At 49.9% G+C, this 461,373-nt stretch carries 425 protein-coding genes, 11 tRNA genes, 2 other RNA genes and 20 pseudogenes (2 of these 458 cut by a window edge); 262 read left to right on the forward strand and 196 right to left on the reverse strand.

All coding sequences use genetic code 11. The features are described 5' to 3' along the window. A protein-coding gene (gene yqhC, locus ACK8NJ_RS03520) for a DNA-binding transcriptional regulator YqhC (protein ID WP_411962124.1) crosses the window boundary here: on the forward strand, window positions 1–197 show its 3' end. It extends 703 nt beyond the left edge of the window; only the last 197 of its 900 coding nucleotides appear in the window; its start codon lies off the left edge, out of view; the stop codon is at window positions 195–197. 39 nt (window positions 198–236) lie between these two features. On the opposite strand, the gene yghB is transcribed toward yqhC, so the two are convergent. Next, window positions 237–896 carry a DedA family general envelope maintenance protein YghB gene (gene yghB / locus ACK8NJ_RS03525; protein ID WP_000268419.1) on the reverse strand — a complete coding sequence of 220 codons (660 nt, stop codon included), beginning with the start codon at window positions 894–896 and terminating at the stop codon, window positions 237–239. 139 nt (window positions 897–1,035) lie between these two features. Continuing rightward, window positions 1,036–2,223 carry a cystathionine beta-lyase gene (gene metC / locus ACK8NJ_RS03530; RefSeq protein ID WP_042097186.1) on the reverse strand — a complete coding sequence of 396 codons (1,188 nt, stop codon included), beginning with the start codon at window positions 2,221–2,223 and terminating at the stop codon, window positions 1,036–1,038. 251 nt (window positions 2,224–2,474) lie between these two features. On the opposite strand from metC, the gene exbB reads away from it, so the two are divergent. Both exbB and exbD read left to right on the forward strand, forming a co-directional pair. Next, on the forward strand, window positions 2,475–3,209 hold the full coding sequence (gene exbB / locus ACK8NJ_RS03535) for a tol-pal system-associated acyl-CoA thioesterase (RefSeq protein WP_000527844.1): 735 nt from the start codon (window positions 2,475–2,477) through the stop codon (window positions 3,207–3,209). A 6-nt stretch (window positions 3,210–3,215) separates the two neighbouring features. Further along, window positions 3,216–3,641 carry a TonB system transport protein ExbD gene (gene exbD, locus ACK8NJ_RS03540; RefSeq protein WP_001240712.1) on the forward strand — a complete coding sequence of 142 codons (426 nt, stop codon included), beginning with the start codon at window positions 3,216–3,218 and terminating at the stop codon, window positions 3,639–3,641. Window positions 3,642–3,679: 38 nt separating this feature from the next. Here exbD and yghA read toward each other — a convergent pair whose 3' ends face one another. Continuing rightward, a complete protein-coding gene (gene yghA / locus ACK8NJ_RS03545) occupies window positions 3,680–4,564 on the reverse strand; it encodes an NADP(+)-dependent aldehyde reductase (RefSeq protein WP_000018759.1) in 885 nt (294 codons plus the stop codon). A 190-nt stretch (window positions 4,565–4,754) separates the two neighbouring features. On the opposite strand from yghA, the gene ACK8NJ_RS03550 reads away from it, so the two are divergent. Then, window positions 4,755–5,249 carry a TIGR00645 family protein gene (locus tag ACK8NJ_RS03550; RefSeq protein ID WP_000439331.1) on the forward strand — a complete coding sequence of 165 codons (495 nt, stop codon included), beginning with the start codon at window positions 4,755–4,757 and terminating at the stop codon, window positions 5,247–5,249. A 39-nt stretch (window positions 5,250–5,288) separates the two neighbouring features. On the opposite strand, the gene gpr is transcribed toward ACK8NJ_RS03550, so the two are convergent. Further along, window positions 5,289–6,329, reverse strand: a complete 1,041-nt coding sequence (gene gpr / locus ACK8NJ_RS03555) for an L-glyceraldehyde 3-phosphate reductase (RefSeq protein WP_411962125.1) — start codon at window positions 6,327–6,329, stop codon at window positions 5,289–5,291. Between the two features lie 156 nt (window positions 6,330–6,485). Here gpr and yghX point away from each other — a divergent pair, with 156 nt between their 5' ends. The 10 genes from yghX (at window position 6,486) to hybG (ending at window position 14,513) form a co-directional block, all read left to right on the forward strand. Beyond that, on the forward strand, window positions 6,486–7,373 hold the full coding sequence (gene yghX / locus ACK8NJ_RS03560) for a YghX family hydrolase (RefSeq protein WP_411962505.1): 888 nt from the start codon (window positions 6,486–6,488) through the stop codon (window positions 7,371–7,373). Window positions 7,374–7,491: 118 nt separating this feature from the next. Then, window positions 7,492–7,779 carry a DUF2623 family protein YghW gene (gene yghW, locus ACK8NJ_RS03565; RefSeq protein ID WP_001059139.1) on the forward strand — a complete coding sequence of 96 codons (288 nt, stop codon included), beginning with the start codon at window positions 7,492–7,494 and terminating at the stop codon, window positions 7,777–7,779. Window positions 7,780–7,967: 188 nt separating this feature from the next. Further along, complete coding sequence (hybO, locus tag ACK8NJ_RS03570) at window positions 7,968–9,086, forward strand: hydrogenase 2 small subunit (protein WP_000145410.1); 1,119 nt, start codon at window positions 7,968–7,970, stop codon at window positions 9,084–9,086. Window positions 9,087–9,088: 2 nt separating this feature from the next. After that, window positions 9,089–10,075 carry a hydrogenase 2 operon protein HybA gene (hybA, locus tag ACK8NJ_RS03575; protein ID WP_001081870.1) on the forward strand — a complete coding sequence of 329 codons (987 nt, stop codon included), beginning with the start codon at window positions 9,089–9,091 and terminating at the stop codon, window positions 10,073–10,075. Beyond that, on the forward strand, window positions 10,065–11,243 hold the full coding sequence (gene hybB / locus ACK8NJ_RS03580) for a Ni/Fe-hydrogenase cytochrome b subunit (protein WP_000017703.1): 1,179 nt from the start codon (window positions 10,065–10,067) through the stop codon (window positions 11,241–11,243). The genes hybA and hybB overlap by 11 nt, the downstream gene beginning before the upstream one ends. After that, on the forward strand, window positions 11,240–12,943 hold the full coding sequence (hybC, locus tag ACK8NJ_RS03585; RefSeq protein WP_000083065.1) for a hydrogenase 2 large subunit: 1,704 nt from the start codon (window positions 11,240–11,242) through the stop codon (window positions 12,941–12,943). Before hybB ends, hybC begins: the two co-directional genes overlap by 4 nt. Further along, complete coding sequence (locus tag ACK8NJ_RS03590) at window positions 12,943–13,437, forward strand: HyaD/HybD family hydrogenase maturation endopeptidase (protein ID WP_089705201.1); 495 nt, start codon at window positions 12,943–12,945, stop codon at window positions 13,435–13,437. Before hybC ends, ACK8NJ_RS03590 begins: the two co-directional genes overlap by 1 nt. Further along, the gene (gene hybE, locus ACK8NJ_RS03595; RefSeq protein ID WP_000134014.1) at window positions 13,430–13,918 is read left to right on the forward strand and encodes a hydrogenase-2 assembly chaperone; all 489 of its coding nucleotides are present in this window, start codon (window positions 13,430–13,432) and stop codon (window positions 13,916–13,918) included. Before ACK8NJ_RS03590 ends, hybE begins: the two co-directional genes overlap by 8 nt. Then, window positions 13,911–14,252 carry a hydrogenase maturation nickel metallochaperone HypA gene (gene hypA / locus ACK8NJ_RS03600; protein WP_328180456.1) on the forward strand — a complete coding sequence of 114 codons (342 nt, stop codon included), beginning with the start codon at window positions 13,911–13,913 and terminating at the stop codon, window positions 14,250–14,252. The genes hybE and hypA (ACK8NJ_RS03600) overlap by 8 nt, the downstream gene beginning before the upstream one ends. A gap of 12 nt (window positions 14,253–14,264) precedes the next feature. After that, window positions 14,265–14,513, forward strand: coding sequence for a hydrogenase maturation factor HybG (hybG, locus tag ACK8NJ_RS03605; RefSeq protein ID WP_000334896.1), 249 nt, complete (start codon window positions 14,265–14,267; stop codon window positions 14,511–14,513). A gap of 69 nt (window positions 14,514–14,582) precedes the next feature. Here hybG and yghU read toward each other — a convergent pair whose 3' ends face one another. Continuing rightward, window positions 14,583–15,449 carry a glutathione-dependent disulfide-bond oxidoreductase gene (gene yghU, locus ACK8NJ_RS03610; RefSeq protein ID WP_411962128.1) on the reverse strand — a complete coding sequence of 289 codons (867 nt, stop codon included), beginning with the start codon at window positions 15,447–15,449 and terminating at the stop codon, window positions 14,583–14,585. A gap of 204 nt (window positions 15,450–15,653) precedes the next feature. Between yghU and gss the strand changes: the two genes are divergently transcribed. Further along, window positions 15,654–17,513: a bifunctional glutathionylspermidine amidase/synthase gene (gene gss, locus ACK8NJ_RS03615; RefSeq protein WP_024182022.1), complete on the forward strand. Its 1,860-nt coding sequence runs from the start codon at window positions 15,654–15,656 to the stop codon at window positions 17,511–17,513. A 291-nt stretch (window positions 17,514–17,804) separates the two neighbouring features. Next, window positions 17,805–19,304, forward strand: a complete 1,500-nt coding sequence (gene pitB, locus ACK8NJ_RS03620; RefSeq protein WP_000933274.1) for an inorganic phosphate transporter PitB — start codon at window positions 17,805–17,807, stop codon at window positions 19,302–19,304. A gap of 48 nt (window positions 19,305–19,352) precedes the next feature. Here the strand turns inward: pitB and ACK8NJ_RS03625 are convergent, their stop codons facing one another. Further along, window positions 19,353–20,045 carry a dTMP kinase gene (locus tag ACK8NJ_RS03625; RefSeq protein WP_001190780.1) on the reverse strand — a complete coding sequence of 231 codons (693 nt, stop codon included), beginning with the start codon at window positions 20,043–20,045 and terminating at the stop codon, window positions 19,353–19,355. A gap of 173 nt (window positions 20,046–20,218) precedes the next feature. Here ACK8NJ_RS03625 and ACK8NJ_RS03630 point away from each other — a divergent pair, with 173 nt between their 5' ends. From ACK8NJ_RS03630 to lptG, 7 genes and pseudogenes are all read left to right on the forward strand, one after another. Beyond that, entirely contained in the window at window positions 20,219–20,932 is a 714-nt protein-coding gene (locus ACK8NJ_RS03630) for a dTMP kinase (protein WP_073487857.1), read from the forward strand. Between the two features lie 31 nt (window positions 20,933–20,963). After that, window positions 20,964–21,722: a hypothetical protein gene (locus tag ACK8NJ_RS03635; RefSeq protein ID WP_000339522.1), complete on the forward strand. Its 759-nt coding sequence runs from the start codon at window positions 20,964–20,966 to the stop codon at window positions 21,720–21,722. Between the two features lie 45 nt (window positions 21,723–21,767). Beyond that, window positions 21,768–23,117 carry a lipopolysaccharide biosynthesis protein gene (locus tag ACK8NJ_RS03640; RefSeq protein WP_001525652.1) on the forward strand — a complete coding sequence of 450 codons (1,350 nt, stop codon included), beginning with the start codon at window positions 21,768–21,770 and terminating at the stop codon, window positions 23,115–23,117. Continuing rightward, entirely contained in the window at window positions 23,117–23,941 is an 825-nt protein-coding gene (locus ACK8NJ_RS03645) for a hypothetical protein (protein ID WP_000984990.1), read from the forward strand. Before ACK8NJ_RS03640 ends, ACK8NJ_RS03645 begins: the two co-directional genes overlap by 1 nt. An 11-nt stretch (window positions 23,942–23,952) precedes the next feature. Further along, a complete protein-coding gene (locus ACK8NJ_RS03650; protein ID WP_001389453.1) occupies window positions 23,953–24,513 on the forward strand; it encodes a YtfJ family protein in 561 nt (186 codons plus the stop codon). Between the two features lie 30 nt (window positions 24,514–24,543). Then, window positions 24,544–25,614 (forward strand): LPS export ABC transporter permease LptF, encoded by a 1,071-nt coding sequence (gene lptF / locus ACK8NJ_RS03655; protein ID WP_001389454.1) that lies wholly within the window; start codon window positions 24,544–24,546, stop codon window positions 25,612–25,614. Continuing rightward, window positions 25,611–26,690 (forward strand): annotated as a pseudogene (gene lptG / locus ACK8NJ_RS03660) (LPS export ABC transporter permease LptG). The gene lptF and the pseudogene lptG overlap by 4 nt, the downstream one beginning before the upstream one ends. Window positions 26,691–26,724: 34 nt before the next feature. Here the strand turns inward: lptG and spt are convergent. From spt to ACK8NJ_RS03680, 4 genes are read right to left on the reverse strand one after another with little or no spacing between them, the layout of a single operon-like run. Further along, complete coding sequence (gene spt, locus ACK8NJ_RS03665; protein ID WP_000524945.1) at window positions 26,725–27,897, reverse strand: serine palmitoyltransferase; 1,173 nt, start codon at window positions 27,895–27,897, stop codon at window positions 26,725–26,727. Then, window positions 27,897–28,145, reverse strand: a complete 249-nt coding sequence (locus ACK8NJ_RS03670; RefSeq protein ID WP_000248097.1) for an acyl carrier protein — start codon at window positions 28,143–28,145, stop codon at window positions 27,897–27,899. The genes spt and ACK8NJ_RS03670 overlap by 1 nt, the downstream gene beginning before the upstream one ends. Before the next feature lie 31 nt (window positions 28,146–28,176). Then, complete coding sequence (locus tag ACK8NJ_RS03675) at window positions 28,177–29,091, reverse strand: NAD-dependent epimerase/dehydratase family protein (protein WP_001590702.1); 915 nt, start codon at window positions 29,089–29,091, stop codon at window positions 28,177–28,179. Next, entirely contained in the window at window positions 29,088–30,812 is a 1,725-nt protein-coding gene (locus ACK8NJ_RS03680) for a fatty acyl-AMP ligase (protein ID WP_411962129.1), read from the reverse strand. Before ACK8NJ_RS03680 ends, ACK8NJ_RS03675 begins: the two co-directional genes overlap by 4 nt. A 371-nt stretch (window positions 30,813–31,183) precedes the next feature. Here ACK8NJ_RS03680 and yghO point away from each other — a divergent pair, with 371 nt between their 5' ends. Next, window positions 31,184–32,326 carry a protein YghO gene (yghO, locus tag ACK8NJ_RS03685; protein ID WP_000388786.1) on the forward strand — a complete coding sequence of 381 codons (1,143 nt, stop codon included), beginning with the start codon at window positions 31,184–31,186 and terminating at the stop codon, window positions 32,324–32,326. Window positions 32,327–32,332: 6 nt separating this feature from the next. Here yghO and glcC read toward each other — a convergent pair whose 3' ends face one another. Continuing rightward, the gene (gene glcC, locus ACK8NJ_RS03690; RefSeq protein ID WP_001308944.1) at window positions 32,333–33,097 is read right to left on the reverse strand and encodes a transcriptional regulator GlcC; all 765 of its coding nucleotides are present in this window, start codon (window positions 33,095–33,097) and stop codon (window positions 32,333–32,335) included. 250 nt (window positions 33,098–33,347) lie between these two features. Here glcC and glcD point away from each other — a divergent pair, with 250 nt between their 5' ends. The 20 genes from glcD to yghD all read left to right on the forward strand — a co-directional run bounded on the left by glcD (window position 33,348) and on the right by yghD (window position 58,726). Then, window positions 33,348–34,847 (forward strand): glycolate oxidase subunit GlcD, encoded by a 1,500-nt coding sequence (glcD, locus tag ACK8NJ_RS03695; protein WP_411962130.1) that lies wholly within the window; start codon window positions 33,348–33,350, stop codon window positions 34,845–34,847. Further along, window positions 34,847–35,899 carry a glycolate oxidase subunit GlcE gene (gene glcE, locus ACK8NJ_RS03700; RefSeq protein WP_001600485.1) on the forward strand — a complete coding sequence of 351 codons (1,053 nt, stop codon included), beginning with the start codon at window positions 34,847–34,849 and terminating at the stop codon, window positions 35,897–35,899. The genes glcD and glcE overlap by 1 nt, the downstream gene beginning before the upstream one ends. Before the next feature lie 10 nt (window positions 35,900–35,909). Continuing rightward, a complete protein-coding gene (gene glcF / locus ACK8NJ_RS03705) occupies window positions 35,910–37,133 on the forward strand; it encodes a glycolate oxidase subunit GlcF (RefSeq protein ID WP_411962131.1) in 1,224 nt (407 codons plus the stop codon). A 4-nt stretch (window positions 37,134–37,137) separates the two neighbouring features. After that, window positions 37,138–37,542, forward strand: a complete 405-nt coding sequence (locus ACK8NJ_RS03710; RefSeq protein ID WP_001301057.1) for a GlcG family protein — start codon at window positions 37,138–37,140, stop codon at window positions 37,540–37,542. A gap of 21 nt (window positions 37,543–37,563) precedes the next feature. Beyond that, window positions 37,564–39,735, forward strand: coding sequence for a malate synthase G (glcB, locus tag ACK8NJ_RS03715; protein ID WP_411962132.1), 2,172 nt, complete (start codon window positions 37,564–37,566; stop codon window positions 39,733–39,735). 354 nt (window positions 39,736–40,089) lie between these two features. Further along, window positions 40,090–41,772, forward strand: coding sequence for a glycolate permease GlcA (gene glcA, locus ACK8NJ_RS03720; RefSeq protein WP_000259302.1), 1,683 nt, complete (start codon window positions 40,090–40,092; stop codon window positions 41,770–41,772). A gap of 485 nt (window positions 41,773–42,257) precedes the next feature. Then, window positions 42,258–46,814: a lipoprotein metalloprotease SslE gene (gene sslE / locus ACK8NJ_RS03725; RefSeq protein WP_411962133.1), complete on the forward strand. Its 4,557-nt coding sequence runs from the start codon at window positions 42,258–42,260 to the stop codon at window positions 46,812–46,814. A 147-nt stretch (window positions 46,815–46,961) separates the two neighbouring features. Then, on the forward strand, window positions 46,962–47,771 hold the full coding sequence (pppA, locus tag ACK8NJ_RS03730; RefSeq protein WP_411962134.1) for a prepilin peptidase PppA: 810 nt from the start codon (window positions 46,962–46,964) through the stop codon (window positions 47,769–47,771). Window positions 47,772–47,836: 65 nt separating this feature from the next. Beyond that, entirely contained in the window at window positions 47,837–48,247 is a 411-nt protein-coding gene (gene gspS2 / locus ACK8NJ_RS03735; protein ID WP_001389459.1) for a type II secretion system pilot lipoprotein GspS-beta, read from the forward strand. 17 nt (window positions 48,248–48,264) lie between these two features. Then, on the forward strand, window positions 48,265–49,224 hold the full coding sequence (gspC, locus tag ACK8NJ_RS03740; protein WP_001366858.1) for a type II secretion system protein GspC: 960 nt from the start codon (window positions 48,265–48,267) through the stop codon (window positions 49,222–49,224). Window positions 49,225–49,253: 29 nt separating this feature from the next. Next, window positions 49,254–51,314: a type II secretion system secretin GspD gene (gene gspD, locus ACK8NJ_RS03745; protein WP_000498829.1), complete on the forward strand. Its 2,061-nt coding sequence runs from the start codon at window positions 49,254–49,256 to the stop codon at window positions 51,312–51,314. Next, window positions 51,314–52,807: a type II secretion system ATPase GspE gene (gene gspE / locus ACK8NJ_RS03750; RefSeq protein ID WP_411962135.1), complete on the forward strand. Its 1,494-nt coding sequence runs from the start codon at window positions 51,314–51,316 to the stop codon at window positions 52,805–52,807. The genes gspD and gspE overlap by 1 nt, the downstream gene beginning before the upstream one ends. Continuing rightward, window positions 52,807–54,030 carry a type II secretion system inner membrane protein GspF gene (gspF, locus tag ACK8NJ_RS03755; protein ID WP_049067524.1) on the forward strand — a complete coding sequence of 408 codons (1,224 nt, stop codon included), beginning with the start codon at window positions 52,807–52,809 and terminating at the stop codon, window positions 54,028–54,030. The genes gspE and gspF overlap by 1 nt, the downstream gene beginning before the upstream one ends. 16 nt (window positions 54,031–54,046) lie before the next feature. Beyond that, the gene (gspG, locus tag ACK8NJ_RS03760) at window positions 54,047–54,502 is read left to right on the forward strand and encodes a type II secretion system major pseudopilin GspG (protein ID WP_001087289.1); all 456 of its coding nucleotides are present in this window, start codon (window positions 54,047–54,049) and stop codon (window positions 54,500–54,502) included. A 3-nt stretch (window positions 54,503–54,505) separates the two neighbouring features. Then, window positions 54,506–55,069, forward strand: a complete 564-nt coding sequence (gspH, locus tag ACK8NJ_RS03765) for a type II secretion system minor pseudopilin GspH (protein WP_411962136.1) — start codon at window positions 54,506–54,508, stop codon at window positions 55,067–55,069. Then, window positions 55,066–55,437: a type II secretion system minor pseudopilin GspI gene (gene gspI, locus ACK8NJ_RS03770; RefSeq protein ID WP_001559928.1), complete on the forward strand. Its 372-nt coding sequence runs from the start codon at window positions 55,066–55,068 to the stop codon at window positions 55,435–55,437. Before gspH ends, gspI begins: the two co-directional genes overlap by 4 nt. Further along, on the forward strand, window positions 55,434–56,039 hold the full coding sequence (gene gspJ / locus ACK8NJ_RS03775; RefSeq protein WP_001559927.1) for a type II secretion system minor pseudopilin GspJ: 606 nt from the start codon (window positions 55,434–55,436) through the stop codon (window positions 56,037–56,039). Before gspI ends, gspJ begins: the two co-directional genes overlap by 4 nt. After that, entirely contained in the window at window positions 56,036–57,013 is a 978-nt protein-coding gene (gene gspK / locus ACK8NJ_RS03780) for a type II secretion system minor pseudopilin GspK (protein ID WP_001559926.1), read from the forward strand. The genes gspJ and gspK overlap by 4 nt, the downstream gene beginning before the upstream one ends. Beyond that, window positions 57,010–58,188 carry a type II secretion system protein GspL gene (gspL, locus tag ACK8NJ_RS03785; RefSeq protein ID WP_001559925.1) on the forward strand — a complete coding sequence of 393 codons (1,179 nt, stop codon included), beginning with the start codon at window positions 57,010–57,012 and terminating at the stop codon, window positions 58,186–58,188. The genes gspK and gspL overlap by 4 nt, the downstream gene beginning before the upstream one ends. A 1-nt stretch (window position 58,189) precedes the next feature. Continuing rightward, entirely contained in the window at window positions 58,190–58,726 is a 537-nt protein-coding gene (yghD, locus tag ACK8NJ_RS03790; protein ID WP_001559924.1) for a GspM family type II secretion system protein YghD, read from the forward strand. 280 nt (window positions 58,727–59,006) lie between these two features. Here the strand turns inward: yghD and ACK8NJ_RS03795 are convergent, their stop codons facing one another. The 16 genes and pseudogenes from ACK8NJ_RS03795 to ACK8NJ_RS03870 form a co-directional block, all read right to left on the reverse strand. Then, entirely contained in the window at window positions 59,007–59,849 is an 843-nt protein-coding gene (locus tag ACK8NJ_RS03795) for a DUF4942 domain-containing protein (protein ID WP_063103262.1), read from the reverse strand. Between the two features lie 84 nt (window positions 59,850–59,933). After that, a complete protein-coding gene (locus ACK8NJ_RS03800; protein ID WP_023563519.1) occupies window positions 59,934–60,131 on the reverse strand; it encodes a DUF957 domain-containing protein in 198 nt (65 codons plus the stop codon). 48 nt (window positions 60,132–60,179) lie between these two features. Continuing rightward, window positions 60,180–60,356, reverse strand: a pseudogene (locus ACK8NJ_RS03805) (DUF5983 family protein); the annotation flags it as partial. After that, entirely contained in the window at window positions 60,353–60,730 is a 378-nt protein-coding gene (locus ACK8NJ_RS03810) for a TA system toxin CbtA family protein (protein WP_063103261.1), read from the reverse strand. The gene ACK8NJ_RS03810 and the pseudogene ACK8NJ_RS03805, both read right to left, overlap by 4 nt. Window positions 60,731–60,776: 46 nt before the next feature. After that, window positions 60,777–61,151: a type IV toxin-antitoxin system YeeU family antitoxin gene (locus ACK8NJ_RS03815; protein ID WP_063103260.1), complete on the reverse strand. Its 375-nt coding sequence runs from the start codon at window positions 61,149–61,151 to the stop codon at window positions 60,777–60,779. A gap of 79 nt (window positions 61,152–61,230) precedes the next feature. After that, window positions 61,231–61,452: a DUF987 domain-containing protein gene (locus ACK8NJ_RS03820; protein WP_000692300.1), complete on the reverse strand. Its 222-nt coding sequence runs from the start codon at window positions 61,450–61,452 to the stop codon at window positions 61,231–61,233. A 68-nt stretch (window positions 61,453–61,520) separates the two neighbouring features. Next, entirely contained in the window at window positions 61,521–61,997 is a 477-nt protein-coding gene (locus ACK8NJ_RS03825) for a JAB domain-containing protein (RefSeq protein ID WP_001186726.1), read from the reverse strand. A gap of 15 nt (window positions 61,998–62,012) precedes the next feature. Next, the gene (locus tag ACK8NJ_RS03830; RefSeq protein ID WP_063103258.1) at window positions 62,013–62,498 is read right to left on the reverse strand and encodes an antirestriction protein; all 486 of its coding nucleotides are present in this window, start codon (window positions 62,496–62,498) and stop codon (window positions 62,013–62,015) included. Window positions 62,499–62,588: 90 nt separating this feature from the next. Further along, entirely contained in the window at window positions 62,589–63,407 is an 819-nt protein-coding gene (locus tag ACK8NJ_RS03835) for a DUF932 domain-containing protein (RefSeq protein ID WP_063103257.1), read from the reverse strand. A gap of 90 nt (window positions 63,408–63,497) precedes the next feature. Beyond that, on the reverse strand, window positions 63,498–63,731 hold the full coding sequence (locus tag ACK8NJ_RS03840; RefSeq protein ID WP_074154325.1) for a DUF905 family protein: 234 nt from the start codon (window positions 63,729–63,731) through the stop codon (window positions 63,498–63,500). A gap of 70 nt (window positions 63,732–63,801) precedes the next feature. Further along, window positions 63,802–66,648, reverse strand: a complete 2,847-nt coding sequence (locus ACK8NJ_RS03845; RefSeq protein WP_063103255.1) for an Ag43/Cah family autotransporter adhesin — start codon at window positions 66,646–66,648, stop codon at window positions 63,802–63,804. A gap of 372 nt (window positions 66,649–67,020) precedes the next feature. Beyond that, window positions 67,021–67,893 carry a GTPase family protein gene (locus ACK8NJ_RS03850; protein WP_063103254.1) on the reverse strand — a complete coding sequence of 291 codons (873 nt, stop codon included), beginning with the start codon at window positions 67,891–67,893 and terminating at the stop codon, window positions 67,021–67,023. 98 nt (window positions 67,894–67,991) lie between these two features. Then, entirely contained in the window at window positions 67,992–68,864 is an 873-nt protein-coding gene (locus tag ACK8NJ_RS03855; protein ID WP_000241624.1) for a hypothetical protein, read from the reverse strand. Between the two features lie 1,040 nt (window positions 68,865–69,904). Next, window positions 69,905–71,033, reverse strand: a protein-coding gene (locus ACK8NJ_RS03860) for an IS3 family transposase (RefSeq protein WP_404855449.1) whose coding sequence is annotated in 2 segments (ribosomal slippage) — window positions 69,905–70,741 and window positions 70,743–71,033 — 1,128 coding nt in all. Because the reading frame shifts where the segments join, the coding sequence is not laid out codon by codon here. 289 nt (window positions 71,034–71,322) lie between these two features. Next, complete coding sequence (locus ACK8NJ_RS03865; RefSeq protein ID WP_063103183.1) at window positions 71,323–71,931, reverse strand: hypothetical protein; 609 nt, start codon at window positions 71,929–71,931, stop codon at window positions 71,323–71,325. Window positions 71,932–72,018: 87 nt separating this feature from the next. Then, window positions 72,019–72,225, reverse strand: coding sequence for a helix-turn-helix transcriptional regulator (locus tag ACK8NJ_RS03870; RefSeq protein ID WP_182409988.1), 207 nt, complete (start codon window positions 72,223–72,225; stop codon window positions 72,019–72,021). Window positions 72,226–73,028: 803 nt separating this feature from the next. On the opposite strand from ACK8NJ_RS03870, the gene hha reads away from it, so the two are divergent. Continuing rightward, window positions 73,029–73,241: a hemolysin expression modulator Hha gene (gene hha, locus ACK8NJ_RS03875; protein ID WP_000453333.1), complete on the forward strand. Its 213-nt coding sequence runs from the start codon at window positions 73,029–73,031 to the stop codon at window positions 73,239–73,241. A 345-nt stretch (window positions 73,242–73,586) separates the two neighbouring features. On the opposite strand, the gene ACK8NJ_RS03880 is transcribed toward hha, so the two are convergent. Then, complete coding sequence (locus ACK8NJ_RS03880) at window positions 73,587–73,784, reverse strand: hypothetical protein (RefSeq protein WP_000236764.1); 198 nt, start codon at window positions 73,782–73,784, stop codon at window positions 73,587–73,589. Window positions 73,785–73,957: 173 nt separating this feature from the next. Here ACK8NJ_RS03880 and ACK8NJ_RS03885 point away from each other — a divergent pair, with 173 nt between their 5' ends. The 3 genes from ACK8NJ_RS03885 to ACK8NJ_RS03895 all read left to right on the forward strand — a co-directional run bounded on the left by ACK8NJ_RS03885 (window position 73,958) and on the right by ACK8NJ_RS03895 (window position 75,580). Next, on the forward strand, window positions 73,958–74,527 hold the full coding sequence (locus ACK8NJ_RS03885; RefSeq protein ID WP_000221488.1) for an inovirus Gp2 family protein: 570 nt from the start codon (window positions 73,958–73,960) through the stop codon (window positions 74,525–74,527). 259 nt (window positions 74,528–74,786) lie between these two features. Next, window positions 74,787–75,170, forward strand: coding sequence for a putative zinc ribbon protein (locus ACK8NJ_RS03890; RefSeq protein ID WP_063103179.1), 384 nt, complete (start codon window positions 74,787–74,789; stop codon window positions 75,168–75,170). Next, the gene (locus ACK8NJ_RS03895; protein WP_063103178.1) at window positions 75,167–75,580 is read left to right on the forward strand and encodes a putative zinc ribbon protein; all 414 of its coding nucleotides are present in this window, start codon (window positions 75,167–75,169) and stop codon (window positions 75,578–75,580) included. Before ACK8NJ_RS03890 ends, ACK8NJ_RS03895 begins: the two co-directional genes overlap by 4 nt. 603 nt (window positions 75,581–76,183) lie before the next feature. Here ACK8NJ_RS03895 and ACK8NJ_RS03900 read toward each other — a convergent pair. Further along, window positions 76,184–76,390, reverse strand: coding sequence for a FaeA/PapI family transcriptional regulator (locus ACK8NJ_RS03900; RefSeq protein WP_063103177.1), 207 nt, complete (start codon window positions 76,388–76,390; stop codon window positions 76,184–76,186). Window positions 76,391–76,952: 562 nt separating this feature from the next. On the opposite strand from ACK8NJ_RS03900, the gene daaA reads away from it, so the two are divergent. Next, on the forward strand, window positions 76,953–77,252 hold the full coding sequence (daaA, locus tag ACK8NJ_RS03905) for a F1845 fimbrial adhesin operon transcriptional regulator DaaA (protein WP_063103176.1): 300 nt from the start codon (window positions 76,953–76,955) through the stop codon (window positions 77,250–77,252). 7 nt (window positions 77,253–77,259) lie between these two features. Then, window positions 77,260–77,802, forward strand: a complete 543-nt coding sequence (locus ACK8NJ_RS03910) for a fimbrial protein (protein ID WP_063103175.1) — start codon at window positions 77,260–77,262, stop codon at window positions 77,800–77,802. 114 nt (window positions 77,803–77,916) lie between these two features. On the opposite strand, the pseudogene ACK8NJ_RS03915 reads toward ACK8NJ_RS03910, so the two are convergent. Together ACK8NJ_RS03915 and ACK8NJ_RS03920 are read right to left on the reverse strand one after the other, a co-directional pair. After that, window positions 77,917–78,147, reverse strand: a pseudogene (locus tag ACK8NJ_RS03915) (IS110 family transposase); the annotation flags it as partial. Window positions 78,148–78,400: 253 nt separating this feature from the next. Next, window positions 78,401–79,534, reverse strand: a pseudogene (locus ACK8NJ_RS03920) (IS3 family transposase). Between the two features lie 280 nt (window positions 79,535–79,814). On the opposite strand from ACK8NJ_RS03920, the gene ACK8NJ_RS03925 reads away from it, so the two are divergent. The 3 genes and pseudogenes from ACK8NJ_RS03925 to ACK8NJ_RS03935 form a co-directional block, all read left to right on the forward strand. Next, complete coding sequence (locus ACK8NJ_RS03925; RefSeq protein ID WP_411962137.1) at window positions 79,815–88,004, forward strand: Ig-like domain-containing protein; 8,190 nt, start codon at window positions 79,815–79,817, stop codon at window positions 88,002–88,004. Window positions 88,005–88,208: 204 nt separating this feature from the next. Further along, a complete protein-coding gene (nhaB, locus tag ACK8NJ_RS03930) occupies window positions 88,209–89,750 on the forward strand; it encodes a Na(+)/H(+) antiporter NhaB (RefSeq protein WP_210173277.1) in 1,542 nt (513 codons plus the stop codon). Between the two features lie 259 nt (window positions 89,751–90,009). Next, window positions 90,010–90,282, forward strand: a pseudogene (locus tag ACK8NJ_RS03935) (transposase family protein); the annotation flags it as partial. Between the two features lie 30 nt (window positions 90,283–90,312). Here ACK8NJ_RS03935 and ACK8NJ_RS03940 read toward each other — a convergent pair. Next, window positions 90,313–90,501: pseudogene (locus ACK8NJ_RS03940) on the reverse strand (transposase domain-containing protein); the annotation flags it as partial. Between the two features lie 60 nt (window positions 90,502–90,561). Here ACK8NJ_RS03940 and ACK8NJ_RS03945 point away from each other — a divergent pair. Further along, window positions 90,562–91,659: pseudogene (locus tag ACK8NJ_RS03945) on the forward strand (IS110 family transposase). Between the two features lie 109 nt (window positions 91,660–91,768). Here ACK8NJ_RS03945 and ACK8NJ_RS03950 read toward each other — a convergent pair. From ACK8NJ_RS03950 to istA, 5 genes and pseudogenes are all read right to left on the reverse strand, one after another. Further along, entirely contained in the window at window positions 91,769–91,978 is a 210-nt protein-coding gene (locus ACK8NJ_RS03950) for a hypothetical protein (protein ID WP_411962506.1), read from the reverse strand. Next, window positions 91,888–92,288 (reverse strand): annotated as a pseudogene (locus tag ACK8NJ_RS03955) (IS66 family transposase). Before ACK8NJ_RS03955 ends, ACK8NJ_RS03950 begins: the two are co-directional and overlap by 91 nt. Next, window positions 92,242–92,502 carry an IS66 family transposase gene (locus ACK8NJ_RS03960; protein ID WP_404855453.1) on the reverse strand — a complete coding sequence of 87 codons (261 nt, stop codon included), beginning with the start codon at window positions 92,500–92,502 and terminating at the stop codon, window positions 92,242–92,244. The pseudogene ACK8NJ_RS03955 and the gene ACK8NJ_RS03960 overlap by 47 nt, the downstream one beginning before the upstream one ends. A gap of 16 nt (window positions 92,503–92,518) precedes the next feature. Beyond that, window positions 92,519–92,662 (reverse strand): annotated as a pseudogene (locus tag ACK8NJ_RS03965) (IS3 family transposase); the annotation flags it as partial. Further along, window positions 92,634–93,576 (reverse strand): annotated as a pseudogene (istA, locus tag ACK8NJ_RS03970) (IS21 family transposase); the annotation flags it as partial. The pseudogenes istA and ACK8NJ_RS03965, both read right to left, overlap by 29 nt. A 253-nt stretch (window positions 93,577–93,829) precedes the next feature. Here istA and ACK8NJ_RS03975 point away from each other — a divergent pair. From ACK8NJ_RS03975 to ACK8NJ_RS04025, 11 genes and pseudogenes are all read left to right on the forward strand, one after another. Further along, the gene (locus ACK8NJ_RS03975; RefSeq protein ID WP_063103365.1) at window positions 93,830–94,282 is read left to right on the forward strand and encodes a hypothetical protein; all 453 of its coding nucleotides are present in this window, start codon (window positions 93,830–93,832) and stop codon (window positions 94,280–94,282) included. Then, window positions 94,283–95,284: a hypothetical protein gene (locus ACK8NJ_RS03980; protein ID WP_063103364.1), complete on the forward strand. Its 1,002-nt coding sequence runs from the start codon at window positions 94,283–94,285 to the stop codon at window positions 95,282–95,284. It begins immediately after the preceding gene. Then, window positions 95,274–96,479, forward strand: a complete 1,206-nt coding sequence (locus tag ACK8NJ_RS03985; RefSeq protein WP_063103363.1) for a TolC family protein — start codon at window positions 95,274–95,276, stop codon at window positions 96,477–96,479. The genes ACK8NJ_RS03980 and ACK8NJ_RS03985 overlap by 11 nt, the downstream gene beginning before the upstream one ends. Next, on the forward strand, window positions 96,480–97,712 hold the full coding sequence (locus ACK8NJ_RS03990) for an HlyD family efflux transporter periplasmic adaptor subunit (RefSeq protein WP_063103362.1): 1,233 nt from the start codon (window positions 96,480–96,482) through the stop codon (window positions 97,710–97,712). A gap of 6 nt (window positions 97,713–97,718) precedes the next feature. After that, a complete protein-coding gene (locus ACK8NJ_RS03995; RefSeq protein ID WP_063103361.1) occupies window positions 97,719–98,147 on the forward strand; it encodes a hypothetical protein in 429 nt (142 codons plus the stop codon). Then, window positions 98,140–100,074 (forward strand): ATP-binding cassette domain-containing protein, encoded by a 1,935-nt coding sequence (locus ACK8NJ_RS04000; protein ID WP_063103360.1) that lies wholly within the window; start codon window positions 98,140–98,142, stop codon window positions 100,072–100,074. Before ACK8NJ_RS03995 ends, ACK8NJ_RS04000 begins: the two co-directional genes overlap by 8 nt. Window positions 100,075–100,189: 115 nt before the next feature. Beyond that, window positions 100,190–100,435, forward strand: coding sequence for a helix-turn-helix domain-containing protein (locus ACK8NJ_RS04005; protein WP_063103359.1), 246 nt, complete (start codon window positions 100,190–100,192; stop codon window positions 100,433–100,435). A gap of 61 nt (window positions 100,436–100,496) precedes the next feature. Next, a complete protein-coding gene (locus ACK8NJ_RS04010; protein WP_063103358.1) occupies window positions 100,497–101,306 on the forward strand; it encodes a helix-turn-helix domain-containing protein in 810 nt (269 codons plus the stop codon). A 214-nt stretch (window positions 101,307–101,520) separates the two neighbouring features. Next, window positions 101,521–101,838, forward strand: coding sequence for a helix-turn-helix domain-containing protein (locus ACK8NJ_RS04015; RefSeq protein WP_074154347.1), 318 nt, complete (start codon window positions 101,521–101,523; stop codon window positions 101,836–101,838). 295 nt (window positions 101,839–102,133) lie between these two features. Beyond that, window positions 102,134–102,859, forward strand: coding sequence for an EAL domain-containing protein (locus ACK8NJ_RS04020; protein WP_077881399.1), 726 nt, complete (start codon window positions 102,134–102,136; stop codon window positions 102,857–102,859). A gap of 199 nt (window positions 102,860–103,058) precedes the next feature. Continuing rightward, window positions 103,059–103,451 (forward strand): annotated as a pseudogene (locus ACK8NJ_RS04025) (helix-turn-helix domain-containing protein); the annotation flags it as partial. A 29-nt stretch (window positions 103,452–103,480) separates the two neighbouring features. On the opposite strand, the pseudogene tnpC reads toward ACK8NJ_RS04025, so the two are convergent. The 7 genes and pseudogenes from tnpC to ACK8NJ_RS04060 form a co-directional block, all read right to left on the reverse strand. Beyond that, window positions 103,481–104,209, reverse strand: a pseudogene (gene tnpC / locus ACK8NJ_RS04030) (IS66 family transposase); the annotation flags it as partial. Window positions 104,210–104,220: 11 nt separating this feature from the next. Next, window positions 104,221–104,547: pseudogene (locus tag ACK8NJ_RS04035) on the reverse strand (transposase); the annotation flags it as partial. Between the two features lie 306 nt (window positions 104,548–104,853). Further along, window positions 104,854–105,015, reverse strand: coding sequence for a helix-turn-helix domain-containing protein (locus tag ACK8NJ_RS04040; protein WP_411962507.1), 162 nt, complete (start codon window positions 105,013–105,015; stop codon window positions 104,854–104,856). Between the two features lie 17 nt (window positions 105,016–105,032). Next, window positions 105,033–105,266, reverse strand: coding sequence for a hypothetical protein (locus tag ACK8NJ_RS04045; RefSeq protein WP_063103356.1), 234 nt, complete (start codon window positions 105,264–105,266; stop codon window positions 105,033–105,035). A gap of 397 nt (window positions 105,267–105,663) precedes the next feature. After that, window positions 105,664–106,926 carry a tyrosine-type recombinase/integrase gene (locus ACK8NJ_RS04050; protein ID WP_063103355.1) on the reverse strand — a complete coding sequence of 421 codons (1,263 nt, stop codon included), beginning with the start codon at window positions 106,924–106,926 and terminating at the stop codon, window positions 105,664–105,666. Window positions 106,927–107,123: 197 nt separating this feature from the next. Further along, a tRNA-Phe gene (locus ACK8NJ_RS04055) sits at window positions 107,124–107,199 on the reverse strand. Between the two features lie 105 nt (window positions 107,200–107,304). Continuing rightward, window positions 107,305–108,012 carry a DUF554 domain-containing protein gene (locus ACK8NJ_RS04060; protein WP_000234526.1) on the reverse strand — a complete coding sequence of 236 codons (708 nt, stop codon included), beginning with the start codon at window positions 108,010–108,012 and terminating at the stop codon, window positions 107,305–107,307. A 152-nt stretch (window positions 108,013–108,164) separates the two neighbouring features. Here ACK8NJ_RS04060 and ACK8NJ_RS04065 point away from each other — a divergent pair, with 152 nt between their 5' ends. Further along, the gene (locus ACK8NJ_RS04065) at window positions 108,165–108,242 is read left to right on the forward strand and encodes a hypothetical protein (RefSeq protein WP_369758763.1); all 78 of its coding nucleotides are present in this window, start codon (window positions 108,165–108,167) and stop codon (window positions 108,240–108,242) included. A 162-nt stretch (window positions 108,243–108,404) separates the two neighbouring features. Continuing rightward, a complete protein-coding gene (gene speC, locus ACK8NJ_RS04070; RefSeq protein WP_063085741.1) occupies window positions 108,405–110,540 on the forward strand; it encodes an ornithine decarboxylase in 2,136 nt (711 codons plus the stop codon). Between the two features lie 45 nt (window positions 110,541–110,585). Here speC and nupG read toward each other — a convergent pair whose 3' ends face one another. The 4 genes from nupG to mutY form a co-directional block, all read right to left on the reverse strand. Then, entirely contained in the window at window positions 110,586–111,842 is a 1,257-nt protein-coding gene (gene nupG / locus ACK8NJ_RS04075) for a nucleoside permease NupG (RefSeq protein WP_001049791.1), read from the reverse strand. Between the two features lie 201 nt (window positions 111,843–112,043). Continuing rightward, window positions 112,044–113,123 carry a membrane-bound lytic murein transglycosylase MltC gene (gene mltC, locus ACK8NJ_RS04080; protein ID WP_096932291.1) on the reverse strand — a complete coding sequence of 360 codons (1,080 nt, stop codon included), beginning with the start codon at window positions 113,121–113,123 and terminating at the stop codon, window positions 112,044–112,046. A 63-nt stretch (window positions 113,124–113,186) separates the two neighbouring features. Beyond that, window positions 113,187–113,462, reverse strand: coding sequence for an oxidative damage protection protein (locus ACK8NJ_RS04085; protein ID WP_000091700.1), 276 nt, complete (start codon window positions 113,460–113,462; stop codon window positions 113,187–113,189). Between the two features lie 27 nt (window positions 113,463–113,489). Next, complete coding sequence (gene mutY / locus ACK8NJ_RS04090) at window positions 113,490–114,542, reverse strand: A/G-specific adenine glycosylase (protein ID WP_409023781.1); 1,053 nt, start codon at window positions 114,540–114,542, stop codon at window positions 113,490–113,492. Between the two features lie 160 nt (window positions 114,543–114,702). Here mutY and trmB point away from each other — a divergent pair, with 160 nt between their 5' ends. The 5 genes from trmB (at window position 114,703) to ACK8NJ_RS04115 (ending at window position 119,051) form a co-directional block, all read left to right on the forward strand. Beyond that, on the forward strand, window positions 114,703–115,422 hold the full coding sequence (gene trmB / locus ACK8NJ_RS04095) for a tRNA (guanosine(46)-N7)-methyltransferase TrmB (protein WP_000786911.1): 720 nt from the start codon (window positions 114,703–114,705) through the stop codon (window positions 115,420–115,422). Then, window positions 115,422–115,748, forward strand: coding sequence for a YggL family protein (locus ACK8NJ_RS04100; RefSeq protein ID WP_106906625.1), 327 nt, complete (start codon window positions 115,422–115,424; stop codon window positions 115,746–115,748). The genes trmB and ACK8NJ_RS04100 overlap by 1 nt, the downstream gene beginning before the upstream one ends. 236 nt (window positions 115,749–115,984) lie before the next feature. Continuing rightward, window positions 115,985–116,704, forward strand: coding sequence for a DUF2884 domain-containing protein (locus ACK8NJ_RS04105; RefSeq protein ID WP_000984796.1), 720 nt, complete (start codon window positions 115,985–115,987; stop codon window positions 116,702–116,704). A gap of 175 nt (window positions 116,705–116,879) precedes the next feature. Then, on the forward strand, window positions 116,880–117,926 hold the full coding sequence (ansB, locus tag ACK8NJ_RS04110; RefSeq protein ID WP_000394132.1) for an L-asparaginase 2: 1,047 nt from the start codon (window positions 116,880–116,882) through the stop codon (window positions 117,924–117,926). Window positions 117,927–118,043: 117 nt separating this feature from the next. Beyond that, window positions 118,044–119,051 carry a DUF1202 family protein gene (locus ACK8NJ_RS04115; RefSeq protein ID WP_137489239.1) on the forward strand — a complete coding sequence of 336 codons (1,008 nt, stop codon included), beginning with the start codon at window positions 118,044–118,046 and terminating at the stop codon, window positions 119,049–119,051. A 55-nt stretch (window positions 119,052–119,106) separates the two neighbouring features. Here ACK8NJ_RS04115 and ACK8NJ_RS04120 read toward each other — a convergent pair whose 3' ends face one another. The 8 genes from ACK8NJ_RS04120 to yggS form a co-directional block, all read right to left on the reverse strand. Beyond that, the gene (locus tag ACK8NJ_RS04120) at window positions 119,107–120,408 is read right to left on the reverse strand and encodes a TRAP transporter large permease (protein WP_023308293.1); all 1,302 of its coding nucleotides are present in this window, start codon (window positions 120,406–120,408) and stop codon (window positions 119,107–119,109) included. Further along, window positions 120,408–120,911 (reverse strand): TRAP transporter small permease, encoded by a 504-nt coding sequence (locus tag ACK8NJ_RS04125; protein WP_000577036.1) that lies wholly within the window; start codon window positions 120,909–120,911, stop codon window positions 120,408–120,410. Before ACK8NJ_RS04125 ends, ACK8NJ_RS04120 begins: the two co-directional genes overlap by 1 nt. Window positions 120,912–120,955: 44 nt before the next feature. Continuing rightward, the gene (locus tag ACK8NJ_RS04130) at window positions 120,956–121,942 is read right to left on the reverse strand and encodes a TRAP transporter substrate-binding protein (RefSeq protein ID WP_000784004.1); all 987 of its coding nucleotides are present in this window, start codon (window positions 121,940–121,942) and stop codon (window positions 120,956–120,958) included. Window positions 121,943–122,256: 314 nt separating this feature from the next. Next, a complete protein-coding gene (gene hemW / locus ACK8NJ_RS04135) occupies window positions 122,257–123,393 on the reverse strand; it encodes a radical SAM family heme chaperone HemW (RefSeq protein WP_000239965.1) in 1,137 nt (378 codons plus the stop codon). Then, a complete protein-coding gene (locus ACK8NJ_RS04140) occupies window positions 123,386–123,979 on the reverse strand; it encodes an XTP/dITP diphosphatase (protein ID WP_001174747.1) in 594 nt (197 codons plus the stop codon). Before ACK8NJ_RS04140 ends, hemW begins: the two co-directional genes overlap by 8 nt. A 7-nt stretch (window positions 123,980–123,986) precedes the next feature. Further along, window positions 123,987–124,277: a DUF167 family protein YggU gene (gene yggU, locus ACK8NJ_RS04145; protein ID WP_001277223.1), complete on the reverse strand. Its 291-nt coding sequence runs from the start codon at window positions 124,275–124,277 to the stop codon at window positions 123,987–123,989. Next, entirely contained in the window at window positions 124,274–124,840 is a 567-nt protein-coding gene (gene yggT, locus ACK8NJ_RS04150) for an osmotic shock tolerance protein YggT (protein ID WP_097336252.1), read from the reverse strand. Before yggT ends, yggU begins: the two co-directional genes overlap by 4 nt. A gap of 17 nt (window positions 124,841–124,857) precedes the next feature. Next, window positions 124,858–125,562 (reverse strand): pyridoxal phosphate homeostasis protein, encoded by a 705-nt coding sequence (yggS, locus tag ACK8NJ_RS04155; protein WP_001521256.1) that lies wholly within the window; start codon window positions 125,560–125,562, stop codon window positions 124,858–124,860. 17 nt (window positions 125,563–125,579) lie between these two features. Between yggS and ACK8NJ_RS04160 the strand changes: the two genes are divergently transcribed. After that, window positions 125,580–126,560 carry a PilT/PilU family type 4a pilus ATPase gene (locus tag ACK8NJ_RS04160; protein ID WP_071794655.1) on the forward strand — a complete coding sequence of 327 codons (981 nt, stop codon included), beginning with the start codon at window positions 125,580–125,582 and terminating at the stop codon, window positions 126,558–126,560. Between the two features lie 114 nt (window positions 126,561–126,674). Here the strand turns inward: ACK8NJ_RS04160 and ruvX are convergent, their stop codons facing one another. The 8 genes from ruvX to metK form a co-directional block, all read right to left on the reverse strand. Next, window positions 126,675–127,091, reverse strand: a complete 417-nt coding sequence (gene ruvX, locus ACK8NJ_RS04165; protein WP_000017106.1) for a Holliday junction resolvase RuvX — start codon at window positions 127,089–127,091, stop codon at window positions 126,675–126,677. Further along, on the reverse strand, window positions 127,091–127,654 hold the full coding sequence (locus ACK8NJ_RS04170) for a YqgE/AlgH family protein (RefSeq protein ID WP_001355636.1): 564 nt from the start codon (window positions 127,652–127,654) through the stop codon (window positions 127,091–127,093). Before ACK8NJ_RS04170 ends, ruvX begins: the two co-directional genes overlap by 1 nt. Before the next feature lie 108 nt (window positions 127,655–127,762). After that, a complete protein-coding gene (gshB, locus tag ACK8NJ_RS04175) occupies window positions 127,763–128,713 on the reverse strand; it encodes a glutathione synthase (RefSeq protein ID WP_000593273.1) in 951 nt (316 codons plus the stop codon). Window positions 128,714–128,725: 12 nt separating this feature from the next. Next, entirely contained in the window at window positions 128,726–129,457 is a 732-nt protein-coding gene (rsmE, locus tag ACK8NJ_RS04180; RefSeq protein ID WP_001222509.1) for a 16S rRNA (uracil(1498)-N(3))-methyltransferase, read from the reverse strand. A gap of 79 nt (window positions 129,458–129,536) precedes the next feature. Then, window positions 129,537–130,244: a deoxyribonuclease I gene (gene endA, locus ACK8NJ_RS04185; RefSeq protein ID WP_000286500.1), complete on the reverse strand. Its 708-nt coding sequence runs from the start codon at window positions 130,242–130,244 to the stop codon at window positions 129,537–129,539. Window positions 130,245–130,338: 94 nt separating this feature from the next. After that, window positions 130,339–130,836 (reverse strand): SprT family zinc-dependent metalloprotease, encoded by a 498-nt coding sequence (locus ACK8NJ_RS04190; protein WP_001296359.1) that lies wholly within the window; start codon window positions 130,834–130,836, stop codon window positions 130,339–130,341. Between the two features lie 76 nt (window positions 130,837–130,912). Continuing rightward, window positions 130,913–132,307: a galactose/proton symporter gene (galP, locus tag ACK8NJ_RS04195; protein WP_001112301.1), complete on the reverse strand. Its 1,395-nt coding sequence runs from the start codon at window positions 132,305–132,307 to the stop codon at window positions 130,913–130,915. Between the two features lie 435 nt (window positions 132,308–132,742). After that, window positions 132,743–133,897, reverse strand: a complete 1,155-nt coding sequence (gene metK, locus ACK8NJ_RS04200; RefSeq protein ID WP_001062128.1) for a methionine adenosyltransferase — start codon at window positions 133,895–133,897, stop codon at window positions 132,743–132,745. 55 nt (window positions 133,898–133,952) lie between these two features. Here metK and yqgD point away from each other — a divergent pair, with 55 nt between their 5' ends. The 6 genes from yqgD to speB all read left to right on the forward strand — a co-directional run bounded on the left by yqgD (window position 133,953) and on the right by speB (window position 138,601). Then, on the forward strand, window positions 133,953–134,204 hold the full coding sequence (yqgD, locus tag ACK8NJ_RS04205) for a protein YqgD (protein WP_001305310.1): 252 nt from the start codon (window positions 133,953–133,955) through the stop codon (window positions 134,202–134,204). 110 nt (window positions 134,205–134,314) lie between these two features. After that, window positions 134,315–134,458, forward strand: a complete 144-nt coding sequence (yqgG, locus tag ACK8NJ_RS04210; protein ID WP_001297404.1) for a protein YqgG — start codon at window positions 134,315–134,317, stop codon at window positions 134,456–134,458. Window positions 134,459–134,551: 93 nt separating this feature from the next. Beyond that, window positions 134,552–134,683: an acid stress response protein YqgB gene (gene yqgB, locus ACK8NJ_RS04215; RefSeq protein WP_001297406.1), complete on the forward strand. Its 132-nt coding sequence runs from the start codon at window positions 134,552–134,554 to the stop codon at window positions 134,681–134,683. An 8-nt stretch (window positions 134,684–134,691) separates the two neighbouring features. Then, window positions 134,692–136,668, forward strand: coding sequence for a biosynthetic arginine decarboxylase (gene speA / locus ACK8NJ_RS04220; RefSeq protein WP_001295380.1), 1,977 nt, complete (start codon window positions 134,692–134,694; stop codon window positions 136,666–136,668). A gap of 145 nt (window positions 136,669–136,813) precedes the next feature. Next, a complete protein-coding gene (locus ACK8NJ_RS04225) occupies window positions 136,814–137,545 on the forward strand; it encodes a hypothetical protein (RefSeq protein WP_409023785.1) in 732 nt (243 codons plus the stop codon). Window positions 137,546–137,680: 135 nt separating this feature from the next. Then, window positions 137,681–138,601 carry an agmatinase gene (gene speB, locus ACK8NJ_RS04230; RefSeq protein ID WP_000105566.1) on the forward strand — a complete coding sequence of 307 codons (921 nt, stop codon included), beginning with the start codon at window positions 137,681–137,683 and terminating at the stop codon, window positions 138,599–138,601. A gap of 47 nt (window positions 138,602–138,648) precedes the next feature. On the opposite strand, the gene loiP is transcribed toward speB, so the two are convergent. Continuing rightward, entirely contained in the window at window positions 138,649–139,407 is a 759-nt protein-coding gene (loiP, locus tag ACK8NJ_RS04235) for a metalloprotease LoiP (protein ID WP_001297457.1), read from the reverse strand. 277 nt (window positions 139,408–139,684) lie between these two features. Here loiP and tkt point away from each other — a divergent pair, with 277 nt between their 5' ends. The 14 genes from tkt to srsR all read left to right on the forward strand — a co-directional run bounded on the left by tkt (window position 139,685) and on the right by srsR (window position 154,876). Beyond that, window positions 139,685–141,676: a transketolase gene (gene tkt, locus ACK8NJ_RS04240; protein ID WP_000098616.1), complete on the forward strand. Its 1,992-nt coding sequence runs from the start codon at window positions 139,685–139,687 to the stop codon at window positions 141,674–141,676. Between the two features lie 313 nt (window positions 141,677–141,989). After that, a complete protein-coding gene (gene cmtB, locus ACK8NJ_RS04245) occupies window positions 141,990–142,433 on the forward strand; it encodes a PTS mannitol transporter subunit IIA (protein WP_328116325.1) in 444 nt (147 codons plus the stop codon). Between the two features lie 27 nt (window positions 142,434–142,460). Continuing rightward, entirely contained in the window at window positions 142,461–143,849 is a 1,389-nt protein-coding gene (gene cmtA, locus ACK8NJ_RS04250) for a PTS mannitol transporter subunit IICB (RefSeq protein WP_411962145.1), read from the forward strand. A 14-nt stretch (window positions 143,850–143,863) separates the two neighbouring features. Next, window positions 143,864–145,141: a zinc-binding dehydrogenase gene (locus tag ACK8NJ_RS04255; protein WP_328116322.1), complete on the forward strand. Its 1,278-nt coding sequence runs from the start codon at window positions 143,864–143,866 to the stop codon at window positions 145,139–145,141. Beyond that, on the forward strand, window positions 145,138–146,103 hold the full coding sequence (gene glpX / locus ACK8NJ_RS04260) for a class II fructose-bisphosphatase (protein ID WP_328116320.1): 966 nt from the start codon (window positions 145,138–145,140) through the stop codon (window positions 146,101–146,103). Before ACK8NJ_RS04255 ends, glpX begins: the two co-directional genes overlap by 4 nt. A 21-nt stretch (window positions 146,104–146,124) precedes the next feature. Then, window positions 146,125–146,634, forward strand: coding sequence for a fumarase E (fumE, locus tag ACK8NJ_RS04265; RefSeq protein WP_000224133.1), 510 nt, complete (start codon window positions 146,125–146,127; stop codon window positions 146,632–146,634). Further along, window positions 146,631–147,344 (forward strand): nucleoside/nucleotide kinase family protein, encoded by a 714-nt coding sequence (locus ACK8NJ_RS04270; RefSeq protein ID WP_000687716.1) that lies wholly within the window; start codon window positions 146,631–146,633, stop codon window positions 147,342–147,344. Before fumE ends, ACK8NJ_RS04270 begins: the two co-directional genes overlap by 4 nt. Before the next feature lie 284 nt (window positions 147,345–147,628). Then, a complete protein-coding gene (epd, locus tag ACK8NJ_RS04275; RefSeq protein WP_000218485.1) occupies window positions 147,629–148,648 on the forward strand; it encodes an erythrose-4-phosphate dehydrogenase in 1,020 nt (339 codons plus the stop codon). A 49-nt stretch (window positions 148,649–148,697) separates the two neighbouring features. Then, window positions 148,698–149,861: a phosphoglycerate kinase gene (pgk, locus tag ACK8NJ_RS04280; protein ID WP_000111269.1), complete on the forward strand. Its 1,164-nt coding sequence runs from the start codon at window positions 148,698–148,700 to the stop codon at window positions 149,859–149,861. A gap of 213 nt (window positions 149,862–150,074) precedes the next feature. Continuing rightward, entirely contained in the window at window positions 150,075–151,154 is a 1,080-nt protein-coding gene (fbaA, locus tag ACK8NJ_RS04285; RefSeq protein ID WP_000034372.1) for a class II fructose-bisphosphate aldolase, read from the forward strand. A gap of 190 nt (window positions 151,155–151,344) precedes the next feature. Next, window positions 151,345–152,205 (forward strand): small-conductance mechanosensitive channel MscS, encoded by an 861-nt coding sequence (mscS, locus tag ACK8NJ_RS04290; RefSeq protein WP_000389812.1) that lies wholly within the window; start codon window positions 151,345–151,347, stop codon window positions 152,203–152,205. Between the two features lie 138 nt (window positions 152,206–152,343). Continuing rightward, window positions 152,344–152,979, forward strand: coding sequence for an arginine exporter ArgO (argO, locus tag ACK8NJ_RS04295; RefSeq protein WP_000493346.1), 636 nt, complete (start codon window positions 152,344–152,346; stop codon window positions 152,977–152,979). Window positions 152,980–153,071: 92 nt separating this feature from the next. Next, entirely contained in the window at window positions 153,072–153,812 is a 741-nt protein-coding gene (locus tag ACK8NJ_RS04300) for an oxidative stress defense protein (RefSeq protein WP_000669834.1), read from the forward strand. Between the two features lie 167 nt (window positions 153,813–153,979). Then, on the forward strand, window positions 153,980–154,876 hold the full coding sequence (gene srsR, locus ACK8NJ_RS04305) for a LysR family transcriptional regulator SrsR (protein ID WP_000350807.1): 897 nt from the start codon (window positions 153,980–153,982) through the stop codon (window positions 154,874–154,876). On the opposite strand, the gene scpC is transcribed toward srsR, so the two are convergent. The 5 genes from scpC to argP form a co-directional block, all read right to left on the reverse strand. Beyond that, window positions 154,873–156,351, reverse strand: coding sequence for a propionyl-CoA:succinate CoA transferase (gene scpC / locus ACK8NJ_RS04310; RefSeq protein WP_097234217.1), 1,479 nt, complete (start codon window positions 156,349–156,351; stop codon window positions 154,873–154,875). The genes srsR and scpC overlap by 4 nt on opposite strands. A 23-nt stretch (window positions 156,352–156,374) precedes the next feature. Continuing rightward, window positions 156,375–157,160: a methylmalonyl-CoA decarboxylase gene (scpB, locus tag ACK8NJ_RS04315; protein WP_001521243.1), complete on the reverse strand. Its 786-nt coding sequence runs from the start codon at window positions 157,158–157,160 to the stop codon at window positions 156,375–156,377. A gap of 10 nt (window positions 157,161–157,170) precedes the next feature. Next, on the reverse strand, window positions 157,171–158,166 hold the full coding sequence (gene meaB / locus ACK8NJ_RS04320; RefSeq protein ID WP_032152701.1) for a methylmalonyl Co-A mutase-associated GTPase MeaB: 996 nt from the start codon (window positions 158,164–158,166) through the stop codon (window positions 157,171–157,173). Further along, window positions 158,159–160,303, reverse strand: a complete 2,145-nt coding sequence (gene scpA / locus ACK8NJ_RS04325) for a methylmalonyl-CoA mutase (RefSeq protein WP_001521239.1) — start codon at window positions 160,301–160,303, stop codon at window positions 158,159–158,161. Before scpA ends, meaB begins: the two co-directional genes overlap by 8 nt. Before the next feature lie 203 nt (window positions 160,304–160,506). Further along, window positions 160,507–161,400, reverse strand: coding sequence for a DNA-binding transcriptional regulator ArgP (gene argP, locus ACK8NJ_RS04330; protein WP_000828351.1), 894 nt, complete (start codon window positions 161,398–161,400; stop codon window positions 160,507–160,509). A 382-nt stretch (window positions 161,401–161,782) separates the two neighbouring features. Here argP and rpiA point away from each other — a divergent pair, with 382 nt between their 5' ends. The 3 genes from rpiA to ACK8NJ_RS04345 all read left to right on the forward strand — a co-directional run bounded on the left by rpiA (window position 161,783) and on the right by ACK8NJ_RS04345 (window position 164,218). Beyond that, on the forward strand, window positions 161,783–162,442 hold the full coding sequence (gene rpiA, locus ACK8NJ_RS04335) for a ribose-5-phosphate isomerase RpiA (protein WP_000189743.1): 660 nt from the start codon (window positions 161,783–161,785) through the stop codon (window positions 162,440–162,442). A gap of 255 nt (window positions 162,443–162,697) precedes the next feature. Further along, window positions 162,698–163,930: a phosphoglycerate dehydrogenase gene (serA, locus tag ACK8NJ_RS04340; RefSeq protein WP_001151604.1), complete on the forward strand. Its 1,233-nt coding sequence runs from the start codon at window positions 162,698–162,700 to the stop codon at window positions 163,928–163,930. Window positions 163,931–164,158: 228 nt separating this feature from the next. Further along, a complete protein-coding gene (locus ACK8NJ_RS04345; protein ID WP_100635201.1) occupies window positions 164,159–164,218 on the forward strand; it encodes a type I toxin-antitoxin system Ibs family toxin in 60 nt (19 codons plus the stop codon). Between the two features lie 100 nt (window positions 164,219–164,318). Here the strand turns inward: ACK8NJ_RS04345 and ACK8NJ_RS04350 are convergent, their stop codons facing one another. From ACK8NJ_RS04350 to zapA, 3 genes are all read right to left on the reverse strand, one after another. After that, a complete protein-coding gene (locus ACK8NJ_RS04350) occupies window positions 164,319–164,921 on the reverse strand; it encodes a 5-formyltetrahydrofolate cyclo-ligase (protein ID WP_001298273.1) in 603 nt (200 codons plus the stop codon). A gap of 20 nt (window positions 164,922–164,941) precedes the next feature. Beyond that, window positions 164,942–165,125, reverse strand: a non-coding RNA gene (gene ssrS, locus ACK8NJ_RS04355) — 6S RNA. Between the two features lie 41 nt (window positions 165,126–165,166). Next, the gene (gene zapA / locus ACK8NJ_RS04360) at window positions 165,167–165,496 is read right to left on the reverse strand and encodes a cell division protein ZapA (RefSeq protein WP_001276008.1); all 330 of its coding nucleotides are present in this window, start codon (window positions 165,494–165,496) and stop codon (window positions 165,167–165,169) included. A gap of 167 nt (window positions 165,497–165,663) precedes the next feature. Here zapA and ygfB point away from each other — a divergent pair, with 167 nt between their 5' ends. Genes ygfB through ubiI form a run of 4 tightly spaced genes read left to right on the forward strand, consistent with a single transcriptional unit; the run spans window position 165,664 to window position 169,993 of the window. Beyond that, on the forward strand, window positions 165,664–166,242 hold the full coding sequence (gene ygfB / locus ACK8NJ_RS04365) for a UPF0149 family protein YgfB (protein WP_001295378.1): 579 nt from the start codon (window positions 165,664–165,666) through the stop codon (window positions 166,240–166,242). Between the two features lie 25 nt (window positions 166,243–166,267). After that, entirely contained in the window at window positions 166,268–167,593 is a 1,326-nt protein-coding gene (pepP, locus tag ACK8NJ_RS04370) for a Xaa-Pro aminopeptidase (RefSeq protein ID WP_001290143.1), read from the forward strand. Then, a complete protein-coding gene (gene ubiH / locus ACK8NJ_RS04375; RefSeq protein ID WP_411962149.1) occupies window positions 167,590–168,768 on the forward strand; it encodes a 2-octaprenyl-6-methoxyphenyl hydroxylase in 1,179 nt (392 codons plus the stop codon). The genes pepP and ubiH overlap by 4 nt, the downstream gene beginning before the upstream one ends. 22 nt (window positions 168,769–168,790) lie before the next feature. Then, complete coding sequence (gene ubiI / locus ACK8NJ_RS04380; RefSeq protein ID WP_001559760.1) at window positions 168,791–169,993, forward strand: FAD-dependent 2-octaprenylphenol hydroxylase; 1,203 nt, start codon at window positions 168,791–168,793, stop codon at window positions 169,991–169,993. Window positions 169,994–170,066: 73 nt separating this feature from the next. On the opposite strand, the gene ACK8NJ_RS04385 is transcribed toward ubiI, so the two are convergent. Continuing rightward, window positions 170,067–170,150 (reverse strand): hypothetical protein, encoded by an 84-nt coding sequence (locus tag ACK8NJ_RS04385; RefSeq protein WP_122545169.1) that lies wholly within the window; start codon window positions 170,148–170,150, stop codon window positions 170,067–170,069. 290 nt (window positions 170,151–170,440) lie between these two features. Here ACK8NJ_RS04385 and gcvT point away from each other — a divergent pair, with 290 nt between their 5' ends. From gcvT to gcvP, 3 genes are all read left to right on the forward strand, one after another. Further along, the gene (gene gcvT / locus ACK8NJ_RS04390) at window positions 170,441–171,535 is read left to right on the forward strand and encodes a glycine cleavage system aminomethyltransferase GcvT (protein ID WP_000068700.1); all 1,095 of its coding nucleotides are present in this window, start codon (window positions 170,441–170,443) and stop codon (window positions 171,533–171,535) included. A 23-nt stretch (window positions 171,536–171,558) separates the two neighbouring features. Then, window positions 171,559–171,948 (forward strand): glycine cleavage system protein GcvH, encoded by a 390-nt coding sequence (gene gcvH, locus ACK8NJ_RS04395; RefSeq protein ID WP_001295377.1) that lies wholly within the window; start codon window positions 171,559–171,561, stop codon window positions 171,946–171,948. A 118-nt stretch (window positions 171,949–172,066) separates the two neighbouring features. Then, window positions 172,067–174,940 carry an aminomethyl-transferring glycine dehydrogenase gene (gene gcvP / locus ACK8NJ_RS04400; protein ID WP_000195038.1) on the forward strand — a complete coding sequence of 958 codons (2,874 nt, stop codon included), beginning with the start codon at window positions 172,067–172,069 and terminating at the stop codon, window positions 174,938–174,940. A gap of 165 nt (window positions 174,941–175,105) precedes the next feature. Here gcvP and bglA read toward each other — a convergent pair whose 3' ends face one another. Further along, the gene (bglA, locus tag ACK8NJ_RS04405) at window positions 175,106–176,539 is read right to left on the reverse strand and encodes a 6-phospho-beta-glucosidase BglA (RefSeq protein WP_001559758.1); all 1,434 of its coding nucleotides are present in this window, start codon (window positions 176,537–176,539) and stop codon (window positions 175,106–175,108) included. Window positions 176,540–176,583: 44 nt separating this feature from the next. Here bglA and yqfB point away from each other — a divergent pair, with 44 nt between their 5' ends. Together yqfB and trhA are read left to right on the forward strand one after the other, a co-directional pair. Then, window positions 176,584–176,895 carry a N(4)-acetylcytidine aminohydrolase gene (yqfB, locus tag ACK8NJ_RS04410; RefSeq protein ID WP_001182949.1) on the forward strand — a complete coding sequence of 104 codons (312 nt, stop codon included), beginning with the start codon at window positions 176,584–176,586 and terminating at the stop codon, window positions 176,893–176,895. Between the two features lie 163 nt (window positions 176,896–177,058). After that, window positions 177,059–177,718 carry a PAQR family membrane homeostasis protein TrhA gene (gene trhA / locus ACK8NJ_RS04415; RefSeq protein ID WP_000250269.1) on the forward strand — a complete coding sequence of 220 codons (660 nt, stop codon included), beginning with the start codon at window positions 177,059–177,061 and terminating at the stop codon, window positions 177,716–177,718. 76 nt (window positions 177,719–177,794) lie between these two features. On the opposite strand, the gene ygfZ is transcribed toward trhA, so the two are convergent. Further along, a complete protein-coding gene (gene ygfZ / locus ACK8NJ_RS04420) occupies window positions 177,795–178,775 on the reverse strand; it encodes a tRNA-modifying protein YgfZ (protein WP_000886050.1) in 981 nt (326 codons plus the stop codon). Window positions 178,776–179,017: 242 nt separating this feature from the next. On the opposite strand from ygfZ, the gene sdhE reads away from it, so the two are divergent. Then, window positions 179,018–179,284, forward strand: coding sequence for an FAD assembly factor SdhE (gene sdhE / locus ACK8NJ_RS04425; RefSeq protein WP_000354046.1), 267 nt, complete (start codon window positions 179,018–179,020; stop codon window positions 179,282–179,284). Next, window positions 179,265–179,672, forward strand: coding sequence for a protein YgfX (locus tag ACK8NJ_RS04430; protein ID WP_000244781.1), 408 nt, complete (start codon window positions 179,265–179,267; stop codon window positions 179,670–179,672). The genes sdhE and ACK8NJ_RS04430 overlap by 20 nt, the downstream gene beginning before the upstream one ends. A 39-nt stretch (window positions 179,673–179,711) precedes the next feature. Here ACK8NJ_RS04430 and fldB read toward each other — a convergent pair whose 3' ends face one another. Then, entirely contained in the window at window positions 179,712–180,233 is a 522-nt protein-coding gene (gene fldB, locus ACK8NJ_RS04435) for a flavodoxin FldB (protein WP_001055874.1), read from the reverse strand. 111 nt (window positions 180,234–180,344) lie between these two features. Between fldB and xerD the strand changes: the two genes are divergently transcribed. The 5 genes from xerD to lysS all read left to right on the forward strand — a co-directional run bounded on the left by xerD (window position 180,345) and on the right by lysS (window position 186,431). Beyond that, entirely contained in the window at window positions 180,345–181,241 is an 897-nt protein-coding gene (gene xerD, locus ACK8NJ_RS04440; RefSeq protein ID WP_000806638.1) for a site-specific tyrosine recombinase XerD, read from the forward strand. Window positions 181,242–181,265: 24 nt separating this feature from the next. Then, a complete protein-coding gene (gene dsbC / locus ACK8NJ_RS04445; RefSeq protein WP_000715213.1) occupies window positions 181,266–181,976 on the forward strand; it encodes a bifunctional protein-disulfide isomerase/oxidoreductase DsbC in 711 nt (236 codons plus the stop codon). 5 nt (window positions 181,977–181,981) lie between these two features. Then, entirely contained in the window at window positions 181,982–183,715 is a 1,734-nt protein-coding gene (gene recJ / locus ACK8NJ_RS04450; RefSeq protein WP_000813190.1) for a single-stranded-DNA-specific exonuclease RecJ, read from the forward strand. Between the two features lie 90 nt (window positions 183,716–183,805). Beyond that, a protein-coding gene (gene prfB / locus ACK8NJ_RS04455; RefSeq protein WP_001701073.1) for a peptide chain release factor 2 occupies window positions 183,806–184,904 on the forward strand; the annotation gives its coding sequence in 2 pieces (ribosomal slippage) (window positions 183,806–183,880 and window positions 183,882–184,904; 1,098 coding nt in all). 9 nt (window positions 184,905–184,913) lie between these two features. Beyond that, window positions 184,914–186,431, forward strand: coding sequence for a lysine--tRNA ligase (gene lysS / locus ACK8NJ_RS04460; RefSeq protein ID WP_000003071.1), 1,518 nt, complete (start codon window positions 184,914–184,916; stop codon window positions 186,429–186,431). Window positions 186,432–186,473: 42 nt separating this feature from the next. Here lysS and idi read toward each other — a convergent pair whose 3' ends face one another. Then, window positions 186,474–187,022 carry an isopentenyl-diphosphate Delta-isomerase gene (gene idi / locus ACK8NJ_RS04465; RefSeq protein ID WP_001192789.1) on the reverse strand — a complete coding sequence of 183 codons (549 nt, stop codon included), beginning with the start codon at window positions 187,020–187,022 and terminating at the stop codon, window positions 186,474–186,476. A gap of 54 nt (window positions 187,023–187,076) precedes the next feature. Here idi and ACK8NJ_RS04470 point away from each other — a divergent pair, with 54 nt between their 5' ends. Further along, on the forward strand, window positions 187,077–187,148 hold the full coding sequence (locus ACK8NJ_RS04470; RefSeq protein WP_120795390.1) for a protein YqfH: 72 nt from the start codon (window positions 187,077–187,079) through the stop codon (window positions 187,146–187,148). On the opposite strand, the gene yqfG is transcribed toward ACK8NJ_RS04470, so the two are convergent. Both yqfG and uacT read right to left on the reverse strand, forming a co-directional pair. Next, window positions 187,145–187,270 (reverse strand): protein YqfG, encoded by a 126-nt coding sequence (gene yqfG, locus ACK8NJ_RS04475; RefSeq protein ID WP_001050745.1) that lies wholly within the window; start codon window positions 187,268–187,270, stop codon window positions 187,145–187,147. The genes ACK8NJ_RS04470 and yqfG overlap by 4 nt on opposite strands. Window position 187,271: 1 nt before the next feature. After that, window positions 187,272–188,720: a urate/proton symporter UacT gene (uacT, locus tag ACK8NJ_RS04480; protein ID WP_411962157.1), complete on the reverse strand. Its 1,449-nt coding sequence runs from the start codon at window positions 188,718–188,720 to the stop codon at window positions 187,272–187,274. Between the two features lie 435 nt (window positions 188,721–189,155). Here uacT and ygfT point away from each other — a divergent pair, with 435 nt between their 5' ends. Together ygfT and ACK8NJ_RS04490 are read left to right on the forward strand one after the other, a co-directional pair. Beyond that, a complete protein-coding gene (gene ygfT / locus ACK8NJ_RS04485; protein ID WP_001564003.1) occupies window positions 189,156–191,075 on the forward strand; it encodes a formate-dependent uric acid utilization protein YgfT in 1,920 nt (639 codons plus the stop codon). Next, a complete protein-coding gene (locus ACK8NJ_RS04490) occupies window positions 191,075–191,563 on the forward strand; it encodes a 4Fe-4S dicluster domain-containing protein (RefSeq protein ID WP_000838428.1) in 489 nt (162 codons plus the stop codon). The genes ygfT and ACK8NJ_RS04490 overlap by 1 nt, the downstream gene beginning before the upstream one ends. Before the next feature lie 35 nt (window positions 191,564–191,598). Here the strand turns inward: ACK8NJ_RS04490 and ghxQ are convergent, their stop codons facing one another. The 8 genes from ghxQ to mocA all read right to left on the reverse strand — a co-directional run bounded on the left by ghxQ (window position 191,599) and on the right by mocA (window position 204,927). After that, the gene (gene ghxQ, locus ACK8NJ_RS04495) at window positions 191,599–192,966 is read right to left on the reverse strand and encodes a guanine/hypoxanthine transporter GhxQ (protein WP_000012163.1); all 1,368 of its coding nucleotides are present in this window, start codon (window positions 192,964–192,966) and stop codon (window positions 191,599–191,601) included. A gap of 35 nt (window positions 192,967–193,001) precedes the next feature. Continuing rightward, window positions 193,002–194,318, reverse strand: a complete 1,317-nt coding sequence (gene guaD, locus ACK8NJ_RS04500) for a guanine deaminase (protein WP_063085790.1) — start codon at window positions 194,316–194,318, stop codon at window positions 193,002–193,004. A gap of 17 nt (window positions 194,319–194,335) precedes the next feature. Then, window positions 194,336–195,736: a xanthine/proton symporter XanQ gene (gene xanQ, locus ACK8NJ_RS04505; protein WP_001280198.1), complete on the reverse strand. Its 1,401-nt coding sequence runs from the start codon at window positions 195,734–195,736 to the stop codon at window positions 194,336–194,338. A 164-nt stretch (window positions 195,737–195,900) separates the two neighbouring features. Further along, window positions 195,901–198,771, reverse strand: coding sequence for a molybdopterin-dependent oxidoreductase Mo/Fe-S-binding subunit (locus ACK8NJ_RS04510; RefSeq protein WP_000583660.1), 2,871 nt, complete (start codon window positions 198,769–198,771; stop codon window positions 195,901–195,903). Continuing rightward, window positions 198,768–199,547 carry a molybdopterin-dependent oxidoreductase FAD-binding subunit gene (gene ygfM / locus ACK8NJ_RS04515; RefSeq protein ID WP_411962159.1) on the reverse strand — a complete coding sequence of 260 codons (780 nt, stop codon included), beginning with the start codon at window positions 199,545–199,547 and terminating at the stop codon, window positions 198,768–198,770. Before ygfM ends, ACK8NJ_RS04510 begins: the two co-directional genes overlap by 4 nt. A gap of 50 nt (window positions 199,548–199,597) precedes the next feature. Beyond that, a complete protein-coding gene (gene ssnA / locus ACK8NJ_RS04520; RefSeq protein ID WP_001578929.1) occupies window positions 199,598–200,926 on the reverse strand; it encodes a putative aminohydrolase SsnA in 1,329 nt (442 codons plus the stop codon). Window positions 200,927–200,928: 2 nt separating this feature from the next. Beyond that, a complete protein-coding gene (gene ygfK, locus ACK8NJ_RS04525) occupies window positions 200,929–204,027 on the reverse strand; it encodes a putative selenate reductase subunit YgfK (RefSeq protein ID WP_411962160.1) in 3,099 nt (1,032 codons plus the stop codon). Window positions 204,028–204,348: 321 nt separating this feature from the next. Then, window positions 204,349–204,927 (reverse strand): molybdenum cofactor cytidylyltransferase, encoded by a 579-nt coding sequence (gene mocA / locus ACK8NJ_RS04530; protein WP_001272841.1) that lies wholly within the window; start codon window positions 204,925–204,927, stop codon window positions 204,349–204,351. A gap of 102 nt (window positions 204,928–205,029) precedes the next feature. Between mocA and yqeC the strand changes: the two genes are divergently transcribed. Both yqeC and yqeB read left to right on the forward strand, forming a co-directional pair. Next, a complete protein-coding gene (yqeC, locus tag ACK8NJ_RS04535; protein WP_236936770.1) occupies window positions 205,030–205,800 on the forward strand; it encodes a selenium cofactor biosynthesis protein YqeC in 771 nt (256 codons plus the stop codon). Between the two features lie 47 nt (window positions 205,801–205,847). Further along, window positions 205,848–207,473 (forward strand): selenium-dependent molybdenum cofactor biosynthesis protein YqeB, encoded by a 1,626-nt coding sequence (gene yqeB, locus ACK8NJ_RS04540; RefSeq protein WP_001020405.1) that lies wholly within the window; start codon window positions 205,848–205,850, stop codon window positions 207,471–207,473. Between the two features lie 40 nt (window positions 207,474–207,513). On the opposite strand, the gene arcC is transcribed toward yqeB, so the two are convergent. Genes arcC through ygeW form a run of 5 tightly spaced genes read right to left on the reverse strand, consistent with a single transcriptional unit; the run spans window position 207,514 to window position 213,642 of the window. Next, complete coding sequence (gene arcC / locus ACK8NJ_RS04545; protein WP_000037992.1) at window positions 207,514–208,446, reverse strand: carbamate kinase; 933 nt, start codon at window positions 208,444–208,446, stop codon at window positions 207,514–207,516. 47 nt (window positions 208,447–208,493) lie between these two features. Next, window positions 208,494–209,879, reverse strand: a complete 1,386-nt coding sequence (gene hyuA, locus ACK8NJ_RS04550; RefSeq protein ID WP_160521265.1) for a D-phenylhydantoinase — start codon at window positions 209,877–209,879, stop codon at window positions 208,494–208,496. 52 nt (window positions 209,880–209,931) lie between these two features. Continuing rightward, a complete protein-coding gene (locus ACK8NJ_RS04555; RefSeq protein WP_021564567.1) occupies window positions 209,932–211,143 on the reverse strand; it encodes a YgeY family selenium metabolism-linked hydrolase in 1,212 nt (403 codons plus the stop codon). A 57-nt stretch (window positions 211,144–211,200) separates the two neighbouring features. Then, window positions 211,201–212,397: a diaminopropionate ammonia-lyase gene (gene dpaL / locus ACK8NJ_RS04560; RefSeq protein WP_000110493.1), complete on the reverse strand. Its 1,197-nt coding sequence runs from the start codon at window positions 212,395–212,397 to the stop codon at window positions 211,201–211,203. A 57-nt stretch (window positions 212,398–212,454) separates the two neighbouring features. Continuing rightward, on the reverse strand, window positions 212,455–213,642 hold the full coding sequence (ygeW, locus tag ACK8NJ_RS04565) for a knotted carbamoyltransferase YgeW (protein ID WP_000859787.1): 1,188 nt from the start codon (window positions 213,640–213,642) through the stop codon (window positions 212,455–212,457). A gap of 478 nt (window positions 213,643–214,120) precedes the next feature. Here ygeW and ACK8NJ_RS04570 point away from each other — a divergent pair, with 478 nt between their 5' ends. Then, window positions 214,121–215,899, forward strand: coding sequence for a sigma-54 interaction domain-containing protein (locus ACK8NJ_RS04570; RefSeq protein ID WP_000417794.1), 1,779 nt, complete (start codon window positions 214,121–214,123; stop codon window positions 215,897–215,899). Window positions 215,900–215,938: 39 nt separating this feature from the next. Here the strand turns inward: ACK8NJ_RS04570 and xdhC are convergent, their stop codons facing one another. From xdhC to xdhA, 3 genes are read right to left on the reverse strand one after another with little or no spacing between them, the layout of a single operon-like run. Continuing rightward, window positions 215,939–216,418: a xanthine dehydrogenase iron sulfur-binding subunit XdhC gene (gene xdhC, locus ACK8NJ_RS04575; protein ID WP_001016583.1), complete on the reverse strand. Its 480-nt coding sequence runs from the start codon at window positions 216,416–216,418 to the stop codon at window positions 215,939–215,941. Then, window positions 216,415–217,293, reverse strand: coding sequence for a xanthine dehydrogenase FAD-binding subunit XdhB (gene xdhB, locus ACK8NJ_RS04580; protein WP_000459165.1), 879 nt, complete (start codon window positions 217,291–217,293; stop codon window positions 216,415–216,417). The genes xdhC and xdhB overlap by 4 nt, the downstream gene beginning before the upstream one ends. A 10-nt stretch (window positions 217,294–217,303) precedes the next feature. Continuing rightward, window positions 217,304–219,601, reverse strand: coding sequence for a xanthine dehydrogenase molybdenum-binding subunit XdhA (xdhA, locus tag ACK8NJ_RS04585; RefSeq protein WP_411962163.1), 2,298 nt, complete (start codon window positions 219,599–219,601; stop codon window positions 217,304–217,306). A 415-nt stretch (window positions 219,602–220,016) separates the two neighbouring features. On the opposite strand from xdhA, the gene actS reads away from it, so the two are divergent. The 17 genes and pseudogenes from actS (at window position 220,017) to ACK8NJ_RS04670 (ending at window position 235,393) form a co-directional block, all read left to right on the forward strand. Then, complete coding sequence (gene actS / locus ACK8NJ_RS04590; RefSeq protein WP_001587386.1) at window positions 220,017–220,769, forward strand: amidase activator ActS; 753 nt, start codon at window positions 220,017–220,019, stop codon at window positions 220,767–220,769. A gap of 78 nt (window positions 220,770–220,847) precedes the next feature. Beyond that, window positions 220,848–220,921: transfer RNA gene (locus ACK8NJ_RS04595), tRNA-Gly, on the forward strand. A 220-nt stretch (window positions 220,922–221,141) separates the two neighbouring features. Continuing rightward, a complete protein-coding gene (locus tag ACK8NJ_RS04600) occupies window positions 221,142–222,764 on the forward strand; it encodes a glycoside hydrolase family 15 protein (protein WP_411962164.1) in 1,623 nt (540 codons plus the stop codon). A gap of 65 nt (window positions 222,765–222,829) precedes the next feature. Beyond that, window positions 222,830–223,009, forward strand: coding sequence for a GhoT/OrtT family toxin (locus ACK8NJ_RS04605; protein WP_001305821.1), 180 nt, complete (start codon window positions 222,830–222,832; stop codon window positions 223,007–223,009). 345 nt (window positions 223,010–223,354) lie between these two features. Beyond that, window positions 223,355–224,104, forward strand: a complete 750-nt coding sequence (locus tag ACK8NJ_RS04610; RefSeq protein WP_000568782.1) for a helix-turn-helix domain-containing protein — start codon at window positions 223,355–223,357, stop codon at window positions 224,102–224,104. After that, complete coding sequence (gene sctC, locus ACK8NJ_RS04615; RefSeq protein WP_000694681.1) at window positions 224,101–225,804, forward strand: type III secretion system outer membrane ring subunit SctC; 1,704 nt, start codon at window positions 224,101–224,103, stop codon at window positions 225,802–225,804. The genes ACK8NJ_RS04610 and sctC overlap by 4 nt, the downstream gene beginning before the upstream one ends. Before the next feature lie 4 nt (window positions 225,805–225,808). Further along, window positions 225,809–226,953: pseudogene (locus ACK8NJ_RS04620) on the forward strand (YopN/LcrE/InvE/MxiC type III secretion system gatekeeper). Continuing rightward, on the forward strand, window positions 226,946–229,006 hold the full coding sequence (locus tag ACK8NJ_RS04625) for an EscV/YscV/HrcV family type III secretion system export apparatus protein (protein ID WP_411962165.1): 2,061 nt from the start codon (window positions 226,946–226,948) through the stop codon (window positions 229,004–229,006). Before ACK8NJ_RS04620 ends, ACK8NJ_RS04625 begins: the two are co-directional and overlap by 8 nt. Window positions 229,007–229,037: 31 nt before the next feature. Beyond that, the gene (sctN, locus tag ACK8NJ_RS04630; protein ID WP_000734312.1) at window positions 229,038–230,330 is read left to right on the forward strand and encodes a type III secretion system ATPase SctN; all 1,293 of its coding nucleotides are present in this window, start codon (window positions 229,038–229,040) and stop codon (window positions 230,328–230,330) included. After that, window positions 230,320–230,778, forward strand: coding sequence for a hypothetical protein (locus tag ACK8NJ_RS04635; protein ID WP_001559743.1), 459 nt, complete (start codon window positions 230,320–230,322; stop codon window positions 230,776–230,778). The genes sctN and ACK8NJ_RS04635 overlap by 11 nt, the downstream gene beginning before the upstream one ends. Beyond that, window positions 230,756–230,986, forward strand: a pseudogene (locus ACK8NJ_RS04640) (type III secretion protein); the annotation flags it as partial. The gene ACK8NJ_RS04635 and the pseudogene ACK8NJ_RS04640, both read left to right, overlap by 23 nt. 296 nt (window positions 230,987–231,282) lie before the next feature. Then, window positions 231,283–231,630, forward strand: coding sequence for a type III secretion system needle length determinant, SpaN/EivJ family (locus ACK8NJ_RS04645; protein ID WP_024177859.1), 348 nt, complete (start codon window positions 231,283–231,285; stop codon window positions 231,628–231,630). Beyond that, window positions 231,590–232,577: pseudogene (locus tag ACK8NJ_RS04650) on the forward strand (YscQ/HrcQ family type III secretion apparatus protein). Before ACK8NJ_RS04645 ends, ACK8NJ_RS04650 begins: the two are co-directional and overlap by 41 nt. Continuing rightward, window positions 232,567–233,232: an EscR/YscR/HrcR family type III secretion system export apparatus protein gene (locus tag ACK8NJ_RS04655; RefSeq protein ID WP_000071531.1), complete on the forward strand. Its 666-nt coding sequence runs from the start codon at window positions 232,567–232,569 to the stop codon at window positions 233,230–233,232. The pseudogene ACK8NJ_RS04650 and the gene ACK8NJ_RS04655 overlap by 11 nt, the downstream one beginning before the upstream one ends. Window positions 233,233–233,242: 10 nt before the next feature. After that, complete coding sequence (locus tag ACK8NJ_RS04660; RefSeq protein WP_000341004.1) at window positions 233,243–233,503, forward strand: EscS/YscS/HrcS family type III secretion system export apparatus protein; 261 nt, start codon at window positions 233,243–233,245, stop codon at window positions 233,501–233,503. Between the two features lie 13 nt (window positions 233,504–233,516). Beyond that, window positions 233,517–234,272, forward strand: a complete 756-nt coding sequence (sctT, locus tag ACK8NJ_RS04665; protein ID WP_125272984.1) for a type III secretion system export apparatus subunit SctT — start codon at window positions 233,517–233,519, stop codon at window positions 234,270–234,272. An 8-nt stretch (window positions 234,273–234,280) separates the two neighbouring features. Beyond that, window positions 234,281–235,393 carry an EscU/YscU/HrcU family type III secretion system export apparatus switch protein gene (locus ACK8NJ_RS04670; RefSeq protein WP_001559742.1) on the forward strand — a complete coding sequence of 371 codons (1,113 nt, stop codon included), beginning with the start codon at window positions 234,281–234,283 and terminating at the stop codon, window positions 235,391–235,393. A 68-nt stretch (window positions 235,394–235,461) separates the two neighbouring features. Here ACK8NJ_RS04670 and ACK8NJ_RS04675 read toward each other — a convergent pair whose 3' ends face one another. Further along, window positions 235,462–235,755: an invasion protein gene (locus ACK8NJ_RS04675; RefSeq protein ID WP_000060687.1), complete on the reverse strand. Its 294-nt coding sequence runs from the start codon at window positions 235,753–235,755 to the stop codon at window positions 235,462–235,464. 1 nt (window position 235,756) lies between these two features. Then, on the reverse strand, window positions 235,757–236,257 hold the full coding sequence (locus ACK8NJ_RS04680; protein WP_001195865.1) for a helix-turn-helix transcriptional regulator: 501 nt from the start codon (window positions 236,255–236,257) through the stop codon (window positions 235,757–235,759). A 258-nt stretch (window positions 236,258–236,515) separates the two neighbouring features. Here ACK8NJ_RS04680 and ACK8NJ_RS04685 point away from each other — a divergent pair, with 258 nt between their 5' ends. From ACK8NJ_RS04685 to ACK8NJ_RS04715, 7 genes are all read left to right on the forward strand, one after another. After that, a complete protein-coding gene (locus ACK8NJ_RS04685; protein WP_135512577.1) occupies window positions 236,516–237,697 on the forward strand; it encodes a PrgH/EprH family type III secretion apparatus protein in 1,182 nt (393 codons plus the stop codon). Window positions 237,698–237,710: 13 nt separating this feature from the next. After that, window positions 237,711–237,950, forward strand: a complete 240-nt coding sequence (locus ACK8NJ_RS04690; protein WP_000796272.1) for a type III secretion system needle complex protein — start codon at window positions 237,711–237,713, stop codon at window positions 237,948–237,950. A 19-nt stretch (window positions 237,951–237,969) separates the two neighbouring features. Continuing rightward, the gene (gene sctI / locus ACK8NJ_RS04695; protein WP_000116708.1) at window positions 237,970–238,302 is read left to right on the forward strand and encodes a type III secretion system inner rod subunit SctI; all 333 of its coding nucleotides are present in this window, start codon (window positions 237,970–237,972) and stop codon (window positions 238,300–238,302) included. After that, a complete protein-coding gene (locus ACK8NJ_RS04700) occupies window positions 238,299–239,033 on the forward strand; it encodes an EscJ/YscJ/HrcJ family type III secretion inner membrane ring protein (protein WP_000875227.1) in 735 nt (244 codons plus the stop codon). The genes sctI and ACK8NJ_RS04700 overlap by 4 nt, the downstream gene beginning before the upstream one ends. Window positions 239,034–239,048: 15 nt before the next feature. Continuing rightward, window positions 239,049–239,630: a type III secretion apparatus protein OrgA/MxiK gene (locus tag ACK8NJ_RS04705; RefSeq protein ID WP_001389479.1), complete on the forward strand. Its 582-nt coding sequence runs from the start codon at window positions 239,049–239,051 to the stop codon at window positions 239,628–239,630. After that, window positions 239,572–240,279, forward strand: coding sequence for a hypothetical protein (locus ACK8NJ_RS04710; RefSeq protein WP_001227536.1), 708 nt, complete (start codon window positions 239,572–239,574; stop codon window positions 240,277–240,279). Before ACK8NJ_RS04705 ends, ACK8NJ_RS04710 begins: the two co-directional genes overlap by 59 nt. A gap of 222 nt (window positions 240,280–240,501) precedes the next feature. Next, window positions 240,502–241,134 (forward strand): LuxR C-terminal-related transcriptional regulator, encoded by a 633-nt coding sequence (locus ACK8NJ_RS04715; protein ID WP_137513338.1) that lies wholly within the window; start codon window positions 240,502–240,504, stop codon window positions 241,132–241,134. 18 nt (window positions 241,135–241,152) lie between these two features. Here the strand turns inward: ACK8NJ_RS04715 and ACK8NJ_RS04720 are convergent, their stop codons facing one another. The 5 genes from ACK8NJ_RS04720 to ACK8NJ_RS04740 form a co-directional block, all read right to left on the reverse strand. Then, window positions 241,153–241,656 (reverse strand): lytic transglycosylase domain-containing protein, encoded by a 504-nt coding sequence (locus tag ACK8NJ_RS04720; RefSeq protein WP_001239198.1) that lies wholly within the window; start codon window positions 241,654–241,656, stop codon window positions 241,153–241,155. Between the two features lie 83 nt (window positions 241,657–241,739). Beyond that, entirely contained in the window at window positions 241,740–241,958 is a 219-nt protein-coding gene (locus tag ACK8NJ_RS04725; RefSeq protein ID WP_000184104.1) for a hypothetical protein, read from the reverse strand. Window positions 241,959–242,125: 167 nt separating this feature from the next. Beyond that, window positions 242,126–243,502 (reverse strand): HilA family transcriptional regulator YgeH, encoded by a 1,377-nt coding sequence (ygeH, locus tag ACK8NJ_RS04730; RefSeq protein WP_411962167.1) that lies wholly within the window; start codon window positions 243,500–243,502, stop codon window positions 242,126–242,128. A 334-nt stretch (window positions 243,503–243,836) separates the two neighbouring features. Further along, window positions 243,837–244,328, reverse strand: a complete 492-nt coding sequence (locus ACK8NJ_RS04735; protein WP_000102383.1) for a tetratricopeptide repeat protein — start codon at window positions 244,326–244,328, stop codon at window positions 243,837–243,839. A 225-nt stretch (window positions 244,329–244,553) separates the two neighbouring features. Next, on the reverse strand, window positions 244,554–245,045 hold the full coding sequence (locus ACK8NJ_RS04740; protein ID WP_000804521.1) for a hypothetical protein: 492 nt from the start codon (window positions 245,043–245,045) through the stop codon (window positions 244,554–244,556). Window positions 245,046–245,474: 429 nt separating this feature from the next. Between ACK8NJ_RS04740 and yqeK the strand changes: the two genes are divergently transcribed. Continuing rightward, window positions 245,475–245,900, forward strand: a complete 426-nt coding sequence (yqeK, locus tag ACK8NJ_RS04745) for a protein YqeK (RefSeq protein WP_411962168.1) — start codon at window positions 245,475–245,477, stop codon at window positions 245,898–245,900. A gap of 35 nt (window positions 245,901–245,935) precedes the next feature. Further along, the gene (locus ACK8NJ_RS04750; protein WP_072132081.1) at window positions 245,936–246,016 is read left to right on the forward strand and encodes a hypothetical protein; all 81 of its coding nucleotides are present in this window, start codon (window positions 245,936–245,938) and stop codon (window positions 246,014–246,016) included. Between the two features lie 32 nt (window positions 246,017–246,048). Here the strand turns inward: ACK8NJ_RS04750 and yqeJ are convergent, their stop codons facing one another. From yqeJ to ACK8NJ_RS04770, 4 genes are all read right to left on the reverse strand, one after another. Next, window positions 246,049–246,531, reverse strand: a complete 483-nt coding sequence (yqeJ, locus tag ACK8NJ_RS04755) for a protein YqeJ (RefSeq protein WP_001559737.1) — start codon at window positions 246,529–246,531, stop codon at window positions 246,049–246,051. Further along, entirely contained in the window at window positions 246,524–247,333 is an 810-nt protein-coding gene (locus tag ACK8NJ_RS04760; protein ID WP_001308915.1) for a winged helix-turn-helix domain-containing protein, read from the reverse strand. Before ACK8NJ_RS04760 ends, yqeJ begins: the two co-directional genes overlap by 8 nt. Before the next feature lie 333 nt (window positions 247,334–247,666). Then, the gene (locus tag ACK8NJ_RS04765; protein WP_001305805.1) at window positions 247,667–248,299 is read right to left on the reverse strand and encodes a helix-turn-helix transcriptional regulator; all 633 of its coding nucleotides are present in this window, start codon (window positions 248,297–248,299) and stop codon (window positions 247,667–247,669) included. 459 nt (window positions 248,300–248,758) lie between these two features. Continuing rightward, on the reverse strand, window positions 248,759–249,988 hold the full coding sequence (locus tag ACK8NJ_RS04770; protein ID WP_000065955.1) for an amino acid permease: 1,230 nt from the start codon (window positions 249,986–249,988) through the stop codon (window positions 248,759–248,761). Window positions 249,989–250,242: 254 nt separating this feature from the next. On the opposite strand from ACK8NJ_RS04770, the gene ACK8NJ_RS04775 reads away from it, so the two are divergent. The 5 genes from ACK8NJ_RS04775 (at window position 250,243) to ygeA (ending at window position 255,892) form a co-directional block, all read left to right on the forward strand. Beyond that, a complete protein-coding gene (locus ACK8NJ_RS04775; RefSeq protein WP_000656041.1) occupies window positions 250,243–251,424 on the forward strand; it encodes an acetyl-CoA C-acetyltransferase in 1,182 nt (393 codons plus the stop codon). Window positions 251,425–251,710: 286 nt separating this feature from the next. Beyond that, entirely contained in the window at window positions 251,711–252,547 is an 837-nt protein-coding gene (gene kduI, locus ACK8NJ_RS04780) for a 5-dehydro-4-deoxy-D-glucuronate isomerase (protein WP_000383251.1), read from the forward strand. 29 nt (window positions 252,548–252,576) lie between these two features. Further along, window positions 252,577–253,338: a 2-dehydro-3-deoxy-D-gluconate 5-dehydrogenase KduD gene (gene kduD / locus ACK8NJ_RS04785; protein ID WP_000603518.1), complete on the forward strand. Its 762-nt coding sequence runs from the start codon at window positions 252,577–252,579 to the stop codon at window positions 253,336–253,338. Between the two features lie 314 nt (window positions 253,339–253,652). Further along, window positions 253,653–255,071 (forward strand): arabinose-proton symporter AraE, encoded by a 1,419-nt coding sequence (gene araE / locus ACK8NJ_RS04790; protein ID WP_000256437.1) that lies wholly within the window; start codon window positions 253,653–253,655, stop codon window positions 255,069–255,071. 128 nt (window positions 255,072–255,199) lie between these two features. Continuing rightward, a complete protein-coding gene (gene ygeA / locus ACK8NJ_RS04795) occupies window positions 255,200–255,892 on the forward strand; it encodes an amino acid racemase (protein WP_000848664.1) in 693 nt (230 codons plus the stop codon). Here ygeA and lysR read toward each other — a convergent pair. Beyond that, a complete protein-coding gene (gene lysR / locus ACK8NJ_RS04800; protein ID WP_225393149.1) occupies window positions 255,879–256,814 on the reverse strand; it encodes a DNA-binding transcriptional regulator LysR in 936 nt (311 codons plus the stop codon). The two genes, ygeA and lysR, sit on opposite strands and share 14 nt — an antisense overlap. Before the next feature lie 121 nt (window positions 256,815–256,935). On the opposite strand from lysR, the gene lysA reads away from it, so the two are divergent. Beyond that, complete coding sequence (gene lysA, locus ACK8NJ_RS04805) at window positions 256,936–258,198, forward strand: diaminopimelate decarboxylase (protein ID WP_411962171.1); 1,263 nt, start codon at window positions 256,936–256,938, stop codon at window positions 258,196–258,198. 6 nt (window positions 258,199–258,204) lie between these two features. On the opposite strand, the gene galR is transcribed toward lysA, so the two are convergent. Then, the gene (gene galR, locus ACK8NJ_RS04810; protein WP_000201063.1) at window positions 258,205–259,236 is read right to left on the reverse strand and encodes an HTH-type transcriptional regulator GalR; all 1,032 of its coding nucleotides are present in this window, start codon (window positions 259,234–259,236) and stop codon (window positions 258,205–258,207) included. 585 nt (window positions 259,237–259,821) lie between these two features. Between galR and aas the strand changes: the two genes are divergently transcribed. Beyond that, a complete protein-coding gene (gene aas, locus ACK8NJ_RS04815; protein ID WP_000899041.1) occupies window positions 259,822–261,981 on the forward strand; it encodes a bifunctional acyl-ACP--phospholipid O-acyltransferase/long-chain-fatty-acid--ACP ligase in 2,160 nt (719 codons plus the stop codon). After that, entirely contained in the window at window positions 261,974–263,167 is a 1,194-nt protein-coding gene (gene lplT, locus ACK8NJ_RS04820; protein WP_411962173.1) for a lysophospholipid transporter LplT, read from the forward strand. The genes aas and lplT overlap by 8 nt, the downstream gene beginning before the upstream one ends. 31 nt (window positions 263,168–263,198) lie before the next feature. On the opposite strand, the gene ACK8NJ_RS04825 is transcribed toward lplT, so the two are convergent. The 4 genes from ACK8NJ_RS04825 to mutH all read right to left on the reverse strand — a co-directional run bounded on the left by ACK8NJ_RS04825 (window position 263,199) and on the right by mutH (window position 266,174). Then, window positions 263,199–264,239: an NADP(H)-dependent aldo-keto reductase gene (locus tag ACK8NJ_RS04825; RefSeq protein ID WP_001199299.1), complete on the reverse strand. Its 1,041-nt coding sequence runs from the start codon at window positions 264,237–264,239 to the stop codon at window positions 263,199–263,201. A 107-nt stretch (window positions 264,240–264,346) separates the two neighbouring features. After that, on the reverse strand, window positions 264,347–264,565 hold the full coding sequence (gene ygdR / locus ACK8NJ_RS04830; protein WP_000758655.1) for a lipoprotein YgdR: 219 nt from the start codon (window positions 264,563–264,565) through the stop codon (window positions 264,347–264,349). Between the two features lie 137 nt (window positions 264,566–264,702). Continuing rightward, window positions 264,703–265,416 carry a TerC family protein gene (locus ACK8NJ_RS04835; RefSeq protein ID WP_000895624.1) on the reverse strand — a complete coding sequence of 238 codons (714 nt, stop codon included), beginning with the start codon at window positions 265,414–265,416 and terminating at the stop codon, window positions 264,703–264,705. Window positions 265,417–265,484: 68 nt separating this feature from the next. Beyond that, complete coding sequence (mutH, locus tag ACK8NJ_RS04840) at window positions 265,485–266,174, reverse strand: DNA mismatch repair endonuclease MutH (protein WP_000082188.1); 690 nt, start codon at window positions 266,172–266,174, stop codon at window positions 265,485–265,487. A gap of 185 nt (window positions 266,175–266,359) precedes the next feature. Between mutH and ygdT the strand changes: the two genes are divergently transcribed. The 13 genes from ygdT (at window position 266,360) to recD (ending at window position 285,202) form a co-directional block, all read left to right on the forward strand. Then, window positions 266,360–266,506: a protein YgdT gene (ygdT, locus tag ACK8NJ_RS04845; RefSeq protein WP_000953278.1), complete on the forward strand. Its 147-nt coding sequence runs from the start codon at window positions 266,360–266,362 to the stop codon at window positions 266,504–266,506. Between the two features lie 352 nt (window positions 266,507–266,858). Next, a complete protein-coding gene (gene rppH / locus ACK8NJ_RS04850; RefSeq protein WP_000564489.1) occupies window positions 266,859–267,389 on the forward strand; it encodes an RNA pyrophosphohydrolase in 531 nt (176 codons plus the stop codon). Window positions 267,390–267,401: 12 nt separating this feature from the next. Continuing rightward, window positions 267,402–269,648 (forward strand): phosphoenolpyruvate--protein phosphotransferase, encoded by a 2,247-nt coding sequence (ptsP, locus tag ACK8NJ_RS04855; protein WP_000957914.1) that lies wholly within the window; start codon window positions 267,402–267,404, stop codon window positions 269,646–269,648. 150 nt (window positions 269,649–269,798) lie between these two features. Next, window positions 269,799–270,674, forward strand: a complete 876-nt coding sequence (gene lgt / locus ACK8NJ_RS04860; RefSeq protein WP_000204658.1) for a prolipoprotein diacylglyceryl transferase — start codon at window positions 269,799–269,801, stop codon at window positions 270,672–270,674. A gap of 6 nt (window positions 270,675–270,680) precedes the next feature. Beyond that, window positions 270,681–271,475, forward strand: coding sequence for a thymidylate synthase (gene thyA, locus ACK8NJ_RS04865; protein WP_000816232.1), 795 nt, complete (start codon window positions 270,681–270,683; stop codon window positions 271,473–271,475). A 184-nt stretch (window positions 271,476–271,659) separates the two neighbouring features. Next, on the forward strand, window positions 271,660–272,130 hold the full coding sequence (locus ACK8NJ_RS04870; RefSeq protein WP_085459000.1) for a prepilin peptidase-dependent protein: 471 nt from the start codon (window positions 271,660–271,662) through the stop codon (window positions 272,128–272,130). Beyond that, window positions 272,121–272,684, forward strand: coding sequence for a prepilin peptidase-dependent protein (locus ACK8NJ_RS04875; protein WP_042096393.1), 564 nt, complete (start codon window positions 272,121–272,123; stop codon window positions 272,682–272,684). The genes ACK8NJ_RS04870 and ACK8NJ_RS04875 overlap by 10 nt, the downstream gene beginning before the upstream one ends. Further along, window positions 272,681–273,088: a DUF2509 family protein gene (locus tag ACK8NJ_RS04880; RefSeq protein WP_024229684.1), complete on the forward strand. Its 408-nt coding sequence runs from the start codon at window positions 272,681–272,683 to the stop codon at window positions 273,086–273,088. The genes ACK8NJ_RS04875 and ACK8NJ_RS04880 overlap by 4 nt, the downstream gene beginning before the upstream one ends. Continuing rightward, on the forward strand, window positions 273,073–273,396 hold the full coding sequence (locus ACK8NJ_RS04885) for a prepilin-type N-terminal cleavage/methylation domain-containing protein (RefSeq protein ID WP_001276460.1): 324 nt from the start codon (window positions 273,073–273,075) through the stop codon (window positions 273,394–273,396). The genes ACK8NJ_RS04880 and ACK8NJ_RS04885 overlap by 16 nt, the downstream gene beginning before the upstream one ends. A gap of 12 nt (window positions 273,397–273,408) precedes the next feature. Further along, window positions 273,409–276,777, forward strand: coding sequence for an exodeoxyribonuclease V subunit gamma (gene recC, locus ACK8NJ_RS04890; protein WP_411962179.1), 3,369 nt, complete (start codon window positions 273,409–273,411; stop codon window positions 276,775–276,777). A gap of 175 nt (window positions 276,778–276,952) precedes the next feature. Then, the gene (ptrA, locus tag ACK8NJ_RS04895; protein WP_411962180.1) at window positions 276,953–279,841 is read left to right on the forward strand and encodes a pitrilysin; all 2,889 of its coding nucleotides are present in this window, start codon (window positions 276,953–276,955) and stop codon (window positions 279,839–279,841) included. Continuing rightward, on the forward strand, window positions 279,834–283,376 hold the full coding sequence (gene recB / locus ACK8NJ_RS04900) for an exodeoxyribonuclease V subunit beta (protein WP_411962181.1): 3,543 nt from the start codon (window positions 279,834–279,836) through the stop codon (window positions 283,374–283,376). The genes ptrA and recB overlap by 8 nt, the downstream gene beginning before the upstream one ends. Beyond that, window positions 283,376–285,202 (forward strand): exodeoxyribonuclease V subunit alpha, encoded by a 1,827-nt coding sequence (recD, locus tag ACK8NJ_RS04905; protein WP_001559726.1) that lies wholly within the window; start codon window positions 283,376–283,378, stop codon window positions 285,200–285,202. The genes recB and recD overlap by 1 nt, the downstream gene beginning before the upstream one ends. 61 nt (window positions 285,203–285,263) lie before the next feature. Here recD and argA read toward each other — a convergent pair whose 3' ends face one another. Continuing rightward, window positions 285,264–286,595, reverse strand: coding sequence for an amino-acid N-acetyltransferase (argA, locus tag ACK8NJ_RS04910; protein ID WP_000237947.1), 1,332 nt, complete (start codon window positions 286,593–286,595; stop codon window positions 285,264–285,266). Window positions 286,596–286,826: 231 nt separating this feature from the next. On the opposite strand from argA, the gene amiC reads away from it, so the two are divergent. Beyond that, a complete protein-coding gene (gene amiC / locus ACK8NJ_RS04915) occupies window positions 286,827–288,080 on the forward strand; it encodes an N-acetylmuramoyl-L-alanine amidase AmiC (RefSeq protein ID WP_000016907.1) in 1,254 nt (417 codons plus the stop codon). 74 nt (window positions 288,081–288,154) lie between these two features. Here amiC and ACK8NJ_RS04920 read toward each other — a convergent pair. The 3 genes from ACK8NJ_RS04920 to ACK8NJ_RS04930 form a co-directional block, all read right to left on the reverse strand. Beyond that, window positions 288,155–288,231, reverse strand: a tRNA-Met gene (locus tag ACK8NJ_RS04920). Window positions 288,232–288,265: 34 nt separating this feature from the next. Continuing rightward, window positions 288,266–288,342 (reverse strand) — tRNA-Met (locus ACK8NJ_RS04925). A gap of 33 nt (window positions 288,343–288,375) precedes the next feature. Then, a tRNA-Met gene (locus tag ACK8NJ_RS04930) sits at window positions 288,376–288,452 on the reverse strand. 208 nt (window positions 288,453–288,660) lie between these two features. Here ACK8NJ_RS04930 and mltA point away from each other — a divergent pair. Beyond that, complete coding sequence (gene mltA / locus ACK8NJ_RS04935) at window positions 288,661–289,758, forward strand: murein transglycosylase A (protein ID WP_000678646.1); 1,098 nt, start codon at window positions 288,661–288,663, stop codon at window positions 289,756–289,758. A 76-nt stretch (window positions 289,759–289,834) separates the two neighbouring features. Beyond that, window positions 289,835–290,641, forward strand: coding sequence for a tRNA cyclic N6-threonylcarbamoyladenosine(37) synthase TcdA (gene tcdA, locus ACK8NJ_RS04940; RefSeq protein ID WP_000117726.1), 807 nt, complete (start codon window positions 289,835–289,837; stop codon window positions 290,639–290,641). 50 nt (window positions 290,642–290,691) lie between these two features. Here tcdA and csdE read toward each other — a convergent pair whose 3' ends face one another. Both csdE and csdA read right to left on the reverse strand, forming a co-directional pair. Then, a complete protein-coding gene (csdE, locus tag ACK8NJ_RS04945) occupies window positions 290,692–291,135 on the reverse strand; it encodes a cysteine desulfurase sulfur acceptor subunit CsdE (RefSeq protein WP_000184260.1) in 444 nt (147 codons plus the stop codon). After that, window positions 291,135–292,340 carry a cysteine desulfurase CsdA gene (gene csdA / locus ACK8NJ_RS04950; protein ID WP_001299106.1) on the reverse strand — a complete coding sequence of 402 codons (1,206 nt, stop codon included), beginning with the start codon at window positions 292,338–292,340 and terminating at the stop codon, window positions 291,135–291,137. The genes csdE and csdA overlap by 1 nt, the downstream gene beginning before the upstream one ends. A gap of 191 nt (window positions 292,341–292,531) precedes the next feature. Between csdA and ACK8NJ_RS04955 the strand changes: the two genes are divergently transcribed. From ACK8NJ_RS04955 to rlmM, 4 genes are all read left to right on the forward strand, one after another. Continuing rightward, window positions 292,532–292,759, forward strand: coding sequence for a YgdI/YgdR family lipoprotein (locus tag ACK8NJ_RS04955; RefSeq protein WP_000750398.1), 228 nt, complete (start codon window positions 292,532–292,534; stop codon window positions 292,757–292,759). A 350-nt stretch (window positions 292,760–293,109) separates the two neighbouring features. Then, complete coding sequence (gene gcvA, locus ACK8NJ_RS04960) at window positions 293,110–294,027, forward strand: glycine cleavage system transcriptional regulator GcvA (RefSeq protein ID WP_000044401.1); 918 nt, start codon at window positions 293,110–293,112, stop codon at window positions 294,025–294,027. Window positions 294,028–294,045: 18 nt separating this feature from the next. Then, window positions 294,046–294,441, forward strand: a complete 396-nt coding sequence (locus tag ACK8NJ_RS04965) for a DUF423 domain-containing protein (protein ID WP_000203905.1) — start codon at window positions 294,046–294,048, stop codon at window positions 294,439–294,441. Next, window positions 294,434–295,534: a 23S rRNA (cytidine(2498)-2'-O)-methyltransferase RlmM gene (gene rlmM, locus ACK8NJ_RS04970; RefSeq protein WP_001045520.1), complete on the forward strand. Its 1,101-nt coding sequence runs from the start codon at window positions 294,434–294,436 to the stop codon at window positions 295,532–295,534. Before ACK8NJ_RS04965 ends, rlmM begins: the two co-directional genes overlap by 8 nt. A 43-nt stretch (window positions 295,535–295,577) precedes the next feature. On the opposite strand, the gene fucR is transcribed toward rlmM, so the two are convergent. From fucR to fucP, 5 genes are all read right to left on the reverse strand, one after another. Continuing rightward, the gene (gene fucR / locus ACK8NJ_RS04975; protein ID WP_000642344.1) at window positions 295,578–296,309 is read right to left on the reverse strand and encodes an L-fucose operon activator; all 732 of its coding nucleotides are present in this window, start codon (window positions 296,307–296,309) and stop codon (window positions 295,578–295,580) included. A gap of 57 nt (window positions 296,310–296,366) precedes the next feature. Then, window positions 296,367–296,789, reverse strand: coding sequence for an L-fucose mutarotase (gene fucU / locus ACK8NJ_RS04980; protein WP_000920840.1), 423 nt, complete (start codon window positions 296,787–296,789; stop codon window positions 296,367–296,369). A gap of 1 nt (window position 296,790) precedes the next feature. Continuing rightward, window positions 296,791–298,209: an L-fuculokinase gene (gene fucK, locus ACK8NJ_RS04985; protein ID WP_411962188.1), complete on the reverse strand. Its 1,419-nt coding sequence runs from the start codon at window positions 298,207–298,209 to the stop codon at window positions 296,791–296,793. Between the two features lie 108 nt (window positions 298,210–298,317). After that, window positions 298,318–300,093: an L-fucose isomerase gene (gene fucI / locus ACK8NJ_RS04990; RefSeq protein WP_004096692.1), complete on the reverse strand. Its 1,776-nt coding sequence runs from the start codon at window positions 300,091–300,093 to the stop codon at window positions 298,318–298,320. 32 nt (window positions 300,094–300,125) lie between these two features. Then, window positions 300,126–301,442 carry an L-fucose:H+ symporter permease gene (fucP, locus tag ACK8NJ_RS04995; RefSeq protein ID WP_000528603.1) on the reverse strand — a complete coding sequence of 439 codons (1,317 nt, stop codon included), beginning with the start codon at window positions 301,440–301,442 and terminating at the stop codon, window positions 300,126–300,128. A 546-nt stretch (window positions 301,443–301,988) separates the two neighbouring features. On the opposite strand from fucP, the gene fucA reads away from it, so the two are divergent. Beyond that, complete coding sequence (fucA, locus tag ACK8NJ_RS05000) at window positions 301,989–302,636, forward strand: L-fuculose-phosphate aldolase (protein WP_137515955.1); 648 nt, start codon at window positions 301,989–301,991, stop codon at window positions 302,634–302,636. A gap of 27 nt (window positions 302,637–302,663) precedes the next feature. After that, a complete protein-coding gene (gene fucO, locus ACK8NJ_RS05005) occupies window positions 302,664–303,812 on the forward strand; it encodes a lactaldehyde reductase (protein WP_000013588.1) in 1,149 nt (382 codons plus the stop codon). A 104-nt stretch (window positions 303,813–303,916) separates the two neighbouring features. On the opposite strand, the gene xni is transcribed toward fucO, so the two are convergent. The 5 genes from xni to queF all read right to left on the reverse strand — a co-directional run bounded on the left by xni (window position 303,917) and on the right by queF (window position 310,378). Further along, on the reverse strand, window positions 303,917–304,672 hold the full coding sequence (gene xni / locus ACK8NJ_RS05010) for a flap endonuclease Xni (RefSeq protein WP_001314973.1): 756 nt from the start codon (window positions 304,670–304,672) through the stop codon (window positions 303,917–303,919). Between the two features lie 110 nt (window positions 304,673–304,782). Continuing rightward, window positions 304,783–306,150 carry an L-serine ammonia-lyase II gene (sdaB, locus tag ACK8NJ_RS05015; protein WP_000626404.1) on the reverse strand — a complete coding sequence of 456 codons (1,368 nt, stop codon included), beginning with the start codon at window positions 306,148–306,150 and terminating at the stop codon, window positions 304,783–304,785. Between the two features lie 57 nt (window positions 306,151–306,207). Beyond that, window positions 306,208–307,497 carry an HAAAP family serine/threonine permease SdaC gene (gene sdaC / locus ACK8NJ_RS05020; protein ID WP_000450476.1) on the reverse strand — a complete coding sequence of 430 codons (1,290 nt, stop codon included), beginning with the start codon at window positions 307,495–307,497 and terminating at the stop codon, window positions 306,208–306,210. 556 nt (window positions 307,498–308,053) lie between these two features. Continuing rightward, the gene (ppnN, locus tag ACK8NJ_RS05025; RefSeq protein ID WP_000627995.1) at window positions 308,054–309,418 is read right to left on the reverse strand and encodes a nucleotide 5'-monophosphate nucleosidase PpnN; all 1,365 of its coding nucleotides are present in this window, start codon (window positions 309,416–309,418) and stop codon (window positions 308,054–308,056) included. A 111-nt stretch (window positions 309,419–309,529) separates the two neighbouring features. Beyond that, entirely contained in the window at window positions 309,530–310,378 is an 849-nt protein-coding gene (gene queF / locus ACK8NJ_RS05030) for an NADPH-dependent 7-cyano-7-deazaguanine reductase QueF (protein ID WP_000100411.1), read from the reverse strand. Window positions 310,379–310,445: 67 nt separating this feature from the next. On the opposite strand from queF, the gene syd reads away from it, so the two are divergent. The 7 genes from syd to gudD all read left to right on the forward strand — a co-directional run bounded on the left by syd (window position 310,446) and on the right by gudD (window position 317,681). Continuing rightward, entirely contained in the window at window positions 310,446–310,991 is a 546-nt protein-coding gene (syd, locus tag ACK8NJ_RS05035; RefSeq protein ID WP_000342431.1) for a SecY-interacting protein, read from the forward strand. Between the two features lie 621 nt (window positions 310,992–311,612). Continuing rightward, window positions 311,613–311,942 (forward strand): YqcC family protein, encoded by a 330-nt coding sequence (locus ACK8NJ_RS05040; protein WP_000206993.1) that lies wholly within the window; start codon window positions 311,613–311,615, stop codon window positions 311,940–311,942. After that, on the forward strand, window positions 311,942–312,724 hold the full coding sequence (gene truC, locus ACK8NJ_RS05045) for a tRNA pseudouridine(65) synthase TruC (protein ID WP_000890001.1): 783 nt from the start codon (window positions 311,942–311,944) through the stop codon (window positions 312,722–312,724). The genes ACK8NJ_RS05040 and truC overlap by 1 nt, the downstream gene beginning before the upstream one ends. A 17-nt stretch (window positions 312,725–312,741) precedes the next feature. Continuing rightward, window positions 312,742–313,191, forward strand: a complete 450-nt coding sequence (locus tag ACK8NJ_RS05050; RefSeq protein ID WP_000807751.1) for a flavodoxin — start codon at window positions 312,742–312,744, stop codon at window positions 313,189–313,191. Between the two features lie 434 nt (window positions 313,192–313,625). Then, on the forward strand, window positions 313,626–314,978 hold the full coding sequence (gudP, locus tag ACK8NJ_RS05055; RefSeq protein ID WP_000097082.1) for a galactarate/glucarate/glycerate transporter GudP: 1,353 nt from the start codon (window positions 313,626–313,628) through the stop codon (window positions 314,976–314,978). Window position 314,979: 1 nt separating this feature from the next. Continuing rightward, window positions 314,980–316,320 (forward strand): enolase C-terminal domain-like protein, encoded by a 1,341-nt coding sequence (locus ACK8NJ_RS05060; protein ID WP_000235394.1) that lies wholly within the window; start codon window positions 314,980–314,982, stop codon window positions 316,318–316,320. Window positions 316,321–316,340: 20 nt separating this feature from the next. Continuing rightward, window positions 316,341–317,681 (forward strand): glucarate dehydratase, encoded by a 1,341-nt coding sequence (gene gudD, locus ACK8NJ_RS05065; protein ID WP_000098219.1) that lies wholly within the window; start codon window positions 316,341–316,343, stop codon window positions 317,679–317,681. Between the two features lie 232 nt (window positions 317,682–317,913). Here gudD and barA read toward each other — a convergent pair whose 3' ends face one another. Beyond that, on the reverse strand, window positions 317,914–320,670 hold the full coding sequence (barA, locus tag ACK8NJ_RS05070; protein ID WP_000186450.1) for a two-component sensor histidine kinase BarA: 2,757 nt from the start codon (window positions 320,668–320,670) through the stop codon (window positions 317,914–317,916). A 56-nt stretch (window positions 320,671–320,726) separates the two neighbouring features. Here barA and rlmD point away from each other — a divergent pair, with 56 nt between their 5' ends. The 5 genes from rlmD to eno all read left to right on the forward strand — a co-directional run bounded on the left by rlmD (window position 320,727) and on the right by eno (window position 328,448). Beyond that, complete coding sequence (rlmD, locus tag ACK8NJ_RS05075; protein ID WP_000046779.1) at window positions 320,727–322,028, forward strand: 23S rRNA (uracil(1939)-C(5))-methyltransferase RlmD; 1,302 nt, start codon at window positions 320,727–320,729, stop codon at window positions 322,026–322,028. A 47-nt stretch (window positions 322,029–322,075) separates the two neighbouring features. Then, the gene (gene relA / locus ACK8NJ_RS05080) at window positions 322,076–324,310 is read left to right on the forward strand and encodes a GTP diphosphokinase (protein ID WP_000226799.1); all 2,235 of its coding nucleotides are present in this window, start codon (window positions 322,076–322,078) and stop codon (window positions 324,308–324,310) included. Between the two features lie 95 nt (window positions 324,311–324,405). Further along, window positions 324,406–325,197: a nucleoside triphosphate pyrophosphohydrolase gene (gene mazG / locus ACK8NJ_RS05085; RefSeq protein WP_264121497.1), complete on the forward strand. Its 792-nt coding sequence runs from the start codon at window positions 324,406–324,408 to the stop codon at window positions 325,195–325,197. Between the two features lie 227 nt (window positions 325,198–325,424). Further along, window positions 325,425–327,062, forward strand: coding sequence for a glutamine hydrolyzing CTP synthase (gene pyrG, locus ACK8NJ_RS05090; protein WP_000210878.1), 1,638 nt, complete (start codon window positions 325,425–325,427; stop codon window positions 327,060–327,062). A gap of 87 nt (window positions 327,063–327,149) precedes the next feature. Beyond that, complete coding sequence (gene eno / locus ACK8NJ_RS05095; protein WP_000036723.1) at window positions 327,150–328,448, forward strand: phosphopyruvate hydratase; 1,299 nt, start codon at window positions 327,150–327,152, stop codon at window positions 328,446–328,448. Window positions 328,449–328,507: 59 nt separating this feature from the next. Here eno and ACK8NJ_RS05100 read toward each other — a convergent pair whose 3' ends face one another. Together ACK8NJ_RS05100 and ACK8NJ_RS05105 are read right to left on the reverse strand one after the other, a co-directional pair. Next, complete coding sequence (locus ACK8NJ_RS05100) at window positions 328,508–329,380, reverse strand: TPM domain-containing protein (RefSeq protein ID WP_411962191.1); 873 nt, start codon at window positions 329,378–329,380, stop codon at window positions 328,508–328,510. A gap of 13 nt (window positions 329,381–329,393) precedes the next feature. Then, window positions 329,394–329,535 (reverse strand): annotated as a pseudogene (locus ACK8NJ_RS05105) (hypothetical protein). A gap of 138 nt (window positions 329,536–329,673) precedes the next feature. Between ACK8NJ_RS05105 and queE the strand changes: the two are divergent. Continuing rightward, window positions 329,674–330,345, forward strand: a complete 672-nt coding sequence (gene queE / locus ACK8NJ_RS05110; RefSeq protein WP_001199976.1) for a 7-carboxy-7-deazaguanine synthase QueE — start codon at window positions 329,674–329,676, stop codon at window positions 330,343–330,345. A gap of 596 nt (window positions 330,346–330,941) precedes the next feature. Here the strand turns inward: queE and ACK8NJ_RS05115 are convergent. Then, window positions 330,942–332,420 carry an FGGY-family carbohydrate kinase gene (locus ACK8NJ_RS05115; protein WP_001600407.1) on the reverse strand — a complete coding sequence of 493 codons (1,479 nt, stop codon included), beginning with the start codon at window positions 332,418–332,420 and terminating at the stop codon, window positions 330,942–330,944. Between the two features lie 26 nt (window positions 332,421–332,446). After that, a complete protein-coding gene (locus tag ACK8NJ_RS05120) occupies window positions 332,447–333,724 on the reverse strand; it encodes an MFS transporter (RefSeq protein WP_411962192.1) in 1,278 nt (425 codons plus the stop codon). A 318-nt stretch (window positions 333,725–334,042) separates the two neighbouring features. Between ACK8NJ_RS05120 and ACK8NJ_RS05125 the strand changes: the two genes are divergently transcribed. From ACK8NJ_RS05125 to ACK8NJ_RS05145, 5 genes are all read left to right on the forward strand, one after another. After that, window positions 334,043–334,828 (forward strand): SDR family oxidoreductase, encoded by a 786-nt coding sequence (locus ACK8NJ_RS05125; protein WP_000021318.1) that lies wholly within the window; start codon window positions 334,043–334,045, stop codon window positions 334,826–334,828. A gap of 69 nt (window positions 334,829–334,897) precedes the next feature. Further along, complete coding sequence (locus tag ACK8NJ_RS05130; protein ID WP_411962193.1) at window positions 334,898–336,352, forward strand: FAD-binding oxidoreductase; 1,455 nt, start codon at window positions 334,898–334,900, stop codon at window positions 336,350–336,352. Window positions 336,353–336,444: 92 nt separating this feature from the next. Beyond that, on the forward strand, window positions 336,445–337,782 hold the full coding sequence (locus tag ACK8NJ_RS05135; protein ID WP_001098096.1) for an MFS transporter: 1,338 nt from the start codon (window positions 336,445–336,447) through the stop codon (window positions 337,780–337,782). Further along, complete coding sequence (locus tag ACK8NJ_RS05140) at window positions 337,760–338,539, forward strand: electron transfer flavoprotein subunit beta/FixA family protein (protein WP_001559717.1); 780 nt, start codon at window positions 337,760–337,762, stop codon at window positions 338,537–338,539. Before ACK8NJ_RS05135 ends, ACK8NJ_RS05140 begins: the two co-directional genes overlap by 23 nt. Continuing rightward, window positions 338,536–339,396, forward strand: a complete 861-nt coding sequence (locus tag ACK8NJ_RS05145) for an electron transfer flavoprotein subunit alpha/FixB family protein (RefSeq protein WP_001590590.1) — start codon at window positions 338,536–338,538, stop codon at window positions 339,394–339,396. Before ACK8NJ_RS05140 ends, ACK8NJ_RS05145 begins: the two co-directional genes overlap by 4 nt. A gap of 146 nt (window positions 339,397–339,542) precedes the next feature. Here the strand turns inward: ACK8NJ_RS05145 and ACK8NJ_RS05150 are convergent, their stop codons facing one another. From ACK8NJ_RS05150 to queD, 4 genes are all read right to left on the reverse strand, one after another. Continuing rightward, window positions 339,543–340,118: a glycerol-3-phosphate responsive antiterminator gene (locus ACK8NJ_RS05150; protein ID WP_001130278.1), complete on the reverse strand. Its 576-nt coding sequence runs from the start codon at window positions 340,116–340,118 to the stop codon at window positions 339,543–339,545. A gap of 16 nt (window positions 340,119–340,134) precedes the next feature. Beyond that, window positions 340,135–340,395 carry a ferredoxin family protein gene (locus tag ACK8NJ_RS05155; protein WP_000109536.1) on the reverse strand — a complete coding sequence of 87 codons (261 nt, stop codon included), beginning with the start codon at window positions 340,393–340,395 and terminating at the stop codon, window positions 340,135–340,137. Further along, window positions 340,386–341,657, reverse strand: coding sequence for an FAD-dependent oxidoreductase (locus ACK8NJ_RS05160; protein ID WP_411962195.1), 1,272 nt, complete (start codon window positions 341,655–341,657; stop codon window positions 340,386–340,388). Before ACK8NJ_RS05160 ends, ACK8NJ_RS05155 begins: the two co-directional genes overlap by 10 nt. Window positions 341,658–341,734: 77 nt before the next feature. Beyond that, window positions 341,735–342,097, reverse strand: coding sequence for a 6-carboxytetrahydropterin synthase QueD (queD, locus tag ACK8NJ_RS05165; protein ID WP_000108294.1), 363 nt, complete (start codon window positions 342,095–342,097; stop codon window positions 341,735–341,737). A 318-nt stretch (window positions 342,098–342,415) separates the two neighbouring features. On the opposite strand from queD, the gene cysJ reads away from it, so the two are divergent. The 4 genes from cysJ (at window position 342,416) to ACK8NJ_RS05185 (ending at window position 347,152) form a co-directional block, all read left to right on the forward strand. Continuing rightward, the gene (gene cysJ, locus ACK8NJ_RS05170) at window positions 342,416–344,215 is read left to right on the forward strand and encodes an NADPH-dependent assimilatory sulfite reductase flavoprotein subunit (RefSeq protein ID WP_411962196.1); all 1,800 of its coding nucleotides are present in this window, start codon (window positions 342,416–342,418) and stop codon (window positions 344,213–344,215) included. Then, window positions 344,215–345,927 (forward strand): assimilatory sulfite reductase (NADPH) hemoprotein subunit, encoded by a 1,713-nt coding sequence (cysI, locus tag ACK8NJ_RS05175; RefSeq protein WP_001290713.1) that lies wholly within the window; start codon window positions 344,215–344,217, stop codon window positions 345,925–345,927. Before cysJ ends, cysI begins: the two co-directional genes overlap by 1 nt. Window positions 345,928–346,000: 73 nt before the next feature. Next, window positions 346,001–346,735: a phosphoadenosine phosphosulfate reductase gene (gene cysH / locus ACK8NJ_RS05180; RefSeq protein WP_000039841.1), complete on the forward strand. Its 735-nt coding sequence runs from the start codon at window positions 346,001–346,003 to the stop codon at window positions 346,733–346,735. Window positions 346,736–346,999: 264 nt separating this feature from the next. Continuing rightward, window positions 347,000–347,152 (forward strand): Hok/Gef family protein, encoded by a 153-nt coding sequence (locus ACK8NJ_RS05185; RefSeq protein WP_000956460.1) that lies wholly within the window; start codon window positions 347,000–347,002, stop codon window positions 347,150–347,152. A 126-nt stretch (window positions 347,153–347,278) separates the two neighbouring features. Here ACK8NJ_RS05185 and iap read toward each other — a convergent pair whose 3' ends face one another. Continuing rightward, window positions 347,279–348,316, reverse strand: a complete 1,038-nt coding sequence (iap, locus tag ACK8NJ_RS05190) for an alkaline phosphatase isozyme conversion aminopeptidase (RefSeq protein ID WP_000490418.1) — start codon at window positions 348,314–348,316, stop codon at window positions 347,279–347,281. 251 nt (window positions 348,317–348,567) lie between these two features. On the opposite strand from iap, the gene cysD reads away from it, so the two are divergent. From cysD to rpoS, 12 genes are all read left to right on the forward strand, one after another. Beyond that, window positions 348,568–349,476 (forward strand): sulfate adenylyltransferase subunit CysD, encoded by a 909-nt coding sequence (cysD, locus tag ACK8NJ_RS05195; RefSeq protein WP_000372392.1) that lies wholly within the window; start codon window positions 348,568–348,570, stop codon window positions 349,474–349,476. 1 nt (window position 349,477) lies between these two features. Next, on the forward strand, window positions 349,478–350,905 hold the full coding sequence (gene cysN / locus ACK8NJ_RS05200; RefSeq protein ID WP_001090367.1) for a sulfate adenylyltransferase subunit CysN: 1,428 nt from the start codon (window positions 349,478–349,480) through the stop codon (window positions 350,903–350,905). After that, window positions 350,905–351,510 carry an adenylyl-sulfate kinase gene (gene cysC / locus ACK8NJ_RS05205; RefSeq protein WP_001173673.1) on the forward strand — a complete coding sequence of 202 codons (606 nt, stop codon included), beginning with the start codon at window positions 350,905–350,907 and terminating at the stop codon, window positions 351,508–351,510. The genes cysN and cysC overlap by 1 nt, the downstream gene beginning before the upstream one ends. 49 nt (window positions 351,511–351,559) lie before the next feature. Further along, window positions 351,560–351,883, forward strand: a complete 324-nt coding sequence (locus ACK8NJ_RS05210) for a DUF3561 family protein (protein ID WP_001246104.1) — start codon at window positions 351,560–351,562, stop codon at window positions 351,881–351,883. A 193-nt stretch (window positions 351,884–352,076) separates the two neighbouring features. Next, window positions 352,077–352,388 carry a cell division protein FtsB gene (gene ftsB / locus ACK8NJ_RS05215; RefSeq protein ID WP_000517476.1) on the forward strand — a complete coding sequence of 104 codons (312 nt, stop codon included), beginning with the start codon at window positions 352,077–352,079 and terminating at the stop codon, window positions 352,386–352,388. An 18-nt stretch (window positions 352,389–352,406) separates the two neighbouring features. Beyond that, the gene (gene ispD, locus ACK8NJ_RS05220; protein WP_000246131.1) at window positions 352,407–353,117 is read left to right on the forward strand and encodes a 2-C-methyl-D-erythritol 4-phosphate cytidylyltransferase; all 711 of its coding nucleotides are present in this window, start codon (window positions 352,407–352,409) and stop codon (window positions 353,115–353,117) included. Then, window positions 353,117–353,596 (forward strand): 2-C-methyl-D-erythritol 2,4-cyclodiphosphate synthase, encoded by a 480-nt coding sequence (gene ispF, locus ACK8NJ_RS05225; protein WP_001219242.1) that lies wholly within the window; start codon window positions 353,117–353,119, stop codon window positions 353,594–353,596. The genes ispD and ispF overlap by 1 nt, the downstream gene beginning before the upstream one ends. Beyond that, window positions 353,593–354,642 carry a tRNA pseudouridine(13) synthase TruD gene (truD, locus tag ACK8NJ_RS05230; protein WP_000568962.1) on the forward strand — a complete coding sequence of 350 codons (1,050 nt, stop codon included), beginning with the start codon at window positions 353,593–353,595 and terminating at the stop codon, window positions 354,640–354,642. Before ispF ends, truD begins: the two co-directional genes overlap by 4 nt. Beyond that, window positions 354,623–355,384 (forward strand): 5'/3'-nucleotidase SurE, encoded by a 762-nt coding sequence (surE, locus tag ACK8NJ_RS05235; protein WP_001295182.1) that lies wholly within the window; start codon window positions 354,623–354,625, stop codon window positions 355,382–355,384. The genes truD and surE overlap by 20 nt, the downstream gene beginning before the upstream one ends. After that, the gene (gene pcm, locus ACK8NJ_RS05240) at window positions 355,378–356,004 is read left to right on the forward strand and encodes a protein-L-isoaspartate O-methyltransferase (RefSeq protein WP_000254708.1); all 627 of its coding nucleotides are present in this window, start codon (window positions 355,378–355,380) and stop codon (window positions 356,002–356,004) included. The genes surE and pcm overlap by 7 nt, the downstream gene beginning before the upstream one ends. A gap of 184 nt (window positions 356,005–356,188) precedes the next feature. Continuing rightward, the gene (gene nlpD / locus ACK8NJ_RS05245; RefSeq protein ID WP_306174120.1) at window positions 356,189–357,283 is read left to right on the forward strand and encodes a murein hydrolase activator NlpD; all 1,095 of its coding nucleotides are present in this window, start codon (window positions 356,189–356,191) and stop codon (window positions 357,281–357,283) included. A 62-nt stretch (window positions 357,284–357,345) separates the two neighbouring features. Continuing rightward, window positions 357,346–358,338 carry an RNA polymerase sigma factor RpoS gene (rpoS, locus tag ACK8NJ_RS05250; RefSeq protein WP_000081550.1) on the forward strand — a complete coding sequence of 331 codons (993 nt, stop codon included), beginning with the start codon at window positions 357,346–357,348 and terminating at the stop codon, window positions 358,336–358,338. Window positions 358,339–358,458: 120 nt separating this feature from the next. Here rpoS and ACK8NJ_RS05255 read toward each other — a convergent pair. Beyond that, window positions 358,459–358,794 (reverse strand): annotated as a pseudogene (locus ACK8NJ_RS05255) (MarR family winged helix-turn-helix transcriptional regulator); the annotation flags it as partial. Between ACK8NJ_RS05255 and ACK8NJ_RS05260 the strand changes: the two are divergent. Then, window positions 358,792–358,959 (forward strand): annotated as a pseudogene (locus ACK8NJ_RS05260) (hypothetical protein); the annotation flags it as partial. The pseudogenes ACK8NJ_RS05255 and ACK8NJ_RS05260 overlap by 3 nt on opposite strands. Window positions 358,960–358,969: 10 nt before the next feature. After that, window positions 358,970–359,206 carry a non-oxidative hydroxyarylic acid decarboxylases subunit D gene (locus tag ACK8NJ_RS05265; RefSeq protein WP_411962197.1) on the forward strand — a complete coding sequence of 79 codons (237 nt, stop codon included), beginning with the start codon at window positions 358,970–358,972 and terminating at the stop codon, window positions 359,204–359,206. A gap of 40 nt (window positions 359,207–359,246) precedes the next feature. On the opposite strand, the gene pphB is transcribed toward ACK8NJ_RS05265, so the two are convergent. Beyond that, the gene (gene pphB, locus ACK8NJ_RS05270; RefSeq protein WP_411962198.1) at window positions 359,247–359,903 is read right to left on the reverse strand and encodes a protein-serine/threonine phosphatase; all 657 of its coding nucleotides are present in this window, start codon (window positions 359,901–359,903) and stop codon (window positions 359,247–359,249) included. A gap of 105 nt (window positions 359,904–360,008) precedes the next feature. Beyond that, entirely contained in the window at window positions 360,009–362,570 is a 2,562-nt protein-coding gene (gene mutS / locus ACK8NJ_RS05275; RefSeq protein WP_033549712.1) for a DNA mismatch repair protein MutS, read from the reverse strand. A gap of 75 nt (window positions 362,571–362,645) precedes the next feature. Between mutS and ACK8NJ_RS05280 the strand changes: the two genes are divergently transcribed. Beyond that, window positions 362,646–362,780 carry a hypothetical protein gene (locus ACK8NJ_RS05280; protein WP_000611937.1) on the forward strand — a complete coding sequence of 45 codons (135 nt, stop codon included), beginning with the start codon at window positions 362,646–362,648 and terminating at the stop codon, window positions 362,778–362,780. A 76-nt stretch (window positions 362,781–362,856) separates the two neighbouring features. Continuing rightward, window positions 362,857–363,201, forward strand: coding sequence for a nitrous oxide-stimulated promoter family protein (locus tag ACK8NJ_RS05285; RefSeq protein WP_411962199.1), 345 nt, complete (start codon window positions 362,857–362,859; stop codon window positions 363,199–363,201). A gap of 38 nt (window positions 363,202–363,239) precedes the next feature. On the opposite strand, the gene ACK8NJ_RS05290 is transcribed toward ACK8NJ_RS05285, so the two are convergent. The 7 genes from ACK8NJ_RS05290 to hypA (ACK8NJ_RS05320) all read right to left on the reverse strand — a co-directional run bounded on the left by ACK8NJ_RS05290 (window position 363,240) and on the right by hypA (ACK8NJ_RS05320) (window position 369,482). Beyond that, on the reverse strand, window positions 363,240–363,668 hold the full coding sequence (locus ACK8NJ_RS05290) for a TOBE domain-containing protein (RefSeq protein ID WP_000301062.1): 429 nt from the start codon (window positions 363,666–363,668) through the stop codon (window positions 363,240–363,242). 44 nt (window positions 363,669–363,712) lie between these two features. Continuing rightward, window positions 363,713–365,791: a formate hydrogenlyase transcriptional activator FlhA gene (gene flhA / locus ACK8NJ_RS05295; RefSeq protein WP_001389490.1), complete on the reverse strand. Its 2,079-nt coding sequence runs from the start codon at window positions 365,789–365,791 to the stop codon at window positions 363,713–363,715. Between the two features lie 73 nt (window positions 365,792–365,864). After that, on the reverse strand, window positions 365,865–366,875 hold the full coding sequence (gene hypE / locus ACK8NJ_RS05300; protein ID WP_411962200.1) for a hydrogenase maturation carbamoyl dehydratase HypE: 1,011 nt from the start codon (window positions 366,873–366,875) through the stop codon (window positions 365,865–365,867). Next, window positions 366,872–367,993, reverse strand: a complete 1,122-nt coding sequence (hypD, locus tag ACK8NJ_RS05305) for a hydrogenase formation protein HypD (protein WP_213850918.1) — start codon at window positions 367,991–367,993, stop codon at window positions 366,872–366,874. Before hypD ends, hypE begins: the two co-directional genes overlap by 4 nt. Beyond that, window positions 367,993–368,265 carry a hydrogenase 3 maturation protein HypC gene (gene hypC / locus ACK8NJ_RS05310; RefSeq protein WP_033805010.1) on the reverse strand — a complete coding sequence of 91 codons (273 nt, stop codon included), beginning with the start codon at window positions 368,263–368,265 and terminating at the stop codon, window positions 367,993–367,995. The genes hypD and hypC overlap by 1 nt, the downstream gene beginning before the upstream one ends. Next, window positions 368,256–369,128, reverse strand: a complete 873-nt coding sequence (hypB, locus tag ACK8NJ_RS05315) for a hydrogenase nickel incorporation protein HypB (protein WP_000337682.1) — start codon at window positions 369,126–369,128, stop codon at window positions 368,256–368,258. The genes hypC and hypB overlap by 10 nt, the downstream gene beginning before the upstream one ends. Before the next feature lie 3 nt (window positions 369,129–369,131). Next, window positions 369,132–369,482: a hydrogenase maturation nickel metallochaperone HypA gene (gene hypA / locus ACK8NJ_RS05320; protein WP_213850919.1), complete on the reverse strand. Its 351-nt coding sequence runs from the start codon at window positions 369,480–369,482 to the stop codon at window positions 369,132–369,134. 211 nt (window positions 369,483–369,693) lie between these two features. On the opposite strand from hypA (ACK8NJ_RS05320), the gene hycA reads away from it, so the two are divergent. The 11 genes from hycA to ACK8NJ_RS05375 all read left to right on the forward strand — a co-directional run bounded on the left by hycA (window position 369,694) and on the right by ACK8NJ_RS05375 (window position 378,450). Further along, window positions 369,694–370,155, forward strand: coding sequence for a formate hydrogenlyase regulator HycA (hycA, locus tag ACK8NJ_RS05325; protein ID WP_000158056.1), 462 nt, complete (start codon window positions 369,694–369,696; stop codon window positions 370,153–370,155). 124 nt (window positions 370,156–370,279) lie between these two features. Continuing rightward, on the forward strand, window positions 370,280–370,891 hold the full coding sequence (gene hycB / locus ACK8NJ_RS05330; RefSeq protein ID WP_001079186.1) for a formate hydrogenlyase subunit HycB: 612 nt from the start codon (window positions 370,280–370,282) through the stop codon (window positions 370,889–370,891). Then, window positions 370,888–372,714 carry a formate hydrogenlyase subunit 3 gene (gene hycC, locus ACK8NJ_RS05335; RefSeq protein WP_001274370.1) on the forward strand — a complete coding sequence of 609 codons (1,827 nt, stop codon included), beginning with the start codon at window positions 370,888–370,890 and terminating at the stop codon, window positions 372,712–372,714. The genes hycB and hycC overlap by 4 nt, the downstream gene beginning before the upstream one ends. A gap of 2 nt (window positions 372,715–372,716) precedes the next feature. Then, entirely contained in the window at window positions 372,717–373,640 is a 924-nt protein-coding gene (hycD, locus tag ACK8NJ_RS05340; RefSeq protein WP_000115224.1) for a formate hydrogenlyase subunit HycD, read from the forward strand. A gap of 17 nt (window positions 373,641–373,657) precedes the next feature. Next, window positions 373,658–375,367 (forward strand): formate hydrogenlyase subunit HycE, encoded by a 1,710-nt coding sequence (gene hycE, locus ACK8NJ_RS05345; protein WP_001288122.1) that lies wholly within the window; start codon window positions 373,658–373,660, stop codon window positions 375,365–375,367. A 9-nt stretch (window positions 375,368–375,376) separates the two neighbouring features. After that, window positions 375,377–375,919: a formate hydrogenlyase subunit HycF gene (gene hycF, locus ACK8NJ_RS05350; RefSeq protein WP_000493785.1), complete on the forward strand. Its 543-nt coding sequence runs from the start codon at window positions 375,377–375,379 to the stop codon at window positions 375,917–375,919. Beyond that, window positions 375,919–376,686, forward strand: a complete 768-nt coding sequence (gene hycG / locus ACK8NJ_RS05355) for a formate hydrogenlyase subunit HycG (RefSeq protein ID WP_000067401.1) — start codon at window positions 375,919–375,921, stop codon at window positions 376,684–376,686. Before hycF ends, hycG begins: the two co-directional genes overlap by 1 nt. Further along, the gene (gene hycH, locus ACK8NJ_RS05360; RefSeq protein ID WP_001291918.1) at window positions 376,683–377,093 is read left to right on the forward strand and encodes a formate hydrogenlyase assembly protein HycH; all 411 of its coding nucleotides are present in this window, start codon (window positions 376,683–376,685) and stop codon (window positions 377,091–377,093) included. The genes hycG and hycH overlap by 4 nt, the downstream gene beginning before the upstream one ends. Then, the gene (gene hycI / locus ACK8NJ_RS05365; RefSeq protein ID WP_000132947.1) at window positions 377,086–377,556 is read left to right on the forward strand and encodes a hydrogenase maturation peptidase HycI; all 471 of its coding nucleotides are present in this window, start codon (window positions 377,086–377,088) and stop codon (window positions 377,554–377,556) included. Before hycH ends, hycI begins: the two co-directional genes overlap by 8 nt. 166 nt (window positions 377,557–377,722) lie before the next feature. Further along, window positions 377,723–378,034, forward strand: coding sequence for a type II toxin-antitoxin system HigB family toxin (locus ACK8NJ_RS05370; protein ID WP_034173386.1), 312 nt, complete (start codon window positions 377,723–377,725; stop codon window positions 378,032–378,034). Beyond that, window positions 378,031–378,450, forward strand: coding sequence for a helix-turn-helix domain-containing protein (locus ACK8NJ_RS05375; protein ID WP_000126294.1), 420 nt, complete (start codon window positions 378,031–378,033; stop codon window positions 378,448–378,450). The genes ACK8NJ_RS05370 and ACK8NJ_RS05375 overlap by 4 nt, the downstream gene beginning before the upstream one ends. A 114-nt stretch (window positions 378,451–378,564) precedes the next feature. Here the strand turns inward: ACK8NJ_RS05375 and ascB are convergent, their stop codons facing one another. Both ascB and ascF read right to left on the reverse strand, forming a co-directional pair. Further along, window positions 378,565–379,989, reverse strand: a complete 1,425-nt coding sequence (gene ascB, locus ACK8NJ_RS05380; protein WP_411962203.1) for a 6-phospho-beta-glucosidase AscB — start codon at window positions 379,987–379,989, stop codon at window positions 378,565–378,567. 8 nt (window positions 379,990–379,997) lie between these two features. Further along, window positions 379,998–381,455 carry a PTS cellobiose/arbutin/salicin transporter subunit IIBC gene (ascF, locus tag ACK8NJ_RS05385; RefSeq protein WP_021564543.1) on the reverse strand — a complete coding sequence of 486 codons (1,458 nt, stop codon included), beginning with the start codon at window positions 381,453–381,455 and terminating at the stop codon, window positions 379,998–380,000. A 259-nt stretch (window positions 381,456–381,714) separates the two neighbouring features. Between ascF and ascG the strand changes: the two genes are divergently transcribed. From ascG to hypF, 3 genes are all read left to right on the forward strand, one after another. Then, complete coding sequence (gene ascG, locus ACK8NJ_RS05390; protein ID WP_411962510.1) at window positions 381,715–382,725, forward strand: DNA-binding transcriptional regulator AscG; 1,011 nt, start codon at window positions 381,715–381,717, stop codon at window positions 382,723–382,725. A gap of 148 nt (window positions 382,726–382,873) precedes the next feature. Continuing rightward, a complete protein-coding gene (hydN, locus tag ACK8NJ_RS05395) occupies window positions 382,874–383,401 on the forward strand; it encodes an electron transport protein HydN (RefSeq protein WP_001078777.1) in 528 nt (175 codons plus the stop codon). A gap of 152 nt (window positions 383,402–383,553) precedes the next feature. Further along, window positions 383,554–385,794 carry a carbamoyltransferase HypF gene (gene hypF / locus ACK8NJ_RS05400; protein ID WP_411962205.1) on the forward strand — a complete coding sequence of 747 codons (2,241 nt, stop codon included), beginning with the start codon at window positions 383,554–383,556 and terminating at the stop codon, window positions 385,792–385,794. 77 nt (window positions 385,795–385,871) lie between these two features. Here the strand turns inward: hypF and norW are convergent, their stop codons facing one another. Both norW and norV read right to left on the reverse strand, forming a co-directional pair. Further along, window positions 385,872–387,005, reverse strand: coding sequence for an NADH:flavorubredoxin reductase NorW (norW, locus tag ACK8NJ_RS05405; RefSeq protein ID WP_096946073.1), 1,134 nt, complete (start codon window positions 387,003–387,005; stop codon window positions 385,872–385,874). Further along, window positions 387,002–388,441, reverse strand: a complete 1,440-nt coding sequence (gene norV / locus ACK8NJ_RS05410) for an anaerobic nitric oxide reductase flavorubredoxin (protein ID WP_000029622.1) — start codon at window positions 388,439–388,441, stop codon at window positions 387,002–387,004. Before norV ends, norW begins: the two co-directional genes overlap by 4 nt. 186 nt (window positions 388,442–388,627) lie before the next feature. Here norV and norR point away from each other — a divergent pair, with 186 nt between their 5' ends. Continuing rightward, a complete protein-coding gene (norR, locus tag ACK8NJ_RS05415; RefSeq protein ID WP_000010730.1) occupies window positions 388,628–390,142 on the forward strand; it encodes a nitric oxide reductase transcriptional regulator NorR in 1,515 nt (504 codons plus the stop codon). On the opposite strand, the gene gutQ is transcribed toward norR, so the two are convergent. The 7 genes from gutQ to srlA form a co-directional block, all read right to left on the reverse strand. After that, window positions 390,139–391,104: an arabinose-5-phosphate isomerase GutQ gene (gene gutQ, locus ACK8NJ_RS05420; RefSeq protein ID WP_001287415.1), complete on the reverse strand. Its 966-nt coding sequence runs from the start codon at window positions 391,102–391,104 to the stop codon at window positions 390,139–390,141. The genes norR and gutQ overlap by 4 nt on opposite strands. Further along, the gene (srlR, locus tag ACK8NJ_RS05425) at window positions 391,097–391,870 is read right to left on the reverse strand and encodes a glucitol operon DNA-binding transcriptional repressor SrlR (protein ID WP_000804552.1); all 774 of its coding nucleotides are present in this window, start codon (window positions 391,868–391,870) and stop codon (window positions 391,097–391,099) included. Before srlR ends, gutQ begins: the two co-directional genes overlap by 8 nt. 66 nt (window positions 391,871–391,936) lie before the next feature. Then, on the reverse strand, window positions 391,937–392,296 hold the full coding sequence (gene gutM / locus ACK8NJ_RS05430; RefSeq protein ID WP_000252908.1) for a transcriptional regulator GutM: 360 nt from the start codon (window positions 392,294–392,296) through the stop codon (window positions 391,937–391,939). A gap of 105 nt (window positions 392,297–392,401) precedes the next feature. Then, on the reverse strand, window positions 392,402–393,181 hold the full coding sequence (srlD, locus tag ACK8NJ_RS05435) for a sorbitol-6-phosphate dehydrogenase (protein WP_001077351.1): 780 nt from the start codon (window positions 393,179–393,181) through the stop codon (window positions 392,402–392,404). A gap of 3 nt (window positions 393,182–393,184) precedes the next feature. Beyond that, a complete protein-coding gene (gene srlB, locus ACK8NJ_RS05440; RefSeq protein ID WP_000216210.1) occupies window positions 393,185–393,556 on the reverse strand; it encodes a PTS glucitol/sorbitol transporter subunit IIA in 372 nt (123 codons plus the stop codon). A 10-nt stretch (window positions 393,557–393,566) separates the two neighbouring features. Then, complete coding sequence (gene srlE / locus ACK8NJ_RS05445; RefSeq protein ID WP_000196934.1) at window positions 393,567–394,526, reverse strand: PTS glucitol/sorbitol transporter subunit IIB; 960 nt, start codon at window positions 394,524–394,526, stop codon at window positions 393,567–393,569. Further along, complete coding sequence (gene srlA, locus ACK8NJ_RS05450) at window positions 394,523–395,086, reverse strand: PTS glucitol/sorbitol transporter subunit IIC (protein ID WP_000573321.1); 564 nt, start codon at window positions 395,084–395,086, stop codon at window positions 394,523–394,525. The genes srlE and srlA overlap by 4 nt, the downstream gene beginning before the upstream one ends. Window positions 395,087–395,341: 255 nt before the next feature. On the opposite strand from srlA, the gene mltB reads away from it, so the two are divergent. The 15 genes from mltB (at window position 395,342) to luxS (ending at window position 406,400) form a co-directional block, all read left to right on the forward strand. Next, window positions 395,342–396,427, forward strand: coding sequence for a lytic murein transglycosylase B (gene mltB / locus ACK8NJ_RS05455; protein ID WP_115424283.1), 1,086 nt, complete (start codon window positions 395,342–395,344; stop codon window positions 396,425–396,427). A 144-nt stretch (window positions 396,428–396,571) separates the two neighbouring features. Then, window positions 396,572–397,069, forward strand: a complete 498-nt coding sequence (gene pncC / locus ACK8NJ_RS05460; RefSeq protein WP_033813168.1) for a nicotinamide-nucleotide amidase — start codon at window positions 396,572–396,574, stop codon at window positions 397,067–397,069. A 79-nt stretch (window positions 397,070–397,148) separates the two neighbouring features. Further along, window positions 397,149–398,210, forward strand: coding sequence for a recombinase RecA (gene recA, locus ACK8NJ_RS05465; protein ID WP_000963143.1), 1,062 nt, complete (start codon window positions 397,149–397,151; stop codon window positions 398,208–398,210). A 68-nt stretch (window positions 398,211–398,278) separates the two neighbouring features. After that, window positions 398,279–398,779, forward strand: a complete 501-nt coding sequence (recX, locus tag ACK8NJ_RS05470) for a recombination regulator RecX (protein WP_328116220.1) — start codon at window positions 398,279–398,281, stop codon at window positions 398,777–398,779. Between the two features lie 127 nt (window positions 398,780–398,906). Further along, entirely contained in the window at window positions 398,907–401,537 is a 2,631-nt protein-coding gene (gene alaS, locus ACK8NJ_RS05475; RefSeq protein WP_281987265.1) for an alanine--tRNA ligase, read from the forward strand. A 234-nt stretch (window positions 401,538–401,771) separates the two neighbouring features. Continuing rightward, the gene (csrA, locus tag ACK8NJ_RS05480) at window positions 401,772–401,957 is read left to right on the forward strand and encodes a carbon storage regulator CsrA (protein ID WP_000906486.1); all 186 of its coding nucleotides are present in this window, start codon (window positions 401,772–401,774) and stop codon (window positions 401,955–401,957) included. Window positions 401,958–402,272: 315 nt separating this feature from the next. Then, window positions 402,273–402,365, forward strand: a tRNA-Ser gene (locus ACK8NJ_RS05485). 3 nt (window positions 402,366–402,368) lie between these two features. Continuing rightward, window positions 402,369–402,445: transfer RNA gene (locus ACK8NJ_RS05490), tRNA-Arg, on the forward strand. Window positions 402,446–402,509: 64 nt separating this feature from the next. Continuing rightward, a tRNA-Arg gene (locus ACK8NJ_RS05495) sits at window positions 402,510–402,586 on the forward strand. Window positions 402,587–402,648: 62 nt separating this feature from the next. Next, window positions 402,649–402,725: transfer RNA gene (locus tag ACK8NJ_RS05500), tRNA-Arg, on the forward strand. 102 nt (window positions 402,726–402,827) lie between these two features. Continuing rightward, window positions 402,828–402,904: transfer RNA gene (locus ACK8NJ_RS05505), tRNA-Arg, on the forward strand. 210 nt (window positions 402,905–403,114) lie between these two features. Next, window positions 403,115–403,681: a fructose-1-phosphate/6-phosphogluconate phosphatase gene (gene yqaB / locus ACK8NJ_RS05510; RefSeq protein WP_000273309.1), complete on the forward strand. Its 567-nt coding sequence runs from the start codon at window positions 403,115–403,117 to the stop codon at window positions 403,679–403,681. After that, on the forward strand, window positions 403,678–404,106 hold the full coding sequence (locus tag ACK8NJ_RS05515) for a YqaA family protein (protein WP_001287455.1): 429 nt from the start codon (window positions 403,678–403,680) through the stop codon (window positions 404,104–404,106). Before yqaB ends, ACK8NJ_RS05515 begins: the two co-directional genes overlap by 4 nt. 72 nt (window positions 404,107–404,178) lie before the next feature. Continuing rightward, the gene (gene gshA, locus ACK8NJ_RS05520; protein WP_000611792.1) at window positions 404,179–405,735 is read left to right on the forward strand and encodes a glutamate--cysteine ligase; all 1,557 of its coding nucleotides are present in this window, start codon (window positions 404,179–404,181) and stop codon (window positions 405,733–405,735) included. Window positions 405,736–405,884: 149 nt separating this feature from the next. Next, entirely contained in the window at window positions 405,885–406,400 is a 516-nt protein-coding gene (luxS, locus tag ACK8NJ_RS05525; RefSeq protein ID WP_001130211.1) for an S-ribosylhomocysteine lyase, read from the forward strand. A gap of 63 nt (window positions 406,401–406,463) precedes the next feature. Here the strand turns inward: luxS and emrB are convergent, their stop codons facing one another. From emrB to ACK8NJ_RS05595, 14 genes are all read right to left on the reverse strand, one after another. Continuing rightward, window positions 406,464–408,002, reverse strand: coding sequence for a multidrug efflux MFS transporter permease subunit EmrB (gene emrB / locus ACK8NJ_RS05530; RefSeq protein WP_001295176.1), 1,539 nt, complete (start codon window positions 408,000–408,002; stop codon window positions 406,464–406,466). Between the two features lie 16 nt (window positions 408,003–408,018). Further along, the gene (emrA, locus tag ACK8NJ_RS05535; protein ID WP_001295175.1) at window positions 408,019–409,191 is read right to left on the reverse strand and encodes a multidrug efflux MFS transporter periplasmic adaptor subunit EmrA; all 1,173 of its coding nucleotides are present in this window, start codon (window positions 409,189–409,191) and stop codon (window positions 408,019–408,021) included. A gap of 126 nt (window positions 409,192–409,317) precedes the next feature. After that, on the reverse strand, window positions 409,318–409,848 hold the full coding sequence (gene emrR / locus ACK8NJ_RS05540) for a multidrug efflux transporter EmrAB transcriptional repressor EmrR (RefSeq protein WP_000378442.1): 531 nt from the start codon (window positions 409,846–409,848) through the stop codon (window positions 409,318–409,320). A 90-nt stretch (window positions 409,849–409,938) separates the two neighbouring features. Then, window positions 409,939–410,274: an L-valine transporter subunit YgaH gene (gene ygaH / locus ACK8NJ_RS05545; RefSeq protein WP_000119749.1), complete on the reverse strand. Its 336-nt coding sequence runs from the start codon at window positions 410,272–410,274 to the stop codon at window positions 409,939–409,941. Then, window positions 410,264–411,001 (reverse strand): L-valine exporter subunit YgaZ, encoded by a 738-nt coding sequence (gene ygaZ / locus ACK8NJ_RS05550; RefSeq protein WP_000445658.1) that lies wholly within the window; start codon window positions 410,999–411,001, stop codon window positions 410,264–410,266. Before ygaZ ends, ygaH begins: the two co-directional genes overlap by 11 nt. Before the next feature lie 123 nt (window positions 411,002–411,124). Further along, window positions 411,125–412,309 (reverse strand): MFS transporter, encoded by a 1,185-nt coding sequence (locus ACK8NJ_RS05555; protein WP_000165699.1) that lies wholly within the window; start codon window positions 412,307–412,309, stop codon window positions 411,125–411,127. Window positions 412,310–412,761: 452 nt separating this feature from the next. Further along, window positions 412,762–413,754, reverse strand: coding sequence for a glycine betaine/L-proline ABC transporter substrate-binding protein ProX (gene proX / locus ACK8NJ_RS05560; protein WP_125400265.1), 993 nt, complete (start codon window positions 413,752–413,754; stop codon window positions 412,762–412,764). Between the two features lie 57 nt (window positions 413,755–413,811). Beyond that, window positions 413,812–414,876: a glycine betaine/L-proline ABC transporter permease ProW gene (proW, locus tag ACK8NJ_RS05565; RefSeq protein WP_411962211.1), complete on the reverse strand. Its 1,065-nt coding sequence runs from the start codon at window positions 414,874–414,876 to the stop codon at window positions 413,812–413,814. Continuing rightward, a complete protein-coding gene (gene proV / locus ACK8NJ_RS05570; RefSeq protein WP_000985490.1) occupies window positions 414,869–416,071 on the reverse strand; it encodes a glycine betaine/L-proline ABC transporter ATP-binding protein ProV in 1,203 nt (400 codons plus the stop codon). The genes proW and proV overlap by 8 nt, the downstream gene beginning before the upstream one ends. Window positions 416,072–416,427: 356 nt before the next feature. Continuing rightward, the gene (nrdF, locus tag ACK8NJ_RS05575) at window positions 416,428–417,387 is read right to left on the reverse strand and encodes a class 1b ribonucleoside-diphosphate reductase subunit beta (RefSeq protein ID WP_000777951.1); all 960 of its coding nucleotides are present in this window, start codon (window positions 417,385–417,387) and stop codon (window positions 416,428–416,430) included. A gap of 9 nt (window positions 417,388–417,396) precedes the next feature. After that, window positions 417,397–419,541 carry a class 1b ribonucleoside-diphosphate reductase subunit alpha gene (gene nrdE / locus ACK8NJ_RS05580; protein WP_411962212.1) on the reverse strand — a complete coding sequence of 715 codons (2,145 nt, stop codon included), beginning with the start codon at window positions 419,539–419,541 and terminating at the stop codon, window positions 417,397–417,399. Further along, entirely contained in the window at window positions 419,514–419,921 is a 408-nt protein-coding gene (gene nrdI / locus ACK8NJ_RS05585; protein ID WP_000080959.1) for a class Ib ribonucleoside-diphosphate reductase assembly flavoprotein NrdI, read from the reverse strand. Before nrdI ends, nrdE begins: the two co-directional genes overlap by 28 nt. Then, a complete protein-coding gene (gene nrdH, locus ACK8NJ_RS05590) occupies window positions 419,918–420,163 on the reverse strand; it encodes a glutaredoxin-like protein NrdH (protein ID WP_001223227.1) in 246 nt (81 codons plus the stop codon). Before nrdH ends, nrdI begins: the two co-directional genes overlap by 4 nt. 208 nt (window positions 420,164–420,371) lie before the next feature. Further along, entirely contained in the window at window positions 420,372–420,803 is a 432-nt protein-coding gene (locus tag ACK8NJ_RS05595; RefSeq protein ID WP_000209797.1) for a carboxymuconolactone decarboxylase family protein, read from the reverse strand. A gap of 87 nt (window positions 420,804–420,890) precedes the next feature. Here ACK8NJ_RS05595 and ACK8NJ_RS05600 point away from each other — a divergent pair, with 87 nt between their 5' ends. Next, complete coding sequence (locus ACK8NJ_RS05600) at window positions 420,891–422,225, forward strand: PLP-dependent aminotransferase family protein (protein ID WP_001138434.1); 1,335 nt, start codon at window positions 420,891–420,893, stop codon at window positions 422,223–422,225. Window positions 422,226–422,281: 56 nt separating this feature from the next. On the opposite strand, the gene ACK8NJ_RS05605 is transcribed toward ACK8NJ_RS05600, so the two are convergent. Next, the gene (locus tag ACK8NJ_RS05605) at window positions 422,282–422,611 is read right to left on the reverse strand and encodes a DUF883 domain-containing protein (RefSeq protein ID WP_001316582.1); all 330 of its coding nucleotides are present in this window, start codon (window positions 422,609–422,611) and stop codon (window positions 422,282–422,284) included. A 151-nt stretch (window positions 422,612–422,762) separates the two neighbouring features. On the opposite strand from ACK8NJ_RS05605, the gene ACK8NJ_RS05610 reads away from it, so the two are divergent. Then, a complete protein-coding gene (locus tag ACK8NJ_RS05610; RefSeq protein WP_000281320.1) occupies window positions 422,763–423,107 on the forward strand; it encodes a DUF2002 family protein in 345 nt (114 codons plus the stop codon). A gap of 36 nt (window positions 423,108–423,143) precedes the next feature. Here the strand turns inward: ACK8NJ_RS05610 and alaE are convergent, their stop codons facing one another. Further along, a complete protein-coding gene (gene alaE / locus ACK8NJ_RS05615) occupies window positions 423,144–423,593 on the reverse strand; it encodes an L-alanine exporter AlaE (protein ID WP_000492658.1) in 450 nt (149 codons plus the stop codon). A gap of 667 nt (window positions 423,594–424,260) precedes the next feature. Here alaE and stpA point away from each other — a divergent pair. Then, complete coding sequence (gene stpA / locus ACK8NJ_RS05620; RefSeq protein ID WP_000115383.1) at window positions 424,261–424,665, forward strand: DNA-binding protein StpA; 405 nt, start codon at window positions 424,261–424,263, stop codon at window positions 424,663–424,665. Between the two features lie 46 nt (window positions 424,666–424,711). On the opposite strand, the gene ygaP is transcribed toward stpA, so the two are convergent. Beyond that, a complete protein-coding gene (gene ygaP / locus ACK8NJ_RS05625; RefSeq protein WP_001229441.1) occupies window positions 424,712–425,236 on the reverse strand; it encodes a thiosulfate sulfurtransferase YgaP in 525 nt (174 codons plus the stop codon). A 9-nt stretch (window positions 425,237–425,245) separates the two neighbouring features. Next, window positions 425,246–425,545 carry an ArsR/SmtB family transcription factor gene (locus tag ACK8NJ_RS05630; RefSeq protein WP_000137280.1) on the reverse strand — a complete coding sequence of 100 codons (300 nt, stop codon included), beginning with the start codon at window positions 425,543–425,545 and terminating at the stop codon, window positions 425,246–425,248. 182 nt (window positions 425,546–425,727) lie between these two features. Here ACK8NJ_RS05630 and ACK8NJ_RS05635 point away from each other — a divergent pair, with 182 nt between their 5' ends. Further along, window positions 425,728–425,886, forward strand: coding sequence for a YqaE/Pmp3 family membrane protein (locus ACK8NJ_RS05635; RefSeq protein WP_000508177.1), 159 nt, complete (start codon window positions 425,728–425,730; stop codon window positions 425,884–425,886). Between the two features lie 83 nt (window positions 425,887–425,969). After that, window positions 425,970–426,419: a potassium binding protein Kbp gene (kbp, locus tag ACK8NJ_RS05640; protein ID WP_000522415.1), complete on the forward strand. Its 450-nt coding sequence runs from the start codon at window positions 425,970–425,972 to the stop codon at window positions 426,417–426,419. Here the strand turns inward: kbp and csiR are convergent, their stop codons facing one another. The 7 genes from csiR to ACK8NJ_RS05675 all read right to left on the reverse strand — a co-directional run bounded on the left by csiR (window position 426,420) and on the right by ACK8NJ_RS05675 (window position 436,359). After that, the gene (gene csiR, locus ACK8NJ_RS05645) at window positions 426,420–427,082 is read right to left on the reverse strand and encodes a DNA-binding transcriptional regulator CsiR (RefSeq protein WP_000156814.1); all 663 of its coding nucleotides are present in this window, start codon (window positions 427,080–427,082) and stop codon (window positions 426,420–426,422) included. A 20-nt stretch (window positions 427,083–427,102) separates the two neighbouring features. After that, complete coding sequence (gabP, locus tag ACK8NJ_RS05650) at window positions 427,103–428,503, reverse strand: GABA permease (RefSeq protein ID WP_042096244.1); 1,401 nt, start codon at window positions 428,501–428,503, stop codon at window positions 427,103–427,105. Window positions 428,504–428,740: 237 nt separating this feature from the next. Further along, the gene (gene gabT, locus ACK8NJ_RS05655; RefSeq protein ID WP_411962218.1) at window positions 428,741–430,021 is read right to left on the reverse strand and encodes a 4-aminobutyrate--2-oxoglutarate transaminase; all 1,281 of its coding nucleotides are present in this window, start codon (window positions 430,019–430,021) and stop codon (window positions 428,741–428,743) included. Between the two features lie 13 nt (window positions 430,022–430,034). Further along, on the reverse strand, window positions 430,035–431,483 hold the full coding sequence (gabD, locus tag ACK8NJ_RS05660; protein WP_137487196.1) for an NADP-dependent succinate-semialdehyde dehydrogenase: 1,449 nt from the start codon (window positions 431,481–431,483) through the stop codon (window positions 430,035–430,037). A 22-nt stretch (window positions 431,484–431,505) separates the two neighbouring features. Next, complete coding sequence (lhgO, locus tag ACK8NJ_RS05665; protein ID WP_042004037.1) at window positions 431,506–432,774, reverse strand: L-2-hydroxyglutarate oxidase; 1,269 nt, start codon at window positions 432,772–432,774, stop codon at window positions 431,506–431,508. Window positions 432,775–432,793: 19 nt separating this feature from the next. Next, complete coding sequence (gene glaH, locus ACK8NJ_RS05670) at window positions 432,794–433,771, reverse strand: glutarate dioxygenase GlaH (RefSeq protein WP_042004038.1); 978 nt, start codon at window positions 433,769–433,771, stop codon at window positions 432,794–432,796. A 335-nt stretch (window positions 433,772–434,106) separates the two neighbouring features. Beyond that, the gene (locus ACK8NJ_RS05675) at window positions 434,107–436,359 is read right to left on the reverse strand and encodes an alpha-amylase family glycosyl hydrolase (RefSeq protein ID WP_411962219.1); all 2,253 of its coding nucleotides are present in this window, start codon (window positions 436,357–436,359) and stop codon (window positions 434,107–434,109) included. Window positions 436,360–436,918: 559 nt separating this feature from the next. On the opposite strand from ACK8NJ_RS05675, the gene ACK8NJ_RS05680 reads away from it, so the two are divergent. From ACK8NJ_RS05680 to ypjA, 5 genes and pseudogenes are all read left to right on the forward strand, one after another. Further along, window positions 436,919–436,994, forward strand: a tRNA-Ile gene (locus ACK8NJ_RS05680). A gap of 751 nt (window positions 436,995–437,745) precedes the next feature. Then, window positions 437,746–439,164 (forward strand): DUF5507 domain-containing protein, encoded by a 1,419-nt coding sequence (locus ACK8NJ_RS05685; protein ID WP_000961347.1) that lies wholly within the window; start codon window positions 437,746–437,748, stop codon window positions 439,162–439,164. A gap of 337 nt (window positions 439,165–439,501) precedes the next feature. Beyond that, window positions 439,502–439,627 (forward strand): annotated as a pseudogene (locus ACK8NJ_RS05690) (recombinase family protein); the annotation flags it as partial. Window positions 439,628–439,892: 265 nt separating this feature from the next. Next, window positions 439,893–440,012 (forward strand): hypothetical protein, encoded by a 120-nt coding sequence (locus ACK8NJ_RS05695; RefSeq protein WP_001131441.1) that lies wholly within the window; start codon window positions 439,893–439,895, stop codon window positions 440,010–440,012. A gap of 64 nt (window positions 440,013–440,076) precedes the next feature. Then, entirely contained in the window at window positions 440,077–444,645 is a 4,569-nt protein-coding gene (gene ypjA / locus ACK8NJ_RS05700) for an adhesin-like autotransporter YpjA/EhaD (protein WP_411962220.1), read from the forward strand. A 160-nt stretch (window positions 444,646–444,805) separates the two neighbouring features. On the opposite strand, the gene ssrA is transcribed toward ypjA, so the two are convergent. After that, window positions 444,806–445,168, reverse strand: a transfer-messenger RNA (tmRNA) gene (ssrA, locus tag ACK8NJ_RS05705). 214 nt (window positions 445,169–445,382) lie between these two features. After that, on the reverse strand, window positions 445,383–445,865 hold the full coding sequence (gene smpB / locus ACK8NJ_RS05710; RefSeq protein WP_000162574.1) for an SsrA-binding protein SmpB: 483 nt from the start codon (window positions 445,863–445,865) through the stop codon (window positions 445,383–445,385). A 170-nt stretch (window positions 445,866–446,035) separates the two neighbouring features. On the opposite strand from smpB, the gene ratA reads away from it, so the two are divergent. Together ratA and ACK8NJ_RS05720 are read left to right on the forward strand one after the other, a co-directional pair. After that, on the forward strand, window positions 446,036–446,473 hold the full coding sequence (gene ratA, locus ACK8NJ_RS05715; protein ID WP_001300750.1) for a type II toxin-antitoxin system toxin RatA: 438 nt from the start codon (window positions 446,036–446,038) through the stop codon (window positions 446,471–446,473). Beyond that, on the forward strand, window positions 446,463–446,753 hold the full coding sequence (locus tag ACK8NJ_RS05720) for an RnfH family protein (protein ID WP_411962221.1): 291 nt from the start codon (window positions 446,463–446,465) through the stop codon (window positions 446,751–446,753). The genes ratA and ACK8NJ_RS05720 overlap by 11 nt, the downstream gene beginning before the upstream one ends. A gap of 61 nt (window positions 446,754–446,814) precedes the next feature. Here the strand turns inward: ACK8NJ_RS05720 and bamE are convergent, their stop codons facing one another. From bamE to nadK, 3 genes are all read right to left on the reverse strand, one after another. Next, entirely contained in the window at window positions 446,815–447,156 is a 342-nt protein-coding gene (bamE, locus tag ACK8NJ_RS05725) for an outer membrane protein assembly factor BamE (protein WP_001203437.1), read from the reverse strand. 148 nt (window positions 447,157–447,304) lie between these two features. Next, window positions 447,305–448,966 carry a DNA repair protein RecN gene (recN, locus tag ACK8NJ_RS05730; RefSeq protein WP_411962222.1) on the reverse strand — a complete coding sequence of 554 codons (1,662 nt, stop codon included), beginning with the start codon at window positions 448,964–448,966 and terminating at the stop codon, window positions 447,305–447,307. 85 nt (window positions 448,967–449,051) lie between these two features. Beyond that, the gene (gene nadK, locus ACK8NJ_RS05735; RefSeq protein WP_001059169.1) at window positions 449,052–449,930 is read right to left on the reverse strand and encodes an NAD(+) kinase; all 879 of its coding nucleotides are present in this window, start codon (window positions 449,928–449,930) and stop codon (window positions 449,052–449,054) included. 122 nt (window positions 449,931–450,052) lie between these two features. On the opposite strand from nadK, the gene grpE reads away from it, so the two are divergent. Then, window positions 450,053–450,646: a nucleotide exchange factor GrpE gene (gene grpE, locus ACK8NJ_RS05740; RefSeq protein WP_001296310.1), complete on the forward strand. Its 594-nt coding sequence runs from the start codon at window positions 450,053–450,055 to the stop codon at window positions 450,644–450,646. A gap of 54 nt (window positions 450,647–450,700) precedes the next feature. Here grpE and ACK8NJ_RS05745 read toward each other — a convergent pair whose 3' ends face one another. Both ACK8NJ_RS05745 and ACK8NJ_RS05750 read right to left on the reverse strand, forming a co-directional pair. Then, a complete protein-coding gene (locus tag ACK8NJ_RS05745) occupies window positions 450,701–451,987 on the reverse strand; it encodes an HlyC/CorC family transporter (protein WP_411962511.1) in 1,287 nt (428 codons plus the stop codon). 20 nt (window positions 451,988–452,007) lie between these two features. Continuing rightward, a complete protein-coding gene (locus tag ACK8NJ_RS05750) occupies window positions 452,008–452,799 on the reverse strand; it encodes a cytochrome C assembly family protein (protein WP_001338897.1) in 792 nt (263 codons plus the stop codon). A 166-nt stretch (window positions 452,800–452,965) separates the two neighbouring features. Between ACK8NJ_RS05750 and ffh the strand changes: the two genes are divergently transcribed. From ffh to rplS, 5 genes are all read left to right on the forward strand, one after another. After that, window positions 452,966–454,327: a signal recognition particle protein gene (ffh, locus tag ACK8NJ_RS05755; RefSeq protein ID WP_000460035.1), complete on the forward strand. Its 1,362-nt coding sequence runs from the start codon at window positions 452,966–452,968 to the stop codon at window positions 454,325–454,327. Between the two features lie 248 nt (window positions 454,328–454,575). Beyond that, complete coding sequence (gene rpsP / locus ACK8NJ_RS05760; RefSeq protein WP_000256450.1) at window positions 454,576–454,824, forward strand: 30S ribosomal protein S16; 249 nt, start codon at window positions 454,576–454,578, stop codon at window positions 454,822–454,824. Window positions 454,825–454,842: 18 nt separating this feature from the next. Next, window positions 454,843–455,391 carry a ribosome maturation factor RimM gene (rimM, locus tag ACK8NJ_RS05765; RefSeq protein WP_000043335.1) on the forward strand — a complete coding sequence of 183 codons (549 nt, stop codon included), beginning with the start codon at window positions 454,843–454,845 and terminating at the stop codon, window positions 455,389–455,391. A gap of 30 nt (window positions 455,392–455,421) precedes the next feature. Beyond that, the gene (gene trmD, locus ACK8NJ_RS05770) at window positions 455,422–456,189 is read left to right on the forward strand and encodes a tRNA (guanosine(37)-N1)-methyltransferase TrmD (protein WP_000264777.1); all 768 of its coding nucleotides are present in this window, start codon (window positions 455,422–455,424) and stop codon (window positions 456,187–456,189) included. Window positions 456,190–456,230: 41 nt separating this feature from the next. Then, window positions 456,231–456,578, forward strand: a complete 348-nt coding sequence (rplS, locus tag ACK8NJ_RS05775; RefSeq protein ID WP_000065253.1) for a 50S ribosomal protein L19 — start codon at window positions 456,231–456,233, stop codon at window positions 456,576–456,578. A gap of 76 nt (window positions 456,579–456,654) precedes the next feature. Here the strand turns inward: rplS and ACK8NJ_RS05780 are convergent, their stop codons facing one another. The 4 genes from ACK8NJ_RS05780 to ACK8NJ_RS05795 form a co-directional block, all read right to left on the reverse strand. After that, window positions 456,655–457,137 (reverse strand): OmpA family protein, encoded by a 483-nt coding sequence (locus ACK8NJ_RS05780; protein WP_411962226.1) that lies wholly within the window; start codon window positions 457,135–457,137, stop codon window positions 456,655–456,657. A gap of 15 nt (window positions 457,138–457,152) precedes the next feature. Continuing rightward, window positions 457,153–458,379, reverse strand: coding sequence for a diguanylate cyclase DgcN (gene dgcN, locus ACK8NJ_RS05785; RefSeq protein ID WP_411962227.1), 1,227 nt, complete (start codon window positions 458,377–458,379; stop codon window positions 457,153–457,155). Continuing rightward, complete coding sequence (locus ACK8NJ_RS05790) at window positions 458,369–458,887, reverse strand: YfiR family protein (RefSeq protein WP_001212391.1); 519 nt, start codon at window positions 458,885–458,887, stop codon at window positions 458,369–458,371. Before ACK8NJ_RS05790 ends, dgcN begins: the two co-directional genes overlap by 11 nt. A 149-nt stretch (window positions 458,888–459,036) precedes the next feature. Then, window positions 459,037–459,402 carry a DUF2799 domain-containing protein gene (locus ACK8NJ_RS05795; protein WP_000976004.1) on the reverse strand — a complete coding sequence of 122 codons (366 nt, stop codon included), beginning with the start codon at window positions 459,400–459,402 and terminating at the stop codon, window positions 459,037–459,039. Window positions 459,403–459,611: 209 nt separating this feature from the next. On the opposite strand from ACK8NJ_RS05795, the gene aroF reads away from it, so the two are divergent. Then, window positions 459,612–460,682, forward strand: coding sequence for a 3-deoxy-7-phosphoheptulonate synthase AroF (gene aroF / locus ACK8NJ_RS05800; protein ID WP_001168043.1), 1,071 nt, complete (start codon window positions 459,612–459,614; stop codon window positions 460,680–460,682). A 10-nt stretch (window positions 460,683–460,692) separates the two neighbouring features. Beyond that, window positions 460,693–461,373 carry the 5' portion of a bifunctional chorismate mutase/prephenate dehydrogenase gene (gene tyrA / locus ACK8NJ_RS05805; RefSeq protein ID WP_000225221.1) on the forward strand. It continues 441 nt past the right edge of the window, so only the first 681 of its 1,122 coding nucleotides appear in the window; its start codon is at window positions 460,693–460,695; its stop codon lies off the right edge, out of view.

Consider the following 461,373-nt stretch of genomic DNA (forward strand, 5'->3'; position numbering starts at 1 on the left):
CGCCGTTGCAGTATTTGAAGAATTACCGTCTGCATAAGGCGCGGATGATGATCATCCACGACGGCATGAAAGCCAGTGCGGCAGCGATGCGCGTCGGTTACGAAAGCGCATCGCAATTTAGCCGTGAGTTTAAACGTTACTTTGGTGTGACGCCGGGGGAAGATGCGGCAAGAATGCGGGCGATGCAGGGGAATTAAATACGTTCCCGGTACAGCAACCGGGAACGGGGAAAATCGTCAGGCGTTACAGTATTTTTTTTTAATCACCACAAACAGCGTGCCTAACAAGCCAGCGGTTAACAAGGCAATTGGCAGGATCATCAGGAACGTCATTACCTGATCTTCATGGCGTTTAACGAACGGAATCATACTTAAGGCATAGCCGAAACTGGTTACCACGCTGACCCACAGCAATCCGCTTAACCAGTTGAAAAACTGGAAACGGCGGTTTGGCAAACCGGAAATTCCCGCCATGGTTGGCAGCAGCGTACGGACAAATGCAAGAAAACGTCCAGCCAGCAGCGCCAACAGACCGTGGCGGTCAAACATGCAGGTGGCGCGCTGGTGATATTTAGCGGGAAGCTGTGCCAGCCAGCCTTTCACCGTTTTGGTATTCCCTAACCAGCGCCCCTGAATATAACTTAACCAGCAGCCCAGACTTGCTGCGGCGGTCAGAATCGCAATCGTAGGCAGAAAATCCATAACCCCCTGGGCAATCAATGCGCCAGCCAATATCAACAAGCTGTCGCCTGGCAAAAATGAGGCGGGCAGCAGGCCGTTTTCTAAAAACAGCGTGGCAAACATGACAAAGTAAACAACGCTAACAATATGAGGATCCGCCAGCGCGGCAAAGTCGTGTTGCCAGAGCGCAGCGATGATATCTTGAATAACAGCCATGGACTTTCCTGTGGAACAGCGTTTAAGCCTTTATCTGCCTATTGTACTCCTGAATCGTCCGGGACGCCTTGATCCCGGACGCAACAATTTAAGACTTTTCACAATTAAATGTCTGCAAATTTGTCCAAAACTGGCAACGTTACACAATTCGCGCAAAACCGGCGTCCAGATCGGCAATCAGATCGTTGACATCTTCCAGACCAATATGCAGGCGAATCAAGGTCCCGCTAAAATCGATCTCGCCTTGTGGACGAATGGCGGCGATATGTTCTGGTTGATTTGCCAGGATCAACGATTCATAACCGCCCCACGAGTATGCCATGCTGAATAAACTGAAGTTATCCAGATAGTTCGCCAGCTCTTCATCATTGAGTTTTTTCTTAAGCACAAAGGAAAATAGCCCGCTGCTACCTGTAAAGTCTCGTTTCCAGAATTCGTGGCCTTTACTGCCAGGCAGAGCAGGGTGGTTAACTCGCGCTACTTGCGGATGTTCTGCCAGCCATTCAGCCACTTTCAGACTGCTTTCATGATGTTGACGCAGGCGAACACCCAAAGTGCGCAGGCCACGGCTGGTTATATAGGCGGTATCGGCATCGACCATCTGGCCCATCAGATAGGCGTTTTCCCGTAGCTGCTCCCAGCAACGGGCATTGCACACCGCAGTGCCAATCATCGCATCTGAATGCCCAACCAGATATTTGGTGGCGGCCTGAATAGAAACATCGATGCCAAAATCCAGCGCCTTAAACAGCACACCGGCCGCCCAGGTGTTATCGATCATAATGATGGCATCCGGCACCACACTGCGCACGGCGGCAACAATCGCCGGAACGTCGTGGACTTCCATGGTGATGGAGCCTGGGGATTCCAGAAACACGATTTTAGTGTTTGGCTGCACATGTTTAACGATATCTGCGCCAATCAGCGGATCAAACCACGATGTCGTTACGCCCAGTTTGCTGAGGATTTTGCTACAGAAATCCTGACTCGGTTCATAGGCGGTGTTGGTCATCAACACATGATCGCCCTGTTCGACAAAAGCAAGAATAGAATTAGCAACCGCCGCCGCCCCGCAGGGGAACAGCACGCAGCCTGCGCCACCTTCCAGTTCGCACATCGCCTCTTGTAAGGAGAAATGGGTTAACGTTCCGCGCCGTCCATAAAACAACTCGCCATTGGCGCGATTGCGCGTCGCGTGTTTTTTGGCTTCCACACTGTCAAAGACCAGCGAAGAAGCGCGCTGAATCACGCTATTTACCGCGCCGAGAGTGTATTTTTTGCTGCGTCCTGCATTCACCAGTTGAGTATCAAGCTTTTTGTCCGCCATCTCGGGATTCCTGTTTTTATACGTCTGGATGTCTAAACTAGCATGAATATTCGCGGGCGCATCCTGAAGAATTGGCATAAAGCAGAAAATTTTCGCAAATGGCGTGCTGGTGACTTTTTTACTGCGTAAACGCAAGGAAAAGAAAGCAAAGGTACGGCAGTATGCAAATAGTAATGAGAACGACTATCAATTCAACGTCGTTTTGATATTATTATGCGCAGATTTTGTGACTTGCGTCCTGGAGATACACAGTGGGTAATAATTTAATGCAGACGGACCTTTCCGTCTGGGGTATGTATCAGCACGCCGATATTGTCGTTAAGTGCGTGATGATTGGGCTTATTTTGGCCTCCGTAGTCACCTGGGCAATCTTCTTCAGTAAGAGCGTAGAGTTCTTCAATCAGAAGCGTCGCCTTAAGCGCGAGCAGCAACTGCTGGCTGAAGCGCGTTCCTTAAACCAGGCCAACGATATCGCCGCTGATTTTGGTAGCAAAAGCTTAAGCCTGCATTTGCTCAATGAAGCGCAGAATGAGCTGGAACTGTCAGAAGGCAGCGACGATAACGAAGGTATTAAAGAACGTACCAGCTTCCGTCTGGAGCGTCGGGTCGCCGCAGTAGGTCGTCAAATGGGCCGCGGTAACGGCTATCTGGCAACCATCGGCGCGATTTCGCCGTTTGTGGGCCTCTTTGGTACGGTCTGGGGCATCATGAACAGCTTTATTGGTATCGCGCAAACGCAGACCACTAACCTGGCAGTCGTTGCGCCGGGTATTGCAGAAGCTCTGTTAGCAACGGCAATCGGCCTCGTGGCAGCGATTCCGGCGGTCGTTATCTATAACGTATTTGCACGCCAGATTGGCGGCTTTAAAGCGATGCTGGGTGATGTTGCAGCGCAGGTATTGTTGCTGCAAAGCCGTGACCTGGATCTGGAAGCCAGCGCCGCTGCGCATCCGGTTCGTGTCGCACAAAAATTACGCGCAGGATAATGTCCGATGGCAATGCATCTTAACGAAAACCTCGACGATAACGGCGAAATGCATGATATCAACGTGACGCCGTTTATCGACGTGATGTTGGTTCTGCTGATTATCTTTATGGTGGCGGCACCGTTAGCGACGGTAGATGTGAAGGTGAACTTGCCTGCTTCTACCAGCACGCCGCAGCCGCGCCCGGAAAAACCGGTTTATCTGTCGGTGAAGGCAGACAACTCGATGTTTATCGGTAACGATCCGGTCACCGATGAAACAATGATTACGGCGTTGAATGCGTTAACTGAAGGTAAGAAAGACACCACCATCTTCTTCCGAGCGGATAAAACCGTCGATTACGAGACGTTGATGAAGGTAATGGATACGCTGCATCAGGCGGGTTACCTGAAGATAGGTCTGGTCGGCGAAGAAACTGCCAAAGCGAAATAAAAATGATGCCCGGTTGCTTTTCACAACCGGGCATTTTTTTAGCCTAAATGCTCGCCGCCGCACACGCCATGCACTTCTGCGGTGACGTAGCTAGACTCCTGACTTGCCAGATAAACATATACAGAGGCCAGTTCCGCCGGTTGCCCCGCACGCTTCATCGGCGTTTTCTGACCAAACTGCGGGATCTTATCCTGCGTCTGTCCGCCGGAAATTTGCAGTGCTGTCCAGATCGGGCCAGGTGCAACAATATTCACACGAATACCTTTCTCCGCGACCTGTTTTGCCAGGCCTCGGCTGTAGTTCAGAATCGCCGCCTTCGTAGCCGCATAGTCCAGTAAATGCGGGCTTGGCTGGTATGCCTGGATTGACGAAGTGGTGATGATACTTGCACCTTTCGGTAGCAGGGGTATCGCTTCCTGGGTTAGCCAGAACAGTGCGAAAACGTTAATGGCAAAGGTCTTTTGAAACTGTTCGCTGGTGAGGTCTGCAATATCAGGAATGGCAACCTGTTTCCCGGCGACCAGCGCCATAATATCCAGCCCGCCTAAGGCCTTATGCGCTTCGTGAACCAGCGAACGGGCAAATTTCTCATCGCTTAAATCGCCTGGCAGCAGGACGGCTTTGCGTCCGCATTCTTCAATGATCTTTTTCACATCCTGAGCGTCTTCTTCTTCCACGGGAAGATAACTGATCGCCACGTCAGCCCCTTCACGCGCGTAAGCGATGGCGGCAGCGCGACCGATTCCGGAATCGCCCCCTGTCACCAGTGCTTTACGATCTTTCAGGCGACCGCTACCAACATAGGTTTTCTCGCCGCAATCCGGTACCGGTGTCATCTTCGCCTGGATGCCTGGCGTCGGTTGTTTCTGTTTGGGATATTCACCAGTGTAATACTGCGTGGTCGGGTCTTTTAAATGAGACATCGTTTTTCTCCCTTCAGGTTCAACGTCCTTTAAGGGTAGACGCTCTCGATGCGTTGATAAGGGAACCAGGAAGATCCCTAAACCTCGGATTTATGCGACAAAGGTTTAACGGATATGTTGATTTGCTGTTGCGCGCTGTTTACTCAATTGCGATATACTGTTGCCCGTTTTAACTACACGACAGGAATGTATGGAACGTTTTCTTGAAAATGCAATGTATGCTTCTCGCTGGCTGCTTGCCCCCGTGTACTTTGGCCTTTCGCTGGCGTTAGTTGCCCTGGCGCTGAAGTTCTTCCAGGAGATTATTCACGTACTGCCGAATATCTTCTCGATGGCGGAATCAGATTTGATCCTCGTGTTGCTGTCGCTGGTGGATATGACGCTGGTTGGCGGTTTGCTGGTGATGGTGATGTTTTCCGGTTATGAGAATTTCGTCTCGCAGCTGGATATCTCCGAGAACAAAGAGAAGCTGAACTGGCTGGGGAAAATGGACGCAACGTCGCTGAAAAACAAAGTAGCAGCGTCGATTGTGGCAATTTCTTCCATTCACTTACTGCGCGTCTTTATGGATGCGAAAAATGTCCCGGATAACAAACTGATGTGGTACGTCATTATCCATCTGACGTTTGTGCTCTCTGCATTTGTGATGGGCTATCTTGACCGACTGACTCGTCATAATCACTGATCTGATTCGGGCGCGGTTCTCGCGCCCGTTATTAACAGGTCATTTATCGGAAGACGCCTGCCACAGATTCAGCTCGCCATCGGCGATATGCTGATCAATCTGCGCCAGCTCCTCGGTGCTAAATGTCAGATTATTCAGCGCCTGCACGTTCTCCTCAAGTTGCTCCGCGCGGCTGGCACCAATCAATACCGACGTCACGCGATCATCTTTCAGCAACCAGCTTAACGCCATTTGCGCCATTGATTGTCCACGCTGCTGTGCCATTTCATTCAATAAGCGCAGGCTGTTGAGGTTGGCTTCGGTGAGCATTTTCGGCGTCAGACCACGAACTTTATTCCCTTCACGATGCATCCGTGAATCTTGCGGAATACCGTTGAGATATTTTCCGGTCAGCAATCCCTGAGCCAGAGGAGTAAAGGCAATGCAGCCCACGCCGTTATTTTGCAGGGTATCCAGCAGGCCGCTTTTATCCACCCAGCGGTTCAGTAAATTGTACGAAGGTTGATGAATTAACAGCGGAATTTTCCACTCGCGCAGTAACTCGACCATTTTTTGCGTCCGCTCTGGCGAGTAAGAGGAGATCCCGACATACAGCGCCTTACCGCTTTGTACCGCATGAGCCAGCGCAGAGGTGGTTTCTTCCATCGGCGTATTTTCATCGACGCGATGAGAGTAAAAGATATCGACATACTCAAGCCCCATACGCTTCAGGCTTTGGTCGAGGCTGGCGAGCAGGTATTTACGTGAACCGCCAGAGCCGTAAGGGCCGGGCCACATATCGTAGCCAGCCTTGGTAGAGATAATCAGTTCATCGCGATAAGCGGCAAAATCCTCGCGCAGCAGGCGACCAAAGTTCTCTTCTGCGCTTCCTGGAGGCGGCCCGTAATTGTTGGCTAAATCAAAGTGCGTAATGCCCAAATCAAACGCTTTACGCAGGATCGCTCGCTGTGATTCCAGCGCGTTAACGTGACCGAAATTGTGCCATAAACCGAGCGATAACGCGGGCAGGCGTAAACCGCTTTTTCCGCAATAACGGTACTGCATCTGCCCGTAACGCTCGGGATTCGCTAACCAGACCATGACCTCTCCTTTCCACCATTCAATTTCGAAACAATGTTTCTAGTTTAGCGATTCATCAGCGCGTATCCCGTAGTCTGGCTCACAGAGTGACGAAAAACTGGGCAAAAACACGTGCTTATGCTTTGCTTAAAAAAACACCAGCTGAGGAGTGCAATGATGCCGCGTTTAACCGCCAAAGATTTCCCACAAGAGTTGCTGGATTACTACGACTATTACGCTCACGGGAAAATCTCGAAACGTGAGTTCCTCAACCTTGCGGCGAAGTATGCGGTAGGCGGGATGACGGCATTAGCGTTGTTTGATTTGCTCAAGCCAAATTATGCGCTGGCGACTCAGGTAGAGTTTACCGACCCGGAAATTGTTGCTGAGTACATCACGTATCCTTCGCCAAATGGTCACGGCGAGGTGCGGGGTTATCTGGTGAAGCCCGCAAATATGAGCGGCAAAACGCCAGCCGTAGTGGTAGTGCATGAGAATCGTGGACTGAATCCGTATATCGAAGATGTGGCACGGCGAGTGGCGAAGGCGGGGTATATCGCCCTGGCACCTGACGGCTTAAGTTCCGTTGGAGGTTATCCGGGAAATGATGATAAAGGTCGTGAGCTGCAACAGCAGGTTGATCCAACCAAACTGATGAATGATTTCTTTGCCGCAATTGAGTTTATGCAACGCTATCCGCAAGCGACAGGCAAAGTGGGTATTACCGGATTTTGCTATGGCGGTGGCATATCGAACGCGGCGGCTGTCGCGTATCCGGAACTGGCCTGCGCGGTGCCGTTTTATGGTCGTCAGGCCCCCACTGCCGATGTGGCGAAGATTGAAGCGCCTTTACTACTCCACTTCGCGGAACTGGACACCCGAATCAACGAGGGCTGGCCTGCTTACGAGGCGGCGTTGAAAGCCAATAATAAGGTCTATGAGGCGTATATCTATCCGGGGGTTAATCACGGATTCCATAATGATTCCACGCCCCGTTATGACAAATCTGCCGCCGATCTTGCCTGGCAAAGGACGCTGAAATGGTTCGATAAATATCTCTCCTGATAGGTTTATCTCTTACGGGATTACGTCTTAAACAAGCATGAAAAAATAGCGTGCGCAAAAGTCGTTCTTTGCCTAAAATATCGCTATATATTGCAATATATAGCGAATGAGGTGAACGATGAATAACCATTTTGGTAAAGGCTTAATGGCGGGATTAAAAGCAACGCATGCCGACAGTGCGGTTAATGTGACAAAATACTGTGCCGATTATAAACGCGGTTTTGTATTAGGCTACTCACACCGGATGTACGAAAAGACCGGAGATCGCCAGCTTAGCGCCTGGGAAGCGGGTATTCTGACGCGCCGCTATGGACTGGATAAAGAGATGGTAATGGATTTCTTTCGTGAGAATAATTCCTGTTCTACGTTGCGCTTTTTTATGGCCGGTTATCGCCTCGAAAATTGATCAAACATACGTATTATCTTGCTTTAATTAATTACACTAATGCTTCTTCCCTTCGTTTTAGTGCCCCGCCGCAGTATCATGATATCGATAACCATAATAAATGTGTGGTAAATGGCGCATCGATCGCATTATTGATTTTGCGATTGAGGCAAAATATATGCCAGGTCTTCGCAACGGAATAACTATAAATGACTGGAGATAACACCCTCATCCATTCTCACGGCATTAACCGTCGTGATTTCATGAAGCTTTGTGCAGCATTAGCCGCCACCATGGGGTTAAGTAGCAAAGCCGCTGCAGAGATGGCCGAATCGGTTACTAACCCGCAGCGTCCGCCAGTTATCTGGATTGGCGCGCAGGAGTGTACCGGTTGTACGGAATCTCTGCTTCGTGCAACGCATCCAACGGTGGAAAACCTCGTGCTGGAGACTATCTCTCTGGAATATCACGAAGTGCTTTCCGCCGCCTTCGGTCATCAGGTCGAAGAGAACAAACATAACGCTCTCGAGAAGTACAAAGGGCAGTATGTGTTAGTGGTGGATGGTTCCATCCCATTAAAAGATAATGGTATTTATTGCATGGTTGCCGGTGAGCCGATTGTGGATCACATCCGCAAAGCGGCGGAAGGCGCAGCAGCCATTATCGCTATCGGTTCCTGCTCTGCGTGGGGCGGTGTTGCCGCAGCTGGAGTTAACCCAACTGGCGCAGTCAGCCTGCAAGAAGTTCTGCCAGGCAAAACTGTAATCAACATTCCTGGCTGCCCGCCGAACCCGCACAACTTCCTCGCGACCGTTGCGCACATTATCACTTACGGCAAGCCGCCGAAACTGGATGACAAAAACCGTCCGACCTTCGCCTATGGCCGTCTGATTCACGAACACTGCGAACGTCGCCCGCACTTCGATGCTGGTCGTTTTGCCAAAGAGTTCGGTGATGAAGGCCACCGCGAAGGCTGGTGCCTGTACCACCTCGGCTGTAAAGGGCCAGAAACTTACGGCAACTGCTCAACGCTGCAATTCTGCGATGTTGGCGGTGTGTGGCCGGTGGCGATTGGTCACCCGTGCTATGGCTGTAACGAAGAAGGTATCGGCTTCCATAAAGGCATCCATCAGCTTGCCAACGTCGAAAATCAGACTCCGCGTTCACAGAAACCGGACGTTAACGCTAAAGAAGGCGGCAACGTCTCTGCGGGCGCTATTGGTTTGCTCGGCGGTGTGGTTGGGCTGGTTGCCGGTGTCAGCGTGATGGCGGTGCGTGAACTGGGTCGTCAGCAAAAGAAAGATAACGCTGACTCACGGGGAGAATAACCGTGAACAGACGTAATTTTATTAAAGCAGCCTCCTGCGGGGCATTGCTGACGGGCGCGCTGCCGTCTGTCAGTCATGCGGCTGCTGAAAACCGCCCGCCAATTCCGGGATCGCTGGGGATGTTGTACGACTCGACCTTGTGCGTAGGCTGCCAGGCTTGCGTCACCAAGTGTCAGGATATCAACTTCCCTGAACGTAACCCGCAAGGGGAACAGACCTGGTCGAACAACGACAAACTGTCGCCGTATACCAATAACATTATTCAGGTGTGGACCAGCGGCACGGGTGTCAACAAAGACCAGGAAGAGAACGGCTACGCGTACATTAAGAAACAGTGTATGCACTGCGTCGATCCGAACTGTGTCTCCGTGTGTCCGGTCTCTGCGCTGAAAAAAGATCCGAAAACCGGCATTGTCCATTACGACAAAGATGTGTGCACTGGCTGCCGTTACTGCATGGTCGCCTGCCCATACAACGTGCCGAAGTACGACTACAACAACCCATTTGGTGCGCTGCATAAGTGTGAACTGTGCAACCAGAAAGGTGTGGAACGTCTTGATAAAGGCGGTCTGCCTGGCTGCGTAGAAGTGTGCCCGGCGGGCGCGGTGATTTTTGGTACGCGTGAAGAGCTGATGGCTGAGGCGAAAAAACGTCTGGCGCTGAAGCCAGGCAGCGAATACCACTATCCGCGTCAGACGCTGAAATCTGGCGACACTTACCTGCATACGGTGCCGAAATATTATCCGCATCTGTACGGCGAGAAAGAGGGCGGCGGTACTCAGGTTCTGGTACTGACCGGTGTGCCTTACGAAAATCTCGACCTGCCGAAACTGGACGATCTTTCTACCGGTGCGCGTTCCGAAAATATTCAACACACCCTGTATAAAGGCATGATGCTACCACTGGCTGTGCTGGCGGGCTTAACCGTGCTGGTTCGTCGCAACACCAAAAACGACCATCACGACGGAGGAGACGATCATGAGTCATGATCCACAACCGCTGGGCGGCAAAATCATCAGTAAACCGGTCATGATTTTTGGACCGTTAATCGTCATCTGTATGCTCCTGATTGTGAAGCGTCTGGTGTTCGGTCTGGGCTCTGTCTCTGACCTGAACGGCGGCTTCCCGTGGGGCGTGTGGATCGCGTTTGACCTGCTGATTGGCACCGGCTTTGCCTGTGGCGGCTGGGCGCTGGCGTGGGCGGTATACGTCTTTAACCGTGGGCAATACCATCCGCTGGTGCGTCCGGCGCTGTTGGCGAGTCTGTTTGGTTACTCACTGGGTGGCTTGTCGATCACTATCGACGTGGGTCGCTACTGGAACCTGCCGTACTTCTACATTCCGGGTCACTTCAACGTGAACTCGGTACTGTTCGAGACGGCGGTCTGTATGACCATCTATATCGGCGTGATGGCACTGGAGTTTGCTCCGGCACTGTTTGAACGTCTGGGCTGGAAGGTGTCGCTACAGCGTCTGAACAAGGTGATGTTCTTCATCATTGCACTTGGCGCGCTGCTGCCGACTATGCACCAGTCTTCAATGGGGTCGCTGATGATCTCGGCGGGCTACAAGGTGCATCCGCTGTGGCAGAGCTATGAAATGTTGCCGCTGTTCTCGCTGCTGACGGCGTTCATAATGGGCTTCTCGATTGTCATCTTTGAAGGTTCGCTGGTGCAGGCGGGTCTGCGTGGCAACGGTCCGGATGAAAAGAGTCTGTTCGTTAAGCTGACCAACACCATCAGTGTGTTGCTGGCGATTTTCATCGTGCTGCGCTTTGGCGAGCTTATCTATCGCGACAAGCTGTCGTTAGCGTTTGCCGGTGACTTCTATTCCGTGATGTTCTGGATTGAAGTCCTGCTGATGCTCTTCCCGCTGGTCGTTCTGCGTGTGGCGAAGCTGCGTAATGATTCCCGCATGCTGTTCCTGTCAGCACTGAGCGCGCTGTTAGGTTGTGCAACCTGGCGTCTGACCTATTCGCTGGTGGCATTCAACCCGGGCGGCGGTTACGCCTACTTCCCGACCTGGGAAGAACTGTTGATTTCTATTGGTTTTGTGGCTATTGAGATTTGCGCTTACATCGTACTCATTCGTCTACTGCCGATACTTCCTCCTTTAAAACAAAACGATCATAATCGTCATGAGGCGAGCAAAGCATGAGCCAGAGAATTACTATTGATCCGGTAACCCGTATTGAGGGGCATTTACGCATCGATTGCGAAATCGAAAATGGCGTCGTTTCGAAAGCATGGGCTTCCGGTACCATGTGGCGCGGCATGGAAGAGATCGTGAAAAACCGCGATCCGCGCGATGCATGGATGATTGTGCAACGTATCTGTGGCGTATGTACTACCACTCACGCGCTGTCTTCCGTTCGTGCGGCAGAAAGTGCGCTGAATATCGACGTTCCGGTTAACGCGCAATACATCCGTAACATCATTCTGGCTGCGCACACCACGCATGACCATATCGTTCATTTCTATCAACTTTCGGCGCTGGACTGGGTGGATATCACTTCTGCACTGCAAGCTGACCCAACCAAAGCCTCCGAAATGCTGAAAGGCGTTTCGACCTGGCATCTGAACAGTCCGGAAGAGTTCACTAAAGTTCAGAACAAGATCAAAGATCTGGTTGCCAGCGGTCAGTTGGGTATTTTCGCCAATGGCTACTGGGGTCACCCGGCGATGAAACTGCCGCCGGAAGTGAACCTGATTGCGGTAGCGCACTACCTGCAGGCGCTGGAGTGCCAGCGTGACGCTAACCGCGTCGTGGCGCTGCTGGGCGGTAAAACGCCGCACATTCAGAACCTGGCAGTAGGTGGGGTCGCTAACCCGATCAACCTCGACGGTCTGGGCGTGCTGAATCTTGAGCGTCTGATGTACATCAAGTCCTTCATCGACAAGCTGAGCGACTTTGTTGAGCAGGTTTATAAGGTTGATACCGCGGTTATCGCCGCGTTCTACCCGGAATGGCTGACGCGCGGTAAAGGTGCGGTGAACTACCTGAGCGTGCCGGAATTCCCGACCGACAGTAAAAACGGCAGCTTCCTGTTCCCGGGCGGCTACATTGAGAATGCGGATCTGTCCTCGTATCGCCCGATCACTTCCCACTCCGATGAATACCTGATCAAAGGCATTCAGGAAAGCGCGAAGCACTCCTGGTATAAAGACGAAGCGCCGCAGGCACCGTGGGAAGGTACCACCATTCCGGCTTATGATGGTTGGTCTGACGACGGGAAATATTCCTGGGTGAAATCACCGACTTTCTACGGCAAAACGGTAGAAGTGGGTCCGCTGGCTAATATGCTGGTGAAACTGGCGGCAGGACGCGAGTCTACCCAGAACAAACTGAATGAAATCGTTGCGATTTATCAGAAACTGACTGGCAACACGCTGGAAGTGGCACAGCTGCACTCCACGCTGGGCCGTATTATTGGTCGTACCGTTCACTGCTGCGAATTGCAGGATATCCTGCAAAATCAATACAGTGCACTGATCACCAATATCGGCAAAGGCGATCACACCACCTTTGTGAAGCCGAACATTCCGGCAACGGGTGAGTTCAAAGGCGTAGGTTTCCTCGAAGCACCGCGCGGTATGCTCTCTCACTGGATGGTTATTAAAGACGGTATCATCAGCAACTACCAGGCAGTTGTTCCATCAACCTGGAACTCTGGCCCACGTAACTTCAATGATGACGTCGGTCCTTACGAGCAGTCGCTGGTGGGTACACCGGTTGCCGATCCGAATAAACCGCTGGAAGTGGTGCGTACCATTCACTCCTTCGACCCGTGCATGGCCTGTGCGGTACACGTAGTGGATGCCGACGGCAACGAAGTGGTTTCAGTGAAGGTTCTGTAATGCGTATTTTAGTCTTAGGGGTCGGCAATATTTTGCTGACCGATGAAGCCATCGGTGTGCGGATTGTCGAAGCGTTAGAGCAACGATACATTCTGCCGGATTATGTTGAGATCCTCGATGGCGGCACGGCGGGAATGGAGCTTCTTGGCGACATGGCAAATCGCGATCATCTGATTATCGCCGATGCCATTGTGTCGAAAAAGAACGCGCCGGGAACGATGATGATCCTGCGGGATGAAGAAGTTCCGGCGTTGTTTACCAACAAAATCTCTCCGCATCAGCTTGGCCTGGCCGACGTATTGTCGGCCCTGCGCTTTACCGGCGAGTTTCCGAAAAAGCTGACCCTGGTCGGCGTGATCCCGGAATCGCTGGAGCCGCACATCGGCTTAACGCCGACGGTCGAAGCGATGATTGAACCTGCGCTTGAGCAGGTTCTGGCTGCGCTGCGCGAATCAGGCGTGGAAGCCATCCCACGGGAGGAAGCTCATGACTGAAGAGATCGCAGGTTTCCAGACCTCCCCGAAGGCGCAAGTACAGGCAGCTTTTGAAGAAATTGCCCGGCGTTCGATGCATGATCTCTCTTTTCTGCATCCTTCAATGCCGGTGTATGTTTCTGACTTTACGCTGTTCGAAGGTCAGTGGACGGGGTGTGTGATCACCCCGTGGATGCTGAGTGCAGTTATCTTCCCCGGCCCGGATCAACTCTGGCCGCTGCGCAAAGTGAGTGAAAAAATTGGTCTGCAACTGCCGTATGGCACCATGACCTTTACCGTTGGCGAACTGGACGGTGTTTCGCAATACCTCTCCTGCTCGCTGATGTCGCCGCTTTCGCACAGCATGTCGATTGAAGAGGGCCAACGCCTGACGGATGACTGCGCACGAATGATCCTTTCGCTGCCAGTCACGAATCCGGATGTACCACACGCAGGGCGTCGCGCCCTGCTGTTTGGCCGCAGGAGTGGCGAAAATGCATGAGTTGTCGCTTTGCCAGAGCGCCGTTGAAATTATCCAATGGCAGGCGGAGCAGCACGATGTTAAGCGCGTCACCGCCGTGTGGCTGGAAATTGGCGCGCTCTCCTGCGTTGAGGAGAGCGCCGTCCGTTTTAGTTTTGAAATTGTCTGCCACGGAACGGTGGCGCAAGGGTGCGATTTACATATCGTCTATAAACCCGCCCAGGCCTGGTGCTGGGATTGCAGCCAGGTGGTGGAGATTCATCAGCACGATGCGCAGTGTCCGCTCTGTCATGGCGAGCGGTTGCGTGTCGATACCGGCGATTCGCTGATCGTCAAAAGTATTGAAGTTGAATAACCGGAGTTAACAATGTGTATTGGCGTTCCAGGCCAGGTGCTGGCTGTCGGTGAGGATATTCACCAGCTTGCGCAGGTTGAAGTATGTGGTATCAAGCGCGACGTGAATATCGCCCTGATTTGTGAAGGTAACCCTGCCGATCTGCTGGGCCAGTGGGTGCTGGTACACGTCGGATTTGCCATGAGCATCATCGACGAAGATGAAGCCAAAGCCACATTAGACGCACTGCGCCAAATGGATTACGACATTACCAGCGCGTGATGATTAAAGCCGGATGCGGCGTAAATGCTTTATCCGGCTACATAGCGATAAGCCTGCCAATGTTGCGACTTACCCCTGACGCTTATCTTCCGTATTCGTCTCGAAATCACTGGCGTCATGGCGTTCATGCAACTGCTCGTTCAGCGGTCCGTTGGTGCGGTTAACAATACGCCCACGCTTCACCGCCGGACGTTCGCCCACTTCTTTCGCCCAGCGTTGTACGTGTTTATAACTACCTGCATCAAGAAACTCTGCGGCATCATACACGCCGCCTAACACCACGTTGCCAAACCACGGCCAAATCGCCATATCCGCAATGGTGTACTCATCGCCCGCAACAAACTTATGCTGCGCCAGTTGCTTATCCAGCACGTCGAGCAGGCGCTTGGTTTCCATGGTAAAGCGGTTGATGGCGTACTCAATTTTCACCGGCGCGTAATGGTAAAAGTGACCAAAACCACCGCCGAGGAACGGCGCGGCACCCTGTAACCAGAACAGCCAGTTCAGCGTTTCAGTCCGTTTTGCCAGATCCTGCGGCAGGAAGTAGCCAAATTTCTCCGCCAGATAAAGCAGAATCGATCCAGACTCAAACACGCGGATCGGTGGATTATGAGTATGATCGCGCAATGCCGGAATCTTCGAATTCGGGTTCACTTCGACAAAGCCGCTGGAGAATTGATCGCCATCGCCTATGCGTATCAGCCAGGCATCGTACTCTGCACCAGTAACGCCCAGCGCCAGCAGCTCCTCAAGCATAATCGTTGCTTTCTGACCGTTCGGCGTTCCCAGCGAATAGAGTTGTAAGGGGTGTTTGCCAACGGGCAGCGTTTTTTCATGCGTCGGACCAGAAACCGGGCGATTGATATTGGCGAACGCGCCGCCAGCGGATTTATCCCACGTCCAGACTTTCGCGGGCTGATAAGTATTGTCTGTCATAGTGAGTTGCCTTCTGAGTGGTAGTGTTGAAGCAGTGTAGCAGGTCACTTGCTGTACAGAATGTGAATTTTTTAACCCTTTGCGCCAGCCGCTGCGATGAGGTGTATGATTAGTCTGACCTCTGTCCGGTTAATGTCGCTGAGCAGGTAATCAGAGCACAACAATTACGCCAACTGCTTAGGTTGTATTGTTAAAGGTAAAGTGATGAGCAAAGGAACGACCAGCCAGGATGCCCCGTTCGGGACATTATTGGGCTACGCCCCAGGTGGGGTAGCAATCTACTCTTCAGATTACAGTTCTCTCGATCCGCAGGAATACGAAGATGACGCCGTATTCCGTAGCTATATCGACGACGAATATATGGGCCACAAATGGCAATGCGTTGAATTTGCTCGCCGTTTTCTCTTTCTGAATTACGGTGTGGTCTTTACTGACGTGGGTATGGCGTGGGAGATTTTCTCGCTGCGCTTCCTGCGTGAAGTGGTTAATGACAACATCCTGCCATTGCAGGCATTTCCTAATGGCTCGCCGCGTGCACCGGTCGCGGGCGCGCTTCTTATCTGGGATAAAGGCGGTGAATTTAAAGACACTGGCCATGTCGCCATCATTACCCAATTGCATGGCAACAAAGTCCGTATTGCGGAACAGAACGTGATTCATTCCCCGTTACCGCAAGGGCAACAGTGGACACGCGAGCTGGAGATGGTGGTCGAAAACGGCTGCTATACCCTTAAAGACACTTTTGATGACACCACCATTCTGGGCTGGATGATCCAGACGGAAGATACTGAATACAGCTTACCGCAGCCGGAAATTGCAGGCGATCTGCTGAAAATCAGCGGAGCGCGCCTGGAAAACAAAGGCCAGTTTGACGGTAAATGGCTGGATGAAAAAGATCCGCTACAAAATGCCTACGTGCAGGCCAACGGTCAGGTGATCAATCAGGATCCGTATCATTACTACACCATTACCGAGAGTGCCGAGCAGGAGCTGATTAAAGCCACCAACGAGCTGCACCTGATGTATCTTCACGCCACCGACAAGGTGCTGAAAGATGACAACCTGCTGGCGCTGTTCGACATCCCAAAAATCCTCTGGCCACGTTTGCGTCTCTCCTGGCAGCGTCGCCGTCACCATATGATCACCGGTCGTATGGATTTCTGTATGGACGAACGTGGCCTGAAGGTCTACGAATACAACGCCGATTCCGCCTCCTGTCATACCGAAGCGGGCTTGATCCTCGAACGTTGGGCGGAGCAGGGCTATAAAGGCAACGGCTTCAATCCGGCGGAAGGGCTGATTAACGAACTGGCCGGTGCCTGGAAACACAGTCGTGCACGTCCGTTTGTCCATATCATGCAAGACAAAGATATCGAGGAAAACTATCACGCGCAGTTTATGGAGCAGGCGCTGCACCAGGCGGGCTTTGAAACGCGTATCTTGCGCGGGCTGGATGAACTGGGCTGGGATGCTGCCGGGCAACTGATTGATGGGGAAGGGCGACTGGTTAACTGCGTGTGGAAAACCTGGGCGTGGGAAACCGCGTTTGATCAGATTCGTGAAGTTAGCGACCGTGAGTTTGCTGCGGTGCCGATCCGTACCGGTCATCCGCAAAATGAAGTGCGTCTTATCGACGTATTGCTGCGCCCGGAAGTGCTGGTCTTTGAGCCGCTGTGGACGGTGATCCCCGGCAACAAAGCGATTCTGCCGATCCTCTGGTCGCTGTTCCCGCACCATCGCTACCTGCTGGATACCGATTTCTCCGTGAATGATGAACTGGTGAAAACCGGTTATGCAGTGAAACCGATCGCTGGTCGCTGTGGCAGTAACATCGACCTGGTCAGCCATCATGAAGAGGTGCTGGACAAAACCAGCGGTAAATTTGCTGAGCAGAAAAACATCTATCAGCAACTGTGGTGTTTGCCGAAAGTGGACGGTAAATACATTCAGGTATGTACCTTCACCGTTGGCGGCAACTACGGTGGGACGTGTTTGCGCGGTGATGAATCACTGGTCATTAAAAAAGAGAGTGATATTGAACCGTTAATTGTGGTGAAAGAGTAATACATGTTGTAGCAACCCCGCACTGATTATGAAGAATAATCAGTGCGGGGATTAATCAAAATATTCAATATTTATATATTCAAATATTTATTCATTTCATGTGTGAATGTATTAACCAGTGGAATGCCTGTGTTTTGATTATTTCTAAAGGTTTTGAATGAATGCTTATTATCTGATACACAAGAAATAACACTCTTTTTATCGTTAAAAAATGATATTTCACTTTGCCCACGCCGTTAAAGTCACTGATAATGCGTCCGTTCGTAAATTCAAAATGGCGTAATCTAATATATGCTAAATTTATTTGTTGGCCTTGATATATACACGGGGCTTTTGTTATTACTTGCTCTGGCATTTGTGTTGTTCTACGAAGCAATCAATGGTTTTCATGATACGGCGAATGCGGTGGCAACCGTTATTTATACTCGTGCCATGCAACCACAACTTGCTGTGGTGATGGCGGCATTTTTTAACTTTTTTGGCGTATTGCTAGGCGGACTTAGCGTTGCCTATGCCATTGTCCATATGTTGCCAACCGATTTGTTGCTGAATATGGGGTCAACTCACGGCCTGGCGATGGTCTTTTCCATGCTGCTGGCGGCGATTATCTGGAACCTGGGAACGTGGTTCTTTGGTTTACCGGCCTCCAGTTCGCATACCTTGATTGGTGCGATTATCGGCATCGGTTTAACCAACGCGCTGTTAACCGGCTCATCGGTGATGGATGCGTTAAACCTGCGTGAAGTGACCAAAATTTTCTCCTCGCTGATTGTTTCCCCTATCGTCGGCCTGGTCATTGCGGGTGGTCTGATTTTCCTGCTGCGCCGTTTCTGGAGCGGGACGAAAAAGCGTGACCGTATTCACCGCATTCCGGAAGATCGCAAAAAGAAAAAAGGCAAACGTAAGCCGCCATTCTGGACGCGTATTGCGCTGATTGTTTCCGCTGCGGGCGTGGCGTTTTCGCACGGCGCTAACGACGGGCAGAAAGGGATCGGCCTGGTGATGCTGGTACTGGTGGGGATTGCCCCTGCTGGCTTCGTCGTCAATATGAACGCGTCCGGCTATGAAATTACTCGTACCCGCGATGCCGTCACCAACTTCGAACACTACCTGCAACAGCATCCTGAACTGCCGCAGAAGTTGATTGCGATGGAACCTCCATTGCCTGCGGCATCGACTGATGGCACGCAAGTAACGGAGTTTCACTGTCATCCGGCAAATACCTTTGATGCGATTGCGCGCGTTAAAACGATGCTGCCAGGCAATATGGAAAGTTACGAGCCGTTAAGCGTGAGTCAGCGCAGCCAGCTGCGCCGCATTATGCTGTGCATCTCTGATACTTCCGCGAAGCTGGCGAAACTGCCAGGCGTCAGTAAAGAAGACCAGAACCTGCTGAAAAAACTGCGCAGCGATATGTTAAGCACCATTGAGTACGCTCCGGTGTGGATCATCATGGCAGTAGCTCTGGCGCTCGGCATTGGCACCATGATTGGCTGGCGTCGTGTAGCGATGACCATCGGTGAGAAGATTGGTAAGCGCGGCATGACGTATGCGCAAGGCATGGCGGCACAAATGACGGCGGCAGTGTCTATCGGCCTTGCCAGTTATATTGGGATGCCCGTCTCCACAACACACGTACTCTCATCTGCCGTAGCAGGAACGATGGTGGTGGACGGCGGTGGGTTACAGCGTAAAACGGTAACCAGCATCCTGATGGCGTGGGTGTTTACTTTACCGGCGGCGATTTTTCTTTCTGGTGGGTTGTACTGGATAGCATTGCAGTTGATTTAACCTTCCTGAAAATGCCCGGTCCTGGCGATCGGGCATTTCCATTTTTCACTAGTGATAACCACGCGCGGTCATGAAATCCATTATCGCTTTTTCCGCATCAACCAGCACTTGTTCCAGCGGTTGATTGGCATCGATATCAACCAGTTGCGCGCCTCCAAAGGTTAACTGTGGCGTTATGGCTATCTTCCTCGCCAGCGATTCCCGTTTATGGTCGGGTTTACGCGCGCAGGCAACTTCAAGGTCAACATTGAGTTTGATGACCAGATCAGGTTTATGGCTCGCCATCCAGTGAAACGCTTTACGTTCCTGGCTTGCCAGCCATGAGACAAACCGGCCGCCTTCAACGTTAGGCGGGAACACTGTACCATCGTAAGCGCCAGGAATTTGGTCCTGAGGATAACGGTCGGTTAGAACAATTAACCCGCGACGACGACAGGCAAGCATATGACGAAAGCGCAGTAAGCGACGGGCGACAAACGCTGTAATTACCAGCGCCGGAACAGGGCCAGGCAATTTTTTTGCTGTTTTCACCTGATTTCGTTCAATTGTTTTATGTAAGGATTTTCCCATCAACGGTAATTTTGTCACTGCACGACCGACATTTCCGGCCTGTTTTCCTAAATGAACTCTTTCGGCAGCACCATATTTTTCGACAACGGTAATGAGATGTTCACACACCGTTGACTTGCCTGAACCATCGCTACCAATAACGGCAATTAATGGAGGTGTTATTGACTGCATGAATATATCCTTTAATTTAAATATCCATTAAAAATATTTATTTGGTTAATATGTTTTTATGAAAGCGTAATTCAGGTCAATGTCACAATTAACCATTGTCACAATAAGGTTGAACGGATATTCTGAGCACGGACCACGTAATATTCAATACATTATTTTCTGCCGGGTTTTTCGTGAATCAACGTAATATGTCAATAATTAATTCCACGCCAGTGCGTGTTATTGCCATTGTAGGATGTGATGGTTCAGGTAAATCGACCCTCACGGCAAGCCTGGTAAATGAACTGGCAGCAAGAATGCCAACAGAACACATTTATCTCGGGCAATCGTCCGGGCGAATTGGCGAATGGATTTCACAGCTCCCTGTTATTGGCGCACCTTTTGGGCGTTATCTGCGAAGTAAAGCGGCACATGTGCACGAAAAGCCCTCAACACCGCCTGGCAATATTACTGCGCTGGTTATCTATCTGCTTTCCTGCTGGCGGGCGTATAAGTTTCGCAAAATGTTGTGTAAAAGCCAGCAAGGCTATCTGCTCATCACCGACCGCTACCCGCAGGTTGAAGTGCCGGGTTTTCGCTTTGATGGCCCGCAATTGGCAAAAACCACGGGCGGTAACGGTTGGATAAAAATGTTAAGGCAGCGCGAGCTGAAGCTGTACCAATGGATGGCGTCTTATTTGCCCGTATTGTTGATTCGTCTTGGCATTGATGAACAAACCGCGTTTGCGCGTAAACCTGACCACCAACTGGCAGCGTTACAGGAAAAAATCGCCGTTACGCCGCAACTGACATTCAATGGCGCAAAGATCCTTGAACTGGATGGTCGGCAACCAGCCGATGAAATTCTGCAAGCGTCACTACGCGCAATTCACGCTGCGCTTTCCTGATCACCAAAATGGATAGGGGATGATTTAACGAATGGACGCACTACAAACACAAACTGTTAATAGTACAACCGCGCCGCAGCCCAACTACATTCCGGGGCTGATTGCGGTGGTCGGGTGTGATGGCACCGGTAAATCCACACTGACCACCGACCTGGTGAAATCGCTGCAACAACACTGGCAAACCGAGCGGCGCTATCTGGGGCTGCTCTCGGGCGAAGACGGCGACAAGATCAAACGATTGCCGTTGGTTGGCGTCTGGCTCGAACGGCGACTGGCGGCCAAATCCTCGAAAACCCAAAGCATGAAAACCAAATCTCCAGCGCTATGGGCGGCGGTGATTATGTACTGCTTCTCGCTGCGAAGAATAGCGAATCTACGCAAGGTTCAGCGACTGGCGCAAAGTGGCGTTCTGGTGGTCAGCGATCGCTTCCCGCAGGCTGAAATTTCGGGCTTTTATTATGACGGACCGGGGATCGGCGTCGAACGTGCGACCGGGAAAATCAGCATGTTTCTGGCGCAGCGCGAACGGCGTTTATACCAACAAATGGCGCAATACCGTCCTGAATTAATCATTCGCTTGGGGATTGATATTGATACTGCCATCTCCCGCAAGCCTGACCATGACTATGCCGAGCTGCAGGACAAAATCGGCGTCATGTCGACGATTGGCTATAACGGCACAAAAATTCTTGAGATTGATTCCAGAGCGCCTTACAGCGAGGTGCTGGAACAGGCACAGAAGGCGGTTTCTCTGGTTGCCATCGTTTCTGACCGCCGAAGTTTAACTTAAGGCAGGCGGGATACTTTTTACTATCAACGATAAGGTCAGGCTGAATTGGCGGTTTTTAACATCAAACATTGGTTTGCAGATGGCGCGTTTCGCACCATTATTCGCAATAGCGCCTGGTTAGGCTCCAGTAATGTCGTGAGCGCTTTGCTGGGTCTGTTGGCGCTCTCGTGTGCCGGTAAAGGGATGACGCCCGCCATGTTTGGCGTACTGGTGATTGTACAATCGTACGCCAAGTCGATCAGCGATTTTATTAAGTTTCAGACATGGCAGCTGGTGGTTCAGTACGGAACACCAGCATTAACCAACAATAATCCGCAGCAATTTCGCAATGTCGTCTCTTTTTCCTTCTCGCTGGATATCGTCAGCGGCGCGGTGGCGATTGTCGGCGGCATTGCCTTACTCCCTTTTCTTTCCCATTCATTAGGTCTGGATGACCAAAGCTTTTGGCTGGCCGCGCTGTATTGCACGCTCATTCCTTCAATGGCTTCCTCCACGCCGACCGGCATTCTGCGTGCGGTAGATCGCTTCGATCTAATTGCTGTACAGCAAGCGACGAAACCTTTTCTGCGCGCAGCGGGGAGCGTCGTAGCCTGGTATTTTGACTTTGGTTTTGCGGGTTTTGTTATTGCCTGGTACGTGTCGAATCTGGTTGGCGGCACCATGTACTGGTGGTTTGCCGCGCGCGAATTACGCCGCAGAAATATCCATAACGCGTTCAAATTGAATCTGTTTGAGTCTGCCCGACACATTAAAGGCGCGTGGAGTTTTGTCTGGTCAACCAACATTGCCCACTCCATCTGGTCGGCGCGTAACTCGTGCAGCACAGTGTTGGTGGGGATCGTGTTAGGACCCGCTGCCGCCGGGTTATTTAAAATCGCCATGACATTCTTCGACGCCGCCGGAACGCCAGCGGGTTTGCTGGGTAAAAGTTTTTACCCAGAGGTGATGCGTTTAGATCCGCGTACCACCAGACCGTGGTTGTTAGGCGTGAAGTCAGGTTTACTGGCGGGCGGAATCGGTATTCTGGTGGCGCTCGCGGTGTTGATCGTCGGCAAGCCGCTCATTTCGCTGGTGTTTGGCGTTAAGTATCTCGAAGCGTATGACCTGATTCAGGTGATGCTGGGCGCAATTGTGATCTCGATGCTGGGCTTCCCTCAGGAGTCATTGCTATTGATGGCGGGAAAACAGCGCGCTTTTCTCGTGGCGCAAACCATCGCCTCAATCGGCTACATCGTATTGCTGTTCATGTTCTGTCATCTGTTTGGCGTGCTGGGGGCTGCATTTGCTTACTTCGGTGGGCAATGTCTGGATGTGGTGTTCTCGCTAATTCCGACCTTAAAGGCATTTTTTCAGCGCCATTCCTTGCTTTATAACTCAGCCGGAGAGAAATCCTGATGATGAGAAAATATTTCCCGCTTGAGGCGAGCGAGCGTCTATTTGTTGCGATTGAAGAAGATGATGTTGTTGATGCACAGGTCAGTTTGCCGCCGACTATCGCACTAAGTTGTACCACCGAAATCATCCATGATAATTACGCGTTATGCCTGCAATTCTGGCTCAATGGCGTCAATCGCCAGGAGTTACTGCGTTTAATATGCAAACAGGCCAAAGGCGATGAGCTGACTGCTGATGAGCGCAAACAATTTAAATACATGCGAGCGCGCTACAAGCACCTGCGTTTTGCGCAACGGCTGTATTTAAAAAAGCATCAGGCCGGATTTTTATTCGGCAAAACGACCGTTTTTTTGGGGCGTTTTCAGGACGGCTTTCGTAACGGTAAGAAAAATATTGTGTCGTATTACGGCAACCTGTTACGGGTTTATTTAAGCTCTCCGGTCTGGTCGTTGGTGAACTATTCATTACGCCATAGCCAGTTAGAAAGCGTAAGCGGTTTTATTGCCTATCGGCAAAAGCAAATGCATACCCTGAAAGAGATAATTGCCAAACCGCGACTAACTGGCAGGGAATTTCATGATGTGCGAAAAATCATCAGCCAGCAGGTTTCTTATTACGACACCCTAAGATCGCTTGATCCTGAAAATAAAGAGGCGTTACAGATTTCCCGCTTCCTCGCCGCCATTAATGGCCTGATGGGGGATAAACACGACGACATGGTGGCGGATGATATGGAAAACCGCCAGTCGTATGATGCACCGGTGGCGCTGGATAGCGATATTCGCCAGCGCTTAGAGCTGCTGATTTCGCGTTTTCCGCTATAACCGGAGCAATGATGTCATCTCGTTTGATTATTGCGCTGATTATCATGCTCTTAGCCCCGGGTGTGCAGGCACACAATTTCGTCACTGGCAAAACGGTTACCCCTGTTTATATCCAGGAAGGCGGCGAGCTGCTTCTGAATAGCGACGACGAAATTCACTACCAAAAGTGGAACAGCACACAGCTGGCGGGAAAAGTTCGCATTATTCAGTATATCGCCGGGCGTAAGTCGGCGAAGAAAAAGAACTCACTGTTAATTAAAGCGGTTGAAGCGGCAAACTTTCCGCAGGATCGTTTTCAGCCCACCACCATTGTGAACACCGATGATGCCATTTTTGGTACTGGCTATTTTGTCGTTGGCAAAATCGAAAAAAATAAACGCCGCTATCCGTGGGCGCAATTCGTTATTGACGGCAATGGACAGGGACGCGTTGCCTGGCGGTTGCCGGAGCAGAGTTCAACCATTCTGGTGCTGAATAAAGCCGGGCAAATTCAGTGGGCAAAGGACGGCAGCCTGACGCCGGAAGAGGTAGAACATGTCATTGCGCTGGCGCAGAAACTGATCAATGAATAAAAAATTCAAAGGATTGAGGGCGTTAGTGAGATGAAGCTGGTTGAACACTACATCATGCGTGGTACGCGCCGTCTGGTGCTGATTATCGTCGGTTTTCTGATCTTTATTTTCGCCAGCTACTCCGCACAGCGTTATCTGACCGAAGCGGCAAATGGGACATTAGCTCTTGATGTTGTGCTGGATATTGTTTTCTACAAGGTGCTGATTGCACTGGAGATGTTGTTACCTGTTGGACTGTATGTGTCAGTTGGCGTGACGCTAGGGCAGATGTATACCGACTCGGAAATTACCGCTATTTCTGCGGCGGGGGGCAGTCCGGGACGCTTGTACAAAGCCGTTCTTTATCTGGCGATACCGCTAAGCATTTTTGTCACCCTTCTGTCGATGTATGGTCGTCCGTGGGCTTATGCGCAGATTTATCAACTGGAGCAACAGTCACAGTCGGAGCTGGATGTTCGCCAGTTGCGGGCAAAGAAATTTAACACTAACGATAACGGACGAATGATCCTTTCGCAGACGGTTGATCAGGATAATAATCGCCTGACTGACGCGCTGATTTATACTTCTACTGCCAATCGAACCCGCATTTTCCGCGCCCGTTCGGTTGATGTGGTTGACCCATCACCTGAGAAACCGACCGTTATGTTGCATAACGGGACCGCCTATCTTCTCGATCATCAGGGGCGTGACGACAACGAACAGATCTACCGTCATCTGCAATTACATCTGAATCCGCTGGATCAAAGCCCTAACGTCAAACGCAAAGCAAAATCGGTCACGGAGCTGGCGCGCTCCGTCTTTCCAGCCGATCATGCCGAACTGCAATGGCGACAAAGCCGTGGCCTGACCGCATTGTTGATGGCGCTGCTGGCCATTTCATTAAGTCGGGTAAAACCGCGGCAAGGGCGATTTTCAACGTTATTGCCACTGACGTTGCTGTTTGTTGCCATTTTTTATGGCGGCGACGTCTGCCGTACGCTGGTGGCTAACGGTGCGATTCCCCTCATTCCTGGTTTGTGGTTAGTACCCGGACTCATGCTAATGGGCCTGCTGATGCTGGTCGCACGCGACTTCTCTTTGCTGCAGAAATTTTCCCGATGAATGTTTTCAGTCGCTATTTAATCCGTCATCTCTTTCTCGGTTTTGCCGCCGCCGCAGGGCTATTGCTGCCGCTTTTTACCACCTTCAACCTGATTAACGAACTGGATGATGTCAGCCCGGGCGGTTATCGCTGGACTCAGGCGGTGCTGGTGGTGCTGATGACCTTACCGCGTACACTGGTCGAACTTTCGCCGTTTATCGCATTATTGGGAGGGATTGTTGGCCTGGGGCAGTTATCGAAAAACAGTGAGCTTACCGCCATTCGCAGCACTGGGTTTTCTATCTTCCGTATTGCACTGGTGGCGCTGGTTGCCGGGATATTGTGGACTGTTTCGTTAGGCGCGATAGATGAGTGGGTGGCGTCGCCATTGCAGCAACAGGCGCTGTAAATCAAATCGACTGCCACCGCGTTGGGGGAGGACGATGACATTACCGGCAATATGCTTTGGGCCAGGCGTGGTAATGAATTTGTGACGGTGAAATCGCTGAACGAGCAGGGCCAGCCTGTGGGTGTGGAGATATTTCATTATCGCGACGATCTCTCGCTCGAATCCTACATTTTTGCACGCAGTGCCACCATTGAAGACGACAAAACGTGGATCCTGCATGGTGTGAATCATAAAAAATGGCTGAATGGCAAAGAAACGCTGGAAACATCAGATAATCTTGCCTGGCAATCGGCCTTCACCAGTATGGATCTTGAAGAGTTATCGATGCCGGGGAATACTTTTTCTGTCCGTCAACTTAATCATTACATCCATTATTTGCAGGAAACCGGGCAACCCAGCAGCGAATACCGCCTTGCACTGTGGGAAAAACTGGGACAACCCATCTTGACCCTGGCGATGATTTTGCTGGCTGTGCCGTTTACCTTTAGTGCCCCGCGTTCGCCTGGGATGGGTAGCCGTCTCGCTGTAGGCGTCATCGTGGGCTTACTCACCTGGATCAGCTATCAAATCATGGTCAATCTGGGGTTGCTATTTGCGTTGAGCGCACCTGTTACCGCGCTCGGTTTACCGGTAGCGTTTGTGCTGATGGCGTTGAGCCTGGTGTATTGGTATGACAGACAACATTAAACCCGCCGTGGCGCAGCGCCACAGCGGGCTCACATTACTGCTTCAGAGTAGCGAACGCTTGAATGATGGCATCAATTTGCTCACGACTGTGGGCAGCGTTTACGCTACAGCGCAGCAGCGTGATGCCTGCAGGCGCGGCAGGTGGCAGGATAAGATTCACATAAACGCCCAGCGAAATAAGCTCGCGCCAGATGCGTAAACCTTCCTCTTTCGAACCGATTATTACTGGCACTACCGGGCTAATATGTGAACTTAACTCGTAACCCAGTTTTTGCAGACCGTCATACAGATGGTTGGCGTTATCCATCAGCTTTTGCCGCAGCTCTGGTTGTGAGGCAATGGTTCTTAACGACGAGCGCACGGTCGCAATGCAGGACGGAGAAGGAGAGGCGGTAAAAATATACGGGCGGCTGCCGTAGCGCAGCACTTCCATCGCTTCCGAACCGACAGCAAAACCGCCAATCGAGGCCAGACTTTTACTGAAGGTACCAACGATAATATCCACATCATCTTCAACGCCAACGGCTTCAGCCAGTCCGCGCCCCGTTGCGCCTAACACGCCAAACGAATGCGCTTCATCGACAATCAAATAACCACCGAGACGACGTTTGATATCAACAATTTCCGCTAACGGCGCAACGTCACCGAGCATGCTGTAGATACCCTCAACGATGATAATCGCCTCTTTCGCCCGTTCGCCGAGGCGAACCATGCGCCGTTCCAGATCGTTGGCATCGTTATGGCGGAAACGAATAATTTCCGCTCCACCGAGAGAACAGGCGTCATAAATACTGGCGTGGCTATCGGCATCCAGTAACACCACGGCGTTATGGTCGGCAAGTGCGCTGATGACGCCTAAATTAGCGGTATAACCGGTTGAAAACACGATAGCGGTAGGGCGATTGAAAAACTCGGCAATCTCTTTCTCTAACGCCAGATGCGGCGCATAACTGCCATTAGCCATACGAGAACCGGTGGTGCCGGTGCCTTGGGCCGCTAACGCTGCCTGACCTTCGGCGATGGCATCATGATTAAAGGTTAAACCGAGATAATTATTGGTCCCGGCCAGAATCACTTTTTTATTGCCGATCCGGCCTTCGGTGGCGGAATACACTTCATCAATACAGGTGCCAAACGGTGTTAACCCGTTGTCACTAAATTGCAGTCGCTCGCCAGCAAGACGTGCATATTTATCGTATAGCCCCATTATTTATTCTCCAGCCATGGAAGTAGTGTTTCCATTAATTGCGCAGGGGTTTTGACATCCAGCAGAATATTAATAGGAATGGAAATATCGAATCTGTCTTCCAGCATCATTAAGAGATCCATCACTTTGATCGACTCCAGGCCAAGATCGTTGACGAGATCGCTGTCGGGCTTAATTTCCACACCGTTTTCGACCAAATCCTGTAAACAGGAAAGGATGTAATCCATTACTATTTCACGATTTACCATAGAAACGTTAACACACCTTTAAACAAGACAATCAAAATAGCCCGTTGCGTAATGCGTGTTCCAGGCTAATCCCGGGAAACCAATTAATATCTTCAGAAATACGGTTATTACTTGCTGACCAGTCGGCGTGGGTTAATTCACGGATTTTCGAGCGGGTCAGCATAGGTTCTTTACCTGCCAGGCGACTCAACGTGGTACTGATATCCGCAAGGCAGGTGAGTACCGACAGAGGAATACCAACCATTCGAACGGAACCGCAACGGGCGTCGGCGGCAAGCTGTCTTACGCGTTGCCAGTCATAGCCGCCGGCGACGCCATCGCATAATTCATAGGTTTGCGTCTGTACAGTTTCGGCGCTTAACCACTGCCCCACGGCTTGCGCGAAATCGGTGACGTGCAGGAAAGAGAGCTGTGTATCTGGCGCACCAAGTCGTGGCAGCAGGCCGCGCAGCATCCAGTCAAACAGCGGTTTTAACTCTTTATCGCCGGGACCATACACGGCTGTCGGGCGAAAAACGCCCAGCGTAATTTCATCAGCCATTGCAGTCAGTCGTTGTTCGGCGACGTGTTTGGAATTTGCGTACCAGGAGAGTTCGGGATGGCGCGCCGCCAGCGAAGAGATAAACAGAAAACGTTGGCAAAAGCCGCTCTCTTTTGCCGCTTGCATCAGTCGCAGGCTGCCGTCAACGTTACAGCGGGTAAAAATCTCTTCTTTGTGCCCGCGCACTTGCCCGGCGCAATGGACCACCGCGCTGGCTCCGGCAACCAGTTCGCTAAGTGAATGAGTATCTTCCAGAGAACCGCGCACCCAGATGAGATTGTCATTGACGTGAGCGCGGGCAGTACGCGTCAATGCGCGAACGTGAAAGCCGCGGGCGAGCAGGTTATCGATAATATATTTACCGATAAACCCGGTAGCGCCCGTCACCGCGACAGTTTGATTCATGCCAGGGATTCCTGCACATGAAGGCTTGCAGCATAAGCCTTCTGATAACGTTTTTTCGCTTCCGCACGGGCAGGCTTGCCGGAGGACGTTCGGGGAATACTGTGGGGCGGCAACAGATCGATAGCCGCGGTCACGCCAAATTCGCTTTGGATCCGTGCTGCCAGCGCGTGGATAAGCTGCCCGCGACGTTCTTCATCGCTGATCCGACACTGGATCTGCAAAATGATTTTTTCCTGGGCGGTAACAAAAGCAATCGCATCGCCAGAATGAATTTCCGGTTCCTGTTCCGCAATATATTCAATATCCTGCGGCCAGATATTACGGCCACGAATAATAATCAGATCTTTAATGCGTCCGGTGACATACAGATAACCGTCCAGCAGATAACCGAGGTCGCCGGTGTCTAACCAGCCCGTCGCGGCAATCTCGTCTTGTGAAATCTGGTCGCCAAAGTAACCGCTCATCAGGCTAGGGCCGGAGATGCAAATATGGCCTACCGCACGTTCCGCGACAGGTATACCTGCTTCATTGCGGATTTCAATGCCATGTTCCGGCAACGCTTTACCGCAGTTGACGAAAGTCGATACGGCGCGTGTTTCAGCATCCGGCGCGACGGCTTTGCCCTGATATTCAAGGATGTCGCGATCCACTTCGTTAACCACAACCCCGGAAGCTTCATCAGAGAAGCTGACAGCCAGCGCATTTTCTGCCAGTCCGTAGCACGGCATGAAAGTTTTATCGTCAAAGTTGACCTGACGGAAACATTCAGCGAATTGATGGAGTTGTTCTGCGGAGATGGGTTCTGCGCCAATACCAGCGACGCGCCAGCAGGAAAGATCCAGTTCAGCGAGATCTTTTTCATTCACGCGGCGCTGGCACAATTCATAGCCAAACGGCGGCGCAACGGAAACGGTGCCGCGATTTTTACTGATCAATTTAAGCCATTGCAGAGGACGCATGGCAAAATCCTGAGTGCGCAAATAATCTACTGAAAGCTGCGTGGCGACGGGGGTCAGGAGAAAGCCGACCAGTCCCATATCATGGTAGAAAGGCAGCCAGGAGACGCAGCGGTCGCCAGGGCGTAATTTAATACCATCGTGGCTTATAGCACGTAGATTAGCCATCACTTCGCGATGGGTGATAATGACGCCACGGGGAAAACGGGTGCTGCCGGAGGTGTACTGGAGGTAGGCGATATCGTTCGGAACTGGACGCTGGAGCGCAACATCGGCTTCCGGTAATGCCTTAAACCAGGCGTGGCTTAAAACATGTAATTCGGGGTTGTTGTTATGCGTCGCGGCATTGACCAGCGGTAACCACTCATCACCAGTGATAATGGCTGCGGGCTGGCAACTTGCCAGTAAACCCTGCAGTTTGGCGCTCCAGGAATCCCGCTGACCGACGCCCATTGGAATCGCCAACGGGACGGCGACTAAGCCGGCATACTGGCAGGAAAAAAAAGCCTCTACGAACCCGCTACTGGTTTCGGCAATCAGCGCCACGCGATCGCCTTTTTTCAGGTTCAGCGATAACAACCGCTTCGCACCAGCTTCGGCACGCGCTTTTAACGTCTGATATTCCAGTTGATCTTCAAGTTGGCAACGTCTGTCATAAAAATTCATTCCGGCGCTACTCAGAGCGGCGTAGTCCAAAGCATCAACCAGCGTTGGAAAATCGGCATAGCGCATAGGTAGGGAATGCGTAAAGATTTTATTAGACATATACACCACGAAAAAATTGGATATCAAAAATAAAATGACAATAATGCGGTGGATTATATAGGCATAAAAGATAAATGAGATAGTATTTTCATCAGTGTGAAAATGAACATTGATTTAAATAATGAGTTTGAGTTTTTTTGTTTTTATTGTGAATGATATTTAATTTATGAATGTATTAAGAAGAAGCCTTGTCCGGTCGCCTTAAATCGACAAAAGGCATTGTGGCGCTTCTGTGTAGTCTCTGACCTTATCGTAATCATTAATAAATACTATTTATTCGTCGTTTGTATTCATTGGGTTGATTATTAAGGTGCCGTTCGTTGCTGTTGCAACCTGTTTGTCACCGTTAATTATTTGTTACCCACAGAACTATGGAATGCGATCTGCTGATGATTAAAATTGAAAAAGTAATTAATAAAAATGACCTTAAGGCATTTATCGCTTTTCCGTCATCACTTTATCCCGACGATCCAAACTGGATACCCCCTTTATTCATTGAACGCAACGAGCATTTGTCTGCGAAAAATCCGGGGACGGACCATATCATCTGGCAGGCGTGGGTGGCAAAAAAAGCGGGGCAGATAGTTGGGCGTATTACCGCGCAAATAGATACCTTGCACCGCGAGCGTTACGGTGAAGATACCGGTCATTTCGGCATGATTGACGCCATTGATGATCCGCAGGTTTTTGCCGCGTTGTTTGGCGCAGCGGAAGCGTGGTTGAAGTCACAAGGTGCAAGTAAGATCAGCGGTCCTTTCAGCCTGAATATCAATCAGGAAAGCGGATTACTGATTGAAGGTTTCGATACACCACCCTGTGCGATGATGCCGCACGGTAAACCGTGGTATGCCGCGCATATTGAACAATTGGGTTATCACAAAGGCATTGATTTACTAGCGTGGTGGATGCAGCGAACCGATCTCACTTTCTCTCCGGCGCTAAAAAAACTGATGGATCAGGTGCGTAAGAAGGTGACCATTCGCTGCATCAATCGCCAGCGGTTTGCCGAAGAGATGCAGATCCTGCGTGAGATTTTCAACTCTGGCTGGCAGCACAACTGGGGATTTGTGCCGTTTACCGAACATGAATTCGCGACCATGGGCGATCAACTTAAATATCTGGTGCCGGACGATATGATCTACATCGCTGAGATTGATTCTGCACCCTGCGCGTTTATTGTCGGCTTGCCAAACATCAACGAGGCGATTGCCGATCTGAACGGATCGCTCTTTCCCTTCGGCTGGGCAAAATTGCTGTGGCGTTTAAAAGTCAGCGGTGTGCGAACTGCGCGAGTACCGCTGATGGGCGTGCGGGACGAGTATCAGTTCAGCCGCATCGGCCCGGTGATTGCGCTGTTATTGATTGAAGCCTTACGCGATCCGTTTGCCCGCCGGAAGATCGATGCGCTGGAGATGTCATGGATCCTCGAAACCAATACAGGCATGAATAACATGCTGGAACGCATTGGGGCGGAGCCGTACAAGCGTTACCGATTGTATGAAAAGCAGATTTGATGGCAGTCACCCCTGCTTCATCTCCAGCGGCACCGCCGAGCGAATCAAATGGTGGCCTTCCAGCTCGATATCGTGGAGATTCTTTTTCACGGTCCGCACATGATCGCGTGCTGCGCGCTGGGCGACGTGCGGCAGACGCTGCAACACCGCGTTGTAGATCCGCGCATGCTGGCGATCGATCTGCTTTTTTTGCTGTGGTCGATGGTAGAGATTATTTACGCTGGCAAACACTGAATTAAACATCAGATCGGTCAATGATTGCAGCGTAAACACCAACACCTGATTGTGAGAAGCCTGACAAATGGCGAGATGGAAAGCGTGATCCAACTGCGCATGTTCGATCAGCGAAATCTCTTTGTTGTTCTCACTGGCGGCGAGCATTTTTTCATAACAGCGGGTTATCACAACAAAATCAGCCTGCGTTCCCAGCGTTGCCGCCAGCCTTGCCGATTCGCCCTCCAGCAATGCGCGAACGTCGAGCAGATCATACAGCGTTCGCGGCTGCGTACTGAACAGATGGATCAGCGGGCTGGTGTCCTGCACCCGATTAAGCCGTGCGACACGAGAATCGCGACCCTGCGCCGTTTCAATAATCCCGCGCCCGCGCAGCACGGTCAGCCCTTCACGCAGTGCGGAGCGTGAGAAGCCGAGCTTTTCACACAGTCGACGTTCCGAGGGAAGCGGCTGACCGACCTTCAGTACGCCGTCGATAATTAACCGTTCGATACTCTCTGCAACCACTTCGCAAATAGGGCGACGTTCATCTTTCATTCCCGGACCTCGTGCACAGGTAGGACCAATTTTTCTGTTCTTGACTCGCAAAACACGCACATCACGTAAGTGATTATGTTACATAAATTTAACATTAAGTTAACCAAGACAAGGTCACAGAGCTGGAAAAAAAATGGTCTGACCGGTAGCTAAAGAGATAGACGAAAACGAAAAGCCCGCTTAATAACTGTTCACAGAAGCAGCGCGCAAAAATCAGCTGCCACACAACACAACAAAGCGAAGCCTACTCATGAGCATCTTGTACGAAGAGCGTCTTGATGGCGCTTTACCCGATGTCGACCGCACATCGGTACTGATGGCACTGCGTGAGCATGTCCCTGGACTGGAGATTCTGCATACCGATGAGGAGATCATTCCTTACGAGTGTGACGGGTTGAGCGCGTATCGCACGCGTCCATTACTGGTTGTTCTGCCTAAGCAAATGGAACAGGTGACATCGATTCTGGCTGTCTGCCACCGCCTGCGTGTACCGGTGGTGACCCGTGGTGCAGGCACCGGGCTTTCTGGTGGCGCGCTGCCGCTGGAAAAAGGTGTGTTGTTGGTGATGGCGCGCTTTAAAGAGATCCTCGACATTAACCCCATTGGTCGCCGCGCGCGCGTGCAGCCGGGCGTGCGTAACCTGGCGATCTCCCAGGCCGTTGCGCCGCATAATCTCTATTACGCGCCGGATCCGTCCTCACAAATCGCCTGTTCAATTGGCGGCAATGTGGCGGAAAATGCCGGTGGCGTCCACTGCCTGAAATATGGTCTGACCGTACATAACCTGCTGAAAATTGAAGTGCAAACGCTGGACGGCGAGGCGCTGACGCTGGGATCGGATGCGCTGGATTCGCCTGGTTTTGACCTGCTGGCGCTGTTCACCGGATCGGAAGGTATGCTCGGCGTGACCACCGAGGTGACGGTAAAACTGCTGCCGAAGCCGCCCGTGGCGCGGGTTCTGTTAGCCAGCTTTGACTCGGTAGAAAAAGCCGGACTTGCGGTTGGTGACATCATCGCCAATGGCATTATCCCCGGCGGGCTGGAGATGATGGATAACCTGTCGATCCGCGCAGCGGAAGATTTTATTCATGCCGGTTATCCCGTCGACGCCGAAGCGATTTTGTTATGCGAGCTGGACGGCGTGGAGTCTGACGTACAGGAGGACTGCGAGCGGGTTAACGACATCTTGCTGAAAGCGGGCGCGACTGACGTCCGTCTGGCACAGGACGAAGCAGAGCGCGTACGTTTCTGGGCCGGTCGCAAAAATGCGTTCCCTGCGGTAGGACGAATCTCCCCGGATTACTACTGCATGGATGGCACCATCCCGCGCCGCGCCCTGCCTGGCGTACTGGAAGGCATTGCCCGTTTATCGCAGCAATATGATTTACGCGTTGCCAACGTCTTTCATGCCGGAGACGGCAACATGCACCCGTTAATCCTTTTCGATGCCAACGAACCCGGTGAATTTGCCCGCGCGGAAGAGCTGGGCGGGAAGATCCTCGAACTCTGCGTTGAAGTTGGCGGCAGCATCAGTGGGGAACATGGCATCGGGCGCGAAAAAATCAATCAAATGTGCGCCCAGTTCAACAGCGATGAAATCACGACCTTCCATGCGGTCAAGGCGGCGTTTGACCCCGATGGTTTGCTGAACCCTGGGAAAAACATTCCCACGCTACACCGCTGTGCTGAATTTGGTGCCATGCATGTGCATCACGGTCATTTACCTTTCCCTGAACTGGAGCGTTTCTGATGCTACGTGAGTGTGATTACAGCCAGGCGCTGCTGGAGCAGGTGAATCAGGCGATTAGCGATAAAACGCCGCTGGTGATTCAGGGCAGCAATAGCAAAGCCTTTTTAGGTCGTCCTGTCACCGGGCAAACGCTGGATGTGCGTTGTCATCGCGGCATTGTTAATTACGACCCGACCGAGCTGGTGATAACCGCTCGTGCCGGAACGCCGCTGGTGGCGATTGAAGCGGCGCTGGAGAGCGCCGGGCAAATGCTCCCCTGCGAGCCGCCACATTATGGTGAAGAAGCCACCTGGGGCGGGATGGTCGCCTGCGGGCTGGCGGGGCCGCGTCGCCCGTGGAGCGGTTCGGTCCGCGATTTTGTCCTCGGCACGCGCATCATTACCGGCACTGGAAAACATCTGCGTTTTGGTGGCGAAGTGATGAAAAACGTTGCCGGATACGATCTCTCACGGTTAATGGCCGGAAGCTACGGTTGTCTGGGTGTGCTCACTGAAATCTCGATGAAAGTGTTACCGCGACCACGCGCCACCCTGAGTCTGCGTCGGGAAATCAGCCTCCAAGAAGCCATGAATGAAATCGCCCAGTGGCAACTCCAGCCATTACCCATTAGTGGCTTATGTTACTTCGACAATGCGTTGTGGATCCGCCTTGAGGGCGGCGAAGGATCGGTAAAAGCAGCGCGTGAACTGCTGGGGGGCGAAGAGGTTGCGGGTCAGTTCTGGCAGCAATTGCGTGAACAACAACTGCCGTTCTTCTCGTTACCAGGTACCTTATGGCGCATTTCCTTACCCAGCGATGCGCCGATGATAGATTTACCCGGCGAGCAACTGATCGACTGGGGCGGGGCGCTACGCTGGCTGAAATCGACAGCCGAGGACAATCAAATCCATCGCATCGCCCGCAACGCTGGCGGTCATGCGACCCGCTTTAGTGCCGGAGATGGTGGTTTTGCCCCGCTACCGGCTCCTTTATTCCGCTATCACCAGCAGCTTAAACAGCAGCTCGACCCTTGCGGCGTGTTTAACCCCGGTCGCATGTACGCGGAACTTTGAGGAGCAGGCTATGCAAACCCAATTAACTGAAGAGATGCGGCAGAACGCGCGGGCGCTGGAAGCCGACAGCATCCTGCGCGCCTGTGTTCACTGCGGATTTTGTACCGCAACCTGCCCAACCTATCAGCTCCTGGGCGATGAACTGGACGGGCCGCGCGGGCGCATCTATCTGATTAAACAGGTGCTGGAAGGCAACGAAGTCACGCTTAAAACACAGGAGCATCTCGATCGCTGTCTCACTTGCCGCAATTGTGAAACCACCTGTCCTTCTGGTGTGCGCTATCACAATTTGCTGGATATCGGGCGTGATATTGTCGAGCAGAAAGTGAAACGCCCACTGCCGGAGCGAATACTGCGCGAAGGATTGCGCCAGGTAGTGCCGCGTCCGGCGGTGTTTCGTGCGCTGACGCAGGTAGGGCTGGTGCTGCGACCGTTTTTACCGGAGCAGGTCAGAGCAAAACTGCCTGCCGAAACGGTGAAAGCTAAACCGCGTCCGCCGCTGCGCCATAAGCGTCGGGTTTTAATGCTGGAAGGCTGCGCCCAGCCTACGCTTTCGCCCAACACCAACGCGGCAACTGCGCGAGTGCTGGATCGTCTGGGGATCAGCGTCATGCCAGCTAACGAAGCAGGCTGTTGTGGCGCGGTGGACTATCATCTTAATGCGCAAGAGAAAGGGCTGGCACGGGCGCGCAATAATATTGATGCCTGGTGGCCCGCGATTGAAGCAGGTGTCGAGGCAATTTTGCAAACCGCCAGCGGTTGTGGCGCGTTCGTCAAAGAGTATGGGCAGATGCTGAAAAACGATGCGTTGTATGCCGATAAAGCGCGTCAGGTCAGTGAGCTGGCGGTCGATTTAGTCGAATTTCTGCGCGAGGAACCGCTGGAAAAACTGGCAATTCGCGGCGATAAAAAACTGGCCTTCCACTGCCCGTGTACCCTACAACATGCGCAAAAGCTGAACGGCGAAGTGGAAAAAGTGTTATTTCGTCTTGGATTTACCTTAACGGACGTTCCCGACAGCCATCTGTGCTGCGGTTCAGCGGGAACATATGCGTTAACGCATCCCGATCTGGCACGCCAGCTGCGGGATAACAAAATGAATGCGCTGGAAAGCGGCAAACCGGAAATGATCGTCACCGCCAACATTGGTTGCCAGACGCATCTGGCGAGCGCCGGTCGTACCTCTGTGCGTCACTGGATTGAAATTGTAGAACAAGCCCTTGAAAAGGAATAACAAAATGAAAACTAAAGTCATTCTTAGCCAGCAAATGGCGAGTGCAATTATTGCCGCAGGTCAGGAAGAGGCGCAGAAAAATAACTGGTCTGTTTCCATTGCTGTTGCCGATGACGGCGGTCATCTGCTGGCGTTAAGTCGCATGGATGATTGCGCGCCAATTGCGGCTTACATCTCCCAGGAGAAAGCGCGTACCGCCGCGCTGGGGCGTCGTGAAACTAAGGGCTATGAAGAGATGGTGAACAACGGACGTACCGCGTTCGTGACTGCGCCGTTACTGACGTCGCTGGAAGGCGGCGTACCGGTTGTTGTGGATGGGCAAATTATTGGTACCGTGGGAGTTTCTGGTTTAACCGGAGCACAGGATGCGCAGGTCGCGAAAGCGGCAGCAGCGGTGTTGGCGAAATAAGCGAAAACGAGGAGATAAATAATGAGTGAAACCATAACCCAGGGCCGTTTACGCATTGACGCCAATTTTAAACGTTTTGTGGATGAAGAAGTTTTGCCGGGAACAGGGTTGGACGCTGCGGCGTTCTGGCGCAATGTTGATGAGATCGTTCACGATCTGGCACCAGAAAATCGTCAGTTGCTGGCAGAACGCGATCGCATTCAGGCGGCGCTTGATGAGTGGCATCGCAGCAATCCGGGGCCGGTTAAAGATAAAGCGGCCTATAAATCTTTCCTGCGTGAACTGGGCTACCTGGTGCCACAACCGGATCGCGTGACGGTGGAAACCACGGGCATTGACAGCGAAATCACCAGCCAGGCGGGGCCACAGCTGGTGGTTCCGGCAATGAACGCCCGCTACGCGCTGAACGCGGCGAACGCTCGCTGGGGCTCACTGTACGATGCGTTATACGGCAGCGACATCATCCCGCAGGAAGGGGCGATGGTCAGCGGCTACGATCCGCAGCGCGGTGAGCAGGTTATCGCCTGGGTTCGGCGTTTCCTCGATGAATCACTACCGCTGGAAAACGGCAGCTATCAGGATGTGGTGGCGTTTAAGGTGGTTGATAAACAATTACGCATCCAGTTGAAAAATGGTAAAGAAACCACGTTACGCACCCCGGCGCAGTTTGTCGGTTACCGTGGCAATGCCGCTGCGCCGTCCTGCATTTTGCTGAAAAATAACGGCCTGCATATTGAGCTGCAAATCGATGCCAACGGGCGGATTGGCAAAGACGATCCGGCGCATATCAACGATGTTATCGTCGAAGCGGCCATCAGTACCATTCTCGACTGCGAAGATTCGGTCGCGGCGGTTGATGCGGAAGATAAAATCCTGCTGTACCGCAATCTGCTGGGTCTGATGCAGGGAACTCTGCAAGAGAAAATGGAAAAAAACGGTCGGCAAATCGTGCGTAAACTGAATGACGATCGTCATTACACCGCCGCCGATGGCTCTGAAATTTCTCTGCACGGACGCTCGCTGCTGTTTATCCGCAACGTGGGTCATTTGATGACCATTCCTGTGATTTGGGACAGCGAAGGCAATGAAATCCCGGAAGGCATTCTTGATGGCGTCATGACTGGCGCGATTGCCCTCTATGATTTAAAAGTGCAGAAAAACTCGCGCACTGGCAGCGTCTATATTGTGAAACCGAAAATGCACGGTCCGCAGGAAGTGGCGTTCGCCAACAAACTGTTTACCCGCATTGAGACAATGCTCGGTATGGCACCGAATACCCTGAAAATGGGCATTATGGATGAAGAACGTCGGACCTCGCTGAACTTGCGTAGCTGTATCGCTCAGGCGCGCAACCGCGTGGCGTTCATCAATACCGGTTTCCTCGACCGTACCGGCGATGAAATGCATTCGGTGATGGAAGCTGGCCCGATGCTGCGTAAAAATCAGATGAAATCGACGCCGTGGATCAAAGCCTACGAGCGTAATAACGTGCTTTCCGGTCTGTTCTGTGGGCTGCGCGGTAAAGCGCAAATTGGTAAAGGCATGTGGGCAATGCCGGACCTGATGGCAGACATGTACAGCCAGAAGGGCGACCAACTGCGTGCCGGGGCAAACACAGCCTGGGTTCCGTCACCAACCGCTGCTACGCTCCATGCGCTGCACTACCACCAAACCAACGTACAGAGCGTGCAGGCCAACATTGCCCAGAGCGAGTTCAATGCTGAATTTGAACCGCTGCTGGACGATCTGTTGACCATTCCGGTTGCTGAAAACGCTAACTGGTCGGTGGAAGAGATCCAACAAGAGCTGGATAACAACGTGCAGGGGATTCTGGGGTACGTGGTGCGTTGGGTGGAGCAGGGGATTGGTTGTTCAAAAGTGCCGGATATTCACAACGTGGCGCTGATGGAAGACCGCGCAACGCTGCGTATCTCCAGCCAGCATATCGCCAACTGGTTACGTCACGGTATTCTGACCAAAGAACAGGTGCAGGCGTCGCTGGAGAATATGGCGAAAGTGGTTGATCAGCAAAACGCTGGCGATCCGGCTTATCGTCCGATGGCGGGGAATTTCGCTAACTCGTGTGCTTTTAAAGCTGCCAGCGATTTAATCTTCCTCGGCGTGAAACAGCCAAACGGCTATACCGAACCGTTATTACACGCCTGGCGTTTACGCGAAAAAGAAAGTCATTAATAGCGTCAAAAAAGCCCCGGCAAGTTTTATTGTCGGGGCTATGATAGTAACTGCGGTAGTACATTTATCCCGGAAATAACCGGAGCGATTATCAGGGTTTAACAATATTAAATACCCGTAGCGCATTACTAGCGGGCCTAAAACAACAATATGGACATCTTAACGATATTCTGCGCCTGCGTGTGCGGAACAGAAACCCTTACCCGATATACTTGTTATGCCAGAGGTAGCAATTGCGTTAGCGGCGTACTGTTGCTGTAAAGTATAACGCCTATATTTTACAGTTCAGTCCTCTTTTGCTTATTACAACCTTAAGTATATCAAGCATATAAAGATAATAAGAGACTGAACAATATGGTTACCTGGACCCAAATGTATATGCCGATGGGAGGACTGGGGCTATCCGCTCTGGTCGCCCTGATCCCGATAATATTCTTCTTCGTTGCACTCGCGGTATTACGTCTGAAAGGACATGTCGCTGGAGCAATAACCCTTATATTATCTATCCTGATTGCAATATTCGCCTTTAAAATGCCGATTGATATGGCATTTGCTGCTGCGGGCTATGGCTTTATTTATGGATTATGGCCTATTGCGTGGATTATTGTTGCGGCGGTGTTCCTCTATAAATTAACCGTTGCCAGCGGTCAGTTCGATATTATCCGCAGCTCGGTTATCTCCATCACTGACGATCAGCGTTTGCAGGTGTTACTGATTGGTTTCTCCTTTGGCGCGCTGCTGGAAGGGGCGGCTGGCTTTGGTGCGCCGGTGGCGATTACCGGTGCGCTGCTGGTGGGCCTGGGCTTCAAACCGTTATACGCGGCGGGGCTGTGTCTGATTGCCAACACTGCGCCGGTGGCGTTTGGTGCGTTGGGCGTGCCGATTCTGGTCGCCGGTCAGGTAACGGGAATCGATCCGTTCCACATTGGCGCAATGGCGGGACGTCAGTTACCGTTCCTGTCGGTTCTTGTGCCGTTCTGGCTGGTAGCAATGATGGACGGCTGGAAAGGGGTGAAAGAGACGTGGCCAGCGGCGCTGGTTGCTGGGGGAAGCTTCGCTGTCACGCAGTTCTTTACCTCTAACTATATTGGTCCGGAACTGCCGGATATTACTTCGGCGCTGGTGAGTATCGTCTCACTCGCTTTATTCCTTAAAGTCTGGCGGCCGAAAAATACCGAAACGGCAATCAGCATGGGACAATCCGCAGGTGCGATGGTGGTGAATAAACCATCTTCTGGCGGTCCCGTGCCTTCAGAATATAGTCTGGGGCAAATCATTCGTGCGTGGTCACCGTTTTTAATCTTAACGGTGCTGGTCACCATCTGGACCATGAAGCCGTTTAAAGCGTTATTTGCTCCGGGCGGCGCGTTTTATTCACTGGTGATTAATTTCCAGATCCCTCATTTGCATCAACAAGTGTTGAAAGCGGCACCCATTGTCGCCCAACCAACGCCAATGGATGCGGTGTTTAAATTCGACCCTCTCTCGGCTGGCGGCACCGCTATTTTTATTGCGGCGATTATCTCTATCTTCATCCTCGGCGTGGGCATCAAGAAAGGGATTGGCGTCTTTGCCGAAACGCTAATTAGTCTGAAGTGGCCGATATTGTCGATTGGCATGGTGCTGGCGTTCGCCTTCGTCACCAACTATTCCGGTATGTCCACCACGCTGGCGCTGGTACTGGCAGGTACAGGCGTGATGTTCCCGTTCTTTTCGCCATTCCTCGGCTGGCTGGGGGTATTCCTTACCGGCTCGGACACTTCCTCTAACGCCCTGTTTGGTTCACTGCAATCGACCACGGCGCAGCAAATCAACGTCTCTGACACTCTGCTGGTGGCAGCAAACACCAGCGGCGGCGTAACTGGCAAGATGATCTCCCCGCAATCTATCGCCGTGGCCTGCGCCGCGACGGGCATGGTGGGCCGAGAATCTGAACTGTTCCGCTACACCGTGAAGCACAGTCTGATTTTTGCCAGCGTTATCGGCATTATCACGCTGTTGCAGGCGTATGTGTTTACTGGGATGTTAGTTTCGTAAATCAATAAAGCCGGATGATCGTTAATATCATCCGGCTTCATTTACATTATTCTGTCTTATTAATGGGGAATTATTTCCTGCTTTATTATCCATGAAATAATAATGTTTTACGTTCAGATAACCTGCTAAATAATTAAGAGCGTGAGAATATCTGTTTTTTTATCACGCAAAACAAGTCTGTATTAATTATGTTCGCTTGATGAGCAAACACCGTTCTATCTGTTGCTTTTGCAATCTTAATCGTTAAAACTACCAACAAATTTATATAGTTATGTTGTGAGAAATTGTTAATTTTTTGTTTGTTGAAATTTCGTAAAAATAAACAGACAGACATCAAATAGGGGTTATTCTTATAAATTTCACCTGTTTTTCTATCAGTGATGCCGTTTTCTTAAGAATGGAGGAAGTTATTAGAGAAGATAAAGCATAAAACTATTTCTCCCAGTTACGAATTTTTTAACATTGTTTTGTCACTTGCGTTATTAATGAATAAGAAATTTAAATATAAGAAATCGCTTTTAGCGGCTATTTTGAGCGCAACCCTGTTAGCCGGTTGTGATGGCGGTGGTTCCGGATCTTCCTCCGATACGCCGCCTGTAGATTCTGGAACAGGGTCTTTGCCGGAAGTGAAACCTGATCCAACACCAAACCCGGAGCCGACGCCTGAGCCAACGCCGGACCCAGAACCTACGCCGGAACCGACACCTGATCCAGAGCCAGAACCGGAGCCAGAACCTGTTCCTACGAAAACGGGTTATCTGACCCTGGGCGGAAGCCAGCGGGTAACTGGTGCTACCTGTAATGGTGAATCCAGCGATGGCTTTACATTTACACCTGGTGAGGACGTTACTTGCGTGGCGGGTAACACGACAATTGCCACCTTCAACACTCAGTCAGAAGCTGCGCGTAGCCTGCGTGCGGTTGAAAAAGTGTCGTTTAGTCTTGAGGATGCGCAAGAACTGGCGGCTTCCGATGACAAGAAAAGCAATGCGGTTTCGCTGGTAACGTCCAGTAACAGCTGTCCGGCGAATACAGAACAGGTTTGCCTGACGTTCTCCTCAGTGATCGAGAGTAAACGCTTCGACTCGCTGTATAAGCAAATCGATCTGGCACCGGAAGAGTTCAAAAAGCTGGTCAATGAAGAGGTGGAAAACAATGCTGCGACCGATAAAGCGCCATCCACTCATACCTCACCGGTCGTGCCTGTCACCACGCCGGGAACAAAACCGGATCTGAACGCTTCCTTCGTGTCGGCTAACGCGGAACAGTTTTATCAGTATCAACCTTCGGAAATCATTCTCTCCGAAGGCCGACTGGTCGATAGCCAGGGATATGGTGTTGCTGGCGTCAACTACTACACCAATTCAGGCCGTGGCGTGACAGGGGAAAATGGTGAATTTTCCTTTAGCTGGGGCGAAACCATCTCCTTTGGTATCGATACCTTTGAACTGGGGTCAGTGCGCGGCAATAAGTCGACCATTGCATTGACTGAACTGGGTGATGAAGTTCGCGGGGCGAATATCGATCAGCTTATTCATCGCTATTCGACGACCGGGCAAAATAATACCCGTGTTGTTCCGGACGATGTACGCAAGGTCTTTGCCGAATATCCCAACGTGATCAACGAGATTATCAATCTCTCGTTATCCAACGGTGCGACGCTGGATGAAGGTGAGCAAGTTGTTAATCTGCCAAACGAATTTATTGAGCAGTTTAAGACGGGTCAAGCCAAAGAGATCGATACCGCGATTTGTGCGAAAACCGACGGTTGTAACGAGGCTCGCTGGTTCTCGCTGACGACGCGCAATGTTAATGACGGCCAGATTCAGGGCGTTATTAACAAGCTGTGGGGTGTGGATGAAGATTACAAATCGGTGACGAAATTCCACGTCTTTCATGACTCTACCAACTTCTATGGTAGCACCGGTAATGCGCGCGGTCAGGCGGTGGTGAATATCTCTAACGCGGCCTTCCCGATTCTGATGGCGCGTAATGATAAAAACTACTGGCTGGCGTTTGGCGAAAAACGCGCCTGGGATAAAAATGAGCTGGCGTACATTACGGAAGCGCCTTCTCTTGTTGAGCCGGAAAACGTTACGCGCGATACCGCCACCTTTAACCTGCCGTTTATTTCGCTGGGGCAAGTCGGTGAGGGCAAACTGATGGTTATCGGTAACCCGCACTACAACAGCATTTTGCGTTGTCCGAACGGTTACAGCTGGAACGGGGGCGTTAATAAAGACGGGCAGTGTACGCTCAGCGGTGATTCAGATGACATGAAGCACTTCATGCAGAACGTACTGCGCTATCTGTCCGACGATAAATGGACGCCGGACGCGAAAGCCAGCATGACCGTAGGCACCAACCTGGATACTGTCTATTTCAAACGTCATGGTCAGGTTACAGGAAACAGCGCTGAGTTCGGCTTTCATCCGGATTTTGCGGGTATCTCCGTTGAGCATTTAAGTAGCTATGGCGATCTCGATCCACAGGAAATGCCGCTGCTGATCCTTAACGGCTTTGAGTATGTGACTCAGGTGGGGGGCGATCCCTATGCAGTGCCTCTGCGTGCAGATACCAGCAAACCGAAGCTGAGCCAGCAGGATGTGACCGATCTGATCGCCTATCTGAACAAAGGCGGTTCGGTGCTGATCATGGAAAACGTGATGAGCAATCTTAAGGAAGAGAGCGCGTCTGGCTTTGTGCGTCTGCTGGATGCCGCAGGCCTGTCAATGGCACTGAACAAGTCGGTGGTGAATAACGATCCGCAGGGGTATCCGGATCGCGTTCGTCAGCAGCGCGAAAAAGGTATCTGGGTATATGAACGTTATCCGTTTGTTGATGGAAAACCGCCGTATACCATTGATGAAACAACGAATGAAGTTATCTGGAAATACCAGCAAGACAACAAGCCTGATGACAAGCCGAAACTGGAAGTGGCCAGCTGGCTGGAAGATGTCGATGGTAAACAGGTCAAGCGCTATGCCTTTATTGATGAGGCGGAGCATGAAACAAACGAGTCCTTGGAGGCGGCAAAGGCAAAAATCATTAAGGCATTTCCTGGATTAGAGGAGTGTAAGGACTCGACATATCACTACGAAATCAACTGCCTGGAATACCGTCCTGGCACGAACGTTCCGGTTACTGGTGGCATGTATGTTCCGCGCTATACGCAACTGAATCTCAGCGCTGACACTGCAAAAGCGATGGTGCAGGCTGCGGATTTAGGCACCAACATTCAGCGTCTGTATCAGCATGAGCTCTACTTCCGGACCAATGGTCGCAAAGGTGAGCGTCTGAGCAGCGTCGATCTGGAACGTCTGTACCAGAACATGTCGGTCTGGCTGTGGAATGAAATTGAATACAGCTATGACAGCAGCAAGGAAGACGAGCTGGGCTTTAAAACGTTCACCGAGTTCCTGAACTGCTACGCCAACGATGCCTATACTGGCGGCACGCAGTGTTCTGATGAGCTGAAAAAATCGCTGGTCGATAACAACATGATCTACGGCGAGAAGAGCGTTAATAAAGCGGGCATGATGAACCCGAGCTATCCGCTCAACTATATGGAAAAACCGCTGACACGTCTGATGCTGGGTCGTTCCTGGTGGGATCTGAACATCAAAGTTGATGTCGAGAAGTATCCGGGAGCAGTATCGGAAGAGGGGCAGGAGGTTACTGAAAGCATCAGCCTGTACTCGAATCCGACCAAATGGTTTGCGGGTAACATGCAGTCTACTGGTCTGTGGGCTCCGGCTCAAAAAGAGGTCACCATTAAGTCCAATGCGGACGTTCCTGTGACTGTCACCGTGGCGCTGGCCGACGACCTTACCGGACGTGAGAAGCATGAAGTTGCGCTGAACCGTCCGCCAAAAGTGACTAAAACGTACTCTCTGGACGCTAGCGGTACGGTGAAGTTCAAGGTGCCTTACGGTGGCCTGATTTATATCAAGGGCAATAGCTCTACCAATGAATCTGCCAGCTTCACCTTTACTGGCGTGGTAAAAGCACCGTTCTATAAAGACGGCGCATGGAAAAACGATCTGAACTCTCCTGCCCCGCTGGGCGAACTGGAGTCTGCGTCGTTCGTCTATACCACACCGAAGAAGAACCTGAATGCCAGCAATTACACGGGCGGACTGGAGCAATTCGCTAACGATCTGGATACCTTTGCCAGCTCGATGAATGATTTCTACGGTCGTAATGATGAAGACGGTAAGCACCGGATGTTTACCTATAAAAACTTGACGGGCCACAAGCATCGTTTCACCAACGATGTGCAGATCTCCATCGGTGATGCGCACTCGGGTTATCCGGTAATGAACAGCAGCTTCTCGACGAACAGCACCACGCTGCCGACGACGCCGCTGAACGACTGGTTGATCTGGCACGAAGTAGGGCACAACGCCGCCGAAACGCCGCTGACTGTTCCAGGCGCGACCGAAGTGGCGAACAACGTGCTGGCGCTGTACATGCAGGATCGCTATCTCGGCAAGATGAACCGTGTCGCTGACGATATTACCGTCGCACCGGAATATCTGGAGGAGAGCAACGGTCAGGCATGGGCGCGCGGCGGTGCGGGTGACCGTCTGCTGATGTACGCACAACTGAAGGAATGGGCAGAGAAAAACTTTGATATCAAACAGTGGTATCCAGAAGGCTCTCTGCCGGCGTTCTACAGCGATCGTGAAGGGATGAAAGGCTGGAACCTGTTCCAGTTGATGCACCGTAAAGCACGCGGCGATGATGTTGGTAAAACCAAGTTTGGCGAAAGAAATTACTGTGCTGAGTCAAACGGTAACGCTGCCGACACGCTGATGCTGTGCGCCTCCTGGGTCGCCCAGACGGATCTTTCGGAGTTCTTTAAGAAATGGAATCCAGGTGCGAATGCTTACCAGCTGCCGGGGGCGAGCGAGATGAGCTTCGAGGGCGGTGTGAGCCAGTCGGCGTACAACACGCTGGCGTCACTCAAGCTGCCGAAACCGGAACAGGGACCGGAAACCATTAACAAGGTTACCGAGCATAAGATGTCTGTCGAGTAATCCTGTATGCCGGATAAGGCGTTCGCGCCGCATCCGGCATGAAATAAGGCGCATCGGGTTGCGCCAGCTTACCGGGCCTGGAGGAAAGCCGTATGGCATACACCTGCAGGCCCGCATCCGGCAAGTTACAACAAACAACCTTTAACCATGCTTTTTGATATTTTTCAGCAATACCCTGCGGCGATGCCCGTCCTGGCTACCGTCGGAGGATTGATCATCGGCAGTTTTTTGAATGTGGTGATTTGGCGTTACCCAATCATGCTGCGCCAACAAATGGCGGAGTTTCACGGTGAAATGTCGAGTGCGCAGTCAAAAATAAGCCTTGCGCTGCCGCGTTCGCACTGTCCGCATTGCCAGCAGACTATCCGCGTTCGTGACAATATTCCGCTGCTCTCCTGGTTGATGCTCAAAGGGCGCTGCCGCGACTGTCAGGCGAAAATCAGCAAGCGTTATCCGCTGGTGGAGTTATTGACGGCACTCGCTTTTTTGCTGGCGAGTCTGGTGTGGCCAGAAAGTGGATGGGGGCTGGCGGTGATGATATTATCCGCCTGGCTGATTGCCGCGAGCATCATTGACCTCGATAACCAATGGCTGCCCGATGTTTTTACTCAGGGCGTATTGTGGACCGGGCTGATTGCGGCATGGGCGCAACAGAGTCCGTTAACGCTACAAGACGCAGTTACCGGCGTACTGGTGGGATTTATCACTTTTTACTCCCTGCGCTGGATAGCCGGAATAGTTCTGCGTAAAGAAGCATTAGGCATGGGCGATGTATTACTCTTCGCCGCTTTAGGTGGCTGGGTGGGGGCGTTATCACTGCCCAACGTTGCTTTAATCGCCTCATGCTGCGGCCTGATATATGCCGTTATTACAAAAAGAGGATCAACCACACTGCCTTTTGGACCGTGTTTAAGTCTGGGCGGTATAGCAACACTTTATCTACAGGCATTGTTTTAATGATAACCACGTCATTATCAAAGTGACATTTTAACTCTTATTAATAACCTTAGAGATTATTTACCATGTCGATAAAACAAATGCCAGGGAGGGTATTAATATCGCTATTGTTGAGCGTTACAGGATTATTAAGTGGCTGTGCCAGCCATAATGAAAACGCCAGTTTACTGGCGAAAAAACAGGCGCAAAATATCAGCCAAAACCTGCCGATTAAATCTGCGGGATATACCTTAGTGCTGGCACAAAGTAGCGGCACGACGGTAAAGATGACCATTATCAGCGAAGCGGGTACTCAGACCACGCAGACGCCTGACGCCTTTTTAACCAGCTATCAACGACAAATGTGCGCTGACCCAACAGTGAAATTAATGCTCACTGAGGGAATTAATTACAGCATAACGATTAATGATACACGTACAGGTAACCAGTATCAGCGGAAACTGGATCGTACCACCTGTGGAATAGTCAAAGCATAACGTCGGGTAGATATAAATTGGCGCGGGTTGTTTTTCGTGACGCACGAATTTATCTCATTCAATGGCTGACAAAAATTCGTCACACTCTTAACCAGAGACAATCTCTTAATACAGACAAAGAGCATCTGCGAAAAATTGTACGCGCGATGTTCTGGCTGATGCTGCTTATTATTTCTGCAAAAGTGGCGCATTCACTCTGGCGCTATTTCTCCTTTTCTGCGGAATATACGGCGGTTTCCCCATCGGCGAATAAACCGCCCCGTGCAGATGCAAAAACGTTCGATAAAAATGACGTGCAATTAATCAGCCAGCAAAACTGGTTTGGCAAATATCAGCCCGTCGCCGCACCGGTAAAACAACCTGAACCTGTGCCTGTGGCAGAAACACGTCTTAATGTGGTGCTGCGCGGGATCGCCTTTGGTGCCAGACCCGGCGCGGTTATTGAAGAAGGCGGTAAACAGCAGGTCTATTTGCAGGGTGAAACGCTTGGCTCGCACAACGCAGTGATTGAGGAAATCAATCGCGACCATGTGATGCTGCGCTATCAGGGAAAAATAGAGCGCCTGAGCCTGGCAGAAGAGGAGCGTTCCACCGTAGCCGTGACCAACAAAAAAGCCATCAGTGACGAAGCAAAGCAAGCTGTTGCTGAGCCTGCTGCCAGTGCGCCAGTTGAGATCCCGACTGCTGTGCGTCAGGCACTGGCGAAAGATCCGCAGAAAATTTTTAACTATATCCAGCTTACGCCTGTGCGTAAGGAGGGGATTGTCGGTTATGCAGTGAAGCCGGGGGCAGATCGTTCTCTGTTCGATGCCAGCGGTTTCAAGGAAGGCGATATCGCCATTGCGCTAAATCAGCAGGATTTCACTGATCCACGAGCAATGATTGCTCTGATGCGGCAGTTACCTTCAATGGATTCCATTCAACTTACGGTTTTACGCAAGGGTGCGCGCCACGACATTTCCATCGCGCTGCGCTAACCGCATTTAATCCAGGAGAATCATTCATCGTGTTTTGGCGTGATATTACGTTGTCGGTCTGGCGTAAGAAGACAACTGGCCTCAAAACAAAAAAGCGTTTACTGCCGCTGGTGTTGGCAGCGGCATTATGCAGTTCACCGGTCTGGGCGGAAGAAGCCACTTTCACCGCCAATTTTAAAGATACCGACCTGAAATCGTTCATCGAAACCGTCGGCGCTAACCTTAATAAAACCATCATTATGGGGCCGGGCGTACAGGGGAAAGTGAGTATTCGCACCATGACCCCGCTCAATGAACGCCAGTATTACCAGCTATTCCTTAACCTGCTGGAAGCACAGGGGTATGCCGTCGTACCGATGGAAAACGACGTGCTGAAGGTGGTGAAATCCAGCGCCGCGAAAGTCGAGCCACTGCCGTTGGTCGGTGAAGGTAGCGACAACTACGCGGGCGATGAAATGGTCACCAAAGTAGTGCCGGTACGTAATGTGTCGGTCCGCGAGCTGGCACCGATCCTGCGCCAGATGATCGACAGCGCGGGGTCTGGAAACGTAGTTAACTACGATCCCTCCAACGTAATTATGCTCACCGGACGCGCCTCCGTCGTGGAGCGCCTGACGGAAGTGATCCAGCGCGTGGATCACGCGGGTAATCGCACTGAAGAGGTGATCCCGCTGGATAACGCCTCGGCTTCGGAAATCGCCCGCGTGCTGGAAAGCCTGACCAAAAACAGCGGCGAGAACCAGCCAGCAACGCTGAAATCTCAAATTGTCGCCGATGAACGCACCAACAGTGTGATTGTCAGTGGTGATCCCGCCACGCGGGACAAAATGCGCCGCCTGATCCGTCGGCTGGACTCAGAAATGGAACGCAGCGGCAACAGCCAGGTTTTCTATCTCAAATACAGCAAAGCCGAAGATCTGGTCGATGTGCTGAAGCAGGTCAGCGGCACGCTCACGGCGGCTAAAGAAGAGGCGGAAGGCACGGTCGGTAGCGGGCGTGAGGTTGTCTCCATCGCCGCCAGCAAACACAGTAATGCCCTGATTGTTACCGCGCCGCAGGACATCATGCAGTCGCTGCAAAGCGTGATTGAACAACTGGATATTCGCCGTGCTCAGGTGCATGTCGAGGCGTTGATCGTGGAAGTTGCTGAAGGCAGCAATATCAACTTCGGCGTGCAGTGGGCGTCGAAAGATGCCGGATTAATGCAGTTTGCTAACGGTACGCAGATCCCTATCGGTACGCTGGGCGCAGCGATTTCTCAGGCAAAACCGCAGAAAGGCTCGACGGTGATCAGTGAAAACGGTGCTACCACCATAAATCCGGATACTAACGGCGATCTCTCCACGCTTGCTCAGCTTCTTTCTGGCTTTAGCGGTACGGCGGTTGGCGTGGTGAAAGGCGACTGGATGGCACTGGTACAGGCGGTCAAAAACGACTCCAGCTCGAACGTGCTCTCCACGCCGAGCATCACCACGCTAGACAACCAGGAAGCCTTCTTCATGGTGGGCCAGGATGTTCCGGTATTAACCGGCTCTACCGTTGGTTCCAATAACAGTAATCCTTTCAACACGGTAGAGAGGAAAAAAGTCGGCATCATGCTGAAAGTCACGCCGCAGATTAACGAAGGTAACGCGGTACAGATGGTGATTGAGCAGGAAGTCTCGAAAGTGGAAGGGCAGACCAGCCTCGACGTCGTGTTTGGCGAGCGCAAACTGAAGACTACCGTGCTGGCTAACGATGGTGAGCTGATCGTGCTTGGCGGCCTGATGGACGACCAGGCAGGAGAAAGCGTGGCGAAAGTGCCGCTGCTGGGCGATATCCCGTTGATTGGTAACCTGTTTAAATCGACGGCGGATAAAAAAGAAAAACGTAACCTGATGGTGTTTATCCGCCCGACCATTCTGCGTGACGGTATGGCGGCAGACGGCGTGTCGCAGCGCAAATATAACTACATGCGCGCCGAACAGATCTATCGCGATGAGCAAGGCTTAAGCCTGATGCCGCACACCGCGCAGCCGGTACTGCCAGCGCAAAACCAGGCCTTACCGCCGGAAGTACGCGCATTCCTCAATGCCGGGAGAACGCGTTAATGGTGCCTGTAGCACAGGAAACCACCGCTAACACCGTGCGCCTGCCCTACAGTTTCAGCCGTCGGTTTAGCCTGGTGGCATGGTGCGAAGCGTCGCTGGAGATCCTCCACGTTCATCCGCTATCGCTCTCTGTTTTGCAGGAGCTGCAGCGGGGGCTGAACGCGCCCTTTACGCTGCGACAAATCGACGGGGCCGAATTTGAACAGCGGCTGAATGCGGTCTGGCAGCGGGACTCTTCCGAGGCCCGCCAGCTGATGGAAGATCTCGGTTCTGCTGAGGACTTTTTTACTCTCGCTGAAGAACTGCCGGAAACGGAAGATCTGCTGGAAAGCGACGACGACGCGCCAATCATCAAACTGATCAACGCTATGCTGGCAGAGGCGATTAAAGAAGGCGCTTCGGATATCCACATTGAGACATTTGAAAAGAGTCTGGTGATCCGTTTTCGCGTTGACGGCACATTACATGAAATGCTGCGTCCGGGGCGCAAACTGGCCTCGCTGCTGGTATCGCGTATCAAGGTGATGGCGCGGCTGGATATTGCCGAAAAGCGCGTACCGCAGGATGGACGTATTGCGCTGCTGCTGGGCGGCCGGGCGATTGACGTGCGTGTCTCCACCATGCCATCCGCCTGGGGCGAGCGCGTGGTGCTGCGACTGCTGGACAAAAACCAGGCCCGCCTGACGCTGGAGCGTCTGGGGCTGAGCCAGCAACTGACCGCGCAGTTGCGCCAGCTGTTACACAAACCGCACGGCATCTTTCTGGTGACGGGGCCGACGGGTTCCGGCAAAAGCACCACGCTGTACGCCGGATTGCAGGAGCTGAACAACCACTCGCGCAACATTCTCACAGTTGAAGACCCCATCGAATACATGATTGAAGGGATCGGTCAGACGCAGGTCAACACCCGCGTCGGCATGACCTTTGCCCGTGGCCTGCGCGCGATTTTGCGTCAGGACCCGGATGTGGTGATGGTCGGTGAAATCCGCGATACTGAAACCGCAGAAATCGCCGTCCAGGCATCGCTTACAGGGCACCTGGTACTTTCCACGCTGCATACCAACACGGCGGTGGGGGCGATTACGCGTTTGCAGGATATGGGGGTAGAGCCTTTCCTGCTCTCTTCCAGTCTGACGGGCGTGATGGCGCAGCGACTGGTCCGTACGCTGTGCCCCGACTGCCGCCAGGCCCTGCCTGCCACTGACGAAGAAAAACGCCTGCTGGGAATTACCGACGCCCGTACCGTCACTCTGTACCATCCACAGGGCTGTCCCGCCTGTAATCACAAAGGTTTCCGCGGGCGTACTGCCATCCATGAGTTGATCGTGGTGGACGCCACATTGCGTGATTTGATCCACCGTCAGGCCGGGGAGCTGGAGCTGGAACGTTATGTCCGGCAACACTCTGCGGGCATCCGCAGCAACGGCATTGAGAAAGTGCTCGCCGGAGAAACCTCTCTCGATGAAGTTCTGCGGGTAACCATGGAGGCGTAATGGCACTGTTTTACTATCAGGCGCTGGAGCGTAATGGTCGCAAAACCAAAGGTATGATTGAGGCGGATTCCGCGCGTCATGCCCGCCAGTTGTTGCGCGGTAAAGAGCTTATCCCCGTGCACATTGAAGCACGGATGAATGCTTCGACAGGGGGAATGTTGCAGCGTCGGCGGCACGCACATCGTCGCGTGGCGGCGGCAGATCTGGCGCTGTTCACGCGCCAACTGGCAACGCTGGTGCAGGCAGCAATGCCGTTGGAAACCTGCTTACAGGCGGTCAGTGAGCAAAGTGAAAAACTGCATGTGAAAAGCCTCGGAATGGCGCTGCGCAGTCGGATTCAGGAAGGCTATACCCTGTCGGACAGCCTGCGCGAACATCCCCGCGTCTTTGACTCCCTGTTTTGTTCGATGGTCGCTGCCGGAGAAAAATCCGGACATCTCGACGTGGTGCTCAATCGCCTGGCGGATTACACCGAACAGCGGCAGCGTCTGAAATCACGCCTGCTGCAGGCCATGCTCTACCCGCTGGTACTGCTGGTGGTGGCAACGGGCGTGGTCACTATTTTGCTGACGGCAGTAGTGCCGAAAATTATCGAACAGTTTGATCATCTCGGACACGCGCTGCCCGCCTCTACCCGAATGCTCATCGCCATGAGCGACGCGTTACAGGCCAGCGGCGTGTACTGGCTGGCGGGTTTGCTGGGGCTTCTGGTGCTGGGGCAACGGCTACTCAAAAATCCTGCGATGCGCCTGCGCTGGGATAAAACCTTGCTGCGTTTGCCCGTGACGGGGCGTGTTGCGCGCGGACTGAATACGGCGCGTTTTTCCCGCACATTAAGCATCCTCACCGCCAGCAGTGTTCCGCTGCTGGAAGGTATTCAGACCGCCGCCGCCGTGTCGGCAAATCGTTATGTCGAGCAACAACTGCTGCTGGCGGCAGATCGCGTCCGCGAAGGAAGCAGCCTGCGCGCCGCACTGGCGGAGTTGCGCCTGTTCCCGCCGATGATGCTGTACATGATCGCCTCCGGCGAACAGAGCGGCGAGCTGGAAACCATGCTTGAGCAGGCCGCAGTTAACCAGGAACGGGAATTTGATACCCAGGTGGGGCTGGCGTTAGGGCTGTTTGAACCGGCGCTGGTGGTGATGATGGCGGGCGTGGTGCTGTTTATCGTCATCGCCATCCTCGAGCCGATGCTGCAACTGAACAATATGGTTGGAATGTAATTTACGGAGTTATCACATGAATTCGTTATCCCGCACACAAAAACCACGGGCAGGTTTTACCCTGCTGGAAGTGATGGTGGTGATTGTTATTCTTGGCGTCCTGGCAAGTCTGGTGGTGCCTAACCTGTTGGGCAACAAAGAGAAAGCCGATCGGCAAAAAGCCATCAGCGATATCGTGGCGCTGGAGAATGCGCTGGATATGTACCGACTGGATAACGGGCGTTATCCGACCACCGAACAGGGACTGGAGGCGTTGATCCAGCAACCAGCCAATATGGCGGACGCCCGCAACTACCGTACCGGTGGATACATTAAACGACTGCCAAAGGATCCGTGGGGCAATGATTATCAGTATCTCAGCCCGGGTGAAAAAGGGCTGTTTGATGTTTATACCCTGGGGGCAGATGGTCAGGAAAACGGGGAAGGCGCTGGCGCAGATATCGGTAACTGGAATTTGCAGGAGTTTCAGTAATCAGTGCCTGAACGCGGATTCACTCTTCTGGAAATCATGCTGGTGATTTTCCTTATCGGCCTTGCCAGTGCGGGCGTGGTACAGACGTTTGCGACCGATTCTGAATCGCCCGCGAAAAAAGCGGCGCAGGATTTTCTGACTCGCTTTGCGCAGTTTAAGGACAGGGCAGTGATCGACGGGCAAACACTCGGTGTGCTAATCGACCCGCCTGGCTATCAGTTTATGCAGCGTCGCCATGGGCAGTGGCTGCCCGTTTCTGCGACCCGCTTATCGGCACAGGTTACGGTGCCAAAACAGGTGCAGATGCTGTTACAACCCGGCAGTGATATCTGGCAGAAGGAGTATGCGCTGGAACTGCAGCGTCGTCGCCTGACGCTGCACGATATTGAACTGGAGCTGCAAAAAGAGGCGAAAAAGAAGACGCCGCAGATCCGTTTTTCGCCTTTTGAACCCGCCACGCCGTTTACGCTGCGCTTCTACTCGGCGGCGCAAAACGCATGTTGGGCGGTAAAACTGGCGCACGATGGCGCGTTATCCCTCAATCAATGTGATGAGAGGATGCGATGAAGCGCGGATTTACCTTGCTGGAAGTGATGCTCGCGCTGGCGATTTTTGCGCTGGCTGCCACGGCAGTGTTACAGATTGCCAGCGGTGCGCTGAGTAATCAGCACGTTCTTGAGGAAAAAACAGTAGCGGGCTGGGTAGCTGAAAACCAGACCGTGCTGCTCTACCTGATGACCCGTGAACAACGGGCGGTCAGGCACCAGGGCGAGAGCGATATGGCTGGAAACCGCTGGTACTGGCGCACCATACCGCTGAATACAGGTAACGCGCTGCTCCAGGCGGTGGATATTGAAGTCAGTCTTCATGACGACTTTTCGCCAGTGATTCAGTCACGACGCGCCTGGTTTAGCGCCGTGGGAGGCCAACAGTGAGAAGGACTTGCGCTGGTTTCACGTTACTGGAAATGCTGGTGGCAATTGCCATTTTTGCCTCGCTGGCACTGATGGCGCAGCAGGTGACTAACGGCGTCACACGTGTGAATAGCGCCGTCGCCGGACACGATCAAAAACTAAACCTCATGCAGCAAACGATGAGTTTTCTGACCCACGATCTGACACAAATGATGCCGCGTCCGGTAAGAGGCGATCAGGGCCAGCGTGAACCAGCGTTACTGGCTGGCGCTGGCGTGCTGGCGTCTGAGAGTGAAGGGATGCGCTTTGTGCGCGGCGGCGTGGTTAATCCGTTGATGCGTCTGCCGCGCAGTAATCTGCTCACCGTCGGTTACCGCATTCATGACGGTTATCTCGAACGGTTAGCCTGGCCGCTGACCGATGCCGCAGGCAGCGTGAAGCCGACAATGCAAAAGTTGATTCCGGCCGATTCGCTCCGTTTGCAGTTCTATGATGGTACGCGCTGGCAGGAGAGCTGGTCATCAGTGCAGGCAATCCCAGTGGCGGTGCGCATGACCCTGCATTCGCCACAATGGGGCGAGATTGAACGCATCTGGTTGTTACGCGGGCCGCAATTATCATGATCACCTCACCACCAAAACGCGGAATGGCACTGGTCGTGGTGCTGGTATTGCTGACGGTTATGATGCTGGTGACCATCACGCTTTCCGGGCGAATGCAGCAACAACTTGGGCGAACGCGCAGCCAGCAGGAGTACCAGCAGGCGCTGTGGTACAGCGCCAGTGCGGAAAGCCTGGCGTTGAGCGCACTCAGTCTGAGCCTGAAAAATGAAAAGCGCGTGCATCTGGCGCAGCCGTGGGCTTCCGGCCCTCGTTTTTTCCCACTGCCGCAGGGGCAAATCGCCGTTACTCTGCGTGACGCACAGGCCTGCTTTAACCTGAATGCCCTCGCTCAGCCGACGACAGCGTCGCGTCCGCTCGCGGTACAACAACTGATTGCCCTGATCACGCGCCTGGATGTGCCTGCTTATCGGGCCGAATTAATTGCTGAAAGCCTGTGGGAGTTTATTGACGAAGACCGCAGCGTGCAGACGCGTCTGGGCCGTGAAGACAGCGAGTATCTCGCCCGTTCGGTGCCGTTTTACGCCGCTAATCAACCGCTGGCTGATATCAGCGAGATGCGCATGGTGCAGGGAATGGACGCCGGACTTTATCAAAAACTGAAACCGCTGGTCTGTGCGCTGCCGATGACCCGCCAGCAAATCAACATCAACACCCTGGATGTCACGCAAAGCGAGATTCTTGAGGCGCTGTTTGACCCGTGGTTAAGCCCTGTACAGGCGCGGGCGTTATTACAACAACGTCCGGCGAAGGGCTGGGAAGATGTCGATCAGTTTCTTGCACAGCCGCTACTCGCAGACGTCGATGAGCGTACTAAAAAACAGCTAAAAACCGTCCTGAGCGTGGACAGCAATTACTTCTGGCTGCGTTCAGATATCACCGTGAATGAGATTGAACTGACGATGAATTCGTTAATTGTCCGCATGGGCCCACAACACTTTTCTGTTCTCTGGCATCAGACAGGAGAAAGTGAGTGAGTTCCATGCTTGAGATTTTTATCCCGCTTTGCGCCTCCGATCCCATCCGTTGGCAGCACCGTACCACCGACGTGGAGCACGGCATCTGGTCTGACGTTGACAACGAACAGCTCCAGCAATGGCTGCAAACTGATGCGATTCGACTCTACATTCCCGGCGAATGGATCAGCGTCTGGCAGGTTGAACTGCCTGATGTCGCCCGCAAGCAGATACCGACTATTCTGCCCGCCTTGCTGGAAGAAGAGCTGAACCAGGATATCGATGAACTGCATTTCGCCCCGTTGAAAGTCGACCAGCAACTGGCAACCGTAGCTGTGATTCACCAGCAGCATATGCGCAACATTGCGCAGTGGTTGCAGGCAAACGGCATCACCCGCGCTACCGTCGCGCCGGACTGGATGTCCATTCCTTGTGGGTTTATGGCTGGCGATGCGCAACGGGTTATCTGCCGCATCGATGAATGCCGGGGATGGAGCGCCGGGCGGACGCTGGCCCCGGTCATGTTCCGCGCCCAGCTCAATGAGCAGGCGTCACCGATTTCGCTGACCGTAGTCGGAATCGCGCCGGAAGAGCTATCTGCATGGGCTGGCCCAGACGCTGAACGTCTGACCGTTACGGCTCTGCCCGCCATTACCACTTATGGCGAACCGGAAGGGAACCTGCTAACAGGGCCGTGGCAGCCCCGCGTCAGCTACCGAAAACAGTGGGCGCGCTGGCGGGTGATGATTCTGCCGATATTGCTGATTCTGGTTGCGCTGGCAGTGGAACGGGGCGTGACGTTATGGAGTGTCAGCGAACAGGTGGCGCAAAGCCGCGCCCAGGCGGAGAAACAGTTCTTAACGCTGTTCCCGGAACAAAAAAGGATTGTGAATTTACGCTCTCAGGTGACGATGGCGCTGAAAAAATATCGCCCACAGGCCGACGATACCCGGCTGCTCGCAGAATTGTCAGCGATAGCCAGCACCCTGAAATCAGCATCACTTTCCGACATCGAAATGCGTGGTTTCACCTTTGATCAAAAACGCCAGACGCTCCACCTTCAGTTGCGGGCCGCGAACTTTGCCAGTTTCGACAAACTGCGTAGCGCACTGGCGGCAGATTATGTTGTGCAACAGGACGCGTTACAGAAAGAGGGTGATGTGGTTTCCGGCGGCGTAACGTTGCGGAGGAAATAACATGTTACGCGATAAATTTATTCACTATTTTCAGCAATGGCGTGAACGCCAGTTAAGCCGTGGCGAACACTGGCTGACACAACACCTGGCGGGGCGTTCTCCGCGTGAAAAAGGCATGTTACTGGCAGCGGTGGTGTTCCTGTTTAGCGCCGGATATTACGTTCTCTTCTGGCAGCCGTTGAGCGAACGGATAGAACAACAGGAGACGATGTTGCAGCAGTTGGTGGCGATGAACACCCGACTGAAGAACGCCGCGCCGGATATTATTGCAGCGCGAAAATCTGCCACAACAACGCCTGCGCAGGTATCGCGGGTCATCAGTGACAGTGCTTCCGCGCACTCGGTGGTCATCAAGCGAATAGCCGAGCGCGGGGAGAATATTCAGGTCTGGATAGAACCTGTGGTGTTTAATGACCTGCTGAAATGGTTAAACGCACTGGATGAAAAATATGCGCTGCGGGTGACACAAATTGATGTCAGTGCTGCTGAGAAGACTGGGATGGTGAATGTGCAGCGGCTGGAGTTTGGACGGGGATAAAGTATCAGGAGATTAATATCAATAAAATTACTCTCGTTAACGTGGCGAGAGTAATTCCCCCAGACTTTATAAGCTAATTTTTTTCGTGAAGGTTATTGTCAGATCCAAAAGCAAAAACCCGCCTTGTGGGCGGGTTCTTAAGAATTAGTGGTGCCGGACTCGGAATCGAAAATTTCTTTTATCATGTTGATATTAATACAATTTGTTTGGTTTGATTAAAAATGTACCCTCAATTATACCCGCAGTCCCTTTTGATATCGAAAGGGAATCACACTCGGGATCAGGCTGAGAGCACAGAAGGAAAGTACCTGGCTATTATATCGTTAATTCTGTCAATCAGTTCCAGCCTTTTGAAAGTGATGTGTGCAGATCCCTTCTTAAAGTATTTAATGATGAACATCTCGTCTTCATAGCGCTCTTTACCCTGAACGGACTGGATATGACCATCCAGACGAATAGTGATGTTTTCCCGGTTGTCGGGGATCGGTTTGCCGCTGAACAGATGTAGCATTCTTTCCAGGTCGACGAGTCGGTCAGTCTGTTGCCCGGTGATAAGATGAAACCCCCACCGGTCCCACCTCACCAGGTTGTTGACGATAATTTTACTGCCAAATTTGCAGGGGCAATTGGTTTTGTAATTCCAGCTCAGTCCCCTGAAGATGTTGATCACCCCTCGCTCAAACACCTCATCCTTATTCTGGTGTAGTTGTTCAAATGTGCTCAGAATGTTCGCTTCACTGATTTCCGGAAAATTATCGTACTCCAGTGACCGGTACCATGTATCACGGGCCTGTGCATCCATTAAGGAAAGCATCCCTGAACGTTGCATCAGGTCACGCCAGATTTCGCGATCGAGATTGCGTGTGATGGCTTTCATTGCGGTTTCCGGTTTCTCCATCAGCCAGCAGCCGCAGCGAAAATCCTGTTTCATGGCCCAGTCCGGGGCGGCTTTACCGCCAATACTTTCTGTCATTGCTGATATTTCAGCCAGTTGCCGGATAAGTGTGTCGATTTGCAGCAGTGTACTCTTTCGTACAGCCAGAATGTGGCGGATACTGGTTGAGCAGATAACGTCCGTATGCCCGGTGACCACTTCCGGACGGGAGATTGTGATGTCTGACATTATCGGTTTCCCTTTTGGTTTATAAACGAAAACGCCAGCCCTGTTCAGGTTGACGTCAGTGGAATGAAGTATGGTGAGTGATATTTACCGGTTCTGGTGCAGAAGCTGCAGATGACGAAGAGTACGGACATCCTCCCGGGCCTGTTCGATACAGGGCAACAGTGCTGCCGAATCCGTTTTATCCTCATCGTTGTCAAAGATAATTCCCGATTCGCAGTCGATATTGTCCTGCAGCCACGCAATGAGGATATCCAGCGCTGTTTCAGTGGTTAATGGCATCACGCTCTGTATCACTGTATTGTCTTCCGGCAACTGATGAGGGCTGGCAGAAGTCGCCGGTGTTTCGGTAGCGTCACGTTCATCCACCACGCGGAGTGAATAACCGTTTTCAGCGACTTTGTTAATCAGTTCAGCGAGCTCAATACCATCGACGTCAACGACAATGCGCCCCATGTTCAGCGCCTGCGCATTAATGCTGTCGGCTTCCAGCGTCAGGGCCAGTTTCATTGTTTCGCCTCCGGATGCTTACCCAGAGTAATGTTATTTACTGTTCGGTAATTGTCGCGGGTCATCAGGCCGGTCGCCCTGCGAGCCCGGAGGATATCGATGCTGTTTATTAACTGAGAGCGGGTACAGGCGCTGAATCCCGGCTGGTCGGTACGCACCAGCGCGTATTTTTCCACGAGAAAGTTCACCGCATCACACAGTGAAATGCCTGCCTCAATATGCTGCTCAATCACACGTTCATCAGCGAACGGTGTGTCATTCAGTGTGAGGCCGTAATGCTGGTCCAGCAGTCGGGTGAGCAGTGTCTGCCAGATGGTGACGGGAGACGGGCAGTACGATGCCTCCCGTACGTGTGTGTCAGGTAATGTTTTCATCTTAAGTTCTCTGTAACTGGTAGTGCTAAAGGTGAGATATTCGGGGTTATGAGGTGGTTGCGGGTGCCAGTGTCGGATAAACAGCCATATAAACGTAACCACAGGAGCCGAGGGTGTCGGCTTCACAGGCCAGCCCCTTCGCATACAGTGTCACGGTATGCTGATGGCGGGGATTCAGTTCACCGCTGGTGAGCATGAGCTCCAGTTGTTTCATCAGCAGCGGAAAGGCCTGGTCCAGATGGTACGCATCCGCATCTCTGAACCGGCCTCTGATACCGGCGCGGTCGGCAAGGTAATGCAGGCGGTTACCCTCCTGCACCAGACGGGCGCCGAAACAGGGCGTCACGGTGCAGGGCAGTCCCCACCAGAGGCGGTCGTGATTGTCGTCGGGAAGTATTGTCCCGGGGAGTGTGTCTGACACGATAAAATCCTCACAGAAAATCGGTTAAGAATGGTCCGGTGGTGGCGATAATTCTGCTCATCTGAATGCCCTTCCAGACTCAGTTCAGGGTGACGCTCATCAGCCGGACATACGGGCCAAAACTGTCCTTACGGCGTTCAGCAAACACAGCCAGCACACCGGGAATATCCTGCACTTCACGACCGGTATACGCTTCAGCGCTGCCGTGCCAGCGGTACTTACCGGTACAGAACGGAAAAAGACGGGATGCAGGATGCTGTTGGTGAATACGCATGGCTTCACCACGGGTGATAATTTTCATGATGGGATACCTCTGAAGACAGAAGATAAAAGTGAAAACAAGTGTGATGTAGTTGTGACGGTGACGGGTTAAAGCAGACCGTGTTCGGCAAAGGAGAAAACCTGGTTGCCACCGACTATCAGATGGTCCGGCACCCGGATATCCACCAGGCCCAGTGCCTGTACCAGACGTTCTGTGATAAGGCGGTCTGCCTTACTGGGTGTGACTTCACCGGACGGGTGATTGTGCGCCAGCACCACGGCAGCGGCATTGTGGTACAGGGCGCGTTTAATCACTTCCCGGGGATGGACTTCCGTGCGGTTGATGGTGCCGGTGAAGAGGGTTTCACCGGCAATCAGCTGATTCTGGTTATTCAGATACAGTACCCGGAACTCTTCACGCTCCAGTCCCGCCATGTTCAGAATCAGCCATTCCCGTGCCGCACGGGTGGAGGTGAAGGCCACGCCGGGTTCATGAAGATGGCGGTCCAGGGTTTTCAGGGCCCGCAGAATGAGACTGCGCTCGCCGGGCGTCATCTCTCCTGGCAGAAAGGAAAGTTGTTGCATTGTGCTTCTCTCCATTCAGTCGATGATGCGCATAATGGCGCTGCATTCCGGATGCTGCAGGGCGTAATCCCGCAGCCGGTAATAATGGACCGTCATGGCATAACACTCCGTACGACAGGCATGATGACTGTACGTCATCAGACAGGCAGCAATGCCGGCGGCTTCCGGGCTCATTTCAGCGCGGTTACCGTTCATGACATTGAACAGTACCCATGTTTCGTCATCATCGTCATCCGGTTCGGGTGCCATAAATGCCCCTCCGTTATTCAGTGTGTACAGATTCCAGATACCACCGCAGTAGTCTTCACACAGACGGTCCATCCAGCCGAAGATACGGGGCTCCAGGGTCACCCACTGTGGAATGAGGCCAAAGTGCTGTGGCCAGAAGCTGATGCGCTGTTCATCAGGGACGGGAGTGGCAACCAGTTGAGACTGGTTATTCCCTGATGCAGTAGTTACGGAAACAGAAGGTGTGGTGGAATTATGTGAAACGGTTGTCATGATATTATTCCTTATAAAAAGCAAATGAATGAAGAAGGCTCGGGGGCAGGGACAGACGTGAGTCAGGACGGCGCTTTCAGGTAAACGGTATCAGCGCATGTTCTCCAGCAGCGTTTCCGCCATCACCCATAATGCGCGATTGAGCTTAATATCGGTGTCGATGCTGTGAATGGCCCGGGTATGGATACGTTTTCCTCTGGCACTGCGGCCGGAAATTCCGCCTTTCAGCATATTCTCCTGGATGGTCTGATATGCGCTCCACAGGTCCTTACCGTAATCCTCCCTGCGTCGTGGCGTAAGAATGTCAGCGGTGGTGACGGGCTGATGTTCGTCACCATAACGGTAAGTCAGGGCCGCCTGTGCCAGCGCCTGGCGTGCCGGTGGCGGCAGGACCAGCGACTGCATGGCATCACGCTTCTCCTCTATCCGGTCAAACACGCCCACCACCTCGTAAGCCCCTTCAATGACTCTGTCCACCACATTTCCCCGGTGCGGAACACGTACTTCCCCCAGAGACTGACCACAGACGCAGCCGTTCTGGCAGACGAAGCGGAAGTAACCCGGCAGCATCTGATAACTGGAGGTACCGTCATGGGAGTTGAGCAGAATGATTTCAGGGACATGTTGTCCGGTTATCTCTCCGGCCCGCCGCAGACGCAGCATGTGTTTGGTGTATCCCCGGCGGCCCGGGTCGCGCACACGGGTCTGGCAGGCGAAGAATGGCTGAAAACCTTCCCGCTGCAGGCTTTCCAGCACGGTGATTGTGGGGATCCATGTATAGTTCTCGCTTCTTGATGTGTGCTTATTTTCCCCGAATACGCTGGGGACGACCTGCATCAGTTCTTCGCGAGTTAAGGGGCGGTCACGGCGTATCTGGTTCGCATAACCAAAACGGCTGGCTAATCGCATAATTGGCTCCTTATGAATGATTAAGCGGTATAAATGAAAAAGCCGCGTCTCCCGGAGAAGGCGCGGCCTGATGGGTGAAATGAATGACGTTTATTGTCTGAGAAGCCCTTCACTGGCGAGCCACACATTAAGCTGTTTTCCGGCGTTAGACTCAAAATTCCAGCACCGCCAGCGCAACTGACCTTCAGCATTACGGATAACCCGCCGGAAATGCGTTCCCTGGTCATCTTCAGTAAACACATTGCGGCAAACTGTTGTAACAGCAACCACCTGTTCGCGCGAAAAAGGGCCTTCGGGCAATAAACGTGGTGTACAACCCGGCATATCTGTTACTCCCTGAAAGTAAAAAGCCCCGGTCATGATGACCGGGGCCTGAAGGGGAGTGACCTGATTATCAGAAAGTCACATTCAGCGTGGCCTGACCGTTATAACCTTCAGCGCTGCTGCCGCTGACGCTGTGGGCATAACCGGCCTGAACGCCCAGGGTGATATTTTCCCGGACACGGGCTTCCAGTCCGGCCTGCAGGTCCAGTGACGTGCCATTCTGGGACGGTGAGAACGTCATGTTACTGCCGGCGGCGGCTGTACCCATGCTCATGTCACCCCGGGAGCTGAAAGTGCGGATAACAGAAGGCTGTACCCACCAGTTCACCGGCAGTTCACTCACACGGTGTTTTGCACTGTCGCGCAGAGTGTCACGGGATGAGGTGCCTTCGCCAAAGGTCATATCGTTGTGGCTGCCCAGACGGAAGCCGGCACGCACATGTTGTGCACTGCCATGCCCGAACTTCACATAACCGGCGTTATCCTGGCCGTCATCCAGGGAGAGCCCCTGCCAGGTGTACTGCAGTTGTGGCTCCAGCATCAGGTTGTCAGTGATACTGAAGGGCAGACCGGTTTCCAGTGAGCCCAGCCAGCCCCAGCCCCGGGCGCGGAAGTCGTTATTGTCCGATGACGCTTTCATGCTGTGGCGGGTTCCCTGTGCCACAATGTCAGCCCACAGGCCGGAGGACGTGTGTGTCAGATTCAGGTATCCGCCCAGGCTGCCGGCATCATCCCGAACCGTGCCGGCGCGGGAACCGTCATCATCCTTAACATCAACGGAAGAATGGCCAGCAGCACCATATACCCCTGTCGTCAGAGACATACCGGCAACCTCTGTTCTGAGCAGGTCACTCTCCAGACGGACGAAGCCATAGCTGCCGCTGCTTTCCGGCGTGGCTCCACGGGCAATACCGCCGTTGTTATCGTGACCGAGATGACCGCCCTGAATGCTGAGACGGACGCTGTTATTTTCACCGTTTACACCGGTCTGATGGCTGCGGGAGCCTGCCAGAATCCGGTCATAGTCCATTGCCTGTGTCAATATGGAGGTATACAGGGGGACTTCAGCACGATAAGCATTTTCACTGCGCAGGTACCAGTCTTCATCGCTGTCACGGTTCAGGGTGTAGTTTAAGGCGCCGGCCTGAAGCGGGCGGCTCAGGGCAAACGCACCTTCTTCTGTGGTGGCACCATTCTGTGCATCCACAACCCGGATACCCTGTCCGGTGGTTGCCACCCCGAGGTTACTGTTTCCGACATTTGTGAACGCAAGCCAGGTTTTGCCGGTTGCCTGACCACCATTAATTACCAGCTGGTCTGAGGCATTACTGCCATCAAGGCTAACACGCATATTGATGGTGCCGCCTTGGCCGGTGAGGTTATTGGTGGTCAGTTTATGGAACGTTACCGGGGAGTTACTTTTTGCAACAGCACGGCTCAGCGCGGCATCCGGTGTTGTCTGATTATCAAAGCGAATCTCCCCTGCGTTAACAATATCGCCGGTACTGACCACATCGCCATTCAGTACCATGCTGGCATCTTTACTGAGCTGTGTTCTGCCACTCAGACTTCCCCCGGCAGCCAGCGTCAGTGTTCCACGATGTCCGACAGTGGTGTTGCTGGCCAGTCCTCCGGCATTAACCGTAAAGCTGCCGCCATTTTCCAGCAGCAGGCCGCTGGCCTGACCGGATGTGCCATCAATACTGAACTTACCGCTGGCATTGGTCCCCTCAACAGTGGCACCACTGTCTGCAATCAGGGCACCACCAGATGTTATGGTGACACTTGTCGCCTTACCACCGGCAGACACTGCCAGGGTACCGCCGTCATCCACCAGTGTTTTCCAGGCTGAATGGCCCTCCAGTACATCCAGGCGACCACCGGACTCCAGAACAACACCGTCAGCCTTACCGTTTTCCACCGCGAAATTGCCCAGACGGTTGCTGCCGGTGACGGTTGCCGCCGTACTGGTGACCAGTGCGCCCCCCTGGTTCAGGGTGACATTCGTGGCTGTACCACCGGCGTTCACCTGCAGTTTGCCTTTCTGGTTAACGGTGGTGAAATCCGCCAGACCACCTTCCTTGACAATCTGCCAGCCGTCACTGTTTACAACCGTGTCAGAGGCTGTGCCTCCGTTGTGCACATACTGGTAACCGCCATTCAGTGTGGTATCCAGCGCATGCCCGTGTACCGTCTGGTCGCCGCCGGCATAAACCACAGTGGTATTTGCTGTTCCTTCAGCAGCCACAATCTGACGACCATTTTTATTGATAGTGGTACGTACGGCATTTCCGCGAACAAACTGCCCGGTATCACCATTTTCTGCATCTGGTCCCCCTTCCGCGCCGGTATTCACAACCGTGTCGGTTGCCATTGCGCTGGATTTGACGGCCTGCCAGCCCTTCTCATTAATGACGGTACCCGTTGCAATCCCGCCTTCATGTACCCACTGCTCACCGCCGTTCAGAGTGGTATTCACTGCCTGCCCCTGAAGGCTCTGTCCGCCTCCGGCACTGATAACCGTGTCTGAAACGCTTCCTCCGGCATTCACTCTCTGAAGACCACCACCGGTGACAGTAGTGTTGTTGGCGATACCGCCATTTTGTATCCATTGCCCGCCGGTATTGGCCTCGTTATCCGGCCCATACTCCAGACCGGTACTGATGGTCATTCCGTTGGCCGTACCGAAGACAATCTGGTTGTCATGATTTTCCAGTGCTCCGCCGCTCACGGTTTCTCCCGCCTGTACAACCGTGTCAGCAGCCAGTGCCGGGACTGATGTGACAGCAGCAAGAGACAGCGCAACCGCCACACCGGCGCGTTTTCCCCGTGAGCGGGCCAGTTCGGGGGCCACCACCAGGGTGCCCGTAATGTGATTCCATACCAGCCTGTAGCTGGTGTTCAGATGTCGTTTCATCAGCTTTTCCTTACAGAGGGTGAATAAAAAAGCCGGTACCCACAAATGTGGATACCGGCAGGTACAAAACAGCATGGTCAGATAAAGTGGTTTTTCCCGGGCATAAATGCTTCCCCTCTCTCATCCGCCAGAGAAGTATCAGTCCGTTGTGTGCAATTCCGTTCTGCATGATGAAGAGATTCAGCTGCCTTTTCGCAGACCATTAACCACTATAAACGATCGATGGTAACGATCGATACCTGTTTTATCGATCGTTTTATTCTATTAATAACAAGGCGGCCACGCAAGAGAAACAGGAGGGGTATGAGGTGTTTGTGTCATGTTTTCAGTTGGTTAACGCAATGTAATCAGGCATTTCCCCTGACAGACTGTTCAGAAGAAAATCCAGTTCCATACCGCGCGGGCAACAGAGACCACCGTGTCACGGACGGCACGCAGAACCGTGCGTGCAACAGAGGCAACACAGACGTTCTCCGCCGTGTCAAATATCCGGTCCACCGCACCGGTAAACTGTTCACGGGCCTGACCCCGGACAGATTCCGTGCGCAGCTCGTCCTGCAGGCGGGTCATCAGGGGACTGGCGGCATGGTCGGGAAGCGCTGTCATGAGCGCACTGACCAGCGTATCCAGTTCCCAGCTGGTGCGGGCCGATACGGCAACAACCGGATGTACGGGCCGGAACAGCCGGAATACCGCATCTGTTTTTTCGCGAATGTTCTGTGCCTGTGCGGGAGAAGGCTGAATGCCGGCCATATCCCATTCATGGCAGGGCTCCGTTTTGTCGGCCTGCGTCACCACAAACAGCACCTGCTGATGTCCCCGGTGCAGGATGTGTCGCCAGAAATACTCATCCACAGACAGGGCCCGGTCATCGGCTTTAATCAGCCACAGTACCAGGTCCAGTTCAGGCAGAATGTCACGGTACAGGGCTTCATACTCTGCATCCCTGTCCCGGCTCTCGCCCACCCCGGGCAGGTCAGTGATAACCATGCTGTGACCGTGGCCACTCAGACGGAAGCGCCGCACTTCCCGGGTGCCGGCGTGAACATCACTGACCGGGGTGACCTCCCCCTGAAACAGTGCATTACAGAGTGAGGATTTACCGGCCCCGCTTTTCCCCATAATGCCAATCACGGGTTCGTGACTGGTGAGTTTGCGCAGATGTTCCTGGATGTGACGGGAAAGTGAGTAAGGCAGGGAGGAGAGCGGTTTTTCAATTGCCTCAATGGCATCAGACGGATTCATACATGTATTCCCGGTGAAAAAAGACAAGACCCCGCACACCGGAAAGGTGGCGGGGGATTCACGGAGATAATATCTGTCTGAAATTATTTTGAATGGTTTTATTTTTTAATTTTACTACGGTAAATCATGTCCAGAGCACTTTCAATAACCCGATCATTTGAGATACCCTCGTTCATGGATAATTTTCTCAGTTTGTCATATGCCTCCTGTGAAATATTTACGTTCAGGGGGCGCAGCTTTTTATCAACCCTGTTTTTTATTCTGTTTTTTTGGGTAGCCCAGGCGCTTTTAAACTTCCGGGTAAACAGTTCTACTGAGTCTGGTGAATTCTGGTTGTTTTTTTTCCATGTGAAGTAACTGGCATAACACCAGGCCATAATCTCTTCAGATGATTCTCCACAGACATAGTTCAGGGAAATATTCGTCTTTTCCTGAATATATTTTTTGAGCCATGAGCAGATATCAACATTTCTGGCCTTAACCTCTCTGAAAATATCATCTTTTTCGAGCAGTGTGGTCCATTCAATACTTTTCTGGTTCAGGTAATTTGATGGTGTGTATAAAATGAAAGGCCAGTTATCAATACACCTGCGTATGGCATCTACCCTCACGCTGTGGTGAGAAGGTAGTGACTCCGGAGATAAACAGGTAAGGGTATTTTCATAACCGTTTATCTTAATCATTTCATATAATTCACAAGTCAACCATAAACTGGCGCGGGCATCATTACGATACCAGTTAAGATCATTCTCAGATGGTAAGGAATCGAAGTAACGCTGGTCTGTTTCAGCCAGAAAATTATTTATTTTCAGTGTGTCAACACCCTGTGAGATAAGAGTGTTTAAAATCCGTTTCTGATACGATAAATAATCTTTATCGGCCAAGCTTGATGGTAAATAAAACCCATTTTCATTTAAGCGCCTTTCAAGATATCGTATTCTGCTTCTTTCATCTTCCACAACCTTAACCATAGTATCTCTCCTTCAGTCAGGATAATCACACGTGATTTTAAGTAAAATCAAAGCATCTTTAGCATGATTTTCTCATAAATTTCAGTTCATTTCACGTGTATAAATTAAGGGGGTGGGAGGTACCTCATGTTATCTTTTTGTCTCTGCTGACAGGGGGAGCTTTTTATAACAGTACATTCTTTGCCAGGACGGTTGAAGTGCATTCACAGGAGTGAACCGCTCTTTTTATTTTCCGGGAAGAGCGCTTTCTCCTCTCATCCTGTTATTATTAACTTACTTTCGTTTTCGCCTTCGGGCAACTCCCCCCTTTGCCTTAAACAACACAGTTAATCCCGCGTCAGGTTATTAAGGTAAATGTTGATCTGAATTTTACCAGAGACGATGAGTTTCATTGTGAGAATCATTGTATCCTGTATTTTGATGCGTCTCTCCATGACGTTAACAGAGGACTTCATAATTTCATTTACGATAAGTCTGGTTTTACGTTACCGGAGATAAAATAATTAAAAGTCATCACTTTCCTCATTAATCACTCTTACAGATATGGTATCCAGAATTATCATAACATTTCATTCGTTGACATTATTTACCCGGTCTAATAGCTTATTTTAATAAAGCTGACTTTCAGAACTCGCTTCCTGAGACTACTGTTTTTTCGGTATTAGTTCACGGTGGTGGCAAAGAAAAAATTTAAAAATCACCAGTCCTTTAATTTACAACAATGTACTCAGGCTGCGTGGTTCGCTGACAGCCAGACCTGATATGGCCGCTATTTCTGCATGAACTGACGTGTGTACCGTCTGAAGCTCGTTGTCGACTGCTTCACAACACTGATATGTTAGCATGATAAGAGTTCCCGGACTGTTACTTCAGGTTTTACAGGGCGTTATTGATTTTAAGCTGATGGGGTTACTGTTATGCTGGGCAGATTACTTTCTGGTTAGCAGGTGGGAAAAGCACGTTAGCGTCAGCATCAGAAGCCAGCCCTCTGCGAAATTTGAACCGCCCCGGGTTTCCTGGAGATTGTTTTATTTGTGAACTCAGGCTGCCAGATCATCGTTTCTGATGGAAGCATAATAAGCTTTTTCTGCTTCTGCCGGAGGGATATGATCCAGCCTTCCCAGCAATCGTCGATTGTTATACCAGTCCACCCACGTTAGTGTGGCCAGTTCCACTTCTGTCCGGTTTTTCCAGCTATTACGGTGTATTACCTCCGCTTTGTAAAGACCATTGATGCTCTCCGCCATCGCGTTGTCATACGAGTCGCCTGTGCTCCCTGTTGATGCCAGTAATCCTGCTTCCTTAAGCCGCTGCGTGTAGGCCAGCGATACATACAGAGAACCTTTATCACAGTGATGGATAGTGCCAGACGGACGACGGTCCCATACTGCCTGCTCCAGTGCATCCAGCACGAATGTCGTTTCCATGGACGATGAGACCCGCCATCCCACGATGTATCCGGCGAACACATCAATGATGAACGCCACATAAACGAAGCCCTGCCATGTGCTGACGTAAGTAAAATCAGCCACCCACAACTGGTCAGGACGTTCTGCCCCGAACTGACGGTTTACGCGGTCGCCTGCGGTAATGGCTTTCCGGCTGACGGTAGTGCGGACCTTTTTACCCCGGAGAACACCGGCAAGCCCCATAACCGCCATGAGACGTGCCACAGTGCACCTGGCCACTCTGATACCTTCCCGTAACAACTGACGCCAGACTTTACGTACACTGTATACCTGATGATTCTCATCGTATACGCGCAGTATCTCTTTCTTCAGCCAGTCATCGCGCTGCGCACGGGTACTGCGTTTATCAGGACGATGTCGCTGTTGCTGACAGTGGTAATACGTTGACGGGGCAATATGCAGTTCACTGCATATAAGCGGAAGTCTGGCGAAGGATATCGTTACTGCGGCGCAGTTCACGATTTTTACGCTCCAGCTCTTTCAGACGCTGACGTTCAGTGGTGGTGAGCCCACCATCACCGCCTCCGGTATCCCGCTCATGCTGGCGTACCCAGACACGCAGAGTCTCCGGCGTACAGCCAATCTTTGGGGTAATGGAACAAATTGCCGCCCATTGTGAGTCATATTCGCCCTGACTTTCCAGAACCATACGAACTGCCCGTTGACGGACTTCGGGGGAAAAACGTGTATTTTTAGTCATCCTATTTACCTCTTTCTCAGGGAGTTTAGTCTCCAGGATTTCCGGGGCGGTTCACCTCTGCCTGCATATTCAGTCCGTAGAGAACGTGGCGTGTAGCTGGCTGTAAAGAACATCCCTGTCCGTGGCTTTCATCCACTGGTGGTGTTCATGTCAGTTCAGTAATGACAGGATGCCCTTAAGCCATTCATCATGGCTCAGTATGATGACGACGAACACGCTCTGCAGGTGAGCAGGCGGGGCCGGGAGCATAATTCCCGTATTTTGCCGCACCTTCCGGAAGCAACCGGCATCAGTTACGGTTATCGTCAACCGTTGTGCGGTATGCCAGGAGCACGTACTGATCCATCAGATCCGTCAGTGCTGCGTTCTGCTTCTGACGGTCGATGATCCATTCCTCCAGCTCTTTTTCTGATTTCCGTTTCAGGTTCTCTGTCCAGTCTTCAAGGCTGTTTCCGGTCATTAAATCAAGCCAGCAAAGCCAGACCAGTTTGAGGCGCAACTCCGTGCCACCAAACTGACGGAAGAGGCTGATCAGTTTATTTGCCAGAGAATGATGTTTCAGACGTTCACATTCAGACAGCAGAATGCCTTCCAGCATCGGATGATGAACCAGCAGATGTTCACTGGTGCATAAGTTCACCACCAGATCATCATCCAGAGGCGGCGTGGTCCGTTTGTCAGGGCCATAAATCAGCCGGTGCAGACTCTGGGGTACGATGGCAATCTTCGGTTTTTCACCATTGAATGACACCCACCCGGGCGTCAGATTATGGAAGTAGTGGATATTCGGATGACACACGCCCCAGGATACGGCGTGCCGGGTGAAGCCGGTCAGCCATTTCTGGTAGCTTTCGTGGAGTAGCTCGTAACGGGTCTGATACTGTGGTTTCATTTTCATATTCCTCACGGGGGATAACAGGCAGCAGAGCGCCGCCGGCAGGCCGGAGATTGCGTCTGCTGTGGGCGAAGGGTCAGTGGTTAAAAATTACGGACGGGACTGTGCAATACGCGCCTGCAGCCAGGCTTCCACTTCACTTTTCAGCCAGCGGGAGCTGCGGCCGAGTTTGATGGGAGCCGGAAAGGCCCCATCCTTGATGAGCTTGTAAAACCACTTATCGGTCAGGCCGGTCAGCTGAGTGATAAACGCCATATCGACCATCTGGTCATCCATCAGCGAAACTGTGGTGGTCATGAGAATGTTCCTCCGGATGTTGTTAAACCAGCCGGTGTGGTCATGAAAACAACGCACCACCTTCACCGGCATAACAACCGGGGAGAAACGTAAAAAATAATCAGGAATGTGACCGCCAGGAGATAAACGGGGGGATTGCGGTGGCTGAGCCGTGCCGGTATGCCGGGTGATTGTTGCAAAACGATGCTTCTGCACGCGCGCGATAAAGACAGGGATGATTTTCGTGAGGAAGAGGGGAAAACTGGCGTTCTGATAATTGCAGAGTTGTTTTCGGAGGTGGTTGTGGTGAATCAGCCTGTGGCTGGCGGGAAGGCAACAGATATTACCGGGGGGATAAGACAGTCTGATTGGTATTATAAATATAAGAAGTTATCAGAGAGTAACGTAAGGGAGTTAGTTGCCAGAGTAACCTAAGAGAGTAAATCTCTCTGGTAACAGAGCGCTGTGAAGCATTCTGCATCAGAGTACAGATACATGAACGCTGATACGTAAAATCAGCAGTGACACGTCAGCTCCTCATATACTCATCCCTGTATAAAACATGAACTGAGCGTATGAATGCTCCTGTCTGAGCCTGATCCGGTGAGTGAGAGTCTGAGAAAACCCTCGTCCTTACCCCGCTCTCTACCCGGTTTCCCCGGTTATTGAGATAACATCAGAGACTTGATAACTAAACGTACCGTTAAGACTACATGTCGGGAGCCCGGTAACTAAAAGTCAGGAAGTAACACGTTCAGGAAGGGGATCAGTGTGCGGTATACTGACAGCATCCTGTTAACCGCAGCATAAAGTAACGGAGGCTAATGGAAGTTAAAACCAAAGAAGACTGGCTGTATCAGTTCCGTCGTTGTTCATCCCGCGAGACACTGGAAAAGGTGATTTCCCACACGCGTTATAAACTTACCCCTGCGGAGCTGGAAGCTTTCAACTCTGCGGTCGATCACCGGCTGGCAGAACTGACGATGAACAAACTTTACGATCGCGTGCCGGCTTCCGTCTGGAAATATGTCACCTGAATGTTCGGTAATCACAGCGATATTGCGCCAGATGTTATCTGCTCTGTGTGATTCTTTTGGGGTTTTCTCAGGTTGTTAAAAGCTGAATATGTTCCTGTTGTCGGGAACCAGGATAATACCGGGAACGTTAAACGGTATAGCGCCAACAAAGAATTTGAAATCAAAAGGGAATGGTGTCCGGAGGCGTGGGCGGTAATGGGCTGATTTTCGGGCATTACCGACCTCTGCTGAGGTTTTCTCGTATTTCTGGGGAGCCGGTGCGTTACTGTCACTGTCTGGCACAGCAAGCTCAGAGGCGACGGGGCGCTTTGCTCCGCTGATTCCGGATAATCCCTCCCCTGTAACCTACTGCAACAGTACAAATAAACTGACGCCTGAAACGACAGCCAGAATCAGCACAGGCAGTAACGTCAGTAGACAGAGCAGACGATCGGTATTTCGGTAATAGCCTGAGGGAGGCGTTGACGCGCAGTCCGGGAAACATTCCGTATTATGAGGGATGGCGTTATCATAATCTCTGCACACTGTTTTGCGTATCACCATCACGCCCTCCTCACAACCTTCCCCGTAACTGGCTTTTTGCATTAAAAAAACAACGCAGCCGTCAGTCCGGAGACGACAGTCGGGTTATCACAGAGTGCCTGAGCAGGGAGGACTCTGCGCATTTTTTACGGCGTGGTTATTCCGTATGAACGAAACCATACGGAGATTTATCCATGACCTACAAATACAATCCCTTCTGGCAGCAACGTATTCGTGAGACGGTGCTGCACGCACTGAATGTTCATCCACGCCTGACGGCACTTCGGGTTGACCTGCATCTCCCGGATGTACCGGCAGCAACGGACGCGGCTGTGATATCCCGCTTCATCAATGCCCTGAAAGCCCGAATCGACGCTTACCAGAAACGTAAGCATCGGGAGGGTAAACGCGTGCATCCCACAACCCTGCATTACGCCTGGGCCCGGGAGTTCGGGGTATTCAGGGGCAAAAAACACTATCACCTCCTGCTGCTGGTCAACCGGGATACCTGGTGTCGTGCCGGCGATTATCGCGATCCGGGGTCACTGGCCGGAATGATTGAACAGGCCTGGTGCAGTGCCCTGGGGGTGGATGCCGGATGCTATGCCACGCTGGTGCATTTTCCGGTCAGGCCGGCGGTGTGGCTGGAACGCGATGATGATGCTGGTTTACGGGATATGCTGAAGCGTGCTGACTATCTCGCGAAAGAGTACACCAAAGTCAACGGTACCGGTGAGCGCAATTTTGGCTGTAGCCGGAGTTGAACACGACAGGCGCACCAATACCCGGCAAACCAAAAGTATGGGTTGTTGTCTGGCGGCAACGATGTATCCACTCGCCCACTGACTGTTTTTTACGTCAGTGTTCCATTGTGTGACAACCACAGTGCGGTAACAGCAACCAGCCTGCTTTACCCAAACTCCAGTCCAGATTTTAACTGAACCGCCATTCACACCCTGACCACGCTGCCCATACCGGGACGGCTGTTGCCTGCGTGTCGTCTGGCGGCTGAGGAATATGACTATGTACGCAAAATCCTTTCTCGCTCTTGATGGCAACGGACGTCTGACGGGCGCCCGTACTGCACAGGCCGCACCTTATGCTCACTACACCTGCCACCTTTGCGGCAGTGCACTCAGATACCACCCGCAATACGACACTGAGCGTCCCTGGTTTGAACACACTGACGACGGGCTGACAGCGCACGGTCAGCAGTGTCCTTATGTCAGGCCGGAGCGCAGAGAGGTACGCTTGATTAAGCGTCTGCAGCAATTCGTACCGGATGCCTTACCCGTGGTGCGTAAAACCAGCTGGCACTGCAGACAATGTCACCACGATTATTATGGGGAGCAGTACTGCACACACTGTCATACAGGGCGTTTCAGTGAGGAGGCAGTGGCAGGATGAACGGTCTAAAAACGGGGCTGGGGATCACGCCGGGTGAGCACATTATCAGTGCCGATTCTGCGCTCAGCAGAAATATCAGGCATTGTTTCTGCCTTTCCTGTCGTGGTCGGTTGATTTTGCAGACAGATGCTCAGGGGGCGTGGTTTGAGCATGATTTACATGCCCTGACCGCGCAACAGAAGACGGACTGCGTGGTGCTGAATCCGGAAAAATCCCACCCTTACATTGAGGATATGGCGATGTTTTTATCGCCATTACCGACCGTGCTGGAGTGGCATTGTGTGATGTGCGAGAGGTTTTTTCATGGGAAGAAGTTCTGTGAGGCATGTGGTACGGGGATTTATTGCAGAGCGGTATGTACAAAGTCTGTTTACAGGTACCAGCCAGATTTGCTCCGGGACCTGGAGTGAGGAGGACGCAACATAATAACTTTATCATGACAGGAACGCTTATGCCGGAGCCTTACGGTCCGGCGTTTTGTTCCGCAAACGGTGGATCACTGGCTGCATCTGCTGGCGATCTGTTTTACGCACCACTCAGACAAGAGAGACATTGACGAACTTCATCACCTGCGGACAAATGTTTTGGGTATTTAACGAAGTTGCGCAGAATAACCATAGCCACTGGTTATGGCAACAATTTTTCGTCGATGACTGGATGAATCATCTGTGCTTCTGTTGATTTTTATGGACTGATGGCGTTTTGTCAGCTGAATATTTATACGGGATTCTCTTCAGTACGATTACACGAATTGACTATCTTTTTTCCAGTGGTTGTTTATCAAGACATCACAGCTAATGAGGCCGAAGAGGTCAGCAGTCAGAAAAAATGCGGAGTTATCATGGGATACTGCATCAGTAATCTGTATCTGAGAGTGGTATAAAAAGACTCTTGATTAGGCAACATTTCAGTTAACGCCGTAAAGTAACAATATAAGTTCTTGATTGTTAAATCATGGTTATATTTCAGTAGAGGAGTGAGTGAAGTTTATGCAGAAAAAATGCATGTTTTTATTAATACTTTTCCGTTTCCCTTGCTACCTCCCATAAAGTACGGGCACCACGACGAAGAGGCGTACGCCTTATTTTTCCTTCTTTTTCAAGACACATAAGATAATGGCGGGCCTGATAGGCACTCATTTCAAAACGCGAGACAATATCAGTCGTTCTGCATGGTGCCTTTATTTCCTGAATAAAATCCAGTATCTGCTTTTTCTTCATCTTCTGTTAACACTCTTAGCTGTAATCCTTTTTATTATACATCCTTACTTACGTTGAATCTCATTGCCATCTTTTATCATTGCAACCACATGAAAATAAAGGATGTTAGTAATGGTAGTGCTCTGTTTTGACTGTTTATTGCTTTATTGAGTGGTTAGTGACTGGGCATATTTTTGTTTCTGTGTTTTTAATTTCCATGTTTAATATTTTTTATTATTCTAAATTCATATTTTTTGTGAAAATTGGGATCTGTTTTTTGATGAATATCTAAATAAGAACAAAAAACCTATCCAGTAGGCAATATTGGTGTTTACAAAAACAACGATCTTTTTATCTGTTTTTTGTTTTTGGTTTTTTATTCTATGTTTATTGGTTTTAGCGGTGTTTTGTGCCATTAAATGGTTGTTGTTTGGTCATAAATATCGTTAAATTAGTGTTTTTCGCTATAAAGCACCGTGATAGTCTTCACCACAGAAAACAGGACGGCAGCAGAGTGAATGCGTTTTTGTTATCCGGATTTATGCCGTCTTTTTGTCTGGTTATATTTCTGGAATAGATGTAAATGAACAGCAGTGACCTGTATCTGAGCAAGAAGCACGGGCGTACTTTGTCGCCCGGAAAAATGTCAGAGAGCCAGTTCTGGTTATTAGCTGAAATATCTCCGGTTCACAGTGAAAAAGTTCTTAATGCGCTGAGGTATTTTCTGGTTCTGGGTTATACCCGAAGGGAGGCCTGTGAACGATATGAGGTTTCTCAGGGATATTTCTCTGGTGCTCTCGGGCGTATTCAGCGTACCCATCAGGCGGTAAACAGGCTGGTTCCTTTTTATATATCAGAAGCCGGTATTCCATATACGGGATAACAGTTGCATGAAAAATTTATCGCTTTCAGTACTTCTGCTTCTGGCAGGGGGCGGGGTTTCTCACGCCGCTGTTCAGAAAACCGTATTCAGTGCTGACGTGGTGGCTTCGGCCTGTCATGTGGTGGTGGATGCGGACAGCACCGGCAACAGTGGTCGGCTGACATTCGGAACTTACCGCAAGTCCTCGGGGGCGTCTGTGCCTCCGCGTGACTTCACTGTGCGTCTGTATGAGTCCGGTGCCACGGTTCAGGGCTGCTCAGCATTCAAGGCCGGGCAGGTCGCCACCCTGGATTTTGGTAACCCGGGGCAGCTGGATGCAGGGGGCGTGGTCACCCGCGGTGCCGGTGATGGTGTTCGCGTGGATGTGCGGGCGGTGGATGCGCAGGCAGATTATCGCGGACGTCTGACTCAGGACAGTCATTCGGTGAATTACCCGGTGGAGTTTGCTGCTAAAGGACAGTTCCGTTTTCGTGCGCAGCCGGTGTTTCCGGCGAACGTGAAGGCGGGGGAATACACGGGTGCACTGACCTTTGTGGTCACGTATCAGTAACGGAGAAAAGGATTGTGTGTACAGGAAAGAAGGCAGTTGCAGAGCCGGTTTCGTCCGTGTTTTTCCGTCGGGCCGCACTTGCGCTTGCCGTATCAGCTGCTTTTGCCAGTACCACAGGTAGCGAAGTAGGCTTGATCCATAGGTGCCTGTACACTCAACACCAATTCGCTTTAATGCCCCAAACGAAGTCATCCATGCCAGCATCTGCCGGTAACCTTGCCGTGTTGTGGAGAAAAACTGGGTCCCCAGAACTTTATTGTTCTGATCTACGACAGCGGCAACATGCAGATCTTTATGTGTATCCACGCCACCCACAACAGCGGCTTCCGTAACTTTACCTGCCATAACAGAGCTCCTGTGAGGAAACAGAGTTGAATCTCCAGACTGATAACCCGGACAGGCCAGTAACGAGACAAGCCGTCAGGCCTTTCTTGGGTCACGCGCACCGGTGAGGAGATGCCTCGCATGAAGGCGCTTCCGGTAACCGACGAGTCCAGGGCAGGACACAAGAGGTCGATCGCTGTGTGAGTCAGGATGCGGGAAGGTCTTCACTGCATCAGTAATCACACCAATCGGGTTAAACGGCAAACTGTAGTGGTCAAGTAATACTGGCCACGGTTTTACAGTAAAAATGGTATCTGTTCTCTGACTCTTCCGGCGTCAGCCCTCCGTTATAATGGTGAGGCCTGACGCTATTGTAATAATTCAGAATATAACTGCTGATTTGCTGCCGGGCCACGTCTTTGCCTGTGTAGCCATCGGTTGGCACCCATTCTGTTTTCAGACTGCGGAAGAAGCGTTCCATTGGACTGTTATCCCAGCAATTTCCCCGTCGGCTGACACTTTGCTTTATCCTGTAACGCCAGAGAAGTTGTTGATATTTCAGTCCTGTATATTGACTTCCCTGGTCGCTATGAAACATGACGTCCCGCGGCTGACCACGCATTTATAGGCCATCCGCAGGGCATTGCTTAACAGTGCGGTATTGGCATCCGCTGACAGACCCCAGCCGATAACCTTGCGGGCAAAAGGATCCATGACGACCACCAGATAGCACCAGCTATTTCCTGCCCAGATATACGTAATATCTTCGCACCATACCTGGTCTGGCTCCGGCACAGCAAACTGACGCTCAAGCAGATTCGGCAGGCTGGTATGCTCCTGGCGGGCATTTTTGTACTGATGTTTTCCGGGCTGGCACCTGCTCAGGTTCAGGTATTTCATCAGCCGCCCGGCACGATAACGGCTCATCGGGATGCCATTTTGAATCTGCATATCTGCCAGAGTGCGCGCACCTGCGGAACCCTGACTCTGGTTCCAGGCACGGCGTATTACGCTATACAACCTGACTCGCGCCGGATCAATGGTATCACGCCGCTTCTGCCAGTACCGGTAACTGCTGCGATGTGCGCCCAGAGCAGCACAAAGGCTGACAACCGTGTGGCTGCCGCTCAGTCTGTAACTATCGCAAACCGTTCAGCGAGTCGGACATCAAGAGCGCGGTAGCCTTTTTTAATATTGTATTTTGTTCCTCCAGACGATGAACCTGCTTTTCCAGCTCACGAATACGTTGCTGCTCTGATGTGAGTGGTGATGCAGAAGACGTGATACCCTAACGTTCTCGCCTGAGCTGACGTATCTATGCCTCCAGAGTAGAGTAACCAACATTCATAGCTTCACTGGTTTTCCGATATGAGTAACCTTTATCAACGATAAGCTGGGCGCATTCCAGCTTAAACTCAGGAGAGAAGGTTCGTTTTGTTTTCTAGTTCATTAAGTCACCTGTTTTATGTTGTGGTGAGGATATCACCTTTAATCAGGTGGCCAAAATTACTGTGCCACTACAGAGATACTTTTCATCCTTTGTTGATAGCAAAATTAAGTAAATCACTACATCTCATAATCAGGTCATCGATAATCAGTATCAGCTCAAAGGCATATTGAATATCTAATACTCGACAAATCGTTCTGATAATATCATCCGTCTATAATTAAACTCAGAGGACAGTATCATGCAAAACTATATTGCTAAATCTGTTGATGTTTCCGGCTTTGATCTTATTATCACTGATGCATCGGGCAATAAACAAACTATTAAGGATGGTCTTTCTTCTCTTTTAATGGGGGAGGTTGAGATTGTTTCCCCATCTGGACAAAAAATTACGTCCCAGGCTGTTGTGGATTCTCTAAGTGGTGCCGAACTGGGGTTAGATAGCTCCTTCTACGACGAACTAATTAAGTCAGATAAGAGTGTTGATACCGAAACTAAAGAGGCTCTTGTTGTTACGAATGAAACAGTTGAGGATGAGGCTAACAAAGAACTTACTCAGCTGAAAGCACAGCTTGAAAACTATAAGGAAGCTCTTGAGGAAATGCTGGTGAAGGAAATGCAATCTCAAGAGGAAAATCCAGCACCAGAACAGAAGGAAATCCAAGAGGAGAGGATTGCTACAAAGCTATCAGAGCAATTGAGACCTGAGGACATGGTGGTGCAGGTATCGACTCCACAGACAGCTTCGAAACCGAGCAGTGTCTCTGGTTCATCGTCTTCTTCAAGTTCTCAGGTTACCAAGCAGGAGTCTGTCCAGGAGTCTACAGAGCAGAAGCAAACGCTACTATTCATTACTGGTGCGCTAGATGAATCATCTGATTCCGGTACACTCAATGATGGTGTGACGAATATCTCTCAGCCCGTCCTTGCCGGTAAAGCCACGCCAGGCATGACAGCCGAACTGATGTTTGACGGCAAAACGTATCCATTAAGTGTGGATCTTAATGGTGCCTGGAAGTTCACCTTACCTTCTACGTTTGAAGATGGTTCTTATACTTACGAGTTACGCATTACTAATCCAGAGACAGGCGAGTCGTACAGTATTGAACAGAGCATCATTATTGATACTTCTGTCAGTCTGTTGATGGCTGGTTTGGCCCCTGAGGATGACACAGGTGTCAGTCAGACGGATGGAATAACCAGCCACACAATGCCTCTACTGACAGGTAAGACTGAACCCAATTCCACACTGACGGTAAAATTGGGCAATCAGTCATGGACGGTTAAGGCAGATTCAAAAGGCCAGTGGCAGGTAAAAGTTCCTCAAGCGCTTGAGGATGGTGAGTACACCTACAATGTAACAGCACAAGATGCTGCAGGTAACACTATCACCAAAGAGTTTACATTCACAGTCGATACGCAAACCTTTCTGACTGCTTCTATTGAAGGAACCTACATGGGAGAAACGGAGGGCCACTTTCTGTCTCCCCATGCCAAACCGGTTTTTCAGGGAGAGGCAGAAGCTGGCAGCTCGCTGGTACTGAATATAAACGGTAAGGAATATTACGTCACTGCAGATAAAAATGGCAAATGGGCCATTTCCCTACAGGATATCTTGCCGGATGGACTGTATGTTTATGAAATCATCGTGACTGACGTAGCAGGTAACAGCCAGCGTCTGGAAGGAAAGCTTGAAATCGACACAACGCCTCCCGAGGTGCAGGTTGCCTTGGAGGATAGCTGCGACTCATCGGTAAAGGGCGACTGGCTGACTAACGTAGATAAACCAGCCTTTGTCATCACGACCGATCCTGGTTCAAAAGTAATCGTGACCTTAGATGGTAAGCGTTATGAGCTTGTTGCAAGCGAAGACGGTAGCGTAACAATTCAGTCTGAATACGTCCTGGCAGATGGCGAGCATGTTATTACTGTGGAAGTTGCCGACAGATTTGGTAATGTTTCTACTGTCAATAAAACCCTGACTATTGATACCCAGGAACCTGAAGTGACAGGTGGACTGGATAAAGATAGTGACAGTGGTATTTCTTCCTCCGATAACCTGACAAATGTTAAAAACCCCATATTAACCGGTCAGACTGAAGCCGGAGCATCTGTGGTCATTAAGCTAAACGATCAAGAATGGCTGCTGGAAGCTGATGATAATGGCAATTGGCGTCTTCAACTGCCCGAAACTCTAATGCTTAATGACGGAATATATACTTATACTGTGACAGTCACGGACAAGGCAGGTAACAAGAGCGAGCAGGAGTTCAGTTTCACACTTGACACCCAGGTGTCATTGAGCGTAGCGCCAGAGAATGCGACGCTGAAAGATGATAAGTATATTACCAATAACAAATTACTTTCGTTTGCCGGTAAATCTGAACCCGGAAGCGTTATCACGCTATTCATTGATGGCAAATCCTTTAATACAACGGTCAAAGAAGATGGCTCATGGTCATTTGAGTTACCGGAACAACTCGCAGACGCTGAATACACATACACGGTAAGCGTCACCGACGCAGCTGGTAATACAACTCAGGAAGAAGGCAAAATCAGTATCAGCACTAATCCGCCAGTTATATCTGTCTCTCTGGCAGGCGAATCAGATTCAGGTATCAAAAATGACTGGATCACCAACCACAAAAAACCAGAGATCATACTAACAGCCCCGGAGAACTGTGCAATCAAAGTTACGATTGCAGGTGAAGAAGTATCTGTTACAAAACAGGAAGACGGTCATTGGATAGTTAGTTTTGACAAAGAACTGGTTGATAATAAATATCCTTTTAAGGTTGAGGTTACCGATATTTATGGCAACGTAGCTGTATTTGAGGAAACTCTTATCATTGATACTCAAGCTCCAGAAGTCACTGGCGGAATTGATAGTGCATTTGACACAGGAGAGTCTGATTCCGACAGCATTACGAACATAAAAAAACCCGTACTGGCCGGGAAAACGGAGCCGCTGACAAAGGTTGTTCTTGAATTTAATGAACAACGTATAGAGCTAACATCAGATGAAAAAGGAAACTGGCGATATAATATTCCGGAAGACTTAGATGACAATACTTATAGCTACAACGTGACGGTGACAGATGCTGCGGGAAACATTACTCAGGAAACATTTGAATTTACAGTAGATACCAGTATCAGCCTTACTGCTGGACTCGATCAGGCCTATGTAATAGAAGGGCAAAAGAATGCTACCAGCAGCCTTCGCCCTAACCTGAGCGGAATGACAGATCCTAACAGTAAGGTTATCGTCAACTGTGGCGGTAAAAGATATGAAACCGTTGCAGATGAAAGTGGGAAATGGAGTGTCAGTCTGACGCAGAATGCTGATATGGGTGAAAATACTTATACGGTGACGGCTACAGACAAGGCTGGTAATACCATCACAACGGAGTCTAAGTTTACCTATGTTCCGGATGGTATTAAACCACCTTATGTCACTATTGAAATTGAAAGGGAAAGTGATACCGGAATTGTAGGCGACTATATTACGTCTAACAAACGACCTGTACTCACCGGGAGTGCCACGCCGGGACTTACTGTGCTGCTGACCGCAGGCGGTCAGACCTATTCAGTTGAGGCTAATGATCAAGGGATATGGCGCTTGGAGCTGACAACAGATCTGACAGAAGGCCTGAATAGTATTGAGGCAAAAGTCACTGACTCTTCTAATGGGCTAACTAGTACTGCAAATTCAAGCGTATTTATTGATACGGGGGTTCCGGTGGTGGATTTTTCGCTGGAAGAGATCCGTGATACTGGCATTAAAGGGGATTTTATCACCCAAAACCGCTGGCCTGTTTTTGTGGGTAAAAGTGAGCCTAACTGTACGGTAACTTTTCAGCTCGGTGAAACAACTGTATCTGTCAAAGCTGATAACCAAGGCAACTGGCGCGTCGCATGGCCTAATCAAATGGCGGCTAACTCAACAAACAACTTCACTATTACAATTGAAGATGTGGCAGGTAACTCCACGCAGGATAATGTAACCCTCGTTGTAGATAACAGTGCACCGAATCTAACATTTTCTGGTGTATCTGATGAAAGTAATACAAGCTCTGTGGGCCCTTGGTATACAACAGATTTAACACCAACTCTAACAGGACAGTCTGAACCTGGAGTACAAATAAGCATTAGATTTGGTTCTTGGACCTGGACTACAACAACCGATAATAACGGTAAATGGGAATTTACCTTACCAGAAGGTGTTATTCCGGATAACGGCAGACAACAGCAGCTTAGTTTCACCATTACAGCTACTGACGCAGCAGGAAACTCAAAAGAGCTTCGTAATTGGGTTGTCAATGTCCACAAAAAGCATAATTTTTCTGCTACCAGTGAGCTGACTCCAGAAACGGACAGTGATCAGAAGGGGGATATGGTAACCACCAATGCTCGACCTTCATTTCAGGGAAATATTAATCTGGATGGGGGGGGAAGCGTTATTGGTGGTGAGTTAGTTATCAACGGTACAACCTATCCTGTAGTGATTCATCAGAGCGGTAATAGCTGGTCATGGAGCTGTGCATTAACGAGTGATCTGCCTTCAGGTCAGCATGATTACACGGTAACTATCCGTGATTCATGGGGTAACGTGACCACCACTACGGACACTGTCACGATCACCAATCTGTCTGTACATTTAGATGAAAAGTCTGATACCGGGGCTCTGGGTGATAACATCACTTCAGACGATACTCCTCGTTTGACCGGTACCTGTACGCCCGGCGCTGTCGTTCGCGTGGAGATCAATAATAAGGTCTATGACGCAATAGTAAGCGATGGAAAATGGTATGTAGACATTCCGGACGAACTTACCGACGGGACTCACAGTTACAAAGTTATCGAGTCAGCGGGGGGGATTCAGTCATCCGTAATAGGTGAGATCACAATTGATACCCAAAATAATCGGCTAACGGCAACACTTGAACCGAGCGGTGATAGCGAAAGTATTATCAACTGGAGACAACCCGCCTTTCAAGGTACTGGAGAACCAGGCGCTACCATATCTATCAAGGTGAATGGTAAAACCTGGACCACCACTGTGAATCAGGACGGTCGTTGGAATCTGCAGTTGGCAAATGCAAATTTGCCTGATGGAGACTATACCGCCGAGATTATCAGCACAGATAAAGCAGGTAATCAGACTAGTATAACGACATCATTTACTATGGATCGAACTGCACCTGTTGTGAACTATGGCCTGAGTGATGATGCACTGGTAAGCAATGGGGTGCTGTATACGAACAGTACTTCAGCTATTCTGCATGGGCGGGGGGAGCCGGGTAACACGATAAAAGTTGTTGTGGGCAATAAAACTTACAACACGACCGTGGATAAATCAGGTAAATGGCAGGTTGATATTACAGGCCAGCTGCAGGGCAACACCACCACGTTGAACGTCAGGATTGAAGAAACGGATAAAGCGGGTAATACAGGAACTGTCAGTACCCAACTGGTTTATGATACCGAGACACAGGAGATTACCACCGGGCTTGATGCTTCCTCTGCAACCGGTGAGACAGGATGCACGAATGATAAAACACCGACACTCACCGGGACCGCGGAGGCCGGAGCTACAGTAACCATTACCCTGAACAATCATGACTATACTGTTACCGCCGATAACAAAGGTCAGTGGACTTTTACACTGCCTGAGCTGAGCGATGGTACACACAAGGTCTCGGTCAGCTATACCGACAAAGCCGGTAACACCTCTGACAGGAAGGAATTTGAGTTTGAGGTAGGCACTAAACCGGTTCATGTAGCTGATACCACACCAGTAGGGAATAGTGATGAGCATTATTTCAAGGGGCAAACCCATACGCTGACAGGAACCGCCTCTCCGGGCAGTACTGTGGTCGTGGTGGTAGACGGAACGTCACATAGCGTTACTGTAGAACAGAATGGGTCGTGGAACCTGACACTGAATAACCTGACTGATAAGGAATATACCTATACTATTACAGCTACCGATAAGTTTGGTAACAGCAACAGTGTCCAAGGGCAGTTCGTTATCGATAATGAAAAACCTGATACAACCTGTGAACTAGTGACGGACTCGGGTGACAAAGGTGATAACATCACCAACGTCACTAACCCCGTCTTCGCCGGACAAACTAAGCCTGGTGCAAAAATTGAGTTCGAGATTAACGGGCATAAATATGCGACTACTGCAGACGGCAGCGGTAAATGGCAGATCACGGTAGAAGATGCTCTGGGTGAACAAGACTATCAGTACACTATCAAGGTTACCGACAAGGCGGGTAATGAGAACGTCCCGCAACAGGGCAATGTGACGATTGTACTGAACAATGCACAACAGGTTCAGGACGTTGTGCTGGCTGACAGCGTAGATATTGATGGCCAGAAGGTAACTAAAGATACGTCGCCTCAGTTGCAGGGCAAAGCCCCGTCTAATGCGCTGGTGATAGTGACCATTGCTGGTAATCATTACTATGCCACTGCCGGTATGGATGGTTCTTGGGCTATAGAGATCCCTGGGCCGCTGAATGACAAAACATATAACTACAGCATTCAGGTACAGGACCGCGCAGGTAACCTGGGGCCTGTGGTAAACGGAACGTTTGTCATTGATACCACTGCCAGACTGGAAGTGACGGGCGTACAGCATGACAGCGCTTCCAGTGTGCCCGGGCATATAGCTGGTACATCCACCCCTACTCTGATCGGTAAGGCTGAGCCAGGCTCAGTAATAGTGGTGACAATAAATGACGTGCAGTATAAGGCAGATGCGAACGAGAATGGACAATGGTCCATCAATGTTAGCCACTCTCTCCCGGACGGTGTCTGGAACTATACGGTCCAGGTCACTGATAAGGTGGGAAATACGTCGCAGGTTACGGGCTCTCTGACGGTGGATACAGCGGCCCCGCTCATTAATGAGGCTTGTCTGGCAGAGGAGAGTGAAACAGGCTTTGCGGGTAGTCAGCTGACGAAATACTCGTGTCCGAAGTTTACAGGAATCACCGAGCCGAACGCGACGATCACTCTGAAAGTCGGTGAGCAGACCTTTACGTTTAAAGCCGATCATACAGGGCACTGGACATTCACCATACCTGAAGAGAACAAGCTGACGGATGGTAAATACGAATATACCGTCACGGTTGTCGACCAGGCCGGAAATGCAGCAGAGACAGAGTTTAAAGGCGAGATCACAGTTATGGCTACGCCCCCTTCGGCTGATGCACAACTGAGTGCAGAGTCCAACACTGGTGGTCAGAATGACATGGTGACAAAGAATCAACAGCCTACACTGTGCGGAAAGACAACGCCGGGTTCTGTTGTCGTAATCACTGTAAACGAGCAGCAACATCTGGCTAAGGTTGATGCTGAGGGTAACTGGACGTTCACGTTTAATGAAAATCTGAATGAGGGTGACCATGCCTTTACGGTGAAGGTCACCGATCCGGCAGGTAATATTAGTACCGCTCAGAATAAGGTGACCATCGATCTGACCAGCCCTGAGCTGTCCGATGTGCAGGTTGAGGATAAAGACGTTATGCTTTCAGACGAGGAACACGCGAGTGAGTCACTGCTTACGAACAGCCTGAGGCCACGTTTTGAGGGAAATAGCGAGCCTTATTCTGTAATCAAGCTCACTATTGGGGGGCATACCTATACTACTGTTGCGAATGAACATGGAGCTTGGTCTCTGGAAGTGGCGAATGAGCTGGACAATAAGGAGCAGCCTTACAGTCTGGTAACCATCGATCGGGCCGGCAATGAGAGTGTGTCATTCGGCTCACTCACGATAGACAATGAGGTGGCAGCAACAGACGTTGAGCAGGCTCTGAGCGTGGGGATGGATGAGGTGCAGCTGATCGGCAGGGTGGAAGACGACGTTGTGAGCGTGAAGGTCACGATTGGTGAACACACCTATAATGCAACAATTGTGGACGGAACCTGGTCGGTAGGCATTGATGCCTCTCTGTACAAGAATGGTCAGGAGTATTCCGTCGAAGTGACTGACCAGGCCGGTAACGTGGCAACGAAAGAAGATGCTTTTGCTGTCGACAGGGAGATCAACACGCCGCAGGTGGAACAACATCTGTGGATTGGTGGCGATCAGGTGCAGATTACCGGTTCTGCTGATGAGGATGTAACCAGGCTGTCGCTGGTAATTAATAATACCGACTATGAGGCAACGGTAAGCGATGGTAAGTGGAGCGTCAATATTCCACAGTCGGTGTTTGATTCAGCACAAAATTATACTATTACCGCAATTGATAAGGTCGGAAATATGATTTCTGAAACGGTGGAGTTCAGAAGTGATGAGACGAACATGGGAACAGAAGATAATAGTAATACTCTCTCCCCAACTAATGTACAGGAGGATATTTCAGAACCTGCCGTTCAGGTAGATTATGAAATTGACATCCAACATGAATATTAAACAACTTATTTACTAATTAAAGATAAAAATAAAGCCTCCGAGAAAGATTAATGTATTGGGGGCTTTATTGAGAGCAGAGCTCTGTTTACCATGAACCTCTCCAAAAACAGGACAATATATATATTATCTCTGTTTTCTACGTGAGGTTTTTTCAGAATGGTGAACTTTCGATAATTTTTAATGTTGAATATAAGGGAAACCATCATGGAGATCTCCTGGAGCCGCGCGCTATGGCGCAATTTTTTGGGCCAGTCCCCCGACTGGTACAAACTCGCCCTCATCATTTTCTTAATCGTAAACCCGTTAATTTTCCTCATCAGCCCTTTCGTCGCTGGCTGGTTACTGGTAGCGGAATTTATTTTCACTCTGGCGATGGCCCTGAAATGCTACCCGCTACTCCCCGGTGGTCTGTTGGCTATCGAAGCGGTATTCATCGGCATGACCAGCGCGGAACATGTTCGTGAAGAAGTTGCGGCAAATCTTGAAGTCTTGCTGTTACTGATGTTTATGGTGGCGGGTATCTATTTTATGAAACAGCTGTTGCTGTTCATATTTACCCGTTTGCTGTTAAGCATTCGCTCCAAAATGCTGCTGTCGCTCTCTTTTTGCATGGCGGCGGCGTTCCTCTCCGCGTTCCTCGATGCCTTAACCGTCGTGGCGGTGGTGATCAGCGTCGCAGTCGGTTTTTATGGTATTTATCATCGCGTAGCCTCTTCCCGTGCCGAAGATACCGACCTGCAAGACGATAGTCATATCGACAAGCATTACAAAGTGGTTCTGGAACAGTTCCGTGGCTTTCTGCGTAGTCTGATGATGCATGCCGGTGTCGGCACCGCATTAGGCGGCGTGATGACCATGGTGGGCGAACCACAGAACCTGATCATCGCTAAAGCGGCTGGCTGGCATTTTGGCGATTTCTTCCTGCGCATGTCGCCGGTGACCGTCCCGGTTCTGATTTGTGGCCTGTTAACCTGCCTGCTGGTAGAGAAGCTACGTTGGTTTGGCTACGGTGAAACGCTGCCGGAGAAAGTCCGCGAAGTGCTGCAACAGTTTGACGATCAAAGCCGCCACCAGCGTACCCGTCAGGATAAAATCCGTCTGATTGTCCAGGCGATTATCGGCGTCTGGCTGGTGACTGCGCTGGCACTGCATCTGGCGGAAGTTGGTTTGATTGGTTTGTCAGTCATTATTCTGGCGACATCATTGACCGGTGTCACCGATGAACATGCTATCGGTAAAGCCTTCACCGAATCTCTGCCATTCACCGCACTGTTGACGGTGTTTTTCTCGGTCGTCGCAGTGATTATCGACCAACAACTGTTTTCGCCGATTATTCAGTTTGTGTTGCAGGCATCGGAACATGCTCAGCTGTCGCTGTTCTATATTTTCAACGGTCTGTTGTCATCCATTTCGGATAACGTCTTCGTGGGGACGATTTATATCAACGAAGCGAAAGCAGCAATGGAAAGTGGCGCTATCACGTTGAAGCAATACGAGCAGCTGGCGGTCGCCATTAATACCGGTACCAATCTGCCCTCCGTCGCTACGCCGAACGGTCAGGCTGCGTTCCTGTTCCTGCTGACCTCTGCACTCGCGCCATTGATTCGCCTCTCTTATGGCCGCATGGTGTGGATGGCCCTGCCTTACACCCTCGTCCTGACATTCGTCGGGCTGCTCTGCGTCGAGTTTACGCTTGCCCCTGTAACCGAATGGTTTATGCAAATGGGCTGGATAGCAACGCTTTGATAACAACTTACCGGGCATATAAATGCCCGGTTTGCCTTTTCGCCCGATAATTGTCCAATTGCGTCCTGTTTTTGCTGCCTCCTGGTGGCGCAGCGAATGAATTGGTTTAAACTGCGCACGCTATGCATATTGCCAGGAAGTAAATCGGAACCATAGGTATAGTAATCTGCATTTGAAATCGACCCGACCTGCATTTACCCCGATTTTCAGCCCACATTAGCTGCAATCGCTACTAGTTACAAACCCATAATACCTGCACATAACCCTCCATCTTCGCGGAAAACGCAAAACAGCACAATGCCCTGAATGCCTTAAACGCAGCGACTCTGTTCATAGTTGTCGTCGGCGCCGGATACAGCATCTACCCTGCTCAGGGCAGACGCTATGGCTTGTATTTTCCGTCCGCCACTGGTACTGCCGTAACCCGGCTTGTTCACGTAAAATTTTTGCCGAGTCGCTTGCCCCCTTCGCCGGTTCACACCAGCAGTCTTCACAGGCGTTACAAAATTTACAACGTCAACTGGGATTAATAGTAAGCGTCAACGGAGCACCGTATTGACGCTTATTTATTGGTGAGAACTACGTTCCATGGCAGGAGTTCATCAACACGGTTGGAGGGCCATTTCTATAGTACGCTCAGAATATGGCGCAGATGCGCTTTCGGAGTGATACCGTTCAGACGGCAGGTGCCGATCAGCCCGTACAGCAGTGCACCACGCTCGCCGCCGTGATCGCTACCGAAGAACACGTAGATGATATGACCTTTATATACTCACTATAGCATTGGGGGGATATTCCAGAGGAGGTCATCATGCATTCGGAAAATATTGCGGCTTACGTCGGGCTGGATGTGCATAAAGAAACGTTGGCGGTTGCTATTGCTGCACCTGAACGGCTTGGCGAAGTTCGTTATTATGGTACGATTAACAACGAAGCCCAGGCTGTACGTCGATTATTTCAGAAATTGCAAGGACTTTACGGAAACATTCTTTCCTGCTATGAGGCTGGCCCTTGTGGTTTTGGGCTATATCATCAAATCACAGCGATGAATATAAAATGCCAGGTTATTGCCCCTTCCCGGATACCAAAATCACCGACAGACAGAATCAAAAATGATCATCGGGACGCAATTTCTCTCGCCAGGTTACTGCGGGCTGGAGAACTTACCCCTGTCTGGATCTCTGACCTGACTCATGAAGCTATGCGGGATCTAATCAGAGCCTGTGCAGCAGCTAAACGAGACAGCAGAGTTGCCCGACAGCGAATTCTGAGCATGCTATTGCGAACAGACAAACATTATGCTGGAAAGCACTGGACAGGAAAACACCGAACCTGGTTAGCTAATCAATCATTTAGTCAGCCATCTCAACAGATTGCTTTTCAACACTATTGTCAAAGTCTGGAGCAGATTGAAGATCGTATACTTCAACTCGACCAGGAAATATCTCGCCTGTTACCTGAGTGGTCTCTGTGCAATCTGGTCTGCCAGTTGCAGGCTCTTAAAGGTGTTGGTCAGCTAATTGCAATAACACTGGTTGCTGAACTGGGTGATTTTTCGCGATTTTCCAATCCCAAACAGCTCATGGCTTTTCTGGGACTGGTGCCAGGTGAATATTCCAGTGGAAACAGCGAACTGAGGCGTCTGCTTTACGAAGCCGCCTAGTCTTATCGTACACCTGCAAAAGTTGGTGCATGGCTTATATATTACCGACCGGACTCTGTAACACAATATTCCAAAGATATTGCATGGAAAGCTCAACAACGATTGTGTTCTCGTTACCGAAGTCTGACAGCAAAAGGGAAAAAATCACAAGTAGCCATTACGGCGGTGGCTCGTGAGTTGACTGGATTTATGTGGGATATTGCACTTGCTGCCCAATCATCATTCAGTCAGCAGAAGCAAAATTAACCCCTGAAGCAGTCAGACACGGAATGAGTGATCCTCGTAAAAGAATTCAGGGAAGCCAGAATACGCTAATACCTGCACGTAGAAAGAGGCCAGCTCACTGCGTAAATCGTCATGGGGCTAAAATCCCCGAATAAGAGTTTGTAAAATCCAAGATACAGTCTGACTGTTTCAGGTTCTTTAATCCGCGATATAACGAAGCTCCCGGAGCTGCGTAAGGTTTTTTTGGGCTTAATATTTGACAAAGGTCATAAGAATTTTTCTTTCCGAGACAGACTGCACGAAGCGCTCTTTCCGCTGTGTTATTGTCCGCCTCCGCCAGACCGTCATCACTGTAATAACAGAGGGCGTCCCATTCTTATCCACCATCCATTCCTGCAGCGAGGTCAGTAACGCTTTACTTCGCTGCTGCCTGACTGCAAGACGCTCTGACTCTGGTAATCCCCGTATTTCATCCTCGATGGCGTACAGCTCACTGATTCGCTTCAGGGCTTCTTCTGCCGTCGCACTTTTGCTGCTGATGTATACATCGTGGATTTTTCTCCGGCATGGGTCCAGCACGCAACTTCTGTCAGCGCACCATCTTCACGTTCTGCACTGAACAGCCTGTCGTAACCTGTGAACGCATCCACCTGCAGGATACCCCGGAAGGGGCGGAGGTGTTGCTCTGCGGGGGGCCCCCTGCCGGTTCGGTGAGTACGCGAACCAGACCGCCGGAGGAGATGACGAACCCGCATTGCGATCATCCTGGACATACGTCCAGATGCGCCCTGTTTTCGTCTTTTTCAGGCCCGGTGCCAGTATGTTTACCGGTGTGTCGTCAGTGTGAAGGGGGATGCGGACGATTTCCTAGACTGCTTTATTATGCCACCCCACATTGTTGGCGGTACATTTCAGGTCTGACTGCACCCAGCGATAATTTTATACGCCGCTCGTTATACCATCTGATGTAAGCATCCACATGCCGCATGAACTTTTCAGGCGTGATGCTCCGGCACTGTCTGCCAGCCAGACGATGCTGAACAGAGGCGATGTGAGGCCACAAGTTTCTCATTACTGTAGATCCTCAACTCGTCATCCAGTGATATTCGTATCGATACCGGCTTACCACACATCGCTTCGGGAACGCTGTAACGATTACCGCCAACCTCGATATAGCTGTCCCAGGACACATGGCGGATGTCGAAGTAACTGGTATTGAAGTCCGTATCCGGTAACGGCTGAAAATGTTCCTGCTCCAGCGCGAAGCGCTGTTCCGGCGTTTCTTTGAACTGGCGAAGCTCCAGTTTGTCATCCACATCGGCTATCCTTTGCTCCAGTTGTTGATTGACAGGAGTGAAGCTGTCGAATCTGCGGTACTGGACGAAGAAGTTCTCCTTGAGGTATTTCACCATCCGTTCCACCTTACCTTTGGTTTTGGCCCTTCGTGGACGGTTGGCCCGTGGCAGGAAGCCATAGTGATCGGCCAGCAGCAGGAATCCGGAGTTGAACACGACTTTCCCGTTGTTATTTTTCAGCACCGCAGCCTTCTGGTTATCAACCAGCACCGTTTTCACGCGGCCACCAAAGCGCAGAAGGCTCTTGCAAGTGATTCATGGTTATGTTCTGCATCCTGTCTGGGAGTGGCAAAAACATAGACACAATATGAGAGCCCCAGTGTGTTAACCTCGAAGATAATCCCGCATCGTTGTCCTGCAATCTCAGATTCGACTTATCCTCAGTCATACTGGAGCTGATAACCCAGCAGAATTTCGAAGCAAACTGTTTTCTTTGATAGCCACATCTTACGCCTGGACTGGATATAGTAATGCAACATGGCTCGTCCACCGGGATAGTCCAGATTCTTTATTTCTACGAGGATAACTTCGGCGTTTCAGACATTTTCTACTATACGCTCTCAATATAATCCATGAATGGTCTGTGCAGTGAGATTAAAAAAAGAAGATATCCAAACAGATTTTCTACCCATTAGTTGGTATGTTAATTGGTTCACTATAGGTATACCTGAATGTGGCAGAACATCATTGAGATTAAATAATAAACAATACAAGAAGATTAATCTTATCTTTATATGAATGGGCTTGTTTTGATATTGTGCGTAATTTTTTGACAATTAAAATTATCAGCAACAATAATTTTGTACAGGTATTAAATCAGGTTGTAAGCGTTAATAATGAATAATACAGAAGACGAATTTAACAATGATGATGAATTAGCACCAATGGTAGATGGATTAAGTGGTGCACTATGCGTTCTGATATTAATATCAACCGTTTTTATGATATCCGGTACTGGTAAAGCATATGAGGAGATGACTGGAGGACTTCTTAAATTTAAGGATTCGACTGTTGATCTTAATGGTAAAGTTATAGTTTTTAATGAAGGGGTATTACTAAATCAGGAACAAAAAGATGCTATTATAGAAAATATTAATAAAACAAAAGGAGATAGTGTCAGTGTTTATAGTTATATGCCTGAGAGAGTGGTAAATAGAAAAAATAAGATGATTTATAATCTATTCTATTTCAAAACAAATATACAAACTAACAAAAGTATCGTGCTGAAAATTGGTGATGAAAAACATTGCCCTACAGATAAGTCTTGTCTTTACTGGGAGATGAATTAAATGTTCTTAGCAGGCACTCTGATATACATCATTGTAATTGCTTCTTACTTCATATTTGATACGGTGCAGAGTACGATCAATGAGTCGATTACATTGGCGCCGGAAATAACTTATGCGATGTTATTTCTGTACGCTGTGCCTTTAGTGATTCATTTGGTGCATGTATTCCTTCGTAAAGCAAAAGTCGAAGACTGGATTGTGCTGGATAAACAAACAAAACTAGCAGCATCTGTATCGGTCTCATTAGGTCTGATAGGTACTTTTCTAGGACTGACATCCATGGTATCTGCAATAGCAGGAGCTCTGGGCGGTGAAGGAGATATGGCCGCACAAATAGCCAAAATGATGTCATCGGTTGCTTCAGCTCTTGCTGCCATGTCATTTGCTTTCCTGACATCGATTATAGGTGTTACTGTATCTGTATTATTACTGCTTAGTCTGAACTTTTGGCAAGCCTATTACACTAAAACAAAAAAAGAAGTAACAGAAAAATATGAATATGCAAGAGAGTTTGAGTTTATATCTTCACGATTAGATACACTAAGTGAATTGAGTATAAACCTTAACAAAAAGCTTATTGTTGTTTCAGATAATAAAGACTCAACTGAACTAGTGCTAAAAGAGTTATGTGATATTAATACTCATTTATGTCAGCTCATTGAAATGAAGAGAACGCTAGTTGAAATTCAAAAAGAAACCATTATTGAATTAAAAGAATCGACTAATGAAATTATTCATGATAACAGCAATAGACAGGATAATCTTATTTCAGAACACATTACGTTCAAAAATGAGTTGTTTTCTTTATTAAGCAATAAAGATAATAATATAAATTCTCAACTGGATGATATCGTTGAGTCAATTAAAAATATGAGGCAAGAAATATCGCTTTCAAATGATATCGCATGTAAGGGTGTACAAAACTTACAGGATGCATCGAAGGAATATTATTCCATAAAAAACAAAATAATGAAAGTAATGGAGCTAATCTATGATAAATAAAACTCTATCTTTTATTGCTTTATTTTTTTTCTCCCTATCCTCTCTTGCTGAAGAAGGCGTAAATTATTTAAGGTTTTATGATGAGTTAAAGAATAATTCGTCAATTATTAAAGTTAAACAATATGAAGTGGAAGCAGAGTACGAAAAAAGTAAACAGACAAAACTCTATTTTCTTCCACAAGTAGATGTTAGTTATACGGCAAAACAAGAAGTCAGCGACTATAAAAATGAATCTAAAATATCTGCTAATTCGACACTATATAGTTCAGATCTTCCCGATAAGTTTGAGCAAGCAGAGAATCAACTATTGATGAGCAAACTGGCTTTGCACCAGGAAGAAGAAAAGCTATATCGTCTGTTGATTGAGAATGTTATTAGCATAAAACTCTATACAGAGCTGCTTCATGAAGCTCAGTCATTAAAAAAACAATCGATAAAAATATATGAGCAGATTAGTACAAACTACGCTTTGGGGCTTGCAAAAGCTAGTGACCAGAACCAAGGCAAGCTACTTATAGATAGGCTTCAAACCGATATAGAAAGTATAGAACGTGAAATTGAACTTTTTAGATCAAATATTGAACAGTACACTGGAGTCACATATCCTGAATCTGGAGTATATATTGATAATAATACTATGAAGAAAATAGAAGAATTTATCCCTGATAATGAAAGAATCAATAACAATACGGATCTCAAAATCCTTCGGAAAAAGGCTATTGTGGCTCGGAGTGAGATAAGCCAGCAAAGTCCTTTTATGAATATCAATATTGTTTCAGAATACAAACAAACAGATAATAAAAAAGAAGATGATTCCTATATAGGATTACAAGCACAATTTAATGTCTTTAATTATAACAACATCTCAAACAAACTGGCAAAAGAAAAGCTATATCTTGCAGCACAGGAAGAAGCTGACAATAAATACAAAGAGCTTACATCCAAACTTAGAACAACTACTTTCACAAGGCGTTCAAATATCGAGGAAATGAAGAGTTTACAGCAGCAGATTGAAACAACAGAGAATATCTTAGATAATCAAATGACAGAGTATGACATTTCTCAGTCTTCGTATTATGAAATGCTCAACACTCGCTATGATTTATTCTCAACAAAGAGAAAGCTAATAGATAAAAGAGTTAATATTTATTTAAACAGCATAGAAATGCTGCAAATTAGCGGCGAATTGATCTAAATGAAACGTATAATAAAAAGTAAGGTATCAATCAGTGTATTTATTCTCACTATCTTATTGATAATGCTCTCTGCATTTAAAATTGACATAGTAACCCCTGGTACAGGGGTTATTTCTGGGTCTTCTGATAAAATTGAAGTTACTAGCCCAAGTTCAGGCCTGATTAATGAGTTTTCTATTAAAAAAGGACAACAAGTTCTTCCCGGAGATGTGCTTTTTTCATATACAAACCTTGATGTTTTCTATAAAGAGAAGTCATTAAGAGACTTACTGGAACTTAATGGTCAGAAGTATAATAATCTGCTTAAAGATCTCGAGCTTTTATCAAAACTTTTACAAGGTAATTTTACAGAAGTTGAATCTATACTTAATAAAACTGACACTAACACCCTCTCCGAACTATCCTCATATCGTTTTTATACGGAGCATAAAGCGCTTGAAATAGAGAAGAGTATTTTCGAGAAAAAAAAAGAAAGCTATCTTAATGAAAAGAATGCACTAAGTATTCAAAAGGATATTCTTAATACTAAAGCTCAATTATTAAATAAATCCCAAGCACCGGCAATTGATAAACTAAACAATCAACTAGAAATATCTAAGTTGACATCACAAATTAACTCTCAAGAAATGTCTTTCCTTTCTTCAGAAAGTGATATAAATAATAAAAACAAAGATTATCTTAGCCGGTTGATAGACAAGATTAATGAAGTAAATAACAGAATCTATGAATTTAGAAAAAATAACAAAGAGCAACATGGTGAGGCTGAACTTCTTAAAAACAAAATTATTGCTAATACTGTTGTATCTCCAGTACAAGGTGTGATTCTCGATGTGGAGAGAAACTTAACCAATAACTCCTATATTGAAACTAACCAAAAGATTCTGACTATAAAAAAGTCTCATAGCATCCGTATTATTGACGCCAAATTTGATGCAAGGTATAGGCCATTTATCTATACATCTGGTAAAGTAAAAATATCTGTTGACTCTCCAGGATTTAAAAAGACCTTATCCGGGAAGATTACAAAAATCAGTGCTGACTCTTTTTTGGATGAAAAAAAAGGTGACAATATAAGATACTATGAGGTTGAAATAACACCAAACGAACAACAAAGTATTACACCGGAATATGAAGGAGTTCAGGTTAGAGTTTTTGCTATTAGCAAAAAAATATCAATACTGAATTATCTTACCGCATTAGTTAATGATAGTTTCACTTTTAATGTATGGTAATAAAATATGTTAGGTTTTGTTTCTGCTCTTTCATCTGCAGTAGCCGTCATGATTTTAATCATGACAACTTTACTTATCAATCTTGGCACAACAATGCTAGCCAGGGAGAAAGCATTGAAAAGTATCCAGATTGATGAGCTATCATCTACGCAACATAACCAAAATGAAATAAAAAAAACACATGAAAATATATTGTTTGGTGGATTATCACTTTCAACTAGCGATTTGAAAAAAATTAAAGAAAGTGGCGTCGCCACATTGATTATCTATTGTCAATATGGTTCAAATCTATCAAAAACAGTAGCGACTAAGATTTCTACGTTAAATTACTTACGTCTTAAGAAATCTCTTGGAGACAAAACAGAAGTTATTTTGCTTTCACCTCCTTATGTTGAAACAACTAACAGTTGCTATGTAGAGATAAAAAATGATTGATGCACTGAAAATTTACTTTGAATATTGTGGTGAAACCCTGTCCGATCTTGACCTCATAGATCCTATTGAGATCAAAGAATGTATTAATAATCATATTGATAATAAGTTATTCGAATATCAGTATGTTAATAAAATATTCGATAACTCCAATGAGTTATTTATTTTTAATTCCATTGAAGATAAATATATTGTTGTAAAAAAAGAAATTCATGGTTATTATGATTTAACAAATAAAAGAACGCTAGAAACTGAAGTTTTCTATGGCAAGGAAATTTTTCTTTTTAAGAAAAAGCCTTTGATTACAGATGACGTTGATCTGTTTAATAAATTTATTAGCATGACACCTCGGGTGGGTCTTTGGTCTCTCCCTCTGGTACTGTTCGCTTTATTGAGCCCTTTTTACTCAAATATTTTTAACTCAAGACTTGTATACAGTGATTCGGCATTGTCGTTTTTCTTCATTTCATTGATATTTGTCTTTTTGATGATTCTTGAAATGACAATCAAATCGTCTATTTACGAAAAAACAACAGAAAAGATCATGCAGAATAATATATTGTGTAATCTCTACTGGCTTGATTTTTTGAAATATTCAAGATGTCGTTCCTTTTCTATTAAAATTAGAGCGATTGATCACGCCCTGAATTATATATGGGAGTCGTTCTCTATTATTATTACAGATTTTAGCCTGTCATTACTTTATTTTACCACTTTAGCATTCTTGTTAGGAAAGTATGTATTTATTATTTTTATATATTATCTTGTGGTATCAGTCTTGTTGATCTATACTAGATTTAAAACATATAAAAGAAATCTTTTGCTAAATGCTACTACATACGAAAAATTAGGAGTTAATATTTCTCTTGAAGCAAATAGAGATGATTTACCATTCATTCCGGAATATGGACTTAAAAGTCATTTGTCTGATAGGTTCCATCATGATGAAATGAATAGGATTACCATGCAAAGAGAGAATCATCACTGGTCTGAAGTAATCAGAACTAATTCTTTTATATCAATGGTTGTATTGTATGCTACATGTTATTTTTCCATTCAGTATGGGGAGATGCAATATAGTATTATCATTGCGTTAATGATAATTAACTCGAGGCTTTCAGCGGCACTTATCGGTGTTACGAACAGAATTTATATGGCTAAAATTCAGATCTACCATCTAAAAGAAAACTTACACCTTCTTTTTCAGAACCGTGTAAATTATATCACTTGCGGTGTGCATCTGGATAGAATTAACTCGTTTGATATTCATAATCTGACAGTCAGTGCAGGCTCTTCAGTTTTGTTAGCAAACTTTAGCAAAACATTAACTCGTGGAGATTGCCTCGGGATAAATGGCCCCTCTGGTTGCGGCAAAACCACATTTATTAAGACCCTGTTAGGGCTTCTCCCAATGTCTGCAGGAGAAATAAAAGTTAACAACATCCACCTTACTGAACTTGATCAGTTATTTATACAAAATAAATTTACATATCACTCGAGTGACAGTAGGTTTATACGGGGCTCTTTGATAGATAATTTTAAAATGAGAGGGGTTGATGATAATGAACTTATTATTAGTATAATCAGAAAGTGTTGTCCCAAACTGATTATAAGCAAAGAAAATCTTTCTGATAAAGATGCTGAAGATCTTTTACTTTCAAATGGTGAAAAACAAAAAATCTTACTGGAAATGGCTTTGAGTAAGAAACCAGACATCATATTCTTGGACGAGTCTACTTCATATTTACCTTCTAATGAGGCATTTAATGTAATAAATGATATAAAAAGACGATTCCCTGAGGCTATTTTGATTATATCAACACATGATTCATCATTATTAACATTGTGTAACCACACTATTACATTAGGAAAAAAAAGTATAATGTCAGGTGATTTACCTGGAAGGAAAGTTATTAATGTTTCAATGTAAAATATGTGAACAATTCTCTGATATTTTTATTACTTTATCTTGTAGGTGATATGAATTTATCTACTATTGTATTGAATGAGCCCGTTGCATATTGAACTAGATCTAGATTAGCTACATGTCTGACAAATATTTTTATGTTGAGTTAAGAGAACTCTTTACAAAAGTTATTGAAATGAAGGTATCCCAAGATAGTTGTGGACAACCAAACTTACGTTTCCTTCTTTATGAAGCTAGGCAGGCCGTGATCGAAGCAACTCTTATCTTTACGAATGGCAACCAGAGCAAAGCTGCAACTCTCCTTGGCTTAAACAGAATGACGATTGCCAGAGTAATAAAGAAGACAAATAAACTAACTTTATAGAGTTTCTATAGTTTGCTCATAATTTTTCGTAGTTAATTTATCTTAACAGAAGACAACTATCATGATGAAACTTATAAAATTAATACATGACAATAATATTCCAATAAATTATCATTCATGTGTTGATGCTTCAGAGTTTTATCTTTTATTTAACAATAACTGCACAGTAACTATATCTTACGGTAACAAAAAATTCTCTCTGCCTCCTCCCTGTATGATTGCTTTATGTTGCCGGGAAAAGATTAATATTCATATAGACTCACATGGCAAGAAGAGTATGCTTTGGTGTCTCAGGGTACCTAAACGATTTGTACCGGAACTAAACGCAAAAGTCTATTTAGACAAACATAACGCGAAATTGTATAATAACATGGTTATACTTAGAGCATCAATACTTCCCGGTTTTTTTGAAATATTCATGAGCCTTATTGCATTTTCTCCGCCTCAAGATAAAGAAAATGAATCACAAGAATACTCTTATATGATTATGTATATTTTAATGTGGTTTTCTCGCTCGTTTGATAAAGAACCGTCATATCGGAAAATTTCTGTTTCCGGGAAAGTATATAATCTTATTATAAATGACTTAAGTCTCCACTGGACTCTACGGAAAGTGGCTGACCAACTATTTATGAGTGAATCAACATTAAAGCGAAAGTTAAAAAATGAGGGAGCATCTTTTTCAAAGATCTACAATGATGCAAGGATGATTCATGCAAAAAGGCTTTTAGAGAATAATCCGTCAGGATTGAAAATAAAAAAAATTGCACAAATGTGTGGTTTCAGAAATGAATCATATTTTATCTCCTGTTTCAAAACAACCTTTGGCTTAACTCCTGCGGCTTACACTCGAATTGCAGGAATAACATAGTAAATCCACAAAATCTTTTAAATAACAGTTCGCAGATACTGTATAGTTCCTTATCCAGAAACTGTAACTATGTTTTGTCTATAATTATTTTTAATGTTATATTAAACATATCAAAATCAGGCAATTATACAAATCTATGTACTAGCGTTGAATGGCGGCACCTTCCTGAAACACAGGCACTGTTTACAATTTATTGATAATACTCTGACTAAAAATGAATTACTATAATTTTCCATGTTATGTAAGATGTTATATAAAAGAGCATAGAATAACAGCTCATATATGGGTGTATCCGCCACTGACAGAAACGGAGTGTGAGGTACTTGAATTATTAGTAAAAGGCTATTCAGTCACCAAAATATCAGAGTTCAGATTTCGTAGTGTTAAAACTGTTTCATTACAGAAGCACCAGATTTACAAAAAACTGGGAATTCGTAATGATACTACGTTCTGGTTGGATCTCTCGTTATCCTCGAGTGTAAAAATGAGACTTATCGATAAAGAGGGAAAAATCAACACTATCATAAAGTGAATAATACATCAAACAACATACATTATAATTTCATGCTAAACATTTAATAAGATAAAATAAGATTATGTCTTAGATAAGTGCTGATAAATATTTCTTACTGGTATAGACTTGGACATTGTCCCGCGGTCACGTTCAGAGACCGCGTTTTTTTTACAAAAAGAAAATGCAGAGCAAGTGATATTTACATCACTTTTATATATCAGATATTCATCTGCTGATGATAAGGTTAGACAGAGAAGTTATGATACGGGGGACAGGTAGTGTGAAATGTGAGATTTTATCAACAGACAGTCTTATGCACGCACTCAGTAATGATGAATTTGAACCGTATCTTCAGCCGGTGGTTTCTGCATCAGACTTTACCATATCTGGTGCTGAGCTGTTGGTTCGTTGGCACATGCCGACGGGAGAAATTATTTCACCAGCATTTTTCATGAATAGGGTGGAATCTGCCGGTCTGTTATTACCCCTGACGGAAAAAATACTGAACCGTGCGGTGGCCGGACTTTCGGAGGTTAAAGCCATGCTGCCGCGTGGTTTCCGGCTTGCCGTGAACGTGACACCGGCTCTGCTGGCTGAGCGTGAGTTCACTCAGATGTGTCTGGCGCTGGCAGGGCATGACAGCATACATCTGGTTCTGGAGCTGACGGAGCAGCAGCCGTTTAACATGGACAGACAGACTGAACAGAAACTGGGGCGGCTGATTGATGCCGGTGTTGAATTTGCCCTAGATGATTTCGGAACCGGATGTTCCGTATTATCGTACCTGAAGCACTTCCCGGTCAGTTATATAAAAATGGACAAAAGCTTCACACAGGACATTCTGAATGAAAAAACATCCCGGCATATTGTGGAAAGCGTTGTCGGGCTGGCAGGAAAGCTGGGTATTGATACGGTGGCAGAAGGTGTGGAAACACAGGCGCAGGTGAACTGTCTGTGTTCTCTGGGAGTGGATTATCTACAAGGGTTTTATTTCGGCAGACCGGAAAAGGTGGATACATTTTGTTGTGAATATAAATAACGCCAGCTGTATAATTAGTAAGTTACTCTTGAAAAATAAAATTAAACATATTTAAGTAAATTCACTTTATTTTGTGATACCCGGACACTCTGGTGTCGCATTTTTCAGACTCCGGCAGTGTTTTTCTTCTGTAACCGGTTCACCAGAATCGTATTGATATGTGTGATTCATAGACATCGTTTCACTATAATGCCTAACTATGAGAAGGAAAATTCAGCAGCGGCTACAGTGGGTAAAACTCTATGAAACGTCCGGTGATGCGGGGTTCGTATGCCGTCGCTGTGGCATTTCTCGTCCCACATTGCGTAAATGGTGGCGCAGATATCTGGCTCAGGGCATCGCTGGTCTGGAAAGCCACAGCCGTCGCCCTAAGCGTTCGCCATCAACGAAAACCGGCACTTGCGAAGTCGCTCTGATTCTGGAGTTACGTTCCCAGCGAAATCTGGGTGCAAGACGGATTCAAAGCGAGTTAAAACGACTTCATACAATCTCACTTGTAATGGCAACTATCCACAAAGTTCTTTGCCAGAATCAGGTTAAACCTGTTATTAAATTCTGGCGTAAAGCTGATTTCATTCGCTACGAACGCCCGTAAGCGGCTCATCAGAACCGTATTGATATTTACTGAGAGGTCAGATCAACTTTCCAGGGCAACAGATCGCGTACCCGGTTTGCCGGCCAGTCTTGGATATGCTCAATAACGTAACGCAGCCATTTTTCTGGCTCTACATTGTTCAGACGGCAGGTGCCGATCAGCGAGTACAACACCGCCGCATGTTCGCCACCGCTGTCGGAACCCGCGAAGGGCCAGTTTTTCCGGCCTACGGCCACTCCCCGTAAGGCGTTCTCTGCGATGTTGTTGTCGATTTCCACCCAGCCATTACTGCAGTACACGTTCAGTCTGTCCCACAGTTTCAGCAGGTATGCGAACGCTTTTGCCGTATCCGAGTGACGCGACAGTGTTTTCATCTGAGTCTGTATCCAGTCATACAGTGACTGCATCAGTGGCGCAGCTCTGGCTTTTCTTGCTGCCAGACGCTGTTCTGCTGAACATCCCCGGACTTCTGCCCCGATGACATACAGTTCACCGATACGCTGCAGGGCTTCCGTTATTCTGCCGGATTCGTATAACCCCCGGTAACCACCGTAAGCATCGGCCTGAAGCACACCGCTGTAACCGGCCAGATGATTTTGTGGATGGATACCTTTTCGGTCCGGTGAGTACGCGAACCAGACCGCCGGGGGCATCTGTGAACCGGCATTACGGTCATCACGGACGTAGACCCACAGCCGGGCAGTCCTTGTTTTACCACTGCCCGGCTCCTGGACCGGAACGGGGATATCATCCGCATCCCCTACGGGGACAAAATCTGGTTGTCCATCTGGGTGATGCGCGTCTTATGCTTCTTAATCAGCTGAGGTTCGAAGGTGTTTTCACGGTCACGTGGCGTCTTCAGTTCTATCTCGCCGTCATCGCACAATACCGTTTTTGACGAGTAGCCATTGAGGGTATTTGAGCCTGTTTTGGGCGCATTTTTCTTATACCCGATATAGTCAGTTAGTTCCGCATTAAGCGCTGTTTCGACAGTTAATTTCGTCAGCATACGGGAAAACTGATTGAGGTCGGCCTCGGTTTTGAGGCCTTTAGCCAGTTCAGCCGCAAGGGTTTTAAACTTATTTTCGTCCATAATTTGCCTGTCTTCTTTGTTGGAGTGAACATATCAAAAACAGGCAATTACATAATTTTAATTACAGTCTCGGTTTAAATGAGCCGGTTACGTTAATTCTACAATCTTACTATTATCAATTAAATTAAAACCGTTCTCGGGCATATCCAAGTGTTCATGTAATTCAGCAACGAGCAGTTCAAGAATAGTATTGTATACCAGAACCCGCTCTTTAACATTAGCAGGCGTTGCCTGTCTTTTACAAAAATGGCATTGCTCTGGCTTAACGTCACCAGAAAGAGGCATTCCGAAAAAGTCGGTGGAAACCTAAAGAAACTCTGCCAGTGCATTCCTCACATCATCAGCGGGTGTTCGAACCTCACTTTCGTACTGATGTATACTTTGTCGGGTTACACAAACAGCATCACCAAGCTCTTGCAGAGTATACCCTTTAACAACCGCGCTAGCCGTAGCCGCTCGCCATAAAATTCTATAGCCATAATTTACTAACCATTACTTGAGCCACCATTCTCGGCCTTTTTATCTTTCCTTTTCAAAGAGATTGTTGCTTTCTGAGTTTTGACTAGCTCAGGCAATTCGGTATCAATGGGGCTGAAAGCAGGAACTCTTTTATCCAGCGGAATTTCCCAGCATGAAATCTGCATGCCTTCTAAAACGCCAGTAAAGGTTACACGCTCAACATAGCGGAAATCATCAACTTCATCAGGCAACAAACTCATCTGACTCAGCGCTTCTGCGCAAGGTATCAGCCTGCGCTCTTCCGGACGAGTAGGGCTCCCCGGTACAAACGGACTGGCACGGAATCAATAGAAAAGGTAAATTTCCCATCGTCTTTCGCTATGCCAGGCTAGGGCCATTCTTTGTATTGAGTTGCAGCACGAATTCTTCTCGTTCGGCTATATTCATAGACCTTCAGCCCAGTTGAGCGAGCAGAATCACTAGGCTCTTCATTATGTAAATCAATCACATCATCCCTGAAATTTCGAATTAGGGATGCAAGTTGTTTTAGTCGCTCTATTTGTAAAGTTGGGGTTAGCTCCCTTGGGGGCTTCTTAATTATTCCCAAAGAAAAATAGTCATTCAAAGTACCCCGGGCATATTGCCCGGGAATTATTACTATTTTAATGGATTGTTAATCATTGCATACTCAAACGGGCTGATGCATTGTTCACTGTTCGCATCCAGAAAATCTGCCCACCACTGTAGCATCAGTCGGCGTTCTTCCAAATGTTCTGCTTTATGGATATACGCAGCACGTACACCATTACGCTCCTGATGACTCATCTGACGTTCAACCGCATCACGCGACCATAAACCTGATTCTATTAACGCACTACATGCCATCGCCCTGAACCCATGCCCACAGACATCCTGGGTTGTATCATACCCCATCACCCTCAGGGCTTTATTTACAGTATTTTCACTGATTGGTTTACGCGGGTCATGTGTACCCGTAAATATCACACCATTTTCACCAGCCCATGTCTGAAGTTCTGTCAATATGGCTACAGCCTGTTTGCTGAGAGGAACAAGATGCGGTGTTCGCATCTTGGAGCCCCGGTGCGAGAATTTTACGCCCGGGAGTGGTTCACGCTCGGCAGGAATAGTCCACATGGCATTGTCAATATCAATTTCAGACCAGCGGGCGTATCTGAGTTCACTGGAACGAATAAAAACCAGTAAATTCAGCATAACTGCCAGTCGGGTGACAGGCTGGCCTTTATAGCCGTCAATACGCGACAGAAGTTCAGGCAGGCGTGAAAGATCCAGAGCAGGGCGATGCTTGCGTTTTACTGTGGTCAATGCACCAGCCATATCCAGGGCCGGGTTATATCTGATGATGCCAGACTGTACGGCATAACGCATTACAGCAGATATTCTTTGCTGCAGACGACTGGCGATTTCATAAATTTGTTTAGCTTCTGCAGCACGAACAGGGATAAGCAGGTCCGGGGTATTGAGTGTTGTGATATCCCGATTGCCGATAAAGGGGAATACGTGTGTCTCGAGGCTTTTGAGTACTTTATCGCTGTGTGATTGTGCCCATTGTTTATTACTGGTATGCCAGCGTCGTGCAATATGTTCAAAAGAGAGTTGTAAATCAGGGACTACTTTTTTAGCTCTTTTCTGTTCGCAAGGGTCAACCCCCTCCGAAATCAGTTTTCGGGCCTTATCCCGTTTTGTACGAGCTTCGGAGAGAGAAACTTCTGGATACACACCAAGTGCCAGAGTCTTCTCCTTACCCAGAATACGATAACGGAGACGCCAGTAACGGGAACCATTAGGATGAACAAGCAGGAACATGCCAGCCCCGTCAGTGAGTTTATAAGCCTTGTCAGTGGGCTTTGCAGCCCGGATTTTTGCGTCAGTCAGTGCCATAGTACAGCCTTCTGAATGCGTTAAAGAGGGTACAAATTCTGTCGAACTGGGGTATACCCGCAATTATACCCACACAATGGGGTTGATGTGGGGGGAATCTGGTTGAGTTCGGTAGAATTGATTTATAGATAGAACGCTTAAATCGTGGCGTTCTGAAACGAAAAACGGACCTCCGTGGAGGTCCGTTGATATGAATTTGGTGCCCGGACTCGGAATCGAACCAAGGACACGGGGATTTTCAATCCCCTGCTCTACCGACTGAGCTATCCGGGCAACGGGGCGCATTAAACCTGATTCGCCTCGTCTCGTCAATCAAATTTCTTCAATTTACTGCAGACTGCACAATCTATCATCACTTTGCCGCTATTGCACGCATTGTCAGGCAAACCAGGCGGTCCAGGCGGCGGAAAGCGGCATTGCCAGAAGGAGTGCTGGAAGCATGTTGACCACCGGGAACATTTTAATGCCACAGATGCGTAATCCGGTTGCCAGCAGCAATAAACCGCCTACGGCGCTGAAGTCTGCCATCATCGACGGTGTGGTCAGCGGTAATATCAGCGCGGCAGCCCACGCCAGCGTTAACTGGATGATCAGTAATGGGATACTAATTACCGACACCGCAATACCCAACGAGCAGGCGAAGATCATCGCCGTAAAGAAATCGAGAAATGACTTGGCGATTAAAATACTCGGATCGCCGGTCATCCCTTCGTTCATCGCCCCGAAGATCCCGGTGCCGCTGGCGCAAAACAGGACAATAATCGCGACATAATTCTGAATAAAAGATTCATGCGCTGGCTTCTTACGTGAGTGGCGAAACAGATTTTGTGCTTTGGTGACCGCGGTATTGACGCCTTTTTCCAGCAGACAAATTTCGCCGATTAATGCACCGAGTAAGGTTGCTAAAACCATCGCCGGAAGGTTGGCGCATTTCACCACCAGTAAAATACCAATCCCCAGCGATGCCAGACCAAAAATTGATGTCATGGAGACGCGGATACGTTCCGGTAAGCGTTGGCTAAGGAGTGCACCGAGAACGCCACCCAGTAATACTGCACTTGCGTTGATAAAAGGACCGATGACCACAAGAGTTCCTGTTAGCTGCATTGTCTGATTTTCTTATTATGACCGTTTGGCACCTTCGATGGCTTGTTTGTTCGCAAAGTCCTGGCTTGCACGCTCTGGTGAAAGGTGCCATGATTGCGCGAATTTTCTCCTCTCTGTACGGAGTTTGCCCGATGCACGCCACCTCCTTACATTCTCTCGCTTATCGCCGTTTCGCGCGAAACTCCTCCCCTTTTCTGCTCATGCGGTGAAGTTAACGCACGCTCACTGCAGGACAACAGTAAAATCAGAGCGTTTCTGCTTTTACTGATGTCTGGCGGTCGGAGCTGGTGACCAGTTTGACCCATATCTCGTGGGGCAGGGTTTTTCACCTTGTCCGGTATTCTTACTTCCCCGAAACGGGTTTTGCGCTTATGAAATCAATGAATATTGCCGCCAGTAGTGAACTGGTATCCCGACTTTCTACTCATCGCCGCGTGGTGGCGTTGGGAGATACTGATTTTACGGACGTCGCGGCAGTCGTCATTACCGCTGCGGATAGCCGCAGTGGCATTCTTGCGTTGCTTAAGCGCACCGGTTTTCATCTACCGGTGTTTTTGTATTCCGAACATGTTGTTGAATTACCTGCGGGCGTTACGGCGGTAATCAACGGCAACGAGCAGCAGTGGCTGGAGCTGGAATCCGCAGCCTGTCAGTATGAAGAGAATTTGCTGCCACCGTTTTATGACACGCTGACGCAGTACGTTGAGATGGGCAACAGCACCTTTGCTTGCCCTGGACATCAACATGGTGCGTTCTTTAAAAAGCATCCTGCCGGACGCCATTTTTACGATTTCTTTGGTGAGAACATCTTTCGCGCCGATATGTGTAACGCTGACGTAAAATTGGGCGATCTGCTTATTCATGAAGGATCGGCGAAAGATGCGCAGAAATTCGCAGCCAAAGTCTTTCATGCCGATAAAACCTATTTTGTCCTGAACGGCACATCGGCAGCGAATAAAGTGGTGACGAATGCGCTGTTAACGCGTGGCGATCTGGTGCTCTTCGACCGTAACAACCATAAGTCGAATCATCACGGCGCGCTGATTCAGGCGGGGGCGACGCCGGTCTATCTGGAAGCTTCACGTAACCCGTTTGGTTTCATTGGCGGTATTGATGCGCACTGTTTTAATGAAGAGTATCTGCGCCAGCAAATTCGCGACGTTGCGCCAGAAAAAGCGGAGTTGCCGCGCCCGTTTCGCCTGGCGATTATTCAGCTGGGAACCTATGACGGCACTGTCTATAACGCCCGCCAGGTGATCGATACCGTTGGGCATCTGTGTGATTACATTCTGTTTGATTCCGCGTGGGTCGGTTACGAACAGTTTATCCCGATGATGGCGGATAGCTCGCCGCTGCTGTTAGAACTTAACGAAAACGATCCGGGGATCTTTGTGACCCAGTCAGTGCACAAACAGCAGGCGGGATTCTCACAGACGTCGCAGATCCATAAAAAAGATAACCATATCCGCGGACAGGCGCGTTTTTGCCCGCATAAGCGGTTGAATAATGCCTTTATGCTCCATGCTTCTACCAGCCCGTTCTATCCGCTGTTTGCTGCACTGGACGTTAACGCCAAAATTCATGAAGGGGAGAGTGGGCGTCGGCTGTGGGCGGAGTGTGTTGAGATAGGGATTGAAGCGCGCAAGGCTATTCTTGCGCACTGTAAGCTGTTCCGCCCGTTTATCCCGCCCGTTGTTGATGGCAAATTGTGGCAGGATTATCCGACATCAGTGTTAGCCAGTGACCGTCGTTTTTTCAGTTTTGAGCCGGGGGCGAAGTGGCACGGCTTTGAAGGATATGCCGCGGATCAGTATTTTGTTGATCCGTGCAAGCTGTTACTCACTACACCAGGTATTAATGCCGAAACTGGCGAATATAGCGACTTTGGCGTTCCGGCGACGATTCTGGCGCACTATCTGCGTGAGAACGGCATTGTGCCGGAGAAGTGCGATCTCAACTCCATTCTGTTCTTATTAACTCCGGCGGAAAGCCACGAGAAGCTGGCGCAACTGGTGGCGATGCTGGCGCAGTTTGAACAGCATATTGAGGATGACTCGCCGCTGGCTGAGGTGTTGCCGAGCGTTTATAACAAATATCCGGTGCGCTATCGCGACTACACCCTGCGCCAGTTGTGTCAGGAGATGCACGATCTGTATGTCAGTTTCGACGTCAAAGACCTACAAAAAGCGATGTTCCGCCAGCAGAGTTTCCCGTCAGTGGTGATGAACCCCCAGGATGCGCATAGCGCTTATATTCGCGGTGAAGTGGAGTTGGTGCGGATTCGTGATGCCGAAGGGCGAATTGCGGCAGAAGGGGCGTTGCCTTATCCACCAGGCGTGCTTTGCGTGGTACCCGGAGAAGTCTGGGGTGGGGCGGTTCAACGTTATTTCCTTGCGCTGGAAGAAGGGGTGAATTTGTTGCCGGGATTTTCGCCGGAGCTGCAAGGTGTCTATAGCGAAACCGATGCAGATGGCATGAAACGGTTGTACGGGTATGTGTTGAAGTAAGAAAAAAACGGGTCACCTTCTGGCGACCCGTTTTTCTTTGCGTAATTAGTGGCTAACCGTCTGTGTGCCTGTCGGGACACGAACGTGTTTATATTTGAACATCGCCATGAACGCGAAGGCCAGAACCACGGAGTAACCTGCGAAAATCAGCCATACGGTCTGCCAGTCGGTAATGCCGTTTTGGGTGTACATCTCAACCACTTTACCGCTCACGATGCCGCCGAGGATACAGCCGAAGCCGTTAGTCATCATCAGGAACATCCCCTGCGCACTGGCGCGAATTGCCGGGCTAACTTCTTTTTCGACAAACACCGAACCAGAGATGTTGAAGAAGTCGAATGCGCAACCGTAAACGATCATCGACAGTACCAGCAGTACAGTACCGAACGGAGTCGGGTCGCCGTAAGCAAACAGCGCAAAACGCAGGATCCACGCCACAATACTGATCATCATTACGTTCTTAATACCGTAGCGGCTTAAGAAGAACGGGATAGTCAGAATGAACAGGGTTTCAGAAATCTGCGAAATCGACATGATGATTGACGCATGCTGCACAATAAAGCTGCTGGCAAACATCGGATCTTTGTCGAAGCTGTGCAGGAAGGTGTTACCGAACATGTTGGTAATCTGCAGTTCCGCGCCCAGCAGCATTGAGAAGATGAAGAAGATTGCCATACGCTTGTTTTTAAACAGCGCGAATGCATCGAGGCCCAGCAGGGTTGTCCAGCTCTGATTCGCTTGCTGTTTAGCAACCGGAATGTGCGGCAGAGTCAGGGTAAACAGAACCAGAATGGCGGAAAGTGCTGCGCCAATATACAGCTGCATGTGGCTTAATTCGAAGCCAGACAGGCTCACCACCCACATTGCCATGATAAAGCCGATGGTGCCCCAGATACGGATTGGCGGGAAGTCAGTAACGATATCCATCCCGGCATTTTGCAGGCGATAGTAAGAGATGGTGTTGATTAACCCAAGCGTTGGCATATAAGCAAACGAGTTAATCAATATCACAAGGAACATCGCTTCCGGCGTCGTGACCTGTGCCGCCATGAACAGCGTGATAGCGCCAATGGTGTGGCAAATGGCATATACCCATTTCGCACTTAACCATTTGTCGGCCACAATCCCCAGCAGCGCAGGCATAAAGACCGCGGCGATACCCAGTGAACTATAAACTGCGCCAATAGAAGCACCGTCAAACTTCAGGGTAACAAACATATAGGAGCCGAGGGTCGTCAGCCAACTTCCCCACAGACAGAACTGCAGAAAAGAGAGGATTTTCAGCTGCAGCTTAAGATTCATGTTAATTTCCTCACATCGTGATGCGGATGAGTGTTTGAAAAAGCACATTTGACCGTGCGAGATGATGGGATTCTATCAACTTCGCGGACTGGTTTTTTGTTACCTGTGGCAAATAATTGCAAACATTCCCAATTTGCAAAACGAAATTGTGATGTGGATAACATTTTTACCCCTGAGCATCGTCAGGGGCGGTTAGTGGAATTATCGGCGGCGGTAGGATTTTTGCGCGGTATTCACTTTATAAAGATAACGGCGAGATTCCGCAGAGGGATGGCGGGTCGTCAGCGTTTGATAAACATCGCCCGGCGTCATGGTGTTAATAATATTGGCCGCCTGAATCTTGTCATTCGAAAAGACTCGCAGCACGCTGCCTGCGCCGCCGTTATAGGCGGTGATGACGGCATAACGCCGGGATGTAGGGTTATCAATTCCGCCGAGATAAACGTTGTTCAGCATCGCGAGATACGCGGTGCCGGTATCAATATTGCTGGCAGGATCAAACAAGAAACTGCGGCTCGGCGTGCCGGATTTTCCCTGCGAGCGGAACACATCTTTCCCGGCAGTATGTTGTACCACTTGCATTAACCCCAGCGCATCGGAACGGCTGACCGCATACGGGTTAAAGGAAGATTCAGTCTGCATAATTGCCAGAATCAGCGACTCATCAATGCCATATTTCCGTGACGCCTGGCGGACCATGCCGAGATATTTGTGCGCACGTTTATCAAGGTGGTTCGGCACCATGTTAATGGTGACGCTGTAGATGATACGCAGCCCGTTACTGCGGCTCTTCAGACGGTTTTTCAGCAGATAATCCGCGAAGTTGCTCGCGCGACCTTCCCAGCGAATCGGCTGCCCGGTGTTGTCCACCACCTGACCGTAAAGGAAAGGTTCTTTCGAAATCGTAATATCATCAACGTCGGAATAGAGATCGACCGAACCCGGATCGTCACCCATCAGCAACGTTTTAATAATTGCCCGACGCAGATGCGCGGCAGGTTCTGTCCCGGCGATGGTTTCGATAGTGATCGTACCGTCATCGAAGTTGATGTGGCTGCGGGTCTGATATTGATCGGTGTATTTCACGTAGTCCTTAGGACCGGCGATCACTACCTCTTTGAATCCCCAGATGTTCTCAATATTGTGGGCAAATTGCCCCATCAGAATATCAAAACCGTTGGTATCTTTGACCCAGGCTTCGTTATAGGTATCGCCTTTTTTGGTCGTCGAACAGGAGATGAGCAACGGCGCAATCAAAGCCAGCGCGAGATATTTTTTCATCATTCCGGGTGCGTGTTGTGTTTGTTTTATGCAAGTTGCCGGAGGCGTGCTCCGGCACTGTTTTTATTTTTTATCTTCCGGCGTATAGCCCTCGATATGCACCTCTTTACCCTCGAACAGGAAGTTGACCATCTCCTGTTCCAGCAGCTTGCGGTGCTCGGCATTCATCATGTTGAGTTTCTTTTCATTAATCAGCATGGTTTGTTTGTGCTGCCACTGCGCCCAGGCTTCTTTGGAGATCTCGTTATAGATGCGTTTTCCCAGTTCGCCGGGGTACAGCTGAAAATCCTGACCTTCTGCTTCACGTTGCAGGAAAGTACAAAAAATCGTTCTGCTCATAAATCATCCTCTTTATCGACTCACGCGCTAAACCGGCGCGCCAGTGCGTAACTGCTGTAACAAACGCTCCACGGGAGCCGCCAGGCCAACTGACGGCGGTTGCGCTAAGTTATACCAGAGCGCATTGCCTTCATCCATGCAGCCGGTGAATGACGACACGGGAAGCCACATAGGCACAATATCTAAGTGGAAATGGCTGAAGGTATGCCGAAACGCGGTCAGCTGCGTCAGGTTATCGGCAGAAATCTGTCGTTGCGCCAGCCACTGCCGCAAACTTTCTTCATCGGCAAACTGCGGGAAACAGTATAAACCGCCCCACAATCCGCTCGGCGGACGCTGCGCCAGCAATACTTCATCTTCGTGCTGTAACAGCAAAAAGTAGCCGGTGCGCTCTGGCAGCGTCTGTTTCGGTTTTTTGCCCGGATAAAGCGACCAGCTATTGTTGGCGGCGGCAATACATCCGTTTTGTAGCGGACAGAGCGAACATTTCGGCTTAGAGCGCGTACAAATCATCGCGCCCAAATCCATCATCGCCTGATTAAACCGTTCCACGCCAACCGCGGGCGTCACCTGCTCGCTCAAACTCCATAGTTTATTCTCGACCTCTTTTTTCCCAGGCCAGCCGCTTACAGCATAGCAGCGCGCCAGCACCCGTTTGACGTTACCGTCGAGAATCGGAAAGTGCTTACCCAGAGAAAGCGAGAGAATCGCGCCTGCGGTGGAACGCCCGACGCCCGGTAACGCCGCGACTTCTTCAAAGGTTTCCGGGAATTTACCACCGTGTAAGGTCGCCACTTGTTGTGCCGCCTTATGCAGATTGCGCGCGCGGGCGTAATAGCCAAGCCCGGTCCACAAGTGGAGAACTTCGTCGAGCGGCGCATTGGCGAGATCGGTCACCGTCGGGAAGCGCGCCATAAAGCGTTCAAAATAGGGGATAACGGTCGCAACCTGAGTTTGTTGCAACATCACTTCTGAGAGCCATACTTTGTAGGGCGTCTTGTCAATTTGCCAGGGCAGCGTTTTCCGCCCGTATTTATCGTACCAGTCCAGAGCCTGGGCTGAAAATTGCGACGCTTGCATGGTCACCGAATTCACTGTTGTTGGGGGCAAGATTGCAGCACAGCGACGGCAGGGTGTAAACCGGAACTTTCCGCAGCCACGGCCTTATCATGCTTGCATCCGGCAACTAACTTTGGATAATGCCCGTTTTCAGAACACTTTCACAAGCGACTAAATCTTTATGAAAAACGACGTCATCTCACCGGAATTTGATGAAAACGGCCGCCCGCTGCGCCGTATCCGTAGTTTTGTGCGCCGCCAGGGGCGACTGACCAAAGGCCAGGAACATGCGCTGGAAAACTACTGGCCGGTGATGGGCGTTGAGTTCAGCGAAGATATGCTGGATTTCCCTGCGCTTTTTGGCCGTGAAGCGCCGGTGACGCTTGAGATTGGTTTTGGCATGGGGGCGTCGCTGGTGGCAATGGCTAAAGATCGCCCCGAGCAGGACTTCCTCGGCATTGAAGTGCATTCACCGGGCGTTGGTGCGTGCCTGGCTTCTGCGCATGAAGAGGGCTTAAGCAACCTGCGCGTGATGTGTCACGATGCGGTTGAAGTGCTGCATAAAATGATTCCTGACAATTCATTGCGCATGGTACAGCTCTTTTTCCCTGACCCGTGGCACAAAGCGCGCCATAATAAACGCCGTATCGTTCAGGTGCCGTTTGCCGAGCTGGTAAAAAGCAAACTGCAGCTGGGGGGCGTATTCCATATGGCGACCGACTGGGAACCTTATGCGGAACATATGCTTGAAGTGATGTCTTCTATTGACGGTTATAAAAACCTGTCAGAGAGCAATGATTACGTACCGCGTCCGGCATCACGTCCGGTGACGAAATTTGAACAACGTGGTCATCGTCTTGGTCACGGAGTATGGGACTTAATGTTCGAGAGGGTGAAATAATGGCAAAGAACCGTAGCCGTCGTCTGCGTAAAAAAATGCACATCGACGAATTCCAGGAATTAGGATTTTCGGTGGCATGGCGATTCCCGGAAGGTATATCGGAAGAACAGATTGATAAAACCGTTGATGACTTTATTAACGAGGTTATCGAACCGAACAAACTGGCCTTTGACGGCAGCGGTTATCTGGCCTGGGAAGGTCTGATCTGCATGCAGGAAATCGGCAAATGCACCGAAGAACATCAGGCGATTGTGCGTAAGTGGCTGGAAGAGCGCAAACTGGGCGAGGTACGCACCAGCGAACTTTTCGACGTTTGGTGGGACTAAGAAAGCATACGGGCGATGACAAAGTTAAAAAAAGCGCTCGGATAGTCCCCTCGCCCCTCCGGGGAGAGGGTTAGGGTGAGGGGAACAGACCAGCACTGGCGCGATTATTTACCCTCACTCCGACCCTCTCCCTAAAAGGGCGAGGGGGAAAACCGTGCCCCTTTTGACTTTTAAGCCAGTTTGTTATCAATCTGGGGCCAGCAAATGCTGGCCTGATTTGTTCTTGAGGGAAGACTATGATGCGCAAAATGCTGCTGGCGGCAGCACTTTCAGTGACGGCGATGACCGCTCACGCCGACTACCAGTGCAGCGTCACGCCGCGTGACGATGTGATTGTCAGCCCGCAAACCGTGCAGGTGAAGGGCGAAAACGGCAATCTGGTGATCACGCCAGACGGCAACGTGATGTATAACGGTAAGCAATATTCCCTGAATGCCGCCCAGCGCGAGCAGGCGAAGGATTATCAGGCTGAACTGCGTAGCACCCTGCCGTGGATTGATGAAGGCGCGAAAAGCCGCGTCGAAAAAGCCCGTATTGCGCTGGATAAAATTATCGTTCAGGAGATGGGCGAAAGCAGCAAAATGCGCAGCCGTCTGACCAAACTTGATGCGCAGCTGAAAGAGCAGATGAACCGCATTATCGAAACGCGCAGCGATGGCCTGACGTTCCACTATAAAGCCATTGATCAGGTTCGCGCCGAAGGCCAGCAATTAGTGAATCAGGCAATGGGCGGAATTTTACAGGACAGCATTAATGAAATGGGCGCGAAAGCGGTGCTGAAAAGCGGCGGTAACCCATTACAGAATGTGCTGGGAAGCCTGGGCGGTCTGCAATCCTCAATCCAAACCGAATGGAAAAAGCAGGAAAAAGATTTCCAGCAGTTTGGCAAAGATGTTTGTAGCCGCGTTGTGACTCTGGAAGATAGTCGCAAAGCCCTGGTCGGGAATTTAAAATAATCCTCTATTTTAAGACGGCATAATACTTTTTTATGCCGTTTAATTCTTCGTTTTGTTACCTGCCTCTAACTTTGTAGATCTCCAAAATATATTCACGTTGTAAATTGTTTAACGTCAAATTTCCCATACAAAGCTAAGGGATAATGCGTAGCGTTCACGTAACTGGAGGAATGAAATGGAGTTTTTCAAAAAGACGGCACTTGCCGCACTGGTTATGGGTTTTAGTGGTGCAGCATTGGCATTACCCAATATCACCATTTTAGCAACCGGCGGGACCATTGCCGGTGGTGGTGACTCCGCAACCAAATCTAACTACACAGCGGGTAAAGTTGGCGTAGAAAATCTGGTTAATGCGGTGCCGCAACTGAAGGACATTGCGAACGTTAAAGGCGAGCAGGTAGTGAATATCGGCTCCCAGGACATGAACGATAATGTCTGGCTGACACTGGCGAAAAAAATTAACACCGACTGCGATAAAACCGACGGCTTCGTCATTACCCACGGTACCGACACGATGGAAGAAACCGCTTACTTCCTCGACCTGACGGTGAAATGCGACAAACCGGTGGTGATGGTCGGCGCAATGCGCCCGTCCACGTCCATGAGCGCAGACGGTCCATTCAACCTGTATAACGCGGTAGTGACCGCAGCTGATAAGGCCTCAGCTAATCGTGGCGTGCTGGTGGTGATGAACGACACCGTACTGGACGGTCGCGATGTCACCAAAACCAACACCACCGACGTAGCGACCTTCAAGTCTGTTAACTACGGTCCTCTGGGTTACATTCACAACGGTAAGATTGACTACCAACGTACCCCGGCACGTAAGCACACCAGCGACACGCCGTTCGATGTCTCTAAGCTGAATGAACTGCCGAAAGTCGGCATTGTTTATAACTACGCTAACGCATCCGATCTTCCGGCTAAAGCACTGGTAGATGCGGGCTATGATGGCATTGTTAGCGCTGGTGTGGGTAACGGCAACCTGTATAAAACCGTATTTGACACTCTGGCGACCGCCGCGAAAAACGGCACTGCAGTCGTGCGTTCTTCCCGCGTACCGACGGGCGCTACCACTCAGGATGCTGAAGTGGATGATGCGAAATACGGCTTCGTCGCCTCCGGCACGCTGAACCCGCAAAAAGCGCGCGTTCTGCTGCAGCTGGCTCTGACGCAAACCAAAGATCCGCAGCAGATCCAGCAGATCTTCAATCAGTACTAATCACCTCGCCCCGGTATCGTGCCGGGGCTTTTTCACTTCAGACTTACGTCCATTGCCAATTTTTATTACCCTAATGATAATCACGCGGAATAAATTATTCCGCGTGAGGGTTTTCGGGTGAAAAAGCAATGGATTGTTGGCACGGCGCTGCTTATGTTGATGACTGGTAATGCCTGGGCAGATGGCGAACCGCCAACTGAAAATATCTTAAAAGATCAATTCAAAAAGCAGTATCACGGCATTCTCAAGCTTGATGCCATCAGCTTAAAAAATCTTGATGCTAAGGGTAATCAGGCCACCTGGTCAGCGGAAGGCGATGTCTCTTCCAGTGACGATCTCTATACCTGGGTCGGTCAGTTGGCAGATTACGAACTGCTCGAACAGACCTGGACGAAAGATAAACCGGTAAAATTCTCGGCGATGTTAACCAGTAAAGGAACGCCCGCGTCTGGCTGGTCGGTGAACTTTTACTCTTTTCAGGCGGCAGCCAGCGATCGTGGACGGGTGGTCGACGATATCAAAACGAATAATAAATATCTGATCGTGAATAGCGAAGATTTCAATTATCGCTTTAGTCAGCTTGAATCAGCGTTGAATAACCAGAAGAACTCGATTCCTGCGCTGGAAAAGGAAGTGAAAGCGCTTGATAAGCAAATGGTGGCGGCGCAGAAAGCAGCGGATGCATATTGGGGAAAAGATGCAAACGGTAAGCAAATGACCCGCGAAGACGCCTTTAAAAAAATTCACCAACAGCGTGATGAGTTTAATAAACAGAATGATAGCGAGGCGTTCGCGGTTAAATATGACAAAGAGGTTTATCAACCGGCGATTGCGGCATGTCATAAACAGAGTGCAGAGTGTTATGAAGTGCCGATTCAGCAGAAGCGAGATTTCGATATCAACGAACAACGGCGACAGACTTTTCTGCAATCACAAAAACTTAGCCGTAAATTGCAGGATGACTGGATAACGCTCGAAAAAGGGCAATATCCTTTAACGATGAAAGTTTCAGAAATAAACAGTAAAAAAGTCGCGATTTTGATGAAAATTGACGATATCAACCAGGCTAATGAACGCTGGAAAAAAGATACCGAACAACTGCGGCGCAATGGGGTGATTAAGTAACTCATGTTAAGTACCTTTGCCGGATAATATAAAAAGTTATCCGGCAAATTATTTTTTACATTAGCCCTAGTAGCTGTGGAATGAACAAGGATATTTGCGGGATGTAAGTGATCATCATCAACGCGATTAACAATGCGGCATAAAATGGCAGCAATGGTTTGATCAAATGTTGAATCTTCACACCTGAAATAGAACAACCAACAAATAGCGCACTACCCACCGGCGGTGTTAACAGCCCAATACAAAGGTTAGCCACCATCATAATACCGAAATGTACCGGATCCATTCCCAGCTCTTGTGCAATCGGCAAGAAGATCGGTGTGAAGATTAGTACAGCCGGTGTCATGTCCATAAAGATGCCGACAATTAATAAGACGATATTAATCAGCAGCAATATGACCAGTGGGTTATCAGAAATCCCCATCAACGCGTCGCTGATCATATAAGGAATATCAGCATTGGTCATTGCCCAGGACATGCCCACGGAAAAACCGATCAACAGTAATACAATCGAAGTGGTAACAACCGATTCCAGAATCAGTTTGGGTAAATCGCGCCATTTTACTTCCCGGTAAATCAGCACCGAGAGAATAAATGTGTAGACAACGGCAATTGCTGACGCTTCAGTTGCGGTAAAAATGCCGCCCAGAATGCCGCCCATTACAATGAACACCAGAAGCAAACTTGGTAAGGCATCCAGAAACGCTTTACAGGCCTGAGCAAAGGTTGCTCTTTCTGAAAGCGGGTAGCCACGGCGTTTAGCAATAATGCCGCAGACTATCATTACCGCAAGACCCATTAAGATCCCTGGCAAATATCCCGCCATAAATAACGATGCTACAGAAACGCCACCAGCTGTCAGGGAAAACACAATTAACACGTTTGAGGGCGGTATCAGTAATCCAGTAATACAGGATGAGACGTTTACAGCGGTAGAAAATGCCGGATCATAACCTTCTTTGGTCTGAATGGGATTCAGTGTGCCACCAACGGCAGCAGCTGCCGCAACGGCTGAACCAGAAATGGAACCAAACATCATATTCGCCAGGACGTTCACATGACCAAGCGAACCAGGAACGCGGCCAACCATTACCTGGGCGAGGTTAATCAAACGTATCGCAATACCGCCGCTGTTCATCAGTGTTCCGGCAAAGATGAAAAAGGGGATTGCCAACAGGGCAAAGTTATCCAGTCCATTAGCCAATCGTTGCGAAACAGTGATTGCCGCGATATCCCAGGGAAACATCAACAGCATTGAAGCTACAGTCGCAATACCGATTGAGAACGAAATGGGCACACCAATAAAGACCAGCACAAAAAAACAGCCAAACAGTGTAATCGCGATATAACTATCCATTAACTGGCCTCCTGCGCAGGTTGTTTCAGTTGTTGAATGCTTTGATTAATAAAACACAAGGCATAAAACATCATCACCACTCCACTTAATGGCAGAATGATATATACGTATCCCATCGGTATTTGCATTGCGGCAGATACCTGTGATGTTGCCAGTGTTTTATCAATTAATTTCAGGCCACCAGTCACAATGACCGAACCGGCAAAACCTAAAATAAGAACGTTAATGACTATACTAAGAAGTAATTGCTTGCGCTTATTCAGGGCGAGAGCAAATAAATCGATAGAGAGATGTCTCTGCGCGCCGACGGTATATGCAGCACCTAATAATCCTACCCAGATCATCAAAAAGCGTGCCAGCTCATCGGTTAATGTACTTGGCTGGTTAAGTACGTAGCGGCTAAATACTTGCCAGACTACGCATACAACCAGAGCAAGCATTACGGCGACAGAAAACGCGGCAATGACGCGGTCTACCGCAAGTTTCAGGCGGTTAAATATCATTGTAAGCATCCTGGAAAATCAGGGCCAGAGACTGGCCCGAAATATTATTGAGCAGCGTTGTCGAATTTCTCTAACAAAGCAGCTTGTTTTGGATCTTTTTTGAAGTCGTCAAACAGAGGTTGAACTGCGGCACGGAATGGGGCTTTATCAACCTTAACGATTTCACCACCCATAGCTTTCGCTTGAGCACGTGTGTCAGCGTCAATTTTTTCCCACAATTTTTGTTGATAAGCTTCGGATTTCTTCGCCGCTGTTTCGAGGATTTGTTGCTGTTCTGGGGTTAATTTATTCCATGTTTTGGTGGAGATAACCAAAAAGTCAGGAATTGAGGCATGTTCATCTTCAGAAAAGACTTTGGCAATTTCGATATGTCGAGTCTGCACCCAGGAAGGCACGTTATTTTCTGCGCCATCTACTACACCTTGCTGCATCGCAGTATAAACTTCGCCAAATGAAATTGGAGTGGGTGAGCCACCCATCAGTTCAATCATTTTGATGGTGGTCGGGCTTGGCTGAACACGAATTTTCAGCCCTTTAAGATCTTCTGGCTTAGTAATCGGTTTTTTCGCATAGAAACTGCGTGTACCCGCTACATAAGCTGATAAAGCAAAAAAGCCTTTATCTTTTGTTGAATCCATAATTTCTTTACCAACTTCACCAAAAACCACTTTGTTGAAGTGCGCCTGATCTTTAAATAAGAACGGCAAATTATAGATAGCATAAATATTATCAAAAGACTCCAGATCACTGGCGGAACCTTTGGTCATATCCAGTGCACCATTTTGCAACAACTCCATAGTTTCTCGCGCATTACCCATCTGGCTGCTGGGGTAAATACGGATCACCATATTACCTTTTGACAGCTGTTTTACTTCTTTCGCCAGCTCTTCAAAACTCTGATGTACAACATGACTTCTTTCCAGGTTGTGTGCTAACTTTAACGTCACTTTTTCTGCGGCGTTTACGCCAGTGCTAACCAGAGCCAGCAAGGATGCGCAGACTAATGAGCGGGTAAATGACCTCATTTTCATAAAAAAACTCCCTGTTGAAGAATGGAAATTGGTTGATATCTAATTGTGCTTATCAGTGCTTTGTGCGACAAATTGGTTAACCTGTCTGACAACTTGTCTATGTTTATCACAACTTGAAATAAAGTCAGAAATTAAATATTAATTTTGTGCGCCAGGTTGTACATGTTTATAATCAATAAATGATGAGTAAATATTCACTAAATATATATAATAAATATCGTCGATATTTATTCAGTAAGAAATATATTTTTGCCGAAGTTAATTAACGGGGGGGGTAAAAGAAGTGATTAATGCGCCCGCAGGCGCATTAATGATTACTCAGCGAGGAATAATTCAAGAAGTGAGTTTAAGAATAATTTACCATGCTCGGTTATCTGCCAGTAATCCGCACATTCTGTGAGATAACCCTGAGCGATAGCCTCGTCTAACTGAGAGCGAATAACTTCTTCAGAAAGGCCAGTATACTGGCTAAACTCCACGCGCGGCGCGGCTTCCAGCAGACGGAAGCGATTCATAAAGAACTCAAACGGTTTATCTGCAGCTTCGACATCACGCTGGCTTTCCAGATATCTTCCCTGCATAAAACCACGCGGATGACGCGTTTTGGTGGTACGCAGAATGCGACCATCCGGGAAGGTGACTTTGCCGTGCGCGCCGCAGCCAATACCGATGTAGTCGCCAAATCGCCAGTAGTTGAGATTGTGCTGGCACTGATAACCTGGTTTGGCGTAAGCGGATGTTTCATACTGCTGATAGCCCGCTGCGGTTAATAACTGATGCCCCTGTTCGAATATATCCCACAACGCATCGTCGTCCGGCAGCACCGGCGGGCGAGAGCCAAACAGCGTATTAGGTTCGATGGTCAGTTGATACCAGGAAAGATGCGGCGGATTCAGTTCAATGGCCTGGCGCAGATCGCCTAGCGCCTCTTCCAGTGATTGATCCGGCAGCCCATGCATCAAATCAAGGTTAAAGCTACGTAACCCTAAACCGCTCGCCAGCTTCGCAGCTCGTTTCGCTTCTTGCGGGCCATGAATGCGCCCAAGTCGTTTCAGCTTTTCTTCGCTAAAACTCTGCACACCAATAGAGATGCGGTTCACACCAGCACGCTGATAATCGACAAAGCGATCCGCTTCTACCGTGCCTGGGTTCGCTTCCATGGTAATTTCTGCATCCGCTGCCAGCGGCAAACGCGCACGCACGCCGTCCAGCAGCGTTTGCATCGCCGGGCCGGAAAGCAGGCTCGGCGTACCACCGCCAATAAAGATTGTCTGCACTTCACGGCCCTGAGCGTAAGCCACATCGTTGTCCAGATCGTTAAGCAGATGCTGAACATAATCGTCGTGCGGCACTTCTCCTTTCAACGCGTGAGAGTTGAAATCGCAGTACGGGCATTTCTGCACGCACCACGGGATGTGAATGTAGAGACTCAGCGGCGGTAATTTAACCATTACGTAAAGCGTCCAGCAGCAGTTTTAATGCCTGACCACGGTGGGAAATGGCGCTCTTTTCTTCGCGGGTCAGTTCGGCAGCGGTTTTCCCTTCGGAAGGAACGAAGAAAATTGGATCATAACCAAAGCCACCAGTACCCGCTGGTTCTCGAGTAATCACACCCGGCCAGCTGCCGTGGCACACCAGCGGAGTGGGATCTTCCGCGTGACGCAGATATACCAGCACGCAGTGGAAACGCGCCTGACGTTGGTCGTCCGGTACGTCTTTCAGTGTTTCCAGCAATTTTTGCAGGTTCTTTTGATCGGTCGCGTCTTCACCGGAATAACGCGCGGAGTAAATGCCCGGCGCACCACCCAGCACATCTACCGCCAGACCGGAGTCGTCGGCAATTGCCGGTAAACCGGTCACTTTTGCCGCATGGCGTGCTTTCAGAATCGCGTTTTCGATAAAGGTCAGGCCGGTTTCTTCAGCGGAATCTACGCCGAGGTCTGTTTGGGCCACGATATCAAGACCGAAGTCGCTAAGCAGCGACGCCAGCTCACGCACTTTACCGGCATTGCCGGTTGCGAGGACAACTTTTTGCATAGGATACCTAATTAAGTAACGCCGCGATTTCTGGCGGGATTTGTTGCGGATTAATGATTTTAATTTGTTTGTGGCGGCCAAGTTCGCCTTTTTCAATCACCACCTGGCTTTTGGCAACCCGGAATTGCTTACCGAGAAACTTCACCAGATGACTGTTGGCCTGGCCGTCAACCGGCGGCGCGGTAATGGCGACTTTAACTTCGTCGCCATGTAAACCGACAATAGAATCACGGCTGGCTTTCGGCTGAATATAAAGCCGTAAAACCAGACCGTCATCATTAACTGTTACGGCACTCATAACGCCATCCACAGCCCCGGCAGCAGCATATTTCCGGTTGCCTGTAATACTTCTGCGACACCCATATTGATGACATACAGCAGCAGAACGAGGATCATCGGCGAGAAATCAATCCCACCCATTGCCGGTAGCAGGCGGCGAATCGGGCGCAGCAGCGGATCGGCCAGCTGAATCAGCACGTATTCAATCGGGCTACGCCCCTGGCTTACCCAGCTCATAATCGCCATCACCAGCAGGACCCAGAAAATCAGCAGGCCGATGGTTTTCAGCAGAACCAATAAACCGGCAATCCAGATGATTGGCAGGAAGGTCACCACTTTAAACAGCACGATGGCTTTGATAAAACTGAGAATGTACGCAACCAGCAGTGAGGCGCTGTCAATTGGCCCCATTGCCGGAATAACGCGGCGCAGTGGCCCGATAATTGGCTGCGTTACCTTCACTACAAACTGTGAGAAGGGGTTGTAAAAATCACAATGAGCCCACTGCATCCAGATGCGTAATAACAGCACCATGGTATACAGCTCAATGACCGTTGAAAGCAGGAAAGTCAACGTATTCATGGCGTTCCTTTAATTCCTTATTTTTTAGAGTAATCACGCGCACCAAAAATTGCAGTGCCGATACGAACCATCGTGCTACCTGCCGCAATGGCGGCTTCCATATCGTCCGACATTCCCAGAGAGAGCGTGTCGATATGCGGGTAGCGCGTTTTCAGTCCGGCAAATGCTACAGCCATTTGGCGTGCAACTTCAAACTGCCTTACATATTCTGACTCAGGTGCAGGGATTGCCATCAGCCCGCGCAGACGTAAACGCGGTAGTTCAGCGACCGCAGCTGCCAGCTCGTCCAGTTCAGCCAGTTGAATCCCGGACTTACTGTTTTCATCACTAATGTTAATTTGAATCAGTACGTTAAGAGGGGGAAGTTCTGCCGGGCGCTGGTCGTTCAGGCGGGTAGCGATGCGCAAACGGTCGATGGTATGACACCAGTCGAAATGCTCTGCCACCAGGCGGCTTTTATTAGACTGCAACGGGCCAATAAAATGCCATTCTAATCCTGTTACGCCCAGTTCCCGAAAGTGGCGAATTTTATCTACCCCTTCCTGAACGTAGTTTTCACCAAATTGACGCTGCCCGGCATCAATGGCTTCTGCGATGGCGCTCGCAGGTTTTGTTTTACTGACTGCAAGCAGCGTAATTTCTTCTGGAGAACGGCCGCAACGCGTTGCAGCCGCTGAGATTTTGTCCCGGACCTGTGCCAGGTTATGCGCAATATCGTTCATTTTCCGAGGATCTTAGTATGAATATGGAAGAAATTGTGGCCCTTAGTGTAAAGCATAACGTCTCGGATCTACACCTGTGCAGCGCCTGGCCCGCACGATGGCGCATTCGCGGCAGAATGGAAGCTGCGCCGTTTGACGCGCCGGACGTCGAAGAGCTACTGCGGGAGTGGCTGGATGACGATCAGCGGACAATATTGCTGGAGAATGGTCAGCTGGATTTTGCTGTGTCGCTGGCGGAAAACCAGCGGTTGCGTGGCAGTGCGTTCGCGCAACGGCAAGGTATTTCTCTGGCATTACGGTTGTTACCTTCGCACTGTCCACAGCTCGAACAGCTTGGTGCGCCACCGGTATTGCCGGAATTACTCAAGAGCGAGAATGGCCTGATTCTGGTGACGGGGGCGACGGGGAGCGGCAAATCTACCACGCTGGCGGCGATGGTTGGCTATCTCAATCAACATGCCGATGCGCATATTCTGACGCTGGAAGATCCTGTTGAATATCTCTATGCCAGCCAGCGATGTTTGATCCAGCAGCGGGAAATTGGTTTGCACTGTATGACGTTCGCATCGGGATTGCGGGCCGCATTGCGGGAAGATCCCGATGTGATTTTGCTCGGAGAGCTGCGTGACAGCGAGACAATCCGTCTGGCGCTGACGGCAGCAGAAACCGGACACCTGGTGCTGGCAACTTTACATACGCGTGGTGCGGCGCAGGCAGTTGAGCGGTTGGTGGATTCATTTCCGGCGCAGGAAAAAGATCCCGTGCGTAATCAACTGGCAGGTAGTTTACGGGCGGTGTTGTCACAAAAGCTGGAAGTGGATAAACAGGAAGGACGCGTGGCGCTGTTTGAATTGCTGGTTAACACACCCGCGGTGGGGAATTTGATTCGCGAAGGGAAAACCCACCAGTTACCGCATGTTATTCAAACCGGGCAGCAGGTGGGGATGTTAACGTTTCAGCAGAGTTATCAGCAGCGGGTGGAGGAAGGACGTTTGTGAGGCTAAATTGGTTGATTAGCTTCGTAAATATGCCTGATGCGCTACGCTTATCAGGCTTACAAATGTAGTCATTCACGCCGCATCCGGCAATAAGGAGCGATGACGTAAATCGCCTTAATATCCCTGCTCGAAATAACTTTCGAGAATGATAACCGCAGAGGCAGAGTCAACTTTGCCTTTGTTGAGCGCCCGATAGCCGCCCTGTTCAAACAGACCGGAACGGGCTTCCACAGTGCTAAGACGCTCGTCATGGAGCTTTACTTCAACACCGAAACGACCATGAATACGGTTGGCAAATTTACGCGCTCTGGCGGTTAACGGCTGTTCGGTGCCGTCCATATTCAGCGGCAAACCGACGATGATTTCGTCCGGCTGCCACTCTTTCAGTAAACGCTCGATAATGTTCCAGTCCGGCGTACCGTCCTGTGCTTTAATTGCAGGCAATGGGCGAGCGGTGCCGGTAATGCGTTGGCCGACCGCTACGCCAATGCTTTTGGTGCCGAAGTCGAAGGCGAGTAAGGTTCCACTCATCAGGCGTGTCCTGCCACACCAGGCATGGTGAGAATATCCACACCAATCAGTTTTGCCGCCTCGCGCCAGCGGTCGGCAATCGGCGTTTTGAACAGAATATTCAGATCTGCCGGGGCCGTTAGCCACGCGTTGTCGAGAATTTCTTGTTCCAGTTGACCTTTCTCCCAGGAGGCATAGCCCAGAGCCACCAATATGTCAGACGGTTGTTTATCGGTGCCGAGCGTTTCCAGCACATCGCGGGAAGTGGTCATCACCGTGTTGTCTGAAATGCGAATGCTGGAAGCAAAATTGGAGGGCGGAGTATGCAAAATAAACCCGCGATCTTCAGCCAGTGGGCCGCCGAGCATAACCGGTTTATCCAGACGGATTGATTCATCACGCGGCTCCGGCGTGATCTTCAGCTTTTCCAGAATCCCTTCAATTTTGAGATTTTCCAGCGGCTTGTTGACGATGATCCCCATTGCACCATTGGTATTATGTTCGCAAATGTAGACCACGGAACGACGGAAAATCGGATCCTGGAGAGCAGGCATGGCAATAAGAAAGTGATGCTGTAAATTCATTGTCAGAGGTTCTGTTTCCTGGTTCAAAAAAGCAACAGCGCCCAGTATGCGTGGAAAGAAGGGCGCTGTCACTCAGAGTCTCAACGAGATCCTTCTCGCTAAGGTGGGTTACTGCTGCTGTAAACGTGCTTCGATGGCATCCATTAACATTCCGGTGATCGACACCGGAAACTCTGCTTCAATCTCACGAATACAGGTTGGGCTGGTGACGTTAATTTCAGTCAGACGGTCGCCGATGATATCCAGACCAACAAAAATCAGCCCTTTTTCTTTCAGCGTCGGCCCGATCTGACGGGCGATTTTCCAGTCACTTTCCGTCAGCGGACGAGGTTCACCGCGACCACCGGCAGCCAGATTGCCACGGGTTTCGCCCCCCTGCGGAATACGCGCCAGGCAATATGGCACCGGCTCGCCATCCACTACCAGCACGCGTTTGTCGCCATCTTTAATGGCTGGCAGGTAATTTTGCGCCATGCAGTAGCGAGTGCCATGCTCAGTCAGGGTTTCGGCAATCACGCCGAGGTTTGGATCGCCTTCTTTCACGCGGAAAATCGACGCGCCGCCCATACCGTCCAGCGGCTTAAGAATGATGTCGCTGTGTTTCTCCCAGAACGCTTTTAGCTGCGCTTTATTGCGCGTAACCAGCGTTTCTGGCGTTAAGTCAGAGAACCAGGCAGTAAACAGTTTTTCGTTACAGTCGCGCAGGCTCTGCGGCTTGTTAACGATCAGCGTCCCTTTCTCTTCGGCACGTTCCAGAATATAGGTCGCGTAGATAAACTCGGTATCAAACGGCGGGTCTTTACGCATCAGGATCACATCGAGATCGGCTAGCGGCAGATCCTGTTCACCGACGAACGAAAACCACTCTTCGTAGTTCTGCTTCACGTTCAGCGTGCGGGTATGGGCGCGGGCTTCGCCATTGATCAGATACAGATCGCCCATCTCCATATAGTGAAGTTCGTAACCACGACGCTGTGCTTCCAGCAACATAGCGAAACTGGAATCTTTCTTGATGTTGATGTTTGCGATGGGGTCCATCACGATGCCGAGCTTGATCATTATTCTTCTCCGTTAGCCCAAATCGCCAAATCGTACTTGTAGCGCGGTAATGGCGGTGAGCGCAGTTGTCTCTGTACGCAAAACGCGAGGTCCCAACAGGATATCAGTAAATTGATAGCGGGCAGTCATGGCAATTTCATCTGCCGATAAACCGCCTTCCGGGCCAATCAGCAGGCGGACACGTTCAACCGGTAACGGCAACGTATTGATGCTGTTACTGGCGCGCGGGTGAAGATTCAGTTTCAGTCCTTCATCCTGCTCTGCACACCAGGCTTCCAGATCCATCGCTGGACGGATTTCCGGCACCCGGTTACGACCACACTGCTCACAGGCAGCAATTGCAATCTTCTGCCACTGCTGGAGCTTCTTGTTCAGACGTTCACTATCCAGTTTAACGCCGCAGCGCTCAGAAAAAAGTGGCGTAATGAGGCTTACACCGAGTTCGATCGATTTCTGGATCGTAAATTCCATTTTTTCACCACGCGACATCACCTGACCGAGGTGAATATGCAGCGGAGATTCGCGATCGTCGATCTGGCCTTCCAGTACCTTCACTTCCACGCTTTTTTTGCTGGCGCTGGTAATTTCGGCGTCAAAGACCTGGTTGCTACCGTCAAACAATTGCAACGCCTGCCCCGGCCCCATGCGCAGTACGCGCCCGATATGGTTGGCAGCATCTTCGCAAAGCGCGATATGAGAATGGCTGGTCAGTGGTTCAGGATGATAAATGCGGGGGATACGCATAGTTAAAAATCCGCGTCGTCTCCCCACGCGGTTGTTCGCGTGGGGTAGGGGTTAACAAAAAGAATCCCGCTAGTGTAGGTTAGCTCTTTCGCGCCTGGCAAGCGCGTTGCACATACGGGTTATGATTGCCCTGCACCTTCGCGATGCGTTCATCGCGCTCGCACTCCCAGTCGGTAACCGGATACATCTTGTTCCATGCGTTGAACAGCTGCGTTTGCTGGCGAGAGAGTGTCAGGTTGTATTGGTCACGCATATAGAAGTAGGTGCGCGCAATGGCACCGCGTGCACGCGCTGGTGGTTCGGCAGCTTTTTCTTTGAAATCGACCTTCATGGCGCATTGACCGTACTGGCCTTCGCCGCCATTCCACTGGCTGTACATAAAGTTGCCGCGATCGCCATTCACCTCGCCGACTGACGGCTGCAGGTTATGCATATCGCTTTCCATCTTGCGATAGACCGGATCTTTAGCGCAGTTTTTACGTCCACCGTCCTGCCAGCACTGGCGCTGGTGACCGAATTGCCAGGCGGGAACGACGTGTTCCCACTCTACGCGGCTGGCGCGGTTTTCATTTTTGCGCACCTGATAGCCGCACGATTGCAGATCAACAACGCCTTTTTTGCCCTGCCAGTTAATTTTACATCCGCAATAAAACGTACCGGGCGCGTCAGCGTGGACTTTTACCGCCGCGGCTTTCGCCTGAGAAAAACTATTGATACCTTCGGCCAACGCCGGGCCGGAAAATGCTGCGCTCAGTACCACCGCAGCAATAGACAAATAACGGTACATCACTTACTCCGTGTTAAAACGAGCCAGCAACGTAGCGAAAGTTGTTTTGGTATGCAATCAGCCAGATCAGGAAAGTTCCTGATAGTTCAGGTGGTTACTTTGCAATCAGCTGTTCACCGCAGTGAACACAGCGATAGACGGCCTCGCCACGAACTACGCGATTATGGCGGCGTACGGTAAGCTGATGCTCCTGGCACTTGCAGCGGTAGGGGAAGGTGTTGCGACGCACGGATTGCAGTTCGAACTGATGCGTACGACGGGCGGGAACGCCCAGCACGCTTTCCATCATCCACTTCCACTCTTTGCCATGTGGCGCTACGCGGCCGAAATGTTTCCATACCAGCAAATGTGCCAGTTCGTGCGGCACCACTTCTTCAATAAAGGCTTCACTGTTTTCCAACAGCAAAACGGGATTGAGGCGGATTTCATAGCTTTCCAGCCAGGCTGTTCCGGCGGAGGTTCCGCGCTGGGTGTAAGAGAGTTTTGGCTCCGGGTAGTTACGCCCTAGCTTCAGGTTGGCCTGGGCGAGTTTTTCCCGCAGGCGACGCATAACGGCCTGTTGGATGGCGATAGGGAGACGGGATGTTTTCATAGCGGCAGAGGATAGAGCGAAGAAAAGATGACTGCAAGAGGCGGCTTCCTCCGCGACGGGAGGAAGCCTGAGGAGATTAATCGTGAGCGCCGATTTCGCGCAGTTTACGACCTTTCATCAGATTACGTTCAATATGTTCCAGCGAAACGTGTTTGGTTTCCGGTACCAGCCACAATGTCAGCAGGATAAACAGTACGTTCAGAGCCGCATACACCCAGAAGGTGTTGGCGTTACCCAGCGTGTTGAGCATGGTCAGGAACGTTGCGCCAACGATCATGTTGGCAATCCAGTTGGTGGCGGTGGAGCAGGTGATGCCAAAATCGCGGCCTTTCAGCGGCTGAATTTCGGAGCACAGTACCCAAATCAGCGGACCGGCACTCATGGCAAAGCCAACAATAAACATCAGCAGCATGGCGATGGCGAAATACTGCGCCGACGGAGAGTGGATACCGATATGCATCATTGTACCGAGTACGCCCATGCCAGCAGCCATCACCAGGAAGCCCAGCGTTAGCGTTGGTTTACGTCCCCAGCGGTCAACAAGGCCGATTGCGATAAAGGTGGCGAGTACGTTAGTCAGGCCGACGATCACCGTCCCCCACATTTGCTCGGTAGTGTTGGTATAACCCGCCAGTTCGAAGATTTTCGGCGCGTAATACATGATGACGTTCATCCCGGTGAATTGCTGCATTACCTGCAACAGTACGCCAAGGAACACCGCGCGGCGGAAGTTGCTGTTCTCTTTAAACAGCGCCCAGCCACTCTGTTTAACCTGCAAACTTTCACGGATTTCATCCAGTTCACGTTTCGCTTCAGCGCTGGTGTCACGCAGGCGCAGCAGCACGCGTTCGGCATCAACAAAACGGCGTTTGGCGGCAAACCAACGAGGGCTGTCTGGCAGGAAGAAGACACCAATCAGCAGCAAAATTGCCGGGATGATAATCACACCCAGCATCCAGCGCCATGCACCGGTGTAGCTGAAGGCGGTATCAGAAAGATAAGCACCGAGGATCCCGATAGTGATCATCAACTGATACATCGAGATCATACTGCCGCGAATTTTTTCCGGCGCAATTTCTGACAGGTACAGTGGTGCGGTATAAGAGGCCACACCCACCGCCAGCCCCAGCAGAACGCGGGAAAGAATCAGTACTTCAACGTTTGGCGCAGCCGCAGAGAACAGTGAACCGGCAACAAACAGGATTGCGCCGATCATCAGGCTCTTTTTGCGGCCGAGTTTAAAGGAGAGCCAGCCGCTGCCCACCGCACCGACTGCCGCACCGAACATCATGGAGCTTACGACCCATTCTTGCGTGTGCGAAGTAATCTGGAATTCATCTGCAATAAACGGCAGTGCGCCAGCAATTACACCGATATCCAGGCCAAAGAGTAATCCCGCCAGAGCAGCAAGGAAGCAGACGAAAAACGTCATTGCCTTGTTTGACCGCCCCTGTTTTTTAGCGTCAGGCATGATGCCCTCCAATATGGTTATTTTTTATTGTGAATTAAGATAGGTGAGTACGACGTAAAAAGATGTGAAGCAAATCACATCAGTGTAATCGCTTACACTAACATTTATCTTGGTTATGATTTAAGTGCATGAAAATAATTGAGTTATATCATCATAGATTAAACGCTGTGATCTGCAATTAAGACTTTACTGAAAAGAAATGTAACAACTATGAAATCCGAATAATAATATGAAAATATTACAAATATTTGGCTGGTGTGGTTGGTGTAATCGGTTTCAGTCTTGATGATAATTTGCGGTAAAACGTGTTGAGGAAGAATGATGTTATTGTGCGGGCGGTTTTTTGCCAGATGCGGCGTGAATGTCTATCCACCGCGGTGAGGTAAAAGAAAAAGGCCAGCGCGAGGCTGGCCTTTGAAAGCAGGTGAAGAAAGATTACTTCAGACCGGCAGCATCGCGCAGCAGCTGCGCTTTGTCGGTTTTTTCCCACGGGAAATGTTCGCGACCAAAGTGACCGTATGCTGCGGTTTCTTTGTAGATCGGGTGCAGCAGATCCAGCATCTGAATCAGACCGTATGGACGCAGGTCAAAGAACTCACGTACCAGCAGAGTCAGTTGTTCAGAAGGCACTTTCTCGGTACCGAAAGTTTCCACCATGATGGAAGTCGGTTCAGCCACGCCGATTGCGTAGGAAACCTGAATTTCACAACGATCGGCCAGGCCAGCAGCAACGATGTTTTTCGCGACATAACGTGCTGCGTACGCTGCGGAACGGTCCACTTTTGATGGATCTTTACCAGAGAATGCACCACCACCGTGACGTGCCATGCCGCCGTAGGTATCAACGATAATTTTACGACCAGTCAGACCGCAGTCACCCATCGGGCCACCGATAACAAAACGACCGGTCGGGTTGATGAAGAATTTGGTGGCAGAAGTCAGCCATTCAGCCGGCAGAATCGGCTTGATGATCTCTTCCATTACCGCTTCTTGCAGCGATTTCTGGTCGATCTCTTCAGAGTGCTGAGTGGAAAGCACGACAGCATCGATACCAACGATTTTTCCGTCGTCATACTGGAAAGTCACCTGGCTTTTCGCGTCCGGGCGCAGCCACGGCAGAGTGCCGTTTTTACGCACTTCAGCCTGACGCTGTACCAGACGGTGTGCATAGGTGATAGGTGCTGGCATCAGCACGTCGGTTTCATTAGTTGCGTAGCCAAACATCAGACCCTGGTCACCCGCGCCCTGTTCCAGCGGATCGGCACGGTCAACGCCCTGGTTGATGTCAGGAGACTGTTTGCCGATAGCGCTCAGAACCGCACAGGAGTTAGCGTCAAAGCCCATGTCGGAATGCACATAGCCAATTTCGCGAACGGTGTTACGGGTGATCTCTTCGATGTCTACCCAGGCGCTGGTGGTGATTTCGCCGCCAACTAAAACCATGCCGGTTTTTACGTAGGTTTCGCAAGCAACGCGTGCTTTCGGATCCTGTTCGAGGATCGCGTCTAAAACGGCATCAGAGATTTGGTCAGCAATTTTGTCAGGATGCCCTTCAGAGACGGACTCGGACGTAAAAAGGTGTTTTGCCATATTTAATATCACCTAAAGAGAATTTGGTTAGCTCAAACTGTTGTGTGGATTTTCTGTGGTAGCGGATCCTACCACGACTCTGCAGGTTAAAAACACTGGCAGTCTGAGTGTTAATCGGTATGGATGGATTAACATCTGGATGGCTATTTTAGGTCAGTTCTTCACCCAATTTCCACTTTTTTTTGAATCGTGTCTCATTCTGTTAAAAACGTGGCTGGAAATTTTTCCTGACAATGCTGGCATTCTGCGTATTTATCTTTTGCAATTTTCTGCCATTGTGGGGTATAAAACGCGGCGCGCGGCTTAAATAAAAAGCACACGACGTTTCTTTCGTGTTGCCACTTCCAGCCGGGTTGAAATCAGAGTTTTGGCTTGTGGGTTCGTCTTAACAGGCGGCCGTGGAGGTGATACGAAATAATGAACCGTTGTCTGCTGCTTAACCTGTCTCACCGTTCTGGTGAAGATTCGTTCCCCGCACTCTGCATCTCTGCTTTGCATACCTGCCGATGTTATACCCATCTCGGCGCTTCTCAGGATTCAAGAGCTGGTTACAGTTACTGAGGACTGAACAAGGGCGCTCTTGTAAAAACAAGAGTTTTCTCGTGGTTTCGCCGAACTGTCACACTTACGTTCGGTTATGTGCTTAATAATGTTATGAAAAAGAAACCGGTTGCGCAGTTGGAGCGTCAGCATTCACTGCTGGAAAATCCATGTGCTTATGGGTTGTTATCGCAGTTCCAGGCTGCGATAGTCGTTAACTGTTTTACACTTAATAAAATAATTTGAGGTTCGCTATGTCTGACGACATGTCTATGGGTTTGCCTTCGTCAGCGGGCGAACACGGTGTACTACGCTCCATGCAGGAGGTTGCAATGAGCTCCCAGGAAGCCAGCAAGATGCTGCGTACTTACAATATTGCCTGGTGGGGCAATAACTACTATGACGTTAACGAGCTGGGCCACATTAGCGTGTGCCCGGACCCGGACGTCCCGGAAGCTCGCGTCGATCTCGCGCAGTTAGTGAAAACTCGTGAAGCACAGGGCCAGCGTCTGCCTGCACTGTTCTGTTTCCCACAGATCCTGCAGCATCGTTTGCGTTCTATTAACGCCGCGTTCAAACGTGCGCGGGAATCCTACGGCTATAACGGCGATTACTTCCTCGTTTATCCGATCAAAGTTAACCAGCACCGCCGCGTGATTGAGTCCCTGATTCATTCGGGCGAACCGCTAGGCCTGGAAGCCGGTTCCAAAGCGGAGTTGATGGCGGTGCTGGCACATGCTGGCATGACCCGTAGCGTCATCGTCTGCAACGGTTATAAGGACCGCGAATATATCCGCCTGGCATTAATTGGCGAGAAGATGGGCCACAAGGTCTATCTGGTCATTGAGAAGATGTCAGAAATTGCCATTGTGCTGGATGAAGCAGAACGTCTGAATGTCGTTCCTCGTCTGGGCGTGCGTGCGCGTCTGGCTTCGCAGGGCTCCGGTAAATGGCAGTCCTCCGGCGGGGAAAAATCGAAGTTCGGCCTGGCGGCGACTCAGGTACTGCAACTGGTTGAAACCCTGCGTGAAGCCGGGCGTCTCGACAGCCTGCAACTGCTGCACTTCCACCTCGGTTCGCAGATGGCGAATATTCGCGATATCGCGACAGGCGTTCGTGAATCCGCGCGTTTCTATGTTGAGCTGCACAAGCTGGGCGTCAATATTCAGTGCTTCGACGTCGGCGGTGGTCTGGGCGTGGACTATGAAGGCACCCGTTCGCAGTCCGACTGTTCGGTGAACTACGGCCTCAATGAATACGCCAACAACATCATCTGGGCGATTGGTGATGCGTGTGAAGAAAATGGTCTGCCACATCCGACAGTAATCACCGAGTCGGGTCGTGCGGTGACTGCACATCACACCGTGCTGGTGTCGAATATCATCGGCGTGGAACGTAACGAATACACGGTGCCGACTGCGCCTGCAGAAGACGCACCGCGCGCCCTGCAAAGCATGTGGGAAACCTGGCAGGAGATGCACGAACCGGGAACTCGCCGTTCTCTGCGTGAGTGGTTGCATGACAGCCAGATGGATCTGCACGATATTCATATCGGCTACTCTTCCGGCACCTTTAGCCTGCAAGAACGCGCATGGGCTGAGCAGCTTTATTTGAGCATGTGCCATGAAGTGCAAAAGCAGCTGGATCCGCAAAACCGTGCTCATCGTCCGATTATCGACGAGCTGCAGGAACGTATGGCGGACAAAATGTACGTCAACTTCTCGCTGTTCCAGTCGATGCCGGATGCGTGGGGGATCGACCAGTTGTTCCCGGTTCTGCCGCTGGAAGGGTTGGATCAAGTGCCGGAACGTCGCGCTGTGCTGCTGGATATTACCTGTGACTCTGACGGTGCTATCGACCACTATATTGATGGTGATGGTATTGCCACGACAATGCCAATGCCGGAGTACGATCCAGAGAATCCGCCGATGCTCGGTTTCTTTATGGTCGGCGCATATCAGGAGATCCTCGGCAATATGCACAACCTGTTCGGTGATACCGAAGCGGTTGACGTGTTCGTGTTCCCTGACGGTAGCGTAGAAGTAGAACTGTCTGACGAAGGCGATACCGTGGCGGACATGCTGCAATATGTACAGCTCGATCCGAAAACGCTGTTAACCCAGTTCCGCGATCAAGTGAAGAAAACCGATCTTGATGCTGAACTGCAACAACAGTTCCTTGAAGAGTTCGAGGCAGGTTTGTACGGTTATACCTATCTTGAAGATGAATAATTAAGATTATTCCGCTGGCGGGTCGATTTATTTACGTAAATCGGCCCGCTTTCTTTTTATATATTCTTAAAAATAATTTAGCTGCTTTTCTTATTAAATAATCCCCCTACAATCGCTGCATTAATTAAATACAGAGGGAACGGTTATGAAAAAAGGGAAAGTACGTAGCGCGTTGATAGCATTAGCCGTGCTGCTGGCCGGTTGTTCCAGTAATGCGCAGTATAATAGCAGTGCATCGGGCAATGTCGGCACCGCCTGGGGTGGGGATGTGCACTCATCGGTTCAGGGCGTATCTGCTGAGCGAGCCTGGCGCGATCCGGCAGAGATGATCGTTATTAGTTATTCGACTAATGTTCCTTCCGGCTATGACCGCGTTTATAGCATTCGTATTAACGAACTGGAATATGCTATTCGCGATGGTAATTTTAATTCTCTACCTATTACGCGTGTTTATGATTCATCCAATAATGAACCACGCTATATTGTCCATGCCAGAGTCGGAATGAATTATCAATTATATGTCCGTAATTACAGTCGTAACACCAACTACGAGATCGTTGCTACGGTTGATGGCCTGGATGTGCTGAACGGCAAGCAAGGTTCGCTGAATAACAACGGCTATATTGTGAATGCCGGAGATTCGTTAGCGATTAAAGGATTTCGCAAAGATAAACATACCGAAGCGGCTTTTCAGTTCGCCAACGTTGCTGATTCCTACGCAGCCAATTCGGCGCAAGGCGATGTGCGTAATACCGGGGTAATCGGCTTTGCCGCCTTTGAATTACAAGGCTCGGCGCAAAACGCGATGCCGCCGTGCTCTGGACAAGCCTTTCCGGCAGATAACAATGGCTATGCGCCGCCACCGTGTCGGAAATAGCAACCTCGCTTGATGCCTCGTCCATTTAAGGCGATAATTAGCGCAAACTTGTGTTTCGCAAATCCAACCCTTCCTCGTCGGGCCTAACGACGCGGAAGGGTTTTTTTATATCGACTTTGTAATAGGAGTCCATCCATGAGCACCTTAGGTCATCAATACGATAACTCACTGGTTTCCAACGCCTTTGGTTTTTTACGCCTGCCGATGAACTTCCAGCCGTATGACAGCGATGCAGACTGGGTGATTACTGGCGTGCCGTTCGATATGGCCACTTCTGGTCGTGCGGGTGGTCGTCACGGTCCGGCAGCTATTCGTCAGGTTTCGACGAATCTGGCCTGGGAACACAACCGCTTCCCGTGGAATTTCGACATGCGTGAGCGTCTGAACGTGGTGGACTGCGGCGATCTGGTATATGCCTTCGGCGATGCCCGTGAGATGAGCGAAAAACTGCAGGCACACGCCGAGAAGCTGCTGGCTGCCGGTAAGCGTATGCTCTCCTTCGGTGGTGACCACTTTGTTACGTTGCCGCTGCTGCGTGCACATGCGAAGCATTTCGGCAAAATGGCGCTGGTACACTTTGATGCCCACACCGATACCTACGCTAACGGTTGTGAATTTGACCACGGCACCATGTTCTATACCGCGCCGAAAGAAGGTCTGATCGACCCGAATCATTCCGTGCAGATTGGTATTCGTACTGAGTTCGATAAAGACAACGGCTTTACCGTGCTGGACGCCTGCCAGGTGAACGATCGCAGCGTGGATGACGTTATCGCTCAGGTGAAACAGATTGTAGGTGATATGCCGGTTTACCTGACTTTTGATATCGACTGCCTGGATCCTGCTTTCGCGCCGGGAACTGGTACGCCGGTGATTGGCGGCCTGACCTCCGATCGCGCTATTAAACTGGTACGCGGCCTGAAAGATCTCAACATCGTTGGGATGGACGTAGTGGAAGTGGCTCCGGCATACGATCAGTCGGAAATCACCGCTCTGGCTGCGGCGACGCTGGCGCTGGAGATGCTGTATATCCAGGCGGCGAAAAAGGGCGAGTAAGCGCCGGATAAGATGCGTTATGCGTCAAATCCGGCGTAATAAAATGCTTACTTAACTCCATCCGCGCTCATACGATCGCGAATATGCTGGGCGCGTTCGGCGGATGCTGGATGGTCGTCAAACATTGAGCTTTGACGGCCTTCTTCCAGCTTCGCCAGTTTTTCAAAGCTGGTGGCAAGACCTGCCGGGCTGATGCCGCGTTGGCGCAGAAGATCGTAAGAATAATCATCGGCTTCTGCTTCCTGGCGCTGGGAGAATTGCGAATTAACTAATTTCTCGCCCAGATCACCGAGTTGTGATTGAGATAAACTGCCGACAATCCCGCCCGCAGAGGCCGCAGCTACTCGCACGGCATTTGTACCAAGTGCCACCTGCATCCCTTTTTTCACATGGCCTAACGCCACGTGCCCCATTTCGTGACCGATCACCGCTTCGACTTCGTTATCCGTCATCATATCCATCAGCCCGCTATAGACGCGGATACAGCCGTTAGCCATTGCAAAGGCGTTCACATCCTTCGCCATATACACTTTGTAATTCACCGGCTGACCGTTGATATTGTTGCCTAGCGCATTGGCAATAGTTGTCAGACGTTTAGCGTATTCGCTATTGGCTGGCGCAATCGTCGCCTTGCTGTCCATCTCCTGACATGCCTGATCGCTCAGGGTTTTCACCTGCGCATCACTCAAACTGTAAGCCTGAAAAGCTTCCGCTCCTGATGAGAGCAGTCCGTTGGAGTCCATATTCTGGCAACCGGTCAGTACCGTTGCCACGCTCATTGCTACCAATAAGGCGCGAATTTTCATGTTTTCTCTTCCGCACAAGGTCAGGATTATTCTAAAAATGCGCCGTTTGCAGGTGAATCGACGCTTAGTCTCAGTATAAGGAAAAGCGCAGCGGACGGGCGAGCAGATTGCGCAACATGCGAGCATGATCCAGAGATTTCTGAAGCGGCAAAAGGATGTTCCATGTACATGACGCGCGGCTTGCGGTAAATTGTTGGCAAATTTTCCGGCGTAGCCCAAAACGCGCTGTCGTCAAGTCGTTAAGGGCGTGCCCTTCATCATCCGATCTGGAGTCAAAATGTCCTCACGTAAAGAGCTTGCCAATGCTATTCGTGCGCTGAGCATGGACGCAGTACAGAAAGCCAAATCCGGTCACCCGGGTGCCCCTATGGGTATGGCTGACATTGCCGAAGTCCTGTGGCGTGATTTCCTGAAGCACAACCCGCAGAATCCGTCCTGGGCTGACCGTGACCGCTTCGTGCTGTCCAACGGCCACGGCTCCATGCTGATCTACAGCCTGCTGCACCTCACCGGTTACGATCTGCCGATGGAAGAACTGAAAAACTTCCGTCAGCTGCACTCTAAAACTCCGGGCCACCCGGAAGTGGGTTACACCGCTGGCGTGGAAACCACTACTGGTCCGCTGGGTCAGGGTATTGCCAATGCAGTCGGTATGGCGATTGCAGAAAAAACGCTGGCGGCGCAGTTTAACCGTCCGGGCCACGACATCGTCGACCACTACACCTACGCCTTCATGGGCGACGGCTGCATGATGGAAGGCATCTCCCACGAAGTTTGCTCTCTGGCAGGTACGCTGAAGCTGGGTAAACTGATTGCGTTCTACGATGACAACGGTATCTCCATCGATGGTCACGTTGAAGGCTGGTTCACCGACGACACCGCAATGCGTTTCGAAGCCTACGGCTGGCACGTTATTCGCGACATCGACGGTCATGACGCGGCATCCATCAAACGCGCAGTAGAAGAAGCGCGCGCAGTGACTGACAAACCGTCCCTGCTGATGTGCAAAACCATCATCGGTTTCGGTTCCCCGAACAAAGCCGGTACCCACGACTCCCACGGTGCGCCGCTGGGCGACGCTGAAATTGCCCTGACCCGCGAACAACTGGGCTGGAAATATGCGCCGTTCGAAATCCCGTCTGAAATCTATGCTCAGTGGGATGCGAAAGAAGCAGGCCAGGCGAAAGAATCCGCATGGAACGAGAAATTCGCTGCTTACGCCAAAGCTTATCCGCAGGAAGCCGCTGAATTTACCCGCCGTATGAAAGGCGAAATGCCGTCTGACTTCGACGCCAAAGCGAAAGAGTTTATCGCTAAACTGCAGGCTAATCCGGCGAAAATCGCCAGCCGTAAAGCGTCTCAGAATGCGATTGAAGCGTTCGGCCCGCTGTTGCCTGAATTCCTCGGCGGCTCTGCTGACCTGGCACCGTCTAACCTGACCCTGTGGTCTGGTTCTAAAGCAATCAACGAAGATGCTGCGGGTAACTACATCCACTACGGTGTTCGCGAGTTCGGTATGACCGCGATTGCCAACGGTATCTCCCTGCACGGTGGTTTCCTGCCGTACACCTCTACCTTCCTGATGTTCGTTGAATACGCACGTAACGCCGTACGTATGGCTGCGCTGATGAAACAGCGTCAGGTGATGGTTTACACCCACGACTCCATCGGTCTGGGCGAAGATGGCCCGACTCACCAGCCGGTAGAGCAGGTCGCTTCACTGCGCGTGACCCCGAACATGTCCACATGGCGTCCGTGTGACCAGGTTGAATCCGCGGTCGCGTGGAAATACGGCGTTGAGCGTCAGGACGGCCCGACTGCGCTTATCCTCTCCCGTCAGAACCTGGCGCAGCAGGAACGTACTGAAGAGCAGCTGGCAAACATCGCGCGCGGTGGTTATGTGCTGAAAGACTGTGCCGGTCAGCCGGAACTGATTTTCATCGCTACCGGTTCTGAAGTTGAACTGGCTGTTGCTGCCTACGAAAAACTGACTGCCGAAGGCGTGAAAGCGCGCGTGGTTTCCATGCCGTCTACTGACGCATTCGACAAGCAGGATGCGGCTTACCGTGAATCCGTACTGCCGAAAGCGGTTACTGCACGCGTTGCGGTGGAAGCTGGCATTGCTGACTACTGGTACAAGTATGTTGGCCTGAACGGTGCTATCGTCGGCATGACCACCTTCGGTGAATCTGCTCCGGCAGAGCAACTGTTTGAAGAGTTCGGTTTCACCGTTGACAACGTTGTTGCGAAAGCGAAAGAACTGCTGTAATTAGCATTTCGGGTAAAAAGGTCGCTTCGGCGACCTTTTTTATTACCTTGACATGTCCGTTTTCGGACAAACAATAGATAAAGCGTCGTGTAGATCACAAATATTTATATGCAAAAAATATCAATTATGTAATATGCATCACGATATACGTGTTGACATTTATTATTATACCTATAACTCAATGTTATATAAGAAATTAATAATTCACTGTTTTCAAAACACCGGTTTTCCCGCTCAATTGCTTTCATTAAACCGCACGAGTATTTTATTTTTACCGCCGGACGGTACCCTAAAAATAAAATAAGGATAATTTATGCGGCTTAGTGATTATTTTCCAGAATCATCAATCTCAGTTATACATTCAGCAAAAGATTGGCATGAAGCTATCGATTTCTCGATGGCATCATTGCTGGATAAAAACTATATCAGCGAGAATTACATTCAGGCAATTAAAGATTCCACCATTAACAATGGCCCTTATTATATTCTCGCGCCAGGTGTGGCAATGCCTCATGCGCGACCGGAATGTGGGGCGCTTAAAACCGGGATGTCTTTGACGTTACTTAAACAAGGCGTTTATTTTCCGGGGAATGACGAACCGATTAAATTACTCATCGGGCTTTCTGCTGCCGATGCCGATTCGCACATTGGCGCTATTCAGGCGTTAAGTGAATTACTGTGCGAAGAAGAAATACTCGAACAACTCTTAACAGCATCATCAGAAAAACAATTAGCGGACATTATCAGCCGCGGATAATTACTCTCTCCTCTACAGGATAATATTATGGAAAACAAGTCTGCTCGTGCAAAGGTCCAGGCTTTTGGGGGGGTTTTGACGGCAATGGTTATCCCCAATATCGGTGCTTTTATTGCCTGGGGCTTTATAACTGCGTTATTTATTCCCACCGGTTGGCTGCCGAATGAACATTTCGCCAAAATTGTCGGCCCGATGATTACCTATTTATTGCCCGTGATGATTGGTTCTACCGGTGGTCACCTGGTCGGCGGTAAACGCGGCGCGGTCATGGGCGGAATTGGTACGATTGGTGTGATCGTCGGCGCTGAAATCCCGATGTTCCTTGGCTCGATGATTATGGGACCGCTCGGTGGGCTGGTCATAAAATATGTCGATAAGGCACTGGAAAAACGCATACCTGCCGGTTTTGAGATGGTTATCAATAACTTCTCATTAGGTATCGCGGGGATGCTCCTTTGTCTGCTGGGTTTTGAAGTGATCGGCCCGGCGGTGTTAATTGCCAATACTTTCGTCAAAGAGTGTATCGAGGCGCTGGTACATGCGGGTTATCTGCCTCTGCTGTCAGTCATCAATGAACCGGCGAAAGTGCTTTTCCTCAATAATGCGATCGATCAGGGCGTCTATTATCCGCTGGGAATGCAACAGGCTTCGGTTAACGGTAAATCTATCTTCTTTATGGTGGCGTCCAATCCTGGGCCTGGATTAGGGCTGCTGCTGGCGTTTACCTTGTTTGGTAAAGGGATGAGTAAACGTTCTGCGCCCGGGGCGATGATTATTCACTTCCTCGGCGGTATCCACGAACTGTATTTCCCATATGTGCTGATGAAGCCGCTGACCATTATTGCCATGATTGCGGGCGGTATGTCTGGCACCTGGATGTTTAACTTACTGGACGGTGGTCTGGTGGCTGGCCCAAGTCCGGGGTCTATCTTTGCTTACCTGGCGCTGACGCCGAAAGGCTCATTCCTGGCGACAATTGCTGGTGTTACGGTAGGTACCCTGGTGTCCTTTGCTATCACTTCGCTGATACTGAAGATGGAAAAAACGGTGGAAACGGAGAACGAAGATGAGTTTGCTCAGTCAGCCAATGCGGTTAAGGCGATGAAACAAGAGGGTGCATTCTCGTTAAGCCGGGTTAAGCGTATCGCCTTTGTTTGCGATGCGGGGATGGGCTCCAGCGCGATGGGCGCAACCACCTTCCGTAAACGTCTGGAAAAAGCGGGGCTGGCAATTGAAGTAAAACATTACGCGATAGAAAACGTGCCTGCGGATGCGGATATCGTTGTTACTCATGCCAGTCTGGAAGGGCGCGTGAAACGTGTGACGGATAAACCGCTGATACTGATTAATAACTATATTGGCGATCCAAAACTCGACACTTTATTTAATCAATTAACCGCCGAACATAAAAACTGATTGCCGAGGTAAAAATGAAAACCAAAGTTGCTGCTATTTATGGCAAGCGGGATGTCCGTCTGCGCGAATTTGAACTGCCAGAAATTACCGATAATGAACTGTTAGTGAGTGTAATTTCTGACAGCGTCTGTTTATCGACCTGGAAAGCGGCGTTACTCGGTAGTGAACATAAACGCGTACCCGACGATTTAGAAAATCATCCGGTCATTACCGGGCATGAATGTGCCGGGGTTATTGTTGAAGTGGGTAAAAATCTCACCGACAAATATAAAAAAGGCCAGCGTTTTGTATTGCAACCGGCGATGGGGTTACCAAGCGGATATTCAGCGGGCTACAGCTACGAATATTTTGGCGGTAACGCCACCTATATGATTATTCCCGAAATCGCCATTAATTTGGGCTGCGTATTACCGTATCACGGCTCTTATTTTGCTGCGGCGTCGCTGGCAGAGCCTATGTGCTGCATTATTGGCGCTTATCATGCCAATTATCACACCACGCAATATGTTTATGAGCATCGCATGGGCGTTAAACCTGGCGGCAATATTGCGCTGCTGGCATGTGCTGGTCCGATGGGCATTGGCGCTATCGATTATGCTATTAACGGCGGCATACAACCGTCGCGGGTGGTGGTGGTCGATATCGACGATAAACGCCTGGCGCAGGTACAAAAGCTGCTGCCGGTGGAACTGGCGGCCAGTAAAGGCATTGAGCTGGTGTATATGAATACCAAAGGGATGAGCGATCCTGTCCAGATGCTGCGGGCGCTTACAGGAGATGCCGGGTTCGATGACATTTTTGTTTATGCGGCGGTGCCTGCTGTCGTTGAGATGGCTGATGAATTACTGGCGGAAGATGGCTGCCTGAACTTCTTTGCCGGGCCGACGGATAAAAACTTCAAAGTGCCGTTTAATTTCTACAACGTCCATTACAACAGCACGCATGTCGTCGGTACGTCCGGCGGTTCAACGGACGACATGAAAGAGGCGATTGCGCTTAGCGCCACGGGGCAGTTACAGCCTTCCTTTATGGTGACCCATATCGGTGGCCTGGATGCAGTGCCAGAAACCGTGCTCAATTTGCCGGATATCCCCGGCGGTAAAAAACTCATTTATAACGGCGTGACCATGCCGCTGACTGCCATTGCCGATTTTGCCGAAAAAGGCAAAACCGATCCGCTGTTTAAAGAGCTGGCGCGGCTGGTTGAGGAAACGCATGGCATCTGGAATGAGCAGGCCGAGAAATATCTGCTGGCGCAATTTGGCGTTGATATCGGGGAGGCCGCGCAATGATGTCCCTGGCGTGGCCATTATTTCGCGTTACGGAACAGGCAGCGTTGGCTGCCTGGCCGCAAACCGGATGTGGCGACAAAAATAAAATTGATGGCCTGGCGGTCACCGCGATGCGCCAGGCGTTGAACGACGTTGCTTTTCGTGGGCGAGTGGTTATCGGCGAGGGAGAGATTGACCATGCGCCGATGCTGTGGATTGGCGAAGAGGTGGGCAAAGGCGATGGGCCAGAAGTCGATATCGCGGTTGATCCCATTGAAGGTACGCGGATGGTGGCGATGGGGCAGAGCAATGCGCTGGCGGTCATGGCTTTCGCCCCTCGAGATAGCCTGTTACATGCGCCCGATATGTATATGAAAAAGCTGGTTGTTAATCGACAGGCTGCCGGGGCGATTGATCTGTCTTTGCCTCTGGCGGACAACTTGCGAAACGTGGCGAAAGCGTTAGGCAAACCGCTGGACAAACTGCGCATGGTTACGCTGGATAAACCGCGCCTGAGTGCCGCAATTGAGGAAGCAACACAGCTGGGCGTGAAGGTTTTTGCCCTGCCGGATGGCGATGTCGCCGCCAGCGTGCGGACCTGCTGGCAGGATAATCCTTACGATGTGATGTACACCATCGGCGGTGCGCCGGAGGGCGTGATTTCTGCCTGTGCCGTTAAAGCATTAGGCGGGGATATGCAGGCCGAGCTGATTGACTTTTGTCAGGCTAAAGGGGATTACACGGAAAATCGGCAGATTGCAGAGCAGGAGCGCAAGCGTTGCAAGGAAATGGGCGTTGACGTTAACCGTGTGTACTCGCTCGATGAACTGGTGAGGGGGAACGATATCCTCTTTAGCGCTACGGGCGTGACGGGCGGCGAGTTGGTGAACGGAATCCAACAGACGGCGAATGGGGTGCGGACGCAGACATTACTGATCGGCGGCGCGGACCAAACGTGTAATATAATAGACTCCCTGCATTGATGGTGATCTATCGGAAGACCAATGGCGACGCTGACAGAAGATGATGTGCTTGAGCAACTGGATGCACAGGACAATTTATTTTCATTTATGAAAACTGCGCATTCTATTTTGCTCCAGGGGATACGCCAGTTTCTGCCGTCGCTGTTTGTCGATAACGATGAAGAGATCGTGGAATATGCAGTGAAGCCGTTACTCGCCCAAAGCGGCCCGCTTGACGATATTGATGTTGCGCTGCGTTTGATTTATGCGCTGGGGAAAATGGATAAATGGCTGTACGCCGATATCACGCATTTTTCCCAGTTCTGGCATTACCTGAACGAACAGAATGAAATGCCCGGATTTGCCGATGACATGACCTGGGATTTTATTAGCAACGTCAATAGCATAACCCGCAATGCGACGCTCTATGACGCGTTGAAAGCGATGAAGTTCGCCGATTTCGCCGTCTGGTCAGAGGCGCGTTTTAGCGGGATGGTCAAAACGGCGCTGACGCTGGCAGTAACGACCACCTTAAAGGAATTAACGCCGTGAAAATTGAATTAACGGTGAATGGTCTGAAGGTACAAGCACAGTACCATGTTGATGAGATAGAAAATGTACATAAACCGTTGCTGCGCATGTTGGCGGCCTTACAGACGGTAAATCCGCAGCGGCGTACGGTGGTTTTTCTTTGCGCTCCGCCGGGGACGGGTAAATCTACCCTAACCACCTTCTGGGAATATCTCGCGCAACAAGACCCGGAACTACCCGCTATTCAGACGCTGCCGATGGATGGTTTTCACCATTACAATAGCTGGCTGGATGCGCATCAATTTCGCCCCTTCAAAGGCGCACCAGAGACATTTGACGTTGCGAAACTGGCGGAAAATCTGCGCCAGGTCGTGGAAGGGGATTGTACGTGGCCGCAGTACGATCGACAAAAGCATGATCCTGTTGAAGATGCGTTGCACGTTACCGCACCACTCGTCATCGTCGAAGGAAACTGGTTATTACTGGATGATGAAAAGTGGCAGGAGTTGGCATCTTTCTGCGATTTTTCTATTTTTATTCATGCACCTGCTCAAATTCTGCGGGAGCGCTTGATTAGTCGTAAAATTGCGGGAGGATTATCGCGGCAAGAAGCCGAAGCTTTTTATGCCCGAACCGATGGTCCCAATGTCGAGCGTGTTCTGGTGAATAGTCGTCAGGCCAATCTGATAGTAGAGATGACCGAAGAAGGCAGATATCACTTCAAAAGCTGACAATTTATTCCAGTTATTGCAGGGGTATTATTACGCCAGCCTGGAATAAAGCCCCCTACAAAAGGGGATAAAAGTGTGATGTAAGTCAGATAAATGTCTTCTTCGGCTGGACAATCATTCCTTTTATTCCACGTTTCGCTTATCCTAGCTGAAGCGTTTCAGTCGATTAAATGTTCGACAATTAACCAATCAGTCGCAGTTTGCGACAGGTAAGGTTTCCCCGGACGATTTGCTGGATTACTCTGTCTGGCAAATTTGCTCAGGGAAAACCTTGCAGGAGATCTATGACCGTACGCGTAGCGATAAATGGCTTCGGTCGCATCGGGCGTAATGTGGTTCGTGCTTTGTATGAATCCGGACGCCGGGCGGAAATTACCGTGGTGGCAATCAACGAACTGGCGGATGCTGCGGGCATGGCGCATTTGTTGAAATATGACACCAGCCATGGCCGTTTTGCATGGGAAGTACGACAGGAACGCGATCAACTTTTTGTTGGTGATGACGCCATCCGCGTATTGCATGAACGTACACTGCAATCGCTCCCCTGGCGTGAACTTGGCGTTGATGTAGTCCTCGACTGCACCGGCGTATATGGCTCCCGCGAGCATGGCGAAGCGCATATTGCCGCCGGGGCCAAAAAAGTGCTCTTTTCACATCCTGGCAGTAACGATCTCGACGCGACCGTTGTTTACGGCGTCAATCAGGATCAACTTCGTGCGGAACACCGCATCGTTTCTAACGCTTCCTGTACCACGAATTGCATAATTCCCGTCATCAAATTGTTAGATGATGCGTACGGTATTGAGTCCGGCACTGTGACCACAATTCACTCCGCCATGCACGATCAACAGGTTATTGATGCATACCATCCTGACCTGCGTCGCACCCGGGCAGCCAGCCAGTCGATCATTCCGGTCGATACTAAACTGGCCGCCGGTATCACACGATTTTTTCCGCAATTTAATGATCGCTTTGAAGCGATTGCGGTACGTGTGCCAACCATAAATGTGACGGCAATCGATTTAAGCGTGACGGTGAAGAAACCTGTAAAAGCCAATGAAGTCAACCTGTTGCTGCAAAAAGCAGCACAAGGTGCATTTCATGGTATAGTTGACTATACGGAATTGCCGTTGGTCTCTGTAGATTTTAACCACGATCCGCACAGTGCCATTGTCGATGGCACCCAAACCCGGGTTAGTGGCGCACACCTGATCAAAACGTTGGTCTGGTGCGATAACGAATGGGGCTTTGCTAACCGAATGCTCGACACGACGTTAGCTATGGCTACTGTTGCTTTCAGGTAAGACGCAAGCAGCGTCTGCAAAACTTTTAGAATCAACGAGAGGATTCACCATGTCTGTAATTAAGATGACCGATCTGGATCTTGCTGGGAAACGTGTATTTATCCGTGCGGATCTGAACGTACCAGTAAAAGACGGGAAAGTAACCAGCGACGCGCGTATCCGTGCTTCTCTGCCGACCATCGAACTGGCCCTGAAACAAGGCGCAAAAGTGATGGTAACTTCCCACCTGGGTCGTCCTACCGAAGGCGAGTACAACGAAGAATTCTCTCTGCTGCCGGTTGTTAACTACCTGAAAGACAAACTGTCTAACCCGGTTCGTCTGGTTAAAGATTACCTCGACGGCGTTGACGTTGCTGAAGGTGAACTGGTTGTTCTGGAAAACGTTCGCTTCAACAAAGGCGAGAAGAAAGACGACGAAACCCTGTCCAAAAAATACGCTGCACTGTGTGACGTGTTCGTAATGGACGCATTCGGTACTGCTCACCGCGCGCAGGCTTCTACTCACGGTATCGGTAAATTCGCTGACGTTGCGTGCGCAGGCCCGCTGCTGGCAGCTGAACTGGACGCGCTGGGTAAAGCACTGAAAGAACCTGCTCGCCCGATGGTGGCTATCGTTGGTGGTTCTAAAGTATCTACCAAACTGACCGTTCTGGACTCCCTGTCTAAAATCGCTGACCAGCTGATTGTTGGTGGTGGTATCGCTAACACCTTTATCGCGGCACAAGGCCACGATGTGGGTAAATCTCTGTACGAAGCTGACCTGGTTGACGAAGCTAAACGTCTGCTGACCACCTGCAACATCCCGGTTCCGTCTGATGTTCGTGTAGCGACTGAGTTCTCTGAAACTGCACCGGCTACCCTGAAATCTGTTAACGATGTGAAAGCTGACGAGCAGATCCTGGATATCGGTGATGCTTCCGCTCAGGAACTGGCTGAAATCCTGAAGAATGCGAAAACCATTCTGTGGAACGGTCCGGTTGGCGTGTTCGAATTCCCGAACTTCCGCAAAGGTACTGAAATCGTGGCTAACGCTATCGCAGACAGCGAAGCGTTCTCCATCGCTGGCGGCGGCGACACTCTGGCAGCAATCGACCTGTTCGGCATTGCTGACAAAATCTCCTACATCTCCACTGGCGGCGGCGCATTCCTCGAATTCGTGGAAGGTAAAGTACTGCCTGCAGTAGCGATGCTCGAAGAGCGCGCTAAGAAGTAAAAAATCACAGGGCAGGGAAACCTGCCCTTGTTGCAGCGCGCTTTTAAAGCACGCACTTTTTCATACTCTAAATAATTCGAGTTGCAGGAAGGCGACAAGAGAGTGAATCCCATGAGCTTACATAAGTAAGTGACTGGGGTGAGCGAACGCAGACGCAGCACATGCAACTTGAAGTATGACGAGTATAAGGCCCGACGATACAGGACAAGAGACATGTCTAAGATTTTTGATTTCGTAAAACCTGGCGTAATCACTGGTGATGACGTACAGAAAGTTTTCCAGGTAGCAAAAGAAAACAACTTCGCACTGCCAGCAGTAAACTGCGTCGGTACTGACTCCATCAACGCCGTACTGGAAACCGCTGCTAAAGTTAAAGCGCCGGTTATCGTTCAGTTCTCCAACGGTGGTGCTTCCTTTATCGCTGGTAAAGGCGTGAAATCTGATGTTCCGCAGGGCGCTGCTATCCTGGGCGCGATCTCTGGTGCGCATCACGTTCACCAGATGGCTGAACATTATGGTGTTCCGGTTATCCTGCACACCGACCACTGCGCGAAGAAACTGCTGCCGTGGATCGACGGTCTGCTGGACGCGGGTGAAAAACACTTTGCAGCTACCGGTAAGCCGCTGTTCTCTTCTCACATGATCGACCTGTCTGAAGAATCTCTGCAAGAGAACATCGAAATCTGCTCTAAATACCTGGAGCGCATGTCCAAAATCGGCATGACTCTGGAAATCGAACTGGGTTGCACCGGTGGTGAAGAAGACGGCGTGGACAACAGCCACATGGACGCTTCTGCACTGTACACCCAGCCGGAAGACGTTGATTACGCATACACCGAGCTGAGCAAAATCAGCCCGCGTTTCACCATCGCAGCGTCCTTCGGTAACGTACACGGTGTTTACAAGCCGGGTAACGTGGTTCTGACTCCGACCATCCTGCGTGATTCTCAGGAATATGTTTCTAAGAAACACAACCTGCCGCACAACAGCCTGAACTTCGTATTCCACGGTGGTTCCGGTTCTACTGCTCAGGAAATCAAAGACTCCGTAAGCTACGGCGTAGTGAAAATGAACATCGATACCGATACCCAATGGGCAACCTGGGAAGGCGTTCTGAACTACTACAAAGCGAACGAAGCTTATCTGCAGGGTCAGCTGGGTAACCCGAAAGGCGAAGATCAGCCGAACAAGAAATACTACGATCCGCGCGTATGGCTGCGTGCCGGTCAGACTTCGATGATCGCTCGTCTGGAAAAAGCATTCCAGGAACTGAACGCGATCGACGTTCTGTAAGTCATTCCTTTCTGCTTATCTCAAGGCCCGCTCTGCGGGTCTTTTTTTCGCCAAAAGCAAGGTGATACAGATGAGAAATCTGTGATCTATTTGGCAAAATTATGCTTTATTGTTTACCCTTGTCAGACTGCCCGTCATAAGGCGGCGGAGTGTATTTCTCCATTTTGAGTCAGTTGAAAAGGAATATTGAATGGAAGATTTGAATGTTGTCGATAGCATAAACGGCGCGGGAAGCTGGCTGGTGGCTAACCAGGCGCTGCTGCTAAGTTATGCAGTAAACATCGTGGCGGCACTCGCGATCATCATCGTTGGTTTGATTATCGCGCGGATGATTTCCAACGCGGTGAATCGCCTGATGATCTCCCGTAAAATCGATGCCACTGTTGCTGATTTTCTTTCTGCATTAGTCCGTTACGGTATTATCGCCTTTACGCTAATCGCTGCACTGGGACGCGTGGGTGTACAAACCGCGTCCGTCATTGCTGTACTCGGTGCCGCAGGCTTAGCTGTTGGTCTGGCTTTGCAGGGGTCACTGTCTAACCTGGCCGCTGGCGTGTTACTTGTCATGTTCCGCCCGTTCCGTGCCGGAGAATATGTTGACCTCGGCGGCGTAGCCGGTACTGTGCTGAGTGTGCAGATTTTCTCCACCACCATGCGTACTGCAGACGGTAAAATTATCGTTATTCCGAACGGTAAAATTATTGCCGGAAATATTATTAACTTCTCCCGCGAGCCAGCTCGCCGTAACGAGTTTATTATTGGCGTGGCGTATGATTCCGATATCGATCAGGTTAAGCAGATCCTGACCAATATTATCCAGTCTGAAGATCGCATTTTGAAAGATCGCGAAATGACTGTGCGCCTGAATGAACTTGGCGCATCGTCGATTAATTTCGTGGTCCGCGTCTGGAGCAACAGCGGCGATCTGCAAAACGTGTACTGGGATGTGCTGGAGCGTATTAAACGTGAATTTGATGCCGCCGGTATCAGCTTCCCGTACCCGCAAATGGATGTGAACTTTAAGCGGGTGAAAGAAGACAAAGCTGCATAATCAACGCTGAGGCCAGATAATACTCTCTGGCCTCTCTCTTATTAGTTTTTCTGATTGCCAATTAATATTATCAATTTCCGCTAATAACAATCCCGCGATATAGTCTCTGCATCAGATACTTAATTCGGAATATCCAACGTGTTTTCTTATTACTTTCAAGGCCTTGCTCTTGGGGCAGCTATGATTCTGCCGCTCGGCCCACAAAATGCTTTTGTGATGAATCAGGGCATTCGTCGTCAGTACCACATTATGATTGCCTTACTTTGCGCTATCAGCGATTTGGTCCTGATTTGCGCCGGGATTTTTGGTGGCAGCGCGTTATTGATGCAGTCGCCGTGGTTGCTGGCGCTGGTCACCTGGGGCGGCGTAGCCTTCTTGCTGTGGTATGGTTTTGGCGCTTTTAAAACAGCGATGAGCAGTAATATTGAGTTAGCCAGTGCCGAAGTCCTGAAGCAAGGCAGATGGAAAATTATCGCCACCATGTTGGCAGTGACCTGGCTGAATCCGCATGTTTACCTGGATACTTTTGTTGTACTGGGCAGCCTTGGCGGGCAACTTGATGTGGAACCAAAACGTTGGTTTGCGCTCGGGACTATTAGCGCCTCTTTCCTGTGGTTCTTTGGTCTGGCTATTCTCGCAGCCTGGCTGGCACCGCGCCTGCGCACGGCAAAATCACAACGCATTATCAATCTGGTTGTGGGATGTGTTATGTGGTTTATTGCCTTGCAGCTGGCGAGAGACGGTATTGCTCATGCACAAGCCTTGTTCAGTTAGGCGCTATCTGATGGAAAAATAAAACAGAGGCGCTAAGCTTGCCTCCAGAGGTCCTGAATTTTAGGCAAGTCAATTAACACGGAGAGACTAACGTGAAGTTCAAAGTTATCGCCCTGGCGGCATTAATGGGTATTAGCGGGATGGCAGCGCAGGCTAACGAATTGCCGGATGGACCGCATATTGTCACCTCCGGTACGGCAAGCGTGGATGCGGTGCCAGACATTGCCACTCTTGCGATTGAAGTCAACGTGGCCGCGAAGGATGCCGCTACTGCCAAGAAACAGGCGGATGAGCGCGTCGCACAATACATTTCCTTCCTTGAACTCAATCAGATCGCGAAAAAAGATATCAGCTCAGCGAACTTACGCACCCAGCCAGATTATGATTATCAGGATGGTAAAAGTATCCTGAAAGGCTACCGTGCTGTGAGAACGGTGGAAGTCACGCTCCGTCAGTTAGACAAACTGAATTCCTTGCTGGATGGCGCGCTGAAGGCGGGTCTTAACGAAATTCGTTCTGTGTCGCTGGGCGTGGCGCAGCCGGATGCCTATAAAGACAAAGCGCGTAAGGCAGCGATTGATAACGCGATTCATCAGGCGCAGGAACTGGCGAACGGCTTTCATCGTAAACTGGGGCCGGTATATAGCGTGCGCTACCATGTTTCCAACTATCAGCCCAGCCCAATGGTGCGGATGATGAAAGCCGATGCCGCGCCGGTGTCCGCCCAGGAAACTTACGAGCAGGCCGCTATTCAGTTTGATGATCAGGTCGATGTGGTCTTCCAGTTAGAACCTGTGGATCAACAACCCGCTAAAACACCTGCAGCACAATAATATTTGTAGCCCGACGTATTCGTCGGGCTAATGCCTTTACCCGATATTGCCTCCTTTTTCTGTAATTTTCTGTAAAACCATGACGTAATCACCTATCTTTGCTCGCGGTTTCATCAAGGATAGGCTGACTGAAACGGTTAAGCGGACAAGGATGCGGGGGAGGGAGTATGGACATTTTTATTTCGAAAAAGATGCGCAATTTCATTTTATTAGCGCAAACCAATAATATTGCCCGCGCGGCAGAAAAAATCCATATGACGGCTTCGCCATTTGGCAAAAGCATTGCCGCGCTGGAAGAACAAATTGGCTATACGCTATTTACCCGCAAAGATAATAATATCAGCCTCAATAAAGCCGGGCAGGAACTGTATCAAAAACTGTTCCCGGTTTATCAACGACTTTCTGCGATTGATAATGAAATCCATAACTCAGGACGTCGTTCACGAGAAATTGTGATTGGCATAGATAATACTTATCCGACAATTATTTTCGATCAGTTGATTAGTCTCGGAGATAAGTATGAAGGCGTGACCGCCCAGCCAGTTGAGTTCAGCGAAAACGGCGTTATCGATAATCTTTTTGACCGTCAGTTAGATTTTATTATCTCCCCACAGCATGTATCTGCACGAGTTCAGGAACTGGAAAACCTGACTATCAGTGAACTACCACCGCTGCGATTGGGCTTTCTCGTTTCTCGCCGTTATGAAGAGCGACAAGAGCAAGAGCTGCTTCAGGAGCTACCCTGGCTGCAAATGCGCTTTCAGAACCGGGCCAACTTCGAAGCAATGATTGATGCGAATATGCGACCTTGTGGGATCAATCCCACCATTATTTATCGTCCCTACAGTTTTATGGCCAAAATCAGCGCCGTGGAGCGCGGACATTTTCTGACGGTGATCCCGCATTTTGCCTGGCGACTGGTGAATCCGGCAACTCTGAAATATTTTGATGCGCCGCACAGGCCGATGTATATGCAGGAATATCTTTATTCAATCAGAAATCATCGTTATACCGCCACGATGCTTCAGCATATTGCTGAAGATCGTGACGGGACGAGTCATTAACCCAGCATCGAGCCGGTTGCAATTAAATTACGGTGTAAATCGAAGACGTGGCTAAGATCGTGGTGAATATGTCCGCCGGGCGCATTTTCCAGATAGCGATGCAGATAATCCCGATACATAGGATGTGCACAATTATCAATGATAGTGCGGGCGCGTTGAAGCGGGGAAAGACCACGCAGATCGGCGATGCCTTGTTCGGTGATGATCACTTTGACGCTGTGTTCGCTGTGATCAACATGGCTGCACATTGGCACGACGGTTGAGATCTTGCCTTCTTTAGCAATCGACGGGGCCATAAAGATCGACAGATACGCGTTGCGTTCAAAATCACCGCTGCCACCGATGCCGTTCATCAGATCGACCCCGGCTACGTGCGTTGAGTTGGCATGCCCGTAAATATCAAACTCCAGGCCGACGTTCAGAGCGATGACGCCCAGACGACGGATGATTTCCGGATTATTGGAAATTTCCTGCGGACGCAACACAATGCGGCTGGCAAAGTAATCCATATTGTCGTAAATCTTGCGCAGGGAATCGGCCGAGATAGTCAGGCTGGAGGCGCTGGCCCCGCTGATTTTGCCCGTTTCCAGTAAATGCACCACCGATTCCTGTAGCACTTCCGAATACATCATGAACGGAGGAATTTCCGGGTTTTCCCCTAGTCGCGCCATGACTGCATTATTGATATTGCCCACGCCACTTTGCAGCGGCAGAAATTCCGGCGGAATACGCCCATGCGCCATTTCCTGCAACAAGAACGTGACCACGTTATCGGCAATCTGCTGGCACATGGGATTTTGCTTATCCAGCATATTACCGGCGTCAGGCAAGTTGGTTTCCACGACGGCGATAATCTTTTTCGGATCGATTTGCACATAGCGGGTACCGACGCGATCCATTGCATGGAAGATCGACACGCTATTGCGCCGCGGTGGCGCGCCAGGAATCACAATATCTGCCAGTTCTGCAACGCGCGGATCGTGATAGTGATTGAGTTCAATGATCACTTTCTTCGCCCGCAGCAGCCAGGTCGGCGCATTACCGATCCCGCTGGTTAACCAGACTCGACCATCCGGTGCCAGTGCCGATGCTTCAATGACGGCAACATCAATGTCGCCGAAGAAACCGTAATTGACCATTTGCGCCACTTCGCTCAAATGCAGGTCAACGAAACTCACCGCGCCCTGATTGATCTTTTTACGTAAACCGGACGATGTTTGATATGGCGCACGCCAGGAAACAGCATCGGCGTCAGAAAGTACATCGTCAGCGGCGGCGCTGATTGACGCCCCCGTCAGCAGGCGAATTTGATACGGCTTTTTGGCCTCATGCTGTTCGTTAGCTCTGCGGGCAATGGCGGTGGGAAGGGCTTTCGGCGAACCCGCCGGGGTAAAGCCGCTAAATGCCACCATGTCGTTATGCTGGATAATTTCTGCCGCTTCATCGGCGGTCATCCTTGTCCACTGAGTTTCCATTTTTACTCCTTCGTTCGCAGGGATTAATGACCAACGAAATTAGGTTTACGTTTTTCGAGGAAAGCGTTCATCCCTTCCTGGTAATCTTCGCTGTCATAAACCGCGCGGCGCATCCCCTGAATACGTTCAAATTCATCGGAGTTCATGGTGTGCGCTTCGCCCAGTACACGCAGCTCTTCTTTGATAACGGCAATGGCTAACGGCGCTTTCTCAGAGATGTGGTGCGCCATTTGTAAGGTGAAATCTTCCAGTTCTTCCAATTCCACAACATGGTTGAGGATGCCGACAGCCAGCGCGCGCTGGGCGGTGATTGGCGAAGCGGTAAAAATCAGCTCTTTGACAATGTGGAAGCCCGCGTCGCGGGTCAGGTTGTGAATGCCGACCAGGTTATACGGGACACCGAGGTTTACAGGTGTCATTGAGAAGGTTGAGGTACTGGCGGCGATAATCAGATCGGAACTCATGATCATTTCAAATGCGCCACCCCAAACACTACCTTCCACCATCGAAATGATCGGTTTCGGGAATTTTTGGATCATGCGGGTGATTTGACGCAATGGATCATCATAGGAGAGCGGATCGCGACCGCCAGACGGCAGTTCGTGAATATCGTGACCTGCGGAGAAGACTTTGGATCCACTCGGCGCGCGCAAAATGATACAGCGAATTTCCGGCCGGTTGAGATCGCTTAACGCCTGCATAAGATCATCGATAAAGACTTTACTTAAGGCATTAAGTTTGCGGCCATAGTTAAACTCAATGACCGCCACTTTGTTGATAGTGGCAACGTTCACATACTGATAAGACATAAAAATTCCTTTAATCAAAATATTGCGTCTGGATAAATTCACTGAGCTGCCGCAGGCCGGTGCGCGGTGAGAGCGTATTGTTTTTGACCGCTAAAAGCGTCTGGCGGTAATAGCGATCGAAATCTTCATTCGCGAACAGGTGATTCAGTACTTCTTCTTCGGTTTGTTTACGCAGCCATTCCACCGATTGTTGTTGCCGCACTTGTTGCAAACGACCACTGGCAGTTAGCGCGGTTTTGAAGTCGATGATGGCGTGCCAGATCTCATCGATTCCACGTTTTTCCAGTGCGCTACAAGTCAGAACCCGTGGCTGCCATTCGTCGTATTTACGTCGCAGAATATGCAGGGCACTCTCGTACATATGCCGGGCAATGGCGATATTGGTATGGTTATCGCCATCGTCTTTGTTGATAACGATCAGATCTGCCACTTCCATCAGCCCCTTTTTAATGCCCTGCAGATCATCGCCGCCACCGGCAATTTGCAACGAGATAAAACAGTCCACCATGCGGGCGACTTCCGTTTCTGACTGCCCGACGCCAACCGTTTCGACAATCACTACGTCATAACCCGCCGCTTCGCATAACAGCATTAATTCCCGCGCTCGCTGACTGGCACCGCCCAGATGGCCGGAGGAGGGTACCGGGCGAATAAACGCCGCCTCGGCACGCGCAAGGTCATTCATGCGGGTTTTATCCCCGAGAATGCTACCGCCAGTGACCGGGCTGCTGGGATCGACCGCAATAACCGCAACCTTTAATCCCTCACGAATCAACAACATGCCAAAGGCTTCAAGAAAGGTACTTTTCCCCGCGCCGGGTGTGCCGGTAACGCCCAGTCGCAGGGCGTTACCACAGAACGGCATAATGGCGTCAAGCAGCTGTGTACTTAGCGCCTGATGACGCGGGTGACGGCTTTCCACCAACGTCATGGCCTGGGCGAGCGTGGCACGCTCACCCTGACGTAAGCGGCGAATACTTTCTGCCAGCGTGGCTTCATTAATCATGATGCTGGCTTATCAGATTCAGTACGTCGCGCACGCTGTCGAGCATAGGTGTACCTGGACCATAAATCGCCGCCACGCCGCGATCTTGCAGGAAGGCGTAATCCTGCGGCGGAATGACGCCACCCGCGACCACGCAGATATCTTTGCGTCCCCATTTTTTCAGCGCTTCGACCAGTTCCGGGATCAGCGTTTTATGACCGGCAGCCAGTGAGGATGCGCCCACTACGTGAACGTCGTTTTCTACGGCCAGGCGGGCGATCTCTTCAGGTGTAGAGAACATCGGGCTTAAATCTACGTCGAAACCGAGATCGGAATAGGCGCTGGCGATCACTTTCGCGCCGCGATCGTGCCCATCCTGGCCCATTTTAGCGATCAGAATGCGCGGGCGACGACCATTGTCGGCAAGGAACTGCTCCGTTTGCGCAACAATGGCATCGAACTCGGAGGCCGATTTCTCAGACTGATGATAGCTTTGCGCAATCACGCCGGTAACACACTGGCTTGGCACCAGATAACGGTCGAAAGCGGCTTCCAGCGCATCGGAAATTTCACCCAGGGTGGCGCGAACGCGAGCAGCATTAACAGCGGCAGCCAGCAGGTTTTCGTTATGCTGTGCGGCGTGAGTCAGGGCGTTCAACGCGGCGGTTACGGCGGCATCATCACGGGTGGCGCGAATGCGTTCCAGCGAAGCAATTTGCTCGTTACGCACCATCACGTTGTCGATCTCAAGTACATCGGTTTCGTCTTCGTGATCCAGTTTGTACTTGTTGACACCAACGATGACACGCTTGCCCTGGTCGATCAGCGACTGTTCGCGCGCTGAGGCCTCTTCGATCATTCGTTTTGGCAGACCTGCTTCGATCGCTTTCGCCATACCACCGGCTTCGTCGATCTGTTGGATAATAGCTCTGGCTTGTTTGACGATTTGATCGGTCAGCGACTCAACGTAATAGGATCCGGCCAGTGGATCGACGGTGCGGCAGAGTTCTGATTCTTCCTGAATGATGATCTGGGTATTGCGGGCAATGCGTGCTGAGAAATCGGTAGGCAAACCAAGCGCTTCATCAAAGGCGTTGGTATGCAGTGACTGAGTACCGCCCAGCGTTGCAGCCAGTGCTTCAATGGTGGTGCGGATAACGTTGTTATACGGATCCTGTTCAGTCAGGCTCCAGCCTGAGGTCTGGCAGTGGGTACGCAGCGCCAGTGATTTCGGATCCTGTGCGCCAAATCCACTGACCGCTTCGCTCCATAAATAACGTGCCGCACGCAACATGGCGACGTTCATAAACAGATCCATGCCAATGCCGAAGAAGAACGACAGGCGAGGAGCGAAGTCATCAATTTTCAGCCCAGCGGATATTGCTGCTTTGATGTACTCAATCCCATCGGCGAGCGTAAATGCTACCTGCTGCACGCAGTTGGCACCCGCTTCACCCATGTGGTAACCGCTGATACTGATGGTATTAAATCGCGGCATGTTGCCGGAACACCAGGCGATGATGTCGGCGATAATGCGCATTGACGGTTTTGGCGGGTAAATATAGGTGTTGCGGCAGAGGTACTCTTTGAGGATATCGTTTTGAATGGTGCCGGTCAGTTTATCAGGTGTAACACCTTGCTCTTCCGCGGCGACGATATAAAACGCCAGTACTGGTAGCACTGCGCCATTCATGGTCATCGAAACCGACATTTTATCCAGCGGGATCTGGTCGAACAGGACTTTCATATCTTCCACGGTGTCGATAGCGACGCCCGCTTTGCCGACGTCGCCCGCCACGCGTGGGTTATCGGAGTCGTAGCCTCGGTGGGTGGCAAGGTCAAACGCAACGGAAAGACCTTTTTGCCCGGCGGCCAGGTTACGGCGATAAAAAGCGTTGGACTCTTTTGCTGTTGAAAAACCAGCATACTGACGGATGGTCCACGGTTGGGCGGTATACATAGTGGCACGCGGGCCACGAACGTAGGGAGGCAAACCAGGAAGGGTACCTGTCACCTCCAGATTATCGAGATCGGCTTCGGTATACAGCGGCTTGATGGCGATCCCTTCCGCGGTTTGCTGAACCAGCGAGTCGACAGTTTTCTCCCGACGGCTCAATTCCTTGTTGGCAAGCTGTTGCCACTCCTGCACGTTAGACATTATTTGCTCCGTAAAACGCAATCAAAATGAGGGTATTTGCGCCTACGGTGAGCTTTTTACGTGGGTTTGTCGCCAGCAAAAAAAATGCATTCAGACGTCGTTTTTTGCCGCCTGAGATTTGTCTATTTTGTGATGTGATTCAAGGAATACAAAAAGAAGTGAGGACAACGCCTGATATGTGCTATCAGGCATTATTTGATGGATTAATCCTGACGAAGGACTTTGTGACCATAATCGAGTAACGCATCAGTGACTTTACGCATCATGCGGCTTTCAGGAGCAAAGCGGTGCCAGTAGAGCATCCGTCGTTGAAATAGCCCAGGCGTTAAGTCAATCAGTTCACCGCTGGCCAGCTCTTTCTCGATTTGCAGGTGCGGGATCATACAGCAGGTGGTGCCCTGGCGAGCAAGTTGCACGAACGCTTCTGAAGAATTAACAATATGGCACGGTACGCTGCCTGGGGGCAGATCGAAGTTTTGCTGCAAAAAGGCCTGGTGCATATCGTCAAGATGGTCAAAGGCGACCACTGGCGCTTTTAGCAGAGCCGAACGCGTTACGCCGTTAGGGAAATATTTTTCGGCAAACGGTTTTGAGCTGACGAATAGATAGTCGAGCGCACCGAGCTTATCGACAAGACAACTCGGCAGCGCCTGATGTTGAATACTCACCGCGCCGACCACTTCGCCGCGGCGCAGACGTTCCTGAGTGCGGGTTTCATCTTCTACCTGCAAGTTGAGGCGGATAGGCGAATCAGCTAACACAGGAGCCAGCGCCGGAAGCAACCACGTCGCCAGACTGTCTGCGTTGACCGCCAGTGAAAGCAGCAGCGGAGTCGAACCGGTTTGTTCATCGCCCAGCCACTCTTCTTCCAGCAACTCCACCTGGCGCAGCAGTGCCAGCAGTTTTTGCCCTTGTTCTGTCGGGCGCGGCGGTACGGTACGCACCAACAGCGGCTGCCCGAACATATTTTCCAGTTGCTTAATGCGCTGTGAGACGGCTGATTGTGTAATGCACAGCTTTTGTGCCGCGCGCTCAAATCCTCGTTCACGTATCACCGCATCCAGTGCCTGTAATGTTCTGTAGTCCGGGCGTTTCATTGCTGTTGTCTGCTCCTGGTAAATGCTTTTTCCTGCACTATGACACAATTTTGTGTCAGGTTGCATATACCGAAGCCGTCGGCGGGTAACATTTGTATCAATGGTTAAACGCGCAGCTTAAAAGATCAGGGATTTGCGCTATTGCATTTCGCTTAGCGACTTCGCGCCCTGGTTATGTTGAATGGCGTGGCGTTATTGCCTCTGTTCGCACCGTGGAGCGGCATACCCAGACCGTTGTATGCTTTATTTGCCGGGCGAAAGGGGATGCCCGCCATTGCGCGATATTTTATGGATGAGTTAACCACGCGGCTTGCCAACGGGGTCTGAATCGCTTTTTTTGTATATAATGCGTGTGAAATTTCATACCACAGGCGAAACGATCATGACGCAGGATGAATTGAAAAAAGCAGTAGGATGGGCGGCACTTCAGTATGTTCAGCCCGGCACCATTGTTGGTGTAGGTACAGGTTCCACCGCCGCACACTTTATTGACGCGCTCGGCACGATGAAAGGCCAGATTGAAGGGGCCGTTTCCAGTTCGGATGCTTCCACTGAAAAACTGAAAAGCCTCGGCATTCACGTTTTTGATCTCAACGAAGTCGACAGCCTTGGCATCTACGTTGATGGCGCAGATGAAATCAACGGCCACATGCAAATGATCAAAGGCGGCGGCGCGGCGCTGACCCGTGAAAAAATCATTGCTTCGGTTGCGGAAAAATTTATTTGTATTGCAGACGCTTCTAAGCAGGTTGATATTCTGGGCAAATTCCCGCTGCCAGTAGAAGTTATCCCAATGGCACGTAGTGCAGTGGCGCGCCAGCTGGTGAAACTGGGCGGTCGTCCGGAATACCGTCAGGGCGTGGTGACCGATAATGGCAACGTGATCCTCGACGTCCACGGCATGGAAATCCTTGACCCGATAGCGATGGAAAACGCCATAAATGCGATTCCTGGCGTGGTGACTGTTGGCTTGTTTGCTAACCGTGGCGCGGACGTTGCGCTGATTGGTACACCTGACGGTGTCAAAACCATTGTGAAATGATCTGACGGGGGAACCTCCCCCGTTAAAAAAATTCTCTTCATTAAATTTGGTGACATGTGTCACGTTTTTACCTGGCTATTGTCGATTGCTCTAAATAAACCCTCTAAACCAGCATATTCATCCAAGAAATACCTTTGCGTGATATTTCCTCAACATCGCGACGCAAACGTTCATATTGCCGCAATATTATTTTTTGATATGTTGAAAGGCGGATGCAAATCCGCACACAACATTTCAAAAGACAGGATTGGGTAAATGGCAAAGGTATCGCTGGAGAAAGACAAGATTAAGTTTCTGCTGGTAGAAGGCGTGCACCAAAAGGCGCTGGAAAGCCTTCGTGCAGCGGGTTACACCAACATCGAATTTCACAAAGGCGCGCTGGATGATGAACAATTAAAAGAATCCATCCGCGATGCCCACTTCATCGGCCTGCGATCCCGTACCCATCTGACTGAAGACGTGATCAACGCCGCAGAAAAACTGGTCGCTATTGGCTGTTTCTGTATCGGAACAAACCAGGTTGATCTGGATGCGGCGGCAAAACGCGGTATCCCGGTATTTAACGCACCGTTCTCAAATACGCGCTCTGTTGCGGAGCTGGTGATTGGCGAACTGCTGCTGCTATTGCGCGGCGTGCCGGAAGCCAATGCTAAAGCGCACCGTGGCGTGTGGAACAAACTGGCGGCGGGTTCTTTTGAAGCGCGCGGCAAAAAGCTGGGTATCATCGGCTACGGTCATATTGGTACGCAATTGGGCATTCTGGCTGAATCGCTGGGAATGTATGTTTACTTTTATGATATTGAAAATAAACTGCCGCTGGGTAACGCCACTCAGGTACAGCATCTTTCTGACCTGCTGAATATGAGCGATGTGGTGAGTCTGCATGTACCAGAGAATCCGTCCACCAAAAATATGATGGGCGCGAAAGAAATTTCACTAATGAAGCCCGGCTCGCTGCTGATTAATGCTTCGCGCGGTACTGTGGTGGATATTCCGGCGCTGTGTGACGCGCTGGCGAGCAAACATCTGGCGGGGGCGGCAATCGACGTATTCCCGACGGAACCGGCGACCAATAGCGATCCATTTACCTCTCCGCTGTGTGAATTCGACAACGTCCTTCTGACGCCACACATTGGCGGTTCGACTCAGGAAGCGCAGGAGAATATTGGCCTGGAAGTTGCGGGTAAATTGATCAAGTATTCTGACAATGGCTCAACGCTCTCTGCGGTGAACTTCCCGGAAGTCTCGCTGCCACTGCACGGTGGGCGTCGTCTGATGCACATCCACGAAAACCGTCCGGGCGTGCTAACTGCGCTGAACAAAATCTTCGCCGAGCAGGGCGTCAACATCGCCGCGCAATATCTACAAACTTCCGCCCAGATGGGTTATGTGGTTATTGATATTGAAGCCGACGAAGACGTTGCCGAAAAAGCGCTGCAGGCAATGAAAGCTATTCCGGGTACCATTCGCGCCCGTCTGCTGTACTAAATCCCCTTCTCTGAAAATCAACGGGCAGGTCACTGACTTGCCCGTTTTTTTATCCCTTCTCCACACCGTTGCCGCATTGCGCATTCTACTTTGCGAGTCTGCTCCAGAAAATAAATCAAAGTCAGATCAATGCGTTGTGTTTATTTAATGGGGATTTACGATGGCAGGGCAGCATGGGGCTGTAACGGTAAAGCCCTCACCGAAGCGAGGGCTTGAAGGAGAAGGGTTATGATGCGACTTGTCATCATACTGATTGTACTGTTACTCATAAGTTTGCCAGCTTATTAACAGTCAGTCACAGGGGAGGAGTAATCCTCCCTTACCCTTACTCACTAAATTAGGTTAAAGAATCAACGATGTCAATCAGGGCGATGCAGGTGTGTCGCCCTCACCACTCCCAGACTTTCGACGGTGTAACCACCGCAGGAAGAGGGATATCCCACTCTTCAACGGGGAGTTTTTCCACCAACTGACAATCATGCGCATAACCCACCGGTTGCATTTTATAGTGCTGCCAGTTTTGTAAGGTCCGATCATAAAAACCACCGCCCATTCCCAGGCGCTGGCCGTACTCATCAAAGGCGACCAGCGGTGTGATCAACACGTCTAATCGGGAAAGGGGGAGCACGTCACGCACATCCAGTTTTGGCTCATGGATCTTCAACCTGTTCATCACCAGTTCGCTTTGCGGATGGTAATTCAGGAACAGCAAATTACCGGCACTAAAGGGATGCAAAACTGGAAGATATACGCGCTTACCGGCGCGCCAGAGTTGTTCTATAAGTGGCTGGGTGTCGAGTTCGCCATCAAAAGAGAGGAATACAGCGACCGTATGCGCCATCACCACTGGGGGATAAGTCATCATCCGGGTAGCAGCTTGTTGACCCATTTCCTGCTGTTGTTCCGGCGTTAACGCACGACGACGTTGCCGAATCATTTTGCGGATTTCTTGTCGGGATAATGTCAGTGGGAGTTCTGGTAGTTGCGTCATGGCTGGTGCCAGATAAGAAGGGAATCTCCGAGATGCCGCCGCAGGCTGTAACCCTTGAACCCTTGGTTCAAGGTGAATGTGTCGTCGCAGTTTTAAGGCTTCTCGGACGGACCGAGCATGCTCACCAACCGCGGAGCGCCACATTCTTGTGGTATGAAATATCGGCTCAGGGGACTGGCCCGCTTGCGAACATCTCAGAGAAATTTTGTCTTCACGGTTACTCTACCACAGTAAACCGAAAAGTGTCATTCAAAGTTTTGGTTAGTTTTTTCGGTGATGCGACCTTGTTCAAGTAACGCTTGTTCTATGGTCTGCTGCAGCATCCGAATACGCTGTTCCATACTTGCCGCGTAGTCACGAGTCTTCGCTTTTTCTTGCGCTAACTCATAGCTGATATTCAATGCGGCAATGAAGACCAACTGTTCAGTATTTGTGACTCTAGTGCGTTCTTTCAGATCTTGCAACCGTTGGTTCAGATCGTCCGCTGCCTGATTCAACGCATCCCTTTGGTCAGGCGGGCAGTTCACACGCAGTGAACGGCCAAAAATTTGGATATCGACGGGTTGTGCAGACATGCCACCTTCCTGCTGATTGACTGCGCTGCCTTCGTCTTTAGACCCATGGTCTGCGAAGGGGCGACACTATAGCTACCCTGATGAGAAGAGACAAGCCCTTTTCTGGTCCACCAGGGCCCAAAGTGGTAGCATATCATGAATATTCCTCCCTTTGACGACGAATGCTTATGTCTATACAGAACGAAATGCCTGGTTACAACGAAATGAACCAGTATCTGAACCAACAAGGGACGGGTCTGACCCCTGCTGAGATGCATGGTTTAATCAGCGGGATGATATGTGGCGGTAACGATGACAGCTCATGGCTGCCGCTACTTCACGACCTGACGAACGAAGGCATGGCTTTCGGTCATGAGCTGGCACAGGCACTGCGTAAAATGCACTCTGCCACCAGCGATGCCCTGCAGGATGACGGCTTCCTTTTTCAGCTTTATCTGCCTGATGGCGATGATGTCAGCGTTTTTGATCGGGCTGATGCACTGGCAGGTTGGGTCAATCACTTCCTGCTTGGTCTTGGCGTTACGCAACCGAAGCTGGACAAAGTGACCGGAGAAACCGGTGAAGCCATCGACGATCTGCGTAACATCGCGCAGCTGGGCTACGACGAAGACGAAGATCAGGAAGAGCTTGAAATGTCGCTTGAAGAGATCATCGAATACGTTCGTGTTGCCGCGCTGTTATGCCACGACACCTTTACTCATCCGCAACCGACCGCGCCAGAAGTACAAAAACCGACTCTACACTAAAAACAAAAAACGTAAGGAGAGTGTTATGAGTGAGATATCCCGGCAAGAGTTTCAGCGTCGCCGTCAGGCCCTGGTGGAGCAAATGCAACCCGGCAGCGCCGCGCTGATTTTTGCTGCACCAGAAGTAACACGTAGCGCCGACAGCGAATACCCCTATCGTCAGAACAGTGACTTCTGGTACTTCACCGGCTTTAACGAACCGGAAGCGGTGCTGGTGCTGATTAAAAGCGATGACACTCATAACCACAGCGTTTTGTTTAACCGCGTTCGCGACCTGACGGCAGAGATCTGGTTTGGTCGTCGCTTAGGCCAGGATGCCGCGCCAGAGAAACTGGGCGTTGACCGCGCACTGGCATTCAGCGAAATCAATCAGCAACTTTATCAACTGCTTAATGGTCTGGATGTGGTTTATCACGCTCAGGGCGAATATACCTATGCTGATGAAATCGTGAACAGCGCGCTGGAAAAGCTGCGTAAAGGCTCGCGACAGAATCTCACCGCCCCGGCAACGATGATCGACTGGCGTCCCATGGTACATGAAATGCGCCTGTTCAAATCACCAGAAGAGATTGCCGTACTTCGCCGCGCGGGGGAAATCACCGCTCTGGCGCATACCCGGGCGATGGAAAAATGCCGTCCGGGAATGTTCGAGTACCATCTGGAAGGCGAAATTCACCACGAATTTAACCGCCACGGTGCGCGCTATCCTTCCTACAACACCATTGTCGGCAGCGGTGAAAACGGCTGTATTCTGCACTACACCGAAAACGAGTGTGAACTGCGTGACGGTGACCTGGTGTTGATTGACGCGGGCTGTGAATACAAAGGTTATGCGGGCGATATTACCCGTACCTTCCCGGTCAACGGCAAATTCACCCAGGCCCAGCGTGAAATCTACGACATTGTGCTGGAGTCTCTTGAAACCAGCCTGCGCCTGTATCGTCCGGGAACCTCCATTCTGGAAGTCACCAGTGAAGTGGTGCGTATCATGGTTAGCGGCCTGGTAAAACTCGGCATCCTGAAAGGTGATGTTGATGAACTGATCGCTCAGAACGCCCATCGTCCTTTCTTTATGCATGGCCTTAGCCACTGGTTAGGACTGGATGTCCATGACGTGGGGGTTTATGGTCAGGATCGCTCGCGCATTCTGGAACCGGGGATGGTACTGACCGTAGAGCCAGGTCTGTATATCGCGCCGGATGCGGATGTGCCAGAACAATATCGCGGTATCGGCATTCGTATTGAAGACGACATTGTGATTACCGAAACCGGCAACGAAAACCTCACCGCCAGCGTGGTGAAAAAGCCGGAAGAAATCGAAGCGTTGATGGCTGCTGCGAGAAAGCAATGAGCGTAATCATCGTCGGTGGCGGCATGGCGGGCGCGACGCTGGCGCTGGCTATTTCCCGGTTAAGTCACGGGGCGCTGCCGGTACATTTGATTGAAGCGACTGCGCCAGAGTCACATGCTCATCCGGGCTTTGATGGACGAGCTATTGCGCTGGCGGCGGGTACCTGTCAGCAACTGGCGCGCATCGGCGTCTGGCAATCTCTGGCTGATTGCGCAACCGCCATCACCAGCGTGCATGTCAGCGATCGTGGTCATGCCGGATTCGTCACCCTCGCCGCAGAAGATTACCAACTGGCGGCGCTGGGGCAGGTTGTCGAATTGCATAATGTCGGGCAACGGCTGTTTGCATTGCTGCGCAAAGCACCTGGCGTAACGCTGCATTGCCCTGATCGCGTGGCTAACGTTGCCCGTACTCAGAGTCACGTTGAAGTGACGCTGGAGAGTGGCGAGACGCTGACGGGCTGCGTGCTGGTAGCCGCTGATGGCACCCATTCAGCGTTAGCCACTGTGTGCGGCGTTGACTGGCAGCAGGAGCCTTACGAACAACTGGCTGTGATTGCCAACGTTGCGACTTCCGTTGCGCACGAAGGGCGCGCTTTTGAACGCTTTACGCAACATGGCCCGCTGGCGATGTTGCCGATGTCTGACGGACGCTGTTCGCTGGTCTGGTGTCATCCACTGGAACGGCGCGAAGAGGTACTGTCTTGGAGCGACGAGAAGTTTTGCCGTGAACTCCAGTCGGCCTTTGGTTGGCGACTTGGGAAAATTACCCACGCTGGTAAACGCAGTGCTTATCCGCTGGCATTAACCCGCGCCGCCAGACCGATTACCCATCGCACTGTGCTGGTGGGCAATGCGGCGCAAACTCTGCACCCCATCGCCGGGCAAGGGTTCAACCTCGGTATGCGTGATGTGATGAGCCTTGCAGAAACCCTGACTCAGGCGCAGGAGCGCGGAGAAGACATGGGTGATTACGGCGTATTGTGCCGTTATCAGCAGCGTCGACAGCGCGATCGCGAAGCAACCATCGGCGTCACGGACAGCTTTGTACATCTTTTTGCCAACCGTTGGACCCCGCTGGTTGTCGGGCGCAACATCGGGCTGATGACGATGGAATTATTTACCCCGGCACGCGATGTGCTGGCGCAGCGCACCCTCGGTTGGGTGGCGCGTTGAAGGCGGTTTTAAGGAATAAACAATGCAAAGTGTTGATGTAGCCATTGTTGGTGGCGGCATGGTGGGGCTGGCGGTTGCCTGCGGCTTACAGGGGAGCGGCTTACGCGTTGCCGTACTGGAGCAGCGCGTACCGGAACCTCTGGCGGCGGATGCACCACCACAACTGCGCGTTTCGGCTATCAATGCCGCCAGCGAAAAATTACTCACCCGTCTTGGCGTCTGGCAGGACATTCTCTCTCGTAGGGCCAGCTGTTATCACGGCATGGAAGTGTGGGATAAAGACAGCTTTGGTCACATTTCGTTTGACGATCAAAGCATGGGCTATAGCCATCTTGGGCATATCGTTGAAAATTCAGTGATTCACTACGCGCTGTGGAACAAAGCGCAGCAGTCGTCAGATATCACTCTGTTGGCCCCCGCAGAATTACAGCAGGTCGCCAGGGGAGAAAATGAAACCTTCCTGACGCTGAAAGATGGCAGCATGTTAACGGCGCGTCTGGTGATTGGCGCGGACGGCGCTAATTCCTGGTTGCGCAACAAAGCCGATATTCCGCTGACTTTCTGGGATTATCAGCATCACGCGCTGGTAGCGACCATTAGCACGGAAGAACCGCATGATGCGGTGGCGCGGCAGGTTTTCCATGGCGAAGGCATTCTGGCCTTTTTACCGCTTAGCGATCCGCATCTTTGCTCGATTGTCTGGTCACTGTCGCCAGAGGAAGCGCAGCGGATGCAGCAGGCAAGTGAAGACGAATTTAATCGCGCGTTAAATATCGCTTTTGATAATCGCCTGGGCTTATGTAAGGTTGAGAGTGAGCGCCTTGTGTTCCCACTGACGGGGCGTTATGCGCGCCAATTTGCCGCGCACCGTCTGGCGTTGGTGGGCGACGCCGCGCATACCATTCACCCGCTGGCGGGGCAGGGGGTAAATCTCGGCTTTATGGATGCTGCAGAGCTAGTTGCTGAACTGAAACGGTTGCATCGTCAGGGGAAAGACATCGGGCAGTACATTTATCTGCGTCGCTATGAGCGTAGCCGCAAGCACAGTGCGGCGCTGATGCTGGCTGGTATGCAGGGATTTCGCGATCTGTTTTCCGGTACCAATCCGGCGAAAAAACTGCTGCGTGATATTGGTTTAAAACTGGCCGACACGCTTCCTGGCGTTAAACCACAACTTATCCGCCAGGCAATGGGATTAAACGATTTGCCTGAATGGCTGCGTTAAAAATTTCTCTTCTGCTGTTTATTTGATACCCATCACACTTTCATCTCCCGGTTTTTTCGCCGGGAGATTTTCCTCATTTGAAATAAACTAATTTCACCTCCGTTTTCGCATTATATTTTCTAATGCCACGAATTTTTGATTTAGTGTTTTTTGACATTTTTTTAGTTCTTAATATTGCATTAATCAAATTAACTTTCTCATCTGTTTATCTTTATATAGAGATTTGTTCATTTTTTGGTTTTTTATTCTGTTGTGATTTTGGCGTTTTTTAACCATAAGCTAATGTGATGATCAATTTTACCTTATGGTTAACAGTCTGTTTCGGTGGTAAGTTCAGGCAAAAGAGAACGATTGCGTTGGGGACCGGGAGTGGCTCCGATGCTGGGTTTCGTGGTGATAATTTCGCCATGGAAAAGTTGTCAGCCCCGCTTATTCAATGAGGACAAGATGGCACAACAGACTCCTTTGTACGAACAACATACGCTTTGCGGCGCTCGCATGGTGGATTTCCACGGCTGGATGATGCCGCTGCATTACGGTTCGCAAATCGACGAACATCATGCGGTACGTACCGATGCCGGAATGTTTGATGTGTCACATATGACCATCGTCGATCTTCGCGGCAGCCGCACTCGGGAGTTTCTGCGTTATCTGCTGGCGAACGATGTGGCGAAACTCACCAAAAGCGGCAAAGCCCTTTACTCGGGGATGTTGAATGCCTCTGGCGGTGTGATAGATGACCTCATCGTCTACTACTTTACTGAAGATTTCTTCCGCCTCGTTGTTAACTCCGCCACCCGCGAAAAAGACCTCTCCTGGATTACCCAACACGCTGAACCTTTCGGCATCGAAATTACCGTTCGTGATGACCTTTCCATGATCGCCGTACAAGGGCCGAATGCGCAGGCAAAAGCTGCCACACTGTTTAATGACGCCCAGCGTCAGGCGGTGGAAGGGATGAAACCGTTCTTTGGCGTGCAGGCGGGCGATCTGTTTATTGCCACCACTGGTTATACCGGTGAAGCGGGCTATGAAATTGCGCTGCCCAATGAAAAAGCGGCCGATTTCTGGCGTGCGCTGGTGGAAGCGGGCGTTAAGCCATGCGGCCTGGGCGCGCGTGACACGCTGCGTCTGGAAGCGGGTATGAATCTTTATGGTCAGGAGATGGACGAAACCATTTCTCCGTTAGCCGCCAACATGGGCTGGACTATCGCCTGGGAACCGGCAGATCGTGACTTTATTGGTCGTGAAGCTCTGGAAGCGCAGCGTGAACATGGTACAGAAAAACTGGTTGGTCTGGTGATGACCGAAAAAGGCGTGCTGCGTAATGAACTGCCGGTACGTTTTACCGATGCGCAGGGCAACCAGCATGAAGGCATTATCACCAGCGGGACTTTCTCCCCGACGCTGGGTTACAGCATTGCGCTGGCGCGCGTGCCGGAAGGTATTGGCGAAACGGCGATTGTGCAAATTCGCAACCGTGAAATGCCGGTTAAAGTGACGAAACCTGTTTTTGTGCGTAACGGCAAAGCCGTCGCGTGATTTACTTTTTTGGAGATTGATTGATGAGCAACGTACCAGCAGAACTGAAATACAGCAAAGAACACGAATGGCTGCGTAAAGAAGCCGACGGCACTTACACCGTTGGCATCACCGAACACGCTCAGGAGCTGTTAGGCGATATGGTGTTTGTTGACCTGCCGGAAGTAGGCGCAACGGTTAGCGCGGGCGATGACTGCGCGGTTGCTGAATCAGTAAAAGCGGCGTCAGACATTTATGCGCCAGTAAGCGGTGAAATCGTGGCGGTAAACGACGCACTGAGCGATTCCCCGGAACTGGTGAACAGCGAACCGTATGCAGGTGGCTGGATCTTTAAAATCAAAGCCAGCGATGAAAGCGAACTGGAATCACTGCTGGATGCGACCGCATACGAAGCATTGTTAGAAGACGAGTAACGGCTTTATTCCTCTTCTGCGGGAGAGGATCAGGGTGAGGAACTTTTACGCCTCACCCTCACTCTCTTCGCAAGGAGAGAGGTTCACAATTCACTGCACGTTTCAGGAACCATCGCTCATGACACAGACGTTAAGCCAGCTTGAAAACAGCGGCGCTTTTATTGAACGCCATATCGGACCGGACGCCGCGCAACAGCAAGAAATGCTGAATGCCGTTGGCGCACAATCGTTAAACGCGCTGACCGGCCAGATTGTGCCGAAAGATATTCAGCTTGCGACCCCGCCGCAGGTTGGCGCACCGGCGACCGAATACGCCGCGCTGGCGGAACTCAAGGCTATTGCCAGTCGCAATAAACGCTTCACGTCTTACATCGGCATGGGTTACACCGCCGTGCAGCTACCGCCGGTTATTCTGCGTAACATGCTGGAAAATCCGGGCTGGTATACCGCGTATACTCCGTATCAACCTGAAGTCTCCCAGGGCCGCCTTGAAGCACTGCTCAACTTCCAGCAGGTAACGCTGGATTTGACCGGGCTGGATATGGCCTCTGCTTCTCTTCTGGACGAGGCCACTGCTGCCGCCGAAGCAATGGCGATGGCGAAACGCGTCAGCAAACTGAAAAATGCCAACCGCTTCTTCGTTGCTTCTGACGTCCATCCGCAAACGTTGGATGTGGTACGTACTCGTGCCGAAACCTTTGGTTTTGAAGTGATTGTCGATGACGCGCAAAAAGTGCTCGACCATCAGGACGTCTTCGGCGTGCTGTTACAGCAGGTTGGCACAACCGGTGAAATCCACGACTACACTGCGCTCATCAGCGAACTGAAATCACGCAAAATTGTGGTCAGTGTCGCCGCCGATATTATGGCGCTGGTGCTGTTAACTGCGCCGGGTAAACAGGGCGCGGATATTGTCTTTGGTTCGGCGCAACGCTTCGGTGTGCCGATGGGCTACGGTGGCCCACACGCAGCATTCTTTGCGGCGAAAGACGAATACAAACGCTCAATGCCGGGCCGTATTATCGGTGTATCGAAAGATGCAGCTGGCAACACCGCTCTGCGCATGGCGATGCAGACTCGCGAGCAACATATTCGTCGTGAGAAAGCGAACTCCAACATTTGTACTTCCCAGGTGCTGCTGGCAAACATCGCCAGCCTGTATGCCGTTTATCACGGCCCGGTTGGCCTGAAACGTATCGCTAACCGCATCCACCGTCTGACCGATATCCTGGCGGCGGGCCTGCAACAAAAAGGTCTGAAGCTGCGCCATGCGCACTATTTCGATACTTTGTGTGTGGAAGTGGCCGACAAAGCGGGCGTGCTGGCGCGTGCCGAAGCGGCTGAAATCAACCTGCGTAGCGATATTCTGAACGCGGTTGGGATCACCCTTGATGAAACCACCACGCGTGAAAACGTGATGCAGCTTTTCAGCGTGCTGTTGGGCGATAACCACGGGCTGGACATCGACACGCTGGACAAAGACGTGGCTCACGACAGTCGCTCTATTCAGCCTGCGATGCTGCGCGACGACGAAATCCTCACCCATCCGGTGTTTAATCGCTACCACAGCGAAACCGAAATGATGCGCTATATGCACTCGCTGGAGCGTAAAGATCTGGCGCTGAATCAGGCGATGATCCCGCTGGGTTCCTGCACCATGAAACTGAACGCCGCCGCCGAGATGATCCCCATCACCTGGCCGGAATTTGCCGAACTGCACCCGTTCTGCCCGCCAGAACAGGCCGAAGGTTATCAGCAGATGATTGCGCAGCTGGCTGATTGGCTGGTGAAACTGACTGGTTACGACGCCGTTTGTATGCAGCCGAACTCCGGCGCACAGGGCGAATACGCGGGCCTGCTGGCGATTCGTCATTATCATGAAAGCCGCAACGAAGGGCATCGCGATATCTGCCTGATCCCGGCTTCTGCGCACGGAACTAACCCCGCTTCTGCACATATGGCAGGAATGCAGGTGGTGGTTGTGGCGTGTGATAAAAACGGCAACATCGATCTGGCTGATCTGCGCGCGAAAGCGGAACAAGCGGGCGATAACCTCTCCTGTATCATGGTGACCTATCCTTCCACCCACGGCGTGTATGAAGAAACGATCCGTGAAGTGTGTGAAGTCGTGCATCAGTTCGGCGGTCAGGTTTACCTTGATGGCGCGAACATGAACGCCCAGGTCGGCATCACCTCACCGGGCTTTATTGGCGCGGACGTCTCGCACCTTAACCTGCATAAAACTTTCTGCATTCCGCACGGTGGCGGCGGCCCAGGTATGGGACCGATCGGCGTGAAAGCGCATCTGGCACCGTTTGTGCCAGGTCATAGCGTGGTACAAATAGAAGGCATGTTAACCCGTCAGGGCGCGGTTTCTGCGGCACCGTTCGGTAGTGCCTCTATCCTGCCAATCAGCTGGATGTACATCCGCATGATGGGCGCAGAAGGGCTGAAAAAAGCAAGCCAGGTGGCAATTCTTAACGCCAACTATATTGCCAGCCGCCTGCAGGATGCTTTCCCGGTGCTGTATACCGGTCGCGACGGTCGCGTGGCGCACGAATGTATTCTTGATATTCGTCCGCTGAAAGAAGAAACCGGCATCAGCGAACTGGATATTGCCAAGCGTCTGATCGACTACGGTTTCCACGCGCCGACCATGTCATTCCCGGTGGCGGGTACGCTGATGGTTGAACCGACCGAATCCGAAAGCAAAGTGGAACTGGATCGCTTTATCGACGCGATGCTGGCTATCCGCGCAGAAATTGACCAGGTGAAAGCCGGTGTCTGGCCGCTGGAAGATAACCCGCTGGTGAACGCGCCGCACATTCAGAGCGAACTGGTCGCCGAGTGGGCGCATCCGTACAGCCGTGAAGTTGCGGTATTCCCGGCAGGCGTGGCAGACAAATACTGGCCGACAGTGAAACGTCTGGATGATGTTTACGGCGACCGTAACCTGTTCTGCTCCTGCGTACCGATTAGCGAATACCAGTAATTCACTGATTCGACTATTTTCTAAAGGCGCTTCGGCGCCTTTTTAGCTTGTTAATAAAGTGCGCTTTGTGTGTTTCGACTGAGGCGTAATATAAAATATTGCGAGCTCAATATATTAAAAGAGTGCCAGGCCTGATGAGCGTAGCGCATCAGGCACATCGGCTAATTACAGATTCTCGCCGTTGCTGGCAATCACCTCTTTGTACCAATCAAAGCTCTTCTTACGTGAACGCGACATATCGCCAGTACCGTCGTCATGTTTATTCACATAGATAAAGCCGTAGCGCTTGCTGTACTGCCCGGTGGTGAACGACACGCAGTCGATGCAGCCCCATGGTGTGTAGCCCATCAGGTCGACACCATCGTAAGTCACCGCTTTTTTCATCTCTTCAATATGGGCGCGCAGGTAGTCAATGCGGTAGTCGTCGTTGATGCTGCCATCTTCTTCCATCTTGTCGTAAGCGCCAAAACCGTTTTCGACAATAAACAGCGGCTTCTGATAACGCTCATACAGTTCGCAAAGTGCATAGCGCAGACCCACAGGATCAATCTGCCAGCCCCAGTCAGACGCTTTAACATACGGGTTTGGTACGCTGCCTTCAAAACCAGAGATCGCATCGCCGGTGCCGCCTTCGGCCTTCACCGCGTTGGTCATGTAATAGCTGAAACCGAGATAATCGCAGGTGCCTTCGCGCAGCACATCGAGATCGCCGTCTTCCATTTTGATGTTAAATCCGCGACGCTCCCACTCGTTCAACACATAGGACGGGTAATAGCCACGCAGTTGCACATCGGTAAAGACGTAGCGTTCGCGCATCGACTCCTGGGCGAACATCACATCGTCCGGATTACAGGAGTAAGGGTAAAGCGGCACCATCGCCAGCATACAGCCGACTTTCATTTCCGGGTTAATGCGACGCGCGGCTTTCACCGCCAGGGCGCTGGCGACAAACTGGTGATGCAGCACCTGGTACATCGTCTCTTCCGGGTTTTCATGCTCGGTATACACCACGCCGGAGCAGCAGTAACCGAACAGCGGTGCACGCCAGTTACGCTGGTTGTTAATTTCGTTGAAGGTCATCCAGTATTTGACTTTATGCTTATAGCGTTCAAATACCACTTCTGCGAAACGGACAAAGAAATCAACCACTTTACGGTTGGTCCAGCTACCGTATTGCTGCACCAGATGCAGCGGCATTTCAAAGTGGGAGAGGGTGATCACCGGTTCGATGTTGTATTTCAGCAGTTCATCGAACATATCATCGTAGAACTTCAGCCCTTCTTCGTTTGGCTGAGCTTCATCGCCTTTTGGAAAAATGCGCGTCCAGGCGATGGATGTACGAAAACATTTGAAGCCCATTTCGGCAAATAGCTTGATGTCTTCCTTGTAATGACCATAAAAATCAACGGCTTCATGGTTCGGATAGTATTTTCCTGGCAACACTTCTTTGGTGATTTCGCGCGGCACGCCGTGTGCGCCACCGGTCAGAACGTCACAAATGCTCGGCCCTTTGCCGCCTTTGTTCCAGCCGCCTTCGACCTGATGAGCGGCAACTGCGCCGCCCCATAAGAAATCTTTCGGTAAGGTGAGTTTTTTCACTATCATAGGCTCCAGATGAGTCAATTCTTACAGGAAATAGTACCATGCAGCCAAACGACATCACTTTTTTTCAACGTTTCCAGGATGACATTCTGGCTGGGCGTAAAACCATCACCATCCGCGACGAGTCTGAATCGCACTTCAAAACGGGTGATGTGCTTCGTGTCGGGCGTTTTGAAGATGACGGTTATTTTTGCACGATTGAAGTCACCGCAACCTCAACCGTAACGCTGGATACGCTGACGGAAAAACATGCAGAGCAGGAGAATATGACCCTGCTAGAACTGAAAAAGGTCATTGCCGACATCTATCCCGGCCAGACACAGTTTTATGTGATTGAATTTAAATGCCTTTAAATTGAACTCACGCCTGTTAGTTGAAATTTTGCATTTAATTTCATGATTTTTAGGAGATTAGTCCCAAATCAGAATTTATTTTAGCTAACAGGTGTTCACTGGAACTATTCTCAGTTACGCTGGAGAGGTATACATGTGCGTGTACGTTTCTCCGGAGTAAGTTATGGTTCAGAAGCCCCTCATTAAGCAGGGATATTCGCTGGCAGAGGAAATTGCCAACAGCGTCAGTCACGGCATTGGGTTGGTGTTTGGTATCGTTGGGCTGGTGTTGCTACTGGTTCAGGCGGTGGATCTCAATGCCAGCGCCACAGCGATAACCAGTTACAGCCTCTATGGCGGCAGTATGATCCTGCTGTTCCTCGCTTCGACGCTCTATCACGCCATTCCTCATCAACGGGCAAAAATGTGGCTGAAGAAATTTGACCATTGCGCTATTTACCTATTGATTGCCGGAACCTACACGCCGTTTTTGCTGGTGGGGCTGGATTCTCCGTTAGCGCGCGGGTTGATGATTGTTATCTGGAGCCTGGCATTGCTGGGGATTCTGTTCAAACTGACCATCGCGCACCGATTCAAAATTTTATCTCTGGTGACCTATCTGGCGATGGGCTGGCTGTCGCTGGTGGTGATTTATGAAATGGCAATTAAGCTTGCGGCGGGCAGCGTTACCTTACTGGCTGTAGGCGGCGTGGTTTACTCGCTCGGGGTGATTTTCTACGTCTGCAAACGCATTCCCTACAACCATGCCATCTGGCACGGCTTTGTGCTCGGCGGCAGCGTGTGCCACTTTCTGGCGATCTATTTATATATTGGGCAGGCGTAATGGGTGTGCCTTTGTAGGCCTGAAAAGACACACCCTTGCCGCATCAGGCGATAAATGCATGATGCGACACAGAGATTTACTCTTCGAGTGAATACGGCAGCGGCTCGATATGCAATGTATTCGCATCGTCACGCACGCGGAAGATGCTGTCCGGTTCCATATCGTTATTCATGACGACCTGTACCACGACCTGACCATCTTCCAGTTTTACCGCAGCCAGCACGGTTCCGGTACGACGCCAGTTCTCGCCCATTTTCAGCTCTAAGTCTTCACCGGCTTCCGGCAGTCGGCTGGCGCTACCCGTCAGCAACCAGAGCGCGCGTTTGTTGGCACCACGGAATTTAGCTCGCGCCACCATCTCTTGTCCGGTATAGCAGCCTTTTTTAAAGCTAATGCCGCCCAGCGCCTGGAGGTTGGTCGCCTGTGGGATAAACTGCCCGCTGTTGGCGGCATCAATCACCGGGAAACCCGCTTCAATGTTTAATGCCAGCCACTGTTGGCTATTGTTCAGTTCCGCTTCACCGCGCAGTTTATCGGTCAGCATATTGGCAGTGGCTTCATCGGTTACGATCAGGAAACGTTCTGCAGGGTGTTCAAACCATAGCAAAGTGGTCGCGCCTTCTTTAACTACCTGTTTTTCTTTCGAAGGCAGTTCACTAAAGATATTTGCCAGCGCGGCGCGCGCCTGAAAACCGGCAACACCAAGCAGCACACGCTCATCGTCCGGCGCGATGGTCACTTTAGAGAACACCGCATATTTTTTCAGTTCAGTCAGCTGCGGTTCACGCACACTGCGCCGTTCAATCCATGCAAAGCCATCGCCGTCGCGGAACAGACGTAAATTGCTCCACATTTTACCTTTGGCGTCGCAATGGGCGGCGAGCAGATGCTGATTTTCTGTCATCTGGCTGACATCTGCTGTCACCTGACCCTGCATATATTTTTCGCTGTCCGCGCCAGTAATGGTGGCAAGCGCCCAGTCATCAAGCGTTATCAGCGTCAGCGGTAAACGGGCAGACGCCGTAGGCTGACGGGGAGGAAAAGGTGTAAAAGCCATAATAGAGTCCTGAGTTGCTTAACGGCGTATTAATGACTAATGGTAAAAGAGCTATGAGGCAATGCAAGTGCTTTCACTACGCGATCTGTGCCTTCTGCGAGGCGACTTCCAAAAAAATGAAGCCCTTGAATTGTTGTGAATTAATTTCGCGATCGCGATTGTGTTTACTGATATTCCCGCAAAAGAAGTCGAAAAACACGTTACAATAGCCAGGTACTGGATTTTCGTGAGACAGGAAGAAGATGGACATTAACAACAAAGCCCGCATTCATTGGGCATGCCGCCGTGGTATGCGCGAACTCGATATTTCAATCATGCCGTTTTTCGAACATGAGTACGACAGCTTAAGCGATGACGAAAAACGCATCTTTATTCGTCTGCTGGAGTGTGACGATCCCGATCTGTTTAACTGGCTGATGAACCACGGTAAACCGGCCGATGCAGAACTGGAAATGATGGTCCGACTCATCCAGACACGGAACCGGGAACGTGGTCCTGTGGCAATCTGATTTGCGCGTCTCCTGGCGCGCACAGTGGCTTTCCTTGCTGATTCATGGGCTGGTTGCCGCTGTTATTTTACTCATGCCCTGGCCGCTCAGTTACACCCCGTTATGGATGGTGTTACTTTCGCTGGTGGTGTTTGATTGCGTTCGCAGCCAGCGGCGCATTAATGCTCGCCAGGGGGAAATTCGCCTGTTGATGGACGGGCGTTTGCGCTGGCAAGGGCAGGAGTGGAGCATCGTCAAAGCGCCGTGGATGATTAAGAGCGGCATGATGCTGCGTTTACGTTCTGACAGCGGTAAACGGCAACATTTATGGCTGGCAGCCGACAGCATGGACGAAGCCGAATGGCGGGATTTACGGCGGATTTTGTTGCAACAAGAGACGCAAAGATAAAGATGACGGCAAAGCATATGCGCTAAGCCGTCAGTGACATCAGGCGTAATGCTCTGCCATTTCGTTGAGGATTTGTTCGCACCAGCTCTGAATACGCTCGTCACTAAGATCATACTGATTAGTTTCGTCCAGCGCCAGACCCACGAACAGTTGCCCGTCAGCAATCACCGGTTTCGGGCTGGTAAATTCATACCCTTCCGTTGGCCAGTAGCCGACGAACTTCACGCCTTTGGTCGAGAGTTTGTCATGCAGCATACCGAGCGCATCGAGGAACCACTCGCCGTATCCCAGTTGATCGCCAAGCCCATACAGCGCAACAATTTTACCTTCAAGGTTCAGGTCGTCGAGCTGATCCCAGACGGCTTCCCAGTCTTCCTGGATTTCACCAAAATCCCAGGTCGGGATACCCAGAATGAGCACATCGTACTGCTCCATTAATTTCGGGGAGTCGTCCTTGAGGTTATGTAAGGTCACCAGTTCTGGGCCGATAATATCGCGGATTTTTTCTGCCGCCATTTCGGTGTAACAGGTGCTGGAACCGTAAAAAAGACCCATATTCATAACGTAAGCTTCTCGATTCTGCTGTGGCTTTTGCGGCTAGTGTATCAGAATCGCTTTAGTCACGGCACAATAAGGCATAATGGATCAAATGAGTGACCATAAGGGGCGCAAGTGAAACAGGATCTGGCACGCATCGAGCAGTTTCTTGATGCTCTGTGGCTGGAAAAAAATCTGGCTGAAAATACGTTGAACGCTTACCGTCGCGATCTGTCAATGATGGTGGAGTGGTTGCATCACCGCGGGTTGACGCTGGCGACGGCGCAAAGTGACGATTTGCAGGCATTACTGGCAGAACGGCTGGAGGGCGGGTATAAAGCCACCAGCTCAGCGCGTTTGCTGAGTGCAGTGCGCCGATTGTTCCAGTATCTTTATCGCGAAAAGTTTCGTGAAGACGATCCCAGTGCGCATCTCGCTTCACCGAAATTGCCACAGCGTTTGCCAAAAGATTTAAGCGAAGCGCAGGTCGAACGTTTATTACAGGCACCATTAATTGATCAGCCACTGGAGCTACGCGATAAAGCCATGCTTGAAGTGTTGTATGCTACAGGGCTGCGTGTCTCTGAACTGGTCGGGCTGACAATGAGTGATATCAGCCTGCGTCAGGGCGTAGTGCGGGTCATTGGTAAAGGCAACAAAGAGCGCCTGGTACCGTTAGGTGAAGAGGCGGTTTACTGGCTGGAAACGTATCTCGAGCATGGGCGACCGTGGTTGTTGAACGGTGTCTCTATTGATGTGTTGTTCCCCAGCCAGCGTGCGCAGCAGATGACGCGACAGACCTTCTGGCACCGCATTAAACATTATGCCGTGCTGGCGGGTATCGACAGCGAAAAGCTGTCACCGCATGTGTTGCGTCACGCTTTTGCCACTCATTTATTAAATCATGGTGCGGATTTACGCGTGGTGCAGATGCTACTGGGCCACAGCGATCTCTCCACCACGCAAATTTATACGCATGTCGCTACCGAGCGTCTGCGGCAACTTCATCAACAGCATCACCCGCGGGCGTGATGTCTGAAAAGAACGGGAAGATTTATGAAGAAAGGTTTTATGTTGTTTACTTTGTTAGCGGCGTTTTCAGGCTTTGCTCAGGCTGATGACGCGGCAATTCAACAAACGTTAGCCAAAATGGGCATCAAAAGCAGCGATATTCAGCCCGCGCCCGTAGCTGGCATGAAGACAGTTCTGACTAACAGCGGTGTGTTGTACATCACCGATGATGGTAAACATATCATTCAGGGGCCAATGTATGACGTTAGTGGCACAGCTCCGGTCAATGTCACCAATAAGATGCTGTTAAAGCAGTTGAATGCGCTTGAAAAAGAGATGATCGTTTATAAAGCGCCGCAGGAAAAACACGTCATCACCGTGTTTACTGATATTACCTGTGGTTACTGCCACAAACTGCATGAGCAAATGGCAGACTACAACGCACTGGGGATCACCGTGCGTTATCTTGCTTTCCCGCGCCAGGGGCTGGACAGCGATGCAGAGAAAGAAATGAAAGCTATCTGGTGTGCGAAAGATAAAAACAAAGCGTTTGATGATGTGATGGCAGGTAAAAGCGTCGCACCAGCCAGCTGCGACGTGGATATTGCCGACCATTACGCACTTGGCGTCCAGCTTGGCGTTAGCGGTACACCGGCAGTTGTGCTGAGCAATGGCACACTTGTTCCGGGTTACCAGCCGCCGAAAGACATGAAAGAATTCCTCGACGAACACCAAAAAATGACCAGCGGTAAATAATTCGCGTGAAACAACAGATACAACTTCGTCGCCGTGAAGTCGATGAAACGGCAGACTTGCCCGCTGAATTGCCTCCCTTGCTGCGCCGTTTATACGCCAGCCGGGGAGTACGCAGTGCGCAAGAACTGGAACGCAGTGTTAAAGGTATGTTGCCCTGGCAGCAACTGAGCGGCGTCGAAAAGGCCGTTGAGATCCTTTACAACGCTTTTCGCGAAGGAACGCGGATTATTGTGGTCGGTGATTTCGACGCCGACGGCGCGACCAGCACGGCTCTAAGCGTGCTGGCGATGCGCTCGCTTGGTTGCAGCAATATCGACTACCTGGTACCAAACCGTTTCGAAGACGGTTACGGCTTAAGCCCGGAAGTGGTCGATCAGGCCCATGCCCGTGGCGCGCAGTTAATTGTTACCGTGGATAACGGTATTTCCTCCCATGCGGGGGTTGAACACGCTCGCTCGTTGGGCATCCCGGTTATTGTTACCGATCACCATTTGCCGGGCGACACATTACCCGCAGCGGAAGCGATCATTAACCCTAACTTGCGCGACTGTAATTTCCCGTCGAAATCACTGGCAGGCGTGGGTGTGGCGTTTTATCTGATGCTGGCTCTGCGCACCTTTTTGCGCGATCAGGGCTGGTTTGATGAGCGCGGCATCGCAATTCCTAATCTGGCAGAACTGCTGGATCTGGTCGCGCTGGGGACAGTAGCGGACGTCGTGCCGCTGGACGCTAATAATCGCATTCTGACTTGGCAGGGGATGAGTCGCATCCGTGCCGGAAAGTGCCGTCCGGGGATTAAAGCGCTGCTGGAAGTGGCCAATCGCGATCCACAAAAACTCGCCGCCAGCGATTTAGGTTTTGCGCTGGGGCCACGTCTCAATGCTGCCGGGCGACTGGACGATATGTCCGTTGGCGTGGCGCTGTTGCTGTGCGACAACATCGGCGAAGCGCGCGTGCTGGCAAATGAACTCGATGCGCTAAACCAGACGCGAAAAGAGATCGAACAGGGAATGCAAGTTGAAGCCCTGACCTTGTGCGAGAAACTGGAGCGCAGCCGCGACACGCTACCCGGCGGGCTGGCAATGTATCACCCCGAATGGCATCAGGGCGTTGTCGGTATTCTGGCTTCGCGCATCAAAGAGCGTTTTCATCGTCCGGTTATCGCCTTTGCGCCAGCAGGTGATGGTACGCTGAAAGGTTCCGGTCGCTCCATTCAGGGGCTGCATATGCGTGATGCGCTGGAGCGATTAGACACACTCTACCCCGGCATGATGCTCAAGTTTGGCGGTCATGCGATGGCGGCGGGTTTGTCGCTGGAAGAGGATAAATTCGAACTCTTTCAACAACGGTTTGGCGAACTGGTTACTGAGTGGCTGGACCCTTCGCTATTGCAAGGCGAAGTGGTGTCGGACGGTCCGTTAAGCCCGGCCGAAATGACCATGGAAGTGGCGCAGTTGCTGCGCGATGCTGGCCCGTGGGGGCAGATGTTCCCGGAGCCGCTGTTTGACGGTCATTTCCGTCTGCTGCAACAGCGGCTGGTGGGCGAACGTCATTTGAAGGTGATGGTCGAACCGGTCGGCGGCGGTCCGCTGCTGGATGGTATTGCTTTCAATGTCGATACCGCCCTCTGGCCGGATAACGGCGTGCGCGAAGTGCAACTGGCTTACAAGCTCGATATCAACGAGTTTCGCGGCAACCGCAGCCTGCAAATTATCATCGACAATATCTGGCCAATTTAGCGTCATCTTCTCTATAAAAAAGAGCGTGGATTGGGTACAATCCCGCTCTTATCACCGCATTTTGACTAGCTCAATAAAAGAAATCAGACCATGTTTGAAATTAATCCGGTAAATAATCGCATTCAGGACCTCACGGAACGCTCCGACGTTCTTAGGGGGTATCTTTGACTATGACGCCAAGAAAGAGCGTCTGGAAGAAGTAAACGCCGAGCTGGAACAGCCGGATGTCTGGAACGAACCCGAACGCGCACAGGCGCTGGGTAAAGAGCGTTCCTCCCTCGAAGCCGTTGTCGACACCCTCGACCAAATGAAACAGGGGCTGGAAGATGTTTCTGGTCTGCTGGAACTGGCTGTAGAAGCTGACGACGAAGAAACCTTTAACGAAGCCGTTGCTGAACTCGACGCTCTGGAAGAAAAACTGGCGCAGCTTGAGTTCCGCCGTATGTTCTCTGGCGAATATGACAGCGCCGACTGCTACCTCGATATTCAGGCGGGGTCTGGCGGTACGGAAGCACAGGACTGGGCGAGCATGCTTGAGCGTATGTATCTGCGCTGGGCAGAATCGCGTGGTTTCAAAACTGAAATCATCGAAGAGTCGGAAGGTGAAGTGGCGGGTATTAAATCCGTGACGATCAAAATCTCCGGCGATTACGCTTACGGCTGGCTGCGTACAGAAACTGGCGTTCACCGCCTGGTGCGTAAGAGCCCGTTTGACTCCGGCGGTCGTCGCCACACGTCGTTCAGCTCCGCGTTTGTTTACCCGGAAGTTGATGACGATATCGATATCGAAATCAATCCGGCGGATCTGCGCATCGACGTTTATCGCGCGTCCGGCGCGGGCGGTCAGCACGTTAACCGTACCGAATCTGCGGTGCGTATTACCCACATCCCGACCGGGATCGTGACCCAGTGCCAGAACGACCGTTCCCAGCACAAGAACAAAGACCAGGCCATGAAGCAGATGAAAGCGAAGCTTTATGAACTGGAGATGCAGAAGAAAAATGCCGAGAAGCAGGCGATGGAAGACAATAAATCCGACATCGGCTGGGGCAGCCAGATTCGTTCTTATGTCCTTGATGACTCCCGCATTAAAGATCTGCGCACCGGGGTAGAAACCCGCAACACGCAGGCCGTGCTGGACGGCAGCCTGGATCAATTTATCGAAGCAAGTTTGAAAGCAGGGTTATGAGGAACCAACATGTCTGAACAACACGCACAGGGCGCTGACGCGGTAGTCGATCTTAACAATGAACTGAAAACGCGTCGTGAGAAGCTGGCGAACCTGCGCGAGCAGGGGATTGCCTTCCCGAACGATTTCCGTCGCGATCATACCTCTGACCAATTGCACGCAGAATTCGACGGTAAAGAGAACGAAGAACTGGAAGCGCTGAACATCGAAGTTGCCGTTGCTGGCCGCATGATGACCCGTCGTATTATGGGTAAAGCGTCTTTCGTTACCCTGCAGGATGTGGGTGGCCGCATTCAGCTGTACGTTGCCCGTGACGATCTGCCGGAAGGCGTTTACAACGAGCAGTTCAAAAAATGGGACCTCGGCGATATCCTCGGCGCGAAAGGTAAACTGTTCAAAACCAAAACTGGCGAACTGTCTATCCACTGCACCGAGCTGCGTCTGCTGACCAAAGCACTGCGTCCGCTGCCGGATAAATTCCACGGCTTGCAGGATCAGGAAGCGCGCTATCGTCAGCGTTATCTGGATCTCATCTCTAACGATGAATCCCGCAACACCTTTAAAGTGCGCTCGCAGATCCTCTCTGGTATTCGCCAGTTCATGGTGAACCGCGGCTTTATGGAAGTTGAAACGCCGATGATGCAGGTGATCCCTGGCGGTGCCGCTGCGCGTCCGTTCATCACCCACCATAATGCGCTGGATCTCGACATGTACCTGCGTATCGCGCCGGAACTGTACCTCAAGCGTCTGGTGGTCGGTGGCTTCGAGCGTGTATTCGAAATCAACCGTAACTTCCGTAACGAAGGTATTTCCGTACGTCATAACCCAGAGTTCACCATGATGGAACTCTATATGGCTTACGCAGATTACAAAGATCTGATCGAGCTGACCGAATCGCTGTTCCGTACTCTGGCACAGGATATTCTCGGTAAGACGGAAGTGACCTACGGCGACGTGACGCTGGACTTCGGTAAACCGTTCGAAAAACTAACCATGCGTGAAGCGATCAAGAAATATCGCCCGGAAACCGACATGGCGGATCTGGACAACTTCGACTCTGCGAAAGCGATTGCTGAATCTATCGGCATCCACGTTGAGAAGAGCTGGGGTCTGGGCCGTATCGTTACCGAGATCTTCGAAGAAGTGGCAGAAGCACATCTGATTCAGCCGACCTTCATTACTGAATATCCGGCAGAAGTTTCTCCGCTGGCGCGTCGTAACGACGTTAACCCGGAAATCACAGACCGCTTTGAGTTCTTCATTGGTGGTCGTGAAATCGGTAACGGCTTTAGCGAGCTGAATGACGCGGAAGATCAGGCGCAGCGCTTCCTGGATCAGGTTGCCGCGAAAGACGCAGGCGACGACGAAGCGATGTTCTACGACGAAGATTATGTCACCGCACTGGAACACGGCTTACCGCCGACAGCAGGTCTGGGAATTGGTATCGACCGTATGGTAATGCTGTTCACCAACAGCCATACCATCCGCGACGTTATTCTGTTCCCGGCGATGCGTCCGGTAAAATAAGCATTACGTTATGCTCACAACCCCGGCAAATGTCGGGGTTTTTTAATTGTGCTGCGCGAAAGCAGACAACAATTTTCTTGCTTCACTATTGGCTGCCTGCATCACCATCCACGGACTGAACGCCCACGGCGTGGCATCAATACCGCGTAATACATCTGCTAAATCACACCATTGATAATCCATCACTTCATCATCGTTGATCTGTAACGCACTGGTCGTGCGTGCAGCAAATACCGGACACACTTCATTTTCCACAATGCCATTCGGATCGGTGGCGCGGTAGCGAAAGTCAGGATAGACCGGTTCTGGTGCTGTTATTTCCACACCCAGTTCAAAGCGGCAACGGCGGATCACCGCGTCTTCGTTGCTTTCGCCCAGTTGTGGGTGCCCACAAACCGAGTTAGTCCACACGCCCGGCCACGCTTTTTTGCTAAGGGCGCGGCGGGTAACTAATAATTGCCCTTTGGCATTAAACAGCCAACTGGAGAACGCGAGATGTAAGAGAGTGTCTGCCGTGTGTGCGGCATACTTTTCCAGCGTACCCGTGGGAACTCCCTGTGCATTCAATAAAATGACGTGTTCCGTTTGCATAATTTCTCACATGTAATTCTAATCACTCATCATTATAGATAATTGAAGAGTGAAATGATTAACCAAGTGAGCGTTTATCGACAACCGCCCGTTTTGAGCGGATGTCGACAGGTAAAAACCATTTAAAAAAGCAGCATCATATATTTGAAGCGACTTTCAATGGCCATTGCAACACAGTCAGAAATGACAGGAATAGAGAGAGTAAAAAGCAACAACAGACTGAATATAGCGCGCATTAAAAGATTCATATTATTCTCCATGCTCATTTTTCTTCAGCTTGCGCATCAGAAGCCACATACGTACTGTCCTGACTTTTAAATCTTTATCAGAGACGGATTCCTTCACCAGATCAGCATGATGCTGATAGCCATTAAAGAAGACGTTCAGCACAACGGCGCTAAGGGTTGCGAGCATAATGCCGCTATGCAGCAACGGTTGCAGTACGGCCGGTAACTTAGAAAAGAAATCGTGAGAGAGCGTCGGAGTCATGCCAACGCCGAGACTGATCGCCACAATATAGAGGTTGTAACGGTTGGTGGTGTAGTTACAGCGCGACAGAATTCGAATTCCTGTCGCCAGTACCATGGCGAACATCACCAGCCCAGCACCGCCCAGCACAAATTGCGGAATGGAGGCGACCAGCACCGCCATTTTTGGCACCATGCCAAACAGGATTAATATAATTCCCGAAGAAATACACACCCAGCGGCTATGAACGCGCGTCACGCTAACCAGGCCAACGTTTTGTGAAAATGACGTGTGGGGGAAGCTGTTAAACGTTCCGCCTATCATTGTCCCTACGCCATCGACACGCAACCCGCGAATAATATCGTGTGAAGAGAGTTTACGACCGACTATTTCACCCAGTGCCAGGAACATCCCCATCGACTCGATAAACACGATGATTAACACGGCAGTCATGGTCAGAATGGAAACGGGATCGAAAATCGGCATACCAAATGACATCGGCGTGACAATCGCAAACCATGAAGCATCATGTAGCCCGGATAAATTGACTTCATTCATCATCCACGAAAGTAAAAAGCCAAATACAATCCCCAGTAATACGGCGACGTTGGACATAAATCCTTTCGCATAGCGAGTAATGAGCAAGATAAAAATTAAGACGGCAAAGGAGATACCTAAATAAACGGGATTACCATATTGCGGATTCCCTTTACCTCCTGCGGCCCAGTCAATACCCACCTGAATGATGCTAAGTCCGATAGAAGTAATAACCACACCGGTAACCAGTGGCGGGAATAAAGGCATCAAGCGACCGATAAGTGGCGCTAATAATGTGGTGATAAAACCCGCGGCGATAGTGGCACCAAATATCCCCAGCAGGCCGATATCCGGGTTCATCCCAATGGCTATCATTGGTGTTACAGCGGCGAAGGTCACCGACATAATCACCGGCAGGCGGATCCCCATAAAGCGGCCGATACCGATACATTGCAATAATGTGACGATCCCGCAGCAAAAGAGATCCGAGCTAATGAGCATCGCAATAGCTTCTTTTGAGAGGCCCAGTCGGTCACCAATCATAAGAGGAACAGCGACTGCACCTGCGTACATGACAAGGACGTGTTGCAGACCGAGTATGATCAGCTTTCCTGGTGATAATATGCGGTCAACCTCATCAGTTGGGCGGTCTTGCCCTGAAGATGAGGGAAGTTGGGAATCTATGGCGCTCATCAGTGTTTCTCCTTTCGCCCGCCAGAGTAAAAAGCAACCGTTTACGTTAATGAAACTATCTAAACACATGCTCGTGGAGTGCCAGTTTTTGCGAGGAAGGGGAGTTAGAGACAGGAATTGCGGAGGCAATCACATAATCGTGGTTAAACCACGATTATGAGAAGAGAACCTGACAATGGAATTATCTGTAATTTTCTCATATTGATATTTCATTAATCATTCTGGCATGTCGCACTCTCGCATTTAATCGTTTTTATCGGGATAGCGCTCTTTTGATCGGCAATGTTGAAATAATGAAAGCGGCATAGATTGAGGGGCAATAATTTGAACTCAGTCGCAAAATTATAATTAAAACGGTCATGCTACCTAATATATGCCCGTTTATTGCATCGCGAAATTTGAGAAGACATAACTCATTAAATGAAAGGGATGCAAATGAATAAGTTTATCGCTGCTGAAGCTGCGGAATGTATAGGCTGTCATGCTTGTGAAATTGCCTGTGCGGTGGCACACAATCAAGAAAACTGGCCGCTGAGTCACAGTGACTTTCGACCGCGTATCCACGTTGTAGGGAAAGGCCAGGCTGCGAATCCGGTGGCCTGCCATCACTGCAACAATGCCCCTTGCGTTACGGCTTGTCCGGTTAATGCTCTGACTTTCCAGCCCGATAGCGTACAACTGGACGAGCAAAAATGTATTGGTTGTAAAAGATGCGCAATCGCTTGCCCCTTTGGCGTCGTTGAGATGGTCGATACGATTGCGCAGAAATGCGACCTTTGTAACCAGCGCAGTTCCGGCACGCAAGCCTGTATTGACGTATGCCCAACACAGGCGTTACGGCTGATGGACGATAAAGGGTTGCAGCAGATAAAGGTGGCCCGCCAGCGCAAAACGGCAGCAGGAAAAGCGTCATCAGACGCTCAGCCATCTCGCAGTGCAGCGTTGCTCCCCGTTAACTCGCGTAAAGGCGCAGATAAAATTTCAGCGAGTGAACGGAAAACCCACTTTGGCGAAATCTATTGCGGGTTGGATCCACAACAAGCGACTTATGAGAGTGACCGCTGTGTTTATTGTGCCGAAAAAGCTAACTGCAACTGGCATTGCCCGCTGCATAACGCTATTCCTGATTACATCCGTCTGGTACAGGAAGGAAAGATTATTGAAGCGGCAGAACTTTGCCACCAGACCAGTTCCTTACCAGAAATCTGCGGCAGAGTTTGCCCACAGGACCGTCTTTGTGAAGGCGCATGTACTTTGAAAGATCACTCTGGCGCAGTCACTATCGGTAATCTGGAACGCTACATCACCGATACCGCGCTGGCGATGGGCTGGCGTCCCGATGTCAGCAAAGTTGTTCCCCGTAGCGAAAAAGTGGCGGTGATTGGCGCAGGGCCTGCAGGGTTAGGGTGTGCTGATATTCTGGCGCGCGCAGGAGTTCAGGTTGATGTCTTTGATCGCCATCCAGAAATTGGCGGTATGCTGACTTTTGGCATACCTCCTTTCAAACTCGATAAAACGGTATTAAGCCAGCGGCGAGAGATATTCACCGCAATGGGAATCGACTTTCATCTTAACTGTGAAATTGGCCGCGATATTACCTTTAGCGATTTAACTTCTGAATATGATGCAGTTTTCATCGGCGTGGGGACTTACGGGATGATGCGAGCAGATCTGCCGCATGAAGATGCGCCCGGTGTCATTCAGGCTCTACCGTTTCTGACTGCCCATACCCGCCAGCTCATGGGGTTGCCGGAGTCTGAAGAGTATCCGCTGACGGATGTGGAAGGTAAGCGAGTCGTGGTATTGGGCGGTGGCGATACGACCATGGATTGTTTGCGGACTTCCATCCGCCTCAATGCCGCCAGCGTGACCTGCGCGTATCGTCGTGATGAAGTCAGTATGCCGGGCTCGCGCAAAGAGGTGGTCAATGCGCGCGAGGAAGGTGTCGAGTTTCAGTTCAATGTTCAGCCGCAATATATCGCTTGTGACGAAGATGGGCGTTTAACTGCGGTGGGCCTGATTCGTACAGCCATGGGTGAGCCGGGGCCGGATGGTCGCCGTCGTCCTCGTCCGGTAGCGGGTTCAGAATTTGAATTGCCCGCCGATGTTCTCATTATGGCCTTTGGTTTCCAGGCGCATGCCATGCCGTGGTTGCAGGGCAGTGGAATTAAACTCGATAAATGGGGCCTGATTCAAACCGGCGACGTCGGGTATTTACCTACCCAGACGCATCTGAAAAAAGTCTTTGCTGGTGGTGATGCAGTTCATGGCGCGGATCTGGTTGTCACTGCAATGGCCGCAGGAAGGCAGGCGGCGCGCGATATGTTAACTCTGTTTGATACGAAGGCATCGTGATGAAATCGTTAATTATCGTTAATCCGGCTGACTGTATTGGCTGCCGTACTTGTGAAGTGGCCTGTGTGGTCGCTCACCCTTCAGAACAGGAGTTGAATGCCGATGTCTTTTTACCCCGGCTGAAGGTACAGCGACTGGACAGCATCAGTGCGCCGGTGATGTGCCATCAGTGTGAAAACGCCCCTTGTGTTGGCGCTTGCCCCGTGGGGGCGCTGACGATGGGCGAGCAGGTGGTGCAGACCAATTCTGCCCGTTGTATTGGCTGTCAGAGTTGCGTCAGTGCGTGCCCGTTTGGAATGATCACCATTCAGTCGTTGCCGGGGGATACCCGGCAACAAATCGTGAAATGCGATCTCTGTGAACAGCGGGAAGAGGGGCCAGCCTGCGTTGAATCTTGCCCAACACAGGCGCTGCAGTTGCTTACTGAAAGAGAACTCAGGCGAGTCCGCCAGCAGCGTATTGTTGCCAGCGGTGAGAATCCTCTGTGAAAGAAATCTCCGCGCTGAAAGGCGCGGAGAATCTATTAGATTGCCCAACCACCCGCGTAAAATGCGACCAGTGCGGCAGTAATGATCACCGTACCAATATTCAGCTTTTGCCATTCGCGTGCAAAGACGCGGCCTACGACCAGTGTCACAAAGCCCAGCATAATACCGGTAACGATATTACAAGTCAGAACGATGAACACGGCACACACCAGGCCAGCCATTGCGTCAATAAAATCATTGAAATCCAGCTTCGAGACGTTACTTAACATCAGCAAACCTACGTACATCAGAGCGGGTGCAGTGGCGTAACCAGGGATCAAAAATGACAACGGTGATAAGAACAAAATCAGCAGGAATAACGCCCCCACTACGGTTGCGGTCAATCCTGTTTTACCCCCGGCGGCGGTTCCTGCCGCTGATTCGATATAAACCGCTGCGGGCGCTGCGCCCACCAGGCCGGAGAATATTGAACTTACTGAGTCACTGGTCAGGGCTTTGCCGCCGTTGATGATCTGGTTGTCTTTATCCAACAAATTCGCCTGACCGGCGACGGCACGGATGGTACCAGTGGCGTCGAACACTGCGGTCATCACCAATGCTAGTACACTCGGAAGTACAGTTGGCTGGAGTGCGCCCATAATATCGAGGCTGAAAATCAGAGACTTACCATCTTCGCCAGTCAGGCTTGGCATCGCCACCAGACCGTGGTATTTCACCGCTGGATCAAAGATTAAGCCGATGATCGAAATTGCAATAATCACCAACAAGATCCCGCCTGGTACGCGGCACTTTTCCAGACCGAAGATGACCGCCAGCCCCAGCAAGCTCATCATCACCGGGAAGGAGGTAAACGCACCGAGCGCCACTGGCAAGCCTTCAATCGGGTTTTTGATAACCATTCCCACACCGTTAGCAGCAATCAGCAGCAGAAACAGGCCGATACCGATACCTGTACCGTGAGCTATCCCCATCGGTAAATTACGTAAGATCCAGGTACGCACACCGGTTACGGAAATGGCGGTGAAGATGACGCCCATCAGAAAGACCGCGCCCAGTGCGACAGGAACGCTAATTTGTTGCCCGAGAACCAGACTGAATGCGGTAAACGCCGTCAAGGAAATCGCGCAACCAATCGCCATTGGCAAATTGGCCCATAATCCCATCAGCAACGAGCCGAAGCCCGCGACCAGACAGGTGGCAACAAACACAGCTGCGGGAGGAAAACCTGCTTTGCCCAGCATTCCCGGAACGACGATAACGGAATAAACCATGGCCAGAAAGGTCGTTAAGCCAGCCAGTACTTCCTGACGAACGGTACTGCCACGAGCGGTAATTTTAAAATAATTATCCAGCGCGCCCTGTGGCTTTGGTGCGTCCGGTGTTTGTAGGATGTCTCCAGACATAATGATGTCCTCACGAGGATGTTAAAGTTTTATTATTAGTTGCGTTCGTACACCAGACGACCATCAACGTAGGTGCGGTAGATCGAACGGTCATCGCCCAACGTCATCATCACGAACAATTTGTCGACTAAAGAAACAGAGTTGTCATAGCGCAGCTGTTGTAGCGGAGTGGCGGTGGGTTCCATCACCACGAAATCAGCCTCTTTGCCAGGTAAAAAGTTGCCAATCAAATCGTCAAGGCCCAGAGATTTCGCTCCGCCGAGCGTGGCCAGGTAAAATGCTTCATATGCTGAGAGGCGATAGCCTTGTAGTTGCAACACTTTGTAGGCTTCGTTTAGCGTTTGCAGCATGTTGAAAGTTGTTCCGGCACCGATATCCGTTCCCATGCCCACTTTGACTTTCTTCTGCCATGCTTTTTTCAAGTTGAATAAGCCGCTGCCGAGGTAAAGGTTGGAGGTCGGACAGAAAGCAATGCTGGATTTGGTTTCGCTGAGACGATCCCACTCTTTTTCTTCGAGATGGACGCAGTGAGCAAAGACACAGTTTTTACCTGTCAGGCCATACTGGTGATAAACATCCAGATAACCATCATGTTCAGGATAAAGTTCTTTCACCCAGGCAATTTCATCTTTGTTTTCACAGAGATGGGTATGTACCCACGTATCCGGATATTCTTCTTTCAGGCGTTTCGCCATCGCCATCTGTTCAGGAGATGAGGTAGGGGCGAAGCGTGGCGTAATCGCATACAACAGACGACCATTTTTGTGCCAGCGCTCGATCAGTTCTTTGCTTTGGTGATAGCTGCTTTCGGCAGTGTCGAGCAGATAATCCGGTGCGTTACGGTCCATCATCACCTTACCGGCAATCATACGCATATTGATATGACTGGCGGCTTCAAACAGCGCATCAACGGATTGCGGATGAACAGTGCCAAACACCAGCGCCGTGGTGGTTCCGTTACGTAAAAGCTGCTTGATGAAGAACGCCGACATTTCGCGGGCGTACTCTAAATCCTCATAACGACGTTCAGTAGGGAAGGTGTGTTTATTCAACCACTCCAGCAATTGCTCACCATAGGCCCCCACCATTTCACTTTGCGGATAATGGATATGTGTATCGACAAAGCCCGGTACTATCAGTTTGCCGCGATAGTCGCGCACGCGAATGGTGTCAGGAATTTGATGTTTTCCGTTTTCCCATTCGCCAAACCATTCCACTTTTCCCTGTTTAATGAGTAATAAACCATCCTCAATAAACCGCAGCGCAGAGGCAATCTCTTCCGGGTTATCGACCGTACGGGTGACATCAATAAAACTGCCTCGTACCGCTTTTAACGTGTGTTCTCCTGACATCATTGACTCCTTTACTGTTAATCCATCTCTTCCGCTGAGGTAATACCAGGCAGAACGTTTTCCTGTCGGTAGCCACCAGGGAGGATAATATTTAATAAAATCGCAGTTAACCCGCCAGCACAAATAGGGTTTTCAACTAGTACATAAATAGAGGCTGGCAATATTTTAAAAATTTCGGGATCGTAGGAGACGCCAAGCCCTAAACCTAAAGAAGTGGCGACAATAAGTGTTTCTCGGCGCTTTAAACCGTTGGTGATGATGATGCGAATCCCAGCGATAGCAATCATGGAAAACATCAACGTCATTGCGCCTCCCAGAACTGCCGAGGGTATGGTTGTGAAGAAGCCGCCAATCATCGGAAACAAGCCGAGGATAACCAGCATTACCGCGATGGTTCGCCCGACATAACGTGAAGCGACGCCAGTCATCTGAATAACCCCATTATTTTGCGCAAACGTGGTTAAGGGTAATGAACCGACAGCGGAGGCGATAACAGAAACCAGACCATCTGCCAGCACGCCGCCTTTCAGTCGGGACTGATACTCTTCCCCCTGAATAGGGCGGCGAGAAACCATTGCCGTGGCGGTGATATCGCCGACAGCTTCCAGCACGCTAAGCAAATAAATCGTGCCAACCACCAGGAACTGATGGAAGCTGAAACTAAAGCCGTATTTGAACGGATGCGGGATGGTGATTAACGGCAAATTGCGCATACTGCTGAAATCCACCATACCCAGGCATAACGACACGATATAACCGACGCAAAGGCCAATGGCGATCCCTCCCATGCGTAGCAACGGACTGCGACAGCAGTTAAAGCCGATCACCACAATCAAAACCAATAAACCAACGCCGAGATGTTCGTAATTGCCGAACGTACCGCTGCTTTTGGCCGCAAATCCTCCACCAAAATCAATAATGCCGACTTTAATCAGGCTTAAGCCGATCATCAGCACCACAATGCCGCTGACGGTAGGCGTAATAACCCGACGTAAATAGGGCAGGATAAAAGAAGAGCCGACAACCAGAAATGCGCCAACGAAGGAGACGCCGAGGAGCGACGACATGATTAACTCTTCGTGAAAACCGTCGCTTTTCATGCTGCTGCCCAGCGCAATCATGACCGTAACAAATGAAAAATTGACTGACTGAATTGAGAGAAGACCAGAACCGACGATGCCGTAGCGGTTTACTTGTAACCAGGTACCAATACCAGAGGCGATCATCGCCATAGAAACCAGATAAGCGGTTGTTTCAGCGGAAAGCTGTAAGGCCGCACCCACGATTAACGCGGGGGTTACCATCGGAACGAAAATTGCCAACAGATGGGTAATGGCACCAACGAGAGCCTGATGAAAGGGAGGGCGATCCTCCAGTTCAAATATAAGGTCAGAACCTGCATGGTTTATATCAGACATCCCTTCACTCCTTTTAAAGTAAATTTGATCATCTGAATCAGTAAAATAAATTCCCACGAATTTGGGGCGCAGGACGCCTTGAGAACGGCTTATCTCATTTTCGCAGTCACTATTTGGTCGTCGTTCAAACAGAGAAACAGGCCGCCGAAGCGGCCATTTGTTATTTATATTTTTTCCAGCGCGGTGAGTATTTTCTCCGGTGTGAAATGCCATTCGCGTAACCAGATGCCGCATGCATCGTGAATTGCGGTAGCAATCGCCGGAGCTGCGCCATTTACACCGATTTCCGAGATCGATTTCGCCCCGAACGGGCCGACTTTATCGTCGCTCGGCACCAGCACAGCGCGGAAATCACGCGGAATGTCACCAATTTTCGGTGCGCCGTAACTGCGTAAATCACGCGTTAACGGGTGACCTTCGGCGTCATAAATGATTTCTTCGCTCATACTGTGGCCGATTGCACGAAGGGTGGCACCGTAGATTTGTCCCAACGCTAACTCTGGATTGACCGGTGTACCGCAATCCAGCAAGGCGTAGAATTTATCCAGGCGGATTTCACCCGTACGCGTGTTGACGGCGACTTCAGCAAAGTTTGCGCCATACGGGAAGGCGAAATCAGGCGTGATATAACTGCCAGTTCCCACCAGTGAACCAAAGCCTGTGCCGGTTTCGCCTTTATGGGCAATATCCCCGAAACTAACTTCACCTTTCTTGCCGCGTACGACGCCCGGCGTTGCTAGTTGGACATCTGCCACTGGCTCACCCAACATTTGCGCACCGTGGAACAGAATTTTCTCCCGCAGATTTTCTGCTGCCAAGCGCGCCGCGTTACCCGAGAAGCAAGTACCGGACGAGGCATATGCGCCTTTATCAAACAACGCATGATCGGTATCACCGGAGATAACATGCACGTCCTGCGGTGGGCAGTGCAGCACTTCTGCTGCCAGTTTCGTCACCACGGTATCCAGACCAGTACCAATATCCGCACCGCCAGAATGAACGATAAAGGTACCGTCTGATTCCAGTTTGATCATGCAGTTAGCCTGATCGATATCCGGGATCCCTGATTTCTGCATGATAATGGCGACGCCACGACCGATGTGCCAGTCACCGTTTTGTGGTTTTGGTGAAGACCATTGGATCATCTCGCGACCCTGACGCAGGATCTCTTCCAGTGCGCAGCTGGCGGCGGAAGGAACGGAGGTCGGCGCTTTACCTTCACCGATTGCACCGAGAATTTTCAGCTCTTGCCCTTCGTGTACCCGGTTACGTTCGATAATTTCCAGTTGGTCGATCTGTAACTGTTCAGCCAGTTCCGCTAATGCCATGGTGATAGCGAAGTTACCTTTCGGTGCGCCATAACCCTGATAAGCACCATTTGGGCAAATGTTGCTGTAGTAGGTGGTGACCTGGAAATCGACGTTATCGCACGGATATAACGGCAGCGACAGCGCCGGTCCGTTACACGGTACGGTGAGTGAGTGGTTGCCGTAAGGGCCAGTGTTGGCGCGGAAATCCATCTTCACTGCCGTCAGGCGACCATCTTTTTTCGCTCCCAGTTTGACGGTGACTTTCGCGACGTGACGAGAGGTGTTAGCAATAAACTCTTCTTCACGGGTGTAGCGGAACAGTACCGGACGCCCGGTCACGCAGGTTGCCCAGGCGCACACTTCTTCCAGCAGGATGTCCTGTTTAGACCCAAAACCGCCGCCAACTCGCTCTTTAATGACATGAACTTTATGTTGTTTCATGCCCACGAGGCGCGCGACCTGGCGGCGTAAGTGCCATGGTACCTGGGTGGAGGCGTGGATAACCAGACGATCGCCGTCCATACGGGTAAAGCAGATATGAGTTTCAGTCGGGCACTGCTGCGCCTGCGTTGAGTTATAGGTTCGCTCAATGATCACATCGGCATCGGCAAAGCCTTTGTCCATATCGCCAATATGACCATGAATACTGGCGGCGATATTTTTACGGGGGCGAGAACCGATCGGGAAGTTGATGATCATATGCTCGCCGCGCTGGGCTGCATGGCTGTTATCGTCTTCCAGAGTATCTGGCGCACCAGCAACATACACCACCGGTTCATCGTGCACGACAGGCGCATCTTCCGCCATTGCTTCGTCGATCGACATTACAGGTTTAAGCACTTCATATTCAACGTCGATGAGCTTCAGTGCTTCGAGCGCAATTTCTTCACTTTCTGCGACGACCGCAGCAACGCGATCGCCGACGTGACGCATTTTCTTGCCGAACATACGGCGGTCAAGCGGTGACGGTTCCGGTGCGCTCTGACCGCCCGGGGTATAGTAGATATCCGGGCAATTCAGGTGAGTAATAACGTGAACGACGCCTGGTAAGGCTTCAGCTTTGCTGACATCCAGATGAGTAATCAGTGCGTGAGCGTGTGGGCTACGTAACATTTTAATGACGCAGGCATCAGCCGTTACGCGGTCTTCAACATAGCAGGGTTTCGCCTGCACCATTTTCGCGGCATCAGTTTTAGGATAATGCTTACCAATGACTTCAAGGTCATCGCGGAAAGTCGGAGCGATATCAATGGTGGCCTGCGGATTATTTTTACGTGCAACCGCCAGTTCAATGACCTGATAGTATTGTTGCCAGCCTGCATCGCGGCTGAACAAACCAGAAAGCGCGTCGTCGATCTCTTCGCGGGTCGGTGCGGCAATGCGATCGAGAAGATCGGTGATAATCAGAGCCGCAGCTGGATCGTTATAACCAGACTGCACCACGCCAACATCAACCATTGCCTGTTGAACCAGACTTAACTCGTTCCATTTGCCCAGAGACTCTGTGGTACGAATATCTGCCTTCTCTAACTGTGCGGCGATAAGCAAGGACGCGTTAACGATATTACCGTTAAAGATAATTGCGTCAGAACCGGCAAACCCGAATCCATCATCGCTGTTGCGTACAGAGTGCATTCCCATGTTAAACAACAGCTTTTGCACGTTTTCGCCTGGATTAACGGTTAGCTCCTGAGGCGCGCCATTTAAAGTAAAGTGGATGATCATACGGCTTCCTCCCCAGCCTGTTGGCAGTCGGCATAAAGGTCGGCTACCAGAACTCCCGTGATATAGCTTTTATAGGCCACGCTGCCCCGCAAATCTTCCTGCGGGAAAATGGCGTTGGCGACAGCCTGTTCAAGTGCATTGCCTTCCAGATTTTGTTTTTCAACATCGTGCAGACGCAGGGCTTTACTGGCGACGCCATCCAGCGCAATTCGCATACCGTCGTGGTCTGTCATTGCAACGGCTGCCGTCACGACGGTTAAACCTGCCTGAGAACGGCTAATTTTGCGGGTCGCACAGGTGCGATACGGATCTTTAATGATAATTTCGGTTAGCAGGCGATCGCATGGGCAGGCCAGGTAGTCCTCGATTGACAGCGTTTCGCCGTTGCCAAAAACCAGTTCAGCATCCAGTGCCAGCAGGACGGGAAGCAGCACAGACTCTTCCTGCCGGGCGGCGATTTCACCACCAATGGTCGACTGATTACGAACATGGCGTGAGTAAACAAAACCGAGGGCTTCACGCAGTGCTGCAGGAATAAATCGCGCATCACGCAGTGGCTGCAAGCGAGACATTGCGCCAATCCGCAGTGCACCGTTATCCCAGTCAACCCAGTCCAGCTCCAGATCCTGTAAGGAAATGGCAATCTTTTTATCGGTACGGGTTGGTGTAGCGTTGAGTTTGCTGCCCCCGGCGAACCAGACGGCTTCATCCTGGTAACGGCGCTTCAGTTCCAGCGCCTGTTCGACAGAGTCGGGCCTGAAAAATTGTTCAATCATCTTCTTTCCTTATTTAACCCTCTTCCCAGCGGGAAGAGGGTATTTGTCATTTATGCCAACGCATCCATCCGACGCCACATACTGGCAGCGGCTTTTCTGGCTTGCGCATAAATGGAATCGCAATCGAAGTTAAACTGACGGTCTTCATAGACCATCACGCCATTGACCATCACGCTATGAACGCTGCCTGAGCCCATACCGAAAGCGATATGCCCGGCGATATTGTCTGCCAGCAGCGGTGTCGGCGAGTTGTAATCGCAAATGGTTAAATCGGCTTTGTAACCGGCTTCCAGAAGGCCAAATTTCGCGCCAAAGTTGCGGCTCATCAGTTCGTTGCCGTTAGCCAGTGCTTTGGCAAAACTGTCAGGCCACAGCGGGCCACCCGCATCGCGATGTTTAAAGAAGGCAAATTTCATCTCTTCAAACATGTCCGAACCAATGCCGTCCGTTCCCAACGCCAGATTGCGGATGTCGCTAAGGTGATGGTTGTAGCCGACATGGTTGTTCATGTTTGAACGGGCGTTATGCACCAGGAACGCATCGCGCTGATTGAGTAGGGCGATGTCATCTTTCGACAAGTACAGCCCATGAGCGACCAGCGTTTTGCTGTCGATGAGATCGAATTGCGCCAGTCGTGCCAGCAGGTCTTTGCCGTACCAGTGGTGACTGTAGGAAACGTCGTAAAGGTCTTCCGCAGCGTGAATATGCAAACCACGACCTGTGGTTTTCACGGCTTCACGCAGCATCTCCAGACCGGCATCCGGCACGGTAAACGGCGCGTGAGCGCCGATATGTGCTTCCACCAGATACGGCTCGGTTGCTGCTTTCTTCGCCTCATCAATCTGACGGGCGAAGCGGATGTTTTCTTCTACACCTTCCTGCAACTCTTTGATGCCGTTGTTACGGTCAGTAGTTTCAAAACAGGTCATCGCGCGCAGGCCAACTTTTAAAAATGCGTTGCGCAATGTGGAGAGCGACCCGTCGATGTACGCCGGAGAGGCATGGTGATCGATAACCGATGTACATCCGCTCTTAATCGCTTCCAGGGAACAAATCAGTCCGCTGTAATAGAGCGACTCTTCATCAAGGGCGCGATCGAGCCGCCACCAGAGATTTTTCAGCGTTGAGATGAAATCCGGGCAGGGGGCGATGTTTGCCATAATTCCGCGGGAAAGTCCCGAGTAAAAATGGTTGTGCGAGCAGACAATTCCTGGCATCACAATCCGACCATGCATCTCTTTGTAGCTGGCATCGGGGTAGCGTTGCGTCAGGGCATCGCCGATAGCGACAATCACATCATTTTCGATGGCGATATCAACGCCTTCCTGCACTTTCGCTGGGTGTAACTGCACTGCGGTGACATTCTTCAGAATCAACATGATTACACCTCCACACGGCCCAGCAGATAATGATGATGCTGGTGGACATGGCTAATGATGCGGCACATATCGTTCAGCTCCGGTGGTACGTTGTTGAACTGACCTTCGCTGTTGATGCTTAACACCCAGCTTTGGTTATTCAGACGTACTCGTACCCGGCAATCTTCCACAAGGAAGCCTGGGTTGCTGCTGTTATCAAAGTCTTGCGACAGGCTGAAGACGGTGATTTTGTCTTTGTACGGTTTACCGTTCCACGGGCAGAACTGAGCGCAGTTGCCGCATTCGTTACAGTAAGCGTCGAGGTGCAGCGTCTGGAAACGGTTCTGGAAGCCAGGGACCGCAATGGATACGTTGGCGCGGTTCGGGCAGACATCCACACACTTGCTGCAAACGTAGTTACATTCAAGGCAGCGTGCGGCTTCCTGGGCGACAAACGCGTCACGATCGTCGCTATCCACCAGGGTGATAGAGATATCGCCTTTGCGTTGATAGATTTCCGCCGGATTAACGTTGTTCCAGTATTTATCGTTCTGGTGGGAACGGATATTTTCCCGACTAAGGATGGCATCGGTCGCCCGACGCGCGGTTCCGACAGCAGCGACAATGGAGGATGGTCCGCGCTGTACGTCGCCGATCATAAAGACGTCAGTCAGACGAGTTTCGCCATTATGGTCGACGTCTGGCCAGCCGTTTTTGTCCAGCGGCACGCCCATCGCATTCAGGGCTTCAGTATCCTGCTGTTCACCAATGGCGGTGATCAGGCTGTCTACATGCAGTGTTACTGTTTCGTTGGTTTCAACCGGACGGCGACGACCTTTCTCATCAGGTTCGCCAAGCGACATAACGCGCAAGGTTAAGGTGCCATCAGCATCGAAACGTTCCGGATTATTCAGGAAACGGAACTCCACGCCGTCGTGCAACGCTTCTTCATACTCTTCGCGCCATGCTGGCATCTCTTGCAGTGAACGACGGTAAACGACCGTTGCTTTTTCTACGCCTGGAACGCGTAACGCCGCACGAGCGCAGTCCATTGCCGTGTTACCCGCCCCGACAACGACCACATGTTTGCCCAGCTTGAGCGCTGTGCCCTTGTTGTATTCACGCAGGAAGGGGAGTGATTTCCAGACATTTTGGTTGTCGCCCGCCAGTTTCACACCGCTATTTTTATCAGTGCCGGTGGCAATCAGAACATAGTGGAAGCCCTGCTTTTTTAACTGTTCAACGGTCAGATCGGGTGAGCAGCCATACTCAAATTTCACGCCGTGAGCGGCAACAAAATCGATATCGTGCTGAATTAACTCTGCAGGAATACGGAACTGAGGAATGATATTTTTCACCACGCCTCCCGCATTGGCTTCGCGTTCAAACAGCGTAACCGGATGGCCCGCTCTGGCAAGGAAGTAACCTGCTGCCAGACCCGCCGGACCTGCACCAATCACGGCAACCGGATGGCGTGAACCAGAACCGGCTGGTTTGTGCCAGCGTTGCTTATATTCATCCCAACCTTTTTCCAGCGCGACTTTTTTCAGTTCGCGGATATTCAGCGCACTGTCGTAATCCAGGCGGGTACAGTTGTATTGGCACTGGTGATCGCAAATATGACCGGTAATGGCGGGCAGGGCGTTGCGTTGGTAGATGAGTTCCAGCGCGTCGGCATAGCGGTGTTCGCCAAGCAAACGGATGTATTCCGGAATATCTTGCTTGATAGCGCAGGCAGTAACACAGGGGGCAACGTAGCAGTCGGTTAGCGGCAGGTCTTCTGCCACTTCAATACGCTCTTCTGGCTTCCAGTGTTTCTGAGTGTATTCCATGGTTAACGCGTCTGCTGCCAGTTTGTTCAGGCGTTCGACGTCAACATGGTCAAGCCCCCAGGCGTCGGAGCCTTCCAGCTCGCGCATGCAGGCACTTAAGCGCAGATAGCCGCCAGGTTTCAGCAGGTCGGTTGCCATAGTAATAGGGCGAATACCAGTATCAAAAATATCGCGGATAGTCAGCTGACTGGCACCACCGGAATAAGAAATGGGCAGTTTGCCGTCAAAGGCGCGAGAGAGAACTGCTGCAACATTGATGGAGAGCGGGAACAGCGCACGGCCTGACATATACATCTCTTCACCAGGCAGTGCGCCTTTATTGTTGATGGTGCCGAGAGTGTTAGTCAGTTTTACGCCAAAGCCGAGTGATTTTTCTTTTGCCAGTGCCATCAGGCGTTCCAGCATTTCCAGCGCTTGCGTCAGCTTGAGGTCGTGATCAAATGACTCTTCTTTTAAGCCTATGTAACCGAAACCGCAGACATCGAGGATCTCACGAACACGCGCGTACCCCAGTAAGGTTGGGTTGAGTTTCACAAAGGTGTTGAGCCCTTTTTCTTCCAGCATGTAGCGGCAAATGGCTTCGATTTCATGCGGAGGACAGCCGTGCATGGTGGAGAGGGTGACGCCCTGCACCATGCTGGTGGGGATGCGAGCGGGTAAGGCTTGCAAGCTTTCGCGTTTTTCCTGCAATCCGTGGCGGGCTAAAAATGCGTCATCCTGGAGTAATTTATTCAGCGTATCGCGATATTGAGCGAATTTCGGATGGTTAGATGCGTCCATCATATTGTCGATGAACTGTTGCATCGGCGGTTGCTTAATACCTTCGAGGTTGTAACCGACGCTCATATTAAAGATGAACGATTTACCGGAATCAGAAGGCTGGAACATCGCTTCGAGAAGGTGCAGGGCAAACCAGGCTTTGAGGTATTCATCCCAGGCTTTAAGCAGGGTAAATTCGGTGGACCATTCGGTGTTAAAGCACTCGTCTTCGGCATCAATACAGGGCTTTTCCAGCTCCAGGCGGTCAAGAATTTGGACGGTTTTTAGTTCGATGAAGCGTCCGCCAGTCAGCCAGGAAGTGACAATATTTTGCGCGAGCTGCGTGTGCGGGCCAGCGGCAGGGCCGACGGGAGTGGCACAGGTTTCACCGAAGACGCTAACAGTTTTACCTTTTACGGGTGAGTAAAACTGTTGCTCGGGAATACCAAAGATTGAGCGTTGTTGTTGGTATTCATCAAATATGCGCGTCAAAAGTTCCTCAAACGGAATGGGACGCATAATATCCCCCATAACCCTCTCCTTAGCTTATACAGATATCATTGAGTGACCGGTGTTGAGAAATCCGGTGGTTTAGGGGGATAGAGCAACAATCGCACCACTCTTGCCAGGTTTGGCGGGAAATATAAAAAAATGTGAGGCGGCTCGAAACTTAAGGGCTTTTTGTGAATGAACTCACAGGTGCCAAATGAGAATTAAAATCACTCCTGAAAATTATTATTGCCAGCCCATTTATCACTTTTTCTCTTTTCTCAAAATCAGTGATTCCTTATCATTATGATAAAGAGTGCCGGAAGGATTAAATATTTGAACGCAATCGTTTAACTACGTTTTCTAAATTTCAGTATACCTTTTCTTCGCTGTAATAAAGTCGTCAGGAGTATCAATATCTAAAATTATTTCTGCATTTTCTATTTCGACGGAATAATGATCTCCCATAAGGAGTGCCTGACGCATATTGGTGATATTGGGACGCTGGATTGCCTGCATCAGGCATGGCTTTGACACTAAAATCGGATGGCCGGGAATGCCATTATGGAGTGGCAGTATTGCGCCATCATTTCGTAACGACCAGATTTTCCTAAAAATATCGATGGTGAGGGTAGGCATGTCACCGTGGGTGAGAAAACAATATTCTGTTTTTACCGCGGGTACTGCGGCCTTTACTGATGTGAGTAAACCCTGCGCATAATCTGGGTTGTGAATAATAGTGATATTGCTCTGGTTCGCATAACGTTCGTGCAGTTCATTACCACGATAGCCGGTGACTAAAATAATTCGGCTACAAAACTGCAACGCATTTTTGATACTTGTATCAAGAATTGTTCCCTGTTGCCAGGGTAACATCATTTTCCATTGCCCCATTCTTGATGATAATCCGGCAGCGGTAATTATACAGTCGATGGCTGACATAGTGGTTCCATTATTTATAGGGGCTAATAACGCCTGATAATTGCGTTACTTCCTGATGGATTAAGTTGGGGATAATTTATCCCAGAGAGGTCATAAAGACTCGTGAAAAGTATAGTTGACCCATCGGCATTATTCATTGATTTAGGTGCGCAGAAACGTCCCACTGTGATTTCTGTTGTTGGTGCTGGGGGGAAAACCAGCTTGCTTTTTTGGCTGGCAGAACTGCTCCAGGCTAGCGGCAGGCGTGTGTTAATCACGACGACGACACATATGTTTATGCCAACGTCTCACTGGCCCGTGGTTTTCTGTCGTGATCCCGCCATGCTTCCTCATGCGTCTTTTATATCCCCCATTTCATTTTGTTTTCACAGCTGGAAAGCGAACCAGGGAAAAGTGCAGGGATTTACGCCAGAAGCGATTGATGCACTGGTACAACGATCAGAGTGTGACGTAATTCTCATTGAGGCAGATGGCTCGCGTGGAATGCCGTTAAAAGCGCCTGATGAGCACGAACCTTGCATACCTAAAAGCAGTTGCTGCGTGATTGCTGTGATGGGAGGACATATTTTGGGCGCGAAAGTGAGCACAGAAAATGTCCATCGCTGGTCGCAGTTTGCTGATATTACCGGGTTAACACCTGATGCAACCTTGCAACTGAGCGATCTCGTTGCGCTGGTTCGCCACCCTCAGGGCGCATTTAAAAACGTACCGCAAGGTTGTCGGCGAGTCTGGTTCATTAACCGTTTTTCTCAATGTGAGAATGCGATTGCGCAAAGCGAGCTCCTTCAACCGCTGCAACAACACGACGTAGAGGCAATCTGGCTGGGCGATATACAAGAACATCCTGCAATCGCGCGCAGATTTGTGAATTAGCGGCCCGGGTATTCCGGGTTACTGAAAGGATATCCATTGAGGTTGGTATGAATATTTTCACAGAGGCTGCAAAACTCGAAGAGCAAAATTGTCCGTTTGCGATGGCGCAAATTGTAGATAGCCGAGGCTCTACTCCCCGCCATTCTGCACAAATGTTAGTGCGCGCCGATGGTTCTATCGTCGGTACAATTGGTGGTGGAATGGTTGAGCGGAAGGTGATTGAAGAGTCGCTTCAGGCATTGCAGGAACGTAAGCCGCGATTATTCCATGGACGTATGGCTCGTAACGGTGTGGATGCTGTCGGGTCAGATTGTGGAGGTGCAATGTCCGTGTTTATCAGCGTCCATGGTATGCGTCCTCGTCTGGTGTTGATTGGCGCGGGGCATGTCAACCGGGCGATAGCCCAGAGTGCGGCGCTATTAGGATTTGATATTGCCGTTGCCGATATTTATCGCGAAAGCCTTAATCCTGAATTATTCCCACCATCAACCACGCTTCTCCATGCTGAGTCGTTTGGTGCGGCAGTGGAAGCACTGGATATTCGCCCTGATAATTTTGTCCTGATTGCCACGAATAATCAGGATCGTGAAGCCCTCGACAAACTCATTGAACAGCCCATTGCATGGCTGGGGTTGCTGGCAAGTCGTCGCAAGGTTCAGCTTTTCCTGCGTCAATTGCGTGAGAAAGGCGTGGCTGAAGAACATATTGCCCGTTTACATGCGCCCGTTGGTTACAACATAGGTGCGGAAACGCCGCAGGAGATCGCCATCAGCGTGCTGGCAGAAATATTACAGGTGAAAAATAACGCGCCGGGTGGGCTGATGATGAAACCTTCTCATCCTTCCGGACACCAGCTGGTGGTGATTCGCGGTGCGGGGGATATCGCCAGTGGTGTGGCGCTACGTCTGTATCATGCGGGTTTTAAAGTGATCATGCTGGAAGTGGAAAAACCGACAGTGATTCGTTGTACCGTGGCGTTTGCCCAGGCCGTGTTCGATGGCGAAATGACGGTCGAAGGCGTCACTGCCCGCCTGGCAACTAGCTCTGCGGAAGCGATGAAACTTACCGAACGCGGATTCATCCCTGTGATGGTAGATCCCGCCTGTTCATTGCTTGATGAACTGAAACCGCTTTGCGTGGTGGACGCTATTCTGGCGAAACAGAATTTGGGAACGCGGGCAGATATGGCACCAGTAACAATCGCGCTTGGGCCGGGCTTTACTGCTGGGAAGGATTGTCATGCGGTAATTGAAACAAATCGCGGGCACTGGCTCGGTCAGGTGATTTACTCTGGTTGTGCGCAGGAGAATACCGGTGTTCCCGGCAATATTATGGGGCATACCACTCGACGGGTGATCCGTGCTCCTGCTGCAGGCATTATGCGATCCAACGTGAAATTAGGCGATCTGGTGAAAGAGGGTGATGTGATTGCCTGGATTGGTGAGCATGAAATTAAAGCACCGTTGACGGGGATGGTGCGTGGCTTGTTGAACGACGGACTGGCGGTGGTCGGTGGTTTTAAAATTGGTGATATCGATCCACGTGGTGAAACGGCTGATTTCACCAGCGTTTCTGATAAAGCCCGGGCAATTGGCGGCGGCGTACTTGAGGCGTTAATGATGTTGATGCATCAGGGCGTAAAAGCGACAAAAGAAGTGCTGGAAGTGGCTTAAATGAAAATGGCCGGATGGTATTACCCACCCGGCCTTTAAATTACTGACAAATCACCGTTCCGGTTTTGCCTTCAATCCCTTCTTTCGCTTTGCTCAATACGGTAATCAGTGCTTCACGACCTGCGCGAGAGCGAGCAAACGAGGCGGCTGCTTCCACTTTAGGCAGCATAGAACCTTTCGCAAAATGACCTTCTTCGATAAAGCGTTCAGCATCACTTAATGACAGGCGATCGAGCCACTGTTCATTCTCTTTACCGAAGTTAATGGCCACTTTTTCTACCGCAGTCAGAATGATCAGCATATCGGCATCAATCATTTCTGCTAAACGGGCGCTGGCCCAGTCTTTATCAATAACCGCGCTGGCACCACGCAGATGGTTACCTTCACGAATAACAGGAATACCACCACCGCCAACGGTGATCACTACCTGGCCTGCATCTACCAGCGCTTTTACCGTCTCTTTTTCAATGATATCAACCGGTTTTGGTGAGGCAACAACACGGCGATAGCCGCGACCAGCATCTTCTTTCAGAGTGTAACCCTGTTTTGTCAGTTGCTCTGCTTCCTGCTCGGTAAAGAACGAACCGATCGGCTTGGTCGGGTTGAGGAATGCCGGATCGTTAGCATCGACTTCGACCTGGGTAACCAGCGTTGCTACAGGTTTATTAATGCCACGAGAAAGCAGTTCTTCTCTTAAGGCGTTTTGTAGATCGTAACCAATATAGCCCTGGCTTAAGGCAACACAGACAGACATCGGCAGCATTGGCGAGTGCGCTTCAGTTTTTGCGGCAGCTTCAAAGGCCTGGTTAATCATGCCCACCTGTGGCCCGTTACCGTGAGTGACGATGACCTCATGTCCCTGGGCAATTAAATCAACAATTGCCTGAGAAGTAATTTTTACCGCTTTCATTTGTCCGGCCAGGTCGTCGCCCAGCGCATTCCCGCCCAGGGCGAGAACAATTTTCTTACTCATTTTTCCTCACTCATCATTCTTGATTATGTATAGATCCCTGGCAGTGGTTAGAGCACGGGAGGGACAAACGGTTTGCGTCGCAGGAAACGACCTCGCCCGGCTTTGCCTGTAAAGCTGCCGTCACAGAAAATCGTTTCACCACGGGATAATGTTCTGACAATCGCGCCCTGACAGGTAAACCCCTCCCAGGGCGAGTAGTCGGCGTTGTCGTGGAGATGGCGATGCTGAATTTGTTGGCTCTGACGTGGGTCGATAATCACCACGTCACCATCGGAACCGGGCGCTAATATCCCTTTTTGCGGCCACAGGCCAAACAGCCTGGCGGGCATTGCGCTGGTTAGTTCAACAAAACGTTCCGGTGTTATACGTCCCGTCATTACACCACTGGAAAACAGTAACTGCATGCGGTTTTCCACACCGGGTAAGCCATTTGGGCAGCGACTGAAATCGCCTTTAGAAATTTGCAGGCGTTGAGCCATCGAGAAGGTGCAGTGATCGGTCGCCACCACGTCAATCGCACCATCGCTGATGCCACACCACAGTTTGTCCTGCTCGCGTACGTTACGCAGCGGTGGGCTAAGAATGAACTTCATGCCATCTTCTGTATCGTAACTGCGTTCGTCCAACAGGAGATATTGTGGGCAGGTTTCAACCCAGACTGGCTGGTGATTCGCACGGGCAAGACGCAGATAATCCAGACCTAAGCCGTTAGACAGGTGGACGATATAGAGCGGGGCGTTACCGGCAATTTGTGCCAGGTTAATCATGCGGGCGATGGCTTCCGCTTCGCATTCCAGAGGGCGACTCAAGGCGTGATAGCGCGGCGCGGTTAACCCTGCGGCGATAAATTCCGCCCGCTTGCTGGCGATAGCCGCATCATTTTCCGGGTGCACGGTGGTCAGCGCGCCGGACTCATGCAAGCGGCGTAACGCCTGCAAAACCTCGTCATCGTTGAGTTTGTATTGATAGGTTAAATAGAGTTTAAAACTGCTCAGTCCTTCTTCGACCATCATCGGAATTTCGTCGAGGATGGCGTGATTAATGTGCTGGATCACACCGTGAAAGCTGTAGTCGATGACCGCCTTATGGGCGGCATAGCCACGATAAACTTCCAGTTGATGGCGTAATCGGCAGCCATTCGGGCCAAATCCCATATGGTCAATAATGGTTGTTGTACCGCCACACGCAGCTGCGCGGGTACCGGTAAAAAAATCATCACAACTGCGCGCGATGCCGACATCAATATTGAAATGCGTATGGACATCCACGCCGCCAGGGAAAACGTAACAGCCAGTGGCATCAATTTCTTCATACGGGAGCTGCGGCGAAATATTGCTGCCCAATTGGCGAACAATCCCGCTCTCAATCAGCAAATCTTGTTTGGCTTGTCCATCTGCGTTAACGACAGTGCCGTTTTTGATCAATACGCGCATAGCAAACTCCAAAAACCCTCCGGCGAACCGGAGGGGAATAAGTGAAGAGTAATTATTCGGTTGCCAGCCAGCTTAACGGGATTGCAGCGTACATCGCGGCACAGGTCACCAGGTGAGATTTCCAGGTTTTTTCGTTAGGTGCATGCGCTTCAGGTTCTTTACCCGGGCCAAAGCCGATCACCGGAATGCCGTGACGGCCCATGATAGATACGCCGTTAGTTGAGAAGGTCCACTTATCAACAACCGGCGCTTTGCCAAACAGACCTTCGTAGGCATTCACCAGTGCTTTAACAGTGAAGTGATCTTCTTCCACTTTCCAGGTCGGGAAGTAGCATTCGGTTGGGTAAACCAGGCCAGTCCAGGACGGACGGTCGTAGTTGTACATAGAAACAACCGCGTTAGCTTTCTGTACCGCAGGCAGGGCGCGGATTTCGTCCAGCGCGCCTTCCCAGGTTTCGCCCCAGGTCAGACGACGGTCGATTGAAACTGCGCAGCTATCTGCTACAGCGCAACGGCTTGGGGATGTGAAGAAGATTTCAGAAACGGTGAGGGTGCCTTTGCCGAGGAATTCATCATAGCCCAGGCGCTGGGAGAGTTCTTGTAATTCGCCAAGAATCGGACCCATTTTGAAAATGGCGTTGTCACCGCGTTCTGGTGCAGAACCGTGGCAGCTAACACCTTGAACATCAATGCGAATTTCCATACGACCGCGTTGACCACGGTATACCTGGCAATCAGTCGGTTCAGTACTGACCACAAATTCCGGGCGAATGCCGGATTGTTCAATAATGAACTGCCAGCACAGACCGTCGCAGTCTTCTTCCTGCACCGTACCGGTAACCAGCAGGGTATATTCATCTTCCAGACCGAGGTCTTTAATGATTTTACCGGCATAAACCATAGATGCCATGCCGCCTTCCTGGTCGGAAGTACCGCGACCACCGATCAGCTCATCAGTTTCCATGCCTTCGTACGGATCGAAGTCCCAGTTTTTGATGTTGCCAATGCCGACGGTATCAATATGAGCGTCCATTGCCACCAGACGCGGGCCGTGGCCGATATAACCGAGAACGTTGCCCATCGGGTCGATTTCAACTTTATCGAAGCCGACTTTTTCCATCTCTTCTTTAATACGATGTACTACGCGTTTCTCGTCGCAGCTTTCACTGGGAATAGCAACCATGTCGCGCAGGAAGCGAGTCATATCCGCCTGGTAATCTTTTGCTTTTTCAAGAATCAGTTTGAATGGAATATTCTTAGCCATTATTTTTCTCCAGATTTTTTACTCCCCGTTTTGCAGGGAGCAGTTCCAATAGGGTGATTAAGGTGCTACAGCGTGTTTGCCTTCCCAGACAACTTCGCGGTAGTGCTTCACGTCGGTGTCGCCTTCAGTGCTGATAACCAGCACCACGGCATCTTTGTTCAGCGCCAGTTTTTCCATCAGGCTTTGACGTTGTGGGTGATAATGAACCGCTGCGAGAACGCCCAAACCGACAGCGCCGGATTCGCCGGAGATGATGCGCGGGTCGTTGCCGTACGGATTACCCAGCACGCGCATACCTAATGCGGCAACGCTGTCCTGGCAGGAGATGAATTGGGTGGCGCAGTTACGTAGAATTTCCCAGCCCAGCGGGTTAGGTTCGCCGCAGGCCAGACCCGCCATGATGGTGGCCATATCGCCGCCAACGTTGACGATGTCGCCTTTGACGCCGGAGCGATAAATACAGTCAGCTTTGTCAGGTTCAACAATAATGCTGTGCAGATTTTGCGGGCTATAGACGTCGACCAGATAACCCAGCACACCACCGGCCATTGCACCGACACCAGCTTGCAGCAGAACGTGCGTCGGGGTTACGCCCATTTCACGCATTTGCTCGACGGCTTCATCTGCCAGTGTTGCATAGCCTTGCATGATCCAGGTTGGGATTTTGGTGTAACCTTCCCAGGCGGTATCTTGCACCACTTCCCAGCCGTGCTGCTGCGCGTGTTGCATGGTCAGGCGAACGGTATCGTCATAGTTCATATCCGTGACGATGCACTCGGCACCGAGGTTCAGAATGGCGTCAACGCGTTCCTGAGCAGAACCTTTCGGCATGTAAATCACCGCATTCTGTCCGAGTTGCTGCGCTGCCCACGCCACACCGCGCCCGTGGTTGCCGTCGGTGGTGGTCGCGAAAGTCATTTTTTCGCCGATGGCATTTTTCAGGTGCTCAAATGACAGCGTTTCGATATCAAGATGATATTTTTCACACAATAATTGAGCGATGGCGTATGCACCGCCGAGCATTTTGAAGGCGTTCAGACCGAATCGTTTTGATTCGTCTTTGACGAGAATTTTCTTCACACCAAAAAGGTTTGCGAGATCGTCCAGCGCACAAAGCGGTGTTGGGCGATAACCAGCAATTTTCTGGTGGAACTGGCGCGCCAGTTTGGCCTGGCTTTGCGAAAAGAGCGGTGATGTTTCGCCGTTGAAAAATTTGTTATCGGCGATATCAATCTTCAATGAGAAAACGGACATATCCTATCCTTTTGGCCTCTGGAAATAGAGGGCCGACCAGCTGATCGGCCCGAGGGGTTATTTCACGCGTTCTTGCGCTTCTTTCAGCAGTTGCTCGAGCAGTGCACCTGGTTTGGCGTATTTACGGGACAGGATCATCGCGGCGATGATATAAGGCTTCCAGCTGGCTTCTTTGTAGGTCGCGATACGGTATTTTTCGAATACGCCTTCAGTCACTTCACCTTCTTTGCAGGATACGCCGCTGATATCAGCTGGCAGGCAGTGCATGTACAGGGCTTCGCCATCACGGGTCAGTTCCATCATCTCTTCGGTGCAATGCCAGTCTTTGTGCTGAGCGTTCTGCGCCAGACACTGTTTTTCCAGTGCTTTTAAGCCTTCGTGATCGTTAGCGCGCAGCAATTCAGTACGCTCTTCCATCACTTTGTAAGGTGCCCATGACTTCGGATAAACGATGTCTGCGTCTTTGAAGGCTTCTTCCATGCTGGTGACCTGACGGAAGCTACCGCCAGAGGCTTTAGCATTGTTTTTCGCCACTTCAACGACATCCGGGATCAGGTCGTAGCCTTCCGGATGGGCCAGGGTGACATCCATACCGAAGCGAGTCATCAGACCGATGATGCCTTGTGGTACAGAGAGCGGTTTGCCATAGCTTGGGGAGTAGGCCCAGGTCATGGCGATTTTTTTACCTTTCAGGTTTTCCAGTGAACCAAAGTGTTCACGTAACCATGCGAGGTCAGCCATTGACTGAGTCGGGTGGTCAATATCGCATTGCAGGTTCACTAAAGCCGGACGCTGCGGCAGTACGCCCTGCTTGTAGCCGTCATCAAGTGCAGCGCCAACTTCACGCATATAAGCGTTGCCTGCGCCCAGATACATATCGTCACGAATACCGATGGCATCGGCACAGAAGGAGATCATATTGGCGGTTTCACGCACGGTTTCGCCGTGAGCGATTTGTGATTTGCCTTCGTCGAGATCTTGCTGTGCAAGGCCGAGCAGGTTAAGCGCGGAAGCATAAGAGAAGCGGGTACGGGTGGAGTTGTCACGGAATACGGAAATACCTAATCCACTATTAAAGACTTTGGTTGAGATGTTTTCAGCACGCAGTGCTTTTAATGCTGCGGCAACGTCCAGTACTTGTTTCAGTTCATCTGGCGTCTGTTCCCACGTTAACAAAAAATCTTTCTCGTGAAGGTGAGAGGTCAGCGAATTGATATCCTTAATCAGCTCATTAACAGTTTTCATCATAAAGTCCCGGTAGTGGAATGACAGGCAAAGAGGTTTATTTCACTGTGACTTGCCAAAGTGATTGGTGTTTTCACAGCTATACCTGGGACTAACAATAAGTGTGCCAGAATTATCCACGGGGCTGCAAAAGACTAATTTGACGGATAATGTGTGGGGTTGATCACAAATTGATGCCAGCTTCCGGTTGTTTGTAAAATACGAAAACGTTTGGCTTTTTTTATTGCGTTATTTATTTGCTGCTAAGTATCAGAAATAAGATAAAGGGGCAGGCTATCCCTCGTCAGTTTGATAAACTCACCGCCGTAATTCTCATATTGATATAGAAATGTGATATCTCTTCCATAATTTCATTAGAAAGTGATAAAAATCTTATGTTTTTATCAAAGCCAATTTCGCCTGAGTTAATATCATCATGATCTGTGAACCATCAACGTCTTCAATGATCGACTTTTAAGTAAGTCTGGAAGGTAAAGCTATGGAGCTTGCTACTACGCAGTCAGTACTGATGCAAATTCAACCGACAATTCAGCGTTTTGCCAGAATGCTTGCCAGCGTGTTGCAGCTTGAGGTTGAGATCGTTGATGAAAACTTGTGTCGCGTCGCCGGAACGGGCGCGTATGGGAAGTTTCTTGGCCGCCAGTTGAGCGGCAACTCACGCCTGCTTCGCCACGTCCTGGAAACGAAAACTGAAAAGGTTGTGACACAATCTCGCTTCGATCCCCTTTGCGAAGGTTGCGATAGTAAAGAAAATTGCCGTGAAAAAGCATTTCTGGGTACGCCTGTCATTTTACAGGATCGTTGTGTTGGGGTGATAAGTTTGATTGCCGTTACCCACGAGCAACAAGAACATATCAGTGATAATTTACGCGAATTTTCTGATTACGTTCGCCATATATCCACCATTTTTGTTTCGAAACTTCTGGAGGATCAGGGGCCAGGAGATAACATCAGTAAAATATTCGCGACCATGATCGATAATATGGATCAGGGCGTTTTAGTTGTTGATGACGAAAATCGGGTTCAGTTTGTTAATCAGACTGCCTTAAAAACACTCGGTGTTGTGCAAAATAATATTGTTGGGAAACCTATCCGTTTCAGACCATTAACATTTGAGAGTAATTTTACCCATGGACATATGCAGCATATTGTTTCGTGGGACGATAAAAGTGAATTAATCATTGGTCAATTGCATAACATTCAGGGCCGACAATTATTTTTAATGGCGTTTCACCAATCGCATACCAGTTTTTCTGTAGCAAATGCACCTGATGAACCGCATATTGAACAATTGGTTGGCGAGTGCCGTGTTATGCGGCAATTAAAACGACTCATTAGCCGTATTGCACCCAGCCCATCCAGCGTTATGGTGGTTGGTGAAAGCGGCACGGGTAAAGAAGTCGTCGCCCGTGCAATCCATAAGTTGAGCGGAAGACGGAATAAACCCTTTATTGCTATCAACTGTGCCGCGATTCCGGAGCAGCTTCTGGAGAGCGAACTGTTCGGTTATGTTAAAGGCGCATTTACTGGCGCTTCTGCCAACGGTAAAACAGGGTTGATTCAGGCGGCGAATACGGGCACGCTGTTTCTCGATGAAATAGGTGATATGCCATTAATGTTGCAGGCTAAATTACTGCGCGCTATTGAGGCGCGTGAAATTCTGCCGATTGGTGCCAGTAGCCCAATACAAGTCGACATTCGCATCATTTCTGCAACTAACCAGAATTTGGCCCAGTTCATTGCCGAAGGTAAATTCCGCGAAGATCTCTTCTACCGACTTAATGTTATCCCGATAACTCTGCCACCGCTGCGTGAACGTCAGGAAGATATTGAACTACTGGTGCATTACTTTTTACATCTGCATACCCGTCGTCTGGGATCGGTTTATCCGGGCATTGCTCCCGATGTCGTCGAAATATTGCGTAAGCATCGTTGGCCCGGAAACCTGCGCGAGTTAAGCAATTTGATGGAATATCTGGTTAACGTGGTTCCTTCAGGTGAAGTTATCGACAGCACGCTATTGCCGCCAAATCTGCTGAATAATGGCACAACGGAGCAAAGTGATGTAACAGAGGTCAACGAGGCGCACCTGGCACTCGATGATGCGGGCGGCACGGCGCTGGAGGAGATGGAAAAGCAAATGATCCGCGAGGCGCTTTCACGTCATAACAGCAAGAAGCAAGTTGCTGATGAACTGGGCATCGGCATTGCTACGCTCTATCGCAAGATTAAGAAATATGAGTTGTTAAACACATAACCTCAGTGAATCCGGCCTGAATTCAGGCCGGATACCCTTTTACTTCGTTTTCTCGCAATCCAGAACTGTATTTACAATCATCTGATACCCCGTGCAGCGACAAAGATTTCCTGCCAGTCCGCGACGAATTTCCGTAATGGTTAATGGCTTCTCGCGTGGTTTCGCCAGCATTGCTGTGGTAGCCATAATCAGGCCAGGCGTACAAAACCCGCACTGCACTGCGCCGGATTTCGCATAAGCCTGCTGAACATGAGAAAGTTTTCCGCCTTTCGCTTCACCTTCCAGCGTGCGGATCTCTTTTCCTTCAGCCCAGGCGGCAAGGTATAAGCAACTGTCTATTGCTGTGCCGTCGACCAGCACCGTACAGGCACCACATTCACCCACGCAGCACCCTTGTTTGACACTTAACAGTCCTTGATCGCGGAGTAATTCCGAGAGCGGCATGCCTGGTGCGGCGTGAAGCTGAAAAGGCATCCCGTTAATGGTGCATTCGATGATAATTGTTTCGCTGTGATTCATTGCAATTTTCCCCCCGCCGCGGCGACGGCTTCGCTAATCACTTTTTTGGTCATCGTCTGGATGAGATGCAGACGAAACTCTTTACTGGCCCGCCATGAAGAACGCGGGGCGACATCCTGCAGGACTGATTCGCTGATGGCTTCCAGCGTTTGCAGGTTTAATGGCGCATTTTGTGCAGTCTGTTCGGCATGTTGGCAGCGAATCGGCGTTGGCGCGGCAACACCAAATGCCAGACGTAATTCGCTGAAATTGCCGTTATCCAGTCGGCAATGTGCGGCGCAGCCAATCGTTGAAATATCCATTGCGTCGCGCATGGCATATTTAAAATGCGCGCTGCCCACGTGTTCTTTCGGTTGGGGCGGAAAATGAAAGGAAACAAGGATTTCGTCATGCTCAAGAGACACTTTGCCCGGTCCAGTGTGAAAGCCATTAATCGGGACGAAACGAACACTGCGTGGGGAGTGGATCTCCAGTTTCGCGTCATAAATGAGCGTTGGCGTGGCAGAATCTGCGCTGGTGGCACCGTTGCAAATATTTCCACCGTAGGTAGCGACGTTACGGATCTGCGGTCCAGCAATGGACGAGGCCGCAGCACATAACGCCGGGAGAAGACGTTGAGTTATAGGATCTTCAATGAGCTGGGTAAATGTCGTTGCAGAGCCGATACGTATCGAGCCATCTTCCGCCAGCGTAATTCCCCGCAGCTCCGCCAGATTATGAATATCAACAATATGGCGATAACGGTCATTGTGATGGTGGAGCTGAATCAGTACGTCAGTGCCACCGGCGAGCAGTTTGGCCTGCGGGTTGTCAGCCAGCAGGTTGATGGCATCGGCAAGGGTTGCTGCGCGATGGTAAGAAGCAAAATCAAACATGATGTTATCCTCAAATCAATCCTGCCAGATGGAACTCTTCATATAACCGTTTTGGCGTCAGCGGCAGTGTATTGATTGCAACACCGGTAGCCATCTTCACCGCGTTACGAATAGCAGCGGCAACAGGAATTATTGGTGGCTCACCCAGTGACTTATGTCCGTATGCGGATTGCGGCTCATTGATTTCGACGAACGCGCTTTCCAGTTGTGGCAGATCCGGCATGGTCGGCATTTTGTAATCCAGCAGGTTGGGGTTACGGACCACGCCGCTTTTCGCATCAATGATCATCTCTTCAAATAGCGCCCAGCCAATGCCCATTCCCATTCCGCCGTGTACCTGACCTTCTGCCAGTAGCGGATTAAGAATATGGCCCGAATCATGAACGTTGAGGATGCGGTTGATGGTGACTTTGCACAGCGCAATATCGATCGTCAGATCAACAAAGGTACAGCCAAACGCTGGTGGGTTAGTGGTGGTTTTGATGGAGCTTTCGGCAGAGAGCTGCCCGCCGCGTTCAGGGTGGTAGAAGGCATCCATCGCCAAATCTTTTAACGACATTAACGGCTCTTCCGGTCGTTCAACCAGCACGATATAGCCTTTTATCAAGGTAAGATTCATCGCTGACTGATGTAGCATGACAGCGGCGTGAGCGATGATTTTCTCCTTTAATAACAGTGCCGCACTGCGCAGCGCGGGCGCGGCAACATAGCTCTGGCGCGAGGCAAATGCACCGGGATCGAACGGCGTAACGTCGGTATCTTGTGTTGAAATAACGCGAACGTCGCTGACCGGAACCCCCACGGTTTCTGCCACCATTTGCGAGAACACGGTGTCGGCACCCTGGCCGATTTCCGTGGCACCACTCTGTACGTTGATGGTTCCATCCTGATTCATCAACAGGCGCGCGCCAGCAATTTCTACGCCGACAGGCCAGGTGTTAGAGGTGTAGCTAAAACAGGCGACGCCAACGCCGCGGCGTAAATTGCCTTGCTGGTTCTGGCACTCTGCACGGCGTTTTTCCCATTCAAAGATTTTCCGGCCTTTTTCAAGACACTCCGGCAACCCTGCGCTGTAAATACGTTTGCCTGTGAGCGGATTAGCATCTCCTTCGCGGGCGGCGTTGCGGAAACGAATTTCAACAGGATCAATACCTAACGCTGTCGCGGCGTCATCAAGCATAGACTCAACGGCAAATACGACTTGTGGCGCGCCATAACCACGCATCGCACCAGCCGAGGGGAGGTTGGTATAGCAGGTCTTTGAACTGTAAGCGTAGGCACAACGAGGATAAAGGTAAGCGACTTTATTCCCCCCTGCAGAAGCGATGGAGTGCCCGTGAGATGCATAAGCGCCGGTGTTAGACAGAACATCCAGACTATAACCTTTCAATGTTCCGTCGCGGTTCACGCCCATTTGCCCGTCAATAGTAAAAGCGTGGCGGGTACGGGTTGCGAGGAAACACTCTTCACGGCTAAGGGAAACTTTCACCGGAATGCCGCCAAGCTTGCTGGTCAGGAATGCCGCCATTGGCTCTTCCAGTACATCCTGTTTATTACCAAAACCGCCACCGACAAACGGTTTGATGACTCGTACGCATGACCAGGGAATATTCAGCGCCTGACCAACCACACGGCGAACAATGTGCGGGATCTGGGTGCTGGAAACGATGGTAATTCGCGAGTCATCCTCCATCCATGCCAGCGATGTCACGCTTTCCATGTGACAATGTTGAATGACCGGCGTCTGATAGTGCCCCTGCACCTGGTAATCGGCGGCATCGATTGTTTGTTGGACATTACCCGTCGACATCGAGCTTTGTTTTAGTAAATTGCCGCCGTTATGGATTGGTGCAGCGTCATCTGCCAGCGCCGCTTCTGGCGTGGTGATAACGGGTAATTCTTGCCACTCAATGCTGACCAATTGCGCCGCTTTTTCTGCCGTGAGTTCATCACGGGCCACGACGATGGCAACGGCGTCACCATGATGACGAACATGGCGAGTTAGCAGTGCGCGATCGGCGGTATCGCGCTTGTTTTCGTCAAGTGTCCAGGCATGCCCAGCTGTAGCGAATGGGATATCAGGTACATCTTCCCAGGTAAAAATCGCCAGTACGCCTGGTAAACTTCTGGCTTGTTCATCATTAATACTTACGGCATAACCATGTGCGATAGGGCTACGTACATATTTCGCGTAACACATGCCCGCCATAACATAATCGTCAGTATATCGTGCCTGCCCGGTGACCTTAGCAATGGCATCGACGCGCATGCAAGATTCACCCGTAGCGGTTGCTTCCCGCGCTTCCATAGAAATCCCCTCGATTTGAACATTTGGTTCTTATGGCAAAGATTTAGTCTAAGCAGGCAAGATTTACGCCAGAAACGACGATAAGCGTTAGGGGAGGAAGGAAGTGTGATGACGTTAAAAAAACACAGATATGATACGAAACAGGACTCTGAATAGGGGCAGTGATACGTATCAATATGAGTGGCGATAAAATCAATGTGATAAATCAGGATTATTACGCATCAGGATGGGAAATAGGGTAAAAAAGTCAGGAAATTCGATACCTCTGCAGCGAATATTTTGCTGATGATACTTCCCTTTGCCAAATGAAATTAACCTCTTTCTCTATTACCGCGTTTTTCGAGAAGCAAGAGATTGGGTATCCAGAGGCTGGCTGCTATGATATGGCGTCTTGTTTTTTAAGCGAGGAAAGATTTTGAGTGCGGGACGCCTGAATAAAAAATCTCTGGGTATCGTGATGTTGTTATCGATTGGACTGCTTTTGGCGGGCTGCTCGGGTAGCAAATCATCCGATACAGGAACGTATTCCGGCTCCGTTTACACCGTGAAACGGGGGGATACGCTATATCGTATTTCGCGCACCACGGGAACCAGCGTAAAAGAGCTGGCGCGACTGAACGGCATTTCCCCCCCTTACACCATTGAAGTTGGTCAGAAACTAAAACTGGGTGGGGCGAAAAGTAGCAGTACACGTAAATCAACCGCCAAATCAACGACCAAAACCGCATCGGTTACACCGTCATCAGCAGTACCGAAATCTTCCTGGCCGCCAGTAGGGCAACGTTGTTGGTTATGGCCAACGACAGGGAAAGTTATCATGCCGTATTCGACAGCTGATGGCGGCAATAAAGGGATTGATATCTCAGCTCCACGGGGTACACCTATTTACGCCGCGGGTGCAGGAAAGGTGGTGTATGTGGGCAACCAGCTGCGTGGCTACGGTAATCTCATCATGATTAAACACAGTGAAGATTACATTACGGCTTACGCCCATAATGACACGATGCTGGTAAATAATGGGCAAAGCGTGAAGGCTGGGCAAAAAATCGCCACTATGGGGAGCACTGATGCGGCATCGGTTCGCCTGCATTTCCAGATTCGTTACCGTGCAACGGCAATTGATCCGCTACGTTACTTGCCGCCTCAGGGCAGCAAGCCAAAATGCTGATGGCGAATTAATCAGCAGTCAGCAGCGCGGCACTTGCTAAGGAGAGCGTAAGGTTTATAATGCCTTACGCATCTCGAAGCGGGCGTAGTTCAATGGTAGAACGAGAGCTTCCCAAGCTCTATACGAGGGTTCGATTCCCTTCGCCCGCTCCAATTTATCTTCACCTCATCAACCTGCCATTTTTGTTGTATCTGATTTTCTATATTATCTTAATTCAATCGCTTCAGACTTTTCGCAATCGCCGTAATACTTCCCCATTTTTTTGTAAATAAAAGCGTTTACACAATGCAATCCATTTGTAACAACCCAGGTAAAACACCTTATTTTCAAGTTGTTAAATAAGTGGTTATCTACGCTTTTAACAAACGATTGATGGAATCTTTTATGAAAGGGAAATCTACATTAACTCTTCTGCTCGCTGGTATATTTTCATGCGGCACATGCCAGGCGACAGGGGCAGAAGTGACGAGTGAATCTGTATTTAACATTCTTAATTCCACGGGGGCAGAAACTGATAAAAGTTATTTATCGTTAAATCCAGATAAGTATCCTAATTATCGTCTTCTGATTCACTCAGCCAAATTAAAAAATGAAATAAAGAGCCACTATACCAAAGACGAAATTCAAGGATTGTTAACATTAACAGAAAATACACGAAAGTTAACGTTGACGGAGAAACCCTGGGGAACATTTATTCTTGCTTCTACTTTCGAAGATGACAAAACAGCGGCAGAAACCCACTATGATGCTGTCTGGCTGAGGGATAGTTTATGGGGCTATATGGCATTAGTATCAGATCAGGGAAATAGTGTAGCCGCAAAAAAGGTTCTGCTCACTCTGTGGGATTATATGTCTACGCCCGACCAGATTAAGCGGATGCAGGACGTCATTAGCAACCCAAAACGACTGGATGGTATTCCTGGGCAAATGAATGCTGTACATATCCGATTTGACAGCAACTCCCACGTGATGGCAGATGTGCAGGAAGAAGGCAAGCCGCAGCTGTGGAACCATAAACAAAATGATGCTTTAGGTCTTTATCTTGATCTCCTTATACAAGCCATCGACACTGGTACTATTAACGCTGAAGACTGGGAAAAAGGTGACCGATTAAAATCGATTGCGCTGCTGATTGCTTATCTGGATAAAGCCAATTTCTATGTTATGGAAGATTCCGGAGCGTGGGAAGAAGATGCCAGATTAAACACATCTTCCGTTGCACTGGTGACCTCTGGACTGGAACGTTTGTCGAACTTACTCTCGAAGAAAGACTCTGTTTTTGTCTCTGATTTACTACGCGAAGCTAAAGCTAATGAACTGGATGAACCTCTTTCAACAACGAGGTTGAACCACCTCATAGATAAAGGTTATGAAAGAATAACGTTACAGCTTGATTTAGGGGGAGAATCCCCAGGTTATCTGGAAAAAGATAAACATTACAGAGAAGCCGATGCGGCTTTACTTAATGTTATTTATCCTGCAAATCTTTCAAAGATAAATACCAGAAGAAAAGAGCAAGTTCTAAAAATAGTTAAAAAACTAGCAGGTCCGTATGGTATAAAAAGATACGAGAAGGATAATTATCAGTCGGCAAATTTTTGGTTCAATGATATTAAAACTGATACCGATCAAAATTCACATGCGAAAAGAGAAATGAGCTTCATTCCATCAACAGAAGCAGAATGGTTTTTTGACTCATGGTATGCAAAATCAGCAGCAATTGTTTATAAAGAATCAAGAAAAGAAGAGTATTTGAATGACTCAGTGCAATTTATGAATAGATCATTGGCCCAAATAACAGGCGAGAATATGATTGGTGCAAATGGCAGGAGTGTACCTGAAATGGCACTTCCCGAAAGCTATAACTATATCCACAAGTCGGGAACTTTGCATGAAGCGCCAAGCCCTATCATTCCGCTAAATTGGTCGAAAGCTTCAATGACTCTCATGTTGAAAGAGATGTCCAACCTTATCAATGATGAGGGAAATAAATAGTTTTCATAATGAGGCGGTCCTGGATTAAAAGGACCGCTCAAAGAGAAATCGTAAGGGAGGTAAAAGTGATCAATAAATTACTGTTAGCTTACCTGATAGGTCTGGTTGTGACATCGACCTTAATATTTATCTTCTCGGAAGAAAAAGTAACATATCGGTTGTTTGCTGCAGTAATTACAGGGTTGACCTGGCCGCTTAGCCTCATTCCATCCATCATAAGTCTCATGATTCGTAAATCCGACTAACAAGAAAATTATATGAACGATTAAGAAAAATAGAATCGAAAAAGAGAATAAAATATATGCGGGGAGTAACAAAACACTCGCAGTGCGTTAATGTGTAACTAACAAATATGATTTTTATTGAAAATAGTCACCAAACAAGTGTTATAAGAAATACGGGGTATGTTTAAGTAAAACATATAAACAGTTGCAATTCTGTATATGGACAGAATGACTTACTACTGTAAGTGGCTGATAGCTATTCGCTCATAACAAAATCATTATTTTATAAATAGGAATCATCACTTTTTAATCATGTTTTTATTGCAAGTTTATGGAGAATGAGAATATGGAATAAGGAGATGAAACATGATTGAAGAAGGGCTGTTACTTCCAATGAATGTTTTGCTTCAAGGACAGAAGTTAACCCTACTGGACCCTGAAATGTGGTTCTTACGGGGAAATGAAAACAAGGATGTAACCCTTGTTATTACGATTGGTAATAACCATCAAAAATTAATGGTAGTGGAAGACATATTACTGCTCATTGACCGAAGCCAAATTGAGGTAACTGCAGGGAAAGTAATTTATCATCCACTTCGCATTGATATCCTGAGTAAATTATTAGCTTTTATTGATGAATCAACGGGGAGTGTGGAAAGGGAACACCATGAGTTGTTTGCTGATGCCTTGCCCTTTGCATCAGAAGTTGTGCTATTCAGTAAAGTTGCAAGTGAAGCCTGGTTTTTAGCCACTTATCTGAGCAGCGATAATATTAATGAAATTCTGTTTCAGCATCTAAGAAAAACAGAATGCTATAAACTGGTTCGCTATTTATTATCGCAATCGCTCATACAGACTTCACTCTATGATCTTGGTGAGCTTTACGGCGTATCGTATTCACATTTTCGCCGTTTATGTAGTTATGCATTGGGTGGTAAAGTTAAAACGGAATTATGTGGCTGGAGAGTTGCCAGAGCCGTGTTGGAAATCATTGAAGGAAACAGTGATATGACAACTATTGCGCATAAATATGGCTACTCATCCTCATCACACTTTTCAGCCGAAGTAAAAAGCCGGTTAGGAAAAACACCGAGAGAACTATGTAAAAAGTTATGAAAATAAAATTACGTATTACTATTATATTAATTTCAGCCTTATGCATTTTTAATGGATTATTGACTCCTGGTGCATATGCCGCAACAGCGAATGGATACGTAGCAAATAAAGAAAATCTACGTAGTTTTTTTGAAACGGTTTCATCATATGCGGGTAAGCCTACAATAGTAAGTAAGCTTGCCATGAAGAAACAGATCAGCGGAAATTTTGATTTAACCGAACCCTATGCCTTGATTGAACGCCTGTCGGCGCAGATGGGACTTATTTGGTACGATGATGGCAAAGCTATTTATATCTATGACTCATCAGAGATGCGTAATGCGCTGATTAATCTGAGAAAGGTATCGACGAATGAGTTTAATAATTTTTTAAAAAAATCGGGTCTGTATAACTCTCGTTATGAAATTAAAGGGGGCGGCAATGGTACTTTCTATGTATCGGGGCCACCAGTTTATGTTGACCTGGTTGTTAATGCTGCAAAATTAATGGAGCAAAACAGTGATGGCATCGAGATCGGACGCAATAAAGTAGGGATTATTCACCTGGTCAACACATTCGTTAATGATCGGACTTATGAATTACGTGGCGAAAAGATAGTTATTCCTGGCATGGCAAAAGTACTATCGACGTTGTTAAATAATAACATTAAGCAAAGCACTGGGGTTAACGTACTTTCTGAAATTTCAAGTCGTCAACAACTAAAAAACGTATCACGTATGCCTCCTTTTCCTGGTGCTGAAGAAGATGATGATCTACAAGTAGAGAAAATAATATCGACAGCTGGAGCGCCAGAGACTGACGATATACAAATTATTGCATATCCTGATACCAACAGTTTACTTGTTAAAGGAACAGTATCTCAGGTTGATTTTATCGAGAAGTTAGTAGCTACACTCGATATTCCAAAGCGACACATTGAATTATCTTTATGGATAATAGATATTGATAAGACTGATTTAGAACAGTTAGGAGCTGACTGGTCGGGCACGATAAAAATTGGATCCAGCCTAAGTGCATCATTTAATAATTCAGGTTCAATTAGTACCCTGGATGGGACACAGTTTATTGCAACAATACAGGCACTTGCGCAAAAAAGAAGAGCCGCCGTTGTTGCGCGTCCTGTCGTTTTAACACAGGAGAATATTCCTGCTATATTTGATAATAACCGTACTTTCTATACTAAATTAGTCGGCGAGCGTACTGCGGAGTTAGATGAAGTAACCTATGGTACGATGATTAGCGTGCTACCACGATTTGCTTCACGAAATCAAATTGAATTACTCTTGAATATTGAAGATGGCAATGAAATCAATTCCGACAAGACCAATGTTGATGATCTGCCTCAGGTTGGTAGAACGCTTATAAGTACTATTGCGCGCGTGCCTCAAGGGAAAAGTCTTTTGATTGGTGGATATACACGAGATACGAATACCTATGAAAGTCGTAAGATCCCAATATTAGGCAGTATTCCATTTATTGGTAAATTATTTGGATATGAAGGAACAAATGCGAATAACATCGTTCGTGTCTTTCTTATTGAGCCAAGAGAGATCGATGAGCGCATGATGAATAATGCGAATGAGGCTGCGGTTGACGCCAGAGCAATAACACAGCAAATGGCAAAAAATAAAGAAATCAACGATGAATTACTACAGAAATGGATAAAAACTTACCTGAATCGTGAAGTCGTCGGAGGATAGTGAAATGGCGATTCATGTAGAACATGTCGGTGTATTAGAAAGAGCCAGAGAAGTTTCTCGCTTAGAGGACATTATCACAGAAGATAATGAAGATATTGAAGCTGAAATGCCTAAAATGGGGGATGATCCCGCCGGTAAAGAAGCTCGATTCTTACAAGCTACTGACGAGATGTCAGCAGCGTTAACGCAGTTTATGAAGAAAAAAATCTACGAAGAACAACTGGCCAACTTTCTGGACGGAGAAGAATATGTCCTGGAAGATCAGCCAATAGAAAAAACCGATAAAGTCATGGAGGCGCTTAAGGCAGCAACTACCCATGACTATGAAGTGTATAGTTTTGCTAAAAAATTTTTCCAGATGAAAGCGATCTGGTGGTTGTATTACGTGCAATTTTACGTAAAAAACAAATATCTGAAAATGTGCGGCTAAACGCTGAAGCATTACTTAAAAAAGTTAATCAAGAGACAACTAAAAAATTCATTAATAGCGGTATTAACTCGGCATTAAAAGCAAAGTTATTTGGCTAGGCGTTGTCATTAAATCCAAAATTACTAAGGGCAAGTTATCGACAATTTTTAATGGCAGAAGACGATGCTGTAGATACTTATGTCGAATGGATTGGTAGTTATGGCTATCAAAATAGAATGCTGGTGACAAAATTTATCAAAGAGACGCTTTTCTCAGATATAAATGCACTTGATGCGAGCTGTTCATCATTGGAATTTGGTATGTTTCTCAATAAGTTGTCACAACTATTGTCTCTTCAGTCAGCAGAGGCTTTATTTCTGAAAACTTTAATGAATAACCCAATAATTAAAAATTTTATTAGCGCAGAAGATTATTGGATATTTTTTCTGATATCGTTAATAAAATTTCCTGAGACTGCAGAGGAACTCCTGAAAAATGCACTGGTAACCCTACCCGCAGATGCTAGTTATAAAGACAAAACGTTACTCCTGAAGGCGATTTACAGTGGATGTACAAATCTTCCATTTTCACTTTTTATTAATAATGAACAATTATTAGAGATTAGGGAGTGTTGTAAACAGGCAATAAAAGTAACATTTGCAGCAGAGCTCTTTGATACACAAAACAGTAATAAAAAACAAAATAAAAAACCATGGAAGAAGGTAATGTTCAATGTTTAACAAAGTTTTGATAGGGTTAAGGAGTCATCCAGAATTAATAATTCTTGGATTAATGGTGATGATTATCGCCATGCTCATAATTCCATTGCCCACCTACTTAATCGATTTTTTGATTGGGCTGAACTTAACATTGGCAATACTTGTGTTTTTAGGATCATTCTATGTTGAGAGGATCTTAAGTTTTTCTTCATTCCCATCAATTCTTCTCATCACAACGTTATTTCGTTTGGCGCTGGCGATCAGTACCAGCCGACTTATACTTCTTGAGGCGGACGCCGGAGAAATTATAACGAGTTTTGGTGAATTCGTTATTGGAGATAGCCTGGTAGTTGGTTTTGTTATTTTCTCCATTGTTACTATTGTTCAGTTTATCGTCATTACTAAAGGTTCGGAACGTGTGGCTGAAGTTGCTGCCCGCTTTTCGCTTGACGGTATGCCAGGTAAACAAATGAGTATTGACGCCGATCTACGCGCCGGGATCATTGATGCAGATTTAGCAAAAGAACGTCGTAGCGTATTAGAACGAGAGAGTCAGCTGTATGGTTCCTTTGATGGTGCGATGAAATTTATCAAAGGTGATGCTATTGCAAACATTATTATTATCTTTGTTAATATTATCGGTGGGCTATCAGTAGGAGTAGGCCAAAATGGAATGGATTTCTCGACAGCGTTGACCGTCTACACAATTCTTACCGTCGGTGATGGTCTTGTTTCTCAAATTCCAGCTTTATTAATTGCTATTAGCGCAGGGTTTATCGTAACGCGCGTGAATGGCGATAGTGATAATATGGGGCAAAATATAATGTCCCAGTTATTAAGTAATTCTTTTGTCATTATTGTGACATGTGTCCTCGCGCTAAGTATTGGGTTGCTTCCAGGTTTTCCCCTTCTTGTGTTTTTATGTTTGGCAGTAATCTTAGGAATTTATTTTTACTTTAAATTCAAAAAGAAAGGGGTTGAAGAAACGGTTGTTGAGGGAGATATCACCGTTGGGTTGGAACCCTATAATCAGGATGATGATATTTCATTAGGTATTATTAATAAACTTGATCAGGTTATTACCGAAACGGTACCCTTGGTTTTGATTATGAATAGTGTACAGGCTAAAAAATACACTGAAATCAATCTTGCTGATAGGATTCGTAGTCAGTTTTTTATTGAGTATGGTATCCGTATTCCCGGTATTGTCATTCGCGAGGGGGAAGGCCTTAATGATGAAGATGTCATATTAATGCTAAATGAAGTCAGAGCCTCGCAATTTAAAATTTATCATGATCTTGTCTTGTTGGTTGAATATTCAGATGAAGTGGTTTCGACTTTGATCAAGAAACCTGTCATCGTAAATAGTAATGGTGAACAATATTATTGGGTTACAAAAAGTGATGCCCAAAAATTAACAAAAATTGGCTGTTATACTCGCACGGCCATGGATGAAATGTACAATCATTTATCTGTATGTCTGGCTCATAATATTAATGAGTATTTTGGTATACAAGAAACCAAATATATTCTTGATCAATTAGAGATGAAGTATCCTGATCTATTAAAAGAAATATTAAGATATATAACCGTGCAGCGCATTTCAGAGGTAATTCAGCGTCTGATCCAGGAGCGAATTTCAGTGCGCAATATGCGTTTAGTTATGGAGGCTTTAGCATTATGGAGCCCACGAGAGAAAGATATAATTACACTCGTCGAGCATGTACGAGGTGCATTAGGTCGCTACATTTGCCATAAGTTTTCATATTCTGGAGAAATTAAAGCAATTGTGATTTCGCCTGAAATAGAGGACAGAATCAGAGATGGTGTCAGGCCTACCGCTGGCGGTACTTTTCTTAATCTCGATGCATCCGAAGCTGAGATGATTCTGGATAATTTTAAACTGGCACTTTCTGGAATCAATATTCCTATTAAAGACATTATTTTACTGGGATCTATGGATATTCGTCGTTTTATCAAAAAACTTATTGAATCTAGTTATCGAGACCTCGAAGTACTTTCGTACGGGGAACTAACGGAAAATGTTCCCGTTAATATTCTGAAAACTATTTAGGATAATGTCTTGCGATATGGAGCATGCTGGTATGAAAAAATTAAAACTATTAAATAAATACAGCTACTTACATAGCATAAACGGCTCGCTGATTGAAGCAGAGCTTGACGACGTTTCAGTGGGCGAAGTATGCGAAATTTATGCGAGCTGGCAAGCAAATGAACGTATAGCCAGGGCTCAGGTCGTTGGCTTTCGCAATGGAAAGACATTATTAAACCTTATAGGCAGCTCTGTGGGGCTTACACGTACTGCAGTTTTGAAACCAACGGGAGAGCAGTTAACCATACAGATCAGTGATGCCTTTCTTGGTTCAGTTTTGAATGCTTCTGGTCAAATTATGGAAAGGTTTGTCCCGGACACTCCAGGCGATAGGGGAAATTTACGCCTGATTGATGAACTGCCACCGTCGTATCAGGAGCGTCGAGTTATTAATACACCACTAGAGACACGGATAAGAGTCATTGATGGCGTACTGACATGTGGCATTGGTCAACGTGTTGGGATTTTCGCATCGGCTGGCTGTGGCAAAACGGTTTTAATGCATATGCTTGTAAACAACACTGAAGCTGATGTGTTTGTTATTGGCTTGATTGGCGAACGTGGTAGGGAAGTTACGGAATGCGCGGAATCGCTGAAAAAATCAGTAAATGCAGCAAAATGTGTTTTGGTTTATGCCACCTCTGATTTTTCGTCAGTAGATCGGTGTAATGCCGCCCTGATGGCGACAACCGTGGCAGAGTATTTTAGAGATCGAGGAAAGAGAGTTGTACTTTTTATCGACTCAATGACGCGGTATGCACGAGCACTACGCGATATGAAGCTGGCAGCGGGTGAACCACCTGCCAGACGTGGTTATCCTGCTTCTGTTTTTGACAGTTTACCTCGCTTACTGGAGAGGCCGGGACCAACACTAAAAGGAAGTATTACTGCGTTTTATACCGTATTACTGGAGGGGGAGGATGAATCAGACCCACTGGGTGATGAAATTCGCTCAATCCTTGATGGCCATATCTATCTAAGTCGCAAACTCGCTGGGCAAGGTCATTATCCGGCAATAGATGTACTAAAAAGTGTGAGTCGAGTATTTGGTCAGGTCACTGATGAAAAACACAGAGATAATGCTGCGCGGGTAAGGAAGATCCTCACAACTTTGGAAGATCTACAGGTGTTTATTGATTTAGGGGAATATCGCGCTGGGCAAAATGCTGAAAATGATTTTGCTATGAATGCACGGCCTAAACTCACAAATTGGTTGAAACAGTCAGTTAATGAAAAAATGCCAATGAGTGAAACGCTAAAAGAGCTTGAACGAATTGTTAAGTAAAGTTAATCGACTTATCAGAAGAACAGCGCAGAGCCTGGCTGCATGTGAAGCATCATTACAAAAGTTAAATGCAGAAAAAGAAAAGTTAGCCGAAAAGGAACGCCTGTATGATATGCAACTTAAAAACCTACAGTCACTGTTAGATATGAAAGAGTTACTCGGCGAAGTTGTATTTCGACAGGATATATTTTACTCGTTACGTAAAGTTGCAGTCATTCAGCAGCAGATCGCTGAGATAAATCTTGAAAAGCAAAAAATAGCAGAGCGGCGAAAAATACTTAACAAGGAAATAGTTCAACAGCAAGCACAAAGAAAACACTGGTGGCTAAAAGGAGAAAAGTACGATCGACTAAAGAAGCGCATCAAAAAACAACTTTTAAATCAGATGCTTTATCAAGACGAGCTTGAACAGGAGGAAAAATATAATGGACGAAGTCAAGAAAATTGAACACTGTAAAATTTTAAACACAGACACACCCGATAATTCTGCTTCAGATTTAGACAGTTTCTTAAAGAAAAACAAAAAAAATAAAGAAATGAGTGAGATTGTCGCTGGAACCATTCTCCAGTTATTACGTCAGACTCAGGATAGCCAATTTTCTACGTTGGGGAAAAAAAATGGGCACATGGAGTCTATTGACAACAAATCATCTCTCCAGGTTGACAGGAATCCATCTCTTTCTTTGCAAACAAATGGAACAGAGAAATTTTCTACAAAGAAAATTCTCAATATGACTTCACGAGATCAGGGGAATGATTCTGAACCATCTAATAAAACGATACAATTTAAGGAAAAAATCCATAATGGTATCCATACAGAATACATCACAGATCAAAAACACAGTAATAATAAAGATCGTGAAAAAAATACCGCGATGGAGACAAAATAAATGGACCGCAGGCCCATTCATTAGACATTACTAACGAAAGAAGGTTTGCTGATAACAGAACCATGTTTACTCAACATATCGAAAAGCAAAGGAATGTTCATACGCTCAATCAGAATGATATAAATAATTCTGCTAATAATGCCAATGCGCGCGAAAATGAATTGACATATCAGTTTCAGCGTTGGGGACAAAATCATACAGTCCGGATTCTGGAAAGTAGTGAAGGGATACGACTAAAACCATCAGACACACTTGTCTCCGACAGACTCCATGAAGCCCAACACAATGATGTTACAGCACAACGCTGGGTATTGACTGAGCAAGATGAACGACAAGGGCAACGACATCAGCCTCATGATGAGCAAGAAAATGAAGGTAAATTCGAAAACGATCAGAAGGACGAAAGTTAATGTTCGGTCTGAGAAAAGTAAATGGAAACACTCATTCCTTTGAAACCACTTTTCAAAATTGGAAAGAAAAGGGTGAAGATGTTGCGTTATTAATGCCCGAATTTAGCGCCAAATGGCTACCGATAGCAGAAGAGAGCGGCAGCTGGTCTGGATGGGTGTTACTTCGAGAGTTATTTCCCTTAATTTCTGCCGAGCTCGCTGGGATGGCTTTAATGCCAGAAACGGAAAGGTTAATAGGGGAATGGCTCAGTTTATCTAGTACCCCGTTAAATCTAAAGTATCCTGAACTAAAATATAATCGTTTGTGTGTCGGTAAAGTATTTGATGGAGTATTGAGTCCAGCTCAACCACTGATAAGAATATGGACAGGGGAATTAAATATTTGGTTAGATAAAGTCACAGTCTGCCAATACGAAAACGCTCCAACGCTAGACAAAAAATCATTATATTGGCCCATTCACTTTGTAATTGGATTTAGTAAAACATGTTATAGAACCATTGTTGATATTGAAGTTGGTGATGTTTTATTAATTTCAAATAATTTTGCTTATGCGGTTATTTATAATACAAAGATTTGTGATTTAATTTATCCAGAGGAGTTAAAAATGGTTGATCATTTTGAGTACGAGGAAGATTTTGAAACAGATGACTTTGATATCAAAAAAAGCGAAATCGAGATTAATGATGAAAATGACTATCAGCAGATTAATAGTTTTGAAGACTTGCCTGTAAAAATTGAGTTTGTTCTTGGAAAGAAAATAATGAATCTATATGAAATAGATGATCTCTGTGCAAAAAGAATTATATCTTTGCTTCCTGAAGCGGAGAAAAATATAGAGATACGTGTAAATGGCGCGCTAACTGGCTATGGCGAACTTGTTGAAGTGGATGATAAATTGGGCGTAGAAATTCATTCTTGGTTATCAGGGAATAATAATGTCAAATAGCATTTCGCTGATAGCGATATTATCATTATTTACACTATTACCGTTTATAATAGCATCCGGGACATGTTTTATTAAATTCTCGATTGTTTTTGTTATTGTACGAAACGCTTTGGGACTTCAGCAAGTGCCATCAAATATGACACTTAATGGGGTAGCTTTGCTATTGTCAATGTTCGTAATGATGCCGGTTGGGAAGGAAATATATAATAACAGTCAGAATGAGAATCTTTCATTCAATAATGTTGCGTCGGTTGTTAATTTTGTTGAGACAGGCATGAGTGGTTATAAATCATATTTGATAAAATATTCTGAACCGGAGTTGGTTAGCTTTTTTGAAAAGATTCAGAAGGGGAATAGTTCTGAAGATAATGAAGAGATAATCGATGATGAGAATATTTCAATTTTCTCGTTACTCCCGGCATATGCGTTGAGTGAGATAAAAAGTGCATTTATTATAGGTTTCTATATCTATTTACCCTTTGTTGTAGTTGATCTGGTTATATCCAGCGTTCTGTTAACGTTAGGTATGATGATGATGAGTCCGGTAACCATATCTACACCGATAAAATTAATTCTGTTTGTCGCGATGGACGGTTGGACAATGTTATCGAAAGGACTCATTTTACAATATTTTGACCTATCCATTAATCCCTGAGGAAAAAAATATGGACGACATTGTTTTTGCGGGGAATAGGGCGCTGTATCTGATTTTAGTTATGTCTGCAGGACCTATTGCAGTTGCGACATTCGTTGGTTTATTGGTAGGGCTTTTTCAAACGGTAACACAGTTGCAAGAACAGACGTTGCCATTTGGCGTCAAATTATTGTGCGTAAGTATTTGCTTTTTTTTAATGAGCGGATGGTATGGTGAAAAATTATATTCGTTTGGTATCGAAATGCTGAATTTAGCATTCGCGAGAGGATAGCATGGGGGAGGCGATGCTCTATCAGTTGCATAGTCTGCTGGCTGCTACAGCGCTCGGTTTTTGCCGATTGGCACCAACTTTCTATTTGTTACCATTTTTCGCCAGTGGGAATATACCAACAGTAGTCCGTCATCCAATAATAATAGTGGTATCATGTGCATTAGTTCAGCATTACCACTATGAATTATCTACCCTAAATGAAATAGATATCGCTTTGTTTGCTGCCAGAGAAATTATCATAGGGTTGTTTATTGCTTGCTTATTAGCATCCCCATTTTGGATTTTCCTTGCTATAGGCAGCTTTATCGATAACCAACGTGGTGCAACGTTAAGTAGTACTTTGGATCCGGCTACAGGTGTCGATACATCGGAATTAGCAAGATTATTTAACCTTTTCTCTGCAGCAGTTTATCTTACTAACGGTGGATTGAACTTTATTCTGGAGACTCTATGGCAAAGTTATAACTTATGGCCTTCAGGAAATTTTAATTTTCCTAAATTAGAGCCTTTATTCTCATATATTAATAATATAATGACTCATACTATCGTTTACGCAAGCCCCGTGATTGCGGTTATGCTGGGCGGTGAAGCTGTCCTGGGATTGCTGGCACGTTATGCTTCACAACTAAATGCTTTTGCCATCTCACTGACTGTCAAAAGTGCGCTGGCATTTTTAATATTAATTATTTATTTTGGCCCAATACTGGCTGAACGAGTTATGCCGTTATCCTTTTTCCCAGAACAATTGCAATTATACATTGATAAATAGAGTGTTTCATGGCAAATAAAACTGAAAAGCCAACACAAAAGAAACTCCAGGATGCTTCTAAAAAAGGTCAAATTCTAAAAAGTAGAGACTTAACAGTCTCTGTAATAATGCTTGTGGGTACTTTATATCTCGGATATGTATTTGATGTGCATCACATTATGTCGATTCTTGAATACATCCTTGATCATAACGCTAAACCGGATATTTGGGACTATTTTAAAGCTATGGGGATAGGTTGGTTGAAAACGATCATTCCTTTTTTGCTGGTTTGTATGTTTACAACAATACTTGTTTCATGGATTCAAAGTAAAATGCAATTAGCAACTGAAGCTATTAAGTTTAAGTTTGATTCATTAAATCCAGTAAATGGCTTAAAACGTATATTTGGCTTAAAAACCGTAAAAGAATTTGTTAAAGCAATACTTTATCTTATTTTTTTTGCATTGGCGATCAAATTATTTTGGAGTAACCATAAATCACTGCTTTTTAAAACTCTTGATGGAGATATCATTTCTTTATTATCAGATTGGGGAGAGATGCTGTTCCTTCTCATACTATATTGTCTCGGCAGTATGATAATTGTTCTAATATTTGATTTTATCGCTGAGTATTTTTTATTTATGAAAGATATGAAAATGGATAAACAAGAAGTTAAAAGAGAATACAAGGAACAAGAAGGAAATCCAGAAATTAAGTCTAAACGTAGAGAACGCCATCAAGAAATTCTGTCAGAGCAATTGAAATCTGATGTCAGTAATAGCCGTCTGATGATTGCCAACCCTACGCACATTGCCATAGGGATATACTTTAAGCCACATCTTTCACCTATACCATTGATTTCTGTGAGAGAAACTAATGAGGTAGCATTAGCCGTAAGGAAATATGCAAAGGAAATCGGAATACCAATTATTACAGATAAAAAATTAGCACGAAAAATTTATGCTACCCATCGTCGCTACGATTATGTTAGCTTCGAAAATATAGATGAGATCTTGCGTCTTCTGCTGTGGCTTGAAGATGTGGAGAATGCTGGACAACCTGTTCCAGATGAACTGCTCCCCTCAGAAGATAAATTCAAAGAAGGTGAAGACACAAAAAGCGAGAATAAAGACAATAATTAAAAAATTAAACATCTATCATAGTCGGAAATTTATAAGAATCTACACGCAAAAAGCGTGTAGATTCTTATTTAATGTGTTAAACGATCTTGCGAAATGACAAGCAATTGATACATACTCATCTCTTTATAAGCTGGAACAGTAGTAACCTGCGCAAATTCGCGATATAGCTTCTGCTCTAGTTCTGCTGATGATATATATTCCGGGTGTTCGCTAAAGAACTGTCTTGCATCTACTATCGCTTGAGATTCGCCACTTCTTTTATTCTGAGTATCCTTTAATGAATTTTCTCTGGTGCATGCAGAGAGCAACGATATCAGCGCGACAGTTATTATGATTTTACTATTATATCTTACTAATGACATATCAACTTTCTCTTATGCAAGATTGGAGTTTAAAATAATGTTTATCCCATTCACAGAGTGCTATAAACAACTCAACAGTACCTTTTATGTTAAGTTTATTTAGGGCTCTTATTTTGTGATATGATACTGTTTTATAATCAATTCCTTTGATAATGGCTATTTGTTTTAACGAATAAGAAACACATAACCGCAGGATATCTATCTCATCATGGGTAAGTGGTTCTTGAGTGGAATACACATTTTGTGTATGAAGATTCGAAACCAGGAAATGCGTTAAATCAGATAATGTAATATTCTTATTGATCCTGATGAAATTGTTGCTCAAAAGGGTGTTTACAGGTTCTGTATTTGGTTTGAGATTTCGATGTTGGTGCTCATCAATAACAACGAACGAATGTCCAAGATCAACCAACGCAACCAAATCGCTGTAATATTCCTTTTGGGATGCTAATAATGCATTAGTGCCTACAGTGAAGTAGACATCACTGGAAAAGACTTGCATATGCCAACCTGCACTCTAAAATCATTTAGGGTAAATATTACGTGTAAAATTTAAAATAATGGTAATTGTTATATTTGCATATCAATGAGGGAATAGGGTGTATACCTTAAATTGCAAATAAAGTTATGTATGTAGGCATTTAAAATGGTTCTCGAAAATTATAATCTTTTTATTGTGTGTCATCATAATTTGGTCATGAAATTTCCGTCTTGTTACACTACTCTAAACTAGAGCTTATGGAATTAGCGGGTGGTATTCATGGAAAATAATGATAAATTCTTATCACAAGACTTATTGGAATCTTATGCCATTCGTTTATTGAGCGGACCATTGAATGGATGCGAGTATGAAATACTTAATGGGCGTGTACTCGTTATCGTTGGTAATGATGTTTCGTTAGGAAGAAGTGATTCTTTTTCTGAGTTACCAGAGAATACGATAGTCATTCCTTATGGAGAGCTTACAGGCAGTTTTGAGGTAATAATCACTACCGACCCTGATCTGGTTGTAACAATCAGAGAATTAACAGCACAAGAACCTGAAGATAGAACGTTAAAATTGAATCAGCAAATAGAAGTTTTAGGCCTCAAATTTGCTGTAAAAGGAAAAAATGAAGTTTGGCAGTATTCAATACCAGGTATTGTTGAAAATAACATTACTTCAACAAGGCAACATTTCTTTAGAAGTACGCAGTTTAAATATGTAACGCTATTTTTTCTTTTTGCTATCATTTTAATAGCTTTTTATATTGTTAATGCCAGTAATGATCCGCAGCTGAGACATATCGATAAAATTCTTGTAAACAAAAATAGAAATTATGAAATTTTATATGGTAGGGATCATGTCATCTATATCAATACCAATAGTTTGGATGAAGCTGTCTGGGTCAAACAAGCATTGGAAAAAAATCAACCAGGAAAGCCAGTACGGGTGATAAATCCTGATGATGAATCGATACGAATTTTTTCATGGCTTGCTGATAATTTCCCAGATCTACAATATTTTAAACTACAGCTATTAGATGCCAGTAATCCAAGACTGACAGTGAGTAAGCAACGGAATGCTATCACACAGCAACTAATCGATAATCTTATTAAAGGATTACTGCAAACTATGCCATATGCCAGCAATATAAGTATTGCGGTATTAGATGATAATGTATTAGAAAGTCAGGCAATTGAAACATTGTCGGCAATAGGTCTTTCTTATGAAAAATATAAAACAGCTAACAATGTATATTTCAATATCATTGGTACGTTAAGCGACAGTGAATTAAATAAAATTAATAATTATGTCGATGAATATTATAAACAATGGGGTAAACAATATGTAAGATTTAATGTGAATTTGAAAAATCAGGACACAAATAATAGTTCATTTAGCTACGGAGATAATCGATTCGAGAAGTCTCAAGGTAGCAAGTGGACATTTCAGGAATAATTGAGGAGGACTTATGGCAGATTGGAATGGTTATATTATGGATATCAGCAAACAATTTGATCAGGGCGTTGATGATCTGAACCAGCAAGTTGAAAAAGCGTTGGAGGATTTAGCAACCAATCCTTCCGACCCGAAATTCCTTGCCGAATATCAGAGTGCATTAGCTGAGTATACATTATATCGAAATGCGCAATCTAACGTTGTAAAAGCGTATAAAGATCTTGATTCGGCAATCATACAAAACTTCCGCTAAACTGGATAAGGATTTTATTATGTCAGTAAGCAATATGCCACCTATTGATAGAGCTGAGCAATCAGCTGCTCATGAAATACAGCAAGCGAAAGTTATTGATTTAAATGACCGGGTTCTCAATCTTGATAACCCGGATGATAAAATGATCTCCGCTTTTGCTAACTATGCGGTACAAACTGAAAATTGGCAGCAAAATGCGTTACAAGCATTAAGGTCTGATAAAAAGGGGTTAACTCCTGAAAAATTATTAGTCTTGCAGGATCATGTGCTTAATTATAATGTCGAGGTTTCATTGGTGGGAACATTAGCAAGAAAAATTGTCGCTGCAGTTGAGACGTTGACTCGCTCATGAAATATATATCATTATTCTTGTTTATCCTGCTGTTGTGCGGTTGCAAGCAGCAGGAATTACTGAACCATCTTGATCAACAGCAAGCTAATGATGTCCTTGCTGTTTTACAAAGACATAATATTAATGCTGAGAAGAAGGATCAAGGCAAAACTGGATTTTCAATCTATGTAGAACCAACGGATTTTGCTTCTGCGGTGGATTGGCTAAAAATCTACAATCTCCCGGGTAAGCCTGATATTCAAATATCGCAGATGTTCCCTGCAGATGCACTCGTTTCCTCTCCACGAGCGGAAAAAGCAAGATTGTATTCTGCTATTGAACAGCGTTTAGAGCAATCTCTCAAAATTATGGATGGCATTGTTTCTTCAAGAGTACATGTTAGTTACGATGTTGATACAGGTGATAGTGGCAAAACTGCTTTACCAATTCATATTTCTGTACTTGCTGTATATGAAAAAGATATCAATCCAGAAATAAAAATAAATGACATTAAGAGATTTATTGTTAATAGCTTTGCAAGCGTACAATATGAGAATATTTCAGTCGTATTGTCAAAACGAAGAGATATTATTGAACAAGCACCAACATATGAAATTAACGAACCTATTTTTGCTTATGATAAGACTATGCCGGTTTCTATCTTACTTGCATTAATGTCCATTGCGACTTGCTGGCTGTTATGGAAGTACAGGGCTATTCTAACTAATTTAATCAGGTTAAAAAATAAGTAGACATATGAGAACGTTATGAATCTTGCCCTAAGAAAGATTATATATGATCCAATTAGTTATATTCATCCTCAACGAGTAAGTTTGAATAATGCACGTATTAGCAATCCGGTACTTAGATCTATTACCAATGAAATGATACTCCTACAGTACAATCTTTCAGTTGAGCATTTCAGTCTGAATAGTTCACTTATTTACTACATAAACAATTGGAAATTATTTCCATTGATCTGTTTACTCAGTGGTTGTCACTTTTATCGAGAAAGGTTTGCAGAACGCGGATTTTTTTACAAGGTTCCTGATGTGCTAAGGAATTATTTATCAGCTATACCGGTGGAAATAAATGAAAAGGCACGATATAAACCTGGTATCGTTAACTATCAGAATATCATCACATGTGGTTTTTCAACGTTGTTGCCCTATGTAAGGCAACAACCGTTGGCAATGCAGCAACGATTTAATTTATTATTTCCTGATTTTGTTGACCACATACAATTGCCGTTACCACTTGCGTCTACTCTTTTGGAGAGAATTACATTTTATGCGAAAAAAAATAGAGATGAGCTTGATAAACTCTCCTGCAAATGGTGTTGTGATTAAAAGAATAATTTCTGATGGATTGAAAGAAATAGTTTCTCTAAAAGAACAGATCCTTCTTGAAACCACCGCAAAAATTCAGAGTATTGAGGAAAAGAGAGCAGAAAAAGTTATTCAAGGTTATTATGATGGCTATGCGAAAGGCATTATTGATGTGATGGATAATTTTATACCCTTGATAAGTTTGCTGAGCTCAGAATTAGAAAAAAACAGAATAAACATGATAAACGATCTGAAGAGCATATTGTTAAAATCTTCAGAGGAAGTTGAAGTTTTTATCAAAATTTTTGAAAGTTGGGTAACAAAATTACCGTCAATATCAGGCCCTTTAAATCTCTATATACCTACCAGTTTCAAAGATAAGTCTATTGAAGTAGAGTCATATTTTGTCGACAAGTCAATATGGAATGTCCATATTTCATATCATGATGACAAACGTTTTATTTTTTTTACAGATCAATTTATTGCTGAATTTAGTCCGCAGGAATTTGTGGATAATTGTGAGCAATATTTAATTAGCAATCACTGTTTTTCCCCTGACAAGGTTAATGAAATCTGTGAACATGCCAGACATTATTTAGTTGAAAGAATGTGTGAAATAGATTCTTTGGCTATGAATAATTCTGATTTGACGAACCCAGAGGACTTATAGATCACTGTCTCCGGCTTAATGACTTGAATATAATCTAATTCTAATATTTTAAACGCCTAATGATTTTTCAACACGGGTGTTATTCTGCTTACGCAAAAATTTTATTATTAATTATATTTCATTATTATTTCATCAATGTATTCTTTGGATTTTGCTTATAATAATAATGGAAGGGATGATTATAAATGAATGCGTTATAGCATTTACACTCAGGATGAATATATGGGAAAGATTAAAATTGTAGTTTCAGATCAGCAGCCGTTTATGATTGATGGGATAATTGGATTTCTCGGACATTATCCCGATTTATATGAGGTTGTTGGGGGCTATAAAGATCTGAAGAAAGCTATAGCGGAGTGTAACAAATCTGCAGCCCAAATATTTATTTTAGGAGAATTTGCAGGTGGAATGATGGGGGCCGAACTCATTAAATGGGTTAAATCGCATAAAATAGATGCTCATATTATTACATTTGTAGCAAAAATGCCGTATATTGATTCAATAAAATTGCTTGAAGCCGGTGCAAAAGGATGCGTATGGAAAACCAGTCACCCGGCGAAACTAAATCGCGCTATTGATTCGATTAGTAATGGTTACACTTATTTTGATAGTGTACACATGGATTGTGAAAAAATATCTTCAAGATATTCCTCTGATAATCAACTTACAAATCGTGAGTCTGAAATACTACAACTCATAGCTGATGGAAAAACAAACAAAGAAATCGCTAATTTCTTGCAGTTAAGCAGGAAAACAGTCGAAACTCATAGACTCAATATCATGAAGAAATTAGATGTTCACAGTGGTATCGAGTTGATCAAAACAGCTTTACGTATGGGTGTTTGCACTATATAAAAAAAAGAGGCTTTAGGCTCATTTTGCTAAAGCCTTACGTTTGTCTATTTCATTAAGTCTGGTATATACAACATATATTTTTTTTGCATATTGCAGCCTCTTTTTTTGGTTTTCCATTGCAAAACCCGCGTTATAAGTCCCCAGACATTGCCACGTTACCCCACAACGTGAAAAATGATTATATAAAATCTCGGTCCCTATTTTAATGTTCAGACAGGGGTTATCTAACAAATCTCGTTCATCTTTTATTATTCCACGTTTTTTTAACATGGGAATGTGCATCTGGTTTATCTGCATTAAACCATAATCAAAACTCTTTATATTGTTTTTCTTATCCCTGTTCTTTCCGATGCTATCATTTTTTAAATTACTTTCAACAAGAGCGATAGCTTTGATCAAATTTGGTTCGATTCTGAAAATTGATCCTGCTTCATTAAAGCAAGCGCTACTGGCGAAAGACATTTTTGTAATTAATATAGAAAACATGAAGATGGATAAGATTTTAACTTTGGGTAAGCGCATATATTTTTATGTGTAGGATTGAAGGAAAGGAACGAGATACTAATATAATCAGTATCTCGTTAATCATTTAAGTGGTTAATTGTCTACCATTCCAGTTCATAGTAAGGAGAGATAGGATTATCTTTTGAATACATATCATTTTGAAAAGATGCCATCCATGTTGAAACTATAAATGCTTGTATTTGATCTGTATCAGTAGCACTGGTGGTGATGTGTTTATCTAATGAAACGACTTCATCACCTGTTGCGGTTGCTATATTTAAACTTTGAGAAAAATTATTCATATTGATTGGATTAGTCATAAAGTTCCCTTTTTTATTTGTCCAGGCCAATAGCCTATACGCAATACTTTTTAATCTAAAGTATTTGATATATATTGCAATAAGGTAATTATCTTAGATGTTTTCATCTCTGTTGTTTACATAACCAGTTCCATAAATCTAAACAATAAAATTGCGACAATAAAGATTTATCGCATACAAATTCTCGTCAGTTGCTTTAGTTTCAAAATGTTGTCAATTATAACTCGATGGCTTTCACTCGAAGTTTCTTTATAGTAGAGTTTCATGTTGCTTTTGAGCGGGTTAGGCACATACATATCTACACACTCTTTTATCACAACTGCTTTTCGTCTTCTGGGTTCGAGTTGTAGTGATTTGTCTATACAAATCCTTGCCTCTTCAATTCTTTCATTATGAAAGTTGACAAGTGCTCTATAGTAGTAGAGAGAGGCTATATCAGTTGTGTGTATCTTAGCCTGTTCAAATAAGATATGAGATACTTTTGCTTGTCCAGACAGACCAGTTATCAGTCCCATAATAGCTAAAATTTTTCCATCGACATTGGTTATGTCTGATACATAATGTAAAAGCTCTAATGCTTTTTGAGCAGCAAGTTCAAGTTCATACTTTCCATGAAGTGCCAAAGACATATGGCATTCCGCTAGCAGACAATAACATTCTATTTTTAGCGTCTGTATATCACTTTTATTTTGTAATCCATCAAATATAGCCATAGCCCTGTAAATGCTTTCAGGAGTAAACTCGTAAAGTTCTTTCTTACCAGCCAACAGTTCATCTGATAAATAATGATTCTTGTTACCTTGGTCCGGTTTAGCTAATCTTACAGAACGCTCTGGATTATGTACCGTTTGAAGGATATTATCTATAATAAATTGTGATGTGTTATGTAGTTCATCAACAGGAAGATGATTACTGGCGATGAGGAAAATATTTTTAGCATCGATCAGTTCAATGTATAAAGTTTTCACTGCGTTATTCTGGTTTATTCTTCCTGTAACGAAATAATCTGGCTTGAATCTTCTCAAAAATGAATTTTGCGATATGTGATCATTACAAAAATTTGTCGCAGCCATCGGATAGGTATAAAGGCCATCGATTTTTTTATTCGAAATGTTTTGCACTAATTCCTGATTAAGTATTAATGGATCCAGAGTATTCAATGAAGTGGTGAAAGGAAATATAGCTATGGAATAGTCTGAAGTGTTATCTTCATTTATTTTAGTTTTGAAAACCTGTCCACTGAAACGATAACCTTTCCGGTAGATTGTTTCTATGCAACGATCATAGCCAATTTTTTCAAAAATGCAGCGCAAAGAATAGATACATCTTGTCAGGGACTCGTCACTTACAATAATATTTTTCCATACTGATTCGATGATCATATCTTTCAGGACAACATGACCAGCGGATTCAAGTAATACGATCAATACTCCTAACTCTTTCGGTGGAATATAAATCTGCTCATTTCCTTGAGTAAGAATTCCATCTTCCGTGAGCGTTAATCCCTCAAGAAAATGATATGAGAATTTATTTTCTAAGTCCATTAGTTAACCTCTATGAAAAAATTGGTTTCTTGCATCCTGCATAAGCAATAGAAATTGTGGCTATTCATATTTATGTGTCATTAATGCTATAGGAGTTTACATTCGACATATCTATGGTTGTGTTCACTAATTTATCTTAGGAATTCAGTGATGTAATCTGAAATAGCCTTATTCAATTTTGATAAAATAGATTGTTCTCTAACGCGTTGAAAAATAATAATTTATAGTGTGTTCTTAACTGTTTTAAGATGTTGATTTAAGAAAACATAAGAGAAGCTGGTCATAGTAGTTAACTGCACTATAACCAGCAATTTTAACCAAAAGATTGTAATGCTTAGCCATTATCTTCTGAATTATCAGTTAAGAGTTCAATATATGCCTGTGCTTTGCTCTTAACACTTTCATCCTCACAATTGTTAATAATATGATAGAAACATTGCATTGCGTTATCGATATTTTTAGCCCCAATTTGACATTGACCCATACGATAAATAACTGAATAGTCATCATACGGGGAGTAATTGTAACTTAGTTTGTAAAGGTCATATGCTTGTTGATATTTCTTTTTTGACTGGCATACTGATGCAAAACCTTTTAGATATTCATGATTTTCGAACGCATAAATGCACAGAAATTTATAATAAATTTCTGCGTCCGTTATATTACCTTTTTCATGGTAGTCGAATGCATATGCATATATTCTATCAAGGATATCAGGAGTCAATCCATGTAGTAATGCCAGATTTTCTCCTTGTGATAATGCGTGTTTTAGTTGACTTGCCCATTCATCACTGTTATTGAATATTTCAAGTGTATCTGTGCTCATAATATTCCTCTGTGATGTGTTTCGTGATGCTAAATTATTATTAATTGACTCATTATTTTTTTGCATTTATCTTTTTTGAATTATGAGTTTTAAGCTTGCATTGCTTATGGGTATATTGGTTCATTATTAGTAAAAATACTGACCACTATAAACCAATAATGTCATTAGTTGTTTTGCTAATATTCACCTTATTAGTTATCTTATTTACGACATTTCATAAATGCCTTAATATGCATGACCTTGATTCATATTATCAATTTCCATTTTTTCGATGAAAATTAAAAAGGGGATTTTTGCGAAGGGCAGTAAGTCGTCTGGTTTTTTTTCTTTATTATGTCTGGTGACGAGGGGGGATAGAACGTCGGTGCATATAGTAGAGAATTTATTCAGGTCTAAATTATTCTCTATTTTGGCCAGTTTTATGAGTTCATTTGTAGCCATACTCATTAAATCATCTGTTATCGGAAATTTATATATGCTCATAGCCGATAATATTGCTTGCTGAATTATTTCTTCAGAAATATCCGCTATCTTTATTGACAAATCATGTGTTAGATATTTTCCTCCAAGAGATTCTTGTTCAATATAATTTAAACCAGACCTCATCGTAATTTTAACTTGATTCACGTATTTCTCTTCATTTTTCTTATTTTTGTTCTCCTGATCAGGAACTAATGGTTGCAGTGGTAGGCTATTATTAATATTTCGTGGCTTCATTTTACATTTCTCTCATTTGATTAGAGCAAAATCCGAATTCGCAGCTTCTGATAATGTCAAATATCACCTTTTCTCATGCTTTATTCTATCAAAAATCGCTCATTTTTACTTTTTTTACCATAATGTTACCTAGTAGCATCGGCAATTTACATAACTTACATGTTGTTTTTTATATCCTGAAAAAACAGATAGATAGTGTGCACACTCGAAATGATATTGGTAACATAAATAGCTTTATTCGTGACAAACATCTCAAAAGATTTCCTTTATTATTTTCGAAATTCATTTGATCAAGGTTATCACCTTATGGAGACGTTACGTAGAATGACTATATTTGTTATCGGCACATTAGGGGTATTAAATTTAGTATTGATGGAAGGTGATTATTGAACAGTAACATCGAGTCACGGTAAAAATGTGAGGTATATAATGGACATTGAGTTTTCGCAGATTCATGAAATGGTCTATATGCATGATATTGTAAATTCGGACTCGAAAAAGAAACCAAGGATTCCGTTAAAAAAATTCCTTAATGCTGAGAAGGTTCTCACGCAAACAACATCATGGGCACTAAATTCAAGATATGTGAATGTTAATTCTGTCAGTAAAGTCAACGTAAAGAGTAAAGTTAAAAACAGCTATATCTCACGATCTGTCAATGATGAGTTTAGTTTAACAGATGATGAAATCAATTCTTTTAAAGAAACGTTAGTCCTTTCCTCTATTGATTCACTAAGTAAACTGGTTCTTAATAATCCTCTTTCTGTATTGTTTACATCGACTGTACGAAGGAATAATAATAGAGCTAAGATGAATGTTGAGTTCGCCTCATGGATTTGCACCAGATGTTGTTGATGCATGATATTTTACATTGCAAGGTGATATCTAAAATGAAAGATGTTGATCAAAACTTTGATGCTTTATACTGGCATATACTACAAGCATATTTAATTTTATTGTTTTATGATTAACGAGGTTCCATCTTTTTATTATCTGTTTAAGTTTACCTTGTACAATGCATTATTGCTCTGTTACCAATACTCAAAATAAAAGCATGCTTACCTTGCTTTAGTATATTATAGCTTACACTTTTTTCTGGAAAGACATAAAAATCAGGAATAAGTTCTGCAAGTCTATCATCATCGACTTGATCCATGATCTCAAATTTATTAACTTTCTTTGATGTTAAATGGGCTGTGTCATAGTTTTCAATCCATGTGTATTCAATATTTCGCCGTATTGACTTACTTTCTCTGTTACCTTGTTGCCAGGTTCCGCTCAACGCAACAGTTCCTGTTTTATTTTTTTGGTTATACATAAAGTCGATGGTAAGATTTGCTCGCCCCTTGTCATTAAAAATTACCCAATTTGCAGTGCATGTTTCATTATATGTCATTTTTTCTGCAGTATAAGAGTAAACAATGAAGAGAATAAACCCACTGATAAAAACTAAAATAAATAATAAGTTTTTTTTATAATCAATCACGATTAACCTCACGGTAAGACAGGGTTAAACAGCCTGCCACTTCATGTTGGTTATAGTTTTTATTGCATGCCATAACAATCATCCCTGGTGAGGATTTTGCAAGAGGGAAGTATAACCACGGATATTTTTTACAGTTAATCCCCGAATCCAGTATCCGTGTCTTATATTTATCGAACTCTTTCAACCCATCAATTGTATCTTCTGTCACATTAAAATGGCAGCCATTAATTTCCGCAACAGTCTTGTAATCCTTGAAGAATGGCTTCGGTTGATTATTATTCCATAGCCAATGTGCAGAATATATGCCTATAGCAAATATGCTCAACATAATTAGATAACTTTTTATATGTTTGAGGATTTTGTTATTGAAATTGTTTGCGCCACCAATGCTCTCTTTGTACCCCGCATTACCTTTTACGGCAGGTGGGGCATTGTGTGTATGTGCGTCTGTTGAAGAGTTTATTGCATGATTTTGTATGTTAATGTCATTATGAATCTTGAATCCTCTTCTCGGCACGGTTGCAATAAGCGAGTGGGTGGTATCACCAACAGCGCGAAAACCGCGTCTGATAATGGATATGTTCTGATATAACGTGTTAGTTGGCACACGCATACCTTCTTCTTCCCAGACTCTGGTGAAAAAATCTTGTTGTGCAACCACATCAGGAAAAGCTTCAAGTAGAAGTGATAAACAACGACTGGCTGGCGTTGTCAGAACGACGTTAAGATCGGCGTTATGTACCGATATTAATTTTCGGTGCTCAGGCCAGAACTCGATATTATCGTTAATAATCCAGTACATACGTCAATAGACACTAAATCAATCGAAATGGAAATCACATAGTTTGCTAAGTATATTGGTATTTACGGCATAAATATATATTAATTTTATATTTATCATAATGATTGAAATGAGGCTTTAATGTCGCAACGTAAAACTTTACGTAAATTAACATGATTAACATTTATGCCACTATTGTTTGTAAATTCATATTTCGTAATGCTTCTGAATTTTTCGTGTGATGGTTTTAAATACCATGTTGTTTACTCTTGGGGGTACTGCTTATTTGTAAAATACGGGCATTTCAATAGATGCCCGTATAAGCAGAGTATGATTCTGGCAGATTATTGAGTATCAATGTTGGACCGAATGTGAACGAATAAATAACTCGTTTATTTTACCACCCATTCTCTTTTCGATTCGTTGCTTGTACGCGTAGATGCTACGGATATCCATATCCAGAACTTCAGCAATCTGATATGGATTATAACCAGAAACCATATATCCCATTATGGTGAATTCCATCTGAGTTAATGTGTTCCCTCTGGTAAATGATAAATAACGACCAATAAATAGTTGTCTGATCTTTTCATTGGCAACATCAAGACCATCATCATTATATATGACAGCAGATATTGCAGAGTTGTGTTTTCGCCAGTAGTTAGCTAACGATTGCATATTGCGGTCGCTGACTAAAACAATCCCCATGTCAGTACTTGCAAGATAGTCAATCCAGTCTTTTTCAAGGAATAGACGTAAAAAACTTACTGAAAAATCGACAAAAATATATCCGCTTAATCTCGCATTGTGGTTTTTTGTTAAAATACCTTCCACCACACCACGATTAAAATATGAACTTTCTTCGGGCCACATACAAAAACACGAGTTTGCGCAATACTGCAAACGCGGTGACTCTTCTGGCATTATTTGGCAATGCATTGAGCAACTATTGCATGTAAGACTTTTATAACGACTACAAAGCCCCATGTTAAGAACCTCCCTATCCGTATATAATTGCATAATTTCATTGGTTATTGATGATGTCAATACACCATGATTTTGTAAATTTGCTGGGAAAAATTGCGATTAATCTGAATTTGCTATAATTCTGAGTAAAGCATTTAAAAATGCATTTCTCGTTATTAAATATGATTATGTTTCACTGATTTAATCTTACCTGGTTGATGGTGGTTCAGATAACTATCTCATGGTATGAGAATATCTATATCGCAAATTGTTTTTGAATGACCAAAAGATATCTTGCGAATCTAAGTTATGCATCTTAAATAGTCTTATTTAAGATGTTCAGATCTCTTTGTGTGTTTAACTAACTGATAATACTAGGATATGACGAGAGAAGTGATAGAGCGGAATTATAACAAATGAACATTATGAAAACTGGAATGGTTCAAAATTGTAGCAATTTTGAACCATTCACAATGGATATTAGCTAAAGAACATTACCGATACGCACAGGATACCCACGATCAGCGTAATCAGATTTCCGATGGAACGCCAGGGTTTAAGCGCTGGGATGAGATACGTTGACAGCGTAGGCATGATGAACAGTATCATGGCAATGAGCGGGCCGCTGATCGCGTAAATCATCGAAATCGCGTTCGGGTTAATGCAACAAACAATGAAGGTAATCAGCGATACCAACATAATTGATAGTGCGCGGTTAAATGCACGACTTTTCTTTACACCAACCTGCTGTAATGTTGTTTTGACGACCTCTGTGGCACCTTCAATAACGCCAAAGTACGTACCCAGGAATGATTTCGACATCGCAACTACTGCGACAATAATCCCGGAAATTGACAACCATGCTGGGGCGTTCGGCAGCATAGAAAGCGCCGATAAAATGGTAACCCCTTCTTCTTTAGCCGCTTCAATATACGAAGGTGGAATAGAAAGCAGGCAGCTAAAGACAAAGAACAGTACACTTATGCAGATGATGAGATAAGCGACTTTCATAATTTTTTTGCATTTATCCATAGCATGTTCGCCATATTTTTCACGTCTGTCTATGGCAAACGTAGAAATAATGGGCGTATGGCTAAAGGCGAAAACCATCACGGGAATCGATATCCATATCTGGTGAAGGGTATTCTGATTGAACTCTACCTGGGTAGTTAATAGTTCAGGTTGCCAACTACCGACCAGGTAAATAGAAAGAAATAAGAAATAGGCAATCAATGGGAATACCAAAAATCCCATTACCCGAATAGTGGCATGGCGTCCCATCAGAAAAATGAGATTCAGGATTAATACAACACCCAGACTCACCAACATACGGATGCGAAGATCAATAACCATATGCTTTGCCAGCTGTTCCGTAAGTGAGTTGGTAATTGCAACGGCATATATCAACACGACGACAAAAAAGGCGATGAAGTACAGCGTGGTAATCAGATTACCAATCTTCTTGCCATAGTAGTGTGTTACCGCGCCCGTTATCCCTTCACCTGCTGATGTTTTTGATGAGAGGATGAACTGGCATAAGGCTTTATGTGGCCAATATGTTAAAGGCCAGGCGACCAGAGCAGTAATAAACAGGACCACAGCCCCTGCCGAACCTAACTGAATAGGAAGGAAGAGCGTGCCTGCACCAACGGCTGTGCCGTAGAGCGCGAAACTCCACAGAGTTTCTTCTTTTGACCAAATATTAGACATTATCTGAACGTATCATCTACAAATTAAACAAAATGGAGGGCAATTTACCATAAACCAGGTTAAGTATGGGAGATTAACGCCCTTTCTACCTCTCTATTGGTGGGTTAGTGGTTGCAAACCTTACGTGCCAGTTATGTCTCTGACTGCTGGTCAGGCGTATTTCCTTTGTGATAAAAATCACTTTTTTTAAACAATTAAGATAACTGTAATTAACAATCATTTACTATTGCACTGTTAATTGGTGTGAGGTTGTGATGAAAGACGTTGTGATTGTCGGGGCGTTACGGACACCTATCGGCTGCTTTCGTGGTGCGTTAGCGGGTCATTCCGCCGTGGAACTTGGCAGCCTGGTCGTGAAAGCGTTAATAGAACGTACCGGTGTTTCTGCATATGCGGTGGATGAAGTGATTCTTGGTCAGGTGTTGACTGCAGGGGCAGGGCAGAATCCGGCAAGACAATCGGCTATTAAAGGTGGTCTTCCTAACAGCGTTTCTGCAATCACGATTAATGACGTTTGCGGTTCCGGGCTTAAAGCACTGCATCTGGCTACTCAGGCGATACAGTGTGGCGAGGCTGATATTGTCATCGCCGGTGGTCAGGAAAACATGAGTCGCGCACCACATGTTCTGACTGATAGCCGCACCGGTGCACAGCTTGGCAATAGCCAGTTGGTTGATAGTCTTGTGCACGATGGGTTGTGGGATGCCTTCAATGATTATCATATTGGTGTCACCGCCGAAAATCTGGCTCGCGAATATGGCATCAGCCGTCAGTTGCAGGATGCTTACGCACTTAGCTCGCAACAAAAAGCGCGAGCGGCGATTGACGCCGGACGATTTAAAGATGAGATCGTCCCGGTAATGACCCAAAGTAACGGTCAGACGTTGGTTGTTGATACCGATGAACAGCCACGCACTGACGCCAGTGCAGAAGGCTTAGCCCGTTTAAATCCTTCATTTGATAGTCTCGGCTCTGTGACAGCGGGTAATGCATCATCCATAAACGATGGCGCAGCTGCAGTAATGATGATGAGCGAAGCCAAAGCACGAGCGTTGAATTTACCCGTGCTGGCCCGCATCCGCGCATTTGCCAGCGTTGGTGTAGATCCGGCATTGATGGGAATTGCGCCGGTGTATGCGACCCGCCGTTGCCTGGAGCGTGTTGGCTGGCAGTTGGCTGATGTCGATCTTATCGAGGCTAATGAAGCGTTTGCTGCACAGGCGCTTTCGGTTGGCAAGATGCTTGAATGGGATGAGCGTCGGGTCAATGTCAATGGTGGCGCGATCGCACTCGGTCACCCAATAGGCGCTTCCGGTTGCCGAATCCTCGTTTCTCTGGTTCATGAAATGGTGAAACGTAATGCCCGCAAAGGACTGGCTACGCTTTGTATCGGCGGGGGCCAGGGCGTGGCATTGACCATTGAACGTGACGAATAGCTCTGCATTTCCTCCTTACCGATAAATATCAGCCGTCATTAATCTGTTGAATAATGGTGGCTGGCGAGTCGACATACATTTTCAGGGCTCCCTGATTTTTCCATTCTCATGACATATTCGTGATCGACACTGCACTTTTTTCAGTCCTTAACTTAAAAATGAAACATTGTTTTATTTTTAATTGAAAACCCTATCCCGTGGGCATATCATCCCCTTATAGAGAAAACGAAACAGCGTTTCACTATCGTTTTCTATTTTCACGCTTCACTGATTATCGGAGGTTGATGTGGACGTAAGACAGAGCATCCACAGTGCGCATGCAAAAACGCTGGATACCCAGGGGCTGCGCAATGAATTTTTGGTTGAAAAGGTATTTGTCGCCGATGAGTACACCATGGTTTACAGCCACATTGACCGTATTATTGTTGGCGGCATTATGCCGGTAACTAAAACGGTTTCCGTTGGCGGGGAAGTTGGTAAACAACTCGGCGTAAGCTATTTCCTGGAACGTCGCGAGTTAGGTGTTATCAATATTGGCGGTGCCGGTACGATTACCGTCGATGGTCAATGCTATGAAATCGGTCACCGCGAAGCCCTGTATGTTGGTAAAGGCGCAAAAGAAGTTGTCTTTGCCAGTATTGATACCGCTACTCCGGCGAAGTTTTATTACAATTGTGCACCTGCGCATACGACGTATCCCACCAAAAAAGTCACACCGGACGAAGTATCTCCAGTCACGTTAGGCGATAACCTCACCAGTAACCGTCGCACGATTAACAAATATTTTGTCCCGGATGTACTGGAAACCTGCCAATTGAGTATGGGGCTGACGGAGCTGGCTCCGGGTAACTTGTGGAACACCATGCCGTGTCACACCCACGAGCGCCGGATGGAAGTTTATTTCTATTTCAATATGGATGACGACGCCTGCGTTTTCCACATGATGGGGCAGCCGCAAGAAACGCGTCATATTGTGATGCATAACGAGCAGGCGGTGATCTCCCCGAGCTGGTCGATCCATTCCGGTGTCGGAACCAAAGCTTATACCTTTATCTGGGGCATGGTCGGTGAAAACCAGGTCTTTGATGATATGGACCATGTGGCCGTTAAAGATTTGCGCTAGTTGTGGGCATAAACGAATAAGGTATTGTTATGATTTTAAGTGCATTTTCTCTCGAAGGTAAAGTTGCGGTCGTCACTGGTTGTGATACTGGACTGGGTCAGGGGATGGCGTTGGGGCTGGCGCAAGCGGGCTGTGACATTGTTGGCATTAACATCGTTGAACCGACTGAAACCATCAAGCAGGTCACGGCGCTGGGGCGTCGTTTTTTAAGCCTGACCGCCGATCTGCGAAAGATTGATGGCATTCCAGCACTGCTGGATCGCGCGGTAGCTGAGTTTGGTCATATTGATATCCTGGTGAATAACGCCGGATTGATTCGGCGCGAAGATGCTCTCGAGTTCAGCGAAAAAGACTGGGACGATGTCATGAACCTGAATATCAAGAGCGTATTCTTCATGTCTCAGGCAGCGGCGAAACACTTTATCGCGCAAGGCAATGGCGGCAAGATTATCAATATCGCGTCAATGCTCTCCTTCCAGGGCGGGATCCGTGTGCCTTCTTATACCGCATCAAAAAGCGGCGTAATGGGCGTGACGCGATTGATGGCGAATGAATGGGCTAAACACAACATTAATGTTAATGCGATAGCTCCGGGTTACATGGCGACCAACAATACTCAACAACTACGGGCAGATGAACAACGTAGCGCGGAAATTCTCGACCGCATTCCAGCTGGCCGTTGGGGACTGCCGAGTGACCTGATGGGGCCGGTAGTGTTTCTTGCCTCCAGTGCTTCAGATTATGTGAATGGTTATACCATTGCCGTGGATGGCGGTTGGCTGGCTCGTTAATCCATTCTTCTTACTTTTATGACCCTGCCGCATGGCAGGGTTTTTTATACCTGTAGATCATCATAATCCATATCATGGTTATGAAATAATCCATATCAATTATCAATTAATAAACTTTATGAATTTTATCTGCTTTAAAATTAGGTGGTTAATAATAATCTCAATTATTCAACTTAATTTGAAAATTGGAATATCCATCACATAACGACATGTCGCAGCAATTTAATCCATATTTATGCTATTTCCGACCTGACACCTGTGTGAATTGTTCACGTATTTTTTCACTATGTCTTACTCTCTGCTGGCAGGAAAAAATGGTTACTATCAATACGGAATCTGCTTTAACGCCACGTTCTTTGCGGGATACGCGGCGTATGAATATGTTTGTTTCGGTAGCTGCTGCGGTCGCAGGATTGTTATTTGGTCTTGATATCGGCGTAATCGCCGGAGCCTTGCCGTTCATTACCGATCACTTTGTGCTGACCAGCCGTTTGCAGGAATGGGTGGTCAGTAGCATGATGCTCGGCGCAGCAATTGGTGCGCTGTTTAATGGTTGGCTGTCGTTCCGCCTGGGGCGTAAATACAGCCTGATGGCGGGGGCCATCCTGTTTGTGCTCGGCTCGATAGGGTCCGCTTTTGCGACCAGCGTAGAGATGTTAATCGCCGCTCGTGTGGTGTTGGGCATTGCTGTCGGGATCGCGTCTTACACCGCTCCTCTATATCTTTCTGAAATGGCAAGTGAAAACGTTCGCGGTAAGATGATCAGCATGTACCAGTTGATGGTCACTCTCGGCATCGTGCTGGCGTTTTTATCCGATACAGCGTTCAGTTATAGCGGTAACTGGCGCGCAATGTTGGGGGTTCTTGCTTTACCAGCAGTTCTGCTGATTATTCTGGTGGTCTTCCTGCCAAATAGCCCGCGCTGGCTGGCGGAAAAGGGGCGTCATATTGAGGCGGAAGAAGTATTGCGTATGCTGCGCGATACGTCGGAAAAAGCGCGAGAAGAACTCAACGAAATTCGTGAAAGCCTGAAGTTAAAACAGGGCGGTTGGGCACTGTTTAAGATCAACCGTAACGTCCGTCGTGCTGTGTTTCTCGGTATGTTGTTGCAGGCGATGCAGCAGTTTACCGGTATGAACATCATCATGTACTACGCGCCGCGTATCTTCAAAATGGCGGGCTTTACGACCACAGAACAACAGATGATTGCGACTCTGGTCGTGGGGCTGACCTTTATGTTCGCCACCTTCATTGCGGTCTTTACGGTAGATAAAGCAGGGCGTAAACCGGCTCTGAAAATTGGTTTCAGCGTGATGGCGTTAGGCACTCTGGTGCTGGGTTACTGCCTGATGCAGTTTGATAACGGTACGGCTTCCAGTGGCTTGTCCTGGCTCTCTGTTGGCATGACGATGATGTGTATTGCCGGTTATGCGATGAGCGCCGCGCCAGTGGTGTGGATCTTGTGCTCTGAAATTCAGCCGCTGAAATGCCGCGATTTTGGCATCACCTGCTCAACGACGACAAACTGGGTGTCGAATATGATTATCGGCGCGACCTTCCTGACACTGCTTGATAGCATTGGCGCTGCCGGTACGTTCTGGCTCTACACTGCGCTGAACATTGCGTTTGTGGGCATCACTTTCTGGCTCATTCCGGAAACCAAAAATGTCACGCTGGAACATATCGAACGCAAACTGATGGCAGGCGAGAAGTTGAGAAATATCGGCATCTGATTTCACGGGCCGGATGTGCTGTACATCCGGTCCTTTTTTCGTTAATAGAGATTGGGCACCTGGCCGTTGAGGCGTTTGTCTCGTTCCTTATTCAGCCTTGTTGCGGTAACACACATCAGGAGAGAGGAATGAAAACAATTGGTTTGCTGGGAGGAATGAGCTGGGAATCCACCATTCCTTACTATCGTTTGATAAATGAAGGCATTAAACAGCGGCTTGGTGGGCTTCACTCTGCGCAAGTGCTGCTACATAGCGTCGATTTTCATGAAATAGAAGAGTGCCAGCGTCGCGGGGAATGGGATAAAACCGGGGACATTCTGGCTGAGGCTGCGCTTGGCTTACAGCGGGCGGGCGCAGAAGGTATTGTGTTATGTACCAATACGATGCATAAAGTGGCGGATGCCATTGAGTCACGTTGCACTCTGCCTTTCTTACACATTGCGGATGCCACCGGACGTGCAATTACCGGGGCCGGAATGACTCGTGTGGCGCTGCTGGGTACGCGTTACACCATGGAACAGGATTTTTATCGCGGGCGGCTGACGGAACAATTTTCCATCAACTGTCTCATTCCTGAAGCGGATGAACGGGCGAAAATTAATCAGATTATCTTTGAAGAACTGTGTCTGGGGCAATTTACCGAAGCGTCACGCGCTTATTATGCGCAAGTGATTGCTCGCCTTGCAGAACAGGGCGCACAGGGCGTTATTTTTGGCTGCACAGAAATTGGTTTACTGGTGCCAGAAGAGCGCAGTGTTTTGCCTGTGTTTGATACCGCGGCGATCCATGCCGAGGATGCTGTCGCTTTTATGCTGTCGTAGCTGACGACAAAATAGCGTCAAGAGAAGTGACCAGTTTCGGTAATCCCGCTTGTAAATGCTCACTAAACGCCTGCACCAGCGCTGATGACGGGCGGTGCAGGGGGCGGATCAGGCTGACGGTGAATGGAACCGCAATGCTGAACCGCCGCACCACTAAACCGCTTGCCGCATAATCCAGTGCGGTGAGTGGGTTAACTACCGAAACGCCTACCCCCGCCCGTACCATTGCGCAGACTGACGCGGCGCTGTGGGTTTCTACGATCATGCGTCGTTTAACCTGATTCTCAGTAAACAATTGATCCAGCAACTGGCGATAGCTGTCAGTACGGGAAAGGCTGATGTAGTTTTCACCGTGAAAATCATCCGGCGTTAATACCTTTTTTACCGCCAGCGGATGGCCCGGAGGTAACACACACACTTCATCTAAAGAGAGTAATTCGGTACGTTCTGTTCCAGCAGGCGTATGGAGTGTCTCAGTGAGTCCTAAATCATGACGCTGGGCCGAGAGCCACTCTTCAAGTAGAGGTGATTCCTGGGGCACGATATTTAAGCTGACATCGGGATAACGTGCCAGAAAGGGTTGCAGGAGCTGCGGTAAAAAAGATTGCGAAAAGACCGGCAGGCAGGCTATAGACAGTTCTCCCTGGCGAAACTCGCGCAGACTTTCTGCGGCGCTGACAATGCGATCCAGTCCGTACCAGGATCGTTGCACTTCTTCAAACAGACGCAGTCCTTGCACGGTAGGATGTAATCGTCCACGTACGCGCTCAAACAATTTCAGCCCGATCACCTTCTCAAAGCGCGCCAGTTCGCGGCTGACGGTTGGCTGTGAGGTGTGTAGCAGTTGTGCCGCCTCGGTCAGGCTTCCGGCGGTCATTACCGCATGAAAAATTTCAATATGACGTAAGTTAACGGCGGCCATTAGCGCTCTCTCGCAATCCGGTAATCCATATCATTTTTGCATAGACTCGACACAAATCGATATTTTTTATTCTTTTTATGATGTGGCGTAATCATAAAAAAGCACTTATCTGGAGTTTGTTATGCCACATTCACTGTTCAGCACTGATACCGATCTCACCGCCGAAAATCTGCTGCGTTTGCCCGTAGAATTTGGCTGCCCGGTGTGGGTCTACGATGCGCAAATTATTCGTCGGCAGATTGCAGCGCTGAAACAGTTTGATGTGGTGCGCTTCGCACAGAAAGCCTGTTCCAATATTCATATTTTGCGCTTAATGCGTGAGCAGGGCGTGAAAGTGGATTCCGTCTCGTTAGGCGAAATAGAGCGTGCGTTGGCGGCGGGTTACAATCCGCAATCGCACCCCGATGATATTGTTTTTACGGCAGATGTTATCGATCAGGCGACGCTTGAACGCGTCAGTGAATTGCAAATTCCGGTGAATGCGGGTTCTGTTGATATGCTCGACCAACTGGGTCAGGTTTCGCCAGGGCATCGGGTATGGCTGCGCGTTAATCCGGGGTTTGGTCACGGGCATAGCCAAAAAACCAATACTGGTGGCGAAAACAGCAAGCACGGTATCTGGTACACCGATCTGCCCGCCGCACTGGACGTGATACAACGTCATCATCTACAGCTGGTCGGCATTCACATGCACATTGGTTCTGGCGTTGATTATGCCCATCTGGAACAGGTATGTGGTGCTATGGTGCGTCAGGTCCTCGAATTCGGTCAGGATTTACAGGCTATTTCTGCGGGCGGTGGGCTTTCTATTCCTTATCAACAGGGTGAAGAGGCGGTTGATACCGAACATTATTATGGTCTGTGGAATGCCGCGCGTGAGCAAATCGCCCGCCATTTGGGCCATCCTGTGAAACTGGAAATTGAACCGGGTCGCTTTCTGGTAGCGCAGGCTGGCGTATTAATTACTCAAGTGCGGAGCGTCAAACAAATGGGTAGCCGCCACTTTGTGCTGGTTGATGCCGGGTTCAACGATCTGATGCGCCCGGCAATGTACGGTAGTTACCACCATATCAGTGCCCTGGCAGCTGATGGTCGTTCTCTGGAACACGCACCAACGGTGGAAACCGTCGTCGCCGGGCCGTTATGTGAATCGGGCGATGTCTTTACCCAGCAGGAAGGGGGAAATGTTGAAACCCGCGCCTTGCCGGAAGTGAAGGCAGGGGATTATCTGGTATTGCATGATACGGGGGCATATGGCGCATCAATGTCATCCAACTACAACAGTCGTCCGCTGTTACCAGAAGTTCTGTTTGATAATGGTCAGGCGCGGTTGATTCGCCGTCGCCAGACCATTGAAGAATTACTGGCGCTGGAATTGCTTTAACTGCGGTTAGTCGCTGGTTGCATGATGACTTGCCTCCAGCGACGGAGTTGACACTGAATGGCGACGTACCAGCGTCGGACTAAAGACATTAGTGATTTCCGGGAGAGGGCGATTATCCGCCAGCGCCAAAGCCAGTTCGGCAGCCTGCGTCGCCATCGTCACGATTGGGTAACGCACGGTGGTCAGACGCGGGCGCACATAGCGTGACACCAGCACATCATCAAAGCCAATTAACGAAATCTCACCCGGTACATCAATACCATTATCATTGAGAACGCCCATCGCGCCCGCCGCCATTGAATCGTTATAACAGGCTACCGCAGTGAAATTTCTGCCTCGTCCCAAAAGCTCGGTCATTGCCTGTTCGCCGCCGCTTTCGTCTGGTTCGCCAAATGTCACCAGCCGGTCATTGGCCGCAATACCACTTTCAGCAAGGGCATCGTAATACCCTTGCAGACGATCTTCGGCGTCAGAAATAGAGTGGTTAGAACACAGATAACCAATGCGGGTATGACCTTGCTGAATTAAATGACGCGTTGCCAGCCAGGCACCGTAACGATCGTCCAGAGCAATACAACGGTTTTCAAAGCCAGGCAGGATACGGTTGATCAGCACCATACCGGGCATTTGTTTCATTAATGAGGCTAAATCGGCATCCGGTATCATTTTGGCATGGACGACCAACGCAGCACAGCGATGGCGGATCAGTTGCTCAATGGCCTGACGCTCTTTTTGTTCGTTGTGGTAACCGTTGCCAATCAATAAAAAATTACCAGTGTGATAAGCCACCTGTTCGACCGCTTTCACCATTGCACCGAAAAACGGATCGGAAACATCACCAACGACCAGACCGACCGTTTCAGTGGTCTGCTGCGCCAGCGCACGGGCGTTGGCGTTCGGGTGATAGCTAAGAGACTCCATTGCACTATGCACAGCCAGCCGGGAAGCTTCGCTGGCTTTGGGTGAATTATTAATGACGCGGGAAACGGTGGCGACTGAAACGCCTGCCAGTCGGGCTACATCCTTTATGGTCGCCATGAAAATACCTTAGTGGGTAAACGCTTACATTGTTTCAGTGTTACGGAAAACGCCCGTTGGTTCAAGGGGCGGCGTGTTTTCATCGTGGGAATGTGAGCCAAACGCAAATAAGTAAGACAAAAAAAGAGATTGCAAACCTTTGGTTACACTTTGCGAAACGCTGTTGCGATTGACCGCTGGTGGCGTTTGGCTTCAGGTTGCTAAAGTGGTGATCCCAGAGGTATTGATAGGTGAAGTCAACTTCGGGTTGAGCACATGAATTACACCAGCCTGCGCAGATGCGCAGGTTTTTTTTTGCCGGTCATCAATCTGTAACAGTAACCGACAATTTACACACCTCGTTGCATTTCCCTTCATTCCTTTGCGTTTTCTCGCTGGCGAAGAGTCGTCGTGCAGACCACAATCAAGATCCCAGAGGTATTGATTGGTGAGATTATTCGGTACGCTCTTCGTACCCTGTCTCTTGCACCAACCTGCGCGGATGCGCAGGTTTTTTTTCGCACCTAATTTACTGTCGCTCGCGTTCTTTATCTCGTGTAATCTCCCTCCATTCGCTTTTACTGAATCAGAGCAAAGGGAGTTGGAATGCTTTTTAGCTTTTTTCGAAATTTGTGCCGTGTTTTGTATCGCGTTCGCGTTACGGGTGACACCCAGGCACTGAAGGGCGAGCGCGTTCTAATCACGCCTAATCACGTCTCTTTTATTGATGGCATACTGCTGGCATTGTTTTTACCCGTACGTCCGGTATTTGCCGTTTACACCTCAATAAGCCAACAGTGGTATATGCGTTGGCTGAAATCATTTATCGACTTTGTTCCTCTCGACCCGACGCAACCTATGGCGATTAAACATCTGGTACGTCTGGTGGAACAGGGCCGACCAGTGGTGATTTTCCCTGAAGGACGAATCACCACCACAGGCTCGCTGATGAAAATCTACGATGGTGCGGGTTTTGTCGCGGCGAAGTCTGGTGCAACGGTTATTCCTGTGCGTATTGAAGGGGCGGAACTTACGCACTTCAGCCGCCTGAAAGGTCTGGTTAAACGTCGCTTGTTCCCGCAAATTACTCTGCATATTTTGCCACCAACGCAGGTGGAGATGCCGGATGCGCCGCGTGCCCGTGACCGTCGCAAAATCGCTGGCGAAATGCTGCATCAAATAATGATGGAAGCGCGTATGGCGGTGCGCCCGCGTGAAACGCTGTACGAATCTTTACTGAGTGCAATGTACCGCTTCGGAGCCGGGAAGAAATGTGTCGAAGACGTCAACTTTACCCCAGACTCCTATCGCAAATTGCTTACGAAAACGCTGTTTGTTGGACGCATCCTTGAAAAATACAGTGTTGAAGGCGAACGCATCGGCTTAATGCTACCCAATGCAGGCATCAGTGCGGCAGTGATTTTTGGGGCCATCGCCCGTCGTCGCATTCCTGCAATGATGAACTACACCGCTGGGGTAAAAGGGCTGACCAGCGCCATTACGGCAGCTGAAATCAAAACCATCTTCACTTCCCGCCAGTTTCTCGATAAAGGTAAACTCTGGCATCTGCCGGAGCAACTTACTCAGGTGCGCTGGGTCTATCTGGAAGATTTAAAAGCAGATGTCACCACTGCCGACAAAGTGTGGATTTTCGCTCATTTGCTGATGCCGCGTCTGGCACAGGTAAAACAGCAGCCGGAAGAAGAGGCGCTGATCCTTTTTACCTCCGGTTCTGAAGGCCATCCGAAAGGCGTCGTCCATAGCCATAAAAGCATTCTGGCGAATGTCGAGCAGATTAAAACGATTGCCGACTTCACCACCAACGATCGCTTTATGTCGGCGTTACCGCTGTTTCACTCCTTTGGGCTGACGGTAGGCCTGTTTACGCCACTGCTCACAGGTGCAGAAGTGTTCCTTTATCCAAGCCCGCTGCATTACCGCATTGTGCCGGAGTTGGTGTATGACCGCAGTTGCACCGTGTTGTTCGGTACCTCGACTTTCCTCGGTCACTACGCGCGTTTCGCCAACCCGTATGACTTCTATCGTCTACGCTATGTGGTGGCAGGCGCAGAAAAACTACAAGAAAGTACCAAACAGCTTTGGCAGGATAAATTTGGCCTGCGCATCCTTGAAGGCTACGGTGTGACCGAGTGCGCGCCTGTCGTTTCTATCAACGTACCGATGGCGGCGAAACCCGGTACGGTAGGGCGTATTCTACCAGGTATGGACGCGCGCCTGTTGTCGGTTCCTGGTATCGAAGAGGGCGGACGCCTGCAACTGAAAGGGCCGAACATAATGAACGGCTATCTGCGGGTGGAGAAGCCAGGTGTACTGGAAGTGCCCACCGCCGAGAATGTTCGCGGCGAAATGGAGCGCGGCTGGTATGACACTGGCGATATTGTGCGTTTTGACGAGCAGGGCTTTGTGCAGATTCAGGGCCGCGCAAAACGCTTTGCCAAAATTGCAGGCGAAATGGTGTCGCTGGAAATGGTGGAACAACTGGCACTTGGTGTTTCGCCAGATAAAGTCCATGCCACTGCGATTAAGAGCGATGCCAGCAAAGGCGAGGCACTGGTGCTTTTCACCACAGATAACGAACTGACGCGCGATAAGTTACAACAGTATGCCCGCGAGCACGGCGTGCCGGAGCTTGCTGTACCGCGCGATATTCGCTATCTGAAACAGATGCCATTACTTGGCAGCGGCAAACCTGACTTTGTCACGTTGAAAAGCTGGGTAGACGAAGCGGAACAACACGATGAGTGAGTCAGTGCACACTAACACTTCGTTGTGGTCGAAGGGGATGAAAGCGGTTATCGTGGCGCAGTTTCTCTCTGCGTTTGGCGATAATGCGCTGCTGTTTGCCACTCTGGCGTTACTGAAAGCGCAGTTCTATCCGGAGTGGAGCCAGCCCATCCTGCAAATGGTGTTTGTAGGTGCTTACATTCTTTTTGCGCCGTTTGTCGGACAGGTGGCGGATAGCTTCGCCAAAGGCCGGGTGATGATGTTTGCCAACGGCCTGAAGCTGCTAGGCGCAGCCAGTATCTGCTTTGGTATCAATCCGTTTCTCGGCTATACGCTGGTGGGTGTTGGTGCTGCAGCCTATTCACCGGCGAAATACGGTATTCTCGGCGAATTAACCACGGGTAGTAAGTTAGTGAAAGCTAACGGTTTAATGGAAGCTTCTACCATAGCGGCGATTTTGCTCGGTTCCGTAGCCGGTGGTGTGCTGGCTGACTGGCATGTCCTGGTCGCCCTGGCCGCATGCGCACTGGCCTACGGTGGTGCGGTCGTTGCCAATATCTACATTCCCAAACTGGTGGCGGCGCGTCCGGGGCAGTCCTGGAATCTCATCAACATGACCCGCAGTTTCCTGAATGCCTGCACCTCGCTATGGCGCAATGGTGAAACGCGTTTTTCGCTGGTGGGCACCAGTTTATTCTGGGGAGCAGGTGTCACGCTGCGTTTCCTGTTGGTGCTGTGGGTACCGGTGGCGCTGGGCATTACCGATAACGCTACGCCGACCTATCTCAACGCGATGGTAGCGATTGGTATCGTGGTTGGCGCAGGTGCGGCAGCGAAGCTGGTTACGCTGGAAACCGTGTCACGCTGTATGCCAGCCGGGATTTTGATTGGCGTGGTGGTACTGATTTTCTCCCTGCAACACGAGCTGCTGCCAGCCTATGCCTTGTTGATGCTGATTGGCGTGCTGGGGGGCTTTTTTGTAGTACCGCTCAATGCGTTGCTACAGGAGCGGGGTAAAAAAAACGTCGGGGCGGGGAATGCGATTGCAGTACAAAACCTTGGCGAAAACAGCGCCATGTTGTTGATGCTGGGCATTTACTCGCTGGCGGTAATGGTAGGCATCCCGGTCGTGCCCATTGGCATTGGCTTCGGTGCGCTATTTGCGCTGGCAATAACGGCGCTGTGGATCTGGCAGCGCCGTCATTAATATTTAACGCCGGTTTTAACCGGCGTTAATCTTATGGTGCCGGATAAGTATAAACCTGATGTACCGCTTCAATTTCAGCTAATACGTCTTCGCTTAACTCCAGATGCAAACTTTCGACGTTAGTTTTCAGCTGCTCCATCGTGGTTGCGCCCAGCAGAGTGCTGGCAACAAACGGTTGACGGCGTACAAAAGCGAGCGCCATCTGTGCAGGATCCAGGCCATGACGTCTGGCTATATCAACATACGCCGCGACGGCTTTTTGCGTTTGCTCACCGCTATAGCGGGTGAAGCGACTAAAGAGCGTATTACGTGCGCCAGCGGGTTTTGCACCATTGAGATATTTCCCGGTCAGTGTGCCGAAACCCAGGCACGAATAGGCCAGCAGTTCGACCCCTTCATACTGGCTGACTTCTGCCAGACCTACTTCAAAACTGCGGTTTAACAGGCTGTAGGGGTTCTGAATGGTGACAATACGCGGCAGATCGTGTTTGTCCGCCAAATGCAGGTAGCGCATTACGCCAAATGCAGTTTCGTTCGACACGCCGATATAACGAATTTTTCCCGCGCGTTGGTACTCTGCCAGTGCGTCCAGCGTATCCAGCAGCGAAACCGCAGGCGCAGAATCTGTCCAGCTATAACCGAGTTTGCCGAAGCAGTTGGTTGGGCGCTGCGGCCAGTGCACCTGATAAAGATCGAGGTAATCAGTCTGCAGACGCTTGAGGCTGTCATGCAGTGCTTCGCGGATATTCTTCCGATCCAGCGCCTGATCCGGGCGGATGCCTTTGTCATTATTGCGCGACGGTCCGCTCACTTTGGAGGCGATAATTAACTTTTCGCGGCTGCCATGTTTCGCCAGCCAGTTGCCGACGTAGGTTTCAGTCAACCCTTGCGTTTCGGGGCGCGGAGGTACTGGGTACATTTCGGCAACGTCGATAAGGTTAATGCCCTGAGCGACGGCATAGTCGAGTTGTGCGTGGGCGTCGGCTTCGCTGTTCTGTTCACCAAACGTCATCGTGCCAAGCCCCAGCGTGCTGACTTCCAGCGAACTGTGGGGTATACGGTGATATTGCATAGCCGTTTCCTTTTTATAATCACGACATAAGGAATATAAAAATGGCAGAGGGAAGGGAAAAGGGAAAGAGAAAAATCTTAAGGCCAGCCGGATGCTGACCTTATTAGTTAACGTTCAATAATTTGCGAAACATCATCACGGTTAATTTGCATCGCGTTACCTTGCTGATCGTGATAACTCACCAGCCCGGTATCATCATCAATTTCAGGTTTTCCATCGGTCAAAATCATACGGCCATCTTTGGTCGCCATGACGTAATCACTGGAACACCCGGAAACAGCAAACGCCAGTCCGACTGCAGAAATTATTACTGCCCATTTTTTCATCCGGTTATCCTCATTTGGCCCACCTATGATAATAGTCTGTTTATAAACCGACGTTATATATCTTGAAAGCAGGAAAATCTTAAACTGTGAGGGTAACAGGAGTGAGTACGCCCTCCCGCAGGAGAGCGTACGGAGTATCAGAGCGGGTTCTTTTTGTTGCGAATCAGGTTGAGGCTTTCAACCGCAATAGAGAAGAACATCGCGAAGTAGATGTAACCTTTCGGTACGTGGATGTCGAAACTTTCCAGAATCAGGGTAAAGCCCACCAGAATCAGGAAAGAGAGCGCCAGCATTTTTACCGAAGGATGGCGTTCGACAAAATCACCAATCGAGCGCGCGGCGAACATCATCACGCCTACGGCAATCACCACGGCTGCCATCATAATAAACAGGTGATCTGACAGACCCACAGCGGTAATCACCGAGTCGAGGCTGAAGATAATATCCAGCAGCATAATCTGCACGATAGCGCCGAGGAATGATGAAACGCGTGTTTTCAGCCCTTCTTCTTCACCTTCAATGGATTCGTGGATTTCCTTGCTGGCTTTCCAGATAAGGAACAAGCCACCCAGAAGCAGAATCAAATCACGGGCGGAAATTTCCTGGCTGAATATTGTAAAAAGCGGATTTGTCAGGCGCGTAACCCAGGCGATTGATGCCAGCAGCGCCAGACGCATAACCATGGCTCCCGCCAACCCCAGACGCCGCGCATGAGCACGTTGTGCTGTGGGGAGCTTTGCCACCACCAGAGAAAGAAAAATAATATTGTCGATCCCAAGAACGATCTCCAGCAGCGTCAGCGTACCGAGCGCAAGCCAGGCGTTAGGATCGGTTATCCATGCAAATAACATCTAAAAAGCCCTGCCAAAAAAATGAAGCGGTAATTATATGCCCGGAAAGCGGCAGGTCAAAGCGATGGCTACTGGATCAGAAAATGACGGGCCAGTAGCGCACTGGTGAAATTCTTCTTCAAATAAAATCCGCGCGGCAGCGTCAGAATCCGTTCGCCCCGGGCACCAATGGCTTCGGTAAGCGCTTTCGCATTCGCTGCTTTCGGTCGTATCTGTAAATATTCCCCGTGACGAGCGGTAATCCGCTCAACCTGACCGAGAACAATCATATCCATTAATTCTTCCCAGTCTTCGCGTAGCTGTCGGTCTTCCTCTTCATTCGGGCTCCACAGTAACGGTGATCCTACGCGACGCTGCGCCAGCGGGATGCTGCGCTCTCCTTCAACCGGTATCCACAGTACGCGTTTGAGCTTGTGGCGCACGTGGCTGGTTTCCCAGGTCACTCCGCTATTGCCCGTTAACGGGGCAACACAAACGAATGTTGTTTCCAGCGGACGACCAAGACTATCCACAGGGATAGTTTTAAGTTCCACGCCCAGAGCAGCAAAATCTTGCTCAGGTTTACTCCCTGCGCTGGCACCTAGCCAGATCTCCAGTAACACGCCAATCCAGCCCTTATCGCGTTTTAAATTCTCTGGCGTAACCAGCCCGGCAAGTGCCGCCAGTTCTCCCAATGTATAACCAGAAAGTTGTTGTGCTTGCGCTAACAACTGTTCTTCAGTTTCGGGAGGAGAGAGCAGTGGGCGAGGTTGGGACATGTCACGATACCTTGGTTAAAAAACAAACAGCAATTATGTGCCGAATATTCGCAGTGTAACTTTTTCCACATGCGTTGTTCAATTCTCTGATTTATATTGCTTTTTAGGCTTCCTGTAATCGAGTTGCGCAACACTGCAACGGGTTTTCCAAATCTGGTCACTGAAAATAAACAGGATCTTACACCATGTTATCCACAGAAAGCTGGGATAACTGTGAAAAACCTCCACTACTGTTTCCATTTACAGCCTTGACGTGCGACGAAACTCCAGTTTTTAGTGGTTCAGTGCTTAACTTAGTGGCACATTCTGTGGATAAATACGGCATTGGTTGATCTTTCGCCAACCCGTAAATGAGAGGTGTGACCTGGGTCACGAATTACTCTTTTTTATTACTCAAATTACATGTAATGCATTGACTGATAATGAATATTTTAAAATGTCTATATCGGGCTTATTCAGAATGCTCCGGGTTTTCCCGTAGTAATTCCGTAGTTCTTCACAACTCTATCCACAGAAAAGGTGAATAAAAACGGCTATCCACCCCTTCCTCTGTTTATAACTCTGCACATAACTGTGAGTTATTCAATTGTTATTAGTGTGTAATGCCCTGCAGAGAGTGGTTTACCGTCTTCCTGGAGTATGAAACAATCATTCGTATATAAAGCTTTATTTTGAGGTAGTCCGGTGATTGATGACGATGGCTACCGCCCAAACGTAGGTATCGTGATTTGTAATCGCCAGGGGCAGGTAATGTGGGCCCGGCGATTTGGTCAGCACTCCTGGCAATTTCCGCAAGGCGGAATCAACCCCGGAGAATCCGCAGAGCAGGCGATGTACCGTGAATTGTTTGAAGAAGTAGGATTAAGCCGTAAAGACGTTCGAATCCTTGCTTCAACGCGTAACTGGTTGCGCTACAAATTACCGAAACGTTTGGTGCGTTGGGACACGAAGCCGGTTTGTATCGGCCAAAAACAAAAATGGTTTCTCTTGCAGCTGGTGAGCGGCGATGCAGAAATCAATATGCAAACCAGCAGTACACCAGAGTTTGACGGCTGGCGATGGGTAAGTTACTGGTATCCGGTCAGACAGGTGGTGTCATTTAAACGTGATGTCTACCGTAGGGTAATGAAAGAGTTCGCGAGTGTGGTGATGTCACTGCAGGAAAATACGCCAAAACCACAAAACGCATCTGCTTATCGACGTAAAAGAGGTTAAGTCACGCCAATTATGCTCACTCGCCTGCGCGAAATAGTCGAAAAGGTAGCCAGCGCACCACGCCTGAATGAGGCGTTAAATATTCTGGTTACCGACATCTGTCTTGCGATGGACACCGAGGTCTGTTCGGTTTACCTTGCCGATCATGATCGACGTTGTTACTACCTGATGGCGACCCGGGGGCTGAAAAAACCACGCGGTCGCACTGTAACGCTCGCGTTTGATGAAGGGATCGTCGGCCTGGTTGGCAGGCTGGCGGAACCGATAAACCTTGCAGATGCGCAAAAGCACCCCAGCTTCAAATACATCCCCTCCGTAAAAGAAGAACGTTTCCGCGCGTTTTTAGGCGTACCAATTATTCAACGTCGCCAGTTGCTTGGTGTACTGGTGGTACAGCAACGAGAGTTGCGCCAGTATGACGAAAGTGAAGAATCCTTCCTGGTGACGCTTGCCACTCAGATGGCAGCTATTCTTTCTCAGTCGCAGTTGACTGCCTTGTTTGGACAATATCGCCAGACGCGAATCCGTGCATTACCGGCAGCGCCTGGTGTGGCGATTGCCGAAGGCTGGCAGGATGCCACGTTACCTTTAATGGAACAGGTGTATCAGGCATCAACGCTGGATCCGGCTCTGGAACGCGAACGACTGACCGGGGCGCTGGAAGAAGCGGCAAACGAGTTTCGCCGCTACAGCAAACGCTTTGCCGCCGGTGCACAAAAAGAAACGGCGGCTATTTTCGATCTTTACTCGCACCTGCTTTCGGACACCCGGCTGCGGCGCGAATTGTTTGCCGAGGTTGATAAAGGCTCGGTGGCAGAGTGGGCGGTAAAAACGGTCATTGAAAAATTTGCCGAACAGTTTGCCGCGCTAAGCGATAACTATCTCAAAGAGCGGGCTGGCGATTTACGTGCGCTGGGTCAGCGATTGCTGTTTCATCTTGATGACGCTAATCAAGGGCCGAACGCCTGGCCGGAACGTTTCATTCTGGTGGCAGATGAACTGTCAGCAACAACGCTTGCTGAGCTGCCCCAGGATCGCTTAGTCGGTGTTGTCGTGCGCGATGGCGCAGCCAACTCCCATGCTGCGATCATGGTACGTGCGCTGGGGATCCCTACCGTAATGGGCGCGGATATTCAGCCTTCGGTGCTGCATCGTCGGACGTTGATCGTCGATGGTTATCGCGGTGAATTGCTGGTCGATCCGGAGCCGGTACTGCTGCAAGAATATCAGCGGCTAATTAGTGAAGAGATTGAGCTTAGCCGTCTGGCGGAAGATGACGTCAATTTACCCGCCCAGTTAAAAAGCGGCGAGCGCATTAAAGTCATGCTCAATGCCGGTTTAAGCCCGGAACATGAAGAAAAACTGGGCAGCCGTATTGATGGCATAGGACTTTATCGCACTGAAATCCCATTCATGCTGCAAAGTGGTTTTCCGTCGGAAGAAGAACAGGTGGCGCAGTATCAGGGGATGCTGCAAATGTTCAATGATAAACCCGTCACCTTGCGTACGCTGGATGTCGGAGCAGATAAGCAGCTGCCTTACATGCCGATCAGCGAAGAGAATCCATGCCTGGGTTGGCGTGGGATTCGCATTACGCTCGATCAGCCGGAGATCTTCTTGATCCAGGTGCGGGCGATGCTGCGTGCTAATGCCGCTACGGGCAACCTGAATATTCTGTTGCCGATGGTCACCAGCCTCGATGAAGTTGACGAAGCACGCCGCCTGATTGAACGTGCCGGACGTGAAGTCGAGGAGATGATCGGTTACGAAATTCCCAAACCACGTATCGGCATCATGCTGGAAGTGCCGTCAATGGTATTTATGCTGCCGCATCTGGCAAAGCGGGTCGATTTTATCTCTGTTGGCACCAACGATCTGACTCAATACATCCTGGCCGTTGATCGCAACAATACCCGGGTGGCGAACATTTATGACAGTCTTCATCCTGCAATGTTACGAGCTCTGGCGATGATCGCCCGGGAAGCGGAAATACATGGAATCGATCTCCGTTTGTGCGGTGAAATGGCGGGCGATCCCATGTGCGTGGCAATCCTCATTGGGCTTGGGTATCGCCATCTGTCTATGAACGGACGTTCTGTAGCGCGCGTAAAATACCTGCTGCGGCGCATTGATTATGCCGAAGCAGAAAATCTTGCGCAGCGTAGTCTGGAAGCGCAACTGGCGACCGAAGTTCGCCATCAGGTTGCAGCCTTTATGGAGCGTCGCGGCATGGGCGGGTTGATTCGCGGAGGGTTATAGCGCGGATCATATACATATCTTTTAACGGTATCCGGCAACCAGCCAGGTCCCCTTGTGCTATTATTCGCACCTTTGGAGCGCCTGAAACCTGCGGCGCGCATTTCAATCGCTGTTCTCTTTCAGCGAAATAACAAGAACTTGTGGTGACAGATGACCAGTAGCTATCTGCATTTTCCGGAGTTTGATCCGGTCATTTTCTCAATAGGACCCGTAGCGCTTCACTGGTACGGCCTGATGTATCTGGTGGGTTTCATTTTTGCAATGTGGCTGGCAACACGTCGGGCGAATCGTCCGGGCAGCGGCTGGACCAAAAATGAAGTTGAAAACTTACTCTATGCGGGCTTCCTCGGCGTCTTCCTCGGTGGACGTATTGGTTATGTTCTGTTCTACAATTTCCCGCAGTTTATGGCCGATCCGCTGTATCTGTTCCGTGTCTGGGACGGCGGCATGTCTTTCCACGGCGGCCTGATTGGCGTTATCGTGGTGATGATTATCTTCGCCCGCCGTACTAAACGTTCCTTCTTCCAGGTCTCTGATTTTATCGCACCACTCATTCCGTTTGGTCTTGGTGCCGGGCGTCTGGGCAATTTTATTAACGGTGAATTGTGGGGCCGCGTTGACCCGAACTTCCCGTTTGCCATGCTGTTCCCTGGCTCCCGTACAGAAGATATTTTGCTGCTGCAAACCAACCCGCAGTGGCAATCCATTTTCGACACTTACGGTGTGCTGCCGCGCCACCCATCACAGCTTTACGAGCTGCTGCTGGAAGGTGTGGTGCTGTTTATTATCCTCAACCTGTATATTCGTAAACCGCGCCCAATGGGAGCAGTCTCAGGCTTGTTCCTGATTGGTTACGGCGCGTTTCGCATCATTGTTGAGTTTTTCCGCCAGCCCGACGCGCAGTTTACCGGTGCCTGGGTGCAGTACATCAGCATGGGGCAAATTCTTTCCATCCCGATGATTGTCGCGGGTGTGATCATGATGGTCTGGGCATATCGTCGCAGCCCACAGCAACACGTTTCCTGAGGAACCATGAAACAGTATTTAGAACTGATGCAAAAAGTGCTCGACGAAGGCACACAGAAAAACGACCGTACCGGAACCGGAACGCTTTCCATTTTTGGTCATCAGATGCGTTTTAACCTGCAGGATGGATTCCCGCTGGTGACAACTAAACGTTGCCACCTGCGTTCCATCATCCATGAACTGCTGTGGTTTCTGCAGGGCGACACTAACATTGCTTATCTACACGAAAACAATGTCACCATCTGGGACGAATGGGCCGATGAAAACGGCGACCTCGGGCCAGTGTATGGTAAACAGTGGCGCGCCTGGCCAACGCCAGATGGTCGTCATATTGACCAGATCACTACGGTACTGAACCAGCTGAAAAACGACCCGGATTCGCGCCGCATTATTGTTTCAGCGTGGAACGTAGGCGAACTGGATAAAATGGCGCTGGCACCGTGCCATGCATTCTTCCAGTTCTATGTGGCAGACGGCAAACTCTCTTGCCAGCTTTATCAGCGCTCCTGTGACGTCTTCCTCGGCCTGCCGTTCAACATTGCCAGCTACGCGTTACTGGTGCATATGATGGCGCAGCAGTGCGATCTGGAAGTGGGTGATTTTGTCTGGACCGGTGGCGACACGCACCTGTACAGCAACCATATGGATCAAACTCATCTGCAATTAAGCCGCGAACCGCGTCCGCTGCCGAAGTTGATTATCAAACGTAAACCCGAATCCATCTTCGACTACCGTTTCGAAGACTTTGAGATTGAAGGCTACGATCCGCATCCGGGCATTAAAGCGCCGGTGGCTATCTAATTACGAAATATCCTGCCAGAGCCGACGCCAGTGTGCGTCGGTTTTTTTTACCCTCCGTTAAATTCTTCGAGACGCTTTCCCGAAATTTTGCAACCTCCTGCAACGGCGTAAATAGTCCGGAAGATGCGCCGAAGAAATAGAAACTGGCCCTCGTCTTTTTTTCTCCTCGCTCCATACTGCCGGCATGAAAACACAACGTGGTTATACGCTGATTGAAACGCTGGTCGCGATGCTGATTTTGGTCATGCTAAGCGCAAGTGGACTCTATGGCTGGCAATACTGGCAGCAGTCGCAACGGCTATGGCAAACCGCCAGCCAGGCGCGGGACTATTTGCTCTATTTACGTGAAGATGCCAACTGGCATAACCGCGACCACAGTATCAGCGTTATCAGGGAGGGGACGTTATGGTGCCTTGTGAGTTCCGCTGCTGGGGCGAATACCTGTCATGGCAGTTCACCATTGGTCTTTGTGTCACGCTGGCCCGAAGTCGAAATGAGCGACCTGACACCTTCGCTTGCTTTCTTTGGCCTGCGCAATACCGCATGGGCCGGGCATATTCGCTTCAAAAACTCAACGGGCGAGTGGTGGCTGGTGGTTTCGCCGTGGGGAAGACTCCGGCTTTGTCAGCAAGGAGAAACAGAAGGATGCCTGTAAAAGAGCAAGGTTTTTCTCTGCTGGAAGTGTTGATTGCTATGGCGATCAGTAGCGTATTGTTGCTGGGGGCGGCACGCTTTCTGCCTGCGTTACAGCGTGAAAGTTTAACGAGCACCAGTAAGCTGGCGCTGGAAGATGAAATCTGGCTGCGGGTATTTACCGTCGCGAAGCATCTCCAGAGGGCGGGTTATTGTCATGGCAGCTGTACCGGCGAAGGGCTGGAAATTGTCGGACAGGGTGACTGTATCATTGTGCAGTGGGATGCGAACAGTAACGGTATCTGGGATCGCGAACCGGTAAAAGAGTCCGACCAGATTGGATTTCGTCTGAAGGAGCATGTGCTGGAAACGCTACGCGGTGCGACATCCTGTGAAGGTAAGGGCTGGGATAAAGTCACTAATCCGGATGCCATCATTATCGACACTTTTCAGGTTACCCGACAGGATGTCAGCGGTTTCTCGCCGGTGTTGACGGTTAATATGCACGCTGCCAGCAAGGCTGATCCGCAAACCGTGGTGGATGCCAGCTATAGCGTGACAGGATTCAACCTGTGAACCGCGAAAAGGGTGTTTCGTCACTGGCTCTGGTCCTTATGCTGCTGATTTTGGGTAGCTTGCTATTACAAGGAATGAGCCAACAGGATCGCAGTTTTGCCTCTCGCGTGAGCATGGAAAGTCAGTCATTGCGCCGCCAGGCCATCGTTCAGTCGGCGCTGGAGTGGGGAAAAATGCACTCCTGGCAGACGCAGCCCGCAGTTCAGTGCTTACTGTATGCTGCCACCGGTGCCCGGGTTTGTCTGCGTTTATTGGCAGATAATGAGGCCGTATTGATTGCCGGTTATGAAGGCGTTTCGTTGTGGCGAACAGGCGAAGTCATCGATGGAAACATTGTTTTTTCGCCACGCGGCTGGAGCGATTTTTGTCCGCTGAAAGAGAGGGCGTTATGTCAGCTTCCCTGAAGAATCAACAAGGCTTTAGCCTGCCGGAGGTAATGTTGGCGATGGTGTTGATGGTGATGATTGTCACTGCGTTATCGGGTTTCCAGCGAACATTAATGAACAGTCTTGCCAGCAGAAACCAGTACCAACAGCTCTGGCGGCATGGCTGGCAGCAAACGCAACTGCGTGCGATTTCGCCACCTGCCAACTGGCAGGTCAACCGAATGCAGACATCGCAGGCGGGATGTGTCAGCATCAGCGTTACGCTAGTTTCACCCGGGGGCAGAGAAGGCGAGATGACCCGCCTGCATTGCCCGAATCGTCAGTAGTCAGGAGCCGCTATGTTAAGGGTCTACCATTCCAATCGTCTGGATGTGCTGGAAGCGTTGATGGAGTTTATTGTCGAACGCGAACGGCTGGACGATCCTTTCGAACCAGAGATGATTCTGGTGCAAAGTACCGGTATGGCACAGTGGCTGCAAATGACCCTGTCGCAAAAGTTTGGTATTGCGGCAAACATTGATTTTCCGCTGCCAGCGAGCTTTATCTGGGATATGTTCGTCCGGGTGTTACCGGAGATCCCCAAAGAGAGCGCCTTTAACAAACAGAGCATGAGCTGGAAACTGATGACTCTGTTGCCGCAATTGCTGGATCGCGAAGACTTTACCCTGTTGCGGCATTATCTGACTGACGATAGCGACAAGCGAAAACTGTTCCAGCTTTCCTCAAAAGCGGCGGACCTGTTTGACCAGTATCTGGTCTATCGTCCGGACTGGCTGGCACAGTGGGAAACAGGACATTTGGTTGAAGGGCTGGGAGAGGCGCAGGCCTGGCAAGCGCCGTTGTGGAAGGCGTTGGTGGAATATACCGACGAACTCGGGCAACCGCGCTGGCACCGCGCCAATCTTTATCAGCGCTTTATCGAAACGCTGGAGTCCGCGACGACCTGCCCGCCGGGGTTACCTTCGCGCGTCTTTATATGCGGTATTTCCGCGTTACCGCCTGTTTATCTCCAGGCGCTACAGGCGCTGGGTAAACATATTGAAATCCATCTCCTGTTTACCAACCCCTGCCGTTATTACTGGGGCGACATTAAAGATCCTGCTTATCTGGCGAAACTACTGACTCGCCAGCGCCGACACAGTTTTGAAGATCGCGAATTACCGCTATTTCGCGACAGCGAAAATGCCGGGCAGCTCTTTAACAGCGATGGTGAACAGGATGTCGGCAACCCGCTGCTGGCCTCATGGGGCAAGCTTGGGCGCGACTACATTTATCTCCTTTCTGATCTGGAGAGCAGCCAGGAGCTGGACGCTTTTGTCGATGTTACGCCAGATAACCTGCTGCATAACATTCAGTCTGACATTCTGGAACTGGAAAACCGCGCCGTTGCTGGTGTAAACATCGAAGAGTTTTCCCGTAGCGATAACAAACGCCCGCTTGATCCACTGGATAGCAGTATCACCTTTCACGTTTGCCATAGCCCGCAGCGTGAAGTTGAAGTTTTACACGATCGCCTGCTGGCGATGCTGGAGGAAGACCCGACACTCACTCCGCGCGACATCATCGTGATGGTGGCCGACATCGACAGCTACAGTCCGTTTATTCAGGCTGTGTTTGGTAGCGCACCTGCGGATCGTTACCTGCCTTACGCCATTTCCGACCGTCGGGCGCGGCAGTCACATCCGGTACTGGAAGCGTTTATCAGCCTGTTATCACTGCCTGACAGTCGCTTTGTGTCAGAGGATGTGCTGGCGCTGCTGGATGTGCCGGTGCTGGCGGCGCGGTTTGACATCACCGAAGAAGGGCTGCGTTATTTACGCCAGTGGGTCAACGAATCCGGCATTCGTTGGGGGATAGATGACGACAACGTTCGCGAGCTGGAACTCCCCGCCACCGGACAACACACCTGGCGGTTTGGCCTGACGCGTATGTTGCTGGGCTACGCGATGGAGAGCGCGCAGGGCGAGTGGCAATCGGTTCTACCTTATGATGAATCGAGCGGCTTAATTGCAGAACTGGTGGGGCATCTGGCTTCACTGCTAATGCAGCTAAACATCTGGCGTCGCGGGCTGGCGCAGGAGCGTCCGCTGGAAGAGTGGTTGCCGGTTTGTCGCGATATGCTCAACGCCTTCTTCCTGCCGGATGCGGAAACCGAAGCGGCGATGACGCTGATCGAACAACAATGGCAGGCGATTATCGCCGAAGGTTTAGGTGCGCAGTATGGCGACGCGGTGCCGCTGTCACTATTGCGTGATGAACTGGCACAGCGCCTGGATCAGGAACGTATCAGCCAGCGTTTTCTCGCCGGACCGGTTAACATTTGTACTCTGATGCCAATGCGTTCCATCCCATTCAAAGTGGTTTGCCTGCTGGGAATGAACGACGGCGTTTATCCACGCCAGCTTGCGCCATTGGGCTTTGACCTGATGAGCCAGAAACCGAAGCGTGGCGACCGTAGTCGTCGCGATGACGACCGCTATCTGTTCCTGGAAGCGTTAATTTCCGCGCAGCAAAAACTCTATATCAGCTATATCGGGCGTTCTATTCAGGATAACAGTGAACGTTTCCCGTCGGTACTGGTGCAGGAACTGATCGACTACATCGGGCAAAGCCATTATCTACCGGGCGATGAAGCGCTCAACTGTGATGAAAGCGAGGCAAGGGTAAAAGCGCATCTTACTTGCCTCCATACCCGGATGCCGTTTGATCCGCAAAACTACCAGCCAGGCGAACGACAAAGCTATGCTCGTGAATGGCTACCTGCGGCCAGCCAGGCTGGTAAAGCACATTCTGAATTTGTTCAGCCGCTGCCGTTTACCTTACCGGAAACCGTGCCGCTGGAAACGCTACAACGATTCTGGGCACATCCGGTACGGGCGTTCTTCCAGATGCGTTTGCAGGTGAACTTCCGTACTGAAGACAGCGAAATCCCCGACACCGAGCCATTTATTCTGGAAGGGCTTAGCCGTTATCAAATCAATCAGCAGTTATTGAATGCACTGGTTGAGCAGGATGATGCCGAACGCTTGTTCCGCCGCTTCCGGGCGGCAGGGGATTTACCGTATGGCGCTTTTGGTGAAATTTTCTGGGAAACACAGTGCCAGGAGATGCAGCAGCTTGCCGACAGAGTCATTGCCTGTCGCCAGCCGGGGCAGAGTATGGAAATTGATCTCGCCTGCAACGGTGTGCAGATAACTGGCTGGTTGCCGCAGGTGCAGCCGGATGGCCTGTTGCGCTGGCGTCCCTCTTTATTAAGTGTGGCGCAGGGAATGCAACTTTGGCTGGAACACCTTGTCTACTGTGCCAGCGGTGGTAATGGTGAAAGTCGCCTTTTTCTACGCAAAGACGGCGAGTGGCGTTTTCCGCCGCTTGCAGCCGAACAGGCATTGCATTACCTCTCACAACTGATTGAGGGGTATCGTGAAGGAATGTCCGCGCCATTGCTGGTGTTACCTGAAAGTGGCGGCGCGTGGCTAAAAACCTGTTATGACGCGCAAAACGATGCCATGCTGGATGACGATTCCACGTTACAAAAAGCCCGTACGAAATTCCTTCAGGCTTACGAAGGCAACATGATGGTGCGTGGCGAAGGTGATGATATCTGGTATCAACGGCTCTGGCGGCAATTAACACCAGAGACAATGGAGGCCATCGTTGAACAGTCGCAACGTTTCCTGTTACCGCTGTTTCGCTTTAATCAGTCATGAGTGCTGTATAAAAATTGCGCAATATATCTGCTTGCTTTATGATGCGCACCAGTCACGGACTGATGGATATATAGACATAGGCTGACTCGTGCAGCACAAGATTAAATTCTGGCAGATGATTTGCGTTAACCTGTTGAATCTGGCCAGAAAATAAAGTTGATTATGAGGTCCGTGAATGCCCAGCAGCACCTGGTTCAAAGCATTATTGTTGTTTGTTGCCCTTTGGGCACCCTTAAGTCAGGCAGAAACGGGATGGCAGCCGATTCAGGAAACCATCCGTAAAAGTGATAAAGATAACCGCCAGTATCAGGCTATACGTCTGGATAACGGTATGGTGGTCTTGCTGGTTTCTGATCCGCAGGCGGTTAAATCGCTCTCGGCGCTGGTAGTGCCCGTTGGGTCGCTGGAAGATCCCGAGGCGTACCAGGGGCTGGCACATTACCTTGAACATATGAGTCTGATGGGGTCGAAAAAGTACCCGCAGGCTGACAGTCTGGCCGAATATCTCAAAATGCACGGCGGCAGTCACAATGCCAGCACGGCACCGTATCGCACGGCTTTCTATCTGGAAGTTGAGAACGACGCCTTGCCCGGTGCGGTAGACCGCCTGGCGGACGCTATTGCAGAACCCTTGCTCGACAAGAAATACGCCGAACGTGAACGTAATGCAGTGAATGCCGAATTAACCATGGCGCGTACGCGTGACGGGATGCGCATGGCACAGGTCAGCGCAGAAACCATTAACCCGGCACACCCCGGTTCAAAGTTTTCTGGTGGTAACCTCGAAACTTTAAGCGACAAACCCGGAAATCCGGTACAGCAGGCGCTGAAAGATTTTCACGAGAAATATTACTCTGCCAATCTGATGAAGGCGGTTATTTACAGCAATAAACCGCTGCCGGAGTTGGCAAAAATGGCGGCGGACACCTTTGGTCGCGTGCCGAACAAAGAGAGCAAAAAACCGGAAATCACCGTGCCGGTAGTCACCGACGCGCAAAAGGGCATTATCATTCATTACGTCCCGGCGCTGCCGCGTAAAGTTCTGCGCGTTGAGTTTCGCATCGATAACAATTCAGCGAAGTTCCGTAGTAAAACGGATGAATTGATTACCTATCTGATTGGTAATCGCAGCCCAGGTACACTTTCTGACTGGCTGCAAAAGCAGGGATTAGTTGAGGGCATTAGCGCCAACTCCGATCCTATCGTCAACGGCAACAGCGGCGTATTAGCGATCTCTGCTTCTTTAACCGATAAAGGTCTGGCGAATCGCGATCAGGTTGTGGCGGCCATTTTTAGCTACCTCAATCTGTTACGTGAAAAAGGGATCGATAAACAATACTTCAATGAACTGGCGAATGTGCTGGATATCGACTTCCGTTATCCGTCAATCACCCGTGATATGGATTACGTCGAATGGCTGGCAGATACCATGATTCGCGTTCCTGTTGAGCATACGCTGGATGCAGTCAATATTGCCGATCGGTACGACGCTAAAGCAGTAAAAGAACGCCTGGCGATGATGACGCCGCAGAATGCGCGTATCTGGTATATCAGCCCGAAAGAGCCGCACAACAAAACGGCTTACTTTGTCGATGCGCCGTATCAGGTAGATAAAATTAGCGCACAAACTTTCGCTGACTGGCAGAAAAAAGCCGCCGACATTGTGCTCTCTTTGCCAGAGCTTAACCCTTATATTCCTGACGATTTCTCGCTGATTAAGTCAGAGAAGAAATATGACCACCCAGAGCTGATTGTTGATGAGTCGAATCTGCGCGTGGTGTATGCGCCAAGCCGTTATTTTGCCAGCGAACCCAAAGCTGATGTCAGCCTGATTTTGCGTAACCCGAAAGCCATGGATAGCGCCCGTAATCAGGTGATGTTTGCGCTCAATGATTATCTCGCAGGGCTAGCGCTTGATCAGTTAAGCAACCAGGCGTCGGTTGGTGGCATTAGTTTTTCCACCAATGCTAACAACGGCCTTATGGTTAATGCCAATGGTTACACCCAGCGCCTGCCGCAGCTGTTCCAGGCTCTGCTGGAGGGCTACTTTAGCTATACCGCTACGGAAGATCAGCTTGAGCAGGCGAAGTCCTGGTATAACCAGATGATGGATTCCGCAGAAAAGGGCAAAGCGTTCGAGCAGGCGATTATGCCCGCGCAGATGCTCTCGCAAGTGCCGTACTTCTCGCGAGATGAACGGCGCAAAATTTTGCCTTCAATCACTTTGAAAGAGGTGCTGGCCTATCGCGACGCCTTAAAATCAGGGGCTCGACCAGAGTTTATGGTTATTGGCAACTTGACCGAAGCCCAGGCAACAACGCTGGCACGCGATGTGCAAAAACAGTTGGGCGCTGATGGTTCGGAGTGGTGTCGTAACAAAGATGTCGTGGTCGATAAAAAACAATCCGTCATCTTTGAAAAAGCCGGTAACAGTACCGACTCCGCACTGGCAGCGGTATTTGTACCGACTGGCTACGATGAATACACCAGCTCAGCCTATAGCTCTCTGTTGGGGCAGATCGTACAGCCGTGGTTCTACAATCAGTTGCGTACCGAAGAACAGTTGGGCTATGCCGTGTTTGCGTTTCCAATGAGCGTGGGACGTCAGTGGGGTATGGGCTTCCTGTTGCAAAGCAATGATAAACAGCCTTCATTCTTGTGGGAGCGTTACAAGGCGTTTTTCCCAACCGCAGAGGCAAAATTGCGGACGATGAAGCCAGAAGAGTTTGCGCAAATCCAGCAGGCGGTAATAACCCAGATGCTGCAGGCACCGCAAACGCTCGGCGAAGAAGCATCGAAGTTAAGTAAAGATTTCGATCGCGGCAATATGCGCTTCGATTCGCGTGATAAAATCGTGGCCCAGATAAAACTGCTGACGCCGCAAAAACTTGCTGATTTCTTCCATCAGGCGGTGGTCGAGCCGCAAGGCATGGCTATTCTGTCGCAGATTTCCGGCAGCCAGAACGGGAAAGCCGAATATGTGCATCCTGAAGGCTGGAAAGTGTGGGAGAACGTCAGCGCGTTGCAGCAAACAATGCCCCTGATGAGTGAAAAGAATGAGTGATGTCGCCGAGACACTAGATCCTTTGCGCTTGCCCTTACAGGGCGAGCGCCTGATTGAAGCCTCTGCCGGCACAGGCAAAACCTTTACGATTGCGGCGCTCTATTTGCGCCTGTTACTTGGACTAAGCGGTTCTGCCGCCTTTCCCCGCCCGCTGACCGTTGAAGAACTGCTGGTGGTCACCTTTACCGAGGCTGCCACGGCAGAATTGCGCGGTCGTATCCGTAGCAATATCCACGAGTTGCGCATCGCCTGTCTGCGTGAAACCACCGACAATCCACTGTACGAACGCCTGCTGGAAGAGATCGACGATAAAGCGCAAGCCGCGCAGTGGTTGTTGTTAGCCGAACGGCAGATGGATGAAGCGGCAGTCTTTACTATTCACGGTTTTTGCCAGCGCATGCTCAACCTGAATGCCTTTGAATCCGGCATGCTGTTTGAGCAGCAGCTGATTGAAGATGAGTCTCTGCTACGTTACCAGGCCTGCGCCGATTTCTGGCGTCGCCACTGCTACCCGCTGCCGCGTGAAATTGCCCAGGTCGTCTTTGAAACCTGGAAAGGGCCGCAGGCGTTACTGCGCGATATTAATCGTTATCTGCAAGGCGAAGCGCCGGTTATCAAAGCGCCGCCGCCCGATGATGAAACGCTGGCTTCCCGCCACGCGCAAATTGTGGCGCGTATTGATACGGTAAAACAGCAGTGGCGCGACGCGGTGGGTGAACTGGATGCGCTGATCGAATCTTCTGGTATTGATCGACGCAAGTTTAACCGTAGCAATCAGGCTAAATGGATCGAGAAGATCAGCGCCTGGGCAGAAGAAGAGACCAACAGTTATCAGTTACCGGAGTCGCTGGAAAAATTCTCTCAGCGTTTCTTAGAAGATCGCACGAAAGCCGGGGGGGAAACCCCGCGACATCCACTGTTTGAGGCGATCGATCAACTGCTTGCAGAACCATTGTCGATCCGCGATCTGGTGATAACCCGCGCATTGGCTGAGATCCGCGAAACAGTAGCGCGTGAAAAACGCCGCCGTGGCGAATTGGGTTTTGATGACATGTTAAGTCGGCTCGATTCTGCGCTGCGTAGCGAAAGCGGCGAGGTGTTGGCAGCGGCGATCCGTACGCGATTCCCGGTGGCAATGATCGATGAATTTCAGGATACCGACCCCCAGCAGTACCGAATTTTTCGCCGTATCTGGCATCATCAGCCGGAAACCGCATTGTTGCTGATTGGCGACCCGAAACAGGCCATATATGCATTCCGGGGTGCGGATATCTTCACTTATATGAAGGCGCGTAGCGAAGTTCACGCCCACTACACCTTAGATACCAACTGGCGCTCCGCACCAGGAATGGTGAACAGCGTGAATAAGCTTTTCAGTCAGACTGATGACGCGTTCATGTTTCGCGAAATACCGTTTATTCCAGTGAAATCAGCCGGGAAAAATCAGGCGTTACGTTTTATGTTTAAAGGTGAAACGCAGCCTGCGATGAAAATGTGGCTGATGGAAGGCGAAAGCTGCGGCGTTGGCGACTATCAAAGTACCATGGCGCAGGTATGTGCTGCGCAAATCCGCGACTGGCTACAAGCCGGACAGCGGGGCGAAGCGTTGCTGATGAACGGCGACGACGCGCGTCCGGTGCGTGCTTCGGACATCAGTGTGCTGGTGCGCAGCCGCCAGGAGGCCGCTCAGGTGCGCGATGCCTTAACGCTGCTGGAAATCCCTTCCGTTTACCTTTCGAACCGCGACAGTGTTTTTGAAACTCTGGAAGCGCAGGAGATGCTTTGGCTGTTGCAGGCGGTGATGACTCCCGAACGTGAGAACACCCTGCGCAGTGCGCTGGCAACGTCAATGATGGGGCTGAATGCGCTGGATATTGAAACGCTGAATAATGACGAACATGCGTGGGATGCGGTAGTCGAAGAGTTCGATGGTTATCGGCAAATCTGGCGCAAACGTGGCGTTATGCCGATGCTGCGGGCGCTGATGTCGGCGCGTAACATTGCAGAAAACTTGCTGGCAACAGCAGGCGGTGAGCGGCGTCTTACCGATATATTGCATATCAGCGAACTGCTACAAGAAGCCGGAACGCAGCTGGAAAGTGAACATGCGCTGGTACGCTGGTTATCGCAACATATCCTCGAGCCAGACAGTAATGCCTCCAGCCAACAAATGCGCCTCGAAAGTGATAAACATCTGGTGCAGATTGTCACGATCCATAAATCAAAAGGGCTGGAATATCCGCTGGTTTGGTTGCCATTTATTACCAATTTCCGCGTCCAGGATCAGGCGTTCTATCACGATCGCCACTCGTTTGAGGCTGTTCTGGATCTTAACGCTGCGCCAGAAAGTGTCGATCTCGCGGAGGCCGAACGTCTGGCGGAAGATCTGCGTTTGCTTTACGTGGCGCTGACGCGTTCGGTTTGGCATTGCAGTCTCGGCGTTGCACCGCTGGTGCGCCGTCGTGGCGATAAAAAAGGTGACACCGACGTCCACCAAAGTGCGCTCGGGCGTTTGCTGCAAAAAGGGGAACCGCAAGATGCGGCAGGGCTTCGCACCTGTATTGAAGCGTTATGCGATGATGATATTGCCTGGCAAACGGCACAAACTGGTGATAACCAGCCCTGGCAGGTTAATGATGCTATAACTGCAGAACTGAATGCGAGAACACTACAACGATTGCCCGGCGATAACTGGCGTGTCACCAGCTACTCCGGTTTGCAGCAGCGTGGTCACGGTATCGCTCAGGATCTGATGCCACGGCTGGATGTTGATGCCGCAGGCGTGGTCAGCGTCGTTGAAGAACCGACGTTAACACCGCATCAGTTCCCGCGCGGTGCGTCACCGGGGACATTCTTGCACAGTTTGTTTGAAGACCTCGATTTTACCCAGCCGGTTGACCCGAACTGGGTACAGGAAAAACTGGAACTCGGCGGCTTTGAATCGCAGTGGGAACCGGTGTTGACCGAGTGGATCACGGCTGTCCTCCAGGCACCTCTCAATGAAACGGGTGTTAGCCTGAGTCAGCTTTCCGACCGCGATAAACAGGTGGAGATGGAGTTTTACCTGCCGATTAGTGAACCGCTCATCGCCAGCCAGCTTGATGCACTAATTCGCCAGTTTGATCCGCTATCCGCTGGCTGCCCGCCGCTGGAGTTCATGCAGGTACGCGGCATGTTAAAAGGCTTTATCGACCTGGTATTCCGCCACGAAGGGCGTTATTACCTGCTCGACTATAAATCCAACTGGCTGGGTGAAGACAGTTCGGCTTACACCCAACAGGCTATGGCAGCGGCGATGCAGGCACACCGCTATGATCTGCAATATCAGCTTTATACCCTGGCGCTGCATCGTTATCTGCGCCATCGCATTGCTGATTACGACTATGATCGTCACTTTGGCGGCGTTATCTATCTGTTCCTGCGTGGCGTTGATAAAGAACATCCGCAACAGGGGATTTACACAACCCGACCCAACGCCGGGTTGATTGACCTGATGGATGAGATGTTTGCCGGTATGACCCTGGAGGAGGCGTAATGAAATTGCAAAAGCAATTACTGGAAGCTGTGGAGCACAAACAGCTACGCCCGCTGGATGTGCAATTTGCCCTGACCGTGGCGGGAGATGAACATCCTGCCGTCACCCTCGCGGCAGCCCTGTTAAGCCACGACGCCGGAGAAGGGCATGTCTGTTTACCGCTCTCACGACTGGAAAATAACGAGGCGTCGCATCCGCTGTTGGCGACCTGTGTCAGTGAAATCGGTGAGTTACAAAATTGGGAAGAATGCTTGCTGGCTTCACAAGCGGTCAGCCGGGGAGATGAACCAACGCCGATGATCCTCTGTCGTGATCGTCTTTATTTGAATCGCATGTGGTGTAACGAGCGCACAGTGGCACGCTTTTTCAACGAAGTGAATCATGCCATTGAGGTTGATGAAGCTCTACTGGCGCAAACCCTGGACAAACTTTTTCCAGTAAGCGATGAAATTAACTGGCAAAAAGTTGCGGCGGCAGTGGCGCTGACGCGGCGGATCTCGGTGATTTCCGGCGGCCCTGGCACCGGTAAAACGACCACCGTAGCGAAGTTGCTGGCAGCGTTAATTCAAATGGCAGACGGCGAACGCTGCCGTATCCGTCTGGCTGCACCAACGGGTAAAGCTGCCGCGCGCTTAACCGAATCTCTCGGCAAGGCTTTGCGCCAGTTACCGCTGACCGATGAACAAAAGAAACGCATTCCGGAAGATGCCAGCACTTTGCACCGATTGCTGGGTGCGCAGCCGGGTAGCCAGCGTTTACGTCATCATGCCGGTAACCCGTTGCATCTTGATGTGCTGGTGGTAGATGAAGCGTCAATGATCGATCTGCCTATGATGTCGAGACTGATCGACGCCTTGCCCGATCATGCGCGAGTGATCTTTCTCGGCGATCGTGATCAACTGGCCTCGGTTGAGGCTGGGGCTGTGCTGGGCGATATCTGCGCTTATGCCAACGCGGGCTTTACCGCCGAGCGTGCCGGGCAGTTGAGCCGCCTGACGGGAACTCACGTTCCGTCAGGAACTGGCACAGAAGCGGCATCTTTGCGCGACAGTCTCTGCCTGCTGCAAAAAAGCTATCGTTTCGGCAGCGATTCTGGCATTGGTCAGTTAGCTGCGGCGATCAACCGTGGTGATAAAACGGCAGTGAAAACCGTTTTTCAGCAGGATTTTTCTGATATCGAAAAACGGCTTTTACAGAGCGGCGAAGATTATATTGCGATGCTTGAGGAAGCTCTTGCGGGTTATGGACGTTATCTGGATCTGCTGCAAGCGCGTGCCGAGCCGGATTTAATCATTCAGGCGTTCAATGAGTACCAACTTTTGTGCGCCCTGCGGGAAGGGCCATTTGGCGTGGCTGGACTGAATGAGCGAATTGAGCAGTTTATGCAACAGAAGCGCAAAATTCATCGTAATCCGCACTCTCGTTGGTATGAAGGCCGACCGGTGATGATTGCCCGTAATGACAGCGCGCTTGGGTTGTTTAATGGCGATATCGGTATCGCTCTGGATCGTGGGCAGGGGACGCGCGTCTGGTTTGCGATGCCGGACGGCAATATTAAGTCTGTGCAACCGAGTCGCTTGCCAGAGCACGAAACGACGTGGGCGATGACGGTACATAAATCGCAGGGATCGGAGTTCGACCATGCGGCGTTGATTTTACCGAGCCAACGCACGCCGGTAGTAACACGAGAGCTGGTTTACACCGCGGTGACCCGCGCGCGTCGCCGTCTGTCGCTGTATGCCGATGAGCGCATATTAAGTGCGGCAATCGCCACGCGCACCGAGCGGCGCAGTGGTCTGGCGGCGTTGTTTAGTTCACGGGAATAAACGTAATTGCCGGATGCGACGCACGAGTGTTACGCATGTCGCATCCGACGATTTTCATCGCTTACCCCAAATCCGCCATCAGCACTTTGGATTTACGCTGGTAGTTGTACAACTGCTTTTTGCTCTCGGGCAGTAAATCAATATCCACTGGGGTAAATCCACGTTCCTGGAACCAGTGAATACTGCGCGTGGTCAGCACAAACAATTTGCTTAAGCCGCTCTGCTTCGCCTGAGCGGCAATGCGTTCCAGCAGAACCTCGCCCCGTGATGAGCTGCGGTAATCCGGGTGAACTGCCACACAGGCCATTTCCCCAATCTTCTCTTCCGGGAACGGATAGAGCGCGGCGCAGGCAATAGTCGTGTTATCGCGCTGAATAATGGTGAATTTATCGATTTCCATCTCCAGCTGCTCGCGAGAACGGCGTACCAGAATACCTTGCTGCTCCAGCGGGCGAATCAACTCCAGAATACCGCCAATATCGTTGATTGTTGCGCGACGAATCTGCTCGGCGCTTTCCATCACAATCTGCGTACCGATACCGTCGCGTGAGAACAACTCTTGCAACAGCGCGCCATCTTCCTGATAACTGATTAAATGACAGCGACGCACGCCGCTGCGGCAGGCTTTCACTGCGCCACGTAAAAAGCGCACCGTACCGGAGTTGTAATCGCCTTTCTCTTCCTGGGCTTCTACCCGCGCTTGCGCTTCGTTAGGGAAAAGTTCGGAGACAATATCACCGTCGTCATTAGTGACGCCCTGGGAAGAGCAAAAACCAATCATCTTTTCAGCTTTCAGTTTGATGGCCAGTTGAGTGGCAATCTCTTCCGAGGTCAGATTAAAGCTCTCGCCAGTGACAGAAACAGCGACCGGCCCCATTAGCACTATTGCACCGCTGTCCAGTTGACGATGGATCGCGTCTTCATCAATCCGCCGGATACGCCCGCTATGACAGTAATCCACGCCGTCATCGACGCCCAGCGGCTGGGCAATAATAAAATTACCACTGACGACGTTGATATGCGCGCCCTGCAGCGGTGTATTATTGAGACTCATCGACAGGCGAGCAGTAATATCCAGTTGCAATGTTCCCGCAGCCTGCTTCACCAGTTCCAGCGTTTTGGCGTCGGTCACACGTATATTCTTGTGATACAGCGGTTCGTGGTGATGTGCAGCCAGATTTGCGTCGATCTGCGGACGTGCGCCATAGACCACCACCAGACGGATGCCGAGGCTGTGCAACAACCCGATATCATTAACGATACTGGAGAAATTCTCATGCTCAATGGCTTCACCGCCGAGCATGATGACAAACGTTTTTCCCCGGTGGGTATTGATATAGGGAACCGAATGGCGGAATCCCTCGACCAGCTCGGTTTTACGTTCCTTTACCACGGTACACCTCTTTGCATGATTATTCGAAATTATTGTATTTTTATTCTGTTTTTTCGCAGGGTGCAAGTGTAAATTTTATGCGGGAGCGACTTTTTTATCAGTAATACCGTGAATATAAAAAGAATGTTTACCGTTTTATAGATGACAGATTATGCGTCTTTCGCTAAAGTTTCCGGTCAAATTGGTCGTTCACTTGTTACACAGCTTAGATTTCTTTTGCTCGGGAGAGGCATGTCAGGATCCAATACTGCAATCAGCCGTCGTCGTTTACTGCAAGGCGCGGGTGCCATGTGGCTATTGAGCGTAAGTCAGGTCAGCCTGGCTGCGGTCAGCCAGGTCGTGGCGGTGCGCGTCTGGCCTGCGTCCAGCTACACCCGCGTGACGGTAGAATCAAATCGTCAGCTGAAATATAAGCAGTTCGCGTTGAGTAATCCTGAACGCGTGGTGGTGGATATCGAAGATGTAAACCTGAACTCGGTGCTCAAGGGGATGGCGGCACAAATTCGCGCTGACGACCCGTTCATCAAGTCGGCGCGCGTCGGGCAATTTGACCCGCAAACCGTACGCATGGTTTTTGAATTAAAGCAAAACGTAAAACCGCAGCTGTTTGCCCTTGCGCCGGTCGCCGGGTTTAAAGAGCGTCTGGTGATGGACCTCTATCCGGCCAATGCACAGGATATGCAGGACCCGCTGCTGGCGCTGCTGGAGGATTACAACAAAGGCGACCTCGAAAAGCAGGTGCCGCCAGCACAAAGTGGTCCACAACCGGGTAAAGCAGGGCGCGATCGTCCGATTGTCATTATGCTTGACCCTGGCCACGGTGGCGAAGACTCCGGTGCGGTGGGGAAATACAAAACGCGCGAAAAAGACGTGGTATTGCAAATAGCTCGCCGTCTGCGCTCTCTGATCGAGAAAGAGGGCAATATGAAGGTGTACATGACGCGCAATGAAGACATCTTCATTCCGTTGCAAGTGCGCGTAGCAAAAGCCCAGAAACAGCGTGCTGACCTGTTTGTCTCTATCCATGCCGACGCCTTTACCAGTCGTCAGCCGAGCGGTTCCTCTGTGTTTGCGCTCTCAACCAAAGGTGCAACCAGTACTGCGGCAAAATATCTGGCACAAACCCAGAACGCCTCGGACTTGATTGGTGGCGTGAGCAAAAGCGGTGACCGCTATGTCGACCACACCATGTTCGATATGGTGCAGTCGCTGACCATTGCCGACAGCCTGAAGTTTGGTAAAGCGGTGCTGAATAAGCTCGGTAAAATCAACAAGCTGCATAAAAATCAGGTTGAACAGGCCGGGTTTGCCGTACTAAAGGCACCAGATATTCCCTCCATTCTGGTCGAAACGGCGTTTATCAGTAACGTTGAGGAAGAACGTAAACTGAAAACGGCGACTTTCCAGCAGGAAGTTGCGGAGTCTATTCTTGCGGGGATTAAAGCGTATTTTGCCGATGGGGCGACGCTGGCGAGAAGGGGATGATAAAAAGGCGCTGAATGGCGCTTTTTTTATGGGAGACCAGAAACACAAAAACACCCGTTAGGGTGTTCAATAATTGGTTGCGGGGGCCGGATTTGAACCGACGACCTTCGGGTTATGAGCCCGACGAGCTACCAGGCTGCTCCACCCCGCGTCACCGTACTGCTATTACTTCATCAAATTTTGATTGGTTGCGGGGGCCGGATTTGAACCGACGACCTTCGGGTTATGAGCCCGACGAGCTACCAGGCTGCTCCACCCCGCGTCACCGTACTGCTTTACTTCATCAAATTTTAATTGGTTGCGGGGGCCGGATTTGAACCGACGACCTTCGGGTTATGAGCCCGACGAGCTACCAGGCTGCTCCACCCCGCGTCCGTGGATGCGCACTATACTCCGCTCGCGTTTTCATGCAACCTTTTTTTTAACCCGATCACGGATTCGGCATGATTTTGAACAAAAACAAATCACTAAAGCCTATTTTTTGTGCAAAATTTGCGTCAGGGAGAGGCTGCTCATTTCATTAAACGCGGCGGTTTGTTATCTTCGTTGCGCCTTATTTTTTAACCTGAAGAAGAGAACAATGAAAGGACGTTGGGTAAAGTACCTTCTTATGGGCACGGTTGTGGCAATGCTTGCCGCCTGCTCTTCCAAACCAACCGATCGCGGACAGCAATATAAAGACGGGAAATTTACCCAGCCTTTCTCTCTGGTGAACCAGCCAGATGCCGTTGGCGCGCCGATTAACGCCGGTGATTTTGCCGAGCAAATTAACCATATCCGTAATTCGTCACCGCGTCTGTATGGCAACCAGAGTAATGTTTATAACGCGGTGCAAGAGTGGCTGCGCGCAGGCGGTGATACCCGCAATATGCGCCAGTTCGGCATTGATGCCTGGCAGATGGAAGGTGCCGACAACTATGGTAACGTGCAGTTTACAGGCTATTACACGCCGGTAATTCAGGCGCGCCATACCCGCCAGGGCGAGTTCCAGTATCCTATTTACCGTATGCCGCCAAAACGTGGTCGTTTGCCGTCTCGTGCGGAGATCTACGCGGGGGCATTGAGTGATAAATATATTCTCGCTTACAGTAACTCCCTGATGGATAACTTCATTATGGATGTGCAGGGTAGTGGGTATATCGACTTTGGTGATGGCAGTCCGCTTAACTTTTTCAGCTATGCAGGGAAAAACGGTCATGCCTATCGCAGCATCGGTAAGGTGCTGATTGACCGTGGCGAAGTGAAAAAAGAAGATATGTCGATGCAGGCGATTCGTCACTGGGGCGAAACACACAGTGAAGCTGAGGTTCGCGAGCTGCTTGAGCAGAATCCTTCATTTGTTTTCTTTAAACCGCAATCTTTTGCACCGGTGAAAGGAGCAAGTGCAGTACCGCTGGTTGGTCGCGCTTCAGTTGCCTCTGATCGTTCCATTATCCCACCAGGTACAACCTTGCTGGCAGAAGTGCCGCTGCTGGATAATAACGGCAAATTCAACGGTCAGTATGAACTGCGTCTGATGGTGGCGCTGGATGTTGGTGGCGCAATCAAAGGCCAACACTTCGATATCTATCAAGGGATCGGTCCGGAAGCCGGGCACCGCGCAGGTTGGTACAATCACTATGGACGTGTCTGGGTGCTGAAAACGGCTCCGGGCGCAGGTAACGTCTTTAGCGGCTGATGTGATATTCTGTATACCGTTTTGACGGATACGACAGGGTGAGGGATAACCTCGCCCTTTTTAATTCTGAGGTGCTATGTCTGTGGTAATTAGTGATGCATGGCGTCAGCGTTTTGGTGGCACAGCGCGTCTGTATGGTGAAAAAGCGTTGCAACTGTTTGCTGACGCGCATATTTGTGTGGTCGGTATTGGCGGTGTCGGTTCCTGGGCGGCGGAAGCGCTGGCGCGCACAGGGATTGGCGCAATCACGCTTATCGATATGGATGATGTGTGCGTCACCAATACCAATCGGCAAATTCATGCCCTGCGCGATAACGTGGGGCTGGCAAAAGCGGAAGTTATGGCGGAGCGTATTCGCCAGATTAACCCGGAGTGCCGTGTAACGGTGGTGGATGATTTCGTGACGCCGGATAACGTAGCGCAGTATATGAGCGTGGGTTATTCGTACGTGATTGATGCCATTGATAGTGTACGGCCCAAAGCGGCGCTGATTGCTTATTGTCGGCGCAATAAAATCCCACTGGTCACAACCGGTGGCGCGGGTGGGCAGATTGACCCGACGCAGATTCAGGTTACCGATCTGGCGAAAACGATTCAGGACCCGCTGGCAGCGAAGTTGCGTGAGCGCCTGAAAAGCGATTTTGGCATAGTGAAAAACAGTAAAGGTAAGCTCGGCGTGGATTGCGTATTCTCTACCGAAGCATTGGTGTACCCGCAGTCAGACGGTACGGTGTGTGCTATGAAAGCTACGGCGGAAGGGCCAAAGCGAATGGATTGTGCATCTGGATTTGGTGCTGCGACGATGGTGACCGCCACCTTTGGTTTTGTTGCGGTTTCTCATGCGCTGAAGAAGATGATGGCGAAAGCGGCGCGTCAGGGGTAAACAATCAGGTCGGATGCGACGCGAACGTCTTATCCGACCTGGTTCTGTGCTTAAACCTGCTTCGCCGCAGCGATAATCGCCTCGCTTAACGCATTCAACCCCTGGCTGCGTGAGGCGCTAAGCTGCGCACGCAATCCCAGCTCATCAAACAATGCCAGCGGCGACTGTGCCTGCAATTCGGCGGCGGTTTTCCCCTCAACGGCAGTCAACAACACCGCCAGCAGGCCGCGCACAATGCGCCCTTCGCTGTCGCCAAAGAAGTGCATTTTACCGTTTTCAGCCACGGTATATCCCAGCCAGACGCGGTTTTCGCATCCGGCAATCTCTTTAGCCTGCGCTTTTAACTCGTCTGGCAAAGCCGGAAGCTGTTTCCCCAGCATGATCAACTGGCGATATTTATCTTCCCATTGCGTCAACGGTGCGAAGGTATTGCGTAACGTTTCTGCGGTTACGGTTGTGCCGAACGGATGTCCGGCGAATTGCGGGTTCGTCATTAATCCACCAATAATTCCAGCGCGCGGTCAACGGCATTCACCAGCGCATCCACATCACTCTTTGTATTATATGGCGCAAAAGAGGCGCGCAGTGTGCCGGTTACGCCTAATTCTGCCAGTAGCGGCTGAGCGCAATGCTGCCCGGCCCGCAGGGCAATACCGTACTCCGCCAGCAGCGTCACCATATCGCTGTGATGAACGCCAGCAAAATCAAAGGCCAGCAGGCTGGAATCCTGGCAGCGAAATGAGCGGAAGCCAGGACGTTTTGCCAGCGCATCTTCCGCTAGCGTTGCTAAGCTACGGCTCCAGCTTTCGGCCTGGTTGATATCGTAATCTGCCAGCCATTCCAGCGCCGCGCTTAATCCTATGACACCAGCGACATTTGGCGTTCCGGCTTCCAGTTTCCACGGCGCAGATTGAGTCGTGAAGCCGTCAAAACTCACTTCGTGAATCATTTTGCCGCCACCCAGCCAGGGTGACATCGCTTCCAGCAGTTCTGATTTGCCATACAGCACGCCGATACCCGTCGGGCCATACAGTTTGTGACCAGAGAAAGCATAGAAATCAATATCCAGTTGCTGAACATCCGCAGGGAAATGCACCGCCCCCTGAGCACCATCAACCATCACCACCATCCCGGCAGAATGAGCAAAGGTAATCGCTCGCGCCAGATCCGGGCAACCGCCAGTGACGTTCGACATTTGTCCCAGAGCAAGAATTCGACTACGAGGTGTGATCAGTTCTGGCAACAAATCGACATCCGGCAATCGCTGCGCATTAAGCGGCAATTTCACCACTTTGGCTCCCGTTTGTTGGGCGACCATCAGCCAGGGGACGAGGTTAGCGTGGTGTTCTGCCACGCTGACAATAATCTCATCGCCCGGTTGCAGACGCGGACGCGCATAGCATTGTGCCACCATGTTGATGGATTCAGTGGTGCCGCGCGTCCAGACGATAGTTTTATCATCCGGTGCATTCAGTAATTGCGCCACTTTCTCTCGTGCAGCTTCATAACGCGCGGTCAGGCGTTGGGCTTCGGCAAACTGGCTGCGATGGACGTTTCCGGCGCTCAGGCTGTAAAACTGTCGAGTGGCTTCAACCACGGCTTCAGGTTTAAGCGCGGTCGCGGCGCTGTCGAGATAGACGCCCGCATCCTGTAGCGCGGGAAACTGGGCGCGAAACTGCGCGGGATTAAAAACGTTCATGGTACTCCTCGGCTTGATGCACCGATCGTGACGCAAAATTCACTTTGATACAAGGAGGGGGCTAACCATCAGAATTATCTGGATATCCTGGCGAAGCCGCGTCAGTAACATATGCTGAATAGTGTTAGGCGTTAATTTTAGCCTGTTAATCAATACTATTAAGATTTATTAATCGCTTTAAGGAGAAGATGATGAAAAAGACTGCCGCAATTATTTCTGCCTGTATGCTGACTTTTGCCCTGAGCGCCTGTTCCGGTTCGAACTATGTGATGCACACCAATGACGGACGTACCATCGTCTCTGACGGCAAACCACAGACTGATAACGATACCGGTATGATTTCGTATAAAGACGCTAATGGCAACAAACAGCAGATCAACCGTACCGACGTGAAAGAGATGGTCGAACTGGATCAGTAATTCGCGATCGCAAGGTAAAAAAAAGCACCGCAATTAGGCGGTGCTACATTAATCACTATGGACAGACAGGGTAAATGTACAGGAAGTGAAAAAAGGTAGCTTTGCTACCATGGTCTGAATCGCAGACCAATTGCAAACACAACAACACAACATCACAACCGTAAGCCAAAAGTTCACCAGAACACGCATTCCGATAAAACTTTTCGTTCCGGCTCAGGAAGTGCCGCCACTATAGGTATTTGCTGGTAGAAGCTCAACGGACAATTTATAATGGCTCAGATTAAAAAAACTAATAGGTTACACAGTGTGATCTAATTGTTAGATTCATTTAACATCAAAGTTTAAAAGCCATGTCTAAACGATTACCACCGCTAAATGCCTTACGAGTTTTTGATGCCGCAGCACGCCATTTAAGTTTCACTCGCGCAGCAGAAGAGCTTTTTGTGACCCAGGCCGCAGTAAGTCATCAAATCAAGTCTCTTGAGGATTTTCTGGGGCTAAAACTGTTCCGCCGCCGTAATCGTTCACTCCTGCTGACCGAGGAAGGTCAAAGCTATTTCCTCGATATCAAAGAGATATTTTCGCAATTAACCGAAGCGACGCGTAAACTCCAGGCCCGTAGCGCCAAGGGGGCGTTGACGGTCAGTTTACTCCCCAGTTTCGCCATTCATTGGTTGGTTCCGCGACTTTCCAGCTTTAATTCAGCTTATCCGGGAATTGACGTTCGAATCCAGGCGGTTGATCGTCAGGAAGATAAGCTGGCGGATGATGTTGATGTGGCGATATTTTATGGTCGGGGCAACTGGCCGGGGCTACGGGTGGAAAAACTGTACGCCGAATATTTATTGCCGGTGTGTTCGCCGCTACTGCTGACTGGCGAAAAACCCTTGAAGACCCCGGAAGATCTGGCTAAACATACGTTATTACATGATGCGTCGCGCCGTGACTGGCAGACATATACCCGACAGTTGGGGTTAAATCATATCAACGTTCAGCAAGGGCCAATTTTTAGCCATAGCGCCATGGTGCTGCAAGCGGCTATCCACGGGCAGGGAGTGGCGCTGGCAAATAACGTGATGGCGCAATCTGAAATTGAGGCCGGACGTCTTGTTTGCCCGTTTAATGATGTACTGGTCAGTAAAAACGCTTTTTATCTGGTTTGTCATGACAGCCAGGCAGAACTGGGTAAAATAGCCGCCTTTCGCCAATGGATCCTGGCGAAAGCCGCTGCTGAACAAGAAAAATTCCGCTTTCGTTATGAACAATAATTTACGTAGGGTACGACCATGACCAGCCGTTTTATGCTGATTTTCGCCGCCATTAGCGGCTTCATTTTTGTGGCTCTGGGCGCTTTTGGCGCGCATGTGTTAAGTAAAACCATGGGGGCCGTTGAGATGGGCTGGATCCAGACCGGTCTCGAATATCAGGCGTTCCATACGTTGGCGATCTTAGGTCTGGCGGTGGCAATGCAGCGTCGCATCAGTATCTGGTTTTACTGGAGTAGCGTTTTCCTCGCGTTAGGCACGGTGCTGTTCAGCGGCAGCCTTTATTGCCTGGCGCTGTCCCATCTGCGTTTGTGGGCATTTGTCACACCGGTTGGCGGCGTGAGCTTCCTCGCGGGCTGGGCGTTAATGTTAGTTGGTGCTATCCGTTTAAAGCGCAAGGGCGTAAGTCATGAATAAGGTTGTATTGCTGTGCCGTCCGGGCTTTGAAAAAGAGTGCGCCGCAGAAATTACCGATAAAGCCGGCCAGCGGGAAATTTTCGGTTTTGCCCGCGTGAAAGAGAATGCGGGTTATGTCATTTATGAATGTTATCAACCTGATGATGGCGATAAGTTAATCCGTGAGCTGCCGTTCAGTTCATTAATTTTTGCCCGCCAGTGGTTTGTGGTGGGGGAACTCCTGCAGCATTTGCCGCCAGAAGATCGTATTACTCCCATTGTCGGCATGTTACAGGGCGTAGTAGAGAAGGGCGGTGAACTGCGTGTTGAAGTTGCCGATACCAACGAAAGCAAAGAGTTGCTGAAATTCTGCCGTAAATTCACCGTGCCGCTACGCGCTGCCTTGCGCGATGCGGGTGTGCTGGCGAACTATGAAACGCCGAAGCGTCCGGTTGTGCATGTATTCTTTATTGCACCAGGCTGCTGCTATACCGGTTACTCATACAGCAACAATAATTCGCCGTTCTATATGGGCATTCCGCGCCTGAAATTTCCGGCAGATGCGCCGAGTCGTTCCACGCTCAAACTGGAAGAGGCATTTCATGTGTTTATTCCTGCGGATGAGTGGGATGAACGCCTGGCGAACGGGATGTGGGCGGTGGATTTAGGCGCTTGCCCAGGCGGCTGGACCTACCAACTGGTGAAGCGCAACATGTGGGTTTATTCCGTCGACAACGGCCCGATGGCGCAAAGTCTGATGGATACCGGACAGGTGACGTGGCTGCGGGAAGACGGTTTCAAATTCCGTCCGACGCGCAGCAATATCTCCTGGATGGTATGCGATATGGTTGAAAAACCGGCGAAAGTTGCGGCATTGATGGCGCAGTGGCTGGTTAATGGCTGGTGTCGTGAAACCATTTTCAACCTCAAACTGCCGATGAAAAAACGCTACGAAGAAGTGTCACACAATCTGGCGTATATTCAGGCACAGCTTGATGAACATGGCATAAATGCTCAGATCCAGGCGCGGCAGTTGTATCACGATCGCGAAGAAGTGACGGTGCACGTCCGCCGTATCTGGGCTGCGGTGGGTGGTCGTCGCGACGAGCGATAACAGGCAAGGCCGGGGCGTCGTCTCCGGCCTGCTACCCTTTCCGTCAGGCTGTTACCAAAGAAGTTGCAACCTGGCGCTCATCAGAAATAATGTGCGTTACCTCATCAAGATGCCCGATGCGGGCTTCCCCTGAACGATTAAATTTACTTTTATCAATCAATAACAACGATTGCGCGGCGCGTTTTAATAACATTGATTTGTAATCAGCGTTGATGGCATTGGAGTCCCACAGTGCGCCGCTGCTATCGATCCCTTCACAAGAAAAAATAAACAGATCGATTTCCAGCGATTTAAGTTGGGAAATCAGCGAGGGATTGACGTAACAGCCATATTTGCGCTCAAGTGTGCCGCCGGAACTGATTAGTTGAATGCGTTCGCGTTTACCGAGTTCATGGCAAATCGGATGGCTATTGGTGAAGACCTGGATGTTGATGTCAGGCAACTGGCGTGCCAGATACCAGCAGGTTGAACTTGCGTCTAAGGCTATTACCATCCCTTCTTCAATCCACGCGAGCGCCTCGCGCGCGATATCTGCTTTATGCGCATAATGGCTTTTCAGCCGGATGTGAAAGGGATCGCCACTGTCTTGATTTTGACGGTGGATATATTTAGCGCGCCCATGATTGCGCAGAATTTTACCCTGCGTCTGTAATTCATTGAGATCGCGACGAATGGTTTCTTTACTGACCTTTAGCTGTTCAGAGAGAGCTTCCGTGGTCAGGCTGGTATGGTTCAGCAGCAGGTCGACTATCGCTTGCTGGCGTGCCGCTTTCATATTTTTCACCCCATCATTCGATAACCGCCCGCGTCATGCGGGCGTACCGGTATGAGATTACGGTGTTACCCCTTTTTTTAAAAGAATATTCCCGTACTTCGCTCGTTCGCCTGTGATAACGATCGCAAAGGCTTTTTGTGCCCGTTCATAAAACGCAAAACGATTGATGCGGATGATGTCAGGACACGGGGCTTGTAGTGAAAGCGCATTACGGTAACGTCGTTCTACTTCAGGATCGAGAGTGTCACCTTCTACCGCCGCCATCATCACCAGCGGCGGTGCATAACTGTCCAGCTCAAATAATGGGATAATCGCCTGGAGCAAGTCGCTCACCAACAGGCCATCAGCGCGGATCACCTGCGGTCCCATCGAATGGGCGGGAAAGTGAGCATCGGAAAAAATAATTTCATCTCCATGTCCCATCTCTGCCAGCACTTTCAATAGTTCGGGAGAAATTAACGGCGAAATTGTTTTCAGCATTTCACACTTCCTCTATAAATTCAGGTTCAGTTTGCGGGTAGAAATAACGGTACTGATAATGAATCTGCGCGCGAGCTTCCTCCGGGCTGTTAAATTCCCCTACGCCATACCAACCGAACAGCGCAGCTCCTGCGACGGTCGTTTCGGCGTCGTCGAGAACTTTTACCGGAATATCAAGCATATTGGCTTTAATCTGATTCCACAAAGTGTTGCGACTTCCTCCACCGACTAACAATAATTCAGAGGCTTTAAAGTGCCCGATTTTTTCCAGCATCTGTAGATTGTGCTGTAATTGCGCAGTTAACCCTTCCAGCGCCGCGCGATAGAAATGCCCCCGCGTGGTATTAAGCGTCACTCCTTGCCAGCCAGCGTTCTGACACGACAATAAATCACACTGCATTTTCACGCCATCCGCGCCAGGCGCGATCAGACGAGCCTCTTCAATCAACATTTGCCAGGGAGTTTCAGCCGTCCAGAACAGTTTTCTCACCCATTCCAGCACGCCGGATGCCAGCCATTGCATACCTGGGTTATACAACCCTGCCTGACTATCCAGTTCGCAGGTCGAACCGGCGTACTGACTTAACAGCGAAGTATCAACCTGGGTGCTACGGACCATTAAAATTTCCCATGTACCGGAAGAGAGCACGGGTTCATTTTGGTCGGCACCAGCGCCAAAAAGGGCGAACTGGGTATCGTGACCTGCGGAAATCACCGGTATGCCAACGGGTAAGCCGAGCATTGCTGCGGCGCTGTTCTGTAACGTACCAATCTGTTCACCCGCTTCCACCAGACGAGGGAAGAGTCGGCGTGGAATACCGGTGGCTTGTAAAATTTGCGGACTGAAATCGCGTTGCTGGATATCCAGCATCTGGCTGGTTCCGGCCATCGTGATATCAGTAGAGAATTCGCCGGTTAAACGGTGGTTAATCAGCGACGAAATAAAGAGCCAGGCGTGCGCGCGTTCCAGCAGTTGTGGATGATTTTCTTTCAACCACACCAACTTATATAACGTATTGAAACTAAAGGCTCCGACGCCAGAAATAGCCTGCAACCGCTGTGCGGAGATCAACTGTTCAATATTGTCCATAACCGCTGCTGTTCGCGGACATTTCCAGCTAATGATCGGATAGAGCAGATTGCCTTGCTTATCTACCAGAGCGCCATCCACACCAAAGGTGGTGACGGCGATACCGCGGATGTGGCAATCAGTCAGTTCACTATTGATTTGCCGACAGCAATCAGCAAAGCGTTGCAAAATGGCGTCTAAAGACCACTGGTGCCAGGTGTTGTTTTCCATCGCGATATCGCTGGCATTAGGCGTTGAGGCGCGGGCAACAATTTTTCCCTGCCGATTAACCGCGATGGCCCTGACATTGGTCGCGCCACAGTCGAGTACCAGGATAACTTCTTGTTTCATAATCGCTCCTGCAATATAGCCGGATAACATTGTTTATCCGGCTAACCACTCTTGCTTGTTCTGGCCCGGTAGCCGGAGCGACCGGGCATCACATCAGGGAGTAATGTATTAACGCTTGTACAACGGGCCGTAGTTCTGGCAAGCGCGGTAATCCTGGCCTTCAATATCCATGCCGTGCGCGGCCCAGGCAGAAGGACGATATACTTTGGTCTCTTCAACGTTGTGCATACATACCGGGATACGCAGCATGGAGGCGAGAGTGATAAAGTCTGCGCCAACGTGGCCGATGGTCAGAACCCCGTGGTTAGCGCCCCAGTTCGCCATTACCGAATACACATCCGTAAACGGCCCTTTACCGGTGAGGCGCGGTGCAAACCAGGTGGTTGGCCAGGTTGAGTTGGTGCGTTTGTTGAGGATGTCATGCACATCCTTCGGTAACTCAACGCTCCAGCCTTCCGCGATTTGCAGTACCGGGCCCAGGCCTTTGATGATGTTGACACGGGTCATGGTGAACGGGACGCCGCCTTCGGTAAGGAAGCGGGAAGAGTAACCGCCGCCACGGAAGTATTCGTGGATCGCCGGGCACCATTCGGTAGCGGCGAGGCAAGCGTCAGCCTCTTGCTGAGAGATTTCCCAGTGCGGCTTCATCGTCGGGTTACCTTCGCTGTCGCGTTGTTTACAGGAACCGTCCAGCGCAGCAGAACCGGAGTTGATCAAATGGATGATGCCGTGTTCTGCCAGTCCGTCCAGTTTATGCCCCGTTACACGCTCAATTGCTTCTGGTGACCAGTAGGTACGCACATCGGCAAATACCTGAGCGGTGCCGGTGAGTTGGTGACCCATTAGCATTGCCACGCCGTTAAGACTGTCGTTTTCGGTCGCCACGACAAAGGGTTCGCGCACGCCATTCCAGTCAAATGAACTGTTAAGGATCGCTTCGGCGGTGTCACCATTGGGATATTGATCGGTCCAATGACGTTGCCCCTGGAAGCCCGCAGCGATGGCGTTGTAGCCAAGTGATTCTTCCACGCGACCAATATCGGCCAGTTTGCTGTTGCCTTGCATCATGTCGCGGATACACATCGCCATCAGTAAACTTTCGCGCAGAACTGCGCGGCTTTGCTCGGCATTGCGTTGATACTGTTTGTTATTTTCATCTTCGCCATAGCGGAAGTTTTTATCAGCCCAGGCCAGCGCCATTTCCAGTTCGGCTTCGTCGTAAATCTTCTGATCGATACGGCGACGCAGTTCGGTCATATCCACCGCCTGGACTTTCATTCCCAGCCAGGATTCAAAGAAGTTGTGATCAACAATGGAACCGGCGATACCCATCGAAACGCCGCCCAGCGACAGATAGCTTTTACCTTTCATGCTGGCGACTGCTAAACCGGCGCGGGCAAAGCGCAGCAGTTTTTCTTCAACATCGGCAGGAATCGATGTGTCATCGGCATCCTGAACATCATGACCGTAAATGGAGAATGCCGGGATGCCTTTCTGGCTGTGAGCTGCCAGAGCCGCTGCCAGGTAAACAGCGCCGGGGCGTTCAGTGCCGTTAAAGCCCCAAATGGCTTTCGGGCGGGTTGGATCCATGTCGATAGTTTCACTGCCATAGCACCAGCAAGGCGTTACCGTAATGGTGAGGCCTACATTCTGACTGCTGAATTTTTCTTCGCAAGCAGCGGCTTCAGCCATACCCGCGATACAGGTATCGGAAATGACACACTCGATGGCAGCTCCGCAGGCATGGCGCAGTTTCTCGGTCAGCAGTGCGGCCGTAGCTTTCGCCATATTCATTGTTTGTTCTTCAAGCGACTCACGAACACCCATGCGACGACCGTCAATAACCGGGCGGATACCAATTTTCGGTAAGCTGATTTTTTTCATTACAGATTCCTCACTTTATTCGGAAAATATGTTCAGTTAGTTGCCGTTTGAGAACGGAAACGGGCAAAGATAAAGATGACCGCGAAGCAGAGTGCCGGGATCAGTTCGGCAGTGGGGATGTTGCCCGCTGCGTCACTGACAAAACCCATGACCGGAGTGACAATACCGCCGCCAATAATGGTCATAACGATGAAGGACGAACCGTATTTGGTGTCCTGGCCGAGATTCTTAATGCCCAGCGAGAAGATTGTTGGGTACTGAATCGACATAAAGGCACTGCATAATGTCAGGGCTATTAAGCCCACATGACCGCCAGCGAAGGCTGAGATCAGGCACAGTGCCATAGCGATTAATGCGTAGGCTGCCAGGACTTTGTGTGGTGCGAAGCGACTGATGAGCCAGGTACCGGTGAAACGACCAATAAAGAAGCACACCATGGTTCCGGTTAAATAGTTAGCGGCAAAGCCTGCGGTCATACCTGGAATTTCTTCTACAGCGTAGCGAATCAAATAGCTCCAGCAGGCCGTTTGCGCGCCGACATAGCAGAATTGCGCTAATACCGCCCAGCGCCAGTGACGAATACGCGCCAGACGAGAAAGCGATGCGGAGAACGATCCTTGTTTGGCGTCACTGTGATTATCACTCTGCAATGCCGGGAATTTCGTCAGCATGATCAGCAGGGCGACCAGTAACACGATAGCCACGATGATCATATAAGGTGTCTGTACCGATAATACCAGGCTGTGTTTATACGCACTCAATTGCTCTGGAGACATTTTATCGAGAACGTCTTGCGATTGATGTGGCACGTTAGACAAAATAAGACTTTGTCCAAAGACAACCGCGATAATTGCGCCAAACGAGTTAAATGTTTGCGCAAGATTTAAGCGGAAGTGACCACTGCTTTCCGGCCCTAATACCGTAACAAAAGGGTTTGCGGCAGTTTCCAGACAACCTAATCCGGCTGCAATAATAAATAGGCCAACTAAAAATAAGGTGTAGTTCATTATTTCTGCAGCGGGCCAGAATAATGCAGCGCCCAAGGCATATAAAAATAATCCGGTAATAATCCCTGCTTTATAACTGAGTTTTTTCATCAATATCCCAGCAGGGATTGGGATAATGAAATAACCAAAGTAAAAGGCCGATTGGATCAGGCCAGCCTGGAAATTTGTCAGCGTAAAAGCCTGCTGGAATTGAGGTAATAAAATGTCGTTAAGGTTATTGGCTACCGCCCAAAGAAAAAACAGTGAGCACAGCAGCGCGAATGGAATAATGTAACTTCTGCTTTGCCCTGCATCTTTATCTACCGCACGGTAACTCTGCGTTTGTATTGATGTGTTTCCCATAGCATCCTCTTAGGTTCAGAAGCTTAAGCACGTAATCGGTTATGTTTTCAAAAGTGCAAAACCAGCGAGTTCGGGCTTCATATCAGTGAATATTTGCCTGTCAGAAATGAACTCATGGATTCATTTTCAAATAAAAAACGCTCTGTAATATGACGGCGGTCACACTTATTAGCTGGGAGGTGACTTTATGTGACTACCATCACTTTAATAATCGAAATTTCATGCCCGTTTCAGAAAATAAATCATAAAAAACACAAACCCGATGACCGTATTAATTGTTTGTGCCGAAAACGGGCATTTCTGGCGAGAGGGAATGGAAAAATGACCGTTTTGATAAATATTTTTAAGAGCGGTCATTTTTAATGGGGTTATAAAAAGAGAAGTTGCAGTTATTTACTGTGATTAGTTGAACCAGGTCACAAAATATAAGCTTGTGAATTTCTTTCTGGTTAATCAGGAAGAAGATGGTGGGTAATTAAACGGCTAATTCAATAGTGTGAAAGGAACAACATTATTGCCCTGTTTTGAATCAGAGAGAGGTAGCTAATGGAACGAAATAAACTTGCTCGTCAGATTATTGACACTTGCCTGGAAATGACCCGCCTGGGACTGAACCAGGGGACAGCGGGTAACGTCAGTGTACGTTATCAGGATGGGATGCTGATTACGCCTACAGGTATTCCATATGAAAAACTGACGGAGTCGCATATTGTCTTTATTGATGGCAACGGTAAACATGAGGAAGGAAAGCTCCCCTCAAGCGAATGGCGTTTCCATATGGCGGCCTATCAAAGCAGACCGGATGCCAACGCAGTTGTTCACAATCATGCCGTTCATTGCACAGCAGTTTCCATTCTTAACCGACCGCTCCCCGCTATTCACTACATGATTGCGGCGGCTGGCGGTAATTCTATTCCTTGCGCGCCTTATGCGACCTTTGGAACACGCGAACTTTCTGAACATGTTGCGCTGGCTCTCAAAAATCGTAAGGCAACTTTGTTACAACATCATGGGCTTATCGCTTGTGAGGTGAATCTGGAGAAAGCGTTATGGCTGGCGCATGAAGTTGAAGTGCTGGCGCAACTTTACCTGACGACCCTGGCGATTACGGACCCGGTGCCAGTGCTGAGCGATGAAGAGATTGCCGTAGTGCTGGAGAAATTCAAAACCTACGGGTTACGGATTGAAGAGTAATTTCGTAAAGCAACAAGGAGAAGGATGATGGCTAACAGAATGATTCTGAACGAAACGGCATGGTTTGGTCGGGGGGCTGTTGGAGCTTTAACCGATGAGGTGAAACGCCGTGGTTATCAGAAGGCGCTGATCGTCACCGATAAAACGCTGGTGCAATGCGGCGTGGTGGCAAAAGTGACCGATAAGATGGATGCTGCAGGGCTGGCATGGGCGATTTACGACGGCGTAGTGCCCAACCCAACAATTACTGTCGTCAAAGAAGGGCTCGGTGTATTCCAGAATAGCGGCGCGGATTACCTGATCGCTATTGGTGGTGGTTCTCCACAGGATACTTGTAAAGCGATTGGCATTATCAGCAACAACCCGGAGTTTGCCGATGTGCGTAGCCTGGAAGGACTTTCCCCGACCAATAAACCTAGTGTACCGATTCTGGCAATCCCCACCACAGCAGGCACTGCGGCAGAAGTGACCATTAACTACGTGATCACTGACGAAGAAAAACGGCGCAAGTTTGTTTGCGTTGATCCGCATGATATCCCGCAGGTGGCGTTTATTGACGCTGACATGATGGATGGTATGCCTCCAGCGCTGAAAGCCGCGACGGGTGTCGATGCGCTCACTCATGCTATTGAGGGGTATATTACCCGTGGCGCGTGGGCGCTAACCGATGCGCTGCACATTAAAGCGATTGAAATCATTGCTGGGGCGCTGCGAGGATCGGTTGCTGGTGATAAGGATGCCGGAGAAGAAATGGCGCTCGGGCAGTATGTTGCGGGTATGGGATTCTCGAATGTTGGGTTAGGGTTGGTGCATGGTATGGCGCATCCACTGGGCGCGTTTTACAACACGCCACACGGTGTTGCGAACGCCATCCTGTTACCGCATGTCATGCGCTATAACGCTGACTTTACCGGTGAGAAGTACCGCGATATCGCGCGCGTTATGGGCGTGAAAGTGGAAGGTATGAGCCTGGAAGAGGCGCGTAATGCCGCTGTTGAAGCGGTGTTTGCTCTCAACCGTGATGTCGGTATTCCGCCACATTTGCGTGATGTTGGGGTACGCAAGGAAGACATTCCGGCACTGGCGCAGGCGGCACTGGATGATGTTTGTACCGGTGGCAACCCGCGTGAAGCAACGCTTGAGGATATTGTAGAGCTTTACCATACCGCCTGGTAAATGCGCTGATGTGATAATGCCGGATGCGACGCTAGCCGCGTCTTATCCGGCATATAAGTGCATTAAATTCAATGTGCTGATAATCGTTTGCATCCGGCACGTCGTTACCGTACCAACCGCAATTGCTGTAAATTGCCGTCGATATGCAAATCGGTTTGTAAGCGGGCAATATCGCGGCACAGAAACGCCATCTCTTTATGGGTTTCTAATTTTTTGCGCCACTTTTCGGCAACCGCATCCAGATTCTCATATATCCCTTCCAGACTCTGAAACTCGACCAGCAGCTGCGTGGCGCTTTTTGGTCCGATTCCCGCAACACCCGGTACCTTTGAACTGCTTATTCCGGCAAGTCCCCAGTAATCGGGCAACTGCTGCGGTTGAACGCCAAATTCTTTATCGATAAATGGCGCATCCAGCCAACGTTTCTGGAAGTAATCACGAATACGTAATGTCGGTGAAAGTAACTGACAGTAGCCTTTATCTGTCGAAACAATCGTTGCCTGATGCCCGGCCTGTGTCACTTTGACCGCCAGCGTGGCGGCTAAGTCATCGGCTTCGTTACCGCTGGCTGACCAGCACGGGACGCCGCGTTGCTCAAAGGCGGTGCGTAGTGCAGGCATCTCGTCGTGCAACTCTTCCGGCATTGGCGGTCGACCCGCTTTGTAATCTGGTAAACGCTGATGACGCCAGCCGCTATTGCGGTTTTCATCATCAAAAACGGCGACCGCGTGGGTTGGTTGGCTGTGCATAATGAGCTGATCGAGCGCGTGCTGGCAGGTTTCGACACAGGGCGAACCCTGAACGGCATGAATGCGACGAATAAGATTCAGTGCATCGACAATAAGCAAATGAACAGCCACGATAACCCCCTTAAAGATCAGGCGATAAGGGTAACATTCGATGCCGGAACAGGCTATGGCTGGTTGAGAAAACGGGAAGAGGCCTCGCAAAACGAGGCCTCCGGGAGAGATTAATCGCAGGCAACGATCTTCATTGCCAGGCCACCGCGAGAGGTTTCGCGGTACTTGGCGTTCATATCTTTACCTGTTTCGTACATGGTCTCGATAACTTTATCGAGGCAGACGCGCGGCTCGCTGGTACGGCGCAGCGCCATACGCGCGGCGTTCACCGCTTTTACTGCCGCAATGGCGTTACGCTCGATGCACGGTACCTGCACCTGTCCAGCAACCGGGTCACACGTCAGACCGAGGTTATGCTCCATGGCGATTTCCGCCGCGATGCACACCTGCGCCGGGCTTGCGCCTAATAGTTCTGCCAGACCAGCAGCCGCCATTGAGCACGCCACACCCACTTCACCCTGGCAACCCACTTCAGCACCAGAAATTGAGGCGTTCATCTTATAAAGAGAACCAATGGCGCTGGCTACCAGCAGGTAACGAGCCAGTGAGTTAGCGTTCACTTCGCGGATAAACTTATCGTAGTACGCCAGCACAGCCGGGATAATCCCGCACGCACCGTTAGTCGGCGCAGTCACCACGCGACCGCCAGCAGCGTTCTCTTCATTCACTGCCAGTGCAAACATGTTGATCCAGTCAACAACCGCCATCGGGTCAGTGGTGGTTTTATCCTGGCTGACCAGCATCCGGCGTAGTGCCGCAGCACGGCGTGGAACGCGCAGTTTGCCAGGCAACACGCCTTCGGTGGAAATACCGCGCTCAATACCGCCACGCATGACTTCCCAGACGTTCGCCAGGTGCTGTTCCAGCTCTTCTTTGCTGTGCAGCGCCAGCTCGTTTTTCATCATCAGGCCAGAGAGTGACAGCCCGGTTTCCTGACAATGTTTTTGCAGATCGGCTGCTGAACTGTACGGATAAGGAACTTCAACCGGTGCGCTATCCTGCTGACCAAAATGTTCTTCATCAACAATAAAGCCACCGCCGATAGAGTAATAAGTCTGGCTGTAAACGACTTTATCGCCCGCCAGTGCGGTAATGCGCATACCGTTTTCATGCAGAGAAAGGTTGTCGGCATGGAAGTTCATGCACTGATCAACCGGGAACTCCACTTCATGCTGACCGTTTGCCAGCATCAGGCGACCATGAGTATTCACATCCTGAATAAAACCAGGGATGGAATCGATATCCACGGTATCCGGCAGGTTACCCGCCAGACCCATAATAATGGCGATATCAGTGTGGTGGCCTTTACCGGTCAGAGAGAGCGAGCCGTACACGTCAACCACCACGCGGGTCACGTCTTTAAGCAGGTTACGGGCAATCAGATCGTCGGTAAATTGTTTACCCGCTTTCATTGGTCCAACGGTATGAGAACTGGAAGGGCCAATGCCGATTTTGAAAATATCGAATACGCTAATCATAGGAAATACATCGCGTTAAAACGGAGGAAGCGCCGCCCGAAAGCGGCGCGAAAGGACTTAGCTGAACAGAGAGTAGAAGATTGCGGAGATTGCAATCAGACCCATCACGACAACGAATACGTTGCTGATGTGACCGCTGTACTTACGCATTGCCGGTACTTTCTGAATTGCGTACATCGGCATCAGGAACAGGATCATCGCGATGATTGGGCCGCCCAGGGTTTCAATCATACCCAGGATGCTCGGGTTCAGGGTGGCAACAATCCAGGTCGTTACCAGCATGAACAGCGCAGTGATACGGTTCAGCTTGTTGATTTCGATAGACTTACCTTTACCACGCAGAGATTTAATCACCATACCGTTGAAGCCTTCACGTGCGCCCAGGTAGTGGCCGAGGAAGGATTTGGTGATAGCGATAATCGCGATAATCGGTGCCATCCATGCGATAACCGGTGCGTTAAAGTGGTTAGCCAGGTAAGACAGAATCGAGATGTTCTGCTCTTTAGCCGCAGCCAGGTCTGCCGGAGTCAGGCTCAGTACACAGCTGAATACGAAGAACATTACGGTCAGCACCATCATGATGTGTGCGAATGCCAGGATCTTCGAGCATTTCTGTTCTGCCATATCGCCGTACTCTTCACGCTTCGCAACGGCGAAAGAAGAGATGATCGGAGAGTGGTTGAACGAGAACACCATTACCGGAATTGCCAGCCACAGGGTCATCCACAGACCGTTTCCGGTTGCAGATGCAGTGTCCAGAGACAGCGTTTCCAGTGCTGCGCCGTTCCACTGCGGGATCAGGTACAGAGCCAGCAGCATCAGTACGCCAACAAACGGGAATACCAGAATACTCATCGCTTTAACGATCATCTGCTCACCGAAGCGAACGATGGTCATCATACCCACGATCAGGATCAGCGACAGAATCGCACGCGGCGGTGGTGTCATACCCAGCTGGTGAGACATGAAGCTTTCAACTGTATTGGTGATTGCCACGCTATAAACCAGCAGGATCGGGTAGATAGCGAAGAAGTAGAGCAGGGTAATCAGTTTACCTGCGCCAATACCAAAGTGTTCTTCTACAACCTCGGTGATGTCTTCGCCTGGGTTTTTACCAGACAGTACGAAGCGAGTCAGACCGCGGTGAGCAAAAAATGTCATCGGGAACGCAAGGATAGCCATGATGATCAGCGGGATCATACCGCCAACACCGGCGTTGATTGGCAGGAACAGCACGCCCGCGCCGATTGCCGTGCCGTAAAGGCCCAGCATCCACATGGTGTCTGTCTTGCGCCAGGCACTACGAGAGTCTTTCGACGCAATCGTGCTGGTTTGAGTCGTTTCCATCTATTTCTCCTGGAGGAATGCAAATAATTCAGCTTTTAGCCAGTTCAGCCCGGGAAGGTGCCTGACCGTAAAAATGAAATCTGTCTATCGGCGATGGCTTAATCATTTACCGCCGTAATAATTTGAGGGCGGAAAGATACACACAAGTTATGTATCTATCAGTGATCTTGATCCCAAATACAATAATCTACTTGGAAGATAGATTATCCCAACGCTTTACTCTGTAAATCAAAAGTAAAAGAGAATTTAAGGGCAATATTTGCCCATTAAACGACATCTGACTTCTTCCGGGGCGCGCAATATATGTAGGTTGAACTGAAAAAATCAATACTTTTAGTTAATCATGGCGATAATTTCTTTTTCATAGCGATAAAATGTGGTTTATGAAAATAGGGAAACGTTTGCGTTACAACATAAATTGTATGACATATTAACTGTAATGATATTTGTTGCGTGAGGGTGGTAAGAAACATTCATATAACAAATGAAATGAGTTGATGAGTAAGTGACCAAAAACGAGAAAACCCGGCAACAAACGTCACCGGGGGAGGGGAGATTACGTGCAGATTTCGTAGCAAGGGATGTAGGCTGAGCCTGGCAACTTCATACGATGCTGGGCAACAAAACCCTGTAGCAGGTCATCCATACGACGCATAATCTCTTTATCGCCGTTGATTTTATAAGGACCAAACTCTTCAATGGCGCGAATACCGACTTCTTTTACGTTACCCGCCACAATACCGGAGAACGCACGGCGCAGGTCGGCAGCCAGCACTTCAACGGGTTGATCCGGGTAAAGCTTCAGATTAGCCATATTCTCGTGAGACGGCTCAAACGGCATTTGCAAATCTGGCGCAATGCGCATTGACCAGTTAAAGCTGTAGGCATCGCCTGTGTCGCGGCGATTTTCTTTCACCAGCGGCATCGATTTTTTCATCTGACGAGCGACTTCAGCGGCGTCATCAATGATGATGCGGTAATGGCGGCGCGCGTTTTCACCCAGCGTATGCACGACAAACTCGTCCAGTACGCGGAAGTAGTCGGCGCTCTCTTTCGGGCCGGTGAGGATCAATGGTAAAACCTGATCTTTGTTGGCCGGGTTCATTAAAATTCCCAGCAAATACAGCAACTCTTCTGCCGTACCCACACCGCCAGGGAAGATAATGATACCGTGAGCGATACGGACAAACGCTTCCAGACGTTTTTCGATATCCGGCATGATGATCAATTCGTTGACCAGCGGGTTAGGCGGTTCAGCGGCGATAATCGACGGCTCTGTCATACCAATAAAACGACTGTCTTTGTAACGCTGCTGTGCGTGTCCGACCGCAGCGCCTTTCATCGGCGCTTCCATCGCTCCCGGACCACAGCCGGTGCAGATATTCAGCTCACGCAGGCCCAGCTGATTCCCGACGCGACGGGCATACAAATACTCGTTTTCGTTAATTGAGTGCCCGCCCCAGCAGACCACCATATTTGGCGCTTCACCAACATGCAGCGCGCGAGCGTTACGCAAGATGGAAAAGACCAGGTTAGTGATGTGGACGGAGTTGTCGAGATTCAGGTTGGGAAAACGAACGGTGTTATGGATTTGCCCGTAAACGAAGAGAATGTCGCGCAGAACCGCGAACAAGTTGGCCTGCAAAGCGCGAATAATTCGCCCATCGACAAAAGCCTCTTCCGGGGGATTAATCAGTTCCAGCTTTACGCCGCGTTCACGGCGCAGGACGTTAATATCGAAATTTTCAAAACGAGACAGCAATTCTTTGCTGTTATCGGTCAAACTACCGGAGTTCAGTACGGCAAGTGAACAGTTGCGAAACAGTTGATAGAGGTCGCTGCTGGCGGTGCGTTTAAGCATATCCACTTCCAGCTGCGACAACATATCCATGGAGCCAAGCGGGCTAATATGTGTAATCAAGAAAAACTCCTTATGGGACGAATATCGTCATTCCCTTTGATTACAATAGCCCTGCCTGATGACCTTTCACAACCTTCTGCGTGAATCCAGCACGCAAAATTGAGAAAAAATTTATTGCCGAACCAGTCTTGTGGTCGATGGGACAAAATCGCTATTACTGCGCCACGGGTTAATGTCCAGACCGCCACGACGGGTATAACGTGCGTAAACGCTCAATTTCTCTGGCTGGCAGAAGCGTAACAGGTCATTAAAGATGCGTTCCACGCACTGTTCGTGGAACTCGTTGTGATGACGGAAAGAAACCAGGTAACGCAGCAGTTTTTCTCTGTCAATTTGGCGTCCACGATACTGAATTTGGATCGATCCCCAATCTGGTTGATGGGTGATCAGGCAATTTGATTTCAGCAGGTGGCTGACGAGCGTCTCTTCTACTACTTTTTCGCCACTGGTGGCATTCTCCAGATAGTCAGTAGTGAATTCATAGTTATCGATAGTGATATCCTGGTCATCAATGCAAGTGCCATTGAAATGACCTATCGGTTGGCCTTCCAGTTCATCAAGACGATATAACGCCACGCTAACCTTACCCTGAGCGCAAGTGCTTAAGTCGCGCTCCAGCGTCTGGCGCACCTCATCCCAGTTATTAAAACGCGTCTGGTTAAAACTGTTGAGATAGAGCTTAAAACTCTTCGACTCAATCAGATTTGCGCTGGTGTAATCAAGTTCAACATGACCGACGGCGACCTGCGGCAAACCTTTCGCATTCAGCCAGGAAAGTTCATATAGCGTCCAGATATCCGTACCGTGAAAAGGCAGGTTATCCGCTTTCAGACCCAGCGGATCGCGATTCAGACTACGCGGAACGCCTTGCAGTAGGCTGGCGTCATAGGTATCCCGGTAATCGGTTGATTTTCCAAGAGTCAGGCCCGCAAGTGCCTGATGGTTTGCATAAGAAGACATGTTTCACCGTCATAAACCAGATAAACTAAACGACAAGTGTATCTGGTTTAAGTGAAGAGAGAAATTAGTGGACGATTTGACCGCACAAGCCCTGAAAGATTTTACTGCACGCTACTGCGATGCGTGGCATGAAGAGCATAAAAGCTGGCCGTTGAGTGAGGAACTGTACGGCGTTCCTTCACCGTGCATTATTTCAACCACCGAAGACGCCGTATACTGGCAACCCCAGCCGTTTACCGGGGAACAAAATGTAAACGCGGTTGAACGCGCTTTTGATATTGTGATACAACCCACAATTCATACCTTTTATACGACTCAGTTTGCCGGGGATATGCACGCGCAGTTTGGCGATATTAAACTGACATTGCTGCAAACCTGGAGTGAAGACGACTTCCGTCGGGTGCAGGAAAATCTGATTGGTCATCTGGTGACTCAGAAAAGGCTAAAACTGCCGCCCACGCTATTTATCGCGACGCTGGAAGAAGAGTTAGAGGTGATCTCGGTGTGTAATCTCTCCGGTGAAGTGTGCAAAGAGACGCTGGGAACACGTAAACGGACGCATTTAGCCTCAAATCTTGCGGAATTCCTTAATCAACTTAAGCCTCTTCTGTAATCCAAATACCCCATCTGGTTGTGAGAGATCTCTTACAGACTCTGTAGGAGATCGCCAGGAAATAAGCGAATACTTAAAAAGATAAGAATCGTTATTTTCATTTAAAATCAATATATTGCTTGTCAATTCTTAACTTTCATATGAAATTTTCCTTAAGGCATTGTCTGTAAGCGCCTTGTAAGACTTCGCGAAAAAGACGATTCTATCTTCGTCGACAGGGAGTCAGACAACGAAGTGAACATCAGGATGATGACACTTCTGAAGGACACACCAGGATGGTGTTTCAGGGAAAGGCTTCTGGATGAAGCGAAGAGGATGACGCAGGACGCGTTAAAGGACACCTCCAGGATGGAGAATGAGAACCGGTCAGGATGATTCGGTGGGTCAGGAAGGCCAGGGACACTTCAGGATGAAGTATCACATCGGGGTGGTGTGAGCAGGAAGCAATAGTTCAGGATGAACGATTGGCCGCAAGGCCAGAGGAAAAGTTGTCAAGGATGAGCAGGGAGCAACAAAAGTAGCTGGAATGCTGCGAAACGAACCGGGAGCACTGTGAATACAGTGCTCCCTTTTTTTATTCCTGCTATCCTTCGCGGCAGTTTTTCTTATTGAGGTTGCTTTATGACCACTCATGACCGCGTTCGTCTCCAGTTGCAGGCGCTTGAAGCGTTACTGCGTGAACATCAGCACTGGCGAAACGATGAACCCCAGCCGCATCAATTTAACAGTACCCAACCGTTCTTTATGGACACCATGGAACCACTGGAGTGGTTGCAGTGGGTGCTGATCCCGCGAATGCACGATTTGTTAGAAAACAACCAGCCGTTACCGGGCGCTTTTGCCGTTGCTCCCTATTATGAAATGGCGCTGGCGACGGACCACCCGCAACGCGCGCTTATTCTGGCTGAGCTGGAAAAACTGGATGCTCTTTTTGCGGATGATGCGAGCTAATGCTGGAAATACTCTATCAGGATGAATGGCTGGTTGCGGTAAATAAACCCTCCGGCTGGCTGGTTCACCGCAGCTGGCTGGATCGCGACGAGAAAGTAGTGGTCATGCAAACCGTGCGTGACCAGATAGGCCAGCATGTGTTTACTGCTCATCGTCTGGACCGACCAACTTCTGGTGTGTTGTTGATGGGATTATCCAGCGAGGCCGGACGGCTGCTGGCACAACAGTTTGAACAGCACCAAATCCAGAAACGTTACCATGCGATTGTGCGCGGCTGGTTGATGGAAGAAGCAGTTCTGGATTATCCACTGGTGGAAGAACTGGACAAAATCGCTGATAAATTTGCCCGCGAAGATAAAGGCCCGCAGCCAGCAGTGACGCATTATCGCGGTCTGGCGACCGTAGAAATGCCGGTAGCGACCGGACGTTACCCGACCACGCGCTACGGCCTGGTGGAACTGGAGCCGAAAACCGGACGCAAGCACCAGCTCCGTCGCCATCTTGCCCATTTGCGCCACCCGATTATTGGCGACAGCAAACATGGTGATTTACGCCAGAATCGCAGCGGTGCTGAACATTTTGGCCTTCAGCGGTTAATGCTGCATGCCAGTCAGTTGTCATTGACGCATCCTTTTACTGGCGAGCCGCTGACTATTCACGCGGGCCTGGACGACACCTGGATGCAGGCGTTATCACAATTTGGCTGGCGGGGTCTGCTTCCTGAAAATGAAAGGGTTGAGTTCAGTGCGCCATCGGGTCAGGATGGAGAGATAAGTTCCTAATCCAGGGAGAAAACGGTATGGCGGAAATTGGTATTTTTGTGGGCACTATGTACGGAAATTCGCTGTTAGTGGCGGAAGAAGCGGAAGCGATTCTGACCGCGCAGGGCCACAAAGCAACGGTATTTGAAGATCCTGAATTAAGCGACTGGCTGCCCTATCAGGATAAGTATGTTCTGGTGGTTACGTCCACGACCGGGCAGGGCGACCTTCCTGATAGCATTGTGCCGCTCTTTCAGGGAATCAAAGATAGTCTGGGCTTCCAGCCGAATCTGCGTTATGGCGTGATTGCGCTCGGCGACAGTAGTTATGTGAATTTCTGCAATGGCGGCAAACAGTTCGATGCATTGTTGCAGGAACAGAGCGCTCAGCGGGTTGGCGAAATGCTGTTGATTGACGCCAGTGAGAACCCGGAACCGGAAACGGAATCAAATCCGTGGGTCGAACATTGGGGCACGCTGTTGTCCTGATACGTTCAGCGAGCGGTAAATGCCGTTTTAGCGGTGCTGAATCGAATCTTTTCAGGCAAATGCCAGTAAAAACTGCTTCATAGCGCGGATTTTTACTGGCGTTTGCCTGGAGTCAAGCGATCCATTTCATACTCTTCTTTATTTCTTCATTTTAACCCTTCCTTTCTTGTTTTTGTTTTCATTTCCGTGAAGTGGATTCCACCGTCCAGGGCTAATGCCAAAATCGGGCCTCATTGAACGCATTAATGTTGTGTTGTTGCACGGTGAGCCGCTATGGCGCGCTTTTTATACTGCTATTGCCAGATATAAACACGCGCCGTATTCGGCGAACGACCTATAAAAACGGCAAAAAACACCCTACGTCACCTCTGATTTCCTGGCGATGTCGCAGTCCAGAGTGAGCGTGGCTAACGCGAATTTTCAGGAGTGCAACAATGAGTTCTTTAAGTCAGGCTGCGAGCAGTGTGGAAAAACGCACGAATGCTCGTTACTGGATAGTGGTGATGTTGTTTATCGTCACATCCTTCAACTACGGCGACCGCGCTACGCTCTCTATCGCCGGTTCGGAAATGGCCAAAGATATCGGCCTTGATCCTGTGGGAATGGGCTATGTGTTCTCTGCTTTCTCATGGGCTTATGTTATCGGGCAGATCCCTGGTGGCTGGTTGCTGGACCGTTTTGGTTCAAAACGCGTCTACTTCTGGTCGATCTTTATCTGGTCGATGTTTACCTTGCTGCAAGGCTTCGTCGATATCTTTAGTGGATTCGGCATTATCGTTGCCCTGTTTACTCTGCGCTTCCTGGTCGGGCTTGCTGAAGCGCCATCTTTCCCCGGCAACAGTCGCATTGTTGCGGCCTGGTTTCCGGCGCAGGAAAGGGGAACGGCGGTGTCGATTTTTAACTCCGCTCAATACTTCGCAACGGTGATCTTCGCGCCGATTATGGGCTGGCTGACGCATGAAGTGGGCTGGTCACACGTCTTCTTCTTTATGGGCGGTCTGGGGATTGTCATCAGCTTTATCTGGTTGAAAGTCATCCACGAGCCAAATCAACATCCGGGGGTAAATCAGAAAGAGCTGGAGTACATCGCCGCGGGTGGCGCGCTGATCAATATGGATCAGCAAAACACCAAAGTTAAAGTGCCGTTCAGCGTGAAGTGGGGGCAGATCAAACAACTGCTCGGGTCACGGATGATGATCGGCGTTTATATCGGTCAGTACTGTATCAACGCCCTGACTTACTTCTTTATTACCTGGTTCCCGGTTTATCTGGTGCAGGCGCGTGGGATGTCGATTCTGAAAGCGGGCTTTGTGGCTTCCGTTCCGGCGGTTTGCGGTTTTATCGGCGGTGTGCTGGGTGGGATTATTTCCGACTGGCTGATGCGCCGCACGGGATCGCTGAACATTGCGCGTAAAACACCGATCGTAATGGGCATGTTGCTGTCGATGGTGATGGTGTTCTGCAACTACGTCAACGTTGAGTGGATGATCATCGGCTTTATGGCGCTGGCCTTCTTCGGTAAGGGCATCGGGGCGCTGGGTTGGGCAGTAATGGCAGATACCGCGCCAAAAGAGATCAGCGGTCTTTCCGGTGGCCTGTTCAACATGTTCGGTAACATTTCTGGCATCGTCACGCCAATCGCAATTGGTTATATCGTTGGCACGACTGGCTCGTTTAATGGGGCGCTGATTTATGTTGGTGTTCATGCCTTAATCGCGGTACTGAGCTACCTGGTGCTGGTGGGCGATATCAAACGTATCGAGCTGAAACCTGTTGCGGGGCAATAAGATGGCGACACAATCCAGTCCTGTTATTACTGATATGAAAGTCATTCCGGTGGCCGGGCATGACAGCATGTTGCTTAATATTGGTGGTGCACATAACGCATATTTCACCCGCAATATTGTGGTACTCACCGATAACGCCGGGCATACCGGTATTGGTGAAGCGCCGGGCGGAGAGGTGATTTATCAGACACTGGTCGATGCTATTCCGATGGTGCTGGGCCAGGAGATCGCACGACTGAATAAAGTGGTTCAGCAGGTGCATAAAGGTAATCAGGCAGCCGATTTTGATACCTTCGGCAAAGGTGCCTGGACTTTTGAATTGCGCGTTAATGCCGTGGCGGCGCTGGAAGCCGCCTTGCTTGACCTGCTAGGTAAGGCGCTGAATGTTCCGGTCTGCGAACTGTTGGGGCCAGGCAAGCAACGCGAGGCTATTACCGTCCTCGGTTATCTGTTTTATATCGGTGATCGGACCAAAACCGATCTTCCTTATCTGGAAAATACGCCGGGCAACCATGAGTGGTATCAGTTGCGCCATCAGAAAGCGATGAACAGCGAAGCCGTTGTGCGTCTGGCGGAAGCCTCACAGGATCGCTACGGCTTTAAAGATTTCAAACTTAAGGGCGGCGTGTTACCTGGCGAGCAAGAAATCGACACTGTTCGTGCATTGAAGAAACGCTTCCCGGATGCGCGGATTACCGTTGATCCCAACGGTGCATGGCTGCTTGATGAAGCTATTTCTCTGTGCAAAGGGCTGAATGATGTTCTTACCTATGCCGAAGATCCATGTGGCGCTGAACAGGGTTTCTCCGGACGTGAAGTGATGGCGGAATTTCGACGGGCGACCGGCTTGCCTGTCGCGACTAACATGATCGCCACCAACTGGCGTGAAATGGGTCATGCGGTAATGCTCAATGCAGTAGATATTCCACTTGCCGATCCGCACTTCTGGACGCTTTCCGGTGCAGTCCGCGTGGCGCAACTTTGCGACGACTGGGGGCTGACCTGGGGCTGCCATTCCAATAACCACTTTGATATCTCTCTGGCGATGTTTACCCATGTGGGTGCGGCGGCACCGGGTAATCCTACCGCTATCGATACCCACTGGATTTGGCAGGAGGGAGATTGTCGCCTGACCAAAAATCCGCTGGAGATTAAAAACGGAAAAATTGCCGTTCCTGATGCGCCCGGTCTGGGCGTGGAACTGGACTGGGAGCAGGTACAAAAGGCGCATGAGGCCTATAAACGTCTGCCTGGGGGTGCGCGTAACGACGCGGGCCCGATGCAGTACCTGATCCCCGGCTGGACCTTTGACCGTAAACGTCCCGTTTTCGGCCGTCATTGATTTTGAAAAAGGACATAAAGATGAGTTCTCAATTTTCGACGCCTGTTGTTACTGAAATGCAGGTCATCCCGGTGGCGGGCCATGACAGTATGCTGATGAATCTGAGTGGTGCACACGCACCGTTCTTCACGCGTAATATTGTGATTATCAAAGATAATTCTGGTCACACCGGCGTAGGGGAAATTCCCGGCGGCGAGAAAATCCGTAAAACGCTGGAAGATGCGATTCCGCTAGTGGTGGGTAAAACGCTGGGTGAATACAAAAACGTTCTGACGCTGGTGCGTAATACATTTGCCGATCGTGATGCCGGCGGGCGCGGTTTGCAGACATTTGATTTGCGGACCACTATTCATGTGGTTACCGGGATAGAAGCGGCAATGCTGGATCTGCTGGGGCAGCATCTGGGGGTTAACGTGGCATCGCTGCTGGGCGATGGTCAACAGCGTAGCGAAGTCGAAATGCTCGGTTATCTGTTCTTCGTCGGTAATCGCAAAGCCACACCGCTGCCGTATCAAAGCCAGCCGGATGATAAATGTGACTGGTATCGCCTGCGTCACGAAGAAGCGATGACGCCGGATGCGGTGGTGCGCCTGGCGGAAGCGGCATATGAAAAATATGGCTTCAACGATTTCAAACTGAAGGGCGGTGTACTGGCCGGGGAAGAAGAAGCAGAATCTATTGTGGCACTGGCGCAACGCTTCCCACAGGCGCGTATTACCCTCGATCCTAACGGTGCCTGGTCGCTGAACGAAGCGATTAAAATTGGTAAATACCTGAAAGGTTCGCTGGCTTATGCAGAAGATCCGTGTGGTGCGGAGCAAGGTTTCTCCGGGCGTGAAGTGATGGCAGAGTTCCGTCGCGCGACTGGCCTGCCGACCGCAACCAATATGATCGCCACTGACTGGCGGCAGATGGGCCATACGCTCTCCCTGCAATCCGTTGATATCCCGCTGGCGGATCCGCATTTCTGGACGATGCAAGGTTCGGTACGTGTGGCGCAAATGTGCCATGAATTTGGCCTGACCTGGGGTTCACACTCTAACAACCACTTCGATATTTCCCTGGCGATGTTTACCCATGTAGCCGCTGCTGCACCGGGTAAAATTACTGCTATTGATACGCACTGGATCTGGCAGGAAGGCAATCAGCGTCTGACCAAAGAACCGTTTGAGATCAAAGGCGGGCTGGTACAGGTGCCGCAAAAACCAGGATTGGGCGTAGAAATCGATATGGATCAGGTGATGAAAGCCCACGAGCTGTATCAGAAACATGGGCTTGGTGCGCGTGACGATGCGATGGGAATGCAGTACCTGATTCCTGGCTGGACGTTTGATAACAAGCGCCCGTGCATGGTGCGTTAAAACAGAAAACCAAAACCGGCTCTGTCAGGAGCCGGGTTGAGTCTGATGCCAAACGCAAAATTGCCTGTTGCGCTACGTATCAGGCCTACATTATTTTTTTAATTCATTGAATTTAATTGGTGTTTATGCCGAATAAGGCGTTAACGCCGCATCCGGCATAAACACAGGCACTTTGTCACCAATCTGAAACCAGCGTCATAAAAAGCCGATTGCTACTCGGCAAGACGGTCCATTACCCTAGAATTTTGCTGGCTTCGCGCGCTACATTATCCATCTCGTCCAACAGTTCCAGCAGCTCCGGCTCCAAATCTTCTTCTTTAGTACCGCTACGTAGCTGTTGTTCGATCAGTTGGCAGAGATTCTTCATACGCGGCACACCGCTATAGCCGCAACTGCCATGCAGTTTATGAATCAAATCAACCAGGCCTTCCGGGTTTTCTCCAACCAGCTGTTCCTCAACTTTGTTGCGAACTTCAGGCAGGAAATCGAGTAACATTTGCAGCATATCGCGCGCTAAATCGGTTTTTCCTGCTGCCTGGCGTAGTGCCAGTTGCCAGTCGAGGGTCGCATTCGGGTTCACCACAATTTCGTTGACTTCGGGCGTCACGACGCGAGAGGAAATACCGCTGCCAGGCTTGTAGCGCAACAACAAATTATGCAATCGCTCTTCTTCAATCGGTTTCGCCAGATAATCGCTCATCCCTGCGCCAAGCAGCTTCTCTTTTTGCCCGGCCATTGCATGCGCCGTTACCGCGATAACTGGCGTTTGTTGCTGATGGGGGAGCTGGTGGATGAGTTCGCAGGCCCGAATGCCGTCCATGTCCGGCATTTGAATATCCATTAAGATCAAATCGAACGGCATCTGTTTCGCCCGTTCAACCGCCTGATGCCCGCTATCGCAAAGTTCCACATGTTGCACCATATCTTCCAGCAATGCGCCGATAAGTTTCAGGTTAGCGGGGTTGTCATCAACCGCCATGACTGTCATTGCCAGCTTACTTTCATCGGTTACAGGCAAAAGCGTGTTTTGTTTGTGATGACAAAATTCCGTCAGGGCAGGTAACAGGCGCGTAGGTGTTAATGGTTTCAGCAGACACGCGCCGATACCATCTTGCTTAAGTTTTTCAGCATTGACTTGTGCATGGCAAGGAAGTGCCAGCATGAGAAAATCGGTCATCGATACTGCTTTCGCTAATCGCTCATGTTGCATTGTTAGCGGCTCGCGGAAGGTCACCGCGATGCCTAACAACATCATGTCGTAATGCGCGGGAGGCAGCGCGGAGAACGTTGGGCTATAAACCACTTCCAGCGGCGTTTCACTTAAAATATCCAGCGTGCATTGCGCTGCTGCGGAGTTTGGTTCGACATAGGCCAGGCGCTTGCCGGCTAGGCACTGGGTGGATGGCCCTTCGATAATAATGTTCGGGTTCAGATCGAGATTAATGTGGAACCAGAAAGTTGAACCGCGATTCGGCTGGCTATGGAACGAAATATCGCCGCCCATTTCATTAACCAGTTTTTGTGTAATCACCAGCCCCAGCCCGGTACCACCATGACGGCGGGAAATACTGGCATCAGCCTGTCGGAAGGCCTGGAATAAGCGCGATTGATCGCGTTCAGGAATACCAATGCCGGTATCCCGAATCTGCACTTCAATCTGCACTTTGGTATTACTCAGCGCACGTTTTTCTACCAGAATATCAATGTTGCCATTCTCGGTGAATTTAATTGCATTCCCCACCAGGTTAGTGATGATTTGCTGTAATCGTAGAGGGTCGCCGATAACGTTATCAGGCACGTCGCTTTTAATATTGAGCGTCAGTTCCAGCCCTTTATCGTGAGAAGAATGTGCCAGCAGGGTAACGACTTCATCCAGCGTGCTGCGTAGTGGGAATGGAATACTTTCCAGAATCAGCTTACCTGCTTCCAGTTTCGAGAAGTCGAGAACATCATTAATAATTGCCAGCAAATTATTTGCCGAACGTTCAATCGTATTCAGGTGATCGCGCTGCGTTGGTGTTAATTCTGTTTTCAGCGTCAGGCGGGTAAAGCCAATAACACCATTCAGTGGTGTACGCAGCTCGTGTGACATATTTGCCAGAAACTCGGATTTAATACGCGCCGCTTCCTGGGCGCGCTTTTTCGCCAGATCCAACTCAACGTTCTGAATTTCCATCTGCTCCAGCGTTTCACGCAGATCGGACGTCGCCTGGTCGATATTGTGCTGCATCTCTTCGTGATAAGCAGCCAGCGACATTGCCATCGAGTTGATACCGTTTTTCAGCATATCCAGCTCGCCGAGCATAAATCCTTCCACCCGGCTGTCGAGTTGCCCGCGACGGATGCGGTCGACGGTATTCACCATATTGCGAATCGGACCGGTTACATCGCGCATTAAGCGCCAGCCAAAAATAAGCGCAATACCGATACAAAACAGCATCATCACGCTGGAAATAAAAATCTCTTTATATTGCTGCAAGCGAACCGATTTAAGATCCAGCTCAAGCGCAATATATCCCAACATATTTTGACTATTTTTGGCATCGCTACTGGGCGATTCGTCGGGGGAGTAACTCTCAGAAATAATCGGCGTGCGGAGGATCATAATATCGCCGTCACGGGTGACAGTGAGCTGGCGAGGAAACGGCACGTTGCTGCCGAGCTGCATTGATGAGGGATCAAGATGAAAATTGGAGGTGACAAAGAGTCGGTTATTTTCATCATAAACCGAAATCGCGCGAACAATATCGGAATGGCGACGATGCAGTACGCTTATTAACTGACCGATAGATTCGCGATTTTGCAGGCTCATGCCATATTCAGTAGAAACTGCAAGCGGCTCAATAATGCTGGCTCCGGCATCTTCCAGTTGACGCTGCAAGTCGTTATAGCGATGCACAACGAAAAAGATACTCAGCAATAAACCAATAAGGACGGTCGGTGCCAGGATCAGAATCATCATGCGTGCGCGCAGGCTGTAGTTGGTCATGGAGTTCCGTTATGGGACAATTAAGGTCACACTGTTAAATTGAGAAAGTCTCGCCAATGGCGCAATTCTACTCTGCAAAACGACGCACGACGACGCGTCAGATCATAACTGTTTCAGTCAACGACCTCGACTCTTTTGGTCAGGGCGTGGCACGACATAACGGCAAAGCGTTATTTATTCCTGGATTATTGCCACAGGAAAACGCGGAAGTTACTGTTACTGAAGATAAAAAACAATACGCCCGCGCTAAAGTCGTACGCCGGTTAAGCGATAGCCCGGAACGCGAAACGCCACGCTGCCCTCATTTTGGCGTATGCGGCGGCTGTCAGCAACAACACGCCAGCGAGGATTTACAGCAGCGAAGCAAAAGTGCGGCACTCGCCCGATTAATGAAACACGAGGTCTCTGAAGTGATCGCCGATGTTCCCTGGGGCTATCGCCGTCGCGCGCGTTTAAGTTTGAACTACTTACCGAAAACACAGCAACTTCAGATGGGGTTTCGCAAAGCGGGCTCCAGTGACATTGTCGACGTTAAACAATGCCCCATTTTAGTGCCCCAACTTGAAGCATTGCTGCCCAAAGTCAGGGCATGCCTGGGCAGCTTACAAGCTATACGCCATCTTGGTCATGTTGAACTGGTACAGGCAACCAGCGGCAAGCTGATGATTTTGCGCCATACCGCACCGCTAAGTTCGGCAGATCGCGAAAAACTGGAACGCTTTTCGCATTCTGAAGGCCTGGATCTGTATCTCGCCCCCGATAGTGAGATACTCGAAACCGTCTCTGGTGAGATGCCCTGGTATGACTCAAACGGCTTGCGCTTAACTTTTAGCCCGCGCGATTTTATTCAGGTCAATGCGGGTGTGAACCAAAAAATGGTAGCGCGTGCGTTGGAATGGCTGGATGTGCAACCTGAAGATCGCGTACTGGATCTGTTCTGCGGTATGGGCAACTTTACACTGCCATTGGCGACACAAGCTGCCAGTGTGGTCGGTGTAGAAGGTGTTCCGGCGCTGGTGGAAAAAGGCCAGCAGAATGCGCGTCTTAATGGCTTACAGAATGTGACGTTTTATCACGAAAATCTTGAAGAAGATGTCACAAAGCAGCCGTGGGCGAAAAACGGCTTCGATAAAGTGTTGCTGGACCCGGCGCGAGCAGGTGCCGCAGGTGTTATGCAGCAAATTATAAAACTGGAACCTATTCGTATAGTTTATGTATCCTGTAACCCTGCAACGCTGGCTCGGGATAGCGAAGCGTTATTAAAAGCAGGATATACCATTGCGCGACTGGCGATGCTGGATATGTTCCCACACACGGGACATCTGGAATCGATGGTACTTTTCTCGCGCGTTAAATAGTTGCGATTTGCCGATTTCGGCAGGTCTGGTCCCTAAAGGAGAGGACGATGGTTGCGGTAAGAAGTGCACATATCAATAAGGCTGGTGAATTTGATCCGGAAAAATGGATCGCAAGTCTGGGTATTACCAGCCAGAAGTCGTGTGAGTGCTTAGCCGAAACCTGGGCGTATTGTCTGCAACAGACGCAGGGGCATCCGGATGCCAGTCTGTTATTGTGGCGTGGTGTTGAGATGGTGGAGATCCTCTCGACATTAAGTATGGACATTGACACGCTGCGGGCGGCGCTGCTGTTCCCTCTGGCCGATGCCAACGTAGTCAGCGAAGATGTGCTGCGTGAGTGCGTCGGTAAGTCGGTCGTTAACCTTATTCACGGCGTGCGTGATATGGCGGCGATCCGCCAGCTGAAAGCGACGCATACCGATTCTGTTTCCTCCGAACAGGTCGATAACGTTCGCCGGATGTTATTGGCGATGGTCGATGATTTTCGCTGCGTGGTCATCAAACTGGCGGAGCGTATTGCTCATCTGCGCGAAGTAAAAGACGCGCCGGAAGATGAACGCGTACTGGCGGCAAAAGAGTGCACCAATATCTACGCGCCGTTGGCGAACCGTCTTGGGATTGGACAACTGAAATGGGAGCTGGAAGATTACTGCTTCCGTTATCTCCACCCGACCGAATACAAACGCATCGCAAAACTGCTGCATGAACGCCGTCTCGACCGCGAACACTATATCGAAGAGTTTGTCGGCCATCTGCGCGCTGAGATGAAAGCTGAAGGCGTTAAAGCTGAAGTGTATGGTCGTCCGAAACACATCTACAGCATCTGGCGCAAAATGCAGAAAAAGAACCTCGCCTTCGATGAGCTGTTTGATGTGCGTGCGGTACGTATTGTCGCCGAGCGTTTACAGGATTGTTATGCCGCACTGGGGATAGTGCACACTCACTATCGCCACCTGCCGGATGAGTTTGACGATTACGTCGCTAACCCGAAACCAAACGGTTATCAGTCTATTCATACCGTGGTTCTGGGACCAGGTGGCAAAACCGTTGAGATCCAAATCCGCACTAAACAGATGCATGAAGATGCAGAGTTGGGTGTTGCTGCGCACTGGAAATATAAAGAGGGCGCGGCAGCTGGCGGCGCACGTTCGGGACATGAAGACCGGATTGCCTGGCTGCGTAAACTGATTGCGTGGCAGGAAGAGATGGCTGATTCCGGCGAAATGCTCGACGAAGTACGCAGCCAGGTCTTTGACGACCGGGTGTACGTCTTTACGCCGAAAGGTGACGTCGTTGATTTGCCTGCGGGATCAACGCCGCTGGACTTCGCTTACCACATCCACAGTGATGTCGGGCACCGCTGCATCGGGGCAAAAATTGGCGGGCGCATTGTGCCGTTCACCTACCAGCTGCAGATGGGCGACCAGATTGAAATTATCACCCAGAAACAGCCGAACCCCAGCCGTGACTGGTTAAACCCAAACCTCGGTTACGTCACAACCAGCCGTGGGCGTTCGAAAATTCACGCCTGGTTCCGTAAACAGGACCGTGACAAAAACATTCTGGCTGGGCGGCAAATCCTTGACGACGAGCTGGAACATCTGGGGATCAGCCTGAAAGAAGCAGAAAAACATCTGCTGCCGCGTTACAACTTCAATGATGTCGACGAGTTGCTGGCGGCAATTGGTGGCGGGGATATCCGTCTCAATCAGATGGTGAACTTCCTGCAATCGCAATTTAATAAGCCGAGTGCCGAAGAGCAGGATGCCGCCGCGCTGAAGCAACTTCAGCAAAAAAGCTATACGCCGCAAAACCGCAGTAAAGATAACGGTCGTGTGGTGGTAGAAGGTGTCGGCAACCTGATGCACCACATCGCGCGCTGCTGTCAGCCGATTCCTGGTGATGAAATAGTTGGTTTCATTACTCAGGGACGCGGTATTTCAGTACACCGCGCCGATTGCGAACAACTGGCGGAACTGCGCTCCCATGCGCCAGAACGTATTGTTGATGCGGTATGGGGCGAGAGCTACTCCGCCGGATATTCGCTGGTGGTCCGCGTGGTGGCTAATGATCGTAGTGGGTTGTTACGTGATATCACGACCATTCTCGCCAATGAGAAAGTGAACGTGCTTGGCGTTGCCAGCCGTAGCGATACCAAACAGCAACTGGCGACCATCGACATGACCATTGAGATTTACAACCTGCAAGTGCTGGGCCGCGTGCTGGGTAAACTCAACCAGGTGCCGGATGTTATCGACGCGCGTCGGTTGCACGGGAGTTAGTCTTACATAGCTGGATATGGCGTCAGCCGTATCCAGCGATATCTTTTACTCGAAGGTATTACACCTGACAGACCCGCAATTTTCAGGACAATTCAATGAATCAAATCGACCGTTTGCTCACTATTATGCAGCGCCTGCGCGATCCGGAAAACGGCTGCCCGTGGGATAAAGAGCAGACATTTGCCACCATTGCGCCTTACACCCTTGAAGAAACCTACGAAGTGCTGGACGCCATTGCCCGTGAAGATTTTGACGATCTGCGCGGTGAACTCGGCGATCTGCTGTTCCAGGTGGTGTTTTACGCACAAATGGCCCAGGAAGAAGGGCGCTTTGACTTTAATGATATTTGCGCCGCGATCAGCGATAAATTAGAACGTCGCCATCCGCATGTTTTTGCTGACAGTTCTGCCGAAAACAGTAGTGAAGTGCTTGCCCGTTGGGAGCAAATCAAAACCGAAGAGCGCGCGCAGAAAGCGCAGCATTCGGCGCTGGACGATATTCCTCGTAGTTTACCGGCTTTAATGCGTGCGCAAAAAATCCAGAAACGTTGCGCCAACGTTGGTTTTGACTGGACGACGCTTGGCCCGGTAGTCGATAAAGTCTACGAAGAGATCGATGAGGTGATGTACGAAGCGCGGCAGGCTGTTGTCGACCAGGCTAAACTGGAGGAGGAAATGGGTGACCTGCTGTTTGCCACAGTCAATCTGGCTCGTCATTTAGGGACAAAAGCGGAAATCGCATTGCAAAAAGCGAACGAAAAATTCGAGCGTCGTTTTCGCGAAGTGGAGCGTATTGTTGCCGCGCGTGGACTGGAAATGACAGGTGTTGACCCCGAAACAATGGAAGAAGTCTGGCAACAGGTAAAACGGCAGGAAATTGATCTCTAAGGGAATTACGCGGTCAAGCGCCATTTGTGTCATTTTTTAAATGACAAGCGCTTGATTTGCGTCAAAAACATTTACCCCAAAGGGGCTATTTTCTCACTCCTGATTTCAATAGTGCGCTGGCGAAGAGGAGGGATAATGAAAGTTTGTGGCACAGGTCATGTTCGGGTATACTGCTTTCCCGTCCTGGTTATTCCATCGTCTTTTCAACCTAACTTCTCAGGTTCAGCATGACAACGAACTATATTTTTGTGACCGGCGGGGTCGTATCCTCTCTGGGTAAAGGCATTGCCGCAGCCTCCCTCGCAGCCATTCTTGAAGCCCGTGGCCTCAATGTGACCATCATGAAACTGGATCCGTACATCAACGTCGATCCAGGTACTATGAGCCCAATCCAACACGGGGAAGTGTTCGTTACTGAAGACGGCGCTGAAACCGACCTGGACCTGGGGCACTACGAGCGTTTCATTCGTACCAAAATGAGCCGCCGCAACAACTTCACCACGGGTCGTATCTACTCTGACGTTCTGCGTAAAGAACGCCGCGGTGACTACCTCGGCGCAACCGTACAGGTTATTCCGCACATCACTAACGCTATCAAAGAGCGCGTGCTGGAAGGCGGCGAAGGTCATGACGTGGTACTGGTCGAAATCGGCGGTACAGTAGGTGATATCGAATCCCTGCCGTTCCTCGAAGCGATTCGCCAGATGGCTGTTGAAATTGGCCGTGAGCACACCCTGTTTATGCACCTGACGCTGGTGCCGTACATGGCAGCGTCTGGTGAAGTCAAAACCAAACCGACTCAGCACTCTGTAAAAGAGCTGCTCTCCATCGGTATCCAGCCTGACATCCTGATTTGTCGTTCAGATCGCGCCGTTCCGGCGAACGAACGTGCGAAGATTGCATTGTTCTGTAATGTTCCGGAAAAAGCGGTTATTTCTCTGAAAGACGTCGATTCCATCTATAAAATTCCGGGCCTGTTGAAATCGCAGGGGCTGGACGATTATATTTGTAAACGATTCAGCTTAAACTGCCCGGAAGCGAATCTGTCCGAATGGGAACAGGTTATCTTCGAAGAAGCGAATCCGGTAAGTGAAGTCACCATTGGTATGGTCGGCAAGTACATAGAACTGCCGGACGCTTACAAATCCGTGATCGAAGCACTGAAACACGGTGGGCTGAAGAATCGTGTCAGCGTCAACATCAAACTGATCGATTCACAAGATGTTGAAACGCGCGGCGTTGAAATCCTTAAAGGTCTGGACGCAATCCTCGTACCTGGCGGTTTCGGCTATCGTGGCGTAGAAGGCATGATTACGACCGCGCGTTTTGCGCGTGAGAACAATATTCCTTATCTGGGCATTTGCCTGGGTATGCAGGTGGCGTTAATTGATTACGCTCGCCATGTTGCCAACATGGAGAACGCCAACTCTACGGAATTTGTGCCAGACTGTAAGTACCCGGTTGTGGCGCTGATTACCGAGTGGCGCGATGAAAACGGCAACGTTGAAGTTCGTAGCGAGAAGAGCGATCTCGGCGGTACCATGCGTCTCGGCGCACAGCAGTGCCAGTTGGTTGACGATAGCCTGGTTCGCCAGCTGTACAATGCGCCGACAATTGTTGAGCGTCATCGTCACCGTTACGAAGTCAACAACATGCTGTTGAAACAGATTGAAGATGCAGGTCTGCGCGTTGCGGGCCGTTCCGGGGATGATCAGTTGGTCGAGATCATCGAAGTTCCGAATCACCCGTGGTTCGTGGCTTGCCAGTTCCATCCGGAGTTTACTTCTACTCCACGTGATGGTCACCCGCTGTTTGCAGGCTTTGTGAAAGCCGCCAGCGAGTTCCAGAAACGTCAGGCGAAGTAAGTAAAAAAGTTAGAACGGCAACGCGTACCCTGGGTACGCGTTGTTTGTCTGGAGTTTCAGTTTAACTAGTGACTTGAGGAAAACCTAATGTCCAAAATCGTAAAAATCATCGGTCGTGAAATCATCGACTCCCGTGGTAACCCGACTGTTGAAGCCGAAGTACATCTGGAGGGTGGTTTCGTCGGTATGGCAGCTGCTCCGTCAGGTGCTTCTACTGGTTCCCGTGAAGCTCTGGAACTGCGCGATGGCGACAAATCCCGTTTCCTGGGTAAAGGCGTAACCAAAGCTGTTGCTGCGGTAAACGGCCCGATCGCTCAGGCACTGATTGGCAAAGATGCCAAAGATCAGGCTGGCATTGACAAGATCATGATCGACCTGGACGGCACCGAAAACAAATCCAAATTCGGCGCGAACGCAATCCTGGCTGTATCTCTGGCTAACGCCAAAGCTGCTGCTGCCGCTAAAGGCATGCCGCTGTACGAGCACATCGCTGAACTGAACGGTACTCCGGGCAAATACTCTATGCCGGTTCCGATGATGAACATCATCAACGGTGGTGAGCACGCTGACAACAACGTTGATATCCAGGAATTCATGATTCAGCCGGTTGGCGCGAAAACTGTGAAAGAAGCCATCCGCATGGGTTCTGAAGTTTTCCATCACCTGGCAAAAGTTCTGAAAGCGAAAGGCATGAACACTGCTGTTGGTGACGAAGGTGGCTATGCGCCGAACCTGGGTTCCAACGCTGAAGCTCTGGCTGTTATCGCTGAAGCTGTTAAAGCTGCTGGTTATGAACTGGGCAAAGACATCACTCTGGCGATGGACTGCGCAGCTTCTGAATTCTACAAAGATGGTAAATACGTTCTGGCTGGCGAAGGCAACAAAGCGTTCACCTCTGAAGAATTCACTCACTTCCTGGAAGAACTGACCAAACAGTACCCGATCGTTTCTATCGAAGACGGTCTGGACGAATCTGACTGGGACGGTTTCGCATACCAGACCAAAGTTCTGGGCGACAAAATCCAGCTGGTTGGTGACGACCTGTTCGTAACCAACACCAAGATCCTGAAAGAAGGTATCGAAAAAGGTATCGCTAACTCCATCCTGATCAAATTCAACCAGATCGGTTCTCTGACCGAAACTCTGGCTGCAATCAAGATGGCGAAAGACGCTGGCTACACTGCAGTAATCTCTCACCGTTCTGGCGAAACTGAAGATGCTACCATCGCTGACCTGGCTGTTGGTACTGCTGCAGGCCAGATCAAAACTGGTTCTATGAGCCGTTCTGACCGTGTTGCTAAATACAACCAGCTGATTCGTATCGAAGAAGCTCTGGGCGAAAAAGCACCGTACAACGGTCGTAAAGAGATCAAAGGCCAGGCGTAAGTCTGACTTTATCTGATTTAAAAATGCCAGCCTTCGGGCTGGCATTTTTTATGGTTGAGTTACCAGCGACCGGACGCGCCGCCACCGCCAGAAGAACCGCCCCCGCCGCTAAATCCGCCGCCACTTGAGCCGCCACCGGAACCGCTGTTGTCTGAATGATAACTTCTACCAGATGCTTTTTTCTGAAGTACACATAAACAGGTAAAGACCATAATGGTGGTGAAAGTAAAAAAGAAGAAAAATACAGCAATGGAAAAAGTTTTATCGGAGAACAGGAATACATCTAAAAGATAGATTGCTGAAATACAGACACTGCTTTTACATGCGCGACAAAAATTACTGCCTTGATGAAAAAACCAGAAAGGGAAGAACATCACTGCAAATACCCAAAAAATAGCAAAGTAATAATGATCACTGGAAGACGCTGATTCAATTTCTGAAGGATTAGCCGGATATTGGTGTTGTGAAGTGAGTTGGTTATTCAAAGCGTTTATAGCTAGCTCTAATCCCTGAGCTAATTTTTGTTGTTTAAATGCGGGTATCATGTTGCTACGGATGATATCTCCAACCAGAGCATCGGTTACCTTTTCTTCCAGCCCATAACCTACCTGGATGCGGACAGTACGATCCGACCAGGCAACAATGATCAGTATCCCATCATTACGTTTGGCATCTCCTAAACGCCAATTGTCAAAAACCCGTGTAGCATATTTTTCAATTGTCTCGTCTTTGGTTGTGGGAACAATTAATACAGCAATTTGCACTTGGGTATTATTGAAAATAGATTCTAACTTGTACGTCAGTTCTTTCTTTTCTTGTGAGTTTAAGCTACTCGTAAGATCCGTAACTTGTTGCTGTAATGATGGGACAATAGTTGGTTGGGCTGCAACAAAGGAACACACGAATGTGAACATTAGTATGAAATAGCGCATTATAAATTTCTCATTAAATCTGGATAAATAAATTGACGACGGCATCGGTAATTTGAGATTCGTTATAATTAAAAACGAATACAGAAAAAATAAATATAAATTTGGTGAATGTTTTTGACATGATTAAATCCATTTTCTTTATTTTCTTCTGACATAATACGTTACTCCCTTTAATTATTAACGATATGTTTCGCATTTTTCTTGAAACCTGCCTGTAACAGAATGTTAATAAGACATGATTGTTGTGGCAGGATCTGCAATAATTAACAATTATCCACTTCACAGAGAATGCTATGCAGTACCCGATTAACGAGATGTTCCAGACCCTGCAAGGTGAGGGTTACTTTACCGGCGTCCCCGCCATTTTTATTCGTTTACAGGGATGTCCGGTTGGCTGTGCCTGGTGCGACACCAAACACACCTGGGAAAAGCTTGAGGATCGGGAAGTCTCCCTTTTCAGCATTCTGGCGAAGACCAAAGAGAGTGATAAGTGGGGGGCGGCGAGCAGTGAAGATTTGCTGGCTGTCATTGGCCGTCAGGGATACACCGCGCGTCACGTGGTGATTACGGGTGGTGAGCCTTGCATTCATGACTTGATGCCACTAACTGACCTGCTCGAAAAGAACGGTTTCAGTTGCCAGATAGAAACCAGCGGTACTCATGAAGTGCGTTGTACGCCGAATACCTGGGTCACCGTGTCGCCAAAGCTAAATATGCGTGGTGGTTATGAAGTATTGTCGCAAGCCCTGGAGCGAGCTAACGAAATCAAACACCCAGTTGGACGCGTACGTGATATCGAAGCACTGGATGAATTGCTTGCGACGCTGACCGATGATAAACCGCGAGTCATTGCACTGCAGCCGATTAGCCAAAAGGATGATGCCACACGTTTGTGCATTGAAACTTGCATTGCGCGTAACTGGCGTTTGTCGATGCAAACACATAAATATTTAAATATTGCCTGATTACACATTTATATACGTTATAAATGGGTGGAACCTGTAAAGACTTCCACTCATTTATATTTTTTGTCGCCTCTGAAAACTCATCCATTTTGCCCATTCCGGACTAATCATTGTCATTATCTACAAGTTCTGTGGCGTTAATTTTTCTCTGGGGTGAAAATTATTACGTCGGAGTTTGGTAGATTTTAGTTTGTATAGAGTTATTTTAAATATTTACCTTTTCAATCAATGGATTAAGTGCTCTTTAACATAATAGATGTGTTGTTTGTGTGATACTGTAAAGTTGGTAGATTGTGACTGGCTTAAAAAATCATTAATTAATAATAGGTTATGTTTAGAGAGTTCCCCGCGCGAGCGGGGATAAACCGAAAACCCTAAAAATGATTTGCTGGATTCAGTTGAGTTCCCCGCGCGAGCGGGGATAAACCGGCAAAAAATACGATCTCGCCGGTGTTTTCAGTGAGTTACCCGCGCCAGCGGGGATAAACCGTATAACCCGCCGTCTATTTCTCGTGTTATTTCGAGTTCCCCGCGTCAGCGGGGATAACCATTCAGGTACGTTCATGCCGGGCAGTTTCCCGCCCGGCCTTCCTCACTTACGCATTCGACCAGCTCTGGATCGAATCCGCATTCCCCAATTCCCCATGCATCACTTCATACGATTTTTTCAGGATTACATCAGTATGTTTGGTTAACTCCTTGAAAATGCCTTTATTCATCGCGTCGTAGCGTTTGGCATTGTTCTCAACAGGCATAAAGATATCTTTCACGCGAACCATTTTGTCGACAGCCGTTGCGTAATCCGGGTATAGCCCCAGACCTACCGCCGTATTAATCGCTGCCCCCAGGCTTGCACAACCATTAATGGCGTTACGGCGTGCCGGAAGGTTGAACACGTCGGCAAAAATCTGCATAAACAGATCGCTGTTCGAACCGCCGCCAGTAATGATCACATGCTTTGCAAAGTGATTCATTTCATTACACATATTGTCGTAATTGTTCTTCAGCGTCAGCGCCACGCTTTCCAGTATCGAACGATATATCCATGCGTAATCCATGCTGGAATCAAAACCGATCATAATCCCGCGTTTGTACGGTTCCCACGGATTGGTCAGCCAGTCCAGCACCGTCATCAGACCATTACAGCCAGGCGGCACACAAGAAGCTTTTTTGTTGAGCAAATCTTCCGGTGAAAGATCCTGTGCTTTGGCATCCTGAATTAACGACTCGCCTAGCATGTCGCGTAGCCAGCTCACCGTCCACATGCCTTTGCGAATACCGTAACCTTCATACAGCAATGTTTGCGGAATAGAAGACATAATCGGCCAGTACGCTACCGGATCTTTCGGCAGTGCTTTGCCGTTCATCATCAACGCGATGTAAGTGCCAAGAGAAATTACCGCAGTTTCATCATCCAGTAACCCGGCTCCCAGTGCTTCTACCGGTTTATCACTGGTGGTACAAACAACCGGCAGCCCAGCTGGGAAATGTGTCGCCAGCGCGGCTTGAGGAGTGATATGCCCAAGAACAGTGCCCGGCATTTGCACATCAAACAGCATATGACGGGGGATATTAAACTTCTCCATGACTGCGGCATCTTCACTCCATGCCCAGGTCTTATAATCCACCGGCCACTGACCAAAATAGTTGGCGATATTGTCTTTAAACTCGCCGGTTAAGCGATGCGTCAGATAACCTGAAAAAGAGGTGACATATGCCACGTCAGGATTCGTATGTTCGTAAGGGCGTGTAACGCGTGCATCCTGCCAGCTAATCAACGGCGCAGCTGGCGTGCCATCGGCTTTCAATAACGCACGGCAGCAACGGATGGATCCCAGACCAATACCGACAATATCTTCTTTATTCCCGGCAAACTGACTCATCAAATCGTGACCGGCAAAACATAATGATGCCCATAAATCGTCGTCAGGATGTTCTGCGGTATCGGCATCTGGCGTGTGCATCGGCTGCAATAAGCCTTTGCCTTCGCAAACCACATTACCTTCCAGATCATACATCACCACTTTTGTGCTCTGACTTCCGCCATCAATCCCTATGATGTATTTTTTCGACATGATTTTTCTCCTGTAATTTTCTGGACTTACTTGCTGCTAGCCATAGCAGGGGCGCTATCAGCAGTACGAATTTTTTGGAACAGCAAAAAGGTAAAGACGATCACCATGGCAAGCGCCGCCATGCCCATCAGCCACATATTGCGGTAGGCTTCTGCAGCGGGCAGGGTGTCTTGCCAGTAGCCGATAATCGGGTAAACGAAGACATCCGGCAGGAATCCAATCACCGAACAAATACCTACCGTGGTGCCCATAATGTAAGACGGTGTTCTCGCTTCGCCAGGGCAGGCCCAGTACAGCCCGCGTGAGGCGTAACAGGTGAATCCCAGCAGTAAAATCAGGCCAATCCCCATCGCGACCGATTGCGGGTTAGAGTTCGTGACGAGCAGGGCTGTTAACGCCAGCAAGCCGAGTACGGAAAGGATTTGGATCACGCGGGTAGGGGATTTCACTTTGCTGTAGGTGGTGATAATGCCACCAAGTGGGCCGCACAGTGCGCGGAAGATTTTGTTGATCACAATCCCCATGTAGCTCGCCGCCACCAGCGACATGCCGTACATTTCGGTCAGATAGTTGGTGGAGTAACTCAGAATGGCGTAGATGGTGAAGACACCAAAAATCACCATGCTGCAATACCAGGTGGTGCTGATGCGCAAAACAGCCAGGATGTCGCTAAGCTGGAATGACTGTTTTTCTTCGTTATTGGTATTGCGCAGGTTGTTGTTATCGCTAACAAAAAACCAACACAAAATGTCCAGCAGAATGTAAACCACACTATAGATAATAATGACCGTTTTCAGGCTGGCGCTGTCATCCGGTGCAAAGCGAGAAAAGACCCACATGGTAAACACCGCCAGCGACATTACACCGACGCCGCGCAGCCCTTCCATCCAGCCCATAATTTTCCCTTGCTCGCTATGATCGCCCAGCAACGAGGCGGCTTTAATCGACACCGACCACAGCATTAAAATCGTCGTTATCGCAAAGGCGACCTGAATACAGAGCATTACCCACAGCGGTGGATATGTTGCCATTAACAGACCCAGTAATCCGGTAATGATCATCGCGGAAGTAATCATTTTGCGGTGTGAAAATTTATCGGCAATAACGCCGCTGGGGGCATAAAGAATAATAGCCGCAATACCAAAGGTACTCATTATTAAACCTATCTCGGTATTGCTGAATCCCATAAATTTCGCCATGGGAATTTGATAAATATAACGTAAATAAGCCAGGTCGAAACTAACGCCGCCGCTAAAACTAATTATCGCGAGGGTTATCCAACGGCGATATGAGTTGTGTTGCATATCGTATTCCCATTTGTAATAGACAAAAAAAAGAGAAAAGTAAGCCGCCCTTTCAGGTGGATTACTTTTCTCAGGTCTCTAGTAATTGCAATAAGAAATAACATGGAAAGCAGTGGTGTTGTGTGAGAGTAATCACGCTTCTGCTTTTTAAAATTATTTGACAATTCGAATATCACACTGTGATTACGATCACATTAGCGATTATGCCCTTATGATAAAAATTATCTCCAGTTACCAGAGATAATGAGAAAGGTAACTTCCCTCTCGCGGGGGAAGTTACCTTTCTTTTTTTTTGCCTTACGGAAATTGGAGCTAACTATGTCAATCGAATCTCTCAATGCGTTCTCAATGGATTTTTTCTCCCTGAAAGGTAAAACCGCAATTGTTACCGGCGGGAATAGCGGTTTAGGCCAGGCATTTGCCATGGCGCTGGCCAAAGCAGGCGCAAATATCTTTATTCCAAGCTTCGTTAAAGATAACGGCGAAACAAAGGAAATGATTGAAAAACAGGGTGTTGAGGTGGACTTCATGCAGGTGGATATCACCGCAGAAGGCGCGCCGCAGAAGATAATCGCCGCCTGTTGCGAACGTTTCGGTACCGTCGATATTCTGATTAACAATGCCGGTATTTGTAAGCTGAATAAGGTGCTGGACTTCGGTCGTGCCGACTGGGACCCGATGATTGATGTGAACCTGACCGCCGCATTCGAGTTAAGCTATGAAGCTGCAAAAATTATGATCCCGCAGAAAAGCGGTAAAATCATTAATATCTGTTCATTATTCTCTTACTTAGGTGGACAATGGTCACCTGCATATTCTGCCACTAAACATGCTCTTGCCGGGTTCACCAAAGCTTATTGTGATGAACTAGGTCAATATAATATTCAGGTAAATGGTATTGCCCCTGGCTATTATGCAACAGATATTACGCTGGCGACACGCAGTAATCCAGAAACTAATCAGCGCGTTCTTGATCATATTCCGGCAAACCGTTGGGGCGATACTCAGGATTTAATGGGCGCAGCCGTATTCCTCGCAAGTCCGGCATCGAATTATGTCAACGGACATTTATTAGTGGTTGATGGCGGTTATTTAGTGCGCTAATCCATAACGGTGGTTTCTGTTTTCTCTTATTAATGATTATTCCATTTTTATTATCAGGAAGGAATTACTATGTCTTTATCTCGCGCAGCGATTGTCGACCAGCTAAAGGAAATTGTTGGTGCAGATCGCGTAATTACCGATGAAACAGTATTAAAGAAAAACAGTATTGACCGTTTTCGTAAATTTCCGGATATTCATGGTATTTATACTTTGCCGATTCCGGCAGCGGTCGTAAAACTCGGTTCCACAGAACAAGTCTCCCGTGTGCTGAATTTTATGAATGCGCACAAAATTAACGGTGTGCCACGTACCGGTGCTTCCGCCACCGAAGGTGGGCTGGAAACCGTTGTGGAAAACTCGGTGGTGCTCGACGGCTCTGCCATGAATCAAATCATTAATATTGATATTGAGAATATGCAGGCCACGACGCAATGTGGCGTTCCGCTGGAGGTGCTGGAAAACGCGTTGCGTGAAAAAGGTTACACCACGGGGCATTCTCCGCAGTCAAAGCCGCTGGCACAGATGGGCGGCCTGGTAGCAACCCGCAGTATCGGGCAGTTCTCCACACTCTACGGCGCAATCGAAGATATGGTCGTTGGTCTGGAAGCAGTACTGGCAGATGGCACCGTAACACGCATTAAAAACGTACCACGCCGCGCGGCAGGCCCGGACATTCGTCACATCATCATCGGCAACGAAGGTGCATTGTGCTATATCACTGAAGTAACTGTGAAAATCTTTAAGTTCACCCCGGAAAACAACCTCTTCTACGGCTATATCCTGGAAGACATGAAAACCGGCTTCAACATCCTGCGTGAAATCATGGTGGAAGGGTATCGTCCGTCGATCGCTCGTTTGTATGACGCTGAAGATGGCACCCAACACTTCACCCATTTTGCCGATGGTAAATGTGTGCTGATCTTTATGGCTGAAGGTAACCCTCGCATTGCGAAGGCGACAGGCGAAGGGATTGCGGAAATCGTGGCACGTTACCCGCAATGCCAGCGAGTGGACAGCAAGCTGATCGAAACCTGGTTTAACAACCTGAACTGGGGGCCGGATAAAGTGGCCGCTGAACGTGTGCAGATCCTCAAAACCGGCAACATGGGCTTTACCACCGAAGTGTCCGGCTGCTGGAGCTGCATCCACGAAATCTACGAAAGCGTTATTAACCGTATTCGTACCGAGTTCCCGCACGCCGACGACATCACCATGCTGGGCGGTCACTCCTCTCACAGCTACCAGAACGGTACCAACATGTACTTCGTTTACGACTACAACGTTGTTGACTGTAAGCCGGAAGAGGAAATCGACAAGTACCACAATCCGCTCAACAAAATCATCTGCGAAGAAACCATTCGCCTCGGCGGTTCGATGGTGCACCACCACGGTATTGGTAAACATCGCGTTCACTGGAGCAAACTGGAACACGGCAGCGCGTGGACGTTGCTGGAAGGTTTGAAAAAACAGTTCGATCCTAACGGCATTATGAATACGGGTACTATCTATCCGATTGAAAAATAATGTGTGAGGCAGCGTTCCGCTATGAGGGGCGTTGCCTTTTCGGCTTCTCAGGCGAGAAGCCGTTCTTATTACCGGACAATGAAGGGGTAAAGATGAACACTTCACCGGTGCGAATGGATGATTTACCGCTTAACCGTTTTCACTGTCGAATTGCTGCGCTCACTTTCGGCGCGCACCTGACCGACGGTTATGTTCTCGGCGTCATTGGTTACGCCATTATTCAGCTCACACCCGCCATGCAACTGACGCCGTTTATGGCGGGAATGATTGGCGGCTCGGCGCTACTTGGCCTGTTTATCGGTAGCCTGGTTTTGGGGTGGATCTCCGACCATATTGGTCGGCAAAAAATCTTCACCTTCAGCTTTTTGCTGATTACGCTCGCTTCGTTCTTACAATTTTTTGCCACCACGCCAGAGCATCTTATTGGACTGCGCATTTTGATCGGCATTGGTCTGGGAGGCGATTACTCAGTAGGCCACACCTTGCTGGCTGAATTTTCCCCGCGCCGCCATCGCGGTATTTTGCTGGGCGCATTCAGTGTGGTGTGGACGGTGGGCTATGTGCTGGCAAGTATTGCCGGACATCACTTTATTAGCGAAAGCCCGGAGGCCTGGCGCTGGCTGCTGGCATCAGCGGCGTTACCAGCCTTGCTGATTACGCTGCTACGTTGGGGCACGCCGGAATCGCCACGCTGGCTACTGCGCCAGGGGCGTTTTGCTGAAGCTCACGCTATCGTGCATCGCTACTTTGGTCCCCATGTTTTACTGGGCGATGAAGTGGCAACGGCGACCCATAAACACATCAAAACCTTGTTCTCTTCGCGCTACTGGCGGCGCACGGCGTTTAACAGTGTCTTCTTTGTCTGCCTCGTAATCCCATGGTTTGTGATTTATACCTGGCTGCCAACTATCGCCCAGACTATTGGTCTGGAAGATGCGTTGACCGCTAGCCTGATGCTTAATGCGTTGTTAATTGTGGGTGCGCTGCTGGGATTAGTTCTGACGCACCTGCTGGCACATCGCAAATTTTTGCTGGGAAGTTTTTTGCTGCTGGCGGCAACGCTGGTAGTGATGGCTTGTTTGCCTTCCGGCAGTTCATTAACGCTGCTGCTTTTTGTTCTCTTCAGCACCACCATTTCGGCAGTCAGTAATCTGGTGGGCATTTTGCCTGCGGAAAGTTTTCCTACTGACATTCGCTCGCTGGGCGTCGGTTTTGCCACCGCCATGAGTCGGTTGGGGGCGGCGGTAAGTACTGGCCTGCTGCCGTGGGTGCTGGCGCAGTGGGGAATGCAAGTCACCTTAATGCTCCTGGCGGCAGTGTTGTTGGTTGGTTTTGTTGTGACCTGGCTATGGGCACCAGAAACCAAAGCACTCCCGCTGGTGGCGGCGGGAAATGTAGGAGGTGCGAATGAACATTCTGTTAGCGTTTAAAGCCGAACCGGATGCCGGAATGCTGGCGGAAAAAGAGTGGCAGGCGGCGGCTCAGGGTAATAGCGGACCGGATGTTTCGCTTCTGCGAAGTTTACTCGGTGCTGATGAACAGGCTGCCGCCGCGCTGCTGTTGACGCAGAGAAAAAACGGTACGTCGATGTCTTTAACCGCGTTGAGCATGGGGGATGAACGGGCGTTGCACTGGCTGCGCTATCTCATGGCGCTTGGGTTTGAGGAAGCTGTATTGCTGGAGACGGCGGCAGATCTGCGCTTTGCGCCGGAATTTGTCGCTCGCCATATTGCCGAATGGCAGCGTCAGAATCCGCTGGATCTGATAATTACTGGCTGCCAAAGCAGCGAAGGGCAGAATGGGCAAACGCCATTTTTGCTGGCGGAAATGCTGGGCTGGCCCTGCTTCACCCAGGTGGAGCGTTTTACTCTCGACGCGCCGTTTATCACCCTCGAACAGCGTACTGAAAACGGGCTGCGCTGTTGCCGGGTTCGCTTGCCTGCGGTGATTGCCGTGCGTCAGTGCGGTGAAGTGGCCTTGCCAGTACCGGGAATGCGCCAGCGTATGGCGGCGGGGAAAGCAGAAATTATCCGTAAAACTGTTGCTGCCGAATCGCCAGCGATGCAGTGTCTGCAACTGGCAAGAGCAGAGCAACAACGCGGAGCGACGCTGATTGATGGGCAAACGGTAGCAGAAAAAGCGCAAAAGCTATGGCAGGACTATTTACGCCAAAGGATGCAGCCATGAATATCGCAATTGTGACAATAAATCAGGAGAATGCCGCAATAGCGAGCTGGCTGGCAGAACAGGATTTCAGCGGTTGTACCCTGGCACACTGGCAGATTGAACCTCAGCCCGTAGTGGCGGAACAGGTGCTGGATGCGCTGGTGGAACAGTGGCAGCGAACGCCAGCGGACGTTGTTCTCTTTCCGCCGGGAACGTTTGGCGATGAACTGTCGACCCGGCTGGCCTGGCGTTTACATGGTGCAAGCATCTGCCAGGTGACTTCGTTAGATATTCCAACTGTAAGCATGCGCAAATCCCACTGGGGAAATGCGCTAACGGCGACGCTGCAAACAGAAAAACGCCCGCTATGCCTTTCCCTTGCCCGCCAGGCGGGAGCACTGAAAAACGCCACGTTGCCCTCTGGTATGCAGCAACTGAACATTGTCCCCGGCGCGCTTCCCGACTGGCTGGTTAGCACAGAGGATCTGAAAAATGTTACCCGTGACCCATTAGCTGAGGCCAGACGGGTGCTGGTGGTGGGGCAGGGCGGAGAGGCAGATAACCAGGAAATCGCTATGCTGGCAGAAAAGCTGGGAGCCGAAGTGGGCTACAGTCGGGCGCGAGTGATGAACGGTGGCGTTGATGCTGAAAAAGTGATTGGTATTTCCGGACATCTGCTGGCACCTGAGGTGTGTATTGTTGTTGGCGCTTCCGGCGCAGCAGCGTTAATGGCGGGCGTACGCAATAGCAAGTTTGTGGTGGCGATTAATCATGACGCCAGCGCAGCGGTATTTTCACAGGCAGATGTTGGCGTGGTTGATGACTGGAAAGCGGTGCTGGAGGCACTGGTGACAAACATTCACGCAGATTGCCAATAACGTGCTGCCGGATGATCCTGCCTACGGTTCTGGCCTGGGGACTTGTAAGCCTGATAAGACGCGTCAAGCGTCGCATCAGGCGCTGAATGTCGGATGTGGCGTGCAGCCTACAAATCACACAAATTCAATTCGTTACGATTATCCCGTCAAAGCAATTTTTTCGCTAGCGTCCAGACCCCGGTATTCGTGGTGGAAAGCGCCACAACACCCGCGTTAATCGCATTACGCGCATCTTCTTCATCGCACACCAGCCCGCCAGCAATCAGCGGTTGGCGGATTTTCTCCGTCACCCAGCCCAGCACTTTGGGCATACAGCCAGGCAGGATCTCAATACAATCCGGATTCGATTGCGCAACTTGCTTATCAATGTTGTGAAACGAAATTGAATCAACAATAAACAGGCGATGAATACAGAAAAAACCTTCCGCTCTTGCCGCTTTCAACATTGAGGCTTTGGTACTGATAATGCCGTCCGCCTCAGTCACCAGTTTCAAAAACTGAATCACCACTTCTTTATTTGACGCGCCTTCCAGCAAATCAACATGAATAAAAGCATATTTTCCGGCATTTTTAATCTTTTTAACGATTTGACTAATGGTGCAGATATTGCCGTACAACACGGAAATAAACTGGCATTCAGAGTCGATTGCCAGTTGCAGGCTGGCATTATCTTTAACGGCAGCAATCACCGGATTCTGGCGGAGCAGGTGTAAGAGGGGCATAAATTATCCTTATTATTTATCCAAAACGGTAGGTGATGCCGAATCCGGAAGGCGGATAGCGCCACTGTTGTAGTGTTGATTCGTCGCACAGCAAACGGCAGGTGCCACACTCCAGGCAGCCGCGATAATCAACGCGTAAGTCACCTTCCGGTGTGAGCGAAAAAAGACCAGCCGGACAAGCGTTAATCAACCGTTGTACCGTCTGGCGCTCAACGGAGTCAGCCGGAACAATGTGCGGCGCATCGGCAACGCGCCAGAGATTACGGGCTACAGACATCGCAGACTCCTGATAACATCGCCCGCCAGATGCCACAGGCCGTGACGACGTAAATGACGCCAGAGCAACTGGCGCAGCGGCGGAACAGGTTTATCACCCTGATCCCATAAATCACGGGAAATATCCTGCATTAACGCAGGCCACGCCCGATACCAGCCAGGGCGTTGCAAAAGCGCCGGAACATGCTGATAGCGCTGTAAAACATCCCACAGCAGGCTGCGCTCGACGTTGTGATGATAAAGCGCAAACAGATTTTGCGGCTCGCGGTGCTGGCAGGCGCTTATCAGCGTTTGTGCCGCCGCCTGCGCGCCAGTTAGCGCCATATCCATGCCGCGCACGGAAATTCCGGTATTGACGCAACTGCGCAACGCATCGCCCACCAGCAGCCAGCCGTTACCGGCGTATTGCATCGGCATACTGTGTAAGCCACCTTCTGGCACCAGATGCGCACCATACTCCAGTGATTCCGTGTTTTTGATAAGCGGGCGCACTGCCGGATGCGTTTTAAAGCGAGCCAGCAGCTCGCTTGCCGGAACACGACTTTGCGTAAGTGAAGAGAGCGGGCAAACAATCCCTAACGAGAGCGTTCGTTGATTAGTATAAAGAAATGCGCCGCCGGGTAAGTCATCACAGATCCCGCCGCTGAACAGCAACGCTGCGCCTTCGTTATTCTCCAGATGAAAACGTTCTTCAATAGCGGATGTTTCCAGCGACAGCACTTCTTTGATCCCCAACGCCATCGCTTCGCCAGCAGGACGAGTCACTAACCCGTGACGCTCAGCCAGGACGCTGTTGGCACCTTCTGCCAGCACCACATAACGGGCGCGGAGAATATCGTCACCACAAATGACACCACACACCCTGCCGTTTTCTTCATACAGCGCATCCACCGTCGCACCAGGGATGCATTCGACACCTTCTTTTTCGGCTTCGGCAACCAGCCACGGATCGAACCGTGCACGTAATACACTCCAGGATTCACCGCCGGGCTGTAAGCTGGAAAACGTCGTTGCGCCATCCGGCGTTAGCAGAGAAAGGCTTTCGTGAGTGATGCGTCGTTCAAGAGGCGCGGTCAGATGAAATTGCGGGAGGAGTTCCGCGAGCGCATGGGTGTATAAACGCCCGCCGGAAAGATTTTTGCTGCCGGGGATTTCAGCGCGTTCCAGTAACAGAACGGACAAACCTGCCCGCGCGCAGCGTAAAGCACAAGCGGTGCCTGCTATACCCGCACCAATAATAATAATGTCGCAGTTGTCTTCCATGTCATGCCCCAGATATCCAGAACACAACACCCTAACATGGCGTTACTTAAGGGAAATTGACCGCCGACACACTCTTATCATTCGCCGCGATAGATACAGCCTGCAGTACAGGTTTCTTTTACCATCACCGCACTTAACAGCGGCACAACGGGTTTAACCTGATCCCAAATCCATTTGGCTAAAACTTCGCTGGTTGGGTTTTCCAGACCTGGAATATCATTGAGATAATGGTGATCGAGGCGCTCATAAGTTGGCTTAAACGCCGCTTTCAGTTCAGCGAAATCGATAATCCAGCCCGTATGCGGATCGACTTCCCCGGTAATTTCCAGTCGCACCATAAAGGAATGCCCGTGCAGGCGACCACATTTATGCCCTTCCGGGACGTGTGGTAAGCGGTGAGCGGCTTCGAAGGTGAAATCTTTAAATAACGTGGTGGACATCATAATTTCTCTACAGGACGATAAAACCGCCGTAGAGTACCGGAAAGGCTGTTTTTTCGCATTATCTAAAACGACTTTGTTGCGCAAAATCGCTGATTTATCTTATTGATGGGCAATATTCATTTGTTTTTCATTGGGTTGGTTAATCTATTTTGTTGTTAAAGACTATTGCTAAAACAGGTTAGTCGATTTGGTTATTAGTTATCGCTATCCCGTCTTTAATCCACACCGTTCACCCCGTTAACCTTATCTTCTCTTCTGTTTTATGGGCGCTGACAGGGCGCAGAAACAGCTTTGCTTACTGGAACATAACGACGCATGACGACACAGGTCCCACCTTCCGCGTTGCTTCCGTTGAACCCGGAGCAACTGGCACGCCTTCAGGCGGCCACGACCGATTTAACTCCCACCCAGCTTGCCTGGGTTTCTGGCTATTTCTGGGGCGTGCTCAATCAGCAGCCTGCTGCGCTTGCAGCGACGCCAGCGCCAGCCGCAGAAATGCCAGGTATAACTATTATCTCCGCTTCGCAAACCGGCAATGCGCGCCGGGTTGCTGAAGCATTACGCGATGATTTATTGGCGGCAAAACTGAACGTTAAGCTGGTGAACGCGGGCGACTATAAATTCAAACAAATCGCCAGCGAAAAACTGCTTATCGTGGTGACGTCAACGCAAGGAGAAGGGGAACCGCCGGAAGAAGCCGTCGCGCTGCATAAGTTCCTGTTCTCCAAAAAAGCGCCGAAGCTGGAAAACACCGCATTTGCCGTGTTTAGCCTCGGCGATAGCTCTTATGAATTTTTCTGCCAGTCCGGGAAAGATTTTGACAGCAAGCTGGCGGAACTGGGCGGTGAACGCCTGCTCGACCGTGTCGATGCCGACGTTGAATACCAGGCTGCTGCCATCGAGTGGCGCGCCCGCGTGGTTGATGCGCTTAAATCGCGTGCGCCTGTCGCGGCACCTTCGCAATCCGTCGCTACTGGCACGGTAAATGAAATCCACACCAGCCCGTATAGCAAAGACGCGCCGCTGGCGGCCAGCCTTTCGGTTAACCAGAAAATTACCGGGCGTAACTCTGAAAAAGACGTTCGTCACATTGAAATTGACTTAGGTGACTCTGGCCTGCGTTACCAGCCGGGTGACGCGTTGGGCGTCTGGTATCAGAACGATCCGGCACTGGTGAAAGAACTTGTCGAACTGCTGTGGCTGAAAGGCGATGAACCTGTCACCGTCGAGGGCAAAACGTTGCCTCTGAACGAAGCGCTACAGTGGCACTTCGAACTGACCGTCAACACCGCCAACATTGTTGAGAACTATGCCACGCTTACCCGCAGCGAAACGCTGCTGCCGCTGGTGGGCGATAAAGCGAAGTTACAGCATTACGCCGCGACGACGCCGATTGTCGACATGGTGCGTTTCTCTCCGGCGCAACTGGATGCCGAAGCGCTGATTAATCTGCTGCGCCCGCTGACCCCGCGCCTGTATTCCATCGCCTCCTCGCAGGCGGAAGTCGAGAACGAAGTGCACGTTACCGTTGGTGTGGTGCGTTACGACGTGGAAGGCCGCGCCCGTGCCGGTGGTGCCTCCAGCTTCCTCGCAGATCGTGTGGAAGAAGAGGGTGAAGTCCGCGTCTTTATCGAACATAACGACAACTTCCGCCTGCCAACCAATCCGGAAACCCCGGTGATCATGATTGGCCCTGGCACCGGCATCGCGCCGTTCCGTGCCTTTATGCAGCAGCGTGCTGCCGACGAAGCGCCGGGTAAAAACTGGCTATTCTTTGGCAACCCACACTTTACGGAAGATTTCCTCTACCAGGTGGAGTGGCAGCGCTACGTGAAAGAAGGCGTATTGAGCCGCATCGATCTTGCCTGGTCGCGCGACCAAAAAGAAAAAGTTTATGTACAAGACAAACTGCGCGAACAGGGCGCGGAGCTGTGGCGCTGGATCAATGACGGTGCCCACATTTATGTCTGCGGCGACGCTAATCGCATGGCGAAAGACGTTGAGCAGGCACTTCTGGAAGTGATTGCCGAATTTGGTGGCATGGACACCGAAGCGGCGGATGAATTTTTAAGTGAGCTGCGCGTAGAGCGCCGTTATCAGCGAGATGTCTACTAATGAGCGAAAAACATCCAGGGCCTTTAGTGGTCGAAGGAAAACTGACAGACGCCGAGCGCATGAAGCTTGAAAGCAACTACCTGCGCGGCACCATTGCGGAAGATTTAAACGACGGTCTGACCGGCGGCTTTAAGGGCGACAACTTCCTGCTGATCCGCTTCCACGGCATGTATCAGCAAGATGACCGCGACATCCGCGCCGAACGTGCTGAACAGAAGCTGGAGCCACGTCATGCAATGCTGTTGCGCTGTCGTCTGCCGGGTGGGGTGATTACCACCAAACAGTGGCAGGCGATCGATAAATTTGCCGGTGAAAACACCATCTATGGCAGCATTCGCCTGACCAACCGCCAGACGTTTCAGTTCCACGGCATTCTGAAAAAGAACGTCAAACCGGTGCACCAGATGCTGCACTCGGTCGGTCTTGATGCGCTGGCGACTGCTAACGACATGAACCGTAACGTACTCTGCACCTCGAACCCTTACGAGTCGCAGCTACACGCGGAAGCGTATGAATGGGCGAAGAAAATCTCTGAACATCTGCTGCCGCGTACCCGCGCGTATGCGGAGATCTGGCTCGATCAGGAAAAAGTCGCCACCACCGATGAAGAACCGATCCTCGGTCAGACTTATTTGCCGCGTAAATTCAAAACCACGGTAGTGATCCCGCCGCAGAACGATATCGATCTGCACGCCAACGACATGAACTTCGTGGCGATCGCCGAAAACGGCAAGCTGGTGGGCTTTAACCTGCTGGTGGGCGGTGGGCTTTCCATCGAGCACGGCAACAAGAAAACCTATGCCCGCACGGCGAGTGAGTTTGGTTATCTGCCGCTGGAGCATACGCTGGCGGTGGCAGAAGCCGTCGTGACGACTCAGCGCGACTGGGGTAACCGAACCGATCGTAAAAATGCCAAAACCAAATACACGCTGGAGCGCGTAGGGGTTGAGACGTTTAAAGCGGAAGTTGAACGTCGCGCGGGGATCAAATTTGAACCGATCCGTCCGTATGAGTTCACCGGACGCGGCGATCGTATTGGTTGGGTTAAGGGCATTGATGATAACTGGCACCTGACGCTGTTTATCGAAAATGGTCGCATCCTTGATTATCCGGGGCGTCCGCTGAAAACTGGCCTGCTGGAGATCGCGAAGATCCACAAAGGTGATTTCCGCATTACGGCGAACCAGAATCTGATCATCGCCGGTGTGCCGGAAAGCGAGAAAGCGAAGATCGAGAAGATCGCCAAAGAGAGCGGGTTAATGAATGCCGTCACGCCGCAGCGTGAAAACTCAATGGCCTGCGTGTCATTCCCGACTTGCCCGCTGGCGATGGCGGAAGCGGAGCGTTTCCTGCCGTCTTTTATCGACAACATCGATAATTTAATGGTGAAACATGGTGTCAGCGATGAGCATATCGTGATGCGTGTAACAGGCTGCCCGAACGGTTGTGGTCGCGCGATGCTGGCGGAAGTGGGCCTGGTGGGTAAAGCGCCGGGGCGCTACAACCTGCATCTTGGCGGCAACCGCATTGGGACACGTATCCCACGGATGTATAAAGAAAACATCACCGAGCCGGAAATCCTGGCATCGCTTGATGAACTGATAGGGCGCTGGGCGAAAGAGCGCGAAGCGGGTGAAGGCTTCGGCGACTTTACGGTGCGTGCGGGCATCATTCGCCCGGTGCTCGATCCGGCGCGCGATTTGTGGGATTAACCATCAGCCCGGTCTTGTAGGCCTGATAAGACGCGTGAGCGTCGCATCAGGCAAGGCAAACAGTGAGGAATCTATGTCCAAACTCGATCTAAACGCCCTGAACGAACTGCCGAAGGTAGATCGCATTCTGGCGCTGGCAGAAACTAACGCCGAACTGGAAAAACTGGATGCTGAAGGCCGCGTTGCCTGGGCGCTGGATAATCTGCCCGGTGAATATGTACTTTCTTCCAGTTTCGGCATTCAGGCGGCGGTGAGCCTGCATCTGGTGAATCAGATTCACCCGGATATCCCGGTGATCCTGACCGATACGGGTTATCTGTTCCCGGAAACCTACCGCTTTATTGACGAGTTAACGGACAAACTCAAGCTCAACCTGAAAGTGTACCGCGCTACCGAAAGCGCCGCCTGGCAGGAAGCGCGCTACGGCAAACTGTGGGAGCAGGGTGTTGAAGGCATTGAAAAGTACAATGACATCAACAAAGTCGAACCGATGAACCGGGCGCTGAAAGAACTGAATGCGCAAACGTGGTTTGCTGGCCTGCGCCGCGAACAATCCGGCAGTCGCGCCAATTTACCGGTGCTGGCAATTCAGCGTGGCGTATTTAAAGTGCTGCCGATTATCGACTGGGATAACCGAACGATATATCAGTATCTGCAAAAACATGGCCTTAAATATCATCCATTATGGGACGAAGGATATTTATCCGTCGGTGATACCCATACAACCCGTAAATGGGAACCCGGCATGGCGGAAGAAGAAACGCGTTTCTTTGGCTTAAAAAGGGAATGTGGGTTACACGAAGGGTAAATATTGCTGGATAAAATAAACGCCCCTGTCAGAAATGATGGGGGCGTTTTTATTTTGCGAGCAGCATTCCTGATTTTAAACGTGAACGCCGCTGGAAGAATTATCAGGTATAGAATGGCGTTGGGTGCTTGAGGCTGTCTGGCGTTAAGCATTCGCGAGGTTCCAGATGGACAAAAGCCCCAGGCGATATTTCTATCAACCTGAGGCCAGCGTTCGAACCCAAACAATTCGAATGTTAGTCTCTTCTTTGCAGGGAGGCAAGACATGCTGACAAAATATGCCCTTGTGGCAATCATAGTGCTGTGTTTTACAGTACTGGGATTCACGCTGATGGTAGGCGACTCGTTGTGTGAGTTGAGTATCAGAGAACGTGGTATGGAGTTTAAGGCAGTTCTCGCTTACGAATCGAAGAAGTAGCCACCACGCGGGGGTAAAACCCCGCGTATTGAATTGTTAAAGTTTGGCCTCCTGCACCCCTTTTTTATACTCTGTTTCTGGTGGCATTGATTTCCTGCAGGCAAGGGAGTAATCATTTCAAACCCATCAAGACGCCTTCGCCAGCTCTTTCACCAGAGGTAGCATTATCCGCATAACATCACGGCAGCGACGTTCTATTCTTCCTGGAAGTGCCTTATCAATATGTTGTTGATTATCCAGTCTTACGTCATGCCAGCTATTTCCCGCAGGGAATGCAGCTGTTTTTGCGCGTTGCTGATAACCATCCTTATTCCCAAGATTCCAATTTGTTGCTTCTACCGAAAGTACGGCAATACCGGCTTTGTCGAAAACTTCGGCGTCATTACAACAGCCAGTACCCTTCGGATAATTTTTATTCAAACCCGGATTGGTCGTTGCGGCAATTCCATGACTACGCGCAATTGCCAGTGCCCTGTCGCGCGTTAATTTCCTTACTGCTTCAGGGGTTTTTACACCACTGTTGAAATACAATTTATCGCCAACAATTAAGTTATCGAGATTAATCACCAGCAGCGTATTTTTCTTTTCGGTGTCACTCATCCGCTTGAGTAAATTCTCAGCACCTAATTTCCCTTCCTCTTCACCACTGGTCGCCACAAATCGAATACCATACTCGGTAGGCGTATTTTTCAGGCGTTCTGCCAGTTCCAGCATGACACCTAAACCTGCGGCGTTATCATCTATTCCTTGTAACGTCAGCCCGCCGAGATTGGCATCGGCGTCAGCATCGCTCAGCGGAGCGTAAGTATCCAGATGCGCCATAATGATGATCTGCTGCGGAGCTTTGCCTTCATGAGCGGCAATCACCGTACTTCCCGTCACGTTATGCCAGCTCTTGCGATTATCGCGGGCGGTATAAATATACCGACTATTAAATGTCCGAATATCACTGCGATAACCCATTTGCTGAAACTGTTGGCGAATATAATCGGCAGATAACATTTCTGCAGGAGTTCCGGTCATGCGTCCCGGAAAGAAAGTAGCAATATGTCGTGCCTGAGTATTAGCAAAATCGCCAGGTTTAGGTGACGAGGCGTGTACGGGGAGAATAAAGCATACGCCGAGCGCCAGGGCAGCGGTACGGTGGCGCAATGCGGAAAACATAGTGAGTCCTTAAATACCATGCAAATTTTTTTACCGCCATAGTATGAAACTGCCGCTGCGCTAAAACAATTTCAAATCTTCCTAAACGCCCGAAATCCGGTGCCTTAAGCACTTTTTGATATTAGCTTTGCCAAATCGTTATTCCGTTAAGGAACTACTCATTCTAATTGGTAATTTCATTCGTTCTCTTACGCTCCCTATAGTCGAAACATCTGATGGCAAGAAAATAGCGGTATTGCAAAGGAACGGTTATGGATCAAAAACGACTTACTCACCTGCGGCAACTGGAGGCGGAAAGCATCCACATTATTCGCGAGGTGGCGGCAGAATTCTCAAATCCGGTGATGCTCTACTCTATCGGTAAAGATTCCAGCGTCATGCTGCATCTGGCGCGCAAGGCGTTTTATCCAGGTACGCTGCCTTTCCCGTTGCTGCATGTCGATACCGGCTGGAAATTCCGCGAGATGTATGAGTTCCGCGATCGTACGGCGAAAGCCTACGGCTGCGAGCTGCTGGTGCATAAAAACCCGGAAGGCGTGGCGATGGGGATTAATCCATTCGTGCACGGCAGCGCGAAACATACCGATATTATGAAAACTGAAGGCCTGAAACAGGCGCTGAACAAATACGGTTTTGATGCCGCCTTCGGTGGTGCGCGCCGTGACGAAGAGAAATCCCGCGCTAAAGAGCGAATCTACTCTTTCCGTGACCGCTTCCATCGCTGGGATCCGAAAAATCAGCGCCCGGAGCTGTGGCACAACTACAACGGGCAAATTAACAAAGGCGAAAGCATCCGCGTCTTCCCGCTCTCTAACTGGACCGAGCAGGATATCTGGCAATATATCTGGCTGGAAAATATTGACATTGTTCCACTGTATCTCGCTGCGGAACGACCGGTTCTGGAACGCGACGGTATGTTGATGATGATTGATGACAACCGTATCGACCTGCAACCGGGAGAAGTGATTAAAAAACGGATGGTGCGTTTCCGTACGCTGGGCTGCTGGCCGCTGACCGGTGCGGTGGAGTCAAATGCACAAACACTGCCGGAAATCATCGAAGAGATGCTGGTTTCCACCACCAGTGAACGTCAGGGCCGCGTGATTGACCGCGACCAGGCGGGGTCTATGGAGCTGAAAAAACGTCAGGGGTATTTTTAAGATGAACACCGCACTTGCACAACAAATCGCCAATGAAGGCGGCGTCGAAGCCTGGATGATTGCGCAACAACATAAAAGCCTGCTGCGTTTTCTGACCTGTGGTAGCGTCGATGATGGCAAAAGTACCCTGATTGGTCGTCTGCTGCACGATACCCGCCAAATCTACGAAGATCAGCTCTCATCGCTGCATAACGACAGTAAGCGTCACGGCACCCAGGGCGAAAAGCTGGATCTGGCGCTGCTGGTGGACGGTCTGCAAGCTGAGCGCGAACAGGGCATCACTATTGATGTGGCCTACCGCTATTTCTCTACCGAGAAACGTAAATTTATTATCGCCGACACCCCAGGGCACGAGCAGTACACCCGCAATATGGCGACTGGCGCATCGACATGTGAACTGGCGATCTTACTGATCGATGCCCGTAAAGGCGTACTCGATCAAACCCGTCGTCACAGTTTTATCTCCACGCTGTTGGGGATCAAACATCTGGTCGTGGCGATCAACAAAATGGATCTGGTGGATTACAGTGAAGAGACGTTCACCCGTATTCGTGAAGATTATTTAACCTTTGCTGGGCAGCTGCCGGGTAATCTGGATATCCGCTTTGTGCCGCTCTCCGCACTGGAAGGCGACAACGTGGCTTCGCAAAGTGAAAGTATGCCGTGGTACAGCGGTCCGACACTGCTCGAAGTGCTGGAAACCGTGGAGATCCAGCGAGTGGTGGATGCCCAGCCAATGCGCTTCCCGGTGCAGTACGTTAACCGCCCGAATCTCGATTTTCGTGGTTACGCCGGAACGCTGGCATCCGGTCGCGTGGAAGTCGGGCAACGTGTCAAAGTGCTACCCTCTGGTGTGGAGTCAAACGTCGCGCGAATCGTGACTTTTGATGGCGATCGCGAAGAAGCCTTTGCCGGAGAAGCGATCACCCTGGTGCTGACGGATGAGATCGACATCAGCCGTGGCGATCTGCTGCTGGCGGCAGACGAATCGTTACCGGCTGTGCAGAGCGCGTCGGTGGATGTGGTATGGATGGCGGAACAGCCGCTTTCCCTAGGCCAGAGTTACGACATCAAAATTGCCGGTAAGAAGACGCGTGCTCGTGTTGATGGCATTCGTTATCAGGTTGATATTAATAACCTTACCCAACGCGAAGTTGAAAACCTGCCGCTGAACGGCATCGGCCTGGTGGATCTCACTTTTGACGAGCCACTGGTGTTAGATCGTTATCAGCAAAATCCGGTTACCGGTGGGCTGATTTTTATCGATCGCCTGAGCAATGTGACCGTGGGTGCCGGTATGGTGCACGAGCCAGTTAGCCAGGCAACTGCTGCGCCATCTGAATTCAGTGCATTCGAACTGGAATTGAATGCCCTGGTTCGTCGCCACTTTCCGCACTGGGGCGCGCGCGATTTGCTGGGGGATAAATAATGGCGCTGCATGACGAAAACGTCGTCTGGCATAGCCATCCGGTCACTGTGCAACAACGCGAGCTACACCACGGTCATCGTGGTGTAGTGCTGTGGTTTACCGGCCTCTCCGGGTCCGGTAAATCAACGGTCGCCGGGGCGCTGGAGGAGGCGTTACATAAACTCGGCGTCAGTACGTATCTGCTGGATGGCGACAATGTTCGCCACGGATTATGCAGCGATCTCGGTTTTAGCGATGCCGATCGTAAAGAGAATATCCGTCGCGTCGGTGAAGTGGCGAATTTGATGGTTGAAGCCGGACTGGTGGTGCTGACCGCATTCATCTCGCCACACCGCGCCGAACGCCAGATGGTTCGTGAACGCGTAGGAGAAGGGCGCTTTATCGAAGTGTTTGTCGATACGCCGCTGGCGATTTGCGAAGCCCGCGATCCAAAAGGCTTATATAAGAAAGCGCGTGCCGGTGAACTGCGCAACTTTACGGGAATAGATTCCGTTTACGAAGCGCCTGAATCGGCAGAAATTCATCTCAATGGTGAACAATTAGTAACAAATTTGGTACAGCAATTATTAGATCTGTTGAGACAGAACGATATTATCAGATCCTGAGACACCACCGGGTTTCCATGCCCGGTTCGTCAAAGTAACAGGATCAAATATGCGTAATAGCCATAACATTACACTAACAAATAACGACAGCCTTACTGAGGATGAAGAAACCACATGGTCACTGCCTGGTGCCGTGGTCGGTTTTATCTCATGGTTATTTGCGCTGGCGATGCCGATGTTGATTTATGGCTCTAACACGCTGTTCTTCTTTATCTACACCTGGCCTTTCTTTCTGGCACTGATGCCTGTCGCGGTAGTGGTGGGGATTGCGCTGCATTCATTGATGGACGGAAAGCTACGCTACAGTATTGTTTTCACCCTGGTGACAGTAGGCATTATGTTTGGCGCACTGTTTATGTGGCTACTGGGCTAATTTGTACTTTCTTGTCTCCTCTGTTCATAATTCAAACCGTAACTAATAATGAGATTATGTTCTGCACGCCCTGGGTATACGTAACAATGGACAAATGTGGTACATTTGCCCGCGTTGTCGCGGTATCCCCAACAGAGGATGTAGAGTCGTCTTCGGATGCATGGGATGATGATGCCGTTTTTCAGGGGGCAGGATGGGTAAACTAACGCTGCTGTTGCTGGCTATTCTGGTCTGGCTACAGTATTCGCTGTGGTTCGGTAAGAACGGTATACATGACTATACCCGCGTCAATGATGATGTGGCGGCACAGCAAGCTACAAACGCGAAACTTAAAGCGCGAAACGATCAACTTTTTGCCGAAATTGACGATCTCAATGGCGGCCAGGAGGCGCTCGAAGAGCGTGCGCGTAATGAACTCAGCATGACCAGGCCGGGCGAAACTTTTTATCGTCTGGTGCCTGACGCGTCGAAGCGCGCACAGTCTGCGGGGCAAAACAATCGATAAATCAGCCCAGGAATTAACATGGCAACCACTCATTTGGATGTTTGCGCCGTGGTTCCGGCGGCCGGATTTGGCCGTCGAATGCAAACGGAATGTCCTAAGCAATATCTCTCAATCGGTAATCAAACCATTCTTGAACACTCGGTGCATGCGCTGCTGGCGCACCCCCGGGTGAAACATGTCGTCATTGCCATAAGTCCTGGCGATAGCCGTTTTGCACAACTTCCTCTGGCGAATCATCCGCAAATCACCGTTGTAGATGGCGGTGATGAGCGTGCCGATTCCGTGCTGGCAGGTTTGAAAGCCGCTGGCGACGCGCAGTGGGTATTGGTGCATGACGCCGCTCGTCCTTGTCTGCATCAGGATGACCTCGCGCGATTGTTGGCGTTGAGCGAAACCAGCCGCACGGGGGGGATCCTCGCCGCACCAGTGCGCGATACGATGAAACGTGCCGAACCGGGCAAAAATGCCATTGCTCATACCGTTGATCGCAACGGCTTATGGCACGCGCTGACGCCGCAATTTTTCCCTCGTGAGCTGTTACATGACTGCCTGACGCGCGCTCTAAATGAAGGCGCTACCATTACCGACGAAGCCTCGGCGCTGGAATATTGCGGATTTCATCCGCAGTTGGTCGAAGGCCGCGCGGATAACATTAAAGTCACGCGCCCGGAAGATTTGGCACTGGCCGAGTTTTACCTCACCCGAACCATCCATCAGGAGAATACATAATGCGAATTGGACACGGTTTTGACGTACACGCCTTTGGCGGTGAAGGCCCAATTATCATTGGTGGCGTACGCATTCCTTACGAAAAAGGATTGCTGGCGCATTCTGATGGCGACGTGGCGCTCCATGCGTTGACCGATGCATTGCTTGGCGCGGCGGCGCTGGGGGATATCGGCAAACTGTTCCCGGATACCGATCCGGCATTTAAAGGTGCTGACAGCCGCGAGCTGCTACGCGAAGCCTGGCGTCGTATTCAGGCGAAGGGTTATACCCTGGGCAACGTCGATGTCACTATCATCGCTCAGGCACCGAAGATGTTGCCGCACATTCCACAAATGCGCGTGTTTATTGCCGAAGATCTCGGCTGCCATATGGATGATGTTAACGTGAAAGCCACTACTACGGAAAAACTTGGATTTACCGGACGTGGGGAAGGGATTGCCTGTGAAGCGGTGGCGCTACTCATTAAGGCAACAAAATGATTGAGTTTGATAATCTCACTTACCTCCACGGTAAACCGCAAGGCACCGGGCTGCTGAAAGCCAATCCGGAAGACTTTGTGGTGGTGGAAGATTTGGGCTTTGAGCCTGATGGTGAAGGTGAGCATATTCTGGTTAGAATCCTCAAAAACGGCTGCAATACCCGTTTTGTGGCGGATGCACTGGCGAAATTCCTGAAAATTCATTCCCGTGAAGTCAGCTTCGCTGGGCAAAAAGACAAACATGCTGTTACGGAACAGTGGTTATGCGCTCGCGTGCCGGGCAAGGAAATGCCCGATCTGAGCGCCTTTCAACTGGAAGGCTGCCAGGTGCTGGAGTATGCGCGGCACAAGCGCAAGCTGCGTTTAGGCGCGCTGAAAGGTAACGCCTTTACCCTGGTTCTGCGCGAAGTGAGCAATCGCGATGACGTTGAACAACGTCTGATCGATATTTGCGTAAAAGGTGTACCGAACTACTTCGGTGCCCAACGTTTTGGGATTGGCGGTAGCAACTTGCAGGGCGCGCTGCGCTGGGCGCAAACCAATACTCCGGTGCGCGATCGCAATAAACGGAGTTTTTGGTTGTCGGCAGCCCGCAGTGCGTTGTTTAATCAGATTGTTGCTGAGCGCCTCAAAAAAGCAGACGTTAATCAAGTTGTTGACGGCGATGCGCTACAATTAGCCGGACGTGGTAGCTGGTTTGTCGCAACCACCGAAGAACTGGCGGAATTACAGCGTCGCGTCAACGATAAAGAGCTGATGATAACCGCCGCATTGCCGGGCAGTGGCGAATGGGGAACTCAGCGTGAAGCGTTGGCATTCGAACAAGCAGCTGTCGCCGCAGAAACTGAATTACAAGCCTTACTGGTGCGCGAAAAAGTTGAAGCCGCGCGCAGAGCGATGCTGCTGTATCCGCAACAATTAAGCTGGAACTGGTGGGATGACGTCACCGTAGAAATCCGTTTCTGGCTTCCGGCGGGTAGTTTTGCAACCAGCGTTGTCAGGGAACTTATCAACACAACAGGTGATTATGCGCATATTGCTGAGTAATGATGACGGGGTACATGCACCCGGTATACAAACGCTGGCGAAAGCCTTGCGTGAGTTTGCTGACGTTCAGGTGGTCGCCCCCGATCGTAACCGCAGCGGCGCTTCAAATTCTCTGACACTGGAATCCTCCCTGCGCACGTTTACCTTTGAAAATGGTGATATTGCTGTGCAAATGGGAACCCCGACCGATTGCGTCTATCTTGGCGTGAATGCTCTGATGCGTCCGCGCCCGGACATTGTTGTGTCCGGAATTAACGCCGGGCCGAATCTGGGGGATGATGTTATTTATTCCGGTACGGTAGCCGCCGCGATGGAAGGCCGCCATTTAGGTTTTCCGGCGCTTGCCGTCTCGCTTGACGGGCATAAACATTACGACACTGCCGCGGCGGTAACCTGTTCAATTTTGCGCGCTCTGTGTAAAGAACCGCTGCGCACCGGGCGTATTCTTAATATTAACGTTCCGGATTTACCATTGGATCAAATCAAAGGTATTCGCGTGACGCGCTGCGGTACACGACATCCGGCAGATCAGGTGATCCCGCAGCAAGATCCGCGCGGCAATACGCTGTACTGGATTGGCCCGCCGGGCGGTAAATGTGATGCCGGTCCGGGGACCGATTTTGCTGCGGTAGATGAGGGCTATGTCTCCATCACGCCGCTGCATGTGGATTTAACTGCGCATAGCGCGCAAGATGTGGTTTCAGACTGGTTAAACAGCGTGGGAGTTGGCACGCAATGGTAAGCAGACGCGTACAAGCACTTCTGGATCAATTACGTGCGCAAGGTATTCAGGATGAGCAGGTGCTGAATGCACTTGCCGCCGTGCCGCGTGAAAAATTCGTTGATGAAGCGTTTGAACAAAAAGCCTGGGACAATATCGCCTTGCCGATAGGTCAGGGGCAGACAATTTCGCAGCCGTATATGGTGGCGCGAATGACCGAATTACTCGAACTGACGCCGCAGTCGCGGGTGCTGGAAATTGGCACCGGTTCGGGATATCAAACGGCAATCCTGGCGCATCTTGTGCAGCATGTTTGCTCGGTTGAACGGATTAAAGGCTTGCAGTGGCAGGCGCGTCGCCGCCTGAAAAATCTTGATTTACATAATGTTTCAACCCGTCATGGCGATGGATGGCAAGGTTGGCAGGCACGTGCGCCGTTTGACGCTATCATTGTTACGGCGGCACCGCCGGAAATTCCAACTGCGCTAATGACGCAGCTGGATGAAGGCGGGATTCTCGTCTTACCTGTAGGGGAGGAGCACCAGTATTTGAAACGGGTGCGTCGTCGGGGAGGCGAATTTATTATCGATACCGTGGAGGCCGTGCGCTTTGTCCCTTTAGTGAAGGGTGAGCTGGCTTAAAACGTGAGGAAATACCTGGATTTTTCCTGGTTATTTTGCCGCAGGTCAGCGTATCGTGAACATCTTTTCCAGTGTTCAGTATGGTGCCTTGCACGGTAATTATGTCACTGGTTATTAACCAATTTTTCCTGGGGGATAAATGAGCGCGGGAAGCCCAAAATTCACCGTTCGCCGCATTGCGGCTTTGTCACTGGTTTCGCTATGGCTGGCAGGCTGTTCTGACACTTCAAATCCACCGGCACCGGTCAGCTCCGTTAATGGCAATGCGCCTGCAAATACCAATTCTGGTATGTTGATTACGCCACCGCCGAAAATGGGGACGACGTCTACAGCTCAGCAACCGCAAATTCAGCCGGTACAGCAGCCACAAATTCAGGCCACTCAACAACCGCAAATCCAGCCGGTGCAGCCAGTAGCTCAGCAGCCGGTACAGATGGAAAACGGACGCATCGTCTACAACCGTCAGTATGGGAACATTCCGAAAGGCAGTTATAGCGGCAGTACCTATACCGTGAAAAAAGGCGACACACTTTTCTATATCGCCTGGATTACTGGCAACGATTTCCGTGACCTTGCTCAGCGCAACAATATTCAGGCACCATACGCGCTGAACGTCGGTCAGACCTTACAGGTGGGTAATGCTTCCGGTACGCCAATCACTGGCGGAAATGCCATTACCCAGGCCGACGCAGCAGAGCAAGGAGTTGTGATCAAGCCTGCACAAAATTCCACCGTTGCTGTTGCGTCGCAACCGACAATTACGTATTCTGAGTCTTCGGGTGAACAGAGTGCTAACAAAATGTTGCCGAACAACAAGCCAACTGCGACCACGGTCACAGCGCCTGTAACGGTACCAACAGCAAGCACAACCGAGCCGACTGTCAGCAGTACATCAACCAGTACGCCTATCTCCACCTGGCGTTGGCCGACTGAGGGCAAAGTGATCGAAACCTTTGGCGCTTCTGAGGGGGGCAACAAGGGGATTGATATCGCAGGCAGCAAAGGACAGGCAATTATCGCGACCGCAGATGGCCGCGTTGTTTATGCCGGTAACGCGCTGCGCGGCTACGGTAATCTGATTATCATCAAACATAATGATGATTACCTGAGTGCCTACGCCCATAACGACACAATGCTGGTCCGGGAACAACAAGAAGTGAAGGCGGGGCAAAAAATAGCAACCATGGGTAGCACCGGAACCAGTTCAACACGCTTGCATTTTGAAATTCGTTACAAGGGGAAATCCGTAAACCCGCTGCGTTATTTGCCGCAGCGATAAATCGGCGGAACCAGGCTTTTGCTTGAATGTTCCGTCAAGGGATCACGGGTAGGAGCCACCTTATGAGTCAGAATACGCTGAAAGTTCATGATTTAAATGAAGATGCGGAATTTGATGAGAACGGAGTTGAGGTTTTTGACGAAAAGGCCTTAGTAGAAGAGGAACCCAGTGATAACGATTTGGCCGAAGAGGAACTGTTATCGCAGGGAGCCACACAGCGTGTGTTGGACGCGACTCAGCTTTACCTTGGTGAGATTGGTTATTCACCACTGTTAACGGCCGAAGAAGAAGTTTATTTTGCGCGTCGCGCACTGCGTGGAGATGTTGCCTCCCGCCGCCGGATGATCGAGAGTAACTTGCGTCTGGTGGTAAAAATTGCCCGCCGTTATGGCAATCGTGGTCTGGCGTTGCTGGACCTGATCGAAGAGGGCAACCTGGGGCTGATCCGCGCGGTAGAGAAGTTTGACCCGGAACGTGGTTTCCGCTTCTCAACATACGCAACCTGGTGGATTCGCCAGACGATCGAACGGGCGATTATGAACCAAACCCGTACTATTCGTTTGCCGATTCACATCGTAAAGGAGCTGAACGTTTACCTGCGAACCGCACGCGAGTTGTCCCATAAACTGGACCACGAACCAAGTGCGGAAGAGATCGCAGAGCAACTGGATAAGCCAGTTGATGACGTCAGCCGTATGCTTCGTCTTAACGAGCGCATTACCTCGGTAGACACCCCGCTGGGTGGTGATTCCGAAAAAGCGTTGCTGGACATCCTGGCCGATGAAAAAGAGAACGGTCCGGAAGATACCACGCAAGATGACGATATGAAGCAGAGCATCGTCAAATGGCTGTTCGAGCTGAACGCCAAACAGCGTGAAGTACTGGCACGTCGATTCGGTTTGCTGGGGTACGAAGCGGCAACACTGGAAGATGTAGGTCGTGAAATTGGCCTCACCCGTGAACGTGTTCGCCAGATTCAGGTTGAAGGCCTGCGCCGTTTGCGCGAAATCCTGCAAACACAGGGGCTGAATATCGAAGCGCTGTTCCGCGAGTAAGTAAGCATCTGTCAGAAAGGCCAGTCTCAAGCGAGGCTGGCCTTTTTCTTTTATTTGGGGAGTTGGTGTGTTTTGTCGCCTGGATAAAACACGTCAGTGTCCCACCCGGCAATCAGCATCCTATTTGCTCATCATCTTGCGCACCAACTGCATAAACAGCTCCTTCTCTTCTGCACTCAAACGCCCCAAAAATTCCTCATCCACACTGTCACCAATCGGTATCGCCGCAGCAAGTACCTTTTCTCCTTCGGCAGTCAGCCAGACAAAGCGACGCCGCTTGTCAGCGGCGTCATGTTCACGTCTGACTAAGCCACGATTTTCCATTCTTGCCAACATTTCTGCCAGCGTTGCTTTGGTGCTGACTGCTGCTTCTATCAGTGCCACCTGTTCGATACCAGGCTTATCAGCAATGGCGCGCATCACCGCGTACTGTGGTTTGGTCAGGTCAGGTAACTCGACCCTGGCTCAAGCCCGGCGGGGATCACCGACAAGCTGATTCTCGACGCTACCACGCCTGTCGCCCCGGACAACCGTGGTCACTACAGCCAGCCGGTGGTGGATTTGCCGGAAACCAAAGCCTGGGCTGAAAAACTGACTGCTATGCTGGCCGCACGTAAATAAGGAGAACAAGATGATTTGTCCACGTTGTGCCGATGAACAGATTGAAGTGATGGCGAAATCGCCGGTGAATGATGTCTGGACGGTCTACCAGTGCCAGCATTGCCTTTATACCTGGCGCGATACCGAACCGCTACGCCGCACCAGCCGCGAGCATTATCCCGAAGCGTTCAGCATGACGCAGAAAGATATTGATGACGCGCCGATGGTGCCGAGCATCCCGCCGCTGCTGGCGGCAGATAAGCGTTAATAAAAAGTGCCGGGTAGTGGCTTTGCTTTACCCGGCCTCATTACTTTATTTTATAAAATGACAGCCGCCCGCTTTTCGGCGATCCGGTATCAATATAAATCTGGTTTGCGAACGTCTGAATGTTATCAAACACCATATGTCCAAATATAAAATAATCAGCGCCGTTTATTTGTTGTAACTCGCCATTAAGCGATTTCTGCACACGATCAACAGGCCAGAGTAATTCGCTCTCCGCTATTTCTTTACCAAAGAGATATTCATTCCCCGGATAATCTGCATGTGTGATGACATATTTTATGTTGTCGTTAGTAACTTCAATAATATGTGGAAGGTGATGGAATTTCAGCAACAGATCTATTGCCGCTTGTTGCTCTGAATCATTTAAATCGAAAAACCAGTCGCCGCCGCTGGCAAGCCACATATTGCCATCGCCGGTCGCGAACGCATCCAACGCCATCGCTTCGTGGTTGCCTTTAATCGACGTAAACCAGGGTTGGTTTAGCAGGCGTAGTACGTTAAGACTCTCCGGCCCACGATCAATATTATCGCCGACAGAAATAAGTAAGTCGGTTTCAGGGCAAAAAGAGAGTTGATGTAAGCGGGATTGTAATAATTGATAGTCACCATGAATATCACCAACGGCCCATATATGGCGATAGTGATGGGCATTGATTTTTTGATAGCGTGTAGATGGCATGGTTTTACCCTGTAAAATAAGATTTCCTATTATACAGGGTATTTTTATTTGATTCGTCAGTTGTCGTTAATATTCCCGATAGCAAAAGACTATCGGGATTTGTTATTAAACCAGACTCTTCAAGCGATAAATCCACTCCAGCGCCTGACGCGGAGTCAGTGAATCCGGGTCCAGGTTTTCCAGTGCTTCGACTGCAGGCGACGTTTCTTCTGGCACTGACAGCAAAGACATTTGCGTACCATCCACTTGCGTAGCGGCGGCGTTCGGCGAAATGCTTTCCAGCTCACGCAGTTTTTGCCGTGCCCGCTTAATAACCTCTTTTGGCACGCCCGCCAGAGCGGCAACCGCCAGGCCGTAGCTTTTGCTCGCCGCGCCATCCTGCACGCTGTGCATAAAGGCAATGGTGTCGCCGTGCTCTAGTGCATCAAGATGCACGTTGGCGACGCCTTCCATTTTTTCCGGTAACTGGGTCAGCTCGAAATAGTGGGTGGCAAACAACGTCAACGCTTTAATCTTATTCGCCAGATTTTCCGCGCACGCCCACGCCAGCGACAGACCATCGTAAGTGGAAGTTCCGCGCCCAATCTCATCCATCAGCACCAGACTGTACTCGGTGGCGTTATGTAAAATATTGGCGGTTTCGGTCATTTCCACCATAAAGGTTGAACGCCCGGATGCCAGATCGTCCGCTGCTCCTACGCGGGTAAAGATACGGTCGATCGGGCCAATCTCGACTTTTTGCGCCGGTACATAGCTGCCGATGTAGGCCATCAGCGCAATCAGTGCGGTCTGGCGCATATAGGTACTTTTACCGCCCATATTCGGACCGGTAATGATCAACATGCGACGCTGCGGCGACAGGTTCAGCGGGTTGGCGATAAACGGCTCATTCAGCACCTGTTCAACCACCGGATGGCGGCCTTCGGTGATGCGAATACCCGGTTTATCAATAAAGGTCGGGCAGGTGTAGTTCAGGGTATAGGCCCGCTCCGCCAGGTTAACCAGCACATCAAGTTCTGCCAGTGCGCTTGCGCTCTGTTGCAACGCTTCCAGATGCGGCAACAGCAGGTCGAACAGCTCTTCATAAAGCTGTTTTTCCAGTGCCAGTGCTTTGCCTTTTGAAGTGAGAACTTTGTCTTCGTACTCTTTTAGCTCTGGAATAATGTAGCGTTCGGCGTTTTTCAGCGTCTGGCGGCGCATGTAGTTAATCGGTGCCAGGTGGCTTTGCCCTCGGCTGATCTGAATGTAGTAGCCGTGCACCGCATTAAAGCCAACTTTCAGCGTGTCCAGGCCGGTACGTTCACGCTCGCGGACTTCCAGACGCTCCAGATAATCGGTCGCGCCGTCAGCCAGCGCGCGCCACTCATCCAGCTCTTCGTTATAGCCCGATGCGATAACACCACCGTCGCGTACCAGCACTGGCGGTGTGTCGATGATTGCTCGCTCCAGCAGATCGCGCAGCTCGGCAAACTCGCCCATTTTTTCACGCAGCGCCTGTACCGGAGCGCTATCGACATTTTCTAATAGCGCACGCAGCTCCGGCAGTTGCTGGAAAGCGTGACGCATACGGGCCAGATCGCGTGGGCGAGCAGTTCGTAAAGCCAGACGCGCCAGAATACGTTCCAGGTCGCCGACCTGACGCAGTACCGGCTGCAGCTCGGCGGTGAAATCCTGCAATGCGCCAATAGTTTGCTGGCGCTCAAGCAAGACGCGGGTATCGCGCACTGGCATATGCAGCCAGCGTTTCAGCATACGGCTGCCCATCGGCGTGACGGTGCAGTCGAGCACAGAAGCCAGCGTGTTTTCCGCACCGCCCGCCAGGTTCTGGGTAATTTCCAGGTTACGACGCGTCGCGGCATCCATAATGATGCTGTCCTGCTCACGTTCCATAGTGATAGAACGAATATGCGGCAGAGTCGTACGTTGGGTATCTTTCGCATACTGCAACAGACAACCGGCAGCACAAAGTCCGCGCGGCGCGTTCTCGACGCCAAAACCGACCAGATCGCGGGTGCCAAATTGCAGATTCAACTGCTGGCGCGCGGTGTCGATTTCAAACTCCCACAGCGGGCGACGGCGCAGTCCGCGACGACCTTCAATCAGCGACATCTCGGCGAAATCTTCTGCATACAACAGCTCTGCCGGATTAGTGCGTTGCAGCTCTGCCGCCATCGTTTCGCGGTCAGCCGGTTCGCTCAGGCGAAAACGCCCGGAACTGATATCCAGCGTCGCGTAGCCGAAACCTTTACTGTCCTGCCAGATAGCCGCCAGCAGGTTATCCTGACGCTCCTGCAACAGCGCTTCATCGCTGATGGTGCCCGGCGTAACGATACGCACAACTTTGCGCTCAACCGGACCTTTGCTGGTCGCTGGGTCGCCAATTTGTTCGCAGATGGCAACGGACTCGCCCTGATTCACCAGTTTGGCGAGGTAGTTTTCCACCGCATGGTAGGGGATCCCCGCCATCGGGATCGGTTCTCCCGCCGAAGCACCGCGTTTGGTCAGTGAAATATCCAGCAGTTGCGACGCGCGTTTTGCGTCGTCATAAAACAGTTCATAAAAATCACCCATCCGGTAAAACAGCAGGATCTCGGGATGCTGGGCTTTCAGCTTGAGATACTGCTGCATCATGGGCGTATGGGCATCGAAATTTTCTATTGCACTCATGGGGTTATGTCCGGTTCCCTGATATTAAATGAGGTGTGATGGTTTTTATTTTCGTTGTAATCACATAAGGCGCACATGATACCGGAGTTAATCATTTCAGGGGAAGAAGCGAACGGCGAGTTCTTGATGGTGATTCCGGGAAAGATGCTGTTTTGCAGCTTTTGCGTGATGCTTATGAAGCAGGTACGCAAAATTGCGTCGGTTGAATAAACCTCCTCCTTCAGAGCCATAGTCCCCTTTCAAATTAAGTTGTAATATAAATACACCTTAAGAGTATGGAGGCAGCATGTCCGGCAAGCGTATCTCTCGTGAAAAACTGACGATTAAAAAAATGATCGATCTTTATCAAGCGAAATGCCCGCAGGCGTCAGCGGAGCCGGAGCATTACGAGGCGTTGTTTGTTTACGCGCAAAAGCGGCTGGATAAATGTGTGTTCGGCGAAGAGAAACCAGCCTGTAAGCAGTGTCCGGTGCACTGTTACCAGCCTGCAAAGCGTGAAGAGATGAAACAGATTATGCGTTGGGCCGGGCCGAGAATGCTGTGGCGTCATCCGATCTTAACCGTGCGTCATTTCATCGATGACAAGCGTCCGGTGCCAGAACTGCCGGAAAAATATCGTCCAAAGAAATAAATCTGCCGGAGAGCCATACTCTCCGGCAAATAAGGCGCTTACGCTTTGGTGGCAATCAGGATGGCTGATGCTTTGATCAATGCAATAACGCGCGAGCCAGTGGTGAGTTTCATTTCATCCTGACTTTCATTTGTTACCACTGCCACAATTTCAAAACCCGCATCCGTTTTGATATGGACAGTGGCGTTCACTGCGCCTTCGGTGATTGTCGACACGCTGCCAGCAAACTGGTTGCGAGCAGAGAATTTCAGTCCACAGTCTTCCGTTGCCAGCGTTACCCACGGGGCTTTAATCAGGGCAATCGCTTCTTTCCCTTTCGCCAGACCCAGCGCTTGCTGGCTGCTGTGAGTCACAATTGCCACCAGCTTTGCACCACCTGCCAGCGTCAGTTCTACTTCGTCATTCACCGCGCCCATTGCTACTGCGCTAACTGTTCCGGTTAATTGATTTCTTGCTGAAACTGCCATACTGCCTCCTTTCATTGAATGTTGATCGAGTATAACCACATCTGTTAAATCAATGCCGATTTATCAATTCCCAGTCGCTTCATCCGTGACAGCAGAGTCGTGCGTTTCAGCCCTAGACGTTGCGCAGCGCCTTTAGGCCCGGCAACCACGCCGTTGGTTTCTTTCAGCACGCGAACAATCAACTGATATTCATCTTCGCCCTCCTGGGCGACAACCGTTGCGGCAGGCGGCGTTTCTGGTTCCGGTAAAACAATATCTGGCAGTGACAGCTGCAGCACGTTGCCGCGTGTTAGCAATACCGCGCGCTCAATGACGTTTTCCAGTTCGCGTACGTTACCCGGCCACTCCATGTTGCTCAGGATGCGCAGCGTCTCGGCAGGAATGCTGTCGATATTGCGCCCCAGACGACGGGCAATTTTGAAGGTAAAGGCTTTCGCCAGCAGCGGAATATCTTCCGGACGCTCGCGTAGTGGCGGCAGGTGAATCGGGAATACATTCAGGCGGTAATAGAGATCGCTACGGAACTCACGGTCGGCGACCATTTTTTTCAGATCGCGGTTAGTCGCGGCAATTAAACGCACGTCCGTCTGAATGATTTTGTTGCTGCCGAGACGTTCAAACTCCTGTTCCTGTAATACACGCAGCAACTTCGGCTGTAACTCCAGTGGCATATCGCCCACTTCGTCGAGGAACAGGGAGCTTTTATCCGCCAGTTCAAAACGACCAATGCGCTGGGCGCTGGCACCGGTAAAAGCCCCACGCTCATGACCAAACAGATCGCTCTCCAGCAATCCGGCAGGCATCGCCGCGCAGTTCATTTTTACCATGCGGCGATTATTACGCCCACTGAGATTATGGATCGCGCGGGCAATCAGCTCTTTACCTGTACCAGTTTCACCGAGGATCAGCACGGTACTGTCACTTTGCGCCACCATTTCAACTTGTTTAAGTACGCTGTACATGGCTTCGCTGCGGCCAATAATCTCGCCAAATTCACTATCAACATTGTTGAGCTGCTCGGTCAGGGCGAGGTTTTCATCAACCAGCCGTTCTTTCAGACGATGAATTTCCTGATAGGCGAGGGCGTTATCGACAGCGATTGCCACACGTTCGGCAATCTGGCGCAGTAAGCTCAGATTGGTAGTGGTAAAGACTTTCTCTTCGCATTGCGCCAGTTTCAGCACGCCCAGCATGGTGTCGCCAGACATCAGCGGTAACAGGCACAAGGTTTGAATCTGGTTGCCCCAGGTGTCGAACAACATGCGTTCATAGGGGGCTAAATCGTCCCGCTCGTGGAGATTAATCAGCAGCATCTCTTTGCTTTTGAAGACGCGTTCGGTGAGGGTTCCGGCTTCATCGACTTCGCTCTGTTCGTGGGCGGGATGCTGTTTATCAAGATAGTGAGTGGAGTAGATGTTGAGTTTGTTTTTACGGTGGCTGCGTAAGACGATGCTGATATCGTCAATGTCGAAGTAGTAATGGATTTCTTTGGCGACTTCGCTGACCAGTTCGTCCATATCCAGGCGGGAAAGCACCGCGTTGGTAATGGCAACCAGGATGCGGAAGTTATCGCGCTCCCGGCATAACAACTCATAGTCGACATTATTGACGACGCGGCTCTGGATTTGTTCGGTGACGACAGAAACGATCTGCGTAAATGTTTGCAGACGATTGAACTCTTTTTCGCTCCAGGGGCGATCGTCATAACGAATAAATTCACAGCCACCAAAAATATGCCCTTCCGCCGCCAGTGGCATCAGGCAATAGTGACCAAATTTTGGGTATAGCCCACCTGCGGCCAGCTGCGGCCAGGTTTCACAAAATTCTTCGTAACTGCAATGCAGCGTATCAGGGCGCGACAAAATGCTGCGTACCGGACCGTGTGCCAGAACAGTTTCGTCTTCATATTTAATGGGGGTGTCTTTTTCACGCGACGCGTAATAAGACGCACGTTGAGTCTGCGCTTGCCACAACACAATAGCCGCGTTGTCGGCGAGCGCAGAACGCTTTACCAGTTGCGAAAGAGCCTCACACAGCGAGGCCAGATCGGGCTGCTGCAATAGTGTCCGAGTGATGTCGAACAACCCTTGTTGTCCGAGATCACTCATCGGTGTATATGACATTTTGTTCTTCCAGGAAAGCACCGCAAAGCGGTGCAAAAGGTCATTGACTAACTATAGGAGATTTAGAATTTTATTAGCATATACGCGGAAGCGGTTCGGCGTGCGGTAGATCGAGGGTTCGTTTCACGCCATACAGACCGGCAAGACGAACACCTTTACGTTCCACCACTTCACCAATCAGCGCCGCGTCTTTTCCCAGTGGATGGGAATGTAACGCTGCCAGCACTTGCTCTGCCGCGTTGCGTTCAACGGCGATCACCAGTTTGCCTTCGTTGGCAAAGTTAAGGGCGTCCAGTCCCAGCAGTTCGCAAACGCCGCGCACAGCAGGTTTAACCGGCAGTGCCGCTTCTGAAATTTCAATACCGCAACCGCAGGCTGCCGCGAACTCATGAACTACCGCGTTCACACCACCACGGGTGGCATCACGCAGCGCTTTCACGCCGGGAATGTCACGAAGCGTCTGAATAAGCGGCGTTAGTACCGCACAGTCGCTGACCAGTTCGCCATCCAGCCCCAGCTGCTCACGCAGGTTAAGGATAGTCGCCCCGTGGTCGCCGAGTGTACCGCTAACCAGCAATACATCGCCTGCGGTTAGCGTCTGTGCGCCCCAGTGAATATTCGCCGGAATTGCGCCCATGCCAGCGGTGTTGATAAACAGTTTATCTGCCGCGCCGCGCTGCACCACTTTAGTATCGCCAGTGACGATGGCAATGCCTGCCGCGCGGGCGGTTTCTGCCATGCTGGTCACTACGGCTTTCAGTGTCTCCATCGGCAATCCTTCTTCGAGGATAAAGCCACAGGAGAGATAGCGCGGAATAGCGCAACTGACCGCAACGTCATTCGCGGTTCCGCAAATCGCCAGCTTGCCGATATTACCGCCAGGAAAGAACAGCGGATCAATGACGTAACTGTCGGTGGAGAACGCCAGACGGTCGCCTTCCGCTACCAGCTGCGCCAGATCAAGACGTGCCTGATCTTCCTGCTCTGCCAGCCACGGGTTGGCAAAGGCTTCCATAAACAGGCTGTTGATTAATTGCTGCATCGCCTGGCCGCCGCTACCGTGGGCGAGTTGGATATTATTCACGCTTCACTCTCCTGCTGACGATACTGATACCACGCGGCGCACGCTCCTTCGGAGGAAACCATCAGCGCACCAAACGCGGTTTGAGGATTACAGGTGTTACCAAACAGCGGGCATTGATGCGGCTTACATTTGCCCGTTAATACTTCGCCACAACGTGCGCGCGGGTCATCGCAGACCTGCTGCGGTGCCGGGCGGAAATGCGCTTCGGCATCGAATCGTTGATAATCCGGCGTCAGGTGTACACCAGAAGATTCAATCACGCCTAAGCCGCGCCATTCGCTGTCGCCGTTGACACAGAACACATCGGCAATCGCCTGTTGCGCCAGCAGGTTACCGGCATCCGGCACCACCCGACGATACTGATTCTCTACCTTGCTGTGGGCCGCTATTTTCTGCTCCACCAGCATCACCACGCCTTGCAGTAGATCAAGGGGTTCGAAACCAGCGACCACCAGCGGACGATGAAAATCGCTGGTGATAAAATTATAGGCATCAGTGCCGATAACCATACTAACGTGACCGGGCGCAAGAAACGCGTCGATACCGTTATCCGGCTCTTCCAGCAAACTGCGCAGCGTCGGGATAAGCGTAATATGCTGGCAGAAGAAGTAAAAATTCTGCACATCACGCGCTTTCGCCTGTTGCAGAGTGATGGCCGTCGTCGGCATGGTGGTTTCAAAACCTAAGCCGAAGAACACCACTTTGCGGGTTGGATTCTCCTGCGCCAGTTTCAACGCATCCATCGGCGAGTAAACGATGCGCACATCGGCACCGCGTGCTTTTGCCTGCAACAGCGATCCCTGTTTCCCCGGCACGCGCATGGCGTCGCCAAAGGTACAGAAGATGACTTCCGGATGGCTGGCAATCTCCACGCAGGTGTCGATTCTACCCATCGGCAGTACACACACCGGGCAACCGGGACCGTGGATAAACTCAACGTTTTCCGGCAGCAACTGGTCGAGGCCGAATTTAAAAATGGCGTGGGTATGACCACCGCACACTTCCATAATCCGCAGAGGGCGTTCGGCGGTGTAAGAGAGATGTGAAGCACGTTCGCGCAGATGCTCAATTAACTGCATCACCTGTTCCGGCGAGCGATATTCATCAACAAAACGCATTATTTTTCCTCGCCATACAACAGCGCACCGACATCCGGCTCAACGTCAAACATGTTTTGTAAGGCGTCGAGAGTGTCGCGCGCTTCGGCTTCATTAATTACGCTCATGGCAAAGCCAACGTGAACCAGTACCCACTGGCCTACGCGTGGCTGACCGTTTTCATCGCAGCTACTGACTAACGTTAAATCGACATCGCGCTGAATGCCGCAGACGTCGACTTTCGCCTGGTTGCCGTCAATGGTGCGGATCTGGCCGGGAACGCCTATGCACATCGCTGTGTCTCCAGCCAGTTCAGCCACTGGTCCATCCCTTCGCCGCTGGTGGCGGAAATAAGGATGATTTCAATTTCTGGATTGACTTCGCGGGCGCAGGCGATGCACTTCTCAACGTCAAAGTTGAGATACGGCAACAGGTCAACTTTGTTGAGCAGCATCAGCGAGGCGGCGGCAAACATATGCGGATATTTCAGCGGTTTGTCTTCACCTTCGGTAACGGAAAGCACCGCCACTTTGTGTTTTTCACCGAGATCGAAGCTGGCCGGGCAAACGAGGTTACCAACGTTTTCGATAAACAGAATACCGTTATCGTCCAGTGGCAGGCGCGGCGCGGCGTCGGCAATCATCTGTGCGTCAAGATGGCAGCCTTTACCGGTGTTCACCTGAATCGCTGGCGTGCCGGTAGCACGAATGCGCGCGGCATCGTTCACGGTTTGCTGGTCGCCTTCAATAACTGCGCACGGAACGCTGTCTTTCAGGCGCATTAAGGTTTCCGTCAGCAGGGTGGTTTTACCGGAACCAGGGCTGGAAACCAGGTTGAGCACCAGTTGCTTGCGGGCAGCAAAGCGCGCGCGGTTGCGTTCAGCCAGACGGTTATTTTTGTCCAGCACGTCAATTTCGACTTCCAGCATCCGACGCTGGCTCATGCCCGGCGCGTGAGTACCCGCTTCGCCATGACCGTAATGCAGGTCGCCTTCTTCAGTCTGGCTGGGGGTAAATTCAGGCGTTTTAATGCCGGTGATTTTCATCTTCGGGCGTGCCGCCGGGGCAAATGGCGCGCTACGAAACGCGGAATGAGGGTTATGTTCATCACCCTCGATATACAGGTTGCCTTCACCGCAACCGCATGTTGTACACATCGCTCACTCCTGGTCTATTTCTATCCGCCGAATCTGTAAACCGTCGTCTGCCACAATCTGTAGCATGTCACCATGACACTGTGGACAGCGGCGGACGCGCTGGGTCAGTAGCGTCACATACTGTTGGCATGTTTCACACCAGCATTCGGCCTCTTGTTCTTCGAGGTGCAGTTTACAACCTTCCGCCACGCTGCCGCGGCAAACCAGATCAAAACAAAAGGCAAGAGAGGTGGTTTCGACACAAGAAAATGCGCCAATTTTGAGCCAGACCCCAGTTACGCGTTTTGCGCCGTGTTTTGCGGCCTGCTGTTCGATCAATTCCAGTGCCCGTTGGCAGAGGGTTATTTCGTGCATATCGCCTCCCATTAACTATTGCCAGCTACAAGCAATAATTGTGCCAGTGTTGATTATCCCTGCGGTGAATAATGTCGATGATGTCGAAATGACACGTCGACACGGCGACGAAATTCATCTTTAGCTTAAAAATCGCTTTAATAACAATAAATTAAAAGTTGGCACAAAAAATGCTTAAAGCTGGCATCTCTGTTAAACGGGTAACCTGACAATGACTATTTGGGAAATAAGCGAGAAAGCCGATTACATCGCACAGCGGCATCGTCGCCTACAGGACCAGTGGCACATCTACTGCAATTCGCTGGTTCAGGGGATCACGTTATCGAAAGCGCGCCTGCATCACGCCATGAGCTGCGCGCCGGACAAAGAACTCTGTTTCGTCCTTTTTGAACATTTTCGTATTTACGTCACCCTGGCGGATGGCTTTAACAGCCACACCATCGAGTATTACGTCGAAACAAAAGATGGTGAAGACAAACAGCGGATTGCGCAGGCGCAACTGAGCATTGACGGCATGATTGATGGCAAGGTCAACATCCGCGATCGCGAACAGGTTCTGGAACACTATCTCGAAAAAATCGCTGGCGTTTACGACAGCTTATACACCGCCATTGAAAACAATGTGCCGGTGAATTTAAGCCAACTGGTAAAGGGACAAAGCCCGGCAGCATGAGCTGAGGCTTTGCCCGTTTTGCAGGCGTTACGCCTGTTTGGGGATGGGCGTGTCGATGAGTGTCGAAAATGACATTTCATCGGCATGTTTTCGTCAAAAATGACAATCACCTGAGGAATGCCTGGTGAATCGTTTTGTAATTGCTGACTCCACGCTCTGTATCGGCTGCCACACCTGTGAGGCCGCCTGTTCAGAGACGCATCGCCAGCACGGCCTGCAATCAATGCCGCGCCTGCGAGTGATGCTCAATGAAAAAGAATCTGCGCCGCAGCTCTGTCACCACTGTGAAGATGCGCCCTGTGCGGTGGTTTGCCCGGTTAACGCCATCACCCGCGTTGATGGGGCCGTGCAGTTGAATGAAAGTCTGTGCGTAAGCTGCAAACTGTGCGGCATCGCCTGCCCGTTTGGCGCAATTGAATTTTCCGGCAGCCGTCCGCTGGATATTCCGGCAAACGCCAATACCCCGAAAGCGCCACCGGCACCGCCTGCTCCGGCGCGTGTCAGCACATTGCTTGACTGGGTGCCAGGTATTCGCGCGATCGCCGTCAAATGTGACCTTTGTAGTTTTGATGAACAAGGTCCGGCCTGCGTGCGGATGTGCCCGACTAAAGCCCTGCATCTGGTGGATAACACCGATATCGCCCGCGTCAGCAAACGTAAGCGTGAGCTGACTTTTAACACGGACTTTGGCGATCTCACCTTGTTTCAGCAGGCTCAAAGTGGAGAGGCTAAATGAGCGCAATTTCCCTGATCAATAGCGGCGTGGCGTGGTTTGCCGCCGCCGCTGTTCTGGCATTTCTCTTTTCTTTTCAAAAGGCGCTGAGTGGCTGGATAGCCGGAATTGGCGGCGCGGTGGGTAGCCTGTATACGGCAGCCGCGGGCTTCACTGTGCTGACTGGTGCGGTTGGCGTGAGCGGTGCGCTGTCGCTGGTAAGCTACGATGTGCAAATCTCTCCGCTTAACGCGATTTGGCTGATTACGCTCGGCCTGTGCGGTCTGTTTGTCAGCCTCTACAACATTGACTGGCATCGCCACGCGCAGGTGAAATGCAACGGCTTGCAGATCAATATGTTGATGGCTGCCGCCGTCTGTGCCGTCATCGCCAGCAACCTCGGCATGTTCGTGGTAATGGCCGAAATCATGGCCCTGTGTGCGGTGTTCCTCACCAGCAACAGCAAAGAGGGCAAACTGTGGTTTGCGCTGGGGCGTCTTGGCACTCTGCTGCTGGCGATTGCCTGCTGGCTGCTGTGGCAGCGTTACGGCACGCTGGATCTGCGCCTGCTGGATATGCGTATGCAACAGCTGCCGCTCGGTTCCGATATCTGGCTGCTCGGTGTGATTGGCTTTGGCCTGCTGGCCGGGATTATTCCGCTGCACGGCTGGGTGCCACAGGCACATGCCAACGCCTCTGCGCCAGCTGCCGCGTTGTTTTCCACGGTAGTCATGAAAATTGGCCTGCTGGGCATTTTAACCCTGTCACTGCTGGGCGGTAATGCACCGCTGTGGTGGGGGATCGCGCTGCTGGTGCTCGGTATGATCACCGCGTTTGTCGGCGGTCTGTATGCGTTGATGGAACATAATATCCAACGTCTGCTGGCTTACCACACCCTGGAGAATATCGGCATTATCCTGCTGGGGCTGGGCGCTGGCGTAACGGGTATCGCGCTAGAACAACCGGCGCTGATTGCCCTTGGTCTGGTCGGTGGTTTGTACCATCTGCTTAACCATAGCCTGTTCAAAAGCGTACTGTTCCTCGGGGCGGGGAGCGTCTGGTTCCGTACCGGGCATCGCGATATCGAAAAACTTGGCGGTATTGGCAAGAAAATGCCGGTTATCTCCATCGCCATGTTAGTCGGGCTGATGGCAATGGCTGCGCTGCCGCCGCTGAACGGGTTTGCCGGGGAATGGGTTATCTATCAATCCTTCTTCAAACTGAGCAATAGTGGCGCGTTTGTTGCCCGTCTGCTGGGGCCGCTGCTCGCTGTGGGGCTGGCAATTACCGGTGCGCTGGCGGTGATGTGTATGGCGAAAGTCTATGGCGTCACGTTCCTCGGCGCGCCGCGTACCAAAGAAGCCGAAAACGCCACCTGTGCGCCGCTCCTGATGAGCGTAAGCGTGGTGGCACTGGCGATTTGCTGCGTCATTGGCGGTGTTGCTGCGCCGTGGCTGCTGCCGATGCTCTCTGCTGCTGTACCTCTGCCGCTGGAGCCTGCTAACACCACCGTTTCTCAACCCATGATCACATTGCTGCTGATTGCCTGCCCGCTGCTGCCATTCATCATTATGGCGATTTGCAAAGGCGATCGTTTGCCGTCGCGTTCCCGCGGCGCGGCCTGGGTGTGCGGCTACGACCATGAAAAATCAATGGTGATTACTGCTCACGGTTTTGCCATGCCGGTGAAACAGGCGTTTGCGCCGGTGCTGAAACTGCGCAAATGGCTGAATCCGGTGTCGCTGGTACCGGGCTGGCAGTGCGAGGGGAGTGCGTTGCTGTTCCGCCGGATGGCGCTGGTTGAACTGGCGGTACTGGTGGTGATTATTGTTTCACGAGGAGCCTGAGAATGAGTGTTTTATATCCGTTAATTCAGGCGCTGGTGTTATTTGCCGTTGCGCCGCTGCTCTCCGGTATAACCCGCGTGGCGCGCGCCCGCTTGCATAACCGTCGCGGGCCGGGCGTGTTGCAGGAGTATCGCGACATTATCAAACTGCTGGGTCGCCAGAGCGTTGGCCCGGATGCCTCCGGCTGGGTGTTCCGCCTGACGCCGTATGTGATGGTGGGCGTCATGCTGACTATCGCTACTGCGCTGCCGGTGGTGACCGTTGGTTCTCCGCTGCCGCAACTGGGCGATTTGATCACCTTACTGTATCTCTTTGCCATCGCGCGTTTCTTCTTTGCCATTTCCGGTCTGGATACCGGTAGCCCGTTTACTGCTATCGGCGCGAGCCGTGAAGCGATGCTTGGCGTGCTGGTCGAACCGATGCTGCTGCTTGGTCTGTGGGTTGCCGCACAGGTTGCCGGTTCCACCAACATCAGCAACATCACCGACACCGTTTATCACTGGCCGCTGAGCCAGAGCATCCCGCTGGTGCTGGCGCTTTGTGCCTGTGCGTTCGCCACTTTTATCGAAATGGGCAAACTGCCGTTCGACCTGGCGGAAGCCGAGCAGGAGTTGCAGGAAGGTCCGCTCTCCGAATACAGCGGTAGCGGCTTTGGCGTCATGAAATGGGGTATCAGCCTGAAACAGCTGGTGGTGTTGCAGATGTTCGTCGGGGTGTTTATTCCGTGGGGACAAATGGAAACCTTCACCGCTGGTGGACTGCTGCTGGCGCTGGTGATTGCCATCGTCAAACTGGTGGTTGGCGTCCTGGTTATCGCGCTGTTCGAAAACAGCATGGCCCGTCTGCGTCTTGATATTACTCCGCGCATTACCTGGGCTGGGTTTGGCTTTGCATTTTTAGCGTTCGTCTCCTTGCTGGCGGCGTGATTAAAGAGAGTTTGAGCATGTCTGAAGAAAAATTAGGTCAACATTATCTCGCCGCGCTGAATGAGGCATTTCCGGGCGTCGTGCTGGATCACGCCTGGCAGACCAAAGATCAGCTGACCGTGACCGTGAAGGTGAACTACCTGCCGGAAGTGGTGGAGTTTCTCTACTACAAGCAGGGGGGCTGGCTGTCGGTGCTGTTTGGTAACGACGAACGCAAACTGAATGGTCATTACGCCGTTTATTACGTGCTGTCGATGGAGAAGGGCACTAAGTGCTGGATCACGGTTCGCGTCGAAGTTGACGCCAACAAACCGGAATATCCGTCCGTGACACCGCGCGTTCCGGCGGCGGTGTGGGGCGAGCGCGAAGTGCGCGATATGTACGGTTTGATTCCGGTTGGTCTGCCAGATGAACGCCGTCTGGTGCTGCCGGATGACTGGCCGGATGAACTTTATCCGCTGCGTAAAGACAGCATGGATTATCGTCAGCGTCCGGCACCGACTACCGATGCTGAAACCTACGAGTTCATCAACGAACTGGGCGACAAGAAAAACAATGTCGTGCCGATTGGTCCGCTGCACGTCACTTCCGACGAACCGGGTCACTTCCGTCTGTTCGTCGATGGCGAAAACATTATCGACGCCGACTACCGCCTGTTCTATGTCCATCGCGGCATGGAAAAACTGGCGGAAACCCGCATGGGTTACAACGAAGTGACCTTCCTCTCTGACCGTGTGTGCGGGATCTGCGGCTTTGCTCACAGCACCGCCTACACCACGTCGGTGGAAAACGCGATGGGTATTCAGGTGCCAGAACGTGCGCAGATGATCCGCGCCATTCTGCTGGAGGTAGAACGCCTGCACTCGCATCTGCTCAACCTCGGCCTCGCCTGTCACTTTACCGGCTTCGACTCCGGCTTTATGCAGTTCTTCCGCGTGCGTGAAACCTCCATGAAAATGGCAGAGATCCTTACCGGTGCACGTAAAACCTACGGCCTGAACCTGATCGGCGGGATTCGTCGCGATCTGCTGAAAGACGACATGATCCAGACCCGCCAGCTGGCACAACAGATGCGTCGTGAAGTGCAGGAGCTGGTGGATGTGCTGCTGAGCACACCGAACATGGAACAGCGCACCGTCGGCATTGGTCGTCTGGACCCGGAAATTGCCCGCGACTTCAGTAACGTTGGCCCGATGGTCCGCGCCAGCGGACACGCTCGCGATACCCGCGCCGATCACCCGTTTGTTGGTTATGGCCTGCTGCCAATGGAAGTCCACAGCGAGCAGGGCTGCGACGTTATTTCCCGTCTGAAAGTGCGTATCAACGAAGTCTATACCGCGCTGAACATGATCGACTACGGTCTGGATAACCTGCCGGGTGGTCCGCTGATGGTGGAAGGCTTTACCTACATTCCGCACCGTTTCGCGCTGGGCTTTGCCGAAGCGCCGCGCGGCGACGATATCCACTGGAGCATGACCGGCGACAACCAGAAGCTGTACCGCTGGCGCTGCCGTGCCGCGACCTACGCGAACTGGCCGACCCTGCGCTACATGCTGCGCGGCAACACCGTTTCCGATGCGCCGCTGATTATCGGTAGCCTGGACCCTTGCTACTCCTGTACCGACCGCATGACCGTGGTCGATGTGCGTAAGAAGAAGAGCAAAGTGGTGCCGTACAAAGAACTCGAGCGTTACAGCATTGAGCGTAAAAACTCGCCGCTGAAATAAGGAATCGCCATGTTTACCTTTATCAAAAAAGTCATCAAAACCGGCACGGCGACCTCGTCTTATCCGCTGGAGCCGATTGCGGTTGATAAAAACTTCCGTGGTAAGCCAGAGCAGAACCCGCAGCAGTGCATCGGCTGCGCGGCCTGCGTCAATGCCTGCCCGTCAAACGCCTTAACGGTTGAAACCGACCTCGCCACAGGAGAGCTTGCGTGGGAGTTCAATCTTGGACGCTGCATCTTCTGTGGACGCTGCGAAGAAGTCTGCCCGACGGCGGCGATCAAACTGTCACAAGAGTACGAACTGGCTGTGTGGAAGAAAGAAGACTTCCTGCAACAGTCCCGTTTCGCGCTGTGTAACTGCCGCGTCTGCAATCGTCCTTTTGCCGTTCAGAAAGAGATCGACTACGCCATTGCGCTGCTTAAGCACAACGGCGACAGCCGCGCGGAAAACCACCGCGAAAGCTTTGAGACTTGCCCGGAATGTAAGCGCCAGAAATGCCTGGTGCCGTCCGACCGTATTGAACTGACTCGCCATATGAAAGAGGCCATCTGATGAGCAATTTATTAGGCCCCCGTGACGCCAACGGCATTCCGGTCCCGATGACGGTGGATGAATCCATCGCCAGCATGAAGGCGTCGTTACTGAAAAAAATCAAACGTTCTGCCTACGTTTACCGCGTGGACTGCGGCGGCTGCAACGGCTGCGAAATCGAAATTTTCGCCACTTTGTCGCCGCTGTTCGATGCAGAACGCTTCGGCATTAAAGTCGTTCCTTCACCGCGTCATGCGGATATTTTACTGTTTACCGGCGCGGTCACCCGTGCAATGCGATCCCCTGCGCTGCGTGCGTGGCAGTCCGCGCCGGACCCGAAAATCTGTATCTCCTACGGTGCCTGCGGTAACAGTGGCGGGATCTTCCACGATCTCTACTGCGTGTGGGGCGGTACGGATAAAATCGTCCCGGTGGATGTCTACATTCCGGGCTGCCCGCCAACGCCTGCCGCTACGCTATACGGCTTTGCAATGGCGCTCGGCCTGCTGGAGCAGAAAATTCACGCCCGTGGGCCGGGTGAGCAGGATGAACAACCGGCAGAAATTCTGCATGGCGATATGGTGCAGCCGCTGCGCGTGAAAGTGGATCGCGAAGCACGCCGCCTGGCGGGTTATCGTTACGGTCGTCAGATTGCCGATGATTACCTTACACAGTTAGGGCAGGGCGAAGAACAGGTTGCACGCTGGCTGGAAGCGGAAAACGATCCGCGTCTGAACGAGATTGTCAGCCATCTGAATCATGTTGTTGAAGAGGCGCGTATCCGATGAGTGAAAAGGTGGTGTTCAGTCAACTGAGCCGTAAATTTATTGATGAGAACGATGCCACGCCCGCCGAGGCGCAGCAGGTGGTCTATTACAGCCTGGCGATTGGTCACCACCTTGGGGTTATCGATTGCCTGGAAGCGGCGCTCACCTGTCCGTGGGATGAATATCTGGCATGGATTGCCACTCTGGAGGCGGGCAGCGAAGCCCGCCGCAAAATGGAAGGCGTGCCGAAATATGGTGAGATTGTCATCGACATTAACCATGTGCCGATGCTGGCCAACGCATTCGATAAAGCCCGGGCAGCGCAAACTTCGCAGCAGAAGGAATGGAGTACAATGCTGTTAAGTATGCTGCATGATATTCATCAGGAAAACGCCATCTATTTGATGGTGAGGAGATTGCGTGACTGACGTTTTACTCTGTGTTGGCAATAGCATGATGGGCGATGATGGCGCAGGCCCGCTACTGGCGGAAAAGTGCGCCGCCGCGCCGAAAGGTCACTGGGTGGTGATTGACGGCGGTAGTGCACCGGAAAACGACATTGTCGCTATTCGCGAACTGCGCCCGACACGACTGCTGATTGTCGACGCCACGGATATGGGGCTAAACCCCGGCGAGATCCGCATCATCGATCCGGATGATATCGCCGAGATGTTTATGATGACTACCCATAACATGCCGTTGAACTACCTTATCGACCAGTTAAAAGAAGACATTGGCGAAGTGATTTTCCTCGGCATCCAGCCGGATATCGTCGGCTTTTACTACCCGATGACCCAGCCGATTAAAGATGCGGTAGAAACCGTTTATCAACGACTGGAAGGCTGGGAAGGGAATGGCGGATTCGCGCAGTTAGCGGTGGAAGAAGAGTAGTTCGTAGACAAACATGTTCACGTTTTGGAATTTGGACGTGCAATTGTGACGTGTAGACGGGTGTTTACATATTGTGAACACCCGTGTGATCAACTACTATAGAAAAATAAATCCGAAGGAATGGTAGTCCAGGTTTAGTCATTCAGGCGCTAATAAGGAAGTTAAAATGCACATCATTTCGAAAGCGCCATTTGAAGAGTGTGCGCGCAAATATTCTAACGACGCTCTGGCTCTACACTCATTGTATCGGGTTATTAAGGAAACGGATTTTTCTACGCCAGAAGAAATGCGAACGGCGTTTCCCAACCTCGACAATTTTAAATATCGCAATAAATGGTACGTTCTGGATGTCGGCGGGAACAATCTTAGGGTTATTGCCTACATAAACTTTGTTAATAAGCGGTTCTTTGTGAAGCACATAACGAATCACGCAGAGTATGACAAACTGACACGTTACTACAGAGAGAACAAAGAATGACTGCTAATGCTGCACGCGCTGTTAAAGCAACAAGAGAACTGGTCAATGCAGTCCCCTTTCTGGGAGGTAGTGACTCAGAAGATGATTATCGTGAAGCACTGGAACTGGTCGAATATTTGATTGAAGAAGATGACACCAATCCACTTATCGACTTTCTGGCGAGCCGCATTGCAGAGTATGAAAACAACAACGAAAAGTTTGCAGAGTTCGACAAAGCCGTTGCTGCAATGCCGGTTGGCGTGGCGTTACTTCGTACGCTGATTGATCAACATAATCTGACCTATGCGGATTTGAAGAACGAAATCGGCTCTAAATCCCTGGTCAGTCAGATTTTGTCTGGACAACGATCCCTGACGATATCCCACATTAAGGCACTTTCAGCCCGATTTGGCGTTAAGCCGGAATGGTTTCTTTGATTTTTGACTGATGCCAAACGCCAGATTGCCCGATGCGCTGCGCTTATCGGACCTACCTGGTTCGTGCGACATGTAGGCCGGATAAGGCGTTCACGCCGCATCCGGCACGGTTACTTACTCTAAATCTTCACCATTACTGGCAATTACTTTTTTATACCACCAGAACGATTTCTTACGTGTGCGCGTCAGCGTGCCGTTGCCTACGTCGTCACGGTCTACGTAGACAAAACCGTAGCGTTTGCTCATTTCACCCGTTGAGGCGGAAACCAAATCAATACAGCCCCAGGTGGTGTAGCCCATCAGCGGAATGCCGTCTGCAATCGCTTCGCCCATTGCGCGGATATGTTCGCGTAAATAGCTGATGCGATAGTCATCGTTAATCTCACCGTTGGCAGCAAATTCATCTTTTGCGCCGAGGCCGTTTTCCACCAGAAACAGCGGCTTCTGATAACGGTCGTACATCATATTCATGGTGATACGCAGACCGAGTGGATCAATACCCCAGCCCCAGTCGCTTACCTGTAGATATGGGTTACGCAGCGATTTCACCACGTTCGCCGCACTGCTGTTGTTGGCGTTCATCTCCGCCGAGGCGCAGCGCGAGGCGTAATAGCTGAAGGAGACAAAATCGACGGTGTTTTTCAGGATTTCATCATCGCCCGGTGCTTTGTTGATGGTTACCCCTTTTTCGCGGAATACGCGGGCAGAGTAAGCCGGATACGCGCCCCGCGCCTGCACATCGATAAAAAACAGGTTTTCCCGATCTTTCTCCAGCGCCGCCCAGACATCTTCCGGTTTGCAACTGTAAGGGTAGAAGTTACCGCCCGCCAGCATACAGCCCACCTGATTTTGCGGGTTAACCTCATGGGCGATTTTGGTGGCTAGCGCACTGGCAACCAGCTGGTGATGCGCGGCCTGATATTTCACCTGATCCTGATTTTCACCTTCTTCAAACACCAGACCCGCGCCGGAGAACGGGCTATGCAACATAATGTTGATTTCATTGAAGGTGAGCCAGTATTTCACCAGACCATCAAATGCTTCAAAGCAGATTCTGGCGTAGCGGCTGAAAAACTCCACCAGCTTGCGGTTACGCCAGGAGCCATATTCGGTGACCAGATGCATCGGCACATCGAAGTGGCACAACGTGACCAGCGGTTCGATACCGTACTTTTTACACTCTTCAAAGACAGAACGGTAAAAAGCAATGCCCTGCTGGTTGGGCGTCAGTTCATCGCCCTGCGGGAAGAGGCGGCTCCAGGCAATTGAGGTACGGAACACTTTGAATCCCATCTCTGCCATCAGGGCGATATCTTCTTTATAACGATGATAAAAATCCGTCGCCTCATGGCTGGGATAAAACTCGTCATCGCGCAACTGAAAACGTTTTTCCAGCCCCAGTTTCACCGCCATTCGATGCTCGCCGTGCGGGATCATATCGACCGTGGTCAGTCCTTTGCCGCCTTCGCGGAACGCACCTTCAGACTGGTTGGCGGCCAGCGCGCCGCCCCATAAAAAACCTTCTGGAAATACTGACATTTTCATCCTCAATTAAGACTTACTTCTTTGGCGACGGTCGGTTGTACGCTCTGATGCTTTCGCGCCTGGGCAGCCGCTTCCTCAACAGGAATATCCTCAAAGCCGAGCAACAGTGTGAGGATAAACGACAGCACCACCGCCAGCGCCATGACCGCGAACACCCAGACGATGCTCATTGGATTCGCCGGATCGAAGAACTGCACGCTGGTAAATAGCCCCGGCGCTGCCATTGAGTGGCTGGCAAGCCCCGCCATACCGGCAACCGCGCCGCAAATAAAACCGCTGATAAGACTGGCGATAAGCGGACGTTTCAGTCGGATCGCCACGCCATATAACGCCGGTTCGGAAATCCCCGCCATAATGGCTGATGCCGCCGCAGCCAGCGCCGTCTGACGCAGTTCCGGGTTTTTCGTTTTCCACGCCACTGCCAGTGATGAACCGCCCAGCGACAGGTTAGCGCCGATCTCTGACGGCATGACCATCCCTTCTTTGCCGGTTTCGGCAATGGTCTGAATGATGGTTGGCGTAAAGACGCGGTGCATCCCGGTCATTACCAGCAGAGGCCACAGCGCGCCCATAATGGCGACTGAAAGCCAGCCCAGATAACCATGAATGGTGTAAACCAGCGCCGAAATGGCGCTACCGATCCAGATACCAATCGGGCCAATCAGCAGGATTGCCAGCGGTGCGGCAATCAACACAATCAGCATTGGCTTGAGGAAGTTTTTGGTCACCGCCGGGGTAATGCTGTCCACCCAGCGTTCGATATATGACAGGCACCAGGTCATCACCAGCGCCGGGATCACCGTGTAGGTGTATTTCACCGCGGTGACCGGGATCAGGGCAAATTCTACATGTTCACCCTGGGCCGCTTTCGCCATTAATTCAATAAAACTCGGATGTACCAGCACACCCGCGATGGCAATCGCCAGCGACATATTGGTTTTAAATTTGATGGCGGCAGATGCCGCGACCATTAGCGGCAGGAAGAAGAAAGCACCGTCACCAATCACATTCAGAATGGTTAAGGTCGGCGATCCTTTTGTCAGCACGCCGCTCATCTCGAGGATCATCGCCAGCAGTTTGACCATCGATCCGCCGATAATCGCCGGGATCAGCGGTGACATGGTGCCGATCAGCGCATCGAGGATCCCCGCACCAATGCGACGCAGCGTGAGTTTGGGTTTACCCACGGGCTGTGCGGGCTGCATATCTCCCGGCAGCAGGCTGACGACTTCCTGAAAGGCTTGTGAAACGGTATTGCCGATAATCACCTGACACTGGTTGTCACTACGTACCACGCCGAGCACGCCGGAGATGGTTTTCAACGTCGGACTGTCGATAAGCTGGTCATCTTTGATAACAAAGCGCAAACGTGTCATACAGTGCGTGACTGCCGAGATGTTATTAACGCCGCCCAGTGCCGCTATCACCGAGCGTGCCAGCGCCGCATAATTTTTGGCCATCGGATTTTATCCTGTTATCAGTAGGGTAGATGTAGTTGTTATCAGTCGACGTGACGGAAAAATGCCGATGCTGAAACGGAATTAGGAAACCGGTTTCACAAAATCATGAATAGTTGTCACTAAATAAGCAAGAGAGTTAATTGTTCATTTTTTATATTTGTGAAACCGGTCACCTGAATATTTTTCCCGCCGATTGCGCAAGGACAATCGGCAAACGGTGCAGTACACTGCGTTGATTGCGTGTAAAGGGATGAAAATGATGACGACGATGCTGGAAGTGGCGAAGCGCGCCGGGGTTTCAAAAGCGACCGTTTCCCGCGTGCTTTCAGGTAATGGCTACGTCAGCCAGGAGACTAAAGATCGCGTGTTTCAGGCGGTAGAAGAGAGCGGTTACCGCCCAAACTTGCTGGCGCGCAATCTGTCGGCGAAGAGTACTCAGACGCTGGGGCTGGTAGTGACCAACACGCTTTACCACGGCATTTATTTTAGTGAATTACTGTTTCATGCCGCGCGAATGGCGGAAGAGAAAGGGCGACAGTTGCTATTGGCAGATGGTAAACACAGCGCCGAAGAAGAGCGCCAGGCGATTCAGTATCTGCTGGATTTGCGCTGCGACGCCATTATGATTTACCCGCGTTTTTTAAGTGTGGATGAGATCGATGACATCATTGACGCGCACAGTCAGCCGATAATGGTGCTTAATCGCCGCCTGCGCAAAAATAGCAGCCATAGCGTCTGGTGCGATCATAAACAGACCAGCTTTAACGCCGTGGCAGAGTTGATAAACGCCGGACATCAGGAGATTGCTTTCCTTACCGGCTCGATGGATTCCCCCACCAGCATTGAACGTCTTGCCGGGTATAAAGACGCGCTGTCGCAGCATGGTATTGCGCTCAATGAAAAACTTATCGCTAACGGTAAATGGACGCCCGCCAGCGGGGCCGAAGGGGTAGAAACGTTGCTCGAACGTGGGGCTAAATTTAGCGCGTTAGTTGCCAGTAACGACGATATGGCGATAGGTGCGATGAAAGCGTTGCACGATCGCGGCGTAGCGGTGCCAGAGCAGGTGTCAGTTATCGGATTCGATGATATCGCTATTGCCCCCTACACTGTTCCGGCGCTCTCCAGCGTAAAAATTCCGGTAACTGAGATGATTCAGGAAATTATTGGACGGCTGATTTTTATGCTCGATGGCGGGGATTTCTCACCGCCGAAAACCTTCAGCGGAAAACTGATCCGCCGCGGCTCCCTCATTGCTCTTTCGCAATAAACATTGTCATCACATGTCATCGTCACTAGTGTCGATGACATCGTTTTTCCTGCATTACAGAATTTAATTTCCTTAAATAACAGTAAATTAAAAACTGGCATGATTTGTGAATGTATCGGCGCATTAACTGTCATTGCTGGAGAATTTGATGAACCGTTTCATCATTGCTGACGCGAGTAAATGTATTGGTTGCCGTACCTGTGAAGTGGCGTGCGTGGTTTCTCATCAGGAAAATCAGGACTGTGCATCGCTGACCCCGGAAACATTTTTACCGCGTATCCATGTCATTAAAGGTGTGAACATTTCCACGGCGACAGTTTGCCGTCAGTGTGAAGATGCACCGTGCGCTAACGTCTGCCCGAATGGTGCTATCAGCCGTGATAAAGGGTTTGTTCATGTCATGCAGGAACGTTGCATTGGTTGCAAAACCTGCGTTGTGGCTTGCCCGTATGGCGCGATGGAAGTGGTGGTACGTCCGGTGATTCGCAACAGCGGCGCAGGGCTTAACGTACGGGCTGACAAAGCCGAAGCCAATAAATGCGACCTCTGTAACCATCGTGAAGACGGCCCGGCGTGTATGGCTGCTTGCCCGACCCATGCGCTGATTTGTGTCGATCGTAATAAACTTGAACAACTGAGCGCAGAAAAACGCCGCCGTACGGCGCTGATGTTCTAAAAATCTTACAGAACTGTTCTGGCATCAAAGGAATTCCCGGAAATATTCGTAGAATACGGAGCGGGCGGTATCGCCGACCTGTGATTGCCGGATACGACGCTGTCGTGTCCGGCAGGGCGGGTTACGCAATTCATGATGGCGGGAATAACTCAATGGCAAAAAACACATCTTGCGGTGTCCAACTGCGTATTCGTGGCAAAGTGCAGGGCGTCGGTTTTCGTCCGTTTGTCTGGCAGCTGGCACAGCAATTAAATCTTCACGGCGATGTCTGTAATGACGGCGATGGAGTGGAAGTCCGGCTGCTGGAAGACCCGGAAACGTTTCTTGTGCAGTTGCATCAGCACTGCCCGCCGCTGGCGCGTATTGATAGCGTCGAGCGTGAGCCGTTTATCTGGTCACAACTGCCCACCGAGTTCACTATACGCCAGAGCACAGGCGGCACCATGAATACGCAAATTGTTCCCGATGCCGCTACTTGCCCTGCCTGTCTTGCCGAAATGAATACCCCAGGCGAGCGGCGTTATCGTTATCCGTTTATCAACTGTACTCACTGTGGCCCGCGTTTCACCATTATTCGCGCCATGCCTTACGACCGCCCGTTTACCGTAATGGCGGCGTTTCCGCTGTGTCCAGCCTGTGATAAAGAGTACCGCGACCCGCTCGATCGTCGCTTCCACGCCCAGCCGGTGGCCTGCCCGGAGTGTGGCCCACATCTTGAATGGGTAAGTCATGGTGAACATGCGGAACAAGAGGCGGCATTACAGGCAGCTATCGCACAGTTAAAAATGGGCAACATTGTCGCCATCAAAGGGATTGGCGGATTTCATCTTGCCTGCGATGCACGTAACAGTAACGCGGTGGCGACACTTCGGGCGCGCAAACATCGCCCGGCGAAACCGCTGGCGGTCATGTTGCCAGTGGCTGACGGTTTACCAGACGCTGCGCGCCAGTTGCTTACCACGCCCGCCGCGCCGATTGTGCTGGTGGATAAAAAATATGTACCTGAGCTTTGTGATGATATCGCCCCTGGCCTTAACGAAGTCGGGGTAATGTTGCCTGCGAACCCGCTCCAGCATTTGCTGTTACAGGAACTGCAATGCCCGCTGGTGATGACCTCCGGTAACCTGAGCGGTAAACCACCGGCTATCAGCAACGAACAGGCGCTGGCGGATTTGCAGGGCATTGCCGACGGATTCTTGATACATAACCGCGACATCGTGCAGCGGATGGATGATTCGGTGGTGCGCGAAAGCGGCGAAATGCTGCGCCGTTCGCGGGGGTATGTGCCGGATGCGCTGGCTTTGCCTCCGGGCTTTAAAAATGTTCCACCTGTGCTATGTCTCGGCGCGGATCTGAAAAATACCTTCTGCCTGGTGCGCGGTGAACAAGCGGTGTTGAGTCAGCATCTGGGCGATTTAAGTGACGATGGCATCCAGATGCAGTGGCGCGAAGCATTACGCCTGATGCAAAACATCTACGATTTCACTCCGCAATACGTTGTGCATGACGCGCATCCGGGCTATGTCTCCAGCCAGTGGGCGCGCGAAATGAATCTGCCGACGCAAACGGTGCTGCATCATCATGCTCATGCGGCGGCGAGTCTGGCAGAGCATCAGTGGCCGCTGGATGGCGGTGATGTCATTGCGTTGACGCTCGACGGTATCGGTATGGGGGAGAACGGCGCTTTGTGGGGCGGCGAATGCCTGCGGGTGAACTATCGCGAATGTGAGCACCTGGGCGGCTTGCCTGCGGTGGCGCTTCCGGGGGGCGATTTGGCTGCAAAGCAGCCGTGGCGTAACCTGCTGGCGCAGTGCCTGCGCTTTGTGCCGGAGTGGCAGAATTACCCTGAAACGACAAGTGTGCAACAGCAAAACTGGAGCGTGCTGGCGCGGGCCATTGAGCGTGGAATTAACGCGCCGCTGGCGTCATCGTGTGGGCGTTTGTTCGATGCTGTGGCGGCGGCACTGGGCTGTGCGCCAGCCACGTTAAGTTATGAAGGTGAAGCGGCTTGTGCTCTGGAGGCGCTCGCAGCCTCATGCGACGGAGTGACGCATCCGGTGACGATGCCGCTGGTGGACAATCAACTGGATCTCGCCACTTTCTGGCAGCAGTGGCTGAACTGGCAGGCACCGGTTAATCAACGCGCGTGGGCGTTTCATGATGCGCTGGCGCAGGGTTTTGCCGCGTTGATGCGTGAGCAGGCCACGATGCGCGGTATCACTACACTGGTATTTAGCGGCGGAGTTATTCATAACCGTTTGCTGCGTGCACGTCTGGCGCATTATCTCGCTGATTTCACATTGCTCTTTCCACAGAGTTTACCGGCGGGCGATGGCGGGTTGTCTCTGGGGCAGGGGGTTATTGCTGCGGCGCGCATCCTGCATACTGCATAGTGGTGGATGTGGCGTAACTAAGCGTAAATAGAGCGCGGACAGTCCCCTCGCCCTTTGGGCGAGGGAGAAAACCATGCCTACACCGGCAACGTTTTCAACAATCCAAATGCCTCTTTCATCCGATCCTCACTGACCACAAAGGCGCGAAGCTGGTCGGCATCGTCAACGCCGCGCGCCACCATTCCCTGGCGTTCGGTATTAATCTGCCAGCGTAAATCCTGACGCTGGGTTTCGCCTGCCAGATGCAGCGGTAATTCTGGCGTTTTGATTTTCACCAGCATCGCCGGGAGTTTCAGCGGCGTGTTATTGCCGAGAAGATTTTTTGCCAGCACCATCGCGCTAAGTTGAATTGGCTGGAGGAACGGCAATACCTGACCGTTAATTTCCGCGCAATCGCCCAGCGCATAAATATCGGCATTACTGGTTTGCAGATAACTATCGACGCAAACGCCGCGATTAATCGTCAGCCCGGCGCGTCGTGCCAGGGCGGTTTCCGGGCGCAGCCCGGTGGCGGCAATTACCGCATCCACTTCGATGCTGCGCTGGCGGTCCAGCGTTGCCAGAATGCCAGAATCCGTTTTTTCCAGCCCCTGCAACTGAGATTTCAACAGCAGATGAACGCCCATCTCCGTCAACCGATGCTGCAAGCGGCTGCTTACTTCCGGTGGCATTAACGACGCCAGAATACTGGCAGCGTTGTCGATTAGCGTGACCGCTTTGCCTGCACGACAAAAATCCATCGCCAGTTCGCTACCAATCAAGCCACCGCCAACAATCAACACGCGTCGGGCATCCCGCAGTTGCGTTTCACAGGCGCGATACTCTTGCTGACTATTTAACGTCAGCATTAACTCACGCCCAGGCACTGGCGGGACAAAGGCACTGGCACCAGTTGCCAGCACCAGCTTGTCGTATTGCCACTGATTATTCTGACTTTTCACCACATGGGCTTCGGCATCGATATCCGTTACCCAGGTGTGCGGAAACAGGCGCAGATTAAACTGCTCGGCAAATTCACCTGCCGTCTGGCGGGTAAGGTCGTCGGCACGTTGCCCCTGACTGATAACATGGCTGAGGTCAGGTTTGTTGTACTCATCCATGCTGTCGGCGGCAATCAGGGTTAATGGAATAGTGGCGTCCTGTTTGCGAATATTTTTCACCAGTTGGCGGGCGGCGAAGCCCGAACCAATGATCACAATGCCGTTGCTCATTTTGCCTCCGATGCCAGTTCGTCAAAGACGTCTTTGCCGAGGGAGCATTCCGGGCACAGGAAGTTATCCGGGACTTCACTCCACGGCGTTCCTGGCGCAACGTCCTGCATTGGCTCGCCTTTTGCCGGATCGTAAATCCACTGGCAGACGCTGCACTGCATCCGTGGGCCGAGGTCAGCCGTCGTGGTGGCAGAGGTTTCTTCTTTAACCACCGTATTCACCGTGCTCTGCGGCAGCGGCGCGAGCGCCCACTGACGGGCGATTTCGCGACCGTGTTCACGGCATAACTCCAGAGCGTCCTGGTCCGGTCGCCATTTGGCTTTCAGGCTAAGCGACATTTCGAAACCTGCATCCTGCAGGCGTGTGGAAAGACGATCCACCGCACCGCCGCTCCAGCCGTGAGAGCCGAAAGCACTGGCGCGTTTGTTACGGAAGCGTAATCCGGTCATCTCTTCCACCAGCCCGGCGATTTTCGGCATCATCACATTATTCATCGTAGAAGTGCCGACCAGCACGCCTTTTGAGCGGAAGACATTGGTCAGGATTTCGTTTTTATCGCTTCGGGCGACGTTGAAAATTTTTACCGCCACGCGTGGGTCGGTTTCCGCAATACCCTGGGCGATAGCGTCAGCCATCATGCGGGTGTTATTCGACATGGTGTCGTAGAAAATGGTGATTCTGTCTTCCTGATAATCCGCCGCCCATTTCAGGTACAGCTCGACAATTTGCGTCGGGTTATCGCGCCATACCACGCCGTGAGAGGTCGCTATCATATCGACTGGCAAGTTAAAGCCCAGGATCTCGGTAATTTTCGGCGTTACCAGGCGGCTGAACGGCGTCAGGATATTGGCGTAGTAACGCTGGCACTGCTCGAAAAGCTCCGTCTGATCCACTTCATCATTGAACAGATGCTCATCGCAGTAGTGCTGACCGAAAGCATCGTTACTGAACAGCACCGCGTCGCCTGTCAGGTAAGTCATCATGCTGTCCGGCCAGTGCAGCATTGGTGTTTCGACAAAAATGAGCTGTTTGCCGTTGCCGATATCCAGCGTGTCGCCAGTTTTCACCACATTAAAATTCCACTCCGGATGATGGTGATGACCATTTATCGAGTCGATAGCGTTAGCAGTACAGTAGATCGGCGTATCGGGAATTTGCGCCATCAGTTCGGTCAGCGCCCCGGCGTGGTCCTCTTCAGCATGGTTAATCACGATGTAATCGATATCCGCCAGATCGATTTCATTACGCAGGTTCTGCACAAATTCGCGGCTGAATTTATGGTCGACGGTGTCGATCAGCACGTTTTTTTCTTCGCGGATGAGGTAGCTGTTGTAGCTGCTGCCGCGCAGCGTTTTATATTCTGTGCCGTGAAAATCACGCACTTCCCAGTCACGTTGACCAACCCAATGAATGTTATTTTTCACCACAATAGACATAGCAACCTCAATTTATTCAGCGTGTTCTAAAAAGATGTCTTGCTAATTGCAGATTGCGTGCCAGTTTTTTATCTGATTGATTTTTATGTGTAAATTAATTCATGCTCATTAATGAGTAGTCAAAATGACTATTAATCAAATGGTCGATATGACAATATCTATAGTCAAATTGACAGTGAGGCAAAGATGAGTTTTTCCGTTGATGTGCTGGCGAATATCGCCATCGAATTGCAGCGTGGGATTGGTCATCAGGATCGTTTTCAGCGCCTGATCACCACGCTGCGTCAGGTGCTGGAGTGCGATGCGTCTGCATTGCTGCGTTACGACTCGCGGCAGTTTATTCCGCTTGCCATCGACGGGCTGGCAAAGGATGTACTCGGTAGACGCTTTGCGCTGGAAGGGCATCCACGGCTGGAAGCGATTGCCCGCGCCGGGGACGTGGTGCGCTTTCCCGCAGACAGCGAATTGCCCGATCCCTATGACGGTTTGATTCCCGGGCAGGAGAGTCTGAAGGTTCACGCCTGCGTTGGTCTGCCATTGTTTGCCGGGCAAAACCTGATCGGCGCATTGACGCTCGACGGGATGCAGCCCGATCAGTTCGATGTTTTCAGCGACGAAGAGTTACGCCTGATTGCCGCGCTGGCGGCGGGAGCGTTAAGCAATGCGTTGCTGATTGAGCAACTGGAAAGCCAGAATATGCTGCCGGGCGATGCCGCGCCGTTTGAAGCGGTGAAACAGACGCAGATGATTGGCTTGTCGCCAGGCATGACGCAATTGAAAAAAGAGATTGAGATTGTGGCGGCGTCCGATCTCAACGTCTTAATCAGCGGTGAGACGGGAACCGGTAAGGAGCTGGTGGCGAAAGCGATTCATGAAGCCTCGCCACGGGCGGTGAATCCGCTGGTCTATCTCAACTGTGCCGCACTGCCGGAAAGTGTGGCGGAAAGTGAACTGTTCGGGCATGTGAAAGGGGCGTTTACTGGCGCTATCAGTAACCGCAGCGGGAAGTTTGAAATGGCGGATAACGGCACACTGTTTCTCGATGAGATCGGCGAGTTGTCGTTGGCATTGCAGGCCAAGCTGCTGAGGGTGTTGCAGTATGGCGATATTCAGCGCGTTGGCGATGACCGCAGTTTGCGGGTCGATGTGCGCGTGCTGGCGGCGACTAACCGCGATTTACGCGAAGAGGTGCTGGCAGGGCGATTCCGCGCCGATTTGTTTCATCGCCTGAGCGTGTTTCCACTTTCGGTGCCGCCGCTGCGTGAGCGGGGCGATGATGTCATTCTGCTGGCGGGGTATTTCTGCGAGCAGTGTCGTTTGCGGCTGGGGCTCTCCCGCGTGGTATTAAGTGCCGGGGCGCGAAATTTACTGCAACACTACAGTTTTCCGGGAAACGTGCGCGAACTGGAACATGCTATTCATCGGGCGGTAGTACTGTCGAGAGCTACTCGCAGCGGCGATGAAGTGATTCTTGAGGCGCAACATTTTGCTTTTCCTGAGGTGACGTTGCCGCCGCCAGAAGCAGCGGCGGTGCCCGTTGTTAAGCAAAATCTGCGTGAAGCGACAGAAGCGTTCCAGCGTGAAACCATTCGCCAGGCACTGGCACAAAATCATCACAACTGGGCTGCCTGCGCGCGAATGCTGGAAACTGACGTCGCCAACCTGCATCGGCTGGCGAAACGTCTGGGATTGAAGGATTAAATAATCCCGGCCTGATAGAAATCCTGCAGGTTAATTGCGCCGGTGAGTTTGCCGTTTTCATCCACCACCGGTGCGGCAGTGATTTTGCGCTTCATCAGGATCTCTTTGGCGTCGATGGCACGGCTTTGCGCCTGTAATGTGGTGCCGCCTGTCGTCATCGCTTCATTAACTGGCGTGGTGAGTGCGCCGCCGCCAACCAGCCAGCGACGTAAATCGCCGTCGGTAAAGACGCCTTGTACCTGTTGTTGAGCGTCACATACCGCCACCAGCCCCAGACCGGTGCGGCTGAGCTCCAGCATCGCATCCATCACGCTGGCGGTTAACGCTACCTGCGGGATAGCGTCATCACGGCGCATCAGATGATGCACTTTATTCAGCAAGCGAGCGCCCAGTGCTCCAGCAGGGTGGGAGCGGGCAAAATCTTCTTCATTAAATCCGCGCGCCTGCATGACCGCCATCGCCAGCGCGTCACCCATCATCAGGGTATTGACGGTGCTGGAGGTCGGCGCAAGGTGCATCGGACAGGCTTCGCGTTCTACGGAGATATCCAGCACCGCTTTCGCCGCCAGGCCCAGCGGTGACGTCGGTTTGCCGGTCATCGCCAGCAGCGCGATAGATTTATCTTCCAGACGCGGAATAATCAGATCCAGTTCCTTCGCGCCACCGGAGTAAGAGATAAACAGCATCACATCGCGGCTTTCGATCATCCCCAGGTCGCCGTGCAATGCCTCTGCCGGATGGACAAAAAAGGCAGGAGTGCCGGTGCTGGCAAGCGTTGCGGCGATTTTCTTACCAATGTGGCCCGATTTGCCAATTCCCGAAACCACCACTTTGCCTTCGCAGTGCAGGATGATATTGGCGGCGCGAACAAAATCATCGCCCAGACGTTCCGGTAAACGGCTTGCTTCCTGCAACTCCAGCATTAACGTCTGACGTCCCGCGTTCAGTAGTGCTTCACTCATTGCTCTCTCCGGTTATGATCACATCGATCCCTTTCTTTTCCAGCGCCTGACGAAACGCTGGATCGATACCTGCGTCGGTAATTAGCTTATCGACGCTTTCAAGACTGCAAACTACGTTGGGGCTTTTACGGCCAAACTTTGATGAGTCTGCCATCAAAATCACTTCGCGCGCGGCATTGCACATTGCCTTACTGACGGTATAAACCTCGTTGAACGTGGTTACGCCCGCATTGAGATCGATGCCGTCGGTGCCCATAAACAATTTATCGAAGGTGAAATGCTCGAAGGCATTCTCTGCCAGTTGCCCGTGAAATGAGGCCGATTTTTTACGAAATGTTCCGCCTGGCATCAGGATAGTTTGTTCGTTATCCAGTTCGGATAGCGCATTGACGATATGCAGGCTGTTGGTCATCACTGTGATGTTATTAAAGCGCGAGAGCAGGGGAACCATCTGCAAAACGGTACTGCCAGCATCAAGAATGATCGAATCGCCATCATGGATAAAACTAACGGCAGCTTCTGCAATCAGCTCTTTCTTGTGGGTGTTGATGAGTGTTTTATGATCGATAGGCGGATCGGATTCCTCTTTATTCAACACCACTCCGCCATAAGTACGAATGACGGTTCCGGCATGTTCCAGAATGACCAGATCTTTGCGAATGGTTGTGCCTGTGGTGTCAAAGTATTGCGCCAATTCTTCAACCGAGCATTTACCCTGCTTTTGCAGATACTCCAGAATGGCGGCCTGACGCTGACGAGGTTTCATGGGCGTGATTACCTGATTTAGGTTTCAAAATGATAACTTCGCAAGCAAGTAACATTCACAACGAAATTATCCACGTTTCAGTTTAAGCGCCAATGATAGAGCATTCTGTGATAGTGGATCATGGGGAAAGATCACATCGGGCTGTAAATCACCCGCATGCATACCGGTAATTGCGGGAATTTTTTGCGGTCGGGCGAAGACGGTTAGTCCTTTCATAAACAAGGTGTCGACGATGCGTTGCTGATCGTCCAGCGCGATGGCGACCACGACCCGCGGTTTAAAGCGCCCGCTGGAACGGCCCACGCCAACCCGCCCTTGCTGGCATAGTGTGTCGAAGGCACGGTTAAAACGAGAAATTTGCCAACCGCCTAAGGCCAGTTGCGCACACCAGGCGATAACGGCGACGGTGATGAGTGCGGATACCATAACTTTTCCTTAATGTAGTGGCGGAAGTCCTGTATGCCTGATGAGCGTAGCGCATCAGGCATTCTATTAGTCGCGCGGAGATCCTTAAAAGATCTCCGCTGTTGATCAGAACATCACCTGACCGCCGGTGACATTGATCGACTGACCAGTGCAGTACGACGCCTTAGGACTGGCGTAGAACAGCAGCATATTCAGCACATCCTGATAATCGCAGCCGCGTTTGAGCGGTACTTTGTCGATGTAATACTGCTCGACTTGATCCGGTTTGATACCCAGCTTGGTCGCATATTGTGGCAATAGCGACTGAAACATCGGCGATTTCAGCAGATTACCGAGCATCAGTGAATGCACCGTAATGCCGTACTCCGCCAGATCCAGCGCCAGTGATTGAGTCAGCCCGACGCCACCAAATTTCGCGGCGCTATAACCAGAGTTGTGTTTGCTGCCCACTTTGCCGGATTTCGAGTTGATCTGAATAATGCGCCCCTGAATCCCGTCGCGGATCATCAAACGCGAAAATTCACGGGCACACAGGAAATAACCCACCAGATTCACTTGTAGCGAACGGTCAAAATCGCCGAGCTGGAAGTCGCTGATAAAGGCTGCTTTTGCAATTCCGGCGCTGTAGACCAGCAAATCCACGCGACCAAAGATTTCATCTACCCCACGAGAGAGCGCCAGAACGCTTTGCTCGCTGGTGGCGTCAGCACCAAAACCATACGCTGTTCCTTCACCATATTCGGCGTTAATTTCTTGTGCCACATTTGCGGCTTTGTCGCTCTGAATATCGACAACCGCGACGCGATACCCCTCAGCAGCCAGACCGTGGCACAGGAACGCGCCTAAGGTTTGCCCACCACCGATGACAACGGCAACCTGATTCATTTTTTACTCCTTAACAGATTCAAACTTCAAAACCGATCCCGGCGCGATATCGTCGGGTACAGGGCCTGCCACATGGACAGTGCCCGGAAATTCCGCTTCGTTTAAACCATCGAAGCGCAGGGTGACATGACCCAGTTCGCGAAGGTTGTCTTCCGCCACACTGCCAACGGCGGTCACCGGATAGCGATGCTGCCCGAGCGTAAATTGCAAACCGGGATGGAGTGCACCTTTCAACTCGCCGTGGCAATGAATGAAGCAATACTCTTCGAGATCCGCAGGCGCGCCTTCACGAAAGGTGATGAGCATCTGGTCGCTGAGGGCGTCAGTGGCGCTCGCGCCAATACGGGTGATGGTGGTCTGATAAATAACGGTCATGTTTCAGCCTCTATTGATAGATAAAACCGGAGACAAACCAGGCGATCAGTACAGTTGGCGCGCCGGTTAAAAAGCGGCTCACCAGAACAGAAGGGACACCGACGCGAACCGTGTCCTGACGAGCTTCCGCCAGCGACAAACCGACCGGGATGAAGTCGCAGGCCGCCTGCGCGTTGATGGCAAACAGTGCAGGTAAAGCCAGATGCGGCGGAATATTGCCGAGACCAATCTGCACGCCAATCAATACGCCGATAACCTGTGCGATAACTGCGCCTGGGCCGAGGAAAGGTGAAAGCAGCGGGAAGGAGCAGATGAGCGCCAGCATGACCAGCCCCAGAGGATGGCTAGCCAGCGGAGCAAGACCGTGGGCAATCCAGTCGCCAAGACCGGAAGCCATAATGATGCCGATAAGCGCCGAGACGAACGCCATAAACGGCAGAATGGTTTTTAATACAGTGTCGATGGTGTCACGACCAGATTGAAACAACACGGCAACGGCAGAACCCATACCCATTCCCACCTTCGCCAGTAAACCATCGCTTTGTTCGGTGATTTTCTTGCTGGTGTCATAGTCACGGCCCACGGAAGAGGGTTGTGGTGTCGCATCACCCACTACAGTGATGTTTTCTTCTTTCACGCCAGAGACATAAATATCTTCCACAATATACTGCGCCAGCGGACCGGACTTGCCCGTCGAATGGATATTAATGGTGGGAATACGCCGTTTCGGATAAATGCCGCAGCGTAATGTGCCGCCACAGTCGATTACCGCGACACCAATTTCCGCCTCCGCGGGTTCACCTTCTTTAAATCCGTCAATAGCCTGCCAGCCAGTAAGCTGTGCCAGTTTGTCAACAATCGCAGGCCGGGTACCGGCGGTGATATAGACGATTTTTTTGCCCGGCGTGGCTTCCAGCTCAAGCGGGCCGCCCCAGCCACCCGTTCCTTTTTCGATCCGAATACGCGTCATGATGTTGCTCCTGCCAGGTGAACTTTTTGTTCAAGTTGAATGCCCATCTTTTTCTCAAAAATGGCGGTGGTCAGATCGGTCACCCAGCCGCGGAAGAAGTTGGTGACCAGACCAACCAGCAGATAACTCACCGCCAGTGGGCCAAGTGGCAGGTTCAGTGTTGTCAGACCGCTGGCAATGCCAAGATAAACAAACAGTTCGCCTGGGTTGATATGGGGGAAGAGGCCATTCATTGAGTGGCAGCTATAAGAGGCGGCCGCGTAGTAGCTGGGTTTGTACTTTTCCGGCATAAAGCGACCCAGGCTTAAGGTCATCGGATTGCAAAAGACAAACGTGCCAATGCACGGTAACAGCAGGTAACGGGAAACAGGGTTACCGGCGCAACGTTGAGCAAAACGTTCAATACGATGCTGACCGATAAAATTAATCAGTGCGTTCATGATAACCAGCAGACTAATCAACAGCGGAAGAATGCCGGTCACCATCCCGGTAAACACCTCTCCGCCCTTTTGGAACAGCCCGATAAACCACTCTGCACCATGAGTAATGGTTTCTATCATTGTTCTCTCCTTCAGGATTTATTGTTTTATTACCAAACGGCAACCTAATCTAATCAGATTGAAAGATTTAAAAGTGTTATTTTGATCGCAAAATGAAAGATAAATATTTTAATTTGAAAGTTTGAATAAAAGGATAGCGAGGAGAATGAGTTGAGTTATGTAAAGTCCGTATCGGGCAGTGACTACCGCTTCCTTGTGCGGGGCGTGATGCTTTACCATACTTGCCCCTGGTTGAATCTGTTAAATGGACCCCTCATGTTCAAGCGTCGTTATGTAACATTGCTTCCCCTTTTTGTGTTGCTTGCCGCCTGTACCAGCAAGCCAAAACCTACTGAGACTGAAACGACCACCGGAACGCCGTCTGGCGGCTTCCTGCTTGAGCCGCAGCACAATGTGATGCAGATGGGCGGCGATTTCGCTAATAACCCGAATGCCCAGCAGTTCATCGACAAAATGGTGAACAAACACGGTTTCGATCGTCAGCAGTTGCAGGAAATTCTCTCCCAGGCGAAACGTCTGGATTCGGTATTGCGGCTGATGGATAACCAGGCACCAACTACTTCGGTGAAACCGCCATCAGGTCCGAACGGCGCATGGCTGCGTTATCGCAAAAAATTTATTACGCCGGACAACGTGCAGAATGGTGTGGTTTTCTGGAATCAGTATGAAGATGCGTTGAATCGCGCGTGGCAGGTGTATGGCGTACCGCCGGAAATTATCGTCGGGATTATCGGCGTTGAAACCCGCTGGGGGCGCGTGATGGGGAAAACCCGTATCCTCGATGCGCTGGCAACGCTGTCATTTAACTACCCACGCCGCGCGGAGTATTTCTCTGGCGAGCTGGAAACTTTCCTGCTGATGGCGCGCGATGAGCAGGACGATCCGCTCAATCTGAAAGGTTCCTTTGCCGGGGCGATGGGCTACGGACAGTTTATGCCGTCGTCTTACAAACAATATGCGGTAGATTTCAGCGGCGACGGGCATATCAACCTGTGGGATCCGGTTGATGCGATCGGTAGTGTGGCGAACTATTTCAAAGCGCACGGCTGGGTGAAAGGTGATCAGGTTGCGGTGATGGCAAACGGTCAGGCTCCAGGCTTGCCAAATGGCTTCAAAACCAAGTACAGCATTTCGCAGCTTGCCGCGGCAGGTTTAACGCCACAGCAGCCGCTGGGCAACCATCAACAAGCCAGCCTGCTGCGTCTGGATGTCGGTACCGGTTACCAGTACTGGTACGGTCTGCCGAACTTCTACACCATCACCCGTTACAACCACAGTACCCATTACGCAATGGCGGTCTGGCAGTTAGGACAAGCCGTGGCGCTGGCGCGCGTGCAGTAACTATTTGCAAGAGGGGAGCGTGAGCTTCCCTCTGGCTAATCAGCTTTTTTCTGAATCCTCCTCGTAAAATTGCAACGCCAACACCATCTTCCTGACGAAAGTGCTATCTTGTCCGGCATAAATTTTTGACTGACAGAGGTTGTGATGACTGACAGTGAACTGATGCAGTTAAGCGAACAGGTTGGGCAGGCGCTGAAAGCCCGTGGCGCAACCGTAACAACTGCTGAGTCTTGTACCGGTGGTTGGGTAGCGAAAGTGATTACCGATATTGCCGGCAGTTCCGCCTGGTTTGAACGCGGATTTGTCACCTACAGTAACGAAGCCAAAGCGCAAATGATCGGTGTACGCGAAGAGACGCTGGCGCAGCATGGCGCGGTGAGCGAACCTGTCGTGGTGGAAATGGCGATAGGCGCACTGAAAGCGGCTCGTGCTGATTATGCTGTGTCTATTAGTGGTATCGCCGGGCCGGATGGCGGCAGCGAAGATAAACCTGTCGGCACCGTCTGGTTTGCTTTTGCCACTGCCCGTGGTGAAGGCATTACCCGGCGGGAATGCTTCAGCGGTGACCGTGATGCGGTGCGACGTCAGGCTACTGCGTATGCATTGCAGACCTTGTGGCAACAATTTCTACAAAACACTTGATACTGTATGAGCATACAGTATAATTGCTTCAACAGAACATATTGACTATCCGGTATTACCCGGCATGACAGGAGTAAAAATGGCTATCGACGAAAACAAACAGAAAGCGTTGGCGGCAGCACTGGGCCAGATTGAGAAACAATTTGGTAAAGGCTCCATCATGCGCCTGGGTGAAGACCGTTCCATGGATGTGGAAACCATCTCTACCGGTTCGCTTTCACTGGATATCGCGCTTGGGGCAGGTGGTCTGCCGATGGGCCGTATCGTCGAAATCTACGGACCGGAATCTTCCGGTAAAACCACGCTGACGTTGCAGGTGATCGCCGCAGCGCAGCGTGAAGGTAAAACCTGTGCGTTTATCGATGCTGAACACGCGCTGGACCCAATCTATGCACGTAAACTGGGCGTCGATATCGACAACCTGCTGTGCTCCCAGCCGGACACTGGCGAGCAGGCACTGGAAATCTGTGACGCCCTGGCGCGTTCTGGCGCAGTAGACGTTATCGTCGTTGACTCCGTGGCGGCACTGACGCCGAAAGCGGAAATCGAAGGCGAAATCGGCGACTCTCACATGGGCCTTGCGGCACGTATGATGAGCCAGGCGATGCGTAAGCTGGCGGGTAACCTGAAGCAGTCCAACACGCTGCTGATCTTCATCAACCAGATCCGTATGAAAATTGGTGTAATGTTCGGTAACCCGGAAACCACTACCGGTGGTAACGCGCTGAAATTCTACGCCTCTGTTCGTCTCGACATCCGTCGTATCGGCGCGGTGAAAGAGGGCGAAAACGTGGTGGGTAGCGAAACCCGTGTGAAAGTGGTGAAGAACAAAATCGCTGCGCCGTTTAAACAGGCTGAATTCCAGATCCTCTACGGCGAAGGTATCAACTTCTATGGCGAACTGGTTGATCTGGGCGTGAAAGAGAAGCTGATCGAGAAAGCAGGCGCGTGGTACAGCTACAAAGGTGAGAAGATCGGTCAGGGTAAAGCGAATGCGACTGCCTGGCTGAAAGATAACCCGGAAACCGCGAAAGAGATCGAGAAGAAAGTACGTGAGTTGCTGCTGAGCAACCCGAACTCAACGCCGGATTTCTCTGTAGATGACAGCGAAGGCGTAGCAGAAACTAACGAAGATTTTTAATCGTCTTGTTTGATACACAAGGGTCGCATCTGCGGCCCTTTTGCTTTTTTAAGTTGTAAGGATATGCCATGACAGAATCCACGCCCCGTCGCCCGGCATATGCTCGCCTGTTGGATCGTGCGGTACGCATTCTGGCGGTGCGCGATCACAGTGAGCAAGAATTGCGACGTAAACTCGCGGCACCGATCATGGGCAAAAATGGCCCGGAAGAGATTGATGCCACGGCAGAAGATTACGAGCGCGTTATCGCCTGGTGCCATGAACATGGCTATCTCGATGACAGCCGATTTGTTGCGCGCTTTATCGCCAGCCGTAGCCGCAAAGGTTATGGACCTGCGCGTATTCGTCAGGAACTGAATCAGAAAGGTATTTCCCGCGAAGCGACAGAAAAAGCGATGCGTGAATGTGACATCGACTGGTGCGCACTGGCGCGCGATCAGGCGACGCGAAAATATGGCGAACCTTTGCCAACTGTCTTTTCAGAAAAAGTTAAGATCCAGCGTTTTCTGCTCTATCGTGGCTATCTGATGGAAGATATCCAGGATATTTGGCGAAATTTTGCCGACTGAACGCATACGGTATTTTACTTCCCAGTCAAGAAAACTTATCTTATTCCCACTTTTCAGTTACCAGCCCGGCGGTTAAGACACGCTGTAGCTGGTGGCGATATTTCGTTAGCTTGATTTCAGGATAATTATGAGCAAGAGCACCGCTGAGATCCGTCAGGCGTTTCTCGACTTTTTCCATAGTAAGGGACATCAGGTAGTTGCCAGCAGCTCCCTGGTACCCCATAACGACCCAACTTTGTTGTTTACCAACGCCGGGATGAACCAGTTCAAGGATGTGTTCCTTGGGCTCGACAAGCGTAATTATTCCCGCGCTACCACTTCCCAACGCTGCGTGCGTGCGGGTGGTAAACACAACGACCTGGAAAACGTCGGTTACACCGCGCGTCACCATACCTTCTTCGAAATGCTGGGCAACTTCAGCTTCGGCGACTATTTCAAACACGATGCCATTCAGTTTGCATGGGAACTGCTGACCAGTGAAAAATGGTTTGCCCTGCCGAAAGAGCGTCTGTGGGTTACCGTCTATGAAAGCGACGACGAAGCCTACGAAATCTGGGAAAAAGAAGTAGGGATCCCGCGCGAACGTATTATTCGCATCGGCGATAACAAAGGTGCGCCATACGCATCTGACAACTTCTGGCAGATGGGTGACACTGGTCCGTGCGGCCCGTGCACCGAAATCTTCTACGATCACGGCGACCACATTTGGGGTGGCCCTCCGGGAAGTCCGGAAGAAGACGGCGATCGCTACATTGAGATCTGGAACATCGTCTTCATGCAGTTCAACCGCCAGGCAGATGGCACGATGGAACCGCTGCCGAAGCCGTCTGTAGATACCGGTATGGGTCTGGAGCGTATTGCTGCGGTGCTGCAACACGTTAACTCTAACTATGACATCGACCTGTTCCGCACGCTGATCCAGGCGGTAGCGAAAGTCACTGGCGCGACCGATCTGAGCAATAAATCGCTGCGCGTAATCGCTGACCACATTCGTTCTTGTGCGTTCCTGATCGCGGATGGCGTAATGCCGTCCAATGAAAACCGTGGTTATGTACTGCGTCGTATCATTCGTCGCGCAGTGCGTCACGGCAATATGCTGGGCGCGAAAGAAACCTTCTTCTACAAACTGGTTGGTCCGCTGATCGACGTAATGGGCTCTGCGGGTGAAGACCTGAAACGCCAGCAGGCGCAGGTTGAGCAGGTGCTGAAGACTGAAGAAGAGCAGTTTGCCCGTACTCTGGAGCGCGGTCTGGCGCTGCTGGATGAAGAGCTGGCAAAACTTTCTGGTGATACGCTGGATGGCGAAACGGCTTTCCGTCTGTACGACACCTATGGCTTCCCGGTTGACCTGACGGCTGATGTTTGTCGTGAGCGCAACATCAAAGTTGACGAAGCTGGTTTCGAAGCAGCAATGGAAGAGCAGCGTCGTCGCGCGCGCGAAGCCAGCGGCTTTGGTGCCGATTACAACGCAATGATCCGTGTTGACAGCGCATCTGAATTTAAAGGCTATGACCATCTGGAACTGAACGGCAAAGTGACCGCGCTGTTTGTTGATGGTAAAGCGGTTGATGCCATCAATGCAGGCCAGGAAGCTGTGGTCGTGCTGGATCAAACGCCATTCTATGCGGAATCCGGCGGTCAGGTTGGTGATAAAGGCGAACTGAAAGGCACTAACTTCTCCTTTGCGGTGGAAGATACGCAGAAATACGGCCAGGCGATTGGTCACATCGGTAAACTTGCTGCGGGTTCTCTGAAAGTGGGCGACGCGGTGCAGGCTGATGTTGATGAAGCTCGTCGCGCCCGTATTCGTCTGAATCACTCCGCAACGCACCTGATGCACGCGGCGCTGCGCCAGGTTCTGGGTACTCATGTATCGCAGAAAGGTTCACTGGTTAACGACAAAGTGCTGCGCTTCGACTTCTCACACAACGAAGCGATGAAACCAGAAGAGATTCGTGCGGTCGAAGACCTGGTGAACGCACAGATTCGCCGTAACTTGCCGATCGAAACCAACATCATGGATCTCGAAGCGGCGAAAGCGAAAGGTGCGATGGCGCTGTTCGGCGAGAAGTATGATGAGCGCGTACGCGTGCTGAGCATGGGCGATTTCTCCACCGAGCTGTGTGGCGGTACTCACGCCAGCCGCACCGGTGATATTGGTCTGTTCCGCATCATCTCTGAATCGGGTACTGCTGCAGGCGTTCGTCGTATCGAAGCGGTAACCGGAGAAGGCGCTATCGCCACCGTTCATGCAGACAGCGATCGCTTAAACGAAGTCGCGCATCTGCTGAAAGGCGATAGCAATAATCTGGCTGATAAAGTGCGCTCAGTACTGGAACGTACGCGTCAGCTGGAAAAAGAGTTACAACAGCTTAAAGAACAAGCTGCCGCACAGGAGAGTGCAAATCTTTCCAGTAAGGCAATTGATGTTAATGGTGTTAAGCTGTTGGTTAGCGAGCTTAGCGGTGTTGAGCCGAAAATGTTGCGTACCATGGTTGACGATTTAAAAAATCAGCTGGGGTCGACAATTATCGTGCTGGCAACGGTAGTCGAAGGTAAGGTTTCTCTGATTGCAGGCGTATCTAAGGACGTCACAGATCGTGTGAAAGCAGGGGAACTGATTGGTATGGTCGCTCAGCAGGTGGGCGGCAAGGGTGGTGGACGTCCTGACATGGCGCAAGCCGGTGGTACGGATGCTGCGGCCTTACCTGCAGCGTTAGCCAGTGTGAAAGGCTGGGTCAGCGCGAAATTGCAATAATATAAGCGTCAGGCAATGCCGTGGACTCGCTTCACGGCATTCGCATTAACGCTATCGACAACGATAAAGTCAGGTTGAAGTTGTGTATATCGGCTAAACTTAGGTTTAACAGAATGTAATGCCATGACTGCTTACATGTAATGTGTTTGTCATTGCTTACTTTTTGGCGTTATATGATGGATAATGCCGGGATACAGAGAGACCCGACTCTTTTAATCTTTCAAGGAGCAAAGAATGCTGATTCTGACTCGTCGAGTTGGTGAGACCCTCATGATTGGGGATGAGGTCACCGTGACAGTTTTAGGGGTAAAGGGCAACCAGGTACGTATTGGCGTAAATGCCCCGAAGGAAGTTTCTGTTCACCGTGAAGAGATCTACCAGCGTATCCAGGCTGAAAAATCCCAGCAGTCCAGTTACTAATCTTTCCGCGTCTCATCTTTATCGGTGAGACGCACCCTCAAAATTTCTTCTTCACTCCATTGTCTTTTCGCTTTACTCCCGTTCATTCAACTTAAGTCTCCATTTTTTTGCATTACGGCTATCTCTCAGACCTCCGTTTTTCTGTTGATAAAACACTCTTTTTGACGTTTTTACAGACTAATTGAGCGTGAAGTGTGCAAACGATAAAAGTGTGGGAAAAATTGTTTGACTTATAAGTCTCAGAAAGTAATATGTGCGCCACGCAGCGACGATGAGCGATAAACAAGTTCTTCGAAGCACTCGTAAGAGGCGTGTGGTGAGGTGGCCGAGAGGCTGAAGGCGCTCCCCTGCTAAGGGAGTATGCGGTCAAAAGCTGCATCCGGGGTTCGAATCCCCGCCTCACCGCCATTTGCATCCGTAGCTCAGCTGGATAGAGTACTCGGCTACGAACCGAGCGGTCGGAGGTTCGAATCCTCCCGGATGCACCATCTCTTACTTGATACGGCTTTAGTAGCGGTATCAAAAAATCTGCAGTAAAGTAAGTTTCCCGATGCATCCGTAGCTCAGCTGGATAGAGTACTCGGCTACGAACCGAGCGGTCGGAGGTTCGAATCCTCCCGGATGCACCATCTCTTACTTGATATGGCTTTAGTAGCGGTATCAATATCAGCAGTAAAATAAATTTCCCGATGCATCCGTAGCTCAGCTGGATAGAGTACTCGGCTACGAACCGAGCGGTCGGAGGTTCGAATCCTCCCGGATGCACCATATTCTCCGTAATCATCAGTGATGATGGTTAAGATGGGTTTTCTTATTTGATATGGCTTTAGTAGCGGTATCAATATCAGCAGTAAAATAAGTTTTCCCGATGCATCCGTAGCTCAGCTGGATAGAGTACTCGGCTACGAACCGAGCGGTCGGAGGTTCGAATCCTCCCGGATGCACCATATTCTCCGTAATCTTCAGCAATGAAGGTATCGAAGAGGTAGCGGTACTAACCGCAGGCACCATCTTCTCCCACAAATTTCCTTCAAAAATATCTCATTTCTAAATAACTACTTTATCCATTTCCTGAATATTCTTCTCCTTCGCCATCAGCGACAAAATCAAGCAATTACGCTAAAGTAGCGTCATATTTTTCGACTTGCGAGAAGACCATGTACGAGCGTTATGCAGGTTTAATTTTTGATATGGATGGCACAATCCTGGATACGGAGCCTACGCACCGTAAAGCGTGGCGCGAAGTATTAGGGCACTACGGTCTTCAGTACGATGTTCAGGCGATGATTGCGCTTAATGGCTCGCCCACCTGGCGTATTGCTCAGGCGATTATTGAGCTGAATCAGGCAGATCTCGACCCGCATGCGTTAGCGCGTGAAAAAACAGAAGCAGTAAGAAGTATGCTGCTGGATAGTGTCGAGCCGCTTCCTCTTGTTGAAGTGGTGAAAAGTTGGCATGGTCGTCGCCCAATGGCTGTAGGAACGGGGAGTGAAAGCGCCATCGCTGAGGCATTGCTGGCGCACCTGGGATTACGCCGTTATTTTGACGCCGTCGTCGCTGCCGATCACGTCAAACACCATAAACCCGCGCCAGACACATTTTTGTTGTGCGCGCAGCGTATGGGCGTGCAACCGACGCAGTGTGTGGTCTTTGAAGATGCCGATTTCGGTATTCAGGCGGCCCGTGCAGCAGGCATGGACGCCGTGGATGTTCGCTTGCTGTGAGTGAAGCGTTATCGCTTTTCTCGTTGTTTGCCAGTAGTTTTCTCAGCGCTACACTATTACCCGGCAACTCCGAAGTCGTGCTGGTGGCAATGTTGCTTTCCGGGATCAGTCATCCCTGGGTTTTAGTTTTAACAGCAACAATGGGTAATAGCCTTGGAGGGTTAACTAACGTTATCCTTGGGCGTTTCTTTCCATTGCGTAAAACATCGCGCTGGCAAGAGAAAGCTACCGGCTGGCTGAAACGCTATGGTGCAGTCACGCTATTATTAAGCTGGATGCCCGTGGTTGGCGATTTACTGTGTCTGTTAGCGGGATGGATGCGCATCTCGTGGGGACCGGTAATCTTTTTTTTGTGCCTTGGTAAAACGTTACGCTATGTTGCAGTTGCAGCAGCTACCGTTCAGGGCATGATGTGGTGGCACTAATTGTAGGCCTGCACATATGGTCACCATTACAGTTATGCTAATTAAAACGATTTTGACAGGCGGGAGGTCAATTTGATCCCGGACGTATCACAGGCGCTGGCCTGGCTGGAAAAACATCCTCAGGCGTTAAAGGGGATACAGCGTGGGCTGGAACGCGAAACTTTGCGTGTTAATGCTGATGGAACACTGGCAACAACAGGTCATCCTGAAGCATTAGGTTCCGCACTGACGCACAAATGGATTACTACCGATTTTGCGGAAGCATTGCTGGAATTCATTACACCAGTGGATGGTGATATTGAACATATGCTGACCTTTATGCGCGATCTGCATCGTTATACGGCGCGCAATATGGGCGATGAGCGGATGTGGCCGTTAAGTATGCCATGCTACATCGCAGAAGGTCAGGACATCGAACTGGCACAGTACGGCACTTCTAACACCGGTCGCTTTAAAACGCTGTACCGTGAAGGGCTAAAAAATCGCTACGGCGCGCTGATGCAAACCATTTCCGGCGTGCACTACAATTTCTCTTTGCCAATGGCATTCTGGCAAGCGAAGTGCGGTGATATCTCGGGCGCTGATGCCAAAGAGAAAATATCTGCGGGTTATTTCCGCGTTATCCGTAACTACTATCGCTTCGGTTGGGTCATTCCTTATCTGTTTGGTGCGTCTCCAGCGATTTGTTCTTCTTTCTTGCAAGGAAAACCAACGTCGCTGCCGTTTGAGAAAACCGAGTGCGGTATGTATTACCTGCCGTATGCGACCTCTCTTCGTTTGAGCGATCTTGGCTATACCAATAAATCGCAAAGCAATCTTGGTATTACCTTCAACGATCTTTACGAGTACGTGGCGGGCCTTAAACAGGCAATCAAAACGCCATCGGAAGAGTACGCGAAGATTGGTATTGAGAAAGACGGTAAGCGACTGCAAATCAACAGCAACGTGCTGCAGATTGAAAACGAACTGTACGCGCCGATTCGTCCAAAACGCGTTACCCGCAGCGGCGAGTCGCCTTCTGATGCGCTGTTACGTGGCGGCATTGAATATATTGAAGTGCGTTCGCTGGACATCAACCCATTCTCGCCGATTGGTGTAGATGAACAGCAGGTGCGATTCCTCGACCTGTTTATGGTCTGGTGTGCGCTGGCTGATGCACCGGAAATGAGCAGTAAAGAACTTGCCTGTACACGCGTTAACTGGAACCGGGTGATCCTCGAAGGTCGCAAACCGGGCCTGACGCTGGGTATCGGCTGCGAAACCGCGCAGTTCCCGTTACCGCAGGTGGGTAAAGATCTGTTCCGCGATCTGAAACGCGTTGCGCAAACGCTGGATAGCATTAACGGCGGCGAAGCGTATCAGAAAGTGTGTGATGAACTGGTCGCCTGCTTCGATAATCCCGATCTGACTTTCTCTGCCCGTATCTTAAGGTCTATGATTGATACTGGTATTGGCGGAACAGGCAAAGCGTTTGCTGAAGCGTACCGTAATCTGCTGCGTGAAGAGCCGTTGGAAATTCTGCGCGAAGAGGATTTTGTAGCCGAGCGCGAGGCGTCTGAACGCCGTCAGCAGGAAATGGAAGCCGCTGATACCGAACCGTTTGCGGTGTGGCTGGAAAAACACGCCTGACAGAAAAGAAAAAGGCCACTCGTGAGTGGCCAAAATTTCATCTCTGAATTCAGGGATGATGATAACAAATGCGCGTCTTTCATATACTCAGACTCGCCTGGGAAGAAAGAGTTCAGAAAATTTTTAAAAAAATTACCGGAGGTGGCTAAATGCCGTTGTTAGATAGCTTCACAGTCGATCATACCCGGATGGAAGCGCCTGCAGTTCGGGTGGCGAAAACAATGAACACCCCGCATGGCGACGCAATCACCGTGTTCGATCTGCGCTTCTGCGTGCCGAACAAAGAAGTGATGCCAGAAAGAGGGATCCATACCCTGGAGCACCTGTTTGCTGGTTTTATGCGTAACCATCTTAACGGTAATGGTGTAGAGATTATCGATATCTCGCCAATGGGCTGCCGCACCGGTTTTTATATGAGTCTGATTGGTACGCCAGATGAGCAGCGTGTTGCTGATGCCTGGAAAGCGGCAATGGAAGACGTGCTGAAAGTGCAGGATCAGAATCAGATCCCGGAACTGAACGTCTACCAGTGTGGCACTTACCAGATGCACTCGTTGCAGGAAGCGCAGGATATTGCGCGTAGCATTCTGGAACGTGACGTGCGCATCAACAGCAACGAAGAACTGGCGCTGCCGAAAGAGAAGTTGCAGGAACTGCACATCTAGTCAGTAAACTATCTTCACAATTAATTGAAAAAAGCCAGTTCAAATGAACTGGCTTAGTTGTACTTAGTGCGCACCACCTCCGCCGCCACCTGCGCCAAATGGCGGTTTAGCAAACCACACCAGCCCCAGCAAGACGAGGAATATCCCGGCTGACATCCAGAAGATCTCATTGGCGGAAATAATCAGCCCCTGATTGGTGATCTGCTGGGCAATCCAGCCTGATGCCTGCTGTTGCGTCATCCCAAGCCCTTCCAGTTGACTATACATCGCCTGGGCATTCGGGTTGAACGGGTTTACCGACTCAGTCAACTGCGCATGGTGCATCGACTCGCGGTTGGTCCACATGGTTGTGGTTATCGACGTGCCGATAGACCCCGCCAGCGTACGCGTAAAGTTGGAGAGGCTCGATGCCGCCGCCAGTCGTTCCGGTGGCAAACCAGACAGCGTAATGGTGGTCAGCGGCATAAAGAAGCAGGCCACCGCAAACCCCTGGATAAACTGCGGCCAGGCCGACGCGCCAAAATCCATACCTGGTTCAAAGGTATAGGCACGCCAGTAGAAGCAGACGGCATACATAATAAAGCTGAAGGTTACCAGCCGCCGCATATCCAGTTTATGCGCGAACCGGCCGATAATCGGCGACAGGATCACCGGAATAATTCCTACCGGCGCAGAGGCCAGACCTGCCCACGTTGCCGTGTAACCGTAGACCTCCTGCAACAACTGCGGCAGCAGAACAATAGCGCCGAAGTAGAGCATATACGCGAGGCTGATACACAAACAGCCGATGGTGAAGTTGCGCGACTTAAACAACGACAGATCGACTATCGGGTTATCGTCGGTCAGCTCCCAGACAATCAGGAAGCAGATAGCCACCACTGCCACCACGGTAAGGATGATAATTTCCTGTGATGAGAACCAGTCCAGCTCTTTACCGCGGTCGAGCATAATCTGCAGGCTACCGATACCAATAACCAGCAGTGCCAGCCCCACGGCATCAATCCGCCGCCGTTCGGTGCGGGTTTCACGTCCGCGCAGGGTTTGCAGTGTCATCAACACCACCGCCACGCCAATCGGTACGTTGATGAAGAATATCCAGCCCCAGTGGTAATTGTCACTGATATACCCGCCGAGGATCGGGCCGCAAATTGGCGCAACAATCACCGTCATCGACCACAACGCCAGCGCGATCGAGCGTTTGGCTGGCGGGTAGTTATTCAGCAATAGACTTTGCGAAAGCGGAATTAACGGCCCGGCGACAATCCCCTGAATCACGCGGAAGAAAATCAGCATATTCAGGCTGCTGGAGACACCACACGCCCACGACGCAATAGCAAAGGCGATGGTGGACCAGAGGAACAGTTTCACTTCCCCGACGCGCTTTGCCAGCCAGCCGGTAAGCGGGATCGAGATGGCATTCGCCACCCCGAAAGAAGTGATTACCCACGTTCCCTGGCTGAGCGATGAGCCCAGATTCCCGGCGATAGTGGGGATCGCCACGTTAGCAATGGTGGAGTCCAGCACCTGCATGAATGTCGCCAGTGACAGCGCAATCGTCATAATGACCAGTTGCGCGCCTTCCAGCGGTTTTTGCTGTTGCATCACACGCACCTCTGGATTAGCCAGCGTTAGCTTTTACGATATCGTCGATCAGTTTATTGACAGGTGCCAGGCTGATTTCACGCGCGGTGCTTACCGCTACCGGTGTGGAACGTACTTTATTTGCCAGTACCTGACCGTCACGGTTAGTGGTATTGACGCTCACCAACGTGGATAAACCGATACGCAGCGGGTATTGCTCGAGCTGTTTCTGGTCCAGTTCAATACGCACAGGCAGACGCTGAACGACTTTGATCCAGTTACCGGTGGCGTTTTGCGCCGGAAGCAGTGAGAACGCGCTACCTGTGCCCATATCCAGACCAACCACTTTACCGGTGTATTTCACATCATCGCCGTAAATATCGGTGGTGATGGTGACCGGTTGACCGATACGCATATTGGCAATCTGCGTCTCTTTAAAGTTGGCATCCACCCACATATTGGTGGCTGGAACGACCGCCATCAGCGGCGTCGTTGGGCTAATTTGCGCCCCAGGCTGTACCGCGCGGCGGGAGACATAACCGGTCATCGGACTGACAATACGGGTACGCTCCAGCGCCAGCCAGGCGTTACGTACTTCGGTGGCAGCCTGTTGCACGGCAGGCTGATCTTCCAGTTTAGTCCCCAGAATCATCGCCTGATTGGCATTGTATTGTTGAATAGCGACGTCCAGTTGTGCCTGGGCACTGGTAACGGCGTCGCGGGCGTGTTGCAGCTCTTCGCGACCAATCAGGTTGGCATTGCCCAGCGGCACACGGCGGTTGTAGTCGCTTTGTGCTTTCGCGAGGGCGATTTTTTGCACCTCAATATTCGCCTGCAACTGTTTGCTGTTAATCATCAGCTGGTGGGTTTGGCGAACGCTTGAAGCCAGTGCAGTTTTGGCTTTTTCAAACGCCTGGCGAGCATCTGTCGGGTCGAGAGTGACCAGCACGTCGCCTTCTTTTACAAAATCGGTGTTATCGGCCCAGACTTTCGTCACGCTGCCAGACACCTGAGACATAATTTGAATCTGATTCCCTGCCACGTATGCGTCATCGGTTTCTTCGAAATGACGCAGTACCAAAAACCAATAAATCCCTATCGCTACGGCAATAATTATAAAGAGCAAGGTGAGAAGCAGGAGCAGACGCTTACGTTTGCCGCTCTTCTTTACCGGTTGCTGCGGGGTTTGAGTCTCCGCATTTGCGCTCATATTGTTCTCCACGATCTTCTTAACTCATCGGCTGAGCCGACCTGCTTGCCAAAAAGGCCAGCATGTTGCGATGCTGGCCGGTCATTTTTTCTTTTATAAATCTGGATTTTTGAGCGAGATGACGCGTTAGCTCATCGCTTCGAGAACCACACCGTCTTGTTCCATCTGGTCGAGACGGGAGAGCAATTTGCGGGTGATTTGCTCGAGCTGATCTTTTTCTGTTGTGCTGAGCGCGGACCAGAGTTGATGCAGGCAGTTATGCTGCGGTGGTAAAACCTCGCGCAAAAACTCGTGACCTTTTTCCGTTAATTGCAGATGCAGGCAGCGGCGATCGTTATCGCTTTCACGACGTTCGATCCAACCGCGTTTTTCCAGTTCATCGGCAATACGCGTCGCGTTGGTACGGGATGATCCAAGAGCACAACTCAATTCAGAAGGCTGAATACTGTGGTTTTCCTGAGACTCCAGCGTAATCAACGCCATAAACAACGTCTCGTTAATCCCCTGAGCCTTCAGCATTTTATTGCGGTTCTCCAGCAGCTTGCTTTGCATGTGCATGCAAAGACGAGTCAGAAGGATCTCCTGATAAGGAAAATCTTCGTGGCGGCTGGCGCGAAATTTTAGCATTTGTTCAATGGGCGTAAACGAACTATCCATTTGGGTATGACCTCATTAATTTCAGCCGATATAGTAACGACAGTGACAAATAAAGTAAATGTATTGTTTTAGAAAAATGATTCTTGTGGGTTATATAATCGCCATCACTTTCCAGGCGAGCCCGTAGGCCAGCGCACTAAGCAGTGTTGGGATGATAATGCTGCGTGTTTTATAGAAACTGGCACCCAGTACCGCGAAGCCGACCAGAGTGGGCACGAAACGGCGTGTATCGTGCATCACTTCTGGTGCGGTAGAGACAACCAGCAGAGCGCATATCGAGGCGATGCCAATGGTGTCGAGCAAAATACCTACCGCGCCACGTTTGGTTGGGCGGGCATTACCCACACGCAGGCGCAGCGGCAGATAGCGGAAGCAATAATTCGCCGCGCCAACCAGTAACCCAAGCAGCAGAACCTCATAGCTCATCGGGCGCTCCTTGCCAGAATGCCTGGATTAACGCAGTGAGGCAGCCACAGACAATGCCTGCCAGAATGGCGACGGGAATAGAAAATAGCGTTACGCCTGCAAGGGCACCAACTAACGCTGCGGTAACGCAAAGAGATTGTTTGCGCTGGAAAGAGGCGAGCAGGAAACTCATAAAGAGTGCCGGAAGCATAAAACCTAATGCTGCTTCAACGGCGGGATATCCTTGCAGCAAGCCGCTGCCGGAGAATGCCCCTATTACCGTACCAAATACCCACGATGACCATGAACTGAAGGCAATGCCGATCATCCAGTTCTCGCTCCAGCGGCGATTATTGCGTACCAGTTTTGCGGTTGCGGCGGCAAAAACCTCATCCGTCAGGCCAAATGCCCACAGGGCGGTTTTCGATTTTTGCAGACGCTGAATAATACGGCTACGCAGTGACGGGCCATACAAAACATGGCGAACATCCATTGCCATGACGGTCAGTGCAGCAACCCACAAACTACTCCCGGCTGCCAGCATCGCGGTAATGACGAACTGGCTCGCGCCTGCATAAATGATGCAGGAGAAAAAAACGCTTTCGAGAGGAGAGAATCCCAGACGGGTCGCATTCAGACCGAACGCAAAGGCCACCGGAATATAACTAATAACAATCGGTAAACTGTCTTTGCATCCTTCCATGAAGGTCGCCGAACCAGGAGCAGGCTGTGGAGTAGGGCTTTCCATAGAGTGTACGCTTAACGATTGTTAATATTATAAATAGACTGAATGAATATCTTAACCTTATCAGACTGATGGGCTTCTTAACACCCTTATAAGTGTAAAGCCACGAAAACGGTTGCTGATTGCTTAATTTGCGGCTTCCTGACGATGAAAACCTCGCCACCAGACCAGTAAGTTAACCAGGGCAATCGTCGCGCCAGCCAGACAAACGCCAGCCCAACCGCCATGTTGCCAGGCTGAGGCTGAAATTAGCGAACCGGCGGCACCGCCAATAAAGTAGCTGGTCATGTAACCTGCGGTCAGGCGATTACGCGCATCAGGATGTATTCGATAAATTACCGTCTGGTTAGTGATATGCACGCCCTGCACGGTGAGATCCAGCACCAGGATGCCGATAATCAAGGCCAGTACGGAAGTGTGGCCAAACCAGATCGCCAGCCATGAAAGTAATAGCAGCAGCAGACCGAAAGTAGTGGTGTGGTGCGATTTACCCTTATCGGCAAAACCGCCCGCCGGACGAGCACCCAACGCTCCGGCAGCTCCCGCAAGTCCAAACAGACCAATGACGCCATCGCTGTAATTAAAAGGTGGAGCGGCAAGCAAAAAGGCCATTGAGGTCCAGAGAATGCTGAAGTTGGCAAAGGTCAGGCAGCCCAGCAACGCGCGGGTGCGCAGAATTTTATCGCTGATAAACATGCTGAAAACGGAACCCAACAACTGTGGGTAGTTGAGGTGGGTTTCTGATTTCATTTGTGGCAGACCACGCCATAATGCCAGCGCCATCAGTGCCATTAACACCGAGGCAACCCAAAAGACGGTGCGCCAGCCGCCGAGGTTTGCCAGCAACCCGGCAACGGTTCGTGCCAGCAAGATCCCCAATAGCAGACCGCTCATAATGGTGCCGACCACTTTGCCGCGTTTGTCCGGTGAAGCCAGCGTCGCTGCCAGCGGAACCAGAATTTGTGCCACGACTGAGAATAAACCGGTTAATGCCGTACCGAGGATCATCATCGCCAGTGACTGACTGCTGGCAGTGATTAACATACCGCCCGCTGCCAGTAAGGTCATCGAGACAATCAGGCGGCGGCGTTCAAACATATCACCGAGGGGAACAAGAAACAGTAGACCTGCGGCATAGCCCAACTGCGCGGCGGTAACAATAAAGCCCGCCGAACTGGCGGAAAGGGAAAAGTTACGCGCGATGGTGTCGAGCAATGGCTGGGCGTAATAGTTGCTGGCGACCGCCAGACCGGTGGCGATAGACATCAGCACGATCAGCGCCGGGCTAAGCTCATGATTAGGTTTAGTCATTATTTTTGTTCATCAGGTGATGATTAAGCTGGAAATCAATAATAGCGGATGTTTATGAATGTGGGGCGAAAGATAGATTGTTAAAATGTGCGGGTAATGGGGAGAGGGTATTTGAAGGTGAAATATGCCACTAAGGCAAATGTTACGTTCACTTCCAGACTATAGCTACTTTGTCACTATTTTGCTGGTGAACGTGCCAGGGTGGCTCAGTCGCCACCACCCTGGCGACCCAGGCTTTTGGCACAAAATCGCCGCTATGCGGTACATTCGACTTATTTCTTACGGCTATCGGGTACGGGCGCGAGGTAACATCCCTGTAAGACGCGCCCTCGCCGCGCATCCCTGCGCGTCGCCCCGGCCTTCAGAAAACGTCTCATCGATTTTCAGCCGGATTAAAACCATCGCTGCAATTGTTTTACTCACATGAGCATTATCTGCGCGGTTATCAATATTTACTTCTGCGCTGCCAGCGCCTCATTCACCCAGCCATCGAACTGCTGCTGGTGGGCTTTGATCCAGCCATCAACGTGGCCCTGAATATCGCCTTCTGAGGCTTTGCCGTCATGCATAATGGCGTTCTGGGCGTTAATATCTGCCACTGGTAACTGCATAATGGCAAACAGTTTCGCTGCTGCCGGGTTTTTCTCGGCCCAGGCTTTGTTGGCAACGATATGCATGGTACTGACCGGGAAGCCGTAATTCGCGCCATTCGGCAGTTTGGTATCGGCATTTTTATCGCCCGGCAGTGCGGAGAACGGCACCTGCAACCAGACCACATCTTTCCCCGGTTTCAGTTCGTTACTCACCCAGTACGGCGTCCAGGTGTAGTAAAACACCGGCTTACCCTCTTTGTAACGACTGATGGTGTCAGCCATCATCGCTGCGTAGTTCCCCTGATTATGCATCACGGTATTGGTCAGTCCATACGCGGCAAGCTGGTGGTTGATCGCACCTTCGCAGCCCCAGCCAGGGTTACAGCCAGTCAAATCCGCTTTACCGTCGCCGTTGGTATCGAACAGTTTGGCGATCTTCGGATCTTTCAGTTGCGCGATGTTGGTGATTTTGTACTGGTCGGCAGTTTTCTTATCGATCAGGTAACCCTGTGCCGCGCCGTTAACAAATACTCCTTCACGATAAAATTTCTTATCGCCACCGGCAGCTTCGTACATGTTGTCATGCAGTGGCGTCCAGTTCACTGCGGTGAAGGTTGCATCGCCGGAAGCAAGCGAGGTGTAGCCAACGTTGTAATCCACTTCGCTGGGTTTATTGACGGTATAACCTAATTTCTCCAGCGCGCGGCTGACCAGCAGCGTCTGGAAAGTTTCTTCGGTGATGGTGCTCTGAACCGGATTAACAGTAATGCCTTTGCCCGGCAGGTCGGCAGCAAAAGTTTGTGTAGAGATAAGCGTGGCAAACGCTGTCGCAAAAAGTACGCTATGTCGCATTGTTATTCCTTTTTTTGGCAGGGTGATAATGCCCGGCGTCACCGGGCAAGTGCAGAGTTACTTAATGAATGGGCGGGTCAGCAGACCGACAGGGCCAGTGGTGTACCAGCGACGGTTGCCGCGACTGCGTGAGTCGCGCCCAACGGCCTGCGTCAGGCGGTCGAGGATAATGGCGAGGATCACAATCCCGACGCCGCCAACGGTGGCAAGCCCCATATCCAGACGACCGATACCGCGAAGCACCATCTGACCCAGCCCGCCGACGGCAATCATCGAGGCGATGACCACCATAGAAAGGGCCAGCATCAGCGTCTGGTTAACGCCCGCCATAATGGTCGGCATCGCCAGCGGTAACTGAACTTTGAACAGCATCTGGCGCGGGCTGGCACCGAATGAGCGCGAGGCTTCAATCAGATCCGCCGGAACCTGGTTAATTCCCAGAATCGTCAGACGGATAATCGGCGGCAGAGCAAAGATGATCGTCACCACCACGCCCGGCACGTTACCGATACCAAACAGCATGACGATTGGCACCAGGTAGACAAACGCTGGCGTGGTCTGCATGGCATCAAGCAGTGGACGAATAATTTTCGCCGCTCGCGGACTTCTCGCCAGCCAGATCCCCAACGGTAAACCGATGACGATACAGAACAGCAGGGCGGTTAACACCAGCGCCAGGGTAACCATGACCTGCGACCAGGCACCGATTGCGCCGATGGCAATCAGCGAAACCAGCGTCGCCACGCCCATTCCGACCCCGGAAATCTGCCAGGCGATGAGAGCGAAAACGATAATCGCCACTGGCGCTGGCATACCCAGCAGCAATTGCTGGAAACCGTTGAGGATATAATCAACCGGAACGCGCACGCCCTGGAAGACGGGACGGAAATGGGTAACGACCCAGTCGATCCCTTCAGTGACCCAACTGTCGAGCGGGATCAGCGTTTTATGGAACGGATCGAGAATATTAAAATGCTCGACGTTTGGCGCAGGCGTACTGGTCAGCCAGTCAGCACCACCGCCGTCAGTCGGTGCAGCAGCCGGTGTACCCCAGGCGTCTGCGGACTGTGCGGCACTGTCCGCCGCTGGCGTGGTATCCCACGGATTATTTTGATCAGCCATTATTTACCCCCTCACGATCTAAAGCGCGCAGCAGCATTCCTTTCGAAATGATGCCGACATACTGTTGGTCCTCGTCGACCACGGGCACCGCACAGGGGGCCTGTCCGACATGAGAGAGCAACTCGCTAAGAGGCGTTTGTGCATCGACCGCTAACGGCGCATCAATCAGCGCCGCATCAAGACCTTGCTGCTGCGTTAACGCGGCTTTAAGCGAATCGATAGACACAGCGCCGACAAACTTATTACCGCGTTCGATGACGTAGCCATATTCGCGATCTTCATCCTGCAATAATTTCAGTGCCGAACGCGGGCCGAAGCCGGGGGTTTTACGAATTAAGCCGTTCGGTGTACGACGGGCAATATCTTTCGCACTGAACACCTGGCTAATATCGACGCCACGGAAGAAGGTACGGACATAATCATTCGCCGGATTATTAAGAATTTCATCCGGTGTACCAACCTGCACCACTTCACCATTTTGCATAATGGCAATTCGGTCACCAATACGCATAGCTTCATCGAGATCGTGGGAAATAAAGACAATGGTGCGCTGATGTTTCGCCTGTAATTTTACCAGCTCATCCTGCATCTCGGTGCGAATTAATGGATCGAGCGCCGAGAAGGCTTCGTCCATTAATAATATATCCGGATTAATCGCTAACGCGCGGGCTAATCCCACACGTTGACGCATCCCGCCAGAGAGTTCATCCGGGTAGCTGTGGGCATAATTTTCCAGCCCGACCTGACGCAGTGCATCAAGGGCTTTTTCCCGGCGTTCTTCGGCATTAATTCCGGCCAATTCCATACCGAACGCAGTATTGTCCAGCACGGTCATATGCGGCATTAAGGCAAAGGACTGGAAGACCATCGCAATCTTTTTTCTGCGCACCTCACGGAGTTCGGCGTCGGATATTTTGGCAATATCCACACCATCAATCAGCACTTGCCCGCGGGTGGGTTCAATCAGGCGATTGAGAAGGCGTACCATTGTGGATTTACCCGAACCGGATAATCCCATGATGACAAATATCTCGCCTTCTTCAATGGCCAGACTGGCGTCTTTTACGCCAAGCGATAGCCCAGTTTTTTCCAGAATTTGTTCTTTTGAAAGTCCTTGTTCGATATATTTGAAAGCTCGCTGTGGATGCTCACCAAATATTTTATAAAGATTTTTAATTTCTAATTTAATTGCCATGCAATAGAAAGATTCCTGTTATTTGTTTATGTCGATACATTACCTAATGGAAATAGTCACTTTTTTCTACCCTAACATACTGAGAATCTGAGGCAACCCCTGATGGCAAATGTGGCATGAATATTGATGTGAGCAAATCGCCGGAATTTCCCATGATATAAGGGCTGAGAGCAAATCGAGAAAAGTTGATATTTTTTGTCAAAGATAGCAAAAAAACGCCTGAATATTGTGGTTTCAGGCGAATAATGCAACAGAGTATCAGTGTAGATCACCACAAATTATTTGCGTGATATAAAGCTATTTGGCGGGAATTATTTCCCTGCTGCGGGTAGTGATATTTTTGAAAAATAACACCCTCAGAAATTCCAGTCTTCATCTTCTGTTTCGACCGCTTTTCCCATCACATATGAAGAGCCTGAACCGGAAAAGAAATCGTGATTTTCATCGGCATTCGGCGAAAGCGCGGCGAGGATTGCCGGATTCACTTCCGCCATTTCTGCGGGAAATAACGGTTCGTAGCCCAGATTCATCAACGCCTTATTGGCGTTGTAACAGAGAAACGCTTTCACATCGTCAGCCCACGGGGTTTCGGCGTACAGCTCATCGGTGTATTGCAACTCGTTGTCATAAAGTTCCAGCAACAAATCGAAGGCGAAACTCTTCAACTCTTCACGTTGTGCCTGGGAGATCTTTTCCTGGCTTTTCTGATATTTATAGCCGATGTAGTAACCGTGGACTGCTTCATCGCGGATAATCAGACGGATCAGGTCTGCGGTATTGGTCAGCTTTCCGCGGCTGGAAAAATACATCGGTAGCCAGAAACCGGAATAGAACAAAAAAGATTCAAGAAACACACTGGCGATTTTCTTTTTCAGCGGATTATCACCGCGATAATGTTGCTGAATAATCTGAGCTTTTCGCTGCAACGGCGCGTTTTCTTCACTCCAGGCGTAGGCGGCATCGACATCTTTGGTCTGGCACAGCGTCGAGAAAATCGAACTGTAAGAGCGGGCATGAACCGCTTCCATAAAGCTGATATTCGATAATACCGCCTCTTCATGAGGCGTGAGCGCATCGGGCATCAGCGAAGGCGCGCCGATAACATTTTGCAGCGTGTCGAGCAGCGTCAGGCCAGTAAAAACGCGCATCGTCAGTTGTTGTTCTACGACACTTAATGTCTGCCATGCAGGAATATCGTTCGACAGCGGCACCTTTTCTGGTAGCCAGAAATTGCTGGTCAGGCGATTCCACACCTCCAGATCTTTATCGTCAGATATCTTGTTCCAGTTGATGGCGCTGATACGTGAGAGTTTCATAGATATTCCTTAAAGTGCACAGGAGACGCAGCCTTCAATTTCAGTGCCTTCCAGCGCCATCTGACGCAGGCGGATGTAGTAGAGCGTTTTGATACCCTTGCGCCAGGCGTAAATCTGCGCTTTGTTGATATCGCGAGTGGTGGCGGTATCGGGGAAAAACAGCGTCAGCGACAGCCCCTGATCGACATGGCGAGTCGCTTCCGCGTAGGTGTCGATGATCTTTTCTGCGCCGATTTCGTAAGCGTCCTGATACAGCGCCAGATTTTCGTTAGTCATAAACGGGGCAGGGTAGTAAACGCGTCCTGTTTTGCCCTCTTTGCGTATCTCTACTTTCGCCACAATCGGATGAATACTCGACGTGGCATGGTTGATATAAGAGATGGAACCGGTTGGCGGCACCGCCTGGAGATTCTGGTTGTATATGCCATAGCGCATCACGTCGTCGCGCAGCTGCGCCCACATCTCACGGGTAGGTAACGTAATACCGCTGCGGGCAAACAGTTCGCCAACTTTCGCCGTTTTCGGCTGCCAGTTCCCTTGCAGATATTGGCTGAAATATTCACCATTGGCATAGCGTGACTGTTTGAACCCGGCGAAGGTTTCACTGCGTTCGCGCGCCAGCAACATCGAGGTACGCAGTGCGTGCCAGGTGATGGTATAGAAATAGAGATTGGTGAAATCCAGTGCTTCCGGCGACCCATAAGCGATGCCTTCTCGCGCCAGATAGCCGTGTAAATTCATCTGCCCCAGTCCGATGGCGTGTGAGGCGGCATTTCCGGCTTCGATGGACGGCACGCTGCGGATATGACTCATATCTGACACCGCCGTTAAACCGCGCACGGCAGTCTCTACCGTGCGGGCAAAGTCGGGGGAATCCATGGTGTGGGCAATATTCAACGAACCTAAATTGCAGGAAATATCATGGCCTGTGCGGGCATAGTCGAGATTCTCGTCATACTCTGAGGCGCTGTTAACCTGCAAAATTTCTGAGCAGAGATTGCTCATATTTATGCGCCCGGCGATAGGGTTAGCACGGTTAACCGTGTCTTCATACATGATGTAGGGATAGCCGGACTCAAATTGGATTTCTGCCAGTCGCTGGAAGAAATCACGGGCGTTGATGTATTTTTTGCGAATGCGTTCATCGGCAACCAGTTCGTCATAGTGTTCGCTAATGGCGACATCGGCAAACGGCTTGCCATAAACTCGCTCTACGTCATAAGGCGAAAACAGCGCCATCTGCGCATTCTCTTTTGCCAGATGGAAAGTGATATCCGGGATCACCACGCTCAGCGACAGTGTTTTAATGCGGATTTTTTCGTCGGCATTTTCCCGTTTTGTATCGAGAAAACGCAGAATATCGGGATGATGAGCATGTAAATAGACTGCACCTGCCCCCTGACGCGCGCCGAGCTGGTTGGCATAGGAAAATGCGTCTTCCAGCATTTTCATCACCGGAATCACGCCAGAAGATTGATTTTCAATACGTTTAATTGGCGCGCCCGCTTCCCGCAGATTCGACAGCAAAAATGCCACGCCGCCGCCGCGTTTCGACAGTTGCAGTGCGGAATTTACCGCCCGACCAATCGACTCCATATTGTCTTCAATACGCAGCAAAAAACAGGAAACCAGTTCGCCGCGCTGCTGCTTACCGCAGTTGAGGAATGTTGGCGTGGCTGGCTGAAAGCGTCCTGACAGCATCTCATCGGTCAGTTGCGTCGCCAGTGTTTCATCGCCTTGTGCCAGCGTCAGCGCCACCATCGTGACTCGATCGGCAAAATCTTCCAGATAACGCTTACCGTCGAATGTCTTCAACGTATAGCTGGTGTAAAACTTCCATGCTCCGAGGAATGTCTGGAAACGAAAACCGCTGGCGTGCGCGTGGGCAAACAGCGTAATGACAAAATCGCGAGAGTAGCGATTAAGGACGCTTTCATCATAGTAACCTTCGTTAACCAGCCAGTTCAGGCGCTGCTGCTGGCTACTGAAGGCCACACTGTTCGGACGCACATGCGTCGTTATAAAGGCGTCTACTGCCTGGCGATCTTTATCGAACTGAATGCGACCTGCGCTATCGTAAAGGTTAAGCATCGCATTCAGCGCGTGGTAATCCATCGTTTCCTGCGTCAGGCGTTCTGCGGTTGTCGTTGCCAAAATTCGGTTACTCCTTTACGAACGTTTTCGATATCGCTTTGCGTACCCATGAGTTCAAAACGGTACAGCCACGGCACGCCGCATTTCTGAGCAATCACATCTCCGGCGCGGCCATACGCCTCACCAAAGTTGCGATTACCCGAAGCAATAACGCCGCGCAGCAACGCCCGGTTATGCTCGTCGTTTAAAAAGCGAATGACCTGTCGTGGCACCGCGCCAGCCGTACCGCCGCCGTAAGAGGGCACGATCAGGATGTAAGGCTCGTCTACCTGAATCCGTTCCCGCTCATTGAGCGGGATGCGCACCGCGGGCAGCCCTAAACGTTCAATAAAACGCTGCGTATTTTCGGAGCTGCTGGAAAAGTAGACGAGCTGGCTCATGCACTGGCCGCGTGTGGCGCTGGATGCAGACGATTGATCATGTCCGGGCGGAAACCAGACCAGCTAAGATCGCCTGCAATCACAACCGGCAACTGACGAAAGCCCTGAGCACGCAGCGCTTCTGCCGCTTCAGGAACGCGATCGACATTAATCATTTCAAAATCAAAGCCCCGGTTTTCCATCGCCCGTTTGGTGGCGTGGCACTGAACGCAATCGTTACGAGTGTAAATAGTAATGCGCATGATTCGTATTTCCGTTTAAAATGAAGATACGGCGCGATGATACGCGTCGGGTTGTCTCTCTGTTGATACAGAGATACTAGATGTAGTTGAAAAAAGATTCAACCATACAAGATATGGGAATTTTAGATTGATTACGCCACCGATGAATGGCTCAACGGGGTAGGGGATTTTGTGTTTTTTTGCCGGGTGAATACCCGGCATCAAGAAGTTACATCCGCATGGAAACGGCCAGACGGTTAAAACAATTCATCAGCCCGATGGCAAACGTTAAGTCGCTGATCTCTGCTGCGCTGAAATGCTCAAGCAAAGGCTGATAAACCTCGTCTTCCGCATGGGTTCTGGCAATTTCGGTTACCGATTCCGCCCATGCCAGCGCCGCCCGCTCGCGTTCATCAAAATGATGGCTTACGCGCCAACCTGCCAGGGCGTCCAGTTTGTGCTGTGGCACGCCGGATTTGCGCAATGCTTTGCTGTGCATCTCCAGACAAAATGCGCAGCCGTTGATTTGCGAGACGCGCAAATAAACTAACTCCATCAACGTGGTATCCAGCGTGCTATTTTCCAGTGCCGTTTTGGCCTGCACTAGTGCGTTATACACTGCCGGGCTAAGTTCGTAGTAAGGCTGACGTAATGTAGTCATACAGTTTCTCCTCTTATTAACGCCCGCAATGTAGCACTATAATGGACTGCTAAAGAGAGCCATAAATTACCTAAAAAAGCAGACCATATGCCGCGCTATCAGGATATCGCCCGTCAGTTAAAAACGGCTATTGAGCAAGGGGAACTGAAACCCGGCGCAAGGCTGCCTTCAAGTCGTACCTGGTCGCAGGAGCTGGGGGTGTCTCGATCCACTGTCGAAAATGCGTATGCTGAGCTGGTGGCGCAAGGATGGCTGATCAGGCGGGGACAGGCTGGCACATTTGTCAGTGAGCGGATATATCCGCAACAATCTACTGTACAAGTTGTAGCTTTTGCCGGTGAAAGTCAGCAACCGTTGCCATTTCAAATGGGATTACCCGCACTCGATCTCTTTCCGCGAGAGCTGTGGGCGCGGGTGATGGGGCGTCGCCTTCGTACCCAGACGCGCTTTGATTTGGCGTTAGGCGATGTCTGCGGTGAGGTGGCGTTGCGCGAGGCAATAGTTGATTACTTACGCGTTTCACGTGGGATTGATTGTCAGCCAGAGCAGGTCTTTATCACTCACGGTTATGCGGCCTCAATAGCTTTAATTCTGCACGCGCTGGCGAAACCGGGAAACGGGATGTGGATAGAAGATCCCGGCTTTCCACTGATTCGCCCGATTGTCACTCGCCATGATGTGGAAATTTTGCCTGTGCCGGTTGATGACAATGGACTGGATATCACAAGCGGAATACAAAATTATCCTGATGCGCGTTTTGCCCTGATAACACCAGCACACCAAAGTCCGCTGGGTGTGGCGCTCTCTTTAGCGCGCAGGCATCAGATACTGGAATGGGCAGATCGTAGTCAGGCATGGATTATTGAAGATGATTATGACAGTGAGTTTCGCTATCACGGTAAGCCGTTACCGGCGTTAAAAAGTCTCGACGCACCGCAGCGGGTAATTTATGCCGGAACATTCAGCAAAGCGCTATTTCCTGCATTGCGCTGTGCGTGGCTGGTGTTGCCAGTGAAGCAAATTGCACAATTCCGCCACCAGGCGTCACTGGCTCCATGTGCGGTACCTGTTCTATGGCAGAACACACTGGCAGACTTTCTTCGCGAGGGGCATTTCTGGCGGCATCTGAAGAAAATGCGTCAGCATTATGCTCAACGTCGGCAATGGATTGAGCAAGCGTTGACGCAGCAAGGATTTCAGGTTGTGCCGCAGAAAGGTGGTATCCAGATGGTGATCAGAATGATAGGCGATGATATTGCCCATGCGCGTAAAGCCAATGCTGCAGGCCTTGCTGTGCAGGCACTTAGCGACTGGCGTATCCGTTCAAGTGGGGAAGGTGGATTACTGCTCTCGTTTACTAATATCGTTAACGAAGGTATGGCGCGACAGGTTGCACAACAATTACGTAAAGCCTTAAGCTAAAAAACCCCGAAGCCAGGCTTCGGGGTCAAAGACGCGTATTTATTATCATTTTTGCACTACGATTTGCGCATGCTTAACAGTGCGCCGATAAAAATACCCACCGCTGCCGCTGTACCCACACTACACCAGGGTCTTTCACGAACAAAAGAATCCGCGCAGCCAACGGCATCGCGCGCGGCTTGCTGGACGCGAGTACGACCATGCATTCGCGCCCTGGTTTCTTTCAGTAGAGCCTGCGCTTTACCACGAGCGGCTTCGGCTTCCCCTTTGGCGTCGCTGCCCCAGGACTTCAATACAGATTCGAGGCTGTCAGCTAATTGATTGACATCATTCTGGATATCCTGCACGCCATCATCAACGTCGTTGCGGTTCGGTCGGTTAAACATATGATCCCCCATTAGAATTCGATGTAATTTTCAGTGTAGACCATAATTTTCTTAACTGAGGTTCATCGCGGCTTTATGGACTTTTCTGAAAGCGTTGTGAATGCGCAATCAGGTAAGGTAGGCCCGCGGTTGATAATAACGAGGATCAAATATGTATTTACGACCAGACGAGGTGGCGCGCGTACTTGAAAAAGTCGGTTTTACTGTCGATGTGGTAACCCAGAAAGCGTATGGTTACCGCCGTGGGGAAAATTATGTCTATGTTAATCGCGAAGCGCGAATGGGACGTACCGCACTGGTAATTCATCCAACATTAAAAGAACGTAGTTCGACACTGGCTGAACCCGCTTCCGATATTAAAACTTGCGATCATTATCAACAATTTCCGCTCTATTTAGCAGGCGAGCGACACGAGCATTACGGTATCCCGCATGGCTTTAGTTCGCGTGTTGCGCTTGAACGTTATTTGAATGGTTTATTTGGCGAAGCCAGTTAAAGACGCGACTGGCGATGCCAGTCGCGAAAAGAAGGGTCAGGCTTTTACCTGCTGGTAACGGCTGACTTTAAACAGTCGGCGGCAATAATCGAGGAAGTAGCCATAAACCGCCCCCATCAACATCGAAACAACGATGTTTGAACTGACCGCCGCCATAATCTGATGCCAGTCTGCGCCCACCACTAACAAGATCGCCACATACACCGGTGACTGGAACGTCACATAAGCCATGATATCCGCCAGATTTTTTATCCAGCCCGACGGGCTAACTTTGCGTGCTGCGCGCATAAACAGATCGCGGTACATACCGTATGGCCATGCAATTAAGATGTTCACCGGAATCGCTACCAATCTGGAATAAAAAGACTGTTCGAAGCTCATTCCGGAGAGGAAAACTTCAATACACATGTTCACGACAGAACAGTAAACAACCATCGCGAACGTATCTGCAACTGCATGACGCAAGCGTGACTGCGGTGAGAACATGCTAATGCTCCTTAATAAAAGCGTAATGGGATGTGAATGGAGATGAAATCAGTGGATCTCATTGCCATCTGCATTTTCGCATAGCGTATATCGCTGGCTATGACTAATCAATTAGTGAAAAATTTTTATTTAAACTGTTTTTGTAGATAAAATATTCCGTAACGGCGCGTTTTTTGTACATTGTGGATTTTTACATGCCGATATGGTTTATTTTTAATTAAATCAATTGGATATGTGTTTACCTTTATTTTCACTCATGAAGGTTTGGGGGGGAGGTAACGCTATAAGCGTAGAGAATTCGGTGTATGTAGTGATCGGGTCATTTTCAGCATTTTTTATGCCAGATAATGTACATTGACAGCAGAAAACACCAGTGATGGGTGTTTATTTTTATTCGTATATACTGCATTTTTATTCACTTTGGTTTTGTCAGGCTTGCGGAATTAGCGAGCAGAGAGCGCCGCTCTGCTCACAAATAACCTAAATTACTCATCAAAATGGCTAATATATAATCTTGAAATTATTCTGAGAGTTTCAGAAAATAACAGCTGAAATAATCTCGCGCAGGACTGTAAATAGATTAAATTTTGTGGAAATATAATAAGTGATCGCTTACACTACGCGACGAAATACTTTTTTGTTTTGGCGTTAAAAGGTTTTCTTTATTATGTCCGTAATGTTACAAAGTTTAAATAACATTCGCACTCTCCGTGCGATGGCTCGCGAATTCTCCATTGACGTTCTTGAAGAAATGCTCGAAAAATTCAGGGTTGTCACTAAAGAAAGACGTGAAGAAGAAGAACAGCAGCAGCGTGAACTGGCAGAGCGCCAGGAAAAAATTAGCACCTGGCTGGAGTTGATGAAAGCTGACGGAATTAACCCGGAAGAGTTATTGGGTAATAGCTCTGCTGCTGCACCACGCGCTGGTAAAAAACGCCAGCCGCGTCCGGCGAAATATAAATTCACCGATGTTAACGGTGAAACTAAAACCTGGACCGGTCAGGGTCGTACACCGAAGCCAATCGCTCAGGCGCTGGCAGAAGGTAAATCTCTCGACGATTTCCTGATCTAATTACTGAGGCCGGATGCCGCCGCTATGGCGCGTCCGGCGTCGCTTCTCAAGCTCGTTGGTTCCACGGCATCTTACCTAACAACCTTGCCATCCCACAAAAACCGCTAATTCCTGCAAACAGTAACCCGGCACCAACAAAGCCGCTTAATAAGAAGAAACCGCTATTTACGGTATAACCTAGTATAACTCCGATTAATATTAAACCACCCGCAGCGATCTGCACCTGGCGCATTAACGGCAAGGGTTGAGATTTATTTACCGCTACTGGTAATCCTGCTTTTTTCCAGCCATCAATCCCATCTTCGAGTAAAAAGATTTCTGCGGGGGCGGCAATCGCTGCTAATTTATCGGCGTTATTACTGGTGCGTTTACCTGCCTGGCAGTGGAATATAATTTGCTCGTGACGTAATTTAGCCGGAAGACCTGACTGTTCCAGCACGGATAATGGAGCCAGATCTGCTTCAGGAATATGCTCACGAAGATATTCATCAGCGTCACGAATATCGATTAACTTTGCGCCGCGTGCGATTAATTCTTGTGCATCATGCGGCGAAATGGTTGTCAAAGCCATAGTGACTCCTTACGGACAATAGACATTTTTCAGGGTGGCGATAATGGCATTTACCGCCTCATTTTTAATGGAATATAGAATGCGTTGGGCATCCCGTTGGCTGTCGATAAGCCCTTCGTCCCGCATACGAGCGAGATGCTGTGATGTTGCAGAGGCACTTAGTCCGGTAATGCGCGTCAGCTCTCCCGCACTGGTGCCGGGGGAACCGCTAAGCATGCACAGAATCAGCAACCGTTTAGGGTGGCTCATTGCTTTCAATAAGGCCGCTGCCTGTTCGGCACTGGCCTGTAATTGCGCGAGTTCAGTCATATTTATTTAAGTATTTTCTAAATTAAGTAAACTCTAAACTAAAAATGCAACATATACCAGCCTCAGCAGCGTAAATGAGAGTAAAAGCGTAAGCTGAAACTGGCAGGCTCCGCTAAAATTACTACGCTTAAGAGATAAAATCTCTTTTTAAACAATGAGTAATTTTCTTATAGGGAGTACATATGGGTTTCTGGAGAATCGTCATCACCATCATTCTGCCGCCGCTCGGCGTGCTGCTCGGTAAAGGGTTCGGTTGGGCGTTCATTATTAATATTCTGCTGACACTGCTTGGGTATATCCCCGGTTTGATTCACGCTTTCTGGGTGCAAACCCGCGATTAAACCTGTCCTCACCCCCGCGGCGTTAACGCGCCGCGTTCCTCTGCTACACTTTCTGAGTGTTTCCGTTAACGAATGAGGTAGCTATGGGTCTGTTCAATTTTGTGAAAGATGCCGGAGAAAAACTCTGGGACGCGGTTACAGGTCAGCACGATAAAGACGATCAGGCGAAGAAGGTGCAGGAGCATCTGAACAAAACCGGTATACCGGATGCCGATAAAGTGAACATTCAAATTGCCGACGGCAAAGCGACGGTCACTGGTGACGGCTTAAGTCAGGAGGCAAAGGAGAAAATCCTTGTTGCGGTGGGAAATATTTCCGGTATTGCCAGTGTCGATGATCAGGTGAAAACGGCGACACCAGCCACTGCCAGCCAGTTTTATACCGTTAAGTCTGGCGACACTCTGAGTGCCATTTCCAAACAGGTCTACGGTAACGCTAATCTGTACAATAAAATCTTCGAAGCGAATAAACCGATGCTAAAAAGCCCGGATAAAATTTACCCGGGGCAAGTGTTGCGTATTCCTGAAGAGTAGTTAATTGCCAGCCATCGCCTGCTGGATAATGGGAATTGGCGTCAGTAAATGCTGGCGCATTAACTCACTGGCGCGCGCGGTATCTCGCGCCAGTACCGCCGCAGTCAGGGTCTGGTGCTGATCGCGTTTATCTTCCAGCATTTCCACCGAAAGCACTGTTCGCCGCAGCCAGATAAATCGATAGCGCGCCGCCAGATCAAACAACCGTTCACGCATTTGCAGCAAATAGTGAGAACCACAGCCCGCCACAATTGCAGTATGAAACGCCTGATGACGCAGATCCCACTCATCAAGCATTTTCTCACTGGCGTCACAGGCCTCCAGCTTACTCAGCAGATGCGCTTTTGCGAGAACGTCTGCCTCCCATTCATCGCCACCGCGGGCAATCGCCAGACTGACCAGCATCGCTTCCATATTGGCGCGGGCGTCGAAAATATCGAGCAGCTCCTGCTCTGACATAGACGCCACCCGATACCCTTTTTGATTCACCACCGTGACCAGTCGTTCTGCTACCAGTTGCGAAAGCGCTTCCCGCAACGGCCCAACGCCAAGTGCGTAACGCGATGTCAGCAAACTCATCCGTAATTTTTCATCCGGTTGAAAATTACCGCGAATAATATCGTTCTTCAGCCAGCGATAGCCATCCAGAGACGTAATGGTCATGGTGTGACTCCTGATCATTATTAGCGCGTATTATGAACGGGTGTTTTTTGCCACAATACCAGTTTTTTCCAGCGAGCCATAATTGGCACGGTACAGATAATCCCTATCGCTAATAAGCCGGTGGAGATTACTTCTAACTGTTGCGCCGGGCGGAATAGCATCACTACCAACACAAAGGTAATAAAGCCGATTACCAGCCAGGTGAGCCACGGATAAAGCCACATCCGCAGGCGAATTTCGCTTCCTTCTGCTCGCAGAATTTTGCGCATCCGCAATTGTGAAACGGCAATGACTAAATAAACCAGCAGGGCGATAGCGCCGGAGCTATCGATCAGAAATTTAAACACTTTTGCAGGCGCGTAATAATTCACCACCACCGTTAAAAATGCCGCGCCGGTGGAGAGTAATACCGCCACATACGGGGTTTTACTGCGGTTGATTTTACCCATTACCGCGGGAGCATCACCGCGACGGCTTAAGGAGTAGAGCATCCTGGAAGCGGTATACAGCGCCGAGTTCAGACAGCTGGTTACGGAAAGTAATATCACGCAGTCCATGATTAATTTCGCATGGGGAATATTGAGCAACTCCAGAACCGAGCGATAAGATCCAACGGCTTTCAGCTCCGGCATATTCCACGGTATTAATGCCACGACGACAAAAATAGAGCATAAATAGAAGATAGAAATACGCCAGATAACCGAGTTGGTGGCGCGGACAATATGTTTTTCCGGCGTGTCAGATTCCGCGGCGGCAATAGTGACAATTTCTGCGCCCATAAACGAGAACATGGTGATCAACATCGCGCTTAATACCGCACCGAAGCCGTTGGGCATAAAGCCGCCGCTATCCCACAATCTTGAGATCCCGCTCACTTCGGCATAAGGGTAAAAACCGCTAATTGCGACTGCACCAAGGAAAATAAAGGCCAGGATAGCGATGACTTTGCACAGCGCCAGCCAGAACTCAAATTCGCCGTAGTTTTTAACGCTTAATAAATTACTGCCAGTCAAGGCGAGGGTAATGACCAGGGAAAATAACCAGATGGGAATGCCTGGAACCCACGAGTGCAGGATCATAGCGGCGATGTTGGCTTCCAGTGGGATAACCAGTACCCAAAACCACCAGTACAACCAGCCGATGGTATAGCCCGCCCAGCGGCCAATGGCTTTATCGGCATAGGTGGAAAACGAACCGGTATCGGGCGTGGCAACTGCCATTTCCGCCAACATTCGCATAATCATAACCACCAGTAATCCGGCGAACAGATAGGCCAGTAATACCGCCGGGCCCGCTTCGGCGATGGCGACGCTGGAACCGACAAACAGACTTGCGCCGATAACACCGGCAATAGACAACATGGTGACGTGGCGTGACTTCAGCCCGCCGCCTAACTCATGTGGTTGCGATGATTGCCCCATCCTGAATCCTCTCGAAAGTGTGTCACTTGGGAGAGCGCCCCGACATTTCCCGCGTCGGGTCACGCGTTTAATTGTTATTGATTCTTTTTACCGGAGAGCGGCTCCGCCTTACCCGGCCGACATAGATTTATTCCTGTTCACGTACAGATTGTCGGATGCAGCGTAAACGCTTTATCCGACCTGGATTCGCGTAGGCCGGACAAGACGCGCAGCGTCGCCTCCGGCATGGGTACGGATCTACTGCTTCGCCTCATCAAAACACTGGCTGATGATTTCCAGACCCTGACGGATCTGAGCGTCTTCAATGGTGAGCGGTACAAGGATGCGCAGCACGTTGTAATACGGGCCGCAGGAGAGAAGAATCAGGCCCTTATCGCGGGCGCGCGCCACGATCTCGGCGGTGAGTTTTGCGTCCGGATTGCTGTGATCGCCATCTTCAAACAGCTCGATGGCGATCATCGCTCCCAGCCCGCGTACGTCGCCGATCTCCGGGTGTTTTTCGGCTATCGCCAGCAATCCGTCTTTCAACTTCTGCCCCAGATCGTTGGCTTTTTGCAGCAGATTTTCCTGCTCAAACACCTTCAACACTTCCAGCGCAGCCACGCAGGCAATCGGGTTACCGGCATAGGTGCCGCCCAGACCGCCTGGAGCGACGGCATCCATCACTTCCGCGCGCCCGGTGACGCCCGCCAGCGGGAAGCCGCCCGCGATCGATTTCGCAAAGGTGGTAAGATCCGGCGCAACGCCCATCTGCTCCATCGCAAACAGCGTGCCGGTACGCCCCGCGCCGCTCTGCACTTCATCGGCAATCAGCATGATCCCGTGCTCGTCACACAGCGCGCGTAAACGCTGCATAAAGGCTGGCGTCGCGGCGTAGAAACCGCCTTCGCCCTGAACCGGCTCAATCACGATGGCGGCGATATCTTCCGGCGCAGCGTCATTTTTAAAAATTCGGTGAATGCTGGCGATAGCGTCATCTTCACTGATGCCGTGCAGCGGGCAAGGATAAAGCGCGCGATAAACGTGCCCAGGCATCAGTCCCATGCCCGCAGAGTACGGATTCACCTTGCCGGTCAGCGCCAGCGTGTAATGCGTGCGCCCGTGATACGCGCCGCTAAAGGCGATGGTCCCGCTGCGTTTGGTGGCGGCGCGGGCGATTTTCACCGCGTTCTCCACCGCTTCAGAACCGGTCGTTACCAGCAGCGTTTTTTTGGCGAAATCTCCCGGCACCTTCTGATTCATAATCTCGCACAGCTCCAGATACGGTTCGTAAGCCAGCACCTGGAAGCAGGTGTGCGACAGCTTTTTCAACTGCGCTTCCACCGCCGCAACCACTTTCGGATGCAGGTGCCCGGTATTGAGCACCGCAATGCCGCCCGCGAAATCAAGATACTCACGGCCTTCAACGTCCCACACCCGGCAGTTTTCCGCGCGGTCCGCGAAAATGGGGTGAATTTGCCCAACGCCACGGGGAATCGCCTGACTGCGGCGCTGCATTAACTCTTTATTGCTGCTCATTCGCGTTCTCCAGTTAAAGACCGATGCACATATATTTGATTTCTAAGTAATCTTCGATGCCATACTTCGAACCTTCACGACCCAGACCCGAGGCTTTAATGCCACCGAACGGGGCCACTTCATTGGAAATAATGCCAGTATTAATGCCGACGATGCCGTACTCCAGCGCCTCGCCCACGCGGAAGACGCGGCTTAAATCACGGGCGTAGAAATAGGCGGCAAGGCCAAACTCGGTGTCATTGGCCTGCGCAATCACATCGGCTTCATCTTTAAAGCGGAATAGCGGGGCAAGGGGGCCGAACGTCTCTTCTTTCGACACTTTGGCGTTGGCCGGAACGTCCACCAGAATGGTCGGCTGGAAGAAGTTGCCGCCGCGTTCATCCGCTTTACCGCCGCAAACCACACGCGCACCTTTCTCCAGCGCATCGGCAATATGCTCTTCCACTTTTGCTACCGCTTTTTCATCAATCAGCGGCCCGATGGTGACGCCATTCTCCAGCCCGTCGCCGATGTGCAGTTTGCTCACCGCCTGCTGTAATTTTTCGGCAAAGCGGTCATACACGCCGTCCTGCACGTATAAACGGTTGGCGCAGACGCAGGTTTGCCCGGCGTTGCGGAATTTCGAGGCCAGTGCGCCTTCCACGGCTTTGTCGAGGTCGGCATCGTCAAAGACGATAAACGGCGCGTTGCCGCCCAGCTCCAGCGACACTTTCTTGATGTCTTTCGCGCACTGTTCCATTAACTGGCGGCCAATTTCGGTCGAGCCGGTAAACGACAGCTTGCGCACCAGCGGATTGCTGGTCAGTTCGTTACCCACCGCGCCCGCCGAACCGGTGACCACGTTAAATACGCCAGCCGGAACGCCTGCGCGAATCGCCAGCTCCGCCAGCGCCAGCGCAGAGAACGGCGTCTGACTGGCGGGCTTCAGCACCATGGTGCAGCCTGCCGCCAGCGCCGGACCGGCTTTGCGGGTAATCATCGCCGCCGGGAAGTTCCACGGCGTGATAGCCGCGGTGACGCCAATCGGCTGCTTGATAACAATCAGGCGTTTATCGGCCTGATGACCAGGAATGGTGTCGCCATAAATGCGTTTGCCTTCTTCGGCAAACCACTCAATAAAGGAGGCGGCGTAGCTAATTTCGCCTTTCGCTTCAGCCAGCGGTTTGCCCTGTTCTAGGGTCATCAGGCGCGCTAAATCGTCCTGATGCTCCATCATCAAATTGAACCAGTTGCGCAGAATGGTGGCGCGTTCTTTGGCGGTGAGCGCACGCCAGGCGGGCAGGGCGCGGTTGGCGGCGTCGATAGCGGCGCGGGTTTCATAAGCGCCCATTTTGGGAACGCTACCCAGCTTGTCGCCGTTCGCCGGATTGGTAACGTCGATGACCTCGCCATTGTTGGCGTCCAGCCATTCCCCGTTAATCAACGCCTGCTGGCGGAATAAGTTACTGTCGTTAAGTTTCATTGTTACGTCCTGTTTTCAAAGGTTATTGATTAAATGCGGCGTGTAAGGCATCCACACTACGTGCCGCTCGCAGCGTGCGTCCGGGGTTACTCTGGCTTGCCAACAGCGTTTGTACCTTGCTGACAATATGCGCACCAATAGGAATTGCTGATGTCGCTGCCGGGGAGGGCGCATTGCAGGTGTGGATCGTGCGCGGGGTGGTGACAAACAGAAAATCGTCAATCAGCTTGCCGTCCGGCGATACCGCCTGTGCCCGCACACCGGCGGGCCAGGGCTGGAGATCGCTTAACGAAAGCCGGGGACAATACTTTTGCACCAGCCGCAGATAGCCGCTTTTGCACAGCGAGTTTTTCATCTCGCCCAATCCTGAGCGTAGATGGTTTTGCAGCACCCGGCGAATCCCCGACGAGCCTAAAATCTCCAGCGTGTCACTAAACGAGAAATCGCGCTTGCGATAGCCTTCGCGTTTAAAAGCCAGCACCGCGTTTGGCCCGACGGTCACGCTGCCATCGATCATGCGGGTGAGATGCACGCCCAAAAATGGCATCGCGGGGTCGGGAATGGGGTAAATCAGGTGGTTAACAATCTGGTTATGCTCCGGCGCAAGGCGGAAATACTCACCACGGAACGGGCAGATGATAAAGCCCGGTTCGAGGCCGAGCATTTTCACCAGCCGGTCAGCCATCAGCCCGGAACAGCTAATCAGCGTCGATGCTTCATATTCGCCGCCCTGACGGGTACGTATCACCACGCCTTTTTTATGCTCACTGAGGGCGCTGACTTCGGCGTTATAAATAATCTCGCCGCCTCTGGCCTGGAAAATTTTTGCCATTGCCGCCGTCACTTCGCGATAGCTGACGATGCCGCTGGACGGCACAAAAATACCGCCAAGCCCGGTGATATTCGGTTCGCGCTCGCGCAGTTCGTCGGCGTTTAGCCACTCGCGCTCGATACCATTCGCCGCCGTACGTTCCCACAACGCGCGCATCCGTTCCATTTCGAGTTCAGAGGTGGCGACCAGCATCTTTCCGCAGTTGTCATAGCGAATGCCGTTTTGATCGCAAAAGGCTTTGGTGGCGCGGTTTCCCGCCAGGCAAAACTGCGCCTTCAGGCTGCCGGGCGTGTAATAGACTCCGGCGTGGATCACGCCGCTGTTGTGGCCCGTCTGGTGACAGGCCGGGCCGGACTCTTTTTCCAGCAACGCAATGCGGGCATCCGGATAGACATCAATCAGTTGCATGGCGGTCGACATGCCGATGATGCCGCCGCCAATAATCACGAAATCATACATCCGCTCAATTCCTTTGCGCTTACTGATGCGTCTGGTAGTGGTTAGAGGCGTAAGCGAAATAGCCACGCTGACGCATCAGTTCACGGCGCAGATCCGGGTGCGGAGTAAAGCGGTCGCGACCGTGCAGCCAGAACAGGTTGTTAATCAACAGGAATTTGCCAACGGGAACGGGTACAGAAAGAATGCCTTTACTGGTTTCAATGGCGTCGGAAAGCTCGCTCAACCACACGCCTTCTTCGAAGTCTTTCGGTTGGACGAACTGGTCGATATAGCGCATCACCGGGCGACCCTGTTGATCAACGTCGAACACTGGATGGAAAACATCTTTGCTGACGTTTTTGCTCGGCGGCGCGGCAAAGCGCATCGGGCGACGCGCCAGTGGATGGCGGAAATAGTGGTCCAGATGTTCCCAGTCATCGAGATGCAGCAGCAACGAATTTCCACCCTGCATGTTCTGCTCGTCGATTTTCATCATCAGCACGTAGTCGGTGATCTCTTCCACGTAGGTGCCGTCGTTGTGCAACTCCATCACGCGGTGCGGCTGACGCAGATAGCTGTCTGAGTTATCGACATTTTTCACCACAAAACGCGCGTAATACTGACCGCTCATCGCGTCGAAATTGGAACGACCAATCAGATGCGCTACCGCCGTTGCCAGCTTCACCATCTCATCCGCTTGCTTCACGTCATCGACACCCACCGCATTGATCAACAGCGCACCCTCAGCGCGGTTTAGCAACGTTTTCAACAGCACCGGTTGCAGTTGATTTGCACACAGATCGTCGAGAATTTTGCCTACCCGAAAACGCAGAAACGATTTGTACTCCAGCGCCTGCACGGGCCATTCGGCAACCTGCTCGAGAAACTGTTTGGTCGTCTGTTCGGTGAAGGTGAGTTCCAGCAGACGCGGGGATTGCGCCGACGGGGTGAGAGTGAATCCGCTATAGTCCTGGCCTGAATCGACAGCGTTATTTTGTACGGCGGTCAGTGCATTCATCAGAAGCGATCCTCTTATGAGATGTAGGGTGACATGGCGATGCTCATTTCGTAGCCATAATCTAAAAATATCTACATTTCTGAAAAATGCGCACAAAAGCGACATATTGTTTTCTTATTGTGATCAAAAGCAACAAATTAGTAACATTTAATGTAGGGTATTAAGGCAAAGTGAGACAGGAAATGAATAACTAAAGCAACAGGTTAGGGAGAGCTACCATCAGAGAACAGATTATCTGGTCGATATAAAACAGTAAATGGCTTCACTGCAAAATGACCGTTAGTAAACTAAACATATTATCTGCCCCGTTTTAGCGGGGCAGATATAACATTAAATTACAAATAGAAATAGTTCGGCGGTTCTCCTGTTTTCCCTAAAAGAAGAGCGCTGCGCCCAGGAATATTGATATTTAGAGCTCCGCCTCTAAGCATAAATGCTTTACCAGGGGGGATAATTTTTCGGGTATTATTAATAATAATGTTAACGCTATTACTCCCCATGTTTTTATATATTCCTGGTTGCAATTTGTTAGGCCAGGTACCTTCAACTTCTTCGTTTCCTTTATTTATTATAACTAGTCCATCATGAGGAGAGTGATTAATGTTCACAGAATCCCCACGACTAAAGGCCAGAACATTTTTAGTTGCAAATACACCCTCAAATGCGCTCCATATTCCTTCTTTATCTATATATAATGCGTGGAATTCATTGTAGAGCTGCTGATAGGTAGAGCAACCTTTATTAAGCCACGCCTCACCGCCGACACGAGTGGACCCATCATCATTTTTAATCTCAGTCGTTGATTTTAATACCTGACCATCCCAGTAAACTAAAGGCCTGCTGAACGGGAGAGCGGCCATATATGCCATTGCTAATTGTTCATCTTGCTGATGGTTAAATAAAAAGTCATTGAAAAGATTACCATTGTTAGGAAAATCGTGGTTAATGTTAATCAATATCCGTCTTTCTGATGGGATGCTTGAGATTGTGGAGCCCGGTTTTGATGCAAGAGTTTGGAGATCGCCACCAAATGAAAAGGCTTTTATCGTCTTCATGAGCAATGAAAAATCAATGGCGCTTAAATCATCTCTTTCATAAAGCAGCGATGACATTTGTTGTTCATCTAACGGACAAGTTACCAGGTATTCCATGTAATTCATAACAGCTTTTTTTTGATATTTTGGATTAAATAAATTTGTATTGTGCAACCGCTCATTATAATTTTTAAGCGGTGGGGTTATCGACCTCTCTATTTGTTCATGTTTTGAGTGTTTTGCTGCATCATAACGTAAACCTCGTACGCCATATTTTCGCATTTCACGAACGTATTGATTTTGCAACATAATAACCTGGTCACTTTTGGGTGTTGTTTTAGGCATTCCATTTAAACGCTTTTCTTTTAATGCATGGAGGTTTTCCCATTCATCCTTAGAAATATTATCTTTACTTGCTTCGAAGTCTTTTGCAGTGAGATGTATATCTTCTGGATGGATTTGGTCACGTTCTTTTGTTAATGGATCTATAATAAAGGGAATCAAGACCTGACCTTGCCAATAGCCAGGGATACCACTTTCTATATCTTTACTGATCTTCGCTCGTATATCGGCAGAGGGATAATCCAGATCATTTTTACCACTACCCCCGATTCCCATAAAGTTAAATGTATAATCAGGGATGATATCGATACCAAATTTTTTGGCATCTTTAACCAATGCGATAAAATCCTGCAAATCTCCCATTGGATTATGGATAGTACAAAGATCTTCGGGTTGATAAGCGTGAAACCAGTAACCTTTTTCTTCTTCGGGAGTTTCTGGTCCGTCGGCGCGGAAAGTGGTTACGGGAGGGATTTGTATATACCCATAATGACAACGTGCAAACTCAGATATATTTTTCCTGATTTGCTGATAGGTGGCATTAAAAGCATGAAGAATCGCTTCGCCAGGTTTTTTGGGGGTGATGATTTCACATTGTGATTTCTGAACAGCAGTAAGAGATTTACGCTCAAGTGTTTGCCGTAGATGTTCTGGATTGATTAATATTTTAAATGTTTCTTGCTGGCCGGTAGGTGACGTTACGTTAATATTATATACATCAGCTGCCAGTTCATAGTCAGGAATGTTAATAGCATATGCAACATACTTATCTTTTGGGGACGGTTTGTCAGATATAATGTGAGTGAAATGTTCAGCTGGACCATACTGATGAACACCGCTGTTATCACCTCTTTCAACCATTGTATCTCGTTGATAAACCCATGTTTTTCCTTCTCCTATCCTGTCTGGCGCTGTAATGCTACGCTGTGCTGCTTTATTCAACTCTCGGTAAGTTGTATCTGGAAAAAGGGAAATTTTATAATCGTTTTTTAACAGATCATTAATAACTTTTTCTGCGTGAAAAGTTGATATAATTTCTCTGTGTTTTAAATCCTGAGGATAAACTCCACAAGAATTAATAATATTTGTTATACAGTTTAGATATTCTAATGTATTTAATTTGGAATTTAGATCCCCGTCAGTAATGTTCCATGATAACAATGTGGGGTTGCCGATAGGTAAATTTCTTGGTCCTGGTTTTATAGAAAACATAATAAAGTTCCTCTAATGGTAGAGTAATATGGTGTATACGGAAACATAAAAATGTTTAATTGTTGTGAAAGTAATTGCAAACAGATGTCCTACTTTTATCCAATATTTATATGGAAAAGGATAATGCTTAAATCTGTTTTTTTAATTATCGATGTGGTCTGGAGAGGCAACTGTCAAAAATCGCTCATACGAAACTAATGATTAGCAGAATAAGATCTATGAAAGAATATATTGCTATATGAAGTTTATTTTTATGGGGTGAAAAGTAACAGATATCATAATGATGCGAAAACTCTTCAACTAATGTAATAAAGTTTTATTATTAGATACAAAATCATTACAAACTTTCATTGAATCGATGGTAACTATAAATAGTGCTAAGTATTAGCATTTGCTTGTTGACTGAGAGTATCGACTTTGTGAATGGAAGCGGTGTCGGGTTTTATGTCGCAGGTAATGACGACCCAGGATGAATGAGAACGCATAAAAATCTGTTATTTACATCATAAGATCATCATGTTTATTGCGTGGTTTATAAGTATTGTTATTGCATACTCAAGGCCCTTTAGCTCAGTGGTTAGAGCAGACGACTCATAATCGTCCGGTCGCTGGTTCAAGTCCAGCAAGGGCCACCATATCAGCATTCACGTATCAGGAAGAGTTAAGGGTACAAGGGGTACTCGATGGCGGTCTATATTTCACGACTAACGCCATTTCAAGGAAGAAGTTTGGTGGGTGGTTTCGAATGAGGGCTGGTGTTTTGGTACGTGGCACGCCACTGCAATGTATTTATCCATCAGTACTCATTCAAAAGTACCTGGAAAAAATGCCCGCTATGCCAAGCGGGCAAATTGCTTACATGTGGAATTAAGTAATTAACGATAAAGCCAGAGTATTATCATTTATTATACCCCTTCATTTAATCAGGTTAATTACTCAAATCACTGAACTATTCTCTTTTCGCTCACTTATGCTGAGTGAGTACCACGACCAATGTATGTAGAACAATGCCTTAGAGTAAGGATGAAATGTCTCTGCCACGCCTTAAACATCTACTACTGACTAGAACCGCCGTCGAATGCAGAAGAGTCTTGTGAGCGTTACAGGAGTCTGGCTTTGGTCATTAATCAACGCTATTGAGATATACATTTCTAACACTCAAAAAACGATTTTCACTAATAAATTATAACGGGTGGTTTTTATCATACAGCGAAATAACCTTTTGTTTATTAAATTTAACATTCCTGTGCTAAATTAATTAAAAGTGCCATGTATAGCATATGAAGCTGCTAATGCCAGCAATTGTCTCAAATGAGCGATTTTTTATAGTGACAAACAATAATAACATTAAAAATAGCCATGTAGACATTAACTGAGGAATAGACAATGTTAGTTAGTAAAAGCAACGAAATTAACACTAGCACATTTATAAATAGTGGAAGTTGTAATGAAAGAAAATCTTCTAAATCCATGGAGTTACTAGCTTATAGTATTATAAAATTAATTTGTAAGGAAGCTGCCACAGGGACGTATAACGGTGCTCTTGAAATTTTACAAAAAATGATGTCTGAATGTAAATATCATGAAAGCAATGCTTTTGTCATTATGGGAGCCGGAGAACAATTAAAACGTATTAAATATGATGTTAATGAAAATAAATTAAAAGTATACAACGTACACTTTGATAATAATCAAGAGTTAGTTGCTGATGGTGAGCCTGACGTAGTATTTTTAAAAAAAACGGTGTGGGAAGACCTTCTCGTTAAACTAAAGCTGGAGAACAAAGAAAATGCGGTTTCTGAAGTTCATAAATCAGCGAATAAAGGTGAGATTGAGCAATTAGTTGAATGCTCTAAGAGAAATGAAAAGACGCTTCTTGATAATATAAGTAAAAATACTGCTATCTATAATATTTACAATAACCAACGAGCAACAAACATTACTACATCTTTATCTGAACCACCTGCACAAGGTAAAAGTAATGATGTAGATAAATTAAAACAAACGCAGTTTATCAATGCTAGTCAATTTGATATTAATGAGCTTCAGCAGAGTTCTGCTTTTTTAGCGTCAAAATATCACACCATAGATATTCAAGAAAAAACAGATGCGTTTGTGAAGAAGTTCAAGGGGATATTATTTGATAAAAATGGAAGGTCTTCAGAGCTTCTGTTTAATTTTTATGAGTGTTGCTATAAGTTTTTACCAAGAGCGCAGCCTCAAGATAAAATTGAAAGCTATAATTCAGCACTGCAAGCTTTTTCCATCTTTCGTTCATCTACTTTGAATAATAATGATGTAGGGTTTAATTTCAAATTATTCCCAGAAGTCAAGCTGTCTGGAGAACATCTTGAAACGGTATTCAAATACAAAAATGGCGATGATGTCCGGGAGATAGCCAAAATTAACATTACTCTCCAAAAAGAAGAGGGTGGTTTATATAATTTACGTGGATTGGATTTTAAGGGATGCTTCTTTTCTGGACAGAACTTCAGTAACTATGATATTCAATATGTGAACTGGGGAACGTCATTGTTTGATGTTGATACTCCGTGTATTTTTAATGCGCCTGCTTACAACAAGAGTAATGAAAAATCATTAGAACGCGTCAGCGAAAACGGTTTAAGTGGAGTCTTGTCTGATCGTAATAATAAAATAAAACTCATCACGGGCGTGGCACCATTCGATGATATTTTATTTATGGATGATGACTTTGATGATAGTTCTTCTGAGGATGATCCCGTTGAAAATAGTCCTGTTGTGACTAGTCCCCTTGTATCAAGTTCTAAAAGCAGTTTTCAATGATAAATAAATGGCAATTTTTACAAAGAGATAATAACGTAGATTGAAACAATATGTATTATTGATTGATTAAACGGGATTATTTTTTACACTACAACCATTTTGCTGCCACTACCAAAGAAAAAGGGGCTACGCTTTCACGTAACCCCTTGATTTATTTGGTGGGCTGGCGGTGTCTGAATTGGTGCTGTAATGGGTTGAAATATTTCATCTAATGTCTGGTTCAACTTTCCTTAGCTGCCTGAAAGTTTTTTTGATATTACCCATCAATAATAGGGTTACGGTGTACCACGCCTGACTGATGAACTGCGTGCTCAGAGTTACCACTTCAGCGCATAACCGTGGCAGCAGACCCGGACAGAGCAAACGGCTCAGGACATTATCGGTAGGGGACGTACTGGTAGTATGGAAACTGAACCGACTGGGGCGCAGTATGCGACATCTTGCCGTGCTGTTGGAGGAGCTGTGAGAACGTGGTATTAACTTTCGTGCTCTGACTCTACCAATATTTGCCCAATAATGGGGGGACGAAAGCTGTAAAAGTAAAACAATCTGCAATCTCAATGTTATTGTGTGATTTTTATGTGAGCAGAAGATATTCATCAGAAACGATTATGTAAATCATTTTATTTTTCCGACGGCTTCAATGTCGAAAGAAAAGAATACGCCCGTATTTCCTGAATAGATTGACTTTTTTATCCAACCACACTTCAGCGCACTGCGTTTAAAAAATGCCTCTTTCTTATGCGGAATATCATCATTTCATCATGATGTCTTTGATGAGCGGTGAACACAATACACTTGCGCTGTCTCTTCAGGATGAATCCCCTGGTCTGGTGCCTGTGGGCTGATGTTGCAGCAGAGCTACGGTCGCTTAAACGCTACTCAGTATTCACTTTTCAGAGGATGAAATTTATGAACAGGACCAGTCCCCATTATTGTCGCCGCTCAGTACTTTCCTTATTGATATCTGCCTTGATATATGCCCCGCCAGGGACGGCGGCCTTCACTCCTGATGTTATTGGTGTGGTAAACGATGAGACTGTAGATGGCAGCCAAAAAGTAGATGAACGAGGTACAACAAATAACACTCATATTATCAACCATGGCCAGCAGAATGTTTATGGCGGGATATCTAATGGAAGTCTTATTGAATCGGGTGGATATCAAGATGTAGGAAGGCATAACAATTATGTGGGGCAGTCTAATAATACAACCATTAACGGGGGCAGACAGTCAATTCATGACGGGGGTATTTCCACAGGTACGATAATCGAGAGTGGCAATCAGGACGTTTATAAAGGGGGTATCATCAATGGAACGACAATTAAGGGCGGTACTTCACGCGTAGAGGGGGGGACTGCGAATGGAACAATCATTGATGGTGGTAGCCAGATAGTAACAATTCAAGGGCATGTTGACGGTACAACGATAAATAAGTCTGGCTCTCAGGACGTAGTACAAGGAAGTCTGGCGACGAACACAACCATAAATGGTGGTCGACAGTATGTTGAACAGAGCACAGTAGAAACAACCACCATTAAAAATGGCGGTGAGCAAAGAGTATATGAAAGCCATGCGCTGGACACGACGATTGAAGGTGGAACTCAGTCTCTGGATAGTAAGTCAACGGCAAAAAATACTCAGATCTATTCTGGTGGTACGCAAATTGTTGATTACACCAGCACCTCGGATGTTATTGAAATTTATTCCGGTGGCGTGCTTGATGTTAGAGGTGGTATGGCAACAAATGTTACTCAGCACGATGGAGCCGCTTTGAAAGTAACGACTTACGATTTGACGGTGAGCGGTACGAATAGTGAAGGGGCATTCTCCATCCACAATAACGTGGCAGACAATGTGTTGCTGGAAAACGGTGGTCATTTAGACGTATATGGTTCGGCAACCAGGACGATAATTAAAGATAAAGGAACAATGTCAGTTTTAACGAATGCTAAAGCTGATGCGACCCGAATAGATAACGGCGGCGTTATGGATGTTGCCGGAAACGCGACAAATACCATAATTAATGGTGGCACACAGAATATTAATAATCATGGTATTGCCACGGGCACCAATATCAACAGCGGAACACAAAATATCAAGAGCGGCGGGAAAGCTGACACGACAAATATCTCCTCCGGAAGCCGGCAGGTTGTTGAGAAAGATGGTACGGCAACTGGCAGCAATATTAGCGCCGGAGGCTCGCTGATTGTCTATACCGGTGGTATTGCACATGGGGTTAACCAGGAGACGGGCAGTGCTTTAATTGCCAACACGGGCGCAGGGACTGATATCGAAGGATACAACAAGCTCTCTCACTTCACTATTACCGGAGGAGAGGCTAATTATGTTGTGCTGGAAAATACCGGCGAACTGACGGTAATGGCTAAAACCTCGGCGAAAAATACTACCATTGATGCTGGCGGTAAGCTGATTGTCCAGAAGGAGGCTAAAACAGATAGCACCAGACTTAATAATGGTGGCGTTCTGGAGGTTCAGGACGGTGGTGAGGCTAAGCATGTTGAGCAACAATCCGGCGGCGCATTAATTGCTTCCACGACCTCCGGAACACTTATCGAAGGAACCAACAGTTATGGTGATGCTTTCTACATCAGGAATTCAGAAGCTAAAAATGTAGTGCTGGAAAACGCTGGCTCATTAACAGTCGTCACTGGTTCCCGGGCAGTTGACACGATTATTAATGCCAACGGCAAAATGGATGTTTATGGAAAAGATGTTGGTACTGTGCTTAATAGTGCTGGTACCCAAACAATATATGCCAGTGCCACTTCTGAAAAAGCAAATATCAAAGGTGGCAAGCAAATGGTATATGGTTTAGCCACTGATGCAAATATTGAAAGTGGTGAACAAATTGTTGATGGTGGGTCAACAGACAAAACGCACATCAATGGCGGTACGCAAACCGTTCAGAATTATGGTAAGGCGATCAATACCGATATCGTCTCTGGCCTACAACAAATTATGGTAAACGGGACAGCGGAAGGTTCCATTATTAATGGCGGTTCACAGGTAGTTAATGAGGGCGGTCTGGCTGAAAACTCGGTGCTTAATGAAGGCGGCACTCTCGATGTGCGGGAGAAAGGCAGCGCAACGGGGATACAGCAAAGTAGCCAGGGCGCGTTGGTTGCAACCACCAGAGCGACGCGGGTCACAGGGACACGCGCTGATGGCGTCGCGTTCAGCATTGAGCAGGATGCGGCGAACAATATCCTGCTGGCAAATGGCGGCGTGTTAACCGTGGAGTCAGACACCACTTCCGCCAAAACACAGGTCAATGCGGGCGGTCGGGAGATCGTCAAAACAAAAGCCACTGCGACTGGCACGACGCTCACTGGCGGTGAACAAATCGTCGAGGGTGTGGCAAATGAGACAACGATTAACGACGGCGGAATACAAACAGTTTCGGCTAACGGTGAGGCAGTAAAAACAACGATTAATGAAGGCGGTACGCTGACAGTCAACGATAATGGCAAAGCGACAGATATCATCCAGAACAGCGATGCCGCTCTCCAGACGAGCACGGCTAACGGTATTGAAATCAGCGGTACTCACCAGTACGGCACCTTTTCCATTGCCGGAAATTTAGCGACCAATGTGCTGCTGGAAAATGGCGGTAATTTATTGGTATTAGCAGGTACCGAAGCTCGCGATTCCACGGTTGGCAACGGTGGGGCAATGCAAAACCTGGGTCAGGACTTCGCCACAAAGGTTAATTCTGGTGGGCAATATACCCTCGGTCGGTCAAAAGATGAGTTTCAGGCTCTGGCCCGGGCAGAAGATCTACAGGTTGCTGGCGGGACGGCAATCGTCTACGCAGGTGCGCTGGCGGATGCATCGGTCAGTGGCGCGACAGGAAGCCTGTCGTTAATGACGCCACGGGATAATGTTACGCCAGTTAAACTTGAAGGGGTGGTCCGGATTACCGATAGCGCGACATTAACTATCGGAAATGGCGTCGATACGACGCTTGCCGACCTGACGGCTGCCAGCCGGGGCAGTGTCTGGCTTAACAGCAATAATTCCTGTGCAGGCACCAGCAACTGCGAATATAGAGTAAACAGTTTGCTCCTCAACGACGGTGATGTTTATTTATCAGCACAAACAGCAGCGCCTGCCACAACTAACGGTATCTACAATACGCTGACCACCAGTGAACTTTCCGGCAGCGGTAATTTCTACTTGCATACCAACGTTGCAGGCTCCCGGGGCGATCAACTGGTCGTCAACAACAACGCCACTGGCAATTTTAAAATCTTTGTTCAGGATACAGGCGTCAGCCCTCAGTCTGACGACGCGATGACGCTGGTGAAAACAGGGGGAGGGGATGCTTCGTTTACGCTGGGTAATACTGGCGGTTTCGTTGATCTTGGGACCTATGAGTATGTCCTGAAAAGCGATGGTAACAGCAACTGGAACCTGACCAATGATGTCAAACCCAACCCGGACCCCAACCCAAATCCGAAGCCGGATCCAAAACCAGACCCAAAACCGGATCCGAAACCAGACCCGACTCCCGATCCAACACCGACACCCGTCCCTGAGAAACGCATCACGCCTTCTACGGCAGCCGTACTCAATATGGCAGCAACATTACCGTTGGTATTTGATGCTGAGCTAAACAGTATTCGCGAGCGGTTGAACATAATGAAAGCGAGTCCACACAACAATAATGTCTGGGGGGCGACGTATAACACCCGTAATAATGTCACCACCGATGCGGGGGCTGGGTTTGAGCAGACGCTGACCGGAATGACAGTGGGGATCGACAGTCGTAATGATATTCCTGAGGGGATTGCCACGCTGGGCGCTTTTATGGGCTATTCACATTCACATATCGGTTTTGATCGCGGAGGACATGGCAGTGTGGGCAGTTATTCTCTGGGGGGCTATGCCAGCTGGGAACATGAAAGTGGTTTTTATCTGGACGGTGTCGTGAAGCTTAACCGTTTTGAAAGTAACGTAGCCGGTAAAATGAGCAGCGGTGGAGCCGCCAACGGCAGTTATCGCAGCAACGGGCTGGGCGGTCACATTGAAACCGGGATGCGATTTACCGATGGTAACTGGAACCTGACGCCGTATGCATCGTTAACGGGGTTCACCGCTGATAACCCCGAATATCATTTATCCAATGGTATGGAATCGAAATCAGTCGATACCCGCAGTATATATCGTGAACTGGGCGCAACGCTGAGTTACAACATGCGTCTGGGGAACGGTATGGAAATTGAGCCGTGGCTGAAGGCGGCTGTGCGCAAAGAATTTGTCGATGATAACCGGGTGAAGGTGAATAATGACGGTAATTTTGTCAATGATTTGTCGGGCAGACGTGGAATATACCAGGCAGGTATTAAAGCCTCATTCAGCAGTTCGTTAAGCGGGCATCTCGGGGTGGGGTATAGCCATGGTGCCGGTGTGGAATCCCCGTGGAATGCGGTAGCTGGTGTGAACTGGTCGTTCTGACCATCAACGAAAAAGCCCACATCTGTGGGCTTTCATATCACCAAGAGCCGCGGCTCCTTTGCGTATCCTTTTATGTCTCCTCACCGTCTGGTCGGTGTTCTGCTGAGACTTCTAACTTCCTGTTTTTGTTGGTGTTGTCCTTGCACCGTTCAATCATGATTGGTGGAGCTGGCGGGAGTTGAACCCGCGTCCGAAATTCCTACATCCTCGGTACTACATGCTTAGTCAGTCTTTACATTCGCTTGCCAGCTGCGGACGGACACGCCACTAACAAACTAGCCTGATTAAGTTTTAACGCTTCAACCCCAGGCAGGGCTTCCACGCGATCTCTTTTGGGTTTGACCTCTCTTGATCCCCGTCCTAAGAGCGGAGGCTAGGGAGAGAGGGCTCTAAGCAGGTTATTAAGCTGCTAAAGCGTAGTTTTCGTCGTTTGCGACTATTTTTTGCGGCTTTTTACGAGGCCAACCGCCCCTCGGCATGCACCTTGGGTTTCGCAAATCCCGTCGAATCCAGAATCAGCCCCAATGTGTAACGGCAAGTATACCAGATTTATGAGCGCCATGACCAGCCTCAATGGCGTTATCGTTAAAGATTTAGCACCCATGTAGCCTGATTTTTATTCGATTAAGCAATGGGATGGCAACATTTGTGTCGGATGTGATAGCCAATAAGATGTGCATTCGCGCCGCCGGAGAGGGAGGCGCGGTGAGGAACTGGTCAATCATTGGAGTGCAGGTTTAACGGTGGGCGTTTTTCATGATACGCGCTTTATCCACCTGCCATTCGCGTTCTTTGATGTCTGAACGTTTATCGTGCTGTTTCTTACCTTTGGCGACGCCGATTTTCACTTTGCACCAGGCATTTTTCCAGTACAGGGAGAGCGCCACTACGGTATAGCCTTCTCGATTGACGCGACCGTACAATGAGTCCAGTTCGCGCTGGTTGAGAAGTAACTTGCGGGTACGGGTAGGATCGCACACCACATGCGTGGAGGCCACAGCCATTGGCGTGATGTTAGCGCCAAACAGAAATGCTTCTCCATCACGTAGAAGGACGTAGCTGTCGCTGATATTGGCTTTTCCTGCGCGCAGGGATTTAACCTCCCAGCCTTGCAGGGCAAGTCCCGCTTCGAACTCTTCTTCGATAAAGTATTCGTGACGGGCGCGCTTGTTAAGCGCGATGGTCGCTGAACCAGGTTTATGTGCTTTTTTCTTCGTCATAAGCGTCGTGAATCATCGGTAATCTGAAATCGAAAACACCCCATATCAATCCTGCGGGGGACAAGGCTCTATCTTAGCATGAACCCGATGTTACCCAGCGCCGGGATAGCGTTTTTTTTACAGCAGGATAAATGATATTATTTGTTGGATTTTTGTTGATGGAAATTGTTATGCCTCAGATTAGCCGGACCGCACTGGTACCCTACAGCGCGGAGCAAATGTATCAGTTAGTGAATGACGTTCAGTCTTATCCTCAGTTTTTGCCGGGTTGTACCGGAAGTCGGATTCTGGAGTCCACTCCTGGGCAGATGACTGCGGCGGTAGATGTCTCTAAGGCTGGGATCAGCAAAACGTTTACTACCCGCAACCAGTTGACCAGTAACCAAAGTATTCTTATGAATCTGGTGGATGGGCCGTTCAAGAAATTGATCGGTGGCTGGAAGTTTACGCCGCTGAGTCAGGAGGCGTGCCGTATCGAGTTTCATCTCGATTTTGAGTTTACCAATAAGTTGATTGAACTCGCCTTTGGCCGCGTGTTTAAAGAGCTGGCGGCTAATATGGTCCAGGCTTTTACGGTTCGTGCGAAAGAGGTTTACAGTGCCAGGTAAAATTGCCGTTGAGGTGGCTTATGCGCTACCTGAGAAGCAGTACCTGCAGCGCGTGACGCTGCAGGAGGGTGCGACGGTTGAAGAAGCTATTCGTGCCAGTGGCTTGCTGGAATTGCGTACCGATATCGATTTAGCTAAAAACAAAGTCGGCATTTACAGCCGTCCGGCAAAACTCAGCGATATTGTACATGATGGCGATCGGGTGGAGATTTATCGTCCTCTCATTGCCGATCCGAAAGGGCTGCGCAGGCAACGAGCAGAAAAATCAGCGAATAAATAACAGACAGAAAAAAGGTGCTCATTGAGCACCTTTTTTAACGTCTTTGAGAGCAACTTTATTATTAGTTACCACTCAGCGCAGGTTTATTATCAATATTGGTCAACACCCCGCTACTATTAAAGGTCAGCGTCAGCGTTTGCTGCGTTACACCTTCATGACCTGGTTGCTGGCGGAAGACATAGAACCAGGTATTCGTACCAAATGGATCGGACATCAGCGGTGTACCCAATGCGTACGCAACTTGTTGTTGCGTCATGCCAACACGTATTTTGGATACGTCGTTAGCGGTCAGATAGTTCCCCTGGTTGATGTCAGGACGGTAAACCACTCGCTCCAGAGTGGAACAGCCTGCGGTCAACATCAATAGTACTGCTGCTGCAGCAGTCAGCGTTTTACAGCGCATAGTGATTTGATTCCTTTTCGGGCCCGAGCAGTACGTGGCTCATCTGTAATATGCCGATGATAATAGACCTTTCATCACTTTAAAACCTTTTGCTTTCCGGTCTTACGGCGTTTTGCTGTTTACTCTGACCGTGAAGCAGGAAAAAAGTTTACGCCGCAAGCAGTTCTTTCGCATTCGCCAGAGTGTTACGTGTGACTTCACTGCCACCAAGCAGGCGCGCCAGTTCTTGTAACCGCGCTTTTTTATCCAGGGATTGCATATGCGTTTCTGTCATCGCACCATCGGTTTCTTTGCTGACAAAATAGTGTTGATGACCACATCCCGCGACTTGTGGCAGATGGGTAACACACATCACTTGAGTTGATTCGCCAAGTTGACGCAGCAGTTTGCCGACAACTGCCGCTGTTGGACCGCTAATCCCTACATCCACTTCATCAAAAATCAGTGCCGGGGTTTCCATTTTACGCGCCGTGATGACCTGAATTGCCAATGCAATGCGTGACAATTCACCACCGGATGCGACTTTGGCAATAGGCTGCATTGGCTGACCTGGGTTGGTGGTTACCCGAAACTCAATACGATCGGCACCGTCAGCGCCCAGGTGATGCTCGTCAAATTTAACATCGATCGTAAACTGCCCATGCGGCATTGAGAGCGCATGCATACTGTCGGTGATCAGCTGTGCCAACTCATTTGCATAATGCTGGCGTTGCAGGTGTAATGCGTGCGCGGTTTCCAGTGCCTGCTGATGATGTTTCGTTACCGCCAGCGCGAGCGTTTCTTGTGAGTCGGCCTGATCGTCCAGTTGCTGCTGTTCTTCCAGTAGCGACTGGTAATACTGTGGCAATGCCTCAGGGCTGACGTGATGTTTACGTGCCAGCGAAATCTGTCTTGAGATGCGCTGTTCAAGTTCAAACAGTCGGTTGGGATCGAGATCCAGACGATCGCAGTAGTGGCGCAGTTCATCGCTGGCTTCAGCAATCTGGATGGTAGCTTCTTCCAGCATATCAAGTACGCCGGACAGTTTGCTGTCCATGCCAATCAATTCGCTCACCAGTTGTTTAGCCGTGTAAAGCTGACTTTGCAGGTTTGCGTCTTCACCGTCGGCCATTAATGCCAATGCATTCTGGCTGGTAGTCAGCAATTGACCGCTGTTCGCCAGACGTTTGTACTCTTCGTCGATTTGCTCAAACTCTCCGGGCTGCGGATTAAATTCGTTAAGTTCTTTTAATTGGTATTGCAGCAGCTCCGCACGGGCAGCACGTTCCTGACTTAACTGTTGATGATGCGCGAGGTCACGGCAGCTTTGATGCCACAACTGATAACGTGCGGTCATTTCCTGAAGTAGAGAGGTTTCATTGGCATAGCCATCAAGCAGGAATTTTTGGTGCTCAGGTTTGGTGAGTAATTGATGAGCGTGCTGACCATGGATCTGAATGAGCAACTGACCCAGTTCGCGCAGTTGTGACAGAGGAACCGCTGTACCGTTGATGAAACCACGGGAGCGACCATCGCTGCTGATTACGCGACGAAGCAAACATTCATGTCCGTCTTCAAGCTGGTTTTCTTCCAGCCAGCGCAGGGCCGCTGGCGTATCTTTCAGAGAAAAACGGGCGCACAGGTCGGCACGAGCAGCGCCGGTACGCACCATGTCGGCTTCAGCGCGACCACCGAGACAAAGGCCGAGGGCATCTATTGCAATAGATTTACCCGCGCCGGTCTCGCCAGTTATTACGGTCATGCCGCTATGAAAATCAATCTCAAGCTCACGAACGATAGCAAAGTTGCTGATGGTCAGTTGTGCCAACATAGTCGTTTTCCTGTATGAAAAACCATTACTGTTATTGTGTACAGTATAAACTGGTTTTATATACAGTAAAGAGGCTGGCGTAAAATTAGAATAATTTTTTTGACCAGCCGAGCTTGGTGCTTAATGTATTGAAATAACTGTAATCTTTCGGATGAATCAGATTCAGATGGTAATCACAGCGACGAATCAGGACATCTTCACCTTCCTGAATAGGTAGTGCTATTTGGCTGTCGCAACTGATTTCCAGGTCGTTACGGCGATGCGAAAAACGCAGACGGATCGTGCTGCTGCTGTTTATCACCAGTGGTCGTGCTGACAACGTATGCGGGAACATGGGCACCAGGGTAATCGCATCCAGAGAGGGTGTCAGAATAGGACCGCCTGCAGAGAGGGAATAGGCGGTGGAGCCTGTTGGCGTCGAAATAATTAGTCCATCGGAACGCTGAGAAAACGCAAAGATCTCGTCGATATACACTTCGAACTCAATCATATGCGCCACTTTACCAGGATGAAGTACCACTTCGTTAATCGCCGTGCTGATGCGTTTCTGGCAATCTTGCTGACAGACTTGCGCTTCCAGCAAAAAACGTTTTTCGCTGATGTAGTGGCCTTCCAGCACATCGGCTAACTGTTGCTGGGCGTTATCGGGATCAAGGTCGGTCAGGAAACCCAGGTTGCCACGGTTGATTCCAATAACTTTAATATCGTAACGGGCGAGTGTGCGTGCCGCGCCCAGCATATTACCGTCGCCACCAACGACTACCGCGAGATCAGCCAGTTGCCCAATCTCCGCGAGCGTGCCAGTTTTCACATTCTTCAGTTGCAGTTCGTGAGCGATTTGCTGCTCAACGATGACCTCGTAACCTTTTGTGCACAGCCAGCGGTAGAGCATTTCATGTGTTGTCAGTGCAGTGGGGTGCCGTGGGTGTCCCACAATGCCAATACACTTGAAATGATTATTCATTTTTCCGAGGTCCTTGTTGCGAAGATTGATGACAATGTGAGTGCTTCCCTTGAAACCCTGAAACTGATCCCCATAATAAGCGAAGTTAGCGAGATGAATGCGAAAAAAACGCGGAGAAATTCATGAGTAGTAAAGAACAGAAAACGCCTGAGGGGCAAGCCCCGGAAGAAATTATCATGGATCAGCACGAAGAGATTGAGGCAGTTGAGCCAGAAGCTTCTGCTGAGCAGGTGGATCCGCGCGATGAAAAAATTGCGAATCTCGAAGCTCAGCTGGCTGAAGCCCAGACCCGTGAACGTGACGGCATTTTGCGTGTAAAAGCCGAAATGGAAAACCTGCGTCGTCGTACTGAACTGGATATTGAAAAAGCCCACAAATTCGCGCTGGAGAAATTCATCAACGAATTGCTGCCGGTGATTGATAGCCTGGATCGTGCGCTGGAAGTGGCTGATAAAGCTAACCCGGATATGTCTGCGATGGTTGAAGGCATTGAGCTGACGCTGAAGTCGATGCTGGATGTTGTGCGTAAGTTTGGTGTCGAAGTGATCGCCGAAACTAACGTGCCGCTGGACCCGAATGTGCATCAGGCTATCGCAATGGTGGAATCTGATGACGTTGCGCCAGGTAACGTACTGGGCATTATGCAGAAGGGTTATACGCTGAATGGTCGTACGATTCGTGCGGCGATGGTAACTGTAGCGAAGGCAAAAGCGTAATTTCTGTTTTCGTAATAATTCACGGCCCTGCATGCGAATGCAGGGCCGTTTTCGTTACTCCGCCACACTCTCGCGCAGCGGTTTTACAGGAAAAACTTTTACCTGCTTAATCATATTGTCCTGTACGTCGAGAATATCGATATCGTACTCGCCAATACGCACGCGGGTGCCTGCGACAGGGATCTCTTCCAGTGCCTCAAGAATGACGCCATTAACCGTGCGGGCATCATCTTCCGGTAGATGCCAGTTAAAGGCTTTGTTGATTTCCCGCACGTTGGCGGTGCCATCGATAATCACCGAACCGTCGTTTTGCGGCGTGACCTCTTCGGCAAGTGTTGGCGACATCGAGGTAGTGAAATCGCCGACAATCTCTTCCAGAATATCTTCAACCGCCACCAGCCCCTGAATGTCTCCATATTCGTTGACGACCAGGCCGACTTTCTTTTTGTTGCGCTGAAACTTTACCAACTGCGTGCTGAGCGGCGTACCTTCTGGCACAAAATAGATCTCGTCCGCAGCACGCAGCATCGTCTCTTTGGTGAACTCTTTTTTCTCCGACATGAGTCGCCAGGCTTCACGCACGCGCAGCATACTGATGGCGTCGTCCAGCGAGTCACGGTAGAGCACGATACGTCCGTGAGGTGAGTGGGAGAGTTGGCGCAGAATCGATTTCCAGTCATCGTTGATATCAATACCGATAATTTCACTGCGCGGCACCATGATGTCATCGACGGTCATCTTTTCCAGATCGAGTACTGACAGCAGCATATCCTGATTGCGACGGGATATTTGTGAGCGCGATTCGTGCACGATGGTGCGCAACTCTTCTTTGCTTAAAGAGCCGCTAACAACGATATCGGTTTTGATGCCCATCATGCGCATTAACATGCGGGTAATAGCGTTCAGCAACCAGACCAGCGGCATCATCAAAATTTGCAGCGGAGCCAGCAGAAAACTACTCGGATAAGCGACTTTTTCCGGGTACAGCGCGGCAATGGTTTTCGGCAATACCTCAGCAAATACCAGTACGACAAAAGTCAGCACACCAGTTGCAATTGCCACGCCCGCATCGCCGTACAAACGCATCCCAACAATAGTGCCGAGCGCGGAGGCAAGAATATTGACCAGGTTATTGCCGATTAACACCAGGCTTATCAGGCGGTCTGGCTTACGCAGCAATTTTTCGACGCGTTTGGCCGAGCGATTACCCTGTTTCGCCATATGTCGAAGACGATAGCGGTTGAGGGTCATCATTCCAGTTTCGGACCCGGAAAAATAGGCTGAAATGACCACCATGATGATCAGAATAATGATCAACGTAGTAGTAGAAATGTGTTCCAGGGGAAACTCCTTTTCTGGGGTTAGCTGATTAACTGCTGGACAATTCGGCTGCCGAAGTAGGCTAGTGTCAGAATGACTGCACCCGCAACGTTAAACCAGACGACGCGACGTCCACGCCATCCTTCATGATAATGTCCCCACAGCAGCACAATATAGACAAACCACGCCACGATAGAGAGCACAGCCTTGTCGATATTTTCCATGCTAAATAAGTTGTGCATGTAGAACAGGCCAGTGCAAAGCGTGAGCGTTAGCAGCACCACGCCAATCTGCGTGATGTGGAACATTTTACGCTCGATACTCATCAATGGCGGCATTTCCTGGTTAAACGCCAGCTTCTTGTTCTTCAGTTGGTAATCAATCCACGCCAGTTGCAGCGCGTACAGGGCGGCGATAATCAGCGTGGCATAGGAAAAGAGCGATAAGCCAATGTGCACCAGCATCCCAGGCGTTGCTTCCAGATGGGTGATGTATTCATTGGGCATGAATGTCGCCAGCGCCAGGTTGATAAGCGCAAAGGCATAGACAATGGGTAGCAGCAACCAGCCACGATTGCGAGAAGCCACAATGGTCATTACCGTACAGATCATCAAACTGACCAATGAACCAACGTTCAGCAGGCTGAGGTTTTGTCCGCTATCACCGTCGGGCAGGATGCGGGCTTCCAGAGCGATTGCGTGGCAGACCAGCGCGATGACCGCAGAAATAATAGCCATGCGCCGCCAGCCGCCGTTTTTTTGCAGCAGACCGGGAACAATCAGCGCAAGACTGACGGAGTAGGCGACAAGCGCGAGCAGAGCAAAAACGGGCATAGTAATGTCGACAGTTTGAGCAATAAGAAAGAGAAGCAGTATAGCGTTAGGTGAACGCTGCTCCAACCGTTGCATAACAACAAAGACGCCTTCATGTTATACTGCGGCAATATACTGATGATGTGTCGCGATTGCGGCCAACCGTTTCCACCCCAGGCGAGAGACAATGTTTGATAATTTAACCGATCGTTTGTCGCGCACGCTGCGCAATATCAGTGGCCGTGGACGCCTCACTGAAGACAACGTAAAAGATACGCTGCGCGAAGTGCGCATGGCGCTGCTGGAGGCGGACGTCGCTCTGCCGGTAGTGCGTGAGTTTATCAATCGCGTAAAAGAGAAAGCGGTTGGTCATGAAGTTAATAAGAGCCTGACGCCGGGGCAGGAGTTCGTCAAAATCGTCCGTAACGAACTGGTTGCGGCGATGGGCGAAGAGAACCAGACCCTGAACCTGGCTGCGCAACCGCCTGCGGTCGTGCTGATGGCGGGCCTGCAAGGTGCCGGTAAAACAACCAGCGTTGGTAAACTCGGTAAGTTCCTGCGCGAGAAGCACAAGAAGAAAGTGCTGGTGGTTTCTGCTGACGTCTATCGCCCGGCGGCAATCAAACAGCTTGAGACGCTGGCAGAGCAGGTGGGCGTTGATTTCTTCCCTTCTGATGTTGGTCAGAAGCCGGTTGATATTGTTAACGCTGCGCTGAAAGAAGCCAAACTGAAATTCTACGACGTGCTGCTGGTGGATACCGCTGGTCGTCTGCACGTTGACGAAGCGATGATGGACGAGATCAAACAAGTCCATGCGTCGATTAACCCGGTTGAAACCCTGTTTGTGGTTGACGCCATGACCGGTCAGGATGCGGCCAATACGGCAAAAGCATTCAATGAAGCGTTACCGCTTACCGGTGTAGTGTTGACCAAAGTGGACGGCGATGCCCGCGGCGGTGCGGCGCTCTCTATTCGTCACATCACTGGCAAACCGATCAAGTTCCTCGGTGTTGGCGAGAAAACTGAGGCGCTGGAGCCGTTTCATCCGGACCGCATCGCGTCGCGTATTCTCGGTATGGGCGACGTACTGTCACTGATCGAAGATATCGAAAGCAAAGTTGACCGCGCGCAGGCAGAGAAATTAGCCAGCAAGCTGAAAAAAGGCGACGGCTTCGATCTCAACGACTTTCTTGAGCAGCTGCGCCAGATGAAAAATATGGGCGGCATGGCTAGCCTGATGGGCAAGCTGCCGGGCATGGGGCAGATCCCGGATAACGTCAAGTCGCAGATGGACGATAAAGTGCTGGTGCGTATGGAAGCCATCATCAACTCGATGACGATGAAAGAGCGCGCTAAGCCAGAAATCATCAAAGGTTCGCGTAAGCGTCGTATCGCCGCCGGTTGCGGGATGCAGGTACAGGACGTTAACCGCCTTCTGAAGCAGTTCGACGACATGCAGCGCATGATGAAGAAAATGAAGAAGGGCGGAATGGCGAAGATGATGAGAAGCATGAAGGGTATGATGCCGCCGGGATTTCCTGGTCGCTAATCGGCCTGGCTTGTTTGCCTTTTTGGCACCGGGGTGTGCTCGTCATCCTCACGTACTGCGTGTACGCTCCGGTGACTGCGCGCACTCCGGCACCAAACTGGCTGCACCGCCGACGGCCTTTTACAGCAGAGTTAGCAACTGTTGATTGCAATTTCCGCAAAAATGAGTAAAATTTTCGGGCTTTTAATATGACACCGGACTCCGTTCCTCGATGGGGTCCGGTTGTTTTATTCACACAAGAGGATGTTATGGTAACTATTCGTTTAGCACGTCACGGCGCTAAAAAGCGTCCGTTCTACCAGGTTGTTGTCGCTGACAGCCGTAATGCACGCAACGGTCGCTTCATCGAGCGCGTTGGTTTCTTCAACCCAATCGCTAGCGAAAAAGAAGAAGGCACTCGCCTGGATCTGGATCGCATCGCTCACTGGGTTGGCCAGGGCGCAACTATTTCTGATCGCGTTGCTGCGCTGATCAAAGAAGTAAACAAAGCAGCTTAATCTGTCACGGTGGTCATGATGAGCAAACAACTCACCGCGCAAGCACCTGTTGATCCCATCGTTTTGGGAAAAATGGGTTCGTCTTACGGTATTCGTGGGTGGCTCAGAGTGTTTTCTTCCACCGAAGACGCCGAAAGCATTTTTGACTATCAGCCCTGGTTTATCCAGAAGGCGGGTCAGTGGCAGCAAGTCCAGCTGGAAAGCTGGAAGCACCACAATCAGGACATGATCATCAAGCTGAAAGGCGTTGACGATCGTGATGCGGCGAACCTGCTGACGAATTGTGAAATTGTCGTGGATTCATCGCAGCTGCCTCAGCTTGAAGAGGGTGACTACTACTGGAAAGACCTGATGGGCTGCCAGGTAGTAACCACTGAAGGCTACGATCTCGGTAAAGTCGTCGATATGATGGAAACCGGATCTAATGACGTTCTCGTCATTAAGGCAAACCTGAAAGATGCGTTTGGTATCAAGGAACGTCTCGTACCGTTCCTCGATGGGCAGGTTATCAAGAAAGTCGATCTCACTACTCGTTCAATCGAAGTAGATTGGGATCCTGGTTTTTAAACCACCGGATAAACGGTAAAAGACGGCGCTATGTGGATTGGCATAATTAGCCTGTTTCCTGAAATGTTCCGCGCAATTACCGATTACGGGGTAACTGGCCGGGCAGTTAAAAATGGCCTGCTGAGCATCCAGAGCTGGAGTCCTCGCGACTTCACGCATGACCGGCACCGTACCGTGGACGATCGTCCTTACGGCGGCGGACCGGGGATGTTAATGATGGTGCAACCCTTGCGGGACGCCATTCATGCAGCAAAAGCCGCGGCGGGTGAAGGCGCAAAGGTGATTTATCTGTCACCACAGGGACGCAAGCTTGATCAAGCGGGCGTCAGCGAACTGGCAACGAATCAAAAATTGATTCTGGTGTGCGGTCGCTACGAAGGTATAGATGAGCGCGTGATCCAAACCGAAATTGACGAAGAATGGTCAATCGGCGATTACGTTCTCAGTGGTGGTGAGTTACCAGCAATGACGCTGATTGACTCCGTTTCCCGGTTTATTCCGGGAGTACTGGGACATGAAGCCTCGGCAACGGAAGATTCCTTTGCTGAAGGATTGCTGGATTGCCCGCACTATACGCGGCCTGAGGTGTTAGAAGGGATGGAAGTTCCGCCAGTGTTACTGTCGGGCAACCATGCCGAGATACGTCGCTGGCGTTTGAAACAGTCGCTGGGCCGTACCTGGCTTAGAAGACCTGAACTTCTGGAAAACCTGGCTCTGACTGAAGAGCAAGCAAGGTTGCTGGCGGAGTTCAAAACGGAACACGCACAACAGCAACATAAACATGATGGGATGGCGTAAGCCCCCGAGATATCAGTTTACCCAGGATAAGAGATTAAATTATGAGCAACATTATTAAGCAACTTGAACAAGAGCAGATGAAGCAGGACGTACCTTCCTTCCGTCCGGGTGATACCGTGGAAGTGAAAGTATGGGTTGTTGAAGGTTCCAAAAAACGTCTGCAGGCATTCGAGGGCGTGGTTATCGCTATTCGTAACCGCGGTCTGCACTCTGCATTCACTGTTCGTAAAATTTCCAACGGCGAAGGCGTTGAGCGTGTCTTCCAGACTCACTCTCCGGTAGTTGACAGCATTTCTGTCAAACGTCGTGGTGCTGTTCGTAAAGCTAAACTGTACTACCTGCGTGAGCGTACTGGTAAGGCTGCTCGTATCAAAGAGCGTCTTAACTAAGGTTTCGCTTAAGCGACATCCTGTTAAGAAGGGCTGGCCAATTGGCTGGCCCTTTTTTTATCTGTTTGCTCGTGTTTTAAGGGGGTGTAATCACCACTGCGACGCGGCGGTTCTCGGCGCGGCCCTGGGCGGTCTTGTTACTGGCTATGGGATATTTTTTTCCTAAACCCTGTGTGGTGAGATTGCTGCGTGGAATTTGTCCACCAATAGCCCATGCATCGGCCACGACATTCGCCCGTTTCAATGATAAGCCTTCGTTGTAACTGTCTTCACCATAGTTATCGGTGTGTCCATCCATACGGGCATGTGTTAGCCCTGTCGAGGCCAATTTGGCTGCCATGGTTTGGATCTGTTGCTGGCTTTCCGGGAGCAATTTGTAGTCATTTTTTGCGAACAGAATGGCATCTGATAAGCCCAGCGACCAGTCGCCGGCGGATTCAGTAAATCCATAAGATTGCATAGCGGCGACTTGCTCAGGAGTAAACTTTCCCTGAGGGGACTGGCAGCCAGTCAGTATTAGTGAGGTGAAAATCAGGGGTGCTACCAGGTGCTTTATCATATCGATATATCCTTGTTATCTCACCAGCTTTTCGGCACGCTGGTGTTTGGCCTGATACATATTGTGATCGGCAAGCTCTTGTAATTTTTCCGCAGAGGCGTGCTCAATGGTCATCGCGTAACCAATGCTTAATGTCATGGTGGTCTGATGGCCATTATGAAGATCAAACGGGAGATTAAAGATTTGTGTCAGTGCTGAGCATATCTGCTGCACTTCAGATTCCGACTGTACATCATAGAGCACCATAGCGAATTCATCGCCGCCCAGGCGGTATGCTTTATGTCGCAGCCCGCCAAATTCAGCTAACCGTTTTGCGATTTCAATCAAGACTCTATCGCCCGTCGCATGACCCCAGGTATCATTGATATATTTGAAATTATCGCCATCAAGAAATAGTAACGCCGACGTTTTTCGGGCATCGGAACTGTTCATCAACGTGTTGATACCGCTACGAAACGCTGCGCGGTTAGCCAGCCCGGTTAATGGGTCATGTAGTGCGGTACGTAGAAGCTGCGCATTTTTGGCCTGTAAACGAAGCTGCCACTCTTCCATTTCATCCAGCAGACTGTTGAAGTCGAGAGCGAAGCGGTGAAACTCTGCGATACGTTCTTCCGAAACTCGTCGGGAAAAATTGCGGTTGGAACGCACATCATGTACGACATCGGTGATGTTTTTTAACGCTTCAACCAGACCATTGTGCAAATGGCGGGTGAGGGTAATTGCGATGCCTGATGCCAGCAGAATGCAGGCGGTCAGGACAGCGAGCGAAAACCAGATGAAATGGCTGATTGAACTGTCGCGAGCGGTTAAGCGAACTTCGCCAATGGTTTCACCATTGTGACGAATCGGCTGAACGATGGGGGCAGGGAAGAGCCAGTGGCTTATGAAATTACTGAAAGTATCGCCTGGATCCTTACGGGTGTAATGCCAGGATACCAGAATATTTTGCTGCTTATCACGCACTTCTGCAGTTGAAAATTGGCCTTGCTGCCCCAGCGCTGCCAGTGTTTCAGTTGCTGCAGAGCCATCGGCAAAAACGACCGCTGCTTCCAGACTGTAAGTCATTGTTGCTGCTGTCAGTGCCAGGTTTTTTTGCGCGTACTGTTTCAGGGTCAGCACCGAGGTCACGGAAAGCAGCAACCAGATCAGCATCATAGTGATAAATATGCTGGTCATACTGATGTTGCGTAATGCTCTTTTAAACGTGGGGCGCTTATTAAGAGAATTATCGTTATCCATCATTTTTCTTCCGTGCGAGCATTAAGACATCCGGGTTGACCTTTACTCCGCTACGCGATAAGGCATCCAGGTTTACGGCAAATCTGACGTCATTATTGTGGATGATCAGACAAAAGGCGCTACCAATAATGCACTCGGTATTTTGTTCGGCAATTAATAATAACGCCTTTGACGGATATTGTTCGGTTAATTCCATCTGGAATGTCGGTGACTCGTTGCCAAAATAAAAACCATTGCAGCCTGAAATCATCGCCTCTTGTTGAGTGTGAATGATGACAGGCAGATAAGGCAAAGATGTCGCGGCATTCTCTTGTAGGGCGGTACTAAAACGTGAAGATGAAAAGATACATAACTTTGGTGGCCCTGATAGCGCAGGCCAGCGGGTGTAACTGACAATACCGGAAACCATCATACGCACGTTTTTCGCAACGTCAGAAGGTTCCTGAGCGAGTATTGGTGCTCCCGTCAGCAGGAGAATCAGCAGTAAGAACAGTCGGTGAGAAAAACGCATTCAGGGATCCTCACCATCTTCGCTCGAAATGCATCGATATTTTTTCAGAATGCTCATTAAAATATCATTCTTTCATGCGGTCGTCATCAATGTGAGAAATAAAACACAATGAGTAAAATCTCATGCTTAATTTATTTGCGGGGGTTTAATTAATTTAATCGTATTGTGCTGGCATTTTCATCAGCCCCTTTTTGCCATACTTCATGCAGTTGACTGGCATTTTCAACATTGTTGCAGCTGGCAGGAAAGCTTTTACCGGAAAGGCCCCGGGCATAAGTAAAATCGGTCTGGCAAGTTTTCTTTTGTCCTTCGGCATATCCTTTAAGGTATAGACCGCGATCCGCCTGTGAATCGCTAAATGCATCGTCATCTTTTATGGCGCTGCCCGATATCGCATCTTCCATACCGACATCATACCAGTCGGTGCTGGTCAAGGTTGGCGCGTGAGTATAAGGATCAATCTGACATCCGCTAACCAGTAAAGCCAACAAGGGGGCAATAAACTTTTTCATCATTTCTTTCTCCTTTTTCAAAGCATAGCGGATTGTTTTTAAAGGTGGTGTAAATTTATTTGTACGAAAATAAGCGTCAAAAGCGCGAATAAATTGCTTGTGTAAATAAAAATGTACGAAATATGGATTGAAAACTTTACTTTATGTGTTATCGTTACGTCATCCTCGCTGAGGATCAACTATCGCAAACGAGCATAAACAGGATCGCCATCATGCAAAAAGACGCGCTGAATAACGTACATATTACCGACGAACAGGTTTTAATGACTCCGGAACAACTGAAGGCCGCTTTTCCATTGAGCCTGCAACAAGAAGCCCAGATTGCTGACTCGCGTAAAACCATTTCAGATATTATCGCCGGGCGCGATCCTCGTCTGTTGGTAGTATGTGGTCCTTGTTCCATTCATGATCCGGAAACTGCTCTGGAATATGCTCGTCGATTTAAAGCCCTTGCCGCAGAGGTCAGCGATAGCCTCTATCTGGTAATGCGCGTCTATTTTGAAAAACCCCGTACCACTGTCGGCTGGAAAGGGTTAATTAACGATCCCCATATGGATGGCTCTTTTGATGTAGAAGCCGGGCTGCAGATCGCGCGTAAATTGCTGCTTGAGCTGGTGAATATGGGACTGCCACTGGCGACGGAAGCGTTAGATCCAAATAGCCCGCAATACCTGGGCGATCTGTTTAGCTGGTCAGCAATTGGTGCTCGTACAACGGAATCGCAAACTCACCGTGAAATGGCCTCCGGGCTTTCCATGCCGGTTGGTTTTAAAAACGGCACCGACGGCAGTCTGGCAACAGCAATTAACGCTATGCGCGCCGCCGCCCAGCCGCACCGTTTTGTTGGCATTAACCAGGCAGGGCAGGTGGCGTTGCTACAAACTCAGGGGAATCCGGACGGGCATGTGATCCTGCGCGGTGGTAAAGCGCCGAACTATAGCCCTGCGGATGTTGCGCAATGTGAAAAAGAGATGGAACAGGCGGGACTGCGCCCGTCTCTGATGGTAGATTGCAGCCACGGTAATTCCAATAAAGATTATCGCCGTCAGCCTGCGGTGGCAGAGTCCGTGGTTGCTCAGATCAAAGATGGTAATCGCTCCATTATTGGTCTGATGATTGAAAGTAATATCCACGAAGGTAATCAGTCTTCCGAACAGCCGCGTAGCGAAATGAAATACGGCGTGTCTGTAACCGATGCCTGCATTAGCTGGGAAATGACCGATGCCTTACTGCGTGAGATCCATCATGATCTCAACGGGCAGCTGACGGCTCGCGTGGCTTAAGAGGTTTATTATGGTTGCTGAGTTGACCGCATTACGCGATCAAATTGATGAAGTCGATAAAGCGCTGCTGAATTTATTAGCGAAGCGTCTGGAACTGGTTGCTGAAGTGGGCGAGGTGAAAAGCCGCTTTGGACTGCCTATTTATGTTCCGGAGCGCGAGGCATCTATGTTGGCCTCGCGTCGTGCAGAGGCGGAAGCTCTGGGTGTACCGCCAGATCTGATTGAGGATGTTTTGCGTCGGGTGATGCGTGAATCTTACTCCAGTGAAAACGACAAAGGATTTAAAACACTTTGTCCGTCACTGCGTCCGGTGGTTATCGTCGGCGGTGGCGGTCAGATGGGACGCCTGTTCGAGAAGATGCTGACACTATCGGGTTATCAGGTGCGGATTCTGGAGCAACATGACTGGGATCGAGCGGCTGATATTGTTGCCGATGCCGGAATGGTGATTGTTAGTGTGCCAATCCACGTTACTGAGCAAGTTATCGGCAAATTACCGCCTTTACCGAAAGATTGTATTCTGGTTGATCTGGCATCGGTGAAAAATGGACCATTACAGGCCATGCTGGCGGCGCACGATGGCCCGGTACTGGGTCTACACCCAATGTTCGGTCCGGACAGCGGTAGCCTGGCAAAGCAAGTTGTGGTCTGGTGTGATGGACGTAAGCCGGAAGCATACCAATGGTTTCTG

Origin of the sequence: Escherichia sp. F1 (assembly GCF_046764225.1) — a bacterium.
Classification (GTDB): domain Bacteria; phylum Pseudomonadota; class Gammaproteobacteria; order Enterobacterales; family Enterobacteriaceae; genus Escherichia; species Escherichia coli.

Bases quoted from the DNA above. Each gene is read 5' to 3' on its own strand.
- gcvT (WP_000068700.1), top strand. From the start codon at position 170,441: ATGGCACAACAGACTCCTTTGTACGAACAACATACGCTTTGCGGCGCT.
- nadK (WP_001059169.1), bottom strand. From the start codon at position 449,930: ATGAATAATCATTTCAAGTGTATTGGCATTGTGGGACACCCACGGCAC.
- glcE (WP_001600485.1), top strand. From the start codon at position 34,847: ATGCTACGTGAGTGTGATTACAGCCAGGCGCTGCTGGAGCAGGTGAAT.
- ACK8NJ_RS03830 (WP_063103258.1), bottom strand. From the start codon at position 62,498: ATGACAACCGTTTCACATAATTCCACCACACCTTCTGTTTCCGTAACT.
- ypjA (WP_411962220.1), top strand. From the start codon at position 440,077: ATGAACAGGACCAGTCCCCATTATTGTCGCCGCTCAGTACTTTCCTTA.
- grpE (WP_001296310.1), top strand. From the start codon at position 450,053: ATGAGTAGTAAAGAACAGAAAACGCCTGAGGGGCAAGCCCCGGAAGAA.
- gabP (WP_042096244.1), bottom strand. From the start codon at position 428,503: ATGGGGCAATCATCGCAACCACATGAGTTAGGCGGCGGGCTGAAGTCA.
- ACK8NJ_RS04965 (WP_000203905.1), top strand. From the start codon at position 294,046: ATGACCAGCCGTTTTATGCTGATTTTCGCCGCCATTAGCGGCTTCATT.
- ACK8NJ_RS04225 (WP_409023785.1), top strand. From the start codon at position 136,814: ATGAAAAAAGGGAAAGTACGTAGCGCGTTGATAGCATTAGCCGTGCTG.
- sctN (WP_000734312.1), top strand. From the start codon at position 229,038: ATGAAAAAATTAAAACTATTAAATAAATACAGCTACTTACATAGCATA.
- gabT (WP_411962218.1), bottom strand. From the start codon at position 430,021: ATGAGCAGCAATAAAGAGTTAATGCAGCGCCGCAGTCAGGCGATTCCC.
- hycE (WP_001288122.1), top strand. From the start codon at position 373,658: ATGTCTGAAGAAAAATTAGGTCAACATTATCTCGCCGCGCTGAATGAG.
- ygeH (WP_411962167.1), bottom strand. From the start codon at position 243,502: ATGGACTTAGAAAATAAATTCTCATATCATTTTCTTGAGGGATTAACG.
- sctT (WP_125272984.1), top strand. From the start codon at position 233,517: ATGCTCTATCAGTTGCATAGTCTGCTGGCTGCTACAGCGCTCGGTTTT.
- nrdH (WP_001223227.1), bottom strand. From the start codon at position 420,163: ATGCGCATTACTATTTACACTCGTAACGATTGCGTTCAGTGCCACGCC.
- sctI (WP_000116708.1), top strand. From the start codon at position 237,970: ATGTCAGTAAGCAATATGCCACCTATTGATAGAGCTGAGCAATCAGCT.
- proX (WP_125400265.1), bottom strand. From the start codon at position 413,754: ATGCGACATAGCGTACTTTTTGCGACAGCGTTTGCCACGCTTATCTCT.
- truD (WP_000568962.1), top strand. From the start codon at position 353,593: ATGATTGAGTTTGATAATCTCACTTACCTCCACGGTAAACCGCAAGGC.
- ACK8NJ_RS05605 (WP_001316582.1), bottom strand. From the start codon at position 422,611: ATGTTTAACCGACCGAACCGCAACGACGTTGATGATGGCGTGCAGGAT.
- yghX (WP_411962505.1), top strand. From the start codon at position 6,486: ATGCCGCGTTTAACCGCCAAAGATTTCCCACAAGAGTTGCTGGATTAC.
- ygdT (WP_000953278.1), top strand. From the start codon at position 266,360: ATGTTATCCACAGAAAGCTGGGATAACTGTGAAAAACCTCCACTACTG.
- mutH (WP_000082188.1), bottom strand. From the start codon at position 266,174: ATGTCCCAACCTCGCCCACTGCTCTCTCCTCCCGAAACTGAAGAACAG.
- zapA (WP_001276008.1), bottom strand. From the start codon at position 165,496: ATGTCTGCACAACCCGTCGATATCCAAATTTTTGGCCGTTCACTGCGT.
- ACK8NJ_RS04350 (WP_001298273.1), bottom strand. From the start codon at position 164,921: ATGACGCAACTACCAGAACTCCCACTGACATTATCCCGACAAGAAATC.
- serA (WP_001151604.1), top strand. From the start codon at position 162,698: ATGGCAAAGGTATCGCTGGAGAAAGACAAGATTAAGTTTCTGCTGGTA.
- ACK8NJ_RS04570 (WP_000417794.1), top strand. From the start codon at position 214,121: ATGGAGCTTGCTACTACGCAGTCAGTACTGATGCAAATTCAACCGACA.
- srsR (WP_000350807.1), top strand. From the start codon at position 153,980: ATGGACATTTTTATTTCGAAAAAGATGCGCAATTTCATTTTATTAGCG.
- pphB (WP_411962198.1), bottom strand. From the start codon at position 359,903: ATGCCATCTACACGCTATCAAAAAATCAATGCCCATCACTATCGCCAT.
- smpB (WP_000162574.1), bottom strand. From the start codon at position 445,865: ATGACGAAGAAAAAAGCACATAAACCTGGTTCAGCGACCATCGCGCTT.
- hydN (WP_001078777.1), top strand. From the start codon at position 382,874: ATGAACCGTTTCATCATTGCTGACGCGAGTAAATGTATTGGTTGCCGT.
- ACK8NJ_RS04750 (WP_072132081.1), top strand. From the start codon at position 245,936: ATGAAAGATGTTGATCAAAACTTTGATGCTTTATACTGGCATATACTA.
- hycC (WP_001274370.1), top strand. From the start codon at position 370,888: ATGAGCGCAATTTCCCTGATCAATAGCGGCGTGGCGTGGTTTGCCGCC.
- lhgO (WP_042004037.1), bottom strand. From the start codon at position 432,774: ATGTATGATTTCGTGATTATTGGCGGCGGCATCATCGGCATGTCGACC.
- ACK8NJ_RS04085 (WP_000091700.1), bottom strand. From the start codon at position 113,462: ATGAGCAGAACGATTTTTTGTACTTTCCTGCAACGTGAAGCAGAAGGT.
- ascF (WP_021564543.1), bottom strand. From the start codon at position 381,455: ATGGCCAAAAATTATGCGGCGCTGGCACGCTCGGTGATAGCGGCACTG.
- mscS (WP_000389812.1), top strand. From the start codon at position 151,345: ATGGAAGATTTGAATGTTGTCGATAGCATAAACGGCGCGGGAAGCTGG.
- ACK8NJ_RS03820 (WP_000692300.1), bottom strand. From the start codon at position 61,452: ATGAAAATTATCACCCGTGGTGAAGCCATGCGTATTCACCAACAGCAT.
- ygaP (WP_001229441.1), bottom strand. From the start codon at position 425,236: ATGGCTTTGACAACCATTTCGCCGCATGATGCACAAGAATTAATCGCA.
- ACK8NJ_RS04020 (WP_077881399.1), top strand. From the start codon at position 102,134: ATGCACGCACTCAGTAATGATGAATTTGAACCGTATCTTCAGCCGGTG.
- speB (WP_000105566.1), top strand. From the start codon at position 137,681: ATGAGCACCTTAGGTCATCAATACGATAACTCACTGGTTTCCAACGCC.
- rsmE (WP_001222509.1), bottom strand. From the start codon at position 129,457: ATGCGTATCCCCCGCATTTATCATCCTGAACCACTGACCAGCCATTCT.
- proV (WP_000985490.1), bottom strand. From the start codon at position 416,071: ATGGCAATTAAATTAGAAATTAAAAATCTTTATAAAATATTTGGTGAG.
- recB (WP_411962181.1), top strand. From the start codon at position 279,834: ATGAGTGATGTCGCCGAGACACTAGATCCTTTGCGCTTGCCCTTACAG.
- ACK8NJ_RS03900 (WP_063103177.1), bottom strand. From the start codon at position 76,390: ATGAAGAAAAAGCAGATACTGGATTTTATTCAGGAAATAAAGGCACCA.
- rpsP (WP_000256450.1), top strand. From the start codon at position 454,576: ATGGTAACTATTCGTTTAGCACGTCACGGCGCTAAAAAGCGTCCGTTC.
- stpA (WP_000115383.1), top strand. From the start codon at position 424,261: ATGTCCGTAATGTTACAAAGTTTAAATAACATTCGCACTCTCCGTGCG.
- ACK8NJ_RS05050 (WP_000807751.1), top strand. From the start codon at position 312,742: ATGGCGGAAATTGGTATTTTTGTGGGCACTATGTACGGAAATTCGCTG.
- dpaL (WP_000110493.1), bottom strand. From the start codon at position 212,397: ATGTCCGTTTTCTCATTGAAGATTGATATCGCCGATAACAAATTTTTC.
- aroF (WP_001168043.1), top strand. From the start codon at position 459,612: ATGCAAAAAGACGCGCTGAATAACGTACATATTACCGACGAACAGGTT.
- xdhA (WP_411962163.1), bottom strand. From the start codon at position 219,601: ATGGAAGCGCGGGAAGCAACCGCTACGGGTGAATCTTGCATGCGCGTC.
- loiP (WP_001297457.1), bottom strand. From the start codon at position 139,407: ATGAAAATTCGCGCCTTATTGGTAGCAATGAGCGTGGCAACGGTACTG.
- ACK8NJ_RS03675 (WP_001590702.1), bottom strand. From the start codon at position 29,091: ATGAATCAAACTGTCGCGGTGACGGGCGCTACCGGGTTTATCGGTAAA.
- ACK8NJ_RS04000 (WP_063103360.1), top strand. From the start codon at position 98,140: ATGATTGATGCACTGAAAATTTACTTTGAATATTGTGGTGAAACCCTG.
- pcm (WP_000254708.1), top strand. From the start codon at position 355,378: ATGGTAAGCAGACGCGTACAAGCACTTCTGGATCAATTACGTGCGCAA.
- ACK8NJ_RS03635 (WP_000339522.1), top strand. From the start codon at position 20,964: ATGGACGCACTACAAACACAAACTGTTAATAGTACAACCGCGCCGCAG.
- ACK8NJ_RS05790 (WP_001212391.1), bottom strand. From the start codon at position 458,887: ATGCGTTTTTCTCACCGACTGTTCTTACTGCTGATTCTCCTGCTGACG.
- srlA (WP_000573321.1), bottom strand. From the start codon at position 395,086: ATGATAGAAACCATTACTCATGGTGCAGAGTGGTTTATCGGGCTGTTC.
- ACK8NJ_RS03795 (WP_063103262.1), bottom strand. From the start codon at position 59,849: ATGTCAGACATCACAATCTCCCGTCCGGAAGTGGTCACCGGGCATACG.
- ACK8NJ_RS04740 (WP_000804521.1), bottom strand. From the start codon at position 245,045: ATGAAGCCACGAAATATTAATAATAGCCTACCACTGCAACCATTAGTT.
- emrA (WP_001295175.1), bottom strand. From the start codon at position 409,191: ATGAGCGCAAATGCGGAGACTCAAACCCCGCAGCAACCGGTAAAGAAG.
- glpX (WP_328116320.1), top strand. From the start codon at position 145,138: ATGATGTCCCTGGCGTGGCCATTATTTCGCGTTACGGAACAGGCAGCG.
- fucR (WP_000642344.1), bottom strand. From the start codon at position 296,309: ATGAAAGCGGCACGCCAGCAAGCGATAGTCGACCTGCTGCTGAACCAT.
- speC (WP_063085741.1), top strand. From the start codon at position 108,405: ATGAAATCAATGAATATTGCCGCCAGTAGTGAACTGGTATCCCGACTT.
- mazG (WP_264121497.1), top strand. From the start codon at position 324,406: ATGAATCAAATCGACCGTTTGCTCACTATTATGCAGCGCCTGCGCGAT.
- yqfB (WP_001182949.1), top strand. From the start codon at position 176,584: ATGCAGCCAAACGACATCACTTTTTTTCAACGTTTCCAGGATGACATT.
- cysN (WP_001090367.1), top strand. From the start codon at position 349,478: ATGAACACCGCACTTGCACAACAAATCGCCAATGAAGGCGGCGTCGAA.
- ACK8NJ_RS03980 (WP_063103364.1), top strand. From the start codon at position 94,283: ATGTTCTTAGCAGGCACTCTGATATACATCATTGTAATTGCTTCTTAC.
- fucA (WP_137515955.1), top strand. From the start codon at position 301,989: ATGGAACGAAATAAACTTGCTCGTCAGATTATTGACACTTGCCTGGAA.
- lysA (WP_411962171.1), top strand. From the start codon at position 256,936: ATGCCACATTCACTGTTCAGCACTGATACCGATCTCACCGCCGAAAAT.
- ACK8NJ_RS05290 (WP_000301062.1), bottom strand. From the start codon at position 363,668: ATGGCAGTTTCAGCAAGAAATCAATTAACCGGAACAGTTAGCGCAGTA.
- yghB (WP_000268419.1), bottom strand. From the start codon at position 896: ATGGCTGTTATTCAAGATATCATCGCTGCGCTCTGGCAACACGACTTT.
- mutS (WP_033549712.1), bottom strand. From the start codon at position 362,570: ATGAGTGCAATAGAAAATTTCGATGCCCATACGCCCATGATGCAGCAG.
- ACK8NJ_RS04130 (WP_000784004.1), bottom strand. From the start codon at position 121,942: ATGAAAATGAGGTCATTTACCCGCTCATTAGTCTGCGCATCCTTGCTG.
- ACK8NJ_RS03865 (WP_063103183.1), bottom strand. From the start codon at position 71,931: ATGAAAATGAAACCACAGTATCAGACCCGTTACGAGCTACTCCACGAA.
- lptF (WP_001389454.1), top strand. From the start codon at position 24,544: ATGAAGCTGGTTGAACACTACATCATGCGTGGTACGCGCCGTCTGGTG.
- ACK8NJ_RS04005 (WP_063103359.1), top strand. From the start codon at position 100,190: ATGTCTGACAAATATTTTTATGTTGAGTTAAGAGAACTCTTTACAAAA.
- arcC (WP_000037992.1), bottom strand. From the start codon at position 208,446: ATGAGTAAGAAAATTGTTCTCGCCCTGGGCGGGAATGCGCTGGGCGAC.
- ACK8NJ_RS04775 (WP_000656041.1), top strand. From the start codon at position 250,243: ATGAAAGACGTTGTGATTGTCGGGGCGTTACGGACACCTATCGGCTGC.
- scpB (WP_001521243.1), bottom strand. From the start codon at position 157,160: ATGTCTTATCAGTATGTGAACGTTGCCACTATCAACAAAGTGGCGGTC.
- gutQ (WP_001287415.1), bottom strand. From the start codon at position 391,104: ATGAGTGAAGCACTACTGAACGCGGGACGTCAGACGTTAATGCTGGAG.
- ACK8NJ_RS03810 (WP_063103261.1), bottom strand. From the start codon at position 60,730: ATGAAAACATTACCTGACACACACGTACGGGAGGCATCGTACTGCCCG.
- tcdA (WP_000117726.1), top strand. From the start codon at position 289,835: ATGTCTGTGGTAATTAGTGATGCATGGCGTCAGCGTTTTGGTGGCACA.
- ACK8NJ_RS03910 (WP_063103175.1), top strand. From the start codon at position 77,260: ATGAAAAATTTATCGCTTTCAGTACTTCTGCTTCTGGCAGGGGGCGGG.
- ACK8NJ_RS05795 (WP_000976004.1), bottom strand. From the start codon at position 459,402: ATGATGAAAAAGTTTATTGCCCCCTTGTTGGCTTTACTGGTTAGCGGA.
- ACK8NJ_RS04050 (WP_063103355.1), bottom strand. From the start codon at position 106,926: ATGGCACTGACTGACGCAAAAATCCGGGCTGCAAAGCCCACTGACAAG.
- ACK8NJ_RS04700 (WP_000875227.1), top strand. From the start codon at position 238,299: ATGAAATATATATCATTATTCTTGTTTATCCTGCTGTTGTGCGGTTGC.
- srlE (WP_000196934.1), bottom strand. From the start codon at position 394,526: ATGACGCGTATTCGGATCGAAAAAGGAACGGGTGGCTGGGGCGGCCCG.
- xdhB (WP_000459165.1), bottom strand. From the start codon at position 217,293: ATGTTTGATTTTGCTTCTTACCATCGCGCAGCAACCCTTGCCGATGCC.
- hypA (WP_328180456.1), top strand. From the start codon at position 13,911: ATGCATGAGTTGTCGCTTTGCCAGAGCGCCGTTGAAATTATCCAATGG.
- relA (WP_000226799.1), top strand. From the start codon at position 322,076: ATGGTTGCGGTAAGAAGTGCACATATCAATAAGGCTGGTGAATTTGAT.
- ACK8NJ_RS04760 (WP_001308915.1), bottom strand. From the start codon at position 247,333: ATGTACTGGATTATTAACGATAATATCGAGTTCTGGCCTGAGCACCGA.
- yqfG (WP_001050745.1), bottom strand. From the start codon at position 187,270: ATGAATCTTTTAATGCGCGCTATATTCAGTCTGTTGTTGCTTTTTACT.
- araE (WP_000256437.1), top strand. From the start codon at position 253,653: ATGGTTACTATCAATACGGAATCTGCTTTAACGCCACGTTCTTTGCGG.
- alaS (WP_281987265.1), top strand. From the start codon at position 398,907: ATGAGCAAGAGCACCGCTGAGATCCGTCAGGCGTTTCTCGACTTTTTC.
- ygfT (WP_001564003.1), top strand. From the start codon at position 189,156: ATGAATAAGTTTATCGCTGCTGAAGCTGCGGAATGTATAGGCTGTCAT.
- ACK8NJ_RS03550 (WP_000439331.1), top strand. From the start codon at position 4,755: ATGGAACGTTTTCTTGAAAATGCAATGTATGCTTCTCGCTGGCTGCTT.
- ACK8NJ_RS03895 (WP_063103178.1), top strand. From the start codon at position 75,167: ATGAACGGTCTAAAAACGGGGCTGGGGATCACGCCGGGTGAGCACATT.
- csdA (WP_001299106.1), bottom strand. From the start codon at position 292,340: ATGAACGTTTTTAATCCCGCGCAGTTTCGCGCCCAGTTTCCCGCGCTA.
- ACK8NJ_RS04625 (WP_411962165.1), top strand. From the start codon at position 226,946: ATGTTTAACAAAGTTTTGATAGGGTTAAGGAGTCATCCAGAATTAATA.
- pppA (WP_411962134.1), top strand. From the start codon at position 46,962: ATGCTTTTTGATATTTTTCAGCAATACCCTGCGGCGATGCCCGTCCTG.
- glcF (WP_411962131.1), top strand. From the start codon at position 35,910: ATGCAAACCCAATTAACTGAAGAGATGCGGCAGAACGCGCGGGCGCTG.
- glaH (WP_042004038.1), bottom strand. From the start codon at position 433,771: ATGAATGCACTGACCGCCGTACAAAATAACGCTGTCGATTCAGGCCAG.
- scpA (WP_001521239.1), bottom strand. From the start codon at position 160,303: ATGTCTAACGTGCAGGAGTGGCAACAGCTTGCCAACAAGGAATTGAGC.
- ffh (WP_000460035.1), top strand. From the start codon at position 452,966: ATGTTTGATAATTTAACCGATCGTTTGTCGCGCACGCTGCGCAATATC.
- ssnA (WP_001578929.1), bottom strand. From the start codon at position 200,926: ATGTTGATTCTGAAGAATGTCACCGCAGTGCAGTTACACCCAGCGAAA.
- norV (WP_000029622.1), bottom strand. From the start codon at position 388,441: ATGTCTATTGTGGTGAAAAATAACATTCATTGGGTTGGTCAACGTGAC.
- ACK8NJ_RS04715 (WP_137513338.1), top strand. From the start codon at position 240,502: ATGGGAAAGATTAAAATTGTAGTTTCAGATCAGCAGCCGTTTATGATT.
- cysD (WP_000372392.1), top strand. From the start codon at position 348,568: ATGGATCAAAAACGACTTACTCACCTGCGGCAACTGGAGGCGGAAAGC.
- mltB (WP_115424283.1), top strand. From the start codon at position 395,342: ATGTTCAAGCGTCGTTATGTAACATTGCTTCCCCTTTTTGTGTTGCTT.
- fbaA (WP_000034372.1), top strand. From the start codon at position 150,075: ATGTCTAAGATTTTTGATTTCGTAAAACCTGGCGTAATCACTGGTGAT.
- yghW (WP_001059139.1), top strand. From the start codon at position 7,492: ATGAATAACCATTTTGGTAAAGGCTTAATGGCGGGATTAAAAGCAACG.
- pyrG (WP_000210878.1), top strand. From the start codon at position 325,425: ATGACAACGAACTATATTTTTGTGACCGGCGGGGTCGTATCCTCTCTG.
- ACK8NJ_RS04015 (WP_074154347.1), top strand. From the start codon at position 101,521: ATGAATTACTATAATTTTCCATGTTATGTAAGATGTTATATAAAAGAG.
- norR (WP_000010730.1), top strand. From the start codon at position 388,628: ATGAGTTTTTCCGTTGATGTGCTGGCGAATATCGCCATCGAATTGCAG.
- mocA (WP_001272841.1), bottom strand. From the start codon at position 204,927: ATGTCAGCCATCGACTGTATAATTACCGCTGCCGGATTATCATCAAGA.
- gspS2 (WP_001389459.1), top strand. From the start codon at position 47,837: ATGTCGATAAAACAAATGCCAGGGAGGGTATTAATATCGCTATTGTTG.
- truC (WP_000890001.1), top strand. From the start codon at position 311,942: ATGCTGGAAATACTCTATCAGGATGAATGGCTGGTTGCGGTAAATAAA.
- norW (WP_096946073.1), bottom strand. From the start codon at position 387,005: ATGAGCAACGGCATTGTGATCATTGGTTCGGGCTTCGCCGCCCGCCAA.
- hycA (WP_000158056.1), top strand. From the start codon at position 369,694: ATGACTATTTGGGAAATAAGCGAGAAAGCCGATTACATCGCACAGCGG.
- ACK8NJ_RS05370 (WP_034173386.1), top strand. From the start codon at position 377,723: ATGCACATCATTTCGAAAGCGCCATTTGAAGAGTGTGCGCGCAAATAT.
- ascG (WP_411962510.1), top strand. From the start codon at position 381,715: ATGACGACGATGCTGGAAGTGGCGAAGCGCGCCGGGGTTTCAAAAGCG.
- ACK8NJ_RS04065 (WP_369758763.1), top strand. From the start codon at position 108,165: ATGCACGCCACCTCCTTACATTCTCTCGCTTATCGCCGTTTCGCGCGA.
- gcvH (WP_001295377.1), top strand. From the start codon at position 171,559: ATGAGCAACGTACCAGCAGAACTGAAATACAGCAAAGAACACGAATGG.
- ygfM (WP_411962159.1), bottom strand. From the start codon at position 199,547: ATGATTGAACAATTTTTCAGGCCCGACTCTGTCGAACAGGCGCTGGAA.
- ACK8NJ_RS05140 (WP_001559717.1), top strand. From the start codon at position 337,760: ATGAACATTCTGTTAGCGTTTAAAGCCGAACCGGATGCCGGAATGCTG.
- hypA (WP_213850919.1), bottom strand. From the start codon at position 369,482: ATGCACGAAATAACCCTCTGCCAACGGGCACTGGAATTGATCGAACAG.
- ratA (WP_001300750.1), top strand. From the start codon at position 446,036: ATGCCTCAGATTAGCCGGACCGCACTGGTACCCTACAGCGCGGAGCAA.
- ACK8NJ_RS05115 (WP_001600407.1), bottom strand. From the start codon at position 332,420: ATGTCGAAAAAATACATCATAGGGATTGATGGCGGAAGTCAGAGCACA.
- gabD (WP_137487196.1), bottom strand. From the start codon at position 431,483: ATGAAACTTAACGACAGTAACTTATTCCGCCAGCAGGCGTTGATTAAC.
- pepP (WP_001290143.1), top strand. From the start codon at position 166,268: ATGAGTGAGATATCCCGGCAAGAGTTTCAGCGTCGCCGTCAGGCCCTG.
- ACK8NJ_RS05780 (WP_411962226.1), bottom strand. From the start codon at position 457,137: ATGATAAAGCACCTGGTAGCACCCCTGATTTTCACCTCACTAATACTG.
- hycD (WP_000115224.1), top strand. From the start codon at position 372,717: ATGAGTGTTTTATATCCGTTAATTCAGGCGCTGGTGTTATTTGCCGTT.
- yghD (WP_001559924.1), top strand. From the start codon at position 58,190: ATGTTACGCGATAAATTTATTCACTATTTTCAGCAATGGCGTGAACGC.
- speA (WP_001295380.1), top strand. From the start codon at position 134,692: ATGTCTGACGACATGTCTATGGGTTTGCCTTCGTCAGCGGGCGAACAC.
- hemW (WP_000239965.1), bottom strand. From the start codon at position 123,393: ATGGTTAAATTACCGCCGCTGAGTCTCTACATTCACATCCCGTGGTGC.
- ACK8NJ_RS04140 (WP_001174747.1), bottom strand. From the start codon at position 123,979: ATGCAAAAAGTTGTCCTCGCAACCGGCAATGCCGGTAAAGTGCGTGAG.
- ansB (WP_000394132.1), top strand. From the start codon at position 116,880: ATGGAGTTTTTCAAAAAGACGGCACTTGCCGCACTGGTTATGGGTTTT.
- xanQ (WP_001280198.1), bottom strand. From the start codon at position 195,736: ATGTCTGATATAAACCATGCAGGTTCTGACCTTATATTTGAACTGGAG.
- ACK8NJ_RS04870 (WP_085459000.1), top strand. From the start codon at position 271,660: ATGAAAACACAACGTGGTTATACGCTGATTGAAACGCTGGTCGCGATG.
- fucK (WP_411962188.1), bottom strand. From the start codon at position 298,209: ATGAAACAAGAAGTTATCCTGGTACTCGACTGTGGCGCGACCAATGTC.
- ACK8NJ_RS03995 (WP_063103361.1), top strand. From the start codon at position 97,719: ATGTTAGGTTTTGTTTCTGCTCTTTCATCTGCAGTAGCCGTCATGATT.
- glcD (WP_411962130.1), top strand. From the start codon at position 33,348: ATGAGCATCTTGTACGAAGAGCGTCTTGATGGCGCTTTACCCGATGTC.
- gudP (WP_000097082.1), top strand. From the start codon at position 313,626: ATGAGTTCTTTAAGTCAGGCTGCGAGCAGTGTGGAAAAACGCACGAAT.
- idi (WP_001192789.1), bottom strand. From the start codon at position 187,022: ATGCAAACGGAACACGTCATTTTATTGAATGCACAGGGAGTTCCCACG.
- ptsP (WP_000957914.1), top strand. From the start codon at position 267,402: ATGCTCACTCGCCTGCGCGAAATAGTCGAAAAGGTAGCCAGCGCACCA.
- lplT (WP_411962173.1), top strand. From the start codon at position 261,974: ATGAGTGAGTCAGTGCACACTAACACTTCGTTGTGGTCGAAGGGGATG.
- ACK8NJ_RS03855 (WP_000241624.1), bottom strand. From the start codon at position 68,864: ATGGTTAAGGTTGTGGAAGATGAAAGAAGCAGAATACGATATCTTGAA.
- exbD (WP_001240712.1), top strand. From the start codon at position 3,216: ATGGCAATGCATCTTAACGAAAACCTCGACGATAACGGCGAAATGCAT.
- sslE (WP_411962133.1), top strand. From the start codon at position 42,258: ATGAATAAGAAATTTAAATATAAGAAATCGCTTTTAGCGGCTATTTTG.
- glcB (WP_411962132.1), top strand. From the start codon at position 37,564: ATGAGTGAAACCATAACCCAGGGCCGTTTACGCATTGACGCCAATTTT.
- queE (WP_001199976.1), top strand. From the start codon at position 329,674: ATGCAGTACCCGATTAACGAGATGTTCCAGACCCTGCAAGGTGAGGGT.
- ACK8NJ_RS04710 (WP_001227536.1), top strand. From the start codon at position 239,572: ATGCGAAAAAAAATAGAGATGAGCTTGATAAACTCTCCTGCAAATGGT.
- ACK8NJ_RS05060 (WP_000235394.1), top strand. From the start codon at position 314,980: ATGGCGACACAATCCAGTCCTGTTATTACTGATATGAAAGTCATTCCG.
- ACK8NJ_RS03880 (WP_000236764.1), bottom strand. From the start codon at position 73,784: ATGGTGATACGCAAAACAGTGTGCAGAGATTATGATAACGCCATCCCT.
- ACK8NJ_RS04125 (WP_000577036.1), bottom strand. From the start codon at position 120,911: ATGATATTTAACCGCCTGAAACTTGCGGTAGACCGCGTCATTGCCGCG.
- hypD (WP_213850918.1), bottom strand. From the start codon at position 367,993: ATGCGTTTTGTTGATGAATATCGCTCGCCGGAACAGGTGATGCAGTTA.
- yggS (WP_001521256.1), bottom strand. From the start codon at position 125,562: ATGAACGATATTGCGCATAACCTGGCACAGGTCCGGGACAAAATCTCA.
- ACK8NJ_RS04600 (WP_411962164.1), top strand. From the start codon at position 221,142: ATGGAATCTTTTATGAAAGGGAAATCTACATTAACTCTTCTGCTCGCT.
- ACK8NJ_RS03645 (WP_000984990.1), top strand. From the start codon at position 23,117: ATGATGAGAAAATATTTCCCGCTTGAGGCGAGCGAGCGTCTATTTGTT.
- trhA (WP_000250269.1), top strand. From the start codon at position 177,059: ATGGTTCAGAAGCCCCTCATTAAGCAGGGATATTCGCTGGCAGAGGAA.
- eno (WP_000036723.1), top strand. From the start codon at position 327,150: ATGTCCAAAATCGTAAAAATCATCGGTCGTGAAATCATCGACTCCCGT.
- ACK8NJ_RS05130 (WP_411962193.1), top strand. From the start codon at position 334,898: ATGTCTTTATCTCGCGCAGCGATTGTCGACCAGCTAAAGGAAATTGTT.
- rlmD (WP_000046779.1), top strand. From the start codon at position 320,727: ATGGCGCAATTCTACTCTGCAAAACGACGCACGACGACGCGTCAGATC.
- aas (WP_000899041.1), top strand. From the start codon at position 259,822: ATGCTTTTTAGCTTTTTTCGAAATTTGTGCCGTGTTTTGTATCGCGTT.
- ACK8NJ_RS03650 (WP_001389453.1), top strand. From the start codon at position 23,953: ATGTCATCTCGTTTGATTATTGCGCTGATTATCATGCTCTTAGCCCCG.
- srlB (WP_000216210.1), bottom strand. From the start codon at position 393,556: ATGACCGTTATTTATCAGACCACCATCACCCGTATTGGCGCGAGCGCC.
- ghxQ (WP_000012163.1), bottom strand. From the start codon at position 192,966: ATGTCTGGAGACATCCTACAAACACCGGACGCACCAAAGCCACAGGGC.
- ACK8NJ_RS03710 (WP_001301057.1), top strand. From the start codon at position 37,138: ATGAAAACTAAAGTCATTCTTAGCCAGCAAATGGCGAGTGCAATTATT.
- mltA (WP_000678646.1), top strand. From the start codon at position 288,661: ATGAAAGGACGTTGGGTAAAGTACCTTCTTATGGGCACGGTTGTGGCA.
- sdaC (WP_000450476.1), bottom strand. From the start codon at position 307,497: ATGGAAACGACTCAAACCAGCACGATTGCGTCGAAAGACTCTCGTAGT.
- pgk (WP_000111269.1), top strand. From the start codon at position 148,698: ATGTCTGTAATTAAGATGACCGATCTGGATCTTGCTGGGAAACGTGTA.
- ACK8NJ_RS05630 (WP_000137280.1), bottom strand. From the start codon at position 425,545: ATGACTGAACTCGCGCAATTACAGGCCAGTGCCGAACAGGCAGCGGCC.
- dsbC (WP_000715213.1), top strand. From the start codon at position 181,266: ATGAAGAAAGGTTTTATGTTGTTTACTTTGTTAGCGGCGTTTTCAGGC.
- gutM (WP_000252908.1), bottom strand. From the start codon at position 392,296: ATGGTATCCGCACTCATCACCGTCGCCGTTATCGCCTGGTGTGCGCAA.
- yggT (WP_097336252.1), bottom strand. From the start codon at position 124,840: ATGAATACGTTGACTTTCCTGCTTTCAACGGTCATTGAGCTGTATACC.
- ACK8NJ_RS05145 (WP_001590590.1), top strand. From the start codon at position 338,536: ATGAATATCGCAATTGTGACAATAAATCAGGAGAATGCCGCAATAGCG.
- ACK8NJ_RS05210 (WP_001246104.1), top strand. From the start codon at position 351,560: ATGCGTAATAGCCATAACATTACACTAACAAATAACGACAGCCTTACT.
- csrA (WP_000906486.1), top strand. From the start codon at position 401,772: ATGCTGATTCTGACTCGTCGAGTTGGTGAGACCCTCATGATTGGGGAT.
- ACK8NJ_RS04670 (WP_001559742.1), top strand. From the start codon at position 234,281: ATGGCAAATAAAACTGAAAAGCCAACACAAAAGAAACTCCAGGATGCT.
- ACK8NJ_RS03870 (WP_182409988.1), bottom strand. From the start codon at position 72,225: ATGACCACCACAGTTTCGCTGATGGATGACCAGATGGTCGATATGGCG.
- lysR (WP_225393149.1), bottom strand. From the start codon at position 256,814: ATGGCCGCCGTTAACTTACGTCATATTGAAATTTTTCATGCGGTAATG.
- csiR (WP_000156814.1), bottom strand. From the start codon at position 427,082: ATGACCATTACGTCTCTGGATGGCTATCGCTGGCTGAAGAACGATATT.
- xdhC (WP_001016583.1), bottom strand. From the start codon at position 216,418: ATGAATCACAGCGAAACAATTATCATCGAATGCACCATTAACGGGATG.
- hha (WP_000453333.1), top strand. From the start codon at position 73,029: ATGGAAGTTAAAACCAAAGAAGACTGGCTGTATCAGTTCCGTCGTTGT.
- ACK8NJ_RS04660 (WP_000341004.1), top strand. From the start codon at position 233,243: ATGGACGACATTGTTTTTGCGGGGAATAGGGCGCTGTATCTGATTTTA.
- ACK8NJ_RS03850 (WP_063103254.1), bottom strand. From the start codon at position 67,893: ATGAATCCGTCTGATGCCATTGAGGCAATTGAAAAACCGCTCTCCTCC.
- guaD (WP_063085790.1), bottom strand. From the start codon at position 194,318: ATGTCAGGAGAACACACGTTAAAAGCGGTACGAGGCAGTTTTATTGAT.
- ACK8NJ_RS04045 (WP_063103356.1), bottom strand. From the start codon at position 105,266: ATGAGTTTGTTGCCTGATGAAGTTGATGATTTCCGCTATGTTGAGCGT.
- rimM (WP_000043335.1), top strand. From the start codon at position 454,843: ATGAGCAAACAACTCACCGCGCAAGCACCTGTTGATCCCATCGTTTTG.
- ACK8NJ_RS04720 (WP_001239198.1), bottom strand. From the start codon at position 241,656: ATGCGCTTACCCAAAGTTAAAATCTTATCCATCTTCATGTTTTCTATA.
- recC (WP_411962179.1), top strand. From the start codon at position 273,409: ATGTTAAGGGTCTACCATTCCAATCGTCTGGATGTGCTGGAAGCGTTG.
- ACK8NJ_RS03925 (WP_411962137.1), top strand. From the start codon at position 79,815: ATGCAAAACTATATTGCTAAATCTGTTGATGTTTCCGGCTTTGATCTT.
- ACK8NJ_RS05185 (WP_000956460.1), top strand. From the start codon at position 347,000: ATGCTGACAAAATATGCCCTTGTGGCAATCATAGTGCTGTGTTTTACA.
- galP (WP_001112301.1), bottom strand. From the start codon at position 132,307: ATGCCTGACGCTAAAAAACAGGGGCGGTCAAACAAGGCAATGACGTTT.
- dgcN (WP_411962227.1), bottom strand. From the start codon at position 458,379: ATGATGGATAACGATAATTCTCTTAATAAGCGCCCCACGTTTAAAAGA.
- hybE (WP_000134014.1), top strand. From the start codon at position 13,430: ATGACTGAAGAGATCGCAGGTTTCCAGACCTCCCCGAAGGCGCAAGTA.
- trmB (WP_000786911.1), top strand. From the start codon at position 114,703: ATGAAAAACGACGTCATCTCACCGGAATTTGATGAAAACGGCCGCCCG.
- ACK8NJ_RS04510 (WP_000583660.1), bottom strand. From the start codon at position 198,771: ATGATCATCCACTTTACTTTAAATGGCGCGCCTCAGGAGCTAACCGTT.
- epd (WP_000218485.1), top strand. From the start codon at position 147,629: ATGACCGTACGCGTAGCGATAAATGGCTTCGGTCGCATCGGGCGTAAT.
- gcvA (WP_000044401.1), top strand. From the start codon at position 293,110: ATGTCTAAACGATTACCACCGCTAAATGCCTTACGAGTTTTTGATGCC.
- cmtA (WP_411962145.1), top strand. From the start codon at position 142,461: ATGGAAAACAAGTCTGCTCGTGCAAAGGTCCAGGCTTTTGGGGGGGTT.
- ACK8NJ_RS03840 (WP_074154325.1), bottom strand. From the start codon at position 63,731: ATGCCGGGTTGTACACCACGTTTATTGCCCGAAGGCCCTTTTTCGCGC.
- ptrA (WP_411962180.1), top strand. From the start codon at position 276,953: ATGCCCAGCAGCACCTGGTTCAAAGCATTATTGTTGTTTGTTGCCCTT.
- recA (WP_000963143.1), top strand. From the start codon at position 397,149: ATGGCTATCGACGAAAACAAACAGAAAGCGTTGGCGGCAGCACTGGGC.
- ACK8NJ_RS05375 (WP_000126294.1), top strand. From the start codon at position 378,031: ATGACTGCTAATGCTGCACGCGCTGTTAAAGCAACAAGAGAACTGGTC.
- ACK8NJ_RS05675 (WP_411962219.1), bottom strand. From the start codon at position 436,359: ATGTTTTCTATAAAACCAGGACCAAGAAATTTACCTATCGGCAACCCC.
- yggU (WP_001277223.1), bottom strand. From the start codon at position 124,277: ATGAGTGCCGTAACAGTTAATGATGACGGTCTGGTTTTACGGCTTTAT.
- ACK8NJ_RS05155 (WP_000109536.1), bottom strand. From the start codon at position 340,395: ATGTCTGTAGCCCGTAATCTCTGGCGCGTTGCCGATGCGCCGCACATT.
- scpC (WP_097234217.1), bottom strand. From the start codon at position 156,351: ATGGAAACTCAGTGGACAAGGATGACCGCCGATGAAGCGGCAGAAATT.
- fldB (WP_001055874.1), bottom strand. From the start codon at position 180,233: ATGAATATGGGTCTTTTTTACGGTTCCAGCACCTGTTACACCGAAATG.
- bamE (WP_001203437.1), bottom strand. From the start codon at position 447,156: ATGCGCTGTAAAACGCTGACTGCTGCAGCAGCAGTACTATTGATGTTG.
- emrB (WP_001295176.1), bottom strand. From the start codon at position 408,002: ATGCAACAGCAAAAACCGCTGGAAGGCGCGCAACTGGTCATTATGACG.
- cysC (WP_001173673.1), top strand. From the start codon at position 350,905: ATGGCGCTGCATGACGAAAACGTCGTCTGGCATAGCCATCCGGTCACT.
- gpr (WP_411962125.1), bottom strand. From the start codon at position 6,329: ATGGTCTGGTTAGCGAATCCCGAGCGTTACGGGCAGATGCAGTACCGT.
- srlR (WP_000804552.1), bottom strand. From the start codon at position 391,870: ATGAAACCTCGTCAGCGTCAGGCCGCCATTCTGGAGTATCTGCAAAAG.
- daaA (WP_063103176.1), top strand. From the start codon at position 76,953: ATGAACAGCAGTGACCTGTATCTGAGCAAGAAGCACGGGCGTACTTTG.
- ACK8NJ_RS05135 (WP_001098096.1), top strand. From the start codon at position 336,445: ATGAACACTTCACCGGTGCGAATGGATGATTTACCGCTTAACCGTTTT.
- rplS (WP_000065253.1), top strand. From the start codon at position 456,231: ATGAGCAACATTATTAAGCAACTTGAACAAGAGCAGATGAAGCAGGAC.
- lysS (WP_000003071.1), top strand. From the start codon at position 184,914: ATGTCTGAACAACACGCACAGGGCGCTGACGCGGTAGTCGATCTTAAC.
- ygeA (WP_000848664.1), top strand. From the start codon at position 255,200: ATGAAAACAATTGGTTTGCTGGGAGGAATGAGCTGGGAATCCACCATT.
- fucU (WP_000920840.1), bottom strand. From the start codon at position 296,789: ATGCTGAAAACAATTTCGCCGTTAATTTCTCCCGAACTATTGAAAGTG.
- ispD (WP_000246131.1), top strand. From the start codon at position 352,407: ATGGCAACCACTCATTTGGATGTTTGCGCCGTGGTTCCGGCGGCCGGA.
- ACK8NJ_RS04170 (WP_001355636.1), bottom strand. From the start codon at position 127,654: ATGAATTTACAGCATCACTTTCTTATTGCCATGCCTGCTCTCCAGGAT.
- ACK8NJ_RS05265 (WP_411962197.1), top strand. From the start codon at position 358,970: ATGATTTGTCCACGTTGTGCCGATGAACAGATTGAAGTGATGGCGAAA.
- ACK8NJ_RS03590 (WP_089705201.1), top strand. From the start codon at position 12,943: ATGCGTATTTTAGTCTTAGGGGTCGGCAATATTTTGCTGACCGATGAA.
- hypB (WP_000337682.1), bottom strand. From the start codon at position 369,128: ATGTGTACAACATGCGGTTGCGGTGAAGGCAACCTGTATATCGAGGGT.
- gss (WP_024182022.1), top strand. From the start codon at position 15,654: ATGAGCAAAGGAACGACCAGCCAGGATGCCCCGTTCGGGACATTATTG.
- cysH (WP_000039841.1), top strand. From the start codon at position 346,001: ATGTCCAAACTCGATCTAAACGCCCTGAACGAACTGCCGAAGGTAGAT.
- ACK8NJ_RS03885 (WP_000221488.1), top strand. From the start codon at position 73,958: ATGACCTACAAATACAATCCCTTCTGGCAGCAACGTATTCGTGAGACG.
- ACK8NJ_RS04705 (WP_001389479.1), top strand. From the start codon at position 239,049: ATGAATCTTGCCCTAAGAAAGATTATATATGATCCAATTAGTTATATT.
- ACK8NJ_RS05750 (WP_001338897.1), bottom strand. From the start codon at position 452,799: ATGCCCGTTTTTGCTCTGCTCGCGCTTGTCGCCTACTCCGTCAGTCTT.
- rlmM (WP_001045520.1), top strand. From the start codon at position 294,434: ATGAATAAGGTTGTATTGCTGTGCCGTCCGGGCTTTGAAAAAGAGTGC.
- hycH (WP_001291918.1), top strand. From the start codon at position 376,683: ATGAGTGAAAAGGTGGTGTTCAGTCAACTGAGCCGTAAATTTATTGAT.
- ACK8NJ_RS04765 (WP_001305805.1), bottom strand. From the start codon at position 248,299: ATGGGGCTTTGTAGTCGTTATAAAAGTCTTACATGCAATAGTTGCTCA.
- gcvP (WP_000195038.1), top strand. From the start codon at position 172,067: ATGACACAGACGTTAAGCCAGCTTGAAAACAGCGGCGCTTTTATTGAA.
- ACK8NJ_RS04645 (WP_024177859.1), top strand. From the start codon at position 231,283: ATGTTTACTCAACATATCGAAAAGCAAAGGAATGTTCATACGCTCAAT.
- yqaB (WP_000273309.1), top strand. From the start codon at position 403,115: ATGTACGAGCGTTATGCAGGTTTAATTTTTGATATGGATGGCACAATC.
- iap (WP_000490418.1), bottom strand. From the start codon at position 348,316: ATGTTTTCCGCATTGCGCCACCGTACCGCTGCCCTGGCGCTCGGCGTA.
- ACK8NJ_RS04885 (WP_001276460.1), top strand. From the start codon at position 273,073: ATGTCAGCTTCCCTGAAGAATCAACAAGGCTTTAGCCTGCCGGAGGTA.
- tkt (WP_000098616.1), top strand. From the start codon at position 139,685: ATGTCCTCACGTAAAGAGCTTGCCAATGCTATTCGTGCGCTGAGCATG.
- argP (WP_000828351.1), bottom strand. From the start codon at position 161,400: ATGAAACGCCCGGACTACAGAACATTACAGGCACTGGATGCGGTGATA.
- ACK8NJ_RS05285 (WP_411962199.1), top strand. From the start codon at position 362,857: ATGTCCGGCAAGCGTATCTCTCGTGAAAAACTGACGATTAAAAAAATG.
- ACK8NJ_RS04675 (WP_000060687.1), bottom strand. From the start codon at position 235,755: ATGTCATTAGTAAGATATAATAGTAAAATCATAATAACTGTCGCGCTG.
- gudD (WP_000098219.1), top strand. From the start codon at position 316,341: ATGAGTTCTCAATTTTCGACGCCTGTTGTTACTGAAATGCAGGTCATC.
- ygfZ (WP_000886050.1), bottom strand. From the start codon at position 178,775: ATGGCTTTTACACCTTTTCCTCCCCGTCAGCCTACGGCGTCTGCCCGT.
- hyuA (WP_160521265.1), bottom strand. From the start codon at position 209,879: ATGCGCGTATTGATCAAAAACGGCACTGTCGTTAACGCAGATGGACAA.
- nhaB (WP_210173277.1), top strand. From the start codon at position 88,209: ATGGAGATCTCCTGGAGCCGCGCGCTATGGCGCAATTTTTTGGGCCAG.
- ACK8NJ_RS05555 (WP_000165699.1), bottom strand. From the start codon at position 412,309: ATGACTAAACCTAATCATGAGCTTAGCCCGGCGCTGATCGTGCTGATG.
- ACK8NJ_RS04655 (WP_000071531.1), top strand. From the start codon at position 232,567: ATGTCAAATAGCATTTCGCTGATAGCGATATTATCATTATTTACACTA.
- lgt (WP_000204658.1), top strand. From the start codon at position 269,799: ATGACCAGTAGCTATCTGCATTTTCCGGAGTTTGATCCGGTCATTTTC.
- csdE (WP_000184260.1), bottom strand. From the start codon at position 291,135: ATGACGAACCCGCAATTCGCCGGACATCCGTTCGGCACAACCGTAACC.
- hybG (WP_000334896.1), top strand. From the start codon at position 14,265: ATGTGTATTGGCGTTCCAGGCCAGGTGCTGGCTGTCGGTGAGGATATT.
- hybB (WP_000017703.1), top strand. From the start codon at position 10,065: ATGAGTCATGATCCACAACCGCTGGGCGGCAAAATCATCAGTAAACCG.
- metC (WP_042097186.1), bottom strand. From the start codon at position 2,223: ATGGCGGACAAAAAGCTTGATACTCAACTGGTGAATGCAGGACGCAGC.
- ACK8NJ_RS03985 (WP_063103363.1), top strand. From the start codon at position 95,274: ATGATAAATAAAACTCTATCTTTTATTGCTTTATTTTTTTTCTCCCTA.
- ftsB (WP_000517476.1), top strand. From the start codon at position 352,077: ATGGGTAAACTAACGCTGCTGTTGCTGGCTATTCTGGTCTGGCTACAG.
- ygeW (WP_000859787.1), bottom strand. From the start codon at position 213,642: ATGAAAACTGTTAATGAGCTGATTAAGGATATCAATTCGCTGACCTCT.
- emrR (WP_000378442.1), bottom strand. From the start codon at position 409,848: ATGGATAGTTCGTTTACGCCCATTGAACAAATGCTAAAATTTCGCGCC.
- nupG (WP_001049791.1), bottom strand. From the start codon at position 111,842: ATGAATCTTAAGCTGCAGCTGAAAATCCTCTCTTTTCTGCAGTTCTGT.
- ygaZ (WP_000445658.1), bottom strand. From the start codon at position 411,001: ATGGAAAGCCCTACTCCACAGCCTGCTCCTGGTTCGGCGACCTTCATG.
- kbp (WP_000522415.1), top strand. From the start codon at position 425,970: ATGGGTCTGTTCAATTTTGTGAAAGATGCCGGAGAAAAACTCTGGGAC.
- spt (WP_000524945.1), bottom strand. From the start codon at position 27,897: ATGGGGCTATACGATAAATATGCACGTCTTGCTGGCGAGCGACTGCAA.
- ACK8NJ_RS04735 (WP_000102383.1), bottom strand. From the start codon at position 244,328: ATGAGCACAGATACACTTGAAATATTCAATAACAGTGATGAATGGGCA.
- srlD (WP_001077351.1), bottom strand. From the start codon at position 393,181: ATGAATCAGGTTGCCGTTGTCATCGGTGGTGGGCAAACCTTAGGCGCG.
- barA (WP_000186450.1), bottom strand. From the start codon at position 320,670: ATGACCAACTACAGCCTGCGCGCACGCATGATGATTCTGATCCTGGCA.
- cmtB (WP_328116325.1), top strand. From the start codon at position 141,990: ATGCGGCTTAGTGATTATTTTCCAGAATCATCAATCTCAGTTATACAT.
- ACK8NJ_RS05150 (WP_001130278.1), bottom strand. From the start codon at position 340,118: ATGCCCCTCTTACACCTGCTCCGCCAGAATCCGGTGATTGCTGCCGTT.
- ACK8NJ_RS04770 (WP_000065955.1), bottom strand. From the start codon at position 249,988: ATGTCTAATATTTGGTCAAAAGAAGAAACTCTGTGGAGTTTCGCGCTC.
- gshB (WP_000593273.1), bottom strand. From the start codon at position 128,713: ATGATCAAGCTCGGCATCGTGATGGACCCCATCGCAAACATCAACATC.
- alaE (WP_000492658.1), bottom strand. From the start codon at position 423,593: ATGTTCTCACCGCAGTCACGCTTGCGTCATGCAGTTGCAGATACGTTC.
- fumE (WP_000224133.1), top strand. From the start codon at position 146,125: ATGGCGACGCTGACAGAAGATGATGTGCTTGAGCAACTGGATGCACAG.
- gspK (WP_001559926.1), top strand. From the start codon at position 56,036: ATGATCACCTCACCACCAAAACGCGGAATGGCACTGGTCGTGGTGCTG.
- meaB (WP_032152701.1), bottom strand. From the start codon at position 158,166: ATGATTAATGAAGCCACGCTGGCAGAAAGTATTCGCCGCTTACGTCAG.
- ACK8NJ_RS04010 (WP_063103358.1), top strand. From the start codon at position 100,497: ATGATGAAACTTATAAAATTAATACATGACAATAATATTCCAATAAAT.
- gspI (WP_001559928.1), top strand. From the start codon at position 55,066: ATGAAGCGCGGATTTACCTTGCTGGAAGTGATGCTCGCGCTGGCGATT.
- queD (WP_000108294.1), bottom strand. From the start codon at position 342,097: ATGTCCACCACGTTATTTAAAGATTTCACCTTCGAAGCCGCTCACCGC.
- glcC (WP_001308944.1), bottom strand. From the start codon at position 33,097: ATGAAAGATGAACGTCGCCCTATTTGCGAAGTGGTTGCAGAGAGTATC.
- proW (WP_411962211.1), bottom strand. From the start codon at position 414,876: ATGGCTGATCAAAATAATCCGTGGGATACCACGCCAGCGGCGGACAGT.
- pncC (WP_033813168.1), top strand. From the start codon at position 396,572: ATGACTGACAGTGAACTGATGCAGTTAAGCGAACAGGTTGGGCAGGCG.
- thyA (WP_000816232.1), top strand. From the start codon at position 270,681: ATGAAACAGTATTTAGAACTGATGCAAAAAGTGCTCGACGAAGGCACA.
- ACK8NJ_RS03975 (WP_063103365.1), top strand. From the start codon at position 93,830: ATGAATAATACAGAAGACGAATTTAACAATGATGATGAATTAGCACCA.
- ACK8NJ_RS05600 (WP_001138434.1), top strand. From the start codon at position 420,891: ATGCCGCGCTATCAGGATATCGCCCGTCAGTTAAAAACGGCTATTGAG.
- ygdR (WP_000758655.1), bottom strand. From the start codon at position 264,565: ATGAAAAAATGGGCAGTAATAATTTCTGCAGTCGGACTGGCGTTTGCT.
- gspG (WP_001087289.1), top strand. From the start codon at position 54,047: ATGAATTCGTTATCCCGCACACAAAAACCACGGGCAGGTTTTACCCTG.
- galR (WP_000201063.1), bottom strand. From the start codon at position 259,236: ATGGCGACCATAAAGGATGTAGCCCGACTGGCAGGCGTTTCAGTCGCC.
- ACK8NJ_RS04955 (WP_000750398.1), top strand. From the start codon at position 292,532: ATGAAAAAGACTGCCGCAATTATTTCTGCCTGTATGCTGACTTTTGCC.
- hybO (WP_000145410.1), top strand. From the start codon at position 7,968: ATGACTGGAGATAACACCCTCATCCATTCTCACGGCATTAACCGTCGT.
- hybC (WP_000083065.1), top strand. From the start codon at position 11,240: ATGAGCCAGAGAATTACTATTGATCCGGTAACCCGTATTGAGGGGCAT.
- metK (WP_001062128.1), bottom strand. From the start codon at position 133,897: ATGGCAAAACACCTTTTTACGTCCGAGTCCGTCTCTGAAGGGCATCCT.
- ACK8NJ_RS03890 (WP_063103179.1), top strand. From the start codon at position 74,787: ATGTACGCAAAATCCTTTCTCGCTCTTGATGGCAACGGACGTCTGACG.
- mltC (WP_096932291.1), bottom strand. From the start codon at position 113,123: ATGAAAAAATATCTCGCGCTGGCTTTGATTGCGCCGTTGCTCATCTCC.
- endA (WP_000286500.1), bottom strand. From the start codon at position 130,244: ATGTACCGTTATTTGTCTATTGCTGCGGTGGTACTGAGCGCAGCATTT.
- recX (WP_328116220.1), top strand. From the start codon at position 398,279: ATGACAGAATCCACGCCCCGTCGCCCGGCATATGCTCGCCTGTTGGAT.
- ACK8NJ_RS03990 (WP_063103362.1), top strand. From the start codon at position 96,480: ATGAAACGTATAATAAAAAGTAAGGTATCAATCAGTGTATTTATTCTC.
- flhA (WP_001389490.1), bottom strand. From the start codon at position 365,791: ATGTCATATACACCGATGAGTGATCTCGGACAACAAGGGTTGTTCGAC.
- yghU (WP_411962128.1), bottom strand. From the start codon at position 15,449: ATGACAGACAATACTTATCAGCCCGCGAAAGTCTGGACGTGGGATAAA.
- ACK8NJ_RS04685 (WP_135512577.1), top strand. From the start codon at position 236,516: ATGGAAAATAATGATAAATTCTTATCACAAGACTTATTGGAATCTTAT.
- ACK8NJ_RS04835 (WP_000895624.1), bottom strand. From the start codon at position 265,416: ATGTTATTTGCATGGATAACCGATCCTAACGCCTGGCTTGCGCTCGGT.
- ACK8NJ_RS05120 (WP_411962192.1), bottom strand. From the start codon at position 333,724: ATGCAACACAACTCATATCGCCGTTGGATAACCCTCGCGATAATTAGT.
- hycG (WP_000067401.1), top strand. From the start codon at position 375,919: ATGAGCAATTTATTAGGCCCCCGTGACGCCAACGGCATTCCGGTCCCG.
- recN (WP_411962222.1), bottom strand. From the start codon at position 448,966: ATGTTGGCACAACTGACCATCAGCAACTTTGCTATCGTTCGTGAGCTT.
- luxS (WP_001130211.1), top strand. From the start codon at position 405,885: ATGCCGTTGTTAGATAGCTTCACAGTCGATCATACCCGGATGGAAGCG.
- amiC (WP_000016907.1), top strand. From the start codon at position 286,827: ATGTCAGGATCCAATACTGCAATCAGCCGTCGTCGTTTACTGCAAGGC.
- ACK8NJ_RS05040 (WP_000206993.1), top strand. From the start codon at position 311,613: ATGACCACTCATGACCGCGTTCGTCTCCAGTTGCAGGCGCTTGAAGCG.
- yqgG (WP_001297404.1), top strand. From the start codon at position 134,315: ATGAACCGTTGTCTGCTGCTTAACCTGTCTCACCGTTCTGGTGAAGAT.
- queF (WP_000100411.1), bottom strand. From the start codon at position 310,378: ATGTCTTCTTATGCAAACCATCAGGCACTTGCGGGCCTGACTCTTGGA.
- yqeK (WP_411962168.1), top strand. From the start codon at position 245,475: ATGGACATTGAGTTTTCGCAGATTCATGAAATGGTCTATATGCATGAT.
- hycF (WP_000493785.1), top strand. From the start codon at position 375,377: ATGTTTACCTTTATCAAAAAAGTCATCAAAACCGGCACGGCGACCTCG.
- ACK8NJ_RS05685 (WP_000961347.1), top strand. From the start codon at position 437,746: ATGTTAGTTAGTAAAAGCAACGAAATTAACACTAGCACATTTATAAAT.
- gspF (WP_049067524.1), top strand. From the start codon at position 52,807: ATGGCACTGTTTTACTATCAGGCGCTGGAGCGTAATGGTCGCAAAACC.
- surE (WP_001295182.1), top strand. From the start codon at position 354,623: ATGCGCATATTGCTGAGTAATGATGACGGGGTACATGCACCCGGTATA.
- rpoS (WP_000081550.1), top strand. From the start codon at position 357,346: ATGAGTCAGAATACGCTGAAAGTTCATGATTTAAATGAAGATGCGGAA.
- recD (WP_001559726.1), top strand. From the start codon at position 283,376: ATGAAATTGCAAAAGCAATTACTGGAAGCTGTGGAGCACAAACAGCTA.
- ACK8NJ_RS05280 (WP_000611937.1), top strand. From the start codon at position 362,646: ATGATACCGGAGTTAATCATTTCAGGGGAAGAAGCGAACGGCGAGTTC.
- ACK8NJ_RS04555 (WP_021564567.1), bottom strand. From the start codon at position 211,143: ATGGCTAAGAATATTCCATTCAAACTGATTCTTGAAAAAGCAAAAGAT.
- gspE (WP_411962135.1), top strand. From the start codon at position 51,314: ATGGTGCCTGTAGCACAGGAAACCACCGCTAACACCGTGCGCCTGCCC.
- ACK8NJ_RS04255 (WP_328116322.1), top strand. From the start codon at position 143,864: ATGAAAACCAAAGTTGCTGCTATTTATGGCAAGCGGGATGTCCGTCTG.
- ACK8NJ_RS05160 (WP_411962195.1), bottom strand. From the start codon at position 341,657: ATGGAAGACAACTGCGACATTATTATTATTGGTGCGGGTATAGCAGGC.
- ACK8NJ_RS04160 (WP_071794655.1), top strand. From the start codon at position 125,580: ATGAATATGGAAGAAATTGTGGCCCTTAGTGTAAAGCATAACGTCTCG.
- trmD (WP_000264777.1), top strand. From the start codon at position 455,422: ATGTGGATTGGCATAATTAGCCTGTTTCCTGAAATGTTCCGCGCAATT.
- yghO (WP_000388786.1), top strand. From the start codon at position 31,184: ATGGAATGCGATCTGCTGATGATTAAAATTGAAAAAGTAATTAATAAA.
- fucO (WP_000013588.1), top strand. From the start codon at position 302,664: ATGGCTAACAGAATGATTCTGAACGAAACGGCATGGTTTGGTCGGGGG.
- ACK8NJ_RS05100 (WP_411962191.1), bottom strand. From the start codon at position 329,380: ATGCGCTATTTCATACTAATGTTCACATTCGTGTGTTCCTTTGTTGCA.
- ACK8NJ_RS05125 (WP_000021318.1), top strand. From the start codon at position 334,043: ATGTCAATCGAATCTCTCAATGCGTTCTCAATGGATTTTTTCTCCCTG.
- ygfK (WP_411962160.1), bottom strand. From the start codon at position 204,027: ATGGGGGATATTATGCGTCCCATTCCGTTTGAGGAACTTTTGACGCGC.
- ruvX (WP_000017106.1), bottom strand. From the start codon at position 127,091: ATGAGTGGAACCTTACTCGCCTTCGACTTCGGCACCAAAAGCATTGGC.
- mutY (WP_409023781.1), bottom strand. From the start codon at position 114,542: ATGCAAGCGTCGCAATTTTCAGCCCAGGCTCTGGACTGGTACGATAAA.
- uacT (WP_411962157.1), bottom strand. From the start codon at position 188,720: ATGAGCGCCATAGATTCCCAACTTCCCTCATCTTCAGGGCAAGACCGC.
- yqgB (WP_001297406.1), top strand. From the start codon at position 134,552: ATGAAAAAGAAACCGGTTGCGCAGTTGGAGCGTCAGCATTCACTGCTG.
- nrdI (WP_000080959.1), bottom strand. From the start codon at position 419,921: ATGAGCCAGCTCGTCTACTTTTCCAGCAGCTCCGAAAATACGCAGCGT.
- ACK8NJ_RS04690 (WP_000796272.1), top strand. From the start codon at position 237,711: ATGGCAGATTGGAATGGTTATATTATGGATATCAGCAAACAATTTGAT.
- fucI (WP_004096692.1), bottom strand. From the start codon at position 300,093: ATGAAAAAAATCAGCTTACCGAAAATTGGTATCCGCCCGGTTATTGAC.
- ACK8NJ_RS05695 (WP_001131441.1), top strand. From the start codon at position 439,893: ATGCCTCTTTCTTATGCGGAATATCATCATTTCATCATGATGTCTTTG.
- ACK8NJ_RS03625 (WP_001190780.1), bottom strand. From the start codon at position 20,045: ATGCAGTCAATAACACCTCCATTAATTGCCGTTATTGGTAGCGATGGT.
- ACK8NJ_RS05635 (WP_000508177.1), top strand. From the start codon at position 425,728: ATGGGTTTCTGGAGAATCGTCATCACCATCATTCTGCCGCCGCTCGGC.
- yqeB (WP_001020405.1), top strand. From the start codon at position 205,848: ATGAATATTTTCACAGAGGCTGCAAAACTCGAAGAGCAAAATTGTCCG.
- nrdF (WP_000777951.1), bottom strand. From the start codon at position 417,387: ATGAAACTCTCACGTATCAGCGCCATCAACTGGAACAAGATATCTGAC.
- fucP (WP_000528603.1), bottom strand. From the start codon at position 301,442: ATGGGAAACACATCAATACAAACGCAGAGTTACCGTGCGGTAGATAAA.
- rpiA (WP_000189743.1), top strand. From the start codon at position 161,783: ATGACGCAGGATGAATTGAAAAAAGCAGTAGGATGGGCGGCACTTCAG.
- ACK8NJ_RS03670 (WP_000248097.1), bottom strand. From the start codon at position 28,145: ATGGTAAATCGTGAAATAGTAATGGATTACATCCTTTCCTGTTTACAG.
- ACK8NJ_RS03680 (WP_411962129.1), bottom strand. From the start codon at position 30,812: ATGTCTAATAAAATCTTTACGCATTCCCTACCTATGCGCTATGCCGAT.
- ACK8NJ_RS04190 (WP_001296359.1), bottom strand. From the start codon at position 130,836: ATGAAAACATCCCGTCTCCCTATCGCCATCCAACAGGCCGTTATGCGT.
- ACK8NJ_RS05595 (WP_000209797.1), bottom strand. From the start codon at position 420,803: ATGACTACATTACGTCAGCCTTACTACGAACTTAGCCCGGCAGTGTAT.
- pitB (WP_000933274.1), top strand. From the start codon at position 17,805: ATGCTAAATTTATTTGTTGGCCTTGATATATACACGGGGCTTTTGTTA.
- ACK8NJ_RS04120 (WP_023308293.1), bottom strand. From the start codon at position 120,408: ATGGATAGTTATATCGCGATTACACTGTTTGGCTGTTTTTTTGTGCTG.
- ACK8NJ_RS04100 (WP_106906625.1), top strand. From the start codon at position 115,422: ATGGCAAAGAACCGTAGCCGTCGTCTGCGTAAAAAAATGCACATCGAC.
- ACK8NJ_RS05610 (WP_000281320.1), top strand. From the start codon at position 422,763: ATGTATTTACGACCAGACGAGGTGGCGCGCGTACTTGAAAAAGTCGGT.
- ACK8NJ_RS04385 (WP_122545169.1), bottom strand. From the start codon at position 170,150: ATGTCAAAAAACACTAAATCAAAAATTCGTGGCATTAGAAAATATAAT.
- ispF (WP_001219242.1), top strand. From the start codon at position 353,117: ATGCGAATTGGACACGGTTTTGACGTACACGCCTTTGGCGGTGAAGGC.
- ACK8NJ_RS03825 (WP_001186726.1), bottom strand. From the start codon at position 61,997: ATGCAACAACTTTCCTTTCTGCCAGGAGAGATGACGCCCGGCGAGCGC.
- ubiI (WP_001559760.1), top strand. From the start codon at position 168,791: ATGCAAAGTGTTGATGTAGCCATTGTTGGTGGCGGCATGGTGGGGCTG.
- ACK8NJ_RS04105 (WP_000984796.1), top strand. From the start codon at position 115,985: ATGATGCGCAAAATGCTGCTGGCGGCAGCACTTTCAGTGACGGCGATG.
- yghA (WP_000018759.1), bottom strand. From the start codon at position 4,564: ATGTCTCATTTAAAAGACCCGACCACGCAGTATTACACTGGTGAATAT.
- ACK8NJ_RS04725 (WP_000184104.1), bottom strand. From the start codon at position 241,958: ATGACTAATCCAATCAATATGAATAATTTTTCTCAAAGTTTAAATATA.
- ACK8NJ_RS04610 (WP_000568782.1), top strand. From the start codon at position 223,355: ATGATTGAAGAAGGGCTGTTACTTCCAATGAATGTTTTGCTTCAAGGA.
- glcA (WP_000259302.1), top strand. From the start codon at position 40,090: ATGGTTACCTGGACCCAAATGTATATGCCGATGGGAGGACTGGGGCTA.
- ACK8NJ_RS04680 (WP_001195865.1), bottom strand. From the start codon at position 236,257: ATGCAAGTCTTTTCCAGTGATGTCTACTTCACTGTAGGCACTAATGCA.
- sdhE (WP_000354046.1), top strand. From the start codon at position 179,018: ATGGACATTAACAACAAAGCCCGCATTCATTGGGCATGCCGCCGTGGT.
- ACK8NJ_RS04825 (WP_001199299.1), bottom strand. From the start codon at position 264,239: ATGCAATATCACCGTATACCCCACAGTTCGCTGGAAGTCAGCACGCTG.
- ACK8NJ_RS04875 (WP_042096393.1), top strand. From the start codon at position 272,121: ATGCCTGTAAAAGAGCAAGGTTTTTCTCTGCTGGAAGTGTTGATTGCT.
- ygaH (WP_000119749.1), bottom strand. From the start codon at position 410,274: ATGAGCTATGAGGTTCTGCTGCTTGGGTTACTGGTTGGCGCGGCGAAT.
- ACK8NJ_RS04490 (WP_000838428.1), top strand. From the start codon at position 191,075: ATGAAATCGTTAATTATCGTTAATCCGGCTGACTGTATTGGCTGCCGT.
- hypF (WP_411962205.1), top strand. From the start codon at position 383,554: ATGGCAAAAAACACATCTTGCGGTGTCCAACTGCGTATTCGTGGCAAA.
- ACK8NJ_RS03845 (WP_063103255.1), bottom strand. From the start codon at position 66,648: ATGAAACGACATCTGAACACCAGCTACAGGCTGGTATGGAATCACATT.
- ACK8NJ_RS03835 (WP_063103257.1), bottom strand. From the start codon at position 63,407: ATGCGATTAGCCAGCCGTTTTGGTTATGCGAACCAGATACGCCGTGAC.
- hypC (WP_033805010.1), bottom strand. From the start codon at position 368,265: ATGTGCATAGGCGTTCCCGGCCAGATCCGCACCATTGACGGCAACCAG.
- ygfB (WP_001295378.1), top strand. From the start codon at position 165,664: ATGTCTATACAGAACGAAATGCCTGGTTACAACGAAATGAACCAGTAT.
- ascB (WP_411962203.1), bottom strand. From the start codon at position 379,989: ATGTCAGTATTTCCAGAAGGTTTTTTATGGGGCGGCGCGCTGGCCGCC.
- kduD (WP_000603518.1), top strand. From the start codon at position 252,577: ATGATTTTAAGTGCATTTTCTCTCGAAGGTAAAGTTGCGGTCGTCACT.
- cysI (WP_001290713.1), top strand. From the start codon at position 344,215: ATGAGCGAAAAACATCCAGGGCCTTTAGTGGTCGAAGGAAAACTGACA.
- sctC (WP_000694681.1), top strand. From the start codon at position 224,101: ATGAAAATAAAATTACGTATTACTATTATATTAATTTCAGCCTTATGC.
- cysJ (WP_411962196.1), top strand. From the start codon at position 342,416: ATGACGACACAGGTCCCACCTTCCGCGTTGCTTCCGTTGAACCCGGAG.
- ubiH (WP_411962149.1), top strand. From the start codon at position 167,590: ATGAGCGTAATCATCGTCGGTGGCGGCATGGCGGGCGCGACGCTGGCG.
- sdaB (WP_000626404.1), bottom strand. From the start codon at position 306,150: ATGATTAGCGTATTCGATATTTTCAAAATCGGCATTGGCCCTTCCAGT.